General features: G+C 61.3%; 458 protein-coding genes, 2 tRNA genes and 3 pseudogenes (2 of these 463 only partly in view). 287 read left to right on the top strand and 176 right to left on the bottom strand.

Annotated elements, in window-relative coordinates; translation table 11 throughout:
* The 10 genes from pilW to N005_RS16540 form a co-directional block, all read left to right on the top strand.
* Positions 1-67 carry the end of a type IV pilus biogenesis/stability protein PilW gene (pilW, locus tag N005_RS16585; protein ID WP_047702165.1) on the top strand. It extends 692 nt beyond the left edge of the window, so 67 of the gene's 759 nt are visible here — the last part of the coding sequence; its start codon lies beyond the left edge, outside the window; it ends in the stop codon at positions 65-67.
* Positions 67-1,083, top strand: a complete 1,017-nt coding sequence (locus tag N005_RS16580) for a RodZ domain-containing protein (RefSeq protein ID WP_047702164.1) — start codon at positions 67-69, stop codon at positions 1,081-1,083. The genes pilW and N005_RS16580 overlap by 1 nt, the downstream gene beginning before the upstream one ends.
* 3 nt (positions 1,084-1,086) lie before the next feature.
* Positions 1,087-2,196, top strand: a complete 1,110-nt coding sequence (gene ispG, locus N005_RS16575; RefSeq protein WP_020795607.1) for a flavodoxin-dependent (E)-4-hydroxy-3-methylbut-2-enyl-diphosphate synthase — start codon at positions 1,087-1,089, stop codon at positions 2,194-2,196.
* Between the two features lie 25 nt (positions 2,197-2,221).
* Positions 2,222-3,511 carry a histidine--tRNA ligase gene (gene hisS, locus N005_RS16570; RefSeq protein ID WP_047702163.1) on the top strand — a complete coding sequence of 430 codons (1,290 nt, stop codon included), beginning with the start codon at positions 2,222-2,224 and terminating at the stop codon, positions 3,509-3,511.
* Between the two features lie 40 nt (positions 3,512-3,551).
* Positions 3,552-4,193, top strand: coding sequence for a YfgM family protein (locus N005_RS16565; protein WP_047702162.1), 642 nt, complete (start codon positions 3,552-3,554; stop codon positions 4,191-4,193).
* Positions 4,186-5,337 (top strand): outer membrane protein assembly factor BamB, encoded by a 1,152-nt coding sequence (gene bamB, locus N005_RS16560; protein WP_047702161.1) that lies wholly within the window; start codon positions 4,186-4,188, stop codon positions 5,335-5,337. The genes N005_RS16565 and bamB overlap by 8 nt, the downstream gene beginning before the upstream one ends.
* A 101-nt stretch (positions 5,338-5,438) precedes the next feature.
* Positions 5,439-6,911, top strand: a complete 1,473-nt coding sequence (gene der / locus N005_RS16555) for a ribosome biogenesis GTPase Der (RefSeq protein ID WP_047702160.1) — start codon at positions 5,439-5,441, stop codon at positions 6,909-6,911.
* A 281-nt stretch (positions 6,912-7,192) separates the two neighbouring features.
* Complete coding sequence (locus N005_RS16550; RefSeq protein WP_047702159.1) at positions 7,193-8,341, top strand: pyridoxal phosphate-dependent aminotransferase; 1,149 nt, start codon at positions 7,193-7,195, stop codon at positions 8,339-8,341.
* The gene (locus N005_RS16545) at positions 8,329-9,120 is read left to right on the top strand and encodes an amidohydrolase (RefSeq protein ID WP_047702158.1); all 792 of its coding nucleotides are present in this window, start codon (positions 8,329-8,331) and stop codon (positions 9,118-9,120) included. Before N005_RS16550 ends, N005_RS16545 begins: the two co-directional genes overlap by 13 nt.
* A 68-nt stretch (positions 9,121-9,188) precedes the next feature.
* Entirely contained in the window at positions 9,189-9,605 is a 417-nt protein-coding gene (locus N005_RS16540; RefSeq protein WP_047702157.1) for a hypothetical protein, read from the top strand.
* 176 nt (positions 9,606-9,781) lie between these two features.
* Here the strand turns inward: N005_RS16540 and leuA are convergent, their stop codons facing one another.
* The 3 genes from leuA to xseA all read right to left on the bottom strand — a co-directional run bounded on the left by leuA (position 9,782) and on the right by xseA (position 14,102).
* The gene (gene leuA / locus N005_RS16535; protein WP_047702156.1) at positions 9,782-11,461 is read right to left on the bottom strand and encodes a 2-isopropylmalate synthase; all 1,680 of its coding nucleotides are present in this window, start codon (positions 11,459-11,461) and stop codon (positions 9,782-9,784) included.
* A gap of 436 nt (positions 11,462-11,897) precedes the next feature.
* A complete protein-coding gene (locus N005_RS16530; protein ID WP_047702155.1) occupies positions 11,898-12,719 on the bottom strand; it encodes a peptidoglycan DD-metalloendopeptidase family protein in 822 nt (273 codons plus the stop codon).
* A gap of 3 nt (positions 12,720-12,722) precedes the next feature.
* Positions 12,723-14,102 carry an exodeoxyribonuclease VII large subunit gene (gene xseA, locus N005_RS16525; RefSeq protein WP_025212018.1) on the bottom strand — a complete coding sequence of 460 codons (1,380 nt, stop codon included), beginning with the start codon at positions 14,100-14,102 and terminating at the stop codon, positions 12,723-12,725.
* Positions 14,103-14,319: 217 nt separating this feature from the next.
* Here xseA and N005_RS16520 point away from each other — a divergent pair, with 217 nt between their 5' ends.
* From N005_RS16520 to guaA, 4 genes are all read left to right on the top strand, one after another.
* Positions 14,320-15,087: a sulfite exporter TauE/SafE family protein gene (locus tag N005_RS16520; RefSeq protein WP_047702154.1), complete on the top strand. Its 768-nt coding sequence runs from the start codon at positions 14,320-14,322 to the stop codon at positions 15,085-15,087.
* Between the two features lie 67 nt (positions 15,088-15,154).
* Entirely contained in the window at positions 15,155-15,703 is a 549-nt protein-coding gene (locus N005_RS16515; RefSeq protein WP_047702153.1) for a hypothetical protein, read from the top strand.
* Between the two features lie 269 nt (positions 15,704-15,972).
* Entirely contained in the window at positions 15,973-17,442 is a 1,470-nt protein-coding gene (gene guaB / locus N005_RS16510; protein ID WP_047702152.1) for an IMP dehydrogenase, read from the top strand.
* A 126-nt stretch (positions 17,443-17,568) separates the two neighbouring features.
* Positions 17,569-19,146, top strand: coding sequence for a glutamine-hydrolyzing GMP synthase (guaA, locus tag N005_RS16505; protein WP_047702151.1), 1,578 nt, complete (start codon positions 17,569-17,571; stop codon positions 19,144-19,146).
* Positions 19,147-19,331: 185 nt separating this feature from the next.
* Here guaA and N005_RS16500 read toward each other — a convergent pair whose 3' ends face one another.
* Positions 19,332-20,300 (bottom strand): LysR family transcriptional regulator, encoded by a 969-nt coding sequence (locus N005_RS16500; protein ID WP_047702150.1) that lies wholly within the window; start codon positions 20,298-20,300, stop codon positions 19,332-19,334.
* Positions 20,301-20,440: 140 nt separating this feature from the next.
* Here N005_RS16500 and N005_RS16495 point away from each other — a divergent pair, with 140 nt between their 5' ends.
* On the top strand, positions 20,441-21,355 hold the full coding sequence (locus N005_RS16495) for an NmrA/HSCARG family protein (RefSeq protein ID WP_047702149.1): 915 nt from the start codon (positions 20,441-20,443) through the stop codon (positions 21,353-21,355).
* Between the two features lie 512 nt (positions 21,356-21,867).
* Here the strand turns inward: N005_RS16495 and N005_RS16490 are convergent.
* Complete coding sequence (locus tag N005_RS16490) at positions 21,868-22,515, bottom strand: TetR/AcrR family transcriptional regulator (RefSeq protein ID WP_047702148.1); 648 nt, start codon at positions 22,513-22,515, stop codon at positions 21,868-21,870.
* A 123-nt stretch (positions 22,516-22,638) separates the two neighbouring features.
* Between N005_RS16490 and N005_RS16485 the strand changes: the two genes are divergently transcribed.
* The gene (locus N005_RS16485; RefSeq protein ID WP_047702147.1) at positions 22,639-23,532 is read left to right on the top strand and encodes an NAD(P)/FAD-dependent oxidoreductase; all 894 of its coding nucleotides are present in this window, start codon (positions 22,639-22,641) and stop codon (positions 23,530-23,532) included.
* A 48-nt stretch (positions 23,533-23,580) separates the two neighbouring features.
* The gene (locus tag N005_RS16480; RefSeq protein WP_047702146.1) at positions 23,581-24,444 is read left to right on the top strand and encodes a class I SAM-dependent methyltransferase; all 864 of its coding nucleotides are present in this window, start codon (positions 23,581-23,583) and stop codon (positions 24,442-24,444) included.
* Between the two features lie 221 nt (positions 24,445-24,665).
* Here N005_RS16480 and treR read toward each other — a convergent pair whose 3' ends face one another.
* A complete protein-coding gene (treR, locus tag N005_RS16475) occupies positions 24,666-25,370 on the bottom strand; it encodes a trehalose operon repressor (protein ID WP_047702145.1) in 705 nt (234 codons plus the stop codon).
* Positions 25,371-25,614: 244 nt separating this feature from the next.
* On the opposite strand from treR, the gene treP reads away from it, so the two are divergent.
* The 13 genes from treP (at position 25,615) to tadA (ending at position 41,178) form a co-directional block, all read left to right on the top strand.
* Entirely contained in the window at positions 25,615-27,057 is a 1,443-nt protein-coding gene (gene treP, locus N005_RS16470) for a PTS system trehalose-specific EIIBC component (RefSeq protein ID WP_047702144.1), read from the top strand.
* 51 nt (positions 27,058-27,108) lie between these two features.
* The gene (gene treC / locus N005_RS16465) at positions 27,109-28,752 is read left to right on the top strand and encodes an alpha,alpha-phosphotrehalase (protein WP_047702143.1); all 1,644 of its coding nucleotides are present in this window, start codon (positions 27,109-27,111) and stop codon (positions 28,750-28,752) included.
* A 138-nt stretch (positions 28,753-28,890) separates the two neighbouring features.
* On the top strand, positions 28,891-30,114 hold the full coding sequence (locus tag N005_RS16460) for a maltoporin (RefSeq protein WP_047702142.1): 1,224 nt from the start codon (positions 28,891-28,893) through the stop codon (positions 30,112-30,114).
* A 72-nt stretch (positions 30,115-30,186) separates the two neighbouring features.
* Complete coding sequence (gene ptsP, locus N005_RS16455; protein ID WP_047702141.1) at positions 30,187-32,721, top strand: phosphoenolpyruvate--protein phosphotransferase; 2,535 nt, start codon at positions 30,187-30,189, stop codon at positions 32,719-32,721.
* Positions 32,722-32,723: 2 nt separating this feature from the next.
* Entirely contained in the window at positions 32,724-33,011 is a 288-nt protein-coding gene (locus N005_RS16450; RefSeq protein WP_047702140.1) for a PTS sugar transporter subunit IIB, read from the top strand.
* A 497-nt stretch (positions 33,012-33,508) separates the two neighbouring features.
* Complete coding sequence (locus tag N005_RS16445; RefSeq protein WP_047702139.1) at positions 33,509-34,792, top strand: delta-60 repeat domain-containing protein; 1,284 nt, start codon at positions 33,509-33,511, stop codon at positions 34,790-34,792.
* A gap of 98 nt (positions 34,793-34,890) precedes the next feature.
* Positions 34,891-35,298, top strand: coding sequence for a DUF6632 domain-containing protein (locus N005_RS16440; RefSeq protein WP_047702138.1), 408 nt, complete (start codon positions 34,891-34,893; stop codon positions 35,296-35,298).
* A gap of 32 nt (positions 35,299-35,330) precedes the next feature.
* Positions 35,331-35,504: a hypothetical protein gene (locus N005_RS29330; protein WP_154673554.1), complete on the top strand. Its 174-nt coding sequence runs from the start codon at positions 35,331-35,333 to the stop codon at positions 35,502-35,504.
* 36 nt (positions 35,505-35,540) lie between these two features.
* Positions 35,541-35,816, top strand: a complete 276-nt coding sequence (locus N005_RS29700) for a hypothetical protein (RefSeq protein WP_081993281.1) — start codon at positions 35,541-35,543, stop codon at positions 35,814-35,816.
* Between the two features lie 4 nt (positions 35,817-35,820).
* The gene (locus N005_RS16435) at positions 35,821-36,345 is read left to right on the top strand and encodes a helix-turn-helix transcriptional regulator (protein WP_047702251.1); all 525 of its coding nucleotides are present in this window, start codon (positions 35,821-35,823) and stop codon (positions 36,343-36,345) included.
* A gap of 126 nt (positions 36,346-36,471) precedes the next feature.
* Positions 36,472-39,189, top strand: a complete 2,718-nt coding sequence (locus N005_RS16430) for an AAA domain-containing protein (protein ID WP_047702137.1) — start codon at positions 36,472-36,474, stop codon at positions 39,187-39,189.
* 124 nt (positions 39,190-39,313) lie between these two features.
* Positions 39,314-40,690 carry a multicopper oxidase family protein gene (locus N005_RS16425; RefSeq protein ID WP_047702136.1) on the top strand — a complete coding sequence of 459 codons (1,377 nt, stop codon included), beginning with the start codon at positions 39,314-39,316 and terminating at the stop codon, positions 40,688-40,690.
* Positions 40,690-41,178: a tRNA adenosine(34) deaminase TadA gene (gene tadA, locus N005_RS16420; RefSeq protein WP_047702135.1), complete on the top strand. Its 489-nt coding sequence runs from the start codon at positions 40,690-40,692 to the stop codon at positions 41,176-41,178. The genes N005_RS16425 and tadA overlap by 1 nt, the downstream gene beginning before the upstream one ends.
* A 79-nt stretch (positions 41,179-41,257) precedes the next feature.
* On the opposite strand, the gene cmoB is transcribed toward tadA, so the two are convergent.
* Positions 41,258-42,214, bottom strand: coding sequence for a tRNA 5-methoxyuridine(34)/uridine 5-oxyacetic acid(34) synthase CmoB (gene cmoB / locus N005_RS16415; RefSeq protein WP_047702134.1), 957 nt, complete (start codon positions 42,212-42,214; stop codon positions 41,258-41,260).
* Complete coding sequence (cmoA, locus tag N005_RS16410; protein WP_047702133.1) at positions 42,211-42,954, bottom strand: carboxy-S-adenosyl-L-methionine synthase CmoA; 744 nt, start codon at positions 42,952-42,954, stop codon at positions 42,211-42,213. The genes cmoB and cmoA overlap by 4 nt, the downstream gene beginning before the upstream one ends.
* 301 nt (positions 42,955-43,255) lie before the next feature.
* On the opposite strand from cmoA, the gene N005_RS16405 reads away from it, so the two are divergent.
* On the top strand, positions 43,256-44,215 hold the full coding sequence (locus tag N005_RS16405) for an omptin family outer membrane protease (RefSeq protein ID WP_081993280.1): 960 nt from the start codon (positions 43,256-43,258) through the stop codon (positions 44,213-44,215).
* Between the two features lie 40 nt (positions 44,216-44,255).
* Here N005_RS16405 and N005_RS16400 read toward each other — a convergent pair whose 3' ends face one another.
* The 5 genes from N005_RS16400 to N005_RS16380 form a co-directional block, all read right to left on the bottom strand.
* A complete protein-coding gene (locus N005_RS16400) occupies positions 44,256-44,648 on the bottom strand; it encodes a protease inhibitor I42 family protein (protein WP_047702132.1) in 393 nt (130 codons plus the stop codon).
* Between the two features lie 190 nt (positions 44,649-44,838).
* Positions 44,839-47,253: an endopeptidase La gene (gene lon, locus N005_RS16395; protein WP_047702131.1), complete on the bottom strand. Its 2,415-nt coding sequence runs from the start codon at positions 47,251-47,253 to the stop codon at positions 44,839-44,841.
* Positions 47,254-47,454: 201 nt separating this feature from the next.
* The gene (locus N005_RS16390; protein WP_047702130.1) at positions 47,455-48,768 is read right to left on the bottom strand and encodes an MFS transporter; all 1,314 of its coding nucleotides are present in this window, start codon (positions 48,766-48,768) and stop codon (positions 47,455-47,457) included.
* 209 nt (positions 48,769-48,977) lie between these two features.
* Positions 48,978-50,219 (bottom strand): CNNM domain-containing protein, encoded by a 1,242-nt coding sequence (locus N005_RS16385; RefSeq protein WP_047702129.1) that lies wholly within the window; start codon positions 50,217-50,219, stop codon positions 48,978-48,980.
* A 12-nt stretch (positions 50,220-50,231) separates the two neighbouring features.
* The gene (locus tag N005_RS16380; RefSeq protein ID WP_047702128.1) at positions 50,232-51,044 is read right to left on the bottom strand and encodes a cytochrome C assembly family protein; all 813 of its coding nucleotides are present in this window, start codon (positions 51,042-51,044) and stop codon (positions 50,232-50,234) included.
* 196 nt (positions 51,045-51,240) lie between these two features.
* On the opposite strand from N005_RS16380, the gene ffh reads away from it, so the two are divergent.
* From ffh to N005_RS16325, 11 genes are all read left to right on the top strand, one after another.
* Positions 51,241-52,617, top strand: coding sequence for a signal recognition particle protein (gene ffh, locus N005_RS16375; RefSeq protein ID WP_024778942.1), 1,377 nt, complete (start codon positions 51,241-51,243; stop codon positions 52,615-52,617).
* 228 nt (positions 52,618-52,845) lie between these two features.
* Positions 52,846-53,097 (top strand): 30S ribosomal protein S16, encoded by a 252-nt coding sequence (rpsP, locus tag N005_RS16370; protein WP_007927680.1) that lies wholly within the window; start codon positions 52,846-52,848, stop codon positions 53,095-53,097.
* 5 nt (positions 53,098-53,102) lie between these two features.
* On the top strand, positions 53,103-53,639 hold the full coding sequence (gene rimM / locus N005_RS16365) for a ribosome maturation factor RimM (protein WP_047702127.1): 537 nt from the start codon (positions 53,103-53,105) through the stop codon (positions 53,637-53,639).
* Entirely contained in the window at positions 53,621-54,394 is a 774-nt protein-coding gene (gene trmD / locus N005_RS16360) for a tRNA (guanosine(37)-N1)-methyltransferase TrmD (protein WP_173668653.1), read from the top strand. The genes rimM and trmD overlap by 19 nt, the downstream gene beginning before the upstream one ends.
* A gap of 44 nt (positions 54,395-54,438) precedes the next feature.
* Positions 54,439-54,789: a 50S ribosomal protein L19 gene (rplS, locus tag N005_RS16355; protein ID WP_003175895.1), complete on the top strand. Its 351-nt coding sequence runs from the start codon at positions 54,439-54,441 to the stop codon at positions 54,787-54,789.
* A gap of 131 nt (positions 54,790-54,920) precedes the next feature.
* Positions 54,921-55,817, top strand: a complete 897-nt coding sequence (gene xerD, locus N005_RS16350) for a site-specific tyrosine recombinase XerD (RefSeq protein WP_047702126.1) — start codon at positions 54,921-54,923, stop codon at positions 55,815-55,817.
* A gap of 289 nt (positions 55,818-56,106) precedes the next feature.
* Entirely contained in the window at positions 56,107-56,838 is a 732-nt protein-coding gene (locus tag N005_RS16345) for a DsbC family protein (protein WP_047702125.1), read from the top strand.
* A 132-nt stretch (positions 56,839-56,970) separates the two neighbouring features.
* Positions 56,971-58,275 carry a homoserine dehydrogenase gene (locus N005_RS16340; RefSeq protein ID WP_047702124.1) on the top strand — a complete coding sequence of 435 codons (1,305 nt, stop codon included), beginning with the start codon at positions 56,971-56,973 and terminating at the stop codon, positions 58,273-58,275.
* A 103-nt stretch (positions 58,276-58,378) separates the two neighbouring features.
* On the top strand, positions 58,379-59,788 hold the full coding sequence (gene thrC, locus N005_RS16335) for a threonine synthase (RefSeq protein ID WP_041024825.1): 1,410 nt from the start codon (positions 58,379-58,381) through the stop codon (positions 59,786-59,788).
* A gap of 121 nt (positions 59,789-59,909) precedes the next feature.
* A complete protein-coding gene (locus N005_RS16330) occupies positions 59,910-61,280 on the top strand; it encodes a transporter substrate-binding domain-containing protein (RefSeq protein WP_047702123.1) in 1,371 nt (456 codons plus the stop codon).
* A 163-nt stretch (positions 61,281-61,443) separates the two neighbouring features.
* Positions 61,444-61,731, top strand: a complete 288-nt coding sequence (locus tag N005_RS16325; RefSeq protein WP_047702122.1) for a DUF3509 domain-containing protein — start codon at positions 61,444-61,446, stop codon at positions 61,729-61,731.
* A gap of 215 nt (positions 61,732-61,946) precedes the next feature.
* Here N005_RS16325 and N005_RS16320 read toward each other — a convergent pair whose 3' ends face one another.
* The gene (locus N005_RS16320) at positions 61,947-63,146 is read right to left on the bottom strand and encodes a CaiB/BaiF CoA transferase family protein (RefSeq protein WP_047702121.1); all 1,200 of its coding nucleotides are present in this window, start codon (positions 63,144-63,146) and stop codon (positions 61,947-61,949) included.
* A 146-nt stretch (positions 63,147-63,292) separates the two neighbouring features.
* On the opposite strand from N005_RS16320, the gene N005_RS16315 reads away from it, so the two are divergent.
* From N005_RS16315 to N005_RS16305, 3 genes are all read left to right on the top strand, one after another.
* On the top strand, positions 63,293-63,835 hold the full coding sequence (locus N005_RS16315; RefSeq protein ID WP_047702120.1) for a YaeQ family protein: 543 nt from the start codon (positions 63,293-63,295) through the stop codon (positions 63,833-63,835).
* A gap of 147 nt (positions 63,836-63,982) precedes the next feature.
* On the top strand, positions 63,983-65,692 hold the full coding sequence (gene recJ, locus N005_RS16310; protein ID WP_047702119.1) for a single-stranded-DNA-specific exonuclease RecJ: 1,710 nt from the start codon (positions 63,983-63,985) through the stop codon (positions 65,690-65,692).
* Between the two features lie 216 nt (positions 65,693-65,908).
* Positions 65,909-67,015: an NADH:flavin oxidoreductase/NADH oxidase gene (locus tag N005_RS16305; RefSeq protein WP_047702118.1), complete on the top strand. Its 1,107-nt coding sequence runs from the start codon at positions 65,909-65,911 to the stop codon at positions 67,013-67,015.
* 185 nt (positions 67,016-67,200) lie between these two features.
* On the opposite strand, the gene N005_RS16300 is transcribed toward N005_RS16305, so the two are convergent.
* On the bottom strand, positions 67,201-68,826 hold the full coding sequence (locus N005_RS16300; protein ID WP_047702117.1) for a glucan biosynthesis protein D: 1,626 nt from the start codon (positions 68,824-68,826) through the stop codon (positions 67,201-67,203).
* 369 nt (positions 68,827-69,195) lie between these two features.
* On the opposite strand from N005_RS16300, the gene N005_RS16295 reads away from it, so the two are divergent.
* The 3 genes from N005_RS16295 to N005_RS16285 all read left to right on the top strand — a co-directional run bounded on the left by N005_RS16295 (position 69,196) and on the right by N005_RS16285 (position 70,142).
* Positions 69,196-69,381 carry a hypothetical protein gene (locus N005_RS16295; protein WP_047702116.1) on the top strand — a complete coding sequence of 62 codons (186 nt, stop codon included), beginning with the start codon at positions 69,196-69,198 and terminating at the stop codon, positions 69,379-69,381.
* A gap of 114 nt (positions 69,382-69,495) precedes the next feature.
* Positions 69,496-69,741, top strand: coding sequence for an AbrB/MazE/SpoVT family DNA-binding domain-containing protein (locus tag N005_RS16290; RefSeq protein WP_047702115.1), 246 nt, complete (start codon positions 69,496-69,498; stop codon positions 69,739-69,741).
* Positions 69,741-70,142 carry a type II toxin-antitoxin system VapC family toxin gene (locus N005_RS16285; RefSeq protein ID WP_047702114.1) on the top strand — a complete coding sequence of 134 codons (402 nt, stop codon included), beginning with the start codon at positions 69,741-69,743 and terminating at the stop codon, positions 70,140-70,142. The genes N005_RS16290 and N005_RS16285 overlap by 1 nt, the downstream gene beginning before the upstream one ends.
* Before the next feature lie 58 nt (positions 70,143-70,200).
* Here the strand turns inward: N005_RS16285 and N005_RS16280 are convergent, their stop codons facing one another.
* The 7 genes from N005_RS16280 to N005_RS16250 form a co-directional block, all read right to left on the bottom strand.
* Entirely contained in the window at positions 70,201-71,625 is a 1,425-nt protein-coding gene (locus N005_RS16280) for a gamma-aminobutyraldehyde dehydrogenase (RefSeq protein WP_047702249.1), read from the bottom strand.
* A gap of 144 nt (positions 71,626-71,769) precedes the next feature.
* A complete protein-coding gene (locus tag N005_RS16275; RefSeq protein ID WP_047702113.1) occupies positions 71,770-72,588 on the bottom strand; it encodes an ABC transporter permease in 819 nt (272 codons plus the stop codon).
* Entirely contained in the window at positions 72,578-73,522 is a 945-nt protein-coding gene (locus tag N005_RS16270; RefSeq protein WP_047702112.1) for an ABC transporter permease, read from the bottom strand. The genes N005_RS16275 and N005_RS16270 overlap by 11 nt, the downstream gene beginning before the upstream one ends.
* A gap of 1 nt (position 73,523) precedes the next feature.
* The gene (locus N005_RS16265) at positions 73,524-74,561 is read right to left on the bottom strand and encodes an ABC transporter ATP-binding protein (protein WP_047702111.1); all 1,038 of its coding nucleotides are present in this window, start codon (positions 74,559-74,561) and stop codon (positions 73,524-73,526) included.
* A 155-nt stretch (positions 74,562-74,716) separates the two neighbouring features.
* Positions 74,717-75,868: a putative ABC transporter substrate-binding protein YdcS gene (gene ydcS / locus N005_RS16260; RefSeq protein WP_047702110.1), complete on the bottom strand. Its 1,152-nt coding sequence runs from the start codon at positions 75,866-75,868 to the stop codon at positions 74,717-74,719.
* 87 nt (positions 75,869-75,955) lie between these two features.
* On the bottom strand, positions 75,956-77,413 hold the full coding sequence (locus tag N005_RS16255) for a gamma-aminobutyraldehyde dehydrogenase (protein ID WP_047702109.1): 1,458 nt from the start codon (positions 77,411-77,413) through the stop codon (positions 75,956-75,958).
* A gap of 202 nt (positions 77,414-77,615) precedes the next feature.
* A complete protein-coding gene (locus tag N005_RS16250) occupies positions 77,616-78,530 on the bottom strand; it encodes a LysR family transcriptional regulator (protein ID WP_047702108.1) in 915 nt (304 codons plus the stop codon).
* A 187-nt stretch (positions 78,531-78,717) separates the two neighbouring features.
* Between N005_RS16250 and N005_RS16245 the strand changes: the two genes are divergently transcribed.
* The 15 genes from N005_RS16245 (at position 78,718) to N005_RS16175 (ending at position 95,263) form a co-directional block, all read left to right on the top strand.
* A complete protein-coding gene (locus tag N005_RS16245; RefSeq protein WP_047702107.1) occupies positions 78,718-79,440 on the top strand; it encodes a tellurite resistance TerB family protein in 723 nt (240 codons plus the stop codon).
* A gap of 180 nt (positions 79,441-79,620) precedes the next feature.
* A complete protein-coding gene (locus N005_RS16240; protein ID WP_047702248.1) occupies positions 79,621-81,243 on the top strand; it encodes a methyl-accepting chemotaxis protein in 1,623 nt (540 codons plus the stop codon).
* Positions 81,243-81,779 (top strand): chemotaxis protein CheW, encoded by a 537-nt coding sequence (locus tag N005_RS16235; RefSeq protein WP_047702106.1) that lies wholly within the window; start codon positions 81,243-81,245, stop codon positions 81,777-81,779. Before N005_RS16240 ends, N005_RS16235 begins: the two co-directional genes overlap by 1 nt.
* On the top strand, positions 81,776-83,038 hold the full coding sequence (locus N005_RS16230) for a CheR family methyltransferase (RefSeq protein WP_047702105.1): 1,263 nt from the start codon (positions 81,776-81,778) through the stop codon (positions 83,036-83,038). Before N005_RS16235 ends, N005_RS16230 begins: the two co-directional genes overlap by 4 nt.
* On the top strand, positions 83,038-83,709 hold the full coding sequence (locus N005_RS16225; RefSeq protein ID WP_047702104.1) for a chemotaxis protein CheW: 672 nt from the start codon (positions 83,038-83,040) through the stop codon (positions 83,707-83,709). The genes N005_RS16230 and N005_RS16225 overlap by 1 nt, the downstream gene beginning before the upstream one ends.
* A complete protein-coding gene (locus N005_RS16220; RefSeq protein WP_047702103.1) occupies positions 83,706-85,964 on the top strand; it encodes a hybrid sensor histidine kinase/response regulator in 2,259 nt (752 codons plus the stop codon). Before N005_RS16225 ends, N005_RS16220 begins: the two co-directional genes overlap by 4 nt.
* Positions 85,961-86,971, top strand: coding sequence for a chemotaxis response regulator protein-glutamate methylesterase (gene cheB, locus N005_RS16215; protein ID WP_047702102.1), 1,011 nt, complete (start codon positions 85,961-85,963; stop codon positions 86,969-86,971). The genes N005_RS16220 and cheB overlap by 4 nt, the downstream gene beginning before the upstream one ends.
* Before the next feature lie 45 nt (positions 86,972-87,016).
* Positions 87,017-88,018: a response regulator gene (locus tag N005_RS16210; protein ID WP_047702101.1), complete on the top strand. Its 1,002-nt coding sequence runs from the start codon at positions 87,017-87,019 to the stop codon at positions 88,016-88,018.
* A gap of 285 nt (positions 88,019-88,303) precedes the next feature.
* Positions 88,304-89,399, top strand: a protein-coding gene (prfB, locus tag N005_RS16205) for a peptide chain release factor 2 (RefSeq protein WP_139646090.1) whose coding sequence is annotated in 2 segments (ribosomal slippage) — positions 88,304-88,375 and positions 88,377-89,399 — 1,095 coding nt in all. Because the reading frame shifts where the segments join, the coding sequence is not laid out codon by codon here.
* A 108-nt stretch (positions 89,400-89,507) separates the two neighbouring features.
* Positions 89,508-91,010, top strand: a complete 1,503-nt coding sequence (lysS, locus tag N005_RS16200) for a lysine--tRNA ligase (protein WP_047702100.1) — start codon at positions 89,508-89,510, stop codon at positions 91,008-91,010.
* Positions 91,011-91,123: 113 nt separating this feature from the next.
* Complete coding sequence (locus tag N005_RS16195) at positions 91,124-91,828, top strand: TetR/AcrR family transcriptional regulator (protein WP_047702099.1); 705 nt, start codon at positions 91,124-91,126, stop codon at positions 91,826-91,828.
* A 175-nt stretch (positions 91,829-92,003) separates the two neighbouring features.
* Positions 92,004-92,555 carry a hypothetical protein gene (locus N005_RS16190; protein WP_047702098.1) on the top strand — a complete coding sequence of 184 codons (552 nt, stop codon included), beginning with the start codon at positions 92,004-92,006 and terminating at the stop codon, positions 92,553-92,555.
* Between the two features lie 51 nt (positions 92,556-92,606).
* A complete protein-coding gene (locus N005_RS16185) occupies positions 92,607-93,884 on the top strand; it encodes a flavohemoglobin expression-modulating QEGLA motif protein (RefSeq protein ID WP_047702097.1) in 1,278 nt (425 codons plus the stop codon).
* 147 nt (positions 93,885-94,031) lie between these two features.
* Positions 94,032-94,937: an alpha/beta hydrolase gene (locus tag N005_RS16180; protein ID WP_047702096.1), complete on the top strand. Its 906-nt coding sequence runs from the start codon at positions 94,032-94,034 to the stop codon at positions 94,935-94,937.
* Positions 94,934-95,263, top strand: a complete 330-nt coding sequence (locus N005_RS16175) for a PA3694 family proteiin (protein ID WP_047702095.1) — start codon at positions 94,934-94,936, stop codon at positions 95,261-95,263. Before N005_RS16180 ends, N005_RS16175 begins: the two co-directional genes overlap by 4 nt.
* A gap of 182 nt (positions 95,264-95,445) precedes the next feature.
* Here N005_RS16175 and lptF read toward each other — a convergent pair whose 3' ends face one another.
* The 3 genes from lptF to N005_RS16160 all read right to left on the bottom strand — a co-directional run bounded on the left by lptF (position 95,446) and on the right by N005_RS16160 (position 97,319).
* Positions 95,446-96,234: a lipotoxin F family OmpA-related lipoprotein LptF gene (gene lptF, locus N005_RS16170; RefSeq protein ID WP_047702246.1), complete on the bottom strand. Its 789-nt coding sequence runs from the start codon at positions 96,232-96,234 to the stop codon at positions 95,446-95,448.
* A 51-nt stretch (positions 96,235-96,285) separates the two neighbouring features.
* Positions 96,286-96,699 (bottom strand): DUF4398 domain-containing protein, encoded by a 414-nt coding sequence (locus N005_RS16165; protein WP_047702094.1) that lies wholly within the window; start codon positions 96,697-96,699, stop codon positions 96,286-96,288.
* Between the two features lie 275 nt (positions 96,700-96,974).
* Complete coding sequence (locus N005_RS16160; RefSeq protein WP_047702093.1) at positions 96,975-97,319, bottom strand: hypothetical protein; 345 nt, start codon at positions 97,317-97,319, stop codon at positions 96,975-96,977.
* 192 nt (positions 97,320-97,511) lie between these two features.
* Here N005_RS16160 and ppc point away from each other — a divergent pair, with 192 nt between their 5' ends.
* The 7 genes from ppc to N005_RS16125 all read left to right on the top strand — a co-directional run bounded on the left by ppc (position 97,512) and on the right by N005_RS16125 (position 104,964).
* Positions 97,512-100,142 carry a phosphoenolpyruvate carboxylase gene (gene ppc / locus N005_RS16155; RefSeq protein WP_047702092.1) on the top strand — a complete coding sequence of 877 codons (2,631 nt, stop codon included), beginning with the start codon at positions 97,512-97,514 and terminating at the stop codon, positions 100,140-100,142.
* A 291-nt stretch (positions 100,143-100,433) separates the two neighbouring features.
* Positions 100,434-101,084 (top strand): adenylate kinase, encoded by a 651-nt coding sequence (gene adk / locus N005_RS16150; RefSeq protein WP_047702091.1) that lies wholly within the window; start codon positions 100,434-100,436, stop codon positions 101,082-101,084.
* Between the two features lie 94 nt (positions 101,085-101,178).
* Positions 101,179-101,856, top strand: coding sequence for a tRNA (adenosine(37)-N6)-threonylcarbamoyltransferase complex dimerization subunit type 1 TsaB (gene tsaB / locus N005_RS16145; protein ID WP_047702090.1), 678 nt, complete (start codon positions 101,179-101,181; stop codon positions 101,854-101,856).
* 373 nt (positions 101,857-102,229) lie between these two features.
* Entirely contained in the window at positions 102,230-102,538 is a 309-nt protein-coding gene (locus tag N005_RS16140; protein WP_024778986.1) for a hypothetical protein, read from the top strand.
* Positions 102,538-103,398, top strand: a complete 861-nt coding sequence (locus N005_RS16135; RefSeq protein WP_047702089.1) for a DUF72 domain-containing protein — start codon at positions 102,538-102,540, stop codon at positions 103,396-103,398. Before N005_RS16140 ends, N005_RS16135 begins: the two co-directional genes overlap by 1 nt.
* A 33-nt stretch (positions 103,399-103,431) precedes the next feature.
* Positions 103,432-104,253 carry an isocitrate lyase/PEP mutase family protein gene (locus N005_RS16130; RefSeq protein ID WP_047702088.1) on the top strand — a complete coding sequence of 274 codons (822 nt, stop codon included), beginning with the start codon at positions 103,432-103,434 and terminating at the stop codon, positions 104,251-104,253.
* 9 nt (positions 104,254-104,262) lie between these two features.
* Positions 104,263-104,964, top strand: coding sequence for an extensin-like domain-containing protein (locus N005_RS16125; protein ID WP_047702087.1), 702 nt, complete (start codon positions 104,263-104,265; stop codon positions 104,962-104,964).
* Here the strand turns inward: N005_RS16125 and N005_RS16120 are convergent, their stop codons facing one another.
* Positions 104,965-105,585 (bottom strand): hypothetical protein, encoded by a 621-nt coding sequence (locus N005_RS16120; RefSeq protein WP_047702086.1) that lies wholly within the window; start codon positions 105,583-105,585, stop codon positions 104,965-104,967.
* A 108-nt stretch (positions 105,586-105,693) separates the two neighbouring features.
* Between N005_RS16120 and N005_RS16115 the strand changes: the two genes are divergently transcribed.
* Positions 105,694-106,476, top strand: a complete 783-nt coding sequence (locus N005_RS16115) for a class I SAM-dependent methyltransferase (protein WP_047702085.1) — start codon at positions 105,694-105,696, stop codon at positions 106,474-106,476.
* A gap of 112 nt (positions 106,477-106,588) precedes the next feature.
* On the opposite strand, the gene N005_RS16110 is transcribed toward N005_RS16115, so the two are convergent.
* On the bottom strand, positions 106,589-107,224 hold the full coding sequence (locus N005_RS16110; protein ID WP_047702084.1) for a TetR/AcrR family transcriptional regulator: 636 nt from the start codon (positions 107,222-107,224) through the stop codon (positions 106,589-106,591).
* Between the two features lie 93 nt (positions 107,225-107,317).
* Between N005_RS16110 and N005_RS16105 the strand changes: the two genes are divergently transcribed.
* Entirely contained in the window at positions 107,318-108,418 is a 1,101-nt protein-coding gene (locus N005_RS16105) for an efflux RND transporter periplasmic adaptor subunit (protein WP_047702083.1), read from the top strand.
* Between the two features lie 6 nt (positions 108,419-108,424).
* The gene (locus tag N005_RS16100; protein WP_047702082.1) at positions 108,425-111,490 is read left to right on the top strand and encodes an efflux RND transporter permease subunit; all 3,066 of its coding nucleotides are present in this window, start codon (positions 108,425-108,427) and stop codon (positions 111,488-111,490) included.
* A 382-nt stretch (positions 111,491-111,872) separates the two neighbouring features.
* Here N005_RS16100 and N005_RS16095 read toward each other — a convergent pair whose 3' ends face one another.
* From N005_RS16095 to plsB, 3 genes are read right to left on the bottom strand one after another with little or no spacing between them, the layout of a single operon-like run.
* Positions 111,873-112,550: a DUF4197 domain-containing protein gene (locus N005_RS16095; protein WP_047702081.1), complete on the bottom strand. Its 678-nt coding sequence runs from the start codon at positions 112,548-112,550 to the stop codon at positions 111,873-111,875.
* A 30-nt stretch (positions 112,551-112,580) separates the two neighbouring features.
* The gene (locus N005_RS16090; RefSeq protein WP_047702080.1) at positions 112,581-112,979 is read right to left on the bottom strand and encodes a YbaY family lipoprotein; all 399 of its coding nucleotides are present in this window, start codon (positions 112,977-112,979) and stop codon (positions 112,581-112,583) included.
* A 52-nt stretch (positions 112,980-113,031) separates the two neighbouring features.
* Complete coding sequence (gene plsB, locus N005_RS16085) at positions 113,032-115,533, bottom strand: glycerol-3-phosphate 1-O-acyltransferase PlsB (protein WP_047702079.1); 2,502 nt, start codon at positions 115,531-115,533, stop codon at positions 113,032-113,034.
* 225 nt (positions 115,534-115,758) lie between these two features.
* Between plsB and N005_RS16080 the strand changes: the two genes are divergently transcribed.
* Positions 115,759-115,968, top strand: coding sequence for a cold-shock protein (locus N005_RS16080; RefSeq protein ID WP_003184959.1), 210 nt, complete (start codon positions 115,759-115,761; stop codon positions 115,966-115,968).
* A 147-nt stretch (positions 115,969-116,115) separates the two neighbouring features.
* Here N005_RS16080 and N005_RS16075 read toward each other — a convergent pair whose 3' ends face one another.
* The 3 genes from N005_RS16075 to dapE are packed head-to-tail and all read right to left on the bottom strand — an operon-like array spanning position 116,116 to position 118,502.
* Positions 116,116-116,493, bottom strand: a complete 378-nt coding sequence (locus N005_RS16075) for a hypothetical protein (RefSeq protein WP_047702078.1) — start codon at positions 116,491-116,493, stop codon at positions 116,116-116,118.
* Positions 116,494-116,541: 48 nt separating this feature from the next.
* Positions 116,542-117,351 carry a putative RNA methyltransferase gene (locus tag N005_RS16070; protein WP_047702077.1) on the bottom strand — a complete coding sequence of 270 codons (810 nt, stop codon included), beginning with the start codon at positions 117,349-117,351 and terminating at the stop codon, positions 116,542-116,544.
* Positions 117,351-118,502 (bottom strand): succinyl-diaminopimelate desuccinylase, encoded by a 1,152-nt coding sequence (gene dapE, locus N005_RS16065; RefSeq protein ID WP_047702076.1) that lies wholly within the window; start codon positions 118,500-118,502, stop codon positions 117,351-117,353. Before dapE ends, N005_RS16070 begins: the two co-directional genes overlap by 1 nt.
* A gap of 261 nt (positions 118,503-118,763) precedes the next feature.
* Here dapE and tcdA point away from each other — a divergent pair, with 261 nt between their 5' ends.
* Positions 118,764-119,582 (top strand): tRNA cyclic N6-threonylcarbamoyladenosine(37) synthase TcdA, encoded by an 819-nt coding sequence (gene tcdA / locus N005_RS16060; RefSeq protein ID WP_047702075.1) that lies wholly within the window; start codon positions 118,764-118,766, stop codon positions 119,580-119,582.
* Between the two features lie 124 nt (positions 119,583-119,706).
* Here tcdA and N005_RS16055 read toward each other — a convergent pair whose 3' ends face one another.
* From N005_RS16055 to N005_RS15990, 14 genes are all read right to left on the bottom strand, one after another.
* The gene (locus N005_RS16055) at positions 119,707-120,111 is read right to left on the bottom strand and encodes a SufE family protein (RefSeq protein WP_047702074.1); all 405 of its coding nucleotides are present in this window, start codon (positions 120,109-120,111) and stop codon (positions 119,707-119,709) included.
* Positions 120,108-121,313, bottom strand: a complete 1,206-nt coding sequence (locus tag N005_RS16050; RefSeq protein WP_047702073.1) for an aminotransferase class V-fold PLP-dependent enzyme — start codon at positions 121,311-121,313, stop codon at positions 120,108-120,110. Before N005_RS16050 ends, N005_RS16055 begins: the two co-directional genes overlap by 4 nt.
* 73 nt (positions 121,314-121,386) lie before the next feature.
* Positions 121,387-122,421, bottom strand: a complete 1,035-nt coding sequence (gene dapD / locus N005_RS16045) for a 2,3,4,5-tetrahydropyridine-2,6-dicarboxylate N-succinyltransferase (protein ID WP_047702245.1) — start codon at positions 122,419-122,421, stop codon at positions 121,387-121,389.
* A gap of 33 nt (positions 122,422-122,454) precedes the next feature.
* The gene (locus N005_RS16040; protein ID WP_047702072.1) at positions 122,455-122,817 is read right to left on the bottom strand and encodes an ArsC family reductase; all 363 of its coding nucleotides are present in this window, start codon (positions 122,815-122,817) and stop codon (positions 122,455-122,457) included.
* A gap of 50 nt (positions 122,818-122,867) precedes the next feature.
* Positions 122,868-123,977 carry a phage integrase Arm DNA-binding domain-containing protein gene (locus N005_RS16035; RefSeq protein WP_047702071.1) on the bottom strand — a complete coding sequence of 370 codons (1,110 nt, stop codon included), beginning with the start codon at positions 123,975-123,977 and terminating at the stop codon, positions 122,868-122,870.
* Positions 123,958-124,200 carry an excisionase gene (locus N005_RS16030; protein ID WP_047702070.1) on the bottom strand — a complete coding sequence of 81 codons (243 nt, stop codon included), beginning with the start codon at positions 124,198-124,200 and terminating at the stop codon, positions 123,958-123,960. Before N005_RS16030 ends, N005_RS16035 begins: the two co-directional genes overlap by 20 nt.
* 38 nt (positions 124,201-124,238) lie before the next feature.
* Entirely contained in the window at positions 124,239-124,811 is a 573-nt protein-coding gene (locus N005_RS29695; protein WP_231983248.1) for a hypothetical protein, read from the bottom strand.
* A 49-nt stretch (positions 124,812-124,860) separates the two neighbouring features.
* Complete coding sequence (locus N005_RS16020; protein WP_047702069.1) at positions 124,861-125,088, bottom strand: hypothetical protein; 228 nt, start codon at positions 125,086-125,088, stop codon at positions 124,861-124,863.
* Positions 125,089-125,137: 49 nt separating this feature from the next.
* Positions 125,138-125,782, bottom strand: a complete 645-nt coding sequence (locus tag N005_RS16015) for an ASCH domain-containing protein (RefSeq protein ID WP_047702068.1) — start codon at positions 125,780-125,782, stop codon at positions 125,138-125,140.
* A complete protein-coding gene (locus N005_RS16010; protein WP_047702067.1) occupies positions 125,779-126,108 on the bottom strand; it encodes a hypothetical protein in 330 nt (109 codons plus the stop codon). The genes N005_RS16015 and N005_RS16010 overlap by 4 nt, the downstream gene beginning before the upstream one ends.
* 76 nt (positions 126,109-126,184) lie before the next feature.
* Positions 126,185-126,508, bottom strand: a complete 324-nt coding sequence (locus tag N005_RS27800; RefSeq protein ID WP_052126401.1) for a hypothetical protein — start codon at positions 126,506-126,508, stop codon at positions 126,185-126,187.
* A 131-nt stretch (positions 126,509-126,639) separates the two neighbouring features.
* Positions 126,640-126,954, bottom strand: a complete 315-nt coding sequence (locus N005_RS16000) for a DUF4406 domain-containing protein (RefSeq protein WP_047702066.1) — start codon at positions 126,952-126,954, stop codon at positions 126,640-126,642.
* A complete protein-coding gene (locus tag N005_RS15995; RefSeq protein ID WP_047702065.1) occupies positions 126,951-127,532 on the bottom strand; it encodes a phiTE_072 family protein in 582 nt (193 codons plus the stop codon). Before N005_RS15995 ends, N005_RS16000 begins: the two co-directional genes overlap by 4 nt.
* Before the next feature lie 44 nt (positions 127,533-127,576).
* A complete protein-coding gene (locus N005_RS15990) occupies positions 127,577-129,286 on the bottom strand; it encodes a DNA cytosine methyltransferase (RefSeq protein WP_047702064.1) in 1,710 nt (569 codons plus the stop codon).
* A 51-nt stretch (positions 129,287-129,337) separates the two neighbouring features.
* Here N005_RS15990 and N005_RS15985 point away from each other — a divergent pair, with 51 nt between their 5' ends.
* Positions 129,338-130,039, top strand: coding sequence for a hypothetical protein (locus N005_RS15985; RefSeq protein ID WP_047702063.1), 702 nt, complete (start codon positions 129,338-129,340; stop codon positions 130,037-130,039).
* 39 nt (positions 130,040-130,078) lie between these two features.
* Here the strand turns inward: N005_RS15985 and N005_RS15980 are convergent, their stop codons facing one another.
* The 4 genes from N005_RS15980 to N005_RS15965 form a co-directional block, all read right to left on the bottom strand.
* Entirely contained in the window at positions 130,079-130,894 is an 816-nt protein-coding gene (locus N005_RS15980) for a DUF2303 family protein (protein ID WP_047702062.1), read from the bottom strand.
* Positions 130,895-130,922: 28 nt separating this feature from the next.
* A complete protein-coding gene (locus N005_RS15975; RefSeq protein WP_047702061.1) occupies positions 130,923-131,270 on the bottom strand; it encodes a hypothetical protein in 348 nt (115 codons plus the stop codon).
* A 91-nt stretch (positions 131,271-131,361) separates the two neighbouring features.
* Positions 131,362-131,676, bottom strand: a complete 315-nt coding sequence (locus tag N005_RS15970; protein ID WP_047702060.1) for a hypothetical protein — start codon at positions 131,674-131,676, stop codon at positions 131,362-131,364.
* The gene (locus tag N005_RS15965; RefSeq protein ID WP_047702059.1) at positions 131,673-131,945 is read right to left on the bottom strand and encodes a hypothetical protein; all 273 of its coding nucleotides are present in this window, start codon (positions 131,943-131,945) and stop codon (positions 131,673-131,675) included. The genes N005_RS15970 and N005_RS15965 overlap by 4 nt, the downstream gene beginning before the upstream one ends.
* Between N005_RS15965 and N005_RS15960 the strand changes: the two genes are divergently transcribed.
* A complete protein-coding gene (locus N005_RS15960) occupies positions 131,944-132,237 on the top strand; it encodes a hypothetical protein (protein ID WP_047702058.1) in 294 nt (97 codons plus the stop codon). The two genes, N005_RS15965 and N005_RS15960, sit on opposite strands and share 2 nt — an antisense overlap.
* A 419-nt stretch (positions 132,238-132,656) precedes the next feature.
* On the opposite strand, the gene N005_RS15950 is transcribed toward N005_RS15960, so the two are convergent.
* The 4 genes and pseudogenes from N005_RS15950 to N005_RS15935 all read right to left on the bottom strand — a co-directional run bounded on the left by N005_RS15950 (position 132,657) and on the right by N005_RS15935 (position 134,881).
* Positions 132,657-133,094, bottom strand: a complete 438-nt coding sequence (locus N005_RS15950) for a tellurite resistance TerB family protein (RefSeq protein ID WP_047702057.1) — start codon at positions 133,092-133,094, stop codon at positions 132,657-132,659.
* Between the two features lie 147 nt (positions 133,095-133,241).
* Positions 133,242-133,475: pseudogene (locus tag N005_RS15945) on the bottom strand (response regulator transcription factor); the annotation flags it as partial.
* A gap of 99 nt (positions 133,476-133,574) precedes the next feature.
* A complete protein-coding gene (locus N005_RS29805) occupies positions 133,575-133,700 on the bottom strand; it encodes a hypothetical protein (protein WP_269457384.1) in 126 nt (41 codons plus the stop codon).
* Between the two features lie 446 nt (positions 133,701-134,146).
* Positions 134,147-134,881, bottom strand: a complete 735-nt coding sequence (locus N005_RS15935) for a S24 family peptidase (protein ID WP_047702056.1) — start codon at positions 134,879-134,881, stop codon at positions 134,147-134,149.
* Positions 134,882-134,964: 83 nt separating this feature from the next.
* Between N005_RS15935 and N005_RS15930 the strand changes: the two genes are divergently transcribed.
* The 41 genes from N005_RS15930 (at position 134,965) to N005_RS15735 (ending at position 163,031) form a co-directional block, all read left to right on the top strand.
* Positions 134,965-135,237, top strand: a complete 273-nt coding sequence (locus N005_RS15930) for a helix-turn-helix domain-containing protein (RefSeq protein ID WP_052126399.1) — start codon at positions 134,965-134,967, stop codon at positions 135,235-135,237.
* Between the two features lie 188 nt (positions 135,238-135,425).
* On the top strand, positions 135,426-136,088 hold the full coding sequence (locus N005_RS15925) for a phage antirepressor KilAC domain-containing protein (RefSeq protein WP_047702055.1): 663 nt from the start codon (positions 135,426-135,428) through the stop codon (positions 136,086-136,088).
* 11 nt (positions 136,089-136,099) lie between these two features.
* Positions 136,100-136,876 (top strand): DnaT-like ssDNA-binding domain-containing protein, encoded by a 777-nt coding sequence (locus N005_RS15920; protein WP_047702054.1) that lies wholly within the window; start codon positions 136,100-136,102, stop codon positions 136,874-136,876.
* Positions 136,876-137,637, top strand: coding sequence for a replication protein P (locus N005_RS15915; RefSeq protein WP_047702053.1), 762 nt, complete (start codon positions 136,876-136,878; stop codon positions 137,635-137,637). The genes N005_RS15920 and N005_RS15915 overlap by 1 nt, the downstream gene beginning before the upstream one ends.
* The gene (locus tag N005_RS15910) at positions 137,630-137,839 is read left to right on the top strand and encodes a hypothetical protein (protein WP_047702052.1); all 210 of its coding nucleotides are present in this window, start codon (positions 137,630-137,632) and stop codon (positions 137,837-137,839) included. The genes N005_RS15915 and N005_RS15910 overlap by 8 nt, the downstream gene beginning before the upstream one ends.
* Positions 137,830-138,132 carry a nuclease domain-containing protein gene (locus tag N005_RS15905; protein WP_047702051.1) on the top strand — a complete coding sequence of 101 codons (303 nt, stop codon included), beginning with the start codon at positions 137,830-137,832 and terminating at the stop codon, positions 138,130-138,132. The genes N005_RS15910 and N005_RS15905 overlap by 10 nt, the downstream gene beginning before the upstream one ends.
* Positions 138,129-138,506, top strand: a complete 378-nt coding sequence (locus N005_RS15900) for a RusA family crossover junction endodeoxyribonuclease (protein ID WP_052126398.1) — start codon at positions 138,129-138,131, stop codon at positions 138,504-138,506. The genes N005_RS15905 and N005_RS15900 overlap by 4 nt, the downstream gene beginning before the upstream one ends.
* Positions 138,503-139,789, top strand: coding sequence for a tyrosine-type recombinase/integrase (locus tag N005_RS15895; RefSeq protein WP_047702050.1), 1,287 nt, complete (start codon positions 138,503-138,505; stop codon positions 139,787-139,789). Before N005_RS15900 ends, N005_RS15895 begins: the two co-directional genes overlap by 4 nt.
* Entirely contained in the window at positions 139,786-139,983 is a 198-nt protein-coding gene (locus N005_RS15890) for a hypothetical protein (protein ID WP_047702049.1), read from the top strand. Before N005_RS15895 ends, N005_RS15890 begins: the two co-directional genes overlap by 4 nt.
* A complete protein-coding gene (locus tag N005_RS15885) occupies positions 139,980-140,294 on the top strand; it encodes a hypothetical protein (protein WP_047702048.1) in 315 nt (104 codons plus the stop codon). Before N005_RS15890 ends, N005_RS15885 begins: the two co-directional genes overlap by 4 nt.
* 1 nt (position 140,295) lies before the next feature.
* A complete protein-coding gene (locus tag N005_RS15880; protein WP_047702047.1) occupies positions 140,296-140,490 on the top strand; it encodes a hypothetical protein in 195 nt (64 codons plus the stop codon).
* A 3-nt stretch (positions 140,491-140,493) separates the two neighbouring features.
* A complete protein-coding gene (locus N005_RS15875; protein WP_047702046.1) occupies positions 140,494-141,057 on the top strand; it encodes a hypothetical protein in 564 nt (187 codons plus the stop codon).
* 211 nt (positions 141,058-141,268) lie between these two features.
* A complete protein-coding gene (locus tag N005_RS15870; protein WP_047702045.1) occupies positions 141,269-141,601 on the top strand; it encodes a phage holin, lambda family in 333 nt (110 codons plus the stop codon).
* Positions 141,602-141,603: 2 nt separating this feature from the next.
* A complete protein-coding gene (locus tag N005_RS15865) occupies positions 141,604-141,987 on the top strand; it encodes an HNH endonuclease (protein WP_047702044.1) in 384 nt (127 codons plus the stop codon).
* Positions 141,988-142,136: 149 nt separating this feature from the next.
* Positions 142,137-142,622 (top strand): phage terminase small subunit P27 family, encoded by a 486-nt coding sequence (locus tag N005_RS15860; RefSeq protein WP_047702043.1) that lies wholly within the window; start codon positions 142,137-142,139, stop codon positions 142,620-142,622.
* Positions 142,622-144,349, top strand: a complete 1,728-nt coding sequence (locus N005_RS15855; RefSeq protein WP_047702042.1) for a terminase large subunit — start codon at positions 142,622-142,624, stop codon at positions 144,347-144,349. The genes N005_RS15860 and N005_RS15855 overlap by 1 nt, the downstream gene beginning before the upstream one ends.
* Before the next feature lie 11 nt (positions 144,350-144,360).
* The gene (locus tag N005_RS29470; RefSeq protein ID WP_162843620.1) at positions 144,361-144,525 is read left to right on the top strand and encodes a hypothetical protein; all 165 of its coding nucleotides are present in this window, start codon (positions 144,361-144,363) and stop codon (positions 144,523-144,525) included.
* Positions 144,518-145,855, top strand: a complete 1,338-nt coding sequence (locus N005_RS15850) for a phage portal protein (RefSeq protein ID WP_081993276.1) — start codon at positions 144,518-144,520, stop codon at positions 145,853-145,855. Before N005_RS29470 ends, N005_RS15850 begins: the two co-directional genes overlap by 8 nt.
* Positions 145,852-146,553, top strand: coding sequence for an HK97 family phage prohead protease (locus N005_RS15845; RefSeq protein WP_047702041.1), 702 nt, complete (start codon positions 145,852-145,854; stop codon positions 146,551-146,553). The genes N005_RS15850 and N005_RS15845 overlap by 4 nt, the downstream gene beginning before the upstream one ends.
* Positions 146,554-146,562: 9 nt before the next feature.
* Positions 146,563-147,822, top strand: a complete 1,260-nt coding sequence (locus N005_RS15840; protein ID WP_052126397.1) for a phage major capsid protein — start codon at positions 146,563-146,565, stop codon at positions 147,820-147,822.
* Positions 147,823-147,864: 42 nt separating this feature from the next.
* Entirely contained in the window at positions 147,865-148,086 is a 222-nt protein-coding gene (locus tag N005_RS15835) for a hypothetical protein (protein WP_047702040.1), read from the top strand.
* Positions 148,087-148,088: 2 nt separating this feature from the next.
* A complete protein-coding gene (locus N005_RS15830; protein WP_047702039.1) occupies positions 148,089-148,574 on the top strand; it encodes a head-tail connector protein in 486 nt (161 codons plus the stop codon).
* On the top strand, positions 148,575-148,937 hold the full coding sequence (locus tag N005_RS15825) for a phage head closure protein (RefSeq protein ID WP_047702038.1): 363 nt from the start codon (positions 148,575-148,577) through the stop codon (positions 148,935-148,937).
* The gene (locus N005_RS15820) at positions 148,930-149,451 is read left to right on the top strand and encodes a hypothetical protein (RefSeq protein WP_047702037.1); all 522 of its coding nucleotides are present in this window, start codon (positions 148,930-148,932) and stop codon (positions 149,449-149,451) included. The genes N005_RS15825 and N005_RS15820 overlap by 8 nt, the downstream gene beginning before the upstream one ends.
* A gap of 23 nt (positions 149,452-149,474) precedes the next feature.
* Positions 149,475-150,065, top strand: coding sequence for a phage tail terminator protein (locus N005_RS15815; RefSeq protein ID WP_047702036.1), 591 nt, complete (start codon positions 149,475-149,477; stop codon positions 150,063-150,065).
* On the top strand, positions 150,062-150,268 hold the full coding sequence (locus N005_RS15810; RefSeq protein WP_047702035.1) for a DUF2635 domain-containing protein: 207 nt from the start codon (positions 150,062-150,064) through the stop codon (positions 150,266-150,268). The genes N005_RS15815 and N005_RS15810 overlap by 4 nt, the downstream gene beginning before the upstream one ends.
* Positions 150,268-151,764: a phage tail sheath subtilisin-like domain-containing protein gene (locus N005_RS15805; protein WP_047702034.1), complete on the top strand. Its 1,497-nt coding sequence runs from the start codon at positions 150,268-150,270 to the stop codon at positions 151,762-151,764. The genes N005_RS15810 and N005_RS15805 overlap by 1 nt, the downstream gene beginning before the upstream one ends.
* Positions 151,765-151,824: 60 nt before the next feature.
* Complete coding sequence (locus tag N005_RS15800) at positions 151,825-152,172, top strand: phage tail tube protein (RefSeq protein WP_047702033.1); 348 nt, start codon at positions 151,825-151,827, stop codon at positions 152,170-152,172.
* Positions 152,169-152,465 (top strand): phage tail assembly protein, encoded by a 297-nt coding sequence (locus N005_RS15795; RefSeq protein ID WP_047702032.1) that lies wholly within the window; start codon positions 152,169-152,171, stop codon positions 152,463-152,465. Before N005_RS15800 ends, N005_RS15795 begins: the two co-directional genes overlap by 4 nt.
* Positions 152,466-152,595: 130 nt before the next feature.
* The gene (locus N005_RS15790) at positions 152,596-154,611 is read left to right on the top strand and encodes a phage tail tape measure protein (RefSeq protein WP_047702031.1); all 2,016 of its coding nucleotides are present in this window, start codon (positions 152,596-152,598) and stop codon (positions 154,609-154,611) included.
* Between the two features lie 3 nt (positions 154,612-154,614).
* Positions 154,615-155,871: a DNA circularization protein gene (locus N005_RS15785; protein ID WP_047702030.1), complete on the top strand. Its 1,257-nt coding sequence runs from the start codon at positions 154,615-154,617 to the stop codon at positions 155,869-155,871.
* 3 nt (positions 155,872-155,874) lie between these two features.
* Positions 155,875-156,990, top strand: coding sequence for a phage baseplate assembly protein (locus N005_RS15780; RefSeq protein ID WP_047702029.1), 1,116 nt, complete (start codon positions 155,875-155,877; stop codon positions 156,988-156,990).
* Positions 156,987-157,493 carry a phage baseplate assembly protein V gene (locus N005_RS15775; protein WP_047702028.1) on the top strand — a complete coding sequence of 169 codons (507 nt, stop codon included), beginning with the start codon at positions 156,987-156,989 and terminating at the stop codon, positions 157,491-157,493. Before N005_RS15780 ends, N005_RS15775 begins: the two co-directional genes overlap by 4 nt.
* Positions 157,493-157,891, top strand: a complete 399-nt coding sequence (locus N005_RS15770) for a phage GP46 family protein (protein WP_047702027.1) — start codon at positions 157,493-157,495, stop codon at positions 157,889-157,891. The genes N005_RS15775 and N005_RS15770 overlap by 1 nt, the downstream gene beginning before the upstream one ends.
* Positions 157,881-158,918 (top strand): baseplate J/gp47 family protein, encoded by a 1,038-nt coding sequence (locus tag N005_RS15765; RefSeq protein WP_047702026.1) that lies wholly within the window; start codon positions 157,881-157,883, stop codon positions 158,916-158,918. The genes N005_RS15770 and N005_RS15765 overlap by 11 nt, the downstream gene beginning before the upstream one ends.
* Complete coding sequence (locus N005_RS15760) at positions 158,909-159,508, top strand: YmfQ family protein (RefSeq protein ID WP_047702025.1); 600 nt, start codon at positions 158,909-158,911, stop codon at positions 159,506-159,508. The genes N005_RS15765 and N005_RS15760 overlap by 10 nt, the downstream gene beginning before the upstream one ends.
* A 10-nt stretch (positions 159,509-159,518) precedes the next feature.
* Positions 159,519-160,958: a hypothetical protein gene (locus tag N005_RS29690; protein WP_052126396.1), complete on the top strand. Its 1,440-nt coding sequence runs from the start codon at positions 159,519-159,521 to the stop codon at positions 160,956-160,958.
* 3 nt (positions 160,959-160,961) lie between these two features.
* Positions 160,962-161,276 carry a hypothetical protein gene (locus N005_RS15750; protein ID WP_047702024.1) on the top strand — a complete coding sequence of 105 codons (315 nt, stop codon included), beginning with the start codon at positions 160,962-160,964 and terminating at the stop codon, positions 161,274-161,276.
* Positions 161,273-162,001 (top strand): SGNH/GDSL hydrolase family protein, encoded by a 729-nt coding sequence (locus N005_RS15745; RefSeq protein WP_047702023.1) that lies wholly within the window; start codon positions 161,273-161,275, stop codon positions 161,999-162,001. The genes N005_RS15750 and N005_RS15745 overlap by 4 nt, the downstream gene beginning before the upstream one ends.
* A 92-nt stretch (positions 162,002-162,093) precedes the next feature.
* Positions 162,094-162,519, top strand: coding sequence for a cell wall hydrolase (locus N005_RS15740; RefSeq protein ID WP_047702022.1), 426 nt, complete (start codon positions 162,094-162,096; stop codon positions 162,517-162,519).
* The gene (locus tag N005_RS15735; protein ID WP_047702021.1) at positions 162,516-163,031 is read left to right on the top strand and encodes a DUF2514 family protein; all 516 of its coding nucleotides are present in this window, start codon (positions 162,516-162,518) and stop codon (positions 163,029-163,031) included. Before N005_RS15740 ends, N005_RS15735 begins: the two co-directional genes overlap by 4 nt.
* A gap of 3 nt (positions 163,032-163,034) precedes the next feature.
* Here N005_RS15735 and N005_RS15730 read toward each other — a convergent pair whose 3' ends face one another.
* A complete protein-coding gene (locus tag N005_RS15730; protein ID WP_047702020.1) occupies positions 163,035-163,247 on the bottom strand; it encodes a hypothetical protein in 213 nt (70 codons plus the stop codon).
* 214 nt (positions 163,248-163,461) lie between these two features.
* Here N005_RS15730 and N005_RS15725 point away from each other — a divergent pair, with 214 nt between their 5' ends.
* The 3 genes from N005_RS15725 to N005_RS15710 all read left to right on the top strand — a co-directional run bounded on the left by N005_RS15725 (position 163,462) and on the right by N005_RS15710 (position 166,020).
* Complete coding sequence (locus tag N005_RS15725; protein WP_047702019.1) at positions 163,462-163,755, top strand: hypothetical protein; 294 nt, start codon at positions 163,462-163,464, stop codon at positions 163,753-163,755.
* A 565-nt stretch (positions 163,756-164,320) separates the two neighbouring features.
* The gene (locus N005_RS15720) at positions 164,321-165,055 is read left to right on the top strand and encodes a phosphoribosyltransferase (RefSeq protein WP_047702018.1); all 735 of its coding nucleotides are present in this window, start codon (positions 164,321-164,323) and stop codon (positions 165,053-165,055) included.
* Positions 165,056-165,660: 605 nt separating this feature from the next.
* Positions 165,661-166,020, top strand: a complete 360-nt coding sequence (locus N005_RS15710) for a DUF6124 family protein (RefSeq protein ID WP_047702016.1) — start codon at positions 165,661-165,663, stop codon at positions 166,018-166,020.
* 228 nt (positions 166,021-166,248) lie between these two features.
* Here the strand turns inward: N005_RS15710 and N005_RS15705 are convergent, their stop codons facing one another.
* From N005_RS15705 to map, 5 genes are all read right to left on the bottom strand, one after another.
* Complete coding sequence (locus tag N005_RS15705; protein WP_047702015.1) at positions 166,249-166,551, bottom strand: XRE family transcriptional regulator; 303 nt, start codon at positions 166,549-166,551, stop codon at positions 166,249-166,251.
* Positions 166,552-166,561: 10 nt separating this feature from the next.
* On the bottom strand, positions 166,562-166,903 hold the full coding sequence (locus N005_RS15700) for a type II toxin-antitoxin system RelE/ParE family toxin (RefSeq protein ID WP_047702234.1): 342 nt from the start codon (positions 166,901-166,903) through the stop codon (positions 166,562-166,564).
* 297 nt (positions 166,904-167,200) lie between these two features.
* Positions 167,201-168,400 carry a succinyldiaminopimelate transaminase gene (gene dapC / locus N005_RS15695; RefSeq protein ID WP_047702014.1) on the bottom strand — a complete coding sequence of 400 codons (1,200 nt, stop codon included), beginning with the start codon at positions 168,398-168,400 and terminating at the stop codon, positions 167,201-167,203.
* Positions 168,401-168,528: 128 nt separating this feature from the next.
* The gene (locus N005_RS15690) at positions 168,529-171,231 is read right to left on the bottom strand and encodes a [protein-PII] uridylyltransferase (RefSeq protein WP_047702013.1); all 2,703 of its coding nucleotides are present in this window, start codon (positions 171,229-171,231) and stop codon (positions 168,529-168,531) included.
* A 43-nt stretch (positions 171,232-171,274) separates the two neighbouring features.
* Positions 171,275-172,057: a type I methionyl aminopeptidase gene (gene map, locus N005_RS15685; RefSeq protein WP_047702012.1), complete on the bottom strand. Its 783-nt coding sequence runs from the start codon at positions 172,055-172,057 to the stop codon at positions 171,275-171,277.
* Positions 172,058-172,108: 51 nt separating this feature from the next.
* On the opposite strand from map, the gene N005_RS15680 reads away from it, so the two are divergent.
* The 24 genes from N005_RS15680 to ispD all read left to right on the top strand — a co-directional run bounded on the left by N005_RS15680 (position 172,109) and on the right by ispD (position 198,830).
* Positions 172,109-172,345 (top strand): hypothetical protein, encoded by a 237-nt coding sequence (locus N005_RS15680; protein WP_047702011.1) that lies wholly within the window; start codon positions 172,109-172,111, stop codon positions 172,343-172,345.
* Between the two features lie 143 nt (positions 172,346-172,488).
* Complete coding sequence (gene rpsB / locus N005_RS15675) at positions 172,489-173,226, top strand: 30S ribosomal protein S2 (RefSeq protein WP_033034560.1); 738 nt, start codon at positions 172,489-172,491, stop codon at positions 173,224-173,226.
* A gap of 194 nt (positions 173,227-173,420) precedes the next feature.
* Positions 173,421-174,287: a translation elongation factor Ts gene (tsf, locus tag N005_RS15670; RefSeq protein ID WP_041021815.1), complete on the top strand. Its 867-nt coding sequence runs from the start codon at positions 173,421-173,423 to the stop codon at positions 174,285-174,287.
* Between the two features lie 216 nt (positions 174,288-174,503).
* Positions 174,504-175,247, top strand: a complete 744-nt coding sequence (gene pyrH / locus N005_RS15665) for a UMP kinase (protein WP_003198235.1) — start codon at positions 174,504-174,506, stop codon at positions 175,245-175,247.
* A complete protein-coding gene (frr, locus tag N005_RS15660) occupies positions 175,244-175,801 on the top strand; it encodes a ribosome recycling factor (protein ID WP_047702010.1) in 558 nt (185 codons plus the stop codon). The genes pyrH and frr overlap by 4 nt, the downstream gene beginning before the upstream one ends.
* Before the next feature lie 13 nt (positions 175,802-175,814).
* Complete coding sequence (gene uppS / locus N005_RS15655; protein WP_047702009.1) at positions 175,815-176,570, top strand: polyprenyl diphosphate synthase; 756 nt, start codon at positions 175,815-175,817, stop codon at positions 176,568-176,570.
* Positions 176,570-177,376, top strand: a complete 807-nt coding sequence (locus tag N005_RS15650; RefSeq protein WP_047702008.1) for a phosphatidate cytidylyltransferase — start codon at positions 176,570-176,572, stop codon at positions 177,374-177,376. The genes uppS and N005_RS15650 overlap by 1 nt, the downstream gene beginning before the upstream one ends.
* On the top strand, positions 177,373-178,563 hold the full coding sequence (gene ispC / locus N005_RS15645) for a 1-deoxy-D-xylulose-5-phosphate reductoisomerase (RefSeq protein WP_047702007.1): 1,191 nt from the start codon (positions 177,373-177,375) through the stop codon (positions 178,561-178,563). The genes N005_RS15650 and ispC overlap by 4 nt, the downstream gene beginning before the upstream one ends.
* Positions 178,564-178,615: 52 nt before the next feature.
* Positions 178,616-179,968, top strand: coding sequence for a sigma E protease regulator RseP (rseP, locus tag N005_RS15640; protein ID WP_047702006.1), 1,353 nt, complete (start codon positions 178,616-178,618; stop codon positions 179,966-179,968).
* 74 nt (positions 179,969-180,042) lie between these two features.
* Positions 180,043-182,418 carry an outer membrane protein assembly factor BamA gene (gene bamA, locus N005_RS15635; protein ID WP_047702005.1) on the top strand — a complete coding sequence of 792 codons (2,376 nt, stop codon included), beginning with the start codon at positions 180,043-180,045 and terminating at the stop codon, positions 182,416-182,418.
* 45 nt (positions 182,419-182,463) lie between these two features.
* A complete protein-coding gene (locus tag N005_RS15630) occupies positions 182,464-182,967 on the top strand; it encodes an OmpH/Skp family outer membrane protein (protein WP_024779019.1) in 504 nt (167 codons plus the stop codon).
* Positions 182,968-182,970: 3 nt separating this feature from the next.
* Complete coding sequence (lpxD, locus tag N005_RS15625; RefSeq protein WP_047702004.1) at positions 182,971-184,026, top strand: UDP-3-O-(3-hydroxymyristoyl)glucosamine N-acyltransferase; 1,056 nt, start codon at positions 182,971-182,973, stop codon at positions 184,024-184,026.
* A gap of 106 nt (positions 184,027-184,132) precedes the next feature.
* A complete protein-coding gene (gene fabZ, locus N005_RS15620) occupies positions 184,133-184,573 on the top strand; it encodes a 3-hydroxyacyl-ACP dehydratase FabZ (protein WP_024779021.1) in 441 nt (146 codons plus the stop codon).
* Positions 184,570-185,346 carry an acyl-ACP--UDP-N-acetylglucosamine O-acyltransferase gene (gene lpxA / locus N005_RS15615; protein ID WP_047702003.1) on the top strand — a complete coding sequence of 259 codons (777 nt, stop codon included), beginning with the start codon at positions 184,570-184,572 and terminating at the stop codon, positions 185,344-185,346. The genes fabZ and lpxA overlap by 4 nt, the downstream gene beginning before the upstream one ends.
* 2 nt (positions 185,347-185,348) lie before the next feature.
* A complete protein-coding gene (gene lpxB, locus N005_RS15610) occupies positions 185,349-186,479 on the top strand; it encodes a lipid-A-disaccharide synthase (protein WP_047702002.1) in 1,131 nt (376 codons plus the stop codon).
* Positions 186,476-187,117 carry a ribonuclease HII gene (gene rnhB, locus N005_RS15605; protein ID WP_047702001.1) on the top strand — a complete coding sequence of 214 codons (642 nt, stop codon included), beginning with the start codon at positions 186,476-186,478 and terminating at the stop codon, positions 187,115-187,117. The genes lpxB and rnhB overlap by 4 nt, the downstream gene beginning before the upstream one ends.
* Positions 187,118-187,322: 205 nt before the next feature.
* Positions 187,323-190,844, top strand: a complete 3,522-nt coding sequence (gene dnaE / locus N005_RS15600; RefSeq protein WP_047702000.1) for a DNA polymerase III subunit alpha — start codon at positions 187,323-187,325, stop codon at positions 190,842-190,844.
* 150 nt (positions 190,845-190,994) lie between these two features.
* Positions 190,995-191,942, top strand: a complete 948-nt coding sequence (locus N005_RS15595) for an acetyl-CoA carboxylase carboxyltransferase subunit alpha (protein WP_047701999.1) — start codon at positions 190,995-190,997, stop codon at positions 191,940-191,942.
* A gap of 134 nt (positions 191,943-192,076) precedes the next feature.
* Positions 192,077-193,405 carry a tRNA lysidine(34) synthetase TilS gene (tilS, locus tag N005_RS15590; RefSeq protein WP_047701998.1) on the top strand — a complete coding sequence of 443 codons (1,329 nt, stop codon included), beginning with the start codon at positions 192,077-192,079 and terminating at the stop codon, positions 193,403-193,405.
* A gap of 274 nt (positions 193,406-193,679) precedes the next feature.
* Positions 193,680-195,311 carry a CTP synthase gene (locus N005_RS15585; protein ID WP_047701997.1) on the top strand — a complete coding sequence of 544 codons (1,632 nt, stop codon included), beginning with the start codon at positions 193,680-193,682 and terminating at the stop codon, positions 195,309-195,311.
* A 4-nt stretch (positions 195,312-195,315) separates the two neighbouring features.
* Entirely contained in the window at positions 195,316-196,161 is an 846-nt protein-coding gene (gene kdsA / locus N005_RS15580) for a 3-deoxy-8-phosphooctulonate synthase (protein WP_041022908.1), read from the top strand.
* A gap of 225 nt (positions 196,162-196,386) precedes the next feature.
* Complete coding sequence (eno, locus tag N005_RS15575) at positions 196,387-197,676, top strand: phosphopyruvate hydratase (RefSeq protein ID WP_047701996.1); 1,290 nt, start codon at positions 196,387-196,389, stop codon at positions 197,674-197,676.
* Positions 197,677-197,847: 171 nt separating this feature from the next.
* Positions 197,848-198,126: a cell division protein FtsB gene (ftsB, locus tag N005_RS15570; protein WP_024779031.1), complete on the top strand. Its 279-nt coding sequence runs from the start codon at positions 197,848-197,850 to the stop codon at positions 198,124-198,126.
* On the top strand, positions 198,123-198,830 hold the full coding sequence (gene ispD, locus N005_RS15565) for a 2-C-methyl-D-erythritol 4-phosphate cytidylyltransferase (protein WP_047701995.1): 708 nt from the start codon (positions 198,123-198,125) through the stop codon (positions 198,828-198,830). The genes ftsB and ispD overlap by 4 nt, the downstream gene beginning before the upstream one ends.
* 133 nt (positions 198,831-198,963) lie before the next feature.
* Here the strand turns inward: ispD and N005_RS15560 are convergent, their stop codons facing one another.
* On the bottom strand, positions 198,964-199,860 hold the full coding sequence (locus N005_RS15560) for a LysR substrate-binding domain-containing protein (RefSeq protein ID WP_047701994.1): 897 nt from the start codon (positions 199,858-199,860) through the stop codon (positions 198,964-198,966).
* Positions 199,861-199,967: 107 nt separating this feature from the next.
* Between N005_RS15560 and N005_RS15555 the strand changes: the two genes are divergently transcribed.
* From N005_RS15555 to rpoS, 8 genes are all read left to right on the top strand, one after another.
* Positions 199,968-201,080 carry an S-(hydroxymethyl)glutathione dehydrogenase/class III alcohol dehydrogenase gene (locus N005_RS15555; RefSeq protein WP_024779034.1) on the top strand — a complete coding sequence of 371 codons (1,113 nt, stop codon included), beginning with the start codon at positions 199,968-199,970 and terminating at the stop codon, positions 201,078-201,080.
* Positions 201,081-201,171: 91 nt separating this feature from the next.
* The gene (gene fghA / locus N005_RS15550) at positions 201,172-202,017 is read left to right on the top strand and encodes an S-formylglutathione hydrolase (RefSeq protein WP_047701993.1); all 846 of its coding nucleotides are present in this window, start codon (positions 201,172-201,174) and stop codon (positions 202,015-202,017) included.
* Positions 202,018-202,060: 43 nt separating this feature from the next.
* The gene (gene ispF, locus N005_RS15545; protein ID WP_047701992.1) at positions 202,061-202,534 is read left to right on the top strand and encodes a 2-C-methyl-D-erythritol 2,4-cyclodiphosphate synthase; all 474 of its coding nucleotides are present in this window, start codon (positions 202,061-202,063) and stop codon (positions 202,532-202,534) included.
* On the top strand, positions 202,531-203,589 hold the full coding sequence (truD, locus tag N005_RS15540) for a tRNA pseudouridine(13) synthase TruD (RefSeq protein ID WP_047701991.1): 1,059 nt from the start codon (positions 202,531-202,533) through the stop codon (positions 203,587-203,589). The genes ispF and truD overlap by 4 nt, the downstream gene beginning before the upstream one ends.
* Positions 203,577-204,326: a 5'/3'-nucleotidase SurE gene (gene surE, locus N005_RS15535; RefSeq protein ID WP_047701990.1), complete on the top strand. Its 750-nt coding sequence runs from the start codon at positions 203,577-203,579 to the stop codon at positions 204,324-204,326. Before truD ends, surE begins: the two co-directional genes overlap by 13 nt.
* Positions 204,327-204,364: 38 nt before the next feature.
* Positions 204,365-205,000: a protein-L-isoaspartate(D-aspartate) O-methyltransferase gene (locus N005_RS15530; RefSeq protein ID WP_162843647.1), complete on the top strand. Its 636-nt coding sequence runs from the start codon at positions 204,365-204,367 to the stop codon at positions 204,998-205,000.
* A 211-nt stretch (positions 205,001-205,211) separates the two neighbouring features.
* Positions 205,212-206,057, top strand: coding sequence for a peptidoglycan DD-metalloendopeptidase family protein (locus N005_RS15525; RefSeq protein WP_047701988.1), 846 nt, complete (start codon positions 205,212-205,214; stop codon positions 206,055-206,057).
* Positions 206,058-206,163: 106 nt separating this feature from the next.
* Positions 206,164-207,171: an RNA polymerase sigma factor RpoS gene (rpoS, locus tag N005_RS15520; protein WP_041022899.1), complete on the top strand. Its 1,008-nt coding sequence runs from the start codon at positions 206,164-206,166 to the stop codon at positions 207,169-207,171.
* A 540-nt stretch (positions 207,172-207,711) separates the two neighbouring features.
* Here rpoS and fdxA read toward each other — a convergent pair.
* The 3 genes from fdxA to N005_RS15505 all read right to left on the bottom strand — a co-directional run bounded on the left by fdxA (position 207,712) and on the right by N005_RS15505 (position 211,431).
* Entirely contained in the window at positions 207,712-208,035 is a 324-nt protein-coding gene (gene fdxA, locus N005_RS15515) for a ferredoxin FdxA (protein WP_024779043.1), read from the bottom strand.
* 133 nt (positions 208,036-208,168) lie between these two features.
* Positions 208,169-210,736 (bottom strand): DNA mismatch repair protein MutS, encoded by a 2,568-nt coding sequence (gene mutS, locus N005_RS15510; protein ID WP_162843619.1) that lies wholly within the window; start codon positions 210,734-210,736, stop codon positions 208,169-208,171.
* 335 nt (positions 210,737-211,071) lie between these two features.
* The gene (locus N005_RS15505; protein ID WP_047701986.1) at positions 211,072-211,431 is read right to left on the bottom strand and encodes a DUF6124 family protein; all 360 of its coding nucleotides are present in this window, start codon (positions 211,429-211,431) and stop codon (positions 211,072-211,074) included.
* 517 nt (positions 211,432-211,948) lie between these two features.
* Between N005_RS15505 and N005_RS15500 the strand changes: the two genes are divergently transcribed.
* The 38 genes from N005_RS15500 (at position 211,949) to recX (ending at position 241,339) form a co-directional block, all read left to right on the top strand.
* Positions 211,949-212,683, top strand: a complete 735-nt coding sequence (locus tag N005_RS15500; RefSeq protein ID WP_047702233.1) for a LexA family transcriptional regulator — start codon at positions 211,949-211,951, stop codon at positions 212,681-212,683.
* A gap of 468 nt (positions 212,684-213,151) precedes the next feature.
* The gene (locus tag N005_RS28255; protein WP_081993274.1) at positions 213,152-213,334 is read left to right on the top strand and encodes a Com family DNA-binding transcriptional regulator; all 183 of its coding nucleotides are present in this window, start codon (positions 213,152-213,154) and stop codon (positions 213,332-213,334) included.
* Between the two features lie 21 nt (positions 213,335-213,355).
* Complete coding sequence (locus tag N005_RS15495; RefSeq protein WP_047701985.1) at positions 213,356-214,000, top strand: hypothetical protein; 645 nt, start codon at positions 213,356-213,358, stop codon at positions 213,998-214,000.
* Positions 214,001-214,097: 97 nt separating this feature from the next.
* Positions 214,098-214,448: a phage holin family protein gene (locus tag N005_RS15490; protein WP_047701984.1), complete on the top strand. Its 351-nt coding sequence runs from the start codon at positions 214,098-214,100 to the stop codon at positions 214,446-214,448.
* Positions 214,449-214,485: 37 nt separating this feature from the next.
* Positions 214,486-214,998, top strand: a complete 513-nt coding sequence (locus N005_RS15485) for a hypothetical protein (protein ID WP_047701983.1) — start codon at positions 214,486-214,488, stop codon at positions 214,996-214,998.
* 3 nt (positions 214,999-215,001) lie between these two features.
* Positions 215,002-215,613 carry a phage baseplate assembly protein V gene (locus tag N005_RS15480; protein ID WP_047701982.1) on the top strand — a complete coding sequence of 204 codons (612 nt, stop codon included), beginning with the start codon at positions 215,002-215,004 and terminating at the stop codon, positions 215,611-215,613.
* An 11-nt stretch (positions 215,614-215,624) separates the two neighbouring features.
* Positions 215,625-215,957, top strand: coding sequence for a phage baseplate protein (locus N005_RS15475; protein ID WP_024779051.1), 333 nt, complete (start codon positions 215,625-215,627; stop codon positions 215,955-215,957).
* Positions 215,954-216,949: a baseplate J/gp47 family protein gene (locus tag N005_RS15470; RefSeq protein WP_047701981.1), complete on the top strand. Its 996-nt coding sequence runs from the start codon at positions 215,954-215,956 to the stop codon at positions 216,947-216,949. The genes N005_RS15475 and N005_RS15470 overlap by 4 nt, the downstream gene beginning before the upstream one ends.
* The gene (locus N005_RS15465) at positions 216,946-217,581 is read left to right on the top strand and encodes a phage tail protein I (RefSeq protein WP_047701980.1); all 636 of its coding nucleotides are present in this window, start codon (positions 216,946-216,948) and stop codon (positions 217,579-217,581) included. Before N005_RS15470 ends, N005_RS15465 begins: the two co-directional genes overlap by 4 nt.
* Positions 217,581-219,509, top strand: coding sequence for a phage tail-collar fiber domain-containing protein (locus tag N005_RS15460; protein ID WP_047701979.1), 1,929 nt, complete (start codon positions 217,581-217,583; stop codon positions 219,507-219,509). The genes N005_RS15465 and N005_RS15460 overlap by 1 nt, the downstream gene beginning before the upstream one ends.
* A 2-nt stretch (positions 219,510-219,511) precedes the next feature.
* Positions 219,512-219,922 carry a phage tail assembly chaperone gene (locus N005_RS15455; protein ID WP_047701978.1) on the top strand — a complete coding sequence of 137 codons (411 nt, stop codon included), beginning with the start codon at positions 219,512-219,514 and terminating at the stop codon, positions 219,920-219,922.
* A 99-nt stretch (positions 219,923-220,021) separates the two neighbouring features.
* Positions 220,022-220,231, top strand: coding sequence for a hypothetical protein (locus tag N005_RS15450; protein WP_047701977.1), 210 nt, complete (start codon positions 220,022-220,024; stop codon positions 220,229-220,231).
* 2 nt (positions 220,232-220,233) lie between these two features.
* Positions 220,234-221,400: a phage tail sheath protein gene (locus tag N005_RS15445; RefSeq protein ID WP_047701976.1), complete on the top strand. Its 1,167-nt coding sequence runs from the start codon at positions 220,234-220,236 to the stop codon at positions 221,398-221,400.
* A complete protein-coding gene (locus tag N005_RS15440) occupies positions 221,400-221,906 on the top strand; it encodes a phage major tail tube protein (protein WP_047701975.1) in 507 nt (168 codons plus the stop codon). Before N005_RS15445 ends, N005_RS15440 begins: the two co-directional genes overlap by 1 nt.
* Positions 221,907-222,047: 141 nt before the next feature.
* A complete protein-coding gene (locus N005_RS15435; RefSeq protein ID WP_047701974.1) occupies positions 222,048-222,632 on the top strand; it encodes a phage tail assembly protein in 585 nt (194 codons plus the stop codon).
* Positions 222,633-222,760: 128 nt separating this feature from the next.
* Positions 222,761-224,890: a phage tail tape measure protein gene (locus N005_RS15425; protein WP_047701973.1), complete on the top strand. Its 2,130-nt coding sequence runs from the start codon at positions 222,761-222,763 to the stop codon at positions 224,888-224,890.
* Entirely contained in the window at positions 224,890-225,273 is a 384-nt protein-coding gene (locus N005_RS15420; RefSeq protein ID WP_024779062.1) for a phage tail protein, read from the top strand. The genes N005_RS15425 and N005_RS15420 overlap by 1 nt, the downstream gene beginning before the upstream one ends.
* Entirely contained in the window at positions 225,266-225,478 is a 213-nt protein-coding gene (locus N005_RS15415) for a tail protein X (protein WP_047701972.1), read from the top strand. The genes N005_RS15420 and N005_RS15415 overlap by 8 nt, the downstream gene beginning before the upstream one ends.
* A 9-nt stretch (positions 225,479-225,487) precedes the next feature.
* Positions 225,488-226,504: a contractile injection system protein, VgrG/Pvc8 family gene (locus tag N005_RS15410; protein ID WP_047701971.1), complete on the top strand. Its 1,017-nt coding sequence runs from the start codon at positions 225,488-225,490 to the stop codon at positions 226,502-226,504.
* Positions 226,505-226,647: 143 nt separating this feature from the next.
* Positions 226,648-227,232, top strand: coding sequence for a phage tail terminator protein (locus N005_RS15405; protein WP_047701970.1), 585 nt, complete (start codon positions 226,648-226,650; stop codon positions 227,230-227,232).
* Positions 227,229-227,411, top strand: coding sequence for a DUF2635 domain-containing protein (locus tag N005_RS15400; protein ID WP_047701969.1), 183 nt, complete (start codon positions 227,229-227,231; stop codon positions 227,409-227,411). Before N005_RS15405 ends, N005_RS15400 begins: the two co-directional genes overlap by 4 nt.
* Positions 227,411-228,907 carry a phage tail sheath subtilisin-like domain-containing protein gene (locus tag N005_RS15395; protein WP_047701968.1) on the top strand — a complete coding sequence of 499 codons (1,497 nt, stop codon included), beginning with the start codon at positions 227,411-227,413 and terminating at the stop codon, positions 228,905-228,907. Before N005_RS15400 ends, N005_RS15395 begins: the two co-directional genes overlap by 1 nt.
* Positions 228,908-229,049: 142 nt before the next feature.
* Positions 229,050-229,397, top strand: coding sequence for a phage tail tube protein (locus tag N005_RS15390; protein ID WP_024780162.1), 348 nt, complete (start codon positions 229,050-229,052; stop codon positions 229,395-229,397).
* Positions 229,394-229,690 carry a phage tail assembly protein gene (locus N005_RS15385; RefSeq protein ID WP_047701967.1) on the top strand — a complete coding sequence of 99 codons (297 nt, stop codon included), beginning with the start codon at positions 229,394-229,396 and terminating at the stop codon, positions 229,688-229,690. The genes N005_RS15390 and N005_RS15385 overlap by 4 nt, the downstream gene beginning before the upstream one ends.
* Entirely contained in the window at positions 229,636-229,821 is a 186-nt protein-coding gene (locus tag N005_RS29040; protein WP_144402688.1) for a hypothetical protein, read from the top strand. Before N005_RS15385 ends, N005_RS29040 begins: the two co-directional genes overlap by 55 nt.
* Entirely contained in the window at positions 229,821-231,317 is a 1,497-nt protein-coding gene (locus tag N005_RS15380) for a phage tail tape measure protein (RefSeq protein ID WP_047701966.1), read from the top strand. The genes N005_RS29040 and N005_RS15380 overlap by 1 nt, the downstream gene beginning before the upstream one ends.
* On the top strand, positions 231,304-232,542 hold the full coding sequence (locus N005_RS15375) for a DNA circularization protein (RefSeq protein ID WP_047701965.1): 1,239 nt from the start codon (positions 231,304-231,306) through the stop codon (positions 232,540-232,542). Before N005_RS15380 ends, N005_RS15375 begins: the two co-directional genes overlap by 14 nt.
* Before the next feature lie 3 nt (positions 232,543-232,545).
* Positions 232,546-233,586, top strand: coding sequence for a phage baseplate assembly protein (locus tag N005_RS15370; protein ID WP_047701964.1), 1,041 nt, complete (start codon positions 232,546-232,548; stop codon positions 233,584-233,586).
* A gap of 182 nt (positions 233,587-233,768) precedes the next feature.
* Entirely contained in the window at positions 233,769-234,278 is a 510-nt protein-coding gene (locus tag N005_RS15365; protein ID WP_047701963.1) for a phage baseplate assembly protein V, read from the top strand.
* Positions 234,278-234,676 (top strand): phage GP46 family protein, encoded by a 399-nt coding sequence (locus N005_RS15360; RefSeq protein ID WP_041023600.1) that lies wholly within the window; start codon positions 234,278-234,280, stop codon positions 234,674-234,676. The genes N005_RS15365 and N005_RS15360 overlap by 1 nt, the downstream gene beginning before the upstream one ends.
* Positions 234,666-235,706 carry a baseplate J/gp47 family protein gene (locus N005_RS15355; RefSeq protein WP_047701962.1) on the top strand — a complete coding sequence of 347 codons (1,041 nt, stop codon included), beginning with the start codon at positions 234,666-234,668 and terminating at the stop codon, positions 235,704-235,706. The genes N005_RS15360 and N005_RS15355 overlap by 11 nt, the downstream gene beginning before the upstream one ends.
* On the top strand, positions 235,694-236,293 hold the full coding sequence (locus N005_RS15350; protein WP_047701961.1) for a YmfQ family protein: 600 nt from the start codon (positions 235,694-235,696) through the stop codon (positions 236,291-236,293). Before N005_RS15355 ends, N005_RS15350 begins: the two co-directional genes overlap by 13 nt.
* 11 nt (positions 236,294-236,304) lie before the next feature.
* Entirely contained in the window at positions 236,305-237,318 is a 1,014-nt protein-coding gene (locus tag N005_RS29685) for a hypothetical protein (protein ID WP_144402687.1), read from the top strand.
* Between the two features lie 797 nt (positions 237,319-238,115).
* On the top strand, positions 238,116-238,649 hold the full coding sequence (locus tag N005_RS15340) for a glycoside hydrolase family 19 protein (protein WP_047701959.1): 534 nt from the start codon (positions 238,116-238,118) through the stop codon (positions 238,647-238,649).
* Positions 238,646-239,155, top strand: coding sequence for a lysis system i-spanin subunit Rz (locus N005_RS15335; protein WP_047701958.1), 510 nt, complete (start codon positions 238,646-238,648; stop codon positions 239,153-239,155). Before N005_RS15340 ends, N005_RS15335 begins: the two co-directional genes overlap by 4 nt.
* A gap of 71 nt (positions 239,156-239,226) precedes the next feature.
* Positions 239,227-239,727, top strand: coding sequence for a CinA family protein (locus tag N005_RS15330; RefSeq protein ID WP_047701957.1), 501 nt, complete (start codon positions 239,227-239,229; stop codon positions 239,725-239,727).
* Positions 239,728-239,810: 83 nt separating this feature from the next.
* Positions 239,811-240,863, top strand: a complete 1,053-nt coding sequence (gene recA / locus N005_RS15325; protein WP_047701956.1) for a recombinase RecA — start codon at positions 239,811-239,813, stop codon at positions 240,861-240,863.
* 8 nt (positions 240,864-240,871) lie between these two features.
* Entirely contained in the window at positions 240,872-241,339 is a 468-nt protein-coding gene (gene recX / locus N005_RS15320; protein ID WP_047701955.1) for a recombination regulator RecX, read from the top strand.
* A 44-nt stretch (positions 241,340-241,383) separates the two neighbouring features.
* Here recX and N005_RS15315 read toward each other — a convergent pair whose 3' ends face one another.
* The gene (locus N005_RS15315) at positions 241,384-242,502 is read right to left on the bottom strand and encodes an LOG family protein (protein WP_047701954.1); all 1,119 of its coding nucleotides are present in this window, start codon (positions 242,500-242,502) and stop codon (positions 241,384-241,386) included.
* Between the two features lie 235 nt (positions 242,503-242,737).
* On the opposite strand from N005_RS15315, the gene N005_RS15310 reads away from it, so the two are divergent.
* Positions 242,738-242,938, top strand: coding sequence for a hypothetical protein (locus N005_RS15310; protein WP_024780146.1), 201 nt, complete (start codon positions 242,738-242,740; stop codon positions 242,936-242,938).
* A 3-nt stretch (positions 242,939-242,941) separates the two neighbouring features.
* Here the strand turns inward: N005_RS15310 and N005_RS15305 are convergent, their stop codons facing one another.
* The gene (locus N005_RS15305) at positions 242,942-243,364 is read right to left on the bottom strand and encodes a quorum-sensing-regulated virulence factor family protein (protein WP_047701953.1); all 423 of its coding nucleotides are present in this window, start codon (positions 243,362-243,364) and stop codon (positions 242,942-242,944) included.
* Between the two features lie 184 nt (positions 243,365-243,548).
* On the opposite strand from N005_RS15305, the gene N005_RS15300 reads away from it, so the two are divergent.
* The 3 genes from N005_RS15300 to N005_RS15290 all read left to right on the top strand — a co-directional run bounded on the left by N005_RS15300 (position 243,549) and on the right by N005_RS15290 (position 245,556).
* Positions 243,549-244,295: a tRNA-uridine aminocarboxypropyltransferase gene (locus N005_RS15300; protein WP_047701952.1), complete on the top strand. Its 747-nt coding sequence runs from the start codon at positions 243,549-243,551 to the stop codon at positions 244,293-244,295.
* A 173-nt stretch (positions 244,296-244,468) separates the two neighbouring features.
* The gene (gene erdR / locus N005_RS15295; RefSeq protein WP_047701951.1) at positions 244,469-245,122 is read left to right on the top strand and encodes a response regulator transcription factor ErdR; all 654 of its coding nucleotides are present in this window, start codon (positions 244,469-244,471) and stop codon (positions 245,120-245,122) included.
* A gap of 71 nt (positions 245,123-245,193) precedes the next feature.
* On the top strand, positions 245,194-245,556 hold the full coding sequence (locus tag N005_RS15290; RefSeq protein WP_041023590.1) for a diacylglycerol kinase: 363 nt from the start codon (positions 245,194-245,196) through the stop codon (positions 245,554-245,556).
* Between the two features lie 50 nt (positions 245,557-245,606).
* On the opposite strand, the gene N005_RS15285 is transcribed toward N005_RS15290, so the two are convergent.
* The gene (locus N005_RS15285; RefSeq protein ID WP_047701950.1) at positions 245,607-246,533 is read right to left on the bottom strand and encodes a LysR family transcriptional regulator; all 927 of its coding nucleotides are present in this window, start codon (positions 246,531-246,533) and stop codon (positions 245,607-245,609) included.
* 121 nt (positions 246,534-246,654) lie between these two features.
* On the opposite strand from N005_RS15285, the gene fpr reads away from it, so the two are divergent.
* On the top strand, positions 246,655-247,434 hold the full coding sequence (gene fpr / locus N005_RS15280; protein ID WP_003184787.1) for a ferredoxin-NADP reductase: 780 nt from the start codon (positions 246,655-246,657) through the stop codon (positions 247,432-247,434).
* Positions 247,435-247,610: 176 nt separating this feature from the next.
* On the opposite strand, the gene tsaA is transcribed toward fpr, so the two are convergent.
* The 5 genes from tsaA to rimO form a co-directional block, all read right to left on the bottom strand.
* Positions 247,611-248,309 carry a tRNA (N6-threonylcarbamoyladenosine(37)-N6)-methyltransferase TrmO gene (tsaA, locus tag N005_RS15275; RefSeq protein ID WP_047701949.1) on the bottom strand — a complete coding sequence of 233 codons (699 nt, stop codon included), beginning with the start codon at positions 248,307-248,309 and terminating at the stop codon, positions 247,611-247,613.
* A gap of 71 nt (positions 248,310-248,380) precedes the next feature.
* Positions 248,381-248,842 carry a YehS family protein gene (locus N005_RS15270; protein WP_047701948.1) on the bottom strand — a complete coding sequence of 154 codons (462 nt, stop codon included), beginning with the start codon at positions 248,840-248,842 and terminating at the stop codon, positions 248,381-248,383.
* Between the two features lie 58 nt (positions 248,843-248,900).
* Positions 248,901-249,611, bottom strand: a complete 711-nt coding sequence (locus tag N005_RS15265) for an rRNA pseudouridine synthase (RefSeq protein ID WP_047701947.1) — start codon at positions 249,609-249,611, stop codon at positions 248,901-248,903.
* A 75-nt stretch (positions 249,612-249,686) separates the two neighbouring features.
* Positions 249,687-250,160 (bottom strand): GNAT family N-acetyltransferase, encoded by a 474-nt coding sequence (locus N005_RS15260; protein ID WP_047701946.1) that lies wholly within the window; start codon positions 250,158-250,160, stop codon positions 249,687-249,689.
* Between the two features lie 210 nt (positions 250,161-250,370).
* Positions 250,371-251,711 carry a 30S ribosomal protein S12 methylthiotransferase RimO gene (gene rimO, locus N005_RS15255; protein WP_047701945.1) on the bottom strand — a complete coding sequence of 447 codons (1,341 nt, stop codon included), beginning with the start codon at positions 251,709-251,711 and terminating at the stop codon, positions 250,371-250,373.
* A 336-nt stretch (positions 251,712-252,047) separates the two neighbouring features.
* Here rimO and N005_RS15250 point away from each other — a divergent pair, with 336 nt between their 5' ends.
* From N005_RS15250 to N005_RS15235, 4 genes are all read left to right on the top strand, one after another.
* A complete protein-coding gene (locus N005_RS15250; RefSeq protein WP_392397498.1) occupies positions 252,048-253,889 on the top strand; it encodes a potassium transporter Kup in 1,842 nt (613 codons plus the stop codon).
* 273 nt (positions 253,890-254,162) lie between these two features.
* Positions 254,163-255,158, top strand: a complete 996-nt coding sequence (locus tag N005_RS15245) for an isocyanide synthase family protein (RefSeq protein ID WP_047701943.1) — start codon at positions 254,163-254,165, stop codon at positions 255,156-255,158.
* Complete coding sequence (locus tag N005_RS15240) at positions 255,155-255,868, top strand: HAD family hydrolase (RefSeq protein ID WP_047701942.1); 714 nt, start codon at positions 255,155-255,157, stop codon at positions 255,866-255,868. Before N005_RS15245 ends, N005_RS15240 begins: the two co-directional genes overlap by 4 nt.
* Before the next feature lie 27 nt (positions 255,869-255,895).
* Positions 255,896-257,656 carry an isocyanide synthase family protein gene (locus N005_RS15235; RefSeq protein ID WP_047701941.1) on the top strand — a complete coding sequence of 587 codons (1,761 nt, stop codon included), beginning with the start codon at positions 255,896-255,898 and terminating at the stop codon, positions 257,654-257,656.
* A gap of 113 nt (positions 257,657-257,769) precedes the next feature.
* Here N005_RS15235 and N005_RS15230 read toward each other — a convergent pair whose 3' ends face one another.
* The 3 genes from N005_RS15230 to N005_RS15220 all read right to left on the bottom strand — a co-directional run bounded on the left by N005_RS15230 (position 257,770) and on the right by N005_RS15220 (position 261,942).
* Complete coding sequence (locus tag N005_RS15230; RefSeq protein ID WP_047701940.1) at positions 257,770-259,059, bottom strand: virulence factor family protein; 1,290 nt, start codon at positions 259,057-259,059, stop codon at positions 257,770-257,772.
* Entirely contained in the window at positions 259,059-261,698 is a 2,640-nt protein-coding gene (mprF, locus tag N005_RS15225; protein WP_047701939.1) for a bifunctional lysylphosphatidylglycerol flippase/synthetase MprF, read from the bottom strand. The genes N005_RS15230 and mprF overlap by 1 nt, the downstream gene beginning before the upstream one ends.
* Positions 261,699-261,865: 167 nt before the next feature.
* Positions 261,866-261,942, bottom strand: a tRNA-Met gene (locus N005_RS15220).
* A 280-nt stretch (positions 261,943-262,222) separates the two neighbouring features.
* On the opposite strand from N005_RS15220, the gene dinB reads away from it, so the two are divergent.
* On the top strand, positions 262,223-263,284 hold the full coding sequence (gene dinB, locus N005_RS15215; RefSeq protein ID WP_047701938.1) for a DNA polymerase IV: 1,062 nt from the start codon (positions 262,223-262,225) through the stop codon (positions 263,282-263,284).
* Between the two features lie 199 nt (positions 263,285-263,483).
* Here the strand turns inward: dinB and N005_RS15210 are convergent, their stop codons facing one another.
* From N005_RS15210 to N005_RS15195, 4 genes are all read right to left on the bottom strand, one after another.
* Positions 263,484-264,437 (bottom strand): lipoprotein, encoded by a 954-nt coding sequence (locus N005_RS15210; RefSeq protein WP_047701937.1) that lies wholly within the window; start codon positions 264,435-264,437, stop codon positions 263,484-263,486.
* A gap of 17 nt (positions 264,438-264,454) precedes the next feature.
* A complete protein-coding gene (locus N005_RS15205; RefSeq protein WP_047701936.1) occupies positions 264,455-266,170 on the bottom strand; it encodes a proline--tRNA ligase in 1,716 nt (571 codons plus the stop codon).
* Between the two features lie 129 nt (positions 266,171-266,299).
* Complete coding sequence (locus tag N005_RS15200) at positions 266,300-267,859, bottom strand: AmpG family muropeptide MFS transporter (RefSeq protein ID WP_047701935.1); 1,560 nt, start codon at positions 267,857-267,859, stop codon at positions 266,300-266,302.
* 44 nt (positions 267,860-267,903) lie between these two features.
* A complete protein-coding gene (locus N005_RS15195) occupies positions 267,904-268,257 on the bottom strand; it encodes an MGMT family protein (protein WP_047701934.1) in 354 nt (117 codons plus the stop codon).
* Positions 268,258-268,419: 162 nt separating this feature from the next.
* Between N005_RS15195 and N005_RS15190 the strand changes: the two genes are divergently transcribed.
* Positions 268,420-269,427, top strand: a complete 1,008-nt coding sequence (locus tag N005_RS15190; RefSeq protein ID WP_047701933.1) for a DUF481 domain-containing protein — start codon at positions 268,420-268,422, stop codon at positions 269,425-269,427.
* A 183-nt stretch (positions 269,428-269,610) separates the two neighbouring features.
* Here N005_RS15190 and N005_RS15185 read toward each other — a convergent pair whose 3' ends face one another.
* Entirely contained in the window at positions 269,611-269,820 is a 210-nt protein-coding gene (locus N005_RS15185; protein ID WP_047701932.1) for a cold-shock protein, read from the bottom strand.
* Between the two features lie 341 nt (positions 269,821-270,161).
* Between N005_RS15185 and dcd the strand changes: the two genes are divergently transcribed.
* Positions 270,162-270,728, top strand: coding sequence for a dCTP deaminase (gene dcd, locus N005_RS15180; RefSeq protein ID WP_017126297.1), 567 nt, complete (start codon positions 270,162-270,164; stop codon positions 270,726-270,728).
* A 101-nt stretch (positions 270,729-270,829) separates the two neighbouring features.
* Positions 270,830-271,036: a hypothetical protein gene (locus N005_RS15175; RefSeq protein ID WP_041022879.1), complete on the top strand. Its 207-nt coding sequence runs from the start codon at positions 270,830-270,832 to the stop codon at positions 271,034-271,036.
* A gap of 70 nt (positions 271,037-271,106) precedes the next feature.
* Here N005_RS15175 and pdeM read toward each other — a convergent pair whose 3' ends face one another.
* The 11 genes from pdeM to N005_RS15120 all read right to left on the bottom strand — a co-directional run bounded on the left by pdeM (position 271,107) and on the right by N005_RS15120 (position 285,425).
* Positions 271,107-271,760 (bottom strand): ligase-associated DNA damage response endonuclease PdeM, encoded by a 654-nt coding sequence (gene pdeM / locus N005_RS15170; RefSeq protein WP_047701931.1) that lies wholly within the window; start codon positions 271,758-271,760, stop codon positions 271,107-271,109.
* Positions 271,760-274,246: a ligase-associated DNA damage response DEXH box helicase gene (locus N005_RS15165; RefSeq protein WP_047701930.1), complete on the bottom strand. Its 2,487-nt coding sequence runs from the start codon at positions 274,244-274,246 to the stop codon at positions 271,760-271,762. Before N005_RS15165 ends, pdeM begins: the two co-directional genes overlap by 1 nt.
* Positions 274,247-274,503: 257 nt before the next feature.
* The gene (locus N005_RS15160; protein WP_047701929.1) at positions 274,504-275,268 is read right to left on the bottom strand and encodes an ABC transporter ATP-binding protein; all 765 of its coding nucleotides are present in this window, start codon (positions 275,266-275,268) and stop codon (positions 274,504-274,506) included.
* Positions 275,269-275,281: 13 nt separating this feature from the next.
* Entirely contained in the window at positions 275,282-276,400 is a 1,119-nt protein-coding gene (locus tag N005_RS15155) for a succinylglutamate desuccinylase/aspartoacylase family protein (RefSeq protein WP_047701928.1), read from the bottom strand.
* 18 nt (positions 276,401-276,418) lie between these two features.
* Positions 276,419-277,129 (bottom strand): ABC transporter permease, encoded by a 711-nt coding sequence (locus N005_RS15150; RefSeq protein WP_047701927.1) that lies wholly within the window; start codon positions 277,127-277,129, stop codon positions 276,419-276,421.
* Positions 277,126-277,854 carry an ABC transporter permease gene (locus N005_RS15145; RefSeq protein ID WP_047701926.1) on the bottom strand — a complete coding sequence of 243 codons (729 nt, stop codon included), beginning with the start codon at positions 277,852-277,854 and terminating at the stop codon, positions 277,126-277,128. Before N005_RS15145 ends, N005_RS15150 begins: the two co-directional genes overlap by 4 nt.
* A gap of 57 nt (positions 277,855-277,911) precedes the next feature.
* Positions 277,912-278,694 carry a transporter substrate-binding domain-containing protein gene (locus tag N005_RS15140; RefSeq protein ID WP_047701925.1) on the bottom strand — a complete coding sequence of 261 codons (783 nt, stop codon included), beginning with the start codon at positions 278,692-278,694 and terminating at the stop codon, positions 277,912-277,914.
* Positions 278,695-279,071: 377 nt separating this feature from the next.
* On the bottom strand, positions 279,072-280,760 hold the full coding sequence (locus N005_RS15135) for an ATP-dependent DNA ligase (protein WP_047701924.1): 1,689 nt from the start codon (positions 280,758-280,760) through the stop codon (positions 279,072-279,074).
* On the bottom strand, positions 280,757-281,782 hold the full coding sequence (locus N005_RS15130) for a ligase-associated DNA damage response exonuclease (RefSeq protein WP_047701923.1): 1,026 nt from the start codon (positions 281,780-281,782) through the stop codon (positions 280,757-280,759). Before N005_RS15130 ends, N005_RS15135 begins: the two co-directional genes overlap by 4 nt.
* A 262-nt stretch (positions 281,783-282,044) precedes the next feature.
* A complete protein-coding gene (locus N005_RS15125) occupies positions 282,045-284,495 on the bottom strand; it encodes a penicillin acylase family protein (protein WP_047701922.1) in 2,451 nt (816 codons plus the stop codon).
* Positions 284,496-284,780: 285 nt separating this feature from the next.
* A complete protein-coding gene (locus N005_RS15120; RefSeq protein ID WP_047701921.1) occupies positions 284,781-285,425 on the bottom strand; it encodes a glutathione binding-like protein in 645 nt (214 codons plus the stop codon).
* 157 nt (positions 285,426-285,582) lie between these two features.
* Between N005_RS15120 and N005_RS15115 the strand changes: the two genes are divergently transcribed.
* Positions 285,583-286,140, top strand: a complete 558-nt coding sequence (locus tag N005_RS15115) for a cysteine hydrolase family protein (protein WP_047701920.1) — start codon at positions 285,583-285,585, stop codon at positions 286,138-286,140.
* 152 nt (positions 286,141-286,292) lie between these two features.
* Here the strand turns inward: N005_RS15115 and N005_RS15110 are convergent, their stop codons facing one another.
* The 4 genes from N005_RS15110 to N005_RS15095 all read right to left on the bottom strand — a co-directional run bounded on the left by N005_RS15110 (position 286,293) and on the right by N005_RS15095 (position 288,040).
* Positions 286,293-286,496 carry an SEC-C metal-binding domain-containing protein gene (locus N005_RS15110; RefSeq protein ID WP_003198420.1) on the bottom strand — a complete coding sequence of 68 codons (204 nt, stop codon included), beginning with the start codon at positions 286,494-286,496 and terminating at the stop codon, positions 286,293-286,295.
* Between the two features lie 5 nt (positions 286,497-286,501).
* On the bottom strand, positions 286,502-286,987 hold the full coding sequence (locus tag N005_RS15105; protein WP_047701919.1) for an LEA/WHy family protein: 486 nt from the start codon (positions 286,985-286,987) through the stop codon (positions 286,502-286,504).
* A gap of 64 nt (positions 286,988-287,051) precedes the next feature.
* Positions 287,052-287,528, bottom strand: coding sequence for a YchJ family protein (locus N005_RS15100; RefSeq protein ID WP_047702232.1), 477 nt, complete (start codon positions 287,526-287,528; stop codon positions 287,052-287,054).
* Between the two features lie 14 nt (positions 287,529-287,542).
* Positions 287,543-288,040 (bottom strand): DUF6231 family protein, encoded by a 498-nt coding sequence (locus N005_RS15095; RefSeq protein ID WP_047701918.1) that lies wholly within the window; start codon positions 288,038-288,040, stop codon positions 287,543-287,545.
* Between the two features lie 191 nt (positions 288,041-288,231).
* Between N005_RS15095 and N005_RS15090 the strand changes: the two genes are divergently transcribed.
* The 3 genes from N005_RS15090 to N005_RS15080 all read left to right on the top strand — a co-directional run bounded on the left by N005_RS15090 (position 288,232) and on the right by N005_RS15080 (position 290,117).
* On the top strand, positions 288,232-288,927 hold the full coding sequence (locus tag N005_RS15090) for a PA1041 family peptidoglycan-binding anchor lipoprotein (RefSeq protein ID WP_047701917.1): 696 nt from the start codon (positions 288,232-288,234) through the stop codon (positions 288,925-288,927).
* Between the two features lie 166 nt (positions 288,928-289,093).
* A complete protein-coding gene (locus tag N005_RS15085) occupies positions 289,094-289,366 on the top strand; it encodes a DUF1145 domain-containing protein (RefSeq protein WP_047701916.1) in 273 nt (90 codons plus the stop codon).
* Positions 289,359-290,117, top strand: a complete 759-nt coding sequence (locus N005_RS15080) for a hypothetical protein (protein WP_047701915.1) — start codon at positions 289,359-289,361, stop codon at positions 290,115-290,117. The genes N005_RS15085 and N005_RS15080 overlap by 8 nt, the downstream gene beginning before the upstream one ends.
* A gap of 123 nt (positions 290,118-290,240) precedes the next feature.
* Here N005_RS15080 and N005_RS15075 read toward each other — a convergent pair whose 3' ends face one another.
* Positions 290,241-290,705, bottom strand: coding sequence for a CopD family protein (locus N005_RS15075; protein ID WP_047701914.1), 465 nt, complete (start codon positions 290,703-290,705; stop codon positions 290,241-290,243).
* 98 nt (positions 290,706-290,803) lie between these two features.
* Between N005_RS15075 and dinG the strand changes: the two genes are divergently transcribed.
* The 4 genes from dinG (at position 290,804) to pdxH (ending at position 296,152) form a co-directional block, all read left to right on the top strand.
* Positions 290,804-292,948 carry an ATP-dependent DNA helicase DinG gene (gene dinG, locus N005_RS15070; RefSeq protein WP_047701913.1) on the top strand — a complete coding sequence of 715 codons (2,145 nt, stop codon included), beginning with the start codon at positions 290,804-290,806 and terminating at the stop codon, positions 292,946-292,948.
* Positions 292,949-293,100: 152 nt separating this feature from the next.
* On the top strand, positions 293,101-294,246 hold the full coding sequence (locus tag N005_RS15065; RefSeq protein WP_047701912.1) for a serine hydrolase domain-containing protein: 1,146 nt from the start codon (positions 293,101-293,103) through the stop codon (positions 294,244-294,246).
* A gap of 118 nt (positions 294,247-294,364) precedes the next feature.
* Positions 294,365-295,480, top strand: coding sequence for an OmpA family protein (locus tag N005_RS15060; RefSeq protein ID WP_047701911.1), 1,116 nt, complete (start codon positions 294,365-294,367; stop codon positions 295,478-295,480).
* Between the two features lie 24 nt (positions 295,481-295,504).
* Complete coding sequence (gene pdxH / locus N005_RS15055; protein WP_047701910.1) at positions 295,505-296,152, top strand: pyridoxamine 5'-phosphate oxidase; 648 nt, start codon at positions 295,505-295,507, stop codon at positions 296,150-296,152.
* On the opposite strand, the gene N005_RS15050 is transcribed toward pdxH, so the two are convergent.
* Positions 296,100-296,384, bottom strand: coding sequence for a hypothetical protein (locus N005_RS15050; RefSeq protein ID WP_052126395.1), 285 nt, complete (start codon positions 296,382-296,384; stop codon positions 296,100-296,102). The two genes, pdxH and N005_RS15050, sit on opposite strands and share 53 nt — an antisense overlap.
* A 171-nt stretch (positions 296,385-296,555) precedes the next feature.
* Between N005_RS15050 and N005_RS15045 the strand changes: the two genes are divergently transcribed.
* Entirely contained in the window at positions 296,556-297,020 is a 465-nt protein-coding gene (locus tag N005_RS15045; RefSeq protein ID WP_024776354.1) for an outer membrane lipoprotein, read from the top strand.
* 213 nt (positions 297,021-297,233) lie between these two features.
* Here N005_RS15045 and nhaA read toward each other — a convergent pair whose 3' ends face one another.
* Positions 297,234-298,421 carry a Na+/H+ antiporter NhaA gene (gene nhaA / locus N005_RS15040; RefSeq protein WP_047701909.1) on the bottom strand — a complete coding sequence of 396 codons (1,188 nt, stop codon included), beginning with the start codon at positions 298,419-298,421 and terminating at the stop codon, positions 297,234-297,236.
* 257 nt (positions 298,422-298,678) lie between these two features.
* Here nhaA and N005_RS15035 point away from each other — a divergent pair, with 257 nt between their 5' ends.
* Positions 298,679-299,773: a PLP-dependent cysteine synthase family protein gene (locus tag N005_RS15035; RefSeq protein ID WP_047701908.1), complete on the top strand. Its 1,095-nt coding sequence runs from the start codon at positions 298,679-298,681 to the stop codon at positions 299,771-299,773.
* Positions 299,774-299,916: 143 nt separating this feature from the next.
* Here N005_RS15035 and N005_RS15030 read toward each other — a convergent pair whose 3' ends face one another.
* From N005_RS15030 to N005_RS15020, 3 genes are all read right to left on the bottom strand, one after another.
* Complete coding sequence (locus N005_RS15030; protein ID WP_047701907.1) at positions 299,917-301,530, bottom strand: NAD(P)/FAD-dependent oxidoreductase; 1,614 nt, start codon at positions 301,528-301,530, stop codon at positions 299,917-299,919.
* An 87-nt stretch (positions 301,531-301,617) separates the two neighbouring features.
* Positions 301,618-302,292, bottom strand: coding sequence for a COG3650 family protein (locus N005_RS15025; RefSeq protein ID WP_047702230.1), 675 nt, complete (start codon positions 302,290-302,292; stop codon positions 301,618-301,620).
* A 79-nt stretch (positions 302,293-302,371) separates the two neighbouring features.
* On the bottom strand, positions 302,372-302,971 hold the full coding sequence (locus N005_RS15020; protein WP_047701906.1) for a short chain dehydrogenase: 600 nt from the start codon (positions 302,969-302,971) through the stop codon (positions 302,372-302,374).
* A gap of 104 nt (positions 302,972-303,075) precedes the next feature.
* On the opposite strand from N005_RS15020, the gene N005_RS15015 reads away from it, so the two are divergent.
* Positions 303,076-303,990: a LysR family transcriptional regulator gene (locus tag N005_RS15015; RefSeq protein ID WP_047701905.1), complete on the top strand. Its 915-nt coding sequence runs from the start codon at positions 303,076-303,078 to the stop codon at positions 303,988-303,990.
* Between the two features lie 83 nt (positions 303,991-304,073).
* Here the strand turns inward: N005_RS15015 and N005_RS15010 are convergent, their stop codons facing one another.
* The 10 genes from N005_RS15010 to N005_RS29325 all read right to left on the bottom strand — a co-directional run bounded on the left by N005_RS15010 (position 304,074) and on the right by N005_RS29325 (position 312,209).
* A complete protein-coding gene (locus N005_RS15010) occupies positions 304,074-304,559 on the bottom strand; it encodes a DoxX family protein (RefSeq protein ID WP_047701904.1) in 486 nt (161 codons plus the stop codon).
* Positions 304,556-305,317: an HvfC/BufC N-terminal domain-containing protein gene (locus N005_RS15005; protein WP_047701903.1), complete on the bottom strand. Its 762-nt coding sequence runs from the start codon at positions 305,315-305,317 to the stop codon at positions 304,556-304,558. Before N005_RS15005 ends, N005_RS15010 begins: the two co-directional genes overlap by 4 nt.
* Positions 305,314-306,201 (bottom strand): MNIO family bufferin maturase, encoded by an 888-nt coding sequence (gene bufB / locus N005_RS15000; RefSeq protein ID WP_047701902.1) that lies wholly within the window; start codon positions 306,199-306,201, stop codon positions 305,314-305,316. Before bufB ends, N005_RS15005 begins: the two co-directional genes overlap by 4 nt.
* Before the next feature lie 25 nt (positions 306,202-306,226).
* A complete protein-coding gene (locus N005_RS14995) occupies positions 306,227-306,532 on the bottom strand; it encodes a BufA1 family periplasmic bufferin-type metallophore (protein ID WP_047701901.1) in 306 nt (101 codons plus the stop codon).
* 297 nt (positions 306,533-306,829) lie between these two features.
* Positions 306,830-307,531, bottom strand: a complete 702-nt coding sequence (locus tag N005_RS14990) for an ABC transporter ATP-binding protein (protein ID WP_047701900.1) — start codon at positions 307,529-307,531, stop codon at positions 306,830-306,832.
* Positions 307,532-308,299: a high-affinity branched-chain amino acid ABC transporter ATP-binding protein LivG gene (gene livG / locus N005_RS14985; RefSeq protein ID WP_047701899.1), complete on the bottom strand. Its 768-nt coding sequence runs from the start codon at positions 308,297-308,299 to the stop codon at positions 307,532-307,534.
* Positions 308,296-309,549 (bottom strand): high-affinity branched-chain amino acid ABC transporter permease LivM, encoded by a 1,254-nt coding sequence (locus N005_RS14980; protein ID WP_047701898.1) that lies wholly within the window; start codon positions 309,547-309,549, stop codon positions 308,296-308,298. The genes livG and N005_RS14980 overlap by 4 nt, the downstream gene beginning before the upstream one ends.
* Positions 309,546-310,469, bottom strand: a complete 924-nt coding sequence (gene livH / locus N005_RS14975; protein WP_024776368.1) for a high-affinity branched-chain amino acid ABC transporter permease LivH — start codon at positions 310,467-310,469, stop codon at positions 309,546-309,548. Before livH ends, N005_RS14980 begins: the two co-directional genes overlap by 4 nt.
* A gap of 273 nt (positions 310,470-310,742) precedes the next feature.
* Positions 310,743-311,870: a branched-chain amino acid ABC transporter substrate-binding protein gene (locus N005_RS14970; protein WP_047701897.1), complete on the bottom strand. Its 1,128-nt coding sequence runs from the start codon at positions 311,868-311,870 to the stop codon at positions 310,743-310,745.
* Positions 311,871-311,930: 60 nt separating this feature from the next.
* A complete protein-coding gene (locus N005_RS29325; protein WP_154673553.1) occupies positions 311,931-312,209 on the bottom strand; it encodes a hypothetical protein in 279 nt (92 codons plus the stop codon).
* On the opposite strand from N005_RS29325, the gene N005_RS14965 reads away from it, so the two are divergent.
* Complete coding sequence (locus N005_RS14965) at positions 312,208-312,513, top strand: DUF2288 domain-containing protein (protein ID WP_047701896.1); 306 nt, start codon at positions 312,208-312,210, stop codon at positions 312,511-312,513. The genes N005_RS29325 and N005_RS14965 overlap by 2 nt on opposite strands.
* Before the next feature lie 295 nt (positions 312,514-312,808).
* Here the strand turns inward: N005_RS14965 and N005_RS14960 are convergent, their stop codons facing one another.
* Positions 312,809-314,986: a hypothetical protein gene (locus N005_RS14960; protein ID WP_047701895.1), complete on the bottom strand. Its 2,178-nt coding sequence runs from the start codon at positions 314,984-314,986 to the stop codon at positions 312,809-312,811.
* 282 nt (positions 314,987-315,268) lie between these two features.
* Here N005_RS14960 and N005_RS14955 point away from each other — a divergent pair, with 282 nt between their 5' ends.
* Positions 315,269-316,618, top strand: a complete 1,350-nt coding sequence (locus N005_RS14955; protein ID WP_047701894.1) for a spinster family MFS transporter — start codon at positions 315,269-315,271, stop codon at positions 316,616-316,618.
* 223 nt (positions 316,619-316,841) lie between these two features.
* Here N005_RS14955 and N005_RS14950 read toward each other — a convergent pair whose 3' ends face one another.
* Both N005_RS14950 and pobA read right to left on the bottom strand, forming a co-directional pair.
* Positions 316,842-318,359: an MDR family MFS transporter gene (locus N005_RS14950; protein ID WP_047701893.1), complete on the bottom strand. Its 1,518-nt coding sequence runs from the start codon at positions 318,357-318,359 to the stop codon at positions 316,842-316,844.
* A 70-nt stretch (positions 318,360-318,429) separates the two neighbouring features.
* Complete coding sequence (gene pobA, locus N005_RS14945) at positions 318,430-319,620, bottom strand: 4-hydroxybenzoate 3-monooxygenase (protein ID WP_047701892.1); 1,191 nt, start codon at positions 319,618-319,620, stop codon at positions 318,430-318,432.
* A gap of 173 nt (positions 319,621-319,793) precedes the next feature.
* Here pobA and N005_RS14940 point away from each other — a divergent pair, with 173 nt between their 5' ends.
* Complete coding sequence (locus N005_RS14940) at positions 319,794-320,687, top strand: helix-turn-helix domain-containing protein (RefSeq protein ID WP_047701891.1); 894 nt, start codon at positions 319,794-319,796, stop codon at positions 320,685-320,687.
* 7 nt (positions 320,688-320,694) lie between these two features.
* On the opposite strand, the gene N005_RS29465 is transcribed toward N005_RS14940, so the two are convergent.
* The 13 genes from N005_RS29465 to gap form a co-directional block, all read right to left on the bottom strand.
* Entirely contained in the window at positions 320,695-320,871 is a 177-nt protein-coding gene (locus N005_RS29465) for a hypothetical protein (RefSeq protein ID WP_162843618.1), read from the bottom strand.
* Positions 320,872-321,190: 319 nt separating this feature from the next.
* Positions 321,191-321,550 carry a DUF5064 family protein gene (locus tag N005_RS14930; RefSeq protein WP_047701889.1) on the bottom strand — a complete coding sequence of 120 codons (360 nt, stop codon included), beginning with the start codon at positions 321,548-321,550 and terminating at the stop codon, positions 321,191-321,193.
* Positions 321,551-321,614: 64 nt separating this feature from the next.
* On the bottom strand, positions 321,615-322,544 hold the full coding sequence (gene arcC / locus N005_RS14925; protein WP_047701888.1) for a carbamate kinase: 930 nt from the start codon (positions 322,542-322,544) through the stop codon (positions 321,615-321,617).
* 132 nt (positions 322,545-322,676) lie between these two features.
* Positions 322,677-323,687, bottom strand: coding sequence for an ornithine carbamoyltransferase (locus N005_RS14920; protein WP_047701887.1), 1,011 nt, complete (start codon positions 323,685-323,687; stop codon positions 322,677-322,679).
* A 12-nt stretch (positions 323,688-323,699) separates the two neighbouring features.
* A complete protein-coding gene (gene arcA, locus N005_RS14915) occupies positions 323,700-324,956 on the bottom strand; it encodes an arginine deiminase (RefSeq protein ID WP_047701886.1) in 1,257 nt (418 codons plus the stop codon).
* Positions 324,957-324,986: 30 nt separating this feature from the next.
* Positions 324,987-326,414, bottom strand: a complete 1,428-nt coding sequence (arcD, locus tag N005_RS14910) for an arginine-ornithine antiporter (RefSeq protein ID WP_047701885.1) — start codon at positions 326,412-326,414, stop codon at positions 324,987-324,989.
* Positions 326,415-326,459: 45 nt separating this feature from the next.
* Entirely contained in the window at positions 326,460-327,848 is a 1,389-nt protein-coding gene (locus N005_RS14905; RefSeq protein ID WP_052126394.1) for a CoA transferase, read from the bottom strand.
* Positions 327,849-327,893: 45 nt separating this feature from the next.
* Positions 327,894-328,286: a YbaN family protein gene (locus N005_RS14900; protein ID WP_047702228.1), complete on the bottom strand. Its 393-nt coding sequence runs from the start codon at positions 328,284-328,286 to the stop codon at positions 327,894-327,896.
* Between the two features lie 146 nt (positions 328,287-328,432).
* Positions 328,433-329,026, bottom strand: coding sequence for a biliverdin-producing heme oxygenase (locus N005_RS14895; RefSeq protein ID WP_047701884.1), 594 nt, complete (start codon positions 329,024-329,026; stop codon positions 328,433-328,435).
* 163 nt (positions 329,027-329,189) lie between these two features.
* Positions 329,190-331,781, bottom strand: a complete 2,592-nt coding sequence (locus N005_RS14890; protein ID WP_047701883.1) for a TonB-dependent receptor — start codon at positions 331,779-331,781, stop codon at positions 329,190-329,192.
* 119 nt (positions 331,782-331,900) lie between these two features.
* Entirely contained in the window at positions 331,901-332,806 is a 906-nt protein-coding gene (locus tag N005_RS14885) for a FecR family protein (RefSeq protein ID WP_236675513.1), read from the bottom strand.
* Between the two features lie 149 nt (positions 332,807-332,955).
* A complete protein-coding gene (locus N005_RS14880; RefSeq protein WP_047701881.1) occupies positions 332,956-333,462 on the bottom strand; it encodes an RNA polymerase sigma factor in 507 nt (168 codons plus the stop codon).
* 204 nt (positions 333,463-333,666) lie between these two features.
* Positions 333,667-334,668 carry a type I glyceraldehyde-3-phosphate dehydrogenase gene (gap, locus tag N005_RS14875; protein WP_047701880.1) on the bottom strand — a complete coding sequence of 334 codons (1,002 nt, stop codon included), beginning with the start codon at positions 334,666-334,668 and terminating at the stop codon, positions 333,667-333,669.
* A 229-nt stretch (positions 334,669-334,897) separates the two neighbouring features.
* On the opposite strand from gap, the gene edd reads away from it, so the two are divergent.
* The 11 genes from edd (at position 334,898) to N005_RS14820 (ending at position 348,599) form a co-directional block, all read left to right on the top strand.
* Positions 334,898-336,724, top strand: a complete 1,827-nt coding sequence (edd, locus tag N005_RS14870; RefSeq protein ID WP_047701879.1) for a phosphogluconate dehydratase — start codon at positions 334,898-334,900, stop codon at positions 336,722-336,724.
* Positions 336,721-337,677, top strand: a complete 957-nt coding sequence (locus N005_RS14865; RefSeq protein WP_047701878.1) for a glucokinase — start codon at positions 336,721-336,723, stop codon at positions 337,675-337,677. The genes edd and N005_RS14865 overlap by 4 nt, the downstream gene beginning before the upstream one ends.
* Positions 337,678-337,855: 178 nt before the next feature.
* Positions 337,856-338,587 (top strand): response regulator, encoded by a 732-nt coding sequence (locus tag N005_RS14860; protein ID WP_024776388.1) that lies wholly within the window; start codon positions 337,856-337,858, stop codon positions 338,585-338,587.
* On the top strand, positions 338,577-340,046 hold the full coding sequence (locus N005_RS14855; RefSeq protein WP_047701877.1) for an ATP-binding protein: 1,470 nt from the start codon (positions 338,577-338,579) through the stop codon (positions 340,044-340,046). Before N005_RS14860 ends, N005_RS14855 begins: the two co-directional genes overlap by 11 nt.
* Positions 340,047-340,253: 207 nt before the next feature.
* Positions 340,254-341,513, top strand: coding sequence for a D-mannose isomerase (locus N005_RS14850; protein WP_047701876.1), 1,260 nt, complete (start codon positions 340,254-340,256; stop codon positions 341,511-341,513).
* Positions 341,514-341,628: 115 nt separating this feature from the next.
* A complete protein-coding gene (locus tag N005_RS14845; protein WP_041023874.1) occupies positions 341,629-342,915 on the top strand; it encodes an ABC transporter substrate-binding protein in 1,287 nt (428 codons plus the stop codon).
* Between the two features lie 145 nt (positions 342,916-343,060).
* The gene (locus N005_RS14840; RefSeq protein ID WP_047701875.1) at positions 343,061-343,969 is read left to right on the top strand and encodes a carbohydrate ABC transporter permease; all 909 of its coding nucleotides are present in this window, start codon (positions 343,061-343,063) and stop codon (positions 343,967-343,969) included.
* Positions 343,962-344,807 (top strand): carbohydrate ABC transporter permease, encoded by an 846-nt coding sequence (locus N005_RS14835; RefSeq protein ID WP_047701874.1) that lies wholly within the window; start codon positions 343,962-343,964, stop codon positions 344,805-344,807. Before N005_RS14840 ends, N005_RS14835 begins: the two co-directional genes overlap by 8 nt.
* 2 nt (positions 344,808-344,809) lie before the next feature.
* Positions 344,810-345,970 (top strand): ABC transporter ATP-binding protein, encoded by a 1,161-nt coding sequence (locus N005_RS14830; protein WP_047701873.1) that lies wholly within the window; start codon positions 344,810-344,812, stop codon positions 345,968-345,970.
* A 228-nt stretch (positions 345,971-346,198) separates the two neighbouring features.
* Positions 346,199-347,545, top strand: coding sequence for a carbohydrate porin (locus tag N005_RS14825; protein ID WP_047701872.1), 1,347 nt, complete (start codon positions 346,199-346,201; stop codon positions 347,543-347,545).
* Positions 347,546-347,744: 199 nt separating this feature from the next.
* Positions 347,745-348,599, top strand: a complete 855-nt coding sequence (locus N005_RS14820) for a D-hexose-6-phosphate mutarotase (RefSeq protein WP_047701871.1) — start codon at positions 347,745-347,747, stop codon at positions 348,597-348,599.
* A 151-nt stretch (positions 348,600-348,750) separates the two neighbouring features.
* Here the strand turns inward: N005_RS14820 and N005_RS14815 are convergent, their stop codons facing one another.
* Positions 348,751-349,611 (bottom strand): MurR/RpiR family transcriptional regulator, encoded by an 861-nt coding sequence (locus N005_RS14815; RefSeq protein ID WP_171057240.1) that lies wholly within the window; start codon positions 349,609-349,611, stop codon positions 348,751-348,753.
* 196 nt (positions 349,612-349,807) lie between these two features.
* Between N005_RS14815 and zwf the strand changes: the two genes are divergently transcribed.
* Genes zwf through N005_RS14800 form a run of 3 tightly spaced genes read left to right on the top strand, consistent with a single transcriptional unit; the run spans position 349,808 to position 352,660 of the window.
* Positions 349,808-351,277 carry a glucose-6-phosphate dehydrogenase gene (gene zwf / locus N005_RS14810; protein WP_047701870.1) on the top strand — a complete coding sequence of 490 codons (1,470 nt, stop codon included), beginning with the start codon at positions 349,808-349,810 and terminating at the stop codon, positions 351,275-351,277.
* Entirely contained in the window at positions 351,264-351,977 is a 714-nt protein-coding gene (gene pgl, locus N005_RS14805; protein ID WP_047701869.1) for a 6-phosphogluconolactonase, read from the top strand. Before zwf ends, pgl begins: the two co-directional genes overlap by 14 nt.
* Positions 351,978-351,994: 17 nt before the next feature.
* On the top strand, positions 351,995-352,660 hold the full coding sequence (locus tag N005_RS14800) for a bifunctional 4-hydroxy-2-oxoglutarate aldolase/2-dehydro-3-deoxy-phosphogluconate aldolase (RefSeq protein ID WP_047701868.1): 666 nt from the start codon (positions 351,995-351,997) through the stop codon (positions 352,658-352,660).
* A gap of 96 nt (positions 352,661-352,756) precedes the next feature.
* Here N005_RS14800 and N005_RS14795 read toward each other — a convergent pair whose 3' ends face one another.
* Positions 352,757-353,944 carry an aminotransferase class V-fold PLP-dependent enzyme gene (locus N005_RS14795; protein WP_047701867.1) on the bottom strand — a complete coding sequence of 396 codons (1,188 nt, stop codon included), beginning with the start codon at positions 353,942-353,944 and terminating at the stop codon, positions 352,757-352,759.
* A 12-nt stretch (positions 353,945-353,956) separates the two neighbouring features.
* On the bottom strand, positions 353,957-354,193 hold the full coding sequence (locus tag N005_RS14790; protein WP_024781183.1) for a DUF3820 family protein: 237 nt from the start codon (positions 354,191-354,193) through the stop codon (positions 353,957-353,959).
* Positions 354,194-354,399: 206 nt separating this feature from the next.
* On the opposite strand from N005_RS14790, the gene N005_RS14785 reads away from it, so the two are divergent.
* The 4 genes from N005_RS14785 to N005_RS14770 all read left to right on the top strand — a co-directional run bounded on the left by N005_RS14785 (position 354,400) and on the right by N005_RS14770 (position 358,278).
* Complete coding sequence (locus N005_RS14785; RefSeq protein WP_047701866.1) at positions 354,400-354,864, top strand: ferritin-like domain-containing protein; 465 nt, start codon at positions 354,400-354,402, stop codon at positions 354,862-354,864.
* Positions 354,865-355,210: 346 nt separating this feature from the next.
* Positions 355,211-357,211, top strand: coding sequence for an FUSC family protein (locus tag N005_RS14780; protein ID WP_047701865.1), 2,001 nt, complete (start codon positions 355,211-355,213; stop codon positions 357,209-357,211).
* Entirely contained in the window at positions 357,198-357,404 is a 207-nt protein-coding gene (locus tag N005_RS14775; protein WP_047701864.1) for a DUF1656 domain-containing protein, read from the top strand. The genes N005_RS14780 and N005_RS14775 overlap by 14 nt, the downstream gene beginning before the upstream one ends.
* 10 nt (positions 357,405-357,414) lie before the next feature.
* The gene (locus N005_RS14770; protein WP_047701863.1) at positions 357,415-358,278 is read left to right on the top strand and encodes an efflux RND transporter periplasmic adaptor subunit; all 864 of its coding nucleotides are present in this window, start codon (positions 357,415-357,417) and stop codon (positions 358,276-358,278) included.
* A 38-nt stretch (positions 358,279-358,316) separates the two neighbouring features.
* On the opposite strand, the gene N005_RS14765 is transcribed toward N005_RS14770, so the two are convergent.
* Positions 358,317-358,787 (bottom strand): MaoC family dehydratase, encoded by a 471-nt coding sequence (locus tag N005_RS14765; RefSeq protein WP_047698936.1) that lies wholly within the window; start codon positions 358,785-358,787, stop codon positions 358,317-358,319.
* Positions 358,788-358,831: 44 nt separating this feature from the next.
* A complete protein-coding gene (locus tag N005_RS14760; RefSeq protein WP_047698934.1) occupies positions 358,832-359,776 on the bottom strand; it encodes an alpha/beta hydrolase in 945 nt (314 codons plus the stop codon).
* Between the two features lie 224 nt (positions 359,777-360,000).
* Here N005_RS14760 and fadD2 point away from each other — a divergent pair, with 224 nt between their 5' ends.
* Both fadD2 and fadD1 read left to right on the top strand, forming a co-directional pair.
* Entirely contained in the window at positions 360,001-361,689 is a 1,689-nt protein-coding gene (gene fadD2, locus N005_RS14755) for a long-chain-fatty-acid--CoA ligase FadD2 (RefSeq protein ID WP_047698932.1), read from the top strand.
* A 386-nt stretch (positions 361,690-362,075) separates the two neighbouring features.
* Positions 362,076-363,767: a long-chain-fatty-acid--CoA ligase FadD1 gene (gene fadD1, locus N005_RS14750; protein WP_047701862.1), complete on the top strand. Its 1,692-nt coding sequence runs from the start codon at positions 362,076-362,078 to the stop codon at positions 363,765-363,767.
* Between the two features lie 194 nt (positions 363,768-363,961).
* Here fadD1 and N005_RS14745 read toward each other — a convergent pair whose 3' ends face one another.
* Positions 363,962-364,339, bottom strand: coding sequence for a hypothetical protein (locus tag N005_RS14745; RefSeq protein WP_047701861.1), 378 nt, complete (start codon positions 364,337-364,339; stop codon positions 363,962-363,964).
* A gap of 236 nt (positions 364,340-364,575) precedes the next feature.
* Between N005_RS14745 and N005_RS14740 the strand changes: the two genes are divergently transcribed.
* Together N005_RS14740 and def are read left to right on the top strand one after the other, a co-directional pair.
* Positions 364,576-365,535 carry a YihY/virulence factor BrkB family protein gene (locus N005_RS14740; protein ID WP_047701860.1) on the top strand — a complete coding sequence of 320 codons (960 nt, stop codon included), beginning with the start codon at positions 364,576-364,578 and terminating at the stop codon, positions 365,533-365,535.
* Positions 365,532-366,071: a peptide deformylase gene (def, locus tag N005_RS14735; protein WP_047701859.1), complete on the top strand. Its 540-nt coding sequence runs from the start codon at positions 365,532-365,534 to the stop codon at positions 366,069-366,071. Before N005_RS14740 ends, def begins: the two co-directional genes overlap by 4 nt.
* 123 nt (positions 366,072-366,194) lie before the next feature.
* Here the strand turns inward: def and N005_RS14730 are convergent, their stop codons facing one another.
* From N005_RS14730 to gntR, 3 genes are all read right to left on the bottom strand, one after another.
* Positions 366,195-366,617, bottom strand: a complete 423-nt coding sequence (locus tag N005_RS14730; RefSeq protein WP_047701858.1) for a GNAT family N-acetyltransferase — start codon at positions 366,615-366,617, stop codon at positions 366,195-366,197.
* Between the two features lie 194 nt (positions 366,618-366,811).
* Positions 366,812-367,363 (bottom strand): hypothetical protein, encoded by a 552-nt coding sequence (locus tag N005_RS14725; protein WP_047701857.1) that lies wholly within the window; start codon positions 367,361-367,363, stop codon positions 366,812-366,814.
* A gap of 166 nt (positions 367,364-367,529) precedes the next feature.
* Complete coding sequence (gene gntR, locus N005_RS14720; protein WP_047701856.1) at positions 367,530-368,561, bottom strand: HTH-type transcriptional regulator GntR; 1,032 nt, start codon at positions 368,559-368,561, stop codon at positions 367,530-367,532.
* A gap of 215 nt (positions 368,562-368,776) precedes the next feature.
* Here gntR and N005_RS14715 point away from each other — a divergent pair, with 215 nt between their 5' ends.
* Both N005_RS14715 and N005_RS14710 read left to right on the top strand, forming a co-directional pair.
* Positions 368,777-369,310, top strand: a complete 534-nt coding sequence (locus N005_RS14715) for a gluconokinase (protein ID WP_047701855.1) — start codon at positions 368,777-368,779, stop codon at positions 369,308-369,310.
* A gap of 92 nt (positions 369,311-369,402) precedes the next feature.
* Positions 369,403-370,755 carry a GntP family permease gene (locus tag N005_RS14710; RefSeq protein ID WP_047701854.1) on the top strand — a complete coding sequence of 451 codons (1,353 nt, stop codon included), beginning with the start codon at positions 369,403-369,405 and terminating at the stop codon, positions 370,753-370,755.
* Positions 370,756-370,873: 118 nt separating this feature from the next.
* Here the strand turns inward: N005_RS14710 and alaC are convergent, their stop codons facing one another.
* Entirely contained in the window at positions 370,874-372,091 is a 1,218-nt protein-coding gene (gene alaC / locus N005_RS14705; RefSeq protein ID WP_047701853.1) for an alanine transaminase, read from the bottom strand.
* Between the two features lie 196 nt (positions 372,092-372,287).
* On the opposite strand from alaC, the gene N005_RS14700 reads away from it, so the two are divergent.
* The gene (locus N005_RS14700; RefSeq protein ID WP_047701852.1) at positions 372,288-372,950 is read left to right on the top strand and encodes a LysE family translocator; all 663 of its coding nucleotides are present in this window, start codon (positions 372,288-372,290) and stop codon (positions 372,948-372,950) included.
* A 79-nt stretch (positions 372,951-373,029) separates the two neighbouring features.
* On the top strand, positions 373,030-373,515 hold the full coding sequence (locus tag N005_RS14695; RefSeq protein WP_047701851.1) for a GyrI-like domain-containing protein: 486 nt from the start codon (positions 373,030-373,032) through the stop codon (positions 373,513-373,515).
* Here the strand turns inward: N005_RS14695 and N005_RS14690 are convergent.
* Positions 373,505-373,999, bottom strand: a complete 495-nt coding sequence (locus N005_RS14690; protein WP_047701850.1) for a GNAT family N-acetyltransferase — start codon at positions 373,997-373,999, stop codon at positions 373,505-373,507. The two genes, N005_RS14695 and N005_RS14690, sit on opposite strands and share 11 nt — an antisense overlap.
* 141 nt (positions 374,000-374,140) lie before the next feature.
* Between N005_RS14690 and N005_RS14685 the strand changes: the two genes are divergently transcribed.
* The 4 genes from N005_RS14685 (at position 374,141) to N005_RS14670 (ending at position 376,447) form a co-directional block, all read left to right on the top strand.
* Positions 374,141-374,575, top strand: coding sequence for a YybH family protein (locus tag N005_RS14685; RefSeq protein WP_047701849.1), 435 nt, complete (start codon positions 374,141-374,143; stop codon positions 374,573-374,575).
* Positions 374,576-374,642: 67 nt separating this feature from the next.
* Entirely contained in the window at positions 374,643-374,987 is a 345-nt protein-coding gene (locus tag N005_RS14680) for a YciI family protein (protein WP_024781205.1), read from the top strand.
* Between the two features lie 27 nt (positions 374,988-375,014).
* Entirely contained in the window at positions 375,015-375,206 is a 192-nt protein-coding gene (locus N005_RS14675; protein ID WP_047701848.1) for an SRPBCC family protein, read from the top strand.
* Positions 375,206-376,447, top strand: coding sequence for an RNA polymerase sigma factor (locus tag N005_RS14670; protein WP_047701847.1), 1,242 nt, complete (start codon positions 375,206-375,208; stop codon positions 376,445-376,447). Before N005_RS14675 ends, N005_RS14670 begins: the two co-directional genes overlap by 1 nt.
* Positions 376,448-376,742: 295 nt before the next feature.
* Here N005_RS14670 and N005_RS14665 read toward each other — a convergent pair whose 3' ends face one another.
* The 5 genes from N005_RS14665 to N005_RS14645 form a co-directional block, all read right to left on the bottom strand.
* Positions 376,743-378,086, bottom strand: coding sequence for an imelysin family protein (locus tag N005_RS14665; RefSeq protein ID WP_047701846.1), 1,344 nt, complete (start codon positions 378,084-378,086; stop codon positions 376,743-376,745).
* 208 nt (positions 378,087-378,294) lie between these two features.
* Positions 378,295-380,346, bottom strand: a complete 2,052-nt coding sequence (locus tag N005_RS14660; protein WP_047701845.1) for a putative bifunctional diguanylate cyclase/phosphodiesterase — start codon at positions 380,344-380,346, stop codon at positions 378,295-378,297.
* Positions 380,347-380,652: 306 nt separating this feature from the next.
* Positions 380,653-381,249 (bottom strand): superoxide dismutase, encoded by a 597-nt coding sequence (locus N005_RS14655; RefSeq protein ID WP_047701844.1) that lies wholly within the window; start codon positions 381,247-381,249, stop codon positions 380,653-380,655.
* Between the two features lie 173 nt (positions 381,250-381,422).
* Positions 381,423-382,025 (bottom strand): LysE/ArgO family amino acid transporter, encoded by a 603-nt coding sequence (locus tag N005_RS14650; RefSeq protein ID WP_047701843.1) that lies wholly within the window; start codon positions 382,023-382,025, stop codon positions 381,423-381,425.
* Between the two features lie 2 nt (positions 382,026-382,027).
* Entirely contained in the window at positions 382,028-382,432 is a 405-nt protein-coding gene (locus N005_RS14645) for an ACT domain-containing protein (protein WP_047701842.1), read from the bottom strand.
* An 85-nt stretch (positions 382,433-382,517) separates the two neighbouring features.
* Between N005_RS14645 and N005_RS14640 the strand changes: the two genes are divergently transcribed.
* From N005_RS14640 to N005_RS14630, 3 genes are all read left to right on the top strand, one after another.
* A complete protein-coding gene (locus tag N005_RS14640) occupies positions 382,518-383,417 on the top strand; it encodes a LysR family transcriptional regulator ArgP (protein ID WP_162843646.1) in 900 nt (299 codons plus the stop codon).
* Positions 383,418-383,472: 55 nt separating this feature from the next.
* A complete protein-coding gene (locus N005_RS14635) occupies positions 383,473-384,456 on the top strand; it encodes an NAD-dependent epimerase/dehydratase family protein (protein ID WP_047701840.1) in 984 nt (327 codons plus the stop codon).
* A 107-nt stretch (positions 384,457-384,563) separates the two neighbouring features.
* Positions 384,564-385,445: a hypothetical protein gene (locus N005_RS14630; protein ID WP_047701839.1), complete on the top strand. Its 882-nt coding sequence runs from the start codon at positions 384,564-384,566 to the stop codon at positions 385,443-385,445.
* A gap of 261 nt (positions 385,446-385,706) precedes the next feature.
* Here the strand turns inward: N005_RS14630 and rapA are convergent, their stop codons facing one another.
* The gene (rapA, locus tag N005_RS14625) at positions 385,707-388,553 is read right to left on the bottom strand and encodes an RNA polymerase-associated protein RapA (RefSeq protein WP_047701838.1); all 2,847 of its coding nucleotides are present in this window, start codon (positions 388,551-388,553) and stop codon (positions 385,707-385,709) included.
* A 247-nt stretch (positions 388,554-388,800) separates the two neighbouring features.
* Here rapA and N005_RS14620 point away from each other — a divergent pair, with 247 nt between their 5' ends.
* From N005_RS14620 to ccoM, 3 genes are all read left to right on the top strand, one after another.
* Positions 388,801-389,142, top strand: a complete 342-nt coding sequence (locus N005_RS14620; RefSeq protein WP_041020305.1) for a hypothetical protein — start codon at positions 388,801-388,803, stop codon at positions 389,140-389,142.
* Positions 389,143-389,237: 95 nt separating this feature from the next.
* On the top strand, positions 389,238-389,399 hold the full coding sequence (locus N005_RS29460; RefSeq protein ID WP_162843617.1) for a hypothetical protein: 162 nt from the start codon (positions 389,238-389,240) through the stop codon (positions 389,397-389,399).
* Between the two features lie 145 nt (positions 389,400-389,544).
* Positions 389,545-389,661 (top strand): cytochrome c oxidase subunit CcoM, encoded by a 117-nt coding sequence (gene ccoM, locus N005_RS29800; protein WP_047701837.1) that lies wholly within the window; start codon positions 389,545-389,547, stop codon positions 389,659-389,661.
* 206 nt (positions 389,662-389,867) lie between these two features.
* On the opposite strand, the gene N005_RS14610 is transcribed toward ccoM, so the two are convergent.
* Together N005_RS14610 and N005_RS28245 are read right to left on the bottom strand one after the other, a co-directional pair.
* Positions 389,868-391,343: an inorganic phosphate transporter gene (locus N005_RS14610; protein WP_047701836.1), complete on the bottom strand. Its 1,476-nt coding sequence runs from the start codon at positions 391,341-391,343 to the stop codon at positions 389,868-389,870.
* A gap of 352 nt (positions 391,344-391,695) precedes the next feature.
* Positions 391,696-391,896 (bottom strand): hypothetical protein, encoded by a 201-nt coding sequence (locus tag N005_RS28245; protein ID WP_081993271.1) that lies wholly within the window; start codon positions 391,894-391,896, stop codon positions 391,696-391,698.
* Between the two features lie 562 nt (positions 391,897-392,458).
* On the opposite strand from N005_RS28245, the gene pcaR reads away from it, so the two are divergent.
* From pcaR to pcaC, 11 genes are all read left to right on the top strand, one after another.
* On the top strand, positions 392,459-393,301 hold the full coding sequence (gene pcaR / locus N005_RS14600) for a pca regulon transcriptional regulator PcaR (protein WP_047701834.1): 843 nt from the start codon (positions 392,459-392,461) through the stop codon (positions 393,299-393,301).
* A gap of 130 nt (positions 393,302-393,431) precedes the next feature.
* Positions 393,432-394,778 carry a 4-hydroxybenzoate transporter PcaK gene (gene pcaK / locus N005_RS14595; protein ID WP_047701833.1) on the top strand — a complete coding sequence of 449 codons (1,347 nt, stop codon included), beginning with the start codon at positions 393,432-393,434 and terminating at the stop codon, positions 394,776-394,778.
* A gap of 286 nt (positions 394,779-395,064) precedes the next feature.
* On the top strand, positions 395,065-395,925 hold the full coding sequence (locus N005_RS14590) for a CoA transferase subunit A (protein ID WP_047701832.1): 861 nt from the start codon (positions 395,065-395,067) through the stop codon (positions 395,923-395,925).
* The gene (locus N005_RS14585; protein ID WP_047701831.1) at positions 395,922-396,701 is read left to right on the top strand and encodes a CoA-transferase subunit beta; all 780 of its coding nucleotides are present in this window, start codon (positions 395,922-395,924) and stop codon (positions 396,699-396,701) included. Before N005_RS14590 ends, N005_RS14585 begins: the two co-directional genes overlap by 4 nt.
* The gene (gene pcaF / locus N005_RS14580) at positions 396,698-397,903 is read left to right on the top strand and encodes a 3-oxoadipyl-CoA thiolase (RefSeq protein ID WP_193754059.1); all 1,206 of its coding nucleotides are present in this window, start codon (positions 396,698-396,700) and stop codon (positions 397,901-397,903) included. Before N005_RS14585 ends, pcaF begins: the two co-directional genes overlap by 4 nt.
* Before the next feature lie 37 nt (positions 397,904-397,940).
* Positions 397,941-398,645, top strand: a complete 705-nt coding sequence (gene pcaH, locus N005_RS14575) for a protocatechuate 3,4-dioxygenase subunit beta (protein ID WP_047701829.1) — start codon at positions 397,941-397,943, stop codon at positions 398,643-398,645.
* A gap of 1 nt (position 398,646) precedes the next feature.
* Positions 398,647-399,213: a protocatechuate 3,4-dioxygenase subunit alpha gene (gene pcaG / locus N005_RS14570; protein WP_047701828.1), complete on the top strand. Its 567-nt coding sequence runs from the start codon at positions 398,647-398,649 to the stop codon at positions 399,211-399,213.
* 295 nt (positions 399,214-399,508) lie between these two features.
* Positions 399,509-400,804 carry an MFS family transporter gene (locus tag N005_RS14565; RefSeq protein ID WP_047701827.1) on the top strand — a complete coding sequence of 432 codons (1,296 nt, stop codon included), beginning with the start codon at positions 399,509-399,511 and terminating at the stop codon, positions 400,802-400,804.
* Between the two features lie 16 nt (positions 400,805-400,820).
* Positions 400,821-402,185: a 3-carboxy-cis,cis-muconate cycloisomerase gene (locus N005_RS14560; RefSeq protein WP_047701826.1), complete on the top strand. Its 1,365-nt coding sequence runs from the start codon at positions 400,821-400,823 to the stop codon at positions 402,183-402,185.
* Positions 402,186-402,197: 12 nt separating this feature from the next.
* Positions 402,198-402,998: a 3-oxoadipate enol-lactonase gene (gene pcaD, locus N005_RS14555; RefSeq protein ID WP_047701825.1), complete on the top strand. Its 801-nt coding sequence runs from the start codon at positions 402,198-402,200 to the stop codon at positions 402,996-402,998.
* A 10-nt stretch (positions 402,999-403,008) separates the two neighbouring features.
* Positions 403,009-403,401: a 4-carboxymuconolactone decarboxylase gene (gene pcaC / locus N005_RS14550; protein ID WP_047701824.1), complete on the top strand. Its 393-nt coding sequence runs from the start codon at positions 403,009-403,011 to the stop codon at positions 403,399-403,401.
* A 187-nt stretch (positions 403,402-403,588) separates the two neighbouring features.
* Here the strand turns inward: pcaC and N005_RS14545 are convergent, their stop codons facing one another.
* Positions 403,589-404,842: an OprD family porin gene (locus N005_RS14545; protein WP_047701823.1), complete on the bottom strand. Its 1,254-nt coding sequence runs from the start codon at positions 404,840-404,842 to the stop codon at positions 403,589-403,591.
* 797 nt (positions 404,843-405,639) lie between these two features.
* On the opposite strand from N005_RS14545, the gene N005_RS14535 reads away from it, so the two are divergent.
* Positions 405,640-405,993, top strand: a complete 354-nt coding sequence (locus tag N005_RS14535; protein ID WP_047701821.1) for a DUF6124 family protein — start codon at positions 405,640-405,642, stop codon at positions 405,991-405,993.
* Positions 405,994-406,079: 86 nt separating this feature from the next.
* Here N005_RS14535 and N005_RS29455 read toward each other — a convergent pair whose 3' ends face one another.
* The 4 genes from N005_RS29455 to N005_RS14515 all read right to left on the bottom strand — a co-directional run bounded on the left by N005_RS29455 (position 406,080) and on the right by N005_RS14515 (position 412,294).
* On the bottom strand, positions 406,080-406,217 hold the full coding sequence (locus N005_RS29455; RefSeq protein WP_047701820.1) for a hypothetical protein: 138 nt from the start codon (positions 406,215-406,217) through the stop codon (positions 406,080-406,082).
* Between the two features lie 294 nt (positions 406,218-406,511).
* Positions 406,512-407,969, bottom strand: a complete 1,458-nt coding sequence (gene adeC / locus N005_RS14525) for an AdeC/AdeK/OprM family multidrug efflux complex outer membrane factor (protein WP_047701819.1) — start codon at positions 407,967-407,969, stop codon at positions 406,512-406,514.
* Positions 407,966-411,121, bottom strand: coding sequence for an efflux RND transporter permease subunit EmhB (gene emhB, locus N005_RS14520; protein ID WP_047701818.1), 3,156 nt, complete (start codon positions 411,119-411,121; stop codon positions 407,966-407,968). The genes adeC and emhB overlap by 4 nt, the downstream gene beginning before the upstream one ends.
* A gap of 3 nt (positions 411,122-411,124) precedes the next feature.
* Entirely contained in the window at positions 411,125-412,294 is a 1,170-nt protein-coding gene (locus tag N005_RS14515) for an efflux RND transporter periplasmic adaptor subunit (RefSeq protein WP_047701817.1), read from the bottom strand.
* A 262-nt stretch (positions 412,295-412,556) separates the two neighbouring features.
* On the opposite strand from N005_RS14515, the gene N005_RS14510 reads away from it, so the two are divergent.
* Positions 412,557-413,189 (top strand): TetR family transcriptional regulator, encoded by a 633-nt coding sequence (locus N005_RS14510; RefSeq protein ID WP_047701816.1) that lies wholly within the window; start codon positions 412,557-412,559, stop codon positions 413,187-413,189.
* A gap of 136 nt (positions 413,190-413,325) precedes the next feature.
* Here N005_RS14510 and N005_RS14505 read toward each other — a convergent pair whose 3' ends face one another.
* The 4 genes from N005_RS14505 to N005_RS14490 all read right to left on the bottom strand — a co-directional run bounded on the left by N005_RS14505 (position 413,326) and on the right by N005_RS14490 (position 416,736).
* Positions 413,326-413,832, bottom strand: coding sequence for a hypothetical protein (locus N005_RS14505; protein WP_047701815.1), 507 nt, complete (start codon positions 413,830-413,832; stop codon positions 413,326-413,328).
* Positions 413,833-414,172: 340 nt separating this feature from the next.
* The gene (locus N005_RS14500; protein ID WP_047701814.1) at positions 414,173-415,222 is read right to left on the bottom strand and encodes an alkene reductase; all 1,050 of its coding nucleotides are present in this window, start codon (positions 415,220-415,222) and stop codon (positions 414,173-414,175) included.
* A gap of 32 nt (positions 415,223-415,254) precedes the next feature.
* Entirely contained in the window at positions 415,255-416,421 is a 1,167-nt protein-coding gene (locus tag N005_RS14495; RefSeq protein ID WP_047701813.1) for an MFS transporter, read from the bottom strand.
* Positions 416,422-416,433: 12 nt separating this feature from the next.
* On the bottom strand, positions 416,434-416,736 hold the full coding sequence (locus N005_RS14490; protein ID WP_003198672.1) for an ArsR/SmtB family transcription factor: 303 nt from the start codon (positions 416,734-416,736) through the stop codon (positions 416,434-416,436).
* A gap of 165 nt (positions 416,737-416,901) precedes the next feature.
* Between N005_RS14490 and N005_RS14485 the strand changes: the two genes are divergently transcribed.
* Positions 416,902-417,495: an acyl carrier protein phosphodiesterase gene (locus N005_RS14485; protein WP_047701812.1), complete on the top strand. Its 594-nt coding sequence runs from the start codon at positions 416,902-416,904 to the stop codon at positions 417,493-417,495.
* Positions 417,496-417,581: 86 nt separating this feature from the next.
* On the opposite strand, the gene N005_RS14480 is transcribed toward N005_RS14485, so the two are convergent.
* Together N005_RS14480 and olsB are read right to left on the bottom strand one after the other, a co-directional pair.
* Positions 417,582-418,373, bottom strand: coding sequence for a lysophospholipid acyltransferase family protein (locus tag N005_RS14480; protein ID WP_047701811.1), 792 nt, complete (start codon positions 418,371-418,373; stop codon positions 417,582-417,584).
* Positions 418,373-419,128 (bottom strand): L-ornithine N(alpha)-acyltransferase, encoded by a 756-nt coding sequence (gene olsB / locus N005_RS14475; protein WP_047701810.1) that lies wholly within the window; start codon positions 419,126-419,128, stop codon positions 418,373-418,375. The genes N005_RS14480 and olsB overlap by 1 nt, the downstream gene beginning before the upstream one ends.
* Before the next feature lie 319 nt (positions 419,129-419,447).
* Between olsB and N005_RS14470 the strand changes: the two genes are divergently transcribed.
* The 4 genes from N005_RS14470 (at position 419,448) to N005_RS14455 (ending at position 422,846) form a co-directional block, all read left to right on the top strand.
* A complete protein-coding gene (locus tag N005_RS14470) occupies positions 419,448-420,542 on the top strand; it encodes a serine hydrolase domain-containing protein (protein ID WP_047701809.1) in 1,095 nt (364 codons plus the stop codon).
* Positions 420,539-420,850 (top strand): hypothetical protein, encoded by a 312-nt coding sequence (locus tag N005_RS14465; protein WP_047701808.1) that lies wholly within the window; start codon positions 420,539-420,541, stop codon positions 420,848-420,850. Before N005_RS14470 ends, N005_RS14465 begins: the two co-directional genes overlap by 4 nt.
* A gap of 246 nt (positions 420,851-421,096) precedes the next feature.
* Positions 421,097-421,687, top strand: coding sequence for a YceI family protein (locus N005_RS14460; RefSeq protein ID WP_047701807.1), 591 nt, complete (start codon positions 421,097-421,099; stop codon positions 421,685-421,687).
* Position 421,688: 1 nt separating this feature from the next.
* The gene (locus N005_RS14455; RefSeq protein WP_047701806.1) at positions 421,689-422,846 is read left to right on the top strand and encodes a phospholipase D-like domain-containing protein; all 1,158 of its coding nucleotides are present in this window, start codon (positions 421,689-421,691) and stop codon (positions 422,844-422,846) included.
* 131 nt (positions 422,847-422,977) lie between these two features.
* On the opposite strand, the gene bglX is transcribed toward N005_RS14455, so the two are convergent.
* Complete coding sequence (gene bglX / locus N005_RS14450; RefSeq protein ID WP_047701805.1) at positions 422,978-425,269, bottom strand: beta-glucosidase BglX; 2,292 nt, start codon at positions 425,267-425,269, stop codon at positions 422,978-422,980.
* A gap of 247 nt (positions 425,270-425,516) precedes the next feature.
* Between bglX and N005_RS14445 the strand changes: the two genes are divergently transcribed.
* The 6 genes from N005_RS14445 (at position 425,517) to N005_RS14420 (ending at position 430,210) form a co-directional block, all read left to right on the top strand.
* Positions 425,517-426,125: a LemA family protein gene (locus tag N005_RS14445; protein ID WP_047701804.1), complete on the top strand. Its 609-nt coding sequence runs from the start codon at positions 425,517-425,519 to the stop codon at positions 426,123-426,125.
* A 28-nt stretch (positions 426,126-426,153) separates the two neighbouring features.
* Positions 426,154-426,909, top strand: coding sequence for a TPM domain-containing protein (locus N005_RS29795; RefSeq protein ID WP_047701803.1), 756 nt, complete (start codon positions 426,154-426,156; stop codon positions 426,907-426,909).
* Between the two features lie 28 nt (positions 426,910-426,937).
* Positions 426,938-427,555, top strand: coding sequence for a TPM domain-containing protein (locus N005_RS14435; protein ID WP_047701802.1), 618 nt, complete (start codon positions 426,938-426,940; stop codon positions 427,553-427,555).
* Positions 427,556-427,787: 232 nt separating this feature from the next.
* Positions 427,788-429,005, top strand: a complete 1,218-nt coding sequence (locus tag N005_RS14430; protein ID WP_047701801.1) for a class I SAM-dependent methyltransferase — start codon at positions 427,788-427,790, stop codon at positions 429,003-429,005.
* Between the two features lie 207 nt (positions 429,006-429,212).
* On the top strand, positions 429,213-429,794 hold the full coding sequence (locus N005_RS14425; protein WP_047701800.1) for a DJ-1/PfpI family protein: 582 nt from the start codon (positions 429,213-429,215) through the stop codon (positions 429,792-429,794).
* A 71-nt stretch (positions 429,795-429,865) separates the two neighbouring features.
* Entirely contained in the window at positions 429,866-430,210 is a 345-nt protein-coding gene (locus N005_RS14420) for a YegP family protein (protein ID WP_047701799.1), read from the top strand.
* A gap of 172 nt (positions 430,211-430,382) precedes the next feature.
* Here the strand turns inward: N005_RS14420 and N005_RS14415 are convergent, their stop codons facing one another.
* Positions 430,383-431,402, bottom strand: coding sequence for a DUF4917 family protein (locus N005_RS14415; RefSeq protein ID WP_047701798.1), 1,020 nt, complete (start codon positions 431,400-431,402; stop codon positions 430,383-430,385).
* A 141-nt stretch (positions 431,403-431,543) separates the two neighbouring features.
* Here N005_RS14415 and yiaY point away from each other — a divergent pair, with 141 nt between their 5' ends.
* Positions 431,544-432,692, top strand: coding sequence for an L-threonine dehydrogenase (yiaY, locus tag N005_RS14410; protein WP_047701797.1), 1,149 nt, complete (start codon positions 431,544-431,546; stop codon positions 432,690-432,692).
* On the opposite strand, the gene N005_RS14405 is transcribed toward yiaY, so the two are convergent.
* Together N005_RS14405 and N005_RS14400 are read right to left on the bottom strand one after the other, a co-directional pair.
* On the bottom strand, positions 432,689-433,852 hold the full coding sequence (locus N005_RS14405) for an MFS transporter (RefSeq protein WP_047701796.1): 1,164 nt from the start codon (positions 433,850-433,852) through the stop codon (positions 432,689-432,691). The genes yiaY and N005_RS14405 overlap by 4 nt on opposite strands.
* Before the next feature lie 12 nt (positions 433,853-433,864).
* Entirely contained in the window at positions 433,865-435,100 is a 1,236-nt protein-coding gene (locus N005_RS14400; RefSeq protein ID WP_047701795.1) for an aminotransferase class I/II-fold pyridoxal phosphate-dependent enzyme, read from the bottom strand.
* A 474-nt stretch (positions 435,101-435,574) separates the two neighbouring features.
* Here N005_RS14400 and N005_RS14395 point away from each other — a divergent pair, with 474 nt between their 5' ends.
* The 3 genes from N005_RS14395 (at position 435,575) to N005_RS14385 (ending at position 438,736) form a co-directional block, all read left to right on the top strand.
* Positions 435,575-436,924, top strand: coding sequence for a sensor domain-containing protein (locus N005_RS14395; RefSeq protein ID WP_047701794.1), 1,350 nt, complete (start codon positions 435,575-435,577; stop codon positions 436,922-436,924).
* A 326-nt stretch (positions 436,925-437,250) separates the two neighbouring features.
* Positions 437,251-437,754 carry a DUF4142 domain-containing protein gene (locus tag N005_RS14390; protein WP_047701793.1) on the top strand — a complete coding sequence of 168 codons (504 nt, stop codon included), beginning with the start codon at positions 437,251-437,253 and terminating at the stop codon, positions 437,752-437,754.
* A gap of 73 nt (positions 437,755-437,827) precedes the next feature.
* Positions 437,828-438,736, top strand: coding sequence for an SDR family oxidoreductase (locus N005_RS14385; RefSeq protein WP_047701792.1), 909 nt, complete (start codon positions 437,828-437,830; stop codon positions 438,734-438,736).
* 49 nt (positions 438,737-438,785) lie between these two features.
* Here the strand turns inward: N005_RS14385 and N005_RS14380 are convergent, their stop codons facing one another.
* A complete protein-coding gene (locus N005_RS14380) occupies positions 438,786-439,190 on the bottom strand; it encodes a low affinity iron permease family protein (protein WP_047701791.1) in 405 nt (134 codons plus the stop codon).
* A gap of 175 nt (positions 439,191-439,365) precedes the next feature.
* On the opposite strand from N005_RS14380, the gene N005_RS29450 reads away from it, so the two are divergent.
* Complete coding sequence (locus N005_RS29450; protein ID WP_162843616.1) at positions 439,366-439,512, top strand: hypothetical protein; 147 nt, start codon at positions 439,366-439,368, stop codon at positions 439,510-439,512.
* A 126-nt stretch (positions 439,513-439,638) separates the two neighbouring features.
* On the opposite strand, the gene N005_RS14375 is transcribed toward N005_RS29450, so the two are convergent.
* From N005_RS14375 to N005_RS14365, 3 genes and pseudogenes are all read right to left on the bottom strand, one after another.
* Positions 439,639-440,049, bottom strand: coding sequence for a type II toxin-antitoxin system HicB family antitoxin (locus N005_RS14375; RefSeq protein ID WP_047701790.1), 411 nt, complete (start codon positions 440,047-440,049; stop codon positions 439,639-439,641).
* A gap of 40 nt (positions 440,050-440,089) precedes the next feature.
* Positions 440,090-440,266: pseudogene (locus tag N005_RS28240) on the bottom strand (type II toxin-antitoxin system HicA family toxin); the annotation flags it as partial.
* A gap of 274 nt (positions 440,267-440,540) precedes the next feature.
* Positions 440,541-441,170, bottom strand: coding sequence for a LysE family translocator (locus N005_RS14365; RefSeq protein WP_047701788.1), 630 nt, complete (start codon positions 441,168-441,170; stop codon positions 440,541-440,543).
* Between the two features lie 143 nt (positions 441,171-441,313).
* On the opposite strand from N005_RS14365, the gene N005_RS14360 reads away from it, so the two are divergent.
* The gene (locus tag N005_RS14360) at positions 441,314-441,790 is read left to right on the top strand and encodes an Lrp/AsnC family transcriptional regulator (protein ID WP_047701787.1); all 477 of its coding nucleotides are present in this window, start codon (positions 441,314-441,316) and stop codon (positions 441,788-441,790) included.
* A gap of 95 nt (positions 441,791-441,885) precedes the next feature.
* On the opposite strand, the gene N005_RS14355 is transcribed toward N005_RS14360, so the two are convergent.
* Entirely contained in the window at positions 441,886-443,913 is a 2,028-nt protein-coding gene (locus N005_RS14355; RefSeq protein WP_047701786.1) for a hypothetical protein, read from the bottom strand.
* Between the two features lie 280 nt (positions 443,914-444,193).
* Here N005_RS14355 and N005_RS14350 point away from each other — a divergent pair, with 280 nt between their 5' ends.
* Complete coding sequence (locus N005_RS14350; RefSeq protein ID WP_047701785.1) at positions 444,194-444,973, top strand: SDR family NAD(P)-dependent oxidoreductase; 780 nt, start codon at positions 444,194-444,196, stop codon at positions 444,971-444,973.
* 151 nt (positions 444,974-445,124) lie between these two features.
* On the opposite strand, the gene N005_RS14345 is transcribed toward N005_RS14350, so the two are convergent.
* From N005_RS14345 to N005_RS14325, 5 genes and pseudogenes are all read right to left on the bottom strand, one after another.
* Positions 445,125-445,198, bottom strand: a tRNA-Gly gene (locus tag N005_RS14345).
* Positions 445,199-445,355: 157 nt separating this feature from the next.
* On the bottom strand, positions 445,356-446,240 hold the full coding sequence (locus N005_RS14340; RefSeq protein ID WP_047701784.1) for an alpha/beta fold hydrolase: 885 nt from the start codon (positions 446,238-446,240) through the stop codon (positions 445,356-445,358).
* Positions 446,241-446,551: 311 nt separating this feature from the next.
* Entirely contained in the window at positions 446,552-447,244 is a 693-nt protein-coding gene (locus tag N005_RS14335; protein ID WP_047701783.1) for a pseudouridine synthase, read from the bottom strand.
* Positions 447,245-447,276: 32 nt separating this feature from the next.
* Positions 447,277-447,495 (bottom strand): cysteine-rich CWC family protein, encoded by a 219-nt coding sequence (locus N005_RS14330; protein WP_047701782.1) that lies wholly within the window; start codon positions 447,493-447,495, stop codon positions 447,277-447,279.
* Positions 447,488-448,093: pseudogene (locus N005_RS14325) on the bottom strand (GGDEF domain-containing protein); the annotation flags it as partial. The pseudogene N005_RS14325 and the gene N005_RS14330, both read right to left, overlap by 8 nt.
* 398 nt (positions 448,094-448,491) lie before the next feature.
* Here N005_RS14325 and N005_RS29670 point away from each other — a divergent pair.
* Complete coding sequence (locus tag N005_RS29670; protein WP_081993269.1) at positions 448,492-448,875, top strand: hypothetical protein; 384 nt, start codon at positions 448,492-448,494, stop codon at positions 448,873-448,875.
* Between the two features lie 167 nt (positions 448,876-449,042).
* Here the strand turns inward: N005_RS29670 and N005_RS14320 are convergent, their stop codons facing one another.
* Positions 449,043-450,155 (bottom strand): enoyl-CoA hydratase/isomerase family protein, encoded by a 1,113-nt coding sequence (locus N005_RS14320; protein WP_047701780.1) that lies wholly within the window; start codon positions 450,153-450,155, stop codon positions 449,043-449,045.
* Between the two features lie 127 nt (positions 450,156-450,282).
* Here N005_RS14320 and ung point away from each other — a divergent pair, with 127 nt between their 5' ends.
* Positions 450,283-450,978, top strand: a complete 696-nt coding sequence (gene ung, locus N005_RS14315) for a uracil-DNA glycosylase (RefSeq protein ID WP_162843645.1) — start codon at positions 450,283-450,285, stop codon at positions 450,976-450,978.
* A 114-nt stretch (positions 450,979-451,092) separates the two neighbouring features.
* On the opposite strand, the gene N005_RS14310 is transcribed toward ung, so the two are convergent.
* The 3 genes in view from N005_RS14310 to N005_RS14300 are tightly spaced (at most 1 nt apart) and all read right to left on the bottom strand, a layout consistent with a single transcriptional unit that may run on beyond the window.
* On the bottom strand, positions 451,093-452,130 hold the full coding sequence (locus N005_RS14310) for an AbrB family transcriptional regulator (RefSeq protein ID WP_047701779.1): 1,038 nt from the start codon (positions 452,128-452,130) through the stop codon (positions 451,093-451,095).
* Positions 452,123-453,637, bottom strand: a complete 1,515-nt coding sequence (locus N005_RS14305; protein WP_047701778.1) for a tripartite tricarboxylate transporter permease — start codon at positions 453,635-453,637, stop codon at positions 452,123-452,125. The genes N005_RS14310 and N005_RS14305 overlap by 8 nt, the downstream gene beginning before the upstream one ends.
* 1 nt (position 453,638) lies before the next feature.
* Positions 453,639-453,790, bottom strand: the end of a protein-coding gene (locus N005_RS14300; protein ID WP_047701777.1) for a tripartite tricarboxylate transporter TctB family protein. The gene runs 310 nt beyond the window's last position; only the last 152 of its 462 coding nucleotides appear in the window; its start codon lies beyond the right edge, outside the window; its stop codon occupies positions 453,639-453,641.

The following is a 453,790-nucleotide window of genomic DNA, read 5'->3' as shown; positions in this document are numbered from 1 at the left end:
TGGCCTGCAACTAAAAAGACTCTATCCCGGTACGCCGGAATATCAGCAATACCTGTCGGAGCAATGATGAAAGCGGCGCATCCTGAAGTGGTAGCAGCGACTCGCGTGAACCCCGGTGAGACCCTGCGTCAAGCCCGCGAAAGCAATGGTTGGTCGCTGGCCCAAGTGGCCCTCAAGCTCAATCTCACCGTGGCTTCGCTGAGCAACCTGGAAGCGGGCGCGTTCGATAAATTGCCAGGGCATACCTTCGCCCGGGGCTACATCCGCGCCTACGCCAAATTACTCGACATGGACCAGACCGTGCTGGTCCAGCAATTCGATCAATACACCGGTTCCGATGCCCAGGGCAGCAATGTGCACAGCCTGGGTCGCATCGAGGAGCCGGTGCGTGTTTCCCACACCATTTTGCGAATTGTCAGTCTGCTGTTGCTGATCGCGGTGATTGGGGGCGGTTTCGTCTGGTGGCAGGATCAAGCCTCGCTGCGCAGCAAGGAATCGGTCGCCATGGCCCCGGAACATGTCGAAGTGGAGGGTGCCGACGGCACCACGCGGATCCATCCGCTGGACGAGCCTGAGGACCAGGCGGTGCTCGAAGGCCAGGCGGAAGGCGAAACCAGCCTGGCATTGCCGCAAGGCCAGGACGGCGCTGACGCCGAAGCCGGTGCCGAGCCGGGTACGCCTGCCGCCCCGGCTGTTGCCCCCGCTGTGCCCAGCACTCCCGCTCCTGCCACCAGCGCACCGGTTGCCCCGAGCACACCTGCGCCGACCGTGGCGGCTCCGGCGCCTGTTACTCCTGCGGCTCCAGCCGCGACGCCGGCAGCCCCCGTGGCACCGGCCGCGGGTGAAGGCCAGGTGCAGATTCAATTCACCGCCGACTGCTGGACGCAAGTTACCGACGGCAATGGCAAGGTGCTGTTCAGCGGCCTCAAGCGCAAGGGCGATACCACGTCCATCAACGGCAAACCGCCGTTTGCCGTACGCCTGGGCTATGCCCGTGGCGCGCAGGTCAGCTACAACGGCCAGCCGGTCGACGTCGCTCCGTTCACCAGTGGCGAGACCGCTCGCCTGAAGTTGGGTCAATAAGTCATGCACGGCGAATCTCCAATCAAACGTCGCGAATCCCGCAAGATCTGGGTCGGTAACGTGCCCGTGGGCGGCGATGCGCCTATCGCTGTGCAGAGCATGACCAACAGCGACACCAACGACGTGGCTGCCACCGTTGCGCAGATCAATCGCCTGGAAGCCGCCGGTGTCGACATCGTGCGGGTCTCCGTGCCGGACATGGACGCCGCCGAGGCGTTCGGCAAGATCAAGCAATTGGTCAAGGTGCCGCTGGTGGCCGACATTCACTTCGACTACCGCATCGCCCTGCGCGTGGCCGAGCTGGGGGTCGACTGCCTGCGCATCAACCCGGGCAATATCGGTCGTGAAGACCGCGTGCGCGCCGTGGTGGATGCCGCCCGCGACCGTGGCATCCCGATTCGCATCGGTGTGAACGCCGGTTCCCTGGAAAAAGACCTGCAAAAGAAATATGGCGAACCTACGCCGGCTGCCTTGGTGGAATCGGCGCTGCGCCATGTCGAGCACCTCGAACGCCTGAATTTCCAGGATTTCAAGGTCAGCGTGAAGGCCTCCGACGTGTTCATGGCCGTCGAAGCCTATCGCTTGCTGGCCAAGGAAATCGTCCAGCCGCTGCACCTGGGCATTACCGAAGCCGGTGGGTTGCGTTCGGGCACGGTGAAATCCGCCGTCGGCCTCGGTATGCTGCTCGCCGAAGGAATTGGCGATACCATCCGCATCTCGTTGGCGGCTGATCCGGTCGAGGAAGTGAAAGTCGGCTACGACATTCTCAAGTCCCTGCACCTGCGTTCCCGTGGCATCAACTTCATCGCCTGCCCGAGCTGCTCGCGGCAGAACTTCGATGTGGTCAAGACCATGAACGAGCTGGAAGGGCGACTCGAAGACCTGCTGGTGCCGCTGGATGTCGCGGTGATCGGCTGTGTGGTCAACGGGCCGGGCGAAGCCAAGGAGGCCCATATCGGCCTCACCGGCGGTACGCCGAACCTGATTTACATTGACGGCAAGCCGTCGCAGAAGTTGACGAATGACAATCTCGTGGATGAGCTGGAACGGCTGATCCGCGAGAAAGCGGCCGAAAAGGTCGAAGCCGACGCAGCGGTCATCGCACGCGGCTGAGCAAACGAATTTTTAAGGATTTATTGTGAGCAAGTCTCTGCAAGCCATCCGTGGCATGAACGACATCCTGCCCGAACAGACGCCCCTGTGGCGCTATTTCGAGGGCACCGTCGCGCGTTTGCTGGATAACTACGGTTATCGGCAGATCCGCATGCCAATCGTCGAGTTCACCGAGCTGTTCAAGCGCTCTATCGGTGAAGTGACCGACATCGTCGAAAAAGAGATGTACACCTTCGAGGATCGCAACGGCGACTCCCTGACCCTGCGCCCCGAAGGCACGGCGGCCTGTGTGCGTGCGGTGCTCGAACACGGCATCACCGGCGGTGGCCAGGTGCAGAAGCTCTGGTACATCGGCCCGATGTTCCGTCACGAGCGGCCGCAGAAAGGTCGCTATCGCCAGTTCCACCAGATCGGCCTGGAAGTGTTCAACCTCGAAGGTCCGGACATCGATGCCGAGCTGATCGTCATGACCTGGCGCCTGTGGGGCGAGCTGGGCCTTCGTGACGCGGTCAAGCTTGAGCTCAACAGCCTGGGCACCAGCGAGTCCCGTGGCCGCTACCGCGAGGCGTTGGTGGAGTTTCTTTCCGCGCACCTGGACAAGCTCGACGAAGACAGCCAGCGTCGTCTGAAGACCAATCCGCTGCGCGTGCTCGACACCAAGAACGCCGATACCCAGGCGATCTTGGCCGATGCGCCGAAAATGGCCGACTACCTCGACGACGAATCCCGCGCGCACTTCGAAGGCTTGAAGGCACGCCTGGACGCCGTGGGCATTCCTTATGTGATCAACCCCAAGTTGGTCCGCGGCCTGGATTACTACAGCAAGACCGTCTTCGAATGGGTCACCGACAAGCTGGGCGCCCAGGGCACCGTGTGTGCCGGCGGCCGCTACGACGGCCTGGTGGAGCAGATGGGCGGCAAGCCGACGCCAGGCGTGGGCTTTGCCATGGGCATCGAACGCCTGGTGCTGATGCTCGAGGCCTTGGACAAGGTGCCGGAAGCGCTTTCCCGTCAGGTCGACGTCTACCTGTGTGCCTTCGGTGAAGCGGCCGAACTGGCGGCCCTGGCCCTGAGCGAACGGGTCCGCGACCAATTGCCTGGCCTGCGCCTGCAGATCAACGCCGGTGGCGGCAGCTTCAAGAGCCAGTTCAAGAAGGCCGACAAGAGCGGTGCGCTGTATGCACTGATCCTGGGCGACGACGAACTGGCCCAACAAGTGGTAGGTTTCAAACCCCTGCGTGGCCAGGGCGAACAACAAAGTATTGCCTGGGATGCACTTGCTGCACACCTGGCCACCTGCGTCGTGCAGGGTTGAAGCTGTCAAACAGCCGATTTAGCGATTAAGGAGTATTGGGGTGTCGAGTACCGAAGATGAACAGCTGGCGGATTTGAAGGACTGGTGGAGTCGCAACGGCAAGCCGCTGGTCACTGGCGGCCTGTTGGCGCTGGTCATCGTATTCGGCTGGCAGGCGTTCCAGAAATACCAGAGCAACCAGTCGCAAGGCGCCTCGATGCTCTATCAGCAATTGCTGGAAACTAGCCTGACCCCGGACGGTAAGCCTGACGCTGCCCGCGTGGCGGACCTTGCCGGCAAGCTCAACAGCGAATACGGCGGCACTGCCTACGCGCAATACGGCCGCCTGTTCGTGGCCAAGGTCGCGGTAGACAGCGGCAAGCTGGACGACGCGGCCACCGAACTCAAGGGGATCGTCGACAAGCCTGCCAATCCGACCCTGGGCGAAGTGGCGCGTCAGCGCCTGGCGCAGGTGCTGGCGGCTCAGAACAAGACTGAAGATGCATTGAAGCTGCTCGACGGCGACGCCGACAAGGCGTTCCTGGCGACCCGCGAAGAACTCAAGGGCGACTTGCTGGTACAGCTGGGTCGTGCTGACGAGGCCTATGCGGCCTACCAAAAAGCCAAGGCTGCGCTGTCGGACGAAGCCGCAGTCGGTGGCCTGCAAATCAAGCTGGACGACCTGGCCAAAGGGGATGCGTGACGTGATCCGTTGGAAACATGCAGCATTGCTGGCTCTGGCCATTCTGGCCGCGGGTTGCAGCAGCAACAGCAAGAAAGAACTGCCGCCGGCTGAACTGACCGACTTCAAAGAAGAAGTCGTGTTGCAGAAGCAGTGGAGCCGCTCCATCGGCGACGGCCAGGGCGAAACCTACAACATGCTGGTGCCAGCCATCGACGGCGACACCATCTATGCCGGTGACGTCACGGGCGTGGTGATGGCGATGGATCGCCTGAACGGCGACGTCAAATGGGAAAAAGATCTCGAACTGCCGGTGTCCGGCGCCGTTGGCGTGGGTTACGGGCTGGTCATGATCGGCACGCTCAAGGGTGAGATCGTCGCCCTGGACGCCAGCAGCGGTGAAGAGAAATGGCGCGCCCGCGTGACCAGCGAAGTACTCGCACCGCCTGCTTCCAACGGTGATGTAGTCGTGGTCCAGACCCAGGATGACCGTCTGATCGGCCTGGATGCTGCTACCGGCAACCAGCGCTGGTTGTACGACAGCACTCCGGCGGTCCTGACCCTGCGTGGCACCAGCGCACCGATCGTCACCAACCGCCTCGCGGTGGCCGGGTTGTCCACCGGTAAAGTGGTTGCCCTGGACATCTCCAATGGCGTGCCGGTGTGGGAGCAGCGTGTTGCCGTTCCACAAGGTCGTTCGGAACTGGAGCGCGTGGTCGACATCGATGGCGGCCTGCTGTTGTCTGGCGGCACGATCTATGTCGCCAGCTACCAGGGTCGCGTTGCGGCGCTGGACCTGGAAAGCGGTCGTCCGCTGTGGCAGCGCGATGCGTCCAGCTACGCCGGTGTCGCCCAGGGTTTCGGCAGCGTCTACGTCAGCCTGTCCTCGGGCACGGTTGAAGGCGTCGACGAGCGCTCCACCACTGCACTGTGGAGCAACGATTCCCTGGCCCGTCGCCAACTGTCGGCCCCGGAAGTGTTCTCCAGCTACGTTGCAGTCGGTGACCTGGAAGGTTACCTGCACCTGCTGAGCCAGGTGGACGGTCGTTTCGTCGGCCGCGAACGTATCGACAGCGACGGCCTGCGTGCCCGTCCGCTGGTGGCAGGCAACATGATCTATGTGTATGGCAACAGCGGCAAACTGGAAGCCCTGACCATCAAGTAAGACTATGCTTGGGGTTCAATCCCCAAGCGGCTTCACCTGAGCACCAGCCGCTGCCTCGCAGCGGCTTTTGTATTTTCTGAAATAACGAAGTGGAGAGCCGCATGGTTCCCGTAATCGCCCTGGTGGGCCGACCGAACGTCGGCAAGTCCACCTTGTTCAACCGCCTGACCAGGACTCGCGACGCCATCGTCGGCGACTTGTCCGGTCTGACCCGTGATCGCCAATACGGTGAGGCCAAGTGGCAAGGGCGTACCTATATTCTGATCGACACCGGCGGTATCTCCGGTGATGAACATGGCATGGACGAAAAAATGGCCGAGCAGTCGCTGCTCGCCATTGAAGAAGCCGATGTGGTGCTGTTCCTGGTAGACGCCAAGGCTGGTTTTACCGCCGCCGACCAGATGATCGCCGAGCATTTGCGCAAGCGTAACAAGCGCTCCCATGTGGTCGCCAACAAGGTCGACAACATCGACCCGGACATGGCCCGCGCCGAGTTCGCGCCGTTGGGCATGGGCCAGGCGATCCCGATTGCCGGTGCCCACGGTCGCGGCATTAGCCAGTTGCTGGAAGTCGCCCTGGCTGATTTCCCGAAAGACGACGAAGACGAGCCGGAAGAAGGCGAGGAAGAGATCGTTGCCGAAGGCGAGGAAGCCAAGCGCATTCCGGGCCCGAGCGAAAAGGACGGGATCAAGATCGCGATCATCGGCCGTCCGAACGTGGGCAAGTCGACGCTGGTCAACCGCATGCTCGGCGAAGACCGGGTCATCGTGTACGACCAGCCCGGTACCACCCGCGACAGTATCTACATTCCCTTCGAGCGCAACGAAGAGAAGTACACGCTGATCGACACCGCCGGTGTGCGCAAGCGCGGCAAGATCCACGAGGAAGTCGAGAAGTTCTCCGTGGTCAAGACGCTGCAGGCCATCAAGGACGCCAACGTGGTGATCTTCGTGATGGATGCCCGCGAAGGCGTGGTCGATCACGACTTGAACCTGCTGGGCTTCGCCCTGGAGGCCGGTCGTGCGCTGGTCATCGCGATCAACAAGTGGGACGGCATGACGCCGAGCGAGCGCGATTTCGTGAAGGTCGAATTGCAGCGTCGGCTGTTCTTCGTCGACTTCGCCGATATCCATTTCATCTCGGCCTTGCACGGTACGGGCGTGGGTAACCTCTACGCGTCGGTGCAGAACTCCTTCAAGTCGGCGGTGACCCGCTGGCCGACCAATCGCCTGACCCAGATCCTGGAAGACGCGGTTGGCGAGCACGCGCCACCGATGGTCAACAACCGCCGGATCAAGCTGCGTTACGCTCACCTGGGCGGCGCCAACCCGCCGATCATCGTGATCCACGGCAACCAGATCGAGAAGGTGCCCAAGTCGTACGTCCGTTACCTGGAAAACACCTATCGCCGTGTCCTGAAGCTGGTCGGTACGCCGATCCGCATCGAGTTCAAGGGCGGCGAGAACCCGTACGAAGGCAACAAGAACACGCTCACCGACCGCCAGGTCAACAAGAAGCGTCGTTTGATGTCGCACCACAAGAAGGCCGAGAAGAAGCGTCGCGACAAGCGCTGAACCGGCGCCTGCTATTGGGCTTGTGGCGAGAGAGCTTTTGTGGCGAGGGAGCTTGCTCCCGCTGGGTTGCGAAGCAACCCCCACCTAGCCCGCGTTGCAGTAGATCAGGCGGAACCCAAGGGGCTGCTACGCAGCCCAGCGGGAGCAAGCTCCCTCGCCACGGGTCGAGCGACAAATGGAAAGGGTGCCAATTCGGCACCCTTTTTCATGCCCGGCGATTGGGCTATCCTCGACCTCTCCCGCGCCGCGCCAGAGCCGGGTGCAGACGCAGAGACCCCCTGATGATCACCAGCAAGCTGCCGAATGTCGGCATCACCATTTTCACCCAGATGTCCCAGCTCGCCGCGCAGACCGGTGCGCTCAACCTGTCCCAGGGGTTTCCCGATTTCGATGGTCCGCAGGCCCTGCGCGACGCGGTCGGCCGGCATATTGCCCAAGGTCATAACCAGTATTCACCCATGACCGGGCTGCCGGCCCTGCGTCAGCAGATCGCGGCGAAGATCGCCCGCAGTTATGGCGCCCAGGTCGACGCCGACCAGGAAGTCACTGTGACCCCCGGTGCGACCCAGGCGATTTTCTGCGCCATCGCGGCGGTCGTTCAAAGCGGCGATGAAGTGATCGTGTTCGACCCCTGCTATGACAGTTACGAGCCCTCGGTCCAATTGGCCGGTGGCCGTTGCGTACACGTCCAGCTGGGCCTGGATGATTTTTCCATCGATTTCCAGAAGCTCGGCGAAGCCCTGAGCCCGCGCACGCGGATGATCATTCTCAACACGCCCCACAACCCCAGCGGCGCCCTGATCAGTCGCGCCGAGCTGGATCAGCTGGCGGCGTTGATCCGTGATCGCGATATCTACCTGATCAGCGATGAAGTCTACGAACACCTGGTATTCGATGGTGTACCCCATGCCAGCGTACTGGCCCACGAGGAGCTGTACCGCCGTGCCTTCGTGGTCAGTTCGTTCGGCAAGACCTACCACGTTACCGGCTGGAAAACCGGCTACGTCGTGGCGCCACCGGCCCTGACAGCGGAGCTGCGCAAGGTGCATCAGTACGTCAGCTTCTGTGGCGTGACGCCGCTGCAATATGCCTTGGCCGACTACATGGCCGCGCATCCCGAGCATGTGGAAGAGCTGCCGGATTTCTACCAGGCCAAGCGCGACCTGTTCTGCGATCTGCTGGCCCCGTCGCGGTTCAGCTTCAAGCGCGTGGCCGGCACCTATTTCCAGTTGGTGGATTATTCGCACATCCGCCCGGACCTGAACGATGTCGACATGGCGGTCTGGATGACCCGTGAGCACGGCGTGGCGACGATTCCGGTGTCGGTGTTCTACCAGGACCCACCCGAAGGCCAGCGCCTGGTGCGGCTGTGCTTCGCCAAACGCGAGGAGACGCTGCGCGAAGCGGCGGAAAAACTATGCGTGATCTGAGTGCATTGCCGAACCTCGATATCGCCCTGATCCAGACCACCCTGGCGTGGCATGACCGCCAGGCCAACCTGGAGCATTTCGAAAGCCTGCTGGAGCAGGCGCGGGGGGCGGACCTGATCATCCTGCCGGAAATGTTCACCACCGGGTTTTCCATGGAGTCGCAAGCCCTGGCGGAGCCGGAACACGGGCCCACCAGCGTATGGATGCGGACCCAGGCGGCAAGGCTGGATGCGGTGATCACGGGTAGCCTGATTGTCCAGGCCGCTGACGGCAGCCATCGCAACCGCCTGCTCTGGGTGCGACCGGACGGCGAGGTGCTGCACTACGACAAGCGCCATCTGTTCCGCATGGCTGGCGAACACGATCACTACACACCGGGCGAGCGGCAAGTGCTGTTCGAGCTCAAGGGATGGCGGGTCCGTCCACTGATTTGCTACGACCTGCGTTTCCCGGCCTGGAGCCGCGACGCCGAGGACACCGACCTGTTGCTGTACACCGCCAACTGGCCGGGTGCCCGGCGCCAGCACTGGAACCGCCTGCTGCCGGCCCGCGCCATCGAGAACCTGTGCTACGTGGCGGCGGTGAATCGCATCGGCACCGATGGCAAGGGCTTCGCCTATACCGGCGACAGTCAGGTGCTGGACTTCCAGGGCGAAACCTTGCTCAGCGCGGGGGAGGCCGATGGTGTGTTCATGGTGAGTTTGAATGCGGCGGACCTGGCGGGCTATCGCAAGCGCTTTCCGGCGAACCTGGATGCCGACCGTTTCGAATTCATCTGATTGAAACGATTCAGCTCTTAAGAAGCGCTGTTGCGTGCCGATAACGGGGCAGCCAAGGAGGAGTCCCAATGACCACGATCAGCGCAACTACCGTAAATCCTTACCCACTCTCGGCCCCAAAGGTCCGGATCGACGGGGCGGCCGAAGAAACGGCGGCCGCTGCGGCGGCATCGACTGATGCCGGCGACGGGAAGGAAAAGTCACTGAAGGTCGATACCAGCGGCGCCAACGTCGCCGGTGCGCCTGCCAGCAGTGGTGTGGATGTCATCGAGCAACTGAAGAAGCAGATCGAGCAGGCTGAAAAGCTGTTGGCTCAACAGCAGGCCGAACTGGCCCGCGTGGAGAAAAGCCAGGCCAACGAAGAGCAGAAGCTCCAGCAGGCCATGGCCATCCAGACCCAGATCATGGGCACCCAGGCCGCCTTGCAGACCTTGCGGGCAGCGTTGTTGCAGGCCATGGCCGGTTCTGTCGATACCCATGCCTGAGATTGCTGTCGCCTGACAGACTGCCATCGCGAGCAGGCTCGCTCCCACAAGAGCAGCATGGAACCTGTGGGAGCGAGCCTGCTCGCGATGGGGCCATGACAGTCGGCACAAGACCACCGCCAAACAAAAAGGCCCCAGGGTTCACACCCCGGGGCCTTTTGCATTTCAGCCGCGAATCAGGCCGCCTTGGCCTCAGGCTGGCTCAGCGAGCGGTTCAGCGCGCTGAACAGGGCCTTGAAGCTGGCGGTGGTGATGTTTTCATCGATGCCCACGCCGTGTACCGCACGTTCACCGTTGACCCGCAGTTCGATGTACGCCGCTGCCTTGGCATTGGTGCCGGCACCGATGGCGTGTTCGTTGTAGTCCATGATCTCCACCGGAATTGGCAGGCCGGCCACCAGCGCCTCCAGCGCGCCGTTGCCCTTGCCGCGCCAGTGCAGGTTGGTTTCGCCCTGGCCCTTGCTGGCAACTTCCACTTCCACCGCGCTGTTGCCGTTCTCTTCCTGCAGGCGATGGCTGACCAGCGCGTACGGGGTGTTGGCTTGCAGGTATTCGCGTTGCAGCAGGCCGTGGATCTGCTGGGCGGTCATTTCGAGGCCGAGGCGGTCGGTCTCGCGCTGTACCACCTGGCTGAACTCGATCTGCATGCGGCGTGGCAGGCTGATGCCGTATTCCTGCTCCAGCAGGTAGGCGATGCCGCCCTTGCCCGACTGGCTGTTGACGCGGATCACTGCCTCGTAGCTGCGGCCAATGTCGGCCGGGTCGATCGGCAGGTACGGCACTTCCCACAGCGTGTCTGGTTTCTGCTGGGCAAAGCCCTTGCGGATGGCGTCCTGGTGCGAGCCGGAAAACGCGGTGTGAACCAGGTCACCGACGTAAGGGTGACGTGGGTGCACCGGAATCTGGTTGCACTCTTCGACCACTTTGCGCACGCCATCGATGTCGGAGAAATCCAGCTCTGGGTCGATGCCCTGGGTGTAGAGGTTCAGGGCCACGGTTACCAGGTCGACGTTGCCGGTGCGCTCGCCGTTGCCGAACAGGCAGCCTTCGACACGGTCGGCGCCGGCCATCAGGCCCAGCTCGGTAGCGGCCACGCCGGTGCCACGGTCGTTGTGGGTGTGCAGGCTGATGAGCACGCTGTCACGACGGGTGATGTTGCGGTGGAACCACTCGATCTGGTCGGCGTAGACGTTCGGGGTGGCGACTTCCACGGTGGCGGGCAGGTTGAGAATCACCTTGTGCTCAGGGGTCGGGTTCCAGACTTCGATCACTGCGTCGCAGACTTCCTTGGCGAACTCCAGCTCAGTGGCGCTGAACGTCTCTGGCGAGTACTCGAACTGCCACTGGGTTTCCGGCTGCTGGGCAGCGTACTTGACGAACAGCTTGGCCGCGTTCACCGCGATTTCCTTCACGCCTTCCTTGTCCTGGTTGAACACGATGCGGCGGAACGACGGGCAGGTGGCATTGTAGAGGTGGACGATGGCTTTCTTCGCGCCACGCAGGGACTCGAACGTGCGGGCGATCAGGTCTTCACGGGCCTGGGTCAGCACCTGGATGGTGGTGTCGTCCGGGATGTGGCCTTCTTCGATGAGGGTGCGCACGAAGTCGAAGTCGGTTTGCGAGGCCGCCGGGAACGACGCTTCGATTTCCTTGACGCCCACGGCGACCAGGGTTTTCCAGAAGCGCAGTTTCTTGACCGCGTCCATCGGCTCGATCAGCGACTGGTTGCCGTCGCGCAGGTCGGAGCTGCACCAGATCGGCGCGGCGGTGATGGTCTTCGACGGCCAGGTGCGATCCGGCAGGTTGATGGTCGGGAAGGCGCGGTATTTGGAAGACGGGTCTTTGAGCATGCTCATGGGCGGAATCCTTTATTGTCGTGGCCGGAAAAAGGCGGCCTGCCGGTGGTTCGAACGGGGTGGCTCTAGAGCCTGGACGGGGTGCTGCGATTCAGCCCGGCAGTCGTGCGCTGACGAGGCACAGGCTGCGGTGCTGGCGAAGCTGGATGAGGGTGTGAGAGGTTTTCATGCCCTCAACCCTAACCGGGTGGGGGGAGGATCGCAAGCAGTCGGAAAAAATTGAGAGAAGTTCTGCTTTTTGGTGGGTTTGCGAGATTTAATCGCGCATGACCGAATAGTTTGTATTTTTATTGCGTCGATGTTTAGAGCCTGGCAATTCATGATGGGCGGGAGATGCAGCTGCTGCCATCGAGAGCAGGCTCGCTCCCACAGGACTGCGTAGAACCCTGTGGGAGCGAGCCTGCTCTCGATGGGGGCCTGTCGCCTCACACAAAACTCAGGGCTCGAACGCCCCGATGAAAATCGCCGGATCCACCCGCGCATCATTCAGGCTGATGTTCCAGTGCATGTGCGGCCCGGTCGCTCGACCGGTGGCGCCGACCTTGCCCACCACCGCGCCCCGGGCCAGTTGCTGGCCGACCTTCACATCGATTTTCGACATATGGCAGAACATGCTGATGAAGCCCTGGCCATGGTCGACGAACACGGTATTGCCGTTGAAGAAGTAGTTACCGGTGAGGATCACCTTGCCGGCCGCCGGCGTCTTGATCGGCGTGCCGGCGGGCACGGCGAAGTCCAGGCCGGCGTGGGGGTTGCGCTCTTCGCCGTTGAAGAAGCGACGCACGCCAAACCGGCTCGACAGCGGGCCGTTGACCGGCTTGTCCAATAGCAGGTTGCTGGGGATGTTCGGGCTGAAGCTGCGGTAGGCCTTCAACTGCACGGCCAGTTCTGCGTCGATACGCTTGAGGTCCGCCGGGTTCGGATTGACCTGACGCTTGTTCTTCAGAGTGATGTGCTGCTCGGGGTACTTTTTATAGCCGACCACGAACGGTTGGGTGCTGCCGCCGCTGCTGACCTGCTGGGTGCCCGGCTGGACGGTCAGCGGGATGCCGACAATCGCCAGCCAGTTGTTCTGTTCCTTGACCACCAGCACCGGCTTGCCCTGATAGCTGGCTTTCGGCGCCTGGGCCGCGGAGCCCAGGTCGACCACGGCCACGCCCCCCGGCACCGGTTTGTTCAGCAAGCGGGTGATGTAACTGTCGGCATGGGCGTTGAAGGTCAGGCACAGCAACAGCAGGGGCGCTAGAAATCGCGGCATGGATCAATCCAGTAGAGAAAGGGTGACCGGCGTCAGGTGATTGTCTTCGACCCGCACCAGCAATTCGCCTTCGCCGAGCCGGGCCGTCAGGCGCTGGCCGGTCTGGGTCTGTCCGGCACTGCGGATCGCATGGCCGCGTTCGTCCAACAAAATGCTGTAGCCCCGGCCGAGGGTCGCCAGGGGGCTGACGATGTGCAGCGTCTGCATCTGGTTGTGCAATTGCACGCGTCGCGCCTTCAAGCCTTCGCGCATGGCCCGGGGCAGGCGTTCGGCCAGGCTGTCCAGGCGCTGGCGCAGCAGCGCCAGGTGCCGGCCCGGATGCTGTCCGGCCAGGCGGGTTTCCAGGCGGATCAGGCGTTCGCGGCGGGTATTGAGGCTGCGTTCGAAGGCCCGGCGCAGGCGCATGTCCAGGTCGTCGAGGCGTTGGGCTTGTTGGCGCAGGCGTTCACCGGGGTGGCGCAGGCGTCGGGTCAGGCCTTCGAGGCGCAGTTGATCGCGCATCAAGCGGTCGCGCATGCGCATCACCAGCCGCCGATGCAGGCTTTCGACCCGGCGCACCAGATCGCCAGCGTCCGGCGCCAGCAGTTCGGCGGCGGCGGACGGCGTTGGAGCGCGTACGTCGGCGACGAAATCGCTGATGGACACGTCGGTTTCATGGCCAACGGCGCTGACGATCGGTGTCACGCAGGCGTCCACGGCCCGGGCCACGGCTTCTTCGTTGAAGCACCACAAGTCTTCCAGCGAACCGCCGCCACGGGCGAGGATCAGCGCGTCGAAACCCCGGGCGTCCGCCAGCTTCAAGGCGCGGACGATCTGTGCGGTGGCTTCGCGGCCCTGCACGGCGGTGGGGATCAGCGTCAGGGCAATCTGCGGCGCACGGCGACGGAACACGCTGATGATGTCGCGGATCACCGCGCCGGTGGGCGAACTGATGATGCCGATGCGTTGCGGATGAGCGGGCAGGGGCACCTTGCGCTCGGCGCTGAACAGACCTTCGGCACTGAGCTTTTCCTTCAAGGCATCGAAGGCCAGGCGCAGGGCACCGTCGCCGGCCGGCTCTACGGTGTCGAGAATCAACTGGTAGTCGCCACGGCCCTCGAACAGCGAGACCTTGCCGCGTACCTTGACCGCCAACCCGTCCTTCAAGGCCTGGCGCACCCGCGCGGCGTTCTGCCGGAACAGCGCGCAGCGTACCTGGGCACCGCTGTCCTTGAGGGTGAAATACACATGGCCGGAGGCAGGGCGGGCGAGGTTGGAGATTTCGCCCTCGACCCAGATGTTGCTGAATACGTCTTCGAGCAACACCCGCGCACGGCCATTGAGTTGGCTGACAGTCAGGACCTCACGGTCCAGGCCCAGTCGGGCAAAGGGATCTTTAATCATGGGCGGCATGATAAGGGCATTTGCCGCTTAATCTCCATGTGTGGAAACAATTAGACCGGGTTGCCTTCATCGCGAGCAGGCTCGCTCCCACAGGGTCCTACGTCGTCCTTGTGGGAGCGAGCCTGCTCGCGATAGCGGCGGTACAGCCAGCACAAATGCTGGATATGCCCTCCACCTCTGGCTAAAGTCGGCCCTTCGCCAATCAAGGAAGTGCGCAATGGATCCTCTGTCGTGGCTAGGTCAATGGGCATTCGCACCCACGGATTGGCTGGTAATCGGCCTCGCCATCGCTCTGGCCTACATTGTGTTCGGCATTGCCGGGTTCGGCACCGCTCTGGTAGCCGCGCCGATTCTGCTGCTGTTCCTGCCGCTGTCGAAAATCGTGCCGCTGCTGGTGCTGCTGGATTTTGTCGCGGCGTTCGGCAACCTGCTGCCGTCGCGCAAGGATGTTGCCCGGCCGGAATTGCTGCGGTTGTTGCCGTGCATGGCAGTCGGTTGCACCCTGGGCGTGATTTTCCTGCTCAACCTCAAGTCTGACCTGCTGTTGCTGTTGATGGGCCTGTTCATCAGCGCCTACGCAATCTACAGCCTGTGGATAAAGACCCGACCCACGCAGTTGTCGGCACTGTGGGCGATCCCGATGGGCACGGTGGGCGGGATGTTCGGGGCCTTGTTCGGCAGCGGCGGCTTTTTATATGCAATCTATTTGAACAGCCGCTTGCCCAAGGAACCGGCCCGGGCCACCCAAAGCGCGCTGATCAGTTGCAGCACCGTGGTGCGCTTGAGTCTGTTCGCTGTCGCAGGCGTGTATGCCGAACTACCCTTGTTGGTACTGGCGCTGTGTTTATTGCCGGCCATGGCGCTGGGGCTGTGGATAGGCCGGCGCCTGACGATGAAGATGTCGCGCGAGACCTTCGTGCGCCTGGTGACCTGGCTGGTGCTCGCCAGCGGCCTCGCGCTGATCGGGCGCTACCTGAGCGCTTGACCTGGTTTGGCCAGGGATTAAGCTGCCGGCCTTCAATTGCACCCGCACACGCAACCCAGGCCTTGCCATGAACTCCCAAAGCATCATTGTCCCGAAAATCTCCACCTTGCCGGTCCATGAGCCCAGGGCTCGGGCGATCGTGCGTTGGCTGGTGCGCAAGAACATCGTCGAAGAACAGTTGACCACCTGCGGGCGCACGGGCAATCGCATGGCCCACGCCATCGCCCCTGGTGCACGAGCCGTTGTCCTGCACCCCGACGCGCTGCCGTTCGGCGAGCCGATCAATGGCCTGGAGATCATCACCAAACGCTGCATCTACACCCCGGCCAAGGGCTTTCTCGAGGAAGCGGGCTGCGCCGAGTGCCGCCGGGAAATCGGCGAGGCGCTGTTCGAAAGCCTGGAAGACTGGATGCCCGATCGCACCGACAACTTCACCTGCCCCGAATGCGGGCACGAAGATGACATCAACGGCTTCCTGTTCCTGCAGCCCTGCGGCTTCTCCAACCTGGGGTTCATCTTCAACAACTGGCTGGAGGCGGGGTTTAAGCAGACGTTTCTCGACGAATTCGCCGATTGGCTGGACCAGCCGGTGAGTTGGGTGAAGGTGGAGTTGTAGATAGCAGCCTGGAGGATGGCTCTGTGGCGAGGGAGCTTGCTCCCGCTGGGCTGCGAAGCGGCCCTGGCTTTTGGCGGTCGCTGCGCCCGAGGCGTCGGACCGACCGAGCGGGAGCAAGCTCCCTCGCCACAGGTTCGGCGCATGGCCAATAAGGGCACTGTTTCACCCATCAATCATCCCGCCAATAATAGACAGAGTTTTACATTGAGCCAGACGGTGTGCATGAGTATAATGGCGCGCTTCCATTTTCCCGCTCGGGAGCCCCCGCGATGCTGCGTATCAGCCAAGAAGCCCTGACCTTCGACGACATTCTCCTTGTGCCCGGTTATTCCGAGGTGCTGCCTAACGAAGTCAGTCTCAAAACCCGTCTTACCCGTGGCATCGAACTGAATATCCCGCTGGTTTCCGCTGCCATGGACACCGTGACCGAAGCCCGTCTGGCCATTGCCATGGCCCAGGAAGGCGGTATCGGTATCATCCACAAGAACATGACCATCGAACAGCAGGCCGCCGAAGTGCGCAAGGTCAAGCGGTTCGAGGCTGGCGTGGTCAAGGATCCGATCACCATCGAGGCCGATGCCACGGTACGCGATCTGTTCGAACTGACCCGCATGCACAACATCTCCGGCGTTCCGGTGCTGCATGATGGCGACCTGGTCGGCATCGTCACCTCCCGCGACGTACGGTTCGAGAACCGCCTGGATGCCACCGTCCGCCAAGTGATGACGCCCAAAGAGCGCCTGGTCACGGTCAAGGAAGGCACCAGCAAGGACGAAGTCCGCGAATTGCTGCACAAGCACCGCATCGAGCGCGTGCTGATCGTCGACGACAAATTCGCCCTCAAGGGCATGATGACCGTCAACGACATCGAAAAAGCCAAGGCCTATCCGCTGGCTAGCAAGGACGACCAGGGTCGTCTGCGCGTCGGTGCCGCGGTCGGTACCGGCAAGGACACCGGTGATCGTGTTGCCGCGCTGGTCAATGCCGGCGTCGACGTGGTGGTGGTCGACACCGCCCACGGTCATTCCAAAGGCGTGATCGATCGCGTCCGCTGGGCCAAGCAGAACTTCCCTGACGTGCAGGTCATCGGCGGCAACATCGCCACCGGCGCTGCCGCCAAGGCCCTGGTCGAAGCCGGTGCCGATGCGGTCAAGGTCGGTATCGGCCCTGGCTCGATCTGCACCACCCGCATCGTCGCCGGCGTGGGCGTGCCGCAGATCAGCGCCATCGCCAACGTTGCCGCAGCCCTTGAAGGCACCGGCGTACCGTTGATCGCCGACGGCGGCATCCGTTTCTCCGGTGACCTGTCCAAGGCCATCGTTGCCGGTGCCTACAGCGTGATGATGGGTTCGATGTTCGCCGGTACCGAAGAAGCGCCGGGCGAGATCGAGCTGTTCCAGGGCCGTAGCTACAAGGCTTACCGCGGCATGGGCTCGCTGGGTGCCATGTCCCAGGCCCAGGGTTCTTCCGACCGCTACTTCCAGGACTCCTCCGCGGGTGCCGAGAAGCTGGTACCGGAAGGCATCGAAGGCCGTGTGCCGTACAAAGGCACCCTGACCGCGATCATCCATCAGCTGATGGGTGGCCTGCGTTCCTCGATGGGCTACACCGGCAGCGCCAACATCGAAGAGATGCGCACCAAGCCGGAGTTCGTGCGTATCACCGGCGCCGGCATGGCCGAGTCCCATGTCCACGATGTACAGATCACCAAGGAAGCGCCGAACTACCGGGTCGGCTAACGCCTCGAGCCGCGAGTTACAAGCTTCAAGCTACAAGCGGTAGTTGCGTTGCAGCAACTACCGCGTTCTCCCCGATCAACTGGCAGCTTGCGGCTTGAAGCTTGCAGCTGCATCAGAGAATGAGTCATGGCCCTCGACATTCACGCTCACCGCATCCTGATCCTCGACTTCGGTTCCCAGTACACCCAACTGATTGCCCGCCGCGTGCGTGAAATCGGCGTGTACTGCGAATTGCACCCGTTCGACATGGATGACGAAGCGATTCGCGAGTTCGCTCCCAAAGGCGTCATCCTCGCCGGCGGTCCCGAGTCCGTGCACGAAGCCAACAGCCCGCGCTGCCCGCAAGCGGTGTTCGACCTGGGCGTACCGGTCTTCGGCATCTGCTACGGCATGCAGACCATGGCCGAGCAGCTCGGCGGCAAGGTGGAAGGCTCCGACCTGCGTGAATTCGGCTATGCCCGCGTTGACGTGGTCGGCAAGAGTCGCCTGCTGGACGGTATCGAAGACCATGTCGACGCCGATGGCCTGTTCGGCCTGGACGTGTGGATGAGCCACGGTGACAAGGTCACCAGGATGCCGGAAGACTTCCACATCCTCGCCAGCACGCCGAGCTGCCCGATTGCCGGCATGTTCAGCGACGAGCGTCGCTACTACGGCGTGCAATTCCACCCGGAAGTGACCCACACCAAGCAGGGCGGCCGCATCCTGTCGCGCTTCATCCTCGACATCTGCGAGTGCGAAGCCTTGTGGACTCCGTCGAAAATCGCTGAAGACGCCATCGCCCAGGTGCGCGCCCAGGTCGGTACCGACAATGTACTGCTGGGCTTGTCCGGCGGCGTGGATTCCTCGGTGGTCGCCGCGCTGCTGCACAAGGCCATCGGTGATCAGCTGACCTGCGTCTTCGTCGACAACGGCCTGCTGCGCCTGCACGAAGGCGAGCAAGTGATGGCCATGTTCGCCGAGAACATGGGCGTCAAGGTGATCCGCGCCAACGCCGAAGAGCAGTTCCTGGCCAACCTGGCCGGCGAGTCCGACCCGGAGAAGAAGCGCAAGATCATCGGCCGCACCTTCATCGACGTGTTCGATGCCGAATCCTGCAAGCTCGACAACATCAAGTACCTGGCCCAGGGCACCATCTACCCCGACGTGATCGAGTCGGCCGGCGCGAAGAGCGGCAAGGCCCACGTGATCAAGTCCCACCACAACGTCGGTGGCCTGCCGGAGGAAATGAACCTCAAGCTGGTCGAGCCGCTGCGCGAGCTGTTCAAGGACGAAGTCCGTCGCCTTGGCCTGGAACTGGGCCTGCCGTACGACATGGTCTATCGCCACCCATTCCCGGGCCCGGGCCTGGGCGTGCGGATCCTCGGTGAGGTGAAGAAGGAATACGCCGACCTGCTGCGTCGCGCCGACCACATCTTCATCGAAGAACTGCGCAAGGCCGACTGGTACCACAAGGTCAGCCAGGCGTTCGTGGTGTTCCAGCCGGTGAAATCGGTTGGCGTGGTGGGCGATGGCCGTCGTTACGCCTGGGTCGTGGCCCTGCGTGCGGTGGAAACCATCGACTTCATGACCGCTCGCTGGGCACACCTGCCGTACGAGCTGCTGGAAACCGTTTCCGGCCGCATCATCAACGAAATCGACGGCATCTCTCGCGTTACTTACGACGTGTCGAGCAAGCCGCCGGCGACGATTGAGTGGGAATGATCCCGCGTCCGACGTAGATCGCATCAATTGCTAAGAAACACCCTGGAAGCCCGCGTTAATGCGGGCTTTCGGCGTTTTAGGGTGGACAATTTCTAACAGTGCTCTGCATCGCCGAGCACTGTGTTTGGGCAGATGATTGATCTGGACGTCTTGTATGTGAATCAAGCACGAGAACTTTTCTTGCTCTAAGGGCGAGGTGCAGCCTTCTTCGGCTGCGTGGTCGCGCCCGATAGCTTACGTTGTGAAGTGCCATGGCTCGCGGCATCCTCGTGCGGCAGCCAGGCGGCGACCGCATCGATGAAGGCACGTACTTGAGGCAGCAAGAACGTGCGCTCGGGGTAGACCAGTGCGATATGCATTTCGATGCCGACGACGCCGTCGAGCACCTGCAAGAGCGCACCGCTCTCCAGGTGTGGCGATACGAGGTTACGGGGGAGGAGTGCTATGCCAAGCCCGTTTACGACTGCCTCGCACAACAGGGCGATGTCGTTCGAGAAGAAGGTGCCCTCTACATAAAGCTTGCCTCCGGAAGTCATGGGCCAGTGGGTCTCCGGCAGCTCGCCGCGCGTGAAGCCGAGGAGACAGTTGTGATGCTTGAGATCACGGTGCGTGCGTGGTGCGCCATGATCGGCGAGGTAAGCGGGCGACGCGACGGCGATCATGGGGTCGCGCAGGAGCGTGCGTGCGATTAGGCCGGGTTCGATCTGGCTGCTGGCCCGGAGAGCGACGTCGTAATCGCCGCGAAGAAGGTCAACGTGATGGTTCGAGGTGTGGACATGAACGCGTAGCTCAGGGTAACGCGCCGCGAACTCGCAGAGCATCGCATGGAAACCACCGCGCATCATCGGCGGAACCGAGACGCGCAAATCACCACGCACGACGTCGTCGGTTCTTCGCACGCTCTGCTCGGCGAGGCGCACAGCCTCAAGCGCGATGCAGGCCTCCCGATAGAACACCTCGCCAACATCGGTGAGGACCAGACTTCGCGTGGTGCGGCGCAGGAGACGCGCGCCAAGACGTTCCTCGAGGCGCGCAAGACGACGGCTCACAGTGGCGCGCGGAATGCGCAGCTCGGCGGCTGCACGCGAGAGTGATTTGGCGTCAACCGTCTTGGTGAAGGCGACTAGTTCTGATGTTTCGATGGGATCGCTCATATGGATCAAATACTGGCAAATGATGTGATTTTTTGGGTAATTGATTCAAAAATAGATCAATTGCAAGATCCGTCCAAGACAAATCGACAGAAGCGCTTCGCATCCGTCCAAGCGCCTGATCAAGAGCGGAGAGGTAAATAATGCCCATCGACAAGAATCTGATCGCCGTATTTGGCGCAACGGGAAATCAAGGGGGCGGCGTTGTGCGTGCCCTGAAGGAAAGCGGCCAGTTCAAAGTACGTGCGCTTTCGCGCGACCCGGCCAAGTACAAAGGCGTCGCTGACGAAGCGGTCGCAGCAGATCTGGAACGGCCTGAGACTCTTGTTGCGGCCCTGGAAGGTGTCCATGGCGTCTTTCTGGTCACCAACTTCTGGCAGGACGGCACCAATGAGATCAAGCAGGCAGCAGCGGCAGTTCAGGCCGCGAAAGCGGCAGGCGTTAATCACCTGATCTGGTCGACGCTTCCAAACGTAGAAGTAATCAGCGGCGGCAAATTCAACGTTCCTCAGTTCACTGGGAAGGCGAAGGTTGACTCGATTGTGAAGAATGCTGGGTTTCCACGGCATACCTTTGTCATGCCGCCGGCCTACTATCGGAACTTCGCGGGACCATACGGTCCGCAAATGCAGCAGGATGGCAGCTTGGGGTGGACACTGCCTATCGATCCGACTGTACGTTGTCTTCACATGGGTGACATCAACGAGTTGGGCGACATCGTGGCGGGTGCATTTGCACGTCCGGAGGAAGCTGGCAATGGCGCATATCTTCCGCTGGTCGGCGACTTCCTGAGCTTCAACGAGCTCGTCGATACATTGAATCAGTTGGGCCACAAGGTCTCGTTCACCCAGGTTCCTCGGGAAGTGTACTCAGGCTTCTTTCCAGGGGCTGACGCGTTAGGTGAAACGCTGACCTACTACGAGACCTATACGTATCTTGGGCCGGGCTCCCACGACGCTGGGATCGCGCTCGCGAACAAGGTGGCGGGCAAGACGCCGACGAAATTTGCATCATGGGCTCGGGATAATTTCCGGCTCGGCGCCGCTTCCACGACCTGATTCGTCAGGTCTTTCAAGTCATACATAAACGTGGACGCGACGAATGGGGGTGGCCGTTTGTCGCGGGGCGTGCGGGCTGAAGAGTTTTTTCTCTAAGCAATGACTGTTTCTGAGTTGCGTGCAGACGGCGGTAAGCAAATCGTTTATTCAGAAACCAAGCTCGTTCTCATAACTCACAAGAAGACCTTTCAGAAGCTGGCTGACATGTAGTGGAATTGATCTTCTGTAAGCGTTCGGGCTACCTAGTGGCCTGTGTGGCTAATTCGTTTACTCAACTTCGGCGCCAGGACTTGCCAGCCTGCGTTGCCATTCCTCGCCGTAGCGGGGCTACGACTCGTCATGGCGCCTTGCCTGGCCAGCCCTGGCACTCGAATTTGAGTACTCGAATTAACCGTACAGGCCACTAGCAAAAATACCCTGAAGCCCGCGTAATTGCGGGCTTTTGGCTTTTTTGACCTGGCAAATTCCGACCGCTTTGTGCGACTTGCGTAACGTGCTCCAATGGCTCAGCACTACGAAGCCAAGACCTTCAACCCATGCGCGGCGACGAACATGGTGACGGCTGAACGGCAATAGGATTCGATTTCGTGGTCATCCTCTGCTCTCGCCTCATCGAAGCGCGCGATGATCAGGAGGTCGGATCCTTTGAAAAGCGCGGCAAACAGTCGGGCGGACTGAAGTGGATCGGGCACGTTCAGAAGCGCCTTCGCGTGCAATTGACGCAACAGCGCCTCGATTTGGGCGATGACATGGGCGGGGCCGGCTTCGTAATGGAGCTTGCTTAATGACTTTTGATTCGTCCTGTCGGCCATGACCATGGCTTCGACACCGCGGACGTCTGATCTCAAGAGCGTGCGAAGCAGTAATGTTCCCACCGCCATTAGCTGATCTTCGACCGAACCGCCGACGCCTTCAAGAAGGGGTTGTGGTGCAAACAACTGATGGCAGCCGGTCGCGATGGCCGCGCTGAACAACGCCTCCTTGTTCTCGAAGTGCTTATAGATGCTTAGCTTGGATATCTTCGCCCGCTGGGCGACCTTGTCCATTGTCGTTGCTTGAAAACCCAATTCCGCAAAAAGTTCGCCCGCAGCGTCGATGATTGTCTGGCCAAGCGCTTCATTGGCGGGCCGGCCGCGTCGGGCCTGGCTGTTTTCGGTCATAAAAAATTCCAGTACTTGACAGTATTACAATTCTCGAATTAGGGTAATTCAAAGTATCTTAAATATGCAAGCCACCGCTGGACGAGCCCGTCCCTCTCCATCAACAGCACGGAGCCAATCACCATGAATGACGTCATCATCATCGGCGGCAGTTTTGCTGGCCTCGCCGCTGCCCTGCAGCTCGGCCGTGCCCGCCGCAAGGTAACCGTTCTCGATACAGGCCGGCCACGTAACCGCTTTGCCGGCCATTCGCATGGTCTGCTTGGCCACGATCACAAGCCGCCGCTGGACATCCTGGTCGAGGCGCGGCAGCAGCTGGCGCGCTATCCAACGATCAGGCTGGTCAATGCCCGGGCTGAGAGCGTGTCTGGCGCAATCGACGATTTCTGCGTTGTCACTGACGATAACGAACGCCTAAAGGCACGTCGCCTGATCCTGAGCTATGGCGTCGTCGACCAGATGCCTGACGTCCCGGGTTTTGCCGAAAGCTGGGGCACGTCCATCGTGCCCTGTCCCTATTGCGACGGCTTTGAAGTCGCTGGCCAGCACTGGGGCCTCGTCTGGTCCGGCCCGCAGTCGCACAATTATGTCAGGCTGTACCACGATTGGACCGACACGTTGACGGTCTTCGCCGATGGTCATGATATCCCGCCCGATATCCGGGCCGATCTGGCGCACCGCAACGTATCTGTTGTCGAGGGCCGGATCGTCGAGATCGCCCATCAAAAGGGTCATATCAGCACGATCAATCTCGACATCGGCCCCAATGTCGCGGTCGACATTCTGTTCGCCCATCCGCGCAGCAAGCCGTGCGCAAGCCTGCATGAATCACTGGGCCTCGCCACGGTGGATACGCCCACCGGCATCGTCCTCAAGGTTGACGAGCACCGCCAGACCAGCATGCCCGGCATCTACGCCGCCGGCGACCTCGCCACGCCATTCCTGCCCTCGGTCACCCAGGCATCATCGCAGGGCGCTATGGCGGGTATCTTCGCTCAGCAATCGATGCTGGTTTGAGCGCGCAGATTCCCTTCTGTTAAGAATGAATCAGAACAAGGAGATCCCATGACAGAGCAAAATGCCCATCAGGTCGCCGACTGGAGCGGTCAAAGCGGGGAGCGCTGGGTTGCCAATCAGGCCCGACTTGACGCCATGGTGACAATGTTCGGCCAAGCCGCGATCGAAGCCGCCGCGCCCGCGAAGGGTGAGCGTGTGTTGGACGTTGGTTGCGGCGCGGGCGCGTCAAGTCTGGCTCTGGTCTCCCGCGTCGGCGCGGAGGGGCAAGTGCTGGGCGTGGACATATCCGAAGCGCTGATCAGCCGAGCACGTTCCATTGCGCAGCAGGATCTGCCGGTTCTGTTCCAAGTGGCGGACGCCAGCAGCGCCGAACTGCCAGAAAAAGCGTTCGACATCTTGTTCTCGCGTTTCGGGGTGATGTTTTTCGACGACCCGACAGGGGCGTTCACTCATATGCGACGCGCGCTCCGACCGGGCGGGCGGGTCGCTTTCGTCTGCTGGCGCAGTGCGGCCGAAAACGATTGGATGCGCCTGCCGATGGGCGCGATCAAGGGCATAGTGCGGCCGACCGCGCCGCCCGATCCCGAAGCGCCCGGTCCATTTTCGTTCGGCGATCGTGGGCGGGTAGCGCGCATCCTGACGGCAGCCGGCTTCACCGATATCGCTATAGCGCCCTTCGATGCTTCCGTCCCATTCGGAGAGGGCGAGACGAGGGATGCGGCGATCGATGACGCGGTGAAGATGACGCTCGAGGTCGGGCCGCTGTCGCTTGTGCTCGCTGACCAGCCCGGCGACATTCGCGCCCATGTCTCGGCCGCGGTTCGTGCCGCTTTCGCGGGCCTCCCCGGCGAGCGGTCGGTGATGATCGACGGAGCGGCGTGGATTGTCATGGCACGCAATCCGTTGAGCTGACAAGATCAGGCGCGCCTCATCTCGTCCCGGAAAGCCAGCTGGACACTGAGCCTCATTGGATAGCCTTCCCAGGGCGTTAGATGTCAGAGGAACCGGGATCGGATCAAATCCGTATCGAACGGCGTTATTCCGTGGTCAGGCGCAAATACCGTCCTCAATTGTTCATTTCGGTCAGTACACAAAGAAACCGTGCGAACCAGCGTTCACACGGTTTTTTCCTTTCAGCGCCGCGCCACATCCGAGAAATAGAACTTGTCGAGGGTATGCCGCGATTCGGTGTACTCGAACTGCCGGCCGTCCTGGAGAAAGGTCTGGTTGCTCACCATGATGACATGGCTCTGGCCGTCGAGATCGAGGTGTTGCTGATCATCCTTGCCGCACCGGACAGCTTCGATGGTGCGCTGGGCATAGGCGATCTGCAGTTGCAGGGTCTGTTCGATGTAGGCGTAGATCGATCGCTCGGCGATCTCGCGGGTCAGGTCGGGGATCACGTCGCTGACGAAATGGTTGATGTCCAGGATCACCCGTTTGCCGTCAATTCTCCGCACGCGCTTGATGCGCGTCACCTGGCTGCCGGCGGGGGCCTTGATGTGTTCGAGCAACGCACCTTCCAGCGGCAGTTGGCTGAACTCGACCACTTCAGTGCGCACGTCATCGCCCAGGCGCGGGTACGTCTCCTGGAAGCTGACGATGCCGCCGAGCTGGAATTCGATGGGGGAGGTCGACAGTACGAAGGTGCCTTTGCCATGGATCTTCTGGGCGAAACCGCGCTCCTGAAGCTGTTCGATCGCCTTGCGTACGGTCCCCCGACTGGCCTGGTAGCTATCCATCAGTTCGGTTTCGGAGGGCAGGCGGGCGCCGCGCTCCAGGCGTTCGGTGGTGATGCTGGCCAGCAGGTCGCTGTAGATCCGGTTGTATTTACTCATGGAAATGGCTCTGTAACGCGCGGTACACCGGGGGCGGAACCTTAAGGTGAAGTGGGGGACTTGTCCAATCCACTGTGTTTTTTTGCAGCAAGGAGCGTAGGGCGTTTCGCGATGATAGTGGAGTGCTTAAATAAAAAAACACAACTCGTCTGTACGAGTTGTTGATTTAACTCGTACAGACGAGTATTTTTCCTTCCATGTGCTGTCGACTCTCAATAACAACAACGACGCGGAAGAAAAAAGCATGAGCCACGATTACCCCAGAATCGCCAGCGAGCTGCTGCAAAGCCTCGGCGGCGTCGGCAACATCGAGCAGGCAGCCCATTGCGTGACACGCCTGCGCCTGTCCCTCAAGGATGCATCACAGGTGGACAGCGCGACGTTGAATCAGGTCGACCTGGTCAAGGGTTCGTTTTTCACCGGCGGATTGTTCCAGGTGGTCATCGGGCCGGGCGAAGTGGAAAAGGTCTACGCCGCCTTGCGCGAGCTGACGGGCCTGGCGGCCGCGACCATTGCCGACGTCAAGCGTCAGGGCGCCCAGAAGGGCAACGGCATGCAGCGCCTGGTGCGGGTGCTTTCCGACGTATTCATGCCGATCCTGCCCGCGCTGGTGATCGCCGGCCTGCTGATGGGCGTCAACAACCTGCTGGGCGCCAAGGGCATGTTCATTGCCGACCAGACACTGCTCGACGCGTATCCGAACCTGGACGGTGTCTGGAGCCTGATCAACCTGATGGCCAACACTTCCTTCGTCTTTCTTCCGGCACTGGTGGGTTGGTCGGCGGCCAAGCGTTTTGGCGGCAGTGAGATCCTCGGCATCGTGCTCGGGCTGATGCTCGTCCACCCGGACCTGCTCAATGCCTGGAACTACGGCAAGGCCGTGGCGGGACTGGATGGCCAGAGCCTGCCGTACTTCGATATCTTCGGTTGGTTCCGGATCGAAAAAGTTGGTTACCAGGGACAGATCCTGCCAATCCTGTTGGCCGCCTTTGTCATGAGCGTGATCGAGCGGTGGCTGCGTGCCAGGGTGCCCAACGCTATCCAACTGCTGGTCGTGCCGATCACTACCATCGTCGTCACGGGTGTACTGGCGCTGGCGATCATTGGACCGGTCACCCGGCACCTGGGGATCCTGATTACGGAAGGCATGGTGGCGTTGTTCGATCTCGCGCCGGTGATCGGCGGGGCGATCTTCGGTCTGTTATATGCGCCGCTGGTGGTCACCGGCATGCACCACATGTTCCTGGCGGTGGATCTGCAATTGATCTCGACCCAGGGCGGCACCTTCATCTGGCCGATGATCGTCATGTCCAACCTGGCCCAGGGTAGCGCGGCGCTGGCGGTGTTCTACATGACCCGCAATGCCCGGGACAAGAGCATGGCCTCTACCTCGGCCATTTCCGCCTACTTCGGTATCACTGAACCGGCGATGTTCGGCGTAAACCTGCGGTACAAGTTCCCCTTCTACTGCGCCCTGGTCGGCTCGGCCCTGGGCTGCATCTTCCTGTCGCTGAACAAGATCAAGGCTTCGGCCATTGGCGTGGGTGGCTTGCCGGGCTTCATTTCGATCGTTCCGGACTACATACCGATGTTCGTGGTCGGCATGGTCATCGCCATGACCGTCCCCTTTGCGCTGACCTGCGGGTTGAGCATGAAGATCGTCCGCCCCGGCTATCGCGTCGCCTGACCCCCGGCTTGTCCACGATGGGCCATGGGCCCGCACTGAAGGAATCGCGTCATGCAAGACTGGCAACGCTCCGTGATCTATCAGATCTATCCGAAGAGTTTCTACAGCCACGGCGGTCAGCCGACCGGTGATTTGCTGGGGGTCGTGGACAAGCTCGATTATCTGCACTGGCTCGGGGTGGATTACCTGTGGCTGACGCCGTTCCTGCGTTCGCCACAGCGCGATAACGGTTATGACATCAGCGACTACTACGCCATCGACCCCAGCTACGGCACGATGGCTGACTGTGAGCTGTTGATCGCCGAGGCCGGCAGGCGCGGTATCAAGTTGATGCTTGATATCGTGGTCAATCACACGTCCATCGAGCATCCCTGGTTCCAGGCCGCCCGCAGCAGCCTCGACAACCCGTATCGCGACTTCTACATCTGGCGCGACCAACCGAACAGTTGGGAGTCCAAGTTCGGCGGTTCGGCCTGGGAGTACGAGGCGCAGACCGGCCAGTATTACCTGCACCTGTTCGATCACACCCAGGCCGACCTGAACTGGGATAACCCTCAGGTGCGTGCCGAAGTGTTCAAGATGATGCGCTTCTGGCGGGACAAGGGCGTAGGGGGCTTTCGCCTGGACGTCATCAACCTGATCTCCAAGCCGGCGGATTTTCCTGATGACCACACCGATGGCCGGCGCTTCTACACCGACGGCCCGAACGTACATCGTTATCTGCAGCAAATGCACCAGGAGGTCTTTGAGGGTTTCGACCTGATCAACGTGGGCGAGATGTCGTCCACCAGTCTCGAACACTGCATTCGTTATTCGTGCCCGGATTCGCGTGAGTTGTCGATGACCTTCAATTTCCACCATCTGAAGGTGGATTATCCGAACCTGCAGAAATGGGTGCGAGCCGACTTCGATTTCCTCCAGCTCAAACGCATCTTGTCCGACTGGCAGACCGGCATGCAGGCCGGCGGCGGTTGGAATGCGCTGTTCTGGTGTAATCACGACCAGCCGCGGGTGGTCTCGCGCTTCGGAAATGACGGCGAGCACCGGGTGGCTTCGGCGAAAATGCTGGCCACCGCGTTGCACTTCCTCCAGGGCACGCCCTTCGTGTATCAGGGCGAAGAGCTGGGGATGACCAATCCGGGCTTCGATCACATCGACCAGTACCGCGACGTCGAGACCTTGAATATCTTTCGTCTCCAGCGTAACGCCGGTGTGCCCGAAGCCGACGCCATGGCAGCGATCATGCAGAAGTCGCGGGACAACGGGCGTACACCGATGCAATGGACGGCCGGACCGAACGCGGGTTTCAGCCATGCCGAGCCCTGGATTGGCGTGCCGGCCAATGCTGCCTTCATCAATGTCGAACACCAACGGCAAGATCCGACATCAATACTGCATTTTTACCGCCAACTGATAACCCTGCGTCGTAAAGAAGCCTTGATCCAGGAAGGCGTCTACCGCCTGCTGTTGCCCGATCATCCCTTCGTGTGGGCGTACCTGCGCGAGGGGCAGGGCGAGCGTCTGCTGGTCATCAGTCATTTCCACGGCAGTGACTGCGAGGTCGAGTTGCCCGACGGGATCATCACCCCCGATATGAAGCAACGATGGGTGATCGGTAACTACGACCGAGAGCATCGTGATCGACGGTTGCACCTGCGGCCCTACGAGTCGCTCGTAGTGCACCTGAGCGATTGAATCAAAACCCTTTCAAACCCAGGCATCGCCTGACAGCGACCACGTTGCGCTCGCCGCACCGTGCGGCCGGTTATCGCCCATTCGTTGGCAGGCAAAGGGAAAGCGCAGCAAAAAACAATAAAAAACAAGGAGCGGCATATGAAAACAACAATAAATCGGGGCCTTGCGGTGTCCTGCATCTGCCTGGCATTGCCATTTCCGGCCCAGGCACTGGAGTTTTCCGGTTACCTGCGTAGCGGCGTCGGCAGTGCAACCAATGGTCGATCGCAATCCTGTTTCCAGTTGCCCGGGGCGCAGAGCAAGTACCGATTGGGCAACGAATGCGAACAATATGGCGAGCTGGAGCTGCGCCAGGACCTTTTCACTCTCGATGACGGTTCGGTGTTGAGCGTGGATGGCATGGCGTCGTTGTACAACCGTTATGACCGCACGCCGACGTTCCAGGGTGACAACGGCGCCGCGCGAATGCCGCAGATGTACGCCCAGTGGTCGAACATGCCCAGCCTGAACGGCGGTTCGCTATGGGCCGGTCGGCGTTACTACAAACGTAACGACATTCATATTTCCGATTTCTACTATTGGAACCAGAGCGCCACCGGAGGGGGAATCGAGGATGTACTCATTGGCGGCCTGAAATACAGCTACGCCTTCTCGCGCAAGGACAACCTGTATCAGAAAGACCCGGTCAATCGACATGATTTCAACGTGGCCGGTTTCAGGACCAACCCCGGTGGTGAGTTGGAATTGGGCTTGAGCTTCATCGACCAGGCGGACCGTCGCGATGCCCATCGCGGCTGGGCCCTGACCGCCCAGCATGTGCAGCAGGCCTTTTTGGGTGGCAAGAATAAACTGGCTTTGCAATATGGCGAGGGGCCCGGCACCGGGCTGGGGTATACCGGCGATACGGGCCTGGACGACAGCAACAAGAGCTATCGTCTGGTTGAATTCTTCGATTGGCAGGTCACGCCGCGTTTCGGCGGGCAAGTGCAGGCGGTTTATCAGAAGGATATCCGCCGCGATGGCGGCGATCAGGACTGGGTGTCGCTGGGGGTTCGCCCGGCCTACGCCCTCACCGACCAGTTCAAGCTGGTGGCTGAACTGGGCCATGACCAGGTACAGGCGAGCGACGGCACGCGCAAGCTGAGCAAGTTTACCTTTGCGCCCACCTGGTCGCCCAAGGGGCCGGAATTCTGGGCCCGACCGGAGATACGGCTTTATTACACCTATGCCAGCTGGAACGAAGCGGCCCAGCGTGCGGCCAACCAACTGGCGGCGGGGTCGGCGTTGTCCGACACCGGCGCATTTGACAACGCGCGACATGGCTCCAACGTCGGCGTGCAGATCGAATACTGGTGGAAGTGACCCATGTAGTACGTGTCGGCGGAGCCTTCATAGCCGCGATGCCAACAAGAATAGACAGCAGCAGGTGAAGTCATGAACACAACGCAACCCTTGCAATTGCTCGCGCCGTTATCCGGGGTCCTGATGCCTTTGGACGATGTACCGGATCCGGTCTTCTCCAGTCGTGTAGTGGGGGATGGGATCTGCATCGACCCGACGTCCCAGACCCTCTGCGCACCGATGGCCGGTGTCGTCGGCACGCTCCAGGGCAGCGGCCATGCGCTGAGTATCACTGGGGAAAACGGCGTCCAGGTGCTGATGCACATTGGCCTGGACACGGTGAACCTGGCGGGCAAGGGCTTTACTCCCCGGGTGGAAGCGGGTCAACGCGTCGAGGCCGGGCAGCCCCTGATCGATTTTGATGCCGACTACATCGCCCTCCATGCACGCAGCCTGTTGACGTTGGTGCTGGTGGTCAGCGGCGAGCCTTTCAGCGTGCTGGCAGACCAGGCTTCCTGCGTCGAGAGTGGCGACCCGCTGCTGCAAGTCAGCTTGGGCGAACCAAGGCCTGCCGCGGGTGCGCAACAGGGCTCGGCGCTGTTTTCCAGGCCATTGATCGTGCCCAACGAATGTGGCCTGCATGCTCGCCCTGCTGCGGTGTTCGCCGAGGCGGCCAAGGAATTCGATGCCGACATCTGCCTGCATCGGCAGCAGGCCGGTGCCAATGCCAAGTCCGTGGTGGCGATCATGGCGCTGCAAACGGCCAAGGGCGACAGCGTGCAGATCAGCGCTTCCGGCCCTCAGGCCGGGCAAGCCATCGAAGCCTTGGAACACCTGTTGCTGTCGGGATGCGGCGAAACGGTTGCCGTACCGTTGACGCCGGTGGCGTCCCCCGTGGCCGAACCGTCGATGTCGGACCGGCTGCGAGGTGTCTGTGCTTCACCCGGCCTGGCGTTTGGCGAGGTGGTTCAAGTCGCTTCGCAGGTACTGGACATCGACGAAGCGGGCCTCGGGATTCAGGTTGAACAAGCGGCCCTGGACCAGGCGCTGGGTCAGGCGGCTGAAGCGTTGCGAACCTTGCAACGCGAAGCGGCAGGCAGTGTCCAGGCGCAGATTTTTCGTGCCCATGAAGCGTTGCTGGAAGATCCCACCCTGCTGGAGCACGCTCAAGCCCTTGTCCTCGAGGGCAAGAGCGCGGCATTCGCCTGGAACGCGGCTACGGAGGCCACCGCTGCACTGTTCCAGCAATTGGGCAGTGCTTTGCTGGTCGAACGGGCAATGGACCTGGCCGATGTCGGGCAACGGGTGCTCAAGTTGATCCTGGGGGTACAGGAACACGCCTGGACATTGCCCGAGCGTGCGATCCTGGTGGCCGAGCAACTGACACCCTCCCAGACCGCCAGTCTGGATACCTCGCGAATAGCCGGTTTTGTCACGGTTGATGGCGGTGCGACCAGCCATGTGGCGATTCTCGCCCGAGCGCTGGGCTTGCCGTCGTTGTGTGGCATGCATGGACAGGTGCTGGCTGTCGCCAATGGCACCCAGGTGTTGCTGGATGCCGACAGCGGCGAATTGCATTTGAATCCCGATCAGACCCGGATCGAACAATTCCGCGCCCAGCGTGACGAGCAGCGTCAGCGCCGCCAGCGAGACCTCGAACAATCGGCCCTGCCGGCCCGAACCCTCGACGGTCACCGCGTAGAGATCAGCGCCAATGTCGGTTCGTTACGGGACGTGGAGCAGGCCATGACCCTGGGAGGTGAAGGGGTGGGGCTGCTGCGCTCCGAACTGCTTTACCTGGATCGCACGCAACCACCGGGGCACGACGAACAGGCAGCCCTGTACAGCGCCGTCGCCCGAGCGCTGGGCCCGGAGCGCAACCTGGTGGTGCGCACCCTGGACGTGGGTGGGGACAAGCCATTGGCCTATGTACCGATGGAGCGCGAGGCCAATCCGTTTCTGGGCATGCGCGGGATTCGCTTGTGCCTGGACCGGCCGCAACTGTTGCGCGAGCAGTTCCGGGCGATACTCGCCTGCTCCGCAATGGCGCGCCTGCACATCATGCTGCCCATGGTTACGCAACTGTCGGAATTGCGCCTGGCGCGGCGGATACTGGAAGAAGAGGTTGGCAACCTGGGCCTGAAGGAGCAGCCGAAACTGGGGATCATGATCGAGGTTCCGGCGGCGGCCCTGATGGCTGACCTGTTCGCTTCCGAAGTGGATTTCTTTTCCATCGGCACCAACGACCTGACCCAGTACACCATGGCCATGGACCGAGACCATCCACGCCTGGCCAGCCAGGCCGACAGCCTGCATCCCTCGGTGCTGCGGCTGATCGCTCGTACCGTCGATGCCGCGCATGCCCAGGGCAAATGGGTCGGGGTATGTGGCGCACTGGCATCGGAACCCTTGGCGATACCGGTTTTGCTGGGGCTTGGTGTGGATGAACTCTCGGTCAGCGTGCCGTTGATTCCAACAATAAAAGCGTGCGTGCGTGAATGGGACCTAAGTGAATGCCGCAGGCTTGCCCAACTGGCCCTGGGTCGGGAAAGCGCCGAACAGGTGCGCGGTATCCTGCGTACGCATTCATCCACGGTCGACCCGACCATACTGGCCATGGAGCATTGAACATGTTTGACAAACTGCAGCGGACATTCTGGAAAGCCCTGACCCCGGACCTGGTGCCGGATGAGCCCAAGCTGGCGGCATCGGTTGATGGCGTCGCACCGGCTATCGTCGCCGCATTGGGCGGCGCAGATAATCTCAAGCACCATCAGCCCGTGGCACTGACGCGGTTGCGCGTGGAGTTGCGAGATATCGCCCGGATAGACCGGGCGGGGTTGAAGGCCGCCGGGGTGGCTGGGATGTTGTCGCTGGACAACGGTGTGGTGCACCTGATCACCGGTTTGCCGTCCTGAACCGTCAAGATGGCTGGCGGTAGAGTCGGGTACATAGCTGAGCATGCCGCCGAAGTGGGGATGATTGGACATCGGGTTCTGACCGGTATCCACTGACAATCGAAGGCCCGTGTAATAGCGGGCTTTTAATTTTTTGGAGTTTGGTAAATTCTCGCAGCTTTATAAGTCACTAAGCATGGTAATAGTTACATTTTCGAAACGCTGGAAACTCAGTAGTAGTCTGGGTATGGATCGAATAGGTCGCTCCTGCGTATTTAGCGCAGAGCAAATAAAGAACAGGAAATGACCAACAAAAAACCAGCAGCAGAGCTGACTAAAAGCGCTAAAAAAAACTTCTATCAGCGCAACTCCGACTAAAAAACTGTCATTCCTGACAGCTTACAGAGGGTTGATCGCCCCCTACCATCATGCTGCAGCAGCAACACTGCAGGCACCTATCTGATGCCACCTCTACAGATTACCTAGCCCTCTGCATCTCCTGCCGAAAGGACATAGACATGATTTCCAATAACACAACCGAACGACAACAACCTGGTGATTTCGACCCCGCATTCAACGATGGCCAACTTTTGACTATCCCGGGCGAAATCGCAGCCGCCGTCGTCACTGATTCCGCAGGAAAGATATACATAGCTGGCGCCGTAGCCACCAATATGGGCGGTTATATCATCACCGCCCTGAATCCTGACGGCACCAGAAATCGGAATTTCAACAACGGGGAATCAGTTATCGGCGACTTTATGCCTGACGCTTACTCCATGGGTATGGACATCAAAATATTACCCGATGGAAAAATCCTGCTCGTAGGCCTTACTCAAAGCAATTCCCGTGGCCCAATCATGCTTGGGCTTGCCCGCTACCACCCTGACGGAACACTGGATCAAAGTTTTGGGGTTTCCGGGCATCTCGTGCCTACTTATGACTATACAAATATTCAGTTGCCCACTTTTATCACCGAGGAAGATCCAACCCCTGATTACGTCGCCTCCAACCCAAGGCTGTCGTGCATTGTTGATAACGGAAATATTTATGTCGGTTTGAAAGGAGTACACAACAGAAAAAACGTGACACTCATCATGCACTTTGATGAAGGTGGTTATTTCATAAAAGAATTCGGCAACAATGGCGCCGCCGTCATCGAGCATCCCCAATACGACACCGTCTTGGCTCAGACACTCAGAATTGACCAGCACCTTTATTTGGCGGGTTATTTGGTAAGTGACCAAGTGGGTGCCCTCAGAGCTTGGGCGCGCGTCAACACGAGAGGAGAACTTGACGTTGACTTTGGCGTCGATGGCTTTGTCTTTAACAACCAGAGCCCTGGGGATATTGATAAACTTGTCCTTCAAAAAAACTCAAAGCTCTTGGGCTGTGGCGGTACGGGGGCTCGCGAAGTTGTTCATTTTTCGAATGGTGTGTTGGCGAGCCTGAACCAAGACGGAACCCAGGACATGGATTTCAACGGGGGTAGACCCGTGATTCAACCAACGGTGGACAACCAAGGCTCGTTCTGGACCGGTTGCGCGATTCAGTCGGACGCCCATATTGTGACTTGTGGCATATTGACCTATGCCGAGAGAAATATAATTATCGGCCGCCATATGCCAACCGGGAAGCCGGACACCTCTTTCAATGATGTAGGCTGGAAATCCATTAGGTTGGGTAAAAAAGTAGACCGTGCTGCCATTGCACTTCAGAGCAACAACGCCATTGTTGTAGCAGGTCACCTGCGCGCCGACGACGCAAGCAATAAATCTTTTGTTTTTCAACTGCTGGGATAGCCTCCCGACTTCAACAACGCGCTACATCCGAGTTGCGTCCTATACTCACCAGCGTCCGGTTCCGGCGAAAGCCTCGTCACAATAAGAAGGAGCCCGCCATGAACGACCCCCAAAGACTCACCGCCCTGCGCATGGTTTTGATCGTGGTGGGTCTGATCTCCGTGTTTGCGATCTGGCCGCTGATGTTGCTATGGCCATCCGGATGGACATGGCACAGCGGTCATTCCGACTATCCGCTGATGATCGTCGGCCTCTACGCGACCCTCGGCGTATTCCTGCTGAGGGCTTCACGGGATCCGCTGAAGCACCTGAGCCTGATCTGGTTCACGGTCTGGTCCAGCGTCGTACATGGCGCAATCATGGCCGTGCAGTCCTTTGGTGTCGGGATGGACGGCATGAGCCATTACGGCCACTTGCTCGGCGATGTGCCTGCGTTGTTCGTGGTCGCGGCGGCGCTGGCGTTCTTCACACCCCGTGGCGAGAAGGCGCGTTTGCTGGCGGGTTGATCCATGCGTTGCGGTGTAGCTGAAAAAGCCCTGTGGATAACCTCTACAGGGCTTTTTCATTTTTGCTGGCCTTACCGTTTTCCTCCGCGCTGTTCTGGCCCCTGAAAAAAAAGCCGTCCGGTACCGTCACCTTTCGCTACGATTCGGCCCTCGTCGGTGCGCCGGGAATGTCTATCATCCAGTGGAAGGATAAAGTTGTCATTTGACAACCAGGCAGGTCATGCGAATACTGGAGAGCATTGATGATTCGTCCCTCGCATCCGAAAAAGGAAGTCGAAGAAGCGCTGAGGCATGCCGAAGCGCTGGGGTGGCGCATAGAGGTCGGTGGCGGTCACGCCTGGGGGCGGGCTTATTGTCCATATAACGACGAGGAGTGTCGTTGCGGTGAGTTCTGTATCACGTCGATATGGAGCACGCCGAGAAACCCTGGCAATCATGCACGAGCATTACGACGCGTCGTGGACAATTGCACTACCCATCGCAATCGTTGCGAGGCTGATGACGATGCTGAGGAGTAAGACAATGGAATATACCTTTACCCTGAAATATCAGCTTGCTGATGATGGCCGTACCTCGGATGAACTGGTGGAGCGGCTGGGTGCAGCGGGCTGCGACGACGCCCTGGTTGGGATTGGACAGCCAGGACGGCTGGCTCTTGAGTTCACCCGTGATGCTCCTGATGCAATCACGGCCGTGCTTAGTGCTCTGGGCGATGTCCGTCGTGCGGTGCCCTCGGCCAGACTGATCGAGGCCGCTCCTGATCTGGTCGGGTTAACCGATGTAGCCGAGATCGTCGGCGTGTCTCGGCAGAACATGCGCAAGTTGATGTTGGCCCACCCGAGCAGCTTCCCGACGCCCGTACACGAGGGCAGTGCATCTATCTGGCATTTGGCGGACGTTCTGACCTGGTTGCAGGGCAGGGGCAGTTATTCGCTTACCAGGAACGTATTGGATGTGGCTCAGGCAGCTTGGCAGATCAACGTTGCGAAAGAGGGCCGACGTTTACCTGGCTTGGATTTTAAAAAGTTGGGAGCTTTGGCTGAGTAACAGGTAATTGCTGTTTTGGCTGAGCGCAGTCGTTGAGATAGCTGAATAATCTATTCGGCGACCATCTTAATTGATTTCGACAACACGGACGTCTCCAGGCGTTGCACAAGTCTGAGTAAGGGAAATATGGTTTTTATCAAGGTGCGCGGTGAGGATAAGACCCGGCAGATCAGCGACTGGTCGATCAAGAGGGACGGAAGCAGCGCACTCATGCTGGTTTGTCATTTTCCTTCCGGGAAGCGTTTCTCCAGTCCGCTTGAAGAATGTGAAGTCGTTCCTACTCGAGTATTGAGTAACCAACTTCTGCGCACGAAGGGCAGTGCGGTGCTCAGTTCCGTCGAGAAGGCTGTGATCTACGGCGAGAAATACGCCATTGTCCAGTACTCCGAAAATACAAAAAGTTACGTGTTCAAGCTGAGCGATATCGAGTTTGTCGCGTCGACGAAAATCAAGAACGAACAACTCTTCCACTATTTTCTTTCCGTGGCCAATGGCCGGGTTGATCAGGCTGCGAAACCTGCGGACAAGGTGATCGCTGAAAATGTGCTGCGCCAACTGAATGCACTTCCCTCATGCGCTGATACGGCGTTGCATGCCTACTGTTCCGGACAGAATGGACCGCAGGCACAAGCGGGTGATTTCATATTTCCTTTTGGCATCAATGAAAGCCAGCTACAGGCCGTTGAGCAGGCCTTCATGTCGCAGATCAGCCTGATCGAGGGCCCTCCCGGCACAGGCAAGACCCAAACCATTCTGAACATCATCGCTAATATCTTGTTGCGTGGAAAAACGGTGGCGGTGGTGTCCAATAACAATTCGGCCGTCGCGAATGTCTGCGAAAAATTGGGCAAGTCCGGCCTCGATTATCTGGTCGCCGAGTTGGGTAGTACCGAGAATCGCAAGAAATTTTTCGCCAATCCGCGTCCTCGGCCCTCAGCGGTTCCCGAAGCTACGCCTTCGATGGAGCAGATCCAGGTAGTCCTGCAGCAGCTCAAGGGGTATCTGAGTACCCGTAATGCGGTGGCACAGTTGCAGGTTGAAATCAATGAGCTGGAGGTGGAGCGCCGCTATCTGCAGCAATGGCAACAGGATAACGGCGTACAGATACCGGCCCTGGACAAATACAAGCTGACCCCGCAAAAGTCTTCGGACCTGATGGCGTATCTGAGCCACCTGGGAGGTAGTCGCGTCAGGATCAAAGACAGAATCGAACTACTGTTCAATTTCAGGATTCTACGCACCCGGCCGTTCGACAACTGGGAAAAGCGTCAGTCAATGTTCTATGGCCTGCAACTCCATTATTACGATAAGGCGCTACAGGAAAAAAATTTGCTGTTGGAAACCCATCAGCAGTCGTTGCGACTCGGCAATTACCAGGCTTTGCTGGATGCGTTGACTGGCATTTCGATGAAATACCTCAAGCAGCACCTGCATCGACAGATACCGACTCCCGACCCCTTTGAGGCTAGAACCTACAAGCGCAGATTCGATGAGTTCGTGAAACGATATCCGATTATTTCCAGCAGTACGCATTCGATAATCAACTCGCTTCCAGCCGGGGCGATGCTCGACTACGTGATTATCGACGAAGCCTCGCAGCAGGACATTGTTCCGGGAGTATTGGCGTTGGGTTGCGCAAAGCAGCTAATCATCGTTGGTGACAGGAAACAGCTGGCGCACGTTCCGACAAAGCTGAACCTGGCAGTGCCTCAAGATAAAGAACACTACGATTGTGAGACCTACAGCCTGCTTGATTCGTGCGTCCGTGTTTTCAACGGCTCCATTCCGACGACGCTACTCAAGGAGCACTATCGCTGTCACCCGCGGATCATCCAGTTTTGCAATCAGCAGTTTTACGACGATCAGTTGGTCCCGATGACGAAGGAGAACGGGAATAATCCTCTGTCACTGCTGATCACCGCCAAGGGTAACCACACGCGAAAGACCACTAATCTCCGGGAACTGGATTCGCTGTTGGCGACGTTGGAGGGAGAGGGCGAAAGTGCCTGGGAGGGCGAGGATGGCAGAGGCTTCATTGCACCATTCAGGGCACAGGCCACTCTCTCTGGCACGCTTTTGCCGACTGACTTCGTCAATGACACCGTGCACAAGTTCCAAGGGCGGGAATGCGACGAGATCGTTTTTTCCACCGTGTTGGACAAGAAAAGTACTACTTCGAAGTTTCTGACGTTCGTGGATGACGCACGTATGGTCAATGTAGCTGTGTCTCGAGCTAAAAAACGATTTACCTTGGTCACGGGAGATAATGTTTTCACGGCGAACAATGGGCATATCGCAGCGCTGGTGCGTTACATCGAATATTACGCCGAGGAAAGACAGGTGCATCGTGCGCCAGTGATCTCGGCCTTCGATCTACTTTATGCGGAGTACGATCAATCGCTCGAACGCCTCAATAAGCGATTGCGACAGGACGATTCCGACTACAAGTCCGAACGAATCATGGCGCAGATCCTGCGCGAGACGTTGGAACAGGAGATTTGCCGGGGGCTCATGTTTCACTCGCAGGTTCCGTTGAAGCAAGTGGCCTCAACCCTCAGCGGGAGCCTGACCCCGCGGGAGCTGGAGTTCATGGGCAACGGCTCCAGTTGTGATTTCGTGCTCTATTTCAAGGTTGGAAAAACACCGCTGGGCGTACTGGAAGTTGATGGAGGCAGCCATGACACGCCGGAGCAGGCGAGACTCGACGCCTTGAAAGACAGCATCCTGAGCAAGTGCGGTATCCCTTTACTGCGTTTGCGAACCGTTGAAAGCCACATTGAACAACGGGTCGCGGCATTTGTGATGCAATGGGCAACCAATGCCTCAAAGGACTCTGTGGGGTAATCCGGCCTCAGCAATGACTGGTGACGCGACAATCCTTCACTTAATCTTTCTCAATTGCGGGTGTATCGTATTCGCCTTTTGCGGACCTGCCGGTTCGCTGCGGATTCAATAGGTGGTTGCCTTCATGTCGTTTACCCGTCGCCAAATACTCGGTGGCCTGGCCGGTCTTGTTGTCGTGGGCGTTGGCGCGGGAGGCGCATCGCGGTATTGGTTGGGCAAGCGGGCGGATGCCGAGGCTGGCCATGACTATGAATTGATTGCGGCGCCTTTGGACGTCGAGCTGGTGGCCGGGTACAAGACCCAGGCCTGGGCCTTTGGGCCATCAGCGCCGGGGACCGAGTTGCGGGTGCGCCAGGGTGAGTGGTTGCGGGTGCGTTTCATCAATCACCTGCCGGTCGCCACCACCATCCACTGGCACGGGATCCGCCTGCCGCTGGAGATGGACGGTGTGCCGTATGTCTCGCAACTGCCGGTGCTGCCGGGTGAATACTTCGATTACAAGTTCCGCGTGCCGGACGCCGGCAGCTATTGGTACCACCCCCACGTCAACAGCAGTGAAGAACTGGGGCGTGGATTGGTAGGACCGCTGATCATTGAAGAACGCGAGCCCACCGGTTTCAAATATGAAAAGACCCTGAGCCTGAAGAGCTGGCACGTGGATGAGCAGGGCGAGTTTGTGGAGTTCAGCATCCCTCGCGAGGCGGCCCGTGGCGGGACGGCCGGGCGACTGGCGACCATCAACGGCGTGCCGGAGGCGGTGATCGACCTGCCGGCCGGGCAGATCACCCGGGTGCGCCTGCTCAACCTCGACAACACGCTGACTTACCGGATCAACATTCCCGGCGTCGAAGCGCGGATCTATGCCCTGGATGGCAATCCCATCGAACCGCGCCCGCTGGGCAAGGAATACTGGTTGGGCCCGGGCATGCGCATCTGCCTGGCCATCAAGGCACCGCCGGCCGGGGAAGAGTTGTCGTTGCGCAACGGGCCGGTGCGCCTGGGCACCCTGCGGTCCGTGCCCAATAACGATGCGCCGACCCAATGGCCACCCGCGTTGCCGGCCAATCCGGTGTCCGAGCCGGACCTGGCCAATGCCGAGAAACTCAACTTCAATTTCGAGTGGGTCGGTTCGGTGTCGGTTGACACGGACAACGGCAAGCCGCCGAGCCTGTGGCAGATCAACGGCAAGGCCTGGGACATCACCGACAAGACCTGCGCCGACCGGCCGATTGCCACGCTGAAAAAGGGCAAGAGCTACATTTTCGAATTGAAGAACATGACCCAATACCAGCATCCGGTCCACCTGCATGGGATGAGCTTCAAGGTGATCGCGTCCAACCGCCATAAGGTCATTCCGTATTTCACCGACACCTACCTGCTGGGCAAGAACGAGCGGGCCCAGGTAGCGTTGGTGGCGGATAATCCGGGCGTGTGGATGTTCCACTGCCATGTGATCGACCACATGGAAACCGGCCTGATGGCCGCCATCGAGGTGGCGTGATGCGCCAGATTCGTCCCGCCCGGATCATCGACCGCAGTCGCGATCAGGACTTCATGCGCGAAGCCCTGGCACTGGCCGCGCAAGGGGCGGCCCTGGGCGAGGTGCCGGTGGGCGCGGTGCTGGTGCAGGACGGCGAGATCATCGGGCGCGGCTTCAACTGCCCGATCAGCGGCCACGACCCCAGCGCCCACGCGGAAATGGTCGCCATCCGCGCCGCCGCCCAGGCCGTGAGCAACTATCGCCTGCCCGGCAGTACTCTCTATGTGACGCTCGAACCGTGCAGCATGTGCGCTGGCCTGATCGTCCACTCCCGCATCGCCCGGGTCGTCTACGGGGCACTGGAGCCCAAGGCTGGCATCGTGCAGAGCCAGGGGCAGTTTTTCAGCCAGGCGTTCTTGAACCATCGGGTGATGTTCGAGGGCGGGGTGTTGGCGGAAGAATGCAGCACGATGCTGAGCGAGTTCTTCAAGGCGCGCCGGGCCAAGTGAACCCGGACCCCTTGTGGGAGCGAGCCTGCGAGCCTGCTCGCAGGCTCGCTCCCACAGGGTATGGTGTCGTTTGGTCTATTTACTTGCGCGCCACAATCACCGCCCGCATCGGCGCCGGCAAACCTTCGATGGTCTTGCTGTGGTCGTCGGGGTCGAGAAAATCGCTCAGCGACTGATACTTCATCCACTCGGTGCTGCGTTGTTCTTCCACGGTGGTCAGGCTCACGTCCACGCAGCGCACATCGCTGAAACCGGCGCGGCGCAGCCAGCGTTCCAGGGCTGGCACCGATGGCAGGAACCAGACGTTGCGCATCTGCGCGTAGCGATCCTCGGGCACCAGCACCTGATGCTCGTCGCCCTCGATCACCAGGGTTTCCAGTACCAGCTCACCGCCCTTGACCAGGCAGTCCTTGAGGGCCAGCAAGTGCTCGATAGGGGAGCGGCGGTGGTAGAACACGCCCATGGAAAACACCGTGTCGAAGCCTTCCAGGTCCGGCGGCAGGTCTTCGAACGGGAACGGCAGGTGCCAGGCATTGGACTGGGACAGGTAGCGCTGCACCGCCTGGAACTGGCAGAAGAACAGCCAGTTGGGGTCGACGCCGATCACCGTGTCAGCCCCGGCACCGAGCATCCGCCACATGTAGTAACCGTTGCCACAGCCCACATCGAGGATGCGCTTGCCCTTGAGATCCAGGTGCGGTGCCACCCGCGACCACTTCCAGTCCGAGCGCCATTCGGTGTCCACGTGCACGCCAAACAGGTCGAACGGCCCCTTGCGCCACGGCGACAGGCCCATCAGCGCAGTGCGCATCTGTGCGCGGGTTTCGTCGCTGCAATCGGTGTCGAGGGTCAGCCCGTTCAACAGGTCGATTTCGCTCGGCTGCAGCACCGGCAAGGCGTCGAGGGCGCTCTGCCAGCGCTCCAGGTCGCCGTGGCCCTTTTCCATTTTGGTGTCGAGTTGCGTTTGCAGCGTCGCGGCCCAATCGGCCAGGGGCGTGCCGGCCAGGCGGCGGGCGAGGGGGGACAGATCAATCATGGCAGGGCAATCAACGAGGCGAAATTTAGACATTGGAACCATGGCACGACTTTCGAGAACCCGGCCGCCAACAGGCGTTCGCGGTGTTCCTCGAGGCTGTCGGGCTTCATGACGTTTTCGATGGCACTGCGTTTCTGGGCAATCTCCAGCTCGCTGTAGCCGTTGGCGCGCTTGAATGCGACGTGCAGGTCGGTGAGCAGCGCGTGCTCCTGCGCATCGTTGAAGCGCAGCTTTTCCGACAGGATCAGGGCGCCGCCGGGCAGTAGCGACTGGCGAATGCGGCTCAACAAGGCCGTGCGCTGATCCGGTGCGATGAACTGCAGGGTGAAGTTCAGCGCCACCACCGAGGCTGGCTGGAACTCCAGGGCCAGGATGTCGCCCTCGATCACCTCCACCGGCAGCAGCTCCTGGAACATCGAGTCCTGGCCGTTGAGGTATTCGCGGCAGCGCTCGACCATCGCCGCGGAGTTATCCACAGCGATCACCCGGCAACCGTCGGTGCGCACGTGGCGGCGCAATGCTTGGGTCACCGCGCCCAGGGAAGCCCCCAGGTCATAAAGCACGCTGCCCGGCTGGGCAAATTGCGCGGCAAGCACACCGAGGTTTTCGACAATGGTCGGATAACCCGGCACCGAGCGCTTGATCATGTCCGGGAATACCCGCACCACGTCCTCGTTGAAGGCGAAGTCAGGCACTTGGGCCAGGGGTTGGGCGAATAGACGATCAGGGTCGTTGCTCACGGCGGTTCCAGCGGCAGGGTGAAAAGGCGGGCATTTTAGCCAATTAATGCGCCAAAGCGTGATCTTTGATCGATACCCGGACCTCGCCCTCATGCCTGTCGGTTTCACGAGGTCTGTGGCACTCCGATCGAGGCGAACAGCAACGCAACTTCCAGGCACATTTTGTTTAGCGGTGTTTTCGATTCGTTTCTTGCTGAATAAAGTTTCGTTGATATAAAAAGCGCAACTTCAAAGCGCCTGCTGGTGTGCATGCAACTGCAAGGGGCGGCTGAGCTCAACTAATTTATCAGGGAAGTTATAGATGTCTGTACAAAAGCAGAAAGCAACTGGGCGAGTGCACATTTTAATATTTGCAACAATCACGACGGTTGCATTTCCAGTTGCTGCTGAAAGCGACGGGCACTTGTACACGGAAGAGAAAGTCACTCTGGGTATCAATGCGGGCATTCTGAGTGGTCAGACCCATGAACGGGTCTACGCGCCCGAGGAGGGCGGGAGGAAGATCAGCCAGCTCGACTGGAAGTACAACAATGCTGCGGTCATCAAAGGCTCTCTCGACTGGAACGTGCGACCTTGGCTTTCACTGGGAGCGTCGGGTTGGACGACCCTCACCAGCACCGACGGTCACATGAATGACGATGATTGGGTCGACGCCTCCCAGGGCCACTGGACAGATCGCAGTGTCCACCCCGACACGACCCTCCGGTATGCCAACGAATTCGACCTCAATCTCAAGGGCTGGTTGTTGAACGAGCCTGCTTATCGCCTGGGGCTGATGGCAGGGTACCAGGAGCGCCGCTTCAGCTTTACCTCAAAGGGGGGATCCTTCAGTTACAACAGCGGTGCGTACACAGGTGAGTTTCCAGCAGACGTAACGATCATTGGTTACAAGCAGCACTTTAAAACCCCTTATGTGGGATTGATCGGCAGTTATCGATACAAGCGTTTCGATATGGAGGGGGTGTTCAAGTACAGCCGCTGGGCTTCGGCCACTGATACTGATCAACACTATTTGGCCGATAAGACCTTTGTCGGCAAAACCAGGCATCAACAATATTATTCGTTGGGAGGAAAGTTGGGCTATGACATGACCCCCAACACGAATATTTTTGTGGAGAGCGCGTGGAGCCGCACCCGGAATAAAAAAGGCAGTCTCACCGTCAAGAATCGTTCCGATAACTACCGCGATAGCTACGTCGACTCCGCGGGTATCGAAAGCTCCAGCGTCATGACGACCATCGGGCTGAAACACGCTTTTTGAACAGGGTGCGCCGCCGCAAGGTACAGCCAGCCGCCCCTTATCAATTCACCGCAATGGCGCAGTCGAAGGTTTCCACGGGGGGCACTTCGGGCGCCCAGGGCTGTTGATAAGTCAGGCGCAACCGGCCGGTACCGGCGGCGAATGCCTGGAAGCGCCAGGTCGACACGCCAGCGGCGCCGACGATGCCGGCGTCTTCCGGATTACGGTAGACCTCGGGGCCCAGTGCTTTCAACACGCCGCCCGCTGAGTCCTGGATCGCCCAGCGATACCCGGTGCTCGGGTTGCTGGGCAAGCTGAGGATCATGTTCTGCCCGTTGTTGAGCCGTACCGGACACTCGCTGAGTTTCTCCACGGTCACGTTGTTTTTCGGTTGCGTGGCGCAAGCGCTCAACAGGGCAAGGCTGACGGGGACGAGCAGGCGGGTGAGGGACATGGGGGCTCCGGCATTCACGACGAATGGTGAGCATACCCGAAGATGCTACGGGGTGTGTCAGCTGAGGCCCCATCGCGAGCAGGCTCGCTCCCACAGGGTTATTTGTTGAACACGGATTCGGTGACCAACATAAAACCACTGTGGGAGCGAGCCTGCTCGCGATGGGGCCAGTCCAGTCGCTACATGAATTTCAGAACAACACCTTCGCCACATCCGCAAAGCGCTTGGCGAAGTGCACCGTGACGCCTTCCTTCAGATAGTCCGGCAGCTCTTCGAAGTTGCCCCGGTTGGCTTCTGGCAGGATCAGTTCGAGGATTTTCTGCCGGCGCGCCGCGATGACCTTTTCACGCACCCCGCCAATCGGCAGCACATGCCCGGTGAGGGTCAGTTCGCCAGTCATGGCGACACCCTTCTTCGGTGGCTGGTTGCGGGCCAGGGACAACAGGGCGCTGGCCATGGTCACCCCGGCGCTCGGGCCGTCCTTGGGCGTGGCGCCTTCGGGCACGTGCAGGTGAACGAAGGCCTCGTCGAAGAACTTCGGATCGCCACCGAACTGCTTCAGGTGCGAACTGACATAGCTGTGGGCAATTTCCGCGGATTCCTTCATCACATCGCCCAGTTGCCCGGTGAGTTTGAAGCCGCGATTGTGGGTATGGATGCGCGTCGCTTCGATCGGCAGGGTGGCACCGCCCATGCTGGTCCAGGCCAGGCCGGTAATCACGCCGATGCCGGACAGCACCTGCTCGTTGCGGAACACCGGTTTGCCCAGGGACGCTTCAAGATCCTTCGGCCCGAGCTTGATCACCGCCTTGGGCTCGTCGATCAGCTTCATCACCGCCTTGCGCACCAGTTTGCCCAGTTGCTTCTCCAGCTGTCGTACCCCGGCTTCGCGGGCGTAGCCGTCGATCAACACCTTCAGGGCTCCGTCGCTGATGCTCAGGCTGCCCTTGGACACCCCGGCCTTGGCCAGTTGCTTGGGCCACAGGTGGCGCTTGGCGATGGCGACCTTTTCTTCGGTGATGTAGCCCGACAGGCGAATCACTTCCATCCGGTCCAGCAGCGGGCCGGGGATCGAGTCCAGGGTGTTGGCGGTGCACACGAAGAGCACTTTGGACAGGTCCAGGCGCATGTCCAGGTAGTGATCGAGAAACTCGACGTTCTGCTCCGGGTCGAGGGTTTCCAGCAAGGCCGAGGCCGGGTCGCCCTGGTAGCTCTGGCCCATCTTGTCGATCTCGTCGAGCATGATCACCGGATTCATCACTTCGACGTCCTTGAGCGCCTGCACCAGTTTGCCCGGCTGGGCACCGATGTAGGTACGCCGATGCCCCTTGATCTCGGCTTCGTCGCGCATGCCACCGACGCTGAAACGGTAGAACGGCCGGCCGAGCGATTCGGCAATGGACTTGCCCACGCTGGTCTTGCCCACGCCCGGCGGGCCCACGAGCAGCACAATGGAGCCGCTGATCTCGCCTTTATAGGCACCGACGGCGAGGAATTCGAGGATACGGTCCTTGATGTCGTCCAGGCCGGCGTGGTGCTGGTCGAGCACCTTGCGCGCGTGCTTGAGGTCGAGCTTGTCCTGGCCGTATACGCCCCACGGCACCGAGGTCGCCCAATCGAGGTAGTTGCGGGTGACGGCGTATTCCGGCGAACCGGTTTCCAGGATCGAGAGCTTGGTCATTTCCTCTTCGATACGCCTCTGGGCCTGGGCCGGCAGCACCTTGCCCTCCAGCCGCTGCTCGAACTGTTCGAGGTCGGCGCTGCGATCGTCCTTGGTCAGTCCCAATTCCTGCTGGATGACCTTGAGCTGTTCCTTGAGGAAGAACTGGCGCTGATGTTCGCCGATCTTGCTGTTGACCTCGGCGGAAATCTCTTTCTGCAACCGCGCCACTTCGACTTCCTTGCGCAGCATCGGCAGCACTTTCTCCATGCGCTTGAGCATGGGCACGCAGTCGAGCACTTCCTGCAGTTCATTGCCGGTGGCGGAGGTGAGTGCGGCGGCGAAGTCCGTCAGCGGCGACGGGTCGTTGGGGCTGAAGCGGTTGAGGTAGTTCTTCAACTCTTCGCTGTACAGCGGATTGAGCGGCAGCAGTTCCTTGATCGCGTTGATCAGCGCCATGCCATAGGCCTTGACCTCATCGGTCGGTTCGCTGGGCTGGTGCGGGTATTCGACTTCCACCAGGTACGGTGGCCGATGGTGCTTGAGCCAGGTACGGATGCGCACACGGGTCAGGCCTTGGGCAACGAATTGCAATTTGCCCGCCTCGCGACTGGCGTGGTGCACCTTGACCAGCGTGCCGTACAGCGGCAGCGCCGACGTATCGAAATGGCGCGGGTCTTCCTGGGGCGTGTCCATGAAAAACAGCGCCAGGGAATGATGTTCGGACTTGGCCACCAGTTCCAGGGTTTCGGCCCAGGGTTCTTCATTGACGATGACCGGCAGCACCTGGGCCGGGAAGAAGGGGCGATTGTGGATGGGGATGATGTAGACCTTGTCCGGCAGGTTCTGGCCGGGTAGCGCCAGGCCGGTGCCGGAAACGGTGTGTTCGATGTGTTCGGAGTCAGTGTATTCGTTCGTGGCTTCAGTAGAGTGCTGGTCGCTCATGGGGCACCTGCGCAATGGAGTATGGAGCTTAGATGGGGCAGGTGGGGGGTGGTTTCAATGGTGGGCGATTGTTAGCGGCTATTTCATGGAGTGCTGTTCAGCGTTGTGACAGGTACTGCGGCGGGGGCGTTGCCGTGGCGATGGAGCTTCTGTGGCGTGGGAGCAAGCTCCCTCGCCACAGTGGATAAAGACTTTCGGGTTTCAGGCGACCCGGTTCAGGTCGTTATGCCGGGTTTCTTTCAGGCACAGCACCGCAATCACGCTGAGCACAGCGGCCCCTGACACATAGCCGCCGACATAGCTCAAGCCGCCCATCGCCACCAGCTTCTGGGCGAAGAACGGGGCGGCCGAGGCGCCGACGATGCCACCCAGGTTATAGGCCGCCGACGCGCCGGTGTAACGCACGTGGGTCGGAAACAGCTCCGGCAGCAAAGCGCCCATGGGGGCAAAGGTCACCCCCATCAGGAACAGTTCGATGCACAGGAACAGCGCCACACCCGCGGTTGAACCCTGGGTCAGCAAGGGGTCCATGAGGAAGCCCGAGGCAATCGCCAGCAAACCACCGGTGACCAGTACCGGCTTGCGCCCGAAGCGGTCGCTGGCCCAGGCCGACAACGGTGTGGCGGCGGCCATGAACAACACGGCAAAACACAGCAGGGCAAGGAAGGTCTCGCGGCTGTAGCCGAGGGTGGCGACGCCGTAACTCAAGGAGAACACCGTGGAGATATAGAACAGCGCATAACAGACCACCATCGCCGCCGCGCCCAGCAATGTCGGCGCCCAATACTGGCTGAACAGCTCGACCAGCGGCACTTTCACCCGTTCCTGACGGGCCACGGCGTCGGCGAAGACCGGGGTTTCATGGAGCTTGAGCCGCACATAGAGGCCGACGATCACCAGCACGGCGCTGAGCAGGAACGGAATCCGCCAGCCCCAGGAACGGAACTGCTCGTCATCCAGGCTCATCGCCAGGGTCAGGAACAGCCCGTTGGCGGCCAGGAAACCAATCGAAGGGCCCAGCTGGGGGAACATGCCGAACCAGGCGCGTTTGCCCTTGGGGGCGTTTTCAGTGGCAAGCAGCGCGGCGCCGCCCCATTCACCGCCCAGGCCCAGCCCCTGGCCGAATCGCAGCAGACACAGCAGGAACGGTGCCCAGGCGCCAATGCTGGCATACCCGGGCAGCACGCCAATAAGAGTGGTGCACACGCCCATCAGCAGCAGCGACGCCACCAGCGTGGACTTGCGCCCGATCCGGTCGCCGAAATGGCCGAACAGCGCCGAGCCCAGCGGGCGGGCGAGGAAGGCAATGCCGAACGTCAGGAAGGACGACAGCATCTGTGCCGTGCCTGACGTCTGTGGAAAGAACACCGGGCCGATCACCAGGGCCGCGGCCGTGGCGTAGACGTAGAAGTCGTAGAACTCGATGGCGGTGCCGATGAAGCTCGCAGTCGCCACGCGGGTGGTGGAGTTCGTCGGCTGGGCAGGCACGGCGTCGTTGCAGGTGGTGGTAGTCATGCAGTTATCCCTGACAGTCATGTGCTCCGTTGGAGCGAATTATTATGGTTGAACGCGACTATTTTGCTGCTCTGTGCTGGTGCAAGGGCACTATGGGATCAAACTGTGGGAGCAAGGCTTGCCCGCGATGAACGATAACGCGGTGCTAACTGTTGCACCGCGGCGAGGCCTTCGCGGGCAAGCCTTGCTCCCACAGGGTGTTGCGTACGCTAGGAGGCCGTCGGCACCGAACTGTTATGCCATGCCAGCACCTGGCTGACGCGGTTGTCCACGGTCTCAATGATTTCCAGGCGATAACGGCCGATTTTCAGGCAGACCGGGCTTTCGGGAATGGTTTCCAGCGCTTCGGTCACCAACCCGTTGAGGGTCTTGGGGCCGTCGCAAGGCAGGTGCCAGCCCAGGGTCTTGTTCAGTTCGCGAATCGACGCCGCGCCATCGATCATCAGGCGCCCGTCCGGCTGCGGATGCACGTGGGGGTTGTCGAGGCTGTGCTCGCTTTCGAACTCGCCGACGATTTCTTCGAGGATGTCTTCCAGGGTGACGATACCCAGCACTTCGCCGTATTCGTCCACCACCATGCCCAGGCGCCGCTGCTGCTTGTGGAAATTCAGCAGTTGCAGTTGCAGCGGCGTGCTTTCGGGCACGAAGTAAGGTTCGTGGCAGGCGGCCAGCAGCGCCTCCTGGGTCAGGCTTGCGTCCGCCAGTAGATGGCGGATCTGGCGGGTATTGAGCACCGCTTCGACCTGGTTGATGTCGCTGTGGAACACCGGCAGGCGGGTCCGGCGATTCAGGAGCAACTGCTCGATGATCTCGCCGATGGGGTCGTCGAGGTTGATGCCGTCGACTTCGCTGCGGGGGACCAGGATGTCGTTGACGGTGATGTTGTCGAGGGCGTGGATGCCGGAGATTGGATGCGGCCGTCCGGTGCCCTGCTCATGTTCATGCTCGACGCGCGCCGGTGCGGGCATTTCGTCATCGCTTTGCTGGACGGCACCGGGCTTGCGGGTAAAGGGTCGCAGCAACAGCTCGCTCAGGCCATTCAGCAGCCAGGCCAGGGGATAGAGCAGCTTCAATGGCACACCCAGCAGGGTGTTGCCCAGCGCCAGTATCGCGTCCGGGTAGCGGGTGGCCAGGGTGCGTGGCAGGTAGTCGGCGAACACCAGGAGCGCCGCGCTGATGGCGATCCAGGCGATCCAGGGGCCGTTTTCCAGCCAGGTGAAGATCGCCAGCAAGGTGCCAATCACCAGTGCCAGGGCGCGACACAGGGTGTTGCACAGAATCAGACTGGTCAGGGGGAAGTCCAGCTTCGCCAACGGCTTGTCGCCGGCACGCGAAGCCTTGCGCTGGGCCAGCAGGTGGTGCCGGGCGGCTTCGATGGCGGTAAACAGGGCCGCCCAGAGGATCAGCACGACCAGTACAGCGAACAGCGGCCCCGCGGGCAACCTATCCATCAGCGCCGTCCGTCAGATATGCAGGATGTATTCACGGACCAGTTTGCTGCCGAAGTAAGCCAGCATCAGCAGGCAGAAACCGGCCAGGGTCCAGCGAATGGCTTTATGGCCGCGCCAGCCGAGACGGTTGCGGCCCCACAACAGGACGCTGAACACCACCCAGGCCAGGCAGGCCAGCAGGGTCTTGTGCACCAGGTGCTGGGCGAACAGGTTCTCGACGAACAGCCAGCCGGAGATCAGCGACATCGACAACAGCGCCCAGCCGGCCCAGAGGAAGCCGAACAGCAGGCTCTCCATGGTCTGCAGCGGCGGGAAGTTGCGGATCAGTCCGGACGGGTGCTTGTTCTTGAGCTGGTGGTCCTGGACCAGCAGCAGCAAGGCCTGGAACACCGCGATGGTGAACAGGCCGTAGGCGAGGATCGACAGCAGGATGTGGGCGAGGATGCCCGGCTCTTCATCGATGACCTGCACCGTGCCCGACGGCGCGAACTGCGCCAACAGCACCGTGGCCAGCCCCAATGGGAAGAGCAGCACCAGCAGGTTTTCCACCGGGATGCGCGAGCAGGCCAGCAGCGTCAGGGCGATCACCGCGACGGCGATCAGGCTGGCGGCGTTGAAAAAGTCCAGGCCCAGGCCGATCGGCGTCATCAGGTGGGTATAAAGGCTGGCCGCGTGGCCAAGCACCGCCAGCACGCCGAGCGTGACCAGCAGGCGCTTGTTCGCCTTGGCACCGGTGGCCAGGCGGGTGCCTTGATAGAGGGTCGCAGCGGCATAAAGGCAGGCGGCGGCGAGGGAGGCAAGCAAGCTGGGTGACAAGGGGAGCATAAATCCTGTTAGGCAAGCCCGAAAGGCGCTGAGTTTGGCATAGAACCCATCCTGCACGAAAGACCGCCGCGAGGTGTACGCGGCACGCTTCTTCGCTATAATCCGCGACCTGCCCACGCCGCAGGCTCGCCGAGCACATTTTTCACGGTCTGGGCCGCCATTATCCCGGCCTCGTACGGGCCTGAAAGGATCGCGCATGTTTGAAAACCTAACCGACCGTCTCTCGCAGACGCTGCGCCATGTCACCGGCAAGGCGAAGCTGACCGAGGACAACATCAAAGACACCCTGCGCGAAGTGCGCATGGCGCTGCTCGAAGCCGACGTCGCCCTGCCGGTGGTCAAGGACTTCGTCAATTCGGTCAAGGAACGCGCCGTCGGCACCGAAGTGTCGCGCAGCCTGACGCCGGGCCAGGCGTTCGTGAAGATCGTCCAGGCCGAACTCGAAAGCCTGATGGGCGCCGCCAACGAAGACCTGAACCTGAGCGCTGTGCCGCCCGCGGTGGTGCTGATGGCCGGTCTGCAGGGCGCGGGCAAGACCACCACCGCCGGCAAGCTGGCGCGCCTGCTCAAGGAGCGCAAGAAGAAGTCGGTGATGGTGGTGTCCGCGGACGTCTACCGTCCGGCGGCGATCAAGCAGCTGGAAACCCTGGCCAACGACATCGGCGTGACGTTCTTCCCGTCCGACCTGAGCCAGAAGCCGGTGGACATCGCCCAGGCGGCCATCAAGGAAGCGAAGCTGAAGTTCATCGACGTGGTCATCGTCGACACCGCCGGTCGCCTGCACATCGATGAAGAGATGATGGGCGAGATCAAGGCGCTGCATGCCGCGGTCAATCCGGTGGAAACCCTGTTCGTGGTCGATGCCATGACCGGCCAGGACGCCGCCAACACCGCCAAGGCCTTCGGTGACGCACTGCCGCTGACCGGCGTGATCCTGACCAAGGTCGACGGCGACGCCCGTGGCGGTGCCGCGCTGTCGGTACGGGCCATCACCGGCAAACCGATCAAGTTCATCGGTATGGGCGAGAAGAGCGAAGCGCTCGAACCGTTCCACCCTGAGCGCATCGCATCGCGCATCCTGGGCATGGGCGACGTGCTCAGCCTGATCGAGCAGGCCGAGCAGACCCTCGACAAGGAAAAAGCCGACAAGCTTGCGAAGAAATTAAAGAAGGGCAAGGGCTTCGACCTCGAAGACTTCCGCGACCAGCTGCAACAAATGAAGAACATGGGCGGCCTCGGCGGGCTCATGGACAAGCTGCCGAACATCGGCGGCGTGAACCTGGCGCAAATGGGCAACGCCCAGGGCGCGGCTGAAAAGCAGTTCAAGCAGATGGAAGCCATCATCAACTCCATGACCCCGGCCGAGCGCCGCGACCCTGACCTGATCAGCGGTTCGCGCAAGCGTCGTATCGCCATGGGTTCCGGCACCCAGGTGCAGGACATCGGTCGCTTGATCAAGCAGCACAAGCAGATGCAGAAGATGATGAAGAAGTTCTCCACCAAGGGCGGGATGGCCAAGATGATGCGCGGCATGGGCGGCATGCTGCCCGGCGGCGGCATGCCCAAGATGTAGGAATCCAGGCACCGGCAGTCATGCCGGTGCAACCCACGGGGACGTGGGATCTCCAGCCAACCCGTCATTCGCGGGCGCTGATCGTCGCAGATCTGAATGGCAGCCCGGCCCTCGCCGGAAAAAGTCATTTGCAAAAGTCTGGATATTCCTTAGAATATGCGGCCTTTCGGGCACCCATGCCCGCTGTGCATTTAGATTTGCAGCACCGACTACAGGAACGATGTTCACATGCTAACAATCCGTCTTGCCCTTGGCGGCTCCAAAAAGCGCCCGTTTTACCACCTGACCGTAACCGACAGCCGCAACCCGCGTGACGGTTCCCACAAAGAGCAGGTTGGTTTCTTCAACCCTATCGCCCGTGGTCAGGAAGTTCGTCTGTCCGTGAACCAAGAGCGCGTTGCCTACTGGCTGAGCGTTGGTGCACAACCTTCTGAGCGTGTTGCTCAGTTGTTGAAGGAATCGGCTAAGGCTGCGGCCTGAGCAATATGAACGCGACGCCAAAAGATGCTGATGATCTGATCGTTGTCGGCAAGATCTATTCTGTACATGGCGTTCGCGGCGAAGTGAAGGTGTATTCCTTTACTGATCCGATCAAGAACCTGTTGGACTACAAAGCCTGGACGCTCAAGCGCGAAGGCAGCGTGAAGCAGGTTGAGCTGGTCAGCGGACGCGGGAACGACAAGTTCCTGGTCGCAAAGCTCAAGGGTCTCGATGATCGTGAAGAAGCGCGTCTTCTGGCCGGTTATGAGATCTGCGTGCCGCGCAACCTGTTCCCTGAACTGACCGACGGCGAGTACTACTGGTACCAGCTGGTGGGTCTGAAGGTCATCGACCACCTCGGGCAATTGCTCGGGAAAATCGATCACCTGCTCGAGACCGGTTCGAACGATGTCATGGTGGTAAAGCCTTGCGTCGGCAGCCTGGATGATCGCGAACGCTTGTTGCCCTATACGGAGCAGTGTGTGTTGGCCGTTGACCTGGAGGCAGGCGAGATGAAGGTGGAATGGGATGCGGATTTCTGAACGTGGCCAATTTGCGCGTTGAAGTCATCACATTGTTTCCCGAGATGTTTTCCGCCATCAGCGAGTACGGCATAACCAGCCGCGCGGTGAAACAGGAGCTGTTGCAGCTGACCTGTTGGAATCCGCGGGACTACACCACGGATCGGCATCACACTGTGGACGATCGCCCGTTTGGCGGTGGTCCGGGCATGGTGATGAAGATCAAGCCCCTGGAAGATGCACTGGTTCAGGCCAGGGCGGCAGCCGGGGAGGGTGCGAAGGTGATCTACCTGTCGCCCCAAGGCCGCCAGCTGACTCAGTCGGCGGTACGCGAACTGGCGAATTCGGATGCATTGATCCTGATTGCCGGTCGTTATGAAGGCATTGACGAGCGTTTCATTGAAGCTCATGTCGATGAAGAGTGGTCGGTTGGCGACTATGTACTGTCTGGCGGCGAGCTGCCGGCGATGGTCCTGATCGATGCGGTTACACGACTGCTGCCTGGAGCTTTAGGGCATGCGGATTCCGCTGAGGAAGATTCCTTTACGGATGGTCTGCTGGATTGCCCGCACTACACCCGACCGGAGGTGTATGCGGATCAGCGTGTTCCCGACGTGTTGCTGAGTGGCAACCACGCGCACATCCGGCGTTGGCGTTTACAGCAGTCCCTTGGTCGGACCTGGGAACGACGCGCCGATCTTCTGGAAAGCCGCTCGCTTTCTGGAGAAGAGAAGAAGCTGCTCGAGGAATACATCCGCGAGCGGGACGATAGTTAACAACGTATCGATGGTAAGTCCGAGACTTGCCTTAGGAGCACAGCATGACTAACAAAATCATCCTTGCACTCGAAGCAGAGCAGATGACCAAAGAAATCCCTACCTTTGCCCCGGGCGACACCATTGTCGTTCAGGTGAAAGTGAAGGAAGGTGATCGTTCCCGTCTGCAAGCGTTCGAAGGCGTCGTTATCGCCAAGCGTAACCGTGGCGTGAACAGTGCTTTCACCGTTCGTAAAATCTCCAACGGTGTTGGCGTAGAGCGTACTTTCCAGACCTACAGCCCGCAAATCGACAGCATGGCTGTGAAACGTCGCGGTGACGTGCGTAAAGCCAAGCTGTATTACCTGCGTGACCTGTCCGGTAAAGCAGCTCGCATCAAGGAAAAACTGGCCTGAGTCCAGCTTCCGATGCAAAAAAAGCAGCCTGAGGGCTGCTTTTTTGTTGCCTGCGATTTTCTCTTTGAGCACCCTGCGTACTTTCTTTATCGTACGGATGCAGCGTGCCTGCGCATCCGCCAAGAGTGTTTATGCCAGCCATCGATCATCCGCTGATAGACCAGTTTCTCGACGCCTTATGGCTGGAGAAAGGGCTTTCCGACAATACCCGTGATGCTTACCGCAGCGACCTGGCGCTGTTCAACGGTTGGTTGCAGGAGAAGAACCTGGAACTGGCCAATGCCGGACGGGAGCTGATCCTCGATCACCTGGCATGGCGCCTGGAGCAGAACTACAAGCCGCGTTCAACTGCACGATTTCTCTCCGGCGTGCGTGGGTTCTATCGTTATTTGCTGCGGGAAAAACTGATCGCGGTGGATCCGACCTTGCGGGTGGAGATGCCCCAGTTGGGCCGTCCGCTGCCCAAATCCCTGTCCGAAGCCGATGTGGAAGCGCTGCTGGCGGCGCCGGACCTCAGCGAAGCCATCGGCCAGCGCGACCGGGCCATGCTGGAGGTCCTGTATGCCTGCGGTCTGCGCGTCACCGAGTTGATCAGCCTGACGCTGGAACAGGTGAACCTGCGCCAGGGTGTCTTGCGGGTGATGGGCAAGGGCAGCAAGGAGCGCCTGGTGCCGATGGGCGAGGAGGCGATCGTCTGGGTCGAGCGCTACCTGCGGGACGGCCGCCATGAACTGCTGGGTGGGCGCCCCAGCGACGTACTGTTTCCGAGCCGTAACGGCGACCAGATGACTCGCCAGACGTTCTGGCATCGCATCAAGCACCAGGCCAAGGTCGCCGGGATCGGCAAATCCCTCTCGCCCCACACCTTGCGCCATGCCTTTGCCACGCACCTGCTCAACCACGGCGCCGATCTGCGGGTGGTGCAGATGCTGCTGGGCCACAGCGACCTGTCCACCACCCAGATCTATACCCATGTCGCCCGGGCGCGGTTGCAGGATCTGCATGCCAGGCATCATCCGCGCGGTTGAGTGAGGCAGCACCAGCCCTCTGATTCTGTTGGCCCCCAAAATGCCCTGTGGGAGCGAGCCTGCTCGCGAAAGCGGTGGGTCAGCTTGCATCCATGTTGATGTGCTGCCGCTATCGCGAGCAGGCTCGCTCCCACAGGGTTTGATGCCACAGGCCGATAATGCCTTGTATCAACGGCATTCGGCCCCGCCGGCCTTATGTGGTAGGCTTGGCCGGTTTGCACAGTGGGCGGTCGGAACCGGATCTGCGGGTTGGCGTTCTCCGTCCCATTTGTTCGCCTCAGGAGTTCCCATGCGTTTGATCCAGATGTTCACCGCCGCTGCCATTGCGTTGGCCAGCACCTTTGCCATTGCCGACGACGCGGCGGACAAGGCTATTCGCAAGAGCCTGGAAAACCTTCAGCTCGAAGTACCGATCGAAGCCATCTCCGCCAGCCCGATGTCCGGCCTGTATGAAGTCAAGCTCAAGGGCAGTCGCGTGCTGTACGCCAGCGCCGACGGTCAGTACATCGTCCAGGGCAACCTGTTCGAGCTCAAGGACGGCAAGCCGGTCAACCTCACCGAGCTGACCGAGCGCCAGGGCGTTTCCAAGCTGATCAACGGCATTCCGGTGGCTGAAACCGTGGTCTATCCGGCGGTGGGCGAAACCAAGTCCCACATCACGGTGTTCACCGACACCACGTGCCCGTACTGCCACAAGTTGCATGCCGAGGTGCCGGAGCTGAACAAGCGCGGCATCGAAGTGCGCTACGTCGCGTTCCCGCGCCAGGGCCTGGGCTCGCCGGGCGATGAGCAGTTGCAGGCCGTCTGGTGCTCCAAGGACAAGAAAGCGGCCATGGACAAGATGGTCGATGGCAAGGAAATCAAGGCCGCCAAGTGCGAGAACCCGGTTTCCAAGCAGTTTGCCCTGGGCCAGTCAATAGGCGTGAACGGTACGCCGGCAATTGTTTTGGCGGATGGTCAGGTAATTCCGGGCTACCAGCCGGCGCCGCAAGTCGCCAAACTGGCCCTCGGCGCGAAATAATCATGGGCCATGTGCTGATGAAGAGCATGGCTCGGCGAAAACCTTCGCCGGGCCGTTAAACGCAGAGCCGCGTTGCTGCGCGGCTGTATTTCACGGCCGACCTTGTGTCGGCCGTTTCATGGGGAGTCAAGAGTGAATCCGGTCAAAGTAGGCATCTGTGGGTTAGGTACCGTCGGTGGCGGCACCTTCAACGTACTTCAGCGTAACGCCGAGGAGATTGCCCGCCGCGCCGGGCGTGGAATCGAAGTGGCACAAATTGCCATGCGTACGCCAAAGCCTCAGTTCCAGACGACCGGTATTTCGATTACCAACGACGTATTTGCCGTGGCGGCCAACCCTGAAGTCGATATCGTCATCGAGTTGATGGGCGGCTACACCGTTGCCCGTGAGCTGGTGCTCAAGGCCATCGAGAACGGCAAGCACGTAGTCACCGCCAACAAGGCGCTGATCGCGGTGCACGGTAACGAAATCTTCGCCAAGGCCCGTGAAAAAGGCGTGATCGTGGCGTTCGAAGCCGCCGTGGCCGGTGGCATCCCGGTGATCAAGGCGATCCGTGAAGGCCTGTCGGCCAACCGCATCAATTGGGTAGCCGGTATCATCAACGGCACCGGTAACTTCATTCTCACCGAAATGCGCGAGAAAGGCCGGACCTTCGAAGACGTGCTCACCGAAGCCCAGGCCCTGGGTTACGCCGAGGCCGATCCAACGTTCGACGTGGAAGGCATCGATGCGGCACACAAGCTGACGATCCTGGCGTCCATCGCCTTTGGTATCCCGCTGCAGTTCGACAAGGCCTACACCGAAGGCATCACCCAGTTGACCACCGCTGACGTGAACTATGCCGAAGCTCTGGGCTACCGCATCAAGCACCTGGGGGTTGCCCGCAGCACCGCCAGCGGCATCGAGCTGCGCGTGCATCCGACGCTGATCCCGGCCGACCGCCTGCTCGCCAACGTCAACGGTGTGATGAACGCCGTGATGGTCAACGGCGATGCCTCTGGTTCGACCCTGTTCTACGGCGCCGGCGCCGGCATGGAACCGACCGCCTCGTCGGTCGTGGCCGACCTGGTGGACGTGGTACGCGCCATGACGTCCGATCCGGAAAACCGTGTGCCGCACCTGGCGTTCCAACCGGACTCGCTGTCGGCTCATCCGATTCTTCCGATCGAAGCGTGCGAAAGTGCCTACTACTTGCGCATCCAGGCCAAGGACCATCCGGGCGTACTGGCCCAGGTGGCGAGCATCCTGTCGGAGCGCGGCATCAACATCGAGTCGATCATGCAGAAGGAAGTCGAGGAGCACGACGGCCTGGTGCCGATGATCCTGCTGACCCACCGCGTGCTCGAGCAGCGTATCAACGACGCCATCGCTGCGCTGGAGGCGCTGCAGGACGTCGTTGGCCCTGTGGTCCGTATCCGCGTCGAACATCTGAATTAATTCAGCTGCAGGCGGCAAGCCACAAGCTACAAGTTGAAAGCGGATCGCTTCTACTTGTAGCTTGTAGCTTGAAGCTCGAAGCTCAAACCAAAGGTTTGTCCCCATGCGCTATATCAGCACCCGCGGCCAGGCACCGGCCCTGAATTTCGAAGATGTCCTGCTGGCCGGCCTGGCCACGGATGGCGGCCTCTACGTGCCGGAAAATCTGCCGCGTTTCACCCAGGAAGAAATTGCCTCCTGGGCCGGCCTGCCGTATCACGAGCTGGCTTTCCGGGTCATGCGCCCGTTCGTCACCGGCAGCATCCCGGACGCCGACTTCAAGAAGATCCTGGAAGAGACCTATGGCGTCTTTTCCCACAACGCCATTGCCCCGCTGCGTCAGCTCAACGGTAACGAATGGGTGATGGAGCTGTTCCACGGACCGACCCTGGCGTTCAAGGATTTCGCCCTGCAACTGCTCGGTCGTCTGCTGGACTACGTGCTGCAAAAGCGTGGCGAGCGTGTGGTCATCGTCGGGGCTACCTCCGGCGACACCGGCTCGGCCGCCATCGAAGGCTGCAAGCACTGCGAGAACGTCGACATCTTCATCCTGCATCCGCACAACCGTGTCTCGGAAGTGCAACGCCGGCAGATGACGACGATCTTCGGCGATAACATCCACAACATCGCCATCGAAGGCAACTTCGATGACTGCCAGGAAATGGTCAAGGCCAGTTTCGCCGACCAGGGCTTCCTCAAGGGCACGCGGCTGGTGGCAGTGAACTCGATCAACTGGGCGCGGATCATGGCCCAGATCGTTTATTACTTCCACGCGGCCCTGCAACTGGGCGGTCCGGCCCGTTCGGTGTCGTTCTCGGTGCCTACCGGCAACTTTGGCGACATCTTCGCCGGCTACCTGGCGCGCAACATGGGCCTGCCGATCAATCAATTGATCGTCGCCACCAACCGCAACGACATCCTGCACCGCTTCATGAGCGGCAACCAGTACGTCAAGGAAACCCTGCACGCCACGCTGTCGCCTTCCATGGACATCATGGTGTCGTCGAACTTCGAGCGCTTGTTGTTCGACCTGCACGGTCGCAACGGTGCGGCGATTGCCGGCCTGATGGACAGTTTCCGCCAAGGTGGCGGTTTCAGCGTCGAGGCCGAGCGCTGGACCGAAGCCCGCAAGTTGTTCGACTCCCTGGCAGTGGATGACGCGCAGACTTGCGAAACCATTGCCGAGGTGTTCGGGCAGAGCGGCGAGCTGCTTGATCCGCACACCGCCATCGGCGTGCGGGCTGCCCGTGAGTGCCGCCGCAGCCTGGATATCCCCATGGTGATCCTGGGGACCGCTCACCCGGTCAAGTTCCCGGAAGCGGTGGAGAAAGCGGGTGTAGGAAAAGCGCTTGAACTACCTGCACATCTTTCGGATTTGTTTGAGCGAGAAGAGCGCTGCACAGTGCTGCCTAATGACCTGAAAGCCGTGCAGGCCTTTGTCAGTCAGCATGGCAACCGCGGCAAGCCTCTCTGATCGCTGAAACCTGTCACATTTTGAAGCCCGTCTCCTGACGGGCTTTCTTGTTTCTGCATGCCAAACTGATCGGGTTTTCGCCCCTGGGAGGGACGGGCGAGTCATCTCGAAGGAAATGCAGATGTTGTTTTTTATCAAATGCAAACCAGCACTGAGCTGGATGACAGGGCTGGTCTTGATGTGCTGGATGCAATGGAGCGTGGCGGCACAATTGGCAGCCTTTGAAGCGCCGCCATTTCAGTCCGGCGAGCGGCTGGTGCTGGACGCGCAGGAATTGCAGTGGATCCAGGAGCACCCCAGGGTCGTCGTGGCCTCGATGCAGTTTCCGTTGTACCTGTTCAAGAATGAACGTGGGCAATGGAACGGCCTGAACAACGACATTCTCTTGCGCATTGCACGCATGACGGGCCTCGAATTCGTACACCGGGAGTCGTTCTCTCCCGACCAGTTGCTGGCGATGCTGGAACGGGGCGAGGCCGACATGACGACCACCATGGCGATGAACGACGAACGCCGGGATTTCCTCAACTTCAGTCATGCTTTTGGCGGTTCCGGCTGGGTATTCGTCGGTCGCGACGGAGAGCCGGCGCTCCGTTCGCTGGAACAGCTGGAGGGGAAGATCCTGGCGCTGCCGGCGCGGCATGCCCTGGAGACGGAAATCCGCCGTGATCACCCCACCGTCGCGCTGCGCACGGTCAAGACCTACGCAGAAGCGAGGGCGCTGGTCGAAAGTGGCGAAGCCCATGCCACCATCGAAAACGAAACCGGGGTGCATCTCTATCCGGCAGGACAGTTGAAGGTAGGAAAAAACCTCGATGGCAAGTGGGAGCCGGACTATCTGGCTGTACGTCAGGATCTGCTGCCGCTGCTGAGTATCCTGAACAAGGCACTGGAAGCGTTTCCGGCCGAGGAAATGCGTGCCCTGCGTTCCAAGTGGATGGCGGGTGTCATCCCCAGCAAGACGCCGTCGCTTTGGTTGCGGGTGTCCCAGTGGGGCTACTGGTGCGTCGTCGTGCTCGGCGTCTCCGGTCTTCTGTCGCTGCTGTGGAGTCGCCGCCTGCAGATACAGATCGATCAACGTCAAAAGGCCGAAGCGGTGCTCAGCGACCAGGTGATGCTCCAGAGGGCCTTGATGGATGCCATCCCCGATCCGATTTTCATCCGTGATCTGGAGGGACGCCTGCTCATGTGCAACAAGAGCTACGAAGAACAGTTCGCGACCCGCTTCGAAAAGCTGCGAGGAACACGACTGACCGACTGCCCCGCGTTTCCGGCGGCCACCGCCGAATTGCTGCACGGAGAAATGATGGAGCAGCTGCGAACCGGACAGTCCCGCTTCAGCGACCGCCAGGTGATGTTCAATAGTGGGTTACGGGATATCCACCATTGGTCGGTGCCGTTCTACGGCGCCGATGGACAGTTGCGCGGTCTTCTGGGCGGCTGGAGCGATGCCGGGCGGCGATGGCGGCGTTCGCAGAGGATCCTGGCCTGATGCAAGTACGCGTTGCCCGCGAACGCTGTTGTTTCCCTGTCATATTGAACGCGCATGCTCGGTTGAACAGCGCCGGTTCGGTGCGCTGACGAACTTTCTGCTGCGGCCCACGGTCATTTACTGTGTACACGCAGTTGTTTTCGGACTATTGAAGGGTGATCGAATGGAAAGTATCAGCCTATTGCTGGGTGAGGCTTTGAGCCCGTATCAGGTCACGCTGACCCCGTCCGGCGCCGGTGGCGAATGCCTTGTGACGCTGAAGAATGCTTCTGGAGCCATCATGGTTGAGCGGGTGTTCAATCAGGCGCAATTGACCGACAAGCGTCAACTGACGGATGTGGTCGATGGTCTGCATCGGGATGTATTGATCGCCGAGGGGCGCCTGGAGCCCTGTGTGATCGCGGCACTGCGTAATCTGGATCGCGACAAGGTCATGACCGCAGCGAATTGAATGGCAGGTTGTGGGAACCTTCCTACCACCTGTGGAGTCAGACCTTTTACCAGCAAGATCGAGCATTGTGCTCCGGTGCTTGTCGCTTGTTGCACGGACCTCGAATGGTCACGTTTAACCCCGAGTCGTCTCCCCACTTCTCGGGGTTTCTTTTTGCCTGTCGTTTTCCTGCCCGACGTGGAAAGGCCCAACGGGCGGTTCCACGTTCGGCAGCTTCAGATCGCCCCCTCCGCGCGCAGGCGAGCGACTTGCTGCGCATCGTAGCCAAGTTCGCCAAGCACCTGGGCATTATGTTCCCCGAGCGTGGGCCCGACCCATTCGGCGCTGCCCGGCGTGTCGGACAGTTTCGGTACGATGCCCGGCATCTTGAACGCCTTGCCGTCCGGCAGCTTGGCTTGCAGGAACATTTCACGGGCCAGGAATTGTGGGTCGTTGAACATGTCTTCGGCGCTGAAGATCCGGCTGGCCGGCACGTCTGCGCGGTTCAACTGTTCGATGACGGTATCGAGCGGCAGTGAATTGACCCAGCGGTCTATGACGCCGTACAGCTCGTCGCGGCGACTGTCACGGCCGTCGTTGCTGGCCAGTTGCGGGTCATCGGCCAGGTCGTCACGACCGATAAGTTGCATGAACCGCTTGAAGATCGCGTCGCCATTGGCGCCGATCTGCACGTGCTTGCCATCGGCGCTGGTGTGAATCGACGACGGGGTGATACCGGGCATGATATTGCCGGTGCGCTCGCGGATGAAACCGAACACGTCGAACTCCGGCACCATGCTTTCCATCATGGCGAATATCGCCTCGTACAACGCCACGTCCACCACTTGTCCGCTGCCGCCGTTGACTTCGCGATGACGCAGGGCCATCAGTGCGCCAATCACGCCCCAGAGGGCGGCAATGGAGTCACCGATGGAAATCCCGGTGCGCACCGGCGGGCGGTCTTCGAACCCGGTGATGTAACGCAGGCCGCCCATGGATTCGCCCACTGCGCCGAACCCGGGCTGATCTTTCATCGGCCCGGTCTGGCCGAACCCGGAGAGGCGCACCATCACCAGCTTCGGATTCAGTGCGTGCAGAACCTCCCAGCCCAGGCCGAGCTTTTCCAGTACGCCGGGGCGAAAGTTCTCGATCAGGATGTCGGCTTCGCCAATCAACTGTTTCAGGATCGCCAGGCCGTCGGGATGTTTCAGGTTCAGGGTCAGAGATTTCTTGTTGCGCGCCTGGACGAACCACCACAGGGAGGTGCCTTCATACAACTTGCGCCACTTGCGCAGCGGGTCACCGCCGTCGGGCGACTCGACCTTGACCACTTCGGCACCGAATTCCGCACAGATCCGCGAGGCAAAAGGCCCGGCGATCAGGGTGCCGAGTTCGATGACTTTGACCCCGGCGAGGGGTTTGGCTGTGAGCGACATGAAAGATCCTGTAGGACAAAACGGAACGAATGGAGCGTTTTATCATAGGCCAGCGCCAGTCGCCGCAGGTTGATGGTCGGCAATTCGTGGATTTGCCGTTTCATCGGTTAGACTTGCCGCCTTTCCACGTATCAAGAAGCCCGTTCATGGCCCAGCCGTCCACGACCTACAAGTTTGAACTGAACCTCACCGACCTCGACCGCAACGTCTACGAGAATGTGAAGCAAACCATCGCCCGCCATCCTTCGGAAACCGAGGAGCGCATGACCGTGCGACTGTTGGCCTACGCGCTCTGGTACAACGAGCTGCTGTCGTTTGGTCGCGGTCTGTCAGATGTCGATGAACCAGCGCTGTGGGAAAAAAGCCTGGATGACCGGGTGCTGCACTGGATTGAAGTCGGTCAGCCCGACGTCGATCGCCTGACCTGGTGCTCCCGCCGTACCGAACGCACCAGCCTGCTGGCTTATGGCAGCCTGCGGGTCTGGGAAGGCAAGGTGATCCCGGCGATAAAGGGCCTGAAGAACGTCAACATCGCCGCCGTGCCCCAGGACGTGCTGGAAACCCTGGCCCAGGACATGCCCCGCGTGATCAAGTGGGATGTCATGATCAGCGAAGGGACAGTGTTCGTGACCGACGACCGTGGCCAGCATGAAGTCCAGTTGCAATGGTTGCTGGGCGAGCGTGGTTGATTTCTGTGGGAGCGAGCCTGCTCGCGATAGCGGTGGACGATCTCGCTACTCAGCGACTGACATACCGCTATCGCGAGCAGGCTCGCTCCCACATGCAGCTCTTTTGCCGATAGTTTCAATGACCCATAGAAGAATGTCTGTCTCCCCATGCGCATAGAACCCCGCCAGCTCCCCGACACCCTGCCGTTCCTCGGTGACCTGCCGCCCCTGCTGACCCGCCTTTACGCGGCGCGTGGCGTGCAGTCCGAGGCCGAACTGGACAAGAGCCTGGCGCGCCTGATTCCCTTCCAGCAGCTCAAGGGCATCGATGCGGCGGTGGATCTCCTGGTGGCGGCCCTGGAGCAGCGCCAACGGATCCTGATCGTCGGCGACTTCGATGCGGACGGCGCGACGGCCAGTACCGTGGGCCTGTTGGGGCTGCGCCTGCTGGGCGCGGCCCATGTCGACTATCTGGTGCCCAATCGCTTCGAATACGGCTATGGGCTGACCCCGGAAATCGTCGAAGTCGCCCTGACCCGCGAGCCGCAACTGCTGATCACGGTGGATAACGGCATTTCCAGCGTGGAAGGCGTGGCCGCCGCGAAAGCGGCCGGGCTCAAAGTGCTGGTGACCGACCACCACTTGCCGGGCACCGAGTTGCCGGCGGCCGATGCCATCGTCAATCCGAACCAGCCGGGCTGCGAATTCCCGAGCAAGGCGCTGGCCGGTGTCGGGGTGATTTTCTATGTGCTGATGGCCCTGCGCGCACGGCTGCGCAGCCAGGGTTGGTACGCCAGCAAGCCGCAGCCGAGCATCGGTGAACTGCTGGACCTGGTGGCCCTGGGCAGTGTGGCCGACGTGGTGCCTCTGGACGCCAACAACCGGATCCTCGTGCATCAGGGCCTGGAGCGTATCCGTGCCGGGCGCGCCCGCCCTGGCATCAAGGCCATCCTGGAAGTGGCCAGGCGTGATCACTCGCGCATTACCTCCACCGATCTCGGCTTCATCCTGGGGCCGCGCCTGAATGCGGCGGGGCGCCTGGACGACATGAGCCTGGGCATCGAATGCCTGCTCACCGACGACGAGGCGCAGGCCCGGGAGATGGCCGCGCAACTGGATGGCATGAACCAGGATCGCAAATCCATCGAGCAGGGCATGCAGCGTGAGGCGTTGGCTCAGCTCAAGGAGCTGCCGGTGGAGTCGATGCCGTTCGGTCTCTGCCTGTTCGATCCGCAATGGCACCAGGGCGTCATCGGCATCCTCGCCTCGCGCATGAAAGAGCGTTACTTCCGTCCGACCATTGCTTTCGCCGATGCCGGAGACGGCATGCTCAAGGGCTCTGGCCGTTCGGTGCAGGGATTTCATATTCGCGACGCCCTGAGCGTCGTGGCGGCGCAGCATCCGACCTTGATCACCAAGTACGGCGGGCATGCCATGGCGGCGGGGCTGTCATTGCCCGAGGCAAATTTCCCGTTGTTCGCCGAGGCTTTCGATGCGGAAGTGCGCAGGCAATTGCGTGAGGAAGACCTGACCGGGCGCCTGCTGTCCGATGGCACCCTGGCGGTGGAAGAATTCCACCTGGAACTGGCCCGGGCCCTGCGCCATGCCGGACCCTGGGGCCAGCATTTTCCGGAGCCGATGTTCCACGGCGTGTTCCAGCTGGTGGAGCAGCGGGTGGTGGGCGAACGGCACCTGAAGGTGGTCCTCAAGAGCGAGTGCGGTTCGGTGAAGCTCGATGGCATCGCCTTCGGCATCGACCGCGACGTCTGGCCGAACCCGACGGTGCGCTGGGTCGAACTGGCCTACAAACTCGACCTCAACGAGTTTCGTGGCCAGGAAACGGTGCAGTTGATGATTGCCCATATCGAGCCGCGGTAGGCCTGCACTGCCGACCACCCCTCGCCACAAGGTCAGTTTTTAGTTCTGAACCCTCCCGTCCCTCCGGTTGTCGACTAGGCTCTAAACACTGGTTGATAGCCCTTGTGACGTCTTGTCCATTTTCTTTGCCCGCGGGGGCGGGTGCTGCACCTTTTGTCACTCGTCGACTTTTCAAACAGAACCTGGAGCCTGCCCACTGATTCGAAGAGGTGCCCCATGAGTCTGCTGCTTGAACCCTATACCGTACGCCAATTGACCCTGCCCAATCGCATCGCGGTATCACCGATGTGCCAGTATTCGAGCGTCGATGGCCTGGCCAACGACTGGCACCTGGTGCACCTCGGCAGCCGTGCCGTGGGCGGCGCCGGCCTGGTATTCACCGAAGCCACCGCGGTCACCGCCGACGGCCGCATCACCGCCCAGGACCTGGGGCTGTGGAACGATGAACAGATCGAACCCCTGCAACGCATCACCCGTTTCATCACCGCCCAGGGCGCTGTGCCGGGCATTCAATTGGCCCACGCCGGGCGCAAGGCCAGTACCTGGCGGCCCTGGTTGGGCAAGCATGGCAGCGTGAAGCCCGCGGATGGCGGCTGGGTGCCGGTCGGTCCCTCGCCGATTGCCTTCGACCCGCAGCACACGCAGCCGTCCCAACTGGACGAAGGACAGATCAATGCTGTCATCCAGGCGTTCGTGGAGGCGGCCAGACGCGCCTTGACGGCCGGGTTCAAGGTGGTCGAGGTCCACGCGGCCCATGGTTACCTGCTGCATCAGTTCCTGTCTCCGCTGAGCAATCAGCGGCGCGATCAATATGGTGGGTCGTTCGAAAACCGGATCCGGCTGGTGCTGCAGGTCACCGAAGCGGTCAGGGCCGTATGGCCTCAGGAGTTGCCGGTGTTCGTGCGCGTCTCGGCCACCGACTGGGTCGAGGACGGCTGGAACCCCGACGAGACCGTCGAGTTGGCGCGGCGATTCAGGGCATTGGGGGTGGACCTGATCGATGTGTCATCGGGCGGTACCGCGGCGAATGCGGAAATCCCCACCGGTCCGGGTTACCAGACGCGTTTTGCTGAACGGGTGCGCAAGGAATCGGAAATCGCCACCGGCACCGTCGGCATGATCACCGAACCGGCCCAGGCCGAGCACATTCTGCGCACCTGTCAGGCCGACATCATTTTCCTGGCCCGCGAGTTGTTGCGCGATCCTTACTGGGCACTGCATGCCGACGATGACCTGGGCGGACGCAAGGCTGTCTGGCCGGCGCAGTATCAGCGGGCGACCCATCGGGACCAGCCGATTCATGAGTCGGATCTGCGGGACTGACGGTTCCCTGGGAAAACAAAGCCCCGGTCGTTTTGGCCGGGGCTTTTCTTTATCCGATATTTTCGCTGCCTGGGCTGGCCTCATCGCGAGCAGGCTCGCTCCCACAAGGAATCCCTATGCAATGAGATCACTGTGTGGGAGCGAGCCTGCTCGCGATTGGGGCCAGCCCGGACGATCAACAACCATCAGGGATACTTGCGCTTATCCGGCGCCGGCGGGAAGTACTGGTACAGCCAGGTCTCGCTCAGGGTCCGGTCCTTGGTGCGAATGAACAGGCGCATCTCCACAGGGTCCACACGGTCGTCGGTCGGGTACCAATCGAAGGTAATGCGATAGCCCTTGATGGCATCCACCACCAGCACATTGAAGTCCTTCACCTCGCCATGGGAGCAGGTCACCACCGGTTCGATACCGGTGCCAGGAGGTAGCTGGTCGAGGCCGCCGCCACTGAAGTCCACGGCAAAGCGTCTTGCCCAGACGGTCGGGTAATGCTCGCCCGGTGCCCAGCCTTCGATGAACCCACCCATGCCGGAACGGCTCGCGTGGACCTGGGCCAGTTCCGTGCTCACCGGTGGCAGGGCGCTCCAGTAGAGTTTGTAGCCGTAGTTCAGCGAGTCGCCGGCCGCGACCGGTTTCTTCGGTGACCAGAACGCGACGATGTTATCCAGGGTTTCGCCGGTCGTAGGAATTTCCAACAGATCCACAGAGCCTTCGCCCCAGGCCGTTGTCGGCTCGACCCACAGGCTTGGACGCTTGCTGTACCAGTCCACCGTGTCCTGGTAGCTCTCGAAGCTATGGTCGGTCTGCACCAGACCGAAGCCTTTCGGGTTCTTGTCGGCAAAGGCGTTGAATTGCAGGGTGGCGGGGTTGTTCAGCGGGCGACAGACCCATTCGCCATTGCCGCGCCACATGGCCAGTCGGTCGGAGTCGTGGATCTGCGGGTGAATGGTGTCGCACATGCGTCGCTCGACAGTGCCGCAACTGAACATGCTGGTCATCGGCGCAATGCCCAGTTGCTCGATGGCGGTCCGGGCGTTGATGTGGGCATCGACTTCCATCACGACCCGGGTGGGCTGGCAGTCGATATCGAAGCGATAAGCCCCGGTGGCGCTGGGGGAATCGAGCAGGGCATAGACCACGAAGCGGGTGCTGTTCTTGTCCGGGGTTTCGAACCAGAACTGGGTGAAGTCCGGAAATTCCTCGCGGTGCTTGGCGTACGTATCGATTGCCAATCCGCGGGCCGACAGCCCGTACTGGCCGCTGGCGTCCACGGCGCGGAAATAACTGGCGCCCAGAAACGAAACGATGTCGTGCCGGTCCAGCTCCGGTGCCTTGAAGGCACGGAACCCGGAGAACCCCAGGTCACCCTTCAGTTGCGCGGTGTTGACCGTGGTTTTCTCGTAGTTGAACAACTCCGGGCGAAAATGCACTTCACGGGCCTGGCGGGTCTTCGGATCGACACTGTGCATGCGCACCGGCTGCTTGAAACCCATGCCGACGTGGAAAAACTGTACGTCCAGTTGGCCATCCAGCTCATTCCACAGCGAATGGTTGGCGTCATACCGGATAGCGTTGAACTGCAGTGGCGACATCATTGCCAGGGTTTCTGGCAAGACTTGCTTGGTATCGACGTACCGTTGTCCGGCCAGCCGCTTGGCCTGGTCTTTCAAGGTCTTGAAGTCGAAGGGACGGGCTTCGCCGTCTGCCGTCCGATCGGCGGCCCAGGCGCGTGCGGCCATGAGGCCTGAAGCCGAGAGTCCGGTATAGGCGGCAAAAGCCATGGAGGCCTTGAGCAGGTTCCTGCGATGCATAAATACAACCTTTCTCGAAACAATCCCCAGCCGTTCCTGGCAACAGGGACTGATACAACTGATAAAGGAGTTCGGACATGCCTTTGGCCAAACGAACGTTAAAACAGATGCCTGAGAATCGGATCGGTTCACCGAGGCGCAAAATCATAGGGGATACGTCGACGACTGAGAAAAGGAAAGCGTGCCTTGGTTAAATTTCCTTACAGATATTTCTTTTTTCTTGGAGGCCTCTGCATTTTTTTGACTAATTACTCTAAAACTGCCTCCTCGCTGTGTGAATCGCCCCTATTCTTTAGCTTGGCAAAGGGGTTCCGGCCGCGGGCCCGGCGGGCTCCGGGAATCAATTCGACGTACACAAGGACACCGTTCATGACGAAACTACAGGGCATTGCCGAAATGCTGGGGCTCTTTCCATGCCTGCACAGCGCGCGCCGGACGCGGCGCCTTAGCCTGGAGGAACTGCGACTGGTGGAACGCTACCGCGAGCTGTCGGAAAACGACCGGATCGCCATGCGTTACCTGGTGGATGCGATGAGGAGTGTTTCGCGGTTTTGAAATGCCGCATTTTCCCAAGAGGCAAAGAGCGTTTGCCTACGATCAGCGGCGGTTGCAGGTTCGTACTTGAAGTATTACTTTTCTTGTTGAGGTAATACATTGAAGGAGAAGACAGTGTCGACGACAATGACAAGTAAGGGGCAGGTCACCATTCCCAAGCCCATTCGCGATGCGTTGCACCTGATTCCAGGTTGTGCGGTCGAGTTCAGTGTTAACGCACAGGGAGAAGTGGTGCTGCAGGCCGGTAAGCCTCCAACCGCAGAAAAAGAGGTTCGCGATCGCTTCGAAGCTGCCCGTGGCAAGGCGGATATCAAGTGGCGCACCGATGAGCTGATGGCGCTGTTACGAGGTGACGATTGATGGTGTTGGTCGACACCAACGTGTTGATTGATGTTCTGGAAGACGACCCTGTTTGGGCTGACTGGTCCATCCAGCAGTTGCGTGCCCAATCCCAGATCCATGACCTCGCCATCAACCCGATTGTCTATGCCGAACTCTCCCAGACTTTTTCCACTTTTGAAGCATTGGATGAGGCTGTTACTGAACTGGGTCTGTTGATGCTGGAGATACCTCGACCGGCGTTGTTTTTGGCCGGCAAGGCTTTTGTGCGCTATCGCAAGGTAGGTGGCGGAAAGACTAATGTACTGGCCGATTTTTTCATTGGCGCCCATGCCGCTGTGAAGGGCCTGACTTTGTTGACCCGGGATGCCAAACGTTACCGCAACTATTTCCCCTCGGTCGAATTGATAGTGCCTTACTGACCCTCGCCTGACCACGACCAGGTTTGTTGCCCGGTCGTGGCGTGATGGGCTCTTCGGATCAATGCTTGAACATCACATGCCGCACCACCGTGTAGTCCTCCAGCCCGTACATGGACATGTCTTTGCCATACCCGGAATGTTTCTGACCGCCATGGGGCATTTCGCTGACGAGCATGAAGTGGGTATTCACCCAGGTGCAGCCGTATTGCAGGCGTGCCGAGAGGCGATGGGCCCGGCCGATGTCGCGGGTCCATACCGATGAGGCCAGGCCGTAGTCCGAATCATTGGCCCAATCCAGCACCTGGGCTTCATCGAGGAACGGCGTGACGGACACCACCGGGCCGAAGACCTCCCGGCGCACGATCTCGTCGTCTTGCTGGGCATCGGCCAGTACCGTCGGTTCGAAGAAGAACCCGTTGCCGTCCACGGCCTTGCCACCGGTGATCAGACGGATATGCGGCTGGGCGATGGCGCGCTCGACGAGCCCGGCCACGCGGTCGCGATGCTGGGCGGTGATCAGCGGACCCATCTCGGTGTCAGGTGCGGTTTGCAGGCCGTACTTGATGCTGCCCACCGCGGCGCCGAGCTTTTCCACGAACTGGTCATAGATGCCTTGCTGGGCATAGATGCGACAGGCCGCGGTGCAATCCTGGCCGGCGTTGTAGAAACCGAAGGTGCGGATGCCTTCCACGGCGGCGTCGATGTCGGCGTCGTCGAAGATGATCACCGGGGCCTTGCCGCCCAGTTCCATGTGGGTGCGTTTGACGCTGTCGGCGGTGCTGGAAATGATGTGCGAGCCCGTGGCGATGGAGCCGGTCAGCGAGACCATGCGCACTTTCGGGTGGGTGACCAGCGGCTGGCCGACGGTCTGCCCGCGACCGAACACCACGTTGAGTACACCCGCCGGGAAAATCTCCGAGGCCAGCTCCGCCAGGCGCAACGCCGTCAGGGGCGTCTGTTCCGACGGCTTGAGCACCACGGTGTTGCCGGCGGCCAGGGCCGGGGCGATTTTCCAGGCAACCATCATCAGCGGATAGTTCCAGGGCGCGATGGAGGCGATGACGCCCACCGGGTCGCGACGGATCATCGAGGTATGCCCCGGCAGGTATTCGCCTCCCGCCGAGCCGTTCATGCAGCGACTGGCACCGGCGAAGAAACGGAACACGTCGGCAATGGCCGGGATCTCATCGTTGAGGGCTGCGCCCAGGGGTTTACCGCAGTTGTCCGATTCCAGCTTTGCCAGTTCTTCGCCATGGGCCTCGATAGCGTCGGCCAGTTTGAGCAGCAGCAAGGAGCGGTCCTTGGGCGGGACCTGCGACCAGCTGTCGAAGGCGTCATCGGCGGCGCGCACGGCGGCGTCGACCTGGGCTTCGCTGGCTTCGTTGATTTCCACTAGCACCCGGCCCAGCGCCGGATTGAACACGGCTTGTCCGGGACCTTCGCCGTTCACCAGGCGACCGTTGATCAGCAGTTTGGTTTGCATGTCCATGTCCTCTCAAGTGGTTGTTTTTTTGTGGGAGCGAGCCTGCTCGCGAAGGCGTTCCATCAGGCAACCCATGCACTGACTGGACCATCGCTTTCGCGAGCAGGCTCGCTCCCACATGGGTCATCGCTGTTCATGCCTGAGTTATTTCCCCCCGCTACCCGCCACGCTCTCACCCCCTCGGGTCAGGTAATAGGCGCCGAGTATCGGCAGCATGGTCACCAGCATCACCAGCATGGCGACGACGTTGGTCACCGGCACGTCGCGGGGGCGGCTGAGCTGGTTGAGCAACCAGAGCGGCAGGGTGCGTTCGTGGCCGGCGGTGAAGGTGGTGACAATGATTTCGTCGAACGACAGTGCGAACGCCAGCATGCCGCCGGCCAGCAGTGCCGAGCCGAGATTGGGCAGGATTATGTAGCGGAAGGTCTGCCAGCCATCCGCCCCCAGGTCCATCGAGGCCTCGATCAGGCTATGGGAGGTGCGGCGCAGCCGGGCGATGACGTTGTTGTAGACGATCACTACACAGAAGGTGGCGTGACCGACGACGATGGTGAACATGCCCGGCTCGATGCCCAGGGTCTTGAACGTGGCCAGCAGCGCAATGCCGGTGATGATCCCCGGCAGGGCGATGGGCAGGATCAGCATCAGCGAAATTCCCTGCTTGCCGAAGAAATCTCGGCGGTACAGCGCAGCCGAGGCCAGCGTGCCGAGCACCATGGCGATCAGGGTGGCGATACTCGCCACCTGCAACGACAACTTGATCGCTTCCAGTACATCCGCACGGCCGAAAGCCACACTGAACCATTTCAGGGTGAGGCCCTTGGGCGGGAAGCTGAACGCGGCGTCCTCGGTGTTGAAGGCGTAGAGGAAGATGATCAGGATCGGGAAGTGCAGGAACACCAGCCCGCCCCACGCCGCGATGCGCAAACCCCAAGAAGCCCGGGATGAAGAGTCAGAGTGCATCGAAAGCCCCCAGGCGCTTGACGATAGACAGGTAAAGGGCGATCAGCACGATGGGCACCAGCGTGAAGGCGGCGGCCATGGGCATGTTGCCGATGGCGCCTTGCTGGGCGTAGACCATGCTGCCGACGAAGTAGCCCGGCGGGCCCACCAGCTGAGGCACGATGAAATCCCCCAGGGTCAGCGAGAAGGTGAAGATCGACCCGGCGGCGATGCCTGGGACCGACAGCGGCAGGACCACTTGCATGAACGTCTGGCGGGGCCTGGCGCCCAGGTCAGCCGAGGCTTGCAGCAGCGAGGGCGGCAGGCGCTCCAGGGACGCCTGGATCGGCAGGATCATGAACGGCAGCCAGATATAGACAAACACCAGGAAGCGTCCCAGGTGCGAGGTGGACAACGTGCTGCCGCCGACGCCGGGGATGCCCAATACGAACTGCAACACCGGCTCCAGGCCGAGGTGCTGGATGAACCACTGCGCCACGCCGCCCTTGGCCAGCAACAATGTCCAGGCATAGGCTTTGACGATGTAGCTGGCCCACATCGGCAGCATCACCGCGATGTAGAAAAACGCCTTGGTCTTGCCGCTGGTGTAGCGTGCCATGTAATAGGCGATGGGAAACGCGACGACGGCGCTGGCGATGGACACCGCGATGGCCATGCTCACGGTGCGCAGGATGATGTCGAAATTCGACGGTTGGAACAGCGCGGTGAAATTCGCCAGGGTCAGGTCCGGCGTGACCGCCATGGTGAAGTCGTCGAAGGTGTAGAAGCCTTGCCACAGCAAGGTCAGCAGCGAGCCCAGGTAGATCGCGCCGAACCAGATCAGCGGCGGCACCAGCAGCATCGACAGGTACAGGTTGGGCCGCCGGTACAGCAGGTTGGAAAACCGTCGCAGCGAGCCCGGCGCGGGTGTCCGGGGGAGGGCCAGTGTATTCATCTCAGGCCTCGCCGCCGACAGTGTCGTGCAAGGCGATCATCGCCTCGCGGGCCCAGCGGACCCTGAGCTGCTGGCCGGTGTGGTGCGGGGTATTGCTGTCGGCCCATTGGGTGTTGGCGTGGCTGAGATTCAGGGTCTGGCCGTTTTCCAGTTTCAACTCGTAGCGGGTGGCGCTGCCCTGGTATTGAATGTCGTGAAGCAGCCCCTGGACTTCGATTTCATGGCCGCCCAACGGGCCCTCGGCGAAACGCACGTGTTCCGGGCGAATGGAAAACGGCTGTGGATAACCGCTCAGCTGTCGCGCCAGTTCGCCACGAATCACGTTGGAGGTGCCAACAAATTCCGCGACGAAGGTGGTTGCCGGTTTCATGTACAGGTTGCGCGGTGTATCCACCTGTTCGATGCGGCCTTTGTTGAACACCGCCACCCGGTCGGACATCGACAAGGCCTCGGTCTGGTCATGGGTGACGAAAATGAACGTGATACCCAACTGGCGCTGCAATTTCTTCAATTCGCCTTGCATTTGTTCGCGCAGCTTCAGGTCGAGGGCGCCGAGGGGTTCATCCAGCAGCAACACCCGTGGGCGATTGACCAGCGCGCGGGCCAGGGCTACACGCTGACGCTGGCCGCCGGAGAGCTGCGCCGGCTTGCGCTCGCCATAACCGCCCAGGGCCACCATCTCCAGCGCTTCGTCGGCACGTTTGATGCGCTCGGCCTTGGCGATGCCTTTGACTTTCAGGCCGTAGGCCACGTTGTCGCGCACATTCATGTGGGGAAAGAGGGCGTAGTCCTGGAACACCGTATTGACGTCCCGTTGATAGGGCGGCAATCCGGCGGCCTCTTCGCCATGGATGCGGATGGAGCCGGCACTCGGCTGTTCGAAACCGGCAATCAGCCGCAGGCAGGTGGTCTTGCCCGACCCGGAGGGGCCCAGCATGGAAAAGAACTCGCCGTCCTCGATGTCGATGGAGACCCGGTCAACGGCCTTCACCTCGCCGAATTGACGGGAAACCTGGGTGAACTGGACTGCGAGTGTCATGGTGCGGTGCTCCATAAAGCGGTGCGGCATGAAATTTCAATGATGGGAACACTGTCCTGTGGCGAGGAGCCGTTGTGGCGAGGGAGCTTGCTCCCGCTGGAGTGCGTAGCGCTCCCAAGATACGGGGCAAGCTCCCTCGCCACAGACTGGGTGATTTAGCGCCCGCCCATGATCGCGATGTAATCCTGGGTCCAGCGGCTGTACGGCACGAACTTGCCGCCCTCGGCCTGCGGGGTTTTCCAGAAGGCGATCTTGTCGAACTGGTCGAAGCCGTTGGTCTTGCACCCTTCAGCCCCCAGCAGCTCGCTGCCCTGGCACGCCGCAGGTACCGCCGGCAAGGAGCCGAACCACGCTGCCACATCACCCTGGACCTTCGGTTGCAGCGACCAGTCCATCCATTTGTAGGCGCAGTTGGGGTGCTTGGCCTCGGCGTGGAGCATGGTGGTGTCGGCCCAGCCGGTGGCGCCTTCCTTCGGAATGGTCGAGGCGATCGGTTGTTTTTCGTTGATCAAGCCGTTGACCTGGTACGGCCAGGCACCGGACGCCACCACGCCTTCGTTCTTGAAGTCACTCATCTGCACGGTAGTGTCATGCCAGTAGCGATGGATCAACGGTTGCTGGGCCCGCAGCAGCTCCAGCACGGCCTTGTACTGGGCTTCGTCGAGTTGATACGGATCCTTGATGCCCAGCTCGGGCTTGGCCGTCTTGAGGTACAGCGCCGCATCGGCGATGTAGATCGGCCCGTCGTAGGCCTGTACGCGCCCCTTGTTCGGCTTGCCATCGGGCAGGGTCTGGGCGCTGAACAACACGCTCCAACTGGTGGGTGCCTGCTTGAACACGTCGGTGTTGTACATCAGCACGTTCGGCCCCCACTGATAGGGCGTGCCGTAGGTCTGCTGGTTGACCACGTACCACGGCGCGTCCTTGAGGCGCGGATCGAGATTCTTCCAGTTGGGAATCAATGCGGTATTGATCGGCTGTACCCGCTTGCCGGCGATCAACCGCAGCGAAGCATCGCCCGAGGCAGTGACCAGGTCGTAGCCACCCTTGCTCATCAGGCTGACCATCTCGTCGGAGGTCGCGGCGGTTTTCACGTTGACCTTGCAGCCGGTTTCCTTCTCGAAACCGGTCACCCAGTCGTAGGCCTTGTCGCTTTCGCCCCGTTCGATGTAACCGGGCCAGGCGACGATATCCAGCTGACCTTCTCCCGCGCCGACGGTCTTTAGCGGTTCGGCGGCCTGGACGCTGACGCTGGCCAGCAGTGCCAGGGTGATTGCACTGAGCAATACGGTGTTGTGCGCGTACATGGGAATCCCTCTTGCTTTAATTATGGTCGGGGCAGTGTTTTCAACGGGTGAAGCGCCATGGATGGCCTGTTATCAGCGTAGTGCTGTTTATAAATGCTGGCCGTGGCGGGCCATGATGTGACGCACCACGCTGTAGTCCTGGAGCGAGTCGCTGGAGAGGTCTTTGCCATAGCCCGAGCGCTTGAGGCCGCCATGGGGCATTTCGCTGACCAGCATGAAGTGGCTGTTGATCCAGGTGCAGCCGTATTGCAGGCGCGCCGCCACCTGCATCGCCTTGTCCAGGTTCTGGGTCCATACCGAGGACGCCAGGCCGTATTCGGAGTCGTTGGCCCAGTCCACCGCCTGGCTGAGTTCGTCGAAGCGGGTCACGGTGACCACCGGGCCGAACACTTCGCGTTGGACGATTTCATCGCTTTGTTTGCAGCCAGCCAGCAAAGTCGGCTGGTAATAGAAGCCGGCACCGGAATGCACCGCCGCACCGGTGATGCGCTCGATGTGTGGCTGGCCGAGGGCGCGTTCGACGAAACTGGCGACGCGGTCACGCTGGCGGGTGCTGATCAACGGGCCGATTTCGTTGTCGGCGTCGCGTTTGCCGGCAAAGCGCAGGCTGCCGACCGCCGAGCCGAGTTCGGCCACCAGCCGGTCGTGAATGGCGCCCTGGGCGTAGATCCGGCAGGCCGCGGTGCAGTCCTGGCCGGCGTTGTAGTATCCATAGGTGCGCACGCCCTCGACCACCGCCTGGATGTCGGCATCGTCGCAGACGATCACCGGGGCCTTGCCGCCCAGTTCCAAGTGCGTGCGCTTGAGGGTTTTCGCCGCGGCCTGGAGGATTTTCTGGCCGGTGACGATATCTCCGGTCAGCGACACCATGCGCACCTTGGGATGGCTGACCAGATGGCTGCCGACCCCTTCGCCGCCTCCGCAGATGACGTTGATGACGCCCCGGGGCAGGATCTCGGCCAGCAGCGGTGCCAGGGCGAGGATCGACAGCGGCGTGTGTTCCGAAGGCTTGAACACCAGGGTGTTGCCGGCGGCCAGGGCCGGGGCGATTTTCCACGCGGCCATCATGATCGGGTAATTCCACGGGGCGATGGACGCGACCACGCCGATGGGGTCGCGACGCACCATGCTGGTGTAGCCCGGCAGGTACTCGCCGCTGAGCTGGCCGGTCTGGCAGCGCACGGCGCCGGCGAAGAAACGGAATACATCCACCGTGGCACTGAGATCATCCTGCCGCGCCAGGTGCAGTGGCTTGCCGCAGTTCAGCGATTCGAGACGGGCCAGTTGATCGGCATTCCTTTCAATGGCGCCGGCGATTTCCAATAGCAGGTTCGAGCGTTGTTGCGGAGTGGTGCGCGACCATCCATCGAAGGCGCGGTGAGCGGCCAGGATGGCTGCCTCGACCTGCTCGATGCTGGCCTCGGCAATAGAAACCAGTACTTCGCCGGTGGCCGGGTTGAGGATCGGCTCGACAAACCCCTCGCCGGAAACAAGCTCCCCATCGATCAGCAACGCGGTGCACAGTGGAGTTTGCGTGCCAGCCATGTCCGATTTCTCTTTTTATCGGTTGAAACACAGAACCTGTGGGAGCGAGCCTGCTCGCGATGGCGGTCTATCTGTTGACAGCGGCTTTAATGACACTCCGCCATCGCGAGCAGGCTCGCTCCCACAGGGATCGTGGTGATGCCGCAAGACTAGTGTGCGGCCCGCAGGCCGACAAATTCTAAATACTCAAATCTGCATTCGATTAAATAGATGGCTTGCGCCCGCCATGGGGTTGTTCCCGGGCGACGGTCAGGAATGGGTCGACCAGCGCCGGTCTCGACGAGCCGCGGCGCCAGGCCAGCCCCACGTCGAGGGTCTGGTTGAGGTCGGCGATCGGGCGCGCTTCGATGATGTCGCCCTCCAGGGACCAGGGGCGGTACGTCATGTCCGGTTGGATCGACACCCCCAGTCCCGCCGCCACCAGGCTGCGCACCGCTTCGGTCGAAGCGGTGCGCAGCGTGATCTTCGGTTGCAGACCGGCACCACGCCACAGGCGCTGGGCGTTGCGCTCCATCTCATCGACGTTCAGCTGGATCAGCGGTTCGCAGGCGACATCCGCCAGGCTGATGCTGTCGTGTTCCAGCAGCGAGTGCTGGGCCGGCAGCCACAAGCGATGCGGAGAATGGGTCAGTACTTCGGTCTGCAAGGCGTGGCGATCTTCGAGATTGGACAGGATGAGCACGCCGACATCGATTTCACCACTGACCAGCAGATGCTCGATATAAGGCCGCTCGTCCTCCATCACGCGGATCACCACATTCGGATAGGCACGCTGGAAGCGGGTCAACAGGTCGGCCAGATAGTAGCCGGCGACCAGGCTGGTAACGCCGACGGTCAGATGGCCGGCCACTTGGTCGGTACTCTGCTGCAGGCTGCGCTTGGCGTTGTCGACGGTGGCCAGAATCAGGTGGGCCTGGCGCAGGAACTGATGGCCTTGATGGGTCAGGGTCATGCCCTTGGCATGGCGGTTGAACAGGCTGACGCCGATCTCCTGCTCCAGCTGCTGGATGGCCAGGGTCAGGGTGGATTGGGAAATGAACGCGGCCTGTGCGGCGGCGGAAATCGAGCCGGTCTCGGCTACGGCGATGAAATGACGGATCTGACGCAGGGTCATCATGGGTAGACACCCGGTGGGCTGTTTTTATCGATGTTTTGCAGTCTATATCGTTTTTTCTGAAGGGTGGCGGCAACGCTCGAAGAGATGAGCAACATCTCGAAGCAATCTCGCCCACGACGCCGGGCACTTTCGATTTAGGCTGGTGGCCTTGCTCATCCGGTTACCCGAACACAGGGAGGCAACGAAAATGAATACCCGCGGATTGCTCGATCAGCTACTCAAGTCCGGCCAGGACCTTTTGCAGAACAAGGCGGGCGGCGCGCAGAACAAGCCGGCCGGCGGGCTTGGCGACCTGCTGGGCGGCAAGGCCGGGAGCGGCGGGCTTGGCGGCCTGCTTTCCGGCGCTGGCGGTGGTGCATTGGCGGCGGGGGCCATGGGCTTGCTGCTGGGCAACAAGAGAATCCGCAAGACCGGTGGCAAGGTAGCGCTCTACGGCGGTCTTGCCGCGCTGGGGGTGATCGCCTACAAGGCCTATGGCAATTGGCAGGCCCAGCAGGGCCGCGCGCCGCAGACGGAGCCCCAGACCCTGGACCGCGTCCCTGCGGCGCAGGTCGAGCAGCACAGCCAGGCCATCCTCAAGGCGTTGGTTGCGGCGGCCAAGGCCGACGGTCATGTGGATGAGCGTGAGCGGCAGTTGATCGAGGGCGAATTCACCAGGCTCGACAACGACCAGGAGCTGCGGCACTGGCTGCATGCCGAGCTCAACAAGCCCCTGGACCCGGCCGATGTCGCCCGCGCCGCCGGCACCCCGGAAATGGCCGCGGAAATGTACATCGCGAGTGTGATGCTGGTGGACGAGGAAAACTTCATGGAAAAGTCCTACCTCGATGAACTGGCGCGGCAACTCAAGCTGGAGCCGGGGTTGAAGGCCGAGCTGGAGAATCAGGTACGGCAGGCTGCGTATGAATAAACGTTTTCCCCTGTGGGAGCGAGCCTGCTCGCGATAGCGGTGAATCAGTCAAATTCATGTCGACTGGATGTCCGCTATCGCGAGCAGGCTCGCTCCCACAGGGGGTGTACCCAATACACCCGGCGCACCATGACCCTCGGCTATACTCCCCAGCATTTCGAAGTCCTCCGAGGTTTTACTGTGAAGAACTGGACGTTGCGCCAACGCATCCTGGCGAGTTTTGCGGTAGTCATCGCCATCATGCTGCTGATGGTGGTGGTCTCGTATTCGCGGTTGTTGAAGATCCAGGACAGTGAAGAGCGGGTACGTACCGATGCCGTGCCCGGGGTGTATTACAGTTCCATGATCCGCGGGGGCTGGGTCGACAGCTACGTCCTGACCCAACAGATCGTCGGCCTTTCGGGCAACCGGGAAATCACCGCCGAGGACAAGGCTCGTTACCAGGGCTTCGAGCAGCATCTGCGTGAAGAAATACAGAACTATCAGAAGCTGATCCAGAACCCGGCCGACCAGGCCTCTTTCGATGAGTTCGAAACCAATCACCAGGCATTCAACCTGGCGATGGCGAAAGTCCTCGACCTCTATCAGCGCAAGGATTACGAAGGCGCGCGGCAAGCGCTGGACAAAGAGCTGACCCCCGCCTGGATCGGTGGGCGCACGCACCTGAACCATATCATCGAACGCAATCGTGAACTGGCGGAACAGGCCACCGCGACCATAGACGATGCCGTAGCGGCAGCCAAGGTCGCCATGGGCCTGTCGTTTCTCGTCGCGATAGTCGTTGCCATTCTCTGCGGGCTGTTGCTGATGCGCGCGATCATGGCGCCGATGAACCGCATCGTGGAAATTCTCGAGGTCATGCGCAGCGGTGATCTGAGCGGACGCCTGAACCTGGCGCGCAAAGACGAATTCGGCGCAGTGGAAACCGGCTTCAACGACATGATGGCCGAGCTGACGTCCCTGGTGTCCCAGGCCCAGCGCTCGTCGGTGCAAGTCACCACCTCGGTGACCGAGATCGCCGCCACCTCCCGCCAGCAACAGGCCACGGCCACGGAAACCGCCGCCACCACCACGGAGATCGGCGCCACCTCTCGCGAGATCGCTGCGACCTCCCGCGATCTGGTGCGCACCATGACCGAAGTCTCCACCGCCGCCGACCAGGCCTCGGTGGCCGCCGGTTCCGGCCAGCAGGGCCTGGCGCGCATGGAAGAAACCATGCATTCGGTCATGGGCGCCGCCAACCTGGTGAATGCCAAGCTGGCGATCCTCAACGAGAAGGCCGGCAACATCAACCAGGTGGTGGTCACCATCGTCAAGGTGGCCGACCAGACCAACCTGTTGTCCCTTAACGCTGCCATCGAAGCCGAGAAGGCCGGCGAATACGGTCGTGGTTTCGCCGTGGTCGCCACCGAGGTACGCCGCCTGGCCGACCAGACGGCGGTCGCCACCTATGACATCGAGCAGATGGTGCGTGAAATCCAGTCCGCCGTGTCCGCCGGTGTGATGGGCATGGACAAGTTCTCCGAAGAGGTTCGCCGCGGCATGGCCGAGGTGCAGCAGGTCGGTGAACAGCTGTCGCAAATCATCCATCAGGTCCAGGCGCTGGCGCCGCGGGTGCTGATGGTCAATGAGGGCATGCAGGCCCAGGCCACCGGGGCCGAACAGATCAACCATGCCCTGGTGCAGTTGGGCGATGCCAGCAGCCAGACCGTGGAGTCCTTGCGTCAGGCCAGTTCGGCCATCGACGAGCTGAGCCAGGTAGCCGTCGGGCTGCGTGGCGGCGTCTCGCGTTTCAAAGTCTGATGGGCGAATTCGAGGCCAGGCGTGGCGCCGCTCAGGTGGCCCGGCAAACCTTGTTCCTGATGTTTTGCATCGGCAACGAGCGCTATGCCCTGCAGGCCATCGACGTGGTGGAGGTGCTGCCACGCCTGCCGCTCAAGCCGATCGCCCGGGCGCCTGCCTGGGTGGCGGGGGTGTTCGCCTGGCGCGGAACAGTGGTGCCGGTGATCGACCTGTGCAGCCTGGCCTTTGGCCAACGCGCCGAGGCCCGTACCAGTACGCGGCTGGTGCTGGTGCATTACCGTCCCGACGAGCAACTGCCGGGGCAGGTGCTGGGGTTGATCCTGGAACAGGCCACCGACACGTTGCGCTGCGACCCGCTGGAGTTTCAGCCGTATGGCCTGGATAACCGGCAGGCGCCGTACCTGGGCCCGGTGCGCGAAGATGCCCAGGGGCTGTTGCAATGGGTGCGGGTCGATGACCTGCTCGACGAGTCGGTCCGCGCCGTGCTGTTTCCCACACCGCCGTTGAGCCTCGATGGCGTTGAGGCAGGGCCATGAACAGCGATCAGCGTTTTTTCGATTTCCTCAAGGAGCGCATCGGTCTGGATGTCACCTCCGTCGGCACCGCCATCATCGAACGCGCCGTGCGCCAGCGCATCATCGCCGTACCTGGGCGAACCGCCGATGAATATTGGCACAGCCTGCAGGCATCGACCCAGGAACAGCAAGCGCTGATCGAAGCGGTGATCGTCCCGGAAACCTGGTTCTTCCGCTACCCGGAGTCTTTCGCGACCCTCGCCCGGCTGGCTGTCAAACGCCTGGCCGAAATCAGGCACTTGCGCGCCCTGCGTATTCTCAGTCTGCCGTGCTCCACCGGCGAAGAACCCTACTCCATCGCCATGGCCTTGTTCGATGCGGGCCTGGAGCCTCATCAATTCAAGGTCGACGGGCTGGACGTCAGCCCGCTGTCGATAGAGCGAGCCAGGGACGCGCGTTATGGCAGGAACTCGTTCCGTGGCGCAGACCTGAGTTTTCGCGAGCGACACTTCACTCTCGACGGGGAGGGCTACCGCCTCAGCGAGCGGGTGCGCGAACAGGTGCGCCTGCAAGTGGGTAACCTGTTGGATCCGGCACTGCTGGCGAACGAAGCGCCCTACGATTTTGTGTTCTGTCGCAACTTGCTGATCTATTTCGACCAGCCGACCCAACAAACGGTGTTCGAGGTGCTCAAGCGCCTGACCCATCAGGACGGCGTGCTGTTCATCGGCCCCGCCGAGGGCAGTTTGCTCGGGCGGCTGGGCATGCGCTCGATCGGTGCCGCCCAGTCGTTCGCCTTCAGCCGCCAGGGCGCTCCCGAGCCTCAACCGTTGCCGGCCTTGATGCCCACGCCGTTGCCGATTCGCCAGGCACCACCCCGTGCCGTCCCCCCTGCGGTTCGGCCCCGGCCGTTCATGACAAGCGTGACGCCGAAGGTCGAACCGGCAAGCAGTGACGCCGCCACCTTGCTTGCCAATATCGCTGCCCTGGCCAACGGCGGCAACAGTGCCGAGGCCCGTGCGGCCTGCGAGCAATACCTGCGCAGTCATGCGCCCAGTGCCCAGGTGTTCTACTGGCTGGGCCTGCTCAGTGACATGGCCGGCAGTGCGCTCGAAGCCCAGGGCTTCTATCGCAAGGCGCTTTATCTTGAGCCGCAACACGCCGAGGCCCTGGTGCATCTGGCGGCGTTGCTGGCTTCCCAGGGAGACGCGGCCGGAGCCCGTCGATTGCAGGAACGCGCCGCCCGCAGCGGTCGCTTGGCTGACAGTGAGCGTAAATGATGAGCGGTTCGGCTTTCCATAACGTCATCCATGACGACGCCCAGGCAATCGATGACTGCTGGAACCGCATCGGCGTGCATGGCGACAAATCCTGCCCGTTGCTGGCCGAGCACATCCACTGCCGCAACTGCTCGGTGTATTCGGCCGCGGCCACCCGCTTGCTGGACCGCTATGCCTTGCAGCAGGACGACCGGGACCTGGCCCATGCCCCGGTAGACAGTGATGTGATAACGCGCTCGCTGCTGATGTTCCGCCTGGGTGAAGAGTGGCTGGCGTTGACCACCCGCAGCCTGGTGGAGGTGGCGCCGCTGCAACCGATCCATTCGTTGCCGCACCAGCGTTCCCGTGCGTTGTTGGGGGTGGCGAATGTGCGCGGGGCGCTGGTGGCCTGCCTTTCGCTGGTTGAGCTGTTGGATCTGGAGCCCGGCCCGGCAATGGCGGCCGGCGGTCGGGTCATGCCGCGGATGTTGATCGTCGCCGCCCAGGGTGGGCCGGTGGTGGTGCCGGTGGACGAAGTGGACGGCATTCATGCCATCGATGAACGCATCCTGGCGGCTGCTTCACAGTCCGGTGGCAAGTACACCCGTGGCGTCTTGCATTACAAAGGTCGCAGCCTGCGCTGGCTGGATGAGGAACAGCTACTGTCCGCCGTGACCCGGAGCCTGTCATGACCCCCGATCAGATGCGCGACGCCTCGTTGCTGGAGCTGTTCAGCCTGGAAGCCGAGGCCCAGACCCAGGTGCTGAGCGCCGGCCTGCTGGCCTTGGAGCGTGACCCGACCCAGGCCGACTCTCTTGAGTCGTGTATGCGCGCGGCCCATTCCCTCAAGGGCGCGGCGCGGATTGTCGGTGTGGACGCCGGGGTCAGCGTGGCTCACGTCATGGAGGATTGCCTGGTCAGTGCCCAGGAGCGTCGCCTGGTCCTGCGCGCCGAACACATCGATGCCTTGTTGCAAGGCACCGACCTGTTGACGCGCATCGCCACGCCGGGCAACAGCGTCGGCGCGGCGGACGTCGAAGGCTACGTGGCTCTGATGGCGCGCTTGCTCGATCCTGCCGCACCACAGGCGCCGGTCGCGACACCGCCGAAGATCGAGATGCCCGCCGACCCCGTACCCGACGAACCGCCGGAGCCGGTCACGCCGGCGCAAGCGTCCCCCAAGGGCAAGCGGGTCGCCGAAGGTGGGGAGCGGGTACTGCGGGTCACCGCCGAACGGCTCAACAGCCTGTTGGATCTGTCGAGCAAATCCCTGGTGGAGACCCAGCGCCTCAAGCCCTGGCTGGCGACGATGCAACGGCTCAAGCGCCAACAGAGCAACGGCTTGCGCGCCCTGGAGGAGTTGAACGCACATCTCAAGGACCACGCCCTGAGCCTGCAGGCCGAGGAGGCCCTTGGCGATGCCCGCCGCCTGCTGGCCGAAACCCAGCAGTTGCTGGCGCAGAAGACCGCCGAGCTGGACGAGTTCGCCTGGCAGGCCAGCCAACGGGCGCAGGTGCTGTACGACACGGCGCTGGCCTGTCGCATGCGGCCTTTCGCGGATGTGCTGTCGGGCCAGGCGCGGATGGTGCGTGACCTGGGCCGTAGCCTGGGCAAACAGGTGCGCCTCGAAATCGAGGGCGAGAAAACCCAGGTCGACCGCGATGTGCTGGAAAAACTCGAGGCGCCGTTGACCCACCTGCTGCGCAATGCCGTCGACCACGGCATCGAACCCCCGGAGCAACGGGTGCTGGCCGGCAAGCCCGCCGAAGGCCTGATCCGCTTGCGCGCCTCCCATCAGGCCGGCCTGTTGGTGCTGGAACTGGCGGATGATGGCGCGGGCGTCGACCTTGAACGCGTGCGGCGCAGTGTCGTCGAGCGCGGGCTTTCTCCCGAGCAGACCGCCGCCAGCCTGAGTGAAGAGGAACTGCTGACGTTCCTGTTCCTGCCTGGCTTCAGCCTGCGGGACAAGGTCACCGAAGTGTCCGGGCGCGGGGTCGGCCTGGATGCCGTCCAGCACATGGTCCGGCAATTGCGTGGCGCGGTGGTATTGGAGCAGACGGCGGGCGAAGGCAGCCGTTTCCACCTCGAAGTACCGCTGACCCTTTCGGTGGTCCGCAGTCTGGTGGTGGCGGTCGGTGATGAGGCCTATGCCTTTCCCCTGGCCCATATCGAACGCATGTGCGACCTGGCGCCGGAAGACATCGTGCAGGTCGAGGGGCGCCAGCATTTCTGGCACGAAGGCCGACACGTCGGGCTGGTCGCGGCCAGCCAATTGCTCAATCGTCCGGCAACGCAGGACAGTGGCCAGAGTCTCAAGGTGGTGGTCATTCGCGAGCGCGAGGCGATCTACGGCGTGGCGGTGGAGCGCTTCATCGGCGAAAGGACCCTGGTGGTCCTGCCGCTGGACGAACGCTTGGGCAAGGTTCAGGACATTTCCGCCGGGGCCTTGCTGGACGACGGCTCGGTGGTGTTGATCGTCGATGTCGAAGACCTGCTGCGTTCGGTGGACAAGCTGCTCGACACCGGACGCCTGGAGCGCATCGCCCGGCAGAACCAGGCCCAGGCATCGCGCAAGCGGATCCTGGTGGTGGATGACTCCCTGACCGTGCGTGAGTTGCAACGCAAGCTGTTGCAGGGTCGCGGCTACGACGTCGCCGTGGCGGTGGATGGCATGGATGGCTGGAACGCGTTGCGTTCGGAGGAGTTCGATTTGTTGATCACCGACATCGACATGCCGCGCATGGACGGTATCGAACTGGTGTCGCTGTTGCGCCGCGACAACCGCTTGCAGTCGCTGCCGGTGATGGTGGTGTCCTACAAGGACCGCGAAGAAGATCGCCGCCGTGGCCTGGACGCCGGAGCCGACTATTATCTGGCCAAGGCGAGTTTCCATGACGACGCCTTGCTCGATGCCGTGGTCGAACTCATCGGAGGCGCTCGCGCTTGAAAATTGCCATCGTCAATGACATGCCCCTGGCAGTCGAGGCCCTGCGCCGCGCGCTGGCGTTCGAGCCGGCGCATCAGGTGGCCTGGGTGGCCGCAAACGGGGCGGAGGCGGTACAGCGCTGCGCCGAATATCTCCCGGACCTGATCCTCATGGACCTGTTCATGCCGGTCATGGATGGCGTAGAAGCCACCCGGCGGATCATGGCCGAAACACCCTGCGCCATCGTGATCGTTACCGGTGACAGCCAGCAGAACGTCCACCGGGTGTTCGAAGCCATGGGCCATGGCGCGCTGGACGTGGTCGACACGCCGGCCTTGGGGGTGGGTAATCCCGAGAGCGCGGCGGCACCGTTGCTGCGCAAGATCACCAACATCGGCTGGCTGATCGGCGAGCGTGCCAATCGTGCACGGGGCGCACCGGCTGCGCCACGTCCCGCCGCGTCCCGTAACGGCCTGGTAGCCATCGGCTCGTCGGCCGGCGGCCCGGCCGCGCTGGAGGTCTTGCTCAAGGGCCTGCCGCTGCACTTCGCCCCGGCCATCGTGCTGGTCCAGCATGTGGACGAGGTGTTTGCCGCCGGCATGGCCGAATGGTTGAGCAGTGCGTCGGGCCACAAGGTTCGCCTGGCACGACACGGCGAACCGCCACAAAGTGGCACGGTGTTGCTCGCCGGCACCAACCACCATTTGCGTCTGTTGAAGGATGGCACCCTGGCCTACACGGCCGAACCGGTGAACGAGATCTATCGGCCCTCCATCGACGTGTTCTTTGAAAGCGTCGCGAGCTTCTGGAATGGCGACGCGGTGGGTATTTTGCTCACCGGTATGGGCCGCGACGGGGCTCAGGGGCTTAAACTCATGCGCCAGCAAGGCTATGTGACCATCGCCCAGGACCAGCGGAGCAGCGCGGTGTACGGCATGCCCAAGGCAGCGGCGGCCATCGATGCGGCTGCGCAGATTCTGGCGCTGGACAACATGGCGCCACGGTTGATAGAGATTTTTTCCAGATGACAACCCTCAGCAGTCCTGGCCAAAGCCGCACTCAGGTGAGCCACCATGAATGAATTACAGCTCGACGATTACAAGAGCGATGAGAATGCCGCCATGGTCTTGCTCGTCGACGACCAGGCAATGATCGGCGAGGCGGTTCGGCGCGGGTTGTCGAATGAAGAGAACATCGATTTCCACTTCTGCTCCGACCCCCACCAGGCCGTCGCCCATGCGATCCGCATCAAGCCGACGGTGATTCTGCAGGACCTGGTGATGCCCGGCCTCGACGGCCTGAGCCTGGTGCGCGAATACCGTAACCATCCGGCCACCCGCGACATTCCGATCATCGTCCTGTCCACCAAGGAAGACCCGCTGGTCAAGAGCGCGGCGTTTGCCGCCGGCGCCAACGATTACCTGGTCAAGTTGCCGGACAACATCGAGCTGGTGGCGCGTATCCGCTATCACTCGCGGTCCTACACCATGTTGTTGCAGCGCGACGCGGCCTACCGTGCCCTGCGGGTCAGCCAGCAGCAACTGCTCGATACCAACCTGATGCTGCAACGCCTGATGAACTCCGATGGCCTGACCGGGTTGTCCAATCGCCGGCACTTCGACGAATACCTGGAGCTGGAGTGGCGACGGGCGATGCGGGACCAGTCCCAGCTGTCGCTGTTGATGATCGACGTGGACTACTTCAAGTCCTACAACGACAACTTCGGCCACCTGGAGGGTGACGAAGCCTTGCGCAAAGTCGCCACGGCGATCCGTGAGGCCTGCAGCCGCCCATCCGATCTGCCGGCCCGCTACGGCGGCGAGGAGTTCGCCCTGGTACTGCCCGGCACCTCGCCCGGCGGCGCCCGGTTGATGGCCGAAAAACTGCGCCAGAGCGTGCTCGCCCTGAAAATCCCCCACACCGTACCCGAGGAGGGCGCGAGCCTGACCGTCAGCGTCGGCGTCTCGACCATCACCCCGCAACAGGGCAGCGAAAGCCGGCAACTGATATCAGCGGCGGATAAAGGGTTGTATATGGCCAAGCACAATGGGCGTAACCGGGTGGGCATCGAGTAAGTCCCAAGGCAACAAAAAGACTTTTTGTGGCGAGGGGATTTATCCCCGCTGGGACGCGTAGCGGCCCTGAAATCCGACAGCTCGGTGCGCCTGGCAAATCGAGTTGGCTATTTTGGGGCTGCTGCGCAGCCCAACGGGGATTAATCCCCACGCCACAGGTCTGTGTTGCCTGTGGGAGCTGTGTTGAATCTCATTGCCCCCCAAGCCGCCAGGCGGGCTGCCGTCGGCGCTTGATTACGTTATACTCGCCGGCTTTCAAAAGTTCGCCAACGAGTGCTGCCCGCCATGGAAATCAACCCGATCCTTAACACCATCAAGGACCTGTCCGAGCGCTCCGAAACTATTCGGGGGTATCTTTGACTACGATCAAAAGCATGAGCGTCTGACCGAAGTCAATCGCGAGCTTGAAGATCCGAGCGTCTGGAACAAGCCTGAGTACGCCCAGGAACTGGGCCGCGAGCGCTCTGCGCTGGCGCAGATCGTCGAGACCCTGGACGAATTGTCCAGTGGCCTGGCCGATTGCCGCGACCTGCTGGACATGGCTGTCGAAGAAAACGACGAAGGCGCGGTCGGTGACGTGGTCGCCGAGCTGACACGCCTCGACGAGGCCCTGGCCAAGCTGGAATTCCGCCGCATGTTCAGCGGCGAGATGGACATGAACAACGCCTACCTGGACATCCAGGCCGGTTCCGGCGGCACCGAAGCCCAGGACTGGGCCAACATCCTGCTGCGCATGTACCTGCGCTGGGCCGACAAACGTGGCTTCGACGCGACCATCATGGAACTGTCGGCCGGCGAAGTCGCCGGGATCAAGGGGGCCACCGTGCACATCAAGGGTGAATACGCCTTTGGCTGGCTGCGTACCGAGATCGGCGTGCACCGCCTGGTGCGCAAGAGCCCGTTCGACTCCGGCAACCGTCGCCACACCTCGTTCTCGGCGGTGTTCGTGTCCCCCGAGATCGACGACAAGGTGGAAATCGAGATCAACCCGGCAGACCTGCGCATCGACACCTACCGCTCCTCGGGCGCTGGTGGCCAGCACGTCAACACCACCGACTCGGCGGTACGGATCACCCACGTGCCGACCAACACCGTGGTCAGTTGCCAGAACGAACGGTCCCAGCACGCCAACAAAGACACCGCGATGAAAATGCTCCGGGCCCGCTTGTACGAGCAGGAGATCCAGAAGCGCAACGCGGCGTCCCAGGCCCTGGAGGACAGCAAGTCCGACATCGGTTGGGGTCACCAGATCCGCTCCTATGTGCTCGATGCCTCGCGCATCAAGGACCTGCGCACCAACATCGAACGCAGCGACTGCGACAAGGTGCTAGACGGCGACATCGACGAATACCTGGAAGCGAGCCTCAAACAAGGGCTGTAACGCGACACCCATGCGGCAGGCGGGCACGCTTTTGCGAAAGCGCGGCCCGTCGGCAAACTCTGGCCCCGGGGCCAGGGGCAACGAACCTGTGATGGAATCCTTAAAGACATGAGCGACCTAGAACTCGACCCGCAAGCCCTGCAACAGGAAGAAAACTCCCTGATCGCCCTGCGCAAGGAAAAGCTTGCTGCCGAGCGCAACAAGGGCCAGGCCTTCCCCAACGACTTCCGCCGCGACGCCTACTGCGACGCCCTGCAGAAGAAGTACGCGGACAAGACCAAGGAAGAGCTGGCCGAGGCGGCGATTCCAGTCAAGGTGGCCGGTCGTATCATGCTCGACCGTGGTTCGTTCCTGGTGATCCAGGACATGACCGGTCGCATCCAGGTCTACGTCAACCGCAAGACCCTGCCGGAAGAAACCCTGGCCGCCGTCAAGACCTGGGACCTGGGCGACATCATCGCCGCCGAAGGCACCCTGGCCCGCTCCGGCAAGGGTGACCTGTACGTCGAAATGACCAGCGTGCGCCTGCTGACCAAATCCCTGCGCCCGTTGCCGGACAAGCATCACGGCCTGACCGACACCGAGCAGCGCTATCGCCAGCGCTACGTCGACCTGATCGTCAACGAAGACGTGCGCCAGACGTTCCGCGTGCGCTCCCAGGTGATCGCCCATATCCGCAGCTTCCTGATGAAGCGTGACTTCCTGGAAGTCGAGACGCCGATGCTGCAGACCATTCCCGGCGGTGCGGCGGCCAAGCCGTTCGAAACCCACCACAACGCCCTGGACATGGAAATGTTCCTGCGTATCGCGCCGGAGCTGTACCTCAAGCGGCTGGTGGTCGGCGGGTTTGAAAAAGTCTTCGAGATCAACCGCAACTTCCGTAACGAAGGCGTTTCGACCCGGCACAACCCCGAGTTCACCATGCTCGAGTTCTACCAGGCCTACGCCGACTACGAAGACAACATGGACCTGACCGAGGAACTGTTCCGCGAGCTGGCGCAGCTTGTGCTCGGGACCACCGACGTGCCGTACGGCGACAAGGTGTTCCACTTCGGTGAGCCGTTCGCGCGCCTGTCGGTGTTCGATTCGATCCTCAAGTACAACCCTGAACTGACCGCCGATGACCTCAACGACATCGACAAGGCCCGCGCCATCGCCAAGAAGGCCGGTGCCAAGGTGCTCGGCTTCGAAGGCCTGGGCAAGTTGCAGGTGATGATTTTCGAAGAGCTGGTGGAGCACAAGCTGGAGCAGCCGCACTTCATTACCCAATACCCGTTCGAAGTGTCGCCGCTGGCTCGCCGCAACGACGAGAACCCGAACGTGACCGACCGTTTCGAGTTGTTCATCGGCGGCCGCGAAATCGCCAACGCCTACTCCGAGCTCAATGACGCCGAGGACCAGGCCGAGCGCTTCATGGCCCAGGTGGCCGACAAGGACGCCGGCGACGACGAAGCCATGCACTACGACGCCGACTTCGTGCGCGCCCTGGAGTACGGCATGCCGCCTACGGCCGGCGAAGGGATCGGTATCGATCGCCTGGTGATGTTGCTGACCAACTCACCGTCGATCCGGGATGTGATCCTCTTCCCGCACATGCGGCCTCAAGCATAAGTGTTTCAATTAAAAAACCGCCTGGAAGGGCGGTTTTTTATTGCCTGTCTGGTACAAACGTATCAATTGGTTACTTTTGAAATAGCGAGGAAAGACCTGTCGTGAATCGTGCAATGTCTCCAGAAGGTGCAGCGGGCGTCGCCACTGCAGTCGCTGAAAGTGTTCAGTACCAGGGCCGCAAGGCGAGCCGACAGGGCAGTGAACAGCGTCGCCAGGAGATTCTCGATGCGGCCATGCGCATTGTGGTGCGCGATGGTGTGCGAGCCGTGCGACACCGGGCCGTGGCCGCCGAAGCGGGCGTGCCGTTGTCCGCCACCACGTATTATTTCAAGGACATCGATGACCTGCTCACCGATACCTTCGCCCAGTACGTGGAGCGCAGCGCGGCGTTCATGGCCAAGCTGTGGACCAACAACGAAGGCTTGCTGCGGGAAATGGTCGCGTACGGCGACGGCAGCCCCGAATCCCGTTCGCAACTGGCCGATGATATTGCCCGGATGACCGCTGACTACGTGCAGCATCAACTGGACAGCCGCCGCGACTACCTGATGGCCGAGCAGGCCTTCCGCCAGGAAGCGCTGCTCAACCCGCGCCTGGCGGAACTGGTGCGCTCGCACCAGCAGATCCTGCTGCATGGCACCTGCCAGTTTTTCCAGGTGTTGGGCTCCCGCGAGCCGCAACAGGATGCCAAAGTGTTGACGGCGATTATCGGACGGATGGAATATCAGGGCTTGCTCAATGGTACCGAGCCTGTCGCCGGTGAAGACATGCTCGGCATTTTGACCCGCTACATGCACCTGGTATTGGCGTCTGTCTGAACACACAGCCCCTGTGGCGAGGGGATTTATCCCCGCTGGGCTGCGTAGCAGCCCCAAAACTGGCGACTCAATTAACATGAAATATCGAGTCGCGTGGTTTCAGGGCCGCTACGCGCCCCAGCGGGGATAAATCCCCTCGCCACAAAGGTCCAGTCGCCAGCCATAGGGAGTTCCAATGAAAGCCTGGCATGCCGTTGTAATGGCCGTGTCGTTGCTGCTGCTCAGTGGCTGCCTGGTGTCCTTCAAGGCGCCGTTGCCCGACGCCGAGGTCGCGCCCAAGGGCCTGCTCGGCCATTGGACCAGTACCAATGCCTGGGGCGAGCCGCTGAACCTGGAACTGACGAAAGTCGGCAAGCACCGCTACCAGGCTATCAGTTACTTCAGGGCCAGGCCCCAGGAGCGGGAAGCCATTCCCCTGACCGTTTCCCGTCACGGCAGCCGCTGGTACCTGTCGGCCAAGGTACCGGCCCGGTACGGCGGGCATTTCGTGATCGCCGGTTTCGAACTGACCGACAAGCAGGAACTGGTGGTTTATAACCTGGACATGGAACAGATCAACCAGGCCATCGGCCAGAAAATCCTCAGCGGCCAGCCGAGCCGGAGTGAGGAGGGCGATGGGGTCCTGGTGGACAGCGACATGAACAAAGTCTTCAGTTACCTCGACGACCCGGCCAATTCCGATGTGTTTTCGGAGGCCGTGCGTTACCAGCGGCTCAAATCCCAATAGACTCAGGCATCAATAACAGCAACAAGCGGACGTTTTTCACAGGAGTTCCGGGTGGACGATTACCAGCAGACGATACGCACCTTGTCCGATCGCATAGTGCTGGCGCAAACGCCGATTCGCATTCTCGACGCGGTGAAATGGGACGAGAACATCCGCAAGGGGTTTCTCAAGGCCAAGGGCAAGGAACCGCCTGCCGTGGACCGTGATTACTACCTCAACCGACCGCTGTCCTTCGATTCCAGCAAGGTCAAGCTGGAATTCCAGAACATCGAGCGCGACATTACCCGTCAGCTCGGGCAGTTCAACCCGGTCGGCCAGATCATGCGTCGCATGTGCAAGGAATACCGCATGGTGGTGCGCATGCTCGAAGCGCGCGGCACCGAGGACTTCGGGCTGATTTCCCAGGAGCTCTACGGCGCCGCCTCCGATGCCTTCCATGCCGGCGACCCGACCCTGTCCGACCTGGGCCTGATGCTGTCCGACTACCTGAACAACATCGATGGCCGTGGCGATTTGAAGGACGAACCCAAGGTCCTCAGTGCCAAGGAAGCGGTCGGCCTGCTGCAGCATCGCCTCAACCGGGTCTTCGGCGAAGCCGAGGAAACCATTCGGGTGTTCGAGTCCGACGGAATCGTCGCGGACGCGGCGGCGGGGGCCGACTACATCAAGATCCGCGCCGATGCGATGTTCAACGAACGGGACGTGCGGGCCCTGGAGGTCCATGAAGGCCTTGTACACGTCGGCACGACCCTCAACGGCTTGAACCAGCCGATCTGCACGTTCCTGTCCAAGGGCCCGCCCTCGTCCACCGTGACCCAGGAGGGCCTGGCGATCCTGATGGAGATCATCACGTTTGCCTCCTATCCGAGTCGCCTGCGCAAACTGACCAACCGCACCCGCGCCATCCATATGGTGGAGGAGGGAGCCGACTTCCTGCAGGTCTTCGAGTTCTTCCGCGAGCAGGGCTTTGAAATGGCCGAAAGCTACGGCAACGCCAGCCGGGTTTTCCGTGGCTCGGTGCCGAACGGTCTGCCATTTACCAAAGACTTGTCCTATCTCAAGGGCTTCATCATGGTTTACAACTACATTCAGTTGGCCGTGCGTAAAGGCAAGCTGGAACAGGTGCCGCTGCTGTTCTGCGGCAAGACCACCCTGGAGGATATGCGTACCCTGCGGCAGTTGGTGGACGAAGGCCTGGTGGTGCCGCCCAAGTACCTGCCCGACCAGTTCCGCGACATGAACGCACTGTCGGCCTGGATGTGTTTCTCGAACTTCCTGAACCATCTGAGCCTGGACCGGATCGAAGCGGATTATTCCAATATCCTGTAGACATCTCACTGTCCAAATGTGGGAGCGAGCCTGCTCGCGATAGCGGTGTGTCAGGAACCTGTGCATTAACTGACACACCACTATCGCGAGCAGGCTCGCTCCCACAGGGACTGTGTTTCAACTTCAAACTTATGCGAGGTTCACCGGATGCGAACCCTCGGCATCTTTTGCCTGCTACTGGCCCTGAGTGGTTGCAGTTCGCTGTTGTTCTACCCCGAGCGCGGCCAGCCCTTCACCCCGGAGCGGGCGCGACTCGAATACCGTGACATCACCCTGCTTACCGCCGATGGCTTGAAGCTCCATGGCTGGTGGCTCCCGGTCAAGCAGGGTGTCGAGGTCAAGGGCACGGTGCTGCACCTGCACGGTAACGGCGGCAACCTCGCCTGGCACCTGGGCGGTAGCTGGTGGCTGCCGGAGCAGGGCTATCAGGTGCTGATGGTGGACTATCGCGGTTATGGCTTGTCCGAAGGTGAGGCGAGCCTGCCGGCGATCTATCAGGACCTCGACGCGGCATTCAAATGGCTCGACCAGGCGCCGGAGGTCCAGGGCAAGCCGTTGGTGCTGCTAGGCCAAAGCCTGGGTGGCGCGCTGGCGGTGCATTACCTGGTCGATCATCCGCAGCGCCAGCAGCAGCTCAAGGCCCTGGTACTCGACGGCGTGCCTGCCAGTTATCGCGATGTTGGACGTTTTGCCCTGAGCACGTCGTGGCTGACCTGGGCCTTCCAGGTACCCTTGTCCTGGCTGGTGCCCGACGGCGACAGCGCCATCGGCTCCATCGCGCAATTGAATGGCGTGCCGAAACTGATCTACCACAGCCTCGACGACCCTATCGTGCCTCTTTCCAACGGTATCCGCCTGTATCAAGCTGCGCCGCCGCCGCGGGTCCTGCAGCTGACCCGTGGCGGGCACGTGCAGACGTTTGCCGATCCGGTCTGGCGCACTGTGATGCTGCGCTACCTCGACGACCCGCAACACTTCGACGGGCTGCGCCGCCTGGGCGAAGTCCCGAATTACCCGAAATCACCCGTTGAATCTCCAGAGAGCCCGCAATGAGCGAAGAACGCAACGCCATCCCCCTGATCATCACCGGTATCTGCAGCATCCTCGGCACCGTCGCGGTGCTGTGGTACTACGGCTACCTGCACTTCGCCAAACCCGAGGATGCGCTGTTGCTCAATGAGTTCACCATGCTCAAGACCCTGCCGGGAGAAGACTACAAGGTTTCCCTGGAGCCGGCGTCCCAGGTGGCCCAGTGCATCGACGGCGTGCTGGTGCTGTTCGACACCGAACAGAAAGGCCTGACGGGTGTGCTGGTCAATGAAAAGAAACGCGCGGTGCGGTGCATGGGGCAGGAGACGCCGCAGAAGCTTCAGCCGTAATGCCAGAGTTCGATGACCCTGTGGGAGCGAGCCTGCTCGCGATGGCGGAGTGTCAGCCGATGCATGACTGGCTGAATTGACGCCATCGCGAGCAGGCTCGCTCCCACAAGGGGAAATATTCGACAGATAAAAAAGCCCCGCCTGAATTGCTCAGGCGGGGCTTTTTCGTTGCTTCCAGCCGATCAGTTGGCGCTCATGCTCGAGCGGGGTGCCACTGGCTGGTTGTCGTTGGAGATGGTGACTTCCACCCGACGGTTCATGGCGCGGCCCGAAACGCTGTTGTTGTCGGCCACCGGGAATTCCTTGCCATAACCCTGGGTCACGATGCGGGCCGGGTCGACGCCCATTTTCACCAGGGCGGTGCGCACGGAACCGGCGCGGCGTTCGGACAGCGACTGGTTGTAGGAATCCGAACCGGTACTGTCGGTGTAGCCCTCGACGATCACCTTGCGGTCAGGGTTTTCCTGGAGGAACTGCGCCAGTTTATTCACGTTGACCAGGCCGCTGGAACGCAGGTCGGACTTGTTGGTGGCAAACAGCACGTCACCGAAGGTCACCAGGGTACCGCGTTCGGTCTGCTTGGCGTTGAGGCTGTCCTGCAGTTGCTTGATCTGCGCGTTGCGGGCATCGAGCAAGGCACGGGCGCGTTCGTCGCCGGCGTTTTTCAACTCCATCTCGGCGGTACGCAGGGCAATGGTCTGCTTGGCCACTTCGACGCGCTGGTTGGTCAGGTAGGCCAATTGGTCGACCTTGGCTTCGTCTTCCCGGTCCAGGTAAGCCTTGTCGGCCTTGGCCAGGAAATCGGCGGCGTCCTTGGTTTCCAGCGCGGCCACCTTGGTCGCTGCCGGATCGGCCTGCAGGCCGTTGTAGTTGGTGCGGGCCTGTTCCAGGTTGACGTTCGGATCGTGGGAGCAAGCGGCCAGGGCTACGCAGGCAGCGAGCAGGGCGGGCATCATCAAATGTTTGTGCATCATAGTCTGTCGTCCTTTTATCGATGAGAAGTACGTCGTGGCGTGAACGGCTTACTGAACCTTGTTCATGCCTTCCTGACGCAGTTCCTGAACCCCTTTCTGGGAATCCTTGAGTGCCTGTTCGGCCTTGGCGGCCTGGGCCTTGCGTTCGGCGACGCGGGCGTCCCACTCGGCCTGTTCGGCCAGACGCTTGGCTTCGTCGTATTTCTTGTCGTGCATGGCCAGCTCGGCTTGCTTGAGCTTGTCCTGGGCCGACTTCATTTCCACCGCAGCGAATTCGGTACCGCCGGCGCTGACTGCGCTGTTGACGGCCGATTGCGTGACTGCGTACTGCTCCGAAGGCGGATTGCCGGCGCATCCTGCGAGGATGAAGCTGCTTCCGATGGCCAGGGCAGCCAACTTCAGACCACGCAGGCCATTGAATGAGGGTTTGGCAGTGCAGGTATTCATAGGCTTCAACTCCATTGGAAAACTCCTGGGAAACTACAAATCCATGCCGGAACCGAAGCCTTGACGTCCGTTTAGATGCTGGTGCCAGGCGCGTTTATTTAAACAACCGTTCCAGTATGGTTACTCGGTGTGACCCGAGGCGTTTTTCAAAAGTTCAGCCAAGATGGCCAATCGCCAAAAAGCCTTGCTGACTGATCGGTCAGGGGCAAAAAAGCTGAACTTTCCTGGCGCGCAACGGTATTCCAGCGCCGTTCATGGCGCTGGAATAGGGGGAGGAAATGGAAGAGGGATCAGTGCTTCGACTTGTCGTTCTGTGAACTGAGTTGATGCAAATGACGCCGGGACAGGGCGAGAAAACGCGGCGTCGGGCCAACGTCTTCATACAGCGGGTCGCCTTCCTCGTCGGTGGCGACCACTTGGGAGCCCTTGATGTACGGGAAGCTCGCTTCCAGTTCCTCCAGGGCGGCGCCGATCAGTTCGCCGAGCAGTTCCTCGGGCTGGCGCTTGGGGTACATGTCGCAGATCGCGGCAAGGCGGGCGGCGGCTTCCATGTCCAGGTGAATGGTGTAGCCGGTCTGGGTCAGGTGACCCTTGGCGTTCTCTTCCCAATGCTGGGCAAGCTCACGGATTTTCATGATGGCCTCATTAGACCTGCTCGTGGCAGGCACGGTGAGTGACAAGCCGTCGTGTGGCTTACTGTTGAGACTAGCTTTGTCCGACAAGGTTTAAAGACCCTTCGTCGCTTGTCATACGTGGCTGGCATCGGCACTCTCTTGTGAACGTCTCACCCAAGAGCTGTCCGGACCTTTTTTGCTGGAGAACTGCTGATGACCGATATCGATGCCCGCTTGCGCGAGGATGTCCACCTGCTCGGCGAGCTGCTGGGCAATACCATCCGCGAACAGTACGGGGACAGGTTTCTCGACAAGATCGAGCAGATCCGCAAGGGCGCCAAGGCCGATCGACGCGGCTCCGTGGATGCCGAACTCAGTGCCAGTCTCAACCAGTTGAGCGAAGACGAACTGCTGCCGGTGGCGCGGGCGTTCAACCAGTTCCTCAACCTGGCGAACATTGCCGAGCAGTACCAGCTGATCCACCGCCGTGAAGAATCACAGCCAGCGCCGTTCGAGGCGCGGGTGTTGCCTGAGTTGCTTGCCCGGTTGCGCGCTGAAGGCCATGCCGCCGAGTCCCTGGCGCGGCAGCTGGGGCGCCTGGAAATCGAGCTGGTGCTCACGGCCCACCCCACCGAAGTCGCCCGCCGTACCTTGATCCAGAAATACGATGCCATCGCCGCGCAACTGGCGGCCCAGGATCACCGCGACCTGACCAGTGCCGAGCGTGCGCAGATCCACGAGCGCCTGCAACGGCTGATCGCCGAAGCCTGGCACACCGAGGAAATCCGCCGCACCCGGCCGACCCCCGTGGACGAAGCCAAGTGGGGCTTCGCGGTGATCGAGCACTCGCTGTGGCAGGCCATTCCCAATTACCTGCGCAAAGCCGACCAGGCCCTGCATGCCGCCACCGGGCTGCGCCTGCCGCTGGAGGCGGCGCCGGTGCGCTTTGCCTCGTGGATGGGCGGTGACCGCGACGGCAACCCGAATGTCACGGCCGCGGTGACCCGTGAAGTGCTGTTGCTGGCGCGGTGGATGGCGGCGGACCTGTATTTGCGCGACGTCGATCAACTGGCCGCCGACCTGTCCATGCAGAAGGCCAGCGAGGCCTTGCGTGCCCAGGCCGGCGACAGCGCCGAACCCTACCGTGCCGTGCTCAAGCAACTGCGCGAACGCCTGCGCGCCACGCGCAACTGGGCCCAGGCTTCCTTGAAAGGCACCACACCGGCCGGCACCGATGTATTGCAGAACAACCGCGAGCTGCTGGATCCCCTGGAGTTGTGCTACCAGTCGCTGCACGACTGCGGCATGGGGGTGATCGCCGATGGGCCGCTGCTCGATTGCCTGCGCCGGGCGGTGACCTTCGGCTTGTTCCTGGTGCGGCTCGACGTGCGCCAGGATTCGACCCGGCACACGGCGGCCATGACGGAAATCACCGACTACCTGGGGTTGGGGCGCTATGAGGAGTGGAGCGAGGAACAGCGCATCGGCTTCTTGCTGGACGAACTGAATAATCGCCGGCCATTGCTGCCGACCAACTTCAAGCCGTCGGCCGATACGGCGGAAGTCCTGGCCACCTGCCGGGAAGTCGCAGCGGCGCCGGCGGCGTCCCTGGGTTCCTATGTGATTTCCATGGCCGGTGCGGCTTCCGATGTGCTGGCGGTACAACTGTTGCTGAAAGAGGCCGGTGTGCTGCGGCCGATGCGGGTGGTGCCGCTGTTCGAAACCCTGGCCGACCTGGACAACGCCGGGCCGGTGATCGAACGGCTGTTGCTGCTGCCGGGCTATCGCGCGCGCCTTCATGGGCCCCAGGAAGTGATGATCGGCTATTCCGATTCGGCCAAGGATGCGGGGACCACCGCCGCGGCCTGGGCACAGTATCGGGCCCAGGAGCGGTTGGTGGAGATCTGTCGCGAGCAGCAGGTCGAACTGCTGCTGTTCCATGGCCGTGGTGGCACGGTTGGCCGCGGCGGCGGTCCGGCCCACGCGGCGATTCTGTCCCAGCCGCCGGGGTCGGTGGCGGGGCGTTTCCGCACCACCGAGCAGGGCGAAATGATTCGTTTCAAATTCGGCCTGCCGGACATCGCCGAACAGAACCTCAACCTGTACCTCGCGGCCGTGCTCGAAGCGACCCTGCTCCCGCCGCCGCCACCCACGCCCGAATGGCGACACCTGATGGACGAACTGGCGACCGACGGCGTCAATGCCTACCGTGCCGTGGTGCGGGAAAACCCACAGTTCGTCGAGTACTTCCGTCAGTCCACCCCGGAGCAGGAACTGGGACGCTTGCCCCTGGGCAGTCGGCCGGCCAAGCGCCGGGCCGGGGGTATCGAAAGCCTGCGGGCTATTCCGTGGATTTTCGGCTGGACCCAGACCCGCCTGATGCTCCCGGCCTGGCTCGGCTGGGAAACCGCCCTGGGCAAGGCCCTGGAGCGGGGCGAGGGCGAATTGCTGGGGCAGATGCGCGAGCAGTGGCCGTTCTTCCGTACCCGCATCGACATGCTGGAAATGGTGCTGGCCAAGGCCGATGCCGATATTGCGCGCTCCTACGACGAGCGTCTGGTGGAACCTGCACTGCGACCTTTGGGTGCGCATTTACGCGACCTATTGTCGCAGGCCTGCTCCGTGGTGCTGGGGTTGACCGGGCAGTCGCAACTACTGGCACATAGCCCAGAGACGCTCGAATTCATTCGCCTGCGCAACACCTATCTCGACCCCTTGCACCTGTTGCAAGCCGAACTGCTGGCCCGCTCGCGGCAACAGGACGTCGCCCAGGGCAGCCCCGTGGAGCAAGCATTGCTGGTGTCTGTGGCGGGTATCGCCGCCGGATTGCGCAACACCGGCTAAGCTCAAGCGGCACCTCGAAACGGCTCGCCCGGTGTCGCCGGGCGGTGCCTTGCGGGAAGGGCAGCAGGTCGGCCAGGCGACAGTTTGTTGCCCGGTTGCGACTCTCGCCACCCCCTCCAAAGGTCGCGTCGGACGCCGGTTCCTCCGACTTTCGGCGGCTTGTGTGGGTCGGGCCCGCTGTGTATCTTGATCAGCCTTTGGCCGTTTGGGCGGTCACGATTCCAGTTTTCCGAGATTGGCCCGACGAGGCGAATCCGAGCGTTTTACATAAAAAAATTGAGGAGCACATCGATGCGCGTCATTCTGCTGGGAGCTCCCGGGGCCGGTAAAGGTACTCAGGCAAAGTTCATCACCGAAAAATTCGGTATCCCGCAAATCTCCACCGGCGACATGCTGCGTGCAGCGGTCAAGGCCGGCACCGAGCTGGGCATCAAGGCCAAGAGCATCATGGATGCCGGCGGCCTGGTGTCGGATGACCTGATCATTGCCCTGGTCAAGGATCGCATCGCCCAACCCGACTGCGCCAAGGGTTTCCTCTTCGACGGTTTCCCGCGCACCATTCCCCAGGCCGAAGCCCTGGTGGAAGCCGGTGTGGAACTGGATCACGTCGTCGAGATCGCCGTCGACGACGAAGAGATCGTCCAGCGTATCGCCGGGCGTCGCGTCCACGAGCCTTCCGGCCGCGTCTACCACACCGTCTACAACCCGCCGAAAGTCGCTGGCAAGGACGACCTCACCGGTGAAGAGCTGGTGCAGCGCAAGGACGACACCGAAGAAACCGTGCGTCATCGCCTGTCGGTCTACCATTCCCAGACCAAGCCGCTGGTGGACTTCTACCAGAAGCTGTCCGCCAAGACCGGCGGCAAGCCCAAGTACAGCCACATCCCGGGCGTCGGCACGGTCGATGCGATCACCGGCAAGGTGCTTGAAGCGCTGAGCTGAAAAGCCTGCTCGGTTGCACCAACTACGGCCCGCTTGCGGGCCGTAGTTGTTTATACTGGCGCCCCTTTTTTCCCCCTGATTGACGGACACATCGATGAGCACCTTGCTGGCCCTGGACACCGCGACCGAAGCTTGCTCCGTTGCCCTGCTGCACGACGGCAAGGTCACGAGCCATTACGAGGTGATTCCACGCCTGCATGCACAGAAACTGTTGCCGATGATCCAGCAGTTGCTCAGCGATGCCGGCACAACCCTGCAGGCTGTGGACGCGATTGCGTTTGGTCGTGGCCCGGGGGCCTTTACCGGTGTGCGCATCGCCATCGGCGTCGTACAGGGACTGGCGTTCGCGTTGGAGCGGCCGGTGTTGCCGGTGTCGAATCTGGCGGTGCTGGCCCAGCGTGCCTTGCGTGAACACGGCGCCCGGCAGGTGGCCGCGGCCATCGATGCACGCATGGACGAGGTGTATTGGGGCTGCTACCGCGAAAGCGCTGGCGAGATGCGTCTGGTGGGTGCCGAGGCGGTGCTGCCGCCCGAAGTAGCGGCCTTGCCGGCAGAGGCGGCGGGTGAGTGGTTTGGCGCCGGTACCGGTTGGGGCTATGGCGAGCGCATCGCCGTCAAGCTCGGCGGCCAGGACGCCAGCCTGCTGCCCCACGCCGAAGACCTGTTGGCCCTGGCCCGTTTCGCCTGGGAACGCGGCGAAGCCATCCCGGCCGACGATGCCCAGCCGGTGTACCTGCGGGACAAGGTCGCGACTCCCAAGTCCGAGCGATAATCCACACTCTCAAGCGGGCAGGGCTGTGGCAAGGGAGCTTGCTGGGGCAAGGGGAACTGACTGTGGAGAGGGGGGGGTGCTGTGGCGAGGGAGCTTGCTCCCGCTGGGGTGCGAAGCAGCCCTCGCTTTTTGCGATTGCTGCGCAATCGGACGGGAGCAAGCTCCCTCGCCACAAAAGGCGTCCAGACCCAAGGTTCTCGAGATCCTCGAAAGTCATTCCCACCTCAAAAAGTCACATCCAATATTACCAGTCGTCATTTTTTTGCCCGGTTTTTAAACCTTTTCGGCTTTATGTGTTCTAGTTATCACTTGCGCATTTGCGCGGCTGGGAAAGTGCCGCTAAATTGCCATCATTGATACTGAGCATTCTGTTATGCGTATAGACGGATATTCACCGCAGTCTTACCCCATCAAGCGCCGGCCCAGGACGGGCAAGGTCGCTGATCAGGAATCCTTCGACGACGTCGATGGCGAATTGGAGTTTCCGTCTGAGGAGCAACTGGCCGCCCGTGCCGCCAAAGCTTCCGCACAGCGCTTGAGCAATCTCCCCGCTCGCCAGCAAGACATGCTCTACCACCGTTCCATGAGCCGCAGTGTCGCCACGGCCTTGGCCAGCTACTTGAGCACCGCCGGTTTCGTCGATTGGGATATGGAAGTACTGGGGCTCGACCTCTACATCTGATGGCGTTGCCTTACTACCTCGGCTGCCCCTCCTGGAGCGAAAACGCCTGGCGCGATTACCTCTATCCCCAGGACGCCAGAAGCTCCGATTTCCTGAATTGGTATTCCCAGGTGTTCAACGCCGTGGAAGGCAACACGACCTTCTACGCGAGCCCGTCCGCGGCTATCGTGCAGCGTTGGGCCGAGGCCATGCCCGCGCACTTTCGCTTCACCGCCAAGTTCCCCGGCGAGATCAGCCACAACGGCGATCTGCGCGAGCACCAGACGGCCGTCGACACCTTCCTGCAACTGCTCAGCCCTTTGGGCGAACGGGTTTCGCCGCTCTGGCTGCAGCTGTCCAAGGCGTTCACGCCGAATCGATTGGCGGAACTGGCGGGGTTCATCGACGCCTTGCAGCGCCCGCTGGCGGTGGAGGTCCGTCACGATGAGTTCTTTGCCAAAGGCGATGCCGAACGGCGGCTCAATCGCCTGCTGCTCGATCGTGGCGTCGAGCGTATCTGCCTCGATCCCCGGGCCCTGTTCAGTTGCACTTCCAGCGATCCTGCCGTGCTCCATGCCCAATCGAAAAAGCCGCGGGTACCACCCCGGCCGGCGGCTTTCACCCAATGCCCGCAGGTGCGCTTCATCGGTCATCCGGTGCTGGAGGCCAACGAGCCATTCCTGACGCCCTGGGTGGAGAAAATTGCCGGTTGGATCGAAGAAGGGCGTACGCCCTACATCTTCCTGCACACCGCCGACAACCTGCTGGCGGCGAAGCTGGCGCTGCGTTTTCATCAGCGGTTGATGCAGCGATTGCCTGGCTTGCCGGCCCTGCCTGAGTTATACAGAGAGCCCGCCGCCGAGCAGTTGGGTTTGCTCTGAGGCCGGATCCTTCTCAGCTCAGGAGTGACCTAAATGGATGCGCAAAACCGTCGGGCCCAGGCGTTCAAAGCCTTGCACGAACGCGAAGGGGCTTTTGTCATTCCCAACCCGTGGGACGCCGGTTCCGCGAAGATGTTGGCCAGCCTGGGGTTCGAGGCCTTGGCCACTACCAGCGCCGGTCACGCTTTTTCCCTGGGACGCCCGGACGGCGCGCTGGGGCTGGAAGACACGCTGGCCAATGTCCGCGCGATCGTGGCCGCCACTGACCTGCCGGTGGCGGTCGATTTCGAGAACGGTTTCGCCGACGCCCCCGAAGATTGCGCCCGTAACCTGCTGCGCGCGGCAGAAGCCGGCGCGGTCGGCGGGTCCATCGAAGATGCCACGGGACGCGAAGACAGCCCGATCTATTGCTTCGAGCATGCCGTGGCGCGGGTCAAGGCCGCGGCCGAAGCGGTACGCAGCCTGCCTTACCCGTTCCTGCTGACTGCCCGGGCGGAGAACTTCCTCCACGGCAACCCGGACCTGGATGACACGATCCGTCGCCTGAAAGCGTTCGCCGACGCCGGTGCCGACGTGCTCTATGCCCCTGGCTTGAGTACCGCCGAACAAGTGCTCGCGGTGGTGCAAGCCGTGGCGCCGAAACCGGTGAACGTGCTGATGTCCGGGGCGCTGGACCTGACACTCGCGCAATTGAGCGAGCTGGGCGCCAGGCGCATCAGCGTCGGCTCGGCGTTGGCCCTGGCGGCGTACGGCGAGTTCATGCGCGCCGCTGGGGAAATCCGCGAGCAGGGCACGTTCACCTTTACCCAACGCTCGATGCCGTTCAAGCAGGCCAACCAGTTGTTCAAGGGTTGATGTCCGGTCGTGAGAATTGCCAAAGGCTTGATGTTGTTGCTGGTGCTGATTGTCGGCGTGGCGGTATTGGGCGTGTGGCGGGGTTGGTTACCGCTGCCGCCGGAATGGAATCCCTGGGCGCCCCTGGACGTCCGGGCGCCACCGAACCTGCTGACCCGCTACAAACTCATGGCCTTGCGCAATGACCCGCAACTGTGTGAGCAGGCCCTTGCTACGTCGGGGTTGCGGGTCGCCCATCAGGCTGACAGCAACCCCGCGGCCAACTGCCCGCTGACCAACGTGCTGCGGGTGCAGGGCGGCGAGGTGGCGTTGAGCAGCAGCTTCCTCGCCAGTTGCTCCCTGGCGGTGGCATTCGCCTTGTTCGAGCGGCATGCGCTGCAACCGGCTGCACAGGCCGCCTACGGGCAGAAAGTGACGCGTGTCGACCATCTCGGCAGCTTCGCCTGTCGCAACATGTACGGCCGTGAAAACGGCGCGCGCAGCCAGCATGCCACGGCCAGTGCGCTGGACATCGCCGGGTTTCGCCTGGCCGATGGCCGCTCGGTCAGCGTCCTCCGGGACTGGCCGAAGGACAATGCCGACGCGCGTTTCCTGCATCAGGTGCGCGACGGTGCCTGTGACATGTTCAGTGTGGTCTTGAGCCCGGACTACAACGCAGCCCACCGAAACCATTTCCACCTGGATGTGGGGCCTTGGTGGATCTGTAGGTGATCAGGCGGCGATGCGCAGGTTCTGCAGCACAATCGGGCGTGCCCAGCGAGTGTCGAAGTCCAGGGCTTTCTGCTGGGCGACGATTTCTTCTTCCGGGAACGGCGGGAATGGCTTGTCCAGCAGATCGAGTTCGAATTCGGCAATCGGCAGGTGCAATGGGCGTGGCTGCGGCGCCGGGCCGGGTTCCGGCAGCGGTTGGCCGGCAGCGAGGACGATGGGGCGAACCCAGTTGCTCTCGAAGTTCTGCTGTTTTTGCTGGGCGCTGATTTCTTCCGGCGGGAAGGGTGGGAACGGCTTGTCCAGCAGGTCCAGTTCGAATTCGGCGATGGGCAGGAACAGCGGCTCAGGCGGTTTGACCTGGGTTTCGGTTACGTCGCAAGTGCGTTGGCTGACGATGTGGTCCAGCAGTTCGGCGCCGAGGGTCGGTTCAACGGCCTCATCGAGGGCGACGGGCTGGTAGCTGCCAGGCGCGGGTGCGTTTTCACCCAGCTGATCGGCCAGGGCCCGGGCAAAAAAATCTTGCCACAGGTGACTGACGCCGCTCAGGGCCTGGGTGTTGCGCAGGCTGTAATCACCGTAACGGGAGATAACGCCTATCGATGTGGAATGAATGTCTGACATTTTTCTCGGTCGACGCTCAGCTCTGGCAAAATGCCGTTCACCGTTGTTATCGGCCGTTTTTGCCGATCCTTAATTTTTTGAGCATATTTCCATGAATGAACAACTTCCATGAGTGAGCAACCCGCGGCCTGCCGCATCCACGTCGAGGCCCTGGCCCCGGCCTTTCAGCCTCAGGCCGAGGACTGGGCCCAGCGCCTTGGCCTGCCCTTGCAGGTGGACGATGGCGAGTTTGCCTTGCAGGTCGGCGAACACGGGCTGCAATTGCAGCAGTTGGGGCCGGACGCGCCGGGGCCGGTGCGGGTGGATTTTGTCGAGGGCGGCGCGGCCCATCGCCGGTTGTACGGTGGCGGCAGCGGCCAGATGATCGCCAAGGCGGTCGGAATCGCCCAAGGGGTGCGTCCCCGTGTGCTGGATGCCACGGCCGGGTTGGGCAAGGACGCCTTCGTGCTGGCCAGCCTGGGCTGTGAGATGAGCCTGATCGAGCGTCAGCCGTTGATCGGTGCCTTACTGGAGGACGGACTGGCCCGTGGCGCGGAGGATTTCGACGTGGCGCCCATCGTGGCCCGCATGCACCTGCTCAAAGGCAATTCCATCGAGGTGATGCAAAACTGGGAAGGCGAGCCGCCCCAGGTGATCTACCTGGACCCGATGTTTCCACATCGTGAGAAAACTGCCCTGGTGAAAAAAGAGATGCGCCTGTTCCGGCCTTTGGTTGGCGACGACCCCGACGCGCCGGCGTTGCTGGCCGCGGCCCTGGCCCTGGCGACGCACCGGGTGGTGGTCAAGCGCCCGCGCAAGGCGCCGTGCATCGAAGGGCCGAAGCCGAGCCATGGGCTCGATGGCAAATCCAGTCGCTACGACATTTATCCCAAGAAGGCGCTCAAGGCCTGAGACTGGGTTGCTTTCATCGCGAGCAGGCTCGCTCCCACAGGGGCTGTGAATGACACAAATCCTTTGTGGGAGCGAGCCTGCTCGCGATGGGGCCGGCCCAGGCACCGGAAACCTAAGGCCGATAAGCCCGCATGAACAACCCCACCACCTCCTGCACATGCTCCTCGGCCGCTTCAGCCTGCAACGGTGCGCCGCAGCCATACAGTAAGCGGAAATTCGCCGCACCCTTGATCAGGCAGAAGAAGTGCTCCGCCGCATGGCGGGGTTTGTCGATGCACAGGGCACCGCTCTGGTTGACCTTGGCCAGCAGCCGCTCCATGCCCGAGAGCATCCGCTCGGGACCGGCCTGGTAGAAGATCGTCGAAAGCTTGGGGTCCTGGCTGCCCAGGGCCATGATCACCCGATGCAGGTTCACCGATTCTTCGCTGTTGACCAGCAGGTGGAAGCCACGGGCGATGTTCAACAGCACGCGTTCAATCGGCACGCCGTCCGGCCATTCGAAGAACAGCGGTGGCACCTGCTCTTCGCACTTGGCAATCACCGCGGCGGAGAACAGCGTTTCCTTATCGTTGAAGTGGCTGTAGACCGTCAGCTTCGACACGCCCGCTTCGGTGGCGACGGTATCCATGCTGGTATTGGCGTAACCCAACTCTATGAACAGCCGTTTGGCAGCGTCGAGAATGGCCTGGCGCTTGACCAGATCCTTCGGACGGCCGGGGCCGCTGGAGGGTACAAGATTGTTCGACATTCTTCGCTTTAATACTGGACTGGTGAGTTTGCTATTAATAACATACCCGCCAGTATAATTATTCCAAGCACCATTAGCGAAAGGTCTGCCGCCATGTTCCGCTATGCATTGCCCCTCGCCCTGCCAGTCAGCCTGGCTTTTTTATTGTCTGCGTGTGGTCATGACGAACCGGTACCGGTCGCTGTGCGCCCCGCCATGGTCGTGAAGCCGGAGCCTTCGGTCCAGGCGACCGACAGTTACCCTGGAGAAGTGCGGGCCCGTTTCGAGCCGGACCTGGCTTTTCGCATTGGCGGCAAAGTGAGCCGACGACTGGTCGAAGAGGGGCAGCGGGTCAAGGCCAACCAACCCTTGGCCGAACTCGATCCCCAGGACGTGCGCTTGCAGCTGGAAGCGACCCGGGCCCAGGTGGCGGCGGCCGAGGCCAACCTGAACCTGGTGCGTGCCGAGCGTGATCGCTACAAGACACTGCTGGACCGGCAGATGGTCAGCCGTTCCCAGTACGACAATGCCGAGAACCTCTACCGCTCCGGTGCCGCGCGCCTCAAGCAGATCCAGGCGGAGTTCGACGTCTCCAGCAACCAGGCCAGTTATTCGGTATTGCGGGCGCCCCAGGATGGCGTGGTCGCCCGGCGTTCGGTGGAAGTCGGTCAGGTGGTGCAAGCCGGGCAGACCGTCTTCACCCTCGCCACCGACGGCGAGCGGGAAGTGCTGATCAGCCTGCCGGAACAGAGCTTCGGTCGGTTCAAGATCGGCCAACCGGTCTCGGTGGAACTGTGGAGCCAGCCGGGCCAGCGCTTCAATGGGCATATCCGCGAACTCTCGCCGGCCGCCGATCCCAAGTCCCGCACCTTCGCCGCCCGTGTCGCATTCGCCGGAGGCAGCGTTCCGGCCGAATTGGGCCAGAGCGCCCGGGTGTTTATCCAGACGGTCGACAAGGTGCCGTTGTCGGTGCCGCTGTCGGCCCTGACGGCTGAAAACGGCGCGACGTATGTCTGGGTGGTCAACGCCAACAGCACCTTGAAGAAAGTCCCGGTGCGGGTCGGCGCCTTCGGTGAAAAGACCGTTCCGGTGCTTGAGGGCCTCAGTGCCAATGACTGGGTGGTGGCAGCCGGCGTGCATGTGCTCCTCGACGGCCAGCAGGTACGGCCGGTGGATCGCTCCAACCGCGTGGTCAACCTGGCGGCCAAGGAGTAATCCCCGATGGGCTTCAATCTTTCCGAATGGGCGTTGCGTAATCGCCAGATCGTACTGTTCCTGATGCTGTTGCTGGCGATCGTCGGCGCGCTTTCCTACACCAAGTTGGGTCAGAGCGAAGACCCGCCGTTCACCTTCAAGGCCATGGTCATCAGTACCAATTGGCCGGGGGCCACGGCTGAAGAGGTGTCGCGCCAGGTCACCGAACGCATCGAAAAGAAACTGATGGAGACCGGCGACTACGAGAAAATCGTTTCGTTTTCTCGTCCGGGCGAGTCCCAGGTGACTTTCATGGCCCGGGACTCCATGCATTCGGCGCAGATCCCCGAGCTGTGGTACCAGATCCGCAAGAAGATCAACGACATCCGCCACACCTTGCCCCAGGGTGTCCAGGGGCCTTTCTTCAACGATGAATTCGGTACCACCTTCGGCAACATCTACGCCCTGACCGGCGATGGGTTTGACTACGGGGTGCTCAAGGATTACGCCGACCGCGTCCAGATCCAGCTGCAACGGGTCAAGGATGTGGGCAAGGTCGAGTTGCTCGGCCTGCAGGACGAGAAAATCTGGATCGAGCTGTCGAACGTCAAGCTGGCGACCCTCGGTCTGCCTTTGTCGGCGGTTCAGCAGGCCTTGGAAAAGCAGAACGCAGTTTCTACCGCAGGCTTTTTCGAGACCGGTAGCGAGCGTTTGCAGCTACGGGTATCGGGCAATTTCCAGACGGTAGAAGAGATCCGCAACTTCCCGATCCGGGTCGCCGATCGCACATTCCGTATCGATGACGTGGCGGACGTACGTCGTGGCTTCAACGAGCCACCGGCGCCACGCATGCGCTTCATGGGTGAAGATGCCATCGGCCTGGCCGTGGCGATGAAGGAGGGGGGCGACATCCTGATCCTGGGCAAGGCGCTGGAAGCCGAGTTTGCCCGGATCCAGAACAACCTGCCGGCCGGCATGCAGTTGCGCAAGGTGTCGGACCAGCCGGCGGCAGTGAAGACCGGCGTCGGTGAGTTCGTCCAGGTGTTGGTGGAAGCCTTGACCATCGTCTTGCTGGTGAGCTTCTTTTCCCTGGGGCTGCGCACCGGGATGGTGGTCGCCCTGGCGATTCCGCTGGTGCTGGCGATGACCTTCGCGGCGATGTATTACCTGGGGATCGGCCTGCACAAGATTTCCCTGGGCGCGCTGGTGCTGGCGCTCGGGTTGCTGGTGGACGACGCGATCATTGCGGTGGAGATGATGGCGATCAAGATGGAGCAGGGCTTCGACCGGATCAAGGCGGCCAGCTACGCCTGGACGAGCACGGCATTCCCGATGCTCACCGGTACGTTGATCACGGCGGCGGGCTTCCTGCCGATCGCCACGGCGCAATCGGGTACCGGCGAATATACCCGCTCGATTTTCCAGGTGGTGACCCTCGCGTTGCTGGCCTCCTGGGTGGCTGCGGTGGTGTTCGTGCCCTACCTGGGGGAAAAACTCCTGCCGGACCTGGCGAAAATTCATGCAGCCAAGCACGGCACCGGTCACGGTCAGCCCGACCCTTACGGCACGCCGTTCTACCAACGGGTCCGGCGGTTGGTGGAGTGGTGTGTGCGGCGGCGCAAAACCGTCATCGCCCTGACCGTGCTGTTATTCATCGGCTCGGTGATGCTGTTCCGTTTTGTCCCGCAGCAGTTCTTCCCGGCGTCGGGGCGACTGGAATTGATGGTCGATCTGAAGCTGGAGGAAGGCGCCTCCCTGAGCAACACAGCCGAACAGGTCAAGCGCCTGGAGGCGATGCTCAAGGGCCATCCGGGCATCGACAATTACGTGGCCTATGTCGGTACCGGTTCGCCACGTTTCTACCTGCCGCTGGATCAACAGCTGCCGGCACCGAGCTTTGCCCAATTCGTGGTGCTGGCCAAGACCATCGAAGACCGTGAGCCCCTGCGCAGCTGGTTGATCAGTACCCTGAACGAACAGTTCCCGACCATGCGCTCCCGGGTTACGCGTCTGGAAAACGGCCCGCCCGTGGGTTATCCGGTGCAGTTCCGGGTGACCGGCGAGCACATTGAAGAAGTCCGCGCCCTGGCGCGGAAAGTGGCGACGAAGGTTCGCGAAAACCCCTACGTGACGAACGTGCACCTGGATTGGGAAGAACCGAGCAAAGTCGTGTACCTGAACGTCGACCAGGAGCGCGCCCGGGCCTTGGGCGTGAGCACCGCCGACCTGTCGAAGTTCCTGCAAAGCTCCCTGATCGGCTCCAGCGTCAGCCAGTACCGGGAGGACAACGAACTGATCGAGATCCTCTTGCGTGGCACCGTGCACGAGCGCACCGAATTGACGCTGTTGCCGAGCCTGGCGGTGCCTACCGAGAATGGCCAGAGTGTCGCGCTGTCGCAGATCGCGACGCTGGAGTACGGCTTTGAAGAAGGCGTGATCTGGCATCGCAATCGCCTGCCCAGCGTGACGGTGCGGGCCGATATCTATGGCAAGGAACAACCGGCGTCCCTGGTGCAACAGATCTTCCCGACCCTGGACCCGATTCGCGCGGAGTTGCCGGACGGTTACCTGTTGGAGGTCGGTGGCACGGTCGAGGATTCGACCCGAGGGCAGAAGTCGGTGAACGCCGGGGTACCGTTGTTCATCGTAGTGGTGCTGACCTTGCTGATGCTGCAACTGCGCAGTTTCTCACGCACGGCCATGGTGTTTCTGACGGCGCCTTTGGGGCTGATCGGCGTCACGCTGTTCCTGCTGGTATTCCGCCAGCCGTTCGGTTTCGTCGCCATGCTGGGCACCATCGCCTTGTCGGGCATGATCATGCGCAACTCGGTGATCCTGGTGGACCAGATCGAACAGGACATCGAGGCAGGGCTGACACCGTGGCAGGCGATCATCGAAGCCACGGTGCGACGCTTCCGTCCGATCGTGCTCACCGCACTGGCGGCGGTGTTGGCAATGATTCCACTGTCGCGCAGCCTGTTCTTCGGCCCGATGGCGGTGGCGATCATGGGCGGGTTGATCGTGGCGACGGCGTTGACGCTGCTGTTCCTGCCGGCGCTGTACGCGGCTTGGTTCAGGGTCAAGAAAACCTGATTGAGAGGCAAATGTGGGAGCGAGCCTGCTCGCGATAGCGGTGGATCAGCTTGCATCGATGCGGTCTGTGCCACCGTCGTCGCGGGCAAGCCCGGCTCCCACAGGGTCCGGGCTGATCGCAGATTCGCCGTCCACCGCAAAACAATGTGGGAGCGAGCCTGCTCGCGATAGCGGTGGATCAGCTTGCATCGATGCGGTCTGTGCCACCGTCGTCGCGGGCAAGCCCGGCTCCCACAGGGTCCGGGCTGATCGCAGATTCGCCGTCCACCGCAAAACAATGTGGGAGCGAGCCTGCTCGCGATAACGGTATGACAGCCAATGAAGAGGTCATGGCGGCAGCCGTTATGGCGAGCAGGCTCGCTCCCACAATTGTTTACCGCATTCAGAGGCTGCCAAACACCTTCTTCGCCAGGCTGGTAGCCGCGGCCGCCGGGTTCTGGCGAATCGTGGCTTCCTGCTTGCCGATCATTTCGAACAAGCCGTCCAATGCCTGCTCGGTCACGTAGTTTTCGACGTTGGCGCTTTTGGCGTCCAATACGCCGAATGTCGCGGCCTGGCCGGCAAAGGCATTGTATTTCTGGGCCAGGCCGACCTTGTCGGTGGCTTGCTTGACGATGGGCAGGAACTTGGCGCGGATCTGCTCGCGACTGCTCTTGTTCAGGTACTGCGTCGCCGAGTCGTTGCCACCGCTCAAGATGCCCTTGGCGTCGTCCACGCTCATGTTCTTCACGGCGTTGACCAGAATCGGCTGGGCCTGGACCACGGCCGTCTCGGCCGCCTGGTTCATGCTGGCTTCCAGTTGATCGACCTGATCACCCATGCCGAAGGCTTTCATCTTGCTGGCGACTTTGCCGAGTTTACCCGGCAGTTCGATTTTCACTTCCGGGTTGTTGCTGAACCCCCCAGGCGTGCCCAATTGCTTGACCGCCACTTGGGCGCCCTGGGTCAAGGCGTCCTTGAGGCCACCCGTGGCATCTTTTTGCGACAGGTCACCCAGGGACAGGGCCATGGCATTGGCACAGGCCAGCAGGCCGGCGAGCAGTAGAGTAGAGCGGAGCATGACAGCGTCCTTGAAATGAATTGAAAGGGATCAACGAGCAGGGTTGACGCGGATCTTCAACGGCTGCGGATCGTTGCCATCGAGTTGCACGGAGTGTTGTTCGGTGCTGATGAACATCAACTGGCCGTCCACTTCGATGCGGGCATTCACGGCATAACGATGGCCGGGTTTGACCTGGGACGGATCATAGCTGAGGTGGAATGGCAGCGGGACCTGTCCTTTGACCGGACCGCTCTGCTGATCGAGCACCACCGCCGGAGCATCGGCCAGGGACACATCCTGCAGGCTCACGCTCAGGACTGCGGTGGGTGGCAAGGCGATGCGTTGCAGGTAGAACACTTCACCGTCGAGGTGGTGCTTGCTCGCCAGCGGCGCGCTGGAGCAGGCGCCGAGCAGTGCGGCGACGGCCAGCAGGATCATTTTTTTCATGGCGCAATTCCTTGGTCAAAGGCGCCAGGGAACAGCCTGGCGCCGGTGGGAATCAATCCAGGGTCACCGGAGCAACCTGATCCGCCGCATCTTCACTGCGATGCAACGCCACTTGGCGGATCGACAAACGAATCTCCGCCGGCAGCACCCGTTTGGCGGCGCCTTCGGCCAGTTCGCCCAGCAGTTCGTGATAGCTTAGCTTGCCGGCTTCGTCCCGGCGCAGAACATCGAGGTCCAGCATCGTCTGGATGAAATGGCGGAACAGGGTCTTGTCGAAGAATTCCGGTGCGTTCAGGCCATGCAGGATCGACAGGCGCTGGGCCATGACGGTGCAGAGGTCTTCCAGTTCTTCGGCGCTGATGCTGTTCTGGCCACTGTTGAGCAGCAGCGAAACGGTCATGTAGAAGCGTTGCAGGGCCTGGGCGATGCTCTTGGACAGCAGGGTCAGCAACACGAAGTGCCGCGAACTCGGGGCCGGACGCAAGTACAGGTCATTTTCGAAACGCAGCAGGCCCTGTTCGACGAACGCTTCGAGCCACTGGTCGATCACGTCGTCCAGTTGTTCCAGTGACCAGCGAATGAACAACTCCGATTGCAGGTACGGGTACAAGGCGTGGGTGTAGCGCAGGATCTGCTCGCGGCTCATGCGCGAAGTGCTCTGGAAGAAGCTCGCCAGCAACGCCGGCAGGGCGAAGATGTGCAGCACGTTGTTGCGGTAGTAGGTCATCAGCACCGCATTCTGCTCATCCAGGTACAGGATCTTGCCCAGGGCATCGTTCTGTTCCGACAGCAGGTCCATGCCTTTCACGTGTTCGATCAGCGCCCGGCCGTCCCCCGCGGGCAAGGTGGTGTGGGGCGAATACGGTACCTTGCGCAACAACGCCAGGTACAGGTCCAGCACCCGGGCCATGGCCTGATCGTCGAGTGCCAGGCGGCTGGTGGACAGCAGCGCCAGGGCCACGAGATTGACTGGATTGATGGCGGCGGCTTCGTTCAGGTTCCGGGCCACGCGCTCACCCAGGCGATGGGTGGTCGCATTGAGCCAGGCCGGTTTGAACTGCGGCCCCAGTTCCTGCTGACGCCAATCCGGCTGTTCGCCATCAAGGAACTCAGCCAGTTTGATCGGTTCGCCGAAGTTCACCGCCACCTGGCCGAAGCGTTGCTTGAGGGCGCCGATGACCTTGAAGATGTCGAAGATCGACTCCTTCTTCTTGCTGGCCCCGCGCAACTCACCCAGGTAGGTACGGCCTTCCAGCACTCGCTCATAGCCGATGTACACCGGCACGAACACGATGGGCGTGCGCGACGAACGCAGGAAGCTGCGCAAGGTGATGGCGAGCATGCCGGTCTTGGGTTGCAGCATGCGTCCGGTGCGCGAACGACCGCCCTCGACGAAGTATTCCACCGGAAAGCCCTTGGTGAACAATGTGTGCAGGTACTCATTGAACACGGCGGTGTAGAGCGGGTTGCCCTTGAAGGTGCGGCGCATGAAGAACGCCCCGCCACGGCGCAGCAGGCTGCCGACCACCGGCATGTTGAGGTTGATGCCGGCGGCGATATGCGGTGGGGTCAGGCCATTGCGGAACAGCAGGTACGACAGCAGCAGGTAGTCGATGTGGCTGCGGTGGCACGGCACATAAATGACTTCATGGCCCGGGGCGATGTTTTGCACGCCTTCGATATTGTTGACCTTGATGCCATCGTAGATCTTGTTCCAGAACCAGCTCAGCACCACTTCCAGGAAACGAATGGCGGTGTAGGTGTAGTCCGAGGCGATTTCGTTGCCGTAGCGCAGGGCCAGGGCCTTGGCTTTTTCCGCCGAGATTTTTTCCCGCTCGGCCTCGTCGGCAATCGCTTGCTTGACCAATGGCTGGTTCACCAGGCCCTTGACCAGGTTGCGTCGATGAGAAAGGTCGGGGCCGATGACCGCCGCCTTCAGGTTGCGGAAATGCACTCGCAGGATCCGCTGGGCCATGCGCACGGTACGTTCGTGGCCTTTGTCGTGCTCGATCAGGTTGCGCAGATGAATCGGCGCAGAGAACTGCACGCGGGTCTTGCGTCCCAGGATCATGATGCTCAACAGGCGACGCAGGCGTCCGGTGACGGCCCAGCTGTCGGCGAACAACAGTTTCCACGGGCTGGATTCGCTGTCGGGCGACTGGCCCCAGAACACACTGACCGGGATGATCTGCGCGTCTTCGGCGGCGTCGTGGGTCAATACGTTGACCAGCCGCGTCAGGGTCGGTGGCGCGCCGCGCTTGTCCTGGCGTCCGAGCCAATCCGGCGCCGGCGTCAGGTAGAAGAATGCCGCCGATTCCAGCAGGTTGCCCACCGACACGGGCAGCACCGGGCGGGGCAGGCCGGCCTTGGTGCACTCGGTGTCGAGTACCGCCAGGTCGGTGAGCGAGGGATCTTGCAGGACGTAGAACACCGGACGGCTGCGGTCGAGGTTGAGGGTGAAGGACGACTGGTTGATCGTCTCGGAGCGAACCCAGAGGTACAACAGCCGGCGCAGGGTGCCAAACACCAGACGGCGGAACGGGGAGCGGGTCATACGGCTTCTGCGTGAGTGAATAGGATAAACGGTCGCTAGTGTGCCGGATTCGTCGAAAATCGGCAAAAAAGCACCGAAGTAAAGTCAGTTGAGAGTTTTTCCCGGTGTCATATACTCGGCAGGTTACTGCCCCGGCCTCCCCTTGGACGGCCAGACGGTGGCGAAGGTTCGTACGGCTTTGGCAGACAGAAGCCGACTTAACAATAAGAAATGGGAGTGAGCATCATGGCTGCACGCGAGACCGGCAATGTGAAGTGGTTCAATGACGCCAAGGGATACGGCTTCATCCAACGCGAAGGTGGGGCGGATGTGTTCGTGCATTACCGCGCGATCCGCGGTGAGGGCCACCGTTCGTTGACCGAAGGCCAGCAGGTCGAATATGCGGTGGTGGAAGGGCAGAAGGGTTTGCAGGCTGAGGATGTGGTGGGGTTGTAATCCACTCTTCCAAAACCACTGCAAACCCCTTGTGGAAGCGAGCCTGCTCGCGATAGCGGTATATCAGGCAATACAAATCGACTGACATACCGCTATCGCGAGCAGGCTCGCTCCCACATTTGGATCTTTTGAGGGCCTGAACTCGAGTCAGGCCGTCTTCCAGGTAATCTCTTCTTCCCCATCGGCACTGATGCGAATCCAGCGATCGGCGGATTCCTCACCTTCCTCTTCCACCCACGAGCCGGGGGCACAGCGCACTTCGACATTCAACGCGGCGAACGCGGCGCGGGCGCAGGCGATGTCGTCATCCCATGGGGTCCGGTCGCTTTCCAGGTACAGGCTGTTCCATTTGCCCACGGCCTTGGGCAGCCAGGTCACCGGGATGTCGCCGGCCTTGCACTTGTAGGTCTGGCCTTTCTGGGTCCACTCGCTGCACGGGCCCAGCGCCTGGCTCAGCCAGGCGGCGATGGCCTTGTGGTCGACGTCAGCGTCTTTGAGGTAGATCTCGATATCGGGTTGGCGCATGGATATCCTCACTGCGGTCTTGAAAAATCCATTCGCGGATTTGATCGGTTATTGAAGAACGAAATAATCGTAGCGCATCGACACCGTGACTTCGAACGGCTCGGCCTGCTCGATCACGCTGGCGCGGCGCTCGGCACTGGCGCGCCAGCCGTGGGGCGTCATCGCCAGCAGGTTGGCGCGGTCCTGGCCGTGTTCGAGGACCAGCTTGAATTCCAGGGTTTCGCTGTGCGCCAGCGCCATGCCCGGAGGCACCAGGGCCAGGTGCTTGTCATCGGTGTACTCGCGCACTTCGTCGTACAGGCGTTCGCGCAACTCCATCAGGTGACCGCGGGTGGGGCCGACTTTCATCAGGCCACCACCGGGGCTGAGCAGGCGCTTGGCCTCCTGCCAGTCCAGTGGGCTGAACACGCTCGCCAGGAACTGGCAGCAGCCGTCCGCCAGCGGCACCCGCGCCATGCTGGCGATCAACCAGGTCAGCTGTGGATTGCGTTTGCAGGCGCGTTTGACCGCCTCGCGGGAAATATCCAGGGCATAACCATCGGCAGCGGGCAGCGCGTCGGCGATCTGCGCGGTGTAATAGCCCTCGCCACAGCCGATGTCCAGCCAGCGACCGGGGTTACGCTCAGTCGCCAGTTCGGCCAGGCGGCGGGCGACGGGGGCGTAGTGTCCGGCGTTGAGGAAGTCGCGGCGGGCTTCGACCATGGCCTGGTTGTCGCCGGGGTCGCGGCTGTTCTTGTGCTGCACCGGCAACAGGTTCAGGTAGCCCTGGCGGGCGCGGTCGAACCGATGCCCGGCCGGGCAGGCCACGCCGTTGTCCACCGCGTTCAGCGGTTCACTGCAGATCGGACACGCGAGCATCAGGCGAGCAACTTGATCAGCGTCTTGTAGTAGATCTCGGTGAGCACATCGAGATCGGCCGCCAGCACGCGTTCGTTGACCTGGTGGATGGTCGCGTTGACCGGCCCCAGTTCCACTACTTGGGTGCCCATGGTGGCGATGAAACGACCGTCGGAGGTGCCGCCGCTGGTGGAGGCCTGGGTTTCGCGACCGGTCACGTCCTTGATGCTCGACGACACGGCGTCCAACAGCGCGCCCGGCTCGGTGAGGAACGGCAGGCCGGACAGGGCCCAGTCGATGTGCCAGTCCAGTTGATGCTTGTCGAGAATGTCGGCGACGCGCTGTTGCAGGCCTTCGACAGTGGACTCGGTGGAGAAACGGAAGTTGAACACCGCCACCAGGTCCCCCGGGATCACGTTGGTCGCGCCGGTGCCGGAGTTGAGGTTGGAGATCTGGAAACTGGTGGGCGGGAAGAAATCGTTGCCATGGTCCCAATGCTCGGCGGCCAGTTCTGCCAGCGCCGGAGCCGCCAGGTGAATCGGGTTCTTCGCCAGGTGCGGGTAGGCCACGTGGCCTTGCTTGCCGCGCACGGTCAGCTTCGCACCGAGGGAGCCGCGACGACCGTTCTTGACCACGTCGCCTACCAGGGTGGTGCTCGACGGCTCACCGACGATACACCAGTCCAGGCGCTCCTGGCGGGCCTTGAGGCGCTCGACCACGGCCTTGGTGCCGTGGTGAGCCGGACCTTCTTCATCACTGGTGATCAGGAAGGTGATCGAGCCCTTGTGGTCCGGGTAATCGGCGACGAAGCGCTCAGCCGCCACCACCATCGCCGCGAGGCTGCCCTTCATGTCGGCCGCGCCACGGCCACACAGCATGCCCTCATCGTCGATCACCGCGTCGAATGGATCGAGCTGCCAGGCTTGCACCGGACCGGTCGGTACCACGTCGGTGTGCCCGGCGAAGCACAGTACCGGACCGTCGTGCTTGCCATGGCTGGCCCAGAAGTTATCCACATCCTCGATGCGCATCGGCTCGAGCTTGAAACCCGCATCGCCGAGGCGCTGCATCATCAGTTTCTGGCAATCGGCATCCACCGGCGTCACGGACGGACGGCGGATCAGGTCGCAGGCGAGTTGCAGGGTCGGCGAGAGGTCGGCGTGGGCCGTCATGGAAACTCCGGGAATATAGTGTGAGCGCAAGGCGAATGCTGAAGCGGGCAGGCTCCCCGCAAAATGGCGGTTATCTTATAGCAAAACCACAATCGTTGGCCCCAGTGTCTATCGGCTGGAGCACAAAACCTGTGGGAGCGAGCCTGCTCGCGATGGTGGAGGATCAGTGCGGTGATATTGACTGAAGCACCGCCATCGCGAGCAGGCTCGCTCCCACAATGGTTTTCCGGTGCCCTATAATGCGCGCCGGTTTTTGGGGTAATGGTCATGAGTACAGAAGATCCACGGTTTGCCGGCATCGCCCGTTTGTATGGCCTCGAAGGCCTGGAACGCCTGCGGGCGGCCCATGTGGCGATTGTCGGGGTGGGCGGGGTCGGTTCCTGGGCGGCGGAAGCCATTGCCCGGTGTGGCGTGGGCGAGATTTCGCTGTTCGACCTGGACGACGTCTGCGTCAGCAACGCCAACCGGCAGTTGCACGCGCTGGACAGCACCGTCGGCAAACCCAAGGTCGAGGTGATGGCCGAGCGCCTGCGCGGGATCAATCCCGATTGCACGGTGCACGCCGTGGCGGACTTCGTCACCCGCGACACCATGGCCGAATACATCACGCCGAACATCGACTGCGTGATCGACTGCATCGACAGTGTCAACGCCAAGGCGGCGCTGATCGCCTGGTGCAAGCGCCGCAAGATCCAGATCATCACCACCGGCGGCGCGGGCGGGCAGATCGACCCGACGCTGATCCAGGTCTGCGACCTGAACCGTACCTTCAACGATCCGCTGGCTTCGAAAGTGCGCTCGACTCTGCGCCGCGACTATGGCTTCTCTCGAACCGTGACCCGTCACTACAGCGTGCCCTGTGTGTTCTCCACCGAACAACTGCGTTACCCCAAACCGGACGGCAGCATTTGCTTGCAGAAGAGTTTCGTCGGCGACGGCGTGAAACTCGACTGCGCCGGCGGGTTTGGCGCGGTGATGATGGTGACGGCGACGTTCGGCATGGTCGCGGCGACCAAGGCTGTGGATAAGATCGTTGCGGGTGTGCGACGGCCGGCGGATAGGGCCAAGCCTGGGCAGTGAGCGTTATTGTGGCGAGGGAGCTTGCTCCCGCTGGGCCGCGAAGCGGCCCTCCATTGCGGCGTCAATTGTCTGAACTCAAGGCGACTGCTTCGCAGCCGAGCGGGAGCAAGCTCCCTCGCCACAGTTATTGCGCCAGCTCAACCATCCGCTGCAACACCGCATTCAAGCCATTACTGCGCGACGGCGACAGCTGCCGCGACAACCCCAACTGATTGAACCACCCTGGCAAATCCACCTGCTTCAACGCTTCGGCCGACAAGCCATTGACCCGCGCCAGCAACAGCGCCACCAACCCGCGAATCAACCGCGCATCGCTGCCGGCAGCAAACTGCCAGTGTCCATCCTGCAATCGGCCCACCAGCCATACCTGGCTTTCACAGCCATTGACCAGGTTGGCGTCGCATCTGTCCGTCTCGCTCAACGGCGGCAGGCGGTCGCCCCATTGCATCAGCAGCCGGGCGCGTTGTTCCCAGCCCGAGGCGTCCTGGAAGACTTGCAGCGCTGCGGCGGCATCGGCGGGCAGGCTCATCGCAGCATCTCCAGGGCCTGATCCAGAGCTTCGAAGAAGCGCTCGATGTCGGCGGAGTCGTTGTACAGCGCCAGCGATACCCGGATCGCTCCCGACAGCTGCAGATGCTTGAACAGCGGCATGGCGCAGTGATGCCCGGCGCGCACGGCAACGCCTTGCTCGGTCAATAGATGAGCGAGGTCGGCGTTGTGCACGCCGTCCACTACGAAACTGACCAGTGCCAGCCGTGGATTGCCCACCAGGCGCACGCCGTTGCGCGCCAGCAGGCCGTGGAGCAGGTAGTCGTGCAATGCCGCCTCGTGGTCAATGACGTCTTGTGCGTCGAGGCCGGACAGGTAATCCAGGGTCGCCCCCAGGCCGATCACGCTGGCGATCGGCGGAGTGCCGGCTTCGAAACCCAGGGGCGCCGGGCGGAACGTGGCGCTGTGGTAGTCGGCCTGCTGCACCATTTCGCCACCGAACTGCCAGTGACGCAGCTCGCGCAGCGCTTCGTTGCGGCCGAACAACACACCCAGCCCTTCGGGCCCGTAGAGCTTGTGGCTGGAAAATACATAGAAATCGCAGCCCAGGGCCTGCACATCGTGACGGCCGTGGACCACACCCTGGGCGCCGTCGATGACGGTCAAGGCGCCTTGGGCCTTGGCCAGTGCCAAGAGCGCCGGCAAGGGTTGCCAGGTGCCAAGCACGTTGGACAATTGGCTCACCGCCAACAAGCGCGTACGCGGGCCAATCAGGTCGGCGGCGGCGTCGAGGTCGATGACGCCGTGGGCGTCGAGCGGCAGCACCACCAGCGTCAACGAACGGCGCTCGGCCAATTGCTGCCAGGGCAGCAGGTTGGCGTGGTGTTCCAAGGCGCTGATGACGATCTCATCGCCTGGATTGAACAAGTGTTCCAGCCCGTAGGCCAGGAGGTTCAGCGCCGACGTGGCGCCGTGGGTAAACACGATCTGCCCGCATTCCCCCGCATTGAGCCATTGCGACACCTTGAGACGACTGTCTTCGAACGCCTGGGTGGCATGGGCGCCCGGCAGGTGTTGCGCACGGTGCACGTTGGCCGCGCCGTTGGCGTAGTAATGTGCCAGGGCATCCAGCAGGGTTTGGGGTTTTTGCGTGGTGGCGGCATTGTCCAGGTAGGTCTGGCCTTGCCGTTGCAGGGCGGCGATGGCCGGGAAATCGGCACGCCAGGGGGATGGAATCAACATGCTTTCAGGCCCTGCTGGGTTACGCCGGATCCTGTGGGAGCGGGCTTGCTCCCACAGGTGACGGTGAAGCGGCTTAGTTATGCGCGTGCAGTGCTTCGTTCAGCTCGATGGCCGATTTGTGGGTCTTGCATTCCACTGCGCCGGTTTCGGAGTTGCGACGGAACAGCAGGTCGGGCTGGCCGGCCAGGTCGCGGGCCTTGACCACTTTGACCAGCTGGTTGTTTTCATCGAGCAACGCGACTTTGGTACCGGCGGTCACGTACAGGCCCGATTCCACGGTGTTGCGGTCGCCCAACGGAATACCGATACCGGCGTTGGCACCGATCAGGCAGCCTTCACCGACCTTGATTACGATGTTGCCGCCCCCCGACAGGGTGCCCATGGTGGAGCAGCCGCCGCCCAGGTCCGAGCCCTTGCCGACGAACACGCCAGCCGACACACGGCCTTCGATCATGCCTGGGCCTTCGGTGCCGGCGTTGAAGTTGACGAAACCTTCGTGCATCACGGTGGTGCCTTCGCCCACGTAGGCGCCCAGGCGGATCCGTGCGGCATCGGCGATACGCACGCCGGCCGGAACCACGTAGTCAGTCATTTTCGGGAACTTGTCCACCGAGAACACTTCCAGCAGCTCGCCACGCAGGCGGGCTTCGAGCTGGTGCTCGGCCAGTTCGCTGAGATCGATCGCGCCCTGGCTGGTCCAGGCCACGTTCGGCAGCAGCGGGAAAATGCCGGCCAGGTTCAGGCCATGGGGCTTGACCAGGCGGTGGGACAGCAGGTGCAGCTTGAGGTAGGCCTCGGGGGTGGAGCTCAGTTGCGCATCTTCAGCCAGCAGCGTGGCGACCAGCGGCTTGTGGCTTTCGGCCAGGCGTGTCAGCAATGCGGCTTGTGCGGCATCGACACCCTTGAGGGCTTCGGCCAATTGCGAAGCCTGGGCGGTGGTGAAGGTGATGGCCTGGTTGCCTTCGCTGTAGCCCAGGATCGGCGCGATGGCCTTGACGATGTCGGCCGACGGGTTGAGCAGTGGCTGTGCGTAGAACACTTCCAGCCAGGCGCCTTGACGGTTTTGGGTGCCGACGCCGAAGGCCAGGCTGAACAGGGTAGTGGACATGAACATTACCTCAACAAAATGGACTGGGCAGGTTTATTTGATTTCTGCCGCGTAGATATCAGGCTTGAAGCCAATCAGGGTACGGTCACCGAGATCCAGCACCGGGCGCTTGATCATCGAGGGGTGGGCGAGCATCAGTTCGATGGCTTTCGACTGGTCGAGATCGGCTTTGCGTTCGTCGTCGAGCTTGCGAAAGGTCGTACCGGCCCGGTTCAACACCACTTGCCAGCCATGCTCGTCACACCATTGGGTCAGGTGCTCACGGTCGATGCCGGCGGTCTTGTAGTCGTGAAAGTCGTAGCGCACAGCGTGGTCATCGAGCCAGGTGCGCGCCTTTTTCATGGTGTCGCAGGCTTTGATGCCGTAAAGCCGTAAGTGCTTGTTTTCATTGGGCATAAAATCCTCCCCAAAACTTCCCCAATATCGCCCCAAAACTCAGCCGGGGATTATGCCACGTCGATCCACTCAGCGCCTCGACTGTCGCGGTATAGATCGGTCATTGCGGCTGAACGGTGGCCGAGCAGTTTCTGGGCATCGCGCCCTTCGATCTCGTGAAGCCGCGCGGCAAGCGACCGCTGCTCATGAAAGGACGGCGGCTGACGACCAAAAGTTATCCCCAGCTTCACGGCTGCCTTGTCCCGGGCTTCGGCAAATGCAGAGCTGAGAGTGTCCAGCACGACTGGCTGGCCGGCCTTGGCCCTGCCCGCCGCTTGGGCGTGATGCACCAGGTGCTGTGACAGAACGCGATCGCGGCACTGTTTCACCACTGCGGCCAAGTCCAGGCCAACGGACTCCAGGCGCAGGGTTGTACTGATGCGAAGCCGGGCGCCTGTCTTGGACTGGACGACGTGAAGGAACCCTTCATGCACATCCTTGAACAGCATCGAGGCGATATCGTCCCGCCGCTGCCCGGTGAGCACCGCCAGCTCCATTGCCCGCCGCAGCCATGGCTTCGTGGCTTCCTCGTAGATCGCCTTCCACAGCTCCAACGTCAGCCGCTCGCGCTTGATGTTCACCCTCGCCGCTTTGGTCACCTCGACCGGGTTGGCGCCGACCCATCCCCGCGCCTGAGCCTCGGCGAAGACGTCTCGCAACAGCGAGCGCATCGCCCTGGACATCTGTGCCTTCCCGTCTTTGGCCATTCCCGTCAGGTAGTCGGCCACATCCATCGTTGTGATTTCCTTTATTCCCTTCGTTCCGAACATGTCGTTCAGGCGATTGATCCTCATGCCCACGTTTTTGTTGCTGCTGGCTGAGAGCTTCCTTTCCGCGTACAGCTCGCGATACTCGACGAGCCATTCAGAAAACAGCTTGCCCACGGCTGGCGCCTGCACCGGCTCGCTGATTCGCTCGGACAGTGTCGGCTTGATTGCGTCGGCGTGATTGGCGGCGACAGCCTCTCGAATGGCTGCCTCCTTGTCCTTGCCCAGGCCAAACACGCGACCACTGATCGGGTCGCGGTATGTGTAATAGGTGACGCCGTTGCGGGCGTCTGTCTTGCGGTAGAGATTGGGCGGAAGATCCTTCGACCCGGTGTTACGCGGCCTGGGCGCCATTGCGTGCTCTCTCTATTCTGCTGATCAGCGTGCCACCGACGATCCGGCCGGGCTGCTGGTCAGGTTCCTGGTAGTGGGCGTCGGATTCTACATAGTAGTTGCGCCCGTGCTTGACCGGTACCGGAGCGATCCGGCCCTCTCGTGCCCATTTTCGCAAGGTGTTGGGGCTGGGCGGCGTCTTGAACTCGGCCGCTGCCCATTCATCCAGGGTGACTTTCGCCATGCTTGATGCTCCATGCCGCGCGTGGCGGCAGAAGGTGGTTATTGGGTGGCTTTATCGATAGCTGCGCGGACGACTTTCAGGTACTGGCCATCGACGCCTACATAGCCCATGCCCTCGCAGCGCTTCAGGACCCCCTTCAACACTTCGACGAGCTCGTCGCTTAGCGCACGCTCTTCCCGACCGATATCCCAGAACTGCTGGCCCCAATGCCCGGCGGGCGGCGGGTTGCTGTTCTGCGCGCCTAGGGCCAAGGAGCCGATGATCATGTCGCACAGGTCCCGCTTGTAGGCGTTGTCGCCGTCGACGCTGGCTCCCATCCGGCGAAGGTTGTTCAGCGTGGCGTCGAAGTCCTCGCGGGTGAACTCGACGACGTTCTTGCTGAGCGCGGTGACCTCGGCCTGCAGCTTGGCGTTCTCTTCACGCAAGACGTTCACTTCGGTCTGGGCATCATCGACGATCACCTGAGCGGGATGCCGTTCGATCCAGTCGCCGATGCCCTCTGCCCGGATCACCCCGTTGCCATGCTGGTTCAGCAGAAAACCGTAGTGCGGGATGGCGTTGAGGCGATCCCAGAATTCATAGCCTTCACGGGTTTTGATATTTCGAGACATAGGAATTCCTCGCCCGCCGTTCGCCGGCAGGCATGTAGGGGGAGTGGGGTTATCGACGCTCGAGGTCGGTTGTGATGGCTTCGACCTTGACCTGGCCGACGATCTTGGTTGTGTCCAGGTGATCCTTGAACAATCGGTTGAGCCTGCCGATCGCCGCCTCTCTGGCCTGGTCATGAACTTGGCCTGTGGTGCAGTCGGGGCCCCAGCTCCCGAGATTGGAAAGCTCGAGCGTGATAGTCACTTTTGCACCGGTGGTTGTTCTTGCGCGCGGCTTCATGGCCTCGGCCCCCTGTACACCAGCCAGGCCATGTAGAGCAGGGGGAGGATCATGGCTGAACCCTCTTGAACTCGACGACCCAGACCCAGGGGTTGGCGTTCCACGACGCGGAGCCGTTGATCGGCACCCACAACTCGCGCCAAGCGTCGAATGGGTCTGTCCAGTTGCCAGGGCCTGGTTCTGATTTGAATGGGTGGAAGGCGTACTCGCCGTCTCCTTGGTGGATGCGGTTGATACCCTCGGCGATGTAGCGGCTTTCGAATGATGTCTCGCCAGCACCGTCCTGCAGCCGCTCGACGCGGACGTCTGTGACCTCCAGCAGGCTGCGGCTCGCCCAGCGCGGCATATGGATGCTCGGGCGCGCTCTGCCTGGCTTGATCATTGAACACCCAGCCTGCCGGATTGAACCGTCTGCTGGGTACCGGATCGGCTCGCCTCGGCTCAGGTCTCGCGGTGGGACTGCATCAACCTGGGCGTCGGCCACCCAGGTTTCGCGCACCCACAGCCGGTCGCCGGGCTTGCCGTAGGGACAGAGGCTGTTCGCTGGGTCCGCTACGTATTCGGGCGTGAAGTCTTCCAGCCATTTCAGGCCGGCGCCTTTAACTGGCCGCCGGGTGACCGTCTTCCGGCCATCCAGAATGGCGCGCACCATCGGCGCAGAGAACAGGATTGGTCGTTCCTTGATCTGGTTCATGGAGTCACCTCGCGGCGTGCCCACCAGCAGACGGGGCCGTCGTCGGTATCGTGAATAGCCAGGCAGAACCAGCCCTCACCGTCGGGACGATCCGGCTCCCAATAGCTGAAGTCAGGATCGCCTGATTCGAAGTAGCGTTCCGAGATCGCCTCATCGCTGTGGTACTCGAGGCTGACCATCTTCACCTGCAGACCCTGTTCCGCTACCCAGGCCTTGCACTTATCACCGTCGCCCTCGTCGAAGTCGGGCATATCGGGGTGGGCGAACATGCCGTATTCATCGCGGACGACCGGGGCTGGTCGGATCAATTTTATTTCTTCAAGCACGAGCAATCTCCATCCCGCCGCATGGGCAGGCTTGATAGGGGAAGGGGTTATAGAGGGGTGGAGTACAAATGTACTCCTATCGGGATTTGGCGCTCTGCCGCGACAGCTCAAGGGCATCTTCGCCTTGCTGAGTCATTTCCCACAGTGCAGGGCTGCGCTGCACACGATTCAGTAGGCCAAGCTGGGTGAGCAGGTCAAACCAGTGCCGCCCAATGTCTGCACCTTGGCCGTCATCCGCACACTCTTGAAAGCGTTCAAGTTTGCGGATCACCTTTTCAGCGAATGGATGCATCTGCGTTACTGCGTTCAGCCGAACCTGCAGCGCATCGCGCTCGCGGATTGCCTGAGCGTGCTTGCCGCGCCAGTGCAGCACCGCGTCAAGTTCTTCGACGGAGGACATTGATGGCTTGGGCGTGGTGGCAGGGACAGGTGTTGGCGCCTTGCCGACGCCCCACCGCCCAGGGCAGTCAGGTGCATGGCGTTCAGGCGCAGCGGAAAACCCGGCGGGGCAGTTACAAAAACAGAATCTGCTCATCCTGCAATCTCCATCGATACCAGATCATGGGCATTCACAACCCGCATGCCGAGCGCTTTGCCAATGTGGACTTCCAGGCTGGCGCCGCGGGAGTCCTGCCAGCCGGGCAGGGTGGCCACGGTGTCGCAGTCCATCAGGGCGGCGATGTCCCGGCGCATGCAGTCGCTCCAGGTCCCTGGCTCCGGGTTCAACTCAGCAGGGTTGATGACGGTGTGGCCTGCAGCGCGAAGGGCCGCGGCTGTGGTGTGGAACAGTGGGAAGTTCAGGTCCAGCATGTTGGTCATGGGACCGCTGAGGTAGATGCGCTTCATGCGGCCTCCTTCAGCGGCTGGTCCTGGCGCAGTGCCTGCTGTACCGCGAGGATGATCCGCTCCAGGTAGGTCCAGTCCGGGTTGGGCTCGGTGGCGCCGTTGGTCATGTGCCACCACTCGTCACCGAAAAGCGTCGTCATCAGCTCGCTGTGCGCGCCATGGAGGTGGTCAATCGAGGGCGAGTCGCGGAGATCTTCGGCGGCATCGAACAGCTCGCGAGCGCAATGTGCGTCGTGAATGAACTGGCGGCGCTCCTTCAGCACCAGGCGCCGTGCCTCGTTCGCCAGCGCTTCGCCGCTGAACCGACGTGCCCGCAGGTTCTGGTCGAAGTAGCCGATGATGTAGCTGGTGTTCAGTTCGCAGAAGAACTGCGCGATGGTGTGGCCTTCCCACATGCCGCCCCAGTAGGCCATCCAGCTCTTGCCCCAGCAACTGACGGTGATCTTTCCCTTGCAGAGCGCCAGGTCTTCGAGGAACACGGTTATCGGGTCGAGGTTCGGGGCGCCGGTGATCACCAGCTTCGTGACTGTCGAGCGCTCAACCTTCAGCGGCTCGGCCGGTTTGTTTTCTGTAGGCATGGGGAGTCCTTGCCGGGCCAGGCCCGGGCGGTGGAGTGGGGGAGTTACGCTGCTTCGGCTTGGCGATCGGCAACGCGCCACGGGTCATTGGCGCGGGCAAGGGCTGCCATCGGCGGTGGACTGACGCTGTTGCCGCACATGTGGACCTGCTGGGTCTTTGTGAATGGCTTGCCGTCGGCGCCGTGGCTGATGTGGTAACCGGCAGGGAAGCCCTGGGCCTTGTACAGCTCGGTCGGTTTCAGCATCCGCAGGCAGATGTCCACGATGACGTAAGGAGTGCCCTTCACCATCACGGTGACCATGGCCAGACGGTCCTTGGTGGTGATCGTCGGCGCCGGAGCATCGCAGGCGCTGATGTTTTCGGTTCCGTAGTAGCTGATCAGGAAGGCAGCTACACGCAGGGCACCGGCTTCGTGCTCCGGCGAGAGCGTCAGCGACACCAGAGAGCTTTTCCCGCCACCGCCGGCAGTGATGGTAGGGGCGGGTTCTTCCAGACCCTGGCCCACGCTGGCGCCGAATGCACGCTCCATGAAGGCACTCACCAACCCGTGGTGCTGGCCGCCGGCGCTGACGGTGTGTAGCGGATCGTTGACGTCCCGCGCATCACAGTTGCCACGCAGGTGCACCAGGTTGGCGGATACCAACTGCTGCTGGCTGCCGGTGTTGGTCACCGTCGTCATCGGTTCGTCGATGCCTTTGGCGTCGGTGGTGTTGAAACCGCCATTCATCTGAGCCATGAAGGCAGTGGCAACCGTCCGGTGGTTCTGTGTCATCAGCGTGCCCACCGGCTGATCAATGCCCACCGGCTTGCCTGAGTACTCCGGGCCACCAGCCCCAACCATCGGCACAATGAACGGTGACGGGTTGTCGATGACGAACTTCTTCATGCCCTTGGCAACCCGGCGCAGGGTGGCCGGGGCCAGGCCCTTCTTCCGGCCGAAAATGCTTTTGCCCAGGTCGGTGAAGTCGATGCAGTCGGCCGCGGTCTTCCACTTCTGCTGGCCCTTGCCTGGATTCTTCGCATGGGTCGGCTCCGGCCACACGATCGGCTGACCGTCGCACCGGGCGATCATGAACAGCCGTTCGCGGCTGGTGGGTGCGCCGAAGTCACAGGCTTTGATCACCTTCCACTCGACGACATAGCCCATGCCTTCCAGCAGGGCGACGAAACGGCGCCAGGTCCGACCGCGGTGTTTCGGGTCCGGGACCAGGAACTGCTGGCCAACCGGTACAACCTCACCAGGCGCCGCCACCTCTCCGTTGAGCTTCACCACCCGCCCCGTGGCCTTGTCGCGCTTGGCGATCAGCCGACCCCACTGAAGGATCTGCTTCACGTTCTCCAGGCTAAGCACCCGGGGTTTCTTCTTGCCGCCCCACTTGAGCCCGATCCACGACAGGTTGCGAATCTCACGCTTGCGCGGTTGGCCTCCGGCGGCCTGGCTGTGGTGCGTGCAATCCGGCGACATGTGGAACCAGCCCACTGGCCGGCCGCCGCATTCGGTGTCCGGGTCACCCTCGAAAACATCGGTGGTGAAGTGGCGGGCGGCAGAGTGGTTGACGGTGTGCATGCTGATCGCGGCAGGGCTGTGGTTCTTCGCCACGGCCACTGGGCGGCCCAGGCCCATCTCCAGCCCGGTACCGGCGCCGCCACCACCACAAAAGAAGTCGACGACGATCTCATCATCCTGAGGGTTTAAGCTGAGTCCATACTGGGTTTTGAAATCGAAGGGGTGTTTCTTCTGGTGAGCGGACATAGGGGATCCTCGCCGGTATAGTTCCGGTATCGATAAAAGGGAGGCGGGGCGATGCGGCGCGATTGGATGGTGTGGCTAGGGTGTTTCTTGTTATTCGGATGCGGTGCTGTTTGGGCAATGGTTCCGCTGAATATCAGCTTTTTTGAAGTTAATAGTATCCATGATTTATTTGATATGTTTTCATCTGCGGCTACTGTGTATGTCGTTGTTTTTGGTGTGGAGCTTTGGCGGCGTCAAGTTAGTGGGCAAGCTGATCTTGAACTAGCACGAAAAGTGGCTGTGCTGGCGCTAAGAATAAAAGAGGCTTCGCTTGAGGCTTGGATAGACGCAAAGTTTTCGATTAACCAGCACGGATATGGATTAAATTCTCTCGGTGCTGAGTTAATGGATAAGATTTCCCAGCGTATGGGCGAACGATTAAAAATTAGGGAGAGTCTGCAAATTGATTTTTTGCTTGTTCTACAAGAGGCGAGAGCAATATGGGGTGTCGACTTTTCTAAAAAATATAATGGTATTATTAAGTTGTATTTTGAGTGTAACCGTTGTTCGAAAGCCTACCTCTCGTGGGTGGATACATCTGAACCTAATTTTTCCAGGAAACAGTTTTCACAAACTATTGCCGAAGTGCATGACTATTTATCGAAGGTTGGTTTTTTTAATGCCGAAGGACGTATGGAGAAGGAGATAAACCATCTTACATTGGCCGCAGATTTGGCTTTGGAAAAGAAAATGCTCCGAAGTAGTAACCGGTAAGAGGTTTTAGGATGTGAGGCCGGTCACCCGGCCTCCTTTTCACTTAGGATCGAATGCGCCCAGCGCCAAGGCTGCGTTGGTACCGATTTTCTCCTGAAGCACGGTCTTGAATTCCTGAGCAATGTCCTCGCGCTGAACCTCTTCACCGACCCAACGCAGTTTCAGTGCCGGTACTGCTCCGCTGGTAATCACCGAAATCCGCAGGTTGATCTGCTGCTCGGTCAGGCCCTCGAACGGGATCACACTGAACAACAACGCCGCTGGCAACGTTTCTTTGCTGCGTGCCTCTATCTGGTCCATGGCGCTGCGGCTGGCGCTGGTGTCGCCGACAGTGGTTTCGGATTCGCTGCTAGCTTTGACCGTGATGGTGCGAACCGCGGCGATTGCCTTGGCCACCGGGATCGCTTTGCCTTCATCGTCCACCGGGGTCAGGTACTGGTGCCAGTCCTCGATCCAGTCGCTGAGGTCCTTCTGGGACATGGCCCGGCCGCCAATGGATTGTGCCGCCTTGTAGCCAGCGGATGCTTTCAGCTTCAGCACGGCGCGGTCATCGGCATGACCTGGTTCCGCATCGGTGCCCAGGTTGAACAACAGCGTGCAGGTCATTTCGTCCTGGTCGATGAAGCCCTTGGCGGTCGAGATCGCGCGGTCGGCGACGTAGGCGCTGAAGTCGGCGAGCGAATGGGTGGAGTAGATGCCGCGGAAACGGCTACGGCCGGCCTGCCACTTTTCCAGGGTTACCACCTGGCAACCATCGGGCAGAACCACCGTTGGTGTTTGGGTGGGGAGCACCTTGCCCGAGGCTTGCAGGGCGGTATCGGTGATGAGCTGAACTGCTTCTTTGGTCAGGGACATTCGTCAGAATCCTTGTTGGGGTGGGGAATCAGGTGCGGGGTTTGATGGGGGCTTCTTCGCGCGTGAAGAGCTGGTCATGCTTTTCCGCGAAGAGGGTGATCTTGCCGCCGGAGCCAACATGCATTGGCGTGTCCAGGCTGGTGTTTTCGCTGCGGGTACCGCGCTTGGTCGGCACTTTGTAGTCGAGCTTGTGCTTAATCTTCACCTGGCTGGACTCACCTATTTGGCTGAAGTCCAGGGTAATTACCAGCTTTCCGGTCTTGCCGTGGTCAACTACCCCGGCGGCAACTTCGGAAAGGGCGTGGCCGATCTGGCTCGCAAATGCGCCGCCATTCAGCTCCTCGAGGAACTCGGCTGTATCAGTTGGGGTGGACATGGCTTTTGCTCCGGGTTGGCCTTTAGGCCGCTGGGTGGAAGGTGGAGTTGCGACTGGCGTAGGCGCTGGCGCACCTGGTTGTTGATCCGTTTCATGACGGCTCGGCGAAGGTGAAGCCGTTTTCGCTGGCGATGAGCTGGACGCGCTTGATGTGCATCTTCAAAGCCTTGGCCGCCTCGCTGACTGTCTTGCCGGCTTCGGCCTGCTCTCGTACTGCTGGTGCCAGCTTGTCCCGCTGGGCCCGCAGCTTGGCGTGGTGAGCAGTGGTGCCGAAGAAGGGCGCCTCTGCGCTCACACCGCTTTCGATCTGCTGGATGGTCTTCCCGCCGCCGAAGAACTGTTCCAGCCTCTGGTTCAGGTCCTGGATGATCGCGTCCCGGGGGTTGGGCATCGGTTCGCCGATCATTGCGTACCTCCGGCAAGGCGGTTTGCCTTCGCTTCGAACTGGAGGGCGAGGTCGTGAGCAGCCTTGTACGTTTCGCGGAAGGCTCGGGTTTTACCGGTGGTGAGGTCGACAATCTGGTACATCCCGATACTGTCCCCTGCAACCTGGTAGCGCACCGGCTTTGCTGGCGCAGGCCGGTCAATTCGATCAAAGAAGCTCGCACGAGCGGCCTGGGTTTGTTGCAGCAGCACACCGAGTTCGTCGATGCGCTCTTGAAAGGATGGATGCATGGCTGATCCCTCGGTATGGGTTGCGTTTATTCGTCAGCACTCTGCGCAGCCTGCCGGCTACCGTTGGGTGCAGGGGAGAGTGCTGGCGGATAAAGGCGGTAGGCGAGAAATGAAAAGCCCGATCAAGACCGGGCTTTTTTTGGACTTACAAACGCCACCGTATGTGAGCCCCAGGTGCCTTCGTTGGAAGGTCTTCGATATCGTTCACATGGCTGCAAATTCTCCGTTCCGCGTGGTTGGGAATGCAGGTGCCGGCCTGGGCCGGTGTGTTCTCGTCCGCATCGGAGAGTGAACGAGGCACCAGGTCGCTACGCCTGCTTGCTTCCCGCCGCGTTTTTGGTATTGGCCGTCTTACTCATACCGGCCCAGGACATTCACGGGGCTTTGCGATCCTAGCGCTGCAGCCCGCTCGGGCACGCTTCGCTCACTCTCCGATGCGGCCTGGTGCTGGGGAGGACCAGGTGCTCGGGCAGTTTGCGTCAGGCTGACGTTGGCGCTGGTTGTTCCGTTACTGAACAGCCCTCAACTCGCTACGCAGGACCCAGTTGCCTGAGACCTTTGCCATGCAGCCGACGAAAGCGGCGTACTTGGTTTCCCGGTCCGTCTGGTACCCGTAGTAGGAACAGGTGGCCCGGTTCACCAGGCTGTTGATGAGCAGCCCAGCAACAAAAAGCCCCGCGGACAGGACCAGAACTCTCCGCAGGTACCTGTTCACGCCTCGATACCGAAGTCTTTCAGGCGCAGGCCCAGCTCGTTGCCGATTTCAGCCAGGACCTTCATTTCTTCGGGACTGATGTTGCCGTCACCCTCGGCCACGGTGATCATGTTCACGAACACCTCTTCGGCGTCGGCCGGGTTGTTTTTGATGTCGCGGATCTCGCGCATGATGTTCATGCGGCCGAGCCGGAAGCCGGCCTGCAGTTGCTCGGTGAACAGGTTGACGGTGGTGGTGATTTCGGAGCCGAAATGCTCCAAGGCTTTGTTGGCGCGGATCTGGATATCGATCTGCGCAGCTTCGTTCTTGCTGATCTCACCGTCGGATGCCGCCACCAGCAGACAGCCGCCGACGATGGCCTGCATCAGGTCGCGATTTTCGAGTTTCTTTACTGCGCGCTTGGCGCCGAACAGCTTCTTACCGATACCGAACATTGGATATTCCTCTGGGTGGGGTTACATCCCGCTGCACCCTGTCGCCAAGGTGCAGAAGTGATGCCTTTCCGTCGTTTAAGCGATAAAAACACCATCGTTCGAATCCCCAGCTGGACCTTGAGGAGTCGGACCGTCTACCTGACCTACGATGATTTCTCTACGCATCGCCTCGGCCACGGCCGCTGATTGGCGGGTAACGCCCAGCTTGAACATGGCGTTGGATATGCGCTTCGCGACGGTCCCTGGTTCAACATCATGGAAACGAGCGATTTGTTTGGCCGTAAGGCCCTGGGCTACTAAAAGCAAAAACTGAAGTTCTCTTCGAGCAAGCCCGCGGCCGAGATGGCCGATCCAGGTGCCGCTCTTGATGATTGATTCCATGCAGGTGTGCCTCTCGGTTGATTTCCCAATGCGCCCGGCCAACCAGGCGCATCAGTGAAACTTTCCGTGTCCCTTCGGCGCTGCTGGCGCGGTACGGGCTCATTCAAGTTGTTCCTCCAGCCGCGGGCCTTTCGGCTTGTTCTCCCGCTGGATAACTGCTTTCGGCGCTTTACGCTGCACGCCCGGGTCAGTTGCCAACCCTCTGAACCGTTCAGGCCGGTTCATCGCTGCCTTCCATCTGGCCGGTTGTTATCCGGCGATGGAGCAAATATGTACCAATGGTTCATATTGGTCAAGTACCAAAAGTACATATTTTAAGCGCGGGCAAGAAAAAGCCCGCTCAATGGCGGGCTATCGGACACTGGAGGCTATTCTTTTCGGATCGTGGAGGAGGGGCCAAACTCTGACTCGTACTTCTCAACCATCTTTTGGCAAGTGTCCCGAATAAATCTGCGAGAGCTTAGAGACTGAAGGCTGTCATCAACACCCTTCCAGCAACGATCAATCGCATCGCGTGCTCGAGACTTTTCCTTTCCCTCTGGGGTGTTTCCGATAATGGCGCCGTAAGCCAGGAACAATCCAATTGCAGCCACTAAACCGATCACTATTTTTTTGAACATTGAATCCCTTCCGTGCAGCTGTAGTTTTTTGCCCAGGGCAAGACAGGCGCCCTAAAGCATTCCCCCGCGCCAAACCACGCGCCCAATAATGCGAACCTCGTTGATTTCCCCATCACGCAGCGTCTCATCTCCGTAACGAGCCTTGTCCGGGTTGTCGCTACGAATGATCCAACCGTCGAAGTCGGACTTTACAAGGCGCTTAACGATAGTGCCTTTCGACTCAGTCTGGAGTGCGAAGACTTGCCCATCTTTGGGTTCTATTTTCGACTCATCAATCAACAGCACGTCACCATCATTGATGGTGGGTTCCATGCTGTGCCCGTTGGCGTAGATGACGTCTAACTTGCGCTGGTTAAGATGATTAGCCCGTAGCCAATCTGTTTTGAATGCCATCACGCCACGGATTTCGACGTGCGAGTTGTCTTCGCCATCGCCGGTTGATCCGCGGGCGGTCAGTTGCAGCACGCCCGTATAGCTATCGTCGTCGGCGAGATCAAAGCTCCTTGGTGGAACTCGCTGATCAGCTGCAGAGACTGCCGTCTCATGCATCTCGCCCCGGCCATATTCAAGCCACTCGACGCGTACAGACAATGCGCTTGCGAGAGCAAGCATCTTGGCTCCGCCTGGCATCGACTCTCCGTTGAGCCATTTGCTGCATGCCTTCGGCGTCACTTTGGCGATTTTCGCGAGACGCACACCTGCGCCCCACTCAGGAATGCCTGCTTCTGCGAGGGCGTTCTTGAGGCGGGCGCTGAACGCAAGCCGGATTTCGTCTATTTGAACCATGGGTTCATGTTCTCATGAGCTTGCATGTACTTTCAGTTCCGACTTAAGATGTACCGTAAGTTCATATTTGAATTGGAGGCCACATGCGGCCGCTCAAGAAAACGATCGACGATGCCGGCGGTGTTCCTACGGTTGCTCAGGCCTGCGGGAAAACTCCGCGGGCAATTTACAAGTGGCTGGCTGCTGATGCATTGCCGCGCACCGAGTACACCGGTGAGACGGAATACGCCAAGAAGATTTGCGAACTGGCAACTGCGAGGGGAAATCCGTTCGACACGGATTGGCTGCTTTCTGAAGCGCACCCTAACAAAGCGTTACCGGCATCTGATGGTGGGAATTATCAGGCCTCTTCGTGAAGCGAAGTAGTGCTGCGGCACATATGTGCATCCATACAGTAAAAAATCGCAGACGAAAAAAAGCCGGTGGCTAGACCGGCTTCTTAAAACAACAAACTTCAGGGGCCAGTATGAACACGAACGTCACCCCCGGCAATACCCCGAACCCTGCGACACGTTTTGCACAATCTCAAAACGTGTCGCGACACATGTCGTCTCGCGAGATAGCCGAACTGATCGGCAGCTCTCACGACAACGTGTTGAAAACAATCCGTGCACTGGTCACGAAGGGTGTCGTTTCTTCAAACGACACCCCCTACGTGCACCCGCAGAACGGGCAGGTGTACCGCGAGTTCCTGCTGTCACAGCGCGACACGTTGGTTGTTGTGTCCGGTTACAGCGTCGAGCTGCGTGCCCGGATCATTGATCGCTGGCAGGAGCTGGAAGCCCAAGCCGGCCAGTTCCAGATTCCGGCCACCTACGCGGAGGCACTTCAGGCTGCTGCTGATCAGGCGAAGGACAATCAAACCCTGCGTTTGGTCATCCTCGATCAGGCGCCGAAGGTTGCAGCCATCAACCGTCTGGCAGCCGCTGGCGGCGCGATCTGCATCACCGACGCTGCGAAGCATCTGCAGCTCAAGCCTTCGAAGCTATTCGCCTGGATGCAGCAGAACCGGTGGATCTTTCGCCGCCAAGGTTCCGGCCGCTGGACTGCGTACCAACCACGCATCACCTCCGGGCTCATGGTCCACAAAGTCACTGCTCTCAAGCCTGATTCAGAAACCGGTGCTGACCGTGCCGCTTTCGATCCACTCGTTACCCCAAAGGGCCTTGCCCGTTTGGCCGAATTGAATATCGGAGCCTCGCTGTGAGCGTTCAAGCAATGTCATGGGCGCTGTCTTTGCCCACGCAAGTTCTCAAGGATGCCAGCGCCCGACACGTGCTGCTGTGCTTGGCCAACTATGCCGGATCGAACGGTGCTGGCGCGTTCCCATCGGCTACCACCCTGGCTCAGGACACCGGCCTCTCCGAGCGCACCGTGCGCTACAAGCTGGATGACTTGGAGAAGTCCGGACTTATCCAAAAGGGAAACCAGGCTATCGCCGCTGTTCACATTGATCGGCACGACCGTCGCCCAGTCGTTTACGACCTTCAGCTATTGCGGGGTGCAAATGCTGCACCCCGCACAGAACGGGGTGCAGATGACGGCACGGGGTGCAATTCACAACAGGTCGGGGTGCAACCTACGACGGAACGGGGTGCAGCGGCTGCACCCAATCCGTCACTTAACCATCAATTAACCGAAGAGCAGCTGCAGCAGCGCGGGATTGATGCTGCTCTCGCCGAACAGAACAGAGCAGCTATCGAGCCGCAGGATGATCGCCAGCGCTTCGCTATGTTCGCCACCTGGGCTCCGAACGAGAAGGCGCTGTCGGATCAGATCGCAATCGCCGGGCTTCCTGCCGATGCGGTCCCTGAAGCGGCTATCCGGGCGTTCATGGGGTTCTTCGTCGCCAAGCCAGCGACCGTTGATACCTCGGCAGGCTGGTGCTACCGGCTGGTGCAGTGGGTCAAGCGAGAACGCGTCAAGGCTTCGGGGCAGGGCAAGACGCCTGACTTCGATGACACCAGCTGGGCAAACGATCTGGGAGACCTCTGATGGAGAACAAGAAGCCCCGCAGCACCGAGCAACTGCTCAGCACGATGGGCAACCTGCCGCCGGTTGCGCTGGTTCAGCCGCGGAAGTTGCCGCCGGGCACCGCAGAGGTCGTGAACGCGCTGTTCAAGGAGTTGCAGGCAATTTTCCCGGCATGGAAGCAGGCTTGGCCGGATGATGAAGCGCTAAAGGCTGCGAAGCGCAGCTGGATCAAGGCATTCCTTGCGGCCGGGATCAATCAGCTGGAGCAGATCCGCTACGGACTGCAGAACTGCCGGCAGATCGGCGGCGACTTCGCTCCGAGCGTCGGCAAGTTCATCAAGTGGTGTCAGCCAACGCCCGAAATGCTCGGCATTCCATCCCATGACAAGGCCTTTCGCGAGGCGCTGGAGAATTCTCACCCGAGTCGCTTCGGCGCGCGCACCTGGTCCCACGCTGCCGTGCGACATGCTGCGCTTCAGTGCGAGATGCACAACCTCGGTGATCTGATCCCGGAGAAGGCCAGCAAGGTTTTCGACCGAGCTTACGACATCACCATCCGCCGTCTCGTCCAAGGTCTGCCGCTCGAGGATATCGCCGTTGGCATTGGCCACGACGGCAGCAAGCCTCCGATAGAGCTGGCAAGCGAACTGACCGAGCGAGTAGCGCTGGCGCAGGTGGCGCGCATGGGTATTCCTGCAAACGGCCAGGCGGCCCGCGAGCAACTGCTGCGCCGTCTCGGCCTCACGCCATCGGCTCGGGTTGTTGGAGGTGTGCATGGTTGATCGACGCCTGGCTGTTCCTGAGATCGAAACCTACCGCTGGGCGGTGTTCTGTTGCTCGTTCAAGGTCGATTTGAGTTCGCCACCTGATCACGCGCTGGCGCTGTTCGCCGACGCGGCCATGGCCAAGCGTTATGGGTCATGGATGTGGCCGGGTACCTACGAAGTCGTCGACGTCGTCACGGGGAAGCCGGCATGCGTGTGAGTTCGAGAAAGCTCCGTGCTTCTGCCAAAGACCAGGAGTGCACCGTCCGAATCCCGGGCATCTGCAATTACAACCCAGAAACCACCGTCCTTGCGCATCTGCCGTGCGGGCAGAAGGGCATGGGCATGAAGGGCTTCGACACTGTCGCGGTGTACGCCTGCAGCGCCTGTCACGACGTAATCGACGGCCGCGCCGCCGGCGACGTCGATTGGCAGGACATGCCGCGCGCCATTGCCGAAACCCACGAAGGCCTGATCCGGGCCGGAATTCTCACCGTAAAGGGGGCTGCATGATCGACATGACGCTGCCGTGGCCGCCAAAGGAGTTGAGTCCGAATGCGCGCGTGCACTGGCGGCAAAAACACAAACACGCGAAAGCATACCGCCGCACCTGCGGCCTGATCGCTCTGGCGCTGGATGCACCGCGGCTTATAGGGAAAAAGTACTTCTGGGTAACGTTCTGCCCGCCGAATCGCCGCTCCTACGACGATGACAACTTGGTTGCGCGCTTCAAGGCCGGCCGGGATGGCATCGCCGATGGTCTGGGCATCGATGACAGGAACTTCGTTACCACTATCAACATCGGCGAGCCTGTTCCGGGCGGCGCTGTACGCGTGCACATCCGTGATTATCCCATTCTCGACGACGCCGTCGCGGTGAGCCTGTGAGCACGGCAGCGGTGAAGATCACCGACCCCGAGATCAAGCGGCAGGCGGCGGGCAATGTGCGGGATCTGCGCGACGTCGAGAACCGCGGGCTTTACCTGCGATTCAACCGTGATCGGGCCCGAGCGTCGTGGTACCTGGTGGTGAAGGGGGAGTGGAACCGCATCGGCCGCTTCCCCGACCTGAGCGCGAAGCAGGTAGTCTCGGCGCTGCCGGCGATTCGCCTGCGCCTGGAGGACGGCGACGGGGCGAATCTTTCGCAGTGGGTGCTCACTCGCGAGCTGCTGGAGTGGTACGGCGAACGCATGTCGCGCGACCGGAACCTGTCCAGCAAGCGCAAGAAGACAGGCGCCTCGCTGATCAAGTGCCACCTGGTCCCGTGCCTGGGCAGCGTGCCGATCGCCGAGATCACCAAGGCAACATTGGACAGCCAGTTCATGTGGCCGCTGCAGGAGAAGATCGGCATCGACTACGTGCGTTCGGCGTTCCAGTTGCTAGCCCTCGCGTTTCGGCAGGCTTCTAAGCTGGGTCTGATCTCGTCCAACCCGATGGCGACCATCAAGTTCAACGACTTCTCGAAGGCGAAGGTCGGGGTCAAGCCGGCTCGCTTGCGTGGTGTTCAGCTGCAAGGCCTGCTCGAGCAGCTGGCCGAGGTCATCAAGACCGATCCCATGGACGCCATGCTCGCGCTGATGATGCTCTGTCACGGCTCGCGCATCGGTGAAACGCGGCAGGCTCGCTGGTCGCATATCAGCCTGGCAGAGCGTGAGTGGTTCATTCCGGCTGAACACACTAAGACCGGCGTCGAGCATCACCTGCCACTGACCGAACAAGTGTGCGAGCTGCTGGTCCGGTATCGCGAAGGCCAATACGCCAGCGGCTACGACGGCCAATACCTGTTCCCGGCGCGCAATGGCAAGGCACTCAGCGAAGGGCAGGCCAGCGCCGTGTTCACCCGGTTGGGTGGTGGAGAGTGGACCAGCCATGACCTGCGCAAAGTGGCGCGGACCACATGGGCCGACATCGGCATCGACCACATGATCGGCGAGATGCTGATAAACCACGCGATGGGTCACAACGTGCTGGTGTACATCCAGTCCGACGTGATGAACCGCAAGCGTGATGCCTTGGAACAGTGGCACGCGCATTTAGATCAGAAGGGTTTTGCCCTGATCCACGGCTTGACCGGCTTTAGATTCGGAGATTCTGGTAATTGCCTGGAAGCCACGGAACAGAAGGGTTGCGAGCTCATTCAAGAATCAACCATAGGCGAGGTTTCAAAATGATGATTCTGCTCGATCCGATCACCGGCCTCGCCGTAAACCCTGAGTTCGTCAGGTCGATCCGCCTGGCCGATTACAACGGCACCCGGCACCTGGTCATCACCATGGAAGACGGTTTCGAAATCCAGATCGCCCACAACCCATTACAGGGCATAAACGTCCATGAGTTGCACAGAAAGCTTCTGGAGGCCGTATGAGAAAGTCGCGCCCGTCACTGCATCGGCGTGAGCTTAAGTTCATCGTCGAATGCGGCATCTGCGCGGGCAAGGGTGAGAGGCTGGGGATCTTTCACTACCTTGAGTGTGAGGCCTGTGTAGGCACGGGATGGGTCTGCGGGCATACGTTGAAATCCTTGCCGCTGATCGATGTTGTTAACGTGCTTAACGCCCGGCTCAAGGACGCGTTGAGCGAAATCGCGAAGGTTCGCCCAGTTACCGGCGGGGCTCATGAGCAATACCGCCAGAACAACCGCCGCGGGGCAGGCGGTACGAACTTCACCGGAGACTGACATGCAGATCGTCGAGCCAACTTATCAAGAGGTAAAAGTCGTGAAGCTGCTGGCTGAAGCGTGGAACGAATACTTGAAACTGCCGGTGGAGCATCCGATGGAACAGGAAGAATTCTGCACTGCGGTACATGCCTGTCAGGAAAAGGTTTTGGCCCGCAGCGGGCGCCGATACATGAATTCAGCGAGCGAGGAATAGTCGATGGGTATCTACAAAGACGTGATGAGCACTCTGGTTCGTGTGCTGGCAGCCGACAACATCGACAACAGCACCAAGCAAAGCTGGCAGAAGCTGATTGATGCTGATGTTCAGCGAGGCGGCAACGGCAGCTCACTGTCGCCGCGAGACAAGTTCGACTACGACTGCTGTCTTTATGCCTTGCTGCACCGCCTGCTTGAGCCTGCTGAGTGGGATGTGCTGGTGGCAAAGTACTCGACCCATAAAGCCAACAAGGTGGCAGCCATAGGCCGCCTGGTTGCGCGGATGGTGTCGCCGGCCCCGCAGCTGTTCGTTTATAAGGCCTTGACGGCGTGGGCTATCCCGAAGATGAAGGGCGTTCAGACGGCGAAGCGATCCACTGACATGATCGTGTTGCCGGCCGAATTCTACGACATGAACACCTGGGATCCTGAGGGAAAGCCGGAGTCCACGCGCCGCCGATGGCGGACCAGCATCGCCAAACGGCTGGAGCAGCTTGAGGAGTCCGCCGTTATCAGTGCCACGGACATTTTCGATAAAGAAGAGATCTTCATTGACGCCGCTTGACGTAGTGGCGGAATGATCATAAATTAGCCCCATCATGTCGATCTTGCGCGTTATGAGAGACGACAAACAAAGCCCAGCCATCGTGCTGGGCTTTTTCGTTTTCGGCTCCGCCACACCCATCGCCCCGAGCTGGGAGTGTTGTTGGAGCTGATTCAATCCTCCCTGGCCCTGCGCGGCCGAGTCCCATACTCCCTGACGGGGAGGAATCGAGATGCCCAACATGCCAGACAAACCAGACACCTGGGCGGTAGCGCTTGCGTGGTTGAGCCAGCATTCGCCAGTCTTTTATGCGGCAGCGCTTTCCTGTGCTATGGCTGTCCTGCGTATCACCTATGGTGGCGGCACGCGTCGCCAGATGCTGGTGGAGGGCGCTATCTGCGGTGGTTTGACCCTGACGATCATCAGCGGCTTGGACTTCTTCGGCCTGCCCCAGAGCATGGCTACCTTCGCCGGCGGATGGGTTGGTTTCTTGGGGGTTGAAAAGATCCGGGCCATTGCTGACCGGGTCACGGACTTCAAGCTACCGCGCCGCGGAGCGGAGTAGTCATGCCCCCAAGACCACAGCGCCCTTGCCTTGCCCAGGGCTGCCGTACCTTGACGCGTAACGCCAAGTACTGCGACGAGCATGCTCACCTGGCTACTGCACAGGCCGAGCGCCTGGCAGCGAAGAAGCGCGAGAGCAGCACACAGCGGCTCTACACCTACAAATGGCAGAAGGCGAGCAAGGGCTTCTTGGCTCGCAATCCGCTATGTGCTGAGCATGATCGCCACGGCGAGGTGGTCGCGGCCACTGAGGTGGACCACATCATCCCTCACAAGGGTGACGCGGCGATCTTCTGGAATCGAAACAACTGGCAGTCGCTGTGCCATAGCTGCCACAGCCGGAAGACGGCTCGCGAGGATGGGGGATGGGGCAACCCAAGGCGGTGACCGTGCAGAATGCCCGGAAATCAGCCTTAATGAGAATAAATCCCATTGACGGGGAGGGGGAGGGGCAAAAGTTCAGAGCCTTTGTCTTCTAGACCGTCCGCCCAGCCTTTCTTTCACGACCGCGAAATTAAAAAATCAGGAGTTGCGCGATGGGGGGCACCGCCACGGTCGCCGGCCGTGGTCGCAAACCCAAGCCGACGGCCCAGAAAAAGCTTGCGGGCAACCCTGGCAAGCGGGCTTTGAACGAGGCCGAGCCACAATTTTCCACCGTTACAAATATCGATCCGCCGGACTGGCTGAGTGAGCGGGCGTCCACGATGTGGCGGATGCTGATCCCGGAATTGCTCCGTGAACACGTCGTCGCGCTCACTGATCTGCACAACGTCGAAGCCTTCTGTACCGCCTACGACAAATGGCGGATGGCTGAAGAAGCCGTCCAGAAGTTCGGCATCGTGGTCGAGTCTGCCCAGGGCAGCCCGATGAAGAACCCGGCGCTCACCGCGGCGAACGAATCGATGCGTCAGCTGGTGACCTTTGGATCGTTGCTCGGCCTGGATCCTTCCAGCCGCACCCGAATAATCGGCGGAAACAAACAGTCGTCCACCAATGAGTTCGCTAAATTACTGAGTAGCTGATGGCCAAAACAGCCCACCCCAACGTCGACAAGGCGATGGCTTGGGCAAGGACCGTCGTTAAAGGTAAGTTTCCAGCCTGCCGCTACATCCACCAGGCGATCCAGCGACACTTCGACGATGTCGCCGCGAGTCGACTCAAGTCGTTTCCGTACAAGTTCGACCCCAAGAAGGCCGAAAAAAAGCTGAAGCTGATGCAGCTTCTGCCTCACACAAAAGGCGAGTGGGCATTCAAGCGGCAGCTGATCACCCTCGAGCCGTGGCAGCTTTTCGGGTTGGCTTGCACGTTTGGCTGGGTGAAAAAGAAAGGCGGCTATCGGCGCTTCCGGGAGAGCTACTGGGAGGTCCCGCGCAAGAACGGAAAGAGTGTCATCGCCGCCGGCGTGGGCATCGGCATGTTTGTTGCCGACAACGAGTTCGGCGCCGAAGTCTATTCCGGTGCGACTACCGAGAAACAAGCCTGGGAGGTGTTCCGCCCGGCGCGCTTGATGGTCATGCGCTCGCCGATGTTGATAGAGGCGGCTGGCATCGAGGTCAACGCCTCGAACATGAACATCCCTTCGGATTGCAGTCGCTTCGAACCCTTGATTGGTAACCCTGGCGACGGTGCGTCGCCTTCCTGCGCGATCATCGACGAATTCCACGAGCACGATAGCTCGGCGCAGTACGACACGATGCTCACGGGCATGGGCGCACGCCGACAGCCGTTGATGTTCATCATCACTACAGCTGGCGCAAACATCGAAGGGCCGTGCTACGACAAGCGGCGCCAAGTCCTGGAAATGCTCAACGGCACGGTGCCGGACCCCGAACTGTTCGGATATATCTGGACATTGGACGAGGGGGACGACTGGACCGACCCAAAGAACCTGGCCAAGGCCAATCCATGCATGGGCGTCTCGGTGTTCCAGGAATATCTGGAGAGCCAGCTGGCCCGGGCTATCCGTTCGGCCCGCTTCACCAACACGTTCAAAACTAAGCATCTCAACCTGTGGGTGAGTGCAAAGGCTGGATTCTTCAACGTAGAAACCTGGCGGTCCTGCGAGGACAAGACGCTGACCCTGGACATGTTCGAGGGGCAGGAATGCGTGCTTGGGTTCGACCTGGCGCGCAAGCTCGACATGAACTCGATGGCTCGCCTGTTCTGGCGGGTCATCGACGGCAAGACACATTACTACTCGATCGCACCGAAATTCTGGGTCCCTGAGGACACAGCCAACGACACCGACAACAGGCGGATGGCTGAGCGGTTCCAAGCGTGGATCAACACCGGACACCTGCTTACCACTGATGGCGCCGAGGTGGACTACCGCGAAATTTTGGCGGAAGCGAAGGAAGCCAACCACCTGGCGCCAGTACGCGAGTGCCCAATCGACCCCCACGGGGCCACGGGGCTCTCTCATGACCTGGACGACGAAGGGCTGAATCCCGTCACGATCACCCAGAACTACACCAACATGAGCGACCCCATGAAGGAATTGGAGGCGGCCATTACCGCCGGCCGGTTCCATCACGACGGCAATCCGATCATGACCTGGTGTATCGGTAACGTCATCGGCAAGTTTCTGCCAGGCAATGACGATGTTGTCAGGCCAATAAAGCAGGGCGACGACAACAAAATAGACGGTGCTGTGGCATTGATCATGGCGATCGGCAGGGTACTGACTTTGGCCGGCAACAACGAAGGCAATATCAGCGACTTTTTCTCAAGCCCCATTATCGTTGGATGACAGGAATACCCATGAATACAGGCCTCCTCATATTTCTGCTGGCGGCCGTGGCCGGGTTCTGCTTGATAGTTGGCGGGATTTTCGTTCTGGCCGGTTTGGGGTGGTCCCTTATTGCTGGCGGCATGGCCTGTCTGCTCGCCGCGGGCTTTATACGGAAGGGGCTGACCAGTGAATAAACCCCTAAAGTCTGTGCTTCGACAGGCGCTGTTCAAATCGGCTGAGCCTGGAATTGTGAAATCGTCGCTCGCAGGCTGGGTAGGGCGGCGAATCGGCCTTGGCGACGCGGCGTTCTGGAACGGTTACTACGGTACCGACTCGGCTTCAGGAAAAACGGTTAGCCAGCAAACCGCGTTGCAGCTGTCCACGGTATGGGCTTGCGTTCGACTCATTGCTGAAACATTGGCGACGCTGCCGATCGCCCTCTATGAAGACAAAAACGGTGTTCCGGCGGTTGCCACATCGCACCCAGTTCACCGAGTTATCAGTATCCAGCCGAACGCAGACCAAACGCCGGTTGAGTTCTGGGAATGCGTAGTGGCGAGCTTGTTGTTGAACGGCAACAGTTTTAATGAGCCACACCTGGTGGGTCGGGAACTGTCTTCGCTGGAGTTTCTGCTCCCGCAATCGGTTTCGCCCCCTAGGCGTACCAGCAGCGGGGCGATTGAGTACCGTTTCACAGACAGCGAAGGTAAGCCCCACACGCTGCTGGACGAGCAGATGATGCACACCCGCGGCTTCGGGACTGATCCCCTTTGCGGATTGAGCCCCCTCGCAATGGGGCGCAACGTCTTCGGTGCCGCCATGGCGGCAGATGAATCTGCCAGCAAAATGTTCGCCAACGGCATGAAGCTGGGCGGCGTTCTTTCAACTGACCAGATCCTGAACAAAGCACAGCGCGAAGACATCCGCGAAGACATGGCGGCGAAATTCGCGGGCGCGGTCAACACCGGCAAAACGATGGTGCTGGAGGCGGGCATGAAATATCAGCAGGTGTCGATGACGCCTGAGGATGCTCAGATGCTGCAGACACGAGCGTTCAACGTCGAGGAAATATGCCGGTGGTTTCGTGTTCCGCCCTGGATGGTTGGGCACACGTCGAACAGCACCAGTTGGGGGACGGGGATGGAGCAGCAGATGCTCGGCTTCCTCAGCTTCACTCTGTTGCCATGGATGAAGCGCATCGAACAGAGCATTAATCGTCGCTTGCTTAGGCCTGATGAGCGCCGTCGTTTCTATGCGAAGTTCAACCCCGAAGGCCTGCTTCGCGCCGATAGCGCGGCCCGCGCGGCTTTCTACAGTTCGATGACGCAGAACGGCATCTACACCCGCGACGACTGCCGCATAAAGGAGAACCTGGCGCCTCACGGCGGGAACGCCGCGAAGCTCACAGTGCAATCCAACATGCTCCCCATCGACAAGCTTGGCGAAGGTGGAGGCGATGCCCAGCAAGCGAGATCAGCGCTCATTGATTGGCTCAACGACAAGCCAAAAGGTAATTCTGAATGAACCGAAAAGACCAATCGGTGGCGGTGAAGTACCGCTCATTCGACTATGACGTGAAGGCTGTCGGCGACGACGGCCTTTTTTCTGGCTACGGTTCCGTATTCGGCGTGGTCGACAGCTACAACGAGGTCGTCGCGCCTGGCGCGTTCCTCGACTCGATCGCCGAACTCAAAGCAAAGGGCCGCACGTTGCCAGTGCTGTGGCAGCACAGGACTGGTGAGCCCATCGGCTCTTGGGCCCTGGAGTCCCTGAAAGAAGACGAACGTGGGCTTTTCGGTGACGGCGAGCTGTGGATGGCCGATGCACCGTATGCGCGGATCGCTTACCGGGGCATGAAGTCTCGTTCGATCACCGGCCTGTCCATCGGCTACTACGTGCGCGAGTCGAGCTTCGATGAGAAGACGCGCATTCGCACGCTGACCAAGCTGGACCTGGTGGAGATTTCCATCGTCACGGTCCCTGCGAACGACGAGGCACGCACCGATACCATCAAATCGAAGCTGGCCCACGGGGGACTACCTTCGATGCCCGAATTTGAGTTGCTCCTGCGCGAGGCAGGCTTCTCGAAAACTCAGTCTGCGGTGATTGCCAACCGCGGACTGCAGCATTTGCTCCGGAGCGAGTCCGAGGGCGACCTGGCAGCCAACGAAATCGTCGAGGCGCTTAAATCGCGTCCGGCGCTGGTTCTCCCTTCTTTTTGAGGATTCACCATGCATAACGTCATGAGCAACGACGCTCGCGCCGAACACCGTCAAATGCAGCGTAAGGAGCACGCTGGCGATCAAGTCCAGCTGAAGGCGGTAAATGACCTGCTCGACCAGCGCGACAAGGAAATCAAGGCGTTCGCCGAGAAGGCTAGCCAAGAGATCAAGGAGCACGGCACCATCCTGGCCGACACCAAGACCGTCCTGGACGGCTTGGTGAAAGACGGCCTCGGCTTGCAGGACCGCCTGAACGAGATCGAGCAAAAGATGGCTCGTCGTTTCGCGGCTAACGATCCGTCGGACACCAAGTCCTTTGGCGAACAACTCGCCGAGTCCGAAGGCTTCCAAAAACTGGTCAAAGAAGACCATGGCCGGGCCCGTCTGCGCCTGAAGGCCGTCACCAACATCACCAGCAGCACCTCGGGCACCGGCGGCGTAGGTGTTGGCATCCAGCCAACCCGCGTGCCGGGAATCGTTACCGACCCGGAACGTCAGTTCACCATCCGTGACCTGATCATGCCGGGTCGCACCGACTCGAACGCCATTGAGTTCGTACAGGAAACTGGCTTCCAGAACATGGCTGCCCCCCAGGCGGGCGAGGGTGCCGCCAAGGCTCAATCCGACCTGTCGTTCGGACTGGTAACCACCACCGTCAAAACCATCGCCCATTGGTTCCGCGCTTCGAAGCAGGTGCTGTCGGACATTCCCCTGCTGCAAAGCTACATCAACGGCCGTGCTATCTACGGCCTGAAGTACAAGGAAGAAGAGCAGATCCTGGCGGGCGACGGTACCGGCCAGAATCTTTTGGGCCTGATCCCTCAAGCCACCGCGTTCAATGATGCGCTGCGCAAGTCGGGTGACACCAAGATCGACACCCTGCGTCGCGCCATCCTGCAGGTTCGTGTCGCTGAATACCGCGCATCGGCCATCGCCCTGAACCCTGTGGATTGGGCAGACATTGAGCTGACCAAGGACAGCACCGGCTCCTACATCTGGGTCAACGTCCAGGAAGGCGGCGTCCAGCGCCTATGGAAATTGCCGGTGGTGGACAGCAATGCCGTTCCTGAAGGCGAATTCCTGGTGGGCGCGATGAACATCGCAGCCCAGGTGTTCGATCGTGAAGATGCGGCTGTTGAGGTCTCGACCGAAGACGGCGACAACTTCCGCACCAACATGGTCACCATCCGCGCTGAGGAGCGCCTGGCGCTGGCTGTTTACCGCCCTGAGTCCTTCGTGCACGGTGAGTTTGAAGCCCCTGCACCATAACCTCGAAGTGGAGCACGCCCGGGAAACCGGGCGTTGTGAGTCATGAGCGAAATTAAACTGCAGACGAAGAAGGGCTTTCTGAATCAGGGGGCGTATGCAAAGCGAGGTGCAACCATTACTGCTGATGAATTTCGAGCGGCAGAACTGCACCGCCTGGGCCTGGTGGAGGATTACGAAGTGAAGCAATCGCCCGAGCCTGAAAACAAGAAGGCGCCGGAGCCGCAGAACAAAGCGGCTAGCAAATCAAAAGCTAAGGCTGAGTAACCATGAGCGTGATCAACATCGACTTGGCTATGAAGCACCTTCGGGCAGAGTCTGAAGACGTGGAGGATGTCCAGTCGAAGCTTGATAGCGCGGAGAGTGCAGCTCAAAAATTCCTGCAGCGTCGTTTCTACGCCGACGCTACTGAGCTCTCGGCAGCGATTGCAGAGGTCCCGGCGACTCGACTCGCTGCCCGGGCCGCTTATGAGGCGGCGATAGCCATGGCTGAAACCGTGGAAAACTGGGATGACAGGTGTGCTGCAATAGCTGACGCCGAGTTTGCCTTCTCTGAAGCGCTTATCGCTTGCACGGCCATTGCCCGAGGTATGGTCATCAACAAGTCGATCGTCGCTGCATGCATGCTCACATTGGGTCATCTTTGGGCCAGCCGTGAGGACACTGTGACCGGCATCAACACTTCGTCGGTCATTGAGTTGCCTCATGGTTCGCGTTCGCTCCTACAGCCCGACAGAATTTCAATGGGGGTCTAAATGGCGTACCGCGAACCTGGTGCCGGAGAGCTGAACAAGCACGTGACGCTTCGGCGGCGTGACGATGTGCCGGCTGATGACATGGGCCTTGACTCGTTGTTTTCTGAGGTGAATCCACGTTGGGCGAAAATCGAGCCGGTCGGTTCGGCCATATACACGGATAGCGCCCAGACCGAGAACAAAATCACCCACCGAGTATTTCTTCGTTTCCGAACCGGGATAACTACGGCGTATGAAGTTGTTCATCAGGGGACGCTCTATCGAGTGAAGCGGGGGTTCGACATGAATGGCCGCGGTCGCTTTGTGGTGCTCGAGGTAGAGGAACTCGGCCTGATCAAGGAGAGTGGAGGCATTTATGTCTAACTCGGCCTCAATCGACGGGTACCTGCACGTCGAGGGTTTCGACAACTTCGAACGTGACGCATTCGACAAGCGCAAGATCCGCGCCGGGATGCGCAAGGTGGGCCTGCTGATCACTCAACGCGCCCAGATGAACCTGGTGCTGGGAAAGGGCCAGGATGGCTATCCGGTGAACCGCACTGGGGCCACGGTGGAGTCGGTCAGCTTCAAGGTTTCACGATCGGGATTCCTGGTTCGGATATCCCCGACGAAAACCTCGGCCATGGAAGAGTTCTACCCGGCCTATCTGCACTATGGCGTAAAGCAAGGACGCCGGCCCGGCAAGCTTGCGCCGGGGAAGGGGAAGGGTAAGAAGAACAGACGAGCAGCTGGCGCGCGCGCCAGGCTGATGGCGGAACGCGCCGCGGGCGAATGGCGCATCAAGCCACGCGACAACTACATGGCCGACGCCCTGCAAGATTCATCCTCTCAAGTTCAATCGATTCTCTCAGCCGCATTTGCCGCCGCCCTGGGCTGATCACTGACCCAACGGACCCACGCATGAAACTGAACCCGATCGTTGCCCAACTGCGGCAGACGTGCCCGACCTTTGCTGGCCGCGTATCCGGTGGCATCGACTGGGATGCCGTTGTCGAAAGCGCCAAGCTTGCTTTGCCGGCCGCCTATGTCATCGCCACCGCAGACGCGGCGGATCCGAGTAAAGCGCAGAACAGGATCCTGCAGAACATCACCGACCAGTTCAACGTGGTGATCGTGCTGGATGCCTCAGACGAGCGCGGACAAGAGGATAGCGACCTGCTACACGACATCCGCGCCGAGCTGTGGCGCGCCCTGGTCGGCTGGGAGCCTGGGGCCGAGTACAGCCCCATCGAATATGGCAAAGGCGCGCTGCTGCACATCAGCCGCGCCCGGGTCGTCTACCAATTCACCTTTTTCTCGGAATTCCAGCTCGGCCGAAACCTGCCGACCGATCCGCCCGAGACCTGGCAAGAGGCCTCGCTGGACGGCCTGCCGGGTTTCACCGGAGCAAATTTCAACATGGACTGCATCGACCCGGCAGACCCCAACCTGCAACGACCCGGCCCGGACGGGCGCATCGAAGCACATTTCACTGGAGACGTAACACCATGACCAATCGCATCACTGTGGTGCCGGCCTCTGGCCGTTCTGTGCCCGACCCGGAGGCCAGCGACTTGTTGCCGGCAGAAGGCCGTGAAGTTCCAGACAACGCCTGGTGGCGCCGGCGCCTGGCCGACGGCGATGTCACCCTGAAAGCCGAAAAGGCCCAATCCACCAAAGCCGGCGCGCCGGCGAAAGCTGAGGAAGCGCAATAATGGCTATCGGATTCAGCAACATCCCGGCCGATATCCGGGTGCCGCTGTTCTACGCGGAGATGGATAACTCGGCGGCCAACAGCGCCTCGTCGGCCATGCGCCGACTGATCGTCGCCCAGGTCAACGATGACGCCACCAGCGAGAGCATCGGCCAACTGGTGCTGGTATCCAGCGTTGCGCTGGCAAAGAGCATCGGTGGCCAGGGCTCCATGCTTGCCGCGATGTACGACACCTGGCGCAAGGTCGACCCGATTGGCGAAATCTGGTGCCTTCCGTTGCAGGACGACACCGGCGTGGTGGCAACTGCGACGATCACCATCACCGGTACGGCCACCGAGGCGGGCCTGCTGAACCTGTACGTCGGGGGCGTTCGAGTGCAGTCTGTTGTCACCTCTGGCGCGACGCCGACGGTGGCGGCGGCTGCGCTGGCTGTGAAGATCAACGCGACGCCAGACCTGCCCGTCACCGCTGCGGCCGTTGCCGGCGTTGTCACGCTGACCTGCAAGTGGACCGGCGAAAGCGGCAACGACATCAGCATCCTCATGAATCGCCTGGGCAAGTCCAATGGCGAAATGACGCCGGCCGGGCTGACCGTGGTAGCCACCGCAATGACCGGCGGCGTTGGCGTGCCGGACCAGATCGATGCCACCGCTGCGTTGGGCGATGAGCCTTTCGAATTCCTGTGCATGCCATGGTCTGACACCACCAGCCTGAACGCCTGGAAGGATGCAATGGACGACAACACCGGTCGTTGGTCCTGGGCCAAGCAATTGTTCGGGCATGTGTACTGCGCCAAACGTGGCACCCTCGGTACCCTGGTGGCCGCCGGCCAGGCACGCAACGACCAGCACGTCACGATCCAGGCTGTTGAAACGGGTGTGCCGCAGCCGGTGTGGGTGCAGGCCGCTGCCCTGGCGGCCCGCACAGCGGTGTTCATCTCGGCGGATGCCAGTCGGCCAACCCAAAGCGGTAGCCTGCCAGGCCTGGACCCGGCGCCGGCCAGCGAGCGGTTCACCCTGACTGAGCGGCAATCGCTGCTGACCTATGGGCTGGCCACGGCCTACTACGAAGGCGGATACGTGCGCATCCAGCGCTCGGTCACGACATACCAGAAGAACGCCTACGGCCAGGCGGATAACTCCTACCTGGACAGCGAGACCATGCACCAGTCGGCGTTCATCATCCGCCGGATGCGCAGTGTGATCACCAGCAAATACGGTCGCCACAAGCTGGCCAGCGACGGTACCCGTTTCGGTGACGGCCAGCCGATTGTCACGCCGGCGGTAATCCGCGGCGAACTGATCGCGCAATACGCCAAGCTCGAGCTGGAAGGTCATGTGGAGAACGCCGAGCTGTTCGCGCAGCACCTGGTGGTGGAGCGTGATACACAGGACCCGAGCCGGGTAAACGTGCTGTTCCCGCCTGACTACATCAACGGGTTGCGTATCTTCGCATTGCTCAACCAGTTCCGCCTGCAGTACGACGAGGCGGCGTAATTCCGACCCACGACACCCAGCCCGCCTAGCGCGGGCTTTTTCATTCTGGAGATACAGACCATGGGTCAAAAAGTAGCAGGCACGGTTTACGTCAAGGTGGACGGCGAACAGCTGACCATCACCGGTGGCGCCGAAGCGCCGTTGATGGATAAGAAACGGGAAACGATTTACCCCGGCTTTTTCAAGGAAGAAGAACTGGCCGCGTACCTGAAGATGACGGCAGTACATACCCCGAACTTCCCGATCAAGGCTCTCACCAACGGCCGTGACATGACCATTACCTGTGAGTTCAGCAACGGATCGGTCTATGTGCTGGCCGGTGCGTACCTGGTCGACGAGCCTTCTTCGAAGGGTGACGACGGCACCATTGAACTGCAATTCGACGGCATCAAAGGGAGCTGGCAATGAGTCATGTACAGAAACTTCAGGTTGCGATCGAGGCTCACGGCGAGCCGGTGACCGAGCTCACCTTGCGCCGGCCAACCGTGCAGGAAGTCCGGACGATCAAGGCTCTGCCGTACAAGATCGACAAGAACGAAGAAGTCAGCCTGGATATGGACGTCGCAGCCAAGTACATCGCGGTCTGCGCCGCCATCCCGCCGTCGTCGGTCAACCAGCTGGACCTGGCCGACCTCAACGCACTGAGCTGGGCCGTCGCCAGTTTTTTCATGAGTGCGGCGTCGCAGCCATCGGCGACCTGATTGCAGCCGCTTACGACCTGGCCTGGTTCTGGAAGGTTGACCCTGAACAGATGATGACCAGGCCATTGGATGTGCTCCGCGAATCCCTGGAGCACGCCCAACGAATTAACGCAGCCCAGCAGGTGCAGTGATGGCGGACAAGTTCCAGCTCAAGGCGTTGATCACCGGCGTCGACAAGCTGTCGCCGACGCTCGCCGGGATCCGCAAGAACGTTGCGGGTTTCCGCAAGCAGATGAACAGCTCCGGCCTCGGCAACATCGGCTTCAAGGATCTGATTCAGGGCGGTGCGTTTGCCGCACCATTTATTGCCGGCGCGAAAGCGGCGATGGAATTCGAGACGGCCATGGCCGACGTGAAGAAGGTAGTCACGTTCGAAACTCCCCAGCAGTTCCAGCAGATGGGCCAGGATGTCCTGGACATGTCTGAGCGCCTGCCGATGGCTGCCAATGGAATCGCCGCCATTGTCGCGGCGGGTGGCCAGGCCGGCTTCGCCGCCGGCGAGCTCAAGCAGTTCGCCGAAGACGCGGTAAAGATGGGCATTGCCTTCGACCAGACAGCCGAGCAGTCGGGCGACATGATGGCGAAGTGGCGGACGTCCTTCAAACTGACCCAGCCTGAAGTCGTTGCGCTGGCTGACAAGATCAACTACCTCAGCAACGTGGGGCCGTCCTCAGCGGCACAGATTTCTGACATCGTGACCCGCATCGGCCCGCTCGGTGCTATTGCCGGGTTGGCGTCGGGGCAGATCGCGGCGATGGGTGCCACCCTGGCAGGTGTTGGGGTGCCCAGCGAGGTGGCCGCCACGGGCATGAAGAACTTCATGCTGGCGCTGACAAAGGGCGGTTCTGCCACGAAGCAACAGGCCCAGGCCTTCAAATCCCTGCGCCTGGATGTGAAGCAAGTCGCCAAGAGCATGCAGAAGGACGCCCAGGGCACCATCGAAGACGTTCTGGGGCGCATTGCCAAGGTAGACCCGGCCAAGCAGGCGGGGCTGTTGACTGAGTTGTTTGGTACAGAATCGGTGTCAGCGATTGCGCCGTTGCTCACGAACCTCGATCTGTTGAAGAAGAGCTTCGCCGCGGTGGGCACCGAAGGAAAGTTTACTGGCTCCATGGAAGCTGAATTCACCGCCCGGTCCAAGACCACCGCAAACGCCATGCAGCTGCTGACCAACAAGGTCACGCGGCTGGGCGTGGAGGTGGGCAGTGCGTTGCTACCGCCATTCAACGACGTCATGACCCTGGTGGGTCCGCTGGTTTCCGGGCTGTCATCGCTGGCGGCCGAGCACCCTGGCTTGATCAAGGGTGTGCTGGGCGCCGCGCTGGCCTATGGCGTGTTGAGGGTGGCTGTTACTGCGTCTATGTGGGCCATGAAGCTGTTCGACGGCGTGACGAAAAAGTCGATCGTCGGGCTCGTTGTTCAGGGCATTGCGCTGGCGGCCGGACTGCTGATTGCCAACTGGTCCACCGTGGCTCCGTTCTTTCAGAAGATCTGGGCAGTGATCGAAGGACCGGTGCTTAAGGCGTGGGATCTCTTCAAGTCATTTGCCGACTGGGGGCCCATTGCATCCATCAGGGAAAACTGGGACCCGCTCACTGATTTGTTCGCCGCGACCTGGAATCTTCTGATGGCGCTGTCCACGCCGGTAATGGACTACCTAAAGACCATGTTCGACTGGTCGCCGCTGGGCATGATCATCAATAACTGGGAACCGATCACGGCGTGGTTCAAGCAGTTGTGGGAGAAGCTCAGGCCCATCATCGAGCCGATCATGCAGTGGTTCGGCGGCGGGGAGGGCGGCGAAGGGATCATCCAAACCGCCACCAACAAGGTGAACGCCTTCACTGAAGCCCAGCAGAAGCGCAACGCCGGCGCCGGCGGTGGCACCGGTGAGCTTCTGCTGGCTGATGCCGCGCAGTCTGCCCAGGCGCGTCAGGCGATGAACAACCAGGCATTCGGCATCAACAACAACCAGCTGTTGCAGCAGACGGCCGCCAACAACGCGCAGAAGCTCAACGGTGAACTCAACATCAACCTGAACGGCGCCCCACCGGGCACCACCATCGAACGCCCGAAAACCAATCAGCCTGGGCTGAACATCAAACCAAACGTCGGTACCCGTACCGTCGGCGTCATGAAGGGGTAAGGCATGGCACGCACATGGCGCGATGACCTGCTGCCGGCGTCGTTTCGTGGGATCAGCTTTCTGATCCCTCAGACGTCGGTACCGGTCGGGCTCAAAGGTCAGCTTCACGAATACCCCCAGCGGGATGAGCCGTTCTTTGAACAGCTCGGCAAGCAGGCCCAGGTCCACACGATGACGGCCTGGGTGATCGGCGACGATTGCTTCGAGCGGCGCGACAAGTTGCTCGAGGCGCTGCAAAAGCCTGGCCCGGGAGAGCTGGTCCATCCTTGGCTTGGGCGCATGCAGGTCAAGGTGGGCGATTGCAAGTTGTCTCACGAGCTGACCGCCGGCGGTATGGTGAGCCTGGAACTGACGTTTTATCCGGACAAGCCGCTGACCTTTCCGACCGCCAAGGTCAATAGCCAGCAGCAGGTGGTGAAGGCCTCCGACAGTCTGCTGGACTCGGCCCTGGCCCGGTACAAGGCGGCAATGTCGAAAGTCGATCAGGCCAGGCTTGGCCTGATCCGGTTGCGCAACAGCCTGTCGAACGTCTACTCGGTGATTCAGCAGCAGTTCGCACCCTTCGTTGGCGTGTTCACCAACCTGTCGGGCTTCGTTCAGTCGTTGATGAACGCGCCTGACGCGCTGTCGTCGCTGTTCACCAGCTACTTCAATGACTTTTCGGTACAGGACAGTGCTTTCTCCGACACCAGCAACGGCTACCGAAACGCGATAGCCACGGCTACCCAGCAAGCGGAGGCGGTGACCAGAATCAATACCGTCCCGCAGGTGGGCGGTGTCGACTCGGTGGCGGCATCACAGGCCGCCGCCAACCTGGTGCAGGACGCGCTGTTGGTCCAGGTCGCGCTGATCATCAGCGAAATGCCGATCGCATCACAGCCCGTGGCCACAAGCTCGACCCCGTCGGTTGAGCAGCAGGCGGTATTGACTGTGGTGCTCCCTGAGGTGCCAGTCGCTGACGATGTGATCGAGCTGCGCGATGGTTTGGATGAGGCCATCTATCAGGCCTCGCTCAAGGCCGATCCAGCCCATTACGTGGTGCTGAACACGTTGCGTCAAGCCCTGGTTAAGCACCTCACGGCCGTGGCCGAGTCCGGCGTCAGGCTGGTGGACATCACCCCGCCGGAAACCATGTCGGCGCTGGTGCTGGCGTACCGGCGCTTTGGTGATGCCACGCGCTCGACCGAGGTGGTCCAGCGCAACAGGATCCGGCACCCGGGCTTCATTCCGGCGATGCCGATCAAAATAGCCCAGAGGTAACCCATGGCCGAAGATCAAAACACCGTCAGCCTTACCGTTGACGGTTTGGATTACTCCGGCTGGAAGTCGGTGGAAATCACCGCCGGCTTGGAGGATCAGGCCCGCTCGTTCTCCCTCAGCATTACCTGGCAGTGGCCCGGCCAGAACGTGTCGGTGCCCATTCGCCAGGGCGCCAAGTGCCATGTGCGTATCGGCGATGACCTGGTGCTGACCGGCTGGGTGTTCTCGTCGCCGATTGACTACACCCACGATCAGATCACGACCACCATCAGCGGCCGGTCGTTGACGGCTGACCTGGTGGATTGTGCCGCGGTGAACCAGCCGGGCCAGTGGAATAACCAGAGCGTGCTGACAATCGTCAAGGCGCTGGCGGCGCCCTACGGGATTGCTGTGCGTAGTGAGATTCCCGAAGGGGCGAAGCTGTCGGACCATACGATAGAGCCGGGGGAGACGGCATTCGAGTCGATCGATCGGCTGCTGACGCTGTTCCGGGTGTTCTCAACCGACGATGCCCGGGGAATGGCCGTGCTGGCGCGTCCTGGCAGCGAAGGCCGGGCCTTCGATCATCTGGAGGTGGGCAAGAATATCCTCACCGGTAGCGCGGCGCTGGATTTCTCCGGCGTGTTTTCCGAATACCGGGTGCTCGGACAAAAGAGTGGAACGGACGATGAGTTCGGCGAGGCGGCTGCCGAGGTGTCGGCGGTGCTCACCGACGACCGGACGACCCGCAAGCGGGTGCTGATCATTCAGGAGTCCGGCCAACTGACCGCTGAGCTTGCCCAGGCCCGGGCCAACTGGGAGCGCGGTACCCGCATGGGCAAGGCGCTGGCGACCACCTACACCGTCCAGGGCTGGCGACAAACCAACGGCGCGTTGTGGAAGCACAATACCCTGGTGCGGGTGATCGACCCGATCATTGGGTTTGACCGGGTGATGCTCATTGCCCGCGTCACGTACACCCTGACGGACCAGGGCATGGTCACCAAGCTTGAGGTGGGGCCGCCCGACGGCTTCGAGCCGGAGCCACAGGACCCGCACAAGCACCGCAAGTTGAAGAAGGGCGGCAAGGCCGACAACTTCGAATACCTGATTCCTGCCGATTACGAGCCCAAACAATGACCGTGAAAAATATGCTGGCCCGCGGCACCGTGGTGCTCGTGGACGCCCTGAAGAAAATGCAGTCCCTGCAGATGCGATTGACTGCCGGCGAGTTGAAGGACAACGCCGAGCATTTCGAGGCCTATGGCTTCACCAGCAACCCCCTGACCGGCGCCGAGGTGCTGACCGCCTTCATCGGTGGCGACCGCTCCCACGCGGTGGTGCTGGTCGCCGCTGATCGCCGGTACCGCATCCAGGCAATGCAGCCAGGCGAGGTGGCGATCTATACCGACGAGGGCGACCGGATCCACTTCAAGCGTGGCCGGATCATCGATATCGAGACCGGGACGCTGAATATCAAGGCGTCCGGTTCTGTGAACTTTGAAACGCCGACCATCACCCAGACGGGGCAGATCGTTTCCCAGGGCGACCAGGTGGCGGGCGGCATCAGCCAGATCAATCACGTCCACACCAACACGCAACCGGGCACCGGCCAAAGCGGCGTGCCTGCGGCAGGTGGCTGATGAGTACTCAAAGCGCCGTAGAGTCGGCGCTGATTCGTGCTGTGATCATCAGCCTGTACACCTGGCGCCGGGCGGAAACAGACGATCCGGTAGACGACGATGAACTGTACGGCTGGTGGGGTGACAGCTATCCGTCCATCGCCGATGACCGGATTGGTTCGCGTCTGTGGTTGCTGCGCCGGGTCAAGCTGACCGACGCCACCCAGCGGGATGCAGAGTTCTATGCAGGTGAGGCCCTTCGGTGGTTGATCGATGACGGGCAGGTCCTGGACATCGCCATCAGCAGCACCCGGGCAGACACCAATCGGTTGAACCTCAGCGTGGTCTTGACCATCCCGGACGGCAGTCGCCTGGAAATCCCATCCACCCCTTCTTGGCAGGTGATCTATGCCGTTTGAAACGCCTTCGCTGCCGGTGCTGGTCGACCGTACCCAGAGTGACCTGGCCAGCGACTCCCTGCGTCGCTCTGATGCCCAGGTGCTGGCCAGAACACTCGCCGGTACCGCCTATGGCCTGTACGGCTACCTGAACTGGATTGCCGAGCAGATCCTGCCAGACCGGGCAGATGAAGAAACGCTGGAGCGAATTGCGCTGCTGCGTCTGTCTCAGCCAAGAAACCCGGCACAACCTGCGTCAGGCGCCGTGTCCTTTGTTGCGGTGGCTGGCGCTGTAATGGATGCCGAAACCGTGCTGCAGGCCGGAGACGGCCGAACCTACCGGCTGACCGCCAGCGTCACCACCGTTGCAGGGCTCAATACCGGAGCGGTGGAGGCGGTGGACGCCGGCACCCTTGGCAACGCCGACGGCGGTTTGCAACTGACCCTGGTGCAGCCAGTCGCCGGTGTGACCAACAGCTTCACAGTGCTGGCGCCTGGACTGACGGGCGGCATCGCTCAGGAGAGTATTGAATCGCTGCGCGCCCGGGTGATTCGTTCCTACCGTCTGGTCCCCCATGGTGGTTCCGCGGCCGATTATGAAACCTGGGCGCTTGAGGTTCCAGGCGTCACGCGGGCCTGGTGCCGTGGAAATTACCTTGGCCCAGGCACCGTTGGCTTGTTCGTCATGCGCGACGGCGACGCCGAACCGGTACCGAACCCGGCGCAACTGGCAGAGGTTAAAGCCTACATTGAGCCGTTGCGCCCGGTGACTGCTGAGCTTTATGTGCTGGCCCCCGTGGAGGTGCCCGTGAACTACAGCATTCACCCTGTACCGGACACCACCGCAGTGCGCGCCGCCATCCAGGCTCAGTTGATCGATCTGCACGACCGCGAAGCGGGCCTGGGCGAAACCTTGCTGCTCACGCACATCGCCCAGGCGATCAGCGGTTCGGCGGGCGAAACGGACCATGACCTGGTTTCACCGACCGCCGATGTGCCGGCCGACACCAATGAGCTGCTGACCTTCGGGGGTATCACATGGCTGTAGCCCGAACGGCCGATCAGTATCGGCGCCAACTGAGCGGCCTGTTGCCGGCCGGCCCTGCCTGGGACCCTGAACTGGTCCCGGAAGTCGCTTTGATTCTTTCCGGCGTGTCGCTGGAGTTTGCTCGGCTCGATGCCAGGGCAGTCGACCTCCTCAACGAGATGGACCCCGCCGGCGTCAGTGAGCTGGTGCCTGATTGGGAAGCCATCATGGGCTTGCCAGATCCATGCCTTGGCCTTAACCCCGCCTTTGAAGACAGGCGCCTGGCGGTTCGCCGCCGGTTGATCGAGGTCGGCGGACAGAGCCTGTCCTACTTCATCGACATCGCGGTCAGCCAAGGCTACCCCGATGCCACCATTACAGAACATCGAACGCCACGTATGGGGCGTTCCCGTTTTGGCGTGGCGAGATTCGGTACCTGGAACGCTCAGTTCATGTGGACGCTGAACACTGGAGGCCGCCAGCGGCAAGGCCGGCGCTTCGGCGCTAGCTATTGGGGCGAGCGGTTCGGGGTGAACCCCGGCAATCCGCTCGAGTGCCAGATCCGACGTGCCGCTCCGGCGCACACCGTAGTGCAAATAAATTACAACTGAGGGATAACGCGTGGACTTTCCGAAAAGTGTACCGAGCGTTGGGCTTGTCGATGGGAAATTTGTAGATGAGGATGAGGTTGCTGGCACGCCTGGTTCCTTGATTCCTGCGCAGTGGGGGAACTCCGTTACCGATGAAATTCTGAATGTCATTACCTCTGCCGGCCTCACGCCGGATGAAGATAACGATACGCAGCTCCTTACAGCGATCATTGCCAAGATCAATGGCGCAATCCCGGCATCTCCGGCAGATGCCTCGACAACGGTCAAAGGTCTGGTTGAGCTGGCTACAAACGCCGAGACCCAAGCAGGTACGGATGCGGTTCGTGCTGTCACACCAGCCGGCCTGGCTTCTAGGGTTGCCAGTGATACAGCTGTTGGCCTGGTTGAACTGGCTACCAGCGCAGAAACCCAAGCAGGTACAGATACGGTTCGCGCTGTCACTCCTGCCGGGCTGGCATCTAAGGTCGCCAGTGATACAGCTCAAGGCCTGGTCGAGCTGGCCACGAATGCGGAGACGCAAACTGGCACGGACGCAACGCGGGCCGTCACTCCCGCAGGATTGGCGTCTCGTACTGCCACTGAAAGCCGCGCTGGCGTGATTGCGATTGCTACTCAGGGCGGTGTTAGCGCTGGAACTGACGACGCTGCCGCTGTGACTTCGCTAAAGCTTGCCACACGCCTGCAGTCAGTCGTCCAATTGCCGTACGGGTTTCTCTCTGGGTTCGCGCTGAGCAATAACGCAGCCACCCCCAACACAGTAATCGATGTAGGGCCAGGTAGTTGTTCGAGCGCTGCGGCTAGTGTGATGATCTCTAGCAGCACAACTATCAGCGGCACACTTCAATCGTCCGGGAGTTGGGCTGCTGGGTCCGGTCAGAACAAACTTGATACAGGCGCCCGTGCCCCTGGCACCTGGTATCACGCATTCGCAATCCGGAAAGTATCTGACGGATCTGCAGACATTCTGTTCAGCTTGTCCGCGACAGCTCCAACCATGCCATCTGGTTATGCTGGCTTCCGTCGTGTCGGTTCCTTCAAGACCGATTCCGGCGGCCCCATCACCACCTTTACAATGGATGTCTTTTCCGGGCGCCGGGTTTATCGCTGGGGCACTCCAATTATGGATGTCTCCGCAGCGACCTTGGGTACTACGGCGAGCAACTACACCATGTCTGCGCCGCCTGGCGTGAACGTCCGTGTTGACCTGAACACTTTTGCATATGCAAACAACGCGATGGTCTACTTCAGCTGCCCCGACGAGGCGAACCTGCTGCCAGCAAATACCGGCGGTTGGTCTGGATTCACTTGTGGTTTTGGTGTGGTTACCGATGCAGCTACCGACGCTGGCGGGTTTCAGTTGAGTATAAAAACCAACACCTCCGCGCAAATACGCGCCCGCGCCAACGTCACAGTGACGATGTCGATTCTTAACATCGGCTGGGAGGAGTAATTCATGCCGTACGTTCAACGTGACGAAACTGGTGTTGTGATCGGAAGGTTTGCAAATGCCCAGCCCGGGTGCGCCGAAGAATGGCTTGATGACTCTTCGCCGGAACTTGCCCCGAAAGGGCCAACAAAGGAAGAAGTAGAAGCTGCGAGACTCCGGGCTTATGCGCATCCTGTAACGGGCAGTGACCGATATATTGCTGAAGCGTATGCCGAACGAGCCGCCGGAAATGAAGAAGCAGCGCAGAGGACCGACGCCGAAATGATCAAGCGTCGTGAAGAAATTAAACTTGAATACCCGTGGCCGGAGGATGCGCAATGAGCAAAATCGTCTTTGCGGGGCACAGCATTGTCAAGGGTACCGATTACGGCGGCGTCACCAGGACCGACACGTTCGCCTACAAGATCGGTACGGCCGCGGGATATGCTTCCGCCGACATCTATATCAAGGGCGTTTCGGGAGACACGTCTGCTGGCCTTTTGGCGAGGCTCCAGGCCGACGTTATCGGGCTGGCTCCGGATGTATGCGTGATTATGATCGGCGCGAACGATTGGTCTACCGGTGTTTCTGTTGCAACATTCACTGCCAATCTACGACTCATTGCGAGCAAGGTTATCGGAGCCGGCATCAAGCTGGTACTGATGACCGACAACATGAACCGCGGATCTGTGGCTGAGTTTGTATCGCTCGGAACTTATGAGGACGCAATCAGGAAAGTATCGGTTGAGTACAATTGCCCTCTTGTCGATATCTTCAGCAGAATGTGCTTCAAGGCCTTGTGCAACGACTACACCCAGTACTATGCCGGAACCACCGATAAGATTCACTTCAGTATCGCCGGGCATACATGGGCTGCGCAGGTTTCAAGCGAGACAAGCCCAAAGGATGCTTTCGTTAAAGTGACTTCTACTCCGCCTGTAGTTGTTACTGAACCGACCGCTCAGGACGTTCAAGATCTGTCTGTTGCGATTTCTGACTATTTGATCAATGGACAACTTACAAGCGACCTGAGTGTTATTGAGCAAATAAGGTCGAGATTCCCGTAACGCTGGAGTCAGTTCGCTCGTTCATATCAAATCGGACGGCACTTTATATTCGCCCGCCATTGTGCGGGCTTTTTTCGTCTGGAGAAAGCTTCATGACTGTATCCGAAAAGGACCGCGACATCTTGGCTCGCACGCTGTGGGGCGAGGCCCGCGGCGAAGGTCTGGCAGGCCAGATCGCTGTGGCCTGGACCGTCCGCAACCGGGTGGAAGATGGCCGGGCCAAGTCCTGGTGGGGCGAGGGCTATGCCGGCGTCTGCCAGGCGCCGTACCAGTTCAGTTGCTGGAACAAAAACGACCAGAACTATCCCTATCTCAGTGGCGCCAAGCCGATCCCGCCGAAGCAGTTCGAGCAGGCTCGGCGGGCGGCGGACCTGGTAATTTCCGGCGCCGAGCCAGACTCCACCAAGGGGGCGACCCACTACTACGCCACGACCATGCCCAAGGTCCCGGCGTGGGCCGCCAAGGCAACCCAGACCCTGCGCCTGGGCAATCACTTGTTCTTCAGGGACGTGCCATGAACTCGATCCTGCTGCGAATCCTGCCTTATATGGCGGCGCTGGCCATTGTTGCCGGTGCGCTGTTTGGCGCGTACCACCACGGTCTGTCAGTGAAGGACGCCGAGTGGCAGGCCAAGTGGTCGGATCGCGATACCCGGGACGCCGAGGCCCGGGCCGCAAATGAGTCTGCCGCCCGTGTGCGCGAGCAGGCCTACCAACATTCAATCGACAAGGCGGTTCAAGATGGGCAACGCACGATCGATCAACTCACTGCTGATGCCGCTGCTGCTCGTGTTTCTTCTGACGGCCTGCGTGGGGCAGCGGACGCCCTTGCCGCTCGACTCGCAGCCAGTCAAGCCGGCGGCAATTCCTGCACTGCCGCCACAAGCCAGGCAGCTACCCGTGCCGTCCTGGTGTTTGCCGACGTGCTCAAGCGCGCTGACCAAAGAGCGGGAGACCTGGCGGGATATGCTGATCAAAGCCGGAGCCGAGGAGTGACGTGCGAGACGGCTTTTGACGCGCTGGGGAAATAGCTGTCACCACTGCGCCATGACTTCGTCAAGCCGGTCCTTGCGAAGCTGTTCCCACTTTCTGGCGGTCACCGGATCCGTGTAGTTTCCGCTGCTGTCTCTGGAAAGGCTGTCTTGTGGTAGACCTGCCTCGAATTCTTCGCGGAACTGGTCATATGGGTCTTCACCGTTGGCGATGACCCTGCATAAATCAGAAAACAGCTTTTTAATGAACTGCATGTTTCGCTCCTTTGGTCTTCCATGGCTGGCCAAGACGGCATTATTGCAGACTCGGCGTGTTTTTATCGTCGGTGAATTGTTGTTCGAGACTTCGCTCTCCATGCTGTAAGCGAATAGACGATCAGCGGGATGGCTGTCGGCCGCCTATCGGCAACTTTTCGCCGCCATCGCTCCCTATAACATACTGTTGTTTTGAACAGTGTAGAGCTAGGAAATGCGATTCATCATCACCCGGCGCCGGGTTCTTGGTGTGGCCATCCCGAAGGAAAAGCTGAGGACCGCCGAGACTGTGCGCGGCGACATCATAATCAGCGAATGCCTTGATCCCGATTTCGGCCGGTCCGTGTTCAGCGCGCATATTTTCAAAACGTACCCAGGCCCTGACGTCATCCCTCCATTGATCGATGTGAAGATGACGGGCATGGCCCATAACGGAATGAACCTGACCGGTGTGGAGAAGATCGGCGATACATTTTATGCGCAGTCGTGGTGGTGTCGTACTGAGTAGTGGATTGTGTTCGGTCGGCAGGACGCCGATGAGATGGGCAAATCTTCCCCAAAACGCAACCGTTTGGGCCAATGTTTATTGGATTGTGAAGACTCGTAAAAAGAGGTGTTTTTATGAGGCAAAAATCAGCTCAAGGCCTTGATTTAAAAGGCCTTGTTTGCTTCCTATAAGGCATCCCAGGCTTTGATGCCGAAAAGGTGCAACGTTTTGCTTGAATCGGTCAAGGAACTGCCCCCTTTGCAGGTGCTGGGAATAAAAGGTGAAGGATTATGCCATGACCGGACGGCTGTGGGAGCGAGGCTTGCCCGCGATGAGCGATGACGCGGTTTTCTGGTGGACCGAGGTGTTTCCGTCGCGAGCAAGCTTTGCTCCCACAGTCTTACTCCCACAGCTTGCTTGCTAAAGAGTTGCTGCGACATAAGTGCAACGGTCGGGCCCATATTAACCGGCTAATGTGGCACTTCAGGGGCAAGCTGTTGCTGGATGTGTGTAGTTGGCATTGCAAGGCCGGCCTAGCCTTATGATGGTGCAGTTCGCCGCCTATCATCTGATTTGAGGTACGCCCTTGGGACTTGTCGTCACGCAGAATCTGGTCACGGTTGACCATGCCGTCAGAGAGCACCTGATCACCACCGCTGACGGTAATCCCAAAACGGATATTCGGGAATGCGGGCTCAAGGTGACGTCCGTCTTTACGCGAATCAAGGTTTCGGCAAAGAAAAGCCGTAATCGGAAAATCAGCGTGATCGGCGATAACTGCCCGCTCCTGTATGCGCTAAAGGGCAAGGATGGACTCACGACCAATATCACCTCCATCAAACGGTTGGTGGAGAGCGGTAGCGAAATTCTGACGGTGATCGCGGAGCAAACGCAAGCCGATACGGTGGTATACATGCCGTCGGGCTACAGTTTGAGTAGGATTATCGCGTCGCGATGTGCGTCGATGTTTGAAGCTCAATTGGCTCATGACGTGTTCGTGAAGTCGACCAAGCTTGACGCCTACGACATGATTCGAAAGGCCGAAGACAATGGTGATATCAGCATGGAGGAGCGCAAGAGGCTTCAGTTCAGGTTAAAGACGGCTGACGGGTTCCCGCTGAAGGTGATTCCAGTCAAGTATCGGCATCTGTTCACACCGATTCAACGCAATCCCGCGTTCAATGGCAACTTAATAGGGCGCGTCGTGATGGTTGATGATCTCTTAGCGACGGGACGGACGCTCAGCGTGGCCAAAGAGATCGTCCAGGCGATGAATGGTGTTTCTTCAGTGGAGGCCGTTTGCCTGTTCAGCGACGTGTGATGCTTTACAAGATATGCCCCCTTCGTTAGCATTGGCCGCGAGTGTGCATGAGCCTCCCCGCTCGTTAAATCCAGATGAGGCCCGCGTAGCACCGCCCATGGTCAACCTGTAAAAGGTAAGTAATGGGATGGTTAGGCAGCGGCTAACCCCTCAACCTTGATGGTTGTTGATGCTCCATGAGGGCCTTTTGGCCCTACATATTCTTGAAGCCGAGCGAAAGTTCGGCTTTTTCTTGTCTGTCTTTTACATTCAAATGTCAGATTCAGGATCGACTCAGTTCGGGGCGCTGGCGGACGTGCTGAGTGTCGCTGCTGCCGGGGTGAGCGAATCGTTTCCCGGGCGAGGCTGAACTTCATCGCTGCCGGCTCGACGTGTTCAACGACTCCGCCGAAGCCTCTTGTCTGAGCAGACAGATAGTCGTCTGTCAGACGCACCGAAGTTTCCGACAAGTTTTTAAGGTTGTCCGTCGGAAGCGAGGGCTCTAGCCTCTGGGTGTCGCTGCCAATTCAGCGACCGGACGTGAGAATCCGAACTTTCCCTAGGAGCACATACTTCTGCGCTATTAAGTGCAAGGTTTCCAATCCTTCAGCTCTAGGTAGCAGTTCATGATCAAAGAATCTCAAACTTCACCCAAACCAGCCTCCACCTTCCCCTACGGCGACTACGCCCCCGAAAAGCTGCAAGAAGCTGCTGATCGTGCGCTGGATCATTACCTCAAGCCTGACGACGGCGAGTCAGCCGCTGAATCCTCTACGCAGTTGTTCATTGTGGCGGACAGTATCGACACCGAAATTCTGCTAGCCAACCTCAGCGAAACCCTGGCCTCGGCCAATGCCATGCTGAGTGACCTGGCCTTCGAGTTGGCCGGCTCGCGGCGGCATGTGGCGTTGGGGGTGGTGCAGATGATCGAGTTGGGGGCACTGCTGGCGGACAAGGCTTTGGACCGGGTAGAGGTTCGGGCCTGATGCAATAAGTGCCAGCCTCATCGCGAGCAGGCTCGCTCCCACAGTGGATTTGTGTCGTTCACAAATATGCCATTCGACACCAAGCCCCTGTGGCGAGGGAGCTTGCTCCCGCTGGGGTGCGAAGCGCCCCTAAAAACTGACAACCCGGTGTGTCAGGCAGATTGAGTTGACTGCTTTGGGGGCCGCTGCGCAGCCCAGCGAGAGCAAGCTCTCTTGCCACCACAGCGCTTATGCGTGTGCTTCTTCCCGCTCCGGCACCAATTTCACTTCCACTCTCTGGCCCAGAGCACGAGCTGCGCTGGCAAGCGTTGCCAGCGTCATTCCTGCATCGTTCTGATCGAGCGCACGATCAACTGCGGTGCGACTGGTGTGCATCCGCTCTGCCAAGGCTTTTTTGGTGACTTTCTGAAGCTTCATTGCCTCGGCAATCTGCCAGGAAATAACGCGTTTGAGCGCCGCAGCGGAAACCTCTTCGGCAATGCCTTGCTCGGCGAGGAAGTCATCAAAATCAGATCCAATATGCTTGTTCATTTGCGGTACCTCATAATCTTGCTTTGCGCTGCTTGGCGGTTGCCATGTCGACCGCTGGTGTTTTTTGACTTTTCTTGATGAAGCCATGAAGTAGAACCATGTCGGAACCTACCACGGTGAAAAGGACCCGGGCGATGGTATCTCCAAGATCAATCCTGACTTCCCATAATCCGCTATCCAGCTTGCGAACCACTGGCATACCTATCGGCCAACCAAGCTGAACAGTCTTGATGTCAGTCCCGATCATCCGCCTGTGGTCACGAGGTAAGTCCGTCAGCCATTCCCGCACAGGTTCATTCCCGGCATCTGTGCAGAAGAAACGTACATTCAGTATGGGTGCGATTTCGGTCATGGATGGAGTGTACCGAAATAGGTGCATTGCGCAACCTTGGCGTTGCTGGAATTTTGTACAGGCTCCAGCCCTTGGCAGATTCCTGAATGCCGTAATGCTCACCGTCTAAAACTGTGGGCGAGCCTGCTGGCGTGAGGCCGGGTCAGACAGAGAAAGCTTGATATCGACTAAGAAGCTCTTGTGGCGAGGGAGCTTGCTCCCGCTCGGTTGCGAAGCAGCCGCAAAGAGCGAGGGCCGCTGCGCAGCCCAGCGGGAGCAAGCTCCCTCGCCACAACAGTGTTCAACCGAAAGGCCCCATCACTTCCGACGCTGGATAAACGCCCGGATCCGCTCCGCCGCTTCCACGCATTCGGCCAACGGTGCAACCAGGGCCATGCGCACGCGCCCGGCGCCCGGGTTGACGCCATTCACCTCGCGGGACAGGTAGGAGCCCGGCACCACCGTCACGTGTTCCTGTTCGAACAGATTCCGGCAGAAGGCTGCGTCATCGCCCGCCACGTTTGGCCACAGGTAGAAGCTGCCATCAGGGCGTTGCACGTCCAGCACCGGGCTGAGGATGTCCAGTACGGCGTCGAACTTCTCCCGGTACAGGGCCCGGTTGGCCCGTACGTGTTCTTCGTCGTTCCACGCGGCGATGCTCGCCAGTTGGGTCTGCACCGGCATCGCGCAGCCGTGATAGGTGCGATACAGCAGGAAACCCTTGAGGATGTCCGCGTCGCCGGCCACGAAACCGGAGCGCAGGCCGGGCAGGTTGGAGCGCTTGGACAGGCTGTGGAACACCACGCAGCGCTTGAAATCCTTACGGCCGAGTTCAACGCAGGCGCTGAGCAGGCCCGGTGGCGGGGTCTGTTCGTCGAAGTACAGTTCGCTGTAGCACTCGTCCGCGGCGATCACGAAGTCGTGCTCGTCGGCCAGGGCGATGAGTTTTTTCAGCACGTCCACCGGAATCAGGGCGCCGGTCGGGTTGCCGGGGGAGCACAGGAACAGGATCTGGCAGCGTTTCCAGATGTCCGCCGAGACGGCGTCGAAGTCCGGGTTGAAGCCGTTCTCGTCCAGGCACGGCAGGTAGTGCGGCTTGGCCCCAGCCAGGAACGCCGCGCCTTCGTAGATCTGATAGAAAGGGTTCGGGCTGACCACCAGCGCGTCGTCGCCACGGTTGACCACGGTCTGGGTGAAGGCGAACAGCGCCTCCCGGGTGCCATTGACCGGCAGCACGTGGCGCGCCGGATCGAGCCAGCCGTTCGGCACGCTGAAGCGTCGCTCGCACCAGCTGGCGATGGCTTCGCGCAAGGCTGGAATGCCCAGGGTGGTTGGATAAACGGCCATCTGATCCAGGTTGGCGGCCAGGGCCTCGGCGACGAAGCTGGGTGAGCGGTGCTTGGGTTCACCGATGGACAGGGCAATCGGCCGCTTGTCCGGGTTGGGCGTGACGCTGCCCAGCAGGGCTCGAAGCTTTTCGAACGGGTAGGGCTGCAACTGGTTCAGGGCGTTGTTCATTGGAGGCCTCGTTCAAGGTGGGACTGTGGGAGCGAGCCTGCTCGCGATAGCGGCGGGGCAGGCGATAGCAATGCTGAATGTTGTGCCGCCATCGCGAGCATGCTCGCTCCCACAGGGGAGTTCATGGTTCAGATGTTGATGCGTGTCAGGTTGGCATCGGGTTCCTGGTTGACGCTCAAATGCTGGACGATCGCGTCCTGCAGGCGACTGCACAGCAGGGGATCGGACAGCGGCTGGTTATGGGCGTCGGTGATGAAGAAGACGTCTTCCACCCGCTCGCCGAGGGTAGCGATCTTGGCGTTCTGCAACGACAGGTCAAACTCCAGGAAAATATGACCGACCCGCGCCAGCAGGCCGGGACGGTCCGGGGCGCTGAGCTCCAGCACCGTGATCTGGCGCTGGGCATCGTTGTGGATCGTCACCTGCGGGGCGAACGCGAAGTGCTTGAGCTGGCGCGGCACCCGCCGCTGGATGATGGTCGGGTAGTCGGCCGGGTTGCGCAGGGCGTTGGTGAGACCGTCGCGGATCTGCTTGACCCGTTTCGGATTGTCACCAATCGAATCGCCGTCGGTGTCGAGCACGATATAGGTGTCGAGGGTGAACTGGCTGCTGGACGTGATGATCCGCGCATCGTGGATGTTGAGGTTGAGCTGGTCCATCGCGGCCACGGTCACGGCGAAGAAGTCGTGTTGGTCCGGCGCGTAGATGAAGATCTGCGTGCCGCCTTCGAACTCGCGTTGCGTGGTTTCCTTGATCAACACCAACGGTCCGCCGTCGGCCGGTTGCTGCAGGATCGCGTCGCTGTGCCAGGCCACGTCGCCGGCGGTGTGGCGCAGGAAATAATCGTCGCCCAGTTGCGACCAGAGCTGTTCGACGTCGTCCGGGTCGGTGCCACCGCGCACCAGGATATCCAGGGCAGCGGTTTGGGTGCGACGGATCTGCTCCTCGCGGTCCACCGGGTTTTCCAGGCCCCGGCGCAAGGCCCGCTTGGTCTCGGTGTACAGCTGGCGCAGCAGACTGGCCCGCCAGGAGTTCCACAGGGTCGGGTTGGTGGCGTTGATATCGGCCACGGTCAGCACGTAGAGGTAATCCAGGCGGGTTTCATCGCCGACGATCTGGGCGAAGTCGTGGATTACCTGCGGATCGGACAGGTCCTTGCGCTGGGCAGTGGTCGACATCACCAGGTGATTCTGCACCAGCCAGACGATCAGCCGGCTGTCCCAGACGGGCAACTGGTGCCGCTGGCAAAACGCTTCTGCATCCACCGCGCCGACTTCCGAGTGGTCGCCCTGCCGACCTTTGCCGATGTCGTGGTACAGCCCGGCCATGTAGATCAGCTCAGGCTTGGGCAGCTTGCCCATGAGCTTGCTCGCCAGCGGGAATTTCTCCGAGACCTGGGTGTACTGCAACTTACGCAGGTGCTTGATCAGGTTCAGGGTGTGGGCGTCGACGGTATAGATGTGGAACAGGTCATGCTGCATCTGCCCGACGATAAAGCCGAACTCCGGCAGGTAGCGCCCGAGGATCCCGTAGCGGTTCATGCGTCGCAGGTTGCGGTGCACGCCGATCTTGCACTTGAACAGCTCGATGAACAGGCTGGTGTTGCGGATGTCATGGCGGAAGTCGTCGTCGATCAGGTGACGGTTTTCCCGCAGCAGGCGAATGGTGTCGGCGCGTACGCCCTTGATTTCCGGCTGCTGGGCCATCAGCACGAAGATTTCGAGCATGGCGAAGGGCGTGCGACGGAACACATTGGCATTGCGTGCTTCGATGTACCCGTCATGCAACTGGAACCGGGAGTTGATCGGCTGCGGTGGCGCGCTGTCTTCCGGTGCGAGGATGACTTCCTCGAAATGCTGGATGATCAGTTCGCTGAGCTGGGCGATGCTCATCACCACCCGGTAATACTGCTGCATGAAGTTTTCGATGGCCTGCTTGGCATCCTGGCCTTCGAAGCCCAGCAGGCCCGCGATGGAGCGCTGGTGGTCGAACAGCAAGCGGTCTTCGGAACGCCCGGCGAGCATGTGCAGGGCGTAGCGGACCTTCCACAGGAACTCCTGCGATGAAGCCAGCAAGGCGTTCTCGCTTTCCACCAGGAAACCCTCGCCGGCCAGGTTGCGCAGGTTCAGCGTGCCGTACTGGCGGCGGGCGACCCAGAGGATCGTCTGGATGTCCCGAAGCCCGCCGGGCGAGCCTTTGACGTTGGGTTCCAGGTTGTATTCGGTGTCGTTGTACTTGTGGTGACGGGCCTTCTGCTCGGCGCGCTTGGCCAGGAAGAAGTCCTTGCTCGGCCACATGTGCGCCGTGCTGGTCACATCGAGCATGCGCTGGCGCAGCCGCTCGGGGCCGGCAATGGTGCGACTTTCCATCAGGTTGGTCACCACCGTCAGGTCGGCGCGGGCCTCATCGGCGCATTCCTGCACCGAGCGCACGCTCTGGCCGACCTCCAGGCCGATATCCCACAGCAGCGTCAGGAAACGCTCGATGGAGTCGCGAAAGATCTCGTGATCGGCGCTGTCCAGCAGGATCAGCAGGTCGATGTCGGAGTAGGGGTGCAGTTCGCCACGCCCGTAGCCCCCCACCGCCACCAGGGCGATGTCGGCATCCAGGCTCCAGTCGAACTGCTCCCAGGCCTTCTGCAGGATGTTGTCGACGAACCAGGCGCGGTCCTCGATCAGCCGACGGATATCCCGGCCATCGCGAAAGCGCTGGTCGAGTACTTCGTGGGCCTGGCGGATCGCCTTCTTGAAGGCCGAGATGGGGCTTGCCTTCAGGGCCAGTTCAGCCTGGAACTGGCCACGGTCGAAGAGTTCGGGATCCACCTGCGGCATCGAATGGCTTTCCTTTCTATCTATAGCGGTACGCTGGTTTTGCTCAGGCGGAAACGCGAGGGATGGTGTCGTCGCTGCGCAGGGTGAAGATCTCGTACCCGGTCTCGGTCACCAGCAGGGTGTGCTCCCATTGGGCCGACAGCTTGCGATCCTTGGTGATGGCGGTCCAACCGTCGCCCAGGACCTTGGTGTCGGCGCGGCCCTGGTTGATCATCGGCTCGATGGTGAAGGTCATGCCCGCCTGGAGCTCCATGCCGGTGCCGGCACGGCCGTAGTGCAGGATCTGCGGCTCTTCGTGGAAGACCTTGCCAATGCCGTGGCCGCAGAACTCACGCACCACCGAAAAACCGTTCTTCTGCGCATGCTTCTGGATCACCTCGCCGATGTCCCCCAGGCGGCAACCCGGCTTCACCAGTTCAATGGCCATGTACATGCATTCCTGGGTGACTTTCGACAGGCGCTGGGCCCACTCCGGCACGTTGCCGACGTGGAACATGCGGCTGGTGTCGCCGTGATAGCCATCCTTGATCACGGTGACGTCGATGTTCAGCGTGTCGCCGTCCTTCAACGGTTTCTCATTGGGAATGCCGTGGCAGACCACGTGGTTGATCGAGGTGCAGATCGACTTCGGGAAGCCTTTGTAGTTGAGCGGCGCCGGAATGGCTTTCTGCTCGTTGACGATGTAGTCGTGGCAGATACGGTCAAGCTCTTCGGTGGTCACGCCCGGCTTGACGTAATCGGCGATCATTTCCAGGACTTCGGCGGCAAGTTTGCCGGCGACGCGCATTTTTGCGATGTCCTCGGGGGTCTTGAGGGTGACGGTCATACAGGCTCTCTCTGCGCCCGGCGGCGCTGTTCGAAACGAAATGGGCGGCGGATGCTGATCCGGGCGGCCCTGAAAGAGGCGATTCTAACAGACGATCAGCACAAAGCGCTCTTCAGCCCGAACTCAGTGGCGAAGGAACAGAAGTGGGAGCAAAGCTGGCTCGCGATCCAGGCGACTCGATTTCTGAAGGACCGCATAGGCTTCATCGCGGGCAAGCCTTGCTCCCACAATCACCTCGCCACAGGGATTCATAATCCGGGTTCCGTTTTCGCCCTTGCTGTGGTATAAAATGCGCCGCTTTCCGGGGATGACCCCGTGAGCTTAAATCCACACACGTGTCGACACGATGACCTGGGTGCCTTCGGCTTATATAGCCGCTGGTTGGTCATTGGGATACGTGGAGGCCAAACCCGACTTATCAAGGAACTATCATGTCCCAAGTCAACATGCGCGATATGCTGAAGGCCGGTGTGCACTTCGGTCACCAGACCCGTTACTGGAACCCGAAAATGGGCAAGTACATTTTCGGCGCGCGTAACAAGATCCACATCATCAACCTTGAAAAAACCCTGCCGATGTTCAACGAAGCACTGACCTTCGTAGAGCGCCTGGCCCAGGGCAAAAACAAGATTCTGTTCGTCGGCACCAAGCGTTCCGCTGGCAAGATCGTTGCTGAAGAAGCAGCACGTTGCGGTTCGCCGTACGTCGATCACCGCTGGTTGGGCGGCATGCTGACCAACTTCAAGACCATCCGCGCTTCCATCAAGCGTCTGCGTGATCTTGAAGTCCAGTCCGAAGACGGCACTTTCGCCAAGCTGACCAAGAAAGAAGCGCTGATGCGCACTCGCGATCTTGAGAAGCTGGACCGCTCCCTGGGCGGTATCAAGGACATGGGCGGTCTGCCTGACGCGCTGTTCGTGATCGACGTTGACCACGAGCGCATCGCGATCACCGAAGCCAACAAGCTGGGTATCCCGGTCATCGGCGTTGTCGATACCAACAGCAGCCCGGAGGGCGTTGACTACATCATCCCAGGCAACGATGACGCCATCCGCGCCATCCAGCTGTACATGGGTTCGATGGCTGACGCTGTTATCCGTGGTCGCAACAACGTTCAAGGCGGCACCGAAGTCTTCGCTGAAGAAGCTCCGGCAGCAGCCGCTGAGTAATTGACGCCCCTGGCGTTGACTCAGTAAGCAAAAAGGGGGCTTGGCCCCCTTTTTGCCACCTCGAAAACCATTTGTCGCCAGTGCAGCTACCTGTTTGTCATCTGCCTCGGTCTATAAACAGTGGTTTTCAGGAAGAATTGATCGCCCGTTCGATCGGGTGGAATGGTTGAAAACCTATCCAAGAGGATTTTGAAATGGCAGAGATTACTGCAGCGTTGGTCAAAGAACTGCGCGAGCGTACCGGCGAAGGCATGATGGACTGCAAGAAAGCCTTGACCAAGGCTGGCGGCGACATCGAGAAAGCCATTGATGACATGCGTGCTTCGGGCGCCATCAAGGCTGCCAAGAAGGCTGGCAACGTTGCCGCTGAAGGCGCTATCGCCATCAAGGACGACGGCAAGGCCGCCGTTCTGCTGGAGGTGAACTCCCAGACCGACTTCCTGGCTCTGCAGGACGACTTCAAGGCATTCGTTGCTGCCAGCGTCGAAAAAGCCTTCGCTGACAAACTGACCGACGCAGCTCCGCTGATCGAAGCTCAGGAACAAGCGCGCCTGGTACTGGTTGGCAAGACCGGCGAGAACGTCAACATCCGTCGTCTGGTTCGCGTTGAAGGTGACGTGGTCGGTACTTACCTGCACGGCAACAAGATCGGCGTGGCTGTCGTCCTCAAGGGCGGCGACACCGAGCTGGCGAAAGACATCGCCATGCACGTAGCCGCGACCAACCCTGAATTCCTGCTGCCTTCGGACGTTTCGGCTGAAGCGATCGAGCGCGAAAAAGGCGTTTTCCTGCAGCTGAACGAAGAGAAGCTCAAGGGCAAGCCTGCCGACATCGCCGAGAAGATGGTGGCCGGTCGTATCTCCAAGTTCCTGGCTGAAGCCAGCCTGGTCGAGCAAGCGTTCGTCAAGAACCCTGAAGTCAAGGTCGGTGACCTGGCGAAGAAAGCCGGTGCTGAAATCGTTTCCTTCACCTACTTCAAGGTAGGCGATGGCATCGAGAAGCCGGTCGACAACTTCGCTGAAGAAGTTGCCGCGCAGGTAGCTGCTGCCAGCAAGCAATAAGACAGGTTTCTACAACTGTCGCCCAGAAGAGGCTGCCCGCTCACGCGCGCAGCCTCTTTTCGGATGAGGATGCCGATTTCTATTGGTTTCCTGTCGGAACTGGCTTACAAAGCCGTGTTCCGATGGCGCTGTGTCAGCGTCACGCTAGAGTGAGAGCAGGCTGTAAACAGCAGTCCGCCAAGAATTTTCGTAAATACGCCGCAGGAGAGATTCGCAATGGCTCAGCAGGGCAGTGGTTATCAGGCTCGCTATAAACGCATTCTACTCAAGCTTAGCGGCGAGGCCCTGATGGGCTCGGAAGAGTTCGGGATCGATCCGAAAGTGCTGGACCGCATGGCCCTTGAAGTGGGTCAACTGGTCGGGATCGGTGTTCAGGTCGGCCTGGTCATCGGTGGCGGCAACCTGTTCCGCGGTGCGGCGCTGAGCGCGGCCGGCATGGATCGGGTCACGGGCGACCACATGGGCATGCTGGCCACTGTGATGAACGCCCTGGCTATGCGCGACGCCTTGGAGCGTGCCAATATCTCCGCCATCGTGATGTCGGCCATTTCCATGGTTGGTGTGACCGATCACTACGATCGTCGCAAAGCCATGCGCCACCTCAACTCCAAGGAAGTGGTGATTTTTGCCGCTGGTACCGGTAATCCGTTCTTCACCACGGATTCGGCGGCTTGCCTGCGAGCGATCGAAATCGATGCCGATGTCGTGCTCAAGGCAACCAAGGTCGATGGTGTCTACACCGCCGACCCGTTCAAGGACCCGCATGCCGAGAAGTTCGATCATCTGACCTACGATGAAGTGCTGGATCGCAAGCTGGGTGTCATGGACCTGACGGCTATCTGTCTGTGCCGCGACCACAAGATGCCGTTGCGTGTCTTCAACATGAACAAGCCCGGTGCCCTGCTGAATATCGTGCACGGTGGCGCCGAAGGAACCCTGATCGAGGAAGTTCAACAATGATCAACGAAATCAAGAAAGACGCCCAAGCGCGTATGCAGAAATCCCTGGAGTCCCTGAGCCACGCATTTGGCCAGATCCGTACCGGCAAGGCTCACCCGGACATCCTGGGCAGCGTGATGGTCCCTTATTATGGCGCCGACACCCCGATCACCAGCGTCGCCAACATTACCGTGAAGGATTCGCGGACCCTGCAAGTCGTGGCCTTCGAGCGCAACATGCTCGCGGCGGTCGACAAGGCGATCCAGAGCGCCGGCCTGAACCTCAACCCGACCAACCTGGGCGAGTTGCTGCTGATCTCCATGCCTGCCCTGACCGAGGAAACCCGCAAGGGGTTCACCAAGCAGGCGCGCAGCGCTGCCGAAGATGCGCGCGTCGCCGTACGCAACATTCGACGCGATGCCCTGGGCGAACTGAAGAAGTTGGCCAAGGACAAGGAAATCAGCGAAGACGAAGAGCGTCGCGCGGCGGCCGATATCCAGAAACTGACCGACAAGGCAGAGGCTGATATCGATTTGGCCACCAAGCAGAAAGAAGCGGATCTGATGGCCGTATAAGGGTCTCGTTTTCATGGATAAGACCAAGCAGGCCGCGTCGTTCGCGGTGCCGCGCCACGTAGCGATCATCATGGACGGCAACAACCGCTGGGCCAAGAAACGCTTCATGCCCGGTGTCGCCGGGCATAAGGCGGGGGTCGATGCGGTTCGCGCGGTCATCGAGGTGTGCGCCGAGGCTGGCGTCGAGGTGCTGACCCTGTTCGCGTTCTCCAGCGAAAACTGGCAGCGCCCGGCCGACGAGGTCAGCGCCTTGATGGAGTTGTTCCTCAAGGCCTTGCGTCGTGAGGCCAAGCGCCTCAACGAGAACAGCATCAGCCTGCGTATCATCGGTGATCGCTCGCGCTTTCATCCGGAGTTGCAGGCTGCGATGCGCGATGCCGAAGCTGCGACGGCCGGCGCCGACCGGTTTGTCCTGCAGATCGCCGCCAACTATGGCGGTCAGTGGGACATTGCCCAGGCGGCCCAGCGGCTGGCGCGGGAAGTCCAGGCCGGGCACTTGCGCCCGGAAGACATCACGCCTGAACTGCTGCAGACCTGCCTGGCCACGGGCGACCTGCCCTTGCCGGACCTGTGCATCCGCACCGGTGGCGAACATCGCATCAGTAATTTCCTCCTTTGGCAGCTGGCTTACGCCGAGCTGTACTTCTCCGACCTGTTCTGGCCGGACTTCAAACACGAAGCCATGCGCGTTGCGCTGGCTGATTTCGCTTCCCGTCAGCGTCGTTTCGGTAAAACGAGCGAGCAGATCGAAGCTGGAGCCCGGGTTTAATGCTCAAACAACGAATCATCACTGCACTGATCCTATTGCCCATCGCCCTGTGCGGCTTCTTCCTGCTGAACGGTGCCGGCTTCGCCCTGTTCATCGGGTTGGTCGTGACGCTGGGGGCCTGGGAGTGGGCGCGGCTGGCCGGTTTTGCCGCGCAGTCGGCCCGTGTGACCTACGCCGCCGTCGTGGCGGCCATGCTTTTTGTCATGTATGTGGTGCCCGGTATTGCGCCCTGGGTGCTGGGCGCTTCGGTGCTTTGGTGGGCTGCGGCAACCTTCCTGGTGTTGACCTACCCCCACACGACCCATCACTGGGCCAATGCCGCGACCAAGCTGATGATCGGTCTGTTGATCCTGCTGCCGGCCTGGCAGGGACTCATCTGGATCAAGCAAGGTGCGCTGGGTAACTGGCAGATCATGGCGGTGATGGTGCTGGTCTGGGGGGCCGACGTCGGGGCCTACTTCTCCGGCAAGGCATTCGGCAAGCGCAAGCTCGCGCCCAAAGTCAGTCCCGGCAAGAGTTGGGAAGGGGTCTACGGTGGCTTGGCCTTGAGCCTGGTGATTACGACGGTCGTTGGCGTCGTGCGGGAATGGACGGCCGGCCAGTTGCTGATCGGCCTGTTTGGCGCCGCCCTGATTGTCTTCGTCTCAGTGGTCGGAGACCTGACCGAGAGCATGTTCAAGCGCCAGTCCGGGATCAAGGACAGCAGCAATCTGCTGCCTGGCCATGGCGGCGTGCTGGATCGTATCGACAGTCTGACCGCGGCGGTCCCGATCTTCGCTGTGCTGCTGTGGATGGCGGCGTCGTGAGTCGCCCCCAGCAGATCACTGTCCTGGGTGCTACCGGTTCGATCGGCCTGAGTACGCTGGACGTCATCGGCCGGCACCCGGAGCGCTACCAGGTGTTCGCGCTCAGCGGCTTCACACGCCTGAGCGAGTTGCTGGCGTTGTGCATTCGTCACATCCCACGGTTTGCCGTGGTGCCCGAGGCCGGCGTGGCACGGGCGCTGCAGGATGACCTGCGTGCAGCCGGCCTGCAGACCCGCGTGCTGGTAGGTGAGGAGGGCCTGTGCGAAGTGGCCTCCGATCCTGAAGTCGATGCAGTGATGGCGGCGATTGTCGGTGCCGCGGGGCTGCGCCCGACGCTGGCTGCGGTGGAGGCCGGCAAGAAGATCCTGTTGGCCAACAAGGAAGCGCTGGTCATGTCCGGCGCGTTGTTCATGCAGGCTGTGGGCAAAAGCGGTTCGGTGCTGCTGCCGATCGACAGTGAACACAATGCGATTTTTCAATGCATGCCGCGGGATTTTTCCCGTGGCCTCGGCGCCGTAGGTGTCCGGCGGATCTTGCTGACCGCTTCCGGCGGTCCGTTCCGGCAGACGCCGCTGACAGAATTGGAACATGTTTCACCCGAGCAGGCCTGTGCCCATCCGAACTGGTCCATGGGGCGCAAGATATCCGTGGATTCGGCCAGCATGATGAACAAGGGCCTTGAGCTGATCGAGGCCTGCTGGCTTTTCGATGCAAGGCCGTCCCAGGTCGAGGTGGTGATTCATCCGCAGAGTGTGATCCATTCGCTGGTGGATTATGTAGATGGTTCGGTGCTGGCCCAGTTGGGCAACCCGGACATGCGCACACCCATCGCCAACGCGCTGGCCTGGCCGGATCGAATCGATTCGGGTGTGGCACCGCTGGACCTGTTTGCCGTCGCCCGCCTGGATTTCCAGGCACCCGATGAGCAGCGCTTCCCTTGCCTGCGCCTGGCGCGACAGGCGGCCGAGGCGGGCAACAGTGCGCCGGCCATGTTGAACGCCGCCAATGAAGTGGCGGTCGCCGCGTTTCTTGATGGACGTGTCCGCTACCTCGAAATCGCGAGTATCATCGAGGAAGTCTTGAATCTCGAGGCTGTGGTTGCCCTCGACGATCTCGACGCGGTGTTCACCGTGGATGCCCGGGCCCGCGAGTTGGCGGGGCAGTGGCTGAGGCGTCACGGACGTTGAGGCTGCGGTACGTTAGCCGGGGCTGCCCTGGACAGGATTGCGGAGAAAACAGATGAGCGCGCTCTATATGATTGTCGGCACCCTGGTGGCATTGGGTGTGCTGGTCACTTTTCACGAATTCGGTCATTTCTGGGTCGCCCGTCGCTGTGGCGTGAAAGTCCTGCGTTTTTCCGTCGGCTTCGGCATGCCCTTGCTGCGCTGGCATGACAAGAAGGGCACTGAATTCGTCGTGGCCGCCATCCCGCTGGGTGGCTACGTAAAGATGCTCGACGAGCGTGAGGGTGAAGTGCCCGCCGATCAGCTCGATCAATCCTTCAATCGCAAGACTGTCCGGCAGCGCATCGCCATCGTAGCGGCGGGGCCGATTGCCAATTTCCTGCTGGCCATGGTGTTCTTCTGGGCCCTGGCCATGTTGGGGAGCGAGCAGGTGCGTCCTGTCATTGGTGCGGTCGAGGCCGGCAGCGTCGCGGCCCGGGCCGGATTGAGCGCTGGTGAGGAAATCGTTGCCATCGATGGCGAGCCGACTTCCGGCTGGGCTGCCGTCAACCTGCAACTCGTGCGTCGCCTGGGCGAGAGTGGTTCGTTGCAGTTGATGGTGCGCGAGCAGGGCTCGACAACGGATTCTCCTCGGGTGCTGGCGCTGGATAACTGGCTCAAGGGAGCCGATGAGCCGGACCCGATCCGTTCCCTGGGCATTCGCCCCTGGCGTCCGGCGCTGCCGCCGGTATTGGCCGAGCTCGATCCGAAGGGGCCGGCCCAGGCTGCCGGGCTGAAGACCGGCGATCGCCTGCTGGCCCTTGATGGTCAATCGGTCACTGATTGGCAGCAGGTGGTCGACGCGGTTCGTGTACGTCCTGATACCAAAATTGTGCTGCGCGTCGAGCGCGATGGTGCTCCAATCGACGTCTCGGTGACCCTGGCCGCCCGTGGCGAGAGCAAGACGCCGGCAGGTTACCTGGGGGCGGGCGTCAAGGCTGTCGACTGGCCGCCGGAGATGATCCGCGAGGTCAGTTTCGGTCCGGTTGCGGCGATTGGCGAAGGTGCGCGTCGTACCTGGACCATGAGTGTCCTGACCCTCGACTCACTGAAGAAAATGTTGTTCGGCGAGCTCTCGGTAAAAAACTTGAGTGGACCGATAACCATTGCTAAAGTGGCGGGCGCTTCTGCCCAGTCGGGCGTTGCTGATTTCCTGAATTTCCTTGCTTATCTGAGCATTAGCCTGGGGGTTCTGAATTTGCTGCCCATCCCGGTACTGGATGGGGGGCATCTGCTGTTCTATCTGATCGAGTGGGCGCGTGGTCGTCCCTTGTCGGATCGGGTTCAAGGTTGGGGGATACAGATCGGTATCAGCTTGGTGGTCGGGGTGATGTTGCTTGCCTTGGTCAACGATCTGGGTCGTCTGTAACGCTTCGCTGAATTGCGAATCTGCCGCATTTTGCGGCAGTTTGTTTATTGCCAGTTGGAATAAGAAAGGACTTCATGAAACGTCTGCTGCTAACCGCGGTGTTTACCGTGTTGATGATCGCCGAAGTTCACGCCGAGTCCTTCACTATCTCTGATATTCGTGTCAACGGCCTCCAGCGGGTTTCCGCGGGTAGCGTCTTTGGTGCCTTGCCGTTGAACGTCGGCGAGCAGGCGGATGATCGGCGCCTGGTGGAGTCCACTCGTGCGCTGTTCAAGACCGGTTTCTTTCAGGATATCCAGCTGGGACGTGACGGTAACGTCCTGGTCATCACGGTCGTCGAGCGGCCGTCGGTCGCCAGCATCGAGATCGAAGGCAACAAGGCGATCTCCACCGAAGACCTGATGAAAGGCCTCAAGCAGTCCGGTCTGGCCGAAGGCGAGATCTTCCAGCGCGCGACCCTCGAAGGCGTGCGTAACGAACTGCAGCGCCAGTACGTCGCCCAGGGTCGCTACTCGGCCACCGTCGACACCGAAGTGGTGCCGCAGCCTCGCAACCGTGTGGGCCTGAAGGTCAACATCAACGAAGGCACCGTGGCAGCCATCCAGCACATCAACGTGGTGGGTAACACGGTTTTCCCCGACGAAGACCTGATCGACCTGTTCGAACTCAAGACCACCAACTGGCTGTCGTTCTTCAAGAACGATGACAAGTACGCCCGTGAAAAACTCTCCGGTGACCTGGAGCGCCTGCGTTCCTACTACCTGGACCGTGGCTACATCAACATGGACATCGCTTCGACCCAGGTATCCATTACCCCGGACAAGAAGCATGTCTACATCACCGTCAACGTCAACGAAGGCGAGAAGTACACGGTTCGCGACGTCAAGCTCAGCGGTGATCTGAAGGTGCCTGAAGACCAGGTCAAGTCGTTGCTGCTGGTGCAGAAAGGCCAGGTGTTCTCGCGCAAGCTGATGACCACCACGTCCGAGCTGATCACCCGTCGCCTGGGTAACGAAGGCTATACCTTCGCCAACGTCAACGGCGTGCCGCAGCCACACGATGAAGATCACACCGTCGACATCACCTTCGCCGTGGACCCGGGCAAGCGTGCCTATGTCAACCGCATCAACTTCCGTGGCAACACCAAGTCCGAGGACGAGGTGCTGCGTCGTGAGATGCGCCAGATGGAAGGTGGCTGGGCGTCGACCTACCTGATCGACCAATCCAAGACCCGTCTGGAGCGCCTCGGCTTCTTCAAGGAGGTCAACGTCGAGACCCCGGCGGTACCGGGCGTCGATGACCAGGTCGATGTGAACTACAGCGTCGAAGAGCAGGCTTCCGGCTCGATCACCGCCAGTGTCGGTTTTGCCCAGAGCGCCGGCCTGATCCTCGGTGGCTCGATCACCCAGAACAACTTCCTGGGTACCGGTAACAAAGTCAGCGTCGGCCTGACCCGCAGTGAATACCAGACCCGCTACAACTTCGGTTTCGTGGACCCCTACTGGACTGCCGACGGTGTGAGCCTGGGCTACAACGCCTTCTATCGCACCACCGACTATGACGAGCTCGACTCCGATATCTCCAGCTATGCGGTGGACAGCTATGGTGTCGGCGCCAACATCGGCTACCCGATCAGCGAGACCTCGCGCCTGACGTTCGGTCTGACTGCCCAGCAGGACAAGATCAACACCGGTAAATACACCGTTGACGAGATCTTCGATTTCGTTAACAAGGAAGGCGACAGCTACCTGAACTTCAAGGCGTCTGCCGGCTGGTCCGAATCGACCCTGAACAAGGGCGTGCTGGCGACGCGTGGTCATTCCCAGAGCCTGGTCCTGGAAACGACGACCCCTGGCAGTGACCTGTCGTTCTTCAAACTCGATTATCGTGGCCAGCTGTTCCAGCCGTTGACCGACACCTACACCATGCGCCTGCATACCGAGCTGGGTTATGGTGATGGCTACGGTTCGACCGATGGCTTGCCGTTCTACGAGAACTACTACGCAGGTGGTTTCAACTCGGTACGTGGCTTCAAGGACAGCACCCTGGGGCCGCGCAGTACCCCGAGCCGGGGCACCAACCCAGGTACCATCGCCGACCCGGATCAGGATCCGCTGCCATTCGGTGGCAACGTGCTCATCCAGGGTGGTCTCGAGGTTCTGTTCCCGATGCCGTTCGTCAAGGACCAGCGCTCGCTGCGGACCTCGGTCTTCTGGGACGTGGGTAACGTATTCGACTCCAAGTGCAGCGACACCACCAACACTAACGGCACCAAGTCCAATACCCAGTGCAACGACATCAGCCTCAGCAACATGGCCAGTTCCGTGGGCGTAGGCGTGACCTGGGTGACTGCCCTCGGTCCTTTGAGCTTCGCGCTGGCGATGCCGATCAAGAAACCGGATGACGCTGAAACCCAAGTGTTCCAATTCTCCCTCGGCCAGACGTTCTAAGCGTCTGACCCAAGATAACGACAATGAATTTTGTAGGAGTACATCGTGCGTAAGTTGACTCAATTGGTTCTCCTGGCGACCGTACTGGTCGCAGGTCCGGCTTTTGCCGACATGAAGATCGCCGTTCTGAACTATCAGATGGCCTTGCTGGAATCCGACGCGGCCAAGAAATACGCCGTGGACGCCGAGAAAAAGTTCGGCCCGCAACTGACCAAGCTCAAGAGCCTGGAAAGCAGTGCCAAAGGCATCCAGGATCGCCTGGTCGCCGGTGGCGACAAGATGGCCCAGGGCGAGCGTGAGCGCCTGGAGCTTGAGTTCAAGCAAAAGGCCCGTGACTTCCAGTTCCAGTCCAAGGAGCTGAACGAAGCGAAAGCCGTTGCCGACCGTGAAATGCTCAAGCAGCTCAAGCCGAAGCTCGACAGCGCCGTGGAAGAAGTCATCAAGAAAGGTGGTTTTGACCTGGTGTTCGAGCGTGGCGCAGTGATCGATGTCAAACCTCAGTACGACATCACGCGCCAGGTCATCGAGCGCATGAATCAGCTGAAGTAATCCATGACAGCGACTATCAAACTCGGCCAGTTGGCCGAGTTCCTCGGAGCCACCCTGCGTGGCGACCCGGAGAAGGCAATCACTGGGCTAGCCACTTTGCAAGAGGCTGGCCCAGCTCAGTTGAGCTTCCTGGCAAATCCTCAATATCGCAAATACCTGGCTGATAGCCGGGCCGCCGCGTTGCTGCTCAAGGCTGCCGATGCCGAAGGTTTTGCCGGTGACGCCCTGATCGTACCCGATCCCTACCTGGCGTATGCGCGGATTTCCCATCTGTTCGACCCCAAGCCCAAGGCGGCTGCCGGCATTCATCCCAGTGCGGTGATTGCGGCGGATGCGGTGGTCGATCCGACGGCCAGCATCGGTCCTTTCGTGGTCATCGAGAGTGCGGCGCGGATCGGTGCCGGGGTTACGCTGGGGGCTCATTGTTTCGTCGGGGCTCGTAGCGAGATCGGCGAAGGCGGCTGGTTGGCTCCCCGGGTCACCCTGTATCACGATGTGCGCATCGGCAGGCGGGTGGTGATCCAGTCCGGCGCGGTGCTGGGTGGTGAGGGGTTCGGTTTCGCCAACGAGAAGGGCGTCTGGCAGAAGATTGCCCAGATCGGTGGGGTCACCGTCGGCGATGACGTGGAGATCGGCGTCAATACCGCCATCGACCGCGGCGCGCTGGCCGACACGATCATCGGCAATGGCGTGAAGCTCGATAACCAGATCCAGATCGCTCACAACGTCCAGGTCGGCGACCACACCGCCATGGCGGCCTGCGTGGGTATCTCCGGCAGCACCAGGATCGGCAAGCATTGCATGCTTGCCGGTGGCGTGGGGCTGGTGGGGCACATCGATATCTGTGACAACGTTTTCCTGACCGGGATGACCATGGTGACCCACTCGATTACCGAGCCGGGTGCCTATTCTTCCGGTACGGCGATGCAGCCGGCGGCCGAATGGCGCAAGAGCGCGGCCCGTATCCGTCAGCTCGATGACATCGCGCGACGCCTGAAACAGGTGGAAAAGCGTGTAGGGGACGTGACCCCTGGCGGTAATGCTTCATCAGATGGCTGATACCATTTCCATATCAAGTGTGCATGGCCGCCAGGCTTCCTTGATTTGCTAGCGGAGCGCGCGTCTACCGCGCACCTCCCAATCTTTACATAGGCTTCCCCCCGAAATGATGGACATCAACGAGATTCGCGAATACCTGCCTCACCGTTACCCGTTCCTGCTTGTGGATCGGGTAGTGGAGCTGGATATTGAGGGCAAGCGCATTCGCGCCTACAAGAATGTCAGCATCAACGAGCCGTTCTTCAATGGTCACTTCCCTGCGCATCCCATCATGCCGGGCGTGCTGATCATCGAGGCCATGGCTCAGGCTGCCGGGATCCTTGGTTTCAAGATCATGGACGTGAAGCCTGCGGACGGCACGCTGTACTACTTCGTCGGGTCCGACAAGTTGCGTTTCCGCCAGCCGGTGACCCCGGGCGATCAGTTGATCCTCGAAGCCACGTTCATCAGTTGCAAGCGCCAGATCTGGAAGTTCGAATGCCAGGCTTCGGTCGACGGCAAGCCTGTCTGCTCCGCTGAAATCATTTGCGCGGAACGCAAGCTATGAGTTTGATTGACCCTCGCGCAATCATCGATCCGACGGCCATCCTGGCCGACGACGTCGAGGTCGGCCCTTGGTCGATTATCGGCGCAGGTGTGGAAATCGGCGAGGGTACGGTGATCGGCCCGCACGTGGTGCTCAAGGGACCGACCCGGATCGGCCGGCACAATCGTATCTACCAGTTTTCCACGGTAGGCGAGGACACGCCCGATCTCAAATACAAGGGTGAAGAAACCCGCCTGGTCATCGGCGATCACAATGTGATCCGCGAGGGCGTGACGATTCACCGTGGCACCGTTCAGGATCGTTCCGAAACGACCCTGGGCGACCATAACCTGATCATGGCTTATGCCCACATCGGCCACGACAGCGTCATTGGCAACCATTGCATCCTGGTCAACAACACCGCGCTGGCGGGCCATGTCCACGTGGACGACTGGGCGATCCTGTCCGGCTTCACCCTGGTTCACCAGTACTGCCATATCGGTGCCCACAGCTTTTCCGGCATGGGCACCGCCATCGGCAAGGACGTCCCGGCGTATGTCACCGTGTTCGGCAATCCGGCCGAAGCCCGCAGCATGAACTTCGAAGGCATGCGCCGGCGTGGTTTCAGCGAAGACGCGATCACTGCATTACGTCGCGCCTATAAGGTCGTGTACCGCCAGGGGTTGACCATCGAGCAGGCACTTGTCGAGTTGGCCGAAGCATCGACCCAGTTCCCGGAAGTCGCGGTGTTCCGTGACTCCATCCAGTCTTCGACCCGCGGCATCACTCGCTGACCATGGGCCATTTGCGTGTTGCGCTGGTGGCGGGCGAAGCTTCCGGCGATATCCTGGGTGCAGGCCTGATGCGAGCGCTCAAGGTGCAGCACCCGGCGGTCGAGTTTATCGGCGTCGGCGGGCCATTGATGCAGGCCGAGGGACTGACCTCCTATTTCCCGATGGAGCGCCTGTCGGTGATGGGGCTGGTGGAAGTGCTCGGTCGGCTGCGAGAGCTGCTGGCTCGGCGCAAGAAGCTGATTGCGACCCTCATTGACGAAAAACCGGATGTGTTCATCGGCATCGATGCGCCGGATTTCACCCTCAATATCGAACTCAAGTTGCGTCAGGCCGGGATCAAGACCGTGCACTACGTCAGTCCTTCGGTCTGGGCCTGGCGGCAGAAGCGCGTACTGAAGATCCGCGAAGGCTGCGACCTGATGCTGACGTTGCTGCCGTTCGAAGCCAGGTTCTATGAGGAAAAGGGCATGCCGGTGCGGTTTGTCGGGCATACCCTGGCCGACACCATTCCCCTGGAAGCCGACCGCGAGGCTGCCCGCCGGGCGCTGGGCTTGCCCGACGGGCCGCTGGTGGCCTTGATGCCGGGCAGCCGGGGCGGCGAAGTGAGTCGCCTGGGCGGCTTGTTCTTCGATGCCGCCGAGCGTCTTCGGGCAATGCGTCCCGGCGTACGTTTTGTCCTGCCGTGTGCCAGTCCGCAGCGGCGTGAGCAGCTCGAAGCATTGCTGGCCGGCCGCGATTTGCCGGTCACGCTGCTCGACGGTCGCTCGCACCAGGCGTTGGCTGCGTGCGACGCAGTGTTGATTGCCTCCGGCACTGCTACCCTTGAAGCGTTGCTGTACAAGCGCCCGATGGTGGTCGCCTATCGTCTGGCACCGCTGACGTTCTGGATCCTCAAGCGCATGGTCAAGAGTCCTTACATCTCCTTGCCGAACCTGCTGGCCCAGCGTTTGCTGGTGCCTGAGTTGCTGCAGGACGACGCAACCGCCGACGCATTGGCCAACACGCTGGCGCCGCTGATCGACGGTGGCCAGGAACAGACCCGGGGCTTTGACGAAATTCACCGCACGTTGCGCCGCGATGCCTCCAACCAGGCGGCAGACGCGGTACTGACCTTGATCGGTGCCAAGCCATGAAGCATTCGAAGCAGCAGATGGGCCTGGACTTCAACCTGGTCGCCGAAGTCGAAGAGCTGGTGGCGGGTGTCGACGAAGTGGGGCGCGGCCCATTGTGCGGCGCAGTGGTGACGGCCGCGGTGATTCTCGACCCGAACCGGCCGATCCTGGGCCTCAACGATTCCAAGAAGCTCACCGAAGCCCGTCGCGAGAAGCTCTACGACGAAATCTGCGAGAAGGCCCTGAGCTGGTGCATCGCCCGGGCCGAGGTCGAAGAAATCGACGAGCTGAATATCCTGCACGCCACCATGCTCGCCATGCAGCGTGCGGTACAAGGCCTGCACATCGTGCCAAAGCTGGCGATGATCGATGGCAATCGTTGCCCGAAACTGTCGATGCGCGCCGAGGCGGTGATCCAGGGCGATGCGAAGGTGCCGGCTATCGCGGCGGCATCGATCCTGGCCAAGGTCAGCCGTGACCGGGAAATGAGCGCCTTCGAACTGATTTATCCGGGCTATGGCATCGGTGGCCACAAGGGTTACCCGACGCCGGTGCATCTGGAAGCTCTGGCGCGGCTGGGGCCAACGCCCATTCATCGGCGCTCGTTCGCGCCGGTGCGGCTGGCTTATGAAGCACGTGAAGGGTTAGTCGAAAGCTGAGCCACCCAGCGCAGTTTTCCATGTGGGAGCGAGCCTGCTCGCGATGGCAATCGATTACTCACATCATTGTTGACCGAACTACCGCTATCGCGAGCAGGCTCGCTCCCACAAGGTCGGTATTTCGACTGACGGGCATTCGCCACTCATACCCAAGGCCCGGTACAATCCGGGCCTTGTTGTTTTCATGACTTAACGCAGGATCACTATGCCGGCTTCATTCGTTCATCTACGCCTGCACACTGAATATTCCCTGGTCGACGGTCTGGTGCGGATCAAGCCACTGGTCAAGACCCTGGTGGGCATGAACATGCCTGCCGTGGCGGTCACCGACCAGAACAACATGTGTTCGCTGGTCAAGTTCTACAAGACCGCCATGGGTGGTGGGATCAAGCCGATCTGCGGTGCCGACCTGTGGTTGTCCAGCAAGGATCCGGACGCGCCGTTGAGCCGTATCAGCCTGCTGGTGATGAACGCCGTGGGTTACCGCAACCTGACCGAGTTGATCTCCCGCGGCTTCATCGATGGCCAGCGCAACGGCTCGATCATCATCGAGCGCGAGTGGGTGGCCGAGGCCAGCGAAGGCCTGATCATGCTGTCGGCGGCCAAGGAAGGTGAAATCGGCCTGGCCCTGCTCAGTGGCAACACCGAGGAAGCCGAGACGCTGGCCCATGACTGGATGGCGGTATTCCCGGACCGCTTCTACATCGAAGTGCAGCGCACCAATCGTCCCAATGACGAAGAGCACCTGCACGCGGCCGTGGCGCTGGCCGACAAGATCGGCGCGCCACTGGTAGCGACCAACGACGTGCGCTTCATCAAGCAGGAAGACTTCGAAGCCCACGAAACCCGCGTCTGCATCGGTGAGGGCCGGGCCCTCGACGATCCGCGCCGGCCCAAGAACTACAGCGACCAGCAATACCTCAAAAGCGCCGAGGAAATGGCCGAGTTGTTCAGCGATCTGCCCGAGGCGCTGGAAAACACCGTCGAGATCGCCAAGCGCTGCAACATCGAAGTGAAGCTGGGCAAGCACTTCCTGCCCAACTTCCCGATTCCCGATGGCATGACCATCGACGAGTATTTCCGCAAGGTGTCGTTCGACGGCCTCGAAGAGCGCCTCAGCGTCCTGCTGCCCAAGGACACCACCGAAGATTACGAAGCCAAGCGCCAGGTCTATGTCGACCGGTTGAATTTCGAACTGGATATCATCATCCAGATGGGCTTCCCCGGTTACTTCCTGATCGTGATGGACTTCATCCAGTGGGCCAAGAACAACGGCGTGCCGGTAGGGCCGGGCCGTGGATCGGGTGCCGGGTCGCTGGTGGCCTACGTACAGAAGATCACCGACCTCGACCCGCTGGAATATGACCTGCTGTTCGAACGTTTCCTCAACCCGGAACGGGTTTCCATGCCCGACTTCGACGTCGACTTCTGCATGGACGGTCGTGACCGGGTAATCGACTACGTGGCAGAGAAATACGGCCGCAACGCGGTGAGCCAGATCATCACCTTCGGTTCCATGGCCGCCAAGGCGGTGGTGCGTGACGTGGCGCGGGTGCAGGGCAAGTCCTACGGCCTGGCGGACCGCCTGTCGAAGATGATTCCGTTCGAAGTCGGCATGACCCTGGAAAAAGCCTACGAACAGGAAGAGATCCTGCGGGACTTCATCAAGGTCGACGAAGAGGCCGCGGAAATCTGGGAGATGGCCCGCAAGCTCGAAGGCGTGGTGCGTAACGTCGGTAAGCACGCCGGTGGCGTGGTGATCGCGCCGACCAAGTTGACCGACTTCTCGCCGATCTATTGCGATGAAGAGGGCGATGGCCTGGTCACCCAGTTCGACAAGGATGACGTCGAGGCGGCGGGCTTGGTGAAGTTCGACTTCCTCGGCCTGCGGACCCTGACCATCATCGACTGGGCGCTGAAGACCATCAACCGCGACCGCGCCAAGGTCGGTGAGGAGCCGCTGGACATCGCGTTCATTCCATTGGACGACAAACCGACCTACAGCCTGCTGCAGAAAGCCGAAACCACAGCGGTGTTCCAGCTCGAATCCCGTGGCATGAAGGAGCTGATCAAGAAGCTCAAGCCCGACTGCCTGGAAGACTTGATCGCACTGGTGGCCCTGTTCCGTCCGGGCCCGCTGCAATCGGGCATGGTGGACGACTTCATCAACCGTAAGCACGGTCGCGCCGAGTTGGCGTACCCGCACCCGGATTACCAGTACGACGGCCTCAAGCCGGTACTGGCGCCGACCTACGGCATCATCCTGTATCAGGAACAGGTGATGCAGATTGCCCAGGTGATGGCCGGTTACACCCTCGGCGGTGCGGACATGCTGCGTCGGGCGATGGGTAAGAAAAAGCCCGAGGAGATGGCCAAGCAGCGCGGCGGTTTCATCGAGGGCTGTGCGAACAACGGCATCGATGCGGACCTGGCCGGTAACATCTTCGACCTGGTGGAAAAATTCGCCGGCTACGGCTTCAACAAATCCCACTCTGCCGCCTATGGCCTGGTGTCGTACCAGACCGCGTGGCTGAAGGCGCATTATCCGGCGCCGTTCATGGCCGCCGTACTGTCGGCGGATATGCACAACACCGACAAGGTCGTGACCCTGATCGAAGAAGTGCGGACCATGAAGCTGCGCCTCGACGCGCCGGACGTGAACGCTTCGGAGTTCAAGTTCACGGTGAACGACGAGGGCCGCATCATTTATGGCCTGGGCGCGATCAAGGGCGTGGGCGAGGGGCCGGTAGAGGCCATCACCGAGGCCCGCCAGGATGGGCCGTTCAAGGATCTGTTCGATTTTTGTGCTCGGGTCGACCTCAAGCGTATCAACAAGCGCACCCTCGACGGCTTGATCCGCAGCGGCGCGCTGGACCGGCTGGGTCCCTACTTCCATGACGAGCCCAAGGCCTACCAGGCCAACATCGACCGCAACCGCGCGGTGTTGCTGGCGGCCATGGAAGAAGCGATCAAGGCCGCCGAACAGACCGCCCGCACCCATGACAGCGGCCACGCCGACCTGTTTGGCGGCCTGTTCGTCGAGGAAGATGCCGACGTCTACGGCAACCATCGCAAGGCCAAGGAGCTGACCCTCAAGGAACGCCTCAAGGGTGAGAAGGACACCTTGGGCCTATACCTCACCGGTCACCCGATCGATGAATACGAAGGCGAGATCCGCCGCTTCGCCCGCCAGCGCATCATCGACCTGAAGCCGGCTCGCGATACGCAAACCGTCGCCGGGATGATCATCGCCCTGCGGGTGATGAAGAACAAAAAAGGCGACAAGATGGGCTTCATCACCCTCGACGACCGCTCCGGGCGCATCGAGGCGTCGTTGTTTGCCGATGCGTTCCACTCGGCACAATCGTTGTTGCAGACCGACGCGATGGTGGTGGTGGAAGGCGAGGTCAGCAACGATGACTTCTCCGGCGGCCTGCGGTTGCGGGTCAAGCGGGTGATGAGCATGGAGGATGCGCGGACCAACCTGGCCGAAAGCCTGCGCCTGAAGTTGCAGACCCAGGACCTCAAGGGCGACCAGCTACGCTGGCTGGGCGAGTTGTTCAAGCGTCATCGCGGTGCCTGTCCGATCACCATGGAGTACGTGCGCCCCGACGCCAAGGCTGTCCTGCAGTTCGGCGAGGGCTGGCGGATCGATCCGGCAGATGCGTTGATTCAAGCCTTGCGTGACCAGTTCGGCAAAGACAACGTCTTCCTCCAATACCGTTGACGGCCAGGGGCCACTCCTGGACTTGGAGTGTCCCTGACCGCGACCCGAATTTTTAATCTCGACCTGAACGCGCCTCTCCCTTAAGGTAGGGCGCGAATAGACAACCGGCCGGCCCAAGCTCTCTTGGACGTCGACCCAAGACGGACGCCTATGAACCCGAATTTTCTAGATTTCGAACAGCCGATCGCCGACCTGCAAGCCAAGATCGAAGAGTTGCGCTTGGTCGGTAATGACAATTCGCTGAATATCGGCGATGAGATCTCTCGTCTGCAGGACAAGAGCCGCACGCTGACCGAAGACATCTTCGGCAAGCTGACCAGCTGGCAGATCGCGCGCCTGGCGCGTCATCCGCGCCGTCCATACACCCTGGACTACATCGAGCACATCTTCACCGAGTTCGACGAACTGCACGGCGACCGTCACTTCTCCGACGACGCCGCGATCGTCGGCGGTGTCGCCCGCCTGGAGGACCAGCCGGTGATGGTCATCGGTCACCAGAAGGGCCGCGAAGTGCGCGAGAAAGTCCGCCGCAACTTCGGTATGCCGCGTCCGGAAGGCTACCGCAAGGCCTGCCGCCTGATGGAAATGGCCGAGCGTTTCAAGATGCCGATCCTGACCTTCATCGACACCCCGGGCGCCTACCCGGGCATCGACGCCGAAGAGCGCAACCAGAGCGAAGCGATTGCCTGGAACCTGCGGGTCATGGCCCGGTTGAAAACCCCGATCATCGCCACCGTCATCGGTGAAGGCGGTTCCGGTGGAGCATTGGCCATCGGCGTCTGCGACCAATTGAACATGCTGCAGTACTCCACCTACGCGGTGATCTCGCCGGAAGGCTGCGCCTCGATCCTGTGGAAAACCGCCGAGAAGGCGCCGGACGCCGCTGAAGCCATGGGCATCACCGCTGAGCGTCTCAAAGGCCTGGGGATCGTGGACAAAGTGATCAACGAGCCCGTGGGCGGTGCTCACCGTGACCCGGCCGCGGCTGCTGCGCTGATTCGTGCAGAGCTGAGTTCGCAATTGTCGATGCTGAAGAAGTTCGACAACGACGCGCTGCTGGCCCGTCGCTACGAGCGGCTGATGAGCTACGGTCTCTGACCTGAACCTGCTTCACCCCATGTGGGAGCGAGCCTGCTCGCGATTGCGGTATAACAGCCAACAGATATGTTGAATGTTAAGCAGCCATCGCGAGCAGGCTCGCTCCCACATTCGTTTTGTGCAAGGTGATCGATATGAGCCAACCAACGATTGATCTTGCAGCCCGGCTTCTGCTGAATCTCTCCCCCTGGCGCAACGCTCCCGCCTGGCGCATCGCCTTCTCCGGCGGTCTCGACTCCACCGTCCTGCTGCACCTGCTCGCATCGCTCTCCGACACACATGCATTGCCACCGCTCAGCGCTATCCACGTCCACCACGGCCTCCAGGCTGCGGCCGATGCCTGGCCGGAGCATTGTCGCCGGGTGTGTGAGGCGCTGGGGATACCGCTGCAGGTGGTTGAGGTCCACGTCCGCCCAGGCGCCAGTCTCGAGCGGGCCGCCCGAGAGGCGCGCTATGGCGCTTTCGCGGCGGCGCTCCAGGGTAACGAGGTGCTGCTGACAGCCCAGCACCGCGACGATCAGGCCGAAACCCTGCTGTTTCGTTTGCTGCGTGGGGCGGGTGTGCGGGGTTTGTCGGCGATGCCGAGGCAGCGTCCACTCGGGCAAGGGTGCCTGCTGCGCCCGTTGCTCGATGTATCCCGCGCGGAACTGGAAGCCTATGGGAAGCAGCAGGGCTTGAGCTGGGTCGAAGACCCGTCCAATAACGATCATCGGTATTCGCGCAATTACCTGCGCCGGCGGGTTTTCCCGGTGCTGACCGAACAGTGGCCCCAGGCTGCCTCGACCCTGGCCCGTAGCGCTGCGCACCTGACAGAAGCCCAGGGTTTGCTGGATGAATTGGCACGGATCGATCTGGCCGACGCCAGGTCCCCGGGCACGTTTGACTGGCTCGGGCTGCCATCCCTGGCGCTGGCGCCTTTGCAGGCCTTGTCAGCGGCTCGCCAGCGCAATGCATTGAGCCACTGGCTGGCGGCCCTGACGACGCCGCCCGACAGCGACCATTGGGCTGGCTGGGACTCGTTGCGCGACGCAGCGGACGATGCCCGACCGATCTGGCGCCTGGCCGGCGGTGAGTTGCACCGGGCCGGCGGGCGGGTTTGGTGGTTACCCGAGCCTTGGCTGCAACCGGTCTCGGGTTGCGTCGAATGGCCCCGGGCAACGGATGCCTTGGACCTGCCGGGTAATGGCCGGGTGACCTTCACTGGCAAAATCCCCGACGGTCGGCTTTGCGTGCGCTATCGTCAGGGCGGCGAGGTGATGACGCTGTCCGGTCGTGGTCATCGGGATCTCAAGCGTTTGCTCAACGAAAGTGGCCTGCCGGCGTTCGTTCGCGGCCGATTGCCGCTGTTGTATCGGGATGGGCAATTACTGGCGGTGGCCAATCTTCCGCGGCTCGACGGCGACGCTGATGGCAGCTGGCAATTGCACTGGCAGCCATCAGGGCAAGATCGGGGTTTGAGCTGAAAGGGGCTTTCCGGTAGACTACGCTCCCTTCTTGATACAACTTCTGTGGATTCGCCTGAATTGCAGGAGTTGCCGATTACCAAGCAGTCTTTGCTGGGCGATTCCAAAAAATGTGTAGCGAGCAACGTACCGGTGATTTGTCTTCCGGTCTGTCCCAACGCGGCGGTTTTTTTGAAAGGTGCACTGTGATTAATGCAGGTGATCGGGGGCTTCGGCCTTCCTTCGCTTTCCCCGGCGGCTCGGACCGCTTTAACGCAGACTTCTAGGGTTTTTCATGACGCGCTACATATTCGTCACGGGCGGTGTTGTTTCTTCATTGGGGAAAGGCATTGCCTCGGCTTCATTGGCGGCCATCCTGGAGGCGCGGGGACTTAAGGTCACCATGCTCAAGCTGGACCCGTACATCAACGTCGACCCGGGCACCATGAGCCCGTTCCAGCACGGCGAAGTGTTCGTCACCCACGACGGCGCCGAGACCGACCTGGACCTGGGCCACTACGAGCGGTTCATCCGCACGACCATGACCCAGAACAACAACTTCACCACCGGCCGCGTCTACGAGCACGTGCTGCGCAAGGAGCGTCGTGGTGATTACCTGGGCGCGACCATCCAGGTCATCCCCCACATCACCGACGAGATCAAGCGCCGCATCATCAAGGGTGCCGGCGACGCCGACGTGGCGATGGTCGAGATCGGCGGTACCGTGGGCGACATCGAGTCCCAGCCGTTCCTCGAAGCCATCCGCCAGTTGCGTTTCGAAATCGGCGCCAAGCGCGCGATGCTGATGCACCTGACGCTGGTGCCGTACATCGCCACTGCCGGCGAAACCAAGACCAAGCCGACCCAGCACTCGGTCAAGGAACTGCGCTCCATCGGCCTGCAGCCGGACGTGCTGATCTGCCGCTCCGATCACCCGATCGATATTTCCTCGCGCCGCAAGATTGCCCAGTTCACCAACGTGGAAGAGCGCGCGGTCATCGGCCTCGAAGACGCCGACACCATCTACAAGATCCCGGGCATCCTGCACTCCCAGGGCCTGGACGATTTCGTCGTCGAGCGTTTCGGCCTGCAATGCGCCGGCGCCGACCTGTCCGAATGGGACGCCGTGGTCGATGCCAAGCTCAACCCTGAGCACGAAGTCACCATCGCCATGGTCGGCAAGTACATGGAGCTGCTGGACGCCTACAAGTCGCTGATCGAAGCGATGAGTCACGCCGGCATCAGCAACCGCACCAAGGTCAACCTGCGCTACATCGACTCCGAAGATATCGAGAACCAGGGCACCGGCCTGCTCGAAGGCGCCGATGCGATTCTCGTTCCAGGCGGCTTCGGCCTGCGGGGCGTGGAAGGCAAGATCACCGCTGTCCAGTACGCTCGCGAAAACAAGGTGCCGTACCTGGGTATCTGCCTGGGCATGCAAGTGGCGGTCATCGAGTTCGCCCGTAACGTGATGGGCTGGAAGGACGCCAACTCCACCGAGTTCGATCGCGCCAGCGGTCATCCGGTCGTGGGCCTGATCACCGAGTGGGAAGACGCCACCGGTGCCGTGGAAGTGCGTAGCGAATCCTCCGACCTGGGCGGTACCATGCGCCTCGGCGCCCAGGAATGCCTGCTCGAAGCCGGTTCCCTGGTGCACGATTGCTACGCCAAGGATGTGATCGTCGAGCGTCACCGTCATCGCTACGAAGTGAACAACAAGCTGCTGCCGCAACTGATCGAAGCCGGCCTGAAGATCTCCGGTCGCTCCGGTGACGGCGCGCTGGTCGAAGTGGTCGAGTCCCCGGATCACCCATGGTTCGTCGCCTGCCAGTTCCACCCCGAGTTCACCTCGACACCACGGGACGGTCATCCGCTGTTCAGCGGTTTCGTGAAGGCCGCTTTGGCTCAACACCAGAAAAAGGCATAAGACGATGGCCCAGAAGATCATTCGCGTCGGCGACATCGAGATTGCCAACGACAAGCCCATGGTGCTGTTCGGTGGCATGAACGTGCTGGAAAGCCGCGACATGGCGATGCAGGTCTGCGAAGAGTACGTCAAGGTTACCCAGAAACTGGGTATCCCTTACGTCTTCAAGGCCAGCTTCGACAAGGCCAACCGTTCGTCCGTGACCTCTTACCGTGGCCCGGGCCTGGAAGAGGGGATGCGGATCTTCCAGGACATCAAGCAAGCCTTTGGCGTGCCGATCATCACCGACGTCCACGAACCCGACCAGGCCGCGGTCGTCGCCGAGGTCTGCGACATCATCCAGTTGCCGGCCTTCCTGTCGCGCCAGACCGACCTCGTGGTCGCAATGGCCAAGACTGGTGCGGTGATCAACATCAAGAAAGCCCAGTTCCTTGCGCCCCAGGAGATGAAACACATCCTGAGCAAGTGCGAGGAGGCCGGGAATGACCAGTTGATCCTTTGCGAGCGCGGTTCGAGCTTCGGCTACAACAACCTGGTGGTGGACATGCTCGGCTTCGGCATCATGAAGCAGTTCGAGTACCCGGTGTTCTTCGACGTGACCCACGCGCTGCAGATGCCTGGCGGCCGTTCCGACTCCGCCGGTGGCCGTCGTGCCCAGGTGACCGACCTGGCCAAGGCCGGCATGAGCCAGTCCCTGGCGGGCCTGTTCCTCGAGGCCCACCCGGACCCGGATAACGCCAAGTGCGACGGCCCTTGTGCCCTGCGCCTGAACAAGCTGGAACCTTTCCTGTCTCAGCTCAAGGCGCTGGACGAGCTGGTCAAGGGTTTTCCGACGATAGAAACCGCGTAACGCGGTTTTCTCCGGTAAAGTACCGCTCGATTAAAAGCACCGTTCCTTGTGGGAGCATGGCTTGCCCGCGATGGCGTCCATCATCGTCAAGCCTTGCTCCTGTGGCGAGGGAGCTTGCTCCCGCCGGAGCGCGAAGCGCTCCCCATCCAGGCTCTGGGCTGCATCGCAGCTGAGTGTGAGCACGTTTTCTGCAACGTTCTAGTCAACTTTGGAGTGTTTACAACAATGGCAAAAATCGTCGACATCAAAGGTCGTGAAGTTCTCGACTCCCGTGGCAACCCCACTGTTGAAGCGGACGTGCTTCTCGACAACGGCATCATCGGCAGCGCCTGCGCGCCGTCCGGTGCTTCCACTGGCTCGCGCGAAGCGCTGGAGCTGCGTGATGGCGACAAGAGCCGTTACCTGGGCAAGGGTGTACTGAAGGCCGTTGCCAACATCAACGGTCCGATCCGTGACCTGTTGCTGGGCAAGGATCCTGCCGACCAGAAGGCCCTCGACCAGGCCATGATCAAGCTCGACGGTACCGAGAACAAAGCCACCCTGGGCGCCAACGCGATCCTCGCCGTGTCCCTGGCCGCCGCCAAGGCTGCCGCCCAGGACCAGGACCTGCCGCTGTACGCCCACATTGCCAACCTCAACGGTACGCCGGGTGTCTACTCGATGCCGGTCCCGATGATGAACATCATCAACGGCGGCGAGCATGCCGACAACAACGTCGACATCCAGGAGTTCATGGTCCAGCCGGTTGGCGCCAAGTCCTTCTCCGAAGGCCTGCGCATGGGCACCGAGATTTTCCATCACCTCAAGGCCGTGCTGAAGGCCCGTGGCCTGAGCACCGCTGTCGGCGACGAAGGCGGTTTCGCCCCGAACCTGGCCTCCAACGAAGACGCGTTGAAAGTGATCTCCGAAGCCGTGGCCAATGCTGGCTACAAGCTGGGCACCGATGTGACCCTGGCCCTGGACTGCGCTGCCAGCGAGTTCTTCGAAGACGGCAAGTACAACCTGTCCGGCGAAGGCCAGGTGTTCACTGCCGAAGGTTTTGCCGATTACCTCAAGGGCCTGACCGAGCGCTACCCGATCATCTCCATCGAAGACGGCCTGGACGAATCCGACTGGGCTGGCTGGAAAATCCTCACCGACAAGATCGGCGAGAAAACCCAACTGGTGGGCGACGACCTGTTCGTGACCAACACCAAGATCCTGAAAGAAGGCATCGACAAGAAGATCGCCAACTCGATCCTGATCAAGTTCAACCAGATCGGCACCCTGACCGAAACCCTGGAAGCGATCCAGATGGCCAAGGCCGCCGGCTACACTGCGGTGATCTCCCACCGTTCCGGGGAAACCGAGGATTCGACCATCGCCGACCTGGCCGTGGGCACCGCCGCAGGGCAGATCAAGACCGGTTCGCTGTGCCGTTCCGACCGTGTTTCCAAGTACAACCAACTGCTGCGTATCGAAGAGCAGTTGAATGGCAAGGCCAAGTACAACGGTCGCGGCGAGTTTCGCGGTTAAGCGGTAAATGGTAAAAAGACAGCGGGTTAGGGCAGAAAAATCGCCTTGGTGGCGGTTTTCCCTCTAATCTGATGCCTTATCAAGCACAAGCCTGGGTTTTCCAGGCTTCGTGCTATCAGACGCTGCAAAGTTTGGCATGGCGGTCTTTTTTCACTGGATACCTGATATTCGATGCGCAGTCCCAATTGGTTGTTTCTTGTCTTGCTCCTGTTGCTGGCCGGCCTGCAGTACCGCCTGTGGGTGGGTAATGGCAGCCTGGCGCAAGTGGCCGACCTGACACAGCAGATTGCCGATCAGCACGCCGAGAACGAGGCATTGCTGGAGCGTAATCGGGTGATGGACGCCGAAGTGATGGAATTGAAAAAAGGCATGGAGACCGTTGAAGAGCGGGCTCGCCATGAATTGGGCATGGTCAAGGAGGGCGAAACCCTCTACCAGTTGGCCCAATGAGTATCCGATTGCCGGCCTTCTGGGCCGTGATTCCTGCCGCGGGCGTCGGAGCCCGTATGGCCGCGGACCGTCCCAAGCAATACCTGCAAGTGGGCGGGCGCACAATTCTCGAACACAGCCTCGGCTGTTTCCTCGATCATCCGACCGTCAAGGGCGTGGTGGTCTGCGTTGCACACGATGATCCTTACTGGCCGACCCTGGCCTGTGCCGGCGACACCCGCATCCAACGGGTGGACGGCGGCGCGCAGCGTTCGGATTCGGTGCTCAATGCCTTGCTGCACCTGCATGCCCAAGGCGCTGACGATCACGATTGGGTGCTGGTGCATGATGCCGCCCGGCCCAATCTGTCCAGGGACGATCTGGATACCTTGCTCGGCGAGCTGGCGAACGATCCGGTCGGTGGCCTGCTGGCCGTTCCGGCGCGCGATACCCTCAAACGCGTCGACAAGCACGGTCGTGTAGTGGAAACCGTTGATCGCAGCGTGATCTGGCAGGCCTATACACCGCAGATGTTTCGCCTCGGGGCTTTGCATCGGGCATTGGCCGACAGCCTGGTGGCGGATGCGGTGATTACCGATGAAGCCTCGGCCATGGAGTGGGCGGGCCAGGCGCCTCGGTTGATCGAAGGGCGGTCGGACAACATCAAGGTCACCCGGCCCGAAGACCTGGAGTGGTTGCGCCAGCGTTGGGCTCATCGTCACTGAGTGAAATCGCCATCGCGGGCAGGCTCGCTCCCACAAGGGCTTGTGTCGTACACAGATTATGTGTCCACCCAAGATCCACTGTGGGAGCGAGCCTGCTCGCGATAGCTATTGTCCAGGCCCTGAAACACTGGCTTTATCCCCGATACTCCGGCCGCTCAGCCAACCCTTCCTTCAAGTAGTCCACCAGCTTGCGCACCTTCGGCGACAGGTGCCGTTGCTGTGGATACAGCGCCCACACCGCCGTATTCGGGGGCTGATGCGCCTCCAACAGCGAGATCAACGCGCCGCTGTGCAGATGCTCCAGCACGTAGTAATCCGGCAACTGACACAACCCGACCCCTTGCAGGGCCGCCTCCAGCACCGCTTGACCGCTGTTGCAACGCCAGTTTCCCTGCACGCGTTGGGAAAATTCCCGCCCGTTCTGTTCCAGTTGCCAGAGGTCGGAACTGCCGATCAGGCAGTTATGACGGCTCAGTTCCGACAAGCTATGGGGCCGGCCATAGCGTTCCAGGTAAGACGGCGAAGCGCACAGGTACATGCGACGCGGTGCGAGGCGCGTGGCAATCAGGCGTGAGTCCTGCAGGCGACCCAGGCGAATTGCCAGGTCCAACCCTTCGTGGACCAGGTCGAGGGGCCGGTTGCTCAGTTCGATGTCTACCCGCAATTGTGGGTAAAGCCCCATGAACCGCGTCACCAGCGGCACGATGAACCGTTCCCCATAGGCCACCGCACAGGTCATTCGCAACATGCCCTTGGGTTCGCTGGTGAGATCGCCCACCGCCCGGAGTGCTTCCTCACGGCCATCCTGCAACCGTTGGCAATGCTGCAGAAAGGTCTGTCCGGCCTCGGTCAGGGTCACCCGACGGGTGCTGCGATACAGCAATCGTGTCTGTAGCCGCTCTTCAAGCCGTACGATTTGTCGACTGATGTGAGAGGAGGAAACCCCGAGGCGTTCGGCAGCGGCAGTGAATTGGCTGCACTCGGCTACCGCGACGAATTCGTCGATCCCTTCCCAGCGGTTATCGGACATGAAGGATTATCCCTGTTTGGCAATAATGTTTTGCTTTTGATTGGATTATTCATCGTCCTGAGGCGGATTACACTCCCAGTCTTGTTTTTATTTGATGGAGAGACCGGATGATCAAGTCGCGCGCTGCCGTTGCCTTCGAGGCCAAGAAACCCCTGGAAATCGTTGAAGTCGACGTCGCCATGCCCAAGGCGGGTGAAGTGCTGTTGCGTGTGGTGGCTTCCGGTGTTTGCCATACTGACGCATACACCCTGTCGGGCGCCGACCCGGAAGGTATCTTCCCGTCGATCCTCGGCCACGAGGGTGGTGCAATCGTCGAAGCCATCGGCGAGGGCGTAACGTCGGTCGCGGTGGGTGACCACGTGATCCCGCTGTACACGCCGGAATGCGGCCAGTGCAAATTCTGCAAATCGGGCAAGACCAACCTCTGCCAGGCCATTCGCGCCACGCAGGGCAAAGGCCTGATGCCGGATGGCACTTCGCGCTTTTCCTACAAGGGCGAAACCATTTTCCACTACATGGGTACCTCGACGTTCTCCGAGTACACCGTGTTGCCGGAAATCTCCGTTGCCAAAATCCCGAAGGAAGCCCCCTTGGAAAAGGTCTGCCTGCTGGGTTGCGGCGTCACTACCGGTATCGGCGCGGTGATCAACACCGCCAAGGTTAAGCCGGGTGACACCGTGGCCATCTTCGGCCTGGGCGGTATCGGCCTGTCGGCGGTGATCGGTGCCGTGAAGGCCAAGGCATCGCGCATCATCGCCATCGACATCAACCCGGCCAAGTTCGAGATTGCCAAGCAATTGGGCGCCACCGATTGCGTGAACCCGAAAGACTTCGACCGTCCGATCCAGGAGGTCATCGTCGACATGACCGACGGCGGCGTGGACTTTTCCTTCGAGTGCATCGGCAACGTCCAGCTGATGCGTGCCGCACTGGAGTGCTGCCACAAGGGTTGGGGCGAGTCGGTGATCATCGGCGTCGCCGGTGCCGGCCAGGAAATCGCCACCCGTCCGTTCCAACTGGTGACGGGCCGCGTCTGGCGCGGTTCGGCGTTCGGCGGCGTGCGCGGTCGCAGCGAGCTGCCCAGCTACGTGGAAATGGCCGAGAAGGGCGAAATCCCGCTGGATACCTTCATCACCCACACCATGGGCCTGGAAGATATCAACAAGGCTTTCGACCTGATGCATGAAGGCAAGAGCATCCGTACTGTCATTCATTTTTAAGAGCAGCTGCACGCTACAAGCTGCAAGCGGCAAGTGAAGCGCGGTGCTTTCTTGCAGCTTGTGGCTCGCGGCTTGGGGCTGAGGTGAAGCTATGAACCTCGAAAATATTTCCTGCCAGAAAAGCTTCGGCGGCTGGCACAAGCGTTACCGGCACCGCTCCGAAGTGCTTGGCTGCGACATGGTGTTTGCCGTGTACCTGCCACCGCAAGCCGAACAAGGCGGCAAGTTGCCCGTGCTGTATTGGTTGTCCGGGCTGACCTGCACCGATGAGAACTTCATGCAGAAGGCCGGCGCCCAGCGCATGGCCGCCGAGTTGGGGCTGATCATCGTCGCGCCGGACACCAGCCCGCGTGGCGCCGACGTGCCGGGCGATCCGGACAACGCCTGGGACTTCGGCCTGGGCGCGGGGTTCTACCTGAACGCCACCCAGGAACCCTGGGCGCGGCACTATCGGATGTACGACTACGTGGTGCAGGAATTGCCGGCGTTGGTCGAAGCGCATTTTCCGGCGTCGGACAAGCGCAGCATCAGCGGTCACTCCATGGGCGGCCACGGCGCGCTGGTCTGCGCCTTGCGCAACCCGGGACGTTACCGTTCGGTGTCGGCCTTTTCGCCGATCAACAATCCGATGGATTGCCCGTGGGGTCAGAAAGCTTTCTCCCGTTACCTGGGAGAAGACCGCTCGAAATGGCGTGAATGGGATGCCTGCGCGCTGATTGCCGAGGCTGATGAGAAGCTGCCGTTGCTGGTGGACCAGGGCGATCGCGACGATTTTCTGGCCAACCAGCTCAAACCCGAAGCCTTGCAACAGGCGGCGAAGGCGGCGGGTCATCCCCTGGAGTTGCGCCTGCAACCGGGCTACGACCACAGTTACTTCTTCATCGCCAGTTTCATTGATGATCATCTGCAACATCATGCGCGCGCTCTAAACGCCTAATGCAGGTAGAATCACGCCCTGACAGAAATCAGGGCGTTTTTTTATGCGTATTGGCCACGGCTACGATGTTCACCGTTTCACTGAAGGCGACTTTATTACCCTGGGCGGCGTGCGTATCGCGCACGGCTTCGGGCTGCTCGCGCATTCTGATGGTGATGTCCTGCTGCACGCCCTGAGTGACGCATTGCTCGGCGCGGCGGCCCTGGGCGATATCGGCAAGCATTTCCCCGACACCGATCCCCGATTCAAGAGCGTCGACAGCCGTGTGCTGCTGCGTCATGTGGTCTCGCTGATCCACGCCAAGGGCTGGAAGGTCGGCAATGTCGATAACACCATTGTCGCCCAGGCGCCGAAAATGGCGCCGCACATCGAGGCCATGCGTCAGTTGATTGCCGAAGATCTCCAAGTTGAGCTGGACCAGGTGAACGTGAAAGCCACCACCACCGAGAAACTCGGTTTCGTCGGTCGCGAAGAGGGCATTGCCGTCCATTCCGTTGCCTTGTTGCTGCGACCATGACCGAACTGGAATTGTTGGGGCCGCGTGCCTATGGCGAGTCGCTGGGCAGTGCTGTGCTCAAGGCCACTGCCGAAGATTTCCAGGTCGATGAAGTGCTCGACATCCCGTTGAGCGGCGATGGCGAGCATTTGTGGATCTGGGTCGAAAAGCGCGGCTTGAACACCGAGGAAGCGGCCCGGCGGATTGCCAAGGCTGCCGGCGTGCCGCTGCGCACCGTCAGCTACGCCGGGCTCAAGGACCGTCAGGCCCTGACCCGGCAATGGTTCAGTGTTCAATTGCCGGGCAAGGCGGATCCGGACCTGTCGGCGGCAGAGAACGATACGCTGAAGATCCTCAAGACCGGGCGCCATAGACGCAAGCTGCAACGCGGCGCCCACTCGGCCAATGGTTTCACCTTGCGCCTGACCCAGTTCAATGGCGACCCGGCGGCTATCGACGCGCGCCTGCAACAGATCGTCTGCCAGGGTATTCCCAATTATTACGGCGCCCAGCGTTTTGGTCATGATGGCGGCAACGTCGTCGACGCCCGTGGCTGGGCGGCACGCAAGGCTTTGCCGGAGCAACGCAACGTGCGTTCGCGGCTGTTGTCCGCGGCCCGCAGTTTCCTGTTCAACCGCGTATTGGCGGCGCGGGTGGCCGACGGTACCTGGCAACAAGCCCAAGTGGGTGACTTGCTGGCCTTCACCGACAGCCGCAGTTTTTTCCCGGCCGGTGAGGCCGAATGCAACGATCCGCGCCTGGCGATCCTCGATCTGCACCCGACCGGGCCACAATGGGGTGAAGGCCCTTCACCGGCCTCGGGCGTGATCCACGATCTGGAACAGGCCGTCGCCGAGGGCGAAGCGGACTTGCGTGATTGGTTAGTCAATGCGGGAATGAATCACGAACGTCGCATCCTGCGACTGCCCATTGGCGGGCTGTCGTGGCATTATCCCTCGCCTGACATTCTGCAACTGGAATTCGTCCTGCCGGCCGGATGTTTCGCCACTGTCTTGGTGCGCGAACTCGTCGATCTGGTGCCGGTAGGGCAGACGGACAGCCCATGCGTATTCTGATTTCTAACGACGACGGGGTGACAGCCCCCGGTCTTGCCGCGCTTTATGCTGCGCTGGCGGACTTTGCCGAGTGCGTGGTGATCGCCCCGGACCAGGACAAAAGCGGCGCCAGCAGCTCGCTGACGCTCGACCGTCCGTTGCACCCCTGCTATCTGGATAACGGTTTCATCAGCCTCAATGGCACCCCGACCGATTGCGTGCACCTGGGCATCCATGGGTTGCTTGAGCGCGAGCCGGACATGGTGGTCTCAGGCATCAACCTGGGCGCGAACCTGGGGGATGACGTGCTGTATTCCGGTACGGTCGCCGCCGCCCTGGAAGGTCGCTTCCTGGAGCAGCCGTCGTTTGCCTTTTCGTTTGTTTCCCGGCAGGTCGATAACTTGCCTACCGCCGCCTACTTCGCCCGCAAGCTGGTAGAGGCCCATGGCGAACTGGACTTGCCGCCGCGCACGGTGCTGAACGTGAATATCCCGAACCTGCCTTTGGATCACATCCGTGGCATCCAGCTCACGCGCCTGGGCCACCGTGCCCGCGCCGCCAAGCCCATGCACGTGGTCGACCCGCGAGGCAAGGCCGGCTACTGGATCGCCGCTGCCGGCGATGCGGAGGACGGCGGGCCGGGCACCGATTTCCATGCGGTGATGCAGGGTTACGTCTCGATCACCCCGTTGCAGCTCGACCGTACCTTCAACGATGCCTTTCGACACCTCGATGGCTGGCTGGAGGGACTGCGTTGATGCGCGAGCAAGACGATATGCTGCGCCGGGGGATCGGCATGACCTCCCAGCGTACCCGGGAGCGACTGATTCAGCGGCTCTACGAAGAAGGCCTGTCCAATGCGCAGGTGCTGGAAGTGATTCGCCGTACGCCTCGGCATCTGTTCGTCGATGAAGCCCTGGCCCATCGCGCCTACGAAGACACGGCGTTGCCGATCGGCCACAACCAGACCATTTCCCAGCCTTATATGGTGGCCCGCATGAGCGAGTTGCTGCTGGAGGCGGGGCCGTTGGACAAGGTGCTGGAAATCGGCACCGGTTCGGGCTACCAGACGGCAGTGCTGTCGCAACTGGTGGAGCGGGTGTTTTCCGTGGAGCGGATCAAGGTGCTGCAGGATCGCGCCAAGGAACGCCTGGTTGAACTGAACCTGCGCAACGTGGTGTTTCGCTGGGGCGATGGCTGGGAGGGCTGGCCGGCGCTGGCGCCTTATAACGGCATCATCGTCACCGCGGTGGCTACCGATGTGCCCCAGGCCCTGCTGGATCAACTCGCCCCCGGTGGGCGGATGGTGATTCCGGTGGGTTCCGGTGAGGTTCAGCAGTTGATGTTGATCGTGCGTGAAGAACACGGCTTTTCCCGCCATGTCCTGGGAGCCGTAAGGTTCGTGCCGCTGCTCAACGGGCCATTGGCCTGAGCATTTATAAACGGACGCTGAATTCCACGGCGTGGGTTGTGTCTTACAGCGGCACCCCTGTGCCGAACAAGACCCAATGGCGTCGAGCAAACGTGTGCGACAGTGCTTGGCGCTTCATTAACAGAGGCATGATCGTGCCTCGTTATACTTGCATCGTGTCTGCCTGGGCAGGCAGTTTCCAATTTTTCAGCCACCACAAAGGGAGCGGCGGGTGAGTCTCACAGTCATTGCGCAGCGTATGGGTATCACGAGCTTTCAGCGCCTGGTGACTGGCCTTGTCTTGAGTACGTTGCTGGTCGGTTGTTCCAGTACACCGTCCGGTAATGTCCGGGTTGTCGATCGCAACAATGCCGCACCGCAACGTCCTACGGTAACGACCGGTCAGTATGTAGTCCGTCGCGGCGATACACTGTTTTCCATCGCTTTTCGCTACGGCTGGGACTACAAGTCCCTCGCGGCGCGGAACAATATTCCTGCGCCTTATACGATTCATCCAGGTCAGACGATTCGCTTCGATGGTCGCAGCGGTTCAACGCCTACCGCGGTCGTCACGCAGTCGGATTCGACCCCTTCATCTTCGAGCAAAACCACGGTCATTCGCCGGCCGGTCGGGGCTGCAACGCCGCCAGTACCGTCCGTCGCGAGCAAGCCGGCGCCTGCTCCGCTGCCGCCTGCAGGCCCCGCCCCGACTGGCTGGGGATGGCCTTCTAATGGCATTCTCATTGGAAAATTCTCTTCAAACGGTAGTTTGAATAAAGGAATTGATATCGCCGGGGATTTGGGACAGCCTGTTTTAGCCGCGTCTGATGGCACGGTTGTGTACGCCGGGAGTGGTTTGAGGGGCTACGGCGAACTCGTGATCATCAAACACAGCGATACCTACGTCAGTGCCTACGGTCACAACCGCAGGCTGTTGGTTCGGGAGGGGCAGCAGGTCAAGGTCGGACAGACAATTGCCGAAATGGGGTCAACGGGTACAGACCGGGTGAAACTGCACTTTGAGATTCGCCGACAAGGTAAACCGGTAGATCCACTGCAATTCCTGCCACGTCGTTGATTTGGTTGTCAGCCTGTTCCGTCACGTAGAGGGAACAGGCTCCAGCGTTGCCAAGGATAAAGGCGTCGCTTGAGCTTGAGGTCGAACTCACCAAAGGACTATAACAATGGCTCTCAGTAAAGAAGTGCCGGAGTTTGACATCGACGATGAGGTTCTCCTGATGGAGACCGGCATCGCTATGGATTCGATGTCGAATGATGAGGGAGCGTCTCCTCCTTCCGTTCGTGCCAAATCCAGACACTCCGCTTCACTTAAACAACATAAGTACATCGATTACACCCGGGCGCTGGACGCCACTCAGCTGTACCTCAACGAAATCGGTTTCTCGCCGCTGCTCTCCCCCGAGGAAGAAGTTCATTTTGCGCGCCTGTCGCAAAGCGGTGACCCGGCCGGTCGCAAACGCATGATTGAAAGCAACCTGCGCCTGGTGGTGAAAATCGCCCGACGCTACGTCAATCGTGGGCTTTCGCTGCTGGACCTGATCGAAGAGGGCAACCTGGGGCTGATTCGCGCCGTGGAGAAATTCGATCCCGAGCGAGGCTTCCGCTTCTCGACCTACGCCACCTGGTGGATCCGCCAGACCATCGAACGGGCGATCATGAATCAGACGCGCACCATCCGGTTGCCGATTCATGTGGTCAAGGAGCTTAACGTCTACCTGCGAGCCGCCCGTGAGCTGACCCAGAAGCTCGATCATGAACCTTCACCCGAAGAGATCGCCAACCTGCTGGAAAAACCGGTGGGCGAGGTCAAGCGCATGCTTGGGCTCAATGAGCGGGTTTCCTCGGTGGACGTCTCGTTGGGGCCGGACTCGGACAAGACCCTGCTGGACACCCTCACTGACGAGCGCCCTACGGACCCTTGTGAACTGCTTCAGGACGACGACTTGTCCCAGAGCATCGATCAATGGCTTTCGGAGCTGACGGACAAGCAGCGGGAGGTGGTAATCCGTCGCTTTGGCCTGCGTGGCCATGAAAGCAGCACCCTGGAAGACGTCGGCCTGGAGATTGGTTTGACCCGTGAGCGGGTGAGACAGATTCAGGTGGAGGGCCTCAAGCGTCTGCGCGAGATCCTGGAGAAGAATGGCCTGTCGAGCGAGTCGCTGTTCCAATAAGCAAGCCGGCAAATGCAGCAGGAAAAGCCCCGACCGGTTCGGGGCTTTGCCGTTTCTGGGGGGGCGGTTTTTCGGTCCTGCCAGGTTTGCGGCTTGGTTTGTAAGCTTTTGCCTAGTGTTGTGTAAGCGTTCGGTTCCTCGTGGCCGGGGACAGACGACACTCAAGGCCGTTTCTTTTAAGTATCCAATTGATTTAAAAGGCTATTTAAATAGATGAACGAAGTGTGACAGGTGCTGTCGGCCGCTTCGGATGAATTGCACTCGCTGGGGAAAACTCTAATATCAGTCCTGTGTCGACGGACAGACACACCTGTCACGGACGATGGGGAAGGAAGGACATCGCAGGATGCGATTCATCAGGATGATGAAAAGGATCAAAGGGATTAGGGAAAAAATGTGGGCGGGTCAAACCGCCCCTTTTTTTTGCCTGCGAATCGTGCCCACGCTTGCGCGGGTATGCCTCTACGGACACTCTGCGTTCGATCCGGCCACCGGAAAGCAAAAAGGCCCGCAAGGGGCCTTTTCGAAGAACGCGGATGATCAGCGTTCGAGGTCAGCGATCTTGCCTGGCTTGCCATCCCACTCTTCAGCGTCCGGCAGCGCATCTTTCTTCTCGGTGATGTTCGGCCAGATGTCCGCCAGCTCGGCGTTCAGCTCGATGAAGTTTTCCATGCCGGACGGCACTTCGTCTTCCGAGAAAATGGCGTTCGCCGGGCATTCCGGTTCACACAGGGCGCAGTCGATGCACTCGTCCGGGTGAATGACCAGGAAATTCGGCCCTTCGTAGAAGCAGTCCACCGGACAGACTTCTACGCAGTCGGTGTACTTGCACTTGATGCAGTTGTCGGTGACGACGAAGGTCATTTCTAATTCTCTCCTCAGGCGGCGGCAGCGGATCCCTCTTCACGGTGGGGTCGCCAGGCTTGGGAGCGGACCAGGCTAATAGTCCGCAGCATCCCAAACCGCGCGCGATTCTAACAGCTTGAACGCCCTTGCGTTAGATCCGTGTCTTCAATGCATAGAGTAAATCCAACGCACGACGTGGTGTCAGGTCGTCCAGGTCGACTTTGGCCAGTTCGTCGAGCACCGGATGGGGCAGGCTGGCGAACAGGTCGCTTTGCTGCGGTATGGCCGGTTTGCCTTTGCTCGGGCGTGGTGTTTCATGGGGCAGGCTGGAGGTTTCCAGGCGGCTCAGGTGCTCGCGGGCGCGGCTGATCACCTCGGCTGGCACACCCGCCAGTTGTGCCACCGCCAGGCCGTAGCTCTGGCTGGCCGGGCCGGGCAGCACATGGTGCAGGAACACGATGCGCTCGTTGTGCTCGGTGGCGTTGAGGTGGACGTTGGCCACCAGCGGCTGGCTTTCCGGCAGCACCGTCAGCTCGAAATAATGGGTGGCGAACAGCGTGTAGGCGCGCAGGTGCGCCAGGCGCTCGGCCGCCGCCCAGGCCAGCGACAGCCCGTCGAAGGTACTGGTGCCGCGCCCGACCTCGTCCATCAGCACCAGGCTACGTTCGGTGGCGTTGTGCAGGATGTTCGCGGTTTCGCTCATTTCCACCATGAACGTGGAACGCCCGCCGGCCAGGTCGTCACTGGAGCCGATCCGGGTGAATATCCGGTCGACCAGGGACAATTCGCAGCTGGCCGCTGGCACGAAGCTGCCGATGTGGGCCAGTAGCACGATCAGTGCGGTCTGGCGCATGTAGGTGGATTTACCGCCCATGTTCGGGCCGGTGATCACCAGCATGCGGGTGTTGTCGTCCAGACTCAGGTCGTTGGCCACGAACGGGGTGGTCAGTACCTGCTCGACCACCGGGTGGCGACCCTGGCTGATGCGCATGCACGGCTCGCTGACGAAGCGCGGACAGTTGAGGTCCAGATTCAGCGCGCGCTCGGCCAGGTTGCTCAGCACATCCAGTTCCGCCAGGGCGGCCGCGGTGTCCTGCAGGGGCGGCAGTTGGCTGATCAGGTCTTCGAGCAGCGCCTCGTAGAGCATCTTCTCCCGGGCCAGGGCGCGGCTCTTGGCCGACAGTGCCTTGTCTTCGAAAGCCTTCAGCTCGGGGGTGATGAAGCGTTCGGCGCCCTTGAGGGTCTGCCGACGAACGTAGTCGGCCGGTGCTTGCTCGGCCTGCTTGCTCGGCAATTCGATGAAGTAGCCGTGGATGCGGTTGTAGCCGACCTTGAGGTTGCTCAGGCCGGTGCGGGCTTTTTCCCGGGCTTCGAGGTCGATCAGGAACTGGCCGGCGTTTTCGCTTAGCGCTTGCAGCTCGTCGAGTTCGGCGTCGTAGCCGGTTTTCAGCACGCCACCGTCACGGATCACGGCGGGCGGGTTATCGATGATGGCTTTTTCCAGCAACGCGGCCAGGTCCGGGTACGTGCTGGTGATCCGTGCCAGTTGTTGCAGGTGCGGGGCTTCGAGGTCGGTCATCGCCACCTGGAGTTCCGGCAGCGCGCCGAGGGCATCGCGCAGGCGCGCCAGATCCCGTGGGCGGGCGTTGCGCAGGCCGATACGCGCCAGGATCCGCTCGATGTCACCGATTTCCTTGAGCTGCGGCTGCAACTGCTCGAAGCGATAACGATCCAGCAGGCAGGTAATGGAGGTTTGCCGCGCCAGCAACACGGTCAGGTCCCGCAGGGGACGGTTCAGCCAACGCGTCAGCAGCCGGCTACCCATGGCGGTCTGACAACGATCGACCACCGATTGCAGGGTGTTGTCGCGGCCGCCGGCCAGGTTGGTATCCAACTCCAGATTGCGCCGGCTTGCACCGTCCAGCACCACGGTGTCATCCAGGCGCTCGTGGCGCAGGCTGCGCAAGTGAGGCAGGGCAGTGCGTTGGGTTTCCTTGGCGTAGGCCAGCAGGCAACCGGCGGCGCCGATGGCCAGGGTCAGGTTTTCGCACCCGAAGCCCTTGAGGTCCTGGGTGGAGAACTGTTGGCAGAGACTTTTCAGCGCCGAGTCGCGCTCGAAATCCCACGGCGCACGACGCCGAACGCCACGGCGCTTTTCTGCCGGCAGGTCCTTGGGCCAGTCGTCCGGAATCAACAGCTCCACCGGGTTGACCCGCTCCAGCTCCGCCAGCAGGTTTTCCCAACCCTTGATCTCCAGCACCGAGAAATTGCCACTGGTGATGTCCAGCACTGCCAGGCCGAACAAACGCTCGTCCCCCAGCACGGCGGCGATCAGGTTGTCCCGTCGCTCATCCAGCAACGCCTCATCACTGACCGTACCCGGCGTGATGATGCGCACCACCTGCCTTTCCACCGGCCCCTTGCTGGTGGCCGGGTCACCGACCTGCTCGCAGATCACTACCGACTCACCAAGCTTGACCAGTTTCGCCAGGTAACCTTCCGCCGCATGGTAAGGAATCCCACACATCGGAATCGCCATGCCCGCCGATTGCCCACGCGCCGTCAGGGTAATGTCCAACAGCTTGGCGGCCTTCTTCGCATCCTCATAGAAGATCTCGTAGAAGTCGCCCATGCGATAGAACATCAGCTGATCGGGGTGCTGATTCTTCAGGCGCCAGTACTGCTGCATCATGGGCGTGTGGGAGGACAGATCGTTCACGGCGGTATTCATCGGTGTCAGGCAAACTCGTTGAAAGGTGTGGGGCAAAAGGAAGGGCATCGGCCCGGCTTTTCCGCGATGGGCGCAAGGTTAACATGGGGGGGCAGGTGCGACCCAGATGGAGTGGCTCCAATGGAGCTTTGAACGGTAGCCCTTGATTGCCGGCAATAAAAAAAACCGACATATGGCTGATGTCGGTCGGATAAGCCGCGGAGTAACCCTGTGGGAGCGAGCCTGCTCGCGATAGCGGTGTGTCAGGCTACGTACCTGCCGACTGTTGCGCCGCCATCGCGAGCAGGCTCGCTCCCACATGGGGTCATGCGTTGATGAATGCGTTACCTCGGTTCAACCACGTCCAACGCCCGGTTCGCCAGCAGCTGGCCCAGTTCGATCATTTGTTGGACCCCTAGCGCGATATGCCGCCGCGAGCCCTCCAGGTCGAACGCCAGGTCACTGACCATGGCATTGGCCGAGGCCAGGGTTTCGCTGAGGTTGGCGAGCAGGCATTCGGCGTCGACGTCAGGGGCGATGATGAAAAGGGTGTCGAGCGTGTCGGATGTGTCTTTGTCGGTTTTCGGCTTGAGGTAATAGTCCAAGGCTCGGGTGGCGGCTTCGTCGAGCTCCTTGGCTTTGGCTGATTGGGAGCGGGATGTGGAATTGTCTGTGGATGGGGGATTCGGAGTGTGCTTGATCATGCTTCTTGGATCCTCAAATTGAAGCCACCACCGATTCGCTACTAAACGAAGAGAGTGGCAGCTGTACGCAGGTTAGTAGACCGGGGATCCAAGAAACCGGCGCGCCCGAAGGCGCCCTGCGCACAGCCACCATTGAGTGCAGGAACAGAAATGCCTGACTGAATGGAGCAATGAACATCTTGGATATCGAGCTACTAAACCCGATCACTGATGGGCAGTGACGAGAACAAAAGTACCGATGGGATCCAAGGTGAACAAGCCGGCGGATTCTGGCGCAGTCGTAGGCAGAGGCGCAAGGCGATGTAGCCTGCTGGCGTACATTTGAAGGACCCGAATCGGGCCGTTTCCCAAGAAAGTGTAGGGAAAATCTCCAACACAACGGGCGCACCGGACCCTGTGGCGAGGGAGCAAGCTCCCTCGCCACAGGGTACAAAAATGATTGCTGCTATCCTCCATATGCACGATTTATGCAAATCAGCATTTGTATTCCGCAAAAAGAACAAGCATCATGCGCGTTATGCAAAAACGCAACGTTTCTACCGTATTAAGAGCATTGCTCGATCAGCACGGGATCTCCCCCACGGAGCTTCACCGTCGTACCGGCGTGCCTCAATCCACCCTCTCGCGGATTCTCAGCGGCAAGATTGTCGATCCTTCGGATAAACACATCTCGAAGATCGCCGAATACTTCGCCGTGAGCACCGACCAGTTGCGCGGGCGCGCCGATGTCTTGCCTGCTGGCAACGGCCGCCGCGACGAGCCGCATTCCGAACTCAAGGACATAAGCCTGTGGGACGACGACACCCCTGTCGAAGAAGACGAGGTGTCGGTCCCTTTTCTGCGTGAGGTTGAATTGGCTGCTGGATCAGGAAGATTCGTCATCGAGGAGAGCGAGCGCTCCAGCCTGCGTTTTGGCAAGCGCAGCCTGCGTCATAACGGCGTGCAGTTCGACCAGGCCAAATGCGTGACAGTACGCGGCAACAGCATGTTGCCGGTGCTGCGCGATGGCGCCACGGTGGGGGTGAATGCGGGTAAATGCGGGATCGGCGACATCGTCGACGGTGACCTCTATGCCATCAATCACAACGGCCAGTTGCGGGTGAAGCAGCTCTATCGCTTGCCTACCGGCATCCGCCTGCGCAGCTTCAACCGCGATGAACATCCGGACGAAGACTACAGCTTCCAGGACATGCAGGAAGAACAGATCGTTATCCTCGGTCATGTCTTCTGGTGGGGCATGTACGCCCGCTAACCCTTCCGCTGTCAGATAAAACCCGCCGATGTGCGGGTTTTTTTTCGCCCTCAAAAAGGGCGCCAACCCTTGTTCCTATTGGGTGCGAATGCGCTGATGCATTTGTTATGCATAAATAAATGCACTTACGCATTGACTGTATATGCATACATGCATATTCTGTGTCCAAGCCGCTCGACAAAGCCGGCTGGCAACACAGCTCTTTAGTTCCATCAACAGGCAGCGATGAACCGGCCTCAACGGTTCAGAGGGTTGGCAACTGGCCCGGGTGTGCAGCGTAAAGCACCAGAAGCAGTTATCCGGCGGGCAGAGACCGCGGCCGGACGAACAATTTGAATGGATCCGTACCGCGCCAGTCGCGCCGAAAGATCAAGCGCATTACTGAAAAGCCTGGGCGACCGGGCTTTTTGGAATGCCTGCGCCGCGAGGCGCTTCAAATCATCACCGCCGCCAATGGAGGGCTTTCAAATGCTGAAGGATTTCAGATGCGGTCGCTGCAAACGACTTCTGGCCCGCATGGGCGAGAACACCGAACTCCAGATCAAATGTGCCCGATGCGGGACGTTGAATCATGTGAAGGCCCTTGAGCCTCGAGTGAACGCCATGGAGCGAACAACGTGCGGAATAGGCCGCACGACCAGTACTCAATGACATCCGTCGAGGTAACTACAAATGAAACTATTCAACAAGCTTCTACTGACGATTGCATTCCTGTCGTCCTTCGTCTCGCTGAGTAGCCGCGCTGATACAGCCCTGTCCTGGAACCTAGCCAGGGACATGTATTTGATGACCGAACAGGCTCCAGCCGGTTCGCCGTGGTCGTTCATGCAGAACAAGACCGCGGTAAACGCTTCGGCCAACTACACGCTCTTACCTACGTTCCACGCTGAGGAATGTAACGGTAAGCCATCCACCTGCTGGCGGGACGACGTCACCGGCGCTTATGTCGCCATCCCCAAACAGACCTTCACTTTCACGGGTTCCGGTACGAGTTTCGTGTTCAAGCAGGGCGATGTAGCCACGCATCCAGGGGCAGCCAGCCAGAGCATCATCCGTTGGGCCAGCCCCGTTTCCGGCAACATCAATGTGCTCGGGCGTGTCAATGATCTGCACAACGCATGTGGGGATGGCATCGCCTGGTCGCTCAACCTGGGTGACACAGTGCTCCAGTCCGGGAGCCTGGCAAATGGCGGGAGTACCACCTTCCTGCTGAACGGTGTGGCGGTCACCCCGACATCTTCGCTCTACCTGGTCATCGACAAGAAATCCACCAACGCCTGCGACTCCACCAGCCTGGACATGCTCATTACCCGTTGAGGGTGACTGGGTCTTGCACCAATTGCTATTCAACCTGAATGGCTCAGGGCGGTATTTGCGTCCTGAGCTTTCAAATCCAATCCCCCAGGAGACGTGAATGACAAACGAGCAACAAGCGTTGCTGGACATGCCGATCTGGCTGGTCATCGTGCTCGCCCTGGTGGGCGGGGTGTCCGGCGAGATGTGGCGTGCCGATAAGGAGGGTGCCCGTGGCTGGCCTTTGTTGCGGCGCGTGGTCCTGCGCTCCGGCGCCTGTGTGGTCTGCGGCGTCTCGGCCACCATGCTGCTGTATGCCCTCGGCATGTCGATCTGGAGTGCTTGCGCCCTGGGTTGCCTGACCGCCATGGCCGGTGCCGATGTGGCCATCGGCCTCTACGAACGCTGGGTCGCCAAGCGGATTGGCGTTTGTGAAGTGCCACCGCCGGATTCTCGTCCCGACCAACAGTGAGCCGGTGCCGCCGATCCACAGGAAAGAGGCCATCCCAATGCCCACTCTCATCGAAAAACCCTCGCAGCTGTTTACCGCCATTGCCGAGACGCTGCGTACCACTTTTCCCGGCTTGAAGGTCGGGAGTCTCCAGGACTTTGACGACTCCGGCGATCAGCCTTGGGTACTGATCGCCATCGAACGCGATACGTCAGGCAACCGTGCCAACGATGGACGTATCGCCCATGTCCTGATGTTTTCCATGCAAGTCGTTTCGCCCGGCACGGGTTTGACGGCCTGCGATCTGGCCTGTGAGTTGAAACGCCTGATCGTCGACAACCGCTGGGAGCTGTCGGCTGAGCAATGCAGCCGGCCCGCGGATATCGAGGGCGTTGCCTCCGTGTTCAGCGGCGGAACCAGGCCGTACAGCGCCTGGACCGTTTCATTCACCCAGACTCTGTACCTCGGTCCGACGTTGCTGGATGACCCGCTGGGCATTCCGAAATTTGCCCGGACCTGGGAAGTGTCGAACATCGACGACCCGGACCAATACACCGCACTGGAGGGCTGAGCCATGTTCGATGCACTTCTACGTCTGCACCTGGGGCCGATCATCGAGCGCTTGGCCGGGATGGAAACCGAGCTCGAAGACTTGTACCGGCGCGCAGACAGTGTCTGTCGCATTGGGATCTGCCAGGAAGTCGATGCGGCCACCAACACCTGCAAGGTTGCCCATGGAGAGCTGCTGACCCCGGCGATCCGCTTTTTCAACCCGAGTGCCGGCGCCCAGAGCGAATCGCGGATTCCCTCCGTGGGCGAGCAATGCCTGCTGCTGAACCATGGCGGCGGTGATGGCGGCGGGCAGTCGGTGGCGTTGTTCGGCCTTAACGGCGGTCAGTTTCCCCCCGTCTCGACACAGGCAACGCTGACCCGTCGCCTTTACCCGGACGGTTCGGAAAGCGGCTACGACCACGCCAGTCATGTCCTGCACTGGAAAAACGATCCGGCGACATTCACCGGTTCCCGTGAATCCCTCGAATTGACCATCGGCCCGTCGCGACTGGCGATGACACCTGAGGCCATCGACCTGCAACTGGGTGCCGTCGGCATCCGGCTCGACGCTTCCGGTGTGCACCTGAGCGGCCCGTTGGTGGATCACCAGGGGCGTGTCATCAGTACCGCATAAAGAGTTTCCCCATGATTGGAATCGATAGAAACACCGGCGCCACGGTGGATGACTGGCCGCAGTTCGTCCAGCGCGCCACCCGGGCGCTGACCACCCCCTTGGGCACCCGCCAGAAACGCCCGTTATATGGCTGCGCACTCACCCAGTTGCTGGGGCAGAACCTCGGCGATGACCTGCTGATTCTTGCCCAGAGCCATGCAGCCCAAGCCTTCTACAACCCCCACAACGGCATCGGCGACTTCGAGCCGCAAGTCATCGTCGCCAGCCGCCAAGGCGCCGGATTGCTGCTGCGCTTCGCCGGCACCTGGAAAAACCGCAAACAGACTTTCGAGGTGGTGACATGAGCATGTTGATACCCGGCCAGAACCAATTGGCCGAACCGGCCATCGTCACTGTCGATGCTTTCGAGGATCTGCTCGCCGAGTTCAAGACCTTCGTGGTCGAGTACGTCGGTGCACGCTCCCCCGACAGCGCGGCGAGGCTTGCGGTCAGCCTGGAAAACGAAAGCGAGTTGCTGACTCTGGCCCTCGAGGCCTTCTGCGTGCGCTTGCAAACCCACGAACGCAAATACAACGCCCGGATCAAGCAGATGCTGGCGTGGTGGGCCACTGGCAGTAACCTCGATGCCCGCCTGGCCGACATGGGGCTCGAACGCCAGCTGCTCGACCCGGGCGATCCGGCGGCGTTCCCACCTATCGCCCCGGTCTACGAGAGCGACGATGACGCCCGGTTGCGTTATTACCTCGCGCCCCATGCTCCGGCGGCCGGCTCCCGCATGCAGTATCGTCGGGAAATTTTTACCCTTGGCGAACGCCCCGCAGTAAAGGTGGACAGCAGTGCGGCGGGGGTCGTGACGGTGACCTACACCTTCGACCCGGATGGGCTTGCCGCCCAGGTCAAAGATGGCAACGGACGCCGGACAGCGCCGGGTGAAGTCACGGTGACGGTGTTGTCTCGTGAGGGCGACGGCACGCCATCCGAGGCATTGCTCGAGGGTGTTCGCCAACATTTCGCCCGGCCCGATGTACGACCGGAAACGGACCAGGTCATCGTCCAGGCCGCGCAGATCAAACCCTACAAGATTCGCGTCGTGGCGAAGATCAATCCGGGCCCTGACTCGGGCTTGACCCAGGCGGCTGCGCAACGGCAATTGCAGGAATACGCCGAAGCATGCCATCGCCTGGAAGGCCGGGTGGACCCAAGCTGGATCGACTACACATTGCACAGCGCCGGTGCGGTTCGGCTCGAGATTCTCGAACCGTTGGCGCCGATCGTGACCACGGCGTTCCAGGCGCCGTATTGCACGGGTGTCGCGGTCGAGGTGGACACGTTATGAGTGACGACACCCCGACCCCAAGCCTGCTACCGGTGAGCAGCTCTGCGCTGGAAAGGGCGCTGGATATCGGTTTCGCCCGGCTGCTTGAACGTATCGATCCGCCGTTTCCCGAGCTGATGAACCCGGCTGCCACGCCCGCGGCATTCCTGCCGTATCTCGCAGCAGATCGCGGGGTCAACGAGTGGAGCACCACGGCCCCCGAGGCTGAAAAACGCCTGACCGTTGAACTCGCATGGCCCACTGCCCGGCAGGCCGGGACGCGCAAGGCGTTGGAAAACGCGGCCAAGGGGTTGCAACTGACGCCCGAAGTTCGCGCCTGGTATGAGCAAACGCCCGTTGGTTCGCCCTACAGCTTTTCCGTCAGGGCTTTTACCGAACAGCCTTACAGCGAAGAAATCGACGCCCGTCTCGACCGGCGTCTGGCCGATGCCAAAAGCGAACGAGACATCTTGAAGGTTTCAGTCGGTTTGAGCGCATCCGGCCGACACGTCATAGGTGCCACCACCTTGTGCGGCGAGCTGACCACGGTTTATCCAATTGTCATCGAAGGGCTTGAAGCCTCGGGACAGGCCTTCATGGTTGCCGGGCTCTACGCCGTCGAAACTTCCACCATTTATCCACAGGGGGCCTAATGGCTGACTATTACACCCTGCTCACCGATGCAGGCATCGCCTACGAAACCGCCTGCAAGGCAGCAGGCACACCCATCAAGCTGTCGCAGCTTTCCGTCGGTGACGGCGGCGGCTCGGTCTACAATCCGGCGGCAACCGCTACCGCGCTCAAGCGCGAAGTCTGGCGCGGGCCGCTCAATGCACTGTTCCAGGATGAGAAAAACCCGAGTTGGTTGCTGGCCGAAGTGACCATCCCGCCTGAAGTGGGCGGCTGGTATGTGCGTGAGGCCGGGATCTGGACCGATACCGGGGTTCTGTATGCGATTGTCAAATATCCGGAGTCGTTCAAGCCGGTGTTGGCGACGTCCGGTTCGGGGAAAGAGTTTTATATCCGGTCTATTTTTGAAACCAGTAATGCGGCGTTGGTGACGTTGCTGATTGACGATACGGTCGTCAAGGCGACGCGGGCGTGGGTGATGAGTTACCTCGCTGACGAGTTGGCGAAACTCGATGGCAAGCAATCGGTTCGGGTGGCCACCACGGGAAATATCGTTCTGAGTGGTGTGCAGCAAATCGACGGTATTGCTGTGGTGGCCGGTCAACGGGTGTTGGTGACGGCCCAAACGACTGCCAAGGAAAACGGTATTTATGTTGTGGCCGGTGGAGCGTGGACTCGCTCGGTTGATTCCAACACCAGCGCGAAGGTGACTCCAGGTCTGATGGTGATGGTCGAGGAGGGTATCGCGAACGGCGATTCGCTTTGGCACCTGGTTACTAATGGTCCGATTACGTTGGGCACCAGCGCGCTGAATTTTGAAATGCTCGCTGGTCGAACAGGCATTCTGGCAGGCACTTATAAAAGTCTGACAGTCGATAAATATGGCCGTGCAACTGGCGGATCCAACCCTGAAACGTTGGCAGGTTTCGGTATCAAGGACACCTACACGAAGCCAGAAATCGAGTCGATTATCTCCCAAGCCTCAGCGCTGCCGGTCGGTGTAGTGGTGGCATTTCCGGTCGACAAAGTGGCGCCCGGTTTCTTGGAATTGGATGGAAGCGTAAGGAGCGTCGCCGCTTACCCTGACTTAGCGTCATTTCTCGGCACTATCTTCAACAAGGGGGATGAAGGTGCCGGTAATTTCCGCTTACCTGAGTCGCGTGGCGAATTCCTTCGTGGCTGGGATCATGGGCGTGGCGTGGATGTGGGGCGTGCGCTGGGGAGCTTTCAAAAGGGATCGCTTGTTCCATTCGACCCCACTAGCGCAGCATCAGCAGTGGTTGGACTGCATTCGACAGGATCAGACGCGACTATTCGTTCGGACTTGGGCCTTGATGGGCTTGGAAACGCTGATTATCCCGGTGCTGATGTCGTCTATAACGCGGCTTCTGCCCTGCTGCCGGTATCCAGTGGCACTGGTGTCACTCGGCCGCGCAACTTGTCGGTTATATGGTGCATCAAGGCCTGGAACGCGCCGATTAACCAAGGAAATATCGACATAGCGGCGCTACAGATGCTGGCGGCGCAAGCTACTGAAACTAATCGGGGTACCGCGAAGATTGCAACACAGGCGCTTACCAACGCGGGTATCGATGACAGCACTATTGTGACGCCGAAAAAACTGCGCTGGGGCGTCTCATTCCTCGTCGGGCAGAACGGTTATCTGGCCCTCCCTTCTTGGCTTGGCGGTCTGATCATCCAATGGGCCACTACTCAAATAACCACAAACGGTACCAATGGTGGAATCGCCACAGTTACGCTGCCGATGGCTTTCCCAAATGCATCTTTCGGTGTTCTGGCAATCAGGCGCAATACGGTCTTCCTCAACGGCGGAGAAACCTATCAAGCGGTACCGTCTGGACTGGCTCAGGCCGTTATCAGTATTGACTCGGCATCCGGCAATGAAGGCTCCGGTACCCGTGACGTCTTCTATTTCGCATTGGGTAATTGACTATGAGTAAATTTTTCTTTTGCCCTGAAACACTAGGGCTTTACCCGGGTGCTCTTTATGGCAACGCCATGGGGAAAACGTGCATTGAATTGAGCGAAAGCGAATACCGTGCACTTGCTGGTCATGCTTTGGCAGTAGAGAGCGATGGGTGGCCTGTATTGGCCTCTGTCGTGCCGCTTACTCTGGAGCAATTGGAGGCCAGCGAGCGGGCTTGGCGTGATGGTGAGCTGAGCCGAACGGAATGGCTGGTCTCCCGCCATCGTGATGAGGTTGACATCGGACTACCTACTAGTTTGATTGCCGAGCAATATAGCGAGCTGCTGGCCTGGCGTCAGTTGCTGCGCGACTGGCCTGCCGCTGGGAAATTCCCGGTCATAGATTATCGGCCGGCGAAGCCCGAATGGATCAGCTAACAACCCCAATAAACGCCCCGCACCGACGGGGCGTTTTCTTTCCCGTCAAACCCTGAAAGCCCCTTCCCGAAGGGGCTTTTTCGTATCTGGAGAAACCCAATGGCACTACGCCAAACCTACACCGTACTCGTTCCATTCCCCACCGGCGGCGGCCACTGGTCGAGCATCGGCCAGGAACTCGACCTGCTCGACATCGAGGCCAGCGCCTTGCGCAGCGCCGGTCGCCTGGCGCTGAAAAACACCGAGGTTGCCGATGCGGCCTCTACATCCCAACCGGCCAAAAAGGCCGCCACCAAAAAGGCTGAATAACCATGGCTGAGGTTTTGAACTTCGAGCACAACGGCATTACCGTCAATGCCACCGAATCTCCCGAGGCCATGGGTGGCCTGGGGGACAACGTCATCGGGCTGGTCGGCACCGCGCCGAAGGCCGATCCGCTGATTCCGCGCAACGCCCCGTTCCGCATCAACAGCTTCACCACCCAGGCGCTGCTCGATCCGACCGGCACCGAAGCCGGTACGCTGTATCACGCGGTGTTCCAGATCCTCAAAGTGGTCAAGGTGCCGGTCTACGTGGTGATCGTCGAAGAGGGCGCCACCCCCGCCGATACGCAGAACAACGTCATCGGCGGCATCGAAGCGCAGACCGGTCGCAAGCTGGGCCTGGCGGCCTTGAGTGGCGTGGCTGAAGACCTGACCATCATTGGCGCGCCGGGCTTCACCGGCACCAAGGCGGTGGCCAGCGAGTTCGCCTCGTTCGGCAAGCGCATCAAGGCTCGCGTTGTACTCGACGGCAAGGATGTCGCGGTCGCCGATCAAGTGACTTATAGCCAGGAGTTGGGCGGCGCCGACCTCGGTTTCGACCGTTGCCTGGTGGTGCACAACATGCCGGCGGTGTACTCCAAGGCCGCGAAGAAAAACGTCTTCCTGGCCCCGTCGAGCCTGGCCATCGCCGCGCTCGCCAAGGTCAAGCAATGGGAGAGCCCGGGCAACCAGGTGACCTATGCCGAGGACGTTTCGCGCACCGTGGAATACAACATCCTCGACACGTCCACCGAAGGCGACCTGCTCAACCGCTACGGCGTCAGCTACTACGCCCGGACCATCCTCGGTGGCTTCTCGCTGCTGGGCAACCGCTCCATTACCGGCAAGTTCATCAGCTACGTCGGCCTGGAGGATGCCATCAGCCGCAAGCTGGTCAAGGCTGGCCAGAAAGCCATGGCGAAGAACCTGACCAAGTCCTTCATGGACCAGGAGGTCAAGCGCATCAACGACTGGCTGCAAACCCTGGTGGCCGACGAAACCATCCCGGGCGGCAGCGTGTACCTGCACCCGGAACTCAACAGTGTCGAGAAGTACAAGAACGGCACCTGGTACGTGGTGATCGACTACGGCCGCTACGCGCCGAACGAACACATGATTTATCAACTCAACGCCCGCGATGAAATCATCGAGCAGTTCCTGGAGGACGTTCTCTAATGTTTACCAACCGCGTAAGACAGGCCATCGCGGCCACCCTGCAAGGCCTGCCGTTGTCGGCGACCGTGGAAGAATTCACCCCGCCGAAGATCGAGTTCGACATGGAAGAGATGCGCGGCGGGCGCTTCATCACCGAGGAAATGGCCAAGGGCGGCAAGGCCCTCAACGCCAAGCTCAGCCTGCAAGGTGTCGGCCCGGAAATCATGCTGGCGCTGGGCGTCAGTGTCGGTGACGACATCCTGCTGAACGTGCGGGAAGCCGGCCAGGATCAGGACGGCAACACCTGGTTCACCTACCACACCGTCGGCGGCAAGCTGAAATCCCTGGAAGAGACCGCGCTGAAGATGGGCGATAAGCCCAAGACCAATCTCGAGCTGTCGTGCCGCACCTACAACCGCCTGGAAAACGGCGTTCCGGTGATCGACATCGACGTGCGCACCCAGAAGTTCGTGCTCAACGGCGTCGACATTCTCGGCGATGCGCGCCGTGCGGTGCTGTTGCCTTGAACCTCAGTTGAACACAGTCCCTGTGGGAGCGAGCCTGCTCGCGATAGCGGTGTGCCAGGCACCTTGATGCTGAAGGTACTGGCGCATTCGCGAGCAGGCTCGCTCCCACAAGGGGCCCACATTCACCCAAGGAACTGATTCATGTCCTGGACGCCTCCCCAACACCCTCTGCTATCACCCATCACCGGTGACGACGGATCGCAGATCGACCGGCTGCAACTCCAACCCCTGTTCTACGCCGCACAGAAAGACGCCCTGGCCCGTGCCGGCGACGATGAGGACGACCAGTTCTTCGAGCTGGCCAAATTGGCCACCGGCCTGTCGGTCAAAGAGCTGGATCAGCTCAAGCGACCGGACTACGTGAGCATCGCCCAGTACGTGCACGACATGTCGACCCGCCCGGCGGCGTATTTCCTCGCACAGGTCGCCGAGACGGACCACGCAGCGGCCGATCCCGATCAGGTGCAACTGCTGCAACCGCTCAACGTGGCGGGCCGCAGCGTGACCTCGTTGACCCTGGAAATGCCGGTGTTGCGAGCCACCAAGGCGATGAAAAAACTGAAGACGGCCAAGGAACGCGCGGAGTTCATCACCGCCCATTGCACCGGCCTGATGCTGCCCGATCTGGACCTGCTGACCGTGCCCGACTGGACACAACTGCAGGTGCGCATCGACGATTTTTTAAACAAACCGGCGGACTTCTTTCGGAGCGCGACATCGAAGTGATCCTCGATGTGGTGCCGCTCATTTACCCCGTAAGTGAGGCGGAGATTCTGGAATGGGACGCCGGCAAGGCATTGCGCCGTTACGACATCGCGATCACTCGCCTTGGCGTGAAACAGGAGTAGAGCGGGATGGCAGAGAGTAAGTATTCGCTGTCTGGTGCGGCCAGCATCGAGTTGCCGTCACTGGGCAGTGTGTCTGAAACGTCGGGGCTGAACCTGGCCCTGAGCACGGCCAGTCTCGACATCCGCCTGCTGGTGTCGGAGCAGGTCAAGCTGCGGGAAACCCTGGCTTCGTTGAATGTCGCCCTGTCGGTGCAGCAGTCGTTGCTCAAGGCCGGTGCTTCGGTGCCGGCGCCAAACAGTGAGCCGAAGTCGAAGCTCAAGGCCGACGTTGACCAGCAGGCGCCGCCGGGTCTGCTCAAGTCTGCGATGGCGACCGAGTTGGCGATGGTCGAGCTCAACCAGGTGCTGAAGCTGGATAGGGCCGCGTTGCAGCAGCTGTCACAGGCCAACCTGAAAATGGCCGCCGACAAACAGGTCGCGCCCAGCGGGGCAACGGCGGTTCAGTTGGTCCAGGTCGAACTGGCGGCGGCGAAGGCGGGTGTCGGAGAAGGATCCGATCCGGTCAAGCGGCAGGACGAACTGCTGAGCTTCACCCGCGACAGCGCAGTGATGGCGTCGTCGCTCAACCTCGACGTCAAGACCGCCAGCGAGATGTTGCTGGGTTGGCGCAACTCGATGAACCTGGATCGGGGGCAACGCCAGACGCTGGCAGATGCCACCAACCACCTCGGCAACAGCGGCCTGAATGTCAAGGCGGCCGATATCGGCGCCGTGGTGCAGCGCAGTGGCGAGGCGGGCCTCGCCGCGGGGATGACCCCGGAACAGGTGGCGGCCCTCGCTGCGGCGTTCCTGAACAGCGGCGTGAGCAAGGCGGAGGCCGGTGACGCGGCAAAAGGTTTCACCGCGGCATTGGCCCAGGGCAATGCGGCAACGCCTGAGCAACGCAAGGCTTGGGCGGAGCTGAACCCCAAGTTTGATCCTGCTGTGATCGCCAACGGCTTGCGCAACGACGCACCCGGCACGATCAACCAGGTGCTGGAAGCCCTCAAACAGAAACCTGCGCAAGAAAAACAAGCGCTGACCAAGGCGCTGTTCGGTGACAACGCGGCGATTCTGGAGCTGCTGAAGAAACCGGAAGGTGTTCAGAAAGCGTTTACGTTGGTGTCTGAACGCACCTCCGATGGGACGTTGCCGAAGTTCAATGGCTCGCTGGCGGCCACCGCCGAGGCGTTGGGGAACACGTCCCAAGGGCGCTTCAATGCGCTGGATGCCAGCAAGAACCGGGTGCTCGCTGAAGGTGGCAATGCCCTGGCTCCGTTGACCGATGGCGTCATGGTATCGCTTGGCGCCCTGGCCGATGGCTTGAGCGAAGTGGCCCAGGCGCAACCGAAAGCGACCGCCGGACTGCTGGTGCTCGCAGGCGCCCTGGCATTGGCACGGGGCGCCGAGATCAAGGTCGCGATGGTTTCGGCCGTTACGGCTGCCGCGACGAAACTCCTGGCGCTGGCCGGCGCCAGGCAGATTTCCGAGGCGCAAGACCTGACGGTCGATGCGCCGGAACAGCGTCGCAAGGGCAAGAAAACGACCCGACGCGCCAGGCAAGGCAATGCCGCTAAGTCGGCCTCCATCCCGGTACCGTCCATGACAAGCGAGAGTCGTTTGCTGGGCGCCGCCAGGATGGGCTCGGCGGTCACCCGCCGTGCCGCGCCGCTGATGTTGCTCAGCGCTGGCTACGATGTCGCCAAAGGCCTGCAAGAGGGCGATGACAAGGCGGTCGGCAGGGCATTGGGTTCTGCCGGTGGCGGGCTCGCAGGGACCTACGCCGGTGCCGCTGCCGGCGCGATGATCGGCAGCGTGGTGCCGATCCTGGGAACCGCGGTGGGCGGCGTGATCGGTGGTTTGCTGGGGAGCATGGCGGGCAGTTGGGGCGGTGAGTGGCTGGGTGAAAAGCTGGCCACGCCAGCCGACAAGCTCGACGCCCCGGAACAGGTCAGCAAAGACCTCACCAGCAGCCAGACCAGCACCCAACAAAACACCATGACCGCCAACATCTACATCAACGGTCAGGATCAGGCCAGCGCCAGTCAGTTGGCCAATCTGGTGGTGCAGCAGATTACCGGCCAGTTCGGCCTGACAACCATGCCCAACTCACTGGCCATGCGCAGTGACGCGGCCCTGACCGACGGAGGTACGTGATGCGTCAGCAAATGGCACTCGGCAGTTTCATTTTCGGGCTGTCGAGAAACTTCGCGTACCACTCGCTGGTGCGCACCTCGGATGGCGGCTGGAAGAGCATCGACATCCTCACCAGCAAACCCAAGTCCAGCCAGGTCGGCCAAGGCCTGCAAGGGCTGACCATCACCGGCAAGTCGATGTACGCGACCGCCATGGATCGGCTCGATGAGCTGCGGGCATTGCAGGCCCTGCGCGTGCCTGTGCCGCTGGTGGATGGCATCGGCCGCAACTGGGGGCTGTGGCAGATCAACAAGGTGTCGGAAACCCAGACCGAGGTCATCGATGACGGCACGGCGATGGTAGTCGGCTGGGTGATTGAATTGACGGAGTTCGCCAATGCGTAGGGTTCGAAGTATCGCCGGTGATTCGGTGAATCTGTTGCTGTACCGCGAGCTCGAGTGTTGTGACGATGCCACCGAGCAAGCGCTCTGGCTGCTCAACCCCGGGCTGGCCGAATGGGGCCCGGTGCTGCCGGCAGGGGTGTGGGTTGCCTTGCCGGAGGTAGATCTGAAACCTGTTGCACCCGCACCGGTATCGGCTTGGGATTAAGGAGGCAACATGTCACTGGGTTTCACGCCCGCAGTGGAAATCTATGGTGCGAATGCGGCACTGCTCAACGAGCGATTGCTCAGTTGGACCCACGTCGACGCGGCGGGGATCGAGTCCGATCAGTTGACCCTCGTCATCAGCCTGGACGGGCTTGAGGGGTTGCCCAGCCTCGGCGGAAAAATCGGTCTGCGGGTGGGTTACCTGGAGTCCGGACTGGTGGACAAGGGTGAGTTCGTCATTACCCGGCGCACGCCGACGCTGTTCCCCTTGCGCTTGACGTTGGTGGCCATGGCCGCGCCGTTCAGTGCGGCGGACCAGACCGGGTTCAAGCAGCGCCGGTCCGTCAGCCATGGCCCGACGACCTTGGGCGCGCTGTTTCGTGAACTGACCACCCGGCATGGTTTTTCGCCGCGCGTGGCGTCGGAGCTGTCGCTGATAAAAATCGAGCACATCGACCAGTCCAACGAAACCGACATGGGCTTCCTGACGCGGTTGGCCCATCGGCATGACGCCGTCGCCAAACCGATCAACGAATTGTATGTGCTGGCTCGACGCGGCCAGGCGAAGTCGCTGTCGGGCAAGGTTCTGCCGGAGATCAAGCTGTCGGTGACGACCAACAATCGTCCCGGCGATCAAGCGTTTATCTCCGCCGTCCTCGATGAAACCGCCCGGGCGAAATACCAGGGCTGCAAGACCCGCTGGTGGGATGCGGCGGCGGGCAAGGTGCAGGTGGAGGAGAGTGGCATCGCGCCGTTCAAGATCCTTAGACAGCATTTCCAGAGCGCAGAAGACGCCCGCGCCGCCGGTGAAGGCGAAGTGCGCAGGCTGATGCGCGAAGCCCTCAAGGTCGCCATCGAATGCCCGGGCAACCCGGGATTGTCCGCCGAAGGCATCGTCCTGCTGGACCCGACCTGGCCGGATTTCATGCGCGGTCGCTGGTCGATCGACAAGGTCACCGCCACGGGTGACCGGGAAAAAAGCTATCGCTGCAAGATCGACGCAACCTGCCTCGACGCCAAGGCCTGATCGCCGCAGCCCTGTGGGAGCGAGCCTGCTCGCGATGAGGGCGGCACATCCAACATCTTTTTCGACTGACCCACTGCTATCGCGAGCAGGCTCGCTCCCACAGGTTTTTTGACAGCCACTTGCCTATCCCCGGAGCACCCTCCATGAAGATCACGCCGATCCTCACGCAGTTGCGTGAGCAATGCCCGATGCTTGCCAATCGGGTGGTGGCCGGTTTTGACCTGGCCGCGCTGCAAACCGATACCCCGCTGCAAGGCCCTTGCGCCTATGTCCTGCCGGCAGCCGACCTGGCGAGCCGGAACACGGCACAGAACGTCACGCTGCAAACGATGCGTGACCGTTTCGACACGGTGCTGGTGCTCGACACCGCCGACCCGACCCAAGCGCTGGATCTGCTGCATGACCTGCGAGCCGAGTTGTGGCGTGCGCTCGTGGGGTTCAAGCCTGGTGCCTCCTACACCGGCATCGAATACGACGGCAGCGAACCGGTCTCGCTCAACAGCGGCCGCGCGTTGTTCCGGCTGCGCTTTTTCGCCGAGTTCCAGCTGGGTCGCAATCTGGCGAGCCAGCCTGCCGAAAGCTGGCACGAACGTGAACTGGACGGCTTGTCGTCCTTTACCGGGGCCACCGTGCGGGTCGATGCCATCGATCCGGCGGACCCCAACCTGAAACGTCCCGGCCCCGACGGGCGCCTGGAACTGACTTTCTCTGGAGACATAATCCCATGAGCAAACGCATCACCGTGCTGCCGGCCCCGGGCCGTGTGGTACCGGACCCGGAAGCGGGCGACCTGTTGCCCTCCGAAGGCCGTGAAGTACCGGACAACGCCTGGTGGCGTCGACGTCTCGCCGATGGCGATATCACTACCAAAGCCGTGAAAGCGGCTAAACCACAGGGAGCCAAATAATGGCGATCGGATTCAGCAACATCCCCACGGACATTCGTGTTCCGTTGTTCTACGCCGAGATGGACAACTCGGCCGCCAATAGCGCGTCGTCGGCCATGCGCCGGTTGATCGTGGCCCAGGTCAACGACAACATTGCCCCGGCAGACGTCGGCAAGCTGGTGCTGGTCTCCAGCGTCGCCCTGGCCAAAAGCATCGGCGGGCAGGGCTCGATGCTCGCCTCGATGTACGAGACCTGGCGCAAGACCGACCCGCTCGGTGAAATCTGGTGCCTGCCGCTGCACAACGTCGAAGGGGCTATCGCCAAGGGCGTGCTGACCCTCACCGGCACCGCCACCGAAAGCGGCGTGCTCAACTTGTACGTCGGCGGTGTACGCGTCCAGGCGGCCATCGTCAACGGTGCCACCGCAGCCCAGGCCGCCACGGCGCTGGCCTTGAAAGTCAACGCGACAGCCGACCTGCCAGTGACCGCTGCGGCCGTCGACGGTGTGGTGACCCTCAGCGCCAAATGGACCGGCGACAGTGGTAACGACATCAGTTTGCAGTTCAATCGCCTGGGCAAGAGCAATGGCGAAGACACTCCGGCGGGCCTGACCACTGCCATCACCCCCATGACCGGTGGCGCTGGCGTGCCGGACCAGACCGCCGCCGTCGCGGCCTTGGGTGACGAGCCGTTCGAATTCATCGCCATGCCGTGGTCCGACCTGTCGAGCCTGAATACCTGGCAAGCGGTCATGGACGACAGCACCGGTCGCTGGTCCTGGGCCAAGCAGCTGTTCGGTCATGTCTACAGTGCCAAGCGCGGCACCGTCGGCACCCTGGTGGCGGCCGGCCAGGCGCGCAACGACCAGCACATGACTATTCAGGCCCTGGAACCGGGCGTGCCGCAACTGTCGTGGGTCCAGGCCGCCGCACTGGCCGCGCGCACCGCCGTGTTCATCTCGGCCGATGCCAGCCGTCCGACCCAGAGCGGCAGCCTGCCAGGCCTGGATCCGGCGCCGGCCAGCGAGCGTTTCACCCTGACCGAGCGCCAGTCGTTGCTCAACTACGGTATCGCGACCGCCTATTACGAAGGCGGTTACGTACGCATTCAGCGTTCCATCACCACGTATCAGAAAAATGCCTTCGGCCAAGCTGACAATTCGTACCTGGACAGCGAAACCATGCACCAGTCGGCGTTCATCGTGCGTCGTCTGCAAAGCGTGATCACCAGCAAGTACGGCCGCCACAAACTGGCCTCCGACGGCACCCGTTTCGGCGCCGGCCAGCCGATCGTGACCCCGAGCACCATTCGCGGCGAGCTGATCGCCCAGTACGCCAAGCTCGAGCTGGAAGGCCATGTGGAAAACGCCGAGCTGTTCGCCGAGCACCTGATCGTCGAGCGCGACAGCCAGGATCCGAGCCGGGTCAATGTGCTGTTCCCGCCGGATTACATCAACGGCCTGCGGGTGTTCGCGCTGCTCAACCAGTTCCGTCTGCAGTACGACGCTGCCGCCTGACCGTGGCGAGGGAGCTTGCTCCCGCTGGCTGCGCAGCAGCCCATCGTTATGAGTGCTTTGCACTCAAGCGGGAGCAAGCTCCCTCGCCACACTGATCTACACAAATCCTGAGTGAACAGCTTTTATTTGAAGGAGAAACACCATGGGTCAACTGATTGCGGGCACCTGCTACGTCAAAGTGGACGGCGCCCAACTGACCATCAACGGTGGCTGCGAGGCGCCGCTGATGTTCACCAAACGTGAAACCGTCGTACCGGGTTTCTACAAGGAAACCGACATCGCCCCGTCCTTCAAGGTGACGGCGCTGCACACCGCGGACTTCCCGCTCAAGCAACTGGTGGCCGGCACCGACATGACCGTCACCTGCGAGTTCAGCAACGGCAAGGTCTACGTGCTGGCCGGCGCCTACCTGGTGGAAGAACCGGTGTCCAAGGGCGACGACGCCACCATCGAGCTGAAATTCGAAGGCATCAAGGGGACCTGGCAATGAGCGATGTGGTGATGTTGCGCGTGGCCATCGAGGCCCACGGCGAGCCGTTGAACGAACTGACCCTGCGCCGTCCGACGGTGCAGGAAGTCCGGGCGATCAAGGCGCTGCCGTACAAGATCGACAAGAGCGAGGAGGTGAGCCTGGACATGGATGTCGCGGCCAAATACATCGCGGTCTGTGCCGGCATCCCGCCGTCGTCGGTCAACCAACTGGACCTGGCCGACCTCAACGCGCTGAGTTGGGCCGTCGCGAGTTTTTTCATGAGTGCGGCGTCGCAGCCATCGGCGACCTGATCGCAGCCGCCTATGACCTGGCCTGGTTCTGGAAGGTTGACCCCGAACAGATGATGGCCAGGCCACTGGATGTGCTCCGTGAATCCCTGGAGCACGCGCAACGGATCAATGCGATGCAGCAGGTGCAGTGATGGCAGACACACAGAAGGTAGAGAAAAAAGCGGTGCTGCTGACCGGCATCGACGAGCTGTCGCCCAAGCTCGCAGGCCTTCGGACGAAGGTCCAGGGCTTCAAGCAGAACCTCGATGCGACCGGCCTCGGCAGCCTGGATATTTCCGGGCTGCTGCCGGACGGAGGTATTGCCAAACCGTTCATTGAAGGGCTCAAGCCGGCACTGGCGTTCAAGGATGAAATGGCGGAGGTGAGCGCGGCGGCCAGCGCCGTGCAGGCACCGACGGCGCCGTTGGTGGCGGCGCAAGGGCTGGATGGATTGAAGACGTCCATCAGCAATGTGTCGTTGCAGTTCGGCTCGGCGTTGGTGCCCGCGGTCAATGCGCTGACGGTGGGTCTACAGCCGATGATCGGCGGTGTGGCCCAGGTGCTGCAGGACAACCCGCAACTGGTGCAGGGCCTGGCGACAGGGGCCGTGGCGTTCAGCGCGATCCAGACTGCCGTCAGCGGTGCGAGCCAGGCCCTCGAAGTGGTCAGCCTGGCCATGAAGATGAACCCCATTGGCCTGATCGCCATGGGCATCGCCTTGGCGGCCGGGATGATCATTGCCTACTGGGAACCGATCTCGGCGTTCTTCGCCGGGCTCTGGCAAAGGCTTGCGCCCATCGTTATGCCGATGGCCGAGTTCTTCAAGACGCTGTTCGCCTTTACCCCAATGGGGCAGGTGATCAGCAACTGGGGGCCGGTCAGCAGTTTCTTTGGCGCGTTGTGGAATGTGCTCGTGGCGGCGGCGACGCCTGTCATCGGTTTCATGCAGACGCTGTTCGCCTGGTCGCCCCTGGGCTTGATCGTCAGTAACTGGGGGCCGCTGACCGGTTTGTTCGCGGCCATCTGGGATCTGCTCAAGGCTATGACGGTGCCGGTGACGGACGCGCTCCAAGGCCTTTTCAACTGGACGCCGTTGGGCCTGATCATGGCCAACTGGGGCACCCTCGCCGAGGTCTTCGCCGGGATCTGGGAAGGCTTGCGCAATCAGGTGTCGATCATGCTGTCGGTGTTCAGCGGCCTGTTCGACTGGTCGCCCATCGACGGTCTCACCAAGCAGTGGGGGCCGGTAGGCGAGTGGTTCAGCCAGTGGTGGGATGAACTGCAGGGTGTGATCGCACCGATCAAGGCGTTCTTCAATGGCGGTTTTGGCGAGGTCATCACCACGTTCACCGGCAAGGTCCAGGGGCTGACCGAAGCGCAACAGAAGACCAATGCCGAAGGCAAGGGTGAACTGGCACCGGCGTTGTTTGGTAGCGCCGGTGCGTTGCCGCAGACCTCCAGTGCGTTGGTTCAGCAAAGCGCCGCGAACAGTCGCACCCAGCTTGAAGGCGGCTTGACCGTACGCTTCGAAAACGCGCCGGCCGGTTTGCGCGCCGACCCGCCGCAGACCAATCAACCGGGGCTGGCGGTGAGTTCGCGCATCGGCTATCGCTCTCTGTCCGCAGGAGGTTCCAATGAGCTGGCGTGATCGTTTGTTGCCGGCGTCGTTCCGTGGCGTCGGGTTCTGGGTCGACCAGGCGAAAACCCCGGTGGGACACAAGGGCCAGTTGCATGAGTACCCACAGCGCGACCAGCCGTTTTTCGAGGGGCTGGGCCAGCAGGCGAAGATTCATGAACTGACCGCGTTTATCGTCGGCCCCGATTGCCTGGAGCAGCGCGACAAGCTGCTCAAGGCGCTGGAACAGGGTAGTGGCGAGCTGGTGCACCCTTGGCTGGGACGGATGCAAGTCAAGGTCGGCGAATGCGACATGACCCAGACCCGCCAGGACGGCGGGCTGGTCACGTTTGCCCTGAAGTTCTACCCCGACCAGCCGTTGCAATTTCCTTCGGCGGCGATCAACAGCCAGAAACTGCTGCTGGTATCGGCTGACAGCTTCCTGGGTTCGGCGGTACGGCGTTTCGAAGACGCGATGACCTTGATCAAGGCCGCGCGGATCGGCATCGCCGACCTGCGCAACAGCCTCAAGGAGGTCTACGGGGTTATCGAGCAGGAGCTGAAGCCGTTGATCGAGGTCTATGGGCAGCTCAGCGAGCTGGTCAAAGCGGTGAAGGAGTTGCCCAAGGAAGTGGCGGCCGAGTTCAAGGGATTGTTGGGGGATATCCGCGAGTTGAAGGACTTTGCCCGTGACGGCTATCGCGGCGTGATTGCCAGCGTGTCGCAACAGGTCGAAGCCATCCGCCAGGCGGACGCGCCCAAACTCACCACCGGCAAGGACACCACGGCGGCGGCCCAGGCCGTGGCCGATCTGGTCCAGGACACGCTGCTGGTACAGGCTGCGCAATGGATTGCAGCGATGCCCGTCGCGACCCCGGCGGCCAAGCTCGGCGCCACCCCTTCAGTGGCGCAGCAGGCCGTGCGACCGATCCAGCGCCGGGACGTGCCGGTGGCCGACGATGTCCTGGCCTTGCGCGATGCCCTCAACGAAGCCATCTGGCAGGCCTCTCTCAAGGCCGACCCGGATCACTACCAGGCGTTGAACAACCTGCGTCAGCAAATGGCCGCACACCTGACGGCGGTGGCGTCGTCGGGTGTCCGGTTGATCAACCTGTCGTTCAAGCAAAGCCTGCCGGCGCTGGTGGTGGCTTATCAGCAATTTGCCGATGCCACCCGGGTGACCGAAGTGATCCAGCGCAACGGCGTCGCCCACCCGGGTTTCCTGCCGCCCAACGACCTGAAAGTCTCGGGGGAATAAGTCATGAGCGAGTTCGACAACGTCGTTACGCTCAGCGTCGGCGGGCTGGATTACGGCGGCTGGAAAAGTGTGGAGATCAGCGCGGACCTGGAGCGTCAGTTCCGCACCTTCAAACTCGACATCACCTGGCAATGGCCGGGGCAGACCCAGGCGGTGCCGATCCGTCCCGGTGATGAATGCCAGGTGCGCATCGGTGCCGACCTGGTGCTCAGCGGCTATGTGTTCAAGGCCCCGGTCAGCTATGACGGGCGCCAGATCACGCTGAGCATCGAAGGGGGTTCCAAGACCCAGGACCTGGTGGATTGCGCGGCGATCAATCGTCCGAGCCAATGGCGGGGACAGACGGTGCTGAGCATTGTCCAGGCCCTGGCCTCGCCATATGGCGTGGGGGTGGTCAGTGAAATCCCGGAAACGGCGCGTTTGAGCGAACACAGCATCGTGCCGGGAGAGACCGTCTTTCAATCCATCGACCGTTTGCTGACGTTGTTCCGGGTGTTTTCCACCGACGACGCCGAAGGCCGCGTGCTGCTGGCCAAACCCGGCAGCGCCGGGCGAGCCAGTGATGTGCTGGAGCTGGGCAAGAATATTCTTTCGGGCAACGCGCCGATGGACTACAGCCAGGTGTTCTCCGAATACCGGGTCATCGGCCAGCACAAGGGGAATGACCAGCAGAGTGGGGCGGCAGTCAGCGAAGTGTCGGGCACCGCCACCGACTTGAGTTTCAAACGCAAGCGGGTGACGGTGATCAGCGAAAGCGCCCAGTTGACCTTCGAGCTGGCCCAGCAACGAGCGGACTGGGAAAGCGCCATCCGCACCGGTCGCGCCCTGACCACCACCTACCGCGTGCAGGGCTGGCGCCAGGCCAATGGCGACTTGTGGCGCCACAACAGCCTGGTGCGGGTGATCGACCCGGTGCTGGGGTTCGACGGCGACATGTTGATTTCCAAGGTGACTTATTCGCTGTCTGCCCAAGGCTCCGTCACCACCCTGCAAGTCGCCCCGCCCCATACCTTCGACGCAAACCCGGTCAAGCCCAAGTCCTGAGCCTTGTGCCGCCCCCTGTGGGGTTGAGCTTGCTCGCGAAGGCGTCGGCCGGCTTGCATTGATGCTGAATGGGCCGCCGTCATCGCGAGCCTGCTCGCTGCTCGCGATGACGGCGGCCCAGCCACCGCCAACCTCGACTTGACACCCAGCCCGCCCCCAACCCGATTTCCGAAGGAACCCCAATGAGCCTACTGACCCGCCTCCTGGCGCGCGGCACTGTCGTGCTCGCCAATTCGGCTTCCAAACTGCAGTCGCTGCAGATGCGCCTCACTGCCGGCGAAGTGAACGACGACATGGAGCACTTCGAACCCTACGGCTTCACCAGCAACCCGCTGGCCGGCGCCGAGGGCATCGCCACCTTCCTCGGTGGCGACCGGTCCCACGCCGTGGTGCTGGTGGTCGCCGACCGCCGCTTCCGCCTCAAGGCCCTGGCCCCCGGCGAAGTGGCGATCTACACCGACGAGGGTGACAGGATCCACTTCAAGCGCGGCCGTGTCATCGACATCGAGACCGCCACCCTGAACATCCGCGCCGGCAGCGCGGTGAACATCGACAGTCCTGTCATCAACCACACCGGCCAGATCGTTTCCCAAGGCGATCAGATCGCCAGCGGCATCAGCCAGATCAAGCATGTGCATGTCGGCGTACAGGCCGGCAGCGGCCAGACCGGCGCACCGGTGGGAGGCCAATAATGTTCATCAGCCAGAACCTGCACGCCGCGTTGACCCGCTCGGTACTGATCAGCCTGTTCACCTGGCGCCGCGCCGCTGACGACGACGCCGTCGATGACGAGGAGCGTTTCGGCTGGTGGGGCGACACTTTTCCTACGGTCGCCGATGACCGCATCGGCTCGCGGCTGTGGCTGCTGCGCCGGGTCAAGCTGACCCGCCAGACCCAACTCGACGCTGAGTTCTATGCCCGCGAGGCCCTGCAATGGCTGATCGATGATGGCCATTGCAGGGCCATCGACGTCATCAGCGAACGCCTCGATGCCCAGCGCCTGAACCTACGCACGGTCCTGACCCTGGCTGACGGCCAGCGGTTGGACATCAATCCCGATAACAGTTGGCAGGTGACCTATGCCGTTTGAAACCCCTTCGCTGCCGGTGCTGATCAAGCGCACCCAAAGCGACCTGGCCAGCGATTCGCTGCGCCAGTCCGATGCCCAAGTGTTGGCCCGTACCCTCGGTGGCGCAGCCTATGGCCTGTACGGCTACCTGGACTGGATCGCCGAGCAGATCCTGCCCGATAAGGCCGACGAGTCTACCCTGGAGCGCATCGCCGCCCTGCGCCTGAACCAGGCGCGCAAAACCGCCCAGGCGGCCAGCGGCAGCGTCAGTTTCTCCGCGACTGCCGGTGCGGTGCTGGATGTCGACACGCTGATGCAATCCGCCGACGGCCGCGCTTACAAAGTGACCAGCGCTCGCACCACCGGCAATGGCGTCAACACTACCACCATCGCCGCGCTGGAGGCCGGCAGCCTGGGCAATGCCGATGCCGGCCTGGTGCTGACGCCGGTGCAACCGATCCTCGGCATCTCCAGCAGCTTCACCGTGCTGGCGCCGGGGCTGACCGGCGGCGTCGCCCGGGAAAGCCTCGAATCCCTGCGGGCCAGAGTGATCCGCTCCTACCGCATCATCCCCCATGGCGGCTCGGCCCAGGATTATGAAACCTGGGCCCTGGAATGCCCCGGCATCACCCGCGCCTGGTGCCGTGGCAGCTACCTGGGACCCGGCACCGTCGGCCTGTTCGTCATGCGTGACGACGATCCGCAGCCAATTCCCAATGCCGAGCAACTGGAGGAAGTCCGGACCTATATCGAGCCCCTGCGCCCCGTCACCGCAGAGGTGCATGTGCTGGCGCCGGTGCAGGTCCCGGTGACCTACAGGCTGCGCATCACCCCCGACACCAGTGCCGTGCGCGCCGCCATCGAAGCCCAGTTGCGCGACCTGCACAACCGTGAAGCAGGCCTTGGCGAAACCCTGCTGTTGACCCACATCGCCGAAGCCATCAGCAGCGCCACCGGTGAAACCAACCACACCCTTACTGCACCTGCCGCCGATGTGACTGCGGCGAGCAATCAGTTGCTGACCTTCGGAGGCTGCGTATGGCTGGAATAAGAACCGCCGGGGAATACCAGGCCCAACTGCGCAGCCTGTTGCCCAGCGGTCCGGCGTGGGACCCGGAGCGGGTGCCGGAGTTGGAACAGGTGCTGGGAGGCATCGCCGAGGAACTGGCGCGTCTCGATGCGCGTGCGGGTGATTTGCTCAATGAGATGGACCCGGCGGGGGTGAGTGAACTGGTGCCGGATTGGGAGCGGGTGATGAACCTGCCGGATCCGTGTCTGGGAGCCACGCCGCTGTATGACGACCGGAGGTTGGCGGTGCGTCGGCGGTTGTTGGCGGTGGGTAGCCAGGCCATCGCTTATTACCTGGAAATCGCCAGAAGTCAGGGTTATCCCAGCGCCACCATTACCGAACACAGGGCACCTCGCATGGGCCGTGCACGTTTTGGAGAGGCGCATTTTGGCACCTGGCAGGCGCAATTCATGTGGACCCTCAATACCGGAGGGCGTCTGCTGCTCGGTCGGCGTTTTGGCGCCAGCTATTGGGGGGAGCGCTTTGGCGTTAACCCTGGGTCGGTATTGGAGTGCCAGATTCATCGCAATGCGCCGGCGCATACGCAGGTGCATATCAATTATGACTAAGGAGTAGAGAGATGGATTATCCGAAAAGCGTTCCCAGTGCCGGACTGGTGAATGGGAAGTTTGTAGATGAAAACCCGGTAACGGGGACGCCGGGATCTTTGATTCCGGCTCAGTGGGGGAACTCCGTTACAGAGGAGGTGCTGAATGTCATTGCGTCCGCCAGCATAACCCCGGATGAGGACAACAATACCCAACTCCTGGCGGCGATTAATGCAAAGATCGCTGCTGCGATCCCCGCTTTTCCGCCGGATGCTTCGGCGACAGTGAAAGGGCTTGTTGAACTGGCTACCGACGCAGAAGTTCAAGCCGGAATGGATGTCAAACGCGTTATTACGCCCGCCAGTTTGAAAGTTGCGTATGGGCTTGGTGATTCAACTCTAGTTACCGATCTGAATAACGCCACTACAGGTTACTTTTATGCTGCTCCGGGCGTCACCAATAGTCCGTCCAGCGGCATTGTTTTTGGGCAAACCAGAACCAGCAGCGGTACGTTCGCGAAGATACAAACATGCATCGATGTTGCTACGAGGGTTGTTTACAAACGGGCCTACAGTGGTGGCTCTTGGTCGGTATGGACATCAATTATTGACTCGGCAACCATTGCTACGGAAACAGTTATTGGTGTCACCAAGGTTGCTACGCAAGCATTGACTAATGCTGGTGTAGATGATTCAACCATCGTTACGCCAAAAAAGCTAAAAGCTGCCTACCCCGCTGGAAGTCGAGTGAAAGCGTGGTGCAATTTTAATGGGACTGGGACACCAGCTATAAGAAGCGCTTCGGGGTTCTCTTCAATCGTAGACAACGGAGTTGGCGACTACACACTAATGTTCGCTACGCCGGAATCTGATTCGAATTTTGCAGTGGTGGCTTCTGGTAATCTCTCATCTAACCCAATAACCGGCATCAATTGCGTAGGTGTATATGCCAGGAGCACAACTTCCGTAAGCATATCTACTGCATCGTCTGCATCGTCTAGGTCTGATTTCGTAAATATTGATGTCGCGGTGTTCTCTTCTAATTGATTTTCTGGTGATGAAAAATGGAAATGCTTGTTTTTTTTCAGAAGTCTGGTTGTCCTGTAAGTATTTTGCGAGCTGCTAGTCCTGGGGCTGATATGCACGCAGTGGCTAAGCAGGTCGTGCCCGTTGGCGTGCCCTATTGGGTTGTAAGTTTAAAATACGCGGACGAGCAGTCATCTCTCCATGAAGAGGATAGGGATGAATGGGTGGTAGATGCCGAGTATATGGGGCGAGAGCCCGATGGGTTTGGCGCGCTCGTCCAATAATGCAGATTGTTAATGGTGGGTACGGTGGCTGCTTAAATTACTATCCTGCCAACTGTATTGCATAAGTTTGGTGGCTCGTACATTAATTTTCTCACCAAACTGATCCGTGCGGAGATCTTTCGCTATGGATCAAAGGCTACACACCATTAAGTGGCGGCAGGCGCTGTAGAAATCTCTACCGAGACATATGTCGATCTGATGAAAAAGCAAGCAAAGGAGCTCGCATCGTTGTAGGTGCGGCTGGTTATCCTTTGGCTGCTGAGTAAGAGATACGCGTCGCTTCAACTCGAAATGAGATCGAAGCCCTGCGGTTGACTGCTTATGCGGTTCCACTAACGGGCTACGATCGATATTTTTCTGGGTCGAACCGCGAGGCACCACTTGTAAATGCGAAGACAGCAGAGGTTGAAAAACTCAGGGGGCTGATTCGTTTTCCCGAAATCCAGGCCAAGCATCTACGGCCTGATGATTTCACTGCTAGCTAATCGCCCTTTCCGATTGACTGGAACTGATGGGCATTTTTTTGGAGAAAGTATGGTGGTCACCGCTCAGCAGTTGTTGCAGATCCTCCCGAACGCCGGCGATAAAGCTGGCGTTTTCGCGCCTTCCCTCAGCGCGGCCATGGAGCATTACCAAATCACCGGCTTATCGAGGGGGGCGGCTTTTATTGCCCAGATAGGTCACGAATCTGGTCAATTGCAATACGTTCGTGAGTTGTGGGGGCCAACACCAATCCAGGTCCGCTATGAAGGCAGGGACGACTTGGGCAATGCGGTGCCTGGCGATGGCTTCAGATATCGAGGGCGAGGACTGATCCAAGTCACCGGTCGAGCCAACTATGCTGAGTGTGGAGACGCCCTGAACCTGGACCTGATCAGTCAGCCTGAATTGCTGGAACAGCCAGAATGGGCGGCGAGCTCGGCGGCGTGGTTCTGGTTTACTCGCGGATTAAATACTCTCGCTGATGAGGGGAGGTTCGACAAGATCACTCAGCGGATCAACGGCGGCCAGAACGGCGCGGCGGATCGGCGCGCGCTGTATGCGCGGGCACTTGAGGTGCTGGAATGAATGCTGCGGCGCTACGGTCCGCCCCGATACTGATTCTGTTACTGCTACTGGTCGGTGTGACATGGAAAGCCCAGGACTGGCGGTATGGTAAGGCACTGGCGGAGCAAACCAGGGTACAGACCGAAACCCTGAACCAGATAACCCAGGCAGCAGCCATGCAGCAAAAGGTCGAACAGGACAAGCAACTGGCCCTGGAACAACAACTATCCACCAGCGAACAAACCCACTACCGAGCCCTGAGTAATGCCCAACGTGACCAGGATCGCCTGCGCGATCGCCTTGCTACTGCCGATGTCCGGCTGTCAGTTCTCCTCGACGCCAGCGACGCCCCCGCCGGTTGTGCGCTGCCTGCCGCCGCCAGCTCCGGCGGCCTGGATCATGGCGCCCCACGCGCCCGACTTGACCCGGCGCATGCTCAACGAATTATCGCCATCACCGACGAAGGCGACCGCGGACTGATCGCCTTGCAAGCCTGTCAGGCCTACGTCAAGGCGTTGGGTCGGTAGTCCGTCGAGCCTTGCAAGCGGCGAATGCTCGTGTACGGTAGGCTCCCATTGCGTCGAATCAGGAGAGCATCATGGACGACATCAGCGGACTGGCGGCTGAGCTGGGCAGGCGCCTGCAGTTGCTCAATGCCCACGTGACCACGGCCGAATCCTGCACCGGTGGCGGGATTGCCGAGGCGATCACACGGATCCCCGGGAGTTCGGCCTGGTTCGAGGCGGGCTACGTGACCTATTCCAATCGTCAGAAAACCCAGCAATTGAATGTGCCGGGTGAGCTGTTCGAGAGGGGCGGGGCGGTCAGCCGCGAGGTGGTCGAGGCCATGGCGCGGGGTGCCCAGCAGAAAAGCCTGGCGCGGTTTGCCGTGGCGGTCAGCGGCGTGGCCGGGCCGGACGGTGGTTCGCCGAACAAGCCGGTGGGCACCGTGTGGCTCGCCTGGGGCATCGGTGACAGGCTAGTCAGTGAGCAACGATTCTTCCCGGGCAACCGTGATGAGGTCCGCCGACAGACGGTGAAGGCCGCGCTAGAGGGGCTGCTGCAACATGCCGCCGTAGAAATCTCAAATCAGGGGTAGGCGATCCTGAATCCCTGTGGAATAATACTGGCTACTTATACAGGTGTTGGCCGCCAGGCCTTATTGATTACGTGAGGACTTTAATGGACGACAACAAGAAGAAAGCCTTGGCTGCGGCCTTGGGTCAGATCGAACGTCAATTCGGCAAGGGTGCCGTAATGCGTATGGGCGATCAGGACCGTCAGGCTATTCCTTCCATCTCCACCGGCTCCCTGGGCCTGGACATTGCGCTCGGCATCGGCGGCTTGCCAAAAGGTCGTATCGTCGAGATCTACGGTCCTGAATCCTCCGGTAAAACCACACTGACCCTGTCCGTGATCGCCCAGGCCCAGAAAGCCGGTGCGACCTGCGCCTTCGTCGACGCCGAACACGCCCTGGACCCTGAGTACGCCGGCAAGCTGGGCGTCAACGTCGACGACCTGCTGGTTTCCCAGCCGGACACCGGCGAGCAGGCCCTGGAAATCACCGACATGCTGGTGCGCTCCAACGCGGTTGACGTGATCATCGTCGACTCCGTGGCCGCATTGGTACCCAAGGCTGAAATCGAAGGTGAAATGGGCGACATGCACGTGGGCCTCCAGGCTCGCCTGATGTCCCAGGCCCTGCGCAAGATCACCGGTAACATTAAGAACGCCAACTGCCTGGTGATCTTCATCAACCAGATCCGTATGAAGATCGGCGTGATGTTCGGCAGCCCGGAAACCACCACCGGTGGTAACGCGCTGAAGTTCTACGCCTCGGTTCGCCTGGACATCCGCCGTACCGGTGCGGTGAAGGAAGGCGATGAAGTGGTCGGCAGCGAAACCCGCGTCAAGGTCGTGAAGAACAAAGTCGCTTCGCCGTTCCGTCAGGCCGAGTTCCAGATCCTTTATGGCAAGGGTATCTACCTCAATGGCGAGATGATCGACCTGGGTGTGTTGCACGGTTTCGTCGAGAAGTCCGGTGCCTGGTATGCCTACAACGGCACCAAGATCGGTCAGGGCAAGGCCAACTCGGCCAAGTTCTTGGCGGATAACCCGGACGTTGCCGCAGCGCTTGAGAAGCAACTGCGTGACAAGCTGCTGAGCCCGGTTGCCGACGTCAAGGCATTGGCCAGCCGCGAAACCGCTGACGACATGGCCGACGTTGATATCTGATCGATTCGATGACCGCCGTACTTGATACCCTCGTCGCGGTGCGGCGAACCGCGATGGACCTGCTCGCCAGACGCGAGCACGGTCGGGTCGAGCTGACGCGGAAGTTGCGTCAGCGCGGCGCTCCCGATGACTTGATCGAAACGGCCCTCGACCGATTGACGGAGGAGGGCCTGTTATCGGAAAGCCGCTACCTCGAAAGTTTTGTTTCTTATCGCGCCCGCGCCGGCTACGGTCCGTTGCGAATTCGTGAGGAACTGGGCCAGCGTGGTTTGCAACGTCCGGATATCGAACAGGCCTTGCGTGAAAGTGGTATCGATTGGCAGGACCAGTTGACGGATACCTGGCGTCGAAAGTTCTCCGGGCATTTGCCCATCGATGCACGAGAACGAGCCAAGCAAGGACGTTTCCTGGCGTATAGAGGCTATTCCATGGAAATGATCAACCGCTTGTTCAGCGGTCGAGGCCTGGATGATTGAATGAAACGGCCCGCTATTTCGATAGCGGGCCGTTTTTTATGGGTTCAGGTTACCTTGATGGGTTCCCATGTCAGAGGGTGCACCTCGGTGGAGGGCGCGGCCCAATTTTCCGGCAGGTTGATGTAGTCCACCAGTTCTCTTAATCGCCCCTGGTTGCGGGCGTTGAAATTGAACGCCAGTCGCGTCAAATGGCTGAATCGGGCCTCGTCCTGCTCTTCGCCGCTGTAGCCTTGTTGATAAAAGCAGTCATTCAGGCACAGGTCGGCGAACTCGATCTGTATCCGGGCCATGGCCTGTTCGTTGAGCTTATGGTTCATGCGGATCACGAACTGGTGCTTGAGCCAGCGGCTGGAGTGGAAGTTGCGGTAGAACTGGTTGATTTCCTCCACGGCGTCTTCGGCGGTGTGCACCAGCCGCATCAGTTTCATGTCGGTGGGCAGGATGTAGCGGTTTTCTTCCAGTTGTTCGTGGATGAAGTCCAGGGCGCTTTGCCAGAATTTACCCCCCGGCGCATCCAGCAACACCACCGGCACTAGCGGGCTTTTTCCCGTCTGCACCAGCGTCAGGACTTCCAGGGCTTCATCAAGGGTGCCGAAGCCGCCCGGACAGAGCACCAGGGCGTCGGCCTCCTTGACGAAGAATAGTTTGCGTGTGAAGAAAAAGTGGAACGGCAGCAGGTTCGGCGTGCCTTCGACCGTCGGGTTTGCATGCTGCTCGAAAGGCAGGGTGATGTTGAATCCCAGGCTGTGCTCGCGGCCCGCACCTTCATGGGCGGCGGCCATGATGCCGCCGCCGGCACCGGTGATGACCATCATGTCCGAGCGGGCCAGCGCCGCCCCCAGTTCACGGGCCAAGCCATACAGTGGGTGTTCGATAGGCGTTCGGGCCGAGCCGAAAACGGTGACCTTGCGTCGGCCCTTGAACTGTTCCAGCGTGCGAAATGCATGTTCCAGCTCTCGCAGTGCCTGCAGGGTGATCTTGGCATTCCAGCGGTTGTGATCTTCCTGGGCCATGCGCAGCACGGTCAGGATCATGTCGCGGTAGATGGGAAGGTTCGGGCTGTCGGGCGATACCAGGTTGAGTTGCTCTTCGACCTTGCGCGTAAGGTCGTGGCCATGGTTCTCAAAATGACGACTGAGCTGGTCATTCGGTTTATAAGGCATTCAGCTACTCCTTCTTACTTCTGAATCCTAGACCCTCGCGTTGATCTTCGCTGCCCTGATCATGGCCCTCGAAAGTGACAGTTGGCAACAAGCAGTCAACGACCCCACCGCTCGTCTGAATGCCGGCCGGGTACGTGCCGCTCTGGTTTACTGATAACAGGCGTGCCATGCAATTCGATGCCCACGGCTGGGCCACGCGATGGATTGAGGCAGATCGGGCAAGGAGGCGGGAAAGATGACCAGGGTGACTCTGGAACTCGACAGGCAGTTGTATCTGGCGCTGTTGGAAGCGGCTCAGGCCAATCGGGTCAGTCTCGAGGAAGAATGTTGCCGCCGTCTGGAAGGCCGGGCCTGGCGCTCGCGCTACCTACAGGCACTGGTGGCGGAGCTGCGCGCCGACGATGAGCAGCGGCGCGACAGCGGCCTGTGTGGCTAATGATTATTTCTTGGTCTTGGCCGGTTTCGGGCAATCCGATTCCTGGAAACGTTCGGTGGCCACCGGGCGATTGGTCTTCACCTCGGTGAACTCGTAGCGCATGGTTGCGCCCTTGGCCATCAGTTTGCGGAACCCTGGGTTGGTACAGACCCTGGCACCCAACTGGAAATACACCGCCTTGGGGTCAGCGCGCATTTGCTGGGCATGGCTGCTTTGCACACTGAGATGGTTGATCAACTCCGTGCCTTCGACGGTATAGCCCTGGTCGAGAATGTCTTCGTTGATTGCCCGCGGGGTGCCGACGCTGCTTTCCGCGGCGACGTTCTGCAGCATCTTGTTCAGTTCGAGTTCTTTCAGCGAGGCAGCCTGGGCGCTGAAGGACGTAGCCAGCAGAACGGCAACGGTAGGGACGGTAAGGCGCAGCATGAAACTCTCCTGGTTCAGTGACGGCTAATTCGACCGGTCACGTGACTGTGCGTTCAGTGGCGGCAAATTATAGGGGAGGCGGGGTGGACGGTACAGGTTTGCGCGCTCTGGTAGACTGCCGGCCTTTATTGCCTTGCCGAGTGTCGTTCGTGTCGAGTTCTTTTGTTCGTCGGCGTTGCCCACGATGAATCATGCCCCTAACGCCGTAGCCCGCCTGCGCGATCAGCGCATCGATGAGGGCATCAAGCCGCTACAGGCCCGTGGCTGGCGCGCGCCCCGATGCAACGCCTGCCGGGTGATCGAAAGCCACTGCCTGTGCGCCTGGCGTCCGAGCGTCGACACCCGCTCCGGGGTTTGCCTGATCATGACCAACAAGGAAGTGTTCAAGCCGAGCAACACCGGCTGGCTGATCGCCGATGTGGTGCGTGACAACCATGCCTTCATCTGGTCGCGCACTGAAGTCGACCCGCAATTGCTGGCGCTGCTCGACGACCCGCAATGGCAGCCCTACCTGGTATTTCCCGGGGAATATGTCGAGCCGTCGCGGGTCACCCAGACGGTGGACCTGGATCGTTCCAGGCGACCACTGTTCATTCTGCTGGATGCAACCTGGACGGAGGCGCGCAAGATCTTCCGCAAGAGTCCGTATTTCGACCGCTTGCCGATCCTCAGCCTGCAGCCCGACAAGCTGTCGCGCTACCGTTTGCGCCGTTCGACCCGCAGCGAACATTTGTGCACCGCCGAAGTGGCGGCGTTGTGCCTTGAATTGGCCGGGGACACTGACGCTGCGTCGGCCCTGGACGCTTATTTCGATGTGTTCAGCCAGCATTACCTGGGTGCCAAGCGGCAGCAGGAAATGGATGTGTCGACGCCGGCTCACGCCGAGCTGCAACCCTTCATCCGTGTGTCTCAAACAGCATTGGCCCAATAGTGGCGCATACTCAAGGCAGTGATGGCCTTGCTGCTTGACCACCCCGGCTTCGCTGGGCATGCTTGGCGCCGACCAGGGAGCGGCCGAAGTTCGAAACGCTGCGCGATGTCTTGAGTTGTTTTGGCGAGGCGCGATTGCATCGGGTCTCCCATAAAAACAGGATCATTTGAAAAATGGCCACATACGAAATCCTGATCGCCGATGACCATCCGCTCTTTCGCAGCGCGTTGCATCAGGCAGTGACCCTGGGTCTTGGCCCGGCTGTCCGGCTGACGGAGGTGGCCAGTATTGCGGAACTGGAGACCCGGTTGACCGAAAAGGCCGACTGGGACCTCGTCCTGCTGGACCTGAATATGCCTGGCGCGTACGGTTTTTCCGGGCTGGTGCTGTTGCGGGGGCAGTATCCGCAGATTCCGGTGGTGATGGTGTCCGCCCAGGAAGAGGCGTCGGTGATGGTCAAGGCTCGAGAGTTCGGAGCCAGTGGGTTCATACCCAAGTCGAGTTCCCTGGAGACGATTCAGCAGGCTGTGAGAAAAGTCCTGGACGGCGATGCCGCCTGGCCGCCCCAGGCGTTCGAAGCGGTGAGCGTGTCCGAGGAGGCCAAGGCGGCCAGCGAAGGCCTGGCCAGTCTCACGCCGCAGCAGTTCCGGGTGTTGACCATGGTTTGCGAAGGCCTGTTGAACAAGCAGATTGCTTATGAGTTGAACGTCTCGGAGGCCACTATCAAGGCCCACGTGACGGCGATCTTTCGTAAACTGAATGTGCGTACCCGAACTCAGGCGGCCTTGTTGCTGCAACAACTTGAGTCAATTTCACCGCAGTCATAGCGCATTTATTCACGCTTTTTTGACTAGGGTTGGATTAGCTTTCCCACTTCTTTCAATCAGTTGCCCATTCTATGTCTCCTTTTAAAGGCCAAACCGGCCTGAAACGCATCCTGAATGCTTCCGGCTACTCCCTGGATGGCCTGCGTGCCGCCTTCACCGGCGAAGCGGCATTCCGTCAACTGGTGCTGCTCAATGTCATCCTCATTCCGCTGTCGTTCTTCCTGAACGTCAGCCGTGTCGAGCAGGCGCTGCTGATCGCGGTCTGCCTGCTGGCGTTGATCGTGGAGTTGCTGAACTCGGCAGTGGAAGCGGCCATCGACCGCATTTCCCTGGAGCTGCACCCGTTGTCGAAAAACGCCAAGGACATGGGCAGTGCCGCCCAGCTTGTCGCCTTGACCATGATTGCCCTGGTGTGGGGCCTGGTGCTGCTCTAGTGGCCTGTACGGTTAATTCGAGTACTCAAATTAACCGTACAGGCCACTAGTCAGGCGATGGTCGGCAGGACGATTTCGTCGCTGCGCTGTGCCCCGGCGGTGAATGCCCGGCACAGCTCGAGGAATTCGCGCATCGCCGAGGTCTGGTATTTCTGCTTGTGCCAGATGAAATAGAATTGCCGCGCCAGGTCCATGTCCGGCGTTTCCACCGGCACCAGGCTGCCGCGCCGGAATGCATCGCGCAACGCCAGGCGCGAGATGCAGCCAATCCCCAGGCCGGATTCCACGGCGCGCTTGATAGCTTCGGTGTGTTCCAGCTCCAGGCGGATGTTCAGCGCGCTGCGATGGTGGCGCATGGCTTGGTCGAACGTCAGGCGGGTGCCGGAACCCTGTTCCCGCAGGATCCATGCCTCGTGGGTCAACGCCTCCATGGTCGTCTGACCGCGCTTGGCCAGCGGGTGCTGGGGCGCGCAAAACACCACCAACTCGTCCTCGACCCAGCTCTGTACCTCGATGTCCGGGTGGTTGCAATCGCCCTCGATTAGACCCAGATCAATTTCATAGTGGGCGACCTGGTGCACGATATTGGCAGTGTTCTGCACGTGCAGCTTCACCTGGCTTTCCGGATGGCGCTGCATGAAGCCGCCGATCAGCAGGGTCGCCAGGTAGTTGCCGATGGTCAGGGTCGCGCCGACTGCCAGTGAGCCGAAGCCGGACTTGCCGTTGAGCAGGTCTTCGATCTCCTTGGCCTGGTCCAGCAGCGCCACGGCCTGGGGCAGCAGCTGTTTGCCCAGGGCATTGAGGCTCAGGCGCTTGCCGGCGCGGTCGAACAACTGGCAGCTGGATTGCCGTTCCAGTTCGGTAATGGAGGTGCTGGCGGCCGATTGCGACAGGTTGAGCTGGCCCGCAGCACGGGAGACGCTCTCTTGCTGGGCGACGGCGACGAAGACCTGGAGTTGACGTAGAGTAAATCGCATATCGATATAACCGATAACCCTTATCTTGATAATTCAGTTAACAGATATTGTCGTCGCCATTAGAATGCGATGCAAATGCGCATATAACGACGCAGGCATTATTCCCAGGAGTCCCCCGTACATGAGCAACATGAACCACGAGCGTGTCCTCAGTGTTCATCACTGGAACGACACTCTGTTCAGCTTCAAGTGCACCCGCGATCCGGGCCTGCGCTTCGAGAACGGTCAGTTCGTGATGATCGGCCTGCAACAGCCCAATGGCCGCCCGCTCATGCGTGCCTACTCGATCGCCAGCCCGAACTGGGAAGAGCATCTCGAGTTCTTCAGCATCAAGGTGCCTGATGGCCCGCTGACTTCCCAGTTGCAGCATCTGAAGGAAGGCGACGAGATCATCATCAGCAAGAAGCCTACTGGCACCCTGGTGCTGGACGACCTCAAGCCCGGCAAACACCTGTACCTGCTCAGCACCGGTACCGGCCTGGCGCCGTTCATGAGCGTTATCCAGGATCCGGAAACCTACGAGCGTTTCGAAAAAGTGATCCTGTGCCACGGCGTTCGTTACGTCAATGAAGTCGCCTACCGCGAATTCATCACCGAGCACCTGCCGCAGAACGAATTCTTCGGCGAAGCGCTGCGCGACAAGCTGATCTACTACCCGACCGTGACCCGCGAGCCCTTCGAGAACGAAGGCCGCCTGACCGACCTGATGCGCAGTGGCAAGCTGTTCCGCGACATCGGCCTGCCACCGATCAACCCGCAGGACGACCGCGCCATGCTGTGCGGCAGCCCGAGCATGCTGGATGAAACCAGCGAAGTGCTCAACAGCTTCGGCCTGACCGTTTCGCCGCGTATGCGCGAGCCGGGTGACTACCTGATCGAGCGGGCGTTCGTAGAGAAGTAAGCGGATCGTTCCCACGCTCTGCGTGGGAACGCAGCCAGGGACGCTTCGCGTCCCAAAGAGCCGAACGCAGAGCGTCCGTTGCGGCATGCCCACGCAGAGCGTGGGCACGATCCCAGCTTCATGAAAAAGCCCCCGTTGCCTGATAAAGGCAACGCGGGCTTTTTCGTTTCCGGCGGTCATGCCCGGACGGGAACGACCTCCAGCACCCGGATCGACCCCGGTTGCGGGTAATGCCAACGGACATCCAGATCCCAGAACTGCGCACCATACTCCCGTTCGGCAGCAGGAGTCTGGTACGCCGGGCGTGGGTCCTGGGCCAGGCATTGCTCGATCAGCTCCACCAGGGGTTCCTCCAGGCGCATGGCATGATTTCTTGCCTGAAGCAGTGCAGAGTCCGTCCACTGCACCGGAATCAACCCAGGCGCCGCGCTGGCGATGTCGTTGGTGGCCGAGCCGATGATGTCGGCGTAGGGCACGTAGGGCTTGATGTCCAGCACCGGTGTGCCGTCCAGCAGATCGATGCCCGAGATCCACAGCCGGTCGGCTTCGACCCGTTCCAGCTTGACCACGGACTGGCCGATGCCGTTGGGGCGATGGGTGGCGCGGGTGGCAAACACCCCCATGGACTTGTTGCCGCCCAGGCGCGGCGGGCGCACTTTCAAGCGCGGCTTCTCTTCCAGGGCCTGGTGAAACAGGAACAGCAGCCAGACGTGACTGACGTGCTCCAGGCCCTGCACCGCATCACCCTGGTCGAACGGCGCCACCAGTTCCAGCACGCCACGTGCGGCCGGAGCCAGCTGCGGTTGGCGGGGGATGGCGAACTTCTCCTTGAAGCAGGAGCGGACGAAACCGATGGGGGACACGTTGTAGGTCATTTTTTAGAGCCTCGAGCTGCAAGCTGAAAGCCGCAAGCTCGAACTTGTCGCTTGAGGCTTATAGCTGTTGTTCAAGCTCTGACGCGCAGCGTCAGCCCCTTGAGAAAGTTGCGCAGCAACTGGTCGCCACACGGACGGTAGTTGGTGTGACCGAACTTGCGAAACAGGGCGCTCAGTTCCGGTTTGGAGACCGGGAAGTCGGCGGCCTTGAGGATCGCGTGCAGATCGTCCTCCTTCAGCTCGAAGGCCACCCGCAGCTTCTTGAGGATGATGTTGTTGGTAACCGGTACTTCGATGGGCTGTGGCGGGCGACTTTCGTCCTTGCCACGCTTGAAGATCACCAGGCCATCGAGAAAGTGCGCCATGACCTCGTCAGGGCAGAACACAAAACCTTCTTCTTCATCCTTCTTGAGATAGCCCGCCAGGTCCGCGAGGGACACTTCCAGGCCGCCCAGCTTGATGATCTCGATGACTTTCTTGTCGCTGATGTCGAGCATGTAGCGCACGCTGCGCAGTACGTCGTTGTGAATCATGTGTGCAATCCTGATCGATCGGCAATGGGCGCCTCAGCCGGCTGCGGCGCCGAAAAAATTAGAATTTCTCTTTGGCGGACAGGTAGCGCCACTGGCCCAGCGGTACCTTGCCGATGGACACGCCGCCGATGCGGATACGGCGAATGGCGACCACCTTGAGGCCAACGGCCTGACAGAGCAGGGCCAGGATGCCCGGTTGCGGGTTTTTCATGGCGAAGCGCAGGCGGTTCTCGTTCTGCCAGCTGGCCTTGACCGCCGGCAATTCCTTGCCCTTGTAGGTCAGGCCATGGTTCAGGCGATTCAGGCCATGGGCGACCATCTCGCCTTCGACTTCCACCACATATTCCTGCTCGATCCTGGCGGCGTCGGCGGTGAGCTTGCGCAGGATCTTCCAGTCCTGGGTGAACACCAGCAGCCCGCTGGCGTTGGCCTGCAGGTCGGCGCTGGCGGTCAGGCGCAGGAAATGCCCCTTGAGCGGACGCTTGCCGAAGCGGTGTTCTTCGCTCAGTGTTTCCGGCTTGAGGGTGGCCATCGCGGCCTCTGTATCCATGCCGGCCGGGACGTTCAGCAGGATCGTCACCGGCTCCGGCGCGGTAGCCTTGGCCTCGGGATCAAGCTCGACGCGCTGGTCGCCGACCTTGAATTGCGGCTCGTCGACGACTTCACCGTCCACGGTGACCCAGCCACCTTCGATGAACAGCTCAGCCTCCCGACGGGAGCAGCCGACAAGTTCGATAAGGCGTTTGGAGAGGCGGATCGGGTCGGTCATGACAGGGCCGTAACAAAAAGAGGGGGGACATTGTACCTGCCTGGCGCCGGTTAATCGCGTGTCCATTTGTCTCGGCTACCCGCGCTGGGCCTTCAGGTCGGGCTGCCGGTAGCGCATGTGCAGCAACGGGTAGGGCTGGTTCATGCCGTCCCGTGCCGAACGGCCGACGACTTCGAAGCCTTGCTTGAGATAGAAGCCCAGGGCTTGCGGGTTCTGTTCGTTGACATCCAGCTGATAGGCATTCAACTGGTCCATGGCATAGCGCAGCAATTGCTTGCCCAGGCCCTGGCCGCGGTGGTGCGGGTCGATGAACAGCATCTCGACCTTGCCGGCCGCGACGCCGGCGAAACCGGTGATGCGCTGGCGGTTGTCCCGGGTGCAGATCAGCATCACCGCATCCAGGTAGCGGGTGAGCACCAGGTTCTTCAACAGTTCGATATAGCTGTCCGGCAAAAAATCATGGGTAGCTCGAACCGACGCCTCCCAGACCTGGGTCAATTCCTGATAATCGCTGGGTTTCGGTGTATGGATGACCGAATGCTGGCGCATGCCCGCCTGTTCCTTGTACTGGAGGTCCTGGGTTTATCCATACGATAGCCGTAAAAAAGCCCCGCATCTTGTCGCAAGGGCGGGGCTTGTCAATTTTTACCTGAACATGAGGAACCTGTGGGAGCCGAGCTTGCGAGCTTGCTCGCTCGGCTCCCACAGGTTTCTCACAGGCTCCCACAGGTACGGCGGTGGTCTGTGAAACCGGTCAGATCAGTTGATCTGTTCAGCCCACAAATCATACTCATCGGCATCGGTCACTTTGCACCAGACCTTGTCGCCGGGCTTGAGGTTGCTGCCGTTGTCGATGAAGACGTTGCCGTCGATTTCCGGGGCGTCGAAGAAGCAGCGGCCGACGGCGCCTTGCTCGTCCACTTCATCCACCAGCACTTCGATTTCACGGCCGATGCGCATCTGCAGGCGCGCCGAGCTGATGGCCTGCTGGTGCGCCATGAAGCGCTCCCAACGGTCCTGCTTGACGTCATCCGGTACCACGTCCAGGTCCAGGTCGTTGGCCGGTGCGCCGTCGACCGGCGAATACTGGAAGCAGCCGACGCGGTCGAGCTGGGCTTCGGTCAGCCAGTCCAGCAGGTACTGGAAGTCTTCTTCGGTTTCGCCGGGGAAACCGACGATGAAGGTCGAGCGGATGATCAGGTCCGGGCAGATTTCCCGCCAGTTCTTGATCCGCGCCAGGGTCTTGTCTTCGAACGCCGGGCGTTTCATGGCCTTGAGGACTTTCGGGCTGGCGTGCTGGAACGGGATGTCCAGGTACGGCAGGATCTTGCCGGCGGCCATCAGCGGGATCAGTTCGTCGACGTGTGGATACGGGTAGACGTAATGCAAGCGGACCCAGACGCCGAGGGTGCTGAGGGCTTCGCACAGTTCGGTCATGCGGGTCTTCACCGGCGCGCCGTTCCAGAAGCCGGTGCGGTATTTCACGTCGACGCCGTAGGCGCTGGTGTCCTGGGAGATCACCAGCAGTTCCTTGACGCCGGCCTTGACCAGGCGCTGGGCTTCGTCGAGCACATCGCCCACCGGGCGGCTCACCAGCTTGCCGCGCATCGACGGGATGATGCAGAAGCTGCAGCTGTGGTTGCAGCCTTCGGAAATCTTCAGGTAGGCGTAGTGGCGCGGGGTCAGCTTGATGCCTTGCGGCGGCACCAGGTCGATCAGCGGGTTGTGGTCCTGTTTCGGTGGCACCACGTCGTGCACCGCGTTGACCACCTGCTCGTACTGCTGCGGACCGGTCACGGCCAGCACGCTCGGGTGCACGTCGCGGATGTTGCCTTCTTCCACGCCCATGCAACCGGTAACGATGACCTTGCCGTTTTCCTTGATGGCCTCACCGATCACTTCCAGGGATTCGGCCTTGGCCGAGTCGATGAAGCCACAGGTATTGACCACTACCACGTCGGCGTCCTGGTACGTGGACACGACGTCATAACCTTCCATGCGCAACTGGGTCAGGATGCGTTCGGAGTCGACCAGAGCCTTCGGGCAACCCAGGGATACGAAGCCGACCTTGGGATTGGCTGGCGTAGTAGTGGTGGACATGTCTAACCTCGGTGTAGGGGGATCGTCTCTTGCCGAGACAGGGCGCCTGACGCGCCTCTGATCAAAAAGTGCGCAATTCTAGCGATGGGCGAGGCACTTGACCAGCTTTATACGGGGAAAAGCGACGAGTGCTGCGCTATGCTTCGCGCCTTTGTGCGTTAACGGCCATTGCAGTCAACTAAAGACCTGTAACGGCATGTAAAACAGCGCATGCTGCGTAACGGGGCATAAGGCCTCGTTGAACAAGAAGACAGATCTGGGAATCAGGAGTGCTGGATGGGTCATGCAAGTAGTCAGGCGGCAGGTGCCGAGCATTCGGCCACGAAGTCGCTGAGCATGCTGGTCGCGGCGGTCGGGGTGGTTTATGGCGACATCGGCACGAGCCCGTTGTATACCCTTAAAGAAGTGTTTTCCGGCGGCTATGGCGTACCGGTCAACCACGATGGCGTGCTGGGGATCCTGTCGCTGATCTTCTGGTCGCTGATCTGGGTCGTGTCGATCAAGTACATGATGTTCGTCCTGCGCGCCGACAACCAGGGCGAGGGCGGGATCATGGCACTCACCGCCCTGGCGCGACGAGCAGCGGCGGGACGGGCGCGATTGCGCACATTCCTGGTGATCTGCGGGCTGATCGGCGCTGCGCTGTTCTACGGCGACAGCATGATCACCCCGGCGATTTCCGTGCTCTCGGCGATCGAAGGCCTCGGCCTGGCGTTCGAGGGTATCGATCATTGGGTGGTGCCGCTGTCGCTGGTGGTGCTGGTGGCGCTCTTCATTATCCAACGCCACGGCACGGCGCGAATCGGCATCCTGTTCGGCCCGATCATGGTCACCTGGTTCCTGGTACTCGGCGCCCTTGGTGTCTATGGCATCAGCCAGCAACCAGAGGTGATGCTGGCCGTGAACCCTGCCTGGGCGGTGCGTTTCTTCGTGGTCCATCCGGGCATGGGCGTGGCGATCCTCGGTGCCGTGGTGTTGGCACTGACCGGCGCCGAAGCGCTGTACGCCGACATGGGCCACTTCGGCCGCAAACCCATCGCCCGTGCCTGGTTCATCCTGGTGCTGCCGGCGCTGGTGCTCAATTATTTCGGCCAGGGGGCGTTGCTGCTGGGCGACCCGGAAGCGGCGCGCAACCCGTTTTACCTGCTGGCGCCAAGCTGGGCGTTGATCCCGCTGGTGGGTCTGTCGACCCTGGCCACGGTGATCGCTTCGCAAGCGGTGATTTCCGGTGCGTTTTCCCTGACGCGCCAGGCAATCCAGCTGGGCTATATCCCGCGCATGTACATCCAGCACACTTCCAGCGCCGAACAGGGCCAGATCTACATCGGCGCGGTGAACTGGTCGCTGATGGTGGGTGTGGTGCTGCTGGTACTGGGCTTCGAATCCTCCGGTGCGCTGGCTTCGGCCTACGGCGTGGCGGTGACCGGCACGATGCTGATGACCACCATCCTGGTGTCGGCCGTGATGCTGCTGTTGTGGAAATGGCCGCCGCTGCTGGCGGTGCCGGTGCTGCTCGGTTTCCTCCTGGTGGACGGCCTGTACTTCGCCGCCAACGTGCCGAAGATCATCCAGGGCGGCGCATTCCCGGTCATCGCCGGTATCGCCTTGTTCGTGTTGATGACCACCTGGAAGCGCGGCAAGCAGCTGTTGGTGGAGCGTCTGGACGAGGGCGCGTTGCCGCTGCCGATCTTCATCAGCAGCATCCGTGTGCAGCCACCGCATCGCGTGCAGGGCACCGCCGTGTTCCTGACCGCGCGCTCCGATGCCGTGCCTCACGCGCTGTTGCATAATCTGTTGCACAATCAGGTGCTGCACGAGCAAGTCGTCCTGTTGACGGTGGTGTACGAAGACATCCCGCGGGTTCCGCTGCAGCGGCGCTTCGAGGTCGACTCCTATGGCGAAGGTTTCTTCCGGGTCATCCTGCATTTCGGCTTTACCGACGAGCCGGATGTGCCCCAGGCACTCAAGCTCTGTCATTTGGATGACCTGGATTTCAGCCCGATGCGCACGACGTACTTCCTCAGCCGCGAGACGGTCATCGCTTCCAAGCTCGAAGGCATGGCCCGCTGGCGCGAGTTGTTGTTCGCCTTTCTGCTGAAGAATGCCAACGGCAACCTGCGCTTCTTCAATCTGCCGGTGAACCGGGTGATCGAGTTGGGGACGCAGGTCGAGATGTAGCGTCCACCGATGATCTGCGTTCAGTGCCTAGGCGCGTAGAACGTTCCCGGCCGAACGTGGGAAGCGTCAACCGAAAGCCCCCGTTGCCTTGCGGCAGCGGGGGCTTTTTGCGGTGTTTGTCCCGGTATTCCGTGACAGCATTGTGCTGTGGTGCTTCGGAAAATTTGACAGGTGTTTGCTTTCTGTAGGATTTTTTACCGGCTAGCAGATCAAGGAGTATCTGCCGGTGGCCAAGGATTCTGGCTACCGTCACCATCAAACAAGGGATTGTCTATGCAGGGTTCAACTACCGTTGCTCAACAGGTGGGCGGTCAGCGCGCGCACGAGCATCAGTCCGTCTCGCCGCGGAACATTGCCCAACAGATTCTCGAATGCCTGTTTCGCCGTCGCAGCCTTGCCCCCGGGGAAAGCGACGAGCTTTCGCAGCAGGTGCTGGAACCCCATCTGGCAAAAGTCATGCGGGCGGTCGAGAACGGTCGCAAAGTTGAAATGGTCCTGCCGGCCTTTCCCGGAAAATCCCCCAGCCGCAAGAAGACCCTGAGTCACTTGCCTGACCTGGCTGAATACCATGCCATCGACGAGCTCCATCGCCTGTGTGCTGAGATCCAGGCGATCTACGCACCCGGTGCGTTGATCCACATCTGCTCCGATGGTTATGTGTTTGCCGATCTGGTGCGTGTCCCCGATGCGGACGTCAAGGCCTACACCGACGCGATCCAGGATTATGCCGAGCAACACTACGGCGGTATGTTCGCCCATTTCGACCTCAGAAATGCCTACCCTCAGCTCGACTGCCTGGATGCCATGCGCGAAGAAATGATGATCGAGCACGGTCAGTCATTGATCCTGTTGCAGCAGCGCTTCAAGGATGACCCGCACATGATGTTGATGTACTGCGGCATCCATCGCTTCCTGTCCGAGGATTATTCAGGGCTTGAGGCATTCGCCGGCATGAGCCTCAACGCGGTGAAGAAGATCGCCAAGCCGGCCTCGCAGCGGGTGATCCAGCGCAGTGAAGCCTGGAGCGCATTGCTGCAGGCGCGCTATCCGGATTGCCTGCGCCTGTCGATCCACCCGCAGTTGGCGGTGTCGACGAAGATCGGTATCCGCCTGGTGCCGACCAGTGACCTGTGGCGTACGCCCTGGCATTCGGTGGCAATCAAGCGACGGGGTGTGGTCACCCTCGAAAAACGCAGCAATGTCGACGAACGCTTCCATCGACTGGTCTTTCGCAAGGGGCGTCCTTGTCATTACGCCAGTGCCCAATGAGCACGCCTCGGTTGCGGATCGAGGCCGTGCTCTTCGACCTGGACGGTACCTTGGTGGACACCTTGCCGGACATCACCTGGAGCCTGAATCAGGTATTGCTGGAACACGGTTGTCCGGCGTTGACTGCGGAAACGGTGCGGGACTTTATCGGTGGCGGCACCACGGCGATGATCGAGGCGGTGGCGACCCGGTTTGGCATCGCCGATGCGGCCATGTTGCACCAGCGCTATGTCAGGGTGTACCAGGATCATCTGGTGCAGTTTTCCAAGCCCTTCAGCGGTGTATTGGCAATGCTCGAAGGCTGCCGGGAACTGCGGTTGCCCCTGGCGATCGTCACCAACAAAGCCGAGGCCATGGCCTGCCAGGTCGCTGATGCACTGCTTGCGTGCACGGCCTTCAAGGCGGTCCTGGGGCACCGCGCAGGCCGGTCCCTCAAACCCCAGCCGGACGTGGCGTGGGAAGCGGCCCGACGCCTGTCGGTCGATCCTCGCCACTGCCTGTTCGTCGGCGATACGGCGATCGACCTGCAGACCGCCCGTGCCGCGGGTATGCCCTCGGCACTGGTTGCCTGGGGCTATGGCGCTACGTGCACTGGGCAGACCCCGGATTTCTACTGTGAACAGCCGGCCGGGCTGTTACACATCCTCAAGCAACACGGTGGCGCCGCGCAGGCATTCACCGAGCGCGGCGATACCGTCAAATCCTGTTGATACACCCACTCTCAAGGAAGCTGTTCCATGGAACATAGAGAAGCCTGGATCACGGCCGTCAGCGATTTGCTGGCCGGTTACCTGTTCAAGGGTACGGACGATCGTTTCGAAACACAGGGCCGGGACCACTTGGCACACCAGCTGGGGCAATGCTTCGATCAGCGCCGTCCCGTGCGCCTGATCCTGCCGGGTTTTCCCTGCAAATCCCCCAATGCCATCGACCAGACCTTCGGCGTGCTGCCGGACTATGGCGAGTTCATGGCCATCGAGCGCCTCGACCAGATGGGCCAGGCGATTGCCGCGTTGCATGAGCCTGGGTGCGTGGTATCGATCCTCAGCGATGGAACGACGTTCAATGACATTGTCGGGGTGAGCGATGAGGTTCGTGCGGCCTATAACCAGGCGCTGCGTGAACTGTGTACGACCCACACGATCGAGTGGGTCAGCATGGAAGACCTGTTCCCGCAGGCGCAAAGTGCCGAGGCGGTGCGCGCCAGCCTGGTCAAGCAGGCCCGGTTGCCCTGGAAAAACCTGGGGGAGCTGATCGAGCAGAGCCGGCGTGATGAAGCCCTCGGCCGGACCCATGACAATCTCTGCAGTCATCTCTACAACGACCTGCGCCTGTGTCGCGAGGAAGGGCAGAGCGACGACGAGTATCTGCAGCAGATCAGCTACAAGGCCTACCAGATGATGCTGCGCGGGCAGGCCTTGAATGCGGCAGTGGATCGCTTCTTCCCCGATGACATTCGACTGTCGGTCCACCAGTACAGCAATGCCGGGCCCAAGTTTACCGTCGGGCTGGCCGAAGGGTTGAGCCGCGTCGACAGTCCCTGGCATGCCGTGCCTGTGTGCAACCTCGATGGGAGCCAGAGCCTGCGCGCGCGAGCCCAGGTCGACCTGGAACAACATCTGCTGGTCACCTGGCAGGGGCGGCCGTGGCTTTACCATCAGACAGAAGGTCCCCAGGCACAAGGCTTCGAGTACGAACTGCAAAAGCTCCCGCTCTTTGGCCTGGTGGTGCGGGATCCGTTGGGGTTGGGTTTCGAGCGACTGTCCACGAGGTTGTTGGAATCATTGGTGGAGACCTTCGGCTTCGTTTGCCTCAAGGGCTGTCATTTTGAGGACCAGGACAGTTTCGCCCGCAGTTGCGAACGTTTCGGAACGTTGTACGAATGGGCCTTCGGCGCGGTACACGTGGTCAAGCCGGCGGACAAACCCCAAGGCGTGGTGCACTCGTTGGAGAAAACGCCTTTGCACTGGGACTTGAACATGCTGCCCGACAGCGATGCCCAGGTGCAGCGCAACCCGAAATTCTGCGCCAGCAAGTTCATGTTGTATTGCAAGACGGCGCCGCTACCGGGCGAAGGCCAGACCACCGTCGTCGACAGCCGGAACGTGCTGCGCAAGGTCGGCATGCAGGTCGCTCGGCAATGGCAGGCGGTGAACATCACCTACTACACCAAGATGACCTACTTCGGCGGTTCGCCGCGCATGTACAGCCTGGTGGATCGTCATCCTCGTAGCGGCGAACTCATCCTGCGTTACCAGGAAGGCACCGATTCGACGCTGCAGACCCTCAGCCAGGCTGTGCAGGATCATGACGAGGCGGCCCAACAGGCGTTGCTGGATCAGGTCAACAGCCTGGTCTACGCCCCGGAGTGCCTGATTGCCCATCCATGGAGCGAAGGCGATCTGGTGCTGATCGACAACTACCGAACGCTGCACGGTCGGTTGCCAATGTCGGCAGGGTCTGCTTCGCGGGAGCTGTGGCGGGTGCAGGTCTACTAAGGCCTGCCTCGTCTGTGGGAGCGAGCCTGCTCGCGAAGACGGCGGCACTGTCACAACAAAAAGCCCCTGCATGCCGGAAGGCAGCAGGGGCTTCTTGTTAAGCCAGCATCGGATTACTGGTCGGCAGGCTTGGGCTGGCGCTTGTTGATCTCATCGATCAGGCGCTTGGCCAGGGCCGGGTAGTTTTCGTCGAAGTGGTGACCGCCCGGCAACTTGATGGCTTCGCCCACGGCGGTCTTGTCGGTGCAGCCGCTTTCGTCGGCTTCTTCGCCGCCGTAGATGCACACCACTTTTTCAGGTGGCAGCTTGGCCATCTCCGGGCCGGTGGCAGCTTCGGTACCGGCGTTGCCGAGCCAGCCTTCGACTTCGATCTCGAAGCTGCCGGTGCGGGCGAAGGCCAGCAGGATGATTGCGTCGACCCGTTGCTGTTCGGTGGCCGGCAGGCGGTTGTAGATCGCCGGCAACACGTCGGCGCCGAAGGAGTAGCCGGTCAGGATGAAGCGCTTGGTGCCCCAGACCTGGCGGTAGTGCTGCATCAGCTCGGCGAGGTCCAGCGCACTCTGCTCCGGGCTCTTGTGCTGCCAGTAGTAGCGCAGGGTGTCGATGCCGACCACCGGATAGCCGATCTTGGCCATTTCATCGGCCACGTCGCGGTCCAGGTCACGCCAGCCGCCATCGCCGGAGAGGAACAGGGTCACGGTATCGCGGGCCTGGCTCGCAGGCACCTCGACCACCGGAATGGCCAGGCCACCCTTGGCCTTGTCGGTGCCGACGAGGATCTTGCGCAGTTCGTTGTTCAGCACTTGCGGCAGGTTGATGTCGTAGTCGCTGATGCTGGTTTCGGCGTTCTTCTGATCCCGCACGAACGCGGCGCTGGTGTCGTCAGGGTTGTCGTTCCAGGCGACCAGCCAATGGCCGTGGGCCGCGGTCTTGGGCAGCAGGTGCGTGCAGCCGGGTTTCTCCAGGGCCAGGTCCACCGAAATGGCCTTGACCTTGTCATCCTTCTGTTCGGCCAGCCAACGCCAGGCGAGCACGGCGCCCGGGCCGATACCGCTGACCAGCGTCGCCGGTCCTTGCAGCTCTCTCAGGCCTGCCTGCAAGGCACGACCCTGCAGCATGCAGTCCTTGGGCAGGATCACCTGGACGATCTGCGCCGAGCCGGCGCGGCTGAGGGTCGTCAATTGGGTGTCACTGAGCTTCTGGTCCTCATTGACCGCCACCAGCACCTGGGCGCGAGGCTTGGTGCCAGGGATGACACGGGTCATCGGCGCGCCGTCGGCGGGTGTCAGTTGTTCAAGGGTGGGTTGCGGGGCCGGGCGGTTCCAATACCAATAACCGCCACCGAGAATCACCGCCAGCACCAGCAGGGCGGCCACTACGTATCGCCAGGAGCGTTGCATCATCAGCGTTTCACCAGTCCAGTCAGGCCGCCTGCAATCAAGGCGGCAGTATCGGCCAGCGCCACCAGCGGATCGAGTCCGGCGGGCACGGCCATGTAACGAGGTTCCCAGTCAGGCTGGAATTTGTCTTTGAAGCGGCGCAGCCCCTGGAAGTTGTAGAGCTGCTCGCCACGGCGAAATACCATCGAGCCCAGGCGCTGGGTCAATGGCGCACCGCGACGTGGTTGCAGGCCCGACAATGGGACCATGCCGAGGCTGAAGCGGGCGTAGTCATGGTTCTTATAATGTTGGATCAGGCCGACCATCATGAATTCCATGGTCAGTTTCGGTGCTTCGGGGTGGGCGCGCATCAGGTCGAGGCTGGCCAGCTCATGGTTGTGGGTTTCCAGCAGGTTGGCGAACGCCACCGGACGGCCCTCGAAGCGAATCACGGCGATGCGGAAATGCTTGAGATAGTCATCGCTGAAGCGGCCCAGGGAAAAGCCTTTCTCGCGTACGTTCTTGCCAGTCAGCCAGGCATCGGAGATGACCTTGAGTTCATCCATCGGTGCATGCCCCGGTTCATGGATCTCCAATGACAGGCCGTCCCGGGTCCCGCGGTTCCAGGTGTAGCGCAGGTCCTTCATCTCCTTGCCCTTGGCTTCGAGGTCGAAACGCTTGAGGTCGACCCGGGCTTCTTCACCCAGCTTGATCGCTGTCAGGCCGATGTCCATGTAGTACGGCAGGTTCTCGGCGCGCACCTGATAGAACACCGGGCGGGCGTGGTGGATGTCGCACAGGTCGCGGAATTGCCAGATCATCTCGGCCCGTTGCTGGGTCGGTCCGATCGGGTCATACAGGGCCACCAGGCTGCGACCACGGCGGGCGTACATCAGGAACGCCTCGTCGTTGGGGTGAAACAGCAACGCCTTGTCACCGGTCAGCGCCAGGCCGCCGTCAGGCTGCGAGGAGGCCATGAGGATCGTCCTGGCCCGCTCCAGTTCTTCTGCCGTGGGCAGGTGGATCACCGGTCGCGCGGTGCGCAGCAGCCAGGTCAGGGACACCACCACCAGCAGCACGGCGGCCCCCAGCAGCGAACGCAGGCCACGGGGAGCGTCGGCATCGAGGGTGAACTGCCACCACAGTTGGTGGCTGTAGGGCACGTCCTGGTAGGCAAACAGCAGCAGCCAGATCGAGGCGCCGAGCACGCAGAGGCTGGCGATCAGGAACAGCGGGGAAAAAGGCAGTTCGGTCAGGCGGCTCGGACGATAGAAGGAGCGCCGGAATACCGCCAGCAGGGCGGCCGTCAAGGTCAGCAGCGTGGCTTCCTCCCAGTCGAAACCCTTGAGCAGGGAGAGCAGGGCGCCCACCAGCAGCAAAACGGTGGTCAGCATCCAGGCGGCCGACAGGCGACGGCGCAGGCCCTGGGCCAGCAACAGGCACAACACACCCACCAGGCTGGCACCGAAGTGCGAAGCGTCCACCAACCGATGGGGGATCAGGAAACCGATGTGCTCCAGGCGCGTATCGATCTCTGGGGTCACGCCGGAAAACAGCAGCACCACGCCCGAGAGGAACACCAGCACCGCAAGGATCGGCGCCGCAAAGCCTGATGCCGCCCGCAGGGTCTGGCGCGTCTGGAACAGTCGCTGGGCCTCGTTGATCAACAACAGCACGCAGGCCACCAGCATCGGCAGCAGCACATAGATCAAGCGATACAGCAGCAGGGCGGCGGCCAGCGGCGCGGCACCGAGTTTGTCGGCAAATGCCGCCAGCAGGATCGCTTCGAAAACGCCGACGCCACCGGGAACATGGCTGAGCACGCCCGCAGCCAGCGCCAACAGGTAGACCAACAGGAACGCGCCGAACGGCGGCGCCTCGGGCAGCAACAGATACAGCACCGTGGCGGCGGCTGCGACATCCAGCGCCGTGATGATCAGTTGCAGCAAGGTCAGGCGTCGGCTCGGCAGGCGCAGGGTGCGACGTCCGGCCTTGACCAGGAGCGCATCCCGATGAGGTTGCTCCGGCAGGCGGCGACGATAGATGCCGATGGCCAACACGCCCATGAGCAGCAGCACTGCCAGGGAGACACCTGCCAGCAAGGTGGCGGGTAGATGCAGCGCGGCGGAAGCGGCAGGCAGGTTGCTGAGGGTGGCCAGGGCGGCCAGTGGCGGCAATGCGCAACCCAGGGACAGGCTGGCGAACAACGTCATGTGGGCGACGTCCGAAGCCCCGAGGCCATGGCGGGCATACAGGCGATAGCGAACCGAACCGCCCGACAAGAGCGACAGCCCGATGGCATTGCCGATGGCAAACGCGGTGAACCCGCCCAGGACCAGGGTCTGTGGTGGCAATGTCACGCCGGCATAGCGGCTCGCCGACCATTCGTAGCCCAGCAGAATGATGAAGCCTGCGACCGTGGCGGCGACAGCGCCGAGCAGGGCCGGCCGGGGCACCTCGAGAATCGAGTCGTGCAGCGCGTAAAGATCGAGTTCACTCAGAAGATGGCGACAGGCAACGAGCGCAATCGCAAACAGCAACAGCGTGACGGCGAGGCCGATGGGTTGCCGGTACTGGCTGATCCGGTCCAGCCAGCGCAGTCGTTCGGCCTTGATCGGTTGTGTCGCGGTAACAGTGTCTTGCGGGTCAGAATTTGCGCGCATCAATCACCTCTTGAGCTATGCGCGACAGGATGGGGGTATCCAGCCAAGTTACCAATCCCTTCGGCAGAAAATAATTACAAAACTTTTGTAATGAGGCCGATTTTAGACAAGCCAAAAAATAGCAGACACAAAAAAGGCCACTCTTTCGAGTAGCCTTTCCTGATGTTTGGTTGCGGGAGCCGGATTTGAACCGACGACCTTCGGGTTATGAGCCCGACGAGCTACCAGGCTGCTCCATCCCGCGTCTGTGAGGCGGCATTCTACAGAGGATCGCCAGGCTGTCAACCCTTGTCTTAGAAAAAACTGTTCCGCTTCAAGCGCTTAGCCGCTGAAAAAACATTGTGACCGAGCTGTGACGCAGGCGGGGCAAGGGCTGCGGCTCTATTGGGCGGTTCGGTACGATTGAAGAAATACATCTTACGTAGCTCTTTTCCAGGCTAAGCGTCGGATCTTTCAAACTACTGGTGCTATGTACAGTTGTCGATGCGATACTGACGGTCCGATTCGTCCCGCATCCGCTTTTTATGACGCAACGCAAAATCATCCACGTCGACTGCGATTGCTTTTATGCCGCCATCGAGATGCGCGATGACCCGCGGCTGGCCGGAAGACCCATGGCGGTCGGCGGTTCGGCGGATCGACGGGGCGTCATTGCGACCTGCAACTACGAAGCACGGGCCTATGGTGTGCGCTCGGCCATGTCCTCCGGGCACGCCTTGAAACTCTGCCCGGACCTGCTCATCGTCAAGCCCAGGATGGACGCCTATCGCGAGGCATCGAAGGAAATCCAGGGCATCTTCCGCGACTACACCGACCTGATCGAGCCGTTGTCCCTGGACGAGGCCTACCTGGACGTTTCCGACAGCGCCCATTTTGGTGGCAGCGCCACCCGCATTGCTCAGGACATCCGCCGACGCGTGTCCAATCAGTTGCATATCACGGTGTCCGCCGGTGTCGCCCCGAACAAGTTCCTGGCCAAGATTGCCAGTGACTGGAGAAAACCCAACGGCCTGTTCGTCATTACCCCCGACCAGGTCGAGGACTTCGTCTCAGCCCTGCCGGTGAGCAAGCTTCATGGCGTCGGCAAGGTCACGGCCGACAAGCTGAACCGGCTCGGGATTGCCGACTGCCTGCAGCTGCGTCAGTGGGACAAGCTGGCGCTGGTGCGCGAATTCGGCAGTTTTGGTGAGCGACTCTGGAGTCTGGCCCGTGGGATCGATGAGCGCCTGGTGCACAACGACAGCCGACGTCAGTCCATCAGTGTGGAAAACACCTACGATGTCGACCTGCCCGATCTGGCGAGCTGCCTCGACAAACTGCCGGAGCTGATGGAAACCCTGAGCGGGCGCATGGCGCGAATCGACAGTAGCTATCGCCCCGGCAAGCCATTCGTCAAAGTCAAGTTCCACGACTTCACCCAGACCACCCTGGAGCAGGCGGGGGCAGGGCGGGATCTGGGCAGTTACCGGTCGTTGCTGACCCAGGCGTTCAAGCGTGGCGCGAAGCCGGTGCGGTTACTGGGGATCGGGGTCCGACTGGAGGATTTACGCGGCGGGTTCGAGCAGTTGGAGTTGTTTGAGCGGTGATGCCTTGGATGGGCCTGCTCAGAAGGCTTTTTGTGGCGAGGGGATTTAGCGAAACGTCGCACCGCCCCGCTGGGGTGCGAAGCAGCCCTAAAACCCGACAACTCGGTATGCCTGACAGATTGAGTTGACTGGTTTGGGGCTGCTTCGCACCCCAGCGGGGCGGTGCGACGTTTCGCTAAATCCCCTCGCCACAAGGGTGTCAGTGAGCGCCCGGATCCGCCACCAACCGCCCGCCATCTTTGGTCAGTGCCTTCATGAACTCGGCCTGCAATTCCGGATCGTTGCGGGTCAGTTCGATCAGGCTCTGTTCCAGCTCGCTGGCTTCTTCTTCCAGGCCCAGTTCCGACAGGCGCTTGACCCGATGGACCCACTGGCTCACCTCGTCGTCTTCCAGATCGTCGTAGATCAAGGCGTGGGCTTCCACCAGCTTGCTGCGCAGGCTGCCGCTGATGCTCAGGGATGAGTCGGTGTGCACCTCGTCCTGAGCGTCTGTCACGCTGATCTGCAACTTGCCGAATTGGCTCAGGTCCTGCTCGGCGAACGGGCTTTCCAACAGGTTGAGGCGCAGCACGCCATTGCGGTCGGTGTTCAGCTCGAACGTCTGCCGGCCGGCCTTGACCTCAACCGGGCGCTCGCTCCAGGGCAGGCTGGAGTGCTCCGTGCGTTTGTCGCGCTGGACTTCATCAATGCCCGCCAGGTTTTGTTGAGCGCGGCCGTGGGAGGGGGCGTTCATGAACGGGTTCAGTCCGGCGATACCGTAGCTGAGCCAGTCGTGGGTGGCTGTTTCCGGCAGGTTGCCGAGGGCAAGCACGTTGACCACGTTCGCGCCGATGCCGGCCACTACCGCTACCGCACCCAACGGGATCTCATAGATTTCCCGCCAGGGTTGGTACGGTGTGTAGCGATCGTAACGACGCGTGACTTCGAATTCGGTGACTTCGAAGGTCTTCTGCTCATGGATCCGTACCCGGCGTTGCGGCAGGTCGAGCACCTTGGGTTCGCCCACATCGATCTGCAGGCTATGGTCGAGCAATTTACGCTCGACCCGCTCTTCGTGCTCGCTGCGTTGCGACATCTGGTTGGCGCAGCCGCTGACCAGCAGGGCGCCGCAGAGCGCGGCGCCACCGAGGCCTAAGGTGTTTCGCTTGAACATGACGTCTCTATCTGGTGTCAGCGGCGGATACGGGCCTGGAGGAAGGAGAGCACGTCGGCGACCGGCAGCGCTTGCGGCTCGGCCTCGGTGCGGCTCTTGTATTCCAGGTTGCCTTCGGCCAGGCCACGGTCACTGACGACGATCCGGTGCGGGATGCCGATCAGTTCCATGTCCGCGAACTTGATGCCGGGGCTGGTTTTCTTGTCGCGATCGTCCAGCAGTACCTCGAAGCCGGCGGCCTTCAGTTCGGCGTAGAGCTTGTCGGTGGCTTCGCGAACCAGGTCGGTTTCGTAGCGCAACGGCACCAGGGCGATCTGGAACGGCGCCAGGGCATCGCTCCAGATGATGCCTTTCTCATCGTTGTTCTGCTCGATGGCGGCGGCCACCACGCGGGACACGCCAATGCCGTAGCAACCCATTTCCAGGGTAACCGGCTTGCCGTTCTCGCCCAGCACTTCGCATTTCATCGCCTTGCTGTACTTGTTGCCCAGCTGGAAGATGTGCCCGACTTCGATGCCGCGCTTGATTTCAAGCACGCCCTTGCCGTCCGGGCTTGGGTCGCCGGCCACGACGTTGCGCAGGTCGGCAATGGCCGGAACCGGCAGGTCACGCTCCCAGTTCACGCCGAAGTAGTGCTTGTCATCGATGTTGGCGCCGATGGCGAAGTCGCTCATCAGGGCCACCGAACGGTCGATGATGATCGGCAGGGGCAGGTTCAGCGGGCCGAGGGAACCCGCGCCGGCGCCGATGGCATCGCGCAGTTCGGCGTCGGTGGCCATGACCAGCGGGCTGGCGACGCCTGGCTGGTTGGCGGCCTTGATTTCGTTCAGCTCATGATCGCCACGGACGATCAGGGCAATCAGCTTGCCTTCTTCTTCGGCGCGGACGATCAGGGTCTTGATCGTGCGTTCGATCGGCAGGTTGTAGCCTTCCACGAGCTGGGCAATGGTCTTGGCGTTCGGCGTGTCCACCAGGCGCAGTTCTTCCGACGGCGCAGGACGGGAGGTTTCCCGTGGCACGGCTTCGGCTTTCTCGATATTGGCGGCGTAGTCGGAGCCGCTGCTGAAGACGATGTCGTCTTCGCCGGACTCGGCCAGTACGTGGAACTCGTGGGAGCCGGCACCGCCGATGGAACCGTTGTCGGCTTCGACCGGACGGAACTTCAGGCCCAGGCGGGTGAACACGTTGCAGTACGCCTGGTGCATGCGGTCGTAGGTGACTTGCAGCGAAGCCAGGTCGGCGTGGAAGGAGTAGGCGTCCTTCATGATGAACTCGCGACCGCGCATCAGGCCGAAGCGTGGACGGATCTCGTCACGGAATTTGGTCTGGATCTGGTACAGGTTGATAGGCAGCTGTTTATAGCTGCTCAACTCGTTGCGCATCAGGTCGGTGATCACTTCCTCGTGGGTCGGGCCCGCGCAGAAATCACGGCCGTGACGGTCCTTGAGGCGCAGCAGTTCAGGGCCGTATTCTTCCCAGCGTCCCGACTCCTGCCACAACTCGGCCGGTTGGGTCCCCGGCATCAGCACTTCCAGGGCGCCGGCGGCGTCCATTTCTTCACGCACGATGGCTTCCACCTTGCGCATTACCCGCAGACCCATCGGCAGCCAGGTATACAGGCCCGAGGCGAGCTTGCGGATCATGCCGGCACGCAGCATCAACTGATGGCTGATCACGACGGCGTCGGAAGGCGTTTCTTTCTGTGTGGCGAGCAAAAATTGACTGGTGCGCATGGTTGGCCGTTGTCGGTTGCTGATGACGAGAAGTGACGGAGCATTGTACGGGCGAGATGCCCTGGCGTACAGGCGCGTGGCCGGTCGCCAGGTGCGAATGCCGGTTTCGCCGGCGCTTGCTGACCTTTCCTACGACTCTTCCGCCGGTCGGGTGGGGGTCGGTTCCGGGGTGGACGGTGAGCCCTGGCGACGGTTTTCCTGGAACCAGTGCAGGGCGATCAGCAACAGGGTCGGGACGCCGAGCAGGGCGGTGATCAGGAAGAAGTTGTGGTAGCCGAACTTTTCCACCATCACCCCGGAGTAGCCGCCGATCAAGCGTGGCAGCAACAGCATGATCGAGCTGAGCAGGGCGTACTGGGTGGCGGAAAATTTCAGGTTGGTCAGGCTCGACAGGTACGCCACGAACGCCGAGGTGGCCAGGCCGGAGCTGAAGTTGTCCAGGGAGATGGTGAGCACCAGCATCTTCAGGTTGGGGCCCATGTCGGCGAGCATCAGGAACAGGATATTGGTGGCGGCCGAGGCCACGCCACCGATGAACAGGATCGGTAGGATGCCGAAACGCACGATCAACAGGCCGCCCATGCCGGCGCCGACCAGGGTCATGATCAGCCCGAAGATCTTGCTGACACTGGCGATCTGGTCCTTGGTGAAGCCCTGGTCGATGTAGAACACGTTGGCCATGACGCCCATGACCGTGTCGGACATCCGATACGTGGCGATCAGCCCGAGCAGCAGCAAGGCCTGCCAGCGGTAGCGCAGGATGAAGTCGTTGATCGGCGTGAGCACTGGCGCCAGGCCGCGACGGCCCATGGCCGACAGGCACATGGCGGTCAGGAGGATATAGAGAATGGCGCGCAGGAAGGCGCGGTCTTCGAGCAGCAGGTCGAGCAGGCTGACCCCCTCGAACAGCACGCTGGCGAAGTCGGTGTTGTAGAGCTGGGTGAACATTGCCGGGACCGACACCAGCAGCACGATCAGCACGAACACCGACGCCAATTGATGAACGAACGTGTAGCGCCCGGCCTGTAGCTGTGTGCGCAATGGTACCGGTGGTTCGCGCATGAACAGCGAGGTCAGCAATGCCGGGACCATCAACACGCCGAACAACAGATACGTACCGGCCCAGGCCGAGTGCTTGTAGCTGAAACCGGTGGAGCCGAAACCTTCGGCGAAGAACAATGCGCCGGCGGTCGCCAGCAGCGCGGCGACCCGGTAGCCGGACATGTAGCTGGCAGCGAGGGCGGCCTGGCGGGTGTCGTCGACGATTTCCAGGCGATAGGCATCGACCGCGATGTCCTGGGTCGCCGAAGCGAACGCCACGAGCACCGCAATGGCGATCAACCATGAGAGGTGTTTCTGCGGGTCACAGAAACCCATGCCGACCAGGCCCAGGATCACCAGGCCCTGGGAAAGCACCAGCCATGATCGGCGACGTCCGAGTTTGCCCAGCACTGGCAGGCGCCATTGGTCGAGCAGCGGCGACCAGACCCATTTGAAGGCATAGGCCAGGCCGATCAGGCTCGCATAGCCGATCGTTTCGCGCGCCACGCCGGCTTCGCGCAACCAGACTGAAAGCGTGGAAAACACCAGCATGTAGGGCAAGCCGGCAGCGAAGCCAAGCAGCAACAGCACGAGCGTCGAAGGACTGGCATAGGCGGCGAGGGCGGCGCGCCAGGTTTTACGGGGCATGGGCTGGAGTCTGCCTCAAAAATTGCGAAAACAAAGCGCGCACTCTAACCGCTGTCCTCTACCGGGCGCCAGCCATGGCACCGAATATCAACACGATTGTTCAGGATACTGATCCCTTCCATGCGCAGTCGTGCGCGCTGTTCATCCCCTGAGACGCTGCCCGCCGGCAGGCTGATCCGACCACCGGCGCCCAATACCCGATGCCAGGGCAGGCTGGTGTCGTCAGGCAGTTGGCTGAGGGTACGGCCCACCCAGCGTGCCGCCCGACCCAGGCCGGCCATCTCGGCGAGCTGGCCATAGGTGACGACTTTGCCGGACGGTACTTGCGCAAGGGTCAGGTAGAGCGTGGTGCGGCGTACCTGCGCGGGGTCTTCGGGGCCCACTGGGATATCGGTCACGGGTAGGGTTCCTAGGAAAAGTACATGCCGTTCGTAGGTTTATTCTGGCAGAGCTGATTGAGAAATGAACTCATCCGCCATCCTTGGGTCAGTCCTTGCTGAGGTGTCGTCCTGGGGGATAATGCCGCCTTTTCACCGCAAACCTGAGCTCTTTATACGCTTATGTTGTCCAGAACCCTGCTTTGCCTGGCTGTTGCCAGCGCCTCCATGCCCTTGCTCGCCGATACTGTCTGGTTGAAGAACGGAGACAAACTCAGCGGCAAGATTACCGTTTTCGATGGCGGCAAGTTGTTGATCCAGACCGACTATGCCGGCGCCGTCCCGATCGACTGGAACCAGGTCAAGACCCTTGAAAGTGACCAGCAGTTGCTGGTCAAGCAGGACGCCTACAGCGGCGAGAAAGCCAAGGCCTTGCAGGCCGCCGAAGAAGGCAAGGTGACCCTGGCCAACGGTGACGCGCCCAAGACCGTCGAGTTGGCCAGTATCCAGCAGATTCTCAAACCCAAGCCGGTGGTCGAGGACCTGGTGTGGAAGGGCAATGTCGATGCCGCGATGGATTACCAGCGGGCGGAAAAAGATGTCGACGACTACGACATCGATTTCAAGACGACAGCCCGCCACGGTCGCTGGCGGCACACCGCCGAGGGCGAATACAACCGCGAGTTCCAGGACGATGTGGTCTCCACCGACAACTGGAAGCTGGAATACTCCCTCGATCGTTTCCTGACGGACAAATGGTTCTGGCAGGGGCGCCTGAATTACAAGCGTGACAAGGTCGAGGACCTGGCCCGTCAGCGGGTGGTGGGTACCGGTCCGGGCTACCAATTCTGGGATGACGAATTGGGCGCGTTCTCGCTGGGGTCGCTGTTGAACCGCACCGATTACGAGTATCAGGACGGTGGCAAGGACAACTTCTATTCCGTCGCCATGAAGTGGGACTACAACCGCTACCTCATAGGCAAGCGTGTCGAGTTCTTCACCAACGGCGAAGTGGGCAAGCCCCTGTCCGGCGTTGCGGAGTACGCCTACGACGCGGAGATGGGCCTGCGCTACAAGGTCACCGACTGGGCCTCGCTCAACCTCAAGGCCGAGAAAGACGTGATTGAAGGGTCCGAGGACAGTGATTTGAGCAAGACGCGTTATACGGCCGGGTTTGGCGTGACCTGGTGATCCACTAACCCTGTGGGAGCGAGCCTGCTCGCGATAGCAGTGTGTCAGCCAACAATGTTGTTGCTGGTCTACCGCTATCGCGAGCAGGCTCGCTCCCACAGGTTTTTTGTGTGCTCGTAAAAATTGCAGGCACAAAAAAAGCCCCGCTTTTGAGGGCGGGGCTCTTTACTAAAGCAGGAACAGTTAGATAACTGTTACTTCTTCAGCTTGCATGCCTTTCTGACCGCGGGTAGCGATGAAAGAAACCTGTTGGCCTTCTTTCAGGCTTTTGAAGCCGTCGGATTGGATAGCTTTGAAGTGTACGAACAGATCGTCACCGGATTGTGGGGTGATGAAGCCGAAGCCTTTTTCATCGTTGAACCACTTGACGGTACCGGTTTGGCGATTAGACATGGTGTAACTCCTTGGACAAAGATAACTGCGACTCAGGAAGAACCCTGGCCGAGACTGAGTGCAAAGAGCAGGAAAAATTCTTGTAGATGGTTGGATCGAAATTCAACATATCGTGTAGAGATTCTCAGTGACACAAGCAGCACAGTGACGCCACCTTAACCCTTTTTCCGAAACGTGCCAATGGTCTTTGCGAAGGTTTCTCGATTTTGGTGACTGACGGCGTCCAGGCCCGGGAAAACACGGCGGATCGGCGAGAATTGCTCCCCACACTTTGAACCCTGCCCCTCGCCCCGGTAAGATGCCGGACAGTTTTCTCCACCCTCGCTATTCAGGACACCGCCATGAGCATCAAATCGGACAAGTGGATTCGCCGCATGGCGCAAGAGCACGGCATGATCGAGCCCTTCGTAGAGCGCCAGATGCGCGGTGAAGGCGCCGACCGACTGATTTCCTTCGGCGTCTCCAGCTACGGCTACGACGTGCGCTGCGCCGACGAATTCAAGGTGTTCACCAACATCAATTCGGCCACCGTCGACCCGAAGAACTTCGACGAGAAGAGCTTCGTCGACATCAAGAGCGACGTCTGCATCATCCCGCCGAACTCCTTCGCCCTGGCCCGCACCGTCGAGTACTTCCGCATCCCGCGCAACGTGCTGACCATCTGCCTGGGCAAGAGCACTTATGCCCGTTGCGGCATCATCGTCAACGTCACGCCGCTGGAACCGGAGTGGGAAGGCCACGTGACCCTGGAGTTCTCGAACACCACGACCCTGCCGGCGAAAATCTACGCCAACGAAGGTGTGGCACAGATGCTGTTCCTCGAATCCGATGAAGAATGCGAAGTGTCCTACAAGGACCGGGGTGGCAAATACCAGGGCCAACGTGGTGTGACACTTCCACGCACCTGATTCTGACGAACAGTGGGAATTCCTGAGCGGGCAGACACTCTATTGCGTGTACTGCCCGTTTTTTTGCGCCAGCGCAACGGGCTTCGCTCAGGAGTTGCTCTATGAAGATCGATCCGCGAATCAGTGCCGAACTGGCAAGGCTTGAGCCCAATCAGATCGGCGTCATGGCTTGGTCCCTGCTGGCCCACCCTGCCGAAGCGGCAGGCGGTATTCCTGGCCAGCCCGATCCCGATACCCCCAATGAACAACCTACCGAGCCGGGCGAGCCGACCCTCCCGGACGAGCCGCCTCCTGCGCCTGTAGCCTAAAAATCAGCTACAAGCTACAAGCTACAAGCGAGTACGACACCTCTTGTGGCTTGTAGCTTGAGGCTTGCAGCTATACCGGCCATATTTCGTTATCGCCAATGACAAAAATCCTGCAATCGTTGTCCTGCTCGACCCGATAGCCGCCCGTGAAGGCGCCGAAAGCCGGCAGCAGGCTGATGTCGCTGCCCAGCCGGAAGCACGCCAGGCGCAGGCGTTGCCGGCCCTTGCCGCTGAGGTGATACACCGGATGCACGTGGCCGGCCAGTACATGGCGACTCGGGTGCGGGTCAGGTTCGTGTTGTACGGCAAAAGGGCCGAGCAGCAGGGGTTCCGGGACGACGCGGATGTTCAGCGAGGGCGGCGGGTCGCCGGCGCGTTTGTCGTGGTTGCCGCGAATCAGCGTCATGGCCAGGTGCGGATGCCTGTCACGCCATTCGGAAAGGGCCTTCAAGGTGCCTGGCGCGTGTGAGCCAGGGCCGTGGAGAAAATCCCCGAGGAAGATCAGCTGTCGACATGGCAGGTGCGTCAGTAATCCGTCCAGGATCGCGATGTTGCTGGCGGTGGTGCCATGGGGGACCGGTTGGCCGAGACTGCGATAGGCGGCGGCCTTGCCGAAATGCACATCTGCCACCATCAGGGTCTCTTGGGCGGGCCAGTAGATGGCTTTTTCCGGCAGTAACCAGAGCTCTTCGCCGGCCAGATTGACAGGATAAGGCGCGGGCATCAGGCATCACCCCGATCGGCGGTTTTTTCCAGCTCGCTGACCATTCGCCGGATGCGATCGGCAAGCTTTTCCGAGCTCATGCTTTCCCTGAACCGTTCCACCAGCAACGGGAAGCCCAGCGGAGTGGGGCGCTTGATGATGTGCAAGTCCAGCTGCAAGGTGTTAAGGCGTTCCAAGGTCTGCTCCAGGCGACGTATATCCAGTTCTTCCCGCAGGACTTCTTCCCCGGCCTGGGCCAGTAAGAGGTTGTCGGCGTCGTATTGCTTGAACACTTGAAAGAACAACCCGCTGGAGGCCTGGACCTGCCGGGTGCTTTTCGGTGCGCCGGGGTAGCCGGCGAATACCAGGCCGGCGATCCGGGCGATTTCGCGGAAGCGCCGAAGGGCCAGCTCACCGGCGTTCAGGCTGGCAAGGACATCGGCCAGCAGATTGTCGCTGCTCAAGAGCGCGGGGTTCAGGTAGTGCGACCAATCCAGCGCCGTGGCGCTGAGCAGCTCCAGGCCGTAGTCGTTGACCGCGATGGAAAAGGTCACCGGTTCTCGCTGGCTGACGCGCCAAGCCAACAGGCTCGCCAGCCCCAGATGCACTTGGCGTCCGGCAAACGGGTACAGGAACAGGTGCCAGCCTTCCCGGGACTTCAGGGCCTCGGCCAGCAATGACGTTTGCGTGGGCAGGCCGGACCAGCGCTGCTGGGTCAACAACAAGGGCTGTATGGCTTGCATCTCCGGCCCTTCGAAGCGTCCCGTGGCGGCCTCGCTCAGGCGCGCCACGACGGCGGCAGCCAGCTCGTTGGAAAGCGGCATCCGTCCGCCGTTCCAGCGCGGCACGGCGGCTTTCTTCGCCTGACTGCGGCGCACGTAGGCAGTCATGTCTTCGACCCGGACCAGTTCCAGCAAGCGTCCGGCAAACAGGAAGCCGTCCCCCGGTCGCAGGCGCGCAATGAAGCCTTCCTCCACGCTGCCCAGGGTCTTGCCGCCACCGCCCTTGCTCCAGAATTTCAACTGCAGGCTGGCATCGCTGACGATGGTGCCGATGCTCATGCGGTGACGCCGGGCCAGGCGCGCGTCAGGGACTCGCCAGATACCGTGCTCGTCCGGCTCGACCCGGCGGTAATCGGGGTAGGCGGTCAACGACAGGCCGCCGTGGCGCACGAAGGCCAGGGCCCAGGCCCACTCCGCTTCGTTCAGGTCACGGTAGGCCCAGGCGCCACGCACCTCACGATACAGCTCATCAGGTACGAAACCGCCGCCCAGGGCCATGCTGACCAGATGTTGCACCAGTACATCCAAAGGCTTGCGGGGCGACTCGCGAGGTTCGATGCGCCGCTGGGCCACGGCATCCTGGGCGGCGGCGGCCTCGATCAACTCCAGGCTGTGGGTCGGCACCAGAGTGATCCGCGAGGTTCGTCCCGGCGCGTGACCGGAGCGCCCGGCACGCTGCATCAGTCGCGCCACGCCCTTGGCCGAGCCGATCTGCAACACCCGCTCGACAGGCAGGAAATCCACGCCCAGGTCCAGGCTGGAGGTGCACACCACTGCCTTGAGTTGACCGTCCTTGAGCGCACGTTCGACCCAGTCCCGGGTATCGCGGGACAGCGAGCTATGATGCAGTGCGATCAGCCCGGCCCAGTCTGGGCGCGCCTCGAGAAGCGCCTGGTACCAGATTTCCGATTGCGCCCGGGTGTTGGTAAACACCAGGCAACTGCTGCTGTCGTCGATTTGCGCGATGACCTGGGGCAGCATCTTCAAGCCGATGTGCCCGGCCCACGGAAAACGCTCGAGGGCGGGAGGCAGCAGCGTATCGACCCGCAGCGTCTTGTCGTTGGCGCCTTGGACGCTGACCCCGTTGCCCTGGGGGATCAGCACTTGCTCGGCATGGGCCTGGTTGCCCAAGGTGGCGGACACACCCCAGACGACAAGCTCGGGGTGCCAGTGCCGCAGGCGCGCCAACGCCAGTTGCAACTGCACGCCGCGCTTGTTGCCCAGCAATTCATGCCACTCGTCCACCACCACCATGCGCAGGGTTGCCGTCGCTGTTTGCGCGTCCGCACGGGCGAGCATCAGGGTCAGGCTTTCAGGAGTGGTGATCAGCGCCGTGGGCAGGCGCCGGCCCTGGCGGGCCCGCTCGCTGGCACTGGTATCGCCGGTGCGCAGGCCGACGCTCCAGGGAATCTGCAATTCCGCCAGCGGTGCTTCGAGGGCTTTGCCCGTGTCGGCGGCCAGTGCACGCATCGGCGTGATCCACAGGACGGTCAGCGGTTCGGCCGCAGGTTTGCGTTTGCGCGGCTTAGCCGGGGGCGGGGCGGGGCGGGCGAAACGGTTGAGGGCGGCAAACCATACTGCGTAGGTTTTACCGGCTCCGGTGTTGGCGTGCAGCAACCCCGACTCCCCGCGCTTGACCGCGGCCCATACCTGTTTCTGAAAGGCGAACGGCTTCCAGCCGCGGGCGCTGAACCACTGGTTTGCGAAGTTGTTGGATGTCGCCATGCCTGCCGCGTGCGCCCTGGAAGTCTTCTTTCAGTGACCACGGCGGCAGGGGAAAGGTTTAAATAGGCGAATAGAGTTGCCGCAGATAGCCCAGCAGAACCCTGTGGCGAGGGGATTTATCCCCGCTGGGCCGCGAAGCGGCCCCTTGGTTCTGTCTGAAACACTACAGTGGCTGAAGGTTTTTGGGGCCGCTTCGCAGCCCAGCGGGGATAAATCCCCTCGCCACAAGTGTTTCACCCTCTCCTGGTAAAAGAGTTCTATTTCAGGTTGCCACTGAGGAATTGCTTCAACCGCTCGCTCTTCGGGTTGCCCAGCACGTCTTCCGGCGCGCCTTCTTCCTCCACCAGGCCCTGGTGCAGGAACAGCACCTGGTTCGAGACTTTGCGGGCAAAGCTCATTTCGTGGGTCACCATGATCATGGTCCGGCCTTCTTCGGCCAGCCCCTGGATCACCTTCAACACTTCCCCCACCAATTCCGGGTCCAGGGCCGAGGTCGGTTCGTCGAACAGCATCACCTCCGGTTCCATCGCCAGGGCACGGGCGATAGCCACGCGTTGCTGCTGGCCGCCGGATAGGAACGCCGGGTACTGCTCGGCCACGCGCGCGGGCAGGCCGACCTTGTCGAGGTAGCGACGGGCCCGCTCATCGGCTTCCTGTTTGCCGATGCCCAGCACCCGGCGAGGCGCCATGGTGATGTTTTCCAGCACGGTCATGTGGCTCCACAGGTTGAAGTGCTGGAACACCATGGCCAGGCGTGTGCGGATGCGTTGCAGTTCATCGGCGTCGGCCACGTGCATGCCGTGGCGGTCCTTGATCATCTGGACCGTCTGGCCGTCCAGGCTCATGGCGCCGTCGTTGGGTTGTTCCAGGAAGTTGATACAGCGCAGGAAGGTACTCTTGCCCGAGCCGCTGGCGCCGATCAGGCTGATGACATCGCCCGTCTTGGCCTTGAGCGAAACACCCTTGAGCACCTCATGTTCGCCGTAGCTTTTATGCAGGCCTTCGATGGTCAGTTTGTACATGGAACAGGCATCCTCAAGGCGAAAGTAGGTAGCCGCTGCGGTAGGCTTCGGCACCGGCGACATGGGCGATGACCATGCCGGCGGTGGCCATGCGACGCAGCGAGCGGGCGTACATCAGCCCGGCATTGCAGCAGTGAACGGGGGTGACGGTGTCGTTGACCGGGTCGATGATTTCCGCCACCAATTGACCGGCCTCCAGGTATTCGCCAGGCAGGGCGCTGTAGACCAGCAGCCCGCCCACGGGTGTCGCCACCGGCTCGACGCCGGCCAGCGGCGTGGCCGGATAAGGCAGCTCGGGCAGGGGCACCGGTTCGCCATCAATGGCGCCATAGTGGATCAGGTATTCGATCAGGGCCTGGCAGTCGAGGCTCGCCAACCCATGGTTGACGTCGCCCTGGCCGCGCAATTCGACGGTGACCGAAAAGCTGCCCAGGGGAATCTCGAAGCGATCGCCAAAACGTTCCTTGAGTTGCCACCAGAGCAAGGTGAAGCACTCATCGAACGACTGGCCGCCCGAGTCGGTGGCCAGCAGGCTGGCCTCGGCGCCGATGTAGCGGGCCAGAGGCTCGACCTGGGGCCAGGCTTCCGGCGTGGTATAGAGATGCGCCACGGCTTCGAAATCGCAATGCAGGTCCAGTACCATGTCGGCGTCGCAGGCCAGCCGTTGCAGGACCAGGCGTTGGGATTGCAGTTGCGTGGTCGCGGTCTGCCGGGCAAGGGCATCGCGCAGGCTGGTGCGGATGAGCATCAGGTTGTGCTGTGGATCCTGGGTGAGCAGCTCTTCGATCTCGTTGCCGACTTCCTCGCTCAGGTCGATGAAGCGGCGGTTGAAGTTCTGTCCACTCTCCAGTTCGTAGCGACCCAGCGGCACGTCCATCAGCACTTGTTCGAGGCCGATGGGGTTGGCCACGGGTACCAGGACGATTTCGTGCCGCAGGTGGCCGGACGCTTCGAGCTCCGCCAGGCGTTGCTTGAGATGCCAGGCCACCAGCATGCCGGGCAGTTCATCGGCATGCAGGGACGACTGGATGTAGATCTTGCCGACGGCTTTTTCAGGGCCGAAGTGAAAGCTGTGGATCTTGCGTGCGGTCCCCGGCAATGGGGCCAGCAGGTCATGGATCTGGTGGCGCATTTGCTTGTGTGTCCTGGACTAATGAGTCGGCCCGAGAAAGGCCAGCCAGCGGCGCTCGGCGAGGCGGAAGAGGCCTACCAGTGCGAAGGTGACGGTCAGGTAGATCAACGCGGCGATCCCGAACGATTGGAAGGTCAGGAAGGTGGCCGAGTTGGCATCCCGGGCCACTTTCAGCACGTCTGGAACGGTAGCGGTGAATGCCACGGTCGTCGAGTGCAGCATCAGGATCACTTCGTTGCTGTAGTAGGGCAGCGAGCGCCGCAGCGCCGAGGGCATGATCACATAGGCGTACAGCTTCCAGCCGGTCAGGCCATAGGCCTTGGCCGCTTCGACTTCGCCGTGGTTCATGCTGCGGATCGCCCCGGCAAAGATCTCCGTGGTGTAGGCGCAGGTGTTCAGGGCGAAGGCCAGGATCGTGCAGTTCATCGCATCGCGAAAGAAGCTGTCGAGCAAGGGCTGTGCGCGCACCGCCGCGATGCTGTAGATACCGGTATAGCAGATCAGCAACTGGATATAGAGCGGTGTGCCACGGAACAGATACGTGTAGAACTGCACCGGCCAGCGCACGGCGCGCTTGGGCGAAACCCGGGCGATGGACAGCGGGATCGAGACCAGGAAGCCGATCAGCAACGAAGCGCTGAGCAGCCACAGGGTCATCGCCAGGCCCGTGACGTTGACGCCGTCGCTGTAAAGGAACGGCCGCCAGTATTCTTGTAGAAGTTCGATCATCGCACCGCCTCCCGTGCTCCGGCGGCGTAGCGGCGTTCAAGCCTGCGCAGAATGAAATTGGACGCGCTGGTAATCAGCAGGTAGATCAGCGCCGCCAGCACCAGGAAGTAGAACAGTTGATAGGTGCTCTTGCCCGCATCCTGGGCCGCCTTGACCAGGTCGGCCAGGCCGATGATCGATACCAGCGCGGTGGCCTTGAGCATCACCATCCAGTTGTTGCCGATCCCCGGCAGGGCAAAGCGCATCATTTGCGGAAACACCACGAAGCGGAAACGCTGGCCACGCTTGAGGCCATATGCGGTGGCGGCTTCGACCTGGCCCCTGGGCACCGCGAGGATCGCGCCGCGAAAGGTCTCGGTGAAGTACGCGCCATAGATGAAGCCCAGGGTGATCACCCCGGCGCCGAATGGGTCGATCTCGATGTATTCCCATTCCATGAAGTCGGTAAAAGAGGTCAGCCAGGTTTGCAGGCTGTAGAAAATCAACAGCATCAGCACCAGGTCCGGCACGCCGCGAATCAGCGTGGTGTAGAGCTGGGCCGGAATTCGCAGCAGTTTGACCGGGGACAGCTTGGCGCTGGCGCCCAGCAGGCCGAGCAAGACGCTCAATAATAGCGACAGGGCCGCCAGTTTGATGGTCATCCAGGTGCCTTGCATCAGCAGCGGGCCAAAGCCCTGCAGGCTGAAGGCGGAGAGCCCCAGATTTTGTAGGAGTTGTTCGAACATGAAAGAGGCCTTTGGCAGTCAAAAAGCGCCCATCCGTGAGCGGATGGGCGCCGCGCATTATTTGCCGCTGTACAGATTCAGATCGCCAAAGTGTTTTTTCTGGATTTCGGCGTAGGTGCCGTCGTCGTGTAACGCTTTGATACCTTTATCCAAAAGCGCCTTCAGCTCTTTGTTACCTTTGTTGATACCGATGGCGGTCTTGGCCGGCAGCAGTTCGCTGTCCACCGGTTTGCTGACCTCATAGTCGGCACCCTTCGGCGTTTTCATGAAGCCCAGTTCGGCTTGCAGCATGTCCTGGATTGCCGCATCGAGGCGGCCGGAGGTCAGGTCGGCATAGACCTGGTCCTGGTTGGCGTAAGCCTGGGTCTTGACACCGGCCTTGTCCAGCACGGCCTTGGCGTAGGCTTCCTGGATGGTGCCTTGTTCATAGCCGACGGTCTTGCCCTTGAGCGAGGCGACGTCTGCACTCAGGCCCGAGCCTTTCTTGAATACGTAAGCCGTTGGGCCCGAGAACAGTTCGCTGGAGAAGTCGATGACTTTTTCCCGTGCTGGGGTCACGGTCATGGACGAGATCACGCCGTCGAATTTCTTGGCCTTGAGGCCTGGGATCATGCCGTCGAAATCGCTCTCGACCCATTTGCATTTGACCTTCAATTCGGCGCAGATCGCATTGCCCAGGTCGATATCGAAACCTACCAGGCTGCCATCGGCGGCCTTGGATTCAAATGGAGCATAGGACGGGTCGACACCAAAACGCAGTTCCTTGTATTCCTTGGCCGTAGCGGCGCCGGCGGCCATGCACAATGCCAGTGCAGAAAGGGTCAGCAGTGCTTTTTTCATTATCGAGTCCCTAAAACCATGATGGGCGCTTGTGGCGCATAAGTTTTGTTACCGGTGAAGGCAAGAACGGTAAGACGGCATAAAGGTAGCAATTTCCGAACCAGAGTGCCGAACAAGCGTTTTAAAAGTTTCTGCGGCAGACGGTGGAACGCGTTGGTGCGCGGATGAGATCGTACAACAAAAGGTGCACCGGGATGGTGCTCTGTAGGGCCGGCAAGGTGCATGTTCTGTGGCGAGGGGATTTATCCCCGCTGGGTCGCGAAGCGGCCCCCTGGCGCTGTCTGACACACCACCGTGTCTAAAGTTTTTTGGGGCTGCTTCGCAGCCCAGCGGGGATAAATCCCCTCGCCACAATTGATAGTGCAGCCACAGAGAGGTTACTTCAGCAGATCCTGAAGCGTTGCCAGGGTATCGGCCTCTTCCACGGTCTTGTCTTGGCGCCAGCGCAACATCCTCGGAAACCGCACCGCGATCCCGCTCTTGTGGCGGTTGGACAAGGCAATGCCCTCGAAGCCCAACTCGAAGACCAGGGTGGGCGTGACACTGCTGACCGGACCGAATTTCTCCACGGTGGTCTTGCGCACGATGCTGTCGACCTGGCGCATTTCCTCATCGGTCAGTCCCGAATAGGCCTTGGCGAACGGCACCAGGCTGCGCTCGCGGCTGCCCGGCGGGTTGTCCCAGACGGCGAAGGTGTAATCGCTGTACAGGCTGGCGCGCCGACCGTGACCGCGTTGGGCGTAGATCAACACGGCGTCGACGCTGAACGGGTCGATCTTCCATTTCCACCACACGCCCATGTCCTTGGTCCGGCCGACGCCATACAGCGCGTTGCGTGCCTTGAGCATCATGCCTTCGACGCCGAGGCTACGGGACGCTTCGCGCTGCCGGGCGAGGTCGAGCCAGTCCTGGCCGGAGACGATCGGCGACGGCAGCAGGACCGGGCTCTGGATACCTGCGATCAGCGCCTCCAACTGATCACGGCGTTCGGCCTGGGGACGGCTGCGCCAATCCTCTCCTTGCCATTCCAGCAGGTCGTAGGCCATCACCACCACCGGCGCGTCTTCGAGGACTTTCTTGCTCAAGGTCTTGCGACCGATGCGCTGTTGCAACAGGGCGAACGGCTGTACGGCCGGTTGCAGCGGTGCATCGGCAGCGAAGACCTCCTCGGTCACCGGTTGCGAGGTTTTCCAGACCACGATTTCGCCGTCGATCACCGTGCCGTCGGGCAGCACCGATGCCAGGGAATGCAATTCAGGGAAGCGCTCGGTCACCAACTCTTCGCCCCGGGACCAGACCCACAGATGGCCGTCGCGCTTGATCACCTGGGAGCGGATGCCGTCCCACTTCCATTCCACCTGCCAATCGCTGGCCGGCCCCAGCAGTGCGTCGAACTGCTCTGCCGGGGCGGACAAGGCGTGGGCCAGGAAAAACGGGTACGGCTGACCGCCGCGTTGAGCATGCTCGTCCTCGGATTCGGCGGCGATCAGCTTGAGATAACCCTCGGCCGTCGGGCGATGGGACAGGTCGGTGTAACCCACCAGGCGCTGGGCGACCCGTTTGCTGTCGAGCCCGGCCATCCCGGCCAGGGCCCGGGTCACCAGCAGCTTGGACACCCCGACCCGGAAACTGCCGGTGATGAGCTTGATGCAGAGCATCAGGCTCGCGCGGTCGAGCTGTGCCCACAAGCTCGGTAGTTGCTGCGCCAATACCTCCGGCGTTTCGCCGCGCAACGGCAGCAGTTTCTCTTCTATCCACAGCGCCAATCCTTCGGCGGAGGTGTGGGGGGACTCCGGCAACACCAGGGAAATGGTTTCGGCCAGGTCGCCCACGGCCTGATAGCTTTCTTCGAACAGCCAGGGTGACAAACCGGAAACCTGTACGGCCAGGTCCCGGAGGATTTTCACCGGCACCAGTTGCCGGGGACGGCCTCCGGACAGGAAATACACCGCCCACGCTGCATCCTGGGGTGACGCCTGGGTGAAGTAGCGCTGCATGGCGGCCAGCTTGGCATTGCTGGAGGTGGTGGCGTCCAGGTCGGCGTAGAGTTCGGCGAAGGCTTTCACGATGCGTCCTCGCCAGTGGCGGCGATGACGTCTTCGTCGTCGTCGCCGTATTCGGTGCTGAAGCCCTGGGCGTCGAGGCCGAGCTCGCACAAATGTCGCACCAGCACACCCACCGACCCGTGCGTGACCATGACCCGCTCGGCGCCGGTCTGCTCGATGGCCCAGAGCAGGCCGGGCCAGTCGGCGTGATCGGAGAGCACGAAGCCCCGGTCCACGCCACGCCGCCGTCGAGTGCCGCGCAGGCGCATCCAGCCGCTGGCGAAGGCATCGCTGTAGTCGCCGAAACGGCGCATCCAGGTGCTGCCGCCGGCCGATGGCGGGGCGATGACCAGGGCCTGGCCCATGATCGGATCGTTCTTCTTGACGTCACCGGCATAAATCGTCGGCGGTAAATGAACCCCGGCCTCGCGGTAGACCCGGTTCAACGGCTCCACCGCGCCGTGGGCGAGGATGGGGCCGAGGCTGGCGTCGATGCCGTGGAGAATCCGCTGGGCCTTGCCGAAGGAATAACAGAACAACACGCTGGCCCGGTTGGCGGCGATGTTTGCGCGCCACCACTGATTGATCTCGTCGAATATCTGCGCCTGAGGTTGCCAGCGATAGATGGGCAGGCCGAACGTGGATTCGGTGATGAACGTATGACATTTCACCGGCTCGAACGGCGTGCAGGTGCCGTCGGGTTCGACTTTGTAATCCCCGGATGCCACCCAGACCTCGCCTTCATGTTCCAGCCGCACCTGGGCCGACCCCAATACGTGGCCGGCGGGGTGAAAACTCAAGGTAACCCCGTGATGTTGCAGGCGCTCGCCATAGGGCAGGGTCTGCAGATTGATGTCCTGGCCCAGCCGCGAACGCAGGATGCCTTCGCCGGGGGCCGCTGCCAGGTAGTGTTGATTGCCGCCGCGGGCATGGTCACCGTGGGCGTGGGTGATGACCGAGCGCTCGACCGGACGCCAGGGGTCAATGTAGAAATCTCCGGGCGGGCAGTACAGGCCTTCGGGGCGGGCAATGACAAGATCCATGCAATCACCGGGGCAATGGGCTTGTCAGGTAGAGGCGATGGCGGGAAGAGAAGTTCTATCGGGTTTGGGTACGACAAGATCAGGAGACAAGATAGACAAATGTGGCGAGGGGATTTATCCCCGCTGGGCTGCGAAGCAGCCCCAAAGTAGCAACTCAATTTGCCTGACACACCGAGTTGTCTGGTTCTAGGGCCGCTGCGCAGCCCAGCGGGGCGGTGCGACGTTTCGCTAAATCCCCTCGCCACAGGGAGGAGTATTGCTGCTACTTACCCGGCACCAGGGTCAACCGCCCCTTGCCATACGCCCGATCAAAGTTCTGCGGTTGCAGCGGCAGGTTCTGGTACTGCCCCTTGACCCACGGATCGATGCCGATGAGGTAGTTGGGGCTGGCCGGGTTGCCCGATTGGCCGGCACCGCCCTGGACCATCAACGGTTCGGGCTGGCCGAAATCGACGATGAAGCGCATGTCCGGCGCCTGGCTGGCGTTGAAGTCCTGACCCCAGGCGAACGCCGCAACGTTGAGCGTGGTGGCATCGCCGCCGGCCGATAGCGGACCGCGTACGACCTGGCCACTGCCGTTCTTCCACGCATAGCTGTGCAATTTGCCCCACTGCCAGGCCTTGTGGTCGCTACCCAATTGGCTGTCACCGGCACTGATGGTCGCGGCCAGGCTGCGGGCGAGGATAACGGCCTTGTCTTCTTTCTGCGGCGTACGCACGTCATCCCAGAACGGGCTGTCTTCGCGTCCCAGCAAGTGATCGGCCTGGGCCGAATAGGACAGTTGGCCGTTGGCAACCAGCGCTTTCCACGCCGGGCTGCTCTCCGGGCCCAGTTCGTCGAGGAAAATCTGCTTCATGCTTTCTTGCAGGAACAGTTCATAGAGGGCTGCATCGGCGGAGGTCGGGCTGAGCCGGCCATCGAACGCCATCAGGCGGGTATAGGCTTCGCGGGCCTTGGCCCGGTCAGCCACTGGCAGGGCTTCAATGGCCTGCTTGAGGGGCTGGGCCATGCCCGGGGCTTCAAAGACTTTCTTGAGTTTGGCCGCGAACGTCGTGGTCTGGTCGTATTGCATGGCGGTCAGGCTGCGGACGTCGTGCTTGCCGGCGCCGGCCAGTTCGGCCAGGCGCTCGCCACGTTCCGGTGCGGCCCAGGAGTTGGACAGCTGCATGCCGTAGCCATGGGGAATGACCCGCTGGTTGGCGTTGCCCAGCCAGCCCTGGCTCGGGTCCTGGTCGTAAGGGTGCGCCATCGGGTCGGCGTAGCCTTCCCAGTCGTAGCGACCGTCCCAGCCCGGCGACGGCAACAGGCCTTCGCCTTCACGGCGGTTCGGATAGCGCCCGGTGACCTGCCAACCGATGTGGCCGGCGTCGGCAAACACCAGGTTCACCGCCATGGCCCGGATTTCACGGCTGGCGTCGGAGGCTTTCTCAGCGCTCTGTGCCCGGGACAGGTCGAAGAATGCGTCCAGGGTCTTGTCGTCGGTGAGGCTCGGCGTCTGCAAGGCCAGGCCAAAGCCGTTGGCCGTGGCCAGACCCTGGACGCTGTTGAGCAATGGGCCATGGCGGGTTTCGTACACGGCTTCGCGAATCGACCGCTGGCCTTTGACGAAGTAGGTCTCGTTGCGAACCATCGCCGTCTGCCATTTGCCGTTGACCTCGTAGGACAAGCCATTGCCCTGGCGTCGGATTTTTTCCAGGAACAGGTCCTGGTTGTCCCCTTGGACGCTGGTCATGCTCCAGGCCACGTCACCGTTGTAGCCGGCCAGGATCAGCGGAATGCCGGCCACGGAAACACCGGCCGCCTGATATTTGGGCGCGCGAATCTGTACCACGCTCCACAACGACGGCACGCCCAGCGGTCCATGGCTGTCGCTCGCCAGCAGGCTCTTGCCGTTGCGGCTGCGTTGCGGGGCCATGGCCCAGCTGTTCGAAGACCTGGCGCCCAACAGGTTCAGTTCGGCCAATTGGCGGGTGGCGTGGCTGATTTCGTTCAGGCCCGGGATCTGGCCGTTGAGTCGGATACCCTGGAGCTTGTCGGCCTCGCCCTGGGGCAGGGGTTCGTCCGGGTAGGACGGGTTCAGCCAGGCCAGTTTGTCCTGGTTGACCGTCTGGGCCATGACCAGGGCGGCGATTTCTTCCGGCAGGTTGGCCGACTGGCTGAAGTTCAGCAGGCAGAACATCAGCGCCGAATCCTCCGGTTTCCAGTATTCGGGCTTGTAACCGGTGGCGGCGAGGTCCGACGGCAGTTTGTCGCGGTAGCGGAACAGGTAGGCGTTGACGCCGCGGGCGTAGACTTCGAAGAAGCGTTTGAGCCGTGGCGACGAAGCCTTGTACAGCTCGTCGGCACTTTTCTTCAGATTGACCGCACGCATGTAGCGGTCGACGTCCAGCCGTTCAGCCCCGGACATTTCCGCCAGCCGACCCTGGGCCAGCAGGCGCATGGTCACCATCTGGGTGATGCGGTCGCTGGCGTGGACATAGCCGAGGGCGAACAGCGCATCATGGAAGCTGCTGCTCTCGATCAGCGGCATGCCCATGGCATTGCGCCGAACCGAGACGTTCTGCGCCAGCCCCTTGAGTGGTTGCACGCCGGAAGTCGGCGGGACAGTGTCCTGGGTATTCCAGGCCTGGCAACCGCTCAAACCGAGCACACTGGCCACGGTGGCGGCAATGCCGAGCCGGGGAAAGAAGAAATTAGAGGCTGGCGAGGCCATGACAAAGCTCCTGCGGGAGGGGGGGGGCGGCAAATAAAGGCGCTACGTTAGTGAGCAGGAGGGGGCCGCGCAAGCGGGGGCGGGGGTTATTTGTGGATTTGGCGATAAACCGACAGTGGTATACCGGGGCTTGAACTTGATCCCTGTGGCGAGGGAGCTTGCTCCCGCTCGGTTGCGCAGCAACCGCAAAAAAAGGGGCCGCTATGCAGCCCAGCGGGAGCAAGCTCCCTCGCCACAACAGCCCTCTTTTTTTGCCATAGGGTCCGGGAATGTCACCGTTTCACTTCAAGGCTTCGGTGGATTGATCTTATCCACCAGCGCATAGGCCCTCACCGTGGCCGGGCGCTCCTTGATGCGATTGAACCAGCGCTGCAGGTTCGGGAAGTCTTCCAGGCGCTGGCTTTGCCATTGATGGGAGACCGTCCAGGGGTAGATCGCCATGTCGGCGATGCTGTATTCGCTGCCCGCCACGAAATCACGGTCTGCCAGGCGCCGATCCAGTACGCCATACAGGCGAGCGGTTTCGTCGACGTAGCGCTTGATCGCGTAGGGAATCTTTTCCGGAGCGAACCGGCTGAAGTGATGGTTCTGCCCGGCCATCGGCCCCAGGCCACCCATCTGCCAGAACAGCCATTGCAGGACTTGCTGTCGTCCACGCAGGTCCTGTGGAATGAAACGGCCAGTCTTTTCCGCCAGGTACAGCAGGATCGCGCCCGACTCGAACAGCGAAATCGGCTCGCCACCGTCGGCGGGCTCATGGTCGACGATGGCCGGGATGCGGTTGTTCGGGGCGATCTTCAGGAAGTCCGGCTTGAATTGCTCGCCCTGGCCGATGTTGACCGGATGTACCTTGTAGGGCAGGCCGGCCTCTTCGAGGAACAGCGAGATTTTATGGCCGTTGGGGGTGGTCCAGTAGTACAAGTCGATCATGGAAGGCTCCAGATGAGACAGCGTGATGGATGGACAACAAACGACGGCAGGAGGTCGTCCTCTTTTTGCCCGAAGGCTTGCCTGTAGGCAGAGGTGATGCTCCAGTGTGGAAAATTCAATGACCGGGCAAGCGAAAAATCGGAATGGAGTGATGGACATGGAGCTAAAGAACAACGCAGCGTTGATTCTCATCGATCAACAGAAAGGCATCCTGCATCCCAGGCTCGGTTCTCGCAACAACCCCGAGGCAGAGCTGCGAATGCTCGAACTGCTGGCTTTCTGGCGAGCTTCGGCGCGACCAGTGATCCATGTCCATCATCTGTCCCGTTCGCCGGATTCAGTGTTCTGGCCTGGGCAGCAGGGGGTGGAAGTCCAGGAGCGGTTCGAACCGCAGGAAAGGGAGTGGCTGATCCACAAGGACGTGCCGGATGCGTTCTGCGCCACTCACCTGGAGGCTGACCTGCGCCAGGCGGGGATCGGACAACTGGTGATCGTCGGCGTGGCGACGAACAACTCGGTGGAGTCCACGGCGCGTACGGCAGGCAACCTGGGTTTCGATACCTGGGTGGCCGAAGATGCCTGTTTCACCTTCGATAAGGCCGATTATTTCGGCCGCGCCCGTTCGGCCGATGAGGTCCACGCCATGTCCCTGGGCAACTTGCATGGCGAGTATGCGACGGTGGTCAGTGTGAAGCGGATTCTGGAGGCGGGCTGACGAAGCGGTGCTGTGGTGGCCTCATCGCGAGCAGGCTCGCTCCCACAAGGGATCTGCGGCGTTCACGCATCTGACGCCTGTCCTGATTCCTGTGGGAGCGAGCCTGCTCGCGATGACGATTCAACCGGCGAAGACACGCTCCGCCCTGGCCATCAGGCCCCGTGGCACTTCTTGAATTTCTTGCCATTGCCGCAAGGGCAAGGGTCGTTGCGGCCGACATCCTTCAAGGCGTTGCGCACCGGCTCCTGATGGGCATGGCCGCAGTTCGGACCATGGACGTGGCCGTGGTCATGATCGTGGTGATGGTCGTGATCGTGGTTGCAATCAGGGCCGTGAACGTGGGGTTGTTGGGTCATCGGGGTTACTCCGCAATAAAATCGGCGGCGATTATCACGCCATTGCGTTCCAGGTGCACGTAGTGGGCGATGAATAATCCGGTTTCCAGCTCACCTTCCAGGCGATAGGGGATCTGCTGGCGGGGTTTTTCGAGCAGTTTCACCACTTCCCGCACCTGCGGCCACAGATTGGTGCGGATCGGTATCTTGAAGTAGCCGCTTTGCCCGGGAGGGACGGTGAACCAGTGCTCATGCTCACCTTCGGTCAACAGCAGGTCGCCCAGATGGATCCGGTAGGTCAGGCCGCGCACGGTCAGGTCACTGTCGCCGGGGTTGTCGACCCGCAAATGCAGCATGAACCGCTGTTCCAGCAGCCGGGCCCGCACCACCTCGACCTTGACCAGGTGCACCTGCGGCTCAGGTACCTCGTCGGTTTGCCAGGACGCACAGCCGCCAAGCCCGATGAACAGCAGCAGGCAGGTGATGCGTAGTGTGTGTAATGGATGGGTCATTGTCCGCGCCTCTGCTTCCAGTCTAGCCCGCTGATACAGGGGCAAGCGTCGGACATTTCCGAAATCAGCGAGCGAAGTAGCCTGCGCAGCATTTCTTGAATTTGTGCCCGCTGCCGCACGGGCAACTGTCGTTGCGTCCGGTCTTGACCGGTACGGTCGGGTCGATGAAATACCAGCGCCCCTCGTTCTGCACGAATGACGACTGTTCGCGATGGGCGTGTTCCCCCTGGCCGTCGTGCCAGCGCGCGGTGAAGGTGACAAAGGCATGCTCCGGCTGCCCACCGAACACCTCGCTGCTTTCCACCTCCAGTCCCAGCCAGGTGCTTTTGCTGCTCCACTCACTGATGGACAGGCGATCGAGGCCCTCCTGCTGGGCGGGCAGGGTGGTGCTCACCAGATAATCCACCAGCCCCAGCACATAGGCGCTGTAGCGTGAGCGCATCAGGGCTTCGGCGCAGGGTGCGGGGTGGCCGTCGTGATAATGGCCGCAGCAGGCGTTCAACGAGTTGCCACTGCCGCAGGGACAAATGGTTGCGTTCAAGCTTGTGTTCACGGCTACCACCAATATTTTCCGAAGTTTTCGGGGTTGGCCCAGAAACGTGAATTGAGCCAATCGGGGACCTGTTTGTATTCAAGCAGATCGTAGGTAAACAGGGTCAGCACCTGTTCCTCGCGCTGGAACCGTTCACTGGCTTGCAAGGCCAGGGAAAAGAAGTCCGTTTCCTGCCAGCCGCAGGCATCGAGGTCGGCCAGCACGACGATACGACTGGCGTTGAGATTACGGATCCCGCCCAGCAGGTTCAGACCGTCGCGCTTGGGCACATGTTCCAGGCAATCGAGTGCCAGGGCCAGGTCGAAGCGCTGTCCGGCCACCTCCACCGGCAGCGGGCCGGGAGCGACCTGGACCACTTCGGTGTCGGGATGGGCCTGCTGGAATGCCTCGAGGGCGGGAAAGCTGCTGGCGCCGACCAACAACAGTTTTCGCGGGGCATAACGGTCAAGCACGGCGGCCAGTGCCTGCTGGGGTGTGCGCGATGAAATGGCAACGGTCATTGAGATTCCTCGGTCAGAACCGCCACGATAGCCTGCCTGGACAACGTGGCCTAGAGCGGTTTGCATTAAAACGTGCCGAACGGCCGCAAACACTGGGCAAAATCCGCGATAGCGTGGTGCTGGCGCAGATCCGAACTCGGGTCTTTACTCCCCAGAATCGGTGCAAAGCCGATCCCTCAAGGAGAAACCCGATGAGCATAGTTCGGACAGCGTTACCCCTGGTTCTGCTAACCGGTGTGTTGACTGGTTGCGCAGGTTTGCAAAAAACCGATTGGCCGACCTGTGCAGCGGTCGGCGGCGTGGTTGGTGCGGGATTGGGCGCCACTGAAAGCACCTCCTGGGCCGGCTACGGTGCGCTGTTCGCCGGCAGCATGGCGGCAGCCTACTGCTGGGTGCACGGAGACGGTGATGAAGACGGCGATGGCGTGCCCGACAGCCGCGACAAGTGCCCAGGCACCCCGAAAGGCGTGCAAGTCGACGCAGATGGCTGCCCGCCGCCCGCCCCAGCGCCGATGGCCGAGGAGCCGGTTGTCGTCAAAGAGGAAACCATCGTGGTTCGCGATGTGCATTTCGAATTCAACAAGTCCACGTTGACCGCGGCCGACAAAGAGGTGCTGAGTGGCGTTGCGACCCGCCTGAAACAGGAGTCGTCCACTGCCCAGCTTCGGGTGACCGGTCATACCGACAGTGTTGGCAGCAATGCCTACAACCAGCGACTGTCGGAGAAACGGGCCAATTCGGTGGTGCAGTACCTGGTCGAAAGCGGCGTGCCTCGCGCCAGTTTCGTCTCGGTGGCCGGTGCCGGTGAGAGTCAGCCGGTGGCCGACAACAAAACCGCCGATGGACGCGCGATGAACCGTCGGACTGAAATCAAGATAAACCGCTAACCCCTGCGATGTGGGGCCTGTCGTGGTGAGGACTCCCTTGCCACGACAGCTTTTCCAGTCAAAACCCGCGCGCTTGTCCCATGGATTAAATTTGCTTTGCCCTCTGGCTTAACCTGCGCGCAAGCCGTTACTGTGCGTGCAAAGAATAATGTTCACCGGGGGGCGTATGAAGGTGTTTTGGGGGCTGGGGCGCTTGCTGACCCTGCTGTTCTGGCTGGTGGTGCTGGTCAATCTGGTCGTGCCGTTCGTCCATCCGCTGCATGTGCTGGTCAACCTTGCCGGGGCAATGTTGCTGGCGATCCATTTGCTCGAGCTGCTGTTGTTCCGAGCCAGTTTCCGTGGCTTGTCCTCTCCCGGTCGTGAACGCCTCAGAGTGCTGCTGTTCGGCATCTTTCATCTGCAAACCCTCCCGACTGCCGCAGAGGCCTCCCATGCGTAAATTGTGTCTGCTCGCTGCATTCGTGTGCCCATGGGCATGTGCCCAAGTACTCCAGGTAGAAACCCACTCGTTGATGCGCCTGCCCAATACCGCCAGCACCTTGACCCTGGAGCGGCTGGACGTGGCCGATTACGGCACGTTGCTGGTGCCGTCGAACGTCACTCAATTGTCCATTGAACAACTGCATCTGGGGCGCGAAGCGCGGATCGCCATCGTGCCTGCGCAACAGCCGCTGGCGATGAGCGTTACCCAGGCTGAACTGGCTGATGGCAGCCAGATCACTTCCCGTGGGGCGCCGGGCACTTATACCAAGGCTGCACGGCCGGGGCGCGATCTCAACCTGCGTTTCAATGCATTGAATGCGCCGGTGCTGTCGGTGGATGCCCGTGGCGGCACGGGGGCGCCAGGCTACGTGGGCCTTGACGGTGCCAACGGGCAGGCTCCGGGTTGCACCTGGGGTTCGGCCGGACGCGGCGCCGATGGCAGCAATGGCAGCGATGGCCAGCCGGGGGCCGCCGGTGCGCTGGTGCGCCTCGAACTGCCCCGGGATTACCCGGCCGAACGGATCAAGGTGGCGGTCGATGGCGGTGCCGGCGGTGCGCCGGGTCCCGGTGGCAAGCCTGGCGCCGGCGGCAAGGCCAAGGGGTGTTTCGTCTACACCGCCGACGGCGGTAAAAGTGGCCACCCGGGAGCCGCCGGCCAACCAGGACCTGCCGGAGCGGCGGGGACGGTGACCGTACAACGATTTTAAGTTCAGGAAATAAACCCTGTGGGAGCGAGCCTGCTCGCGATAGCAATCCATCCGTCACATCAGGGCTGACTGAGCGGACGCTATCGCGAGCAGGCTCGCTCCCACAGGGGCTGTTCGAAGTTTTCAGAATATCGGCCGGGCCGCGGCAATCGCCACCACCAGCAATCCGATCAGCAGGTTGATGCCCACCAGCCTGCGGATTTTCCCCAGCACCGACGCTGCCGTCGGCCAGTCCTGCTCCGCCACGGCACTGCGCAGTGCCGGCAACTGCAAGCCCTGGATGCGGATGAACAGCGCCATCATCACCACATACAGGCCCATCATGATCTGTACATAGCGCGGTGCCGCTTCGAAACCGGCGAAGCGTATGTGGATCAGACCTACACCGCTGATCGGCAAAAGCACCACCGCCACCCAGACCCAGATGAAAAAACGTTGAAACACTTCTACCCACAGTTTCAGCCGGGCAGGGCCCTCAAGCGCCGTCATTGCGGCGGGGCGCAGGATCATCCAGGCGAAGAACATGCCGCCGACCCAGATCAGGGCCGCCAGCAAATGCAGGGTGTAGATGAAGGCAAAGGGTGTCATTGAGTTACTCCGTTCTGCGCAGGATTCATTAGCGGGGTATGATAGCCGCCGATCCGAACCACTGAAAATTTATCCAGCGTTTCTAGCGCCCGACATTCATGATCAGCACCGAACTCAAAACCACGATCCAGGGCGCCTATTCGCGTTTTCTCGAAGCCAAGAGCCTCAAGCCGCGTTATGGCCAGCGCCTGATGATCGCCGAAGTGGCGAAAGTCCTGGGTGACATCGCCACCGACGACGAAGGCCGACGCGATGGCGATCCCGCCGTCGTGGCGGTGGAGGCCGGTACCGGTACCGGCAAGACCGTTGCCTACAGCCTGGCGGCGATCCCCACGGCCAAGGCCGCCGGCAAGCGCCTGGTCATCGCCACGGCCACCATCGCCCTGCAGGAGCAGATTGTCTTCAAGGACCTGCCCGACCTGATGCGCAACAGCGGGTTGAACTTCAGCTTTGCACTGGCCAAGGGGCGCGGGCGCTACATGTGCCTGTCCAAGCTCGACATGCTGCTGCAGGAGGGCCAGGCGCAGACGGCCACGGCTCAGTTGTTCGAGGAAGAAGGCTTCAAGATCGAAGTCGATGAAGCCAGCCAGAAGCTGTTTACCAGCATGATCGAGAAACTGGCCGGCAATAAGTGGGACGGCGACCGCGACAGCTGGCCCACCACCCTGGAAGATGCCGACTGGGCTCGCTTGACCACCGATCACAGCCAGTGCACCAACCGTCATTGCCCGAACTTCGGCCAGTGCGCCTTCTACAAGGCCCGCGAAGGCATGGGCAAGGTCGACGTCATCGTCACCAACCACGACATGGTATTGGCCGACCTGGCCCTGGGCGGTGGTGCGGTGCTGCCGGATCCGCGCGATACGATCTACGTATTCGACGAAGGCCACCACCTGCCGGACAAGGCCATCGGCCACTTCGCCCACTACACCCGCTTGCGTTCCACCGCCGACTGGCTGGAAACCACCGCCAAGAACCTCACCAAGCTGTTGGCCCAGCATCCGCTGCCGGGGGACCTGGGCAAGTTCATCGAGCAGGTGCCGGAGTTGGCGCGGGAGATCAAGACGAACCAGCAGTTCATGTTCACCGCTTGCGAACAGGTGGCCGACTTCAAGCCGGGCGAGGACGTCGAGGGCCGCGAGCGGCCACGCCATCGTTTCGTCGGCGGCGTCATTCCCGAGCACATGCGTGAAATGGGCATCGAGTTGAAGAAGGGCTTTGCCCGCCTGACCGACCTGTTCACGCGCCTGACCGACCTGCTCAAGGAAGGGATGGATGGCGAGGTCAATATCGGTATCGCCAGCAACCAGGCCGAGGAATGGTACCCGCTGTTTGGCAGCCTGCTGTCTCGCTCCCAGGGCAACTGGGACCTGTGGATGGCCTTCACCACTGAAGACCCGGAGGACAACCCACCGATGGCGCGCTGGCTGACCCTGGCCGAAAGCGGTTCGCTGTTCGATATCGAGGTCAATGCCAGCCCGATCCTGGCGGCGGACATGTTGCGTCGCAATCTGTGGAATGTCGCCTACGGGGCATTGGTGACGTCCGCCACGCTGACTGCGTTGGGTACGTTCGATCGCTTCCGCATGCGTGCCGGCCTGCCGAAAACCGCCGTGACCGCCGTGGTCCCGAGCCCGTTCCATCATGCCGACGCCGGTGTGTTGCGGGTACCGGACCTGAAGGCCGATCCACGGGACGCCGCCGCGCACACCGCCGCGATCGTCCGTGACCTGCCGCAGCTGGTGGAGGGTTCGCGGGGCACCCTGGTGCTGTTTTCCTCGCGCAAACAGATGCAGGACGTGTTCGATGGCCTTGACCGTGACTGGCGCAAGCAGGTGTTCATCCAGGGCAACCTGTCGAAGCAGGAGACCCTGAACAAGCACAAGGCACGGGTCGATGGCGGGGATTCCAGTGTACTTTTCGGCCTGGCGAGCTTTGCCGAAGGGGTGGACCTGCCCGGCGCCTATTGCGAGCACGTGGTGATCGCCAAGATCCCGTTCTCGGTCCCGGACGACCCGGTGGAAGCAGCATTGGCCGAATGGATCGAAGCCCGTGGCGGCAACCCGTTCATGGAGATTTCCGTGCCGGATGCCTCGCTGAAACTGGTCCAGGCCTGCGGGCGCTTACTGCGTACCGAAGAAGACCGCGGCACCATCACTTTGCTTGACCGCAGGCTGGTGACCCAGCGCTACGGCAAGGCGATTCTCAATGCGTTGCCGCCGTTTCGGCGGGAGATTTCCTGATATTGACGGCACGGTCCCTGTGGCGAGGGAGCAAGCTCCCTCACCACAAATCAATGTTGGCTTGGCCAGCCGTCCCATGACGGTTTCCAAAACCGCCAATGGCTGAAACAATGCGGCCACTTGAGAAAGTCTTTGTTTCAAAGGAGTTGCGGGTGCAGATTCAAGGCCATTATGAACTTCAGTTCGAGGCGGTACGCGAAGCCTTCGCAGCGCTGTTCGATGATCCCCAGGAGCGCGGCGCGGCGCTGTGCATCCAGGTCGGCGGCCGGACGGTGATCGATCTGTGGGCCGGTACGGCTGATAAGGACGGGCACGAGGCCTGGCACAGCGATACCATCGCCAATCTGTTTTCCTGCACCAAGACCTTCACTGCCGTCACTGCCCTGCAACTGGTCGCGGAAGGCAAGTTGCAACTGGACGCCCCGGCCGCCCGGTACTGGCCCGAATTTGCCGCGGCCGGCAAGCAATCCATTACCCTGCGCCAATTGCTCTGCCATCAGGCCGGATTGCCGGCGTTGCGTGAATTGCTGGCGCCCGAAGCCTTGTATGACTGGAACACGATGGTCAACGCCCTGGCTGCCGAAACGCCTTGGTGGACACCGGGAGATGGCCATGGTTACGCCGCGATCACCTACGGCTGGCTGGTCGGCGAATTATTGCGCAGGGCAGACGGTCGAGGCCCTGGAGAGTCCATCGTGGCACGGGTGGCCAAGCCGTTGGGCCTGGATTTCCATGTCGGCCTCGCGGACCAGGAGTTCCATCGCGTGGCCCATATCGCCCGCGGCAAAGGCAACGTCGGCGATGCGGCGGCGCAACGCCTGCTCCAGGTGACGATGCGCGAGCCCACCGCCATGACCACCCGGGCCTTCACCAATCCGCCATCCGTCCTGACCAGCACCAACAAACCCGAGTGGCGACGCATGCAGCAGCCGGCCGCCAACGGCCACGGCAACGCCCGTAGCATCGCCGGGTTCTATGCCGCTCTGCTGGATGGCAGCCTGCTGGAAGGTGAAATGCTCGATGAGCTGACCCGCCAGCATAGTTTCGGCGAGGACAAGACCTTGCTGACCCAGACCCGTTTCGGCCTGGGTTGCATGCTGGACCAGCCGGATGTCCCGAACGCCACCTACGGCCTGGGCCCGCGGGCATTCGGTCATCCGGGGGCGGGTGGCTCCATCGGGTTTGCCGATCCGGAGCATGACGTGGCGTTCGGCTTCGTGACGAACACGCTGGGGCCTTACGTGTTGATGGATCCGCGCGCGCAGAACCTGGCGCGGGTGCTTGCCACTTGTCTGTAAAACGTTCCTGAAGGGGGGGCGCATCGGAACCTGGTGTCCTTTTCGGTTTCAAAGCGTCTGTTTATGTGCCCCGGACTGGGTCCTGTATTTTTCATTTACATCATTTTGTGGATATCCAATGTTATCGAATAAATCCCTCGCCCTGGCGCTGTGCTTCGCGATCACCGGTTGCGCGCAAACTCCACAAAATGATGCCGAGGGCGGCGGTGGTTGGTGGCCGTTCGGCTCTTCCGACCAGGCTGCGGTCAAAGAGGCGGCGCCTGCGGCCCCCCTGAAGCCGGCGGCCATCGCGCCGCAGGCCAAGGCCGAGAGCGCCAGCCACTGGTGGTGGCCGTTCTCCTCCGACGATGATGCGGCCAACGACGCTGCCGCAAAAGACCAGGTCAAGGCGGAAGCCAAGCCTGTAGCGAAGGCCCCGACGCCTGTTGCCAAGGCCGAAACGCAAGACGGTGGGAAATGGTGGTGGCCATTCGGCGGCAAGGAGCAGGAAGCCGCCAAGGCAGCGCCGCTGCCCGATCCGAAAGTCACCCAGGCCTGGCTCGACGACTACGAGCCAAAGCTGCGCACCGCCATCGAGGGCAGCAAGTTCCAGCTCGAGCGTCGCGACAACGTCCTGGTGGTCACCGCACCCGTGGACAGCTCCTTCAACCCGGATCGTCCGGCCATGCTGCTGCCGGTGACCCTCGGCCCGTTCACGCGCGTGGCGAAGGTCCTGGAAGCCGACCCGAAATCCGCCGTGCTGATTCTGGGCCACGCCGACACCTCGGGCGCTGCGCCGGCGAACCTGAAGCTCAGCCAGGAGCGTGCCCAGTCCGTGGCGGCTATTTTCCGTCTCAGTGGTTTGCAACGCGATCGCCTGATGATGCGGGGCTTGGGGTCGGTGGAACCGCGTGCGGCCAACGACAGTGTTGAAGGTCGCGCCTTGAACCGTCGCGTGGAGTTGCTGGTAACGCCGCAAAACACCTTGATGGCACTGGTCGGTAAATACAATTTGTCGGCTCCGGCACCGGTCACGCTGGTGGCTGCCCAGGACGTGAAGCCAGCTGTCCCGGCGCCTGCGACCCAGAAAGCCACGGTGCCGGCCACTAAAAAGGCGCCGGCCAAGAAAGCCACCGCCAAGGCTCCAGCGAAGAAAGCCCCGGCCAAGAAGCCCACCCCGGCGAAGAAACCTCAGCCGGCCAAGGCCGCCACCGATGCCAAGAAAGTCGCGGCCGCCGATACCCCCAAGCAGTGACAGGCGAACCACAAGGAGTGCGCCATGACCCAAACGCTGGCTGATATGCGCCGCGACTACACCCGCGATGGCCTGGCCGAGGCGCAAGCCCCGGCCGAGCCATTTGCGTTGTTCCATCAATGGTTCGCCGAGGCGGTGAAAACCGAGCAGGCTCCGGTGGAGGCCAACGCCATGACCCTGGCCACGGTGGATGCCGATGGCCGTCCGCACTGCCGGATCCTGTTGCTCAAGGGGTTGGATGCCCAGGGCTTTACCTTCTTCACCAACTACGACAGTGCCAAGGGCCAGCAACTGGCCGCGAATCCGTTCGCGGCCATGACGTTCTTCTGGCCGACCCTGGAGCGTCAGGTACGCATCGAGGGCAAGGTGGTGAAGGTCACGGCGCAGGAATCGGACGCCTATTATCAGGTTCGTCCATTGGGCAGTCGTCTCGGTGCCTGGGCCTCGCCCCAGAGCCGGGTGATTACCGGTCGCGACGAGCTGGAAAACCTGCTCAAGGCCACCGAACAACGTTTCAGTGATAGCCAGCCCCACTGTCCGGAGCATTGGGGGGGATATCGTTTACTGCCCGAGCGCATCGAATTCTGGCAGGGTCGCCCGAGCCGCCTGCATGATCGCCTCAATTACCGTCTGCAAGGGACGGACTGGACTCGCGAGCGCCTGGCGCCTTAGCATCGGCATAACCTGTCGCAGCGGCTTGAAGCCATTGCGGCAGGTCCCGGCGCTTGATCCCCTGTTCTCGGGCGCGGGCCAGCTGTTGCAGCATGTAGGTTTTCTTTTGCTCATCCTGCCCCGCCAATGACAGCGCCAGATCGCGGTCCATCCAGCGTTTGATCCGCACATACAGCCACCAGTGAAAGTACAGGCCGGCGATGGTGGTCGCGACGATGATGAAATAATCCATGCAAAATCCTTGGGCTGATGACGCAGGTTTCGGAAATTGACGCTACTGTTGGGTGAATTTTTCGGGTGCGCCTGTATCCCACCTGAATGAAAACAATTTTATCCCGGCCAGGCCGTGACAGGCGTCAAGCTGCGGAGTTTAATAGTTCCCTGTCTTTTGGAGTTCGATGCTATGCGTAAGTCTGTTTTGCTGGTTGCTTCCTTTTCCACGATGGCGATGTTGCTCACTGGCTGTCAGTCGAGCCTGACCGGTGACTCTTACTCCCGTGACGAAGCGCGTCGCGTGCAGACCATTCGCATGGGGACCATCGAATCCCTGCGTCCGGTCAAGATCGAAGGCACCAAGACCCCAATCGGCGGTGCGGCCGGTGCGGTGGTGGGTGGTGTAGGCGGCAGCGCCATCGGTGGCGGCCGTGGCAGCATCGTTGCTGCCGTTATCGGTGCGGTGGCCGGCGGCCTGATCGGTTCCGCGACTGAGGAAGGCCTGACCCGTACCCAGGGCGTGGAAATCACCGTTCGCGAAGACGACGGCAGCATGCGCGCCTACGTGCAACAGGTTCAGGAAAACGAAGTGTTCCGCGTGGGTGAGCGGGTTCGTATTTCCACTGTGGGCGGGACGAGTCGCGTATCGCACTAAGCTGGATCGGGTAAGCGTTTCTCTGGTTTTAATGTCTGCTCAAAAAATGGCGCTTCCTCCAATGGAGAAAGCGCCGTTTTTTTAGCGTACGCGTTCCCCTGTGCCTCGCTCGGACGAGCGCTTAGCGGTGAGTCAGCTTGAATAGAGGCTGGATGTGCCGACGCTATCGCGAGCAGGCTCGCTCCCACAGAAGGATTGCGTTTGCTTCAAGAATCAGGAGGACAACGCGGAAGGCTTGCGACTGGCCGCCGCTGCCACTATGTAGCCCAGTAGCGCCGCGAGGATCGACCCCGTGAGAATCCCCATCCGGTCCATGCCGGCATACTCGCTGGTGCCGGGCTCGAAGGCCAGTGAGCCGACGAACAGGCTCATGGTGAAACCGATCCCGCACAGGATCGCCACCCCCAGTACCTGACCCCAATTGGCGCCGAGGGGCAGGTTGGCGATGCCGATTTTCACGGCAAGCCAGGTCAGGCCGAACACACCGACGGTCTTGCCCAGCAACAGGCCGACCGCGATGCCCATCGGCACGTGGTGGGTGAAGCTCTCGACGGTGACACCGCTCAGGGACAGGCCGGCATTGGCGAAGGCGAACAGCGGCAGGATGCCATAGGCCACCCATGGATGCAGGGCATGCTCCAGGGTCAACAGCGGCGAGGTTTCGGCGTTTTTCGTGCGCAACGGAATGCAGAACGCCAACGTAACCCCGGCCAGGGTGGCATGGACCCCGCTCTTGAGCACGCAGACCCAGAGAATCAGGCCAACGATCATGTAGGGACCGAGCCTGACCACGCCCATCCGGTTCATCGCCACCAGTACGGCAATGCATGCGGCCGCCAGCATCAACGACAAGGTCGACAGGGCGCCGGAATAGAAAATGGCGATGATGATAATGGCGCCCAGGTCGTCGATGATCGCCAGGGTCATGAGGAACAGCTTGAGTGAAACCGGTACTCGCTTGCCCAGCAAGGCCAGCACCCCGAGGGCGAAGGCGATGTCGGTGGCCGTGGGGATGGCCCAGCCCGAAAGGGCAGCCGGGTTGTCACGGTTGAGGAACCAGTAGATCAGCGCGGGCACGACCATGCCGCCAATCGCCGCTGCTCCCGGCAGGACGATTTGCGAAGGCTTCGACAGTTGCCCATCGAGCACTTCGCGTTTGACTTCCAGGCCTATGAGCAGGAAGAACATCGCCATCAGGCCATCGTTGATCCACAACAGCAGCGGCTTGGCGATTTTCAACGCGCCGACCTGGACCACCACGGGGGTATCCAGCAGGCCGCCGTACAGCCAGGAAAGAGGCGAATTGTTGATGACCAGGGCCAGCACCGCGGCGGCGATCAACAGCAGGCCGCTGGCTGCCTCCAGCTGGAAAAAACGTGTCAGGGAATTACGTAGAGGCAATTTCGCTCTCCATTCGTCAAAACAAAAGTGGTCACACCCTAACCCGTACTGTTAGTTGTTAAAACAAAAGTTATATTCTTTTTTGTTATATGTCGTTACAAGGCCGGCGAGGCGGTCGGGCAGTTGCAGGGCATATTGGACCTTAGCTGTACCTGTGCGTGATGTCGGTTTTTTCCTAAGCTTGTGACTGGTTTTTCCCATATCCAGTCCTGACCGCCAGGCTTTCCCCGCGTCGAACCTATCCTGCGAGAGAACACATGAATGACCACCGTCAGTGGGCACGCGAAGCGATTCGCATCATCGAGGCCGATTTCCAGCGCAGCGCCGATACGCATCTGATCCCGCTGCCACTGCCGGGTTTTCCGGGCATCGAGTTGTACTTCAAGGATGAGTCCAGCCATCCCACTGGCAGTCTCAAGCACCGACTGGCTCGGTCGCTGTTTCTCTATGCGCTGTGTAATGGCTGGCTCAAGCCCGGCGCTCCGGTGATCGAGGCTTCCAGTGGATCGACCGCCATTTCCGAGGCCTATTTCGCCAGGTTGCTGGGCCTGCCGTTCATTGCGGTCATGCCGGCGACGACGTCCAGGGAAAAAATCGCACAGATTGCGTTCTATGGCGGCCAGAGCCATCTGGTGGACGATCCTACGCAGATCTACGCCGAGTCCGAGCGTCTTGCCCGTGAGCATGACGGGCACTTCATCGATCAGTTCACCTACGCCGAACGTGCCACGGACTGGCGAGCCAACAACAACATCGCCGAGTCAATCTTCCAGCAGATGCGTTTCGAACAGCACCCGGAGCCGAGCTGGCTGATTTCCAGCCCGGGGACCGGGGGGACCACCGCGACCCTGGGCCGCTATGTACGCTATCGGCAGCACGGTACCCGCGTACTCTGTGCCGACGCGGAGCGTTCGGTGTTTTTCGACTACTACCGCAGCGGCGATGCCAGCCTCCGTTTGGAATGCGGCTCGCGGATTGAAGGGATCGGCCGGCCACGGGTCGAGGCGTCGTTCCTGCCCAACGTCATTGATGCGATGGTCAAGGTACCCGATGCCTTGTCGCTGGCGGCGATGCATTACCTGGCCCAGCGCTTGGGACGACGGGTCGGTGGATCCAGCGGCACCAACCTGATCGGTGCGCTGATCGCCGCGAAGCGGATGGTGGACGCCGGTGAGTCAGGGTCGATCGTGGCGATCCTGTGCGATGGCGGCGAGCGTTATGCCACGACGTATTACGACCCGGTGTGGCTCAAGGCCCAGGGGTATGAGTTGGATGGATTGATGGACGCCGTGGCGGCGAGCGTGGAGCGCGGCGAGGCGCTGCCGGAGACGGTGCTGCGGGCCAATATCTGAGACCTTCCAGACACTGGAATTCCTGTGGGAGCGAGCCTGCTCGCGATAGCGGAGTGTCAGACGCTTTCTTCGTCGACTGACCCGCCGCTATCGCGAGCACCGAGCGAGGGTGTTCCCTAACCGCCACGTCACTTGAAAGGGGATCAGCCCTCCAGGCCGAGGATATCCCGCGCCACCGCTTCGGCAATGCGGATCCCGTCCACGCCCGCCGACAGGATCCCGCCCGCGTAGCCGGCGCCTTCACCTGCCGGGAACAGGCCCTTCACGTTCAGGCTCTGCAGCGATTCGTTGCGGGTGATGCGCAGCGGCGATGAGGTGCGGGTTTCGATCCCGGTCAGCACGGCGTCGTGCAGCGAGTAGCCGCGAATCTGTTTCTCGAAGGCCGGCAGCGCTTCGCGGATGGCTTCGATGGCGAAGTCCGGCAGGGCCAGGGCCAGGTCGCCCAGGGAAACCCCGGGTTTGTAGGACGGCTCGACGCTGCCCAGTGCCGTGGACGGTTTGCCGGCGATGAAGTCGCCCACCAGTTGCGCCGGGGCTTCGTAGTTGCTGCCGCCGAGCACGAAAGCATGGGATTCCAGGCGTTCCTGCAGCTCGATCCCGGCCAGCGGGCCGCCCGGATAATCGACTTCCGGGGTGATGCCCACGACGATGCCGGAGTTGGCGTTGCGTTCGTTACGCGAATACTGGCTCATGCCGTTGGTCACGACGCGGTTCGGCTCGGACGTCGCCGCCACCACGGTGCCGCCTGGGCACATGCAGAAGCTGTACACCGAACGGCCATTCTTGGCGTGATGCACCAGTTTATAGTCGGCGGCGCCCAGTTTCGGGTGGCCGGCGTATTTGCCCAGGCGCGCGCTGTCGATCAGCGATTGCGGGTGTTCGATGCGGAAACCCACCGAGAACGGCTTGGCTTCCATGTACACGCCCCGGCTGTGAAGCATGCGGAAAGTGTCCCGGGCGCTGTGGCCCAGGGCCAGGATCACGTGCCTGGAGTGAATGCGTTCACCGCTGGCCAGTTCGACACCGACCAACTGGCCGTCCTCGATCAGCACATCCGTAACCCGCTGCTGGAAGCGTACTTCGCCGCCGAGGGCGCGAATCTGCTCGCGCATGGTTTCCACCACGCCTGTCAGGCGAAAGGTGCCGATGTGCGGTTTGCTGACATAGAGGATTTCTTCCGGCGCCCCGGCCTTGACGAATTCGTGCAGTACTTTGCGACCGAGGAACTTCGGATCCTTGATCTGGCTGTAGAGCTTGCCGTCGGAAAAGGTGCCCGCGCCGCCTTCGCCGAATTGCACGTTGGATTCGGGGTTGAGCACACTTTTGCGCCACAGGCCCCAGGTGTCCTTGGTGCGCTGGCGCACTTCCGGGCCGCGTTCGAGAATGATCGGCTTGAAGCCCATTTGCGCCAACAGCAGGGCGGCGAAGATGCCGCACGGGCCGAAACCGACCACGATCGGCCGCTCGCCCAGGTCTGCCGGTGCCTGGCCGATCATCTTGTAGCTGACATCCGGCGCTTCGTTGACGTTACGGTCGTCGGCGAACTTGCGCAGCAGGCCGGCTTCATCGCGTACCGTCAGGTCGAGGGTGTAGATGAAGCACAGTTCGGAAGATTTTTTCCGCGCGTCGTAGCTGCGCTTGAACAAGGTGAAGTCGAGCAGGTCATCGCTGGCGATGCCCAGGCGCTGCAGGATGGCAGCGCGCAGGTCTTCCTCGGGGTGGTCGATCGGCAGCTTGAGTTCGGTGATTCGTAACATGACGGGATCCGGTTCGCGGGACGCACAACTGCGCCAGGGCGTTCTTCAAACCGGCGATTATATGCTGCAATCCCCTGTCACGGTGAATCAGTCGTTACGCGCACCGCCAAAGTAGGCGCAGCCACGCTGGACCACGCCATTGACCCGCAACTCGGCACTCATGTGCCGGACACTGCCGCTGGTGCTGTCGACGCAACGCTGGGGGGCGACCCACAGCTCGACTTTCTGGCCATTCGCTTCGGTACTCAGGTCGAAACGGCCGTCCCCCAGTTGCTCTTCAACGTAGGGCACCGCCAGCGCGGGCTGGCCGTCACGTTCGAGCACGAGGCCCTTGCCGCTGGCCTTGAGGCTCCACTCCGGACCGTGGCCGGTGGCGTGTAGCACCAGCCGTTTGAAGTCGACATCGTCGCAGGCCGTGCCCGTCGCAAGGTCCGCTATGTTGACGAGGTCCATCAATTGGCTGTCGGCCCCCGCCGCGGCGCTGGAGACGATATGGCCGCGCACGTCGGCGAACAGCTTGCCGCGCTCATCGGCCAGGGCAGCGGCTTGTTGCAGCACGCTGGTGCCGCCGCTGTCGTTGACGATGTAGCGGCGTTGTTCCTGGCACGGCTGGAACACCAGCTTGCCATCGGCCGCCGTGAGCTCGCCTTGCATGCGCGTCTGTCCGGCATGGGAAGCGCTCTCGCGCGGGGCGTCGAGCAGTTGGCAGCCGGCGAACAGGGGAAGGAGGGCAACACACAACAGGGAACGGGCGGCACGCATCATCGGGTCTCCAGACAGGTGCCGTCACGTTACTCAGACTGCTCCCGCATCACAAGCGGGAGCGTAGGCAAAGTGCTATTCAACCTACATGAAAAGTCTGGCCGGTTTGTAGGCCTTCGACACTCTTGGCGTAGGCCAATGCCACGTCGGCGGCCGCCACTGGTTTGTAGCCGCGGAAGTAAGGGGCGTATTTGTCCATGGACTCCAGCAGCACGTTCGGGCTCACCGAGTTGACTCGCAGGCCCCTTGGCAACTCGATGGCCGCCGCGCGCACGAAACTGTCCAGGGCACCGTTGACCAGCGCTGCCGAAGCGCCGCTCCTGATCGGATCATGGCTCAGCACACCGGTGGTGAAGGTGAAGGATGCGCCGTCGTTGGCGAACTCCCGACCGATCAGCAGCAGGTTGACCTGGCCCATCAGCTTGTCCTTCAAGCCGAGGGCGAAACTTTCCTCGGTCATATCACTCAGTGGTGCGAACGTGACGCTGCCGGCGGCGCAGATCAGCGCGTCGAAGCGCCCGGTTTTTTCGAACAGGGCGCGGATCGAGGCGCTGTCGCTGATATCGACGTGCAATTCACCGCTGTTGCGGCCGATTCGAATGATTTCGTGGCGTGGCGCCAGTTCGTTGGCAATGGCCGAACCGATGGTGCCGTTGGCGCCGATCAACAGAATTTTCACGGGCTGTTCCTCAGTGGGTTGAACGAGGTTGCAGTTTAGAGTGGTTTTTTCCGCTGATAAGCGTGCTAATAGGCAACCTTTGGTTTTCAATTGGAAACAATCCAGTGAGCGAGATGGATGACCTGGCGGCGTTCGCCGTGTTGATCGAGGCCGGCAGTTTTACCCTGGCGGCCCAACAATTGGGGTGCAGCAAGGGCCAGCTGTCCAAGCGCATAAGCCTGTTGGAAAGTCGCTTTTCAGTGGTACTGCTGCAGCGCACCACACGGCGCTTGAGCCTCACAGCCGCCGGGGCGGCCTTGCTGCCACAGGCCCAAGCGTTGTTGGTTCAGGTGGAAAGGGCGCGTCAGGCCCTGGCTCGATTGAAAGATGATATTTCCGGGCCGGTGCGTATGACGGTGCCGGTGTCGTTGGGCGAAACCTTCTTCGAGGGACTGTTGCTGGAGTTCGCCCGCACGTATCCCAACGTGCAGATCGAACTGGAACTCAGCAACGGCTATCGTGACCTGACCCGCGACGGTTTCGACCTGGCGATCCGCTCCGACGCCGCCATCGATGAGCGACTGGTCGCCCGACCCTTGTTGGCGTGGCATGAGATGACCTGCGCCAGCCCGGCTTATCTCGATCAGTACGGCGAACCACAAACGCCCCAGGACCTGGCTGAGCATCGCTGTCTGCTCAACAGCCACTACAGTGGCCGGGAAGAGTGGCTGTATCACCAACAACACGAATTGCTCCGGGTGCGGGTGTCGGGGCCGTTCGCCAGCAATCACTACAGCTTGTTGAAAAAAGCCGCCCTGGCGGGGGCAGGAATCGCCCGGCTGCCGTCCTACCTGCTGAATGAAGAATTGGCTGATGGACGCTTGCGCTGGCTCTTGCGGGATTTCCAGACCCGGCGCATGCCGATGTACCTGGTGCACCCCTATCAGGGCGGCTTGCCCAAGCGCACCCAGGTGCTGGCCGACTACCTGATCGCCTGGTTCAAGCGCAGCGGTGAAGCGCTGGACCGTCTCCAGCAATAATGAGGCATCACACCGACCCTTGTGGGAGCGAGCCTGCTCGCGATAGCGGTGGGTCAGTCAACCATTGTGTAAAGCTGACACTGTTATCGCGAGCGGGCTCGCTCCCACATGGCAATCCGGTGGTCGATGGACAGCACGCCGGGGCCGCGGGCCATCAGGTAAAGCAACACCGCCGCCCAGGTGCCGTGGGTCGGGTAGGCGTCGGGATAGACGAACAGCTGAATGGTCAGGGTCATGCCCAGCAGCGCCAGCGCCGAAAACCGCGTGGCCAACCCCAGCAGAATCAGGACCGGAAAGAAGTGCTCGGCGAATGCGGCGAGGTGTGCGGCGATGTCCGGCGACAGCAGCGGGATGGCGTATTCGCTTTTGAATAACGGGATGGTTGAGTCGGCCAGGTGCGGCCAGCCGATCTGGAAGGTGCCATCGATCAAGTCGATGGCCAGGCCTTCGACCTTGGTCTGCCCGGATTTCCAGAACACCGCTGCGATGGAAAACCGCGCAATGAACGCGATCAGGCTGTGGGGGATTTTCTCCAGCAGGGCGATGACGCGGGTGATGGGGCTGTTCATGGCGATACCTTGTCGTGATGCAGGCGGGTAATGGCGCCGTGACTGATCAGCAGTGCCAGGGTTTGTGCAATATCGAAGCTGGGGGTACAGGCCAGGGCCTGCCCGAGCGGCTGGCCGTTGTGCAGATTGCGGATAAAACTGAAGGCACCAGGGTCGAGGGCAAACACTTCAACTTCGAGTCCGTTACGCAGGACCAGTGCACACTGCCCTTGGTTCGGGTCGATCTCGGCGAGCGTCATGTTCGTTTGATGAGCGGCCCAGATCGCGACGACCGCGAACGCTGAATCGAGCAGGCGTACGGACGGATGAAGGGTTACGCACAGGCCGTCCAGGGATTGTGGATCGGCGAGTGCTGCGGCGATCTGCTCATGGTCCAGAGGGCGTGCGTCGGCGGCGTGGTAGGCGACGGTGCGCAACCTTTCCAGCCGGGCGACATCGGCCAGGTAGGGCAGGGAGGCCGTCGGTTCGAAGCCTTCGATAAAGTCAGCCAGATCCGCGCCATAGGCACTCATCAACGGGCTGTGGGGCGCTGAGGCTTGCACATGAACGGCGGCCATGGCGCGGAAAAACTCATCCCCCACCAACTGCCGGACTACCGGATAGGCGTCCGCCAATGCATTGATCAGGGAGCCTTGGACGTTGTTGCGATACACGGCGAAACGGCTTGCCGGGTCCGCACCGTTGGCACAACACAAACCTTCCGGGCACGGCTGCCGGATGTCGAGCAGGGCCGCGGTGAACGCGGCTTGACTGCTCATGCCGACTTCCCTGCGGACAGCAACAGCGTGTCGGCCTGATGAGCTTCGGCCAACAGGACGCTGAAAGCCGGCACCTGGTTGTCCCGCTCGATCAGGGTGGCCACCGGGCCGACCCGCTCCAGCGCCTGTCGGTACAACGCCCAGACCGCCAGGTCGATGGGCGCGCCATGATCGTCGATCAGCAAACGGTCGCCCAGGCTGTCGGAGTCTTCGGCAAACCCGGCCAGATGAATCTCGCCCACCGCCTGCAGCGGCAGGGCATCGAGGTAGGCCAGTGGATCGCGTTGATGATTGATGCAGGACACGTAGAGGTTGTTCACATCCAGCAACAGCCCGCAGCCGGTACGGCGAATGACTTCACTGATGAAGTCCGCCTCGTCGAGGGTCGAGCGCTGGAACGCCAGGTAGGTGGCCGGGTTTTCCAGCAGCATCGGACGCTTGAGGGTGTCCTGCACTTGTCCGATATGGGCGCAGACGCGGTCCAGGGTCGGTGCGTCGTAGGCCAGGGGCAGCAGGTCGTTGAGGAACACCGGGCCATGGCTCGACCAGGCCAGGTGTTCGGAAAAGGCTTGGGGCTGATAGCGCTCGATCAGTTCGACGAGGCGCTGCAGGTGCGTCGCATCCAGCTTGCCCTCGGTACCGATGGACAGGCCGACGCCGTGCAGTGACAGCGGATACCGCTCGCGGATCAATCCCAGGAAATGGTGGAACGGACCACCGTCCACCATGTAGTTTTCGGCGTGGACTTCAAAGAAGCCGATGTCCGGCCTCGAACCGAGCACCTGCTGGAAGTGCCCGGTCTTGAGCCCCAGCCCGGCACGGGGCGGGAGCTCGGCGCTGGCTGCCTGAGTGCCGATTAAAGCGAATGCGTAAGACGTGGTCATGGTCGACACTCAGGCAGGCGCTGGATCAGGACTTGGCTTTGTAGGCTTCGAGCTGACCGAAACCGGTGGGCGAGGTCTTGCTCATGGTGGTTGTGCAAGTGCCCTTCGGAACGAGCTTCCAGGCGTTGCCCTGATAGTCCATCTTGGCGGTGCCGGCACAGGTGGTACCGGCGCCGGCGGCGCAGTTGTTTTGCCCTTTCATGGCCACGCCGAAGCATTTTTCCATGTTGTCGTCAGCGGCGTGGACGGTCGATACGGCGGCGATGCTCAACGCGGAACCGAGGGCCAGGACCAGGGCGGAGGCGGACAGGGTACGGGTGGTAGCGGACATGATGTTTCTCCAGTTCTTCTTGGGAAATGAACCGGCTTCAGCGCCGGTCTGCTGAACTAGAGAAGGGACGTGAAGGAGTGTTACAGCGAGTTCTGAAATATTTTTGTTCACCGCGAAATTTGTGGTGAAAGAGCTTCTGTGGCGAGGGAGCTTGCTCCCGCTCGGTTGCGCAGCGACCGCAAGAAACGGGGCTGCTATGCAGCCCAGCGGGAGCAAGCTCCCTCGCCACAATGGTATTCGCTTGAAATTGATGCAAAAAAAACGGCCCGAAGGCCGTTTTTTGTTTACCTCGACTCCTTAACCACCCAGGTACGCCTCGCGCACCTTCGGATCGGTCAGCAGCGCTTCACCGGTGCCCTGCATCACCACGCGACCGTTTTCCAACACATACGCCCGGTCGGCGATTTTCAGGGCCTGGTTGGCGTTCTGCTCCACCAGGAACACCGTGACGCCATCCTTGCGCAGCTGTTCGATGATGTCGAAGATCTGCTGGATGATGATCGGTGCCAGGCCCAGGGAAGGCTCGTCGAGCAGCAGCAGCTTGGGCTTGCTCATCAGCGCACGACCAATGGCGAGCATTTGCTGTTCACCACCGGACATGGTGCCGCCGCGCTGGTTGAAGCGTTCTTTCAGGCGTGGGAAAAGGTGCAGGACCTTGTCCATCTGTTCCTGATAATCGCCCTTGTCAGTGAAGAATCCGCCCATGGCGAGGTTCTCTTCCACGGTCAGCCGGGCAAACACCCGACGACCTTCCGGCACTACCGCGATGCTCTTGCGCATGATCCGCGACGAGTCCTGGCCCACCAATTCCTCACCCATGTAGCGGATGCTGCCGCTGTGGGCCTGGGGCGAACCGCAGAGGGTCATCAGCAGGGTGGACTTGCCGGCCCCGTTGGCGCCGATCAGCGTCACGATTTCGCCCTGGCGCACGTCCACGTTGACGCTGTGCAGGGCCTGGATCTTGCCGTAGAAGGTGGAAACGTTTTCGAACTGCAGCATTTACGCTTCCCCCAGGTAGGCTTTGATCACTTCAGGATTGTCCCGGATCTGTTCCGGCGTGCCGTTGGCCAGGGGGGTGCCCTGGTTGATCACCACGATGTGGTCGGAAATGCTCATGACCAGTTTCATATCGTGTTCGATCAGCAGCACCGTGACGTTGTGCTCTTCACGCAGCACGCCGATCAGGGCTTTCAGGTCTTCGGTTTCCTTCGGGTTCAGGCCGGCGGCCGGCTCGTCGAGCATGAGGATCCGCGGACGGGTCATCATGCAACGGGCGATTTCCAGGCGCCGTTGCTGACCATAGGCCAGGGTGCCGGCAGTACGGTTGGCGAACTCCGTGAGGTTGACCTTTTCCAGCCAGTACTCAGCGTACTCCATCGCTTCGCGTTCGCTCTTGCGGAACGACGGGGTCTTGAACAGGCCGGCGAAGAAGTTGGTGTTCAGGTGGCGATGCTGGGCGATCAAGAGGTTCTCGATGGCCGTCATGTCCTTGAACAACCGCACGTTCTGGAAGGTGCGCACCACGCCCTTGAGGGCGATCTTGTGACCCGGCAGGCCCTGGATCGGCTCGCCGTCCAGCAGGATGCTTCCGCCGGTCGGCTGGTAGAAGCCGGTCAGGCAGTTGAACACCGTGGTCTTGCCGGCGCCGTTCGGCCCGATCAAGGCAACCACTTGTTTCTCTTTCACGGTCAGGGCCACGCCATTGACCGCCAGCAGGCCGCCGAAGCGCATGCTTAGGTTTTCAACCTTGAGGATCTCGCGGCTCATTTGCGCAGCTCCATGTGGGGGCGTTGCATAGGCAGCAGACCTTGAGGACGCCAGATCATCATCAGCACCATCAAGGCGCCGAACATCAACATGCGGTATTCGCTGAATTCACGCATCATTTCGGGCAGCAGGATCATCACGATGGCCGCCAGGATCACACCCAGCTGCGAGCCCATCCCACCCAGCACCACGATGGCGAGGATGATTGCCGACTCGATGAAGGTGAAGGATTCCGGCGTCACCAGGCCTTGGCGGGCGGCGAAGAAGCTGCCGGCGAAACCGGCGAACGCGGCACCCAGGGTGAAGGCCGACAGTTTGATCACGGTCGGGTTGAGGCCCAGGGCACGGCAGGCGATTTCGTCCTCGCGCAGCGCTTCCCACGCACGGCCGATGGGCATGCGCAGCAAGCGGTTGATGACGAACAACGCCGCCAGGGCGAGCAACAGCGCGACCAGGTAAAGGAACACCACTTTGCTCACCGGGTTGTAGGTCAGCCCGAAGAACTCGTGGAACGTCTGCATGCCCTCAGCCGCATTGCGGTCGAAGCTCAAGCCGAAGAACGTCGGCTTGGGAATGTTGCTGATGCCGTTGGGGCCGCCGGTGAGGTCGGTGAGGTTACGCAGGAACAAGCGGATGATCTCACCGAAGCCCAGGGTCACGATGGCCAGGTAGTCGCCCCGCAGGCGCAACACCGGGAAGCCCAGCAGGAAGCCGAACGTGGCCGCCATCATCCCGGCGATCGGCAGGCAGATCCAGAAGCTCAGGCCGAAGTAATGGGACAGCAGCGCGTAGCTGTAGGCGCCCACGGCATAGAACCCCACGTAACCCAGGTCAAGCAGACCGGCCAGGCCGACCACGATGTTCAGGCCCAGGCCCAGCAGCACGTAGATCAGGATCAGGGTGGCGATATCCACCGCGCCGCGGGAGCCGAAGAACGGCCACACCAGCGCAACCACGATCAGGCCGATGATGATCCGGCGCTGGGTACGTGGCAGGGTCAGGAACTGGCTGACCTTGGGCGAAACCAGCGGGCCACGGTTGGCACGCAGCACGGCGCTGACCTGCTGGCTGAACAGCACCCGCAGGAACATCAGCACCGAGCACAAGGCAATGACGCTCAGGGTCAGCGGGCCGGTACCGTGCACTTCAAGGTTGACGCCGACGATGCTCAGCTTGAGGCCGAGCACCGGGAAGGCCACGGCCCAGACCAGCAGGGCGCTGAACAGCGCCTGTTTAAGATATTTGTTCATACTTTCTCAACCTCCGGACGGCCCAGGATGCCGGTCGGCCGGAACAACAGAACCAGGACCAGGAGACCGAACGCCACCACGTCCTTGTACTGGTCACCGAAGATATCGGCGCCGAATGCTTCGGCCACCCCCAGCACCAGACCACCGAGCATCGCGCCCGGAATACTGCCGATGCCACCCAGTACCGCCGCGGTAAAGGCCTTCAGGCCCACCAGGAAACCGGCGTTCGGGTTGATCACGCCATACTGCATGCTCAACAGCACGGCAGCGACGGCCGCCAGCGCGGCACCGATGACGAAGGTCAGGGCGATGATGTTGTTGGTGTTGATGCCCAGCAGGTTGGCCATCTTGATGTCCTCGGCACAGGCGCGACAGGCGCGGCCCAGGCGGGAACGGGAGATGAACAGGGTCAGGCCGAGCATGGCGATCAGGGTCACGACGAAGACCAGGATCTGCATGTAGGAAATCAGGACTTCTTCAGCACCGCCCGGACCAAAGGAGAAACTCCCCGGAATCAGGTTGGGAATGGACTTGTCCTTGGAGTCCTGGGACAGCAATACGGTGTTTTGCAGGAACAGCGACATGCCGATGGCGGAAATCAGCGGGATCAGACGGTTGCTGCCACGCAAGGGCTGGTAGGCAACACGTTCGATACTGTAGCCATAGGCACTGGTCACGACGATCGACGCGACGAACGCGGCGGTCATCAACAGCGGCAGTGAGTGGATACCCAGCATGGCCAGCCCGGCAAGGGCAATGAACGCCACGTAGGAACCAATCATGTAGACCTCGCCATGGGCGAAGTTAATCATTCCAATGATGCCGTAAACCATTGTGTAGCCAATGGCTATCAAGGCATAGGTGCTGCCAATGGTCAGGCCATTAACCAGCTGTTGGAAAAAGTGATAGATCTCAGGCATTACAGCGCTCCTAAAAACCCGATACGCATTTCACTGGTGGAGTCATGTTCCGGCCCTGTGCTGTGTTCTGTTGTCACATTTGCACAAAGCGTTTGCCAGCGAACCGCTGGTGACGGTTTTAAGATTTTCAGGTGAACCAGCGCCCGGATCGCGGGTGCCTGGCCCATAAACCTCGTAAAACAAAGCCCACTGCTTGCACAGTGGGCTCGTTGACCGTGAGGTCCTGCATCACAAAAGAAGAACGTATCTGTGAAACAGGACACCAGGCCGGGCTTACTGAGGGGAAACTTCGGTTTTCGGTTTGCCGAAGTGCCACTGGTAGACCACGAACTTGAAGTCCTTCAGGTCGCCTTTCTTGTCGAACGACAGCTCGCCGGTCGGGGTCTTGAAGCTACCTGCGTGGAGGGCTTCAGCGACCTTGGTGGTGTCGTCGCTCTTGGCGGCCTTGATACCTTCGGCGATCAGCTCGACGGCAGAGTAGGCCGGGAACACGAACGGACCGCTTGGATCCTTGCCGTCGGCCTTGATGGCCGCAACGATTGCCTGGTTCGCAGGATCGGCGTCGAAGGATTTCGGCAGGGTCACCAGCAGGCCTTCGGAAGCGTCCTGGGCAATTTGCGAGATGGAGTCGTTGCCGACGCCTTCAGGCCCCATGAACTTGGCGTTCAGGCCTTTCTCCTTGGATTGACGCAGGATCAGGCCCAGCTCGGGGTGGTAGCCGCCGTAGTAGACGAAATCGACGTTGTTCTGCTTGAGCTTCTGGATGATCGAGGAGAAATCCTTGTCACCGGCGTTCAGGCCTTCGAAGACGGCGACTTTCACGCCTTTCTTCTCCAGGGTCTGCTTGACGGCGGTGGCGATGCCTTCACCGTATTGCTGTTTGTCGTGCAGGACCGCAACGACTTTCGGCTTGACGTGGTCGGCGATGTAGTTGCCGGCGGCAGGGCCCTGGGCGCTGTCCAGGCCGATGGTGCGGAAGACCAGCTTGTAGCCACGGGCGGTGATTTCCGGGCTGGTGGCCGCTGGGGTGATCATGATCACGCCTTCGTCTTCGTAGATGTCCGAAGCCGGTTGGGTGGAGCTGGAGCACAGGTGGCCGACGACGAACTTGACGCCATCGTTGACCACTTTGTTCGCCACGGCTACGGCCTGTTTAGGGTCGCAGGCGTCATCGTATTCCTTGGCTTCGAGCATTTTGCCGTCGACGCCGCCCTTGGCGTTGATGTCCTTGATGGCTTGGTTGGCGCCGACGAATTGCATGTCACCGTACTGGGTCACCGGACCGGTCTTCGGACCGGCGATGCCGATCTTGATGGTGTCGGCGGCGAACGAATGGCTGGCAACCCCGGCCAGAACCATAGCGGCAAACAGTTTGGAAATCTGCTTAGTAGCCTTAGTCATAGTGCTCCACTCATGCTGTTGTAATTTTTATAGTCCTGGCGCCGAAGCGGCAGAACCGGGTCAGATATCTTCGATATCCCCTCGGAAAATGCCCCCGGCAACTGTACCGGTACAGTGTAGAGCGCCGGTTGTTGGCAAGGGAAGCTGGCGCTTGGGGGCAAAATCAGGGGGTGTCGCTTTATTGAAAGAAAAAGACAGAATAGCGGCAGGTAATGTCCGGTCAAATCGGCAGTCCCTGGCTTTGCTGTGCTTTTCAATCGTACTCCAATTGCTACCGGGTTTTTCTGCCAGACCACCGACGTTATCATTCGCGCCGATTTCTTTTCCGGACAGTCCCATGAATCAAGAACCTAGCACCCTCTATGCCAAACTGCTTGGAGAAACTGCAGTCATTACCTGGAAGGAGCTGGAGCCGTTCTTTGCCAAGGGTGCCCTGTTATGGGTCGAGCCGGCACTGGATTTGATCGCCGCCGCCGAGGCTGTCGCCCAGGACGAAGGCGACAAAGTCGCCGCCTGGCTGGCCGCCGGGCAGCTCGCCAAGCTGTCTGAAACGCGGGCGCTGGATTTTCTCGAACGTGATCCAGTGCTGTGGGCCGTGGTGGTTTCGCCGTGGATAATGATCCAGGAAAGGGCGTCGAATTGATCGATGCACTAAACTGGTGCGCGCCCTGATCGAATAAAAGTGTGTAGCTGAGTAGCGTGATGGCACCCTGCCGTGGTGAAACACCACAGGGCAGGGTGACGTATACGTAACGGGAACAGTTCATGGGGCAGCCTTCGGGCTGCCTAATTGTTTCTGGATGTTATTCCTCGTGCCCTGCAGACCGCTATCGCGAGCAGGCTCGCTCCCACAGAGAACCGATATCTTTCAGGAAGATCGCGATTCAATGTGGGAGCGAGCCTGCTCGCGATAGGGACGCCGCGGTCCCAGGCCGACCTCAGTAAGTCCGGCCCGTATGGTTATTAAGCGAAATAACCTTGGTCTTGCCAATGCGATGACGGTAGATCTCGCGCAGGTACTTGATGGCTTTCTTCACGCAATCACGGGACAGGCGGATGTCGTTGATCGAGACGAACTTGTCCTTGTCGTTGATCAGCTCGCGGTATTTCTTCTCGTACATCGGCTTGATCGCGTACCAGTTGGTGTCGAGGATCTTCGCCGGGTTCTCGAATTCGTTGAGCAGGTCGTCGATCCGTTCCTCGTCGAAGTCTTCATTGATGATGAAGTCCAGGATCGAGTTATCCAGGGTGTCGTCGAAGCGATACGGGTTGCGAGCGAAGCAGCGTTTGATGAAGGCCACGATCAGGGTCAGGAAGTCATCCGACAGGCACGGGCTCTTGGCGATCAGGGTGGTCAGCGACAGGTTGGCCGAGGCGCCGATCACCAGGGCATAACGCTTGAGGGTGGTGTTGGGGAACAGGCTGTTGAGGTGGGTCTTGAGCCGGTTCAGGTCCATGTAGGACAGCTTGTAGTCCTTGGGCAGCGACACGATGGACACCACCGACGAGCAGTTCTTGAAGAAATGCAGGTCGTGCAGGGCGGCGGCGTCGTAGCCGGAGTTCTTGTACTGTTCCAGCGAAGCCCGGTAGCGCTTGGATTCGATCGGCAACAGGCTGATGCCTTCGATGGCCTGGGTCACTTTGTTGAAGTGCGGCAGGTCGATGGAGCGGAAGAACAGGTCGTCGATGTTCAGGCGTGGCGGTTCTTTGTCGAACACCTTGAACTTGTCGTTGCTCGGCGCCGGGGTTTCCGGGACGACGGATTCTGCGTAGGCAATCGCCACGGGACCGGCCAGGCTCATGAACAGGTCGTTGGCGTCCAGGCGGATGGTTTCGCCGATGTCGATGCCGGCGCGACGGAAATAGTTCTGGTCGTAGTCGGTGGTGACCGCCTGGGCCGTCAGGATGTTGAAGATCTGCTGGGAGATGTACTGGTTGGCGTGCTTCTCCATGGCGTTGACATCGATGTTCTGGATGTTGCCGTCATCGTTCTCTTCGGCGTAGCGCATGATGTCGTTGGAGATCAGCATCATTGCGTTCCAAGGGCGGATACGGCCCATGACGCTGGCTTCGCTGCTGTCTTCATTGGCGAAGTTGTACGAGAAATCCCATTCTTCCGACAGGTACTTGCACAGCAGGCGTCCGGCGTTGATGTGCAGGGCTTCGGACATTTCGCTGCGGTGATCGGAAATGTTCGGCAGTACGCAGATGCCGCTGGTAAAGATCGGCTCGAAGACGAAAGAGTGGCCGCTCTTGCCGTCGTGCTCGTCCATCGGCTTGGTGTCGAACGTCTTGTTCATGTACGAGTGCTGCTGGGCCAGGCCGAACTCCGAGGCCATGCCCGAACCGGTACCGCCGCCGGCGCTGAAGATCGAGAAGTACAGGCGCGACTGGTTGGCCTTGATGCCGCAACTGTCGATCAGGTACGAGTGGATCATCTTCCAGTCGGGGCTGGAGAAGCGCTGGGTGTCCTTGTTCAGGATGATCTTGGCCAGGTACTGGCCCAGGATCGGCGCGTTACCGGCACCGCCGGCATGGACTTCCGACAGGTCCATGATCTTCATCTTGCTGTAGTCGCGCAGGAAACCGGTCTTTTCGCCCTTGCGCGAGAAGCGGATACGCCCGGCGATGTCCTTGTCCAGGTCGCCGAGCATCACCAGCGGCTCCACCAGGAACACCGGCTTGGTCGCCTTGCCGGTGCCCAGTCGCAGGTTGTTGCGGATCCATTGCGCAGGACGGTAGCCCTTGTCGCTGTAGGCCTTGTCTTCGTTGTTGAATTCGTTGAGGTAGAACTTGCGGGCGTTGTAGACCAGTTCCGCCACGTCCAGGGCGATGTTGGAGCCGCAGCGCCCCAGGCCGATCAGGCACACCGACGGAAATTCCTGCTGGTCGCGTTCGCTCTCGTCGTCCACCAGATGGGGAGGGCGTGGGAATACGGTGTCGCGCAGGCCATCGAGGTTATCGAGGATGCGGTCGGTGTTGGTCTCGGTGAAATACAGATACTGCTGCGTCGCCAGGGGACGCGAGCTGCTCGATGACTTCGGGGTCTCAGGGCCGTTGGCGGCCGGGCCCAGGGTCAGATCGGATACCGCAGTGGCTGTTTTTTTTGAGGTCATTGTGCGCCGTGGCCTGAACTGGTGGGTTGGACGACCGCTGTCATCGAACCATCGCGGATGAAAGAAGCTTCATGATGGATCGGCCATCGGGACATGATCTTTAGTCGGGAACCGGCAAAATGATGGCAATTGTTACGGTTTGTTGATCGGCATCAATAAACCGGCCGTGCCCCATGGTCGGGTATCAGCGCTGCGAATGATTGGAGACAGCCCCCGCGCTGCTGTCTAGATTGCAGATTCCGGGCTCGGATGCTCGCCCATAACAATAAAAGAGACGGAATCATGCAGAACTCGACCCAAGCGGCGAATGCCTGGCGCATTCTGTTCCTGTTGTTTCTGGCCAACCTGTTCAATTTCTTCGACCGCACCATCCCGGCGATCATCATCGAGCCGATCCGCATGGAATGGAGCCTCAGCGACTTCCAGATCGGCATCATCGGCACTGCTTTCACCATCGTGTATGCCATTGCCGGCCTGCCGCTGGGGCGCATGGCCGATATCGGCTCGCGCAGCAAGTTGATGGGCTGGGGGTTGGCGGCCTGGAGCGGGCTGACGGCGGTCAACGGCCTGGTGGGCAGCTTCTGGGCATTCCTGCTGGTGCGCATGGGCATCGGCATTGGCGAGGCCAGTTATGCGCCGGCTGCCAACTCGCTGATTGGCGATCTGTTCCCGGCTCATCGTCGAGCGCGGGCCATGGGCATCTTCATGCTGGGCCTGCCGATCGGATTGCTGCTGGCGTTCTTTACCATCGGGGCGATGGTCAAGGCCTTCGACAGCTGGCGCGCGCCGTTCTTCATTGCCGCGGTGCCGGGGCTGGTGCTGGCGGTCTTCATGTTCTTTATCAAGGAACCCAAGCGCGGTGCGGCGGAAACCGTGCCGGTGTCCGAGGAAAAAATCGACCGGCCGATCCGGCGGGTGCTGGCGATTCCCACTTTCCTGTGGCTGGTGCTGGCGGGACTGTGCTTCAACTTCGCCACTTATGCCTGCAACTCGTTCCTGGTACCGATGCTGCAGCGTTACTTCCTGATGCCCCTGCACGAAGCCGCCGTGGCCACCGGGGTCATGGTGGGCGTGACCGGGTTGTTCGGGCTGACCCTGGGCGGCTGGATCGCCGACAAGATTCATCAACGCGTCGCCAATGGCCGTTTGCTGTTCGCTGCGTTCAGCCTGGTCATTTCCACGCTGACCACGGCTTGGGCGTTGCATGCCGGACGGATTGAGATCGGCGTGTTCGTTGCGGTGTTCAGCATCGGTTGGCTGTTCGCCTATACCTTCTATACCTGCGTGTACACGGCGATCCAGGATGTCGTGGAGCCGCGTCTGCGGGCGACGGCAATGGCGTTGTTCTTCGCCGGGCTGTACCTGCTCGGCGGCGGCTTGGGGCCGGTGGTGGTCGGCGGCCTCTCGGACTACTTCGCCCGCACGGCCATGGCCGCGGCCGGTGCCCCGCAGATGACCGAGGCGTTCAAGGCCATCGGTCTGCACGACGCGATGTACCTGATCCCGGTGGCGCTGTTCCTGACCATGGTGTTCCTGTTCCTGGCCTCGCGCTGTTTCGCCCGCGATGCCAGGCGGATGAAGGAGGGGATGAGTGGACAGGTGGAGCCGGGGGGTGTGGTGGCGACGGCTTGATTGCTCTGTCTCTGGCAAAGAAGGCTTTTTTTGTGGCGAGGGAGCTTGCTCCCGCTGGGCCGGTCCGCGTTCGGGCGAAGGGGCCCCAATACCTTCCAGCGGATTCGCAATAGAGAAAATGCCTGAAGAGGTTGGGGGTCGCTGCGCAACCCAGCGGGAGCAAGCTCCCTCGCCACAGGTTCTGTATTCACCCAAGGTCTTGTGCTGTCTTGTTTCGATAGAGCTACCGGACTTGTTCCTCCCGCCCACGCAACAGTCTATTCGGCATCGCCACTGCCGCCGCCAGCCCCAGCAGTGACACCGCCGCGCTGATCAGCAGCAGATGGCGGAACGTCGTCTGCAATTCCAGGCGCAGGGCGTTCCGTGCTTCGCCCGGAGCGGCGTTCAAGCCGTCCAGCAGGGCATTGCCGGAATGGCCTTCGCCGATCAGCGACGAACCGGCGAGCTGGGCGAAACCCGAGTCCTGCAGCAAGGCCAGCAGCAGTGCCGACATCAGCGCCACGCCCACCGCGCCGCCGAGGGAGCGGAACAGGTTGGTGGTGCTGGTGGCGACGCCGATATCCCGTTGTTGCACCGAGTTCTGCGAACCCACCAGCGAGGTGGGGAACTGCATGCCGGAGGCGATGCCGCCCAGCAGCATGAACAGGCTGCTGAGCCAGAACGCGTCGGGTGCCGTGCAGGCCATGCCGAGGATGGCGAAGGGGAAGAGCAGGGCGCCGCTGAGGATCATCGGTTTGTAGCGGCCCGTGATCGAGGTGCGACGTCCGGCGAAATACGCGCCGATGGGCAAACCCATCGCCAGCGGCAGCAGGTGCAAGGCCGCGCTGTCGGCGCCGGCACCGGTCACGCTCTGAAAGCGCAATGGCACCAGTACCGTCAGGGAAATCGCCTGGAAGCTGGTGAAAAACACCGTGCACCAACACAACACCGCGCTGCGGTTGACGAACAGGTGCATCGGTAGCAAGGGCTCCCGAGCGCGGCGTTCGTGCCAGACGAATATGCCCAGCGTCACCACGGCGCACCCCAACAGTCCCAGTACGCCACGGCTGTGCCAGGCCTGCCCCTGGCCGACCTGGGTAATGCCCAGCAGCAAGGCGCTCAGGCCGACGATCAGCAACACGGTGCCCAAGTAGTCGATGATCGGCGTGCGTTGCGGCACCGACAGCCCGACCAGGGTGCGGCGGGCCACCAGCCAGGCGCCCAGGCCCAGCGGCAGGTTGATCCAGAACACCCAGCGCCACGACAGGTATTCGGTCATGTAGCCGCCCAGCACCGGCCCGGCCACGCTGGCCACCGCGTACATGCTGCTGAAGTAACCCTGATAGCGGCCACGCTCGCGGGGCGGCACGATGTCGCCGATGATCGCCTGGCTCACGGAAATCATCCCGCCGGCGCCGATGCCCTGGAGGATCCGCGCCAGCACCAGCTGTTCCATGCTTTGCGCCAGGCCGCAGAACAGCGAGGCCAGGGTGAACAGGCCCATGCCGAACAGCATCAATGGTCGGCGACCGTAGAGATCGCCCAGCTTGCCGTAGATCGGTACCGCCACGGTCGTGGCAACCATGTAGCCGGAAATCACCCAGGCCAGCAGGCTGACGTCCTTGAACTGGGTGGAGATGGCCGGCATCGAGACGGCGACAATGGTCTGGTCCAGCGCGCCGAGGAAAATCGCCAGCATCAGGGCCACCAGTACGCTGCGGATGGCGGGCGGCTGGACATTGAGCGAATTGAGCTGAGTCACGGTAGAACCTGCGGGCATCACGCCAGGGAGGCGAGTGGAGACGGAGCCCGCAGTGTAAGTCGGTAGCCGGCTATTCGATAGCCTCGTAAGGAAGTCCGACGTAATTTTCCGCAATGGTCTTTCGCCCGGCTTCGGAGTCGACGAAATATTCCAGCTCGGCTTCGCTGATGCGCTGGTTGAACGCGTCGTCGTCGAAGCGGTGCAGCATCGAGGTCATCCACCAGGAGAAGCGCTCGGCTTTCCAGACCCGCCGCAGGCAGATGGCCGAATACTGTTGCAGCAAGTCCACCCGTCCTTCGCGGTAGACCTTGAGCAGGATGTCGAACAGCGTGCTGACGTCGCTGGCGGCCAGGTTCAGGCCCTTGGCGCCGGTGGGCGGGACGATGTGGGCGGCATCGCCCACCAGGAACATGCGCCCGTACTGCATCGGTTCGACCACGAAGCTGCGCAGCGGCGCGATGCTCTTCTCGATGGATGGACCGGTCACCAGAGCGTCGGCCAGGTCGGCGGGCAGGCGGGTCTTGAGTTCGCTCCAGAAACGCTCGTCCGGCCAGTCGGCGACCTGTTCCTCGGCGGGCACTTGCAAGTAGTAACGGGTACGGGTCTTGGAGCGCATGCTGCACAAGGCAAATCCGCGCTCGTGGCGAGCGTAGACCAGTTCCTCATTGACCGGCGGGGTGTCGGCCAGGATGCCAAGCCAGCCGAAGGGGTAGACCCGCTCGAAGACTTTCAGCTTTTCCGCCGGAATGGATTGCCGCGCCACGCCGTGGAAGCCATCGCACCCGGCGATGTAGTCGCAATCCAGGCGCCAGGTTTCACCCTGGTGCTCGAACGTCACGAAAGGCCGGTCGGTCTGCATGTCGTGGGGCTGGGCCTTGTCGACCTGGTAAAGCGTGCGGGCACCGGCCTTTTCGCGGGCGGCCATCAGGTCGCGGGTCACTTCGGTCTGACCGTAGACCATCACGTTCTTACCGCCGGTCAACCCTTTGAGGTCGATGTGCACCCGCCGTCCATTGAGGACCAGTTCGAAGCCGTCATGCTCCAGCCCTTCGGCATCCATGCGTTGGCCGACGCCAGCCCGGCGCAGCAGTTCGGCCATGCCTTGCTCCAGCACACCGGCGCGGATGCGACTCAGGACATAATCCGGGGTCTGGCGTTCGAGGATCAAGGTGTCAATTCCGGCATTGTGCAGCAACTGGCCGAGTAGCAGTCCAGAGGGGCCGGCGCCGATAATGGCGACTTGGGTCTTGAGGGTTTTCATTGTTGTTATGACTCGCACGAAGCACGCGACCAGGGCCGGTGTGGATGGTTATGAACCGAGTCCTTGCATTTTTTCCTTGCGGGCCTGTCAATTGAAGGGGAAAACTGAGCCGATACCTGTACTTTCTGCCAATCGGTGCGATTATCGCCCGTTACCCGAGGCCGATCCTCGTTATGAAAAAAACTGAGCTGCCTTCGATCCCGGTGTTCAAGCTCTACGGCGAAAGCCAGGATTGGCCGACGCCGGATTTGCTGCACTGTGAAACCATTTCCAAACGCAGTCGCGAGCATCAGTGGGAAATCAAACCCCACCGGCATGCGGACCTCTGCCAGTTGCTGTTCGTCTTCAAGGGCCGGGCGGAGCTGGAAATCGAGGGCCAGCGCACCCAGCTCGACGAGCCGGCGGTACAGATCCTGCCGCCGCTGTCGGTCCACGGTTTTCGCTTTTCCGAAGACGTGGAAGGCTACGTGGTGACTCTGGCGGCGCCGCTGGTGACCCACTTGCAAGGGCAGTTGGGCCATTCGGTGAACATCCTGGCCCAGGCCGAAAGCTACCCGGCCGGTGAAAACGCCGGCTACCTCAACAGCCTGTTCAGCGCCTTGCAGAGCGAGTACATGGGCCATCAACCGGCCCGGGAAATGCTCATGCATGCGCTGGTCAACGTGATCATGGTCTGGGTCAGCCGCCAGGTCATGCAGCGACGGACCCAGACCCAGCGCCCGCAGCGGGCCCGGGAATACCTCAACGGGTTCATTCAACTGGTGGAGGAAACCTATCGCGAGCACGTCAAGGTCGAAGACCTGGCTCATCGCCTGGGCATTTCCGTGTCGCACCTCAACGGCACCTGCCGCGAGCTGGCGGGACAGCCGGCGCTGCAGATCATGCATGAGCGCCAATTGCTCGAGGCCAAGCGGATGCTGACCTACACCGGCATGACCATCTACGAGATTTCCGAGGTGCTCGGGTTCTCCGACCCGACCAACTTCACCCGGCTGTTCCGCCGCCGCGTCGGCATTTCGCCCAAGGCCTTCCGGGACCGGCTCAAGGCTGATCAGCCGGACGACTGAGCGCGCTTCAGCGCAGGGCGTTCAGGGTCGCGTTGTGGGGAATGCAGCGTTCGAAGTTGCAACTGGCGTATTCACGGGGCAGTTGCCTGGCCTGCTCGACCCGGTAGGCCGCCGTGCCATACAGCGCGAGCGTAGCGGCGCAGGTGACGAAAATGGCGAGGCGTCTTTTTGTTCTGATGTTCATGGCGATGACCTCTGAACGAATACCCTGGGGTACTGCTTTCAGCATAGGTCAGCCGGGGGGAGTTGCCAGTGGGGTGGAAGGTGCAATTACCCCGGCATTCAGGACACTGATACCCCCTGTGGGAGCGAGCCTGCTCGCGATGGCGGTAGAGCTGTCACATCCCTGTCGACTGACAGGCCGCTATCGCGAGCAGGCTCGCTCCCACANAACGGGTCTGCTCGCGATAGCCCTGTGTCAGCCAGTTTCAATGTCGACTGACAGGCCGCTATCGCGAGCAGGCTCGCTCCCACAAGGGGAACATGTTGTCTGCCGGGACGATTTACGCCAGATGCTCGGGCTTCACCGGATCGCCCGGTTTCACATCCAGTTGCTTGCGCACGTCCTCGAACATGTCGTCGTAATACGTGTGCATCGAGCCGATGCTGGCGCTCTTCGGCATGCCATATTTTTGCGCGATGTTTGTGGCGTGCCGGGCAAAGTCGAAGGCCAGGTCCTTGGGCAGGAAAAAGCGCTCGTCGACGGTTTTGTCCTCGACCGTGCCGTGTAACCGGAACGACATGCCGGTGCCTTCCTTGGGATCCTGGGCCACTTCGTAATCGATGCAGAGGTTGTAGCTGAAATCATCCTTGTTCAGCGCATGGCGCTCTATGTGCAGGTGACCGGGTTGGAACATGGCCATGAGCGGCTCTCCTGGAAAGGCATGGAAGTAGGGCAGACCCCGGATCTGCCCCGGGAGTTTCCGTTTATCGATAAGCGATGCCTGTTGTCGTCGTGCTGACACGGGTGCCGGCGGTGCCGTGGACGATAGCATCGATGTCCGAGAGCGACCCGATCACCGCGACCTTGCCGGTATTGCGCGCAAATTCGCAGGCGGCCTGCACCTTCGGGCCCATGGAGCCGGCGGCGAAATCGAGTTTTTCCAGATCGTCGGGGTGGGCCTGGGCGATGGCTTTGCAGCTTGGCTTGCCGAAATCGATGAAGACCGCGTTGACGTCGGTGGCGATCACCAGCAGATCGCTTTCCAATTGTTCAGCCAGCAGCGCCGAGCACAGGTCCTTGTCGATGACCGCTTCAACGCCTTGCAGCTTGCCATCAGCGTCATACATCATCGGGATACCGCCACCGCCGGCACAGATCACGATGCTGCCCTTTTCCAGCAGCCACTTGATCGGCCGGATTTCAAAGATGCGCTTGGGCCTGGGGCTGGCGACTACCCGGCGAAACCTGTCGCCGTCCGGGGCAATGGCCCAGCCTTTTTCGGCGGCCAGTTCCTGTGCCTCCTGTTGGTTGTAGACCGGGCCGATGGGTTTGCTGGGGTGCTGGAAGGCCGGGTCGTTGGCGTCCACCTCCACTTGGGTCAGCAGCGTGGCGAAGGGCACGTCGACGTCCAGCAGATTGCCCAGTTCCTGCTCGATGATGTAGCCGATCATGCCTTCGGTCTCGGCGCCCAGCACGTCCAGCGGATACGGGGTCACCGAGGTGTAGGCCGCCGCTTGCAACGACAGCAGGCCAACTTGCGGACCGTTGCCGTGGGCGATCACCAGTTGGTTACCGGCATGGATCCTGGCGATCTGTTCGGTCGCGGTGCGGATGTTGCTGCGTTGGTTGTCGGCGGTCATGGGTTCACCCCGCCGCAGGAGGGCGTTACCACCCAGGGCAACGACGATGCGCATAATGCTCTCCTTGAAATTGAAACACGGGTCCTGTGGGAGCGAGCCTGCTCGCGAATGCGGTGTGTCAGCCCATGAATGAGCTGGCTGATCGCCCGCTATCGCGAGCAGGCTCGCTCCCACAAAGAGTCGGCGTTACAGGTCCGCCAGCGTCGACACCAGGATCGCCTTGATGGTGTGCATGCGGTTTTCCGCCTGTTCGAAGGCGATGCACGCCGGTGACTCGAACACGTCGTCTGTGACTTCGATGCCGTTGGCCAGGTGTGGATACTGCTCGGCGATCTGTTTGCCGATCTTGGTGTCGCTGTTATGGAACGCCGGCAGGCAGTGCATGAAGCGAGTACGCGGGTTGCCGGTGGCCTTCATCAGGTCGGCATTGACCTGGTAGGGCAACAGTTGCTCGATACGCTCGGCCCAGGCTTCGACCGGCTCGCCCATGGAGACCCAGACGTCGGTGTGAATGAAGTCCACGCCCTTGACCGCCGCTTTCGGATCCTCGCTGAGGGTGATCCGTGCGCCACTTTCTTCGGCGTATTGATGGCAGCGCTGCACCAGGTCGTCGTGGGGCCAGAGGGCCTTGGGCGCACAGATGCGCACATCCATGCCCAGTTTTGCGCCGATCAGCAGCAACGAGTTGCCCATGTTGTTCCGCGCATCGCCCACGTACGCGTAGCTGATCTCATGGATCGGTTTGTCGGCGTGCTCGCGCATGGTCAGCACGTCGGCAATCATTTGCGTCGGGTGGTATTCATCGGTCAGGCCGTTGAACACCGGCACGCCGGCGAACTTCGCCAGCTCCTCGACGATTTCCTGCTTGAAGCCCCGGTATTCGATGGCGTCGTACATGCGCCCGAGCACGCGGGCGGTGTCCTTCATGCTTTCCTTGTGGCCGATCTGCGACGAGTTGGGGTCGATGTAGGTGACATTGGCGCCCTGGTCGTAGGCCGCCACTTCGAAGGCACAACGGGTACGGGTCGAGGTTTTCTCGAAGATCAGCGCGATGTTGTTGCCCTTGAGGTGCTGCTGTTCGGTGCCGGTGTACTTGGCCCGCTTGAGGTCGCGGGACAGGTCCAGCAGATAGCGCAATTCACGGGGCGTGTGATGTTCGAGGCTGAGCAGGTTCCGGTTATGGGTGTTGAACGCCATGGTGCATCTCCTTCAGTAGTCGATCGGGTCGCGGATGATCGGGCAGGTCATGCAATGGCCGCCGCCGCGGCCCCGGCCCAGCTCACTGGCGCTGATGGTGATGACTTCCACCCCGGCCTTGCGCAGCAGGGTGTTGGTGTAGGTGTTGCGGTCGTAGCCAATCACCACGCCCGGCTCCAGGGCCACCACATTGTTGCCGTCGTCCCATTGTTCGCGCTCGGCCGCGAAGCTGTTGCCGCCGGTTTCCACCACGCGCAGCGCCGGGAGCCTTAGGGCGGCGGCAACGGTGTCGATGAAGCTGCCTTCTTCGCGGCGCACGTCGATACCGCCGGGTTTGCTCTCGTCAGGGCGCAGGGAGAAGGCGACGATCTGGCTCACCACCTCCGGGAATACGGTCACCAGGTCGCGGTCGCAGAAACTGAACACGGTGTCCAGGTGCATGGCGGCCCGGGACTTCGGCAGGCCGGCGACGATGACCCGCTCCACGGCCTGGTGCCTGAACAGATTCAGCGCCAGTTGGCCGATGGCCTGGCGGGACGAGCGTTCGCCCATGCCGATCAGCACGACACCATTGCCGATGGGCATCACGTCACCGCCTTCGAGGGTGGCATTGCCATGGTCCAGGTCCGGATTGCCGTACCAGATCTGGAAGTCGGCCTGGGTGAACTCCGGGTGGAATTTATACAAGGCGGTGGTCAGCAGGGTTTCCTGGCGACGCGCCGGCCAATACATCGGGTTCAGGGTGACGCCGCCGTAGATCCAGCAGGTAGTGTCGCGGGTGAACTGGGTGTTGGGCAGCGGCGGCAGGATGAAGCTGGAGTGCCCGAGGAAGTCGCGAAACATCTGGATGGTCTTGCCGCCGAAGCTGTCGGGCAGGTCATCGGCCGAGACGCCACCGATCAGGTATTCGGCGATACGGCGGGGTTCCAGGCTGCGCAGCCACGAACCGACCTCATTCACCAGGCCCAGGCCCACCGAGTTGGCGGTGACCTTGCGTTGCAGGATCCAGTCCAGGGCTTCGGGGATGGCGACGATGTCGGTCAGCAGGTTATGCATTTCCAGCACGTCGATGCCCCGCTCGCGCATCTTGGTGACAAAGTCGAAATGGTCGCGCTTGGCCTGGTTGACCCACAGCACGTCATCGAACAACAGTTCATCGCAATTGTTCGGGGTCAGCCGCTGATGGGCCAGGCCTGGGGAACACACCATGACTTTACGCAATCTACCGGCTTCGGAATGAACGCCGTAGTGCATTTTTCCCGTGGTCATTACACATCCTCCCGTTAAAACGTTCAGCAATCACAAGGTCAGGAAGCCGCTGTAGAGCCCGTATGCGGCCACCACGGCGCCTGCAACCACTGCGGTGAAAATCAGCTTTTCGACAGCGGTGAACACCGGTTGGCCCACTTCGCGCCTGGCCTGGGCGAACAGCACCGCGCCGGGGGCGTAGAGCAGCGCGGAGAGCAGCAGGTACTTGATCCCGCCGGCATACAACAACCACATCGCATAGATCAGGGCGATGGCACTGATGGCCTGGTCCTTGCGACGTTCGGCCAGGGCGTTCCGGTAGGTTTCGCCGCGCACCGCCAGTAGCAGCGCGTAGGCCGCCGACCACAGGTAGGGCACCAGGATCATCGAGGTGGCGAGGTAGATCAGCGACAGGTAGGTACTGGCCGAGAACAGGGTGACGATCAGGAACAGCTGGACCATGGCGTTGGTCAGCCACAGGGCGTTGGCCGGTACATGGTTGGCATTTTCGCGACGCAGGAACGCCGGCATGGTGTGGTCCCTGGCGGCGGCGAACAGGATCTCGGCGCACAGCAGCACCCAGGACAACAGGGCGCCGAGCAGCGAAACGATCAGGCCGACGCTGATCAGCACCGCACCCCAATGGCCCACGACGTGCTCCAGCACCGCGGCCATGGACGGGTTCTGCAGCTTCGCCAGTTCCGGCTGGGTCATGATCCCCAAGGACAGCACATTCACCAGCACCAGGAACAGCAGCACAGTGATGAAGCCAATCACGGTGGCCTTGCCCACGTCCGAGCGTCGTCCGGCACGGGCGGAAAAAATGCTCGCGCCCTCGATGCCGATGAACACCCAGACGGTGACCAGCATCATGTTGCGCACCTGGTTCATCACGCTGCCCAACTGCGGGTTTTTCAGGCCCCAGATGTCGGCGGTGAAAATGTCGAGCCGGAAGGCGAACACGGCGATCAGCACGAACAACGCCAGCGGCACGACCTTGGCAACGGTGGTGACGAGGTTGATGAACGCGGCTTCCTTGATGCCGCGCAGCACCAGGAAATGCACGGCCCACAGCAGCAACGATGCGCCGATCACCGCTGCTACCGTGTTGCCTTCACCGAAGACCGGGAAAAAATAACCCAGGGTGCTGAACAGCAAGACGAAGTAGCCGACGTTGCCCAGCCAGGCGCTGATCCAGTAACCCCAGGCCGAGGAGAAACCCATGTAGTCGCCGAAGCCGGCCTTGGCGTAGGCGTACACACCGCCGTCCAGATCGGGTTTGCGATTGGCCAGGGTCTGGAACACGAAGGCGAGGGTCAGCATGCCCACCGCGGTAATCGCCCAGCCAATCAGGACGGCACCGACATCGGCACTGGCGGCCATGTTCTGCGGCAAGGAAAAGATTCCCCCGCCGATCATCGAACCCGCTACCAGCGCGACCAACGCACCCAAGCGAAGTTTTCCGGGGGTATCAGACATTACATGACTCCGAGACAGCCAAGGAGAGTCACAGCGTATGTCAATTCATCGTTTCGATAGCTGACCTAGGTCAGGGGACGAGGCCGATGACCATTGTGCTCGATGAGCACCCAGTTCCGCCGCCGCAAGCGTCCACTGCCAGGGCGTGCCGGTGATTCTCAGCGGCACCTGCAGCCGGTGCGCCGGCCCCCACGGCGTCTGCTCGACCAGCATGCTCAGATCGTGATCGTCCTCGGGCCGTAGCGTGGCCTGGGTACCCGCGCCACGCTCGATCAGCAGTCTGGCGGTACGCGCCAGAGATAGGCGTGCCGAGCCGCCTTGCCCGGTTGCCAGACGCCGGGTCAGCAACACCAGGGCACTGGCCGCCATCAGGTAGCCGGTGCCGTGGTCCAGCGCCTGGACGGGCAGCGGTGTCGGTTTATCGGCCTGTTTCCAGGCCATGCCGGCCTCGGCGATGCCGCTGCTCATCTGCACCAGGCTGTCGAAGCCGCGCCGGTTCTGCCACGGGCCGCTCCAACCGTAGGCGTTGAGGCTGACATCGATCAGGCCAGGGGCGATCTTATGGCGTTGTTCGGCGCCATAGCCCAGGCGCTCCAGGGCGTCGGCCCGGTAGCCGTGCAGGAGGATGTCGGCGTCCTTGAGCAGCGCTTCGAACGCGGCGCGGTCGTCGGGCCGGTGCAGGTCGAGGCGGGCGCAGCGTTTGCCGAGTGTGACCTCCGGGACCACGCCGGGCTCGTCCCAGGTCGGAGGGTCGATCCGCAAGACGTCGGCGCCAAAGCCGGCGAGGAAGCGGCTGGCGACGGGACCGGCCAGCACGCGGGTCAGGTCCAGCACCTTGAGGCCGGACAGTGGTTGGGCCACGGAGCCGAGCCAGGGTTTGCAGTGTGCCTCGACGGTTTCAGTGAAGTGCACCAGCGGCTCGGCATTCACTGCCTTGCCTTGGGGATGCGCTTGCCAGGCCTGCCACGAGCGCATCTCGGCGGCGCAACCACCGGCGTTGACGACGGCTTGTTCCAGTTCGGTCTTGTTCCAGCGGATCACTTTGCTCGCCATGTCGGCGCGATCAACGCAGGCACCGAGGACCTTTTCCGCCGCCCGTCGATGATGCGGCGCATTGGTGTGCAGGCGAATCCAGCCGTCGGCCGTGGCGTAGTCGCCGGCCACCGGGTCCCACATCGGCGGCACGCTCCAGCCGATGGGACGCAGGGACGTGGAGAACCAGAACGACGCCAGGCGCCGGTCGACTTCCAGGGACGGCAGGCGGGCGGTTTGTTGGCCGATGAGCTCCGCGACCGCCTGGCCGGCCACGGCGATACTGGCACTGGCCAGCTCCGTGACGGCGAACGCCGAAGGCAGGACGCCGTCATTCGCGAAGCGGATCGGGGTCGTGGGCAAGCCGAGGGCGGCTTGCATGGACGCGAGTAGATCTGTCATCGAAGGCCCTCCGGATGTGAGAGGCCGAGCATAGATCAAAACGGTTCATTCGAACGTCTGCGCTGTTGCAGACGGACGGGACCAGATCCACAGATTGCCCGCGCCCATGCCCGCCAGGGCCAGGTAGACCGGCCAGCCATGTTCGAGCGTTGCCAGCATCAGTGCCGCGCAGAACAGCATGCCGAGGGTGGCGCCCACCTTGGCCCGACGCGGGATGACCTTGCCGTTACGCCAGTTGTACAGCATCGGCCCGAACAACCGATGAGTCTCCAGCCAGGCACTCAGGCGTGGCGAACTGCGCGTCGCGGCCCAGGCGGCCAGCAGGATGAACTCGGTCGTCGGCAGGCCGGGCACGACGATGGCGACCAGGCCGATGGCGAGGCTGGTGTAGGCGAGCAGGCCGAAGAGCAATCGGGCGGTTTTGGAGGAGAGACTTATCACTGTCTTTCAAGCCTACACATTTCTCTGTGGGAGCGAGCCTGCTCGCGAAAGCGGTAGATCCGTCGGAATCCACGTTGACTGACACGCCGCCATCGCGAGCAGGCTCGCTCCCACAAGGGGAAGGGGTGATCAGATATCAATATTCAGGCTAGCTCGGCAGCGTAGGCCTGTTCCAGCAACACCGTAAACCGGTTGAAGGCGTCCAGCGCGCCTTTGTCCGCCTCGGCTTCCTGCTGTTCGGTGAGGCTCAGTTCGTCAAGGATACGGGTGAAGGTCTTCCAGCCTTCGGCACGGCCGCCCTCCGGTTCGGCCAGGTGGCGGGCACCGAAGGTTTCGCTCAGCCCCAGGTTTACTGCGCGCTTGATCAGGAACGCCGCGCCCAACTTCGAACCTTCCGAAACGAACAACCAACCCAGGGCTTCGGCCATGGTCGGGTTGTCCAGCGCGCCGGCCACCGGCGCCGGGACATCGGTGTCCAGATCCGCCAGATCGGCCTTGGCCGCGTCGGCACGGCAGCGGGCTGGCAGGTCGGGGATCAGGGCGGACAGCTGCGCATCGTTGTACAGCGCTACCAGTTCCGACTGGAACAGGTATTGGGCGACGACGAAACGGGCAAAGCTGGCCGGGGTTTCGAACGGGGCGTGGGCCTTGACCAGGGCGTCGAGCCTGCCGTGGGGCTCGTGGGTGATCTGGTTGAGGCGTTGGGAGCGTGAGGTGGGGCGTTGTTGGGTGGTCATGAATAATCCTTCGAATGGAAGCAAGTCGCTGTTGTGGCGAGGGGAACCACTGTGGGAGCAAGGCTTGCCCGCGATGCAAACGATGCGGTCCTTCAGAAATCGAGACGCCTGCATCGCGAGCAAGCTTTGCTCCCACCTTGAACTGTTTGCTGTGGTCAGCGGATCAGATATCCCAGATCAGGTTGACCGCGAAGTTGCGCCCCGGCGCCGTCAGGCGATCGAGGTTGGCGGGGCTCAGCACGGCCGCTTCGCCGACGCTGTCGTAGCCGCGCACGTCGTCCCACAGCCAGTACTTCTTGTCGGTGAGGTTGTAGAGACCACCGCTGACGGTGACGTCCCGGGTCACCTTGTAGAAGCCGGTCAGGTCGAGAATTCCGAACCCGGGCGTCTTGAACTGGCTGCTGACGCCATCCGGCGAGTTGAAGTTGCTGTCGTCGACGCGGTTTTTCTTCCTGACCAGGGTCCAGGTGAGCAAGCTGCCGTAGTCGTTCTGGTCGTAACCCAGGCCGAACACGCCGGTCAGCGGGTTGATGCTGTTGATCGGCTGGCCGGTGTCGTCGTTGCGACCGTAGGCGTAGGCCACCGAGCCCTGGGTGTAGAGGCCCTGTGGTGCGCCGAATACGTCCAGGTCCAGGCGACCCTTGACCTCGGCGCCCTTGATGGTGGCGTGCTTGATGTTGTTGCTCTGGAAGGTCAACTGATCGGCGCCGGGGGTGATGGCGTCTTCGTTGATGAAATCGCGGTACTTGTTGTAGAACACCGCCACGTCGAACGAACCGGAGTCGAAACGGCCACGCAAGCCGGTCTCGTAGCTTTTGCTTTTTTCCGGTTCCAGGTCGGGGTTGGGTTCCACGCTGTAGCCGACGTCGGGGTTATCGAAGCGGCCATACAGGGCCTTGGCGGTCGGGGTGCGGAAGCCTTCGGCATACTGCCCGTAGCCGGTGTACTGGTCGGTAAAGGCATAGGTCAGGCCGAACTTGGGCGAGACGCGATGCCAGGTCTTGTTGCTGTCGCTGACCTGGCCACCACCGGTCGGATCGACGGTGTCGAGGAACGCCTGGGTGAGGTGCGGCTTGAGCTGGGTGTAGTCGTAGCGCAGGCCCGGGGTGAAGGTCCACTTGTCCCAACCGATCTGGTCCTGGGCGAACAGGCTGTAGGTGTTGATGGTCGGGTCCGGGAAGTCGCTGGCTTTTGCCAGTACGTCCCGGGTGCTGATGGCGCCGATGGCGGAACAACCGACGCCGACCGCCAGGCACACGCCATTGCCGCTGCGCGAACCGGTGACTTTCTGTTGCTTGATCGTGGTGCCGTAGGTCAGTGCGTGTTCGGTGTCGGCGAGGCTGAAGGCTTTGTCCAGCTGTGCGTCGAACACCCATTGCTTGTCTTCATAGAAGGTTTCCCGGGTGCGCAGGACCCGGCGGGTAATCGGGAAGTAGAACTCGGCGGTGCTCTCGTCGGTCTTGGCGATCTGGTGATTCAGGCTCCATTTGATGTTGTCGACCAGCAGGCTGTCGAGGGCCAAGCTGTGCTCCAGGCCGAAACGTTCGCGGGTGACGGTGTCGTTGCCGGTGCGCCACTGGTACATGCCGCCCGGCAGGATGCTCGGAGGGATGGTCGGCCGGCCGTTGAAAAAGGGGCCGCCGTAGGCGCTTTTCAGATCGGTGTCGCGGTCGTCCTTGTACTTCTCGTAGACCAGGCCCAGGCGCGCGTCGTCGCTGTAGTTCCAGCCGAGTTTGGCCAGTACGTTGCTGGCGCGCACGTCCTCCGGGTTGGCTGCGGTGCGGTCCAGGCCGGTGCCGTTATGGCTGCCGTAGGATTCGGTTTCATGGCCGTCGCGCTGGCTGTAGTGCAGCAGGCCGTCGAATGTCCCGTTGCGCCCGGCGACGGTGGCGGATTTGAGCCAGCTTTCGTCGGCGGAGCTGTAGCCGGTCTTCAGGCGGGCACCGACATCCTGGCCGGGCTTGATGATGTCATCCGCATCCAGGGTGAAATAGCTGACGGCGCCGCCGATGGCGTTGCTGCCATAGAGCACCGACGCCGGACCGCGGAGGATTTCCACGCGCTTGATGATTTCCGGATCGACGTAGTTGCGCTGGGTCTTGGCGTAGGGACCATTGAAGAAACCGTCGGGAATCGCCACGCCGTCGACCTGGGTCAGGATCCGGTTGCCGTCGATGCCACGGATGTTGTAGCCGCTGATGCCGCCGCGCTGGCCCGCGCCGCCCACCGATACGCCGGGCTCGTAACGCACCAGGTCCTTGAGGGTGTTGACGTTGTTGCGGTCCAGTGCCTGGCGGTCATGGACGCTGACGGTGCTGGGCACGCCGCTGATGTCCTGTTCCTGGCGGGTGGCACTGATGGTCATCTGCTGCAGGTTCACTACATTGCCGGCGCTGCGCTTCTCCAGGACGATGCTGTTGTTGCCCAGTTTGCGGTAGCTCAGGTTGGTTCCCGCCAGCAGGCGCTCCAGGGCTTTCTCCGGTGGCAGCGAACCGTTGACGCCGGGCGACGCGACACCTTCGGCCAGCTCGGCCGGCAGCCCCACTTGCCAACCCGTGACGGCGGTGAATGCGTTCAGGGCCGAAACCAGTGGTTGCTGGGGGATGGCGAAGGTGTAGTCGCCGATATTGCGCGCAGGCGGTTGTGTCGCGGCAGCCAGGGCGGCGGGCGCGACGCCGGCCATCAGGATTGCGGCGGTCAGCAACGACAATGTGCGGGAAGGGGCAAGGAACCTGCAGGTAAGGCGAGAGGACATCGATAGCGCTCCGTGTCGCATCTGTTATAGGTGCAGATTGGCATCGATAGATGCGAATCAATTGCATTGGCTATAACGAGACGAATCAGCGAAGCCTATCGAGTAAAAATAATTCTCATTTAGTTCAGGATCACCAGCGCGGGGAATTCCTGAAGCTGTGCAGAGGTGATGTGCGCCAGGGAGCGAACCACGTCCAGCGGCTGGTCGAGGCGGTAGTTACCGGTCACCGCGACCTGGGCCAATTGCTCGTTGCGGTTGATGATCCAGCCGGGATAGTAGCGCCGCAGTTCGGCCAGGACCTGGCTCAGCGGGCGGTTCTCGAACACCAGCCGGCCCTGGACCCAGGCCAGGTCGGTACGGGTATCGAGCGGGGCCGGGCGGTCGAAGCCGTTGGGTCCGATGCGGATGCTTTCTCCGGCCGAAAGCCGGACATGGGTGTCGTTGCGAACGGCCCGCAGGTCCACGTCGCCGCGTTGGACCTGGACCTGGGCCACGCCGTCGAGGTAGCGCACCGCGAACGTGGTGTTGCTGACGCTGGCGGTGACCGGTCCGGCATCGATCTCCAGTGGCAGATTGCGATTGTCGGGCACTTCGAAAAACGCTTCGCCCTTGTACAACCGGGCCACATGACGCTGTTCGTTGAAGGTGCTGGAAAAGGCCGAGTCGGTGTTAAGCAGGACCTTGGAGCCGTCTTCCAGTTGCAGGCGCTGGCGCTCACCGACCACCGTCAAGTGATCGGCCTGGAAACGCAGGGGCAGGTCGCTGAAATTGAACAGGCCGAGGAACAGCACGGCAGCGGTGGCCAAGGGTTTCCAATGGGCGCGCAAGCGTGACAATGGGCTCACCCTGGTGGCGGCCTGGAGTCGCCGGGCACTCTCCTTCACTTGCGGACCGTTCCAGAGGGTCTGGGCCCTGAGGAATGCTTCGCCATGGCGCGGATCGGCCGCCAGCCAGACCTGGAATTGCCGGGCCTGCTCCTGACTGGGGTTATCCAGCAGGATCAGCCAGTCCAGCGCCTGCTCCATGGCATGGGCGGTGTCCTGCGCTGCCGCAGACTCTTGGGCGTGGTGATTATCCGTCACGGTGGTTACTCGGCATTGGTGGCAAGCGACAAGCTACGGGCGGCAAGCAACAGATGGCAAGCATGCGCTGTTTGTAGCTTGCCGCCTGAAGCTCATACCTGACAACTCCTCACACAGATCGCCATGATCAGTTTCAGTTCCTTTTGCACGGTACTCAGGGACACACCCAGCTCTGCGGCGATGTCCTGATACCCATGACCATGCAGGCGACTGAGAATGAAAATCCGCTGTTGGCGCGGACTCAGTGCTTGCAGGCTGACGTTGAGGCGCTCGAGCATCCGTTCGGCATGGGCGGCGTCTTCGGCGCTGCTCTGGGGCGCCACCACATTGTGGACGACCTCCAGCGGCACATCGTCCAGCACGGTCCGGGACTGAATGCGCCGGGCACGCAAATGATCCCGCGCCAGGTTACGGGCGGTCTGGAAAACAAAGGGTTCGAGGTGCTCGACGGTGCGTTCACCCAAGGCGCGGGAGACGCGCAGATAGGTTTCCTGGAGCAGGTCTTCGGCAGTGCTGGGGTTGTTGACCATGCGCTCGAGGGTGCGCAGCAGGGGTGTGCGTTGGGCGAGGAAGACGTGGTGAAAGCGCGATTGACTCACGGTAAGGCCCGATCCGGTAGGAGTAAATGATAATGCTTATCATCTGCTCCGCAGGTCAAGCCCGGATTTTCATCATCGCCTCTGAACCACTGTGGGAGCGAGCCTGCTCGCGATAGCGGTATGTCAATCGAAAAAAATGCTGACTGACACAGCGCTATCGCGAGCAGGCTCGCTCCCACAAAAGAGCTCAACAGCCGTGCTCGATCACTCCGCGTTGCACAACGCCAGGCAGTTATCCAGCATGCGGTTGGAGAAGCCCCACTCGTTGTCGTACCAGGCCAGTACCTTGAGCAGCTTGCCGCTGACCTTGGTGTGATTGGCGTCGAAGATCGACGACAGCGGGTTGTGGTTGAAATCGCTGGAGACCAGCGGCAGGGTGTTGTAGCCGAGGATCTTCGAATGTTGGCTGGCCTGGCGCAGCAGTTCGTTGACTTCTTCGGCCGACGCTTCGCGCTTGAGCTGCACGGTCAGATCCACCAGGGACACATTGATCACCGGCACACGCACGGCCATGCCGGTCAGCTTGCCCGCCAGTTCCGGCAGTACCAGGCCCACTGCTTCGGCGGCACCGGTCTTGCTCGGGATCATGTTCTGGGTGGCCGAACGGGCGCGGTACGGGTCGGTGTGGTAGACGTCGGTCAGGTTCTGGTCGTTGGTGTAGGCATGGATGGTGGTCATCAGGCCGCTTTCGATGCCCAGCTCGCGATGCAGCACCTGGGCCACCGGGGCCAGGCAGTTGGTGGTGCACGAAGCGTTGGAAATGATCTGGTGGGACTGGCGCAGGATGTCGTGGTTCACGCCATACACCACGGTGGCGTCGGCGCCCTTGGCTGGGGCCGAGATGATCACCTTGCGGGCGCCGGCGCTGATATGGGCGGCGGCCTTGGCGCGGTCGGTGAACAGCCCCGTGCACTCGAACACCACGTCGATCTTCTCGGCGGCCCAGGGCAGTTCGGCCGGATTGCGGATGGCGCTGACCGCGATGCGGTCGCCGTTGACTGTCAGGCTTTCGTTATCGTGCTGCACGTCTGCATCGAAAGTGCCGTGGACGGTGTCGTACTTGAGCAGGTGAGCATTGATCGCACTGTCGCCCAGGTCGTTGATGGCGACGATCTGCAAGTCGCGACGATAGCCTTGGGTATACAGTGCACGGAGGACGTTGCGGCCGATGCGGCCAAAACCATTGATTGCGATTCGAAGAGTCATTAACTGCGCCGCCATCGATTTGTTGTTGGAATTACAAGATTATTCGCATAAAAATAGAAAACAAGCCTTTTTGATGGCAATATTTTGTTTTATCTACAACGAGTGACCTGAATCAACTGGTCCGAGTGGTCAAAAACCGTTTGTCGCCTTTCCTTTCGCAGGGCGCGCAGCCGGTCTTGACCAGCATAGACAATCAGGTCGCCACACCCGTTAGCCTGGAGTTCTACACATGCATCCCCGCGTTCTTGAGGTCACCGAACGGCTTATCGCCCGCAGCCGCGCCACGCGTCAGGCTTACCTTGCATTGATCCGCGGTGCTGCCAGCGACGGTCCGATGCGCGGCAAGCTGCAATGCGCCAACTTCGCCCATGGCGTGGCCGGTTGCGGCAGCGAAGACAAGCATCACCTGCGGATGATGAACGCCGCCAACATCGCCATCGTGTCGTCCTATAACGACATGCTCTCGGCCCACCAGCCCTACGAAACCTTCCCGGAACAGATCAAGAAAGCCTTGCGCGAGATCGGCTCGGTCGGCCAGTTCGCGGGCGGCACGCCGGCCATGTGCGACGGCGTCACCCAGGGCGAGGCGGGGATGGAGCTGAGCCTGCCGAGTCGCGAAGTGATCGCGATGTCCACGGCGGTGGCGTTGTCCCACAACATGTTCGACGGCGCGCTGATGCTCGGCATCTGCGACAAGATCGTCCCGGGCCTGATGATGGGAGCGCTGCGCTTCGGTCACCTGCCGACGATTTTCGTGCCTGGCGGGCCGATGGTGTCCGGCATCTCCAACAAGGAAAAGGCCGACGTGCGCCAGCGTTACGCCGAGGGCAAGGCCACCCGCGAAGAGCTGCTGGAATCGGAGATGAAGTCCTACCACAGCCCTGGCACGTGCACCTTCTACGGTACTGCCAACACCAACCAGCTGCTGATGGAAGTGATGGGCCTGCACTTGCCGGGCGCCTCGTTCGTCAACCCGAACACCCCGCTGCGCGATGCCCTGACCCGCGAAGCGGCGTTCCAGGTCACGCGCATGACCAAGCAGAGCGGCAACTTCATGCCTATCGGCGAAATCGTCGACGAACGCTCGCTGGTCAACTCCATCGTTGCGCTGCACGCCACCGGCGGCTCGACCAACCACACCTTGCACATGCCGGCCATCGCCATGGCGGCGGGCATCCAGTTGACCTGGCAGGACATGGCCGACCTTTCCGAGGTGGTGCCGACCCTGAGCCACGTCTACCCGAACGGCAAGGCCGACATCAACCACTTCCAGGCGGCGGGCGGCATGTCGTTCCTGATCCGCGAATTGCTGGAAGCCGGTCTGCTCCACGAAAACGTCAACACCGTGCTCGGTCACGGCCTGAGCCGCTACACCCAGGAACCGTTCCTCGAGGATGGCGAGCTGGTGTGGCGCGACGGCCCGATCGAAAGCCTCGATGAAAACATCCTGCGCCCGGTGGCCCGTGCGTTCTCGCCAGAAGGCGGCTTGCGGGTGATGGAAGGCAACCTGGGCCGTGGCGTGATGAAAGTCTCCGCCGTGGCCCTGGAGAACCAGATCGTCGAAGCGCCGGCCATGGTCTTCCAGGACCAGCAGGACCTGGCGGACGCGTTCAAGGCCGGCCTGCTGGAGAAGGATTTTGTCGCGGTGATGCGCTTCCAGGGGCCACGCTCCAACGGCATGCCGGAGCTGCACAAGATGACCCCGTTCCTCGGTTCGCTGCAGGATCGCGGTTTCAAAGTGGCGCTGGTGACCGACGGGCGCATGTCCGGCGCCTCGGGGAAAATCCCGGCGGCGATCCACGTCAGCCCCGAAGCTTATGTCGGCGGCGCGTTGGCCCGGGTGCAGGAGGGCGATATCATCCGCGTCGACGGGGTCAAAGGCACCCTGGAATTGAAGGTGGACGCCGCGGAATTCGCCGCACGCGAACCGGCCAAGGGCCTGTTGGGCAACAACATCGGCACCGGTCGCGAACTGTTCGGTTTCATGCGCATGGCCTTCAGCTCGGCAGAGCAGGGCGCCAGCGCCTTCACGGCTGCACTGGAGACGATTAATTGAAACTGGCCCTGGTCGGTGACATCGGTGGGACCAACGCGCGCTTCGCATTGTGGAAGAACCACACCCTGGAGAACGTCCAGGTGCTGGCGACGGCGGATTACGCCTGCCCTGAAGATGCCATCAAGGTGTACCTGAGCGGCATGGGCCTGGAACCCGGCGCCATCGGTTCGGTGTGCCTGTCGGTGGCCGGGCCGGTGGCGGGCGATCTGTTTCGCTTCACCAACAACCACTGGCGCCTGAGCAACCTGGCATTCTGCAAGACCTTGCAGGTCGAGAAGCTGTTGCTGGTCAACGACTTCTCGGCCATGGCCCTGGGCATGACCCGTTTGCGTCCCGATGAGTACCGGGTCGTGTGCGAAGGCACCCCGGAGCCGATGCGTCCGGCGGTGGTGATCGGGCCGGGCACGGGGTTGGGCGTCGGTACATTGCTGGACCTGGGTGAGGGCCGCTTTGCGGCGTTGCCGGGGGAGGGTGGCCATGTCGACCTGCCGATGAGCAGCCCGCGGGAAACCCAGCTCTGGCAGCACATCTACAACGAGATCGGCCACGTCAGCGCCGAAACCGCCCTGAGCGGCAGCGGCTTGCCCCGGGTGTACCGGGCGATCTGCGCGGTGGACGGGCATGAGCCGGTGCTCGATACCCCCGAATCCATCACCGCCGCCGGCCTGGCCGGTGACCCCATCGCCCTGGAAGTGCTGGAGCAGTTCTGCCGCTGGCTGGGACGCGTGGCCGGCAACAATGTGCTGACGGTGGGTGGGCGAGGCGGCGTATACATTGTCGGCGGGGTGATCCCGCGGTTTGCCGATTTCTTCCTCGAAAGCGGCTTCGCCCGCTGCTTCGCCGACAAGGGCTGCATGAGCGATTACTTCAAGGGCATTCCGGTCTGGCTGGTCACCGCACCGTACTCCGGCCTGATGGGCGCGGGCGTGGCGCTGGAGCAGTCGGCCAGCTGAAATGCAGTCCCCCCTGTGGGAGCGAGCCTGCTCGCGATAGCGGAGTGTCAACCACCTGTTCGGCGCCTGACACTCCGTCATCGCGAGCAGGCTCGCTCCCACAAAGGACCTGTGGTGTTTGTAGGCTTTCTCCATCAGGCATAATCCGCACTAATCCAAACAACAAGGACGCGGCCCCGTGAGTTCAGTAAACAAATCGATTTTGTTGGTCGATGACGACCAGGAGATTCGCGAGCTGCTGGACACTTACCTCAGTCGTGCGGGGTTCCAGGTGCGGACCACGCCCGATGGCGCCGGGTTTCGCCAGGCGTTGAACGATGCGCCGAGCGATCTGGTGATCCTCGACGTGATGCTGCCCGACGAAGACGGCTTCAGCCTGTGCCGCTGGGTTCGCCAGCACCCGCGTCAGGCCCATGTGCCGATCATCATGCTCACCGCCAGTTCCGACGAGGCCGACCGGGTCATCGGCCTGGAACTGGGGGCCGATGATTATCTCGGCAAGCCGTTCAGCCCCCGTGAATTGCAGGCGCGCATCAAGGCCCTGTTGCGTCGGGCACAGTTCGGCCAGGAGCGCTCCGGCGGTGAGGTACTGGCCTTCGATGAGTGGCGGCTGGACATGGTCAGTCATCGGCTGTTTCACACCGACGGCGAGGAAGTGATCCTCTCCGGCGCCGATTTCGCCCTGCTCAAGCTGTTTCTCGATCATCCCCAGGAAATCCTCGATCGCGACACCATCGGCAACGCCACCCGAGGGCGGGAGCTGATGCCCCTGGATCGGATCGTCGACATGGCGGTCAGTCGCCTGCGTCAGCGCCTGCGTGATACCGACAAGCCGCCACGGCTGATCCGTACGGTGCGCGGCAGCGGTTATCAATTGGCGGCCAATGTGGTTGCCAGCAATGGGCATTGACTGGGCCAGGAAACTCGCCCGACGGGTGCCGGTGCCGCGCTCGCTGCTCGGAAGGATGCTGTTGCTGACCTTGCTGGTGGTGCTGTTCGCCCAGACGTTGTCCAGCGTCATCTGGGTGTCGCAACTGCGCGCTACCCAGCTTGAAGGCCTGGTCACCAGCGCCCGCAGCCTCGCCCATTCGATGACGGCCAGCGTCAGCTACCTGCGTTCGCTGCCGGTGGCCTACCGGCCGCTGGTGCTGGACCAATTGCGCAGCATGGGCGGCACGCGGTTTGTCGTCACGCTCAACGACAAACCCCTGGGCATGGATGTGCTGCCGGTCACGCCGCGTAAGCTGGCGGTGCTCAAGGCGGTGGATGAAGTGCTGCGCAAGTCCCTGGGCAATAACACCGATATTTCCGTGACCTTCGTCAGCCCCGACGACCTGCGAATTTTCAACGGTGGATTGAAGCTCGACGAGTTGCCACGCTCGTGGGCTCACTACGCCTTGACCCTCGAACCCGTGAATCCGCCGGTGCTGGTCACGCAGATCCAGATGGCGCCGGGCGAATGGTTGTACATCGCCTCGCTACTGCCCGAACCCTACACCAGCCTCGAAGAGCAGGACCTGCCGAAGCAACAGGTCGGCTTCATCGTGCTCACCAGCAGCCTGCTGTTGCTGTTCATCGGTTTGCTCGTGCACTGGCAGAGCCGGCCGCTCAAGCGTCTGGCCCGGGCGGCGCGGGACATGTCCCTGGGGGCCGAAGTGGAGCCGGTGGCCGAGGGTGGCGGCAGCGAAGTGGTCGAGGTCGGCCGCGCCTTCAATGCCATGCGTGAGCGCATCAGTCGCTACCTGACCGAGCGCAGCCAGTTGTTCAGCGCGATTTCCCATGACTTGCGTACGCCGATCACCCGCTTGCGGCTGCGGGTCGAACTGCTGGAGGACGAGAACCTGCAGGCCAAGTTCGGCCGTGACCTGGATGAGTTGGAGCTGTTGGTCAAAGGGGCGCTGCAATGCGTCAAGGACACCGACATCCACGAAAACATCGAGCCGGTGGACCTCAACCATGTGCTCGATTGCCTGGTGGAACCGTACCTTGCCCCCAACGGCAATGGCCGTGTGACCCAGGATGGCCGGGCGCTGGCGCCGTATCCCGGCAAGCCGCTGGCCCTCAAACGCTGCATCGGCAACCTGATCGACAATGCCCTGAAATACGGGCAGAACGCCCATCTGCATATCGACGACGATGAAACCGCGTTCGTCCTGCATGTCGACGATGAAGGTCCGGGCGTGCCGGAGCAGCGTCTCGAGCAGGTTTTCGAACCGCACTTCCGCCTGGCCGGGCAACAGCAGGGATATGGCCTGGGGCTGGGTATCGCCCGCAACATCGCCCACAGCCATGGCGGCGAGGTGAGCCTGCAGAACCTGCGCGAGGGTGGGTTGCGGGTGACGTTGCAATTGCCGCGCAGTGTCGATTAGCGAGACCGCGTTATCGTTCATCGCGAGCAGGCTCGCTCCCACATGGGTTCCAAGGCGCTCACAAATCCCCTGTGGGAGCGAGCCTGCTCGCGATGACGTCTTCTGTTTTGTAACGGACTGGTGACATAACTCGCCCCTTTCGTTACCTGCCCGTCGTCCTCCCTTGTTTAGACTCCCTGCGTCAAAACAACAAAAAAGGTACGTCTGATGGACACCTTCCAACCGGCCTTCAGCAGTTGGCTGAATGCACCTGCCCACCAGCAATGGCTCGCCGCCGAAGGCTTGCGGTTGCTGGCGTTCGCCAAGGCGTCGCGGCTGCCGGACGGTTTCGGCAACCTGGACGAGCGCGGCGGCCTGCCGAGCGGGGCCCGGGCCGAAACCATGAACACCGCCCGCATGACCCACAGCTTCGCCATGGCCCATGCCCAGGGCCTGCCGGGTTTCGCCGACTTGGTGGACCACGGTATCCAGGCCCTCGCTGGCCCTTTGCGGGACGCCGAATATGGTGGTTGGTTTGCCACGACCCAGCCCCATGAGGACGACACCGGCAAGGCTGCCTACCTGCATGCTTTCGTGGCCCTGGCCGCCAGTTCCGCCGTGGTGGCCCAGCGTCCCGGCGCCCAGGCGCTGCTGGACGAGGCTGTGCGGGTCATCGACACGCATTTCTGGAGTGAGGAAGAGGGCGCGCTGCGCGAATCCTTCAACCGTGACTGGAGCGTCGAGGAAGCCTATCGCGGCGCCAACAGCAACATGCACGCCACCGAAGCGTTCCTGGCCCTGGCCGATGTCACCGACGATCCGCGCTGGCTCGCTCGCGCGCTGCGCATCGTCGAACGGGTGATCCACGGCCACGCGGCGGCCAACGATTATCTGGTAGTGGAGCATTTTGACCGCCACTGGCAGCCGCTGCGCGAATACAACCACGACAATCCCGCCGATGGCTTCCGTCCGTATGGCACCACGCCGGGCCATGGTTTCGAGTGGGCCCGCCTGCTTTTGCACCTCGAAGCGGCGCGCGTGCGGATCGGCATGCTGACCCCGGGCTGGCTGCTCCAGGATGCGCAGAAACTGTTCGAGCAGAATTGCCGTCACGGCTGGGACGTCGATGGTGCGCCTGGCATTGTCTATACGCTGGACTGGGACAACCGCGCGGTGGTCCGCCATCGCCTGCACTGGGTTCATGCCGAAGCGGCGGCCGCTGCCAGCGCCTTGCTCAAGCGCACCGACGAGGCGCAGTACGAAACCTGGTACCGGTGCTTCTGGGAGTTTTGCGAGAAACACTTCATCGACCGTTGCAACGGTAGTTGGTACCACGAGCTCGATCCGCACAACCGCCCCAGTGCCGACATCTGGCCAGGCAAGCCGGACCTGTACCACGCTTGGCAGGCGGTGCTGATCCCACGCCTGCCCCTGGCGCCGAGCATGGCCTCGGCCCTGGCGCAATTGTCCGTCCCGGCAACCGTGTAACCATGTCGTGACATTTACGCATCCCTTCGTTACCTGTGAAGGGAATTCCCCTGTTTAGAATCCATGCAGCGCAAGCCACAGACTTGCATGCATAACAACAAAAAAAGGTACTCAGATGAACGCGATTAATCGCCTCGCAGTTGCTGTTTCCATTGCCTCGTTGTTTCCCCTCAGTGCTTTTGCCGCCGACTCGAAAGGGACGGTCGAAGTCGTGCACTGGTGGACCTCGGGCGGTGAGAAGGCCGCTGTTGATGTCCTGAAGGCCCAAGTCGAGAAGGACGGTTTCACCTGGAAAGACGGCGCCGTCGCAGGCGGTGGTGGTGCCACCGCCATGACCGTGCTGAAAAGCCGCGCAGTCGCCGGCAACCCGCCAGGCGTTGCCCAGATCAAAGGCCCCGACATCCAGGAATGGGCGTCCACCGGGCTGCTCGACAGCGATGTCCTCAAGGACGTTGCCAAAGACGAGAAGTGGGATTCCCTTCTCGACAAGAAAGTCTCCGATACCGTGAAGTACGAGGGCGACTACGTGGCCGTGCCGGTGAACATCCACCGCGTCAACTGGCTGTGGATCAACCCGGAAGTCTTCAAGAAAGCCGGCATCACGAAAAACCCGACCACCCTCGAAGAATTCTATGCCGCCGGCGACAAGCTGAAAGCGGCGGGCTTCATTCCGCTCGCCCACGGTGGCCAGCCTTGGCAGGACAGCACCGTGTTCGAAGCCGTGGTGCTGTCGGTCATGGGGGCCGATGGCTACAAGAAAGCCCTGGTCGACCTGGATAACGCTGCGCTGACCGGCCCTGAAATGGTCAAGGCGCTGACCGAGCTGAAGAAAGTCGCGACCTACATGGACGCCGACGGCAAGGGCCAGGACTGGAACCTGGAAGCGGCCAAGGTCATCAACGGCAAGGCCGGCATGCAGATCATGGGTGACTGGGCCAAGAGCGAGTGGACAGCGGCCAAGAAAGTCGCCGGCAAGGATTACGAATGCGTAGCCTTCCCGGGTACCGACAAGGCCTTCACCTACAACATCGACTCCCTGGCGGTGTTCAAGCAGAAAGACAAGGGCACCTCTGCCGGCCAGCAGGACATTGCCAAGGTCGTGCTGGGTGAAAACTTCCAGAAGGTCTTCAGCATCAACAAGGGTTCGATCCCGGTTCGTAACGACATGTTGAAGGACATGGGCAAGTACGGCTTCGACTCCTGTGCCCAGACCGCTGCCAAGGACTTCCTGGCCGACGCCACGACCGGCGGCTTGCAGCCGAGCATGGCGCACAACATGGCGACCACGTTGGCGGTACAAGGCGCGTTCTTTGACGTGGTGACCAACTACATCAACGACCCGAGTGCCAACCCTGCCGACACCGCCAAGAAACTCGGCGCTGCGGTCAAGTCCGCGAAGTAAACGGGTAGCACCCTGTGGGAGCGAGCCTGCTCGCGATGGCGATCAGACAGTTGAATCGAGGCTGATTGACACACCGCATTCGCGAGCAGGCTCGCTCCCACAAGGGTTGTCGCTGTAGTTCATATTTCTTGTACTGGATTTCCCCATGAGCTCTGTTGCTGTGTTCAGCAAGGCCTCGCCGTTCGATGCGCTGCAGCGCTGGCTTCCAAAACTGGTGCTGGCGCCCAGCATGTTCATCGTCCTGGTGGGCTTTTATGGCTACATCCTGTGGACGTTTCTGCTCTCGTTCACCAACTCGACTTTCCTCCCCACCTACAAATGGGTCGGCCTGGCGCAATACGCCCGGTTGTTCGACAACGACCGCTGGTGGGTCGCGAGCAAGAACCTCGCGGTGTTCGGTGGCATGTTCATTGGTATCACCCTGGTGATCGGCGTGCTGCTGGCCGTCTTCCTCGACCAACGTATCCGTCGCGAAGGTTTCATCCGCACCATTTACCTGTACCCGATGGCGCTCTCCATGATCGTCACCGGTACCGCTTGGAAGTGGCTGCTCAACCCGGGCATGGGCCTGGACAAGCTGTTGCGTGACTGGGGCTGGGAAGGCTTTCGCCTGGACTGGCTGATCGACCCGGATCGCGTGGTGTACTGCCTGGTGATCGCCGCCGTGTGGCAAGCCTCGGGCTTCATCATGGCGATGTTCCTGGCCGGCCTGCGGGGTGTCGATCAATCGATCATCCGCGCCGCACAGATCGATGGCGCGAGCATGCCCAGGATCTACTGGAAAGTGGTCCTGCCGAGCCTGCGTCCGGTGTTCTTCAGCGCCGTGATGATCCTGGCGCACATCGCGATCAAGAGTTTCGACCTGGTGGCGGCCATGACGGCCGGCGGCCCGGGCTATTCGTCCGACCTGCCCGCCATGTTCATGTACTCCTTCACCTTCAGCCGCGGCCAGATGGGCATGGGCTCGGCCAGTGCGATCCTGATGCTCGGTGCGATCCTCGCGATCATCGTGCCTTACCTGTATTCCGAGCTGAGGGCCAAGCGTCATGACTAGTCTCGCCACCAAACCCGGCATCAGCCTGAGTCGCATCGCGATCTACGCAGTGCTGATCCTTGCCGTACTGCTTTACCTGGTTCCGCTGGTGGTCATGCTGTTGACCAGCTTCAAGACCCCGGAAGACATCAGCACCGGCAACCTGTTGAGCTGGCCGACCGTGGTCAGCGGCATCGGTTGGGTCAAGGCCTGGGCAACGGTCAACGGGTACTTCTGGAACTCGATCAAGATCACCGTTCCGGCGGTGCTGATTTCCACCGCCATCGGTGCACTGAACGGCTACGTCCTGTCGATGTGGCGCTTCCGCGGTTCGCAGCTGTTCTTCGGGTTGCTGCTGTTCGGTTGCTTCCTGCCGTTCCAGACCGTCCTGCTGCCGGCCTCGTTCACCCTCGGCAAGATGGGCCTGGCCAGCACCACCACCGGCCTGGTGTTCGTGCACGTGGTGTATGGCCTGGCGTTCACCACGCTGTTCTTCCGCAACTACTACGTCAGCATTCCCGATGCGTTGGTGAAGGCGGCGCGCCTGGACGGTGCGGGGTTCTTCACCATCTTCCGCATGATCATCCTGCCGATGTCGACGCCGATCATCATGGTCTGCCTGATCTGGCAGTTCACGCAGATCTGGAACGACTTCCTGTTCGGCGTGGTGTTCTCCAGCGGCGACTCGCAACCCATCACGGTGGCGCTGAACAACCTGGTCAACACCAGCACCGGGGCCAAGGAATATAACGTTGATATGGCGGCGGCGATGATCGCCGGGCTGCCGACCCTGCTGGTCTACGTGGTCGCAGGCAAGTATTTCGTGCGCGGGCTGACGGCCGGCGCGGTCAAGGGGTAATCATGGCTACGCTCGAACTTCGCAATGTAAACAAGACCTACGGCGCCGGCTTGCCCGACACCCTGAAGAACATCGAACTGTCGATCAAGGACGGTGAATTCCTGATCCTCGTCGGGCCTTCGGGCTGCGGCAAGTCGACCCTCATGAACTGCATCGCCGGCCTGGAAACCATCACCGGTGGCGCGATCATGATCGGCGACCAGGACGTCAGCGGCATGAGCCCCAAGGACCGCGACATCGCCATGGTGTTCCAGTCCTATGCGCTGTACCCGACCATGAGCGTGCGCGAGAACATCGAGTTCGGCTTGAAGATCCGCAAGATGCCGCAATCGGCCATCGACGAGGAAGTGGCCCGGGTTGCCAAGCTGTTGCAGATCGAACACCTGCTCAATCGCAAGCCTGGCCAGCTCTCCGGTGGCCAGCAGCAACGCGTGGCCATGGGCCGTGCCCTGGCGCGGCGGCCGAAGATCTACCTGTTCGACGAACCGCTGTCCAACCTCGACGCCAAGCTGCGGGTCGAGATGCGCACCGAAATGAAACTGATGCACCAGCGCCTGAAGACCACCACGGTCTATGTGACCCACGACCAGATCGAGGCCATGACCCTGGGCGACAAAGTGGCGGTGATGAAGGACGGGATCATCCAGCAGTTCGGCACGCCGAAGGACATCTACACCAACCCGGCCAATCTGTTCGTGGCGAGCTTCATCGGTTCGCCACCGATGAACTTCATTCCCCTGCGCCTGCAACGCAAGGAAGGTCGCCTGGTGGCGCTGCTCGACAGCGGCCAGGCCCGCTGCGAGTTGCCGTTGGGCATCCAGGACGCCGGTCTGGAAGACCGCGAGGTGATTCTTGGCATGCGTCCGGAACAGATCGTACTGGCCGGCAGCGAGCCGAACGGTCTGCCAACCATTCGTGCCGAAGTCCAGGTCACCGAGCCTACCGGCCCGGATACCCTGGTATTTGTCAGTCTAAATGACACCAAGGTTTGCTGCCGCCTGGCTCCGGACGTGGCGCCACGGGCAGGGGAAACGATGACGCTTCAGTTTGATCCTCAAAAAGTATTACTATTTGATGCGCAGACCGGAGAGCGCCTGGGTATGGCCGGTCAGACGCAAGCCGAAGGGCGAGCGCCGAACGTGGCGCAGTTCAAAGGCCGGTAAAGAGCAAATGTGGGCGCGAGCCTGTGGGAGCAAAGCTTGCTCGCGAAGAACGATAACGCGGTCATCCAAGACCAAGGCGTCTTCATCGCGAGCAAGCTCAGCTCCCACCCAGGCTCGCTCCCACAAAAAGAAGTATGCGGTGGGTGGGGGACTGCCCAGCGCAATCGTTGTAAACCGCGTTAGAAAAAATAAAAACAGTCAATAACAATAAAGACGAGGAATGTAGGGATGAAGAAGAAAAACAACGCCCAGCTTATCTGCCAGTTATCAGCCGTTGCGGCGATGATGCTGGCCGGTAGCGCACAGGCTGCCGACGCGTTCAGCGCCGACTCGCAGTGGATGACGGGTGACTGGGGTGGTGAACGAACCAAGCTGATCGAGCAAGGTATCGACATCAAGGCTGACTACGTCGGTGAAGTGGGTGGCAACCTGCACGGCGGCTACAACAACGACAAGACTGCGCGTTACGCCGACCAGTTCGGTCTGGGCGTGGCACTGGACCTGCAAAAGCTGTGGGGCTGGGATAACACCCAGGCCAAGATCCAGCTGACCAACCGTAACGGCGAAAACATTTCCAACGACCGTGTCGGCGACCCGCGTGCCGGCACCTTGAGTTCTTCCCAGGAAGTCTACGGCCGTGGCCACATGGTCCGTCTGACCCAATTGTGGATCAAGCACCAGTTCCTCGATGGCAAGCTGGACGTCAAGGCCGGTTACTTCGGCGAAGGCGAAGACTTCAACACCTTCCCATGCGAATTCCAGAACCTGGCGTTCTGCGGCTCCCAAGTGGGTAACTGGGCCACCGGTATCTGGTACAACTGGCCAGTGAGCCAGGCCGCGATCCGCGTGAAGTACAACATCACGCCTGAGTTCTATGCACAGATCGGTGCCTACAACCAGAACCCTTCGCAGCTGGAACATGGCAACGGCTTCAAGCTCAGCGGCAGCGGCACCAAGGGCACCGTGATTCCGGTCGAGCTGGTCTGGTCGCCGAAGGTCAACAGCCTGCCGGGTGAATACCGTGTCGGTTACTACAAGAGCACGGCCGATGCCAATGACGTCCGTGAGGACGACAACGGTGACGATGCCGCGACCACCCGCAACGCCTATCGCAGCCACAACAGCAAGCACGGCTACTGGTTCGTGGCGCAGCAGCAGCTCACCACCCACAACGGTGATGCGTCCCGCGGCCTGAACATCGCAGCCAACGCAACTTTCCACGACAAGGACACCAACATCGTCGACAACTACCAGTCGTTGATGTTCGTGTACAAGGGGCCGTTCGATGCCCGTCCTAAAGATGACATCGGCATCGGTTTCTCCCGTATCCATGTCAACGAGGACGTGAAGAAGAACGCCGAGCTGACCAACGCTGCCAACGGTGTGACCGATTACAACGACCCACTGTTCGCGCCGCTGCGTAGCACCGAGTACAACTACGAGCTCAACTATGGTTTCCACGCCACCAACTGGCTGACCATACGTCCCAACCTGCAGTACATCACCCATCCGGGTGGCGTGGATGAAGTGGACAACGCGCTGGTGGCCGGCCTGAAAATTCAGTCGGTGTTCTAACGCTGTTGCGATAAGCTCCTCTCTATGTGCGCATAATTTGCGGACGGCCAAGGCTGTCCGCTTTTTTTTGGGGAGCGCTTGGCTGGAGCAGAACCTGTGGCGAGGGAGCTTGCTCCCGCTCGATGGGAGCTTGCTCCCAGCAAGCTCCCTCGCCACAAATACCCAGTTGAGAGTTCAATGATTTCCAGGACCGCGGCCCATGCATGAGCATCCACTGCAACGCTTTTTCAGATCCTTGCGCGAGCGCCCGGTGTTTGCGTGGGAGCGCTATCGGCAGCGCGATGTGTTGGTGATCGACCATCCACTGTGCCAGGCGGTGTTCAGTCGCCAGGGCGCGCAGTTGCTGCATTTCCAGCCCCGTGGGCAGAAGCCCTGGTTATGGTGCGCGGCCAAATGGCCCCAGGTCGGGGCGATACGGGGCGGGGTGCCGGTGTGCTGGCCATGGTACGGCCGTCACCCGAGCGAAAACGCCTGGCCGTCCCATGGCTGGGCGCGGCTGATCGACTGGAAGCTGCTGGACAGCCGCAGCGACGACGACGGTGTGCATCTGCACTGGCAATTGCAGCTGTGCGACTGGCAAGTGGACCTGCATGCGGACCTTGGCGAACGCATGGAACTGCGCTTGAGTACCGAGCACCAAGACAGCTTGCCGTGCCAGTTGAGCCAGGCTTTGCATGCCTACTGGCGTATCGGTGACGTCGGTGAGGTAGCGCTGTCCGGGCTCGAAGGCGCCCAGGGTTACGACCATCTGAACCGCACCGTCTGTCAGCAGAAAGGCGAGCTACGGGTCGAGGGCGGCTGCCAGCGGGTGTTCCAGCACGAAGGGGAGTTGCAGCTCAAGGACCATGCCTGGCAGCGAGCGTTGTGCATCGATACCGGCGACAGCGCCGACACCGTGGTATGGCATCCCGGTACCCGACCGTTGCTGGGGGTGAGCTGGGATGAAGTCAGCGAGTTCGTCTGCGTCGAAGCGGCCAGCGGGGGCACCGACAGTCTGTGCCTGGCGCCGGGGGAGCGGGCGCACCTGAGTCTGCAGGCGCGGGTGGGGGCATAGTCCGGGATATCGGGTGCGGCGACTGGCCCCATCGTCGGATCGCCGCCCGGAGCAGGCTCGCTCCCACAGTGGGTTTGAGTTGCGAGGTCCATTGTGGGAGCGAGCCTGCTCGCGATGACGATCTGTCAGGCAATAAAGCACTGGAGCCCTATCAGTTGAACTCATCCCCCACCGGATACCGGCTGGCATTCAGGCTTTCCTTGATCTTGCGCAGGTGCGGCTGGAAATCCACGCCTCGGCGCAGGGTCATGCCGGTGGCGAGCACATCCAGCACCGTGAGCTGGATGATCCGCGAGGTCATCGGCATGTAAATGTCGGTGTCTTCGGGGAGCGGAATGTTCAGGCTCAGGGTACTGGCCTTGGCCAGGGGGGAGTTTTCCGCGGTGAGGCCCAATACCGAAGCGCCGTTTTCCCGGGCGATGCGCGCCACTTCCACCAGTTCGCGGGTGCGACCGGTGTAGGAAATGATCACGAACAGCTCACCGGTGTGGGCCACGGACGCGATCATGCGCTGCATCAGCACGTCGGCATGGGCGGTCACGGCCAGGTTGAACCGGAAAAACTTGTGCTGGGCATCCAGCGCCACCGGGGCCGAGGCACCGAGGCCGAAGAAGTGGATCTGTCGGGCCTGGATCAACAGGTCCACGGCACGGCTGATCAAATTTGGATCAAGTGCCTGGCAGGCACTGTCCAACGAAGCAATGGCACTGCCAAAGATTTTCTGGGTGTAGGCTTCGGGATTGTCGTCGGCTTCTACTGCACGGCTGACATAAGCGGCGCCGCTGGCCAGGCTCTGGGCCAGTTGCAGCTTGAGCTCGGGGTAGCCGCTGACGCCGAACGAACGGCAGAAACGGTTGACCGTAGGCTCGCTGACCGACGCGGCCTGGGCGAGGGCGGCGATGCTGAAGCGGGTGGCCTGCTGTGGGTTGAGCAGGATCACCTCGGCCACCTTGCGTTCTGCCTTGTTCAGGTCTTCAAGGCGACTCTGGATCTGCTCCAGTAAATTTCGCACGCGGTCCATAGAGGATTCCTAGAAAGACGGGTCTTTGATACGACCCTTTGCGGTGGCCTATCCTACTGATGGCTCCGGCGGACCACCACTCGGAATCGGTATTTTCGGAAAATGTTGTGGTTATTACTACATTTTTCCTTGAGTGATGCCTTGAAAAAAGGTATTTGTAGCTTAACTTGATAAAAGAACAAACATCATGCCTTCGATAACGGTTGAACCGTGCACCTTTGCCTTGTTCGGCGCGCTGGGCGATCTGGCCTTGCGCAAGCTGTTTCCTGCCCTTTACCAACTCGACGGCGCCGGCCTGTTGCACGAGGACACGCGAATCATCGCGCTGGCCCGTGAACCCGGCAGCGAGCAGCAGCACCTGGCGTTCATCGCCACGGAACTGCGCCGTTATGTGGGCGACAAGGAGCTGAACGAAACCGTGGTCGAGCGCTTCATGGCGCGCCTGACCTACCTGCATGTGGATTTCCTCAAGGCCGACGATTATGTCGCCCTGGCCGAACAGATTGGTGCGGCCCAGCAGGTCATCGCCTATTTCGCCACGCCAGCGGCGGTGTACGGCTCGATCTGCGAAAACCTGGCGAAGGTCGGCTTGAGCGAAAACACCCGCGTCGTACTGGAGAAACCCATCGGCTCGGACCTGGAATCCTCGCGCAAGGTCAACGACGCCGTGGCGCAGTTCTTCCCGGAGAACCGCACCTATCGTATCGACCACTACCTGGGTAAAGAGACGGTCCAGAACCTGATCGCGCTGCGGTTCGCCAACAGCCTGTTCGAAACCCAGTGGAACCAGCATTACATTTCCCACGTGGAAATCACGGTGGCCGAGAAGGTCGGCATCGAAGGCCGCTGGGGCTATTTCGACAAGGCCGGACAACTGCGGGACATGATCCAGAACCACCTGCTGCAGCTGCTGTGCCTGATCGCCATGGACCCGCCGGCCGAACTGTCCGCCGACAGCATCCGTGACGAGAAGGTCAAGGTGCTCAAGGCATTGGCGCCGATCAGCCCCGAAGGCCTGACCACCCAAGTGGTGCGTGGCCAGTACATCGCCGGCCACAGCGAAGGCAAGGCGGTTCCGGGCTACCTGGAAGAGCCAAACTCCAATACCCAGAGCGACACCGAAACCTTCGTCGCCCTGCGCGCCGATATCCGCAACTGGCGCTGGGCCGGGGTTCCGTTCTACCTGCGTACCGGCAAGCGCATGCCGCAAAAGCTGTCGCAGATCGTCATTCACTTCAAGGAACCGTCCCACTACATCTTCGCCCCCGAGCAGCGCTTGCAGATCAGCAACAAACTGATCATCCGCCTGCAACCGGACGAAGGGATTTCCTTGCGGGTGATGACCAAGGACCAAGGCCTGGACAAGGGCATGCAATTGCGCAGCGGTCCTTTGCAACTCAACTTTTCCGACACCTGGCGTAGCGCGCGGATTCCCGATGCCTACGAGCGGTTGTTGCTGGAAGTCATGAACGGCAATCAGAACCTGTTTGTCCGTAAAGATGAAATCGAAGCCGCGTGGACGTGGTGTGACCAGTTGATCGCCGGATGGAAAAAGTCCGGTGATGCGCCCAAGCCGTACGCGGCCGGGTCCTGGGGGCCGATGAGCTCTATTGCACTGATCACGCGGGACGGGAGGTCATGGTATGGCGATATCTGAAGTGAAACTGCCCCAGGGCGTCAGCGCCCTGGAATTCAAGAGCCCGGTGCTGTTGGCTGAAGGCCTGGCATTGAACGTGACCGAGCAACTGCGCGAGGCGATCGACGCGCGCGGTACGGCGGTCCTGGTGGTGTCCGGCGGTCGCAGCCCGGTGGCGTTTTTCCAGAGCCTGGCCAAGCAGGCGCTGGATTGGTCGAAAGTGGTGGTGAGCCTGGCGGACGAGCGCTGGGTACCGGTTGAACATGCCGACAGCAATGCCGGTCTGCTCAAGCGTTACCTGTTGCAAGGCCCGGCGGCCAAGGCCCAGTTCCTGAGCCTCTACAGCGCCAGTGCCAACCTGGAGGCTGCCGCCGAGCAGGCGGATCGCCTGCTGGCCGAGCTGCCGTCCATCGATGTGCTGGTATTGGGCATGGGCGATGACGGCCACACCGCTTCGTTGTTTCCCGACAGCCCGAACCTGGCCGAAGCATTGGACATCCAGGGCACTCGTCGTTGCTGGCCGATGCTGGCGCCGACCGTGCCACACCAGCGCTTGACCATGAGCCGTGCCTTGCTGGCCTCGGCGAAACACAAAGTGCTGTCGATTTCCGGTCAATCGAAATTGACCACCCTGAACGCTGCGGTGGCCGGTGACAACGTCGCCGAAATGCCGGTCCGCGCGTTTCTGCAACCTACGTTAGAGATTTACTGGTGCCCATGAACCAAGGATCAGCCGCTATGACAAACCTTTCCCCGACCGTTTCCATGGCGGACAAAGTTACCCTGATCGACGACCTGTGCGCCAAGGCGCGGATCCTGCCGGTCATCACCATCGCCCGCGAACAGGACATCCTGCCGCTGGCCGATGCCCTGGCGGCCGGTGGCCTGACGGCGCTGGAAGTGACCTTGCGTTCCCAGTTCGGCCTCAAGGCCATCCAGGTGTTGCGCGAGCAGCGTCCGGAGCTGATGACCGGTGCCGGTACGGTGCTCGACCGCCAGATGCTGGCGGCTGCCGAGGCGGCCGGTTCGCAGTTCATCGTGACCCCGGGCATCACCCGTGATTTGCTCGAAGCCAGTGTCGACAGCCCGATCCCGTTGCTGCCAGGCATCAGCAATGCCTCCGGCATCATGGAAGGCTATGGCCTGGGCTATCGCCGCTTCAAATTGTTCCCAGCGGAAGTCAGTGGTGGTGTCGCCGCCATCAAGGCCCTGGGCGGCCCGTTCGGCGAAGTGAAATTCTGCCCGACCGGTGGCGTCGGCCCGGCCAATATCAAGAGCTACATGGCGTTGAAAAACGTGATGTGCGTGGGTGGTAGCTGGATGCTCGATCCGGAGTGGATCAAGAACGGCGACTGGGCCCGTATCCAGGAATGCACCGCCGAGGCATTGGCACTGCTGGACTGATTGTTTTACCGAACTTCGTTGGGTGTTCTACGGCTTTACGGTGCGCTTGGTCGGCGCACCGTTTTTTTTTGCCTGGTTTTTTGGTCGTGTGCAGGTCTAGGTGTGGCTCAGCTCGATCAGGGCCCGGGTAAGCCGCTCGATATCACTCGCCAAGGTAATCAACCCCGGCGTGATACGGATACAAGGCCCGACGCTGGTCTGGCGTACCACTGTGAAGATCCCATAGTCGTTGAGCAATCGATCGGCCATCGCCTGCTGATCCGCCTGGGCGGTGAAGCGCATCGAGGTGATGCCGCAATAGAGTCGCCGATCATCCGGGGTCATGACTTCGATGCCCGGCAGATCCCGCACTGCCTTGACCCACAGGTCGCGCAAGTAGCAGAGTCGCGCACCTTTGGCCAGGGCGCCGCCCAGGGCGCGATGTTCTTCGAACACCAGGGGCAGGGTCAACAGGGCCGGAATATTCGGTGTGCTGTGGGGCGTACGTGAGCGAACGTCGTTCACCGGGTAATGACTGTCGTCCATGTCCGGGTCGATGTCGGCCAGGCGTTGCGGGGCGATGTACAGGAACCCCAGGGCCAGTGGCCCGCCGATCCATTTCTGCAGATTGAATCCAGCGAACGGGATACCCATCTTGGCCAGGTCGAAATCGATCTGGCCCAGGGCGTGGGCGCCGTCGAGGATGATGTCGACATCGAACTCCCGAGCCGTTTCGGCAATGGCTTGTACCGGCATCACCAGCCCGGTGAGGTGGTTGACGTAGGTCAGCGTCATCAGTTTCAGGCGCGGGTAGCGAATGAACGCTTCCCGGTAAGTCCCCACCAGACTCTCGAAACTGGCCGGATGCTGGTGGACCAGTTCGATCAGCTCCACGCCACGCTGGCGGGCCAGCCAGCGCATCGCGTTCTTGACCGACTGATATTCCAGGTCACAGATCAGCACCTGGTCGCCAGGCTTCAGGCCGTTGTAGTTGCGAATCAACGATTGCAGGGAGTCCACCGCACTGCGGGTCAACGCCACGGTTTGCGCAGGCGCCTTGATCAACGCTGCCACTTGGCGGCGAATCGCCTCGCCTTGTTCGCGGTCGAAATGCTGGCGCACGTACACCGAGTTGCTGCGGTTGATGAAATCGATATTGCGCTGGTACTCCTCGACCACGGTCCGCGACATGCGCCCGAAGTAGCCGTTTTCCAGGTTCAGCGGTCCATCGGCGGCGACGTCGTAGCGGTCGACAAAGGTCTGCCAGAAAGCTTCATCGTGGGCGCGCAGGGTGTTCTCGGGCATGGGAGGGCCTAATCAGGGGCGGGGTTTGGGTTTGCCGTGTTTGACGCGCAGTGGGTCGAGCAGATCGGACAGACCGTTGTGGTCGATCTCCTGCATCAACGCCAGCAAACCGCCCAACTCTCCGTGGGGAAAACCTTCGCGGGCAAACCAGTTCAGGTATTGACCGGGCAGGTCGGCCAGGATTCGGCCTTTGTATTTACCGAAGGGCATCTGGCGCGTGACCAGCAGTTCGAGGGTTTCCGGGTTCATGGCAAATGTCTTGGATCAAACAGGTTTGAAAATACAGGCATTCTGCATGCAGGCCAAATGACAGATCATGCAAATAACGCGGATACAGATTTTGCCTATTTAACTAACATGTTGATTTTTAAAGTTAATTTTTGTCCGTCGGAGCTGGCATGACCGATGCAATATTCCTTGCAGGTTTTTTTATTCACCAGCAAAGGAATTGAAAAATGACCGATATGAACAAAGAAGCCATCGCCGTCCTGAACGACCTGATCCAGACCAGCAAGGATGGTCAGGAAGGCTTCAAGACCTGCGCCGAAGACATCAAGCATCCGCAACTCAAGGCCCTGTTCGTGCAACGTTCCACCGATTGCGCCACCGCCGCATCCGAACTGCAAGCCGCCGTTCGCTCGTTGGGTGGCGATCCGGAGACCTCCACCAGTGTTTCCGGTGACCTGCACCGCCGTTGGGTGGATGTGAAGTCCATGTTCACCGGCAAGGACGAGGAAGCGGTGCTCAACGAAGCCGAGCGCGGCGAAGACCATGCGCTGAAGGCCTACAGGGAAGCCATGGATAAGATCACCAAGCACAATCTGGTCGGCATCCGTGACCTGGTTGAACGCCAATACCACGGCGTGCAACGCAACCACGATCAGGTCAAGGCGCTGCGTAACCAGGCACGCGCCAGCTGATACATGTGCTTGATCCAGAAAACGCCAGCTTGCCTGGCGTTTTTTTGTGGCGCTTGGTCAGCGGTGGATGGAAACCCTGATGTGGCGAGGAAACTTTTGTGGCGAGGGAGCTTGCTGGGAGCAAGCTCCCATCGAGCGGGAGCAAGCTCCCTCGCCACACCAGCGCCCGGCACAAAGTGGGGGCAAATACCGTCCGGTATCATCATGTGGTTTTCAGAAAAAGTGTCTTGTCGAATCCACGGGTAATCAGCTCTGGACTCAAATAGGTAGCTAGCTAATAATTGCGCCTGCCCCATTACGCATCATTGCAACTATCGTTACTGCAGCCCCTGAAAGAGTTTTCTGAGTGCCCATTACCCTCCAGGCCTTGTTCGCCCCCGACCGCCTCGCTGTGCAGTTCGCCATCAAGACCGTCCTCGGTGGCGGACTGGCGCTGTGGCTGGCATTGCGTTGGGGGCTGGAGCAGCCGTCGTGGGCGCTGATGACCGCGTTCATCGTGGCGCAGCCGCTGTCCGGGATGGTGGTTCAAAAGGGGTTGGCGCGGCTGCTCGGTACTTTGGTGGGGACCGTCATGTCGGTGGTCTTCATGAGCCTGTTCGCTCAGACGCCGTGGTTGTTCCTGTTGGCGCTGGCCTTGTGGCTGGGCCTGTGCACGGCCTGTTCGACACTGTTGCGAAGTGCCTGGTCCTATTCCTTCGTGTTGGCCGGATACACGGTGGCGATCATCGCCTTGCCGGCCGTTTCCCACCCGCTGGGGGTGTTCGATCAAGCGGTGGCGCGCTGCACCGAGATCAGCCTGGGCATCGTCTGCGCCACGGCCGCCAGCGCCTTGCTCTGGCCGTTGCGGGTCGAGCGACAGTTGGCGGGCCAGGCCCACGCGGCCTGGCAGAGCGGTATGCAGGCGGCCCGTGCCACCCTGGCCGGCGACGCCCAGGCACGCAAGGGCTTGCTGGAGATCCTCGGCCGGATCGTCGCGGTGGATGCCCAGCGCGAACATGCCTGGTTCGAAGGCAGCCTGGGTCGACAGCGCGCCCGGGCCATCAGCGGCTTGAGCCAGAAATTGCTGATGCTGCTGCGTATCGCCCGTTCGGTGCGCCGGCAATGGAAGCAACTCGAACCGGCCGAAGCCGAGGCTCTCCAACCCTGGATGAGCGAGGTGCAACAAGCCCTCGACGCCGACACGGCAACGCTGCAAGCCTTGCGACCGCGGGTGCTGGACGCTTCTCACGACCCGTCGATCAGCTCGGCGCAAAGTTACTGCCTGGCGCGTTTCGCCTTGTTGCTCGACACCGCCCTGGCCGCCTGCGCGGCGCTGGCGGCGGTGCGGGAGGGCAGGGAGGCATCGGATCCGCCGCGCACCTTGACGCCCCATCGCGACTTGTCCCTGGCCATGGTGTTCGGCGCGCGCAGTGCCCTGGCCTTTCTGGCCGTCTCCTGCTTCTGGCTGGCAACGGCCTGGCCCGCCGCGTCGGGGGCGTTGGTGCTGACGTGTGTGGTGTGCAGCTTGTTTGCCAGTCGCGAAAACGGCGCGCAGATCGGCATGAGTTTCCTGCGGGGCATTCTGCTGGCCGTGCCGACCGCATTCGTGATCGGCGAGATCCTGCTGCCGCAGTGGAGCAGCTTCGCCATGCTGTGCATGGCCATGGGCGTGCCGCTGTTCTTCGGTGCGCTGGGCATGGCCAAGCCGCCGATCTTCGCCACGGCGACGTCGTTCTGCCTGCATTTTGTGGTGCTGGTGTCACCGCTCAACGCCATGAAGTACGACGTGGCGGCATTCTTCAATAACGCTCAGGCAATGATGATCGGCGTAGGGGCGGCGGTGTTGGCATTCAATCTGCTGATTCTGCGCGATCCGGCCTGGCACGGCCGTCGCCTGCTGGCTGCGACCCTGGATGACCTGGTGCGCCTGACCCGGCGCAATCTCAGTGGCGCGGAGAGCTGGTTCGGCGGGCGCATGGCCGATCGGCTGTTGCAACTGGCGCGACATTATCCCGAGCTGCCGGTCCCGTCGCGCAGCCGTTGGGATGATGGGCTGCTCGGCCTGGATATCGGCGATGAACTGTTGCACCTGCGCTTGAGTCTGGCCGTCGCCCAGGTGTCCGACAGCCGGGCGCAGCGCCGTTATTTCGAAGCGCTGGAGCAGGTGCTCGAACGCGGTCCGTCCGGTGAGCAGACCGATGCGTTGGCCCCGGCCAGCGCCGAGTTCCTGAAGGTGCTGTCGACAGAGCCACCCGGCGATGCGCTGAAGTTGGCCCAGGGCGCGGTGGTGCAATTGCAGAACAGCTGGCGCGCCTGGTGCCGCCAGCACGAACCGGAACGAGGGGAGCACAGCCATGGGCTTGCGTGAATGGTCGATTGGCGGGGTGTTGCTCAGCCCGTTCCTGATTTATGTGGTGCTGGCCTTGCTGGTGACCGGTGCATTGCGCCTGTTGCTCAGCCTGGTGCCGGCCGGCCGTTGGATCTGGCACGAAGCCTTGTTCGACTGCGCCCTGTATGTCTGTGTCCTGACAGTGATTACCCTGGTCATCGGGCCGTTATAAGGAGTTGAACATGCGTACCTCCGTACGTGTCGCCATTACGCTGGGCGTGGTGGCATTGGCGATTTTCGCCGGGTTTCACCTGTGGCAGTACTACATGCTCACGCCCTGGACCCGGGATGCGCGGATTCGCGCCGACGTGGTGGTGATCGCTCCCGACGTGTCGGGCTGGGTGCGTGAGCTCAAGGCGGTGGATAACCAGCAGGTCAAGGCCGGCGATCTATTGCTGAGCATCGACCGCGAGCGCTTCGAAGCCGCCGTGGAGAAGGCCAGGGCAGTGGTCCAGACCCGTCAGCAGCAACTGAGCCTGCGCGAGCACGAAGCCAGTCGCCGCGCCGCCCTGGGGCCCCAGGCCATCAGCGCCGAGCTGCGGGAAAATGCCCAGATCAACGCCGGCATCGCCCGGGGCGAACTGCGCGAGGCCCAGGCCGAGGCCAAGGTCGCCGAACTCAACCTGGCCCGCAGCCAGGTCCTGGCGCCTCGTAGCGGTCACATCACCAACCTGCGGCTGGCCGAAGGCAACTACGTCAATGCCGGGCAGCCGGTCATGGCGCTGATCGACGATTCGACGTTCTATGTGCAGGCCTATTTCGAAGAGACCAAACTGCCGAGGATCCGCGTGGGCGACCTGGTCAAGGTCTGGCTGATGAGCGCCGGTCACGCCCTGGAAGGTCACGTCGAAAGCGTCAGCCGCGGCATTACCGACCGCAACACCAACCCGGACGCGCAACTGCTGGCGGAGGTGGAACCGACCTTCAACTGGGTGCGCCTGGCCCAGCGGATCCCGGTGCGGATCAAGCTGGACAAGGTGCCGGAAGGGGTGAACCTGAGTGCGGGGATGACGGCGAGTGTGCAGGTGCGGGAGCACATTCGATAACGCTGACACTGAGATCATTGTGGCGAGCGGCCTGTGAATCAGCCGATGCTGATCGCCGGCAACGTCGGCAAGGTCACCGTCTGTTGCTTGCGCGGCGCGAGGATCTCGGCCTCGCCATCCACCACCAGTTCATCGCGCTGGTTGAACACGCGAGTGGCGATGCGTACGCGAAACTTCGGCAGTTTTTCCAGGATCTCCAGGCGTACGGTCAGGGTGTCGCCGATCTTGACCGGTTTCTGGAAGCTCATCTGCTGGCCGATGTAGATAGTCCCGGGCCCAGGCAACTCGCACGCCACCGCCGCGCTGATCAACGCACCGCTGAACATGCCATGGGCGATGCGTTCCTTGAACATGCTCGCCGCGGCGAATTCGGGGTCCAGGTGCACGGGGTTGTGATCGCCCGACATGGCGGCGAATAGCTGGATGTCGCGCTCTTCGACAGATTTGCTGTAGCTGGCGGTCTGGCCGACTTCGAGGGCTTCGTAAGGCGTATTGGTAACCTGGGTCATCTGTTTCCGATCCTGTGGCGGGTAATGGAAAAAACGCTGGAAAACTATTCGCTGCGTGGCGGGCGCTTGTGGGTCAGGGCCTGGGCAATCCAGGTCAACACATCGGCCGTCACTTCATCGCGGTTGGTTTCGTTGAACAATTCATGCCGGGCCTGTGGGTAAATCGTCAATTGCAGGTGCTGGCTGCCGGCGCTGCGCAGGGCGTCGGCCAGATCCTTGAGACGCTTGCCTTCGCTCACCGGATCACATTCACCGCCAATGACCAGCAACGGCAGGTCCGGATCGATCTGGGCGAGATTGGACGCTTTGCTGATTTGCTGCAAGCCGCCGAGCAGGTCGACCCACAGCTGATTGCTGCAACGAAAGCCGCACAGTGGGTCGTGGACATACTTGTCCACCTCGGCCGGGTCGCGGCTGAGCCAGTCGAAGGGCGTGCGTGTCGGCTTGAATTTCTGATTGAAACTGCCGAACGACAGCCATTCGATCAAGGCACTGCGCCCGGTGGCGCCCTGGCGCCAGCGTTCGAAACGGGCGATCAGGCGGGCGACGCGATACAGCGCCACCGGTTGGAAATTGGAACCGCTGAGAATCGCTCCATGCAGGCTCGCGCTGTGATGCAACAGGTACGCCTGGGCGATGTAGCTGCCCATGCTGTGGCCCAACAGCACGATTGGCACGTCGGGATGTTGCTGAACGATGTGATGGTTGAGGCTGGCCAGGTCGCCGACCACTTTGGCCCAGCCATCTTCGTCGGCATAGTGGCCGAGGATCGCTCCTTCACCGGTCTTGCCATGGCCGCGCAAGTCCGGCGCGTAGACACCGTAGCCTTCGTCACAGAAGGCCTGGGCCAGGCGCCCATAGCGGCCGCTGTGTTCGGCCATGCCGTGAGCCAGCATGATCACGGCCCGGGGCGCGGTTTCGGGCAACCACTGATTGACGAACAGGCGGCTGTGGTCGGTCGCGGTCAGCCAGAACGTTTGATGAATCATGACGATCCTTTACATGGGCGCATGGGCGATGTTGCTCCATTGTATAGCGCATCCGTTGCGTCTCGCCTGATCAGGCCACACGTAGGCGGCAAGATTCACACAATCTATGACACAAATTGCCGTATTTGCCTGATTGGCCAGAGCTGCTAGTGTCCCAAGAGCTCCGCTTCTGCGAGCAATCCAGAAGCGGCCCGGGATAGGTTCAGGTAAAGAGGACAAAAACAATGCAGCCTGATTTCTGGAATGACAAACGCCCGGCCGGCGTGCCCTCGGACATCGACCTGGGGGCCTACAAGTCGGTCATCGAGGTGTTCGAGCGTTCCTGCAAGAAATTCGTCGACCGCCCGGCGTTCAGCAACATGGGCGTGACCCTCACCTATGCCGAGCTCGAGCGCTGCAGCGCGGCGTTCGCCGGTTACCTGCAGACCCATACCGATCTGGTCCCCGGTGACCGTATCGCGGTGCAGATGCCCAATGTCCTGCAATATCCTATTGCCGTGTTCGGTGCCTTGCGCGCCGGGCTGATTGTGGTCAACACCAACCCGCTGTACACGCCGCGGGAAATGCGCCACCAGTTCAAGGACTCCGGTGCCCGGGCGCTGGTGTACATGAACCTGTTCGGCAGCAAGGTTCAGGAAGTGCTGCCCGACACGGACCTGCAATACCTGATCGAAGCGAAAATGGGCGACCTGATGCCCGCCGCCAAGGGCTGGCTGGTCAACACCGTGGTGAACAAGGTCAAGAAAATGGTCCCGGCGTATTCGCTGCCCCAGGCCATTTCCTTCAAGAGCGCCTTGCGCCTGGGACGTGGCCAGGCCATCAAGCCCCTGAAGGTCGGCCTCGACGATATCGCGGTGCTGCAGTACACCGGTGGCACCACCGGCTTGGCAAAGGGCGCGATGCTGACCCATGGCAACCTGGTGGCGAACATGCAACAGGCCAGGGCGTGCCTGGGCCAGTTCGGCGACGACGGCCAGCCGCTGCTGCGCGAAGGCCAGGAAGTGATGATCGCGCCGTTGCCGCTCTATCACATCTATGCGTTCACGGCGAACTGCATGTGCATGATGGTCACCGGCAACCACAACGTGCTGATCACCAACCCGAGGGACATCGGCGGTTTTATCAAGGAGCTGAAAAACTGGCGTTTCTCGGCTTTGTTGGGGCTCAACACGTTGTTCGTGGCGTTGATGGACCATCCGGATTTCAAGACCCTGGATTTCTCCAGCCTCAAACTCACCAATTCCGGCGGCACCGCGCTGGTCAAGGCCACGGCGGATCGTTGGGAGCAGCTCACGGGCTGCCGTATCACCGAAGGCTATGGCCTGACCGAAACCTCGCCCGTGGCCTGTACCAACCCTTACGGCAAGAGGTCGCGGCTGGGCACGGTGGGTCTGCCGGTGCCAGGCACGCTCATGAAAGTGATCAGCGACGACGGCGCCGAACAGCCCCTGGGCGAGCGTGGCGAGCTGTGCATCAAGGGGCCGCAGATCATGAAAGGCTACTGGAACAAGCCTGAAGCCACTGCCGAGGTGCTGGACAGCGAGGGTTGGTTCAAGTCCGGTGACATCGCGGTGATCGACCCGGACGGTTTCGTGCGGATCGTCGACCGCAAGAAGGACATGATCATCGTCTCGGGTTTCAACGTGTACCCCAACGAAATCGAAGATGTGGTGATGGCCCACCCGAAGGTTGCCAATTGCGCGGTGATCGGTGTGCCGGACGAGCGCTCGGGGGAGGCGGTGAAACTGTTCGTGGTGGCGCGGGAGACGGGCGTCAGCCTCGAAGAACTCAAGGCCTACTGCAAGGAGAACTTCACCGGCTACAAGATACCCAAGCACATCGTGTTGCGAGAGTCGCTGCCGATGACACCGGTGGGCAAGATCCTGCGCCGGGAGCTGCGCGATATCGCTTGATGTAGACCATGCACACGCCCTTTGTGGGAGCGAGCCTGCTCGCGATAGCGGTAGTCAGTCACAGGAATATTGGCTGACACACCGCTATCGCGAGCAGGCTCGCTCCCACATTGGTTTGGTGGCTTAAGCAAAAAAGAAGGTCGACTTCAGAGCCTTCCTACAGGTCTATAGAATTTTTACTCTAAAAGTGACCATTGCATATTCTTGAGTCGGATTAGTGACCATGCCGGCCACTTTTGGCTCTAGTCGACCCTCGGCAAAGCTGCTACTCTCGGCGCGCTTTTGTGACTTCTCGGCCTTCATCCAAGCCAGATTCACCAACAAACACACCAATAATAATCGCATCAAATGCGGTGAGAATTCGCGTTGCTGAGGAGTGGGCTTCCATGTTCGAAGACTTTTGGAAGGATAAGTACCCAGCTGGGATTGCTGCCGACATCAATCCAGACGAGTATCCGAATATTCAGGCGGTGTTGAAGCAGTCCTGCCAACGCTTCGCCGACAAGCCGGCATTCAGCAACCTCGGCAAGACGATCACCTACGGTGAACTGTACGAATTGTCCGGGGCCTTTGCCGCGTATCTGCAACAGCATACCGATTTGCAGCCGGGCGATCGAATCGCCGTGCAATTGCCCAACGTCCTGCAGTACCCGGTGGCGGTGTTCGGGGCGATCCGTGCCGGCCTCGTCGTGGTCAATACCAATCCGCTGTACACCGCGCGGGAGATGGAGCACCAGTTCAACGACTCCGGCGCCAAGGCACTGGTGTGCCTGGCGAACATGGCGCACCTGGCCGAGACCGTGGTGCCGAAGACAGGCGTCAAGCACGTCATCGTCACCGAGGTGGCCGACCTGTTGCCGCCGCTCAAGCGGCTGCTGATCAACAGCGTGATCAAGTACGTCAAGAAGATGGTTCCGGCCTATCACCTGCCCAAGGCGGTCAAGTTCAACGATGTGCTGAGCAAGGGCCACGGCCGGCCAGTGACCGAAGCCAACCCGGGCAGCGACGAGGTGGCCGTGTTGCAGTACACCGGCGGCACCACCGGCGTGGCCAAGGGCGCGATGCTGAGCCATCGCAACCTGGTGGCGAACATGCTGCAGTGCAAGGCGCTGATGGGCTCCAACCTCAATGAAGGTTGCGAAGTGCTGATCACGCCGCTGCCGCTGTACCACATCTACGCCTTCACCTTCCATTGCATGGCGATGATGCTGATCGGCAACCACAACATCCTGATCAGCAACCCGCGCGACCTTCCGGCGATGGTCAAGGAACTGTCGAAGTGGAAGTTCAGCGGTTTCGTCGGCCTCAATACCCTGTTTGTCGCGCTGTGTAACAACGAGGGCTTCCGCAAGCTGGATTTCTCCGCGCTGAAAGTCACCTTGTCCGGTGGCATGGCCCTGCAACTGGCCGCTGCCGAGCGCTGGAAAGCGGTCACCGGTTGCCCGATCTGCGAAGGCTATGGCATGACTGAAACCAGCCCGGTGGCCACGGTCAATCCGATCCAGAACATCCAGGTCGGCACCATCGGCATTCCGGTGCCGTCGACGCTGTGCAAGGTCATCAATGATGCGGGCGTCGAGTTGCCTCTGGGCGAAGTCGGCGAATTGTGTGTGAAAGGCCCTCAAGTGATGAAGGGCTACTGGCAGCGCCAGGAGGCCACCGACGAAATCCTCGACAGCGAGGGCTGGCTGAAGACCGGCGATATCGCAGTGATTCAGCCGGACGGCTATATGCGCATCGTCGATCGCAAGAAAGACATGATCCTGATTTCTGGCTTCAACGTGTATCCCAACGAGCTGGAAGATGTGCTGGCCACCTTGCCGGGCGTGCTGCAATGCGCCGCCATCGGTGTACCGGACGAGAAGTCCGGCGAGGCGATCAAGATCTTCATCGTCGTCCGGCCAGGCGCCACATTGACCAAGGAGCAGGTGATGGAGCATATGCGTGCCAACGTCACCGGCTACAAGGTACCCAAGGCCGTCGAGTTCCGCGATGCGTTGCCAACCACCAACGTCGGCAAGATCCTGCGGCGTGAGTTGCGGGATGAAGAGCTCAGGAAGTTGGGTGTGAAGAAGTGAATAGCGTGTAAACAAAAAGCCCCGCCGAAGCGGGGCTTTTTGTTTACGTTGGGCAACTACTTGAAGCAAGGCCCTGTGGGAGCAAGGCTTGCCCGCGATGAAGTTGATGCGGTCCGTTTTAGAGTCGTGGCGCCTTCATCGCGGGCAAGCCTTGCTCCCACATAATCCCAAGCTGCATACGTCAGCGGCCGGGGTCACAACCTGAACTGCGCAAAATCCAGGTTGGTGCCACCCGGTCGCATGTCCTGCAGGTACGAATCCTTATCGGCGCTCAATTCCAGGCTCAGGGCGGCCTTGCGCTTGCCCTGGTTGCGTACTTCCAGGCCTTCCATTTTTTCTCGCAGGAATACGGTCGGCACTTTCAGGTGCAGCAGCTCGTCGGTGGCCGGGGTGTGCAGCAGCAGATGAATCCATTCGTACTGGCCGACAGCCAGGCGGGTCACAGGGATGTTGAACCAGAAGATGTTGCGGTTGCGGTTCAATTCGCTGAAGTGGCAGTTGTTGACGCCCAGGACGGCGCCGCCCAGTTCCTGGTTTCTGCGGGCGATGGCCTGCTTCTTATCGAGTTTCATAACGTTCCTACGGGATTAAAGCTTCGGGCCGAGCCTGAATACGTGGGGCATTCTCGACGGTTGCCGGGCAAACATAAAGCCCTGCCGGTGCGAAGAATGAAACTTGCGCTGTGGGGCATGGGTCAATTCTGCGTCGGGATGAGATTGTCCCAAAGTCGCCAAACAGGCTACTTTGAGGTAAAAAACGCCCCTTGAGTCGCCACGCGACCCCTTTTTTGCGGCGAAAGGAGACGCTCATGATATTTCCGGACATGAAAGGCTTGCCTCTGCACCGCGTGATGGTGCGTACGGTGACCGAATTTCTCGACGACGAGATGTCCACCTACGCCTCGGCACTGGCCTACCAGATGCTGTTTTCCCTGTTCCCCTTCATTCTCTTTCTGATCGCGCTGATCGGCTTCCTGCATCTGCCGGATTTCTTCTCGTGGCTGCGCCTGCAATCCGAGCTGGTGTTGCCGCCCCAGGCGCTGGAGCAGGTCAACCCGGTGATCGACCAGCTCCAGCAATCCAAGGGCGGGTTGTTGTCGGTGGGGATCGTGGTTGCGTTGTGGACCGCCTCGGCCGGGGTGCGGCTGATGATGAGCGCGATGAATGCCGCCTACGATGTGGTCGAGGGGCGTCCGGCCTGGAAGCGCTTTCCGCTGTCGATTATCTACACGGTCGGCATCGCCGGCATGCTGCTCATCGCGGCCGCGCTGATGGTCCTCGGGCCGCAGGTGATGGAATGGATTGCGGCCCAGGTCGGGTTGGAGGAATTCATCGTCACGCTCTGGACGATCGTGCGCTGGCCGGTGATCGTGATCCTGTTGATGGTGGCGGTGGCGCTGATCTACTACGTGATGCCCGACGTGAAGCAGGAGTTTCGCTTCATCACCCCGGGCTCGGTGCTGGCGGTGGTGGTGTGGATCATCGCCTCCCTGGGCTTCGCTTTTTACGTCAAGACCTTTGCCAACTACAACGCCATGTATGGCAGTATCGGTGCGATCATCGTGTTGCTGCTGTACTTCTATATCTCGGCGGCGGTGTTGCTGCTGGGGGCGGAAATGAACGCGGTGATCGAACACATGTCCGCCGAAGGCAAGGACCGTGGTGAGAAGGTGCCGGACGAGCACTGGAAACAGCATGTCTCGGGGCTGGCGCGCGACCACTCCATCAAGCCGGACACCGATCCGAACACAGGCGAAGCCCGACCATGATTCGAGAAATCCTCAAGATGGGCGATGCGCGCCTGCTGCGCATCGCTCCGCCGGTTCCGCCGCAGATGTTCGACAGCCCGGAGCTGTGGCAATTGATCGACGACATGTTCCAGACCATGGAAAGCGTCGGTGGCGTCGGCTTGGCGGCGCCGCAGATCGGCGTGGACCTGCAACTGGTGATTTTCGGCTTCGAACACAGCGAGCGTTACCCCGATGCGGAAGCCGTGCCCCAGACCATTCTGATCAACCCGCTGATCACGCCGCTGAGCCCGCTGATGGAAGAGGGTTTCGAAGGCTGCCTGTCAGTGCCTGGCCTGCGCGGGGCGGTCGATCGTTACCAGCACATCCGTTACGAAGGCTTCGATCCCAAGGGCGAGCCGATCGTGCGGACAGCCTCGGGTTTCCACGCACGGGTGGTGCAGCATGAATGCGATCACCTGATCGGCCGGCTGTACCCGTCGCGCATCACCGACTTCAGCAAGTTCGGGTTTACCGAGGTGATGTTCCCGGATCTGGATCCGACGGCCGACGATTGAACATTCACCTCAATCCTCTGTGCCTCGCTCGGACGAGCGCTATCGCCACCCAGAGCTTGCATCGTTGTTGAATACCCTGCCGCCTTCGCGAGCAGGCTCGCTCCCACAGGACCGGTGATAGGCTCAGGACCGCGTTCCTGGCTCCAGCCCCATCGCAATCATCGGCTTGCTGCGGGCATACCGGCTCAGCCGTTCGGCCATCGCGTAGGGCAGGGCGGGATCGAAAGTGAAGCCGTGTCGCTCGTAGAACCCGCGCAGTTCCGGGTGGCAGAACAGCCACACCGGTGCCTCCACGGCTTTCACCGCTTCGGCGATCAACCCCGCCGCGATCCCTTTGCCGCGGTGTGCCGGATCGACAAACAACCCCGTCAACCAGTGTCCACCCGCCACCGATCGCAGGCAGAGGGCGGCGACGATGTCATCCCGTCTCGCCACCCACAGCTGCGCGTCACGCACGGCTTTCATCGACGACTGATGGGCGCGGTAGAACTTGTTCATCAGCGGCCAGAGCGGTTCATCGAGCAGCGCGTAGCGGATTTCGGACATGGCAACGTCGTGGGGGTGGTGAGGAGGGCAGATTATAAGGGAACACGCTTCGATAAACCTGTGGGAGCAAAGCTTGCGCGCGATTGCGGTAAATCAATCACCAACCATGCTGACTGATCTGTCGCTATCGCGAGCAAGCTTTGCTCCCACAGGTTTTTCACCCCCGGCGCCTCATCTGCTGGCCGCCGGCAGGCTCAGAGCGACGCGAGAAGTGCCGCAGCCTTATCCTTCTCTCCGGTATTGCGCTGTTCCTGAGCCTTTTCCACCTGTGCCATGGCCGCCTTGTCCTGCATGCGCTGGGCAATTTCCTGGCCGACCGCCAGTTGCTTCTCGGGTGGCATCGCCGCGTATTCTTCTTCGCTGATGCCCATCTCGGCGAGAATGGCGTCGCGCAGGCGCTCTTCGGGCGTCTTGTTCATGTAGTCCTTGAAATCCTTCAATGCCGAACTGTCGGTCTGGCGCGCCGGAGCATCCTGGGCGGCGACGGTCTGCAACTGCACGCGGGTCTTGGCGAATGCCTCATCGACCTTGTCGCTGATGGCGGTGGCGGCATTGACCTGCTGCGTGGCCTGTCGGGTGATGGACTCCTGGACCTGGGCATTGCCCTGGCTGGCCTGGGCCTGGACGTTATCGCGCAACGCCTGTAGTGCGGCGCTTTGCAGGCCGCTGGCGGCGTCGGCGGTCGGGTCCTCGCCCGGGCGCTTGAGCGGCAGAATCATCGCTTGCTGTTTGGCACTGACCAACATGATGGATACCTGTAGGTAATGGCTGAGCGATGGGCAGGAGCAATTCCCATGCCGAGCGCCCGGAGCCTGTGCTTTCAAGGCCTGTAGGGGGACCAGACGAGGCGAAGCGGCCAACCCTTGCCGTTGACCGGCAGGGATCGACCGCCTCTGCGTCACGAGACGGGGGTCAGGTACTTTCGCGAATCTTGAGCTCGAAGCCCATGTCCACCACGGGTTGGGCAATACGGTTGCCGGCCATCAGCGTCAGCATCTGCTCGGCGGCTCGGCGGCCGATGGCTTCCCTTGGCGTGCTGATGCTGCTCAGGCGCGGCACCATGTGGGCCGAGGCGGGCAGGTCGTTGAAGCCGAGGACCGAGATCTGTTCGGGAATCCTGATGCCGCAGCGCAAGGCTTCGAACAGGGCGCCATGGGCGAGGTCGTCGTTGCCGAAGAAGATCGCGTCGACATCCGGGTGACTGGCCAGCAGTTGCAGGAACAATTCGCCGCCCAGGCCTACCGATGACGGGCGCGGCGTCAGCAATTCCAGGTCCGGGTCGTACAGCCCGGCCTGCTGCAGGGCCCGGCGGAAACCTTCGCCACGCAACAAGGTGCGCTGGTCCAGTTGTGCGCCGATATAAGCCAGGCGTTTGCGGCCGCGAGAGATCAAGTGCCCGGCCGCCGTCTCGCCGGCCTTGAGCTGGGAAAAGCCGACGCAGTTGAGGCCCGCCCCAGGGTCCAGTTCCATCATGTAGACACAGGGAATGTTGCTGGCCTCGATCATGCGGCGGGCGCTCTCGGTGCGGTCGAAGCCGGTCAGCAACAGGCCACGAGGCTGATAGGCCATGTAGTTGCGCAGCAGGTCTTCTTCTTCGTCCCGGGAGTAGTGATAGTTGCCGATCACCACTTCGAAGCCCTTGGGCCTCAAGACGCGATGGATGGCTTCCAGGGTGTCGATGAACAGCAGGTTGGACAGCGACGGCACCAACACCACCACCGAGTGGCTCTGGGCCGAAGCCAGGGCGCGGGCGGCGGGGTTGACGACATAGTTGAGTTCTCGTGCCGCCTGTCGGACTTTTTCCACCAGGTCAGTGGCCACGGTGCTGACGCCGCGCAGGGCCCGGGAGGCGGTGATGGGGCTGACACCGGCCAGGCGTGCGACTTCGTTGAGCGTGGGGCGACCGGTGGTGCGGGTATTCTTATCGTTCTTGGGGACGGTCATCAGGTGGCTTGCCAAACAAAAATCAAGGCACTAAGGTAGCGCTGTCTCGACGCGGCTGCAAATGCGCGAGTGGGGTTTGCCTGAATCCCATCCGTTGGTGTCGTGGACGAAAAATGCTGCAACCACAAAAATGACAAGAAGGCGTCGGCAACTTCTGCTTTTGCTGCGGTGTCATAACTGGCAAAGGTAGCGCTGTCTGCGCGCTGAGGTGTTACATGAACAATCCCATCACCGCCCTGGTCATCATGGGCGTTGCCGGTTGCGGCAAGACATGCGTCAGCCAGGCCCTGTGCCAATTGAGCGGCGCCACCGCCATCGAAGGCGACACCTTCCACCCTGCGGCCAACATCCAGAAGATGAGCGCCGGTATTCCCCTGAACGACGACGACCGTGCCGGCTGGCTCGACAGCCTGTGCGACGAGTTGCGCCGTGTCGACGCCACGGGTGAGCGCCCGGTGCTGACCTGCTCGGCCCTCAAGCACAGTTATCGCGAACGTCTGCGCAGTGCCTTGCCAGGCCTGGGCTTCGTATTCCTTGAATTGACCCCCGAAGTGGCCGCCGACCGCGTTTCCCACCGGCCCGGCCATTTCATGCCGTCGACCCTGATCGACAGCCAGTTCGCCACCCTTGAATCCCCTGTCGGCGAGCCCCTGACCCTGGCTCTGGACGCGTCCAGCCACAGCGTTGACGAACTGGCCCACCAGGCTTACGTCTGGTGGTTGGCCCATGGTTTGAAGCTTGCCAGCTGAGTTTCAAAAATTTTGCGTCAGAAAGATAGCGCTGTCCCGACGGCTCATAAATAACTGCTTCAATAACAACAACAAATCAGGAGACACCTCCCATGTTCGGCATGTCCCACGAGACGTTCCTACTGCTTGATGCAGTGGTCACGGTGATCGGACTCATCCTCCTCATCACCCAGTTCAAATTCCACCCGTTCATTGCGCTGACCATCGCCGCCGCGTTCCTCGGCCTGACCTCGGGCATGCCGACCGGCACCATCATCAAGGCGTTCCAGGACGGCTTCGGTGGCGTTCTGGGCTTCGTCGGCATCATCCTGGCGCTGGGCACGATGCTCGGCAAGATGATGGCCGAGTCGGGCGGGGCCGATCAGATCGCCCAGACCCTGATCCGAGCCTTCGGCAAGGACAAGGTGCAGTGGGCGATGATGTTCGCCGCATTCCTGGTAGGCATCCCGTTGTTCTTCGAAATCGGTTTCGTGCTGCTGATCCCGCTGGTGTTCATCGTGGCGCGCCGCACCGGCGTGTCGATCATCAAGATCGGTATCCCGCTGCTGGCCGGTCTTTCCGCCGTCCACGGCCTGGTGCCGCCGCACCCGGGGCCGCTGCTGGCGATCGGCGTGTTCGGTGCCGACATCGGCAAGACCATTCTCTACGGCCTGATCGTCGCGCTGCCGACCGCCATCATCGCCGGCCCGATCTTCGGTACGTTCATTGCCAAGCGCATCCCCGGCCATCCGAACCAGGAACTGGTGGACCAACTGGCCCGCGAGACAAACGCCGCCGAACTGCCAAGCTTCGCCATCACCCTGATCACCGTGTTGTCCCCGGTGTTCCTGATGCTGCTCAAGACCTTCGCTGACGTGGCGCTGCCGGACGGCAACCTCTTCCGTGCCTGGATGGACATGATCGGCCACCCGATCTCGGCCTTGCTGCTGGCCTTGTTGCTGTCGTTGTATACCTTTGGCTACAAGCAGGGCATCGGTTCCAGCCAGATGCTCAAATGGCTGGACGCCAGCCTCGCACCGACCGCCGCGATCATCCTGATCATCGGTGCCGGCGGTGGTTTCAAGCAGATGCTGGTGACCAGCGGCGTGGGTGACGTAATCGGCCACATGGCTGTAAGTGCGCAGATCTCGCCGATCCTGCTGGCCTGGCTGGTGGCCGCGGTGATTCGTATCGCCACTGGTTCGGCCACCGTTGCAACCATCACCGGCGCGGGCATCGTTGTACCCGTGGTAGGGATGATTCCGGGGGTAAACCGTGAGCTGCTGGTATTGGCGACCGGTGCCGGTTCGTTGATTCTGTCCCACGTCAACGATGCGGGCTTCTGGCTGGTCAAGCAGTACTTCAACATGACCGTGGCCGAAACCTTCAAGACCTGGACGGCGATGGAAACCATCCTGTCGGTGGTGGGCTTGGGCTTTATCCTGTTGCTGTCGCTGGTGGTCTAAAGGCCCGGCACAAACAACTGTGGGAGCGAGCCTGCTCGCGATGGCGGTATGTCAGCAGCATCCCTGCAACTGACCCACCGCTATCGCGAGCAGGCTCGCTCCCACATTGGGTTGTGTATCAGGCGTTGGTCTTGCTGACCAACCCATCGGCCCGGAACATCGCCCGGATCCCACGCACCGCCTGGCGGATCCGGTCCTGGTTCTCGATCAGCGCAAAGCGCACATGATCATCCCCATACTCGCCGAAGCCCACCCCCGGCGAAACGCAGACCTTGGCTTCGGCCAGCAGCTTCTTGGCAAACTCCAGTGAGCCCAGGTGCGCATAGGCCTCGGGAATCTTGGCCCAGACGTACATCGACGCCTTGGGATTCTCCACCATCCAACCCAGTTCATGCAGGCCCTTGACCAGCACGTTGCGGCGCTGGCGGTACTGTTCGGCAATGTCGCGCACGCACTGCTGATCGCCTTCCAATGCGGCGATGGCGGCCACTTGCAACGGGGTGAAGGTGCCGTAGTCGTGGTAACTCTTGATCCGTGCCAGGGCGCTGACCAGTTCCGGGTTGCCGACCATGAAGCCGATGCGCCAGCCGGCCATGTTGTAGCTCTTGGACAGGGTGAAGAACTCCACCGCAATGTCCTTCGCGCCAGGCACCTGCATGATCGATGGCGCTTTCCAGCCGTCGTAGACGATGTCGGCGTAGGCCAGGTCGTGGATCACCAGCACGTCGTACTGCTTGGCCAGGGCGATGACCCGCTCGAAGAAATCCAGCTCCACGCACTGGGCGGTGGGGTTGGACGGGAAGCCGAGGATCATCATCTTCGGCTTGGGGATCGAACCGCGAATGGCCCGCTCCAGTTCGTCGAAGAAGTCCACCCCTGGCACCAGCGGCACCGAGCGCACCTGGGCGCCGGCGATCACCGCGCCGTAGATGTGGATCGGATAGCTGGGGTTGGGCACCAGCACCGTGTCGCCCTGGTCCAGGGTCGCCAGCATCAGGTGGGCCAGGCCTTCCTTGGAGCCGATGGTGACGATGGCTTCGCTTTCAGGGTCGATGTCCACCTCGTAGCGGTCCTTGTACCAGCGCGAAATGGCGCGGCGCAGGCGCGGGATGCCTTTGGAGGTGGAGTAGCCGTGGGTGTCTTCACGCTGGGCGACGGTGACCAGTTTTTCCACGATGTGTGGAGGCGTGGCACCGTCGGGGTTGCCCATGCTCAAGTCGATGATGTCTTCGCCGCGCCGACGCGCAGCCATCTTCAGCTCGGCAGTGATATTGAATACGTAAGGGGGGAGTCGATCGATGCGCGCAAAGCGGCGCGGCGAACCTTGTTCGGCCATTGTTGCCTCGAGATACGTGAGCGCCCGGAACCGTCCGAGCGACGTTGGCCACTGCGGTGGCCTGCGGCGCAAGATAATGGCCGTCATGGCCGCTTGTCCAGTGGCGGCCCGCAACTATTTTCGACGACACTGTCGGCCCGCTCGTGGATGCGTGCGGACTGTTCAATTCGCCATACCCCACTCGAACGGAATGATGATGGAATTTTCCAGCGGCTTTTTGCTGAGTCTCTCCCTGTGCCTGGACATCGGCATCGCCAATATCGCGATGATCACCCTCGCCATGCAGCGTGGTTATTTCCAGGGCTTCGCCCTCGGCCTGGGCACCTGCGTGGGTGACCTGGTCTACGCGGTACTGGCCCTGGCCGGCATGACCGTGTTGCTGCAATACGAAGCGGTGCGCTGGGTGCTGTGGATTGGCGGTTCGGTGCTGTTGCTGTACTTCGCGGCGAAAATGGTCCATTCGGCGATTTATCACGGGGCAGTGCTGGAGCAGGCGGGGGAGGTGCAGGGCAACTCCTCTGGCCAGGAATTCCTGCGCGGGATTTTCCTGGCCATGTCATCCCCCAGCGCGATCCTCTGGTTCGCGGCCGTGGGTGGTACGCTCATCGCCCGTTCAGGGGGTGGCTCCGTGCTCAGCTCGGTCCTGTTCCTCGGTGGTTTTCTCTGCGCCGGGCTGCTGTGGAGTGCTGGCCTGTGCCTGGCGGCGACCCAGGGCGGAAAATTATTGGGGGATAAATTGCTGCGTTATTCCTATTGGGCATCCGCCGCGATCTTCTGTTATTTCGCTGTTTACGTGATCGTTTCTGGTTACAACGAGTTTGTTGGGGCTTCTGGAGCAACGCTTATCCCAGCGACCTGACAAGCGAAACGGCCCTGGCAATCATGGTTTGGCTTCTATACTGCCAAGCCCGACCTCATGTTTTGCGGAGTGTTGACGCATGGAAAAGCCCCAACGCGATTACACAGCCGAACCACGCTTCGAACACGGAAACTTTCATCTTATCGCCGGATTTGGCGGTCGTTTCACCCAGGAGACCGCCCAGGGTATCCCCCTGCTCTGGGAAAAGTTTCTGCCCTGGCTCGGTAACGTGCCAGGGCAGAAAAGCGAGGTGACCTACGGCGTGTGTTGCAACCCGGACGGGAAGGGCGGGTTCGAATACATCGCCGGCGTGGAGATCAGCCGACTCGACGATCTGCCGGAACAGTACCGCTGGATCGAAATCCAGCCCGCTCACTATGCGGTGTTCCAACACCGTGGACCCTTGAAAAGCCTGCCGGACACCTTTCACTACATCTGGAATGTCTGGTTGCCCCAATCCGGTCACGAGGCGGCGGACGCTCCGGAGTTCGAACGTTACAGCGAAGACTTCAACCCCAGGACCGGCGAAGGCACGCTGGAGATCTGGATACCGCTCAAGAGTTAGAGAGCAGCAAGCCCATCCGCCGCTCATAACCGACGCGGCCCTTGTAGGCCTCGCCACAGTCGACCCAGCCCATTCGGGTATACAGGCCGATGGCCGGTTCGTTAGCGGCATCCACCGAGAGTTCCAACCCCCTGATTTCCGGCCAGGTCGCACGCGCCACGGCGGGCAGAGCCTGCAGGCAGGCCCTGCCGTGGCCCTGGCCCTGGGCCCGGTGATCGACCTGCAGGGCGTGCAGGGTCGCGCTGTGCTCATCGGCCCAGGCGGGCAGCACAGGCGGCCGCTTGAGCACCAGGAACGCCACCGGCGCGCCGTCGACCAGCAACGCGAAACCCTTGATCCCCGGGCAGGGCCGGGACAGCAGCATGTGCAATGCGCCATGGATATCGCCGGCGAACCGGACCTGTTCAGGAAGGAGCTCGATGGCTTGCACCTGTTGGCGCTGGACAGCGTTCAGATGTTCGTAGGCGACAAGTTGAGCAGTCACAGTAACGTCCGTTGGCCGCCGGCGGAATGAGGCTGGATTCTAGCGAATTTTCTTCCTTGAATTATTTTTATCCGGGATGTCGATTCGCCGTTTCCCCAGACGACAAAGGGTGTCTTCAACAAAAACCTGTGGAGAATCACCATGAATACCTCAACCACCGAAACTCAGATCCAGGCCCTGATCGACACCTATCGGCAGGCCGTCATGGCCAAGGATGTTGAAAAAGTCATGGCGCTCTATGACGACGACATCGTCTCGTTCGATGCCATCCAGGCCCTGCAATTCAAGGGCAAGGTCGCCTATCGCGCCCACTGGCAGGCCTGCATGGAAATGTGCCCTGGCCCGCACAAGTTCGACTTTCACCAAGTCAAGATCAACGCGGCAGACAGCATCGCTTTTGCCCATTGGCTGGCCTATTGCGGCGGCACCAACGACAAGGGCGAAGAACAGGCCTGCTGGATGCGCGTGACGGCCTGCTATCAACGGATGGCGGGACAATGGAAGATCGTCCATGAGCATTGGTCGGCGCCGTTCGATCCGATGGCGGGCACGGCGATATTCGACCTCCAGCCCTGATCGTCGGTTTTTTCGCCACCGCGTCCTTCTACCGTCATAGTTGACCCGTTCGGTCCCGGAGTTTTCCATGAAGTATTTATGCCTGGTGTATAGCAACGAACAAACGCTGCACAACTCGCCCGACAGTCCGGAGGACGCCGAGTGCATGGCCTACGCCGAGTCGATCCAGGGCAGCGGGCGGATGATCGCCGCCGAGGCCCTGGAGTCGGTGCAGACTGCGACCACCGTGCGCATGCGCGGCGGCAAGCTGTCGATCACCGACGGGCCGTTCGCCGAAACCAAGGAGCAACTGGCGGGTTTCTACCTGATCGATGCCAAGGATTTGAACGAGGCCATCCAGGTCGCCGGCAACATCCCGGCGGCCCGGGTCGGCTGTGTCGAGGTCCGACCGGTGCGCCAATTGAACCCCTGAACAACAATCACCAACAGGATGCGATCCATGAGCCTCACACCTGCTGCTTTCGAGTTGTCCATCAGCCGGGTGATCGATGCCCCGCGTCAGAAGCTCTTCCGTGCCTTTCACTGGCGCGGAGAGGAACGGCAGGCCCACGAAGCCATGGGCTTCTATGACGGCGGGGGGCAGAGCCCGGACCGGCTCGAAGCGTTGGTCGCCCAAGGCATGCCCGACTGATGTCGGCCGATGTGGTCAAGGCGCGGGTCGAGCAGGTCTATCGACAAGACTCGCGGCGAATCCTGGCGACGCTGATTCGCTTGCTGGGGGATTTCGACCTGGCGGAGGAAGCCCTGCACGAAGCCTTCTTCATTGCGGTCGAGCGTTGGCAGCGTGACGGCGTGCCGGACAACCCGAGGGCCTGGCTGGTGTCCGCCGGGCGCTTCAAGGCCATCGACAGTTTGCGCAGGCGAGCACGCTTCGCAGCGTCCCAGCCGATGCTGATCGCCCAACTCGAAGCCCTTGAGCAGTCTGACTGGAGCGACGAAGACGTGGAAGACGATCGTCTGCGGCTGATTTTCACCTGTTGCCACCCGGCCCTGGCGGCTGATGCCCAGGTGCCGTTGACGCTGCGGGAAGTCTGCGACCTGAGCACCGAGGAAATCGCCCGGGCCTTCCTCGCCGCACCCGCGGCCATCGCCCAACGTATCGTGCGGGCCAAGGCGAAGATTCGCGACGCGAAAATCCCCTACCAGGTCCCGTCCCGTGCGGAACTGCCCGAACGCTTGGACAGTGTGCTGCGGGTGATCTACCTGGTGTTCAACGAAGGTTACTCGGCTTCGATGGGCGCCGAGTTGACCCGGGAAGACCTGACTCGCGAAGCCATCCGCCTCGCACGGCTGTTGATGGAGCTGTTGCCTGAGGCTGAGGTCATGGGGTTGTTGGCGCTGATGCTGCTGCACGAATCCCGGAGGACGGCGCGCACGTCGGATGCCGGTGAGCTGGTGTTGCTGGATGAACAGGACCGTTCCTTGTGGAATGCGCAACTGATTGCCGAAGGTTGCCGGTTGGTGGAGGCCGCGCTGAATACCCGTCGGTTCGGGCCTTATTGCCTGCAAGCGGCGATTGCGGCCGTCCACGCCGAAGCGCCCACCGCGCAGGAGACCGACTGGCCGCAGATCGTCGGGCTGTATGATGTGCTGCTGCGGGTGATGCCGTCGCCGGTGATCGAACTCAATCGCGCCGTTGCCCTGGCCAAGCGCGACGGGGCGGAGGCGGGGTTGCGCCAGATCGAGGCGATCCTGGGGCGGGGCGACTTGCTCGACTATCACCTGGCCCACTCGGCACGGGCAGAATTCTGCCGGCAGTTGGGACGAGTGGAAGAGGCGAGGGCGTCTTATCGGCGTGCACTTGAATTGACACAGCAACTGCCGGAGCGACGGTTTCTTGAGGGGCGGCTCGCGGAGCTGGCCGAGCGATAAACCTGTGGGAGCGAGCCTGCTCGCGAAGCGGTGGGCCAGTCGATGCAAATGTTGGATGTACCGACGCCTTCGCGAGCAGGGCTCGCTCCCACAGGGAGAATGGTGTATGCGAGGGGCTGCGGGTGCCTTCGGTCAGGGTGGGAGCGAGCCTGCTCGCGATGGCGTCGGCACATCCAGCATCTATGCAAGCTGACCCACCGTAATCGCGAGCAGGCTCGCTCCCACAGAAATGCGGTTTCTTCTGCCCATGAAAAAAGCGACCCGAAGGTCGCCTTTTTCATTCAGCCAGCGTTGATCAGAACTCGTGATCGGCGTTGTCCGGGTTCAGGTCGCTGATGCCCAGTTTGCCGGCAGCCTGCTCGATCGAACCGGTCTGCTTGACCAGGGCGGCGATGGCGTCGCGGACGATCTGGTTGCCGGCGGTGTTGCCGGCCGCGATCAACTGGTCGTAGTGCTCACCCTTGTTGGCGTGATCGACCATGACCTGGATCTTGGCTTCGGTATCGGCCAGGTCGGCCTTGAGCGCGGTGTCGGCGGCCGGGTCGGCCTTGGCCACCAGGGACGAGAGGCTGGCGCCGGTCATCTTGGTGCCGTCGACGCGGGTGTATTCGCCCAGGTACACGTTACGCACGCCCTTGGCGTCGTAGAAGTGCGAGTAGTGGGTGTTGTCGCTGAAGCAGTCCTGCTCGTCTTCTGGCGAGTTGGCTTCCAGGGACACCTTCATGCGCTCGCCCGCCAGTTCGCCGAGGGACAGGCTGCCCATGCCGAACAGCATCTTGCGCAGGCCGCTCTCGGCCGGTTCCGCTTCCAGGGTGGCACGGTAGTTGTCGGCCACGTTCGGCTTCCAGTTGCCGACCATTTCTTCCAGGTCGCTGACCAGCAATTGGGTCACGGACTTGAGGTAGGCACGACGACGGTCGTTGTGGCCGCCAGTGGCGCCGGCGCCTTGCAGGTAGTCGGATGCCGGGCGGTTGCCGGCACCCGGGCCGGTGCCGTTGAGGTCCTGGCCCCACAGCAGGAATTCGATGGCGTGGTAGCCGGTGGCGACGTTGGCCTCGGAACCGCCCAGCTCATTCAGGCTGGCAAGTTTCTCCGGAGTGATGTCTTTCACGTCGACCTTGTCTTCACCCACCTGGACTTCGGTGTTGGCGATGATGTTGGCGGTGGCGCCCGGGTTACCCAGCGCGTGCTCGTAGGATTTGTCGACGTAGTCGATCAGGCCTTCGTCCAGGGGCCAGGCGTTCACCTGGCCTTCCCAGTCGTCGATGATGGTGTTGCCGAAGCGGAACACTTCGCTCTGCAGGTAAGGCACGCGGGCGGCGACCCAGGCAGCGCGGGCGGCTTTCAGGGTGTCGGCGTTCGGCTTGGCCAGGAACGCGTCGACGGCGGTTTGCAGGTTTTTTGCGGTGGATTCGGCATCGCTGTAGACCGCATAGACCATGTCGGCGTAGTGCGCGACGACGGCCTTGGCGGCGGCTTCGTCGAGTTTGCCGGCGGCAGCAGGGGCGGCCGGTGCCGCGGTGCTGGCGGCAGGCGTTGGCGCTTGCGGCGCGGCAGCCTTGTCCTTGCCTTCGCCGCAGCCGGCGAGGGAAATAGCGATGGCCAGCAGACTGGCGGTAGCCAGGGGCATACGAATCATGGCAAACATCCTGCTTCGAAAATGGATGGGACTGGCGCAAGGGGTGCGCAAAAGCTGCGACATAATGCGAAAGATTTGCATTATGTGTAAAGAGCTGCGCCTGTAAATATTTCTTATTTAATGAATGCGGATTGCAGGCTTCGCCGGCTCTTACAGAAAAATGCGATTCTTCTGTAAGAACTGGCCAAGCCTGCGATCCTTGGAGGTGTCAGAGGATGGAGGCCTTGCTGCGCTGCGCCTGTTTCAGGTAAGCCCCCAGCTCCCGTGCCGGCAGGGGTTTGCTGTAGTAGTAGCCCTGACCTTCATGGCAGCCTTCGGCGATGATGTAGGCTTCCTGCTCGATCGTCTCGACGCCTTCGGCGATCACCTGCATCCCGAGGCTTTTACCCAGTTGGATGATGGCGCGGACGATGGTCGCGTCGTCTTCGTCATCGAGCAGGTCCTGGACGAAGCTCTTGTCGATCTTGATCTTGTCCAGGGGCAGGCTCTTGAGGTAACTCAGGGACGAATAGCCGGTCCCGAAGTCATCGATGGCAATCAATGCGCCGGAGCGGCGCAGGCTCAGCAAGTGCTGGGCGGCGGTGGTGATGTCTTCCATCAGGCCGGTCTCGGTGACTTCGAGCTCCAGGCTGCGAGGCGGCAACCGGTACATCTGCAGGAGGTTGTTCACCACCCGTGGCAGTTCGGCATGGTGCAGTTGCACCGTGGACAGGTTGACTGCCATGCGCATGTCGACGAAACCCTGGTCGTGCCATTCGCGCAATTGCCTGCAGGCCTGGTCCAGTACCCATTCGCCGATGGCAATGATGGTGCCGTTCTGCTCGGCCAGTGGAATGAACAGATCCGGCGGTACGAAGCCATGTTCAGGATGGTGCCAGCGAATCAGCGCTTCGGTGCCGACCACGCGCAAGTCGCGATAGCTGACCTGCGGCTGGTAGACCAAGGTGAACTGTTCGCGAACCAGGGCCTCGCGTAAATCTTTCTCCAGCTCGCGACGGCGGCGCATTTCGCTGTCGACGCTGGCGATGTAGAACTGGTAGCGGTTGCGCGAGCGGGTCTTGGCCAGGGTCATGGTCTGCTCGGCTTTCTGCAGCAGCTTTTCGGTGCTGTCGCCGTCCTCGGGGAACAGCGTGATGCCGATGGTGGCGCGCAGACGGATTTCCTGGTCGTCGAGGGCGAAGGGCGCCTCCAGGTCGTCGAGGATGCTTTGCGACAGCTCGGCGGCTTCGTAAGGCTGCTCGATGTCGGCCTGGACCAGGGCGAACTGGTCGCCTCCCAGCCGTGCCAGCGCACCCAGGCGGCCGCTGTGGGCCCGCAGTCGATCGGCCAGGGCCAGCAGCAGTTGGTCGCCGGTCTGGTAGCTGAACTGTTCGTTGATGCTCTTGAAGTCATCCAGCCCCACGCACAACACCGCTACCCGGCGTTGCAGGCGGCCGGCATCCACCAGGATCTTGTCCAGCTGCTGCTGGAGCTGTTGGCGGTTAGGCAGGCCGGTAAGAAAATCGTATTGAGCCATCCGCAGCAGGCTGTTTTCCGCTTCATGGCGCAGGTGTGTATTGCGCTCGATGGAGGCGAGCAATTGATTGGCTGTGTTGATCCACAGGCCCAGCTCGTTCTGCTCGTGGCCGCGAAGCTGCGGGATCTTGTGGGCACTGGGGCGATCGGGATTGATTTCCGTCAGGTGCTCGATGATTCGCGACAGCGGCTTGGTCAGCAGCCAGTGATAGACCAGGTACAACACCAGGCCCATTGCCAGGGCCCGCAACATGCCCGAGACGAAAATGATCACGGAACTGATGATGAACCCTTGGCCGTAAGTGGCCGTATCCAGGGTGATGCTCAGGTCGCCGTAGTACTCGCTGTAGGGGCCGCGGCCAACCAACTGCGTGGTGAAGGTACGTTCCTTGCCCAGGATCAGGTCGGTCAGCCAACGACTTTCAGAATGCTGCAGGGGACGGGTCTTTTCGGCGAGCATGGTTTCATGAGGGTGACCGATGGAGGCCATGCGCACGGCTTCATCCTGGAACAGCCCTTCGATCACTTGCATGCCCATTTCCCGGTCGAGGCTGTAGACGGCCTGGGTGGAAGGGTCGCGAAACATATCGAGAATGCGCTGGGCATCGCTGGCGACGGCCCGGTTGGTTTTATAGGCATCGAACACGATCTGAGCGCAGCTCAGAATCATGCCAACGATCAATGCCGAAAGGAGCACGACCCGGAGCAACTTCACAGACAAGCTGTTCTTGAGTTCCAGCTTCAAAGAGGGATTCCTTGTACCGTGCGGGTAGCGTCAAGTTGCCATGAGTATTGGCAATCCTGTGATGGCAGTCAAAGGGACAATCAAACACAAGGGATATTGCCTGGAACATGGCCGATATGCGGTTTTTCCAGAGTGATTGCTCTACGCTCATTGTGTCGGTTGCAAAGGCGCGCAACTTGAGGCCTCGAAGGAATTTTTGTTGGGATTCGGACGTGAGGTCATCCGCTCGAAACCGGGGCAGGGATTTATTCCGGGCAAAAAAAACCCGGCAACGTGCCGGGTTCTTTTTGGGCATCGGATCGAAGCTTAGGCGGTGAAAGCCTTGCCTTCGAACTGCTCGGCCACGAATTTCCAGTTGACCAGATTCCAGAACGCTTCGACGTATTTCGGGCGAAGGTTGCGGTAGTCGATGTAGTAGGCGTGTTCCCAGACGTCGCAGGTCAGCAGCGGGGTGTCGCCGCTGGTCAGCGGGTTGCCGGCGCCGATGGTGCTGGCCAGGGCCAGGGAACCGTCAGCTTTTTTCACCAGCCAGCCCCAGCCGGAACCGAAGGTGCCGATGGAAGTCTTGCTGAACTCTTCCTTGAACTTGTCGAACGAACCGAAGGCCTTGTTGATGGCTTCGGCCAGTGCGCCGGTAGGTTGACCGCCGGCGTTAGGCGCCAGGCAGTTCCAGTAAAAGGTGTGGTTCCAGACCTGAGCGGCGTTGTTGAAGATGCCGCCCGAGGAAGTCTTGACGATTTCTTCCAGGGTCTTGCCTTCGAACTCGGTGCCAGGCACCAGGTTGTTCAGGTTCACGACGTAGGTGTTGTGGTGCTTGTCGTGGTGGAATTCCAGAGTCTCTTTGGAGATGTGCGGCTGCAGTGCATCGTGTGGGTAGGGCAGCGGCGGCAATTCGAAAGCCATGGTGATTCTCCTAATCAGGTCAGTTGCGGTGAGCGCAAGGCCGATCACGGGCGGCCGGACTAGCGCCGGGGAGTTTGTACTCTTTGCGGCGCAGGGTCGGATCATAGCACCGGGGGGGCGGCATAACCACGCAACAACTGTGTGGGATAGAGGTTCCAGAGCGGTTTGGAATATCAGCCCATGACGATCAACTGCACCGCCATGGCGAACATCATCACCGCCACCAGCAGGTCGAGGATCCGCCAGGTGCTCGGGCGAGCCAGCCAGGGAGCCAGCCATGCGGCGCCGAAGGCCAGGGTAAAGAACCACAGCAGCGAGGCACTGGCGGCGCCCACGACATAGGCACCGGGCACGCTCTGCTGGGCACCGAGGGAGCCGATCAGCAGCACGGTATCGAGGTAGACGTGAGGGTTGAGCAGCGTCACCGCCAGCGCACTGAGCAACACCGCCCGTAGCGAGCGAACCGCCTGGTTTTCACCTTGTTGCAGGCTCTGTTTCGAACAGGCCCGGCGCAAGGCGAGGCTGCCGTACCAGAGCAGGAACGCCGCACCTCCCCAACGGGAAATAGAGAGCAGCAACGGGCTCTGGGCCAGCAGCGTCGCCAGCCCGAATACGCCGGCCATGACCAGCAGCGCATCACAGGTCACGCACAGCGCAGCCACGGGCAAATGATGTTCGCGACGCAGGCTCTGGGCCAGCACAAATGCATTCTGGGCGCCGATGGCCATGATCAGCCCGAGGGCCACCAGCAGCCCGTTCATATAGCTTTGCCACATCTTCATGACTCCCCGTTGGCGGCCAGTTGCTGGAGCACAGCCATGGCTCGTTCAGCGTCGTCGTAACCGACGAACAGATGGTCGTGGTAATAACCGGCGATCACGTTGCAACTGATGCCTGCATTGCCCAGCGCCGTGGCGAAGGCTGCGGTCAGGCCCACGGCCTGCAGGGCCGAGTGCACTTCGAGGGTGATCCAGGCGGCGACATAGTCGAAACCCAGCCCCGCTTTCTGTGCCTGGGATTTTTCCAGGATCACCGTCAGTCCCTCGCGCTCGAGAAAGCTGCCAACGATTGTGATGCCCGTCGGGACCCGGCCGTCGGGCAGGCTGCAGAACACGTATTCGCCCTGATTGAGCTGCGGGCTCATGCTGCGCAGCAGGGTGTTTAATGATGTTTCGCCAGACATGGCTCGCTCCTTCCCAAGTGATGCTGGTCATTTTCCGGTTGAAAGTTGTATAAGAAAAACCAATCTTGCTGATTGCTCATTAGGAATTCTGATGTTCGATTACAAACTGCTGGCGGCCCTGGCTGCCGTGGTGGAGCAGGCTGGCTTCGAGCGCGCCGCCCAAGTGCTGGGTTTGTCCCAATCGGCCATCTCCCAACGGATCAAGCTGTTGGAGGCGCGTGTCGGTCAACCCGTGCTGGTACGCGCTACACCGCCAGCCCCCACCGAGATCGGTCGCCGTTTGCTCAACCATGTGCAGCAGGTGCGTTTGCTGGAGCGCGATCTGCAAAGCCTGGTGCCGGCCCTGGATGAAGAAGGCCTGCCCGAGCGCCTGCGCATCGCCCTGAATGCCGACAGCCTGGCGACCTGGTGGGCGGCGGCCGTGGGCGACTTCTGCGCCGAACATCACTTGTTGATGGACTTGGTGGTCGAGGACCAGACCGTCGGCCTCAAACGCATGCGCGCCGGTGAAGTGGCGGCGTGTGTTTGCGCCAGCGAGCGCCCGGTGGCCGGGGCTCGCAGCGTCTTGCTGGGCGCCATGCGTTACCGGGCGCTGGCGAGCCCGGCCTTCATCGCCCGGCACTTTCCCGATGGCGTACGTGCCGAGCAATTGGCTCGCACGCCGGCCCTGGTGTTCGGTCCGGATGATTTCCTGCAACACCGCTATCTCGCTTCCCTCGGCGTCGAAGGCGGTTTCGAACACCATTTGTGTCCGTCCTCCGAAGGTTTCATCCGCCTCGCAGAAGCGGGGCTTGGCTGGGGGCTGGTGCCGGAACTGCAGATGCGCGAGCAACTGGCGCGGGGTGTGTTGGTGGAGTTGCTGGCAGATAAACCGATCGATGTGCCTTTGTACTGGCATCATTGGCGCAACGGTGGACAGTTGCTCGGGTTGTTGACCGAGCGATTGATCGCAGCGGCAAGCAGCAAGCTACAAGCAGCAAGCTAAAGCGTCGGGCTTGAAGCTTGTAGCTTGCCGCTCGAAACTGATTCTAGGAGTATTCATGAAAATTCTTGTTACCGGCGCAAGCGGCTTCATCGGTGGGCGCTTTGCGCGTTTCGCCCTGGAGCAGGGCCTGGATGTACGGGTCAACGGACGTCGGGCCGAGAGCGTGGAGCACCTGGTGCGTCGCGGTGCGCAATTCGTCCCGGGGGACCTGGGCGATCCGCTGCTGGCTCGTGATCTGTGCCTGGATGTAGAGGCCGTGGTGCATTGCGCCGGCTCCGTGGGGTTGTGGGGGCGTTATCAGGATTTCCACCAGGGCAACGTCCAGCTCACGGAAAATATTGTCGAGGCCTGCCTCAAGCAAAAGGTCCGGCGCCTGGTTCACCTGTCGTCGCCCTCGATCTATTTCGATGGCCGCGACCACTTCGGGTTGACCGAAGAGCAGGTGCCCAAGCGCTTCGGCCATCCCTACGCTGCCACCAAATACCTGGCCGAGCAGAAAGTCTTCGGCGCCCAGGAGTTCGGCCTGGAAGTGCTGGCCCTGCGGCCGCGTTTCGTGACCGGCGCCGGCGACATGAGCATCTTCCCACGGCTGTTGAACATGCAGCGCAAGGGGCGTCTGGCGATTGTCGGCAACGGCTTGAACAAGGTGGATTTCACCAGCGTGCACAACCTCAACGAGGCGTTGCTCAGCAGTCTGCTGGCCACCGGCTCAGCCTTGGGCCAGGCCTACAACATCAGCAATGGAACACCGATTCCTCTGTGGGACGTGGTCAACTACGTGATGCGGCAGATGGACGTCCCACAAGTCAGGCGTTACCGTTCCTACGGGCTGGCCTACAGCATTGCAGCGTTGAACGAAGGGGCCTGCAAGTTGTGGCCGGGTCGTCCCGAACCGACGCTGTCGCGCTTGGGCATGCAGGTCATGAACAAAAATTTCACCCTCGACATCAGCCGTGCCCGGCATTATCTCGATTACGATCCACAGGTCAGCCTGTGGACCGCCCTCGATGAATTCTGCGCCTGGTGGAAAGCCCGCTGATCGGCCCGTCATGAACCGAGTGCCGGGTTCGGGGTCAATGGGTGCGGCGGGCGAGGGGGTTATACTCGCCGCATCGAGCCATTACTGGTTTTTCAAAGGTTGAATCCATGCCCACGCGTAATGATGAACACGACGACTTCGACGATGTACCGAGCCTGCGGATGCGCGCCGACGTCCCCGATGACGATGACTTCCTGCCCAACCGTCAGGCGCATGTGCAAGCGCGCCCGACACCCGTGGCGGCAGCCAAGGTCAAGGGGCCGAGCACCGGACCGTTGTGGGCGCTGGTCGGCGCGTTGCTGTGTGCGTTCGGCTTCCTGGCCTGGTGGAGCTTCCAGCAGATTTCGCTGATGGAGCAGCAGTTGGTGGCGACCCAGGAGAGTTTCGCGCGGATCAGTGAGGATGCCGCGGGGCGCTTGCAGGACATTTCCGGCAAGGTGGTGGCCGGTCAGTCCAATGTCATGAGCGACAGTGAAGCCTTGAAGCTGCAGGTCAAGCAGTTGGACAACAAGCTGCAAGACCAGGCCCGGCTGTTCGAAAGCAAGCTGCAAGAGCAGTACAGGCAACAGCAAGCCACCTTCGGTCCATCCGCCGACCTGGACAAGGAACTGGCCCAGCTCATCGCCCAGGCCACTGAACAGCAGAACACCAGCACCCAGTTGCAAGCTGCCAACAAGGAGCTTCAAGCCCAGGTCAAGGCGCTGGCGGCTGAAGTGACCACCCTGAAGAACCAGGGTGAAGGCGGCGCGCTCGATGCCCAGCTCAAGAGCATCGGTGCCGATATCACTGCCCTGAAAAGGAATAGCCAGAACCCTGCCATCGAGCGCCTGGAGCAGGAGATGATGGTACTCAAGAGCCAGCAGGATAATCGCTCGGGCGGCGGCACGGCCGAATTCGATGCCTTCCGCGGCCAGGTCACCCGCAACATCAATACACTGCAAGCACAGATCCAGAACCTGCAACAGCAGCTCAGCGCTCGGGGGCAGTGACGGGTTCTCAACATCACCACACCTGTGGGAGCGAGCCTGCTCGCGATGGCGTCAGTCCAGCCTGCATCCTTGTTGAATGTGCCACCGCTATCGCGAGCAGGCTCGCCCACAAGGTCCGGCGCCCTGCATCAATACCCCATCCACCGCAAAATNACTGACCCACCGCCATCGCGAGCAGGCTCGCTCCCACAGTGTTTCGGGGGTGTTGTGTACAAAAAAGGCCCGCATCGCTGCGGGCCTTTTTTATGTTGCCAGGGTTGATCAGCCCGCCACCAACACCCGGATCGCTTCCAGGCGCAGGGCAGCCTTTTCCAGCATCGCCAGGCCCTGTTCGCGCTGTTTGCGCAGGGCTACCAGCTCGCTGTCGCGCACGGTCGGGTTGACGGCTTGCAGGGCAGTCAGGCGGGCCAGCTCTTCGTCAGTATCGGCCGCCAGGCGGCGTTGGGCTTCGGCCACGCGCTCGGCATGCCGTGGGGCGACTTTCTCTTCACCGGCATTGATGCGCGGCGTGAGTTGATCACGCTGGGCCTGGATGAACTTGTTGGCGCTGGCGCGAGGTACGCTTTCGAGCTGGTCGTTCAAAGTCTCGAACGACACCCGGGCCGCCAGGTCGTTGCCGTTGCTGTCCAGCAGGCAGCGCAGGGCGGCCGGTGGCAGGTAACGGCCCAGTTGCAGCGAGCGTGGGGCGACCACTTCACTGACGTAAAGCAACTCCAGCAGCACGGTGCCGGGCTTGAGCGCCTTGTTCTTGATCAGCGCGACGGCCGTGTTGCCCATCGAGCCGGACAGCACCAGGTCCATGCCGCCTTGTACCATCGGGTGTTCCCAGGTGATGAACTGCATGTCCTCGCGGGACAGCGCCTGGTTGCGGTCGTAGGTGATGGTCACGCCTTCGTCGTCGCCCAGCGGGAAGCTGGCATCGAGCATTTTTTCGCTCGGCTTGAGAATCAGCGCGTTGTCCGAATGGTCCTCGCTGTCGATGCCGAACGCGTCGAACAGGGTTTCCATGTAGATCGGCAGGGCGAACTGATCGTCTTGCTCAAGGATGGCTTCCACCAGTGCGTCGCCTTCCCCTGCACCGCCGGAGTTGAGTTCCAGCAAACGGTCGCGACCGGTGTGCAGCTCGCTCTCCAGGCGCTCGCGTTCGGCGCGGGCCTCGTCGATCAGCGCTTGCCACTGGCCATCGTCGGCCTCTTCCAGCAAGGGCAGCAGGCGCGGGCCGAACTGATGCTGCAAGGCGTTGCCGGTCGGGCAGGTGTTGAGGAAGGCGTTCAGCGCCTCGTGGTACCACTGGTACAGCCGCTCTTGCGGGCTGGTTTCCAGGTACGGCACGTGCAACTCGATGGTGTGCTTCTGGCCGATCCGGTCCAGACGACCGATCCGCTGTTCCAGCAGGTCCGGGTGAGAAGGCAGGTCGAACAGCACCAGGTGATGGGCGAACTGGAAGTTGCGCCCTTCGCTGCCGATTTCCGAGCAGATCAGCACCTGCGCGCCAAACTCTTCGTCGGCGAAGTACGCGGCGGCACGGTCGCGCTCGAGGATGTTCATGCCTTCGTGGAATACCGTGGCCGGGATCCCGGAGCGCACGCGCAAGGCGTCTTCCAGGTCCATGGCGGTTTCGGCATGGGCACAGATCACCAGGACCTTGGTGCGCTTGAGCATCTTCAGCTGGTCGATCAGCCACTCGACGCGTGGGTCGAATTTCCACCAGCGTTCTTCGTCGCTGGCGTCCGGCTGGGCCTGGAAGCTGACTTCCGGGTACAGCTCGGCGTGGTCGCCCAACGGCAACTCGAGGTATTCGTCCGGGCACGGCAACGGATAGGCGTGCAGTTTGCGCTCCGGGAAGCCCTGGACGGCGGCGCGGGTGTTGCGGAACAGCACGCGGCCGGTGCCGTGGCGGTCCAGCAACTCGCGGACCAGGCGGGCGCTGGCTTCGACGTCGCCGTCATTGACGGCGGTCAGCAGCGCTTCGCCTTCGTTGCCCAAGAAACCGTGGATGGTCTTGTGGGCTTCAGGCGAGAGGCGGCCTTTGTCCAGCAGTTCCTGCACGGCCTCGGCCACCGGGCGGTAGTTTTCGCTCTCGGCGCGGAAGGCCTTGAGGTCGTGGAAGCGGTTCGGGTCCAGCAGGCGCAGGCGGGCGAAGTGGCTGTCCTGGCCCAATTGTTCCGGCGTCGCGGTCAGCAGCAGTACGCCGGGGATCGTCTCGGCAAGCTGCTCGACCAGCGCGTATTCGGGGCTGACCTTATCTTCGTGCCACACCAGGTGATGGGCTTCGTCGACCACCATCAGGTCCCAGCCGGCGGCGAACAGCGCGTCCTGGGCCTTCTCGTCGTCCACCAGCCACTCCAGCGCCACCAGCGCCAGTTGGGTGTCTTCGAACGGGTTGCTCGCATCGCTTTCGATGAAGCGTTCTTCATCGAACAAGGCAACCTGCAGGTTGAAGCGCCGGCGCATTTCCACCAGCCACTGGTGCTGGAGGTTTTCCGGCACCAGGATCAATACGCGGCTGGCGCGTCCGGACAGCAACTGGCGATGGATGACCAGGCCGGCTTCGATGGTCTTGCCCAATCCGACTTCGTCCGCCAGCAGCACCCGCGGTGCAATGCGGTCGGCCACTTCCCGGGCAATGTGCAACTGGTGGGCGATGGGCTGGGCCCGAACGCCACCCAGGCCCCAGAGCGGGGACTGCAGTTGGCGGCTGGTGTGTTCCAGGGTGTGGTAACGCAGGGAGAACCAGGCTAGCGGGTCGATCTGGCCGGCGAACAGGCGGTCGCTGGCCAGGCGGAACTGGATGAAGTTCGACAGCTGGGTTTCCGGCAGGGTAACGACTTCGTTCTGCCCGTTGAGGCCGTGATAGACCAGCAGCCCGTCGACATCATCGACTTCGCGCACGGTCATTTTCCAACCTTCGAAGTGAGTGATCACGTCGCCCGGCGAAAACCGTACACGTGTAAGAGGCGCATTCCGTAGCGCGTACTGGCGAGTGTCGCCAGTGGCCGGGTAGAGCACGGTCAACAAGCGGCCATCCTGTGCCAGAACGGTGCCTAAACCCAGCTCGGCTTCGCTGTCACTGATCCAGCGTTGCCCCGGTTGATACTGCTGCGCCATGCTGCCTGACTCCCGCCTTGAAAAAGCCGGTTATCTTAACGGAATGATCCCTCAGACCAAAGGAATTACGCACGTAACGGGCTGTTATGACCGCCACTGCTTCGACCGGTCCGATGGAACTTCAGCAAGTTTCGCGATCAAACAGGCTTGTGCCTGCCTTGCGTTAATGCCAACCGGGTCACAAGTTTCGGACCAGCGGTTCAAGCCTCCTGCGCCGCAGCCGATAGCCTGATGACAGGAGACTTTTATGTTGCTACCCACGCTCCCTTTGAGCGCCGTACCCATTACTGCACAACAGGATCCAGTCCGCCAGCGACCGGACATCCCGCCCGTGGTCCCGGTACAGCAAACCTCCAGCGAAAGCACCATCGACCTGCAAAAGCGCGATCCGGAAGAGGCTGCGCTGTTGTTGCGCGAGGAGCAGCGTCGCCAGCAGGAGCGCGAGAGACGCCGTCGCGAGGCCGATGAAGACCCCGAGGAACACCTGGCCATACCGGGGACCGAACTCAACGCCGATAACACCGTGCCGGTGAAGCCCCTGATCGACGATGAGGCGCGCCAGGGCCTGTGGGTCGATATCCAGATCTGATTGCCTGTATTTGCCCACGCACGCAGGCTGGTCAACGCAGCAAACAGCCCCCATCATGGGCACATTCGCACTTCACTGCATGATGCCGACACGCCATGAGCCAAGACGACAAGCTGGTTGACCTTAACGCTGAGCGCGCCAAGCGTGTTCACGACCTCAACAAAAAACGCCTCAATGAAGTCCGTCAGGCGTTCGAGCAGGCGATGCCCCTGGGCAAGACCAGGAAAAAGCCCAAGAGCAAACCGAAAAAGCGCTGATTCCTCCTCGATCCATTGATGCAAATCAGTTATTTCCCTTCCTTTTCGCTCGGTCGCGAGCGTTATTGACCCCGGTCAATGTTCACCCCGGCTCGATTGGTTAACTTGGCTCCAACACAACAGGGGCGGGACCAGGAGGCCAATCATGTTTTTCGACAATGTGGTGTTTGCCGGAATGTTGACGGTCGGCTTCATGTTTGTATTTTTCGCCGTTTTTGGATTATTCATCTGGAAAGACGCACACAAGCGCAAAAAACCTTAGGTCTTTCCGGCTGCAACGAGCACGCAAGGCATTTTGGGCGACTTCGGTCGCCCTTTTTTTTTGTGCGAAATTCCTGTCTGCACACAATCCCCTGTGGGAGCGAGCCGCGAGTATCGCGAGCAGGCTCGCTCCCACAGGGATAAAGCAACTGGCATAAAAAAAGGTGCGACCCGCAAGGATCGCACCTTTTTTGTAAGCCGCTGGAATCAGCTGCCCAAGGCTTTGGAAGCCAGCCAGAACAACCCGGCCGACAGCGCCACTGTCGCCGGCAGGGTCAGCACCCAGGCCAGCAGGATGTTGCGTACCGTGCCGCCTTGCAGGCCGCTTCTGTTGGCTGTCATGGTGCCGGCCACGCCGGACGACAGCACGTGGGTGGTGGAAACCGGCAGGCTGAAGACGTTCGCTGCGCCGATCATGCACGCCGTGGTGATCTGCGCCGACATGCCCTGGGCGTAGGTCATGCCCTGCTTGCCGATTTTCTCACCGATGGTCAGCACCACGCGCTTCCAGCCCACCATGGTGCCCAGGCCCAGCGCCAGGGCGACGGCCAGGATCACCCAGAACGGGGCGTATTCGGTAGTGGCGGTGAGGTCCTTGCGCAGTTTGTTCAGGTCGTCTTTTTCGCGGGCTGCCAGGTTTGGCAACTTGCCGACCTTCTTGGCCGTGTCGTCCAGGCAAAGCAGGTAGCGACGAACCTCGATGCGGCTTTCCGACGGCAGCGAGTGGTAGTCAGCCACGCCCTTGAGGGTGTCGAGCAGCGCGTTGATGGTGGGTTCGGTCTGCTGCGGGTTGCAACGGAATTTCTCCGGCAGGTCGCCCGGCACGCTTTTGCCCAGCGCCAGGTATTCGCCCAGGGATTCGCTGTTGCGCTGGTAGAACTGACTCAGGTGCAGGGTCGCGTCACGGGTGCGCTCGATCTGGTAGGTGGTGCTGCTCAGGTCGAGTACGAACTGCGCCGGCACGATGCCGATCAGCACCAGCATGATGAGGCCGATACCTTTCTGACCGTCGTTGGAACCGTGGACGAAACTGACGGCCATGGCCGAAATCACCAGCACCAGGCGGTTCCAGAACGGAGGATGCTTCTTGTCGTCGATCTTGCGACGCTGTTCCGGTGTCTTGTGCATCTTCGACAGCGGTCGCCACCATTTCAGGCCAATTAGCACCAGGGCTGCAATCAAGAAGCCGGCCATGGGCGAGAACACCAGCGAGGCGCCGATATCGATCGCCTTCTGCCAGTTCACACCGTCACCCAACGGGATGTCGTTGATCAACGCGTTGGCCAGGCCCACGCCGAGGATCGAACCGATCAAGGTATGGGAGCTGGACGCCGGGATACCGAAGTACCAGGTGCCCAGGTTCCAGGTGATGGCCGCTGCGAGCAGCGAAAACACCATCGCCAGCCCGTGTCCGGTGTTCACATTGATCAGCAGTTCCACGGGCAACAGGTGGACGATGGCATACGCCACGCCCACGCCACCCAGCAGCACGCCGAGGAAGTTGAACACCCCGGAAAAGAACACCGCCAGGTGCGGCGGCATCGCTTTGGTGTAGATAACAGTGGCAACCGCGTTAGCGGTGTCATGAAAGCCGTTGATGAACTCGAAGGCGAGGACAAAAGCCAGGGCGAGCAAGAGGCTCACAAGCACCCAAGCATCCAGTCCGCTGAATAAATCGATCATGAAGGTTTTCTGACCCGGTCATAAGGGGGCGCGATTATGCCAGAAAACCACGTTGATCGATGCACTGCCTGCTCATCGGTAACATTCTTCAACGAAATAACTTGTAGGAAACCGTCCGGGAGCAGGTTTTTCAAGGGCGGCGCAACCCATTGATTCCGGGGTTAAAAGCCAGGTGAGCGAGGATCGCCGAGGCTGAGCAGGGCTCGACGTAGTTGTATGAAATATCTGAAAAGAAAGTCAGTCAGGGCACCCTCCACCTATGGCGGAAGGAGAGGGCGGCCCGCTCATGACGGGCGGCCAGCGCAGTGTCCGGTCGGGGTGGCGACCGGATACTGTTTCCACGAAAGGCGTGTTATCGCTCTTCGGGCCTGAGTTCCTTTTCCATTTTCTGAAGTTCCTGGGAAAAGGCCTGGTCCTGAACAGTGGCGCGTTTACGCCAGGGTTTGCGTTCCGGCTCAGGTTGAGCGGCGTAGGTGGTGACTTCCCCGCCGTAAACTTCCTTGTAACGTTGTTCCTGGCGCTCAAGTTCCGCGCGCAGTTCTTCTTTCGTCACAGTATTACCTAGCAAAGTGAATTGAATCTGGTGATACGCACTGCATGTATCCACGCAGACGGCCACGGCACCAGAGCTGACAGCTGACGTAGCATCAGGGCTTCGTGTTGTTGCCGATACAGGGGGAAGCGGCCATGGGGCTTCAGGCACCTGAGGACGGAGTGGCCGATGGGCCTTGCCGTCGCTGAGTTGCATTATAGCGGTCCACCCGAAGAACACTATCGGGAAATATTTAGAGGGCGGATTGTTGTGTGTACCCATGTTTGCATGTGCAACTTATGGCAATTACGTTTCAAGCAATACCACCCGTGCCGATACCCTCGCGCCGTTCAAGGCGACAAGTTCAATATTGCAACCTCGTTGTTCAAAGTCAAATGTGCCTGACGTCGCTCTTCAAACTTATTGTCGGATTCGTTGAGCGCTCGGCCGATTTCCGCAGGCCGTTTCGTCGATTGCGATTATCGGCCCGGGGTTCGATAATCGCACGGTCTTGAGGGGCCAGCCCTTGTCGTTCCTCGGGCCGCCGTTTGTAATGACCGTCATTGCCGGGGAAGTACCAGACATGAACGACCAATTGCGCAACGCCTTTTCTTCAGTCGCGCCACCGATTGTTGCCTCACCGGCCAAACGGATCCAGGCCCTGACCGGCGACCCGGACTTCATGACGTCCCTGGCCCGCGGACTGGCCGTGGTCCAGGCGTTCCAGGAGCGCAAGCGGCACCTGACCATCGCTCAGATCAGCCATCGCACCGAAATCCCCCGTGCCGCCGTCAGGCGCTGCCTGCACACCTTGATCAAGCTCGGCTACGCCACCACCGACGGGCGCACCTATTCGCTGCTGCCCAAGGTGTTGACCCTCGGCCACGCCTATCTGTCGTCGACGCCGCTGGCAGTTTCTGCTCAGCCGTACCTGGATCGCATGAGCGAGCAGTTGCACGAGGCCTGCAACATGGCGACCCTCGAAGGCGACGACATTCTCTATATCGCCCGGTCGGCCACTACCCAGCGGCTGATTTCCGTGGACCTGTCCGTCGGTGGACGCCTGCCGGCCTATTGCACCTCCATGGGCAGGATTCTCCTGGCGGCCCTCGATGACGCGTCGTTGCGTGACTATCTCGATCATGCCGACCTGCAGGCCAAGACCAGCCGAACGTTGCACACCCCCGAGGCACTGCTCGAATGCCTGCAGCAGGTGCGATTGCAAGGCTGGTGCATCGTCGACCAGGAGTTGGAGCAGGGCCTGCGGGCCATTGCCGTTCCGGTCTACGATGCTTCTGGCCAGGTCGTGGCGGCGCTGAACGTCAGTACCCACGCCGGACGCGTCAGCCGCACGGAGCTGGAACAGCGGTTCCTGCCCAGCCTGCTGGGGGCCAGCCGGGACTTGAGCGCGCAGCTGTTCGCTTAAGCTGTTCGATAAACGCACAGAGACGTCTCGGGTCAATTGACGGTATTTATCCGGCCTCATTAATGTCGCGGCAGCGTCATCCGGCGTGATCGGGTCCGATCCGCCCGGCACAATAATAATGAGAGATACGATGAACCAGCCCCAGACCTCCGTAGGCCATTGCCTCGACGTGCAGTCCTTCATCAATGCGCAGCCCATTTCGCGCTACCAGTGGCGTGTGGTGATCCTCTGTTTCCTGATCGTTTTCCTCGATGGCCTCGACACGGCGGCCATGGGCTTCATTGCCCCGGCCCTGTCCCAGGATTGGGGCATCGATCGCGCCAGCCTCGGCCCGGTCATGAGCGCCGCGCTGATCGGCATGGTTTTCGGGGCACTGGGCTCAGGGCCGCTGGCTGACCGCTTCGGGCGAAAAGTCGTGCTGGTGGGCGCGGTCGTGCTGTTCGGTGCGTTCAGCCTGGCGTCGGCATACAGCGCCAATGTCGAGCAATTGCTGGTGCTGCGCTTCCTGACGGGGCTGGGTCTGGGCGCAGGGATGCCGAACGCCACCACCTTGCTGTCGGAATACACCCCGGAGCGCAAGAAATCCCTGTTGGTCACCAGCATGTTCTGTGGATTCAACCTGGGGATGGCCGGCGGCGGCTTCATCTCGGCCAAATTGATACCGGCGTTCGGTTGGCACAGCTTGCTGCTGATCGGTGGGATCCTGCCATTGATCCTGGCAGTGGTGCTGCTGTTCTGGCTGCCGGAGTCGGCGCGCTACCTGCTCGTGCGCAATCGTGGTACCGACAAGGTCCGCAAGGCCCTGGCGCCGATCGACCCGGCCACCATTGCCCAGGCCGCCAGCTTCAGTGTGCCCGAACAGAAAACCGTGAAGGCCCGGAACGTGCTCGCGGTGATCTTCTCCGGCACCTACAGCGCCGGTACGCTGCTGCTGTGGCTGACTTATTTCATGGGCCTAGTGATCGTTTACCTGTTGACCAGTTGGCTGCCGACGCTGATGCGCGACAGTGGCGCGAGCATGGAGCAGGCCGCTTTCATCGGCGCACTGTTCCAACTGGGTGGTGTGTTGAGCGCAGTGGGCGTGGGCTGGGCGATGGATCGGTTCAATCCCCACAAGGTCATCGGCTTTTTCTACTTGATGGCCGGGCTATTTGCCTACGCCGTAGGGCAGAGCCTGGGCCACATCACGGTGCTCGCGACGTTGGTGCTGGTGGCGGGCATGTGCGTCAACGGCGCGCAATCGGCGATGCCGTCCCTGGCGGCGCGTTTCTACCCGACCCAGGGCCGCGCCACGGGGGTGTCGTGGATGCTCGGCATCGGTCGGTTCGGTGCCATTCTCGGGGCCTGGATGGGGGCGACGCTGCTGGGCCTGGGCTGGAACTTCGAGCAGGTATTGACCGCCCTGGTCGTGCCCGCAGCGCTGGCGACCGCGGCAGTGGTGATCAAGGGCATGGTCAGCCATGCGGATGCGACCTGACTCGCTGACCTGAGTGACCCCCTGTCCCTCGCTCGGACGAGCGCTATCGCCAGACAGAGTAGCCAACTTACTGCCTGATACACCGCCATCGCGAGCAGGCTCGCTCCCACCCGGAATTAATTCCCCAAGTAAATCGATAGCCAAACAACAATCTGTTCGATAAACGAACACTCAGTCGATTATCGGATTGTTTGGGCTTTTCCCGCAGCTTACTCTTCAGTCACTCCGGCGCTGAACCTCGCGCCTTTTTCTTCATGTCGGTCCACTGGAAAACGGGAGCCTGCCCATGGCTGAAATCCTTTCGCTGCACGACGCGGTGAAGCAATTCGTCAACGACGGCGATACCGTCGCCCTCGAAGGCTTCACCCACTTGATTCCGACGGCGGCGGGTCATGAAATCATCCGTCAGGGCAAGAAAGACCTGACCCTGGTGCGGATGACCCCGGACCTGATCTATGACCAGTTGATCGGCGCAGGTTGTGCGCGCAAATTGATTTTCTCCTGGGGCGGCAACCCGGGCGTGGGTTCGCTGCACCGCTTACGCGATGCCGTGGAAAAGCAATGGCCACAACCCCTGGAGATCGAGGAGCACAGCCACGCCGACCTGGCCAACGCCTACGTCGCCGGGGCCTCCGGCCTGCCGTTCGCGGTGCTGCGGGCCTACGCCGGTTCCGACCTGCCGAAGGTCAATCCGCTGATCAAAAGCGTGACCTGCCCCTTTACCGGTGAAGTCCTGGCCGCGGTGCCTTCGGTACGTCCCGACATCACCGTGATCCACGCCCAGAAAGCCGACCGCAAGGGCAACGTGCTGCTGTGGGGCATTCTCGGCGTGCAGAAAGAGGCCGCCCTGGCCGCCAAGCGCTGCATCGTCACCGTGGAAGAGATCGTCGACGACCTGGACGCACCGATGAATGCCTGCGTCCTGCCGACCTGGGCCTTGAGCGCGGTCTGCCACGTGCCCGGAGGGGCTCATCCGTCCTACGCCCACGGCTACACCGAGCGCGACAATCGTTTCTACCAGGCGTGGGATGCCATCGCCCGGGACCGTGAGGCCTTTACCGCGTGGATCGACGAATACATCCACGGCACCCGGGATTTCAGTGAATTGCAGGCCAAACTGGCAGCCGCTTCGGAGGCGAAACAATGACGTACTCCACCAACGAAATGATGACCGTTGCCGCGGCCCGTCGATTGAAGAACAACGCCGTGTGCTTCGTCGGTATCGGCCTGCCATCGAAAGCGGCCAACCTGGCGCGGTTGACCTCGTCGCCGGATGTCGTGCTGATCTACGAGTCCGGCCCCATCGGCGCCAAGCCCAGCGTATTGCCGCTGTCCATTGGCGACGGCGAGCTGGCGGAAACGGCGGACACCGTCGTACCGACCGGTGAGATTTTCCGCTACTGGCTGCAGGGCGGGCGTATCGACGTCGGTTTCCTCGGCGCGGCCCAGGTCGACCGTTTCGGCAATATCAACACCACGGTGGTGGGCAATTACCATCAGCCAAAAGTCCGTCTGCCGGGCGCCGGCGGTGCACCGGAAATCGCCGGTTCCGCCAAGAGCGTGTTGATCATCCTCAAGCAGTCGGCGCGTTCGTTCGTCGATAAGCTGGACTTCATCACTTCGGTCGGTCACGGCGAGGGCGGCGATTCGCGCAAACGCCTGGGCCTGCCGGGTGCGGGGCCGATGGGTATCATCACCGACCTGTGCATCATGGAGCCGGAAGCCGGCACCCATGAATTCGTGGTCACTTCACTGCACCCCGGCGTGACCCGCGAGCAAGTCATTGCGGCCACCGGGTGGGCGATCCGTTTCGCCGACCAGGTGCACACCACCGCCGAGCCGACCGACGTGGAGCTGCGCGCACTGCGCGATCTGGAAGCTCGCACGGCGGCGGCCCACGGCCAGGCACCGGGAGAAGCCTGATGCGCGACGTTTATATCTGTGATGCGATTCGTACCCCCATCGGCCGCTTCGGCGGTGGTTTGGCCGCGGTGCGCGCCGATGACCTGGCGGCCGTGCCGATCAAGGCACTGATGGAGCGCAACCTGTCGGTGGACTGGAGTGCGGTGGACGAGGTGTTCCTCGGTTGCGCCAACCAGGCTGGCGAAGACAACCGCAACGTGGCGCGCATGGCGCTGTTGCTGGCGGGGTTGCCGGAGAGCATTCCCGGCGTGACCCTCAACCGCCTCTGCGCTTCGGGCATGGACGCCATCGGCACGGCATTTCGCGCCATCGCCAGCGGCGAAATGGAGCTGGCCATCGCCGGTGGCGTGGAATCGATGTCCCGCGCGCCGTTCGTGATGGGCAAGGCCGACGCGGCGTTTTCCCGCAACATGAAACTGGAAGACACCACCATTGGCTGGCGCTTCATCAACCCCTTGATGAAAGCCCAGTACGGCGTGGACGCGATGCCCCAGACCGCCGATAACGTGGCGGACGATTACGCGGTGTCCCGCGCCGACCAGGACGCGTTCGCCCTGCGCAGCCAGCAACGCACGGCGGCGGCCCAGGCCGCCGGATTTTTCGCCGAAGAAATCGTACCGGTGCGCATTGCCCACAAGAAAGGCGAAACCGTGGTCGAGCAGGACGAGCATCCCCGCGCCGATACCACGCTGGAAGCCCTGAACAAACTCAAGCCGGTCAACGGCCCGGACAAGACCGTCACCGCCGGCAACGCCTCGGGTGTGAATGACGGCGCGGCGGCGTTGATCCTGGCCTCGGCCGAAGCGGTGAAGAAACACGGCCTGACCCCTCGCGGCAAAGTGCTGGGCATGGCCAGTGCCGGCGTGGCGCCACGGGTGATGGGCATCGGCCCGGTGCCGGCGGTGCGCAAGTTGACGGAACGCCTGGGCCTGGCAGTCGCCGATTTCGACGTGATCGAACTCAATGAAGCGTTTGCCAGCCAGGGCCTGGCGGTGCTGCGCGAACTGGGGCTGGCGGACGATGCGCCGCAGGTCAACCCGAACGGCGGCGCCATCGCACTCGGCCATCCACTGGGCATGAGCGGGGCACGACTGGTGCTGACGGCGCTGCATCATCTGGAAAAGACCGGCGGCAAGAAAGGCCTGGCGACCATGTGTGTCGGCGTTGGCCAGGGCCTGGCATTGGCTATCGAGCGCGTCTGACGCGCCGTACTACTCATAAGAAACCGAGGAATGCTTCATGACTGACAAGCCTGGTTACCGTCGCCCCCAAGCGGGCACCCAGCCGGAGTACCTGCACCCGCCATATCAGTCCACCAACCTGCGCTCGCCGTCCAAACCGTTGGTGCATCTGCCTCACTCGCTGTCGGAAATCACCGGCCCGACCATCGGCGCCGACCGTGTGCAGGAGAACGACAACGACCTGACCGCCCAGCATGCCGGCGAACCCCTGGGGGAGCGGATCATTATTCACGGGCGTGTGCTGGATGAGAACGGCCATCCCGTGCCGGGCATCCTGGTTGAGATCTGGCAGGCCAACGCCGCCGGTCGCTACAACCATGACCGCGACAAACACGATGCGCCGCTGGACCCGAATTTCACCGGCACCGGTCGCGCCATCACCGATGCCGACGGCTGGTACCAGTTCCAGACCATCAAGCCCGGTGCCTACCCCTGGGGCAACCACCACAATGCCTGGCGCCCGGCGCATATCCATTTCTCGTTGTTCGGACCGAGCATCCTGACGCGCCTGGTGACGCAGATGTATTTCCCCGGCGACCCGCTGCTGGCCTACGATCCGATCTACAACTGCGTGCCGGACACCAGCGCCAAGGAGCGCCTGATCGCCAGCTTCGACCTGGAAAAAACCATCCCTCACTACGCCCTCGGTTATCGCTGGGACATCGTCTTGCGCGGCCGCGACGCCACGCCGATGGAGAAATAAGATGACGCTTACCGCCACCACGTCCCATACCGTTGGCCCTTACTATCACATCGGCCTGACCTGGCTGAACCGCGAAGACATGACCGTCGCCGAAACCCTCGGCCAGCGTGTGGCGATCACCGGGCAGGTGATCGACGGCAACGGCGAGTTCGTCAACGATGCGATGCTGGAGGTCTGGCAGGCCAACGCCGCCGGCAAATACGCCCACCCCGATGACGATCAGGACAAACCCCTGGACCCGAATTTCGAAGGGTTCGGCCGGGTGCCGGTGGACGCCGAGGGGCGCTTCCGGTTCACCACCATCAAGCCGGGCACCGTGCCGGGCCTGGGCGGCACAACCCAGGCACCGCACCTGGTAGTACTGGTCTTCGCCCGTGGCTTGGTCAAGCACCTGCTGACGCGTATCTACTTCGACGGCGAGCAGGCCAACGAAGCCGACCCGCTGCTGGCCTGCGTCCCCGAAGAACGCCGCGCCACCATTGTGAGCAAACCCGATGCGTCGGGCGTGTACCAGTGGAATGTGATTCTGCAGGGGACGGATGCCGAGACGGTGTTCTTCGATTATTGAAGAGCCCCTGTGGCCAGATACCTCAAGCTATCTAAATCACTGTGGCGAGGGACGAACGAGGGCGAGCCCTGCGTAGCAGTCGCAAACCTGGCAGCGGGGTCATCCTGGGCTTGCTGCGCAAGCCAGCGGGAGCAAGCTCCCTCGCCACAGCAAGCGGCAGGACCAAAGGAAGAATACGAACCCTGTGGGAGCGAGCCTGCTCGCGATGACGTCAGTACAGGCAGCGCCTGTCTGTGGAACGGGACTGTTACGAAGTGTGTCTAGACTTTGTCGATTCCCCAAGAGTGAATAACCCATGACCACCTTAACCAGCCACTACACCGGCGAAGAACGCAGCAAGCGCATCTTCGCCATCGTCGGCGCCTCCTCCGGCAACCTGGTCGAATGGTTCGACTTCTACGTCTACGCCTTCTGCGCGATCTATTTCGCGCCGGCGTTCTTCCCGTCCGACAACCCCACGGTGCAACTGGTCAACACCGCCGGGGTCTTCGCCGCCGGGTTCCTGATGCGGCCGATTGGCGGCTGGATTTTCGGCCGGGTGGCAGACCGCCACGGACGCAAGAATTCGATGATGATTTCGGTGCTGATGATGTGCTTCGGCTCGTTGCTCATCGCCTGCCTGCCCACCTACAAGGACATTGGCGTCTGGGCGCCGGTGTTGCTGTTGTTCGCCCGCTTGCTCCAGGGTTTGTCGGTGGGCGGTGAGTACGGCACCACCGCCACCTACATGAGCGAAGTCGCCCTCAAGGGCCAGCGCGGCTTCTTCGCGTCGTTCCAGTACGTGACGCTGATCGGCGGGCAGCTGCTGGCCGTGTCGCTGGTGGTGATCCTGCAACAGTTCCTGAACGAGGACGAACTGCGGGCCTATGGCTGGCGGATCCCCTTCGTGGTCGGCGCCGTGGCGGCCTTGATTTCCCTGTTCCTGCGCCGCTCCCTGAAGGAAACCAGCAGCAAGGAAATGCGCGAGAACAAGGACGCCGGCAGCATCGCCGCGCTGTTTCGCGACCACAAGGCCGCGTTCATCACCGTGCTGGGATACACCGCCGGCGGTTCGCTGATTTTCTATACGTTCACCACCTACATGCAGAAATACCTGGTGAACACGGCGGGTCTGCATGCCAAGACCGCCAGTTACATCATGACCGGCGCACTGTTTCTCTACATGTGCATGCAACCGCTGTTCGGCATGCTGGCGGACAAGATCGGCCGGCGTAACTCCATGCTCTGGTTCGGCGCGTTGGGTGCCTTGTGCACGGTGCCGATCCTGCTGACCCTCAAAAGCATCAGCAGTCCGTTCCTGGCGTTCGTCCTGATTACCCTGGCCCTGGCAATCGTCAGCTTCTACACCTCCATCAGCGGCCTGGTAAAAGCCGAAATGTTTCCACCCGAAGTGCGGGCCCTCGGGGTAGGGTTGGCCTACGCGGTGGCGAATGCGATTTTTGGCGGTTCGGCGGAGTACGTTGCCTTGAGCCTGAAAGCCCAGGGCATGGAAAATGCCTTCTACTGGTACGTCACGGTCATGATGGTGGTGGCGTTCCTGTTCAGCCTGCGCCTGCCGAAGCAACCGACGTATTTGCATCACGACCTTTGACACCCTAGGACTGTTTATGAACGAACGACCGGGCAATCAGCTGTTCGATGCCTACTTCACCGCCGGCGACATGCGCGAGGTGTTCTGCGATGCCGGCCGGGTGCAAGCCATGCTCGACGTCGAGGCGGCACTGGCCCGGGCCGAGGCGCGGGTAGGTCTGATCCCCCAGGACGCGGTGGCGCCCATCGAGGCTGCCTGTCATGCCCGGTTGTACGATTTTTCGGCATTGGGCGAAGCGATTGCCAGTGCCGGCAATTCGGCGATTCCGCTGGTCAAGGCACTGGGCAAACGTATTGCCAGCGTGGATCCCGAGGCTGAGCGTTACGTGCACCTGGGCGCCACCAGCCAGGACGTGATGGACAGCGGCCTGGTCCTGCAACTGCGCCAGGCACTGGAACTGATCGAAGGCGAGCTGGCGCAACTGGCCGCCATCCTGGCCCGCCAAGCCGAGCACTACGCCGCTACGCCGTTGGCCGGGCGCACCTGGTTGCAACATGCGACACCGGTGACCCTGGGCATGAAAATCGCCGGATGGCTGGGAGCGATCACCCGCAGCCGCCAGCGTCTGTCGGAGCTCAAGCCACGCTTGTTGGTGCTGCAATTCGGCGGCGCCTCCGGAACGCTTGCCGCATTGGGCGAACAGGCACTGCCTGTCGCTGAAGCCCTGGCGGCCGAGCTGCAACTGGGGCTGCCGGAACAGCCCTGGCACACCCAGCGCGACCGACTGGTGGAGTTCGGCTCGGTGCTGGGCCTGATTGCCGGCAGCCTGGGCAAGCTCGGCCGCGACGTCAGCCTGTTGATGCAGACCGAGGCCGGCGAAGCGTTCGAGCCGTCGGCACCGGGCAAGGGCGGTTCGTCGACCATGCCCCACAAGCGCAACCCGGTGGGCGCGGCGGTACTGATCGGCGCGGCGACACGGGTGCCTGGCTTGTTGTCGACGTTGTTCAGTGCGATGCCCCAGGAGCATGAGCGCAGCCTGGGCCTCTGGCATGCCGAATGGGAAACCCTGCCGGAAATCTGCTGCCTGGTGTCCGGCGCCCTGCAACAGGCGCGGCTGCTGGCCGATGGGCTGGAGGTGGATGCGGCGCGCATGGCCCGCAACCTCGAACTGACCCAGGGCCTGGTGCTGGCCGAAGCGGTGAGCATCGTCCTGGCCCAGCGTGTCGGACGGGACACCGCGCACCATCTGCTGGAGCAGTGCTGCAAGCGTGCCGTGGCCGAACAACGTCACCTGCGCGACGTGCTGGGAGACGAATCCCAGGTTTGCGCGCACCTGTCCGCTGCCGAACTCGATCATTTGCTCAACCCCGCCCATTACCTCGGCCAGGCCCAGACCTGGGTCGCCCGGGCGGTGGCCGAACACCTGGCTTTGAAGGCCTGAAAGGAGATTGTTGTGGGATTCGTCAAACTCGCCGACGGCGAACTGAACTATTGCTTTGACGGCCGGCCAGACGCGCCGGTGCTGGTGTTGTCCAACTCCCTGGGCACCGACCTGCACATGTGGGACGAGCAGATCGCGGCGTTCAGCGAGCACTTTCGCGTGCTGCGTTTCGACACCCGTGGTCACGGCCAGTCGCTGGTCACCGAAGGCCCCTACAGCATCGAGCAATTGGGCCGCGATGTGCTGGCGATGCTCGACGCGCTGGACATCGACAAGGTGCACTTCTGCGGGTTGTCCATGGGTGGTCTGATCGGCCAATGGCTGGGCATCAATGCCGGCGAGCGACTGCACAAGTTGGTGGTGTGCAACACTGCGGCCAAGATCGGTGATCCGTCGATGTGGAACCCGCGCATCGAAACCGTGCTGCGTGACGGCAAGGCGGCCATGGTGGCGCTGCGGGATGCTTCGATTGCCCGCTGGTTCACCCCGGACTTCGCCCAGGCCAACCCGGACACGGCGAGGAAAATCACCGACATGCTCGCCGCCACCTCGCCCCAGGGCTATGCAGCCAACTGCGCTGCCGTGCGCGATGCCGATTTCCGCGATCAATTGACATCGATCCGCGTGCCGCTGCTGGTGGTGGCCGGTACCGAAGATGCTGTGACGCCGCCGTCGGGCGGGCACTTTATCCAGGAGCGGGTCAGTGGGGCGCAGTACGCCGAGTTCCACGCCGCGCACCTGTCCAACGTCCAGGCCGGCGCTGCGTTCAGCGAGCAGGTGCTGGATTTCCTGCTTGATTCCAGCCGCGCCTGAGGAGCTTTCTGTGGACGAGAAACAACGTTACGACGAAGGCATGCAAGTCCGCCGCGCAGTGCTGGGCGATGCCCACGTTGATCGCAGCCTCAATGCCCTGACCGAGTTCAACAGCGAATTTCAGGAGATGATCACCCGTCACGCCTGGGGCGACATCTGGACCCGCCCGGGCCTGCCGCGCCACACCCGCAGCCTGATCACCCTCGCCATGCTGATCGGCATGAACCGCAACGAAGAACTCAAGCTGCACCTGCGCGCCGCCGCCAACAATGGTGTGAGCCGTGGCGAGATCAAGGAAGTGATCATGCAGAGCGCCATCTACTGCGGCATTCCTGCCGCCAACGCCACGTTCCACCTGGCCGAGTCGGTGTGGGACGAGTTGGGCGTCGAGTCCAGAGAGTAGGCTTATCGTAATCCCGGTGGGCTGAAGATGTTGAATGTGCCACCGCCATCGCGAGCAGGCTCGCTCCCACAGTGGTTCAGTGCAGTATGCAGATTCTGCGTACACCACAAATCCCCTGTGGGAGCGAGCCTGCTCGCGATAGCGGTGGGTCAGCCGCCATCTGAACGACTGACCCACCCCAGCCGCTTTACAACAAACTCATTGGATAGCTGACAATCAACCGGTTCTCATCGAACTCATTGGTGCTGAAATCCCTCCGCAACGTCGAGTTGCGCCATTTCACGTTGAGATTCTTCAACGCACCGCTCTGCACGGTGTACGCCAGTTCGCTTTCACGGCCCCATTCCTTACCGTCGTCCACCGTGGCGGTGTGCACGTTGTCGCCGCTGATGTAGCGGTTCATCAGGGTCAGGCCCAGCACGCCGACGGCGGCGAAGTTGAAGTCGTGGCGCACTTGCCAGGATTTTTCCCTGGCGTTGTCGTAGCTGGAGTTGTAGCTGTCGTTGGCCAGGGTGCCGCCGCTGGTGCCGTTGACGCGCATCCAGGCATCGTCGCCGCTGAGTTTCTGCAGGCCGACGTAGAAGGTGTTGCCCCCGTACTTGGCCGAGAGCATGGCGAAAGCGGTCTTGTTGTCCAGGTCGCCGGCCAGGGCGCTGCCGTTTTCCTTGCCGATGAAATAGCCGAGGTTGGCGCCCAGGGTCCAGTCGCCGATGGGCTGGCTGTGGGTCAGGTTGAAATACTGCTGCTGGTAGATGTCGCTCAGTTCCGCGTACCAGACGCCGACCTGGGTGCGTTTGTCGTTGAAGGCATATTCGCCGCCGCCGAAGTTGAAACGGTCGGAGGTGAAGGCCGGGCGGCCGTTCATGAACATGTCTTCCATGCTCGCATCGTTGCGCGGACTGTTGCCGCGGAACTGGCCGCCGTAGAGGCTCAGGCCGCTGATTTCGGTGGAGGTGACTTGGCCGCCGCGGAAGGTTTGCGGCAGGGAACGACCGTCGTCGGAACGCAGGATCGGCAACACCGGCATCCATTCGCCGACCTTCAATTCAGTCTTCGACACCTTGGCCTTGAGAGCCACCCCGAGGCGACCGAAGTCATCGGCCGGACGGCCGTCATCGTGGACCGGCAGTAACTGGGTGCCGGCGGTGCCTTTGCCGCCATCGAGCTTGATCGAGTACAGGCCCAGCACGTCCATGCCGAACCCCACCGTGCCCTGGGTGAAACCGGACTTGGCGTCGAGGATGAAGCTCTGGGTCCATTCCTCGGCCTTGCCCTGGGCGTTGTTCGGGTTGGTGAAGTTGCGGTTGAAGTAGAAGTTGCGCAGGTTGAGATTGACCTTCGCATCTTCGACAAACCCCGACTCTGCGGCCAGGACCGGCAGGGCGGAACCGGCCAGGGCAACGGCGATGAGGCTGGGGAACAAATGCTGTGTGGACTTCATGGACGTGTCTCTATTTTTCATGGACGAGAAGAACCGCTGCCGCAAACCTGGGTTGCAGACGAGACGGTAGAACCAACGGGTAAATGGCTGAGGATCAGCCGGGCGAGGCGGGGCGTGTGGTCATGGCGAGGAACCTGTCGTTCTTATTGTGTGCGAGGGATGGTGAAGGGCAGGCCGGGATCGCTTCAATTGGCGATTATCGGTTTTGGGCGATTATCGAACGGCAAAAACACACCTCGGTCCCACACAAATTTGGACACCCTCGAGCGAGCGCTATCGCCCGTCTCAGACAACACAGCCGTGCCTGGTCCTCCGCTATCGCGAGCAGGCTCGCTCCCACAGTGGATTGGGGCGTTCTCAAACCCAGCGTTTACCTCCAATCCCCGGTGGGAGCGAGCTTGCTCGCGATAGCGGTGGGTCAGCTCGCAACCGTGTTGAATGTGCCGACGCCTTCGCGGGCAAGCCCGCTCTCAGAGGGTTCGTGGACGGTCTGACAGATGCGTCGATTTTTCCGACAAGCTTTTAAGGTTGCCGCTCGGAAGCCGTGCCACTAGCCTTTTTATGTCGCTGCCCATTCAGCGACCGGGACTGCAAGCCCGCCGAATTTGTTAGGTGCCTAGCCGCGCCCCTATAATCCATGGCGTTTTCTGATGCCATCGTTTTATGGTGGCTGTGTGCGGGAGACCTTCGGGTCTGCCGAGGTTGCCTAACGACTCGGTCTTGCAGACCCGTACACAGCTGCCACCTATCATCTGCAAGTGATGCTGGCGGCTCTCATTTTCGTTAGGAGCACCATCATGATTAAAGAAACACCTAATCCCCCTGCGCCCGGTTCCACCTTCCCCTACAACGACCCAGATCCAGACAAGCTCCAAGAGGCAGCAGACCGGGCACTCGATTTCCATCTCGGCACCCACCCTGATTCCAAGCCCAAAAACTCAACTCAAGTTTTCACCGTCATCGATACCCTCGACACCGAGTCTCTGCTTGCGAATCTCAGCGAAACCCTGGCCTCGGCCAATGCCATGGTCAATGACCTGGCGTTTGATCTGGAAGGCTCGCGGCGGCATGTCGCATTGGGCGTGGCGCAGATGATTGAATTGAGTGAGCTACTGGCTAATCGTGCGTTGGATATCGTCGACCCGCGTTAGCCAAGTGAGGTTTATCCCCCAACTGGGCTGTAGGAGCAAAGCTTGCTCGCGATGCCAGTACCTCAGTTGATCACCGCGCTTTGGCTTTAGCTCTTGATCTTGATCTTGATCTTGATCTTGATCTTGATCTTGATCTTGAACGCCCCATTAACCACGCTGGCCGAACGCAGGCATTGCGCAGTGGGCATCCCGGCATGGATGCCGGGATAGCCGCGCTGGGCCATGGATGGCCCTTCGCGGCGGGCCCACGGAGCAATGCCGGAGTGAGGGAACACCTCGCCTTGGCGAGGTGCCGAGTGGTGGGGCCAGCGTTCTTTGCTTACTTTCTTTGGCGTTTGAAAGAAAGTAAGTCGCCGTCAGGGCGAAACCCTAAGCAGCCGTTACCGCAGCAATGGATATGTACTCGATCAGCTGACAGGCCGCCATCGCGAGCAAGCTCGCTCCCACACAACCCTGTAGAAACCCAAACAAAAAGCCCACCTCTCGGTGGGCTTCGTGTTTCAGCGTTCAAGCATCAATCAGAACAATTTCATCTTCGGCGCTTCTTCCTTCACCGGCTCGTTCTTGCCCGTCTCGGCATTCCACCCACCCCCCAGCGCCTTGTACAGATTGACCTCGCTGGTCAATTGCGCGAGGCGGTCGGTGATCAGCGACTGTTGGGCGCTGAACAGCTGGCGTTGGGCATCGAGGAAGGTCAGGTTGCTGTCGACACCAATGCGATAGCGACGCTCGGCCAGGCGATAGTAATCCTGGTTGGCGGCGACGAAGTCGGTCTGGGCCTGCAACTGCTCGTTGTAGGTCTGGCGTGCCGCCAGGCCGTCGGAGACTTCCTGGAATGCCGTCTGAATCGACTTCTCGTACTGCGCGACGTTGATGTCTTTCTGGATCTTGGCGTAATCCAGGCTCGCCCGCAGGCTGCCGGCGTTGAAGATCGGCAGGTTGATCTGCGGGGCGAAGGTCCAGGTACCCGAACCGCCCTTGAACAGGCCGGACAGGTCCGGGCTCAGCGTGCCGGCGTTGGCCGTCAGGCTGATGCTCGGGAAGAACGCGGCCCGCGCGGCGCCGATGTTGGCGTTGGCGGCAAGCAGGTTGTGTTCGGCCTGGAGAATGTCCGGACGACGTTGCAGCAAGTCCGACGGCAACCCGGCCGGCACTTCGCTGAGCAGGTCGTTGCTCAGTGGTTGCGTGTTCAGGTTGGCCGGCAGGCCGGTGCCCAGCAGCAGGGTCAGGTTGTTTTCGTCCTGGGCCACCTGGCGGGTGTAGCGGGCCAGTTGCACACGGGCGTTTTCCACCGCCGTGCGCGCCTGGCTCAGGTCAAGCGCCGAGGCGACGCCGACATCGGCGCTGCGGGTGGTCAGCTTGAGGCTCTGCTCGTAGGTCCCCAGGGTTTCCTGGGTCAGCTTGAGCAGTTCCTTGTCGGCCTGCCAGGTCAGGTAGGCGTTGGCGACGCTGGCCACCAGGCTGATCTGGGTACTGCGGCGGGCTTCCTCGGTGGCGAAGTAGCTTTGCAGCGCTTGCTCGCTCAGGCTGCGAACCCGGCCGAACAGGTCCAGTTCATAGGCACTGATGCCCAGGGTGGCCGAGTAGGAGCTGCTGATGGCTGCTTGTCCGGTCTGCGAGGCCCGTGCCGGTACCCGCTGGCGGCTGCCCGAACCGGTGGCCGAGACCGCCGGGAACAGGTCCGCGCGCTGGATGTTGTACTGCGCGGCGTAGGCATCGATGTTCAGCGCCGCGACGCGCAGGTCGCGGTTGTTTTCCAGGGCGACCTGGATCAGCTGTTGCAGGGCCGGGTCATGGAAGAACTGCTTCCAGCCCTGTTCCGCGGCCGCCTGGCCGGCCGCCTTGGCCGGCTCGTAGGCCGGACCTTGGGGGTATTGTGCCGCGACCGGTGCTTCGGGCCGCTGATAGTCGGGGATCAGCGAGCAGCCGCTGAGCACGACGGCGGCGATGGTCAGAGAGAGTAACGACTTGCTCATTGCCCAGCCTCTTTAATGGTTTCAGGGGTGTCGTCCTTTTTGCGACGACCTATCGACGAAACGGCCACGAAGAACAGCGGCACCCAGAAGATCGCCAGGACGGTGGCGGTGATCATCCCGCCGATCACCACGGTGCCGATGGCATGTTGGCTACCCGAGCCGGCACCTGTGGAAATTGCCAAGGGCACCACGCCGAGGATAAACGCGAGCGAGGTCATGATGATCGGCCGCAGTCGCATCCGGCAAGCCTCGATGGCCGCCTCTTGCAGGCTCTTGCCGTGCTCATGCAGTTCCTTGGCGAACTCGACGATCAGGATGGCGTTCTTCGCGACCAGGCCGATGGTGGTCAACAGACCGACCAGAAAGTACACGTCATTGGAAAGCCCGCGCAAGCTGGTCGCCATCAACGCACCGATGATCCCCAGCGGCACCACGAGCACGATCGCAATCGGGATCGACCAGCTCTCATACAGCGCCGCCAGGCAGAGAAACACCATCAGGATCGACAGGGCGAACAGCGCCGGCATCTGGGAGCCTGCCAGTCGTTCTTCATACGACAGGCCGGTCCAGGAAATACCGACACCGGCCGGCAGCTTCTTGGCGATGGCCTCGACTTCGGCCATGGCTTCACCGGTGGAGTAGCCGGGAGCCGGAGTGCCGAGCACTTCCATCGCTTCCACGCCGTTGTAACGGGACAACTTCGGCGAGCCATAGACCCACTCGCCCTTGGCGAAGGCGGTGAACGGCACCATGGTTCCCGCGCTGTTGCGCACGTACCATTTCTGCAGGTCTTCGGGGCTCATGCGAGCGCCTGCCTGTCCCTGGACATACACCTTCTTCACCCGACCACGGTCGATGAAGTCGTTGACGTAGCTACTGCCCAGGGCAATCGACAAGGTGTTGTTGATGTCCGAAATGGTCACGCCGAGGGCGCTGGCCTTCTCGTCATCGATTTCCAGCTGGTATTGCGGCTCGTCGTTCAGGCCGTTCGGACGCACCTGGGCCAGTACCTTGCTTTGGGACGCCATGCCCAGGAACTGGTTACGCGCTTCCATCAACTTCTGATGGCCGACGCCGGCACGGTCCTGCAGGAACACGTCGAAACCTGTGGCGTTACCCAGTTCCAGCACCGCCGGAGGGGCAAAGGCGAACACCATGGCGTCGCGGAAGGTGAAGAAGTGCTGCTGGGCGCGGGCGGAGATCTTGAACACGCTGTTGTCGGCGTTACGCTCTTCCCACGGCTTGAGCATGATGAACGCCATGCCCGAGCTCTGGCCGCGGCCGGCGAAGTTGAAGCCGGTCACGGTGAACACCGAGGCCACGCCATCGCCTTCACCGCCATCCTTGCCTGGACGCAGCAGGTACTCACGCATCTTGTCCACCACCACCTGGGTGCGCTGGGCGCTGGACCCGGCTGGCGTCTGGACCTGGGCAAACAGCACCCCCTGGTCTTCCTCGGGGAGGAAAGAGGCCGGAATACGCATGAACAGCCAGATCATACCGACGACGATAATCAGGTAGACCAGCAGGTACGGTGCTTTATGGCGCAGGATATTGCCGACACCCCGCTCGTAGCTTTGCACGCTGCGGTCGAAGTTGCGGTTGAACCAGCCGAAGAACCCACGTTTCTCCACGCCATGGTCACCCTTGGCAATGGGTTTGAGCATGGTTGCGCAGAGCGCCGGGGTGAAGATCAGCGCCACCAGTACCGACAGGGCCATGGCCGAGACGATGGTGATGGAGAACTGTTTATAGATCACACCGGTGGAGCCGCCGAAGAACGCCATCGGCAGCAGTACCGCCGAAAGCACCAGGGCGATACCCACCAGGGCACCCTGGATCTGGCCCATGGATTTTTTCGTCGCCTCCTTGGGTGACAGGCCTTCCTCGCTCATCACCCGTTCGACGTTTTCCACCACGACGATGGCGTCGTCCACCAGCAAGCCGATGGCGAGCACCATGCCGAACATGGTCAGGGTGTTGATGCTGAAGCCGAACGCCGCGAGGATCCCGAACGTACCCAGCAGTACAACCGGCACGGTCATCGTGGTGATGATGGTGGCGCGGAAGTTCTGCAGGAACAGGAACATCACCAGGAACACCAGGGCGACCGCTTCCACCAGGGTTTCCACCACGCCCTTGATCGACTCGCTCACCACTGGCGTGGTGTCGTAGGGGAACACCACTTCCATGCCTTGCGGGAAGAACGGCTTGAGGTCGTTGATGGTCTTGCGCAGGGCCTTGGCCGTGTCGAGGGCGTTGGCACCGTTGGCCAGTTTGACGGCCAGGCCCGAAGCCGGGGCGCCGTTGAACTGGGCACTGATGCTGTAGTTCTCGCCACCCAGGCCGACATCGGCGACGTCACCGACGCGCACTTGCGAGCCATCCGGGTTGACCTTGAGCAGAATTGCCTTGAACTGTTCGGCGGTCTGCAGGCGGGTCTTGCCGATGATGGTGGCGTTCAGTTGCTGGCCGGGCAGGGCAGGCAGGCCGCCGAGCTGGCCGGAGGACACCTGGACGTTCTGCGCGGCGATGGCGGTTTTGACGTCCACCGGGGTCAGCGCATAGTTGTTCAGCTTGGCCGGGTCGAGCCAGATCCGCATCGCGTACTGGGCGCCGAAGACCTGGAAGTCACCGACACCGGCCGTGCGCGAAATCGGGTCCTGCATGTTGGACACGATGTAGTTGGACAGGTCGTCCTTGGTCATGCTGCCGTCGCGCGATACGACGCCGATCACCATCAGGAAGTTCTTCACTGACTTGGTCACGCGGATACCCTGCTGCTGCACTTCTTGCGGCAGCAACGGGGTGGCCAGGTTCAGCTTGTTCTGGACCTGGACCTGCGCGGTATCGGAGTTGGTACCCTGCTCGAAGGTCGCGGTGATGGTCATGCTGCCGTCGGAGTTACTTTCCGAGGACACATAACGCAGGTTGTCGATACCGTTGAGCTGCTGCTCGATCACCTGGACCACGGTGTCCTGCACGGTTTGCGCGGACGCACCCGGGTAGGTGACCTGGATCGCGATGGCCGGCGGCGCGATGCTCGGGTACTGGTTGATCGGCAACTTGAGGATCGATAGAGCCCCGACCAGCATGATCACCAGGGCGATCACCCAGGCGAAGATCGGACGGTCGATAAAGAATTTCGACATGGTTTACTCCCCTTTGCCGCCGGCTGCTTTGTCAGCTGCCTGAGCGGGGGCCGGGTTCTTGGTGGCTGCGTTGCTGTTCACGTTGGTGGCTTCGGTGGCCTTGACTTCAACCCCGGGCCGTACGTACTGCAGGCCTTCGGTAATCAGGCGATCGCCGGCCTTGAGCCCGTCTTCGATCAGCCACTGGCTGCCGACGGTGCGGCTGGCCTTGAGCTGACGCAGTTCGACCTTGTTGTCCGGGCCTACCACCAATGCGGTCGGCAGGCCCTTGAGGTCACGGGTCACGCCCTGCTGCGGCGCCAGGATCGCCGCGCTGTTCACCCCGGCCTGCAACTGCGCATGGACGAACATGCCCGGCAGCAGGGTGTGGTCCGGGTTGGGGAACACGGCCCGCAAGGTGACGGAGCCGGTGGTCTGGTCGACCGACACTTCGGAAAACTCCAGCTTGCCGTCATGGGCATACTGGCTGCCATCCTCCAGGGTCAGCTTGACCATGGCGGCATTGTCGCCAGCCTTCTGCAACCGGCCGCTTTCCAGCTCACGACGCAATTGCAGCAGTTCGACCGAACTCTGGGTCACGTCGACATAGATCGGGTCCAACTGCTGGATAGTCGCCAGGGCGTCGGCCTGACCGTTGCTGACCAGCGCGCCCTCGGTGACCGAAGAACGGCCGATGCGACCGGAAATCGGTGCATAGACCTTGGTGTAGCGCACGTTGATCTGAGCGGTTTGCAGGTTGGCTTCCGATTCGAGGCGATTGGCCACGGCGGTGTCGTATTCCTGACGGCTGACGGCCTGTTCATCCACCAATTGCTTGTAGCGATCGGCGATGGATTTGGTTGAGCGCAAGTTCGCCTCGGCGCTCTTGAGGGTCGCTTCGTACACCGCCGGGTCGATCTGATACAGCTGCTGGCCGGCCTTGACGTCGGCGCCTTCCTTGAACAGACGCTTGAGGATGATGCCGTTGACCTGTGGACGGACTTCCGCGACACGGAACGCGCTGGTACGGCCGGGCAATTCGGACGTCAAGGTGAAAGGCTGGGTTTTGAGGGTTACGACGCCGACCTGAGGGGGTGGTGCGGCGGGGGCCGCCTCTTCCTTTTTGCATCCGCTGAGCAGTGATGCCAGGGCGATGGCGGTAACCAGAGCGGTAACAGCTGGCTTGAATTGCATGGAAATCCTCGGGTCAGGCGCGCAACAGGCGCACTCGAAAGGTGGAAAGTTAGAAAGGCGTCATTTTTCAATTAGTAGGTTGCTAAGAAATATACTTACGTACATGGTTGTTTGTAAACAGCCAAATTGCGTACCATCCGGCTTTACAAAAGCCTGACAAAGGCCCTGTTGACCGGAGGTCCGCTCCTATGAGAGGGCGCTCTATATTCGCTCAGCTGACCTTACGCATTGCTCATGCATCCTGATTGAGGTGTTTACTGCCATGGTTCGTCGTACCAAAGAGGAAGCCCTGGAGACTCGCAGCCAGATACTCGAAGCGGCCGAAAAAGCCTTTTTCGAGCGTGGCGTGGCGCGCACGACGCTGGCCGACATTGCGACCCTGGCCGGTGTGACACGCGGGGCGATCTATTGGCATTTCAGCAACAAGGCGGATCTGCTCCAGGCCATGCTCGACACCTTGCATGAGCCGCTCGATGAACTGGCCCGCGCCAGTGAAAACGAAGAAGAGCCGGACCCGTTGGGCTGCGTCCGGAAGCTGCTGGTGCGGTTGTTCCAGCAGGTGGCCCTGGACCCGAAAACCCGACGCATCAATGAGATTCTTTTCCATAAGTGCGAGTTCACCGATGAGATGTGCGATTTGCGCCAGCAGCGGCGCGAAGTCAGCCTCGACTGCAATGTGCGTATCGCGCTGTCGTTGCGCAATGCAATGACGCGTGGACAGTTGCCGGGTGATATGGACCCGGAAAGGGCGGCGGTTGCCCTCCATGCCTACATCGATGGCATCCTCTACCAATGGCTGTTGGTCCCCGACAGCTTCGCCCTGGCTGGTGAGGCCGAGCGCTGGGTGGACATCGGGCTGGACATGCTGCGCCTGAGCCCCAACCTGCGCAAATGAAACAAAATGCGTAATTGCGTCGATATGTGTCAATAGCTGATGACGAATACCCCGTGGGCCTCAAGCCCGACGGGGTACTTATAGATGAATCGTCTGCACATTGACAACGCGCGCGTCGCTATCGCGTGTCTACGGCCTATTCGACAATCAGGCGAACAGTGTAGTTGAAGGGCGGTTCGAGCATCTTTTGCGAGACTTCAGTCCTGCAAGTGTATTTGCCATCGCCGGTGTAGTTCGATCGACTGTTCCAGTCCGGTTTGTAACGGGGTTCCAGGGTGCCAAAGACGACTGGGGCTTGGAATCGGGTTTGCATCTGGCATTCGAAGTCGTAATTGCTCAAGGCATAAGAGAGAACGAGTTCAATAGGTTTGACTTTCTTCAGTGTGGGTTGCCAACCCGCTGTGGGATAGGTGTAACTCCTTTGATGGACGAAATGGATATTGCGAATGGACTTGGGCGACACGTCATAAGCGTTCGAAGAAAAGTCCGCAGGCTGTGGCGGATCGGTCAGCAGGTTGGTCATGCTCAACGTACCGTTGGTATTGTTTGTAATCTCCACGGTGATGCCGGTGTTGGCCATGCTGTTGGCAACCATAGCGGGCCCCAGCACCAGGGCAAGGATGAAACTTTTCAGGATATTCATGGTTATGCGTCTCTCATAAATGCAACGCTCGCTAAAGCCTGCATACATTGATGGGTATGTTGTGGGTTTGATTGGATGGTGTTGTTTTACCGAGCTTTACTTGTCGGGTGTTGAATTATTGCTGGAGGTGAATATATAAGCGTCAATCCTTTGTGTGGGTGAAGTGTTGTTCGGGTTTTATTATTAGCGTTGTTCGATGCGTGAATCCATAGTGGATAAGTTTCGTCTTGTTATTCGTTGTGTCAGCGCTGGTTAATTGGTGCGGAGTTAAAGTTGACAGGCATAAAAAAAGCCCTGGCTCTTTCGAGTCGGGGCTTTTCAGTTGGCCTGAGTTACATGCTTACATCACGGGATAATCGATATAACCCACCGGCCCTTTTCCATAGAACGTTTCCGGGTGTGGCTCATTCAGCGGCGCATCGGCTTTCAAGCGTGCCGGCAAGTCCGGGTTGGCAATGAAAGGCACACCGAATGCCACGGCATCGGCCTTGCCCTCGGCCAGCCAGGCATTGGCGCTGTCCTTGGTGAAGCGCTCATTGGCAATGTACGGGCCGCCGAAAGCTTGCTTGAGTTGCGGGCCGATGCTGTCGTCGCCTTCCTTCTCGCGGGAGCAGATGAACGCGATGCCACGCTTGCCCAGCTCTCGGGCCACGTAGCTGAAGGTTTCCAGGCGGTTCTCGTCGCCCATGTCATGGGAGTCGGCACGTGGCGCCAGGTGCACGCCAACCCGGCCGGCGCCCCAGACTTCGATGGCGGCATCGGTCACTTCCAGCAACAGGCGGGCGCGGTTTTCCAGGGAGCCGCCGTAGTGGTCGGTACGCTGGTTGGTGCTGCTTTGCAGGAACTGGTCGAGCAGGTAGCCGTTGGCGCCGTGGATTTCCACGCCGTCGAAACCGGCGGCCTTGGCGTTTTCGGCGCCTACGCGGTAGGCGTCGACGATGTCGGCGATTTCAGCGGTTTCCAGGGCCCGTGGCGTCGGGTAGTCGGCCAATGGACGCACCAGGCTCACGTGGCCTTTGGGCTGGATGGCGCTGGGTGCCACCGGGGTTTCGCCATTCAGGTACGACGGATGGGAGATCCGGCCCACGTGCCACAGCTGCAGGAAGATCTTGCCGCCGGCACCGTGGATCGCCTTGGTCACGTTGGCCCAGCCGCGCACCTGATCGTTGGACCAGATGCCCGGGGTATCCGGATAACCCACGCCCATCGGCGTGACGGAGGTGGCTTCGCTGAGGATCAGGCCGGCGGAGGCGCGTTGCACGTAGTACTCGGCCATCAACGCGTTGGGTACGCGGCCCGCATCGGCGCGGCAGCGGGTCAGTGGCGCCATGATGATGCGGTTCTTCAGCTCGATGTCGCCGAGTTTGATCGGGTCGAAAATAGTCGTCATGAATTACAAGCCTCGAAAGTGGAAGTTGAAAATCAACGAGTTGCCGGAGCCAGGTCGGGGTTGGCGCCCTGGCGGAAAGTAATCAGGGTGATCAACAGCGCCAGTACCGCCAGCGCACCGGCGGCGAGGGGAACGCTGGTCAGGCCCAGGCCCTGGTCGATGACGCTGCCGCCGACCCAGGCGCCCAAGGCGTTGCCGATGTTGAAAGCGCCGATGTTCAGGGTAGACACCAGGTTCGGTGCCTCTTTGCCGAAGGTCACCACGTTGACTTGCAGGGCCGGCACGGCCGCGAAGCAGGCGGTGGCCCAGAGGAACAGGGTCATTTCGGTGGGGATCAGCGCCACGCTGGTCCAGCTCAACACGGTGGAGACCACGGCCATGGTGACGAACACACCGATCAGCGTGTTCGCCAGGCTCTTGTCCGCCAGCTTGCCGCCGATGATATTGCCCAGGGTCAGGCCCAGGCCGATCAGCACCAGGGTCCACGTCACGCCACGGGGCGACACGCCGGTGACTTCACCCAGCAACGGGGCGACGTAGGTGAACAGGGTGAACACCGAGGCGGAAAACAGCGCCGTCATGCCCAGGGACAGCCACAGGCCCGCACCCTTGAGCGCCACCAGTTCCGAGCGCATGTCGAGTTTTTCTTCATCGCGCTTGGCCGGCAGGAAGCGGATCAGACCGATCAGCGCCACCACACCGATGAGGGTCACGGCCCAGAAGGTCGAACGCCAGCCCGCTTCCTGGCCCAGTGCCGTACCCAGCGGGACGCCGAGGACATTGGCCAGGGTCAGGCCGGTGAACATCAGGGCCACGGCCGAGGCGCGCTTGTTGGGCGCCACCAGGCCGGCGGCCACTACCGAACCGATTCCGAAGAACGCGCCGTGGCACAAGGCGGTCACGACCCGGGCGAACATCAGCACGTTGTAGTCGCTGGCAATGGCGCACAGCAGGTTGCCGATGATGAAAATCCCCATCAGCGCCACCAGCGCGGCCTTGCGTGGCAGCCGGGCGGTGGCCAGGGCCATGAAGGGAGCACCGATGGCCACGCCCAGGGCGTAGCCGGTCACCAGCCAGCCGGCGCCGGGGATCGATACACCCAGGTCAGCCGCCACATCGGGCAACAGGCCCATGATGACGAACTCGGTGGTACCGATGGCGAAGGCGCTGAGGGCCAGGATAAGGAGTGAGAGGGGCATGGCGAATCCTTGTCAGAGCTCTTGGCTCATTTGCTTGAGGAACTGCTGGATCACTTCCTCGTTGCGTTTGAAGAAGTGCCATTGACCGACCTTCTGGCTGGTGATCAGCCCCGCCCGTTGCAACACCGCCAGATGGGCCGACACCGTGGACTGCGACAGGCCGCAACGCTGGTCGATCTGTCCGGCGCAGATGCCGAACTCGTGGTTGTGCAATTGTTCAGGGAACTGGACCTTGGGGTCTTTGAGCCAGTTGAGGATGTCTCGCCGTACCGGGTGTGCCAGTGCTTTTATTATTTCGTCGAGGTCAAGGGTCATGTGGGCAGTTCGTAGTGGGTTCAGGTGAGTAAAACGCTATATCGCGATGAGGCGAACCTTAAATCGTTATTTCGCGATATACCAATATGGATTTGATCTGAATACCGAACAAATCGCTATATCGGGTTATAACGATATGGGCGTGGTGGTGATAAGCTGCGGGTCATGAACTACCTCGCGCACCTGCACCTTGGCGGCTCCGGCCGGGAACAACTGCTCGGCAGTCTCTATGGCGATTTCGTCAAGGGACCGCTGCAAGGCACCTACGACCCACGGATCGAAGCGGGCATCGCCCTGCATCGGCGCATCGACCAGTACACCGACCGGCACCCGCTGGTGGATAGCGCGTTGTCGCGTTTTACTACGGTGCGGCGGCGCTACGCCGGTATCGTGCTCGACGTGTTTTTCGATCATTGCCTGGCCCGGGATTGGGCGTCGTATGGCGATGGGGCACTGGCGGACTTCACCTCCCGGGTATACCGGGTGCTGGCCGACGAACCGCAACTGCCCGGACGTCTTGCGCACATCGCGCCCTACATGGCCGCGGATGACTGGCTCGGGTCCTATCAGGAGTTCGAAGTGCTCGGACAGGTCCTGCGAGGCATTTCCCGGCGCCTGTCCCGGCCAGAGGAACTGGCGGGTGCAATGGATGAACTGGTCCGGCTTTATGAGCCGTTGAGTGAGGATTTCCGCTTGTTCTATCCGCAGCTTCAGGCATTTGCGGCGAGCCACCTGTGGGAGCGAGCCTGCTCGCGATAGCGGTGTAACAGTCAACATCTCCGCTGAATGTCAGACCGCTATCGCGAGCAGGCTCGCTCCCACAGGGGATTGCGCAAAGGTTTGGATCAAGCCGCAATGGCCGGCCGCATCGGCACCTGCTGCTTCTCGGGAATCACACCGAACAAGGCCTTGTGCACCGCCTGCTGCGCCTGGAAGGCCAGGGCCGCACGTTCCTGGCCGTGACAGGCGATGGGCTGCAAAAGGTGGATGTGCACGTCCCCCAGGTCGTTGCTGAACAAGCGCATCAGGTGCGACAGCAAGTCGTCATCGCCAATGAATGGCGCCAACGAGTCCGGCTCGCCGTTGCGCAAGTAACGAATCGCCACGGGCTGCAACGCGACGTCGGCATCGATGGCCGCCGACAACAGGCGGCCATGGAAGGTGCGCAATGAACGGCCATCGGTGGTGGTGCCTTCCGGGAACATCAGCAGCGGATGCGCTTGCTCCAGATGACGAGTCATCTGCTTGCGGATCAACTGGCTGTCCCCTGATCCGCGGCGGATGAACAGGCTGCCGGCCTTGGCTGCCAACCAACCGGCCACCGGCCAGGTACGCACCTCGGCCTTGGACAGGAACGACAATGGCGCGAGCATGCCCAGCAGCGGAATATCGGTCCAGGACACGTGATTGCTGACCCACAGCATCGGCCGTTGCGGCAACTGACCGTGGACCGTCACGGAAAAGGGCAGGGCATTGCTCAAGCGCGCCATGAAGAATCTTGACCAACGCTGGCGACGCACCATGGAGTTGGCAAGGCCCAGGCGTTCGAACAGGCCGAACACGCTGGCCATCGTCAGGCCCAGCGCCACCACCAGCAGCACTCGCGCGATACGCGCGTACACCCGCAACCGGCTCATCACACCGCTGCCTTGAAGTGGCGGGCGTAGCGTGGGCAGAGGTCGTCGCGCTTGAGCAGGATGAACACGTCGGCCACCTGGAAATCTTCGTCCCAGCACGGCTCGCCGCAGATCTTCGCGCCCAGGCGCATGTACGCCTTGAGCAGCGGCGGCATTTCGGCGATGACGTTGGACGGCACGTCGAGGGCCGGCAACGGTTTTTTCGGCTCGGCTTGCAGGTGCTCGGTGCACAGGTAGCGCTCGCGCAGGCGCTGCATGATCGCCTGGGCCTGGATGCCGCCGTCCTGCATTGGAATGCTCGCGCAACCCATCAAGTAGCTGTAGCCGCCTTCGTTCAGAACTTCGGCCAGTTCACCCCAGAGCACCGCGATGGTGCCGCCGTTGCGGTAGGCCGGGTCGACGCAGGTACGGCCGATTTCCAGGATCGGCCCCTTGAGGTGGATCAGGCCGTGGAGGTTGAATTCTTCTTCACTGTAGAAACGGCCCAGGCTGCTGGCGGCCTGGTGGTCGAGCAGGCGGGTAGTCGCCACGAGGCGCCCGGTGTTCAGGTCGCGTACGCCGATGTGGGCGCAGTGAACATCGTAGTCATCCATGTCCAGACCCCTTTCCGCGCCCTTGAGCTTGGCGTTGAATTCGCCGCTGAAGACGTTGAAGCGCAGGGCTTGGGCTTCTTGCAGAGCCTGGGCGCCGATCAGGCGTTCGGCTTGCAGGCGGCGTTCATTGCCGGTGTCGCTGATGCGGGCGATCTGAGTCATAGCGAATCTCCGTGCGGGCTGTGCACCCGTCTTGGGGTTGAGCCAATCGACTTTCTTTATGCAGCCATGTTGTGCAAAGTCAGGCTATGTAGCCCCGGTGTCATCGCCATGAAGCTTTGGTGATGCTTATGTGACAGCCCTCAGGGAGCCCCCTGTGGGAGCGAGCCTGCTCGCGATAGCGGTGGATCAGTTGTATCGATGTTGGCTGATACCCTGCTATCGCGAGCAGGCTCGCTCCCACAAGGGAATGCCGCAGCCAGCAAAACTGTCATCAACCCCGGCTAAGCTCGACAGGTTCAATCCCTCCGAGCCCCACCGTATGCGCAAAGGCTGGTTCCTGATTCCGCTCCTGCTGTTCAACCTGAGCGTCCATGCCGAAGACTGGCCTGGCGAGCAATGGCCAATCGGCCCGACGCCCACCGGGTCGAGCATCGAAGCCCTCGAGCAATACGCTTTTCCACCGCGCGACGATGCCACCCGCCAAGGCATTCGCACTGACGCGCTGCTGGTGATCCAGGATGGGCGTCTGGTCTATGAGCGCTACGCCGGCCCCACCAGCGCCGACACCCCGCACCTGACCTGGTCCATCAGCAAAAGCCTGATGGCGACGGTGTTTGGCGTGGCCTACGGTGAACGGCGATTTGCCCTGCAGGATCCGGTGGCCCGGTATTACCCCGCATTGAGCCACTCGCCGGACTTGACCCTGGCCGATCTTTTCCACTGGGCCTCGGGCGTGGACTGGCAGGAAGACTACGAATACGCACCGCTCCACTCCTCGGTGGTGGCGATGCTCTACACCCGGGGGCGCCGCGACATGGCGGCGTTCACTGCGCAACACGAGCGCTACAGTCCGCCGGGGCAGTCGTTCCGTTATTCCAGCGGCGACAGCAATCTGCTGGCGGCAGCCTTGAAAAATATCGTCGGCCCGGCGCGATATCCCGACTATCCCTGGACGGCGTTGTTCGAACCGCTGGGCATCCGCCATGCTGTTTGGGAAACCGATGCCAGCGGCACTTTTGTCGGTTCGTCCTACGCCTACCTCACCGCCCGCGACCTGGCCCGTGTCGGCTTGCTGATGCAGCGCGATGGCCGCTGGGGCGAGCGGCAGCTGATTCCCAAGGAGTGGGTGGCGTTCAATCGCGAACCTTTCGCCCGGTTCCAGGCCGGCCAGGACGAGGCCGTGCCCGGCGGACACTGGTGGCTCAACCGTGCCGCCGACCCCGGCCTCCGCCCCTGGCCCGATGCGCCGGCGGACACCTACGCCGCACTTGGGCATTGGGGGCAGGCGTTGTATGTCATCCCCAGCGCCAGGTTGGTCATCGTGCGATACGGTGATGACCGCGACGGCAGCTATCGCCATAACGAATTGCTCAAGCGTGTCATGGCGGCGTTCGCCGGGGCGGTGCAGCCATGAGCCGCAGGCCATTGCTGACGCTGACGGTGGCGCTGCTTGTCGCGCTGTTCGGTTGGCTCTGGATCGATCGGGTGGCGCTGCGAGCGTTCCCCGACATCATCAGCGCCTACACCGCCAAGGAATATTGCTCGTGCCGCTACGTGATGCTGCAACCGGCCGATTACTGCCGTGGCTACGTGAAACAGTCGGTACCCATCAGCAACTTTCTCGAAACCCCTGAAGCGAAACGCGTGACGGTCGCCGGGCTGGGGCGCAGCAACAGCGCACGGTGGATGGGAGAGCGGCAGGGGTGTCGGTTGGAGCCGTGAGCCTGGAGCGCCACGGCCCTTGTGGCGAGGGGATTTATCCCCGCTGGGTTGCGAAGCGACCCCCTGCGTCCTGTCTGTTTCATCGCGGTGGCTGATAGTTTTTTGGGGGCGCTTCGCACCCCAGAGGGGATAAATCCCCTCGCCACAGGATCTGTGTGTTTGCGGACGATGGATTAAACAGACAGTTTGCAAGCGCCCTCGGCCCGGTTAAGGTTCGCCACAGGTTTATCTGCCCTCCGAGTGTGTATGTCCAAGCGGTTTCTTTCCCTCGCTGTCGCGACCTTGCTGCTGGCCGGCGCTGCGCTGCCCGCCCGGGCCGATTGGTACCTGGACGGTGAGTCGTCACGGTTGTCGTTCATCAGCAGCAAGAACGGTAATGTTTCCGAGGTCCAGCGCTTCCTGGTGCTGCATGGCCAGGTCCAGCCCAAGGGGCTGGCGCGGTTGCAAGTGGAACTGGAGTCGATCAACAGCGGCATCCCCCTGCGGGACGAGCGCATGCGCGCCGAACTGTTCGACATCAAGCAGTTCGGCGAAGCCACCATCACCGCGCAGATCGATCTGTTGCCGATCCAGGACCTGGCCAATGGTGCCCAGCTGGAACTGCGCCTGCCACTGACCGTGGACTTGCATGGCAAACAGCACGAGTACAACGTCGAACTCCTGGCGACGCGGTTGGATGAACACCGCTTCCAGGTGGTGACCCTGGAGCCGGTGGTGCTCAACGCGGCGGACTTCGACCTGGCGCCGGGCCTGGAGACGTTGCGCAAAATGGCCGGGCTGTCGGCCATCAGCCTTTCGGTGCCGGTGAATGCGGTGCTGATCTTCACGGCGCGCTGACATGAGCGGCCCGGTCTTTCCCTGGCGCGAAGGCAATCGGTTCGAGCTGTTGATCGACGGCCCGCAGTTCTTTCCGCGCATGCTCGTGGAAATCGCCCGCGCCCAGGAGCAAGTCGAACTGGAGCTGTATCTGGTGGAGGCGGGCGCCTGTGCCGAAGCGATGGTCCAGGCCCTAGTCCAGGCGGCCGAGCGCGGTGTCCGGGTACGTTGCCTGTTCGATGACTATGGCAGCCTGGCGTTTACCCTGAGCTTGCGCAATCGGCTGATCGAGGCCGGTGTGGAACTGCGTTTCTACAACCGCCTGAGCTGGCGCCGCTGGGTACGGAATTTCTATCGCGACCACCGCAAACTGTTGTTGGTGGACCAGCGTCTGGCAGTGGTGGGCGGTACCGGGGTGACCGATGAGTTCTGGAACCCCCTCGACGGTCGCAGCGAGTGGCACGAAGTGATGGTGGAAATCGTCGGCCCGCTGGTGCTGGACTGGCAGTTGCTGTTCGATCGCCAATGGCTCGCCAACCGTCATCGGCGGGCCTGGAAGCCTGCGTCCAACTTCGGCCTGCCGCGTTTGCCGCGGGTACCACCGGCGGGCGAGGGCATGGGCCGGGTGGCGTATGCGGACGCCCGCCAGCACCGCGATATCCTGCAATCGCTGTCCCGGGCCTTGAACAGCGGCCAGAAACGCATCTGGATGGCGACCCCGTACTTCCTGCCGACGTGGAACGTGCGCCGTTCCTTGCGCAAGGCCGCCGCCCGGGGCATCGACGTGCGCCTGCTGCTCACCGGCCCACGCACCGACCATCCGTCCGTGCGTTACGCCGGGCACCGCTACTACCCGCGCCTGCTCAAGGCCGGGGTGAAAATCTTCGAGTACCAGCCGTGTTTCCTGCATTTGAAGATGGTGCTGGTGGACGACTGGGTCAGCATCGGTTCGTGCAATTTCGACCACTGGAACCTGCGCTTCAACCTGGAGGCGAACCTGGAAGCCCTGGACTCCAGGCTCAGCCGTGCAGTGGCGGAGAGCTTCGAGCAGGACTTCAGCCAAAGCCTGCAAGTCAGCCTCGACGCCTGGCAGCGCCGGCCGCTGTGGAAGCGTTTCAAGCAGCGGCTGTGGGGGCTGGTGGATCGGGTGGTGGTGAATCTGCTGGATCGGCGGGGCTGATCCAGACACTAAAAACAACTGTGGGAGCGAGCCTGCTCGCGATAGCGGTATGTCAGCCGACTGAGTGGTTGACTGATTTACCGCTATCGCGAGCAGGCTCGCTCCCACAGGGGAGTCATGTCGCTCTGGCGTCAGAGCAACTCAAAACTCTGCTGCTTCACATCCTGGGAGTCCAGGCCGATCTGCACGTTGAATTTGCCTGGCTCAGCCGCGTACTTGAGCTGGGCGTTGTAGAACTTCAGGTCGTCTTCGCTGATGGAGAAGTGAATGACCTTCTTCTCGCCGGCCTTGAGCATCACCTTCTGGAAGTTCTTCAGTTCCTTCACCGGACGGATGATCGAGCCGGTCACGTCCTGGATGTACAGCTGCACCACGGTTTCGCCGTCACGCTTGCCGGTGTTCTCCACGGTCACGCTGGCGTCGAGCGTGCCGGTCTTGTTCAGCGTGGTGGAAGACAGGGCCATGTCCGACAGGCTGAACTCGGTGTAGCTCAGGCCGTAGCCGAACGGGTACAGCGGGCCGGTAGTGTCATCGAAGTACTGTGAGGTGTAGTTGCCTGGCTTGCCCGGGGTGAACGGGCGGCCGATGCTCAGGTGGTTGTAGTAGGTCGGAATCTGGCCCACCGAGCGTGGGAAGGTGATCGGCAGTTTGCCCGACGGGTTGTAGTCACCGAACAACACGTCGGCGATGGCGTTGCCGCCTTCGGTGCCGCTGAACCAGGTTTCCAGGATGGCATCGGCTTGCTGTTGTTCTTCCAGCAACGACAGCGGGCGGCCGTTCATCAGGACCAGTACCAGCGGCTTGCCGGTGGCCTTCAGGGCCTTGATCAGCTCGCGCTGGCTGGCGGGGATGTGCAGGTCGGTGCGGCTCGAAGACTCGTGGGACATGCCACGGGATTCACCCACGGCAGCCACCACCACATCGGCTTGCCTGGCGGCTTTCACCGCTTCGTCGATCAGCACCTGGGCCGGGCGTGGATCGTCCACCACTTCCGGGGCGTCGAAGTTGAGGAAGTTCAGGTAGTCGAGCACCTTCTTGTCGCTGGTGATGTTGGCGCCACGGGCATAGATGAACTTGGCGTCACCGCCAAGGGCACGGCTCATGCCATCGAACAGGGTGACCGACTGCGCGGGGCGACCGGCGGCGGCCCAACTGCCCATCATGTCGATCGGTGCCTTGGCCAGCGGGCCGACCAGGGCGATTTTCGCGTTCTTCTTCAATGGCAGGGTCTGGTTGCGGTTTTCCAGCAAGACCAGGCTGCGGCGTGCCACGTCGCGGGCATCGCTGCGGTGCAGTCGGCTTTCGGCGTAGGTGTCGGCCGGGTCATCCTCGGCCTTGCCGATGCGCAGGTACGGGTCCTTGAACAGGCCCATGTCGTACTTGGCGACGAGCACTTCACGCACGGCGTTGTCGATGTCGCTCTGCTCGATCTCGCCGGACTTGAGCAGCCCCGGCAATTCCTTGCCGTACAACGAGTCGTTCATGCTCATGTCGATGCCAGCCTTGATCGCCAGCTTCGCCGCTTCGCGACCGTCCCGGGCGACACCGTGCTTGATCAGTTCGAAGATGGCGCCGTGATCGCTGACGGCCAGGCCCTTGAAGCCCCATTCCTTGCGCAGCAGATCGTTCATCAACCAGGTGTTGGCCGTGGCCGGCACGCCGTTGATGGAGTTCAACGCCACCATCACACCGCCGGCACCGGCGTCGATGGCGGCGCGATAGGGCGGCAGGTAGTCCTGGTACATTTTCACCGGGCTCATGTCCACGGTGTTGTAGTCCCGGCCGCCTTCAACGGCGCCGTACAGGGCGAAGTGCTTGACGCTGGCCATGATGCTGTCGGCCGCGTTGGCGCCGCTGCCCTGGAACGCCTTGACCATCACCCCGGCAATGCGCGACACCAGGTAGGTGTCTTCGCCAAAGCCTTCGGAAGTCCGGCCCCAGCGCGGGTCACGGGAAATGTCGACCATCGGTGCGAAAGTGATGTCCAGGCTGTCGGCCGCGGCTTCCTGGGCGGCGATGCGGCCGGAGCGGTAGATGGCGTCCATGTCCCAGCTCGAAGCCAGGGCCAGGGGAATCGGGAAAATGGTGCGGTGGCCGTGGATCACGTCATAGGCGAAGAACATCGGGATCTTCAGCCGGCTGCGCATGGCCGCGTCCTGCATCGGACGGTTTTCATCACGGGTGATGGAGTTGAACGTGCCGCCGATGTTGCCGGCGGCGATCTCCTTGCGGATCATCTCCCGGGGCATTTCCGGGCCGATGCTGATCAGGCGCAACTGGCCGATCTTTTCCTCGAGGGTCATTTGCTTCATCAGGTTGCTGATGAAAGCGTCCTTGTTCTCTATGGGGGCTGGCAGGGTGTCGGCTAATACGGATTGACTGGCCAGACTGACAAACAGGCCCAGCAAACACAGCTTCTTCATGAATAGTTTTCTCGCAGGCCCAAAGGCGGTAATCAGGACACGCCGTCAGCCGAAATGTGAGGAGTGGCTATTGTTGTTCGGTCAAATGCAGCACACTTTCGAACCCATGGGGCTGAACTTAGTTTCGCACCGCGCATCTTTTAGCCCATCGATCCGTTTCAATCCAGTGCGGCGGCAGATTATGCCCCAGACACGGGGGATAGGTGGCCGTGTTTTCCAATGTAAAAGCAAGGGAGAGCTTCACCCGATGAATCTACGACTGAATCACCGAAGCGGCTTGCGAATGCTGGCCCTGATGCTATTCACCGCGTTGCTGGCCGGTTGCGGCATCAACACGATTCCGACCCTCGACGAACAGGCCAAGGCTGCTTGGGGCCAGGTGCAGAACCAGTACCAGCGGCGCGCCGACCTGATCCCGAACCTGGTGGAAACCGTCAAGGGCTATGCCCAGCACGAGCAGGAAACCCTGACCGCCGTCATCGAGGCGCGGGCCAAGGCCACCTCGATCCAGGTCGATGCCAACACCCTGGATAACCCGGAGAAACTCAAGCAGTTCCAGCAGGCCCAGGATCAATTGACCGGTGCGCTGAGCCGCCTGATGGTGGTGTCCGAGCGCTACCCGGACCTCAAGGCCAACCAGAACTTCCTGGCGCTGCAGTCGCAGCTCGAAGGCACCGAGAACCGTATCGCCGTGGCCCGTCGCGACTTCATCCTGGCGGTGCAAAAGTACAACACCGAGATCCGGACTTTCCCGGGGCGGTTGTGGCACAGCGTGATGTACAGCGACCTGCCGATCCGCCAGACCTTCGAGGCCACCAGCCCCGACGCCGAAAAAGCGCCGCAGGTGAAATTCTGACCGATACCCGGCTCCCACAGGAGTTCCAATGCGTGTGTTGAAATTTGGCCTGGTGCTGTTGCTCTGGGTGTTTGCAGTCACGGCCCAGGCCGAGTTGAAGTTTCCGGCGCTGACCGGGCGGGTAGTGGATACCGCCCAGTTGCTTCAGCCGTCGGTGCGCGAGCAATTGGATGCGCAGCTCAAGGCCCACGAGCAGGCCACTGGCGAACAGGTCGTGGTGGTCACGCTGGCGGACCTGCAGGGCGCCAGCATCGAAGACTTCGGCTACCAGCTCGGGCGCCACTGGGGCATCGGGCAGAAGGACAAGAACAACGGTGCCCTGCTGATCGTCGCCCGGGATGACCGTAAACTGCGCATCGAGGTGGGCTACGGCCTGGAAGATCGCCTGACCGACGCCCAGAGTTCGGTGATCATCAACCAGGTGATCACCCCGGCGTTCAAGACCGGCAACTTCAACAAGGGCATCAGCGACGGCGTCGCGGCGATGCTGGTGGTGTTGGGCGGCAGCCCGCTGGATGAGCCGGCTGCCGCATACAGTGCGGGCGGGCAGGAGGAGGGCGACTTCGTCTCGCGACATCCGTGGACATTCGTGATGCTGGTGATGTTGTTCATCGTCACGATCATGGTCTGCCAGGTGTTGGGGATTCTACCGGCCGGGGGAGGCGGCTCCAGCGGCTCCAGCGGGGGAGGCTTTGGCGGCGGCGGTTTCGGCGGTGGCGGTGGCGGTGGTTTCAGCGGCGGCGGTGGCAGTTTCGGGGGCGGCGGTTCGTCGGGCGGCTGGTGACAATAATAATGAGCAGGCACTTTTAACCATGGCATTACTGACTGAACACGAACAACGCAAGGTGGCCGAAGCCATCGCCCGGGTCGAGCGGGACACCGACGCCGAACTGGTCACGGTGCTCGCGGCGCGCGCCGACGACTATGCCTACATCCCGCTGCTATGGGCCAGTTTGCTGGCCCTGGTGGTGCCCGGTGTGCTGCATTACCTGACGGGCTGGTTGACCATGCACAGCTTGCTGCTGGTGCAATGGGTCAGCTTCATCGTGCTGTGCCTGGTGTTTCGCATTCCGAAGGTCACCACCCACCTGATCCCCCGCTCGGTGCGCCACTGGCGGGCGTCCAACCTGGCTCGCCGGCAGTTTCTCGAACAGAACCTGCACCACACCGTGGGCGGTACCGGAATGCTGATCTTCGTCTGCGAAGCCGAGCGCTACGTGGAGATCCTGGTGGACGAGGGCATTTCCAAACGCCTCGACAACCGGAACTGGGAGGCCATTGTCGCGGCCTTCACCGAACAGGTCCGCCAGGGGCAGACCTTGCAGGGCTTTGTGACCTGCATCGAAGCCTGCGGCGAATTGCTCAAGGAACACGTGCCGGTGACCCACGAGCGCAATGAACTGCCGAACCGGTTGGTGGTGCTCGGCTAGGAACCTGCCGCCGGAGCACATTGTGGGAGCAAGGTTGTGAATAACTGTGGGAGCAAGGCTTGCCCGCGATGAAGTTGACGCGGTCTACCCTGGGACCGAGGCGCCTTCATCGCGGGCAAGCCTTGCTCCCACAGATAAATCCCCTCGCCACAACGATTCCTCGTGCCCTGACACCTCGTTCCCCCTAAAATACCCACAATTCCCGATCCGCCTGCCCCGAGGCCGCTTGTTCATGTCCGTTACTGCAACTCCCGCCCGTCCCGCGCCGGATCACCACGCCCAGTTCATCGAGCTGCTGCAGGCCAGCCTCGACCAGAACGCGTTCATCAAGCTGGTGCTGGCCAGGCATGTCGGTGATGAAGCGGATCTCCAACGGCTGATCATCAAGCAACTGACGGTCAAGGAGCAGCCTTGCCTGTCTTTCGTCTACCGCTACAAAACCCGTGACATCACTAAGAATTTCCCGCTGGCCGAAGGCGTGGCGACCATCGCGGCGTTGTTGCCGGCATCGTTCAAGAACGCACATTTGCTGGCGGTCACCGATGAGGCGCAGTTGGAATACAGCAAGAAAGGCAAGTCTTCACTGTTCAGGAGCAAGCCCCAGCAACTGCGTGAAGTGCCCTCGGTGGAGCACAACCGCGAGAAAAACCGCTTCCTCGACCTGAGTCGGCCGTTCCTGGCCGACCTGGGCGTGACCAACCACAAGCACGAGCTGATCCCGGCCATGTCGCGCAAGTGGAAGCAGATCAACAAGTTCATTGAAGTCTTCAGCCATGCGCTGACCTCCTCGCCGCTGGACCTGGACAAACCGGTGCGGGTGTCGGACTTCGGTTCGGGCAAGGGCTACCTGACCTTCGCCATTCACGACTACCTGCGCAACACCTTGCAAGCCGAAGGCGTGGTGACGGGTGTCGAGTTGCGCGAGGACATGGTGCGGCTGTGCAACGAGGCCGCCGGGCGCCTGGAACACCCGGGCCTGAGCTTCCAGCACGGTGACGTGCGCAGCGTGGCGCCGAGCGCGGTGGACGTGATGATCGCCTTGCACGCCTGCGACATCGCCACCGACTACGCGATCCACATGGGCATCCGCTCGGGCGCCTCGATCATCATGTGCTCGCCGTGCTGCCACAAGCAGATCCGCTTGCAGATCCAGAGCCCGGCGCTGCTCAAGCCGATGCTGCAATATGGCCTGCACCTGGGCCAGCAGGCGGAAATGGTCACCGACAGCCTGCGGGCGCTGTTCCTGGAGGCCTGTGGCTACGAAACCAAGGTGTTCGAGTTCATATCCCTGGAACACACCAACAAGAACAAGATGATCCTGGCGGTCAAACGCGCCACCCCGAACGATCCGGCCGAGCTGCTGGCGAAGATCCAGGAACTGAAGGCGTTCTACCACATCACCGAACACTGCCTCGAAACCTTGCTGCGGGCTGACGGTTATCTCGCCTGAAGCGGCTTGCCCAGTCCCTTTGTGGGAGCGAGCCTGCTCGCGATGGCGGTGTATCAGTTGCTGGATTGCTGACTGATACTCCGCCATCGCGAGCAGGCTCGCTCCCACAGGGGTGATGTGCAGCCCGTCAGATGACAAGTGAAGCCGTCCCCATCGGACTACCTTTAATGCGTTCACCCTTCACGCATTCCCAAAGGAGCCCAACCCATGGCCGCAAAGAAAATCCTGATGCTGGTCGGCGATTACGTCGAAGACTATGAAGTGATGGTGCCGTTCCAGGCCTTGCAGATGGTCGGCCATACCGTGCACGCGGTGTGCCCTGACAAGACCGCCGGGCAGACCGTGCGCACGGCGATCCACGACTTCGAAGGCGACCAGACCTACAGCGAGAAACCGGGCCATCTGTTCGCCCTTAACCATGATTTTGCCAGTGTCGCAGCGGCTGCCTACGACGCGCTGCTGATTCCCGGCGGACGGGCGCCGGAATATCTGCGGCTGAATGAAAAAGTCCTGCAACTGGTGCGCGATTTCGACGTGGCGGGCAAGCCGATTGCTGCCGTATGCCACGGCGCGCAACTGCTGGCGGCGGCGGGCATTCTGGAAGGGCGTGAATGCAGTGCCTATCCGGCCTGTGCCCCGGAAGTGCGCTTGGCGGGCGGGACCTTCATCGACATTCCGGTGACCGAAGGCCATGTCCAGGGCAACCTGGCGACCGCACCAGCCTGGCCGGCTCACCCGAACTGGCTGGCGGGGTTCCTGACGCTGTTGGGCACGGCCATCACCCTGTAGTGGCGCCGACTGGCAGAGCCGACGGGGCAGGTCTTTACTCTTGAGGCTCTTGACCTCACGAGGAAACGATCATGTCCGGATGGTACGAAGTCAGCAAGCACAGCAGTGGCCAGTTTCGGTTCGTGCTCAAGGCCGCCAACGCCGAAACGATCCTGACCAGCGAGTTGTACGCCACCCGCAGCGGTGTCGATGGGGGCATCGCCGCGGTGCAGAAGAACAGCCCCTTGGCCGAGCGTTATGAGCTCAAGAACACCAGGGACGGCCATCCCTATTTCAATCTCAAGGCCGCCAACCACGAAGTGATCGGCAGCAGCGAAACCTATTCATCGGAGGCTGCTCGGGACAAGGGCATTGCCAGTGTCAAGGCGAATGGACCGACCACGATGATCAAGGACAAGACCCTGCCTGCGCTCTAATCAACCTGTGGCGAGGGAGCTTGCTCCCGCTGGGGCGCGCAGCGGCCCTGATTCCAGGCACCTCGGTGTATCAGCAGATCGAGTGTGCAGGTTTGGGGGGCGCTGCGCACCCCAGCGGGAGCAAGCTCCCTCGCCACAGGACTCTGCGCTGATTCTATTCCTACACCTACATCTACACCTCCACCGGCACCGACAGCTTCGGATCGCCCAGCGGATGGCTCTTGGCATCGAAGAATCGCAACTCCATGTCCAAACCCTGGAACAGCTTGGCGTAATGGCGCTTCTGGTGCTGGATGAACGCCTGGCTGCGAGGGTAGATCGAAATTGCCATGGTGCGGGGTTTCGCCTGGCGCAGGGCGCGGACGATGTGCTGGTCCTGCTCGCCCAGGGCGTGGCCGAACAGGCACAGGTTGTCGCCATGGTGCAGCAGTTGGTCGTAGCAGAACGACAGGTAGTCGGAGCTGCGGATGGTCTTGAGCTTGTCCTCGCTCGGGCCTTCATTGACGAACAGCGGCACGTCGTCGAGGGTCTTGAGGGTGTTGTTGATGGCGAAATTGCCCAGCAGCGTGCCTTCGGTGGATGTGAGCTTGCGCGCCGTGCCGTCCTGGTTGCGCACCAGGTGCAGGCCGCCGTGCAGGTACAACAGCCGTGGTTTTTCCGTGGTCGCCTGGCTCAGATCGAAACTGTGGTCGGCGCCGATGAACAGATCGGTGATGGCGTGCTGCGCCTGCTGGAGCGCCCAGTGGTTGAGCAAGTCGTAGTTGGTGGTGAACACCGTGGCATAGCGACTCAGCTCCTGGCTGAGCGCCGCCAGGGTCGATGGCTGTACCAATCGCCATGGGATATGCACCGCGTGCACGGTGTTGATCAGCGCTTCCTTGATCGCGTAGTAGCGATTGCGCGGGGCGGCGGAGCTGACGGCGAGGGCCTTGTTGACCCGGCTGGTGGTTTTCAGCGCACCGAGCACCTGTTCGAAACTGCGGGTCTGCAGCGCGTCGAACACGCTCAACTCCGACGGGCTCAGGGGCTTTTCCTCGACGGTGCGGGCGTTTTCGAACAGCGAGTCATAGCCGAAATCATCCCATACGGCACGGCTGGCGCCATTGCCCACCAGCAGCCCGCTGAAAGCGGTATGGGCGCGCAAGGTCTCCCAATCTTCAAGCCGGGCGTCGTATTCCTGGAAGTCGGTCATTGGAAAGTCATCTCAAAACGTGGCAAGGGCAGGGCGCGACTTTATCACGACCGACTCTTGAGCCAGATCAAGGAACCGCGTGACTGACTGGTCAATCCTGTAGGCCCGTGCCGATCCGGCCTCTTCCAGGAGCGTGTCCCCATGAGTAGCACTTTTTTCATCCCCGCCGTGAACGTCATGGGGCTGGGTTGCCTCGACGAGGCCATGACTGCCATTCGCAACTACGGTTTTCGCAAGGCCCTGATCGTGACCGACGTGGGGCTGGCCAAGGCCGGCGTTGCGGGCAAGGTGGCCGACCTGCTGGCGCTGCAGGACATCGCCTCGGTGATTTTCGACGGTGCCAAGCCCAACCCGAGCACTGCGAACGTCGAGAGTGGCCTGGGATTGTTGAGGGAGAGTCAATGCGATTTCGTGGTGTCGCTGGGCGGCGGCTCGCCCCATGATTGCGCCAAGGGCATTGCCCTGTGCGCCACCAATGGCGGGCAGATCCGCGACTACGAGGGTGTCGACCGGTCGGCCAAGCCGCAATTGCCGCTGATCGCCATCAACACCACGGCCGGCACCGCCAGTGAGATGACTCGCTTCTGCATCATCACCGACGAATCGCGTCACGTGAAAATGGCGATTGTCGACCGTAACGTGACGCCGCTCATGTCGGTCAACGATCCGGCGCTGATGGTGGCAATGCCCAAGGGACTGACGGCTGCGACGGGCATGGATGCGCTGACCCACGCGGTCGAAGCCTACGTGTCCACCGCCGCCAGCCCGATTACCGATGCCTGTGCTCTGAAAGCCATCACCCTGATCAGCAACAACCTGCGCCTGGCGGTGCGTGACGGCCACGATCTGGCGGCACGGGAGAATATGGCCTACGCGCAGTTTCTGGCCGGGATGGCCTTCAACAATGCTTCGCTGGGTTTCGTGCATGCCATGGCCCACCAACTGGGCGGTTTCTACGACTTGCCCCATGGTGTTTGCAACGCGGTGCTGTTGCCCCACGTGCAGAGTTTCAATGCCTCGGTGTGCGCCGCGCGCCTGACCGATGTGGGTCGTGCCATGGGGGTCGATACGCTCCGATCCAGCCCGGAGGATGGCGCCCAGGCCGCTATCGCCGCGATCGTCAGTCTGGCCCGGGACGTGGAGATCCCGGCCGGTCTGCGAGAGTTGGGCATGCGCCTCGATGACGTGCCGGTGCTGGCCGCCAACGCCCTGAAAGACGCCTGCGGCCTGACCAACCCGCGGGCAGCGGATCAACGGCAGATCGAGGAAATTTTCCGCAACGCCTTCTAGCGACCCCGAGGCGACGTGACCTTCACGCAGGCCATGGTCGCTAGCGCCAGCAGCGTGCATAGTGTCGCCAGCGGCCAGGCCTGTTGACTCGACAACAGGCTGGCCATGGCGCCGATCAGCGCGGCCAGCAGTTGGTGCAGGAAGCCGCTCAGTGCCATGGCGTAGGCGCCGGGCACCGGCGAGCCTTCGTTGGCCAGGGACAGGCTGATGGGGTAGTTCAACGACTGGCCGAACACGGCCAGGCAATACGGCAACCAGAAAAGCAACGCGATGCCGTCCAGGGTGAGGCCACCCACCAGCATGGTCGCGCTTCCCCCCAGCACCAGCGCGATGCCCCACCCCATCATCCGTCGCTGGCCGGCATGCAGCACAAAGGCGTTCACTACCAATGCGCCAAGCAGGTAAGCGGTGCTGATCGGCCAGCCCAGCAGGCCGTACTCGATCGCCGACCACTGGAAGCCCTGTTGCAGAATGAGCGGCGCTGCCGTGTTGAAGGCGATGATCACGCCATACCCAAGCCCTCCGGCAAGAGCCGGCAACAAAAAACCGCGCTGCTGCAGAATCCGTCCGTATACCTGCCATGCCGACTGTCCATTATCGCTCTGCGTCAATATCGGGAACCTGGTCCGGGAAACCGCCGCGGCCATGATCAGGCTGGCGGCGCCCAGACCATGGAAGATCGCTTCCCAACCCAAGGCAGCCTGGATCAGCGAGCCCAGGTACTGGCCGATGCCGAGGGCGACCACGAAGGCTATCGATATCCACGACAGGGCTTTTGCCAGCAGATCGCCGCTGAAGCTGTCACGAATCAAGACCCGCGCCATCACCGAGATACCGCTGGCACCGATGCCTTGGATCAACCTGAACGCCAGGAACGCCTCCACCGAGGTACCAAGCGGCAGCGCCAGATTGCCCAACCCGTACAATCCCAATGCCGCCAGCAAGACCGGTTTGCGCCCCAGGCGTTCGCTCAGCCTGCCCCACGTCAACATGGGCAGCGCCATGCCGATCAAATACACCGACAGGCCCCAGGATACTTGTGGCGCATCGGCACCAAGATCCCGGGCGATATCAGGCAGCGCGGGCAAGTAGATGCTCATGCCCAGTTGTGCCAGGAAAACGGTGGTGCAAGTAACGATCAGGGTTGTACGGCTTTTCATCGATGACTCGTGTCAGGGGCGGATATCACGCCCGTGGGCCTGTAGCAGAGTGGTGATCTGTTGGCAAAAGGACTGGATCACGCTCGTTTCCATGTCGGCGCGCAGGGTAATGCGTATGGCCGCCTGGTCTTGTGGCACCACGGGGAAAAAGACCGCCGAAGTGAGATACCCCAGCTCGGCCAGTTCAACCGCCAGGCGGTTCGCCAGGGCGGCTTCACCGCAGGGCACCAGACGTATCGCCATCGGGTTGCCGCGCTGCTCGGTACGGACAAGTTTGTCGAAGAGGCGGATATTAACCTGCAAACGCTCCTGCAACGACACCAGTTCCCGGCTGCGGTGCAGGCGGATCGAGGCCATGCCGGCACCGATGGCCGCTGCGTTCAGGCTCTGCGACCAGTTGCTCGGCCCACCGTAACGCTGTACCAGTGCTTTATGCCGCTCACTGCCGAACATGGCCAACCCGCCACTGGCGCCGAACGCTTTGGCCAGCGACGCGACGATCAGCGTGCGCTCGTCCACGGCAGGCAGGCGCGAGCGGACCAGTCCAGCGCCGTATTTGCCGACGGAGGACAACGCGTGGGAGTCGTCCAGGTACAGGAACAAGCCATACCGCTGCTTGAGAAACAGCAGGCTGTCCAGGTCCGCCATGCCGCCCATGCTGTAGGCGCCGTCAGTCACGTAGGCGACGTTGCGTTCGCGCTTGCACAGGTCCTCGATGAAGTCCATGTCGTTGTGTGGACAGGTGATGACCTGGGTTTCATCGGCGCAAGCGGTCTTGAAGTGGTTCATCGAATAATGGGCATGCTTGTCGAAGACCATGACGGGTGGTCGATTGCCCGTGAAAGCACCGCTGGCCAGCAGCGGCAGGATCCCGGCGCTTGCCGCGCTGCAGGACAAGGCACTCAGGCAACTGGCACCGAACAGCTCCGACAGTTGGGTTTCGTACTGGGCCAGGATCGCCAGCTTGCAGCGATTCTTCGAGGTGGCGACACGCAGGGTCCCGGTTTCCCAGAGTGCGGTCATGGCGCCGTCCAGCAAGGCGGGATGGTAGTCCAGGCCCAGGTAGGACGTCGTGCAGAAGTGGTGCAGGGTACGACCGTACTGGTCGACCAGGACGTTGGGCGTCTTGACCTCGACGTTGAGCCCCGAGATTTTTCCGGCCTCGGCACGTTGCCAGTCCTGATCCGCCAGGGAGATGACCTTGCGATAGTTGGTGAAGCGATGAGTGGGTTGCGCGATCTGGTTCATGGTGCGATGACATTCCTTGGTTGAGAGCTGCGGTCCGTGGGTTGTTTCAATATCTGTGTGTTTCCGGACTTTACAGACCACCACGCAGGGCTTTGAATCGGCTGTTTCCGGCGTGTTTGAGGGCTGCCGGAGTCTTCCATGTAGGACCTTGCCTATGAACGTGGACGGGGAATCCCTTCGGTGAGTCGGAGCTCGGTGGGTTTAGTCGGATGGCCCCGGATCCGCTGCGTTTTCCCTGGCCTGAAGCGCTGTCAAGGCATCGGCAAACGGGCGTAACATTCATTTCTTTTTGCGCAGCTCACCTTCCACCAGGTCCTGATGGGCCGCCCTGGCCATACCGCTGGTAAATTGATGGCTTATTGCAATCAATTTCCTCAGGTGGCCTGACGGCCTGCGCTATCCTCTCTGTATCGTGGGTGTGCGTCCGATCACCCGATTCGACCACCGCTGCATTCTCCGGATGGCGTTCAGTTAATGGGTATTCGAGATTCCGCGCCGCTGGCCAGCTACATCGACCTTCTGCTGGACGCCGTGTGTGCCGTCGATGGCCAGGGGCGTTTTGTGTTTGTCAGTGCCGCCTGCGAACGCATTTTCGGTTACACCCCCCTGGAGCTGATCGGTCGGCCGATGATCGATATGGTTCACCCCGGCGACCGCCAGCGCACCCTCGAGGCGGCGCGGGAGATCATGGGCGGCGAGCCCAAGCTCAACTTCGAGAACCGCTATCTGCGCAAGGACGGTCGGGTGGTGCATATCCTGTGGTCGGCGCGCTGGTCGGAAATTGATCAATTGCGCATCGCCGTGGCCCGTGACATTACCGAGCGCAAACTCGCCGAGTCCCGACAGGCGGCGCTGTACGCCATTTCCGAAGCGGCCCATGCCGCGGCGGATCTGCTGGCGCTGTTCAAGCGTGTTCACCTGATCATCGGCGAGTGGCTGCCGGCCCTGAATTTCTCGGTGGCGCTGTACGATGATCAATGCGCCCAATTGAGTTTTGCCTATCACGTCGACGATCAGGAACGGCAACCCGAACTGCCGGGGACGATTACCAGGCGCTTGTGCACCGAGGTGATCCGCAGTGGTCAGCCGATCCTGCTGACACCTGATTGCAACCCACTGCCGCCCGCTTTTTTTGACCTTGCGGGGCAGCCGGGCGCGCCGTGCTGGCTGGGTGTGCCGCTGAACTCGCAGAGCGGCACGATTGGCGCGCTGATCCTCAAGAGTGCCCAGGACGAGCAGCGCTACACCGAGCAGGACATGGAATTGCTGCAGTACGTCTGTGCGCAGATCACCCTGGCCATCGAGCGCCAGCAACTGCACGCCCGCTTGCAGCGCATGGCGCAGTACGACCAACTGACCCAAGTGCCAAATCGCGAACTGCTGCGGGAACGGTTCAAGGCCGCCCTGGCGAGTGCCCGCCTGGCGTCAGGGCGCATGGCATTGCTGTATATCGACCTGGACCGCTTCAAACAGGTCAATGACACCTACGGGCACGGTGTCGGTGACCTGCTGTTGCAGGCAGTGGCCAGTCGGCTCCAAGGCTGTGTACGTGATTCCGACACGGTCGCGCGCATTGGTGGCGATGAGTTCGTGGTGCTGCTCCACAGCATCCAGGCGCTGGAAGATGCCCACGCTGTGCAAGAAAAAATCCGCCAGGCGCTGACCCAGCCACTGCGATTGGACGGGCACTGCCTGAGCATCGAACCGAGCATCGGCGTGGCCTGTTTCCCGGACCACGGTAGCGAAGACGTGGCGCTGTTCCGCCATGCCGACGAAGCGATGTACGCCGCCAAACGCCAGAACCACAGAGCCTTCGGCATCTGAAAGCACGTCACCGTTCGTCGTGGCGCCGCTCGTTTATTCAAACCTTTGCGCTCCAGGTCCTTTCGAATGTCAGGTGGGCCTTGCTCGCCGATATCCATGGTTCTTGAGGGCCGGAGCGTGCCGGGTTCACGCAGCTTCGTCCCGATGAACATCGCCCGCAATCGAACCAAGGTGGCTGAAGCGGGTCGCAAAAGTGGGAGAACCACCATCATGACCGTCGACGAGCCCCGTCGAAAGGCGAAAGCGGTCGCTGAGCGGTCATCAGTGGTTCTGATTCAGAGGCAGGGCGACCTGCCCGAACGTTCAACTACGAGGAGGGCGCGACCATGAGCCGGATGGCTACCTTTTTTCGCACCACCAGTCTCGTCGTGCTGATGGGCCTGGGTGCCAACAGTGCCTGGGCCCAATCGCCAGTCGAATTCATCAACGATGCCTCCGCCAAAGGCATGGCCGACATCGAGGCCAGTCGCATGGCCCACGGCAAAGCCGAGTCCAGGGAGGTGAAGGATTACACCATCATGGTGATCAACGACCGCACCACCGCCAACCAGCATCTGGCCAAGATTGCAAAAAAACTCGACCTGCCTGTCGCTCCACGGGAGGAAGTCGCTGACAAGGCCAAGACCATGATTCCGCAGATGCAGGAAGGCGAGTCGTTCGAGGCCGCTTATGCCGCCAGCCAGGTCAAGGCTACCGAGGACGCCATCGCGCAGATCGAACAGGAAGCCAAGACCACCGAAGTGCCGGAAATCAAAGCGTTTGCCGATGAAACCCTGCCTAAATTGCAGACCCACCTGGAGATGGCCAGGGCACTGCAGGCCAGCCGTTGATCGCGGCATGTCTTACATTCAGGGCCGGGACATTCGCTCCCGGCTTGTCTTGCCCGCCTAAAGGAGAACCTCGATGTCCACACGCCGAGAACCCAACCAATACGCGATGCAGAACCCGCTGACCCAATATCCTCGCCCACCGTTTCCCGACCAGCCGCAATCGCCGCCCGGCATTGACCAGGACATGGTGCCCAAGCCCGATCATGGCGAAAAAAGCTATCAAGGCTTCGGCCGCCTGGAGGGGCGCAAGGCGCTGGTGACCGGCGGTGACTCGGGTATCGGTCGCGCTGCAGCCATTGCCTACGCCCGGGAGGGGGCTGATGTGGCGATCAATTACCTGCCCAGCGAAGAGCGCGACGCCCGGCAAGTCATCGAACTGATCGAAGCCGAAGGCCGCAAAGCCATTGCGATTCCCGGTGATCTCAAGGACGAAGCCTTCTGCGTCCAACTGGTGAGAAGCGCTCACGAGCAATTGGAGGGCCTGGATATCCTGGTAAACGTTGCCGGCAAGCAGGAAGCGCAAAAGGACATCGCCGACATCACCACCGCGCAATTCGATGACACCATGAAAACCAACATCTACGCGATGTTCTGGATCTGCAAGGCCGCGGTACCGCTGATGCCGGCGGGGGCGACGATCATCAACACCGCCTCGATCCAATCCTACGATCCGTCGGCGACGCTGCTGGATTACGCCACCACCAAGGCGGCCATCGTGGCATTCACCAAGGCATTGGCGGGGCAGGTGATCGGCAAGGGAATCCGCGTCAACGCGGTTGCGCCCGGACCGATCTGGACGGTACTGCAACCCAGCGGCGGACAGCCCCAGGAGAAGATTCCTACCTTCGGCTCCCAGGTGCCGATGAAGCGTCCCGGACAACCGGCCGAATGTGCGCCACTATATGTACTGTTGGCGTCCCAGGAATCGAGCTACATCACTGGCGAAGTCTTCGGCGTGACGGGGGGTAATCCACTGCCTTGAGGCACGTTCAGCATGCGCGAGTGGCGCCACGCCACTCGCGCCATTGCGATCAGCACTGATTAAGATCGATCTTGTTCTTCTTTCCCAACCCTTCCAGGCTTTTAGCCTCGCCTTGTCCCATGGCTTGGTAATGCTTCCTCAACGCTTCCAATTGCTTGAGATCCAGCGCCTCGAGCCCGAGCATTGCGTTCTGCGCTTCGCTGGTCGCGCGCAACAATTCGTCGATCTTCAGGTGCAGGATATCGGTGTCGCGGTTCTGCGTGTTCTGGATCAGGAACACCATCAGGAAGGTAATGATCGTCGTGGATGTGTTGATGATCAGTTGCCACGTATCGTTGAACTTGAACAGTGGCCCGCTGCAGGCCCAAAGCACCAGCAGCACGATAGCCCCCAGGAATGTCTTGGGGCTCCCCGCCCACAGGGACAGTTTTTGCGCGATTTTTGCGAAGGTCATTGCTGTGTTCCTTATGGGATTGCACCTGTCTGGTGTGACAGCAACGCCTCGCTGAAAATTCTACTTACATTTAGCTGCGGCCCTGGGGCGAACGTCTGTCGTCCTGGCTGAAGTCTGTCGCAACCATCTGCCTCCTTCATCGGTCACTCCTTAAAGCCCTCAGCCGGAGTACACCATGAACCTCACGCGCACGTTCTACCTCGCCTGTAGCCTGCTCGTCCTGCAAGGCTGTTTCGACAATTCGGACAATGAAACCAAGGACAACACTGACGGCACCAAGTCTTCGGTGCAGATGAAAGAATCCGACGCCCAGAAAAAATAGACCTCGATTCTCAAAAAACTGTGGGAGCGAACCTGCTCGCGATGACGGTGTGCCAGGCAACACCAATGTTGCTGAACCATCGCCATCGCGAGCAGGCTCGCTCCCACAGGTTTTGTTTCCAGCGGTTTACCGCCCCTGCTGCAACACCTTGAGCGCTGCCGAAGCCAGGAAACCGGAGCGGCTCTTTTCTTCCGGATGATGCAGCACATATTCATCGATGCGGTTCAGCAGGTAGCCGGGCAGGGTGATATTGAGTTTCTGCGCCTTGCCCAGGTATTTGGTCACATCGATGTCCACCAGCGCCCAGGTGCAACCGGCGTAGTGCGGGTTGGCCGCGTGGACAGTGACTTTGCTGGCCGACGGAATCGGCGAGCCGTCCTCGGCCAGAATCTCGAAGTGACCTTCAATGGCTTCGCGGGCCATGGCCATGGCGTCGTCCAGATCATCGCCGGCGGAAAAGCATCCGGGAATATCCGGCACTTCAACACCCCAGGCGTGTTGTTCATCACCCATGGAAATCGCAATCGGGTACAGCATGTTCATCGTCCTCCGGGAACGCAGGGCAACGGGCGGTCTGGAGCAGGGCCTGTTGCAGGATACTGATGGCCGTTTTCTTGAGCAGGTCCTTCTTCGGATGAGGAACGGTGACCAGTCCAGGCTTGGTCGGGTGCTTGAAATGATGGTGGCTGCCCCGAACCCGCACCAGGTACCAACCGTCCGCGACGAGTTGGCTTATCAAAAATCGGCTATTCACATCACCTCCATGTGGTGTGCTTGGTGGGTACTATACCTACTATAAATTTGTGATCAACACTATAACCACCGCGATCGCTTGGGTTAGCAGGCGTGTTAATCGCAACGAAGTCTAGAAGCCGCACCAGACAAGGCCGGCGGCGAAGTGGGCAGGATTATTGCCAGATGTGAAAAGCGTACAAACCATGGCGAGGGGAGCTTGCTCCCGTTGGGCTGCGAAGCAGCCCCCGGATTCGGACTCATATTTGTCGAGCCGTTTCGAAACTCCGGCAGCTCTACGCCTGCCGCACAAATGTCAGTCGCACCGCAAACCCGATCAACAGGCTCCCAAACAACCACTGCTGCATACGCTGGGCTGAAGGGGAGCGCTGCAGCCAGCGCCCAAGCGCCACCCCCACCAGCGCGTAGGCGCAATCGAACAGCAAGCCAACACCGACCAGGATCATGCCGAGGACCGCAAATTGCCCAAGCACCGGACCGCTCCGTGGATCGATGAACTGTGGCAGCAAGATCGAACAGAACAGTAACGCCTTCGGATTGAGCAGATTGGTCAACAACCCGCGCCGAATCGCCTGCCTCCAACGCTGTTTTCCAGGTTCGATACCGGCCGCTTCAAAGCTTGGCAACAATGTGCTCCGCAAGCATTGAAAGCCGATCCACAGCAGGTAGGCCGCACCGGCCAGACGCACCATGTCGAAGGTCCAGGGCGCGGTCTTGAATAATGCCGAGAGCCCCAACGCAGCCAATGCGACATGACATCCCCGAGCGACTCCCAAACCCACCGCCGCCGCCAGCGCCGGACCCTTACCCTGACGTGCGCCGGTTTGCAGCAACAGAATCATGTCGGGCCCCGGTAACAGATACGCCACCGTCAAAGCCATCAAGAACAACCAGAACTCTGCCATGCGACGCCCCCTTTCGTAACGTTTGAGAACGCCAGTCTAAGGTGGGAGGGCAGGGCAGGTGGTTGCGAAGTCAGCTTCTAAGTTGGCAAAAGTTGGCATAACCTGCCAATGATCAAGTAAAAGAAACTGGAAAATGCCAAACCATGAAACTCGATGCCTTCGATCGCAAGATCCTCGCCGCATTGCAACGCGATGGTCGCCTGAGCAATGTGCAACTGGCCGAGGAAATCGGCCTGTCACCCTCGCCGTGTCTGCGCCGCGTGCGGATGCTCGAAGAGGCCGGCGTGATTCGCGGCTACCAGGCTGTCCTCGACCGGGATGAAGTGGGCCTTGGACTGACGATATTCGTCGGTATCAAGGTTGAACGGCATAACGACGAACAGGCTGACGCATTTCGCCAGGCTGTCACGGCGTTGCCGGAGGTGATTTCAGCGTTCCTGGTATCGGGCGAGTCGGACTTCCTGCTGCAAGTGGTAGTGCCGGACTTACGAGCGTATGACCGCTTTCTTACCGGGCGACTGCTCAAGCTGCCGGGGGTCAGTGATATTCGCAGTAACTTTGCGATTCATACCGTGAAGACGCCGGGGCCGTTGCCGTTGGGGCATTTGCCTGGGGGGTGAGTTTCCCCCCGGCCATGGGGCCAATTGCATTCCGACGCCTGGCGAACGGAGTCCCCAACGGCGCGGTTGTCGCGTCGTTGGGGAGCGCCTGCGGATTAGCGGGTATAAGGGCCTTGCAAATTGACCTGGGTGCCGGCGAACCAGCCAAACCAGGCCGTGACACCAAGCCAAGGCAGGGTCCGCGCCAGGACATCCATCAGATTGACGTTCAGTGTGTCGGTGAGGTCCGTCATCATCGCCGGCGTCGGATAGCTTTTAATGACGCCACTGCTGCTCCAGACGATCGCAAACTCGTAATACGTCCCCTCGACATAGGTGCCTTCCGGAGCTTCTGGAATGGTGAGTGGAATATAGGCACTGTATCCCGGGCCGACGAACGGATTGGGGTAGGCCCAGGCGATTGCCCAATAGAGTGGCATCAGGTTCTGGTAGGTCTGCAGCATCAGACCGTTGGCCATGGCGGTGGCGGTGGAACTGTCGTAGTCCGTTGAGGAACCGCCGTTGTTGCCGGTGGGTATCGGGAGGTTACCGTTGTCGGCATACCTGTAGAAGTTCACCAAGCGTCCGTGGTCGCTGGCGATAGTCGTGTAGAAGTTACTGAGGCTCTTGTTGCTCGCTTCGAAGGAGTCAGCGACCTGGTCCCAGTACTCGCCGATGGTGATCGAACTGGACGTCCCGCCGAGGGTACTGGTGATCACACGAATGACATCGGTCACGGCAACCGCCGCCAGGTTGGCCCAGGCAGCAGTGGTTCCGGAGAAGAACCATACCAGCGAATAACCGAGGTCCTTGAGCAACTGGCTGAAGTCCAGCAGTGTGCTGTCGTCGGTCTTGGCTTGCATGTTGGCGATAGCGCCGTTTATCAGGGTATTTGCCGTGCCCTGCGCTGTGTTCAGTGTTCCTTGGGTATAGGTGTAGAGCGATTGGAGTTGTTCGACGGCGCTCATCTCCTGCCAGACGGTATAGATGATCTGGAGCCAGTCGTCAGCGGCCACACCGGTCGGCGCCGCAGGTGCGGTCGGAGACAGGCTGTAGGTGCCGTCCGTGTCGAATTGCAACCAATTGTCGAGCTGGTTGGCGACGGTGTTCGCGGACCATGCGGGAGAAGCCATAGCCAGCTCACGCGGATCGAGTGGGTCATTGGAGTTCGCGCCATTGATGATATTGCCAAGCACGATGCACAGCGCCGAGTAGGCACCGTTGAAATCAGGCCATGCCACTGCGGGTTGATCGACGATGGATTGCAGCAGGTCCACGGTCGGCTGCTGTGGCGCGAAGCAGATGACGATGTCGTGGGTGAAGACGGTGTACCACTCGCCTCCCTCGGGGTATTGGGCCGAGCAATAGCCAAAGGTAGCAGCGCCGCACACAGCACCGTAGCGCATGCCCCAACGGTTGGCGGCCACGGCGAGGACGCTCATGTTCGTGTCCATCAGGTTCGGACTGTTCAAGGGGTCGAGAATGCCCGCGAGGATCTGATCCATGAGGGCGGCTCGACCAGCCTTGAGCACTTGGACACCAGGGGTGTTGCTGAAAGCGAAAACGCCGCGGATGGTCTGATCGCCTTCGACCGCCATTTCCCAGCTCGGGATGCCGGCCACGTAAGCGTTACCGTTGGCGTCGTTTTGCGTCAGGGCATAGGCATGGGCGGCAGCGGCCCAGCGGCGCTCGTCAGGATCGCCGGTCTGGTTGGTGGTCAATGTGAGGGGCGGCTGGTTGCCATAGGCACTCGCCAACGCGGCGTTGAGTTCGTCGTCGCTGGGCTGGAGCACGGTGACCTGGGTCCCCACAGGAAACAGAAATGCCCCGACGACGGGATTGCCATCATCATCGAAGCCCGTTTCCCATGATGGGATAGCGAAAGCATAAAGCGGATTGCCATTGCTGTCCTGCTGGCTCAGTGCCCAACGGAGAATGCCGTTTGCCCAGTATCGGTAATCAATGAAGGAGCCGGTCAGAGGAGGATTGATTTCCGAGAGCATCTGAAGCACATCACTTTGCAGAATATTCTGCCAGACAACGGTCACGCTGGTGCTTTCGATGCCACCACTGGTGGGCGGAACCGTGGCAAATGCAGGGGCGGTGGCGCTTTTCGTATATCCAGAGGCGTCGAGGCTGAACATGAGAGATCTCCCTATCCGCGGATAAAAGCAGCTTTTGAGTGATGCTTCGTGGCTGCGAAGCGAAGCGTTGAAAAGTCTAGTCCGGTATCCGTACCGTGCTAGTGGCCTGTGGCCTCATACCCGCGAAAAATAGGTTAACAAGCCGGTTTTATTGCCCAAAACAGACCACCCGCTTCTGCCATTCCCTGCCGCTTACAATCTTCATTGCATCGACCCGGGCGCTTAGCGTCTACTCTGGACAGTCAAACTGTCTTCGTGTGTCTCTCTGTGGAGCCGTGCAATGGTCAAAAGCTGGAGTGGTCAGGTCGCATTGGTCAGTGGCGCTGGTAGCGAACAGGGGATTGGCCTGGCTATCGCGCGACGGCTTGGAGAGGCGGGTGCAAAGCTGATCATCACCGGCAGCAGTGCCCGTATCCATGATCGCGTCGCGCAACTGAGTGCGGAAGGTCATGAGGTGCAAGGACGCGCAGCTGATCTGACTCAGCCGGCTCAGGTCGACGAACTGGTGACTTGGGCTGAATCGCTCTGGGGGCGAATCGATATACTCGTGAACAACGCCGGCATGGCGATTCAGGGGGAACCTGAAACGTTCTCTGAAGTGGCCACTATGGGCGTCGAGCTGTGGAACACTTCGATTGCCCGTAACCTGACCACTGCATTCCTGCTGACCCGTGCGGTGTTGCCTGGAATGCAGAATCGTCGTTACGGACGCATCGTCCAGATCAGTTCTACGACCGGCACCCGCGTCAGCAACCCCGGCGAGGCCGCGTATGCGGCGGCGAAAGCGGGGATGGTGGGCATGAACATGAGCCTGGCGCTGGAAGTCGCGCCCTACGGTATCACTGTGAACTCAGTTGCCCCTGGGTGGATCGCGACGCAGTCCAGCACTGCGGAAGAAATGAACGCAGCGCAGTATGTTCCTGTCGGGCGTGCCGGTAGACCGGACGAGGTGGCTGCGGCGGTCGCTTTTCTGGCTTCCCCGGAGTCCAGCTACATTACGGGCGAGGTGCTCGTGGTGGATGGGGGCAACTGCCTCTCCGAGAACAAAAGCCCCAGGTGAGCGCCGGGAGCTTCGGCGGTGAGCAGGGGTTAATCGTTCAGCCAGCCCAAGGCGGGCCATTCAAAAACACCAGACCAAAAAAAACCGGCCATTCAATGCCGGTTTTTTATATTCCCCGTCAAACCATCACGACGTGAGAGCAGAATTCGATTGGAGCGGGTGAAGGGAATCGAACCCTCGTTATCAGCTTGGGAAGCTGGAGTAATGCCATTATACGACACCCGCTCAGAGCGGCTGACTTTGTACCAGATGTGGGCGCGGATTTGAAGTTTTTCTTTACCGACGGTGGGGTGGTCCGTCGACGCAAGCCTCAGACCAGAGCGGTCATTCGCGGGCAAGCCCCGTTGTCGAGGGGACGGGGCTTGCCCGCGAGGACGCAGTTTCAGATTGCCAGTGCATGGTAGCCCTGCACCTGGCTGTAGCGTGGCCGACTTTCGTGGTGGCCCGGCTTGAGAAAGCCCAGCAAGGCGTTGCGGCTGTCCCGGAAGGCGGCCTTGTGTTCCATGTCCAGGAAGTGTCCGGTGGCTTGCAGCGTGCTGAACGTGCTGTGCTGCACATAATCGGCGAACAGCCTGGCGTCGGCGGCCGAGGTGTACTCGTCCCATTCACCGTTCAGGAACAGTACCGGTACGTTGATTTTTTTCGCGGCCGTTGCATAGCACCCCAGATCACTCTGGAGTACTTCGCTGATGTGGAAGTGCATCTGCCCGTACTCATGTTCGGCCAGGTTGCTGACATGACGATGGTTGAAGCGCTTGAACAGCGGCGGCAGGTGTTTGCCGATGGTGCTGTTGACCAGATGCCCCACGCGGTCGCCGTCCAGGTTGCCCAGGTAATCGACGCCACGCTCCAGGTAGTCGCGCATCGGCGCGTTGAGGACCGGTGAGAACGAGCTGATCACCGCTTTTTCGATGCGCCATGGGCGATGGGACAATGCGGTCAGCGCGGCGGCGCCGCCCCATGAGAATGACAGCACGTGTTCGGCGGCGAAGTGGTCGATCAGCTCCAGCAGGATCTGGCCTTCGACCTCCTTCGTCAGCATTTTCTCGTGCCGGTTGTGGGGTTTGGACTTGCCCGCGTAGGGCTGGTCGTAGAGCACGACGTTGAATTGCGGATAAAGGTTCTTGACGGTCTGTGCAAACGACGCGGTAGTGGCCAGCGAGCCGTTGACCAGAATGATGGTCTTTTGTGCGGCGTCTGCGCGATAGAACTCCGTGTAAACCCGATACTGACCTTGTATATCCAGCACAGCGATTTCTGGCCTCATGTCATAGACTCCTGGCAAGCGGGTATGCGCGCAATGAGATTGCACGGGCAATGTGACAGGTAGGCATTCGCCTGGAAGATAAGGCCCAAGTCGATCCCAAGGAAGCGGTCGACGGGTGTTGTTATTAGGCGGGCAGTCTGTCGGCGGGCAAGGCGGAACCAGAGGGTTCCTGCCGACAAAAAGTTTCTTAGAGGTATGGGGTGACTCATCGGTCACATTTCGGCCGACGGTCTTGATTCAAGCAGGGGTATGGCCGTTGCGCAAGTGTCCTTTTGAAAATTGTTCGACGCTTCTGCCCGGCGGTCGTCCGCTCAGATCAGGCTGACTTCTTCAGGGCTCAAGGCGCGGTATTGGCCCGGCTCGAGATCGGCATCCAGCACAAGCGGCCCCATGCGTTCGCGGTGCAGGCGCAACACTTTGTTGTCGAAGTGGCCGAACATGCGCTTGACCTGGTGATAGCGTCCTTCAACGATGCTCAGCCGCGCCGACTTCGGGCCCAGCAGTGTCAACTCCGCAGGCTGGGTGGTGAGACCTTCGAAGGCAAAGTACAGGCCTCGGGCGAACGTGACGGCGTACTCGGCAGTGATGGTCTGCTCGGTCTCGACGTAGTAGACCTTGGGCAGTTTGGTCTGCGGCTGGGTCAGGCGTCGTGACCAGGTGCCGTCATTGGTGATCAGCATCAACCCGGTGGTGTTGAAATCCAGGCGCCCGGCGATGTGCAGGTCGTCCTTGTCCGGTTCGTCCAGCCAATCGAGCACGGTGGGATGCTGCGGATCGCGCGTGGCGCTGACGCAGCCGGCAGGTTTATGCAGCATGAAATACCGTGCCGCTCGGCCTGCCTGCAGCAGTTCGTCGTCGACTTCGACACGGCTGAACTCACGGACCTGGGCGTGGGGGTCGCTGATCACCAGGCCGTCGATTCGCACACGGCGCGCTACCAACAACAACCGGACCTGTTGGCGATTGAAACGCGGCAGATTGCTGAGGAAACGGTCGACACGCATGGCTATTCAGGCTTGGGACGGGGGCGGGGATCTTACGCGATCGGCGGCTGCCTGGCGCGCAATTGGTTTTCGACCCGGGCGCAGCGCGGGCACAGGCAGGATTGATCGCGCAGCTCGACCGGCAATGCCTCAAGCACGGCCGGGTCGATACTCACGCCGTAACACCAGCAGGTTCGGTCGGCTGTTTTCGGGTTGGCCAGGGTGCAGTCGTTGGCGCTGCCGCAGGCAGGGCACTGGTCGGGTTTATTCATAACTGGAATGGGGCATCTCAACGCAGGTTCGGTTGCTTCCGGTCTGTCGGGCACGTTGCAGCGCATGATCGGTCCGCGACAGCAGGCTGTGCAAGGTGTCGTTGTCCTGCAAGGTGGTGAGGCCGATGCTGACGGTTGCCAACAGTTGTTTGCCACTGCAGAAATAGCGCTGCTTCTCGATGTGCTGACGAATTTTCTCGGCGATTTTCAGACCTGTCTGCCCGTCGGTGTCCTTGAGCAGGACGACAAAGGCGTCGCTGCTCCAGCGACACACGATGTCCGAATGCCGCAGGCTATCGGTCAGGTCGCGGGCAAAACCGGTCAGCAACTGGTCGCTGGCGATGTGACCATGGGCGGTGTCCAGTCGTTTGAAATCGTCCAGTTCCAGCAGCAAGGCTGTCAGGGGCCTGGGCTCGCGCTGGGCCTCATGCAGAGCTTGCACGGCCAGCAGGTCGAAGCCGCGGCGGTTGGGCAATTCGGTCAGGCTGTCGAGCGTTGCCTGGGCGTCGATGCGGCTTTGATAACCCCCGATGATCCGACACAGCACCGCCAACACCACCAGCGTGACCAGCAGGCCGATCACGAGGTTCAGGTACAGGACCTTGAGCTGGTGGTCACGTATCGAGGTGTGGGCGACGTAATAGCCCAGCAGGGAAATCACCAGAAAACTCGTGCCCAACAGTACTGCCAGTGTCAGGAGCGGTCTGCGTTGGGAATACAACGGCGAACGAGGCGACATGGCGATTCCCTGAGCGGCGATCGGATGGAGTCAGTTTAGTGGCTTGTAGGAAATGGCAACGGGATTTGTGGAGGAGACTCTGTGCTGAGGGAGCTAGACGGCGAGTCTGAAAAACAGGCAAAAAGCTACATGTTTCAACTTATTGCCAAATCGCACCAGATTCCGTTTTCGTTGTCAGATTAGTCGACAGTTACCGAAAGGCGGCTGCCGCCCATCAGCGTCGCTGATGCGGCTCATTCGCGGTCCAGGAGGCCGCCATGTATCGACGATTGCTGCTCATTGCGTTTCTCGGTTTGACTCTTTCGGCATGCGTGCCTTACTACGACGGAGACTCGAGCTATTACCGTTCCGAAGTCTACACCTCACCGGCGCCGGTCTATTACGGCGGCGGAAGTTACTACTCGGGGCCGCGCTACTATTCGGCGCCCAGGTACTACCAACCGGCGCCACGCTATTATTCGCCGCGCTACTATCAACCGGGCCCTCGCTACTATCATTCACCACCGCGGGCGGCCTATCGATCTTACCCAAGTCGGGGCGGCTGGGACGGTCGTGACCGGGGTGGTTGGGATGATAATCGACGTGGCGGGCATGATCGGCGCGGTCGGGGCGATCGTGATGGACGGGGTAGTCACCGCTGATCTGCAGGTTATTGAAAGCGGCGCATCAAGCGCCGCTTTTTTTCGCCTGAAGCAAAGCCTGTGGGAGCGAGCCTGCTCGCGAAAGCGTCGGGTCAGTAACGTCGAAGTTGGCTGGCACGCCGTTACCGCGAGCAGGCTCGCTCCCACAGGTCATTCATTCAGGACTTCTACTCATTGGCCAGATCCGCCAGCGGATGCCGTCCTTCCCAGGCCTTGTGGAAGTGCGCCTCGACCGCCGCTTCCGGCACATGGTTGATGTCCGGCCAATGCCAGCGGGGTTTCTGGTCCTTATCGATCAACCGGGCCCGCACCCCTTCGCTGAATTCAGGATGGCGGCAGCAGTTGAGACTCAATGTGTACTCCATGCGAAACACGCTGGCCAAGGACAAATGCCGGGCTCGGGCGATCTGCTCCCAGACCAGATGGGCGGTCAACGGAGAGCCTTCGGTCATGGTCCTGGCGGCCTTGGCGATCAACGGGTCCGGATGGTCCACCAGCAAGCTGAGGGCCTTCCAGGCGCAGCGCACGTCGCTGACATCCAGCCATTCGTCGATTTGTTGCCGACGCGGCAGCCACTGGGCGTCGGGTAACCGCTCGAACGCTTCGCGCGCCAAGGCCTTGAGCAGACTGTTGAGTTGCATGTCGGTCTGTTCCTGCCAGTTGAGTTGCAGCAGGCCTTCGATCAGATCGTCCTGTTGTTCGTCCAGCAAGAATCGGTCGGCCAAGCCCAAGTCAATGGCATCCCGGGCGTTCATGTGGGCGCCGGTCAGGCCGAGAAACAGCCCGAGCTTGCCCGGCAGGCGCGACAGGAACCAACTGGCGCCGACATCCGGGTACAGGCCGATGCTGATTTCCGGCATCGCCAGGCGACTGCTCGGTGTGACGATCCGGGTGCTGGCGCCCTGCAGCAGGCCCATGCCGCCGCCAAGCACATAGCCGTGGCCCCAACACACCAAGGGCTTGGGATAGGTGTGCAAGTTGAAGTCCAGGCGATATTCCGCCGCGAAGAATTGCGCCGCCAACGGCGGTACTTCGCCTGGATGGGCACGACAGGCTTCCACCAGGCTGCGTACTTCGCCCCCTGCGCAGAAGGCCTTGGCGCCGTTGCCGCGCAGTAATACACAAACGATCTGTGGTTCCCTGGCCCAGGCATCGAGACGATCGCGCAAGGCGTTGATCATCGGCAAGGACAAGGCATTCAAGGATTTTTCGGCGTCCAGGGTAGCGATGCCGATACGGGCCCCCGTAATGCCCGTGAGCTCTTCGAAGTGCAGATTCATCGTGACCTCGATCAGAAATTGAATGTTCAGTATGAACGCTGCGTGGGAAAGTGCCGGTTCTGCGTCAGATCAATTGACAAGCCATGTAGGCTTTCCTAGGGTGCGCCCAGTGTTTTTACCGGGTGCAATCATGACTGCTGACGACCGTATCAAACTCGAACCGAGCTGGAAGCAGGCGCTGCGTGCCGAGTTCGACCAGCCCTACATGGCAGAGTTGCGCGAATTCCTGCGCCAGGAGTACGCCGCCGGCAAAGAGATCTACCCGCCGGCTTCGCTGATCTTCAATGCCCTCAATTCCACGCCACTGGACAAGGTCAAGGTCGTGATCCTCGGTCAAGACCCGTACCACGGCCCGGGCCAGGCCCATGGCCTGTGCTTTTCGGTGCAGCCGGGCGTACCCGCGCCGCCGTCGCTGGTGAATATCTTCAAGGAATTGAAGCGCGACCTGAACATCGACATCCCCAACCACGGCTACCTGCAAAGCTGGGCCGACCAGGGCGTGTTGCTGCTCAATACCACCATGACCGTGGAGCGCGCCAATGCCAACGCCCATGCGGGCAAGGGCTGGCAGCATTTTACCGACCGGGTGATCGAAGTGGTCAGCGCCCATCAGCCGCATCTGGTGTTCCTGCTATGGGGCGCCCATGCCCAGAGCAAGCAGAAGCTGATCGACGCCACCAAGCACCTGGTGCTGACCTCGGTCCACCCATCGCCGCTGTCGGCTTATCGTGGCTTCCTGGGATGCGGGCATTTCAGCCGGACCAACAAGTTTCTCGAACAACACGGTGAGGCGCCGATCGATTGGCGGTTGCCGCCGGTTTAAGTGATTGGCAATGCGGGCCTCATCGCGAGCAGGCTCGCTCCCACAGAGGATCCGCGGTGCCGGCACGGATCCATGTGGGAGCGAGCCTGCTCGCGATGAAAGCGCCACGGACGATCAGACTGAGCCCGGTCGCCGCATCCAATACCTGAACAACGGCTCCGCCAGAAACAGCACGAATAACAGTCGCATCACCTGCAATGCCGTCACCAACGGCACCGACAATTGCAGCGTCTCCGCCGTCAGGCTCATTTCAGCGATGCCACCGGGCATCATGCCGAGGGTCAGTGAACGCAGGTCCAGATGGGTCAGCGTGCTCAGGCCCAGGGCCGCGAGGGTGGCGATCAGCATCGTCAACACGGTGCCGATCAAGGTGCGCCCCATGAACGAGGGCGCCCGGCGAAAGAATTGCCGGTTGAAGTGACAACCCAATCCGCTGCCGATCAGCCACTGGCCGATCTGGCTGCCGCCGTTGGGCAGGCCGATGTGCAGGTCCCAGCCGATACTGACCGCCGCACTTACCAACAGCGGCCCGAACAGCCACGGGTTGGGTTGACGCAGGCGTTCCCAGATCCAGGCGAGCAGGGCGCCCGCCGGGAACAACAGCGCCAGCCACAGCCAATCCACGGTGGTGGCGTGCTGCACCGGGGCACCTTCGCCCAACAGATACTTGAACGCGGCAGGCACGCACAGTACCACCACCAGGACTCGCAAGCTCTGGCCCGCGGCGACGCGGCTCAGGTCCGCGCCATTGCGCGAGCCGAGGTTGACCATTTCACCGGAACCGCCCGGCATGCTGGAGAAAAAAGCGGTGGCGCGGTCTTCGCCGGTGCGGCGCATCAGCCACACACTCACCACACTGGACACGCTGGTGATCAGCGCGCCGAAAAAGATCAGGCCGAAGTGGCCCAGCACCTGTTCCATCACCAGCGGGGTGAAGTGCAGGCCAATGCCGATGCCTACCACCCATTGGCCGCATTTACGGCCACCGGGGATTTCCATCAACTGCCATGGCGTCAGGCAGCGCACCAGGATGATCGCCAGCAACGAGCCGACCATCCAGGGCAAAGGCCAGCCGATCAGGCTGGCCAGGTAACCGCCGGCCAGGCCGACCAGCGGTGTTCCCCACCATTGTCTGAAGGTTGTTTCAGACATTGGCCACGGCACGTCGTTGGGCGGCGCGGCGACGCCAGATCCGCAGCAGTGGCATGAACAGCATGATTGCCGTCAGGATCCAGCAGCCGAAGGTGATCGGGCTCGACCAGAGGATTTCCAATGCGCCGTTGGAAATCGACAGCGCACGCCGCAGGTTCTGCTCCATCAGGCCGCCGAGGATGAAGCCCAGCAGTACCGGCGACAGCGGGAAGTCCAGCTTGCGCAGGATGTAGCCGAAGATGCCGATGCCGATCATCAGGAACAGGTCGAACGTGGTGGCGTGCACCGCGTAGACACCGATCCCCGTGATGATGGCGATGACCGGAACCAGTGCCCAGTTTGGCACCGCCAGGATACGGGTGAACACGCGGATCATCGGGATGTTGAGGATCACCAGCATGACGTTGGCGATGAACAACGAAGCGATCAGCCCCCAGACAATGTCCGGCTGTTGCTGGAACAACAGTGGGCCAGGGGTGATGTTGTACAACGACAGCGCACCGATCATCACCGCCGTGGTGCCCGAGCCGGGAACGCCGAGGGTCAGCATCGGCACCAGCGCACCGCAGGCCGCGCCACCGATGGCGGTTTCCGGGGCGGCGAGGCCGCGCTTGTCGCCCTGGCCGAAGGTGCCGCTGGCACCGGCGATGCGTTTTTCGGTCATGTAGGCCACGGCACTCGCCAGGGTTGCACCGGCGCCTGGCAACACGCCCATGATGAAACCGAGCAGGCCGCAACGCAGGTTCACGACGAACACCGACGCGGCTTCCTTGAAGTTGAACATCATCCGCCCGGTGGCTTTCACCGCTTCCTGGCCGCGATGGGTTTTTTCCAGCAACAACAGGATTTCGCTGATGGAGAACAGGCCCAGCACCAGCACGACGAACTGGATGCCGTCGGTCAGATGGATGTTGTCACCGGTGAAGCGGTACACGCCGCTGTTGGCGTCGATCCCGACAGACGACAGGAACAACCCGATCAACGCCGCGATGAACGTCTTGAGCGGGCGGTCGCCGGCCATGCCGCCGAGGCAGACAATGGCGAATACCATCAGGACGAAATATTCCGCCGGCCCGAAGGCAATCGCCCATTTGGCCAGCAGCGGGGCGAACAACACCATGCCGCAGGTGGCAATGAGCGCACCGATGAACGAACTCCACGCCGACAGCGACAATGCCACGCCGGCCAGGCCTTGACGGGCCATCGGGTAGCCGTCGAGGGTGGTCATCACGGTGGAGGCTTCACCCGGGATGTTGAGCAGGATCGAGCTGATGCGCCCGCCGTATTCGCAACCCAGGTACACCGCCGCCAGCAGGATCAGCGCCGACTCCGGTGGCAAGCCGAGGGCAAACGCAATCGGGATCAGCAACGCCACGCCGTTGATCGGACCGAGGCCGGGCAGCAGGCCGACCACGGTGCCGATCAGGGTGCCGGTCAGCGCAGTGACGAGGTTATAAGGCGTCAGCGCGACACCGAAACCCTGGCCGAGATAATTCAGGGTATCCATATCAATTCTCCAGGACGTCGAGCAGGCCCAGGGGCAGCGGCACGTCCATCAGCTTGTCGAACAACAGATAAAGACCGATGGCCATCAGGCTGATGATCACCACGCTCGGCACCCAGCGGCCACCATACAGGCGGGCCATCGGCACCCCGATCA

The sequence above is a fragment of the Pseudomonas mediterranea CFBP 5447 genome (assembly GCF_000774145.1).
GTDB lineage: Bacteria > Pseudomonadota > Gammaproteobacteria > Pseudomonadales > Pseudomonadaceae > Aquipseudomonas > Aquipseudomonas mediterranea.
This window is presented reverse-complemented; position numbering and strand designations above follow the sequence as displayed.

Bases quoted from the DNA above. Each gene is read 5' to 3' on its own strand.
- N005_RS15315 (WP_047701954.1), bottom strand. From the start codon at position 242,502: ATGCCTTATAAACCGAATGACCAGCTCAGTCGTCATTTTGAGAACCAT.
- dnaE (WP_047702000.1), top strand. From the start codon at position 187,323: ATGCCGGCTTCATTCGTTCATCTACGCCTGCACACTGAATATTCCCTG.
- N005_RS16245 (WP_047702107.1), top strand. From the start codon at position 78,718: ATGAATACCCGCGGATTGCTCGATCAGCTACTCAAGTCCGGCCAGGAC.
- N005_RS16105 (WP_047702083.1), top strand. From the start codon at position 107,318: ATGTTCCGCTATGCATTGCCCCTCGCCCTGCCAGTCAGCCTGGCTTTT.
- tilS (WP_047701998.1), top strand. From the start codon at position 192,077: ATGAGCCAACCAACGATTGATCTTGCAGCCCGGCTTCTGCTGAATCTC.
- N005_RS14360 (WP_047701787.1), top strand. From the start codon at position 441,314: ATGAAACTCGATGCCTTCGATCGCAAGATCCTCGCCGCATTGCAACGC.
- zwf (WP_047701870.1), top strand. From the start codon at position 349,808: ATGCCTTCGATAACGGTTGAACCGTGCACCTTTGCCTTGTTCGGCGCG.
- N005_RS14885 (WP_236675513.1), bottom strand. From the start codon at position 332,806: ATGGAGCAGGCGCTGGACTGGCTGATCCTGCTGGATAACCCCAGTCAG.
- N005_RS14740 (WP_047701860.1), top strand. From the start codon at position 364,576: ATGATATTTCCGGACATGAAAGGCTTGCCTCTGCACCGCGTGATGGTG.
- N005_RS16250 (WP_047702108.1), bottom strand. From the start codon at position 78,530: ATGATGACCCTGCGTCAGATCCGTCATTTCATCGCCGTAGCCGAGACC.
- N005_RS14820 (WP_047701871.1), top strand. From the start codon at position 347,745: ATGCATGAGCATCCACTGCAACGCTTTTTCAGATCCTTGCGCGAGCGC.
- dcd (WP_017126297.1), top strand. From the start codon at position 270,162: ATGAGCATCAAATCGGACAAGTGGATTCGCCGCATGGCGCAAGAGCAC.
- xerD (WP_047702126.1), top strand. From the start codon at position 54,921: ATGCCAGCCATCGATCATCCGCTGATAGACCAGTTTCTCGACGCCTTA.
- N005_RS16270 (WP_047702112.1), bottom strand. From the start codon at position 73,522: ATGAATACACTGGCCCTCCCCCGGACACCCGCGCCGGGCTCGCTGCGA.
- N005_RS14435 (WP_047701802.1), top strand. From the start codon at position 426,938: ATGGCATTACTGACTGAACACGAACAACGCAAGGTGGCCGAAGCCATC.
- N005_RS15060 (WP_047701911.1), top strand. From the start codon at position 294,365: ATGTTATCGAATAAATCCCTCGCCCTGGCGCTGTGCTTCGCGATCACC.
- N005_RS16330 (WP_047702123.1), top strand. From the start codon at position 59,910: ATGTTGTTTTTTATCAAATGCAAACCAGCACTGAGCTGGATGACAGGG.
- N005_RS15240 (WP_047701942.1), top strand. From the start codon at position 255,155: ATGAGCACGCCTCGGTTGCGGATCGAGGCCGTGCTCTTCGACCTGGAC.
- N005_RS15450 (WP_047701977.1), top strand. From the start codon at position 220,022: ATGGCACTACGCCAAACCTACACCGTACTCGTTCCATTCCCCACCGGC.
- N005_RS15985 (WP_047702063.1), top strand. From the start codon at position 129,338: ATGCGGCGCGATTGGATGGTGTGGCTAGGGTGTTTCTTGTTATTCGGA.
- N005_RS15880 (WP_047702047.1), top strand. From the start codon at position 140,296: ATGCAGATCGTCGAGCCAACTTATCAAGAGGTAAAAGTCGTGAAGCTG.
- N005_RS14725 (WP_047701857.1), bottom strand. From the start codon at position 367,363: ATGTTGGTCAGTGCCAAACAGCAAGCGATGATTCTGCCGCTCAAGCGC.
- N005_RS15010 (WP_047701904.1), bottom strand. From the start codon at position 304,559: ATGAACAGCCCCATCACCCGCGTCATCGCCCTGCTGGAGAAAATCCCC.
- N005_RS15760 (WP_047702025.1), top strand. From the start codon at position 158,909: ATGGCTGTAGCCCGAACGGCCGATCAGTATCGGCGCCAACTGAGCGGC.
- N005_RS15300 (WP_047701952.1), top strand. From the start codon at position 243,549: ATGAATCATGCCCCTAACGCCGTAGCCCGCCTGCGCGATCAGCGCATC.
- N005_RS15905 (WP_047702051.1), top strand. From the start codon at position 137,830: ATGCGTGTGAGTTCGAGAAAGCTCCGTGCTTCTGCCAAAGACCAGGAG.
- rapA (WP_047701838.1), bottom strand. From the start codon at position 388,553: ATGGCGCAGCAGTATCAACCGGGGCAACGCTGGATCAGTGACAGCGAA.
- N005_RS15260 (WP_047701946.1), bottom strand. From the start codon at position 250,160: ATGCGCCAGCATTCGGTCATCCATACACCGAAACCCAGCGATTATCAG.
- N005_RS15840 (WP_052126397.1), top strand. From the start codon at position 146,563: ATGCATAACGTCATGAGCAACGACGCTCGCGCCGAACACCGTCAAATG.
- pcaH (WP_047701829.1), top strand. From the start codon at position 397,941: ATGACTGACAAGCCTGGTTACCGTCGCCCCCAAGCGGGCACCCAGCCG.
- pcaG (WP_047701828.1), top strand. From the start codon at position 398,647: ATGACGCTTACCGCCACCACGTCCCATACCGTTGGCCCTTACTATCAC.
- kdsA (WP_041022908.1), top strand. From the start codon at position 195,316: ATGGCCCAGAAGATCATTCGCGTCGGCGACATCGAGATTGCCAACGAC.
- N005_RS14620 (WP_041020305.1), top strand. From the start codon at position 388,801: ATGTTGCTACCCACGCTCCCTTTGAGCGCCGTACCCATTACTGCACAA.
- N005_RS15935 (WP_047702056.1), bottom strand. From the start codon at position 134,881: ATGGTTCAAATAGACGAAATCCGGCTTGCGTTCAGCGCCCGCCTCAAG.
- N005_RS14990 (WP_047701900.1), bottom strand. From the start codon at position 307,531: ATGCTGCAGTTCGAAAACGTTTCCACCTTCTACGGCAAGATCCAGGCC.
- N005_RS14995 (WP_047701901.1), bottom strand. From the start codon at position 306,532: ATGTCCGCTACCACCCGTACCCTGTCCGCCTCCGCCCTGGTCCTGGCC.
- N005_RS16430 (WP_047702137.1), top strand. From the start codon at position 36,472: ATGGTTTTTATCAAGGTGCGCGGTGAGGATAAGACCCGGCAGATCAGC.
- N005_RS16315 (WP_047702120.1), top strand. From the start codon at position 63,293: ATGGCCCAGCCGTCCACGACCTACAAGTTTGAACTGAACCTCACCGAC.
- N005_RS16480 (WP_047702146.1), top strand. From the start codon at position 23,581: ATGACAGAGCAAAATGCCCATCAGGTCGCCGACTGGAGCGGTCAAAGC.
- N005_RS16485 (WP_047702147.1), top strand. From the start codon at position 22,639: ATGAATGACGTCATCATCATCGGCGGCAGTTTTGCTGGCCTCGCCGCT.
- arcA (WP_047701886.1), bottom strand. From the start codon at position 324,956: ATGACCACGGGAAAAATGCACTACGGCGTTCATTCCGAAGCCGGTAGA.
- N005_RS15860 (WP_047702043.1), top strand. From the start codon at position 142,137: ATGGGGGGCACCGCCACGGTCGCCGGCCGTGGTCGCAAACCCAAGCCG.
- N005_RS14395 (WP_047701794.1), top strand. From the start codon at position 435,575: ATGGGTATTCGAGATTCCGCGCCGCTGGCCAGCTACATCGACCTTCTG.
- N005_RS14335 (WP_047701783.1), bottom strand. From the start codon at position 447,244: ATGCGTGTCGACCGTTTCCTCAGCAATCTGCCGCGTTTCAATCGCCAA.
- N005_RS16220 (WP_047702103.1), top strand. From the start codon at position 83,706: ATGACCCCCGATCAGATGCGCGACGCCTCGTTGCTGGAGCTGTTCAGC.
- N005_RS15380 (WP_047701966.1), top strand. From the start codon at position 229,821: ATGGCAGACACACAGAAGGTAGAGAAAAAAGCGGTGCTGCTGACCGGC.
- N005_RS15125 (WP_047701922.1), bottom strand. From the start codon at position 284,495: ATGGCCTCGCCAGCCTCTAATTTCTTCTTTCCCCGGCTCGGCATTGCC.
- N005_RS14420 (WP_047701799.1), top strand. From the start codon at position 429,866: ATGTCCGGATGGTACGAAGTCAGCAAGCACAGCAGTGGCCAGTTTCGG.
- N005_RS15475 (WP_024779051.1), top strand. From the start codon at position 215,625: ATGATTGGAATCGATAGAAACACCGGCGCCACGGTGGATGACTGGCCG.
- N005_RS14800 (WP_047701868.1), top strand. From the start codon at position 351,995: ATGACAAACCTTTCCCCGACCGTTTCCATGGCGGACAAAGTTACCCTG.
- N005_RS15085 (WP_047701916.1), top strand. From the start codon at position 289,094: ATGAAGGTGTTTTGGGGGCTGGGGCGCTTGCTGACCCTGCTGTTCTGG.
- N005_RS16285 (WP_047702114.1), top strand. From the start codon at position 69,741: ATGGTGTTGGTCGACACCAACGTGTTGATTGATGTTCTGGAAGACGAC.
- N005_RS14775 (WP_047701864.1), top strand. From the start codon at position 357,198: ATGGGCTTGCGTGAATGGTCGATTGGCGGGGTGTTGCTCAGCCCGTTC.
- N005_RS14790 (WP_024781183.1), bottom strand. From the start codon at position 354,193: ATGAACCCGGAAACCCTCGAACTGCTGGTCACGCGCCAGATGCCCTTC.
- def (WP_047701859.1), top strand. From the start codon at position 365,532: ATGATTCGAGAAATCCTCAAGATGGGCGATGCGCGCCTGCTGCGCATC.
- trmD (WP_173668653.1), top strand. From the start codon at position 53,621: ATGGGATGCGGATTTCTGAACGTGGCCAATTTGCGCGTTGAAGTCATC.
- gap (WP_047701880.1), bottom strand. From the start codon at position 334,668: ATGACTCTTCGAATCGCAATCAATGGTTTTGGCCGCATCGGCCGCAAC.
- N005_RS15770 (WP_047702027.1), top strand. From the start codon at position 157,493: ATGAGTACTCAAAGCGCCGTAGAGTCGGCGCTGATTCGTGCTGTGATC.
- N005_RS14650 (WP_047701843.1), bottom strand. From the start codon at position 382,025: ATGTGGCAAAGCTATATGAACGGGCTGCTGGTGGCCCTCGGGCTGATC.
- ispG (WP_020795607.1), top strand. From the start codon at position 1,087: ATGCACGGCGAATCTCCAATCAAACGTCGCGAATCCCGCAAGATCTGG.
- ppc (WP_047702092.1), top strand. From the start codon at position 97,512: ATGACCGATATCGATGCCCGCTTGCGCGAGGATGTCCACCTGCTCGGC.
- N005_RS16255 (WP_047702109.1), bottom strand. From the start codon at position 77,413: ATGGCTGGCACGCAAACTCCACTGTGCACCGCGTTGCTGATCGATGGG.
- N005_RS14930 (WP_047701889.1), bottom strand. From the start codon at position 321,550: ATGGCCATGTTCCAACCCGGTCACCTGCACATAGAGCGCCATGCGCTG.
- N005_RS15725 (WP_047702019.1), top strand. From the start codon at position 163,462: ATGCGATTCATCATCACCCGGCGCCGGGTTCTTGGTGTGGCCATCCCG.
- N005_RS15420 (WP_024779062.1), top strand. From the start codon at position 224,890: ATGCGTCAGCAAATGGCACTCGGCAGTTTCATTTTCGGGCTGTCGAGA.
- N005_RS15870 (WP_047702045.1), top strand. From the start codon at position 141,269: ATGCCCAACATGCCAGACAAACCAGACACCTGGGCGGTAGCGCTTGCG.
- N005_RS14380 (WP_047701791.1), bottom strand. From the start codon at position 439,190: ATGACCTTCGCAAAAATCGCGCAAAAACTGTCCCTGTGGGCGGGGAGC.
- N005_RS15480 (WP_047701982.1), top strand. From the start codon at position 215,002: ATGTTCGATGCACTTCTACGTCTGCACCTGGGGCCGATCATCGAGCGC.
- N005_RS16075 (WP_047702078.1), bottom strand. From the start codon at position 116,493: ATGCGCCAACCCGATATCGAGATCTACCTCAAAGACGCTGACGTCGAC.
- N005_RS14535 (WP_047701821.1), top strand. From the start codon at position 405,640: ATGATTAAAGAAACACCTAATCCCCCTGCGCCCGGTTCCACCTTCCCC.
- erdR (WP_047701951.1), top strand. From the start codon at position 244,469: ATGGCCACATACGAAATCCTGATCGCCGATGACCATCCGCTCTTTCGC.
- N005_RS16130 (WP_047702088.1), top strand. From the start codon at position 103,432: ATGGATGCGCAAAACCGTCGGGCCCAGGCGTTCAAAGCCTTGCACGAA.
- recA (WP_047701956.1), top strand. From the start codon at position 239,811: ATGGACGACAACAAGAAGAAAGCCTTGGCTGCGGCCTTGGGTCAGATC.
- N005_RS15745 (WP_047702023.1), top strand. From the start codon at position 161,273: ATGAGCAAAATCGTCTTTGCGGGGCACAGCATTGTCAAGGGTACCGAT.
- rpsB (WP_033034560.1), top strand. From the start codon at position 172,489: ATGTCCCAAGTCAACATGCGCGATATGCTGAAGGCCGGTGTGCACTTC.
- N005_RS16135 (WP_047702089.1), top strand. From the start codon at position 102,538: ATGGCGTTGCCTTACTACCTCGGCTGCCCCTCCTGGAGCGAAAACGCC.
- N005_RS16095 (WP_047702081.1), bottom strand. From the start codon at position 112,550: ATGCTCCGCTCTACTCTACTGCTCGCCGGCCTGCTGGCCTGTGCCAAT.
- recX (WP_047701955.1), top strand. From the start codon at position 240,872: ATGACCGCCGTACTTGATACCCTCGTCGCGGTGCGGCGAACCGCGATG.
- fabZ (WP_024779021.1), top strand. From the start codon at position 184,133: ATGATGGACATCAACGAGATTCGCGAATACCTGCCTCACCGTTACCCG.
- N005_RS16265 (WP_047702111.1), bottom strand. From the start codon at position 74,561: ATGACACTCGCAGTCCAGTTCACCCAGGTTTCCCGTCAATTCGGCGAG.
- N005_RS15495 (WP_047701985.1), top strand. From the start codon at position 213,356: ATGAAACTATTCAACAAGCTTCTACTGACGATTGCATTCCTGTCGTCC.
- N005_RS14960 (WP_047701895.1), bottom strand. From the start codon at position 314,986: ATGACCTCAAAAAAAACAGCCACTGCGGTATCCGATCTGACCCTGGGC.
- lptF (WP_047702246.1), bottom strand. From the start codon at position 96,234: ATGCACAAACATTTGATGATGCCCGCCCTGCTCGCTGCCTGCGTAGCC.
- N005_RS15485 (WP_047701983.1), top strand. From the start codon at position 214,486: ATGCCCACTCTCATCGAAAAACCCTCGCAGCTGTTTACCGCCATTGCC.
- lpxD (WP_047702004.1), top strand. From the start codon at position 182,971: ATGACAGCGACTATCAAACTCGGCCAGTTGGCCGAGTTCCTCGGAGCC.
- N005_RS15140 (WP_047701925.1), bottom strand. From the start codon at position 278,694: ATGAAAAAAGCACTGCTGACCCTTTCTGCACTGGCATTGTGCATGGCC.
- N005_RS15115 (WP_047701920.1), top strand. From the start codon at position 285,583: ATGGAGCTAAAGAACAACGCAGCGTTGATTCTCATCGATCAACAGAAA.
- eno (WP_047701996.1), top strand. From the start codon at position 196,387: ATGGCAAAAATCGTCGACATCAAAGGTCGTGAAGTTCTCGACTCCCGT.
- N005_RS14685 (WP_047701849.1), top strand. From the start codon at position 374,141: ATGAATACCTCAACCACCGAAACTCAGATCCAGGCCCTGATCGACACC.
- N005_RS14890 (WP_047701883.1), bottom strand. From the start codon at position 331,781: ATGTCCTCTCGCCTTACCTGCAGGTTCCTTGCCCCTTCCCGCACATTG.
- N005_RS15090 (WP_047701917.1), top strand. From the start codon at position 288,232: ATGAGCATAGTTCGGACAGCGTTACCCCTGGTTCTGCTAACCGGTGTG.
- N005_RS29470 (WP_162843620.1), top strand. From the start codon at position 144,361: ATGAATACAGGCCTCCTCATATTTCTGCTGGCGGCCGTGGCCGGGTTC.
- N005_RS15025 (WP_047702230.1), bottom strand. From the start codon at position 302,292: ATGCGTGCCGCCCGTTCCCTGTTGTGTGTTGCCCTCCTTCCCCTGTTC.
- N005_RS16530 (WP_047702155.1), bottom strand. From the start codon at position 12,719: ATGCCGCGATTTCTAGCGCCCCTGCTGTTGCTGTGCCTGACCTTCAAC.
- N005_RS14970 (WP_047701897.1), bottom strand. From the start codon at position 311,870: ATGACTAAGGCTACTAAGCAGATTTCCAAACTGTTTGCCGCTATGGTT.
- N005_RS14940 (WP_047701891.1), top strand. From the start codon at position 319,794: ATGAAAAAAACTGAGCTGCCTTCGATCCCGGTGTTCAAGCTCTACGGC.
- N005_RS14500 (WP_047701814.1), bottom strand. From the start codon at position 415,222: ATGACGACTATTTTCGACCCGATCAAACTCGGCGACATCGAGCTGAAG.
- N005_RS14675 (WP_047701848.1), top strand. From the start codon at position 375,015: ATGAGCCTCACACCTGCTGCTTTCGAGTTGTCCATCAGCCGGGTGATC.
- N005_RS15390 (WP_024780162.1), top strand. From the start codon at position 229,050: ATGGGTCAACTGATTGCGGGCACCTGCTACGTCAAAGTGGACGGCGCC.
- dapD (WP_047702245.1), bottom strand. From the start codon at position 122,421: ATGTCCACTACCCTGTTCAGCCTGGCCTTCGGCGTCGGCACCCAAAAC.
- N005_RS16040 (WP_047702072.1), bottom strand. From the start codon at position 122,817: ATGCCCAATGAAAACAAGCACTTACGGCTTTACGGCATCAAAGCCTGC.
- pcaK (WP_047701833.1), top strand. From the start codon at position 393,432: ATGAACCAGCCCCAGACCTCCGTAGGCCATTGCCTCGACGTGCAGTCC.
- N005_RS15795 (WP_047702032.1), top strand. From the start codon at position 152,169: ATGAGTCATGTACAGAAACTTCAGGTTGCGATCGAGGCTCACGGCGAG.
- N005_RS14365 (WP_047701788.1), bottom strand. From the start codon at position 441,170: ATGGCAGAGTTCTGGTTGTTCTTGATGGCTTTGACGGTGGCGTATCTG.
- N005_RS14655 (WP_047701844.1), bottom strand. From the start codon at position 381,249: ATGGCTTTCGAATTGCCGCCGCTGCCCTACCCACACGATGCACTGCAG.
- N005_RS16160 (WP_047702093.1), bottom strand. From the start codon at position 97,319: ATGAAAATCCGTGAGCTTGCCCAGCATTGGGAAGAGAACGCCAAGGGT.
- lpxB (WP_047702002.1), top strand. From the start codon at position 185,349: ATGGGCCATTTGCGTGTTGCGCTGGTGGCGGGCGAAGCTTCCGGCGAT.
- N005_RS16540 (WP_047702157.1), top strand. From the start codon at position 9,189: ATGACCACGATCAGCGCAACTACCGTAAATCCTTACCCACTCTCGGCC.
- N005_RS14400 (WP_047701795.1), bottom strand. From the start codon at position 435,100: ATGAACCAGATCGCGCAACCCACTCATCGCTTCACCAACTATCGCAAG.
- N005_RS15375 (WP_047701965.1), top strand. From the start codon at position 231,304: ATGAGCTGGCGTGATCGTTTGTTGCCGGCGTCGTTCCGTGGCGTCGGG.
- N005_RS14645 (WP_047701842.1), bottom strand. From the start codon at position 382,432: ATGTCTGGCGAAACATCATTAAACACCCTGCTGCGCAGCATGAGCCCG.
- surE (WP_047701990.1), top strand. From the start codon at position 203,577: ATGCGTATTCTGATTTCTAACGACGACGGGGTGACAGCCCCCGGTCTT.
- N005_RS14425 (WP_047701800.1), top strand. From the start codon at position 429,213: ATGGCCGCAAAGAAAATCCTGATGCTGGTCGGCGATTACGTCGAAGAC.
- N005_RS15305 (WP_047701953.1), bottom strand. From the start codon at position 243,364: ATGCTGCGCCTTACCGTCCCTACCGTTGCCGTTCTGCTGGCTACGTCC.
- N005_RS15395 (WP_047701968.1), top strand. From the start codon at position 227,411: ATGGCGATCGGATTCAGCAACATCCCCACGGACATTCGTGTTCCGTTG.
- N005_RS16295 (WP_047702116.1), top strand. From the start codon at position 69,196: ATGACGAAACTACAGGGCATTGCCGAAATGCTGGGGCTCTTTCCATGC.
- N005_RS15650 (WP_047702008.1), top strand. From the start codon at position 176,570: ATGCTCAAACAACGAATCATCACTGCACTGATCCTATTGCCCATCGCC.
- N005_RS15970 (WP_047702060.1), bottom strand. From the start codon at position 131,676: ATGATCGGCGAACCGATGCCCAACCCCCGGGACGCGATCATCCAGGAC.
- N005_RS16445 (WP_047702139.1), top strand. From the start codon at position 33,509: ATGATTTCCAATAACACAACCGAACGACAACAACCTGGTGATTTCGAC.
- N005_RS14460 (WP_047701807.1), top strand. From the start codon at position 421,097: ATGTCCAAGCGGTTTCTTTCCCTCGCTGTCGCGACCTTGCTGCTGGCC.
- thrC (WP_041024825.1), top strand. From the start codon at position 58,379: ATGCGCTATATCAGCACCCGCGGCCAGGCACCGGCCCTGAATTTCGAA.
- N005_RS15435 (WP_047701974.1), top strand. From the start codon at position 222,048: ATGTCCTGGACGCCTCCCCAACACCCTCTGCTATCACCCATCACCGGT.
- N005_RS15700 (WP_047702234.1), bottom strand. From the start codon at position 166,903: ATGACCGAAATCGCACCCATACTGAATGTACGTTTCTTCTGCACAGAT.
- N005_RS15500 (WP_047702233.1), top strand. From the start codon at position 211,949: ATGCAAAAACGCAACGTTTCTACCGTATTAAGAGCATTGCTCGATCAG.
- plsB (WP_047702079.1), bottom strand. From the start codon at position 115,533: ATGACCCGCTCCCCGTTCCGCCGTCTGGTGTTTGGCACCCTGCGCCGG.
- N005_RS15470 (WP_047701981.1), top strand. From the start codon at position 215,954: ATGAGCATGTTGATACCCGGCCAGAACCAATTGGCCGAACCGGCCATC.
- N005_RS16440 (WP_047702138.1), top strand. From the start codon at position 34,891: ATGAACGACCCCCAAAGACTCACCGCCCTGCGCATGGTTTTGATCGTG.
- N005_RS15045 (WP_024776354.1), top strand. From the start codon at position 296,556: ATGCGTAAGTCTGTTTTGCTGGTTGCTTCCTTTTCCACGATGGCGATG.
- N005_RS16345 (WP_047702125.1), top strand. From the start codon at position 56,107: ATGCGTTTGATCCAGATGTTCACCGCCGCTGCCATTGCGTTGGCCAGC.
- N005_RS14390 (WP_047701793.1), top strand. From the start codon at position 437,251: ATGAGCCGGATGGCTACCTTTTTTCGCACCACCAGTCTCGTCGTGCTG.
- N005_RS15110 (WP_003198420.1), bottom strand. From the start codon at position 286,496: ATGACCCAACAACCCCACGTTCACGGCCCTGATTGCAACCACGATCAC.
- rpoS (WP_041022899.1), top strand. From the start codon at position 206,164: ATGGCTCTCAGTAAAGAAGTGCCGGAGTTTGACATCGACGATGAGGTT.
- N005_RS15030 (WP_047701907.1), bottom strand. From the start codon at position 301,530: ATGTTACGAATCACCGAACTCAAGCTGCCGATCGACCACCCCGAGGAA.
- N005_RS16120 (WP_047702086.1), bottom strand. From the start codon at position 105,585: ATGTCAGACATTCATTCCACATCGATAGGCGTTATCTCCCGTTACGGT.
- ispF (WP_047701992.1), top strand. From the start codon at position 202,061: ATGCGTATTGGCCACGGCTACGATGTTCACCGTTTCACTGAAGGCGAC.
- N005_RS14680 (WP_024781205.1), top strand. From the start codon at position 374,643: ATGAAGTATTTATGCCTGGTGTATAGCAACGAACAAACGCTGCACAAC.
- N005_RS15705 (WP_047702015.1), bottom strand. From the start codon at position 166,551: ATGAACAAGCATATTGGATCTGATTTTGATGACTTCCTCGCCGAGCAA.
- N005_RS15355 (WP_047701962.1), top strand. From the start codon at position 234,666: ATGCCGTTTGAAACCCCTTCGCTGCCGGTGCTGATCAAGCGCACCCAA.
- lysS (WP_047702100.1), top strand. From the start codon at position 89,508: ATGAGCGACCTAGAACTCGACCCGCAAGCCCTGCAACAGGAAGAAAAC.
- N005_RS14340 (WP_047701784.1), bottom strand. From the start codon at position 446,240: ATGAGGCCAGAAATCGCTGTGCTGGATATACAAGGTCAGTATCGGGTT.
- N005_RS15175 (WP_041022879.1), top strand. From the start codon at position 270,830: ATGAAGATCGATCCGCGAATCAGTGCCGAACTGGCAAGGCTTGAGCCC.
- N005_RS15460 (WP_047701979.1), top strand. From the start codon at position 217,581: ATGGCTGACTATTACACCCTGCTCACCGATGCAGGCATCGCCTACGAA.
- N005_RS14495 (WP_047701813.1), bottom strand. From the start codon at position 416,421: ATGCCCCTCTCACTCCTTATCCTGGCCCTCAGCGCCTTCGCCATCGGT.
- N005_RS15425 (WP_047701973.1), top strand. From the start codon at position 222,761: ATGGCAGAGAGTAAGTATTCGCTGTCTGGTGCGGCCAGCATCGAGTTG.
- pyrH (WP_003198235.1), top strand. From the start codon at position 174,504: ATGGCTCAGCAGGGCAGTGGTTATCAGGCTCGCTATAAACGCATTCTA.
- N005_RS29695 (WP_231983248.1), bottom strand. From the start codon at position 124,811: ATGTCTCGAAATATCAAAACCCGTGAAGGCTATGAATTCTGGGATCGC.
- N005_RS15150 (WP_047701927.1), bottom strand. From the start codon at position 277,129: ATGATCGAACTTCTACAAGAATACTGGCGGCCGTTCCTTTACAGCGAC.
- pgl (WP_047701869.1), top strand. From the start codon at position 351,264: ATGGCGATATCTGAAGTGAAACTGCCCCAGGGCGTCAGCGCCCTGGAA.
- N005_RS15340 (WP_047701959.1), top strand. From the start codon at position 238,116: ATGGTGGTCACCGCTCAGCAGTTGTTGCAGATCCTCCCGAACGCCGGC.
- N005_RS14965 (WP_047701896.1), top strand. From the start codon at position 312,208: ATGAATCAAGAACCTAGCACCCTCTATGCCAAACTGCTTGGAGAAACT.
- N005_RS15080 (WP_047701915.1), top strand. From the start codon at position 289,359: ATGCGTAAATTGTGTCTGCTCGCTGCATTCGTGTGCCCATGGGCATGT.
- N005_RS14795 (WP_047701867.1), bottom strand. From the start codon at position 353,944: ATGCCCGAGAACACCCTGCGCGCCCACGATGAAGCTTTCTGGCAGACC.
- pdxH (WP_047701910.1), top strand. From the start codon at position 295,505: ATGACCCAAACGCTGGCTGATATGCGCCGCGACTACACCCGCGATGGC.
- N005_RS14665 (WP_047701846.1), bottom strand. From the start codon at position 378,086: ATGATTCGTATGCCCCTGGCTACCGCCAGTCTGCTGGCCATCGCTATT.
- N005_RS15350 (WP_047701961.1), top strand. From the start codon at position 235,694: ATGGCTGGAATAAGAACCGCCGGGGAATACCAGGCCCAACTGCGCAGC.
- N005_RS14305 (WP_047701778.1), bottom strand. From the start codon at position 453,637: ATGGATACCCTGAATTATCTCGGCCAGGGTTTCGGTGTCGCGCTGACG.
- N005_RS14715 (WP_047701855.1), top strand. From the start codon at position 368,777: ATGAACAATCCCATCACCGCCCTGGTCATCATGGGCGTTGCCGGTTGC.
- N005_RS15815 (WP_047702036.1), top strand. From the start codon at position 149,475: ATGAAACTGAACCCGATCGTTGCCCAACTGCGGCAGACGTGCCCGACC.
- N005_RS16235 (WP_047702106.1), top strand. From the start codon at position 81,243: ATGGGCGAATTCGAGGCCAGGCGTGGCGCCGCTCAGGTGGCCCGGCAA.
- N005_RS16545 (WP_047702158.1), top strand. From the start codon at position 8,329: ATGCGTGATCTGAGTGCATTGCCGAACCTCGATATCGCCCTGATCCAG.
- N005_RS14700 (WP_047701852.1), top strand. From the start codon at position 372,288: ATGGAATTTTCCAGCGGCTTTTTGCTGAGTCTCTCCCTGTGCCTGGAC.
- N005_RS16520 (WP_047702154.1), top strand. From the start codon at position 14,320: ATGGATCCTCTGTCGTGGCTAGGTCAATGGGCATTCGCACCCACGGAT.
- N005_RS16300 (WP_047702117.1), bottom strand. From the start codon at position 68,826: ATGCATCGCAGGAACCTGCTCAAGGCCTCCATGGCTTTTGCCGCCTAT.
- N005_RS15235 (WP_047701941.1), top strand. From the start codon at position 255,896: ATGGAACATAGAGAAGCCTGGATCACGGCCGTCAGCGATTTGCTGGCC.
- N005_RS15285 (WP_047701950.1), bottom strand. From the start codon at position 246,533: ATGCGATTTACTCTACGTCAACTCCAGGTCTTCGTCGCCGTCGCCCAG.
- N005_RS15075 (WP_047701914.1), bottom strand. From the start codon at position 290,705: ATGACACCCTTTGCCTTCATCTACACCCTGCATTTGCTGGCGGCCCTG.
- N005_RS14480 (WP_047701811.1), bottom strand. From the start codon at position 418,373: ATGAGCCGGTTGCGGGTGTACGCGCGTATCGCGCGAGTGCTGCTGGTG.
- frr (WP_047702010.1), top strand. From the start codon at position 175,244: ATGATCAACGAAATCAAGAAAGACGCCCAAGCGCGTATGCAGAAATCC.
- N005_RS14510 (WP_047701816.1), top strand. From the start codon at position 412,557: ATGGTTCGTCGTACCAAAGAGGAAGCCCTGGAGACTCGCAGCCAGATA.
- N005_RS29450 (WP_162843616.1), top strand. From the start codon at position 439,366: ATGAACCTCACGCGCACGTTCTACCTCGCCTGTAGCCTGCTCGTCCTG.
- N005_RS16195 (WP_047702099.1), top strand. From the start codon at position 91,124: ATGTCTCCAGAAGGTGCAGCGGGCGTCGCCACTGCAGTCGCTGAAAGT.
- N005_RS16225 (WP_047702104.1), top strand. From the start codon at position 83,038: ATGAGCGGTTCGGCTTTCCATAACGTCATCCATGACGACGCCCAGGCA.
- N005_RS15975 (WP_047702061.1), bottom strand. From the start codon at position 131,270: ATGTCCACCCCAACTGATACAGCCGAGTTCCTCGAGGAGCTGAATGGC.
- mprF (WP_047701939.1), bottom strand. From the start codon at position 261,698: ATGCGCGCAAATTCTGACCCGCAAGACACTGTTACCGCGACACAACCG.
- rpsP (WP_007927680.1), top strand. From the start codon at position 52,846: ATGCTAACAATCCGTCTTGCCCTTGGCGGCTCCAAAAAGCGCCCGTTT.
- N005_RS16070 (WP_047702077.1), bottom strand. From the start codon at position 117,351: ATGCTCGCGTGTCCGATCTGCAGTGAACCGCTGAACGCGGTGGACAAC.
- ffh (WP_024778942.1), top strand. From the start codon at position 51,241: ATGTTTGAAAACCTAACCGACCGTCTCTCGCAGACGCTGCGCCATGTC.
- N005_RS14825 (WP_047701872.1), top strand. From the start codon at position 346,199: ATGAAGAAGAAAAACAACGCCCAGCTTATCTGCCAGTTATCAGCCGTT.
- N005_RS16515 (WP_047702153.1), top strand. From the start codon at position 15,155: ATGAACTCCCAAAGCATCATTGTCCCGAAAATCTCCACCTTGCCGGTC.
- N005_RS15370 (WP_047701964.1), top strand. From the start codon at position 232,546: ATGAGCGAGTTCGACAACGTCGTTACGCTCAGCGTCGGCGGGCTGGAT.
- N005_RS14505 (WP_047701815.1), bottom strand. From the start codon at position 413,832: ATGAATATCCTGAAAAGTTTCATCCTTGCCCTGGTGCTGGGGCCCGCT.
- N005_RS14920 (WP_047701887.1), bottom strand. From the start codon at position 323,687: ATGGCGTTCAACACCCATAACCGGAACCTGCTCAGCCTCGAACATCAC.
- N005_RS15930 (WP_052126399.1), top strand. From the start codon at position 134,965: ATGCGGCCGCTCAAGAAAACGATCGACGATGCCGGCGGTGTTCCTACG.
- rimO (WP_047701945.1), bottom strand. From the start codon at position 251,711: ATGTCCACCACTACTACGCCAGCCAATCCCAAGGTCGGCTTCGTATCC.
- dinG (WP_047701913.1), top strand. From the start codon at position 290,804: ATGATCAGCACCGAACTCAAAACCACGATCCAGGGCGCCTATTCGCGT.
- ispD (WP_047701995.1), top strand. From the start codon at position 198,123: ATGAGTATCCGATTGCCGGCCTTCTGGGCCGTGATTCCTGCCGCGGGC.
- N005_RS16550 (WP_047702159.1), top strand. From the start codon at position 7,193: ATGATCACCAGCAAGCTGCCGAATGTCGGCATCACCATTTTCACCCAG.
- N005_RS16190 (WP_047702098.1), top strand. From the start codon at position 92,004: ATGAAAGCCTGGCATGCCGTTGTAATGGCCGTGTCGTTGCTGCTGCTC.
- N005_RS28255 (WP_081993274.1), top strand. From the start codon at position 213,152: ATGCTGAAGGATTTCAGATGCGGTCGCTGCAAACGACTTCTGGCCCGC.
- N005_RS14850 (WP_047701876.1), top strand. From the start codon at position 340,254: ATGGACACCTTCCAACCGGCCTTCAGCAGTTGGCTGAATGCACCTGCC.
- N005_RS29460 (WP_162843617.1), top strand. From the start codon at position 389,238: ATGAGCCAAGACGACAAGCTGGTTGACCTTAACGCTGAGCGCGCCAAG.
- N005_RS29685 (WP_144402687.1), top strand. From the start codon at position 236,305: ATGGATTATCCGAAAAGCGTTCCCAGTGCCGGACTGGTGAATGGGAAG.
- N005_RS16230 (WP_047702105.1), top strand. From the start codon at position 81,776: ATGAACAGCGATCAGCGTTTTTTCGATTTCCTCAAGGAGCGCATCGGT.
- tadA (WP_047702135.1), top strand. From the start codon at position 40,690: ATGCGCCAGATTCGTCCCGCCCGGATCATCGACCGCAGTCGCGATCAG.
- N005_RS16380 (WP_047702128.1), bottom strand. From the start codon at position 51,044: ATGCTCCCCTTGTCACCCAGCTTGCTTGCCTCCCTCGCCGCCGCCTGC.
- N005_RS14385 (WP_047701792.1), top strand. From the start codon at position 437,828: ATGTCCACACGCCGAGAACCCAACCAATACGCGATGCAGAACCCGCTG.
- rplS (WP_003175895.1), top strand. From the start codon at position 54,439: ATGACTAACAAAATCATCCTTGCACTCGAAGCAGAGCAGATGACCAAA.
- lpxA (WP_047702003.1), top strand. From the start codon at position 184,570: ATGAGTTTGATTGACCCTCGCGCAATCATCGATCCGACGGCCATCCTG.
- livH (WP_024776368.1), bottom strand. From the start codon at position 310,469: ATGCCTGAGATCTATCACTTTTTCCAACAGCTGGTTAATGGCCTGACC.
- N005_RS15360 (WP_041023600.1), top strand. From the start codon at position 234,278: ATGTTCATCAGCCAGAACCTGCACGCCGCGTTGACCCGCTCGGTACTG.
- N005_RS14905 (WP_052126394.1), bottom strand. From the start codon at position 327,848: ATGACAGATCTACTCGCGTCCATGCAAGCCGCCCTCGGCTTGCCCACG.
- N005_RS15750 (WP_047702024.1), top strand. From the start codon at position 160,962: ATGCCGTACGTTCAACGTGACGAAACTGGTGTTGTGATCGGAAGGTTT.
- N005_RS29700 (WP_081993281.1), top strand. From the start codon at position 35,541: ATGATTCGTCCCTCGCATCCGAAAAAGGAAGTCGAAGAAGCGCTGAGG.
- N005_RS15445 (WP_047701976.1), top strand. From the start codon at position 220,234: ATGGCTGAGGTTTTGAACTTCGAGCACAACGGCATTACCGTCAATGCC.
- dapE (WP_047702076.1), bottom strand. From the start codon at position 118,502: ATGACGGCCCACGCCGACCTCTCGCCGACCCTGCAACTCGCCTGCGAC.
- N005_RS15925 (WP_047702055.1), top strand. From the start codon at position 135,426: ATGTCGTCTCGCGAGATAGCCGAACTGATCGGCAGCTCTCACGACAAC.
- N005_RS16165 (WP_047702094.1), bottom strand. From the start codon at position 96,699: ATGGAGTTGAAGCCTATGAATACCTGCACTGCCAAACCCTCATTCAAT.
- N005_RS27800 (WP_052126401.1), bottom strand. From the start codon at position 126,508: ATGTCCTCCGTCGAAGAACTTGACGCGGTGCTGCACTGGCGCGGCAAG.
- N005_RS16080 (WP_003184959.1), top strand. From the start codon at position 115,759: ATGGCTGCACGCGAGACCGGCAATGTGAAGTGGTTCAATGACGCCAAG.
- N005_RS15230 (WP_047701940.1), bottom strand. From the start codon at position 259,059: ATGATGCAACGCTCCTGGCGATACGTAGTGGCCGCCCTGCTGGTGCTG.
- N005_RS15560 (WP_047701994.1), bottom strand. From the start codon at position 199,860: ATGTCCGATAACCGCTGGGAAGGGATCGACGAATTCGTCGCGGTAGCC.
- N005_RS14470 (WP_047701809.1), top strand. From the start codon at position 419,448: ATGCGCAAAGGCTGGTTCCTGATTCCGCTCCTGCTGTTCAACCTGAGC.
- N005_RS15790 (WP_047702031.1), top strand. From the start codon at position 152,596: ATGGCGGACAAGTTCCAGCTCAAGGCGTTGATCACCGGCGTCGACAAG.
- N005_RS14430 (WP_047701801.1), top strand. From the start codon at position 427,788: ATGTCCGTTACTGCAACTCCCGCCCGTCCCGCGCCGGATCACCACGCC.
- yiaY (WP_047701797.1), top strand. From the start codon at position 431,544: ATGAGTAGCACTTTTTTCATCCCCGCCGTGAACGTCATGGGGCTGGGT.
- leuA (WP_047702156.1), bottom strand. From the start codon at position 11,461: ATGAGCATGCTCAAAGACCCGTCTTCCAAATACCGCGCCTTCCCGACC.
- ftsB (WP_024779031.1), top strand. From the start codon at position 197,848: ATGCGCAGTCCCAATTGGTTGTTTCTTGTCTTGCTCCTGTTGCTGGCC.
- N005_RS16425 (WP_047702136.1), top strand. From the start codon at position 39,314: ATGTCGTTTACCCGTCGCCAAATACTCGGTGGCCTGGCCGGTCTTGTT.
- N005_RS15830 (WP_047702039.1), top strand. From the start codon at position 148,089: ATGAGCGTGATCAACATCGACTTGGCTATGAAGCACCTTCGGGCAGAG.
- tsaB (WP_047702090.1), top strand. From the start codon at position 101,179: ATGAGCACCTTGCTGGCCCTGGACACCGCGACCGAAGCTTGCTCCGTT.
- N005_RS15330 (WP_047701957.1), top strand. From the start codon at position 239,227: ATGGACGACATCAGCGGACTGGCGGCTGAGCTGGGCAGGCGCCTGCAG.
- N005_RS14980 (WP_047701898.1), bottom strand. From the start codon at position 309,549: ATGAACAAATATCTTAAACAGGCGCTGTTCAGCGCCCTGCTGGTCTGG.
- N005_RS16405 (WP_081993280.1), top strand. From the start codon at position 43,256: ATGTCTGTACAAAAGCAGAAAGCAACTGGGCGAGTGCACATTTTAATA.
- bglX (WP_047701805.1), bottom strand. From the start codon at position 425,269: ATGAAGAAGCTGTGTTTGCTGGGCCTGTTTGTCAGTCTGGCCAGTCAA.
- N005_RS14355 (WP_047701786.1), bottom strand. From the start codon at position 443,913: ATGTTCAGCCTCGACGCCTCTGGATATACGAAAAGCGCCACCGCCCCT.
- N005_RS15680 (WP_047702011.1), top strand. From the start codon at position 172,109: ATGCTGATCCGGGCGGCCCTGAAAGAGGCGATTCTAACAGACGATCAG.
- N005_RS14835 (WP_047701874.1), top strand. From the start codon at position 343,962: ATGACTAGTCTCGCCACCAAACCCGGCATCAGCCTGAGTCGCATCGCG.
- N005_RS14545 (WP_047701823.1), bottom strand. From the start codon at position 404,842: ATGAAGTCCACACAGCATTTGTTCCCCAGCCTCATCGCCGTTGCCCTG.
- bamA (WP_047702005.1), top strand. From the start codon at position 180,043: ATGAAACGTCTGCTGCTAACCGCGGTGTTTACCGTGTTGATGATCGCC.
- N005_RS15820 (WP_047702037.1), top strand. From the start codon at position 148,930: ATGTCTAACTCGGCCTCAATCGACGGGTACCTGCACGTCGAGGGTTTC.
- N005_RS15785 (WP_047702030.1), top strand. From the start codon at position 154,615: ATGGCACGCACATGGCGCGATGACCTGCTGCCGGCGTCGTTTCGTGGG.
- pcaR (WP_047701834.1), top strand. From the start codon at position 392,459: ATGAACGACCAATTGCGCAACGCCTTTTCTTCAGTCGCGCCACCGATT.
- N005_RS14565 (WP_047701827.1), top strand. From the start codon at position 399,509: ATGACCACCTTAACCAGCCACTACACCGGCGAAGAACGCAGCAAGCGC.
- N005_RS14375 (WP_047701790.1), bottom strand. From the start codon at position 440,049: ATGCTGTACCCGATTGCGATTTCCATGGGTGATGAACAACACGCCTGG.
- N005_RS15185 (WP_047701932.1), bottom strand. From the start codon at position 269,820: ATGTCTAATCGCCAAACCGGTACCGTCAAGTGGTTCAACGATGAAAAA.
- fdxA (WP_024779043.1), bottom strand. From the start codon at position 208,035: ATGACCTTCGTCGTCACCGACAACTGCATCAAGTGCAAGTACACCGAC.
- ydcS (WP_047702110.1), bottom strand. From the start codon at position 75,868: ATGTACGCGCACAACACCGTATTGCTCAGTGCAATCACCCTGGCACTG.
- N005_RS14455 (WP_047701806.1), top strand. From the start codon at position 421,689: ATGAGCGGCCCGGTCTTTCCCTGGCGCGAAGGCAATCGGTTCGAGCTG.
- N005_RS15800 (WP_047702033.1), top strand. From the start codon at position 151,825: ATGGGTCAAAAAGTAGCAGGCACGGTTTACGTCAAGGTGGACGGCGAA.
- N005_RS15120 (WP_047701921.1), bottom strand. From the start codon at position 285,425: ATGATCGACTTGTACTACTGGACCACCCCCAACGGCCATAAAATCTCG.
- N005_RS15990 (WP_047702064.1), bottom strand. From the start codon at position 129,286: ATGTCCGCTCACCAGAAGAAACACCCCTTCGATTTCAAAACCCAGTAT.
- N005_RS15095 (WP_047701918.1), bottom strand. From the start codon at position 288,040: ATGACCGTTGCCATTTCATCGCGCACACCCCAGCAGGCACTGGCCGCC.
- N005_RS16050 (WP_047702073.1), bottom strand. From the start codon at position 121,313: ATGTTGATTCCATCCCCCTGGCGTGCCGATTTCCCGGCCATCGCCGCC.
- bamB (WP_047702161.1), top strand. From the start codon at position 4,186: ATGCGTGACGTGATCCGTTGGAAACATGCAGCATTGCTGGCTCTGGCC.
- fadD1 (WP_047701862.1), top strand. From the start codon at position 362,076: ATGTTCGAAGACTTTTGGAAGGATAAGTACCCAGCTGGGATTGCTGCC.
- adk (WP_047702091.1), top strand. From the start codon at position 100,434: ATGCGCGTCATTCTGCTGGGAGCTCCCGGGGCCGGTAAAGGTACTCAG.
- N005_RS14310 (WP_047701779.1), bottom strand. From the start codon at position 452,130: ATGTCTGAAACAACCTTCAGACAATGGTGGGGAACACCGCTGGTCGGC.
- N005_RS14955 (WP_047701894.1), top strand. From the start codon at position 315,269: ATGCAGAACTCGACCCAAGCGGCGAATGCCTGGCGCATTCTGTTCCTG.
- N005_RS16305 (WP_047702118.1), top strand. From the start codon at position 65,909: ATGAGTCTGCTGCTTGAACCCTATACCGTACGCCAATTGACCCTGCCC.
- N005_RS15165 (WP_047701930.1), bottom strand. From the start codon at position 274,246: ATGGCGACATCCAACAACTTCGCAAACCAGTGGTTCAGCGCCCGCGGC.
- N005_RS15585 (WP_047701997.1), top strand. From the start codon at position 193,680: ATGACGCGCTACATATTCGTCACGGGCGGTGTTGTTTCTTCATTGGGG.
- N005_RS14635 (WP_047701840.1), top strand. From the start codon at position 383,473: ATGAAAATTCTTGTTACCGGCGCAAGCGGCTTCATCGGTGGGCGCTTT.
- N005_RS16320 (WP_047702121.1), bottom strand. From the start codon at position 63,146: ATGTCGCTCACAGCCAAACCCCTCGCCGGGGTCAAAGTCATCGAACTC.
- N005_RS15155 (WP_047701928.1), bottom strand. From the start codon at position 276,400: ATGCGCCACCAGATCCATGACCTGCTGGCCCCATTGCCGGGGACCGCA.
- N005_RS14845 (WP_041023874.1), top strand. From the start codon at position 341,629: ATGAACGCGATTAATCGCCTCGCAGTTGCTGTTTCCATTGCCTCGTTG.
- N005_RS15385 (WP_047701967.1), top strand. From the start codon at position 229,394: ATGAGCGATGTGGTGATGTTGCGCGTGGCCATCGAGGCCCACGGCGAG.
- der (WP_047702160.1), top strand. From the start codon at position 5,439: ATGGTTCCCGTAATCGCCCTGGTGGGCCGACCGAACGTCGGCAAGTCC.
- uppS (WP_047702009.1), top strand. From the start codon at position 175,815: ATGGATAAGACCAAGCAGGCCGCGTCGTTCGCGGTGCCGCGCCACGTA.
- N005_RS16020 (WP_047702069.1), bottom strand. From the start codon at position 125,088: ATGAAGCCGCGCGCAAGAACAACCACCGGTGCAAAAGTGACTATCACG.
- guaB (WP_047702152.1), top strand. From the start codon at position 15,973: ATGCTGCGTATCAGCCAAGAAGCCCTGACCTTCGACGACATTCTCCTT.
- N005_RS15145 (WP_047701926.1), bottom strand. From the start codon at position 277,854: ATGTTCGAACAACTCCTACAAAATCTGGGGCTCTCCGCCTTCAGCCTG.
- N005_RS15415 (WP_047701972.1), top strand. From the start codon at position 225,266: ATGCGTAGGGTTCGAAGTATCGCCGGTGATTCGGTGAATCTGTTGCTG.
- N005_RS14895 (WP_047701884.1), bottom strand. From the start codon at position 329,026: ATGACCACCCAACAACGCCCCACCTCACGCTCCCAACGCCTCAACCAG.
- N005_RS29325 (WP_154673553.1), bottom strand. From the start codon at position 312,209: ATGGGACTGTCCGGAAAAGAAATCGGCGCGAATGATAACGTCGGTGGT.
- N005_RS15050 (WP_052126395.1), bottom strand. From the start codon at position 296,384: ATGGATTATTTCATCATCGTCGCGACCACCATCGCCGGCCTGTACTTT.
- N005_RS15915 (WP_047702053.1), top strand. From the start codon at position 136,876: ATGGAGAACAAGAAGCCCCGCAGCACCGAGCAACTGCTCAGCACGATG.
- N005_RS15690 (WP_047702013.1), bottom strand. From the start codon at position 171,231: ATGCCGCAGGTGGATCCCGAACTCTTCGACCGTGGCCAGTTCCAGGCT.
- adeC (WP_047701819.1), bottom strand. From the start codon at position 407,969: ATGAGCAAGTCGTTACTCTCTCTGACCATCGCCGCCGTCGTGCTCAGC.
- N005_RS16000 (WP_047702066.1), bottom strand. From the start codon at position 126,954: ATGAAGCGCATCTACCTCAGCGGTCCCATGACCAACATGCTGGACCTG.
- N005_RS16400 (WP_047702132.1), bottom strand. From the start codon at position 44,648: ATGTCCCTCACCCGCCTGCTCGTCCCCGTCAGCCTTGCCCTGTTGAGC.
- N005_RS15775 (WP_047702028.1), top strand. From the start codon at position 156,987: ATGACCGTGAAAAATATGCTGGCCCGCGGCACCGTGGTGCTCGTGGAC.
- N005_RS16325 (WP_047702122.1), top strand. From the start codon at position 61,444: ATGGAAAGTATCAGCCTATTGCTGGGTGAGGCTTTGAGCCCGTATCAG.
- N005_RS15730 (WP_047702020.1), bottom strand. From the start codon at position 163,247: ATGCAGTTCATTAAAAAGCTGTTTTCTGATTTATGCAGGGTCATCGCC.
- N005_RS16035 (WP_047702071.1), bottom strand. From the start codon at position 123,977: ATGGCGCCCAGGCCGCGTAACACCGGGTCGAAGGATCTTCCGCCCAAT.
- N005_RS14485 (WP_047701812.1), top strand. From the start codon at position 416,902: ATGAACTACCTCGCGCACCTGCACCTTGGCGGCTCCGGCCGGGAACAA.
- cmoB (WP_047702134.1), bottom strand. From the start codon at position 42,214: ATGATTGATCTGTCCCCCCTCGCCCGCCGCCTGGCCGGCACGCCCCTG.
- N005_RS16055 (WP_047702074.1), bottom strand. From the start codon at position 120,111: ATGAGCCTGCCCGCCGATGCCGCCGCAGCGCTGCAAGTCTTCCAGGAC.
- N005_RS15245 (WP_047701943.1), top strand. From the start codon at position 254,163: ATGCAGGGTTCAACTACCGTTGCTCAACAGGTGGGCGGTCAGCGCGCG.
- N005_RS14515 (WP_047701817.1), bottom strand. From the start codon at position 412,294: ATGCAATTCAAGCCAGCTGTTACCGCTCTGGTTACCGCCATCGCCCTG.
- N005_RS29805 (WP_269457384.1), bottom strand. From the start codon at position 133,700: ATGAACCGGCCTGAACGGTTCAGAGGGTTGGCAACTGACCCGGGCGTG.
- arcD (WP_047701885.1), bottom strand. From the start codon at position 326,414: ATGTCTGATACCCCCGGAAAACTTCGCTTGGGTGCGTTGGTCGCGCTG.
- dapC (WP_047702014.1), bottom strand. From the start codon at position 168,400: ATGAACAACGCCCTGAACCAGTTGCAGCCCTACCCGTTCGAAAAGCTT.
- N005_RS14585 (WP_047701831.1), top strand. From the start codon at position 395,922: ATGACGTACTCCACCAACGAAATGATGACCGTTGCCGCGGCCCGTCGA.
- N005_RS15875 (WP_047702046.1), top strand. From the start codon at position 140,494: ATGGGTATCTACAAAGACGTGATGAGCACTCTGGTTCGTGTGCTGGCA.
- N005_RS14490 (WP_003198672.1), bottom strand. From the start codon at position 416,736: ATGACCCTTGACCTCGACGAAATAATAAAAGCACTGGCACACCCGGTA.
- N005_RS15290 (WP_041023590.1), top strand. From the start codon at position 245,194: ATGTCTCCTTTTAAAGGCCAAACCGGCCTGAAACGCATCCTGAATGCT.
- treP (WP_047702144.1), top strand. From the start codon at position 25,615: ATGAGCCACGATTACCCCAGAATCGCCAGCGAGCTGCTGCAAAGCCTC.
- N005_RS16580 (WP_047702164.1), top strand. From the start codon at position 67: ATGAAAGCGGCGCATCCTGAAGTGGTAGCAGCGACTCGCGTGAACCCC.
- N005_RS15410 (WP_047701971.1), top strand. From the start codon at position 225,488: ATGTCACTGGGTTTCACGCCCGCAGTGGAAATCTATGGTGCGAATGCG.
- N005_RS16015 (WP_047702068.1), bottom strand. From the start codon at position 125,782: ATGAACCAGATCAAGGAACGACCAATCCTGTTCTCTGCGCCGATGGTG.
- N005_RS16385 (WP_047702129.1), bottom strand. From the start codon at position 50,219: ATGGATAGGTTGCCCGCGGGGCCGCTGTTCGCTGTACTGGTCGTGCTG.
- N005_RS14785 (WP_047701866.1), top strand. From the start codon at position 354,400: ATGACCGATATGAACAAAGAAGCCATCGCCGTCCTGAACGACCTGATC.
- N005_RS15400 (WP_047701969.1), top strand. From the start codon at position 227,229: ATGAGCAAACGCATCACCGTGCTGCCGGCCCCGGGCCGTGTGGTACCG.
- N005_RS16280 (WP_047702249.1), bottom strand. From the start codon at position 71,625: ATGCAAACCAAACTGCTGATCAACGGTCGCCTGGTGAACGGCGAAGGT.
- treR (WP_047702145.1), bottom strand. From the start codon at position 25,370: ATGAGTAAATACAACCGGATCTACAGCGACCTGCTGGCCAGCATCACC.
- edd (WP_047701879.1), top strand. From the start codon at position 334,898: ATGCATCCCCGCGTTCTTGAGGTCACCGAACGGCTTATCGCCCGCAGC.
- N005_RS15765 (WP_047702026.1), top strand. From the start codon at position 157,881: ATGCCGTTTGAAACGCCTTCGCTGCCGGTGCTGGTCGACCGTACCCAG.
- N005_RS16210 (WP_047702101.1), top strand. From the start codon at position 87,017: ATGAATGAATTACAGCTCGACGATTACAAGAGCGATGAGAATGCCGCC.
- pobA (WP_047701892.1), bottom strand. From the start codon at position 319,620: ATGAAAACCCTCAAGACCCAAGTCGCCATTATCGGCGCCGGCCCCTCT.
- N005_RS14730 (WP_047701858.1), bottom strand. From the start codon at position 366,617: ATGTCCGAAATCCGCTACGCGCTGCTCGATGAACCGCTCTGGCCGCTG.
- N005_RS15005 (WP_047701903.1), bottom strand. From the start codon at position 305,317: ATGAGCAGTCAAGCCGCGTTCACCGCGGCCCTGCTCGACATCCGGCAG.
- N005_RS16460 (WP_047702142.1), top strand. From the start codon at position 28,891: ATGAAAACAACAATAAATCGGGGCCTTGCGGTGTCCTGCATCTGCCTG.
- N005_RS15885 (WP_047702048.1), top strand. From the start codon at position 139,980: ATGAGAAAGTCGCGCCCGTCACTGCATCGGCGTGAGCTTAAGTTCATC.
- N005_RS15950 (WP_047702057.1), bottom strand. From the start codon at position 133,094: ATGTTCGGTATCGGTAAGAAGCTGTTCGGCGCCAAGCGCGCAGTAAAG.
- N005_RS15130 (WP_047701923.1), bottom strand. From the start codon at position 281,782: ATGGATCTTGTCATTGCCCGCCCCGAAGGCCTGTACTGCCCGCCCGGA.
- N005_RS16495 (WP_047702149.1), top strand. From the start codon at position 20,441: ATGCCCATCGACAAGAATCTGATCGCCGTATTTGGCGCAACGGGAAAT.
- N005_RS29670 (WP_081993269.1), top strand. From the start codon at position 448,492: ATGTATCGACGATTGCTGCTCATTGCGTTTCTCGGTTTGACTCTTTCG.
- tcdA (WP_047702075.1), top strand. From the start codon at position 118,764: ATGGTCATGAGTACAGAAGATCCACGGTTTGCCGGCATCGCCCGTTTG.
- N005_RS14830 (WP_047701873.1), top strand. From the start codon at position 344,810: ATGGCTACGCTCGAACTTCGCAATGTAAACAAGACCTACGGCGCCGGC.
- N005_RS16110 (WP_047702084.1), bottom strand. From the start codon at position 107,224: ATGTCGAACAATCTTGTACCCTCCAGCGGCCCCGGCCGTCCGAAGGAT.
- rimM (WP_047702127.1), top strand. From the start codon at position 53,103: ATGAACGCGACGCCAAAAGATGCTGATGATCTGATCGTTGTCGGCAAG.
- N005_RS14710 (WP_047701854.1), top strand. From the start codon at position 369,403: ATGTTCGGCATGTCCCACGAGACGTTCCTACTGCTTGATGCAGTGGTC.
- truD (WP_047701991.1), top strand. From the start codon at position 202,531: ATGACCGAACTGGAATTGTTGGGGCCGCGTGCCTATGGCGAGTCGCTG.
- ccoM (WP_047701837.1), top strand. From the start codon at position 389,545: ATGTTTTTCGACAATGTGGTGTTTGCCGGAATGTTGACGGTCGGCTTC.
- N005_RS15960 (WP_047702058.1), top strand. From the start codon at position 131,944: ATGGCTGATCCCTCGGTATGGGTTGCGTTTATTCGTCAGCACTCTGCG.
- N005_RS14465 (WP_047701808.1), top strand. From the start codon at position 420,539: ATGAGCCGCAGGCCATTGCTGACGCTGACGGTGGCGCTGCTTGTCGCG.
- map (WP_047702012.1), bottom strand. From the start codon at position 172,057: ATGACCGTCACCCTCAAGACCCCCGAGGACATCGCAAAAATGCGCGTC.
- N005_RS14630 (WP_047701839.1), top strand. From the start codon at position 384,564: ATGCCCACGCGTAATGATGAACACGACGACTTCGACGATGTACCGAGC.
- N005_RS16435 (WP_047702251.1), top strand. From the start codon at position 35,821: ATGGAATATACCTTTACCCTGAAATATCAGCTTGCTGATGATGGCCGT.
- arcC (WP_047701888.1), bottom strand. From the start codon at position 322,544: ATGCGCATCGTCGTTGCCCTGGGTGGTAACGCCCTCCTGCGGCGGGGT.
- N005_RS16500 (WP_047702150.1), bottom strand. From the start codon at position 20,300: ATGAGCGATCCCATCGAAACATCAGAACTAGTCGCCTTCACCAAGACG.
- N005_RS29465 (WP_162843618.1), bottom strand. From the start codon at position 320,871: ATGAACATCAGAACAAAAAGACGCCTCGCCATTTTCGTCACCTGCGCC.
- rnhB (WP_047702001.1), top strand. From the start codon at position 186,476: ATGAAGCATTCGAAGCAGCAGATGGGCCTGGACTTCAACCTGGTCGCC.
- N005_RS14770 (WP_047701863.1), top strand. From the start codon at position 357,415: ATGCGTACCTCCGTACGTGTCGCCATTACGCTGGGCGTGGTGGCATTG.
- N005_RS16275 (WP_047702113.1), bottom strand. From the start codon at position 72,588: ATGCACTCTGACTCTTCATCCCGGGCTTCTTGGGGTTTGCGCATCGCG.
- N005_RS15855 (WP_047702042.1), top strand. From the start codon at position 142,622: ATGGCCAAAACAGCCCACCCCAACGTCGACAAGGCGATGGCTTGGGCA.
- fpr (WP_003184787.1), top strand. From the start codon at position 246,655: ATGAGCAACATGAACCACGAGCGTGTCCTCAGTGTTCATCACTGGAAC.
- N005_RS15250 (WP_392397498.1), top strand. From the start codon at position 252,048: ATGCTGGTCGCGGCGGTCGGGGTGGTTTATGGCGACATCGGCACGAGC.
- N005_RS15890 (WP_047702049.1), top strand. From the start codon at position 139,786: ATGATGATTCTGCTCGATCCGATCACCGGCCTCGCCGTAAACCCTGAG.
- N005_RS14590 (WP_047701832.1), top strand. From the start codon at position 395,065: ATGGCTGAAATCCTTTCGCTGCACGACGCGGTGAAGCAATTCGTCAAC.
- gntR (WP_047701856.1), bottom strand. From the start codon at position 368,561: ATGACCGTCCCCAAGAACGATAAGAATACCCGCACCACCGGTCGCCCC.
- N005_RS15900 (WP_052126398.1), top strand. From the start codon at position 138,129: ATGATCGACATGACGCTGCCGTGGCCGCCAAAGGAGTTGAGTCCGAAT.
- N005_RS16115 (WP_047702085.1), top strand. From the start codon at position 105,694: ATGAGTGAGCAACCCGCGGCCTGCCGCATCCACGTCGAGGCCCTGGCC.
- tsaA (WP_047701949.1), bottom strand. From the start codon at position 248,309: ATGACCTACAACGTGTCCCCCATCGGTTTCGTCCGCTCCTGCTTCAAG.
- rseP (WP_047702006.1), top strand. From the start codon at position 178,616: ATGAGCGCGCTCTATATGATTGTCGGCACCCTGGTGGCATTGGGTGTG.
- N005_RS15710 (WP_047702016.1), top strand. From the start codon at position 165,661: ATGATCAAAGAATCTCAAACTTCACCCAAACCAGCCTCCACCTTCCCC.
- livG (WP_047701899.1), bottom strand. From the start codon at position 308,299: ATGAGCCGCGAGATCCTCAAGGTTGAAAACCTAAGCATGCGCTTCGGC.
- N005_RS16490 (WP_047702148.1), bottom strand. From the start codon at position 22,515: ATGACCGAAAACAGCCAGGCCCGACGCGGCCGGCCCGCCAATGAAGCG.
- N005_RS14760 (WP_047698934.1), bottom strand. From the start codon at position 359,776: ATGATTCATCAAACGTTCTGGCTGACCGCGACCGACCACAGCCGCCTG.
- N005_RS15335 (WP_047701958.1), top strand. From the start codon at position 238,646: ATGAATGCTGCGGCGCTACGGTCCGCCCCGATACTGATTCTGTTACTG.
- recJ (WP_047702119.1), top strand. From the start codon at position 63,983: ATGCGCATAGAACCCCGCCAGCTCCCCGACACCCTGCCGTTCCTCGGT.
- pdeM (WP_047701931.1), bottom strand. From the start codon at position 271,760: ATGCCCGCGCCTTATCCTGTCAATCTGGCCGGCGAAGAGCTCTGGTTA.
- N005_RS14445 (WP_047701804.1), top strand. From the start codon at position 425,517: ATGAATCTACGACTGAATCACCGAAGCGGCTTGCGAATGCTGGCCCTG.
- N005_RS15965 (WP_047702059.1), bottom strand. From the start codon at position 131,945: ATGCATCCATCCTTTCAAGAGCGCATCGACGAACTCGGTGTGCTGCTG.
- N005_RS16100 (WP_047702082.1), top strand. From the start codon at position 108,425: ATGGGCTTCAATCTTTCCGAATGGGCGTTGCGTAATCGCCAGATCGTA.
- fghA (WP_047701993.1), top strand. From the start codon at position 201,172: ATGAACCTCGAAAATATTTCCTGCCAGAAAAGCTTCGGCGGCTGGCAC.
- N005_RS14415 (WP_047701798.1), bottom strand. From the start codon at position 431,402: ATGACCGACTTCCAGGAATACGACGCCCGGCTTGAAGATTGGGAGACC.
- N005_RS15270 (WP_047701948.1), bottom strand. From the start codon at position 248,842: ATGATTCACAACGACGTACTGCGCAGCGTGCGCTACATGCTCGACATC.
- N005_RS15205 (WP_047701936.1), bottom strand. From the start codon at position 266,170: ATGCGCACCAGTCAATTTTTGCTCGCCACACAGAAAGAAACGCCTTCC.
- N005_RS15105 (WP_047701919.1), bottom strand. From the start codon at position 286,987: ATGACCCATCCATTACACACACTACGCATCACCTGCCTGCTGCTGTTC.
- N005_RS14765 (WP_047698936.1), bottom strand. From the start codon at position 358,787: ATGACCCAGGTTACCAATACGCCTTACGAAGCCCTCGAAGTCGGCCAG.
- bufB (WP_047701902.1), bottom strand. From the start codon at position 306,201: ATGACCACGTCTTACGCATTCGCTTTAATCGGCACTCAGGCAGCCAGC.
- N005_RS15805 (WP_047702034.1), top strand. From the start codon at position 150,268: ATGGCTATCGGATTCAGCAACATCCCGGCCGATATCCGGGTGCCGCTG.
- N005_RS15160 (WP_047701929.1), bottom strand. From the start codon at position 275,268: ATGTACAAACTGACCATCGAAGGCCTGCATAAAAGCTACGGCGAACAT.
- N005_RS16090 (WP_047702080.1), bottom strand. From the start codon at position 112,979: ATGAAAAAAATGATCCTGCTGGCCGTCGCCGCACTGCTCGGCGCCTGC.
- N005_RS15405 (WP_047701970.1), top strand. From the start codon at position 226,648: ATGAAGATCACGCCGATCCTCACGCAGTTGCGTGAGCAATGCCCGATG.
- N005_RS15490 (WP_047701984.1), top strand. From the start codon at position 214,098: ATGACAAACGAGCAACAAGCGTTGCTGGACATGCCGATCTGGCTGGTC.
- N005_RS14405 (WP_047701796.1), bottom strand. From the start codon at position 433,852: ATGAAAAGCCGTACAACCCTGATCGTTACTTGCACCACCGTTTTCCTG.
- N005_RS15835 (WP_047702040.1), top strand. From the start codon at position 147,865: ATGAGCGAAATTAAACTGCAGACGAAGAAGGGCTTTCTGAATCAGGGG.
- N005_RS15595 (WP_047701999.1), top strand. From the start codon at position 190,995: ATGAACCCGAATTTTCTAGATTTCGAACAGCCGATCGCCGACCTGCAA.
- N005_RS15920 (WP_047702054.1), top strand. From the start codon at position 136,100: ATGTCATGGGCGCTGTCTTTGCCCACGCAAGTTCTCAAGGATGCCAGC.
- N005_RS15200 (WP_047701935.1), bottom strand. From the start codon at position 267,859: ATGCCCCGTAAAACCTGGCGCGCCGCCCTCGCCGCCTATGCCAGTCCT.
- N005_RS15465 (WP_047701980.1), top strand. From the start codon at position 216,946: ATGAGTGACGACACCCCGACCCCAAGCCTGCTACCGGTGAGCAGCTCT.
- treC (WP_047702143.1), top strand. From the start codon at position 27,109: ATGCAAGACTGGCAACGCTCCGTGATCTATCAGATCTATCCGAAGAGT.
- emhB (WP_047701818.1), bottom strand. From the start codon at position 411,121: ATGTCGAAATTCTTTATCGACCGTCCGATCTTCGCCTGGGTGATCGCC.
- lon (WP_047702131.1), bottom strand. From the start codon at position 47,253: ATGAGCGACCAGCACTCTACTGAAGCCACGAACGAATACACTGACTCC.
- N005_RS15265 (WP_047701947.1), bottom strand. From the start codon at position 249,611: ATGACCGACCCGATCCGCCTCTCCAAACGCCTTATCGAACTTGTCGGC.
- N005_RS15365 (WP_047701963.1), top strand. From the start codon at position 233,769: ATGAGCCTACTGACCCGCCTCCTGGCGCGCGGCACTGTCGTGCTCGCC.
- N005_RS16390 (WP_047702130.1), bottom strand. From the start codon at position 48,768: ATGACTACCACCACCTGCAACGACGCCGTGCCTGCCCAGCCGACGAAC.
- N005_RS15825 (WP_047702038.1), top strand. From the start codon at position 148,575: ATGGCGTACCGCGAACCTGGTGCCGGAGAGCTGAACAAGCACGTGACG.
- N005_RS14695 (WP_047701851.1), top strand. From the start codon at position 373,030: ATGGAAAAGCCCCAACGCGATTACACAGCCGAACCACGCTTCGAACAC.
- N005_RS16030 (WP_047702070.1), bottom strand. From the start codon at position 124,200: ATGGCGAAAGTCACCCTGGATGAATGGGCAGCGGCCGAGTTCAAGACG.
- N005_RS15995 (WP_047702065.1), bottom strand. From the start codon at position 127,532: ATGCCTACAGAAAACAAACCGGCCGAGCCGCTGAAGGTTGAGCGCTCG.
- xseA (WP_025212018.1), bottom strand. From the start codon at position 14,102: ATGATTAAAGATCCCTTTGCCCGACTGGGCCTGGACCGTGAGGTCCTG.
- N005_RS15810 (WP_047702035.1), top strand. From the start codon at position 150,062: ATGACCAATCGCATCACTGTGGTGCCGGCCTCTGGCCGTTCTGTGCCC.
- N005_RS15035 (WP_047701908.1), top strand. From the start codon at position 298,679: ATGAATGACCACCGTCAGTGGGCACGCGAAGCGATTCGCATCATCGAG.
- N005_RS15980 (WP_047702062.1), bottom strand. From the start codon at position 130,894: ATGTCCCTGACCAAAGAAGCAGTTCAGCTCATCACCGATACCGCCCTG.
- N005_RS14670 (WP_047701847.1), top strand. From the start codon at position 375,206: ATGTCGGCCGATGTGGTCAAGGCGCGGGTCGAGCAGGTCTATCGACAA.
- N005_RS14840 (WP_047701875.1), top strand. From the start codon at position 343,061: ATGAGCTCTGTTGCTGTGTTCAGCAAGGCCTCGCCGTTCGATGCGCTG.
- N005_RS14560 (WP_047701826.1), top strand. From the start codon at position 400,821: ATGAACGAACGACCGGGCAATCAGCTGTTCGATGCCTACTTCACCGCC.
- N005_RS15455 (WP_047701978.1), top strand. From the start codon at position 219,512: ATGAGTAAATTTTTCTTTTGCCCTGAAACACTAGGGCTTTACCCGGGT.
- N005_RS29455 (WP_047701820.1), bottom strand. From the start codon at position 406,217: ATGGCCCAGCGCGGCTATCCCGGCATCCATGCCGGGATGCCCACTGCG.
- N005_RS15740 (WP_047702022.1), top strand. From the start codon at position 162,094: ATGACTGTATCCGAAAAGGACCGCGACATCTTGGCTCGCACGCTGTGG.
- N005_RS16175 (WP_047702095.1), top strand. From the start codon at position 94,934: ATGAGCGAAGAACGCAACGCCATCCCCCTGATCATCACCGGTATCTGC.
- N005_RS15440 (WP_047701975.1), top strand. From the start codon at position 221,400: ATGTTTACCAACCGCGTAAGACAGGCCATCGCGGCCACCCTGCAAGGC.
- N005_RS14350 (WP_047701785.1), top strand. From the start codon at position 444,194: ATGGTCAAAAGCTGGAGTGGTCAGGTCGCATTGGTCAGTGGCGCTGGT.
- N005_RS29795 (WP_047701803.1), top strand. From the start codon at position 426,154: ATGCGTGTGTTGAAATTTGGCCTGGTGCTGTTGCTCTGGGTGTTTGCA.
- N005_RS15190 (WP_047701933.1), top strand. From the start codon at position 268,420: ATGTTGTCCAGAACCCTGCTTTGCCTGGCTGTTGCCAGCGCCTCCATG.
- N005_RS15555 (WP_024779034.1), top strand. From the start codon at position 199,968: ATGATCAAGTCGCGCGCTGCCGTTGCCTTCGAGGCCAAGAAACCCCTG.
- fadD2 (WP_047698932.1), top strand. From the start codon at position 360,001: ATGCAGCCTGATTTCTGGAATGACAAACGCCCGGCCGGCGTGCCCTCG.
- ptsP (WP_047702141.1), top strand. From the start codon at position 30,187: ATGAACACAACGCAACCCTTGCAATTGCTCGCGCCGTTATCCGGGGTC.
- olsB (WP_047701810.1), bottom strand. From the start codon at position 419,128: ATGACTCAGATCGCCCGCATCAGCGACACCGGCAATGAACGCCGCCTG.
- N005_RS14320 (WP_047701780.1), bottom strand. From the start codon at position 450,155: ATGAATCTGCACTTCGAAGAGCTCACGGGCATTACGGGGGCCCGTATC.
- guaA (WP_047702151.1), top strand. From the start codon at position 17,569: ATGGCCCTCGACATTCACGCTCACCGCATCCTGATCCTCGACTTCGGT.
- N005_RS15530 (WP_162843647.1), top strand. From the start codon at position 204,365: ATGACCTCCCAGCGTACCCGGGAGCGACTGATTCAGCGGCTCTACGAA.
- N005_RS15865 (WP_047702044.1), top strand. From the start codon at position 141,604: ATGCCCCCAAGACCACAGCGCCCTTGCCTTGCCCAGGGCTGCCGTACC.
- alaC (WP_047701853.1), bottom strand. From the start codon at position 372,091: ATGGCCGAACAAGGTTCGCCGCGCCGCTTTGCGCGCATCGATCGACTC.
- N005_RS15780 (WP_047702029.1), top strand. From the start codon at position 155,875: ATGGCCGAAGATCAAAACACCGTCAGCCTTACCGTTGACGGTTTGGAT.
- N005_RS15735 (WP_047702021.1), top strand. From the start codon at position 162,516: ATGAACTCGATCCTGCTGCGAATCCTGCCTTATATGGCGGCGCTGGCC.
- N005_RS15505 (WP_047701986.1), bottom strand. From the start codon at position 211,431: ATGATCAAGCACACTCCGAATCCCCCATCCACAGACAATTCCACATCC.
- N005_RS16450 (WP_047702140.1), top strand. From the start codon at position 32,724: ATGTTTGACAAACTGCAGCGGACATTCTGGAAAGCCCTGACCCCGGAC.
- N005_RS15845 (WP_047702041.1), top strand. From the start codon at position 145,852: ATGAACCGAAAAGACCAATCGGTGGCGGTGAAGTACCGCTCATTCGAC.
- tsf (WP_041021815.1), top strand. From the start codon at position 173,421: ATGGCAGAGATTACTGCAGCGTTGGTCAAAGAACTGCGCGAGCGTACC.
- N005_RS14610 (WP_047701836.1), bottom strand. From the start codon at position 391,343: ATGATCGATTTATTCAGCGGACTGGATGCTTGGGTGCTTGTGAGCCTC.
- N005_RS15310 (WP_024780146.1), top strand. From the start codon at position 242,738: ATGACCAGGGTGACTCTGGAACTCGACAGGCAGTTGTATCTGGCGCTG.
- N005_RS15210 (WP_047701937.1), bottom strand. From the start codon at position 264,437: ATGTTCAAGCGAAACACCTTAGGCCTCGGTGGCGCCGCGCTCTGCGGC.
- N005_RS14330 (WP_047701782.1), bottom strand. From the start codon at position 447,495: ATGAATAAACCCGACCAGTGCCCTGCCTGCGGCAGCGCCAACGACTGC.
- N005_RS14745 (WP_047701861.1), bottom strand. From the start codon at position 364,339: ATGAAACTCGATAAGAAGCAGGCCATCGCCCGCAGAAACCAGGAACTG.
- dinB (WP_047701938.1), top strand. From the start codon at position 262,223: ATGACGCAACGCAAAATCATCCACGTCGACTGCGATTGCTTTTATGCC.
- N005_RS14855 (WP_047701877.1), top strand. From the start codon at position 338,577: ATGGGCATTGACTGGGCCAGGAAACTCGCCCGACGGGTGCCGGTGCCG.
- N005_RS16180 (WP_047702096.1), top strand. From the start codon at position 94,032: ATGCGAACCCTCGGCATCTTTTGCCTGCTACTGGCCCTGAGTGGTTGC.
- N005_RS15910 (WP_047702052.1), top strand. From the start codon at position 137,630: ATGGTTGATCGACGCCTGGCTGTTCCTGAGATCGAAACCTACCGCTGG.
- N005_RS16140 (WP_024778986.1), top strand. From the start codon at position 102,230: ATGCGTATAGACGGATATTCACCGCAGTCTTACCCCATCAAGCGCCGG.